The 446,560-nt window shown below is 56.2% G+C and carries 449 protein-coding genes, 3 tRNA genes, 1 other RNA gene and 14 pseudogenes (2 of these 467 running past the window's edge); 225 read left to right on the plus strand and 242 right to left on the minus strand.

Annotated features, from left to right (window positions below):
• A protein-coding gene (gene ald / locus ACZ1G5_RS11215; RefSeq protein ID WP_472732914.1) for an alanine dehydrogenase crosses the window boundary here: on the minus strand, positions 1-656 show its 5' portion. It extends 463 nt beyond the left edge of the window; 656 of the gene's 1,119 nt are visible here — the first part of the coding sequence; its start codon is at positions 654-656; its stop codon lies off the left edge, out of view.
• Between the two features lie 138 nt (positions 657-794).
• Here ald and ACZ1G5_RS11220 point away from each other — a divergent pair, with 138 nt between their 5' ends.
• From ACZ1G5_RS11220 to ACZ1G5_RS11230, 3 genes are all read left to right on the plus strand, one after another.
• A complete protein-coding gene (locus tag ACZ1G5_RS11220; RefSeq protein ID WP_472732915.1) occupies positions 795-1,253 on the plus strand; it encodes an Lrp/AsnC family transcriptional regulator in 459 nt (152 codons plus the stop codon).
• A gap of 145 nt (positions 1,254-1,398) precedes the next feature.
• A complete protein-coding gene (locus tag ACZ1G5_RS11225; protein WP_472732916.1) occupies positions 1,399-2,649 on the plus strand; it encodes a matrixin family metalloprotease in 1,251 nt (416 codons plus the stop codon).
• A complete protein-coding gene (locus ACZ1G5_RS11230; protein WP_472732917.1) occupies positions 2,649-3,482 on the plus strand; it encodes a transferrin-binding protein-like solute binding protein in 834 nt (277 codons plus the stop codon). The genes ACZ1G5_RS11225 and ACZ1G5_RS11230 overlap by 1 nt, the downstream gene beginning before the upstream one ends.
• Here ACZ1G5_RS11230 and ACZ1G5_RS11235 read toward each other — a convergent pair.
• The 3 genes from ACZ1G5_RS11235 to ACZ1G5_RS11245 form a co-directional block, all read right to left on the minus strand.
• Complete coding sequence (locus ACZ1G5_RS11235; protein WP_472732918.1) at positions 3,470-4,696, minus strand: Coenzyme F420 hydrogenase/dehydrogenase, beta subunit C-terminal domain; 1,227 nt, start codon at positions 4,694-4,696, stop codon at positions 3,470-3,472. The two genes, ACZ1G5_RS11230 and ACZ1G5_RS11235, sit on opposite strands and share 13 nt — an antisense overlap.
• 143 nt (positions 4,697-4,839) lie before the next feature.
• Complete coding sequence (locus ACZ1G5_RS11240) at positions 4,840-6,399, minus strand: methyl-accepting chemotaxis protein (protein ID WP_472732919.1); 1,560 nt, start codon at positions 6,397-6,399, stop codon at positions 4,840-4,842.
• Entirely contained in the window at positions 6,393-6,686 is a 294-nt protein-coding gene (locus ACZ1G5_RS11245) for a hypothetical protein (protein WP_472732920.1), read from the minus strand. The genes ACZ1G5_RS11240 and ACZ1G5_RS11245 overlap by 7 nt, the downstream gene beginning before the upstream one ends.
• A 165-nt stretch (positions 6,687-6,851) precedes the next feature.
• On the opposite strand from ACZ1G5_RS11245, the gene ACZ1G5_RS11250 reads away from it, so the two are divergent.
• Positions 6,852-7,874: an aspartate-semialdehyde dehydrogenase gene (locus ACZ1G5_RS11250; protein WP_472732921.1), complete on the plus strand. Its 1,023-nt coding sequence runs from the start codon at positions 6,852-6,854 to the stop codon at positions 7,872-7,874.
• Between the two features lie 115 nt (positions 7,875-7,989).
• Here the strand turns inward: ACZ1G5_RS11250 and ACZ1G5_RS11255 are convergent, their stop codons facing one another.
• Positions 7,990-8,790, minus strand: coding sequence for a hypothetical protein (locus tag ACZ1G5_RS11255; RefSeq protein ID WP_472732922.1), 801 nt, complete (start codon positions 8,788-8,790; stop codon positions 7,990-7,992).
• 94 nt (positions 8,791-8,884) lie between these two features.
• Here ACZ1G5_RS11255 and ACZ1G5_RS11260 point away from each other — a divergent pair.
• Positions 8,885-10,229: pseudogene (locus ACZ1G5_RS11260) on the plus strand (IS1182 family transposase).
• A 9-nt stretch (positions 10,230-10,238) separates the two neighbouring features.
• Here the strand turns inward: ACZ1G5_RS11260 and ACZ1G5_RS11265 are convergent.
• Positions 10,239-11,249, minus strand: a complete 1,011-nt coding sequence (locus ACZ1G5_RS11265) for an IS30 family transposase (protein WP_472732923.1) — start codon at positions 11,247-11,249, stop codon at positions 10,239-10,241.
• A 309-nt stretch (positions 11,250-11,558) separates the two neighbouring features.
• On the opposite strand from ACZ1G5_RS11265, the gene ACZ1G5_RS11270 reads away from it, so the two are divergent.
• Both ACZ1G5_RS11270 and ACZ1G5_RS11275 read left to right on the plus strand, forming a co-directional pair.
• Positions 11,559-13,214 (plus strand): DUF4139 domain-containing protein, encoded by a 1,656-nt coding sequence (locus tag ACZ1G5_RS11270; protein ID WP_472732924.1) that lies wholly within the window; start codon positions 11,559-11,561, stop codon positions 13,212-13,214.
• Positions 13,215-13,340: 126 nt separating this feature from the next.
• Positions 13,341-14,441, plus strand: a complete 1,101-nt coding sequence (locus ACZ1G5_RS11275) for a DUF418 domain-containing protein (protein WP_472732925.1) — start codon at positions 13,341-13,343, stop codon at positions 14,439-14,441.
• Between the two features lie 40 nt (positions 14,442-14,481).
• Here ACZ1G5_RS11275 and ACZ1G5_RS11280 read toward each other — a convergent pair whose 3' ends face one another.
• On the minus strand, positions 14,482-16,128 hold the full coding sequence (locus ACZ1G5_RS11280) for an electron transfer flavoprotein-ubiquinone oxidoreductase (RefSeq protein WP_472732926.1): 1,647 nt from the start codon (positions 16,126-16,128) through the stop codon (positions 14,482-14,484).
• Positions 16,129-16,331: 203 nt separating this feature from the next.
• Between ACZ1G5_RS11280 and greA the strand changes: the two genes are divergently transcribed.
• The 11 genes and pseudogenes from greA (at position 16,332) to zapE (ending at position 24,649) form a co-directional block, all read left to right on the plus strand.
• On the plus strand, positions 16,332-16,802 hold the full coding sequence (gene greA / locus ACZ1G5_RS11285) for a transcription elongation factor GreA (protein WP_472732927.1): 471 nt from the start codon (positions 16,332-16,334) through the stop codon (positions 16,800-16,802).
• A gap of 14 nt (positions 16,803-16,816) precedes the next feature.
• Entirely contained in the window at positions 16,817-17,830 is a 1,014-nt protein-coding gene (locus tag ACZ1G5_RS11290) for a hypothetical protein (RefSeq protein ID WP_472732928.1), read from the plus strand.
• A gap of 5 nt (positions 17,831-17,835) precedes the next feature.
• Positions 17,836-18,765: an AEC family transporter gene (locus ACZ1G5_RS11295; RefSeq protein WP_472732929.1), complete on the plus strand. Its 930-nt coding sequence runs from the start codon at positions 17,836-17,838 to the stop codon at positions 18,763-18,765.
• Between the two features lie 38 nt (positions 18,766-18,803).
• On the plus strand, positions 18,804-19,631 hold the full coding sequence (gene fghA, locus ACZ1G5_RS11300) for an S-formylglutathione hydrolase (protein WP_472732930.1): 828 nt from the start codon (positions 18,804-18,806) through the stop codon (positions 19,629-19,631).
• Complete coding sequence (locus tag ACZ1G5_RS11305) at positions 19,628-20,074, plus strand: YaiI/YqxD family protein (RefSeq protein ID WP_472732931.1); 447 nt, start codon at positions 19,628-19,630, stop codon at positions 20,072-20,074. The genes fghA and ACZ1G5_RS11305 overlap by 4 nt, the downstream gene beginning before the upstream one ends.
• The gene (locus ACZ1G5_RS11310) at positions 20,071-21,024 is read left to right on the plus strand and encodes a DMT family transporter (protein ID WP_472732932.1); all 954 of its coding nucleotides are present in this window, start codon (positions 20,071-20,073) and stop codon (positions 21,022-21,024) included. Before ACZ1G5_RS11305 ends, ACZ1G5_RS11310 begins: the two co-directional genes overlap by 4 nt.
• Before the next feature lie 29 nt (positions 21,025-21,053).
• A complete protein-coding gene (locus ACZ1G5_RS11315) occupies positions 21,054-21,677 on the plus strand; it encodes an HAD family hydrolase (protein ID WP_472732933.1) in 624 nt (207 codons plus the stop codon).
• The gene (locus ACZ1G5_RS11320; RefSeq protein ID WP_472732934.1) at positions 21,674-22,588 is read left to right on the plus strand and encodes an ornithine cyclodeaminase family protein; all 915 of its coding nucleotides are present in this window, start codon (positions 21,674-21,676) and stop codon (positions 22,586-22,588) included. Before ACZ1G5_RS11315 ends, ACZ1G5_RS11320 begins: the two co-directional genes overlap by 4 nt.
• A 34-nt stretch (positions 22,589-22,622) precedes the next feature.
• Entirely contained in the window at positions 22,623-23,222 is a 600-nt protein-coding gene (locus tag ACZ1G5_RS11325; RefSeq protein WP_472732935.1) for an alpha/beta fold hydrolase, read from the plus strand.
• Positions 23,179-23,553 carry an alpha/beta fold hydrolase gene (locus ACZ1G5_RS11330; RefSeq protein WP_472732936.1) on the plus strand — a complete coding sequence of 125 codons (375 nt, stop codon included), beginning with the start codon at positions 23,179-23,181 and terminating at the stop codon, positions 23,551-23,553. The genes ACZ1G5_RS11325 and ACZ1G5_RS11330 overlap by 44 nt, the downstream gene beginning before the upstream one ends.
• A 45-nt stretch (positions 23,554-23,598) precedes the next feature.
• Positions 23,599-24,649, plus strand: a pseudogene (zapE, locus tag ACZ1G5_RS11335) (cell division protein ZapE).
• Here zapE and ACZ1G5_RS11340 read toward each other — a convergent pair.
• Positions 24,646-25,293, minus strand: a complete 648-nt coding sequence (locus tag ACZ1G5_RS11340; protein ID WP_472734320.1) for a carbonic anhydrase — start codon at positions 25,291-25,293, stop codon at positions 24,646-24,648. The pseudogene zapE and the gene ACZ1G5_RS11340 sit on opposite strands and share 4 nt — an antisense overlap.
• A 112-nt stretch (positions 25,294-25,405) precedes the next feature.
• On the opposite strand from ACZ1G5_RS11340, the gene ACZ1G5_RS11345 reads away from it, so the two are divergent.
• The 3 genes and pseudogenes from ACZ1G5_RS11345 (at position 25,406) to ACZ1G5_RS11355 (ending at position 28,088) form a co-directional block, all read left to right on the plus strand.
• On the plus strand, positions 25,406-25,822 hold the full coding sequence (locus ACZ1G5_RS11345; protein ID WP_472732937.1) for a hypothetical protein: 417 nt from the start codon (positions 25,406-25,408) through the stop codon (positions 25,820-25,822).
• A 75-nt stretch (positions 25,823-25,897) separates the two neighbouring features.
• A pseudogene (locus tag ACZ1G5_RS11350) lies at positions 25,898-27,276 on the plus strand (leucyl aminopeptidase family protein).
• Positions 27,273-28,088: a C40 family peptidase gene (locus ACZ1G5_RS11355; RefSeq protein ID WP_472732938.1), complete on the plus strand. Its 816-nt coding sequence runs from the start codon at positions 27,273-27,275 to the stop codon at positions 28,086-28,088. The pseudogene ACZ1G5_RS11350 and the gene ACZ1G5_RS11355 overlap by 4 nt, the downstream one beginning before the upstream one ends.
• Here ACZ1G5_RS11355 and ACZ1G5_RS11360 read toward each other — a convergent pair.
• Both ACZ1G5_RS11360 and ACZ1G5_RS11365 read right to left on the minus strand, forming a co-directional pair.
• Positions 28,085-28,420: a DUF2794 domain-containing protein gene (locus ACZ1G5_RS11360; protein ID WP_472732939.1), complete on the minus strand. Its 336-nt coding sequence runs from the start codon at positions 28,418-28,420 to the stop codon at positions 28,085-28,087. The genes ACZ1G5_RS11355 and ACZ1G5_RS11360 overlap by 4 nt on opposite strands.
• A gap of 352 nt (positions 28,421-28,772) precedes the next feature.
• A complete protein-coding gene (locus ACZ1G5_RS11365) occupies positions 28,773-29,045 on the minus strand; it encodes an I78 family peptidase inhibitor (protein ID WP_472732940.1) in 273 nt (90 codons plus the stop codon).
• Between the two features lie 102 nt (positions 29,046-29,147).
• Between ACZ1G5_RS11365 and ACZ1G5_RS11370 the strand changes: the two genes are divergently transcribed.
• A complete protein-coding gene (locus ACZ1G5_RS11370; RefSeq protein WP_472732941.1) occupies positions 29,148-30,260 on the plus strand; it encodes an S-(hydroxymethyl)glutathione dehydrogenase/class III alcohol dehydrogenase in 1,113 nt (370 codons plus the stop codon).
• Positions 30,261-30,758: 498 nt separating this feature from the next.
• Here the strand turns inward: ACZ1G5_RS11370 and ACZ1G5_RS11375 are convergent, their stop codons facing one another.
• Both ACZ1G5_RS11375 and ACZ1G5_RS11380 read right to left on the minus strand, forming a co-directional pair.
• Positions 30,759-31,376 carry a TetR/AcrR family transcriptional regulator gene (locus tag ACZ1G5_RS11375; RefSeq protein WP_472732942.1) on the minus strand — a complete coding sequence of 206 codons (618 nt, stop codon included), beginning with the start codon at positions 31,374-31,376 and terminating at the stop codon, positions 30,759-30,761.
• A 111-nt stretch (positions 31,377-31,487) separates the two neighbouring features.
• Positions 31,488-31,676 (minus strand): hypothetical protein, encoded by a 189-nt coding sequence (locus ACZ1G5_RS11380; protein WP_472732943.1) that lies wholly within the window; start codon positions 31,674-31,676, stop codon positions 31,488-31,490.
• A gap of 155 nt (positions 31,677-31,831) precedes the next feature.
• Between ACZ1G5_RS11380 and mbfA the strand changes: the two genes are divergently transcribed.
• Positions 31,832-32,809 (plus strand): iron exporter MbfA, encoded by a 978-nt coding sequence (mbfA, locus tag ACZ1G5_RS11385; protein ID WP_472732944.1) that lies wholly within the window; start codon positions 31,832-31,834, stop codon positions 32,807-32,809.
• On the opposite strand, the gene ACZ1G5_RS11390 is transcribed toward mbfA, so the two are convergent.
• From ACZ1G5_RS11390 to ACZ1G5_RS11410, 5 genes and pseudogenes are all read right to left on the minus strand, one after another.
• Positions 32,806-33,384: a GNAT family N-acetyltransferase gene (locus tag ACZ1G5_RS11390; RefSeq protein ID WP_472732945.1), complete on the minus strand. Its 579-nt coding sequence runs from the start codon at positions 33,382-33,384 to the stop codon at positions 32,806-32,808. The two genes, mbfA and ACZ1G5_RS11390, sit on opposite strands and share 4 nt — an antisense overlap.
• Positions 33,384-35,464, minus strand: a pseudogene (locus tag ACZ1G5_RS11395) (molybdenum cofactor synthesis domain-containing protein). Before ACZ1G5_RS11395 ends, ACZ1G5_RS11390 begins: the two are co-directional and overlap by 1 nt.
• A 17-nt stretch (positions 35,465-35,481) precedes the next feature.
• Positions 35,482-35,973 carry a molybdopterin-guanine dinucleotide biosynthesis protein B gene (gene mobB / locus ACZ1G5_RS11400; RefSeq protein ID WP_472732946.1) on the minus strand — a complete coding sequence of 164 codons (492 nt, stop codon included), beginning with the start codon at positions 35,971-35,973 and terminating at the stop codon, positions 35,482-35,484.
• Positions 35,970-36,557 carry a molybdenum cofactor guanylyltransferase MobA gene (gene mobA / locus ACZ1G5_RS11405; RefSeq protein WP_472732947.1) on the minus strand — a complete coding sequence of 196 codons (588 nt, stop codon included), beginning with the start codon at positions 36,555-36,557 and terminating at the stop codon, positions 35,970-35,972. The genes mobB and mobA overlap by 4 nt, the downstream gene beginning before the upstream one ends.
• A 58-nt stretch (positions 36,558-36,615) precedes the next feature.
• On the minus strand, positions 36,616-37,497 hold the full coding sequence (locus tag ACZ1G5_RS11410; RefSeq protein WP_472732948.1) for a formate dehydrogenase accessory sulfurtransferase FdhD: 882 nt from the start codon (positions 37,495-37,497) through the stop codon (positions 36,616-36,618).
• 61 nt (positions 37,498-37,558) lie between these two features.
• Here ACZ1G5_RS11410 and ACZ1G5_RS11415 point away from each other — a divergent pair, with 61 nt between their 5' ends.
• Together ACZ1G5_RS11415 and ACZ1G5_RS11420 are read left to right on the plus strand one after the other, a co-directional pair.
• The gene (locus ACZ1G5_RS11415; RefSeq protein WP_472732949.1) at positions 37,559-38,293 is read left to right on the plus strand and encodes an AzlC family ABC transporter permease; all 735 of its coding nucleotides are present in this window, start codon (positions 37,559-37,561) and stop codon (positions 38,291-38,293) included.
• The gene (locus ACZ1G5_RS11420) at positions 38,290-38,625 is read left to right on the plus strand and encodes an AzlD domain-containing protein (protein ID WP_472732950.1); all 336 of its coding nucleotides are present in this window, start codon (positions 38,290-38,292) and stop codon (positions 38,623-38,625) included. Before ACZ1G5_RS11415 ends, ACZ1G5_RS11420 begins: the two co-directional genes overlap by 4 nt.
• Here the strand turns inward: ACZ1G5_RS11420 and ACZ1G5_RS11425 are convergent.
• The 4 genes from ACZ1G5_RS11425 to ACZ1G5_RS11440 form a co-directional block, all read right to left on the minus strand.
• Positions 38,609-39,223 (minus strand): hypothetical protein, encoded by a 615-nt coding sequence (locus ACZ1G5_RS11425; protein ID WP_472732951.1) that lies wholly within the window; start codon positions 39,221-39,223, stop codon positions 38,609-38,611. The genes ACZ1G5_RS11420 and ACZ1G5_RS11425 overlap by 17 nt on opposite strands.
• 6 nt (positions 39,224-39,229) lie before the next feature.
• Positions 39,230-39,364, minus strand: a complete 135-nt coding sequence (locus ACZ1G5_RS11430; protein WP_472732952.1) for an aa3-type cytochrome c oxidase subunit IV — start codon at positions 39,362-39,364, stop codon at positions 39,230-39,232.
• Positions 39,365-39,429: 65 nt separating this feature from the next.
• Entirely contained in the window at positions 39,430-39,909 is a 480-nt protein-coding gene (locus ACZ1G5_RS11435; protein ID WP_472732953.1) for a DUF6173 family protein, read from the minus strand.
• Positions 39,906-40,367, minus strand: coding sequence for an Lrp/AsnC family transcriptional regulator (locus ACZ1G5_RS11440; RefSeq protein WP_472732954.1), 462 nt, complete (start codon positions 40,365-40,367; stop codon positions 39,906-39,908). Before ACZ1G5_RS11440 ends, ACZ1G5_RS11435 begins: the two co-directional genes overlap by 4 nt.
• A gap of 106 nt (positions 40,368-40,473) precedes the next feature.
• Between ACZ1G5_RS11440 and ACZ1G5_RS11445 the strand changes: the two genes are divergently transcribed.
• Both ACZ1G5_RS11445 and ACZ1G5_RS11450 read left to right on the plus strand, forming a co-directional pair.
• Positions 40,474-40,713 carry a DUF6356 family protein gene (locus ACZ1G5_RS11445; protein ID WP_472732955.1) on the plus strand — a complete coding sequence of 80 codons (240 nt, stop codon included), beginning with the start codon at positions 40,474-40,476 and terminating at the stop codon, positions 40,711-40,713.
• A gap of 1 nt (position 40,714) precedes the next feature.
• Positions 40,715-41,488, plus strand: a complete 774-nt coding sequence (locus tag ACZ1G5_RS11450) for a class II glutamine amidotransferase (RefSeq protein ID WP_472732956.1) — start codon at positions 40,715-40,717, stop codon at positions 41,486-41,488.
• On the opposite strand, the gene ACZ1G5_RS11455 is transcribed toward ACZ1G5_RS11450, so the two are convergent.
• Both ACZ1G5_RS11455 and ACZ1G5_RS11460 read right to left on the minus strand, forming a co-directional pair.
• Positions 41,485-42,522, minus strand: a complete 1,038-nt coding sequence (locus ACZ1G5_RS11455; protein WP_472732957.1) for an MBL fold metallo-hydrolase — start codon at positions 42,520-42,522, stop codon at positions 41,485-41,487. The genes ACZ1G5_RS11450 and ACZ1G5_RS11455 overlap by 4 nt on opposite strands.
• Positions 42,522-44,225, minus strand: coding sequence for an acyl-CoA dehydrogenase (locus tag ACZ1G5_RS11460; RefSeq protein WP_472732958.1), 1,704 nt, complete (start codon positions 44,223-44,225; stop codon positions 42,522-42,524). Before ACZ1G5_RS11460 ends, ACZ1G5_RS11455 begins: the two co-directional genes overlap by 1 nt.
• 115 nt (positions 44,226-44,340) lie before the next feature.
• On the opposite strand from ACZ1G5_RS11460, the gene ACZ1G5_RS11465 reads away from it, so the two are divergent.
• Together ACZ1G5_RS11465 and ACZ1G5_RS11470 are read left to right on the plus strand one after the other, a co-directional pair.
• Positions 44,341-45,288, plus strand: a complete 948-nt coding sequence (locus ACZ1G5_RS11465) for an L-threonylcarbamoyladenylate synthase (RefSeq protein ID WP_472732959.1) — start codon at positions 44,341-44,343, stop codon at positions 45,286-45,288.
• Between the two features lie 27 nt (positions 45,289-45,315).
• Complete coding sequence (locus ACZ1G5_RS11470) at positions 45,316-45,771, plus strand: DUF4304 domain-containing protein (protein WP_472732960.1); 456 nt, start codon at positions 45,316-45,318, stop codon at positions 45,769-45,771.
• A gap of 25 nt (positions 45,772-45,796) precedes the next feature.
• On the opposite strand, the gene ACZ1G5_RS11475 is transcribed toward ACZ1G5_RS11470, so the two are convergent.
• From ACZ1G5_RS11475 to ubiA, 3 genes are read right to left on the minus strand one after another with little or no spacing between them, the layout of a single operon-like run.
• Positions 45,797-46,123 carry a hypothetical protein gene (locus tag ACZ1G5_RS11475; protein ID WP_472732961.1) on the minus strand — a complete coding sequence of 109 codons (327 nt, stop codon included), beginning with the start codon at positions 46,121-46,123 and terminating at the stop codon, positions 45,797-45,799.
• Between the two features lie 9 nt (positions 46,124-46,132).
• Positions 46,133-48,037: an OmpA family protein gene (locus tag ACZ1G5_RS11480; RefSeq protein ID WP_472732962.1), complete on the minus strand. Its 1,905-nt coding sequence runs from the start codon at positions 48,035-48,037 to the stop codon at positions 46,133-46,135.
• Positions 48,038-48,092: 55 nt separating this feature from the next.
• Positions 48,093-49,058 carry a 4-hydroxybenzoate octaprenyltransferase gene (gene ubiA, locus ACZ1G5_RS11485; RefSeq protein ID WP_472732963.1) on the minus strand — a complete coding sequence of 322 codons (966 nt, stop codon included), beginning with the start codon at positions 49,056-49,058 and terminating at the stop codon, positions 48,093-48,095.
• Here ubiA and ACZ1G5_RS11490 point away from each other — a divergent pair.
• The 4 genes and pseudogenes from ACZ1G5_RS11490 (at position 49,059) to ACZ1G5_RS11505 (ending at position 52,565) form a co-directional block, all read left to right on the plus strand.
• A pseudogene (locus ACZ1G5_RS11490) lies at positions 49,059-49,791 on the plus strand (16S rRNA (uracil(1498)-N(3))-methyltransferase).
• The gene (locus ACZ1G5_RS11495) at positions 49,788-50,627 is read left to right on the plus strand and encodes a GNAT family N-acetyltransferase (RefSeq protein WP_472732964.1); all 840 of its coding nucleotides are present in this window, start codon (positions 49,788-49,790) and stop codon (positions 50,625-50,627) included. Before ACZ1G5_RS11490 ends, ACZ1G5_RS11495 begins: the two are co-directional and overlap by 4 nt.
• Positions 50,620-51,138, plus strand: a complete 519-nt coding sequence (locus ACZ1G5_RS11500) for a hypothetical protein (RefSeq protein WP_472732965.1) — start codon at positions 50,620-50,622, stop codon at positions 51,136-51,138. Before ACZ1G5_RS11495 ends, ACZ1G5_RS11500 begins: the two co-directional genes overlap by 8 nt.
• Positions 51,139-51,194: 56 nt before the next feature.
• The gene (locus tag ACZ1G5_RS11505) at positions 51,195-52,565 is read left to right on the plus strand and encodes a glutamate--cysteine ligase (RefSeq protein ID WP_472732966.1); all 1,371 of its coding nucleotides are present in this window, start codon (positions 51,195-51,197) and stop codon (positions 52,563-52,565) included.
• A 40-nt stretch (positions 52,566-52,605) separates the two neighbouring features.
• On the opposite strand, the gene ACZ1G5_RS11510 is transcribed toward ACZ1G5_RS11505, so the two are convergent.
• Genes ACZ1G5_RS11510 through ACZ1G5_RS11520 form a run of 3 tightly spaced genes read right to left on the minus strand, consistent with a single transcriptional unit; the run spans position 52,606 to position 53,945 of the window.
• The gene (locus ACZ1G5_RS11510; protein WP_472732967.1) at positions 52,606-52,947 is read right to left on the minus strand and encodes a hypothetical protein; all 342 of its coding nucleotides are present in this window, start codon (positions 52,945-52,947) and stop codon (positions 52,606-52,608) included.
• Between the two features lie 11 nt (positions 52,948-52,958).
• Positions 52,959-53,393, minus strand: coding sequence for a hypothetical protein (locus tag ACZ1G5_RS11515; protein WP_472732968.1), 435 nt, complete (start codon positions 53,391-53,393; stop codon positions 52,959-52,961).
• 24 nt (positions 53,394-53,417) lie between these two features.
• Entirely contained in the window at positions 53,418-53,945 is a 528-nt protein-coding gene (locus ACZ1G5_RS11520; RefSeq protein ID WP_472732969.1) for a GbsR/MarR family transcriptional regulator, read from the minus strand.
• A 225-nt stretch (positions 53,946-54,170) separates the two neighbouring features.
• Between ACZ1G5_RS11520 and ACZ1G5_RS11525 the strand changes: the two genes are divergently transcribed.
• The 7 genes from ACZ1G5_RS11525 to ACZ1G5_RS11555 all read left to right on the plus strand — a co-directional run bounded on the left by ACZ1G5_RS11525 (position 54,171) and on the right by ACZ1G5_RS11555 (position 61,751).
• Complete coding sequence (locus ACZ1G5_RS11525; RefSeq protein ID WP_472732970.1) at positions 54,171-55,196, plus strand: LacI family DNA-binding transcriptional regulator; 1,026 nt, start codon at positions 54,171-54,173, stop codon at positions 55,194-55,196.
• A 95-nt stretch (positions 55,197-55,291) separates the two neighbouring features.
• Positions 55,292-56,605, plus strand: a complete 1,314-nt coding sequence (locus ACZ1G5_RS11530) for an ABC transporter substrate-binding protein (protein ID WP_472732971.1) — start codon at positions 55,292-55,294, stop codon at positions 56,603-56,605.
• A 129-nt stretch (positions 56,606-56,734) separates the two neighbouring features.
• Positions 56,735-57,598, plus strand: a complete 864-nt coding sequence (locus ACZ1G5_RS11535) for a carbohydrate ABC transporter permease (protein ID WP_472732972.1) — start codon at positions 56,735-56,737, stop codon at positions 57,596-57,598.
• 4 nt (positions 57,599-57,602) lie between these two features.
• The gene (locus tag ACZ1G5_RS11540; RefSeq protein ID WP_472732973.1) at positions 57,603-58,433 is read left to right on the plus strand and encodes a carbohydrate ABC transporter permease; all 831 of its coding nucleotides are present in this window, start codon (positions 57,603-57,605) and stop codon (positions 58,431-58,433) included.
• Positions 58,434-58,480: 47 nt separating this feature from the next.
• Complete coding sequence (locus tag ACZ1G5_RS11545) at positions 58,481-59,485, plus strand: ABC transporter ATP-binding protein (protein WP_472732974.1); 1,005 nt, start codon at positions 58,481-58,483, stop codon at positions 59,483-59,485.
• Positions 59,482-60,255 carry an L-iditol 2-dehydrogenase gene (locus ACZ1G5_RS11550; RefSeq protein ID WP_472734321.1) on the plus strand — a complete coding sequence of 258 codons (774 nt, stop codon included), beginning with the start codon at positions 59,482-59,484 and terminating at the stop codon, positions 60,253-60,255. Before ACZ1G5_RS11545 ends, ACZ1G5_RS11550 begins: the two co-directional genes overlap by 4 nt.
• Complete coding sequence (locus ACZ1G5_RS11555; RefSeq protein ID WP_472732975.1) at positions 60,255-61,751, plus strand: mannitol dehydrogenase family protein; 1,497 nt, start codon at positions 60,255-60,257, stop codon at positions 61,749-61,751. The genes ACZ1G5_RS11550 and ACZ1G5_RS11555 overlap by 1 nt, the downstream gene beginning before the upstream one ends.
• Here ACZ1G5_RS11555 and plsY read toward each other — a convergent pair.
• From plsY to ACZ1G5_RS11580, 5 genes are all read right to left on the minus strand, one after another.
• Positions 61,748-62,362: a glycerol-3-phosphate 1-O-acyltransferase PlsY gene (gene plsY / locus ACZ1G5_RS11560; RefSeq protein WP_472732976.1), complete on the minus strand. Its 615-nt coding sequence runs from the start codon at positions 62,360-62,362 to the stop codon at positions 61,748-61,750. The two genes, ACZ1G5_RS11555 and plsY, sit on opposite strands and share 4 nt — an antisense overlap.
• Positions 62,362-63,645 (minus strand): dihydroorotase, encoded by a 1,284-nt coding sequence (pyrC, locus tag ACZ1G5_RS11565; RefSeq protein WP_472732977.1) that lies wholly within the window; start codon positions 63,643-63,645, stop codon positions 62,362-62,364. The genes plsY and pyrC overlap by 1 nt, the downstream gene beginning before the upstream one ends.
• Positions 63,646-63,726: 81 nt before the next feature.
• A complete protein-coding gene (locus ACZ1G5_RS11570; protein WP_472732978.1) occupies positions 63,727-64,251 on the minus strand; it encodes a hypothetical protein in 525 nt (174 codons plus the stop codon).
• Positions 64,252-64,275: 24 nt separating this feature from the next.
• The gene (locus tag ACZ1G5_RS11575; RefSeq protein ID WP_472732979.1) at positions 64,276-65,226 is read right to left on the minus strand and encodes an aspartate carbamoyltransferase catalytic subunit; all 951 of its coding nucleotides are present in this window, start codon (positions 65,224-65,226) and stop codon (positions 64,276-64,278) included.
• A gap of 52 nt (positions 65,227-65,278) precedes the next feature.
• The gene (locus ACZ1G5_RS11580) at positions 65,279-66,109 is read right to left on the minus strand and encodes a hypothetical protein (RefSeq protein WP_472732980.1); all 831 of its coding nucleotides are present in this window, start codon (positions 66,107-66,109) and stop codon (positions 65,279-65,281) included.
• 45 nt (positions 66,110-66,154) lie between these two features.
• Here ACZ1G5_RS11580 and ACZ1G5_RS11585 point away from each other — a divergent pair, with 45 nt between their 5' ends.
• The 5 genes from ACZ1G5_RS11585 (at position 66,155) to ACZ1G5_RS11605 (ending at position 72,996) form a co-directional block, all read left to right on the plus strand.
• Positions 66,155-66,955 carry a uracil-DNA glycosylase gene (locus ACZ1G5_RS11585; protein WP_472732981.1) on the plus strand — a complete coding sequence of 267 codons (801 nt, stop codon included), beginning with the start codon at positions 66,155-66,157 and terminating at the stop codon, positions 66,953-66,955.
• 11 nt (positions 66,956-66,966) lie between these two features.
• Positions 66,967-67,521, plus strand: coding sequence for a hypothetical protein (locus ACZ1G5_RS11590; protein ID WP_472732982.1), 555 nt, complete (start codon positions 66,967-66,969; stop codon positions 67,519-67,521).
• A gap of 7 nt (positions 67,522-67,528) precedes the next feature.
• Positions 67,529-68,071 carry a molybdenum cofactor biosynthesis protein B gene (gene moaB / locus ACZ1G5_RS11595; protein WP_472732983.1) on the plus strand — a complete coding sequence of 181 codons (543 nt, stop codon included), beginning with the start codon at positions 67,529-67,531 and terminating at the stop codon, positions 68,069-68,071.
• Positions 68,072-68,143: 72 nt separating this feature from the next.
• Positions 68,144-69,601, plus strand: a complete 1,458-nt coding sequence (locus tag ACZ1G5_RS11600) for an efflux RND transporter periplasmic adaptor subunit (RefSeq protein WP_472732984.1) — start codon at positions 68,144-68,146, stop codon at positions 69,599-69,601.
• Positions 69,601-72,996: an efflux RND transporter permease subunit gene (locus tag ACZ1G5_RS11605; RefSeq protein ID WP_472732985.1), complete on the plus strand. Its 3,396-nt coding sequence runs from the start codon at positions 69,601-69,603 to the stop codon at positions 72,994-72,996. Before ACZ1G5_RS11600 ends, ACZ1G5_RS11605 begins: the two co-directional genes overlap by 1 nt.
• On the opposite strand, the gene ACZ1G5_RS11610 is transcribed toward ACZ1G5_RS11605, so the two are convergent.
• Positions 72,993-73,796 carry a protein-disulfide reductase DsbD domain-containing protein gene (locus ACZ1G5_RS11610; protein ID WP_472732986.1) on the minus strand — a complete coding sequence of 268 codons (804 nt, stop codon included), beginning with the start codon at positions 73,794-73,796 and terminating at the stop codon, positions 72,993-72,995. The genes ACZ1G5_RS11605 and ACZ1G5_RS11610 overlap by 4 nt on opposite strands.
• A 104-nt stretch (positions 73,797-73,900) precedes the next feature.
• On the opposite strand from ACZ1G5_RS11610, the gene ACZ1G5_RS11615 reads away from it, so the two are divergent.
• Entirely contained in the window at positions 73,901-74,470 is a 570-nt protein-coding gene (locus tag ACZ1G5_RS11615) for a YqgE/AlgH family protein (protein WP_472732987.1), read from the plus strand.
• A gap of 143 nt (positions 74,471-74,613) precedes the next feature.
• On the opposite strand, the gene ACZ1G5_RS11620 is transcribed toward ACZ1G5_RS11615, so the two are convergent.
• Positions 74,614-75,489 carry a S1 family peptidase gene (locus ACZ1G5_RS11620; RefSeq protein ID WP_472732988.1) on the minus strand — a complete coding sequence of 292 codons (876 nt, stop codon included), beginning with the start codon at positions 75,487-75,489 and terminating at the stop codon, positions 74,614-74,616.
• Between the two features lie 225 nt (positions 75,490-75,714).
• Positions 75,715-76,275, minus strand: coding sequence for a TlpA disulfide reductase family protein (locus ACZ1G5_RS11625; protein WP_472732989.1), 561 nt, complete (start codon positions 76,273-76,275; stop codon positions 75,715-75,717).
• 14 nt (positions 76,276-76,289) lie between these two features.
• Between ACZ1G5_RS11625 and argH the strand changes: the two genes are divergently transcribed.
• From argH to ACZ1G5_RS11650, 5 genes are all read left to right on the plus strand, one after another.
• On the plus strand, positions 76,290-77,678 hold the full coding sequence (gene argH, locus ACZ1G5_RS11630; protein WP_472732990.1) for an argininosuccinate lyase: 1,389 nt from the start codon (positions 76,290-76,292) through the stop codon (positions 77,676-77,678).
• A complete protein-coding gene (locus ACZ1G5_RS11635) occupies positions 77,675-77,848 on the plus strand; it encodes a hypothetical protein (protein WP_472732991.1) in 174 nt (57 codons plus the stop codon). The genes argH and ACZ1G5_RS11635 overlap by 4 nt, the downstream gene beginning before the upstream one ends.
• Positions 77,848-78,183, plus strand: a complete 336-nt coding sequence (locus ACZ1G5_RS11640) for a DUF2834 domain-containing protein (RefSeq protein WP_472732992.1) — start codon at positions 77,848-77,850, stop codon at positions 78,181-78,183. Before ACZ1G5_RS11635 ends, ACZ1G5_RS11640 begins: the two co-directional genes overlap by 1 nt.
• A gap of 74 nt (positions 78,184-78,257) precedes the next feature.
• Entirely contained in the window at positions 78,258-79,526 is a 1,269-nt protein-coding gene (gene lysA / locus ACZ1G5_RS11645; RefSeq protein WP_472732993.1) for a diaminopimelate decarboxylase, read from the plus strand.
• A gap of 61 nt (positions 79,527-79,587) precedes the next feature.
• A complete protein-coding gene (locus tag ACZ1G5_RS11650; RefSeq protein ID WP_472732994.1) occupies positions 79,588-82,230 on the plus strand; it encodes a DUF4175 domain-containing protein in 2,643 nt (880 codons plus the stop codon).
• A gap of 30 nt (positions 82,231-82,260) precedes the next feature.
• Here the strand turns inward: ACZ1G5_RS11650 and ACZ1G5_RS11655 are convergent, their stop codons facing one another.
• Positions 82,261-82,893, minus strand: coding sequence for a hypothetical protein (locus tag ACZ1G5_RS11655; protein ID WP_472732995.1), 633 nt, complete (start codon positions 82,891-82,893; stop codon positions 82,261-82,263).
• Positions 82,866-83,018 carry a zinc-ribbon domain-containing protein gene (locus tag ACZ1G5_RS11660; RefSeq protein WP_472732996.1) on the minus strand — a complete coding sequence of 51 codons (153 nt, stop codon included), beginning with the start codon at positions 83,016-83,018 and terminating at the stop codon, positions 82,866-82,868. The genes ACZ1G5_RS11655 and ACZ1G5_RS11660 overlap by 28 nt, the downstream gene beginning before the upstream one ends.
• A 169-nt stretch (positions 83,019-83,187) precedes the next feature.
• Here ACZ1G5_RS11660 and ACZ1G5_RS11665 point away from each other — a divergent pair, with 169 nt between their 5' ends.
• Genes ACZ1G5_RS11665 through ACZ1G5_RS11680 form a run of 4 tightly spaced genes read left to right on the plus strand, consistent with a single transcriptional unit; the run spans position 83,188 to position 86,078 of the window.
• Positions 83,188-83,862, plus strand: a complete 675-nt coding sequence (locus ACZ1G5_RS11665; RefSeq protein ID WP_472732997.1) for a cell division ATP-binding protein FtsE — start codon at positions 83,188-83,190, stop codon at positions 83,860-83,862.
• Positions 83,859-84,752, plus strand: a complete 894-nt coding sequence (locus ACZ1G5_RS11670; RefSeq protein WP_472732998.1) for a cell division protein FtsX — start codon at positions 83,859-83,861, stop codon at positions 84,750-84,752. The genes ACZ1G5_RS11665 and ACZ1G5_RS11670 overlap by 4 nt, the downstream gene beginning before the upstream one ends.
• Positions 84,749-85,477 (plus strand): lysophospholipid acyltransferase family protein, encoded by a 729-nt coding sequence (locus ACZ1G5_RS11675; RefSeq protein WP_472732999.1) that lies wholly within the window; start codon positions 84,749-84,751, stop codon positions 85,475-85,477. The genes ACZ1G5_RS11670 and ACZ1G5_RS11675 overlap by 4 nt, the downstream gene beginning before the upstream one ends.
• A complete protein-coding gene (locus tag ACZ1G5_RS11680; protein ID WP_472733000.1) occupies positions 85,470-86,078 on the plus strand; it encodes a pyridoxamine 5'-phosphate oxidase family protein in 609 nt (202 codons plus the stop codon). Before ACZ1G5_RS11675 ends, ACZ1G5_RS11680 begins: the two co-directional genes overlap by 8 nt.
• Here the strand turns inward: ACZ1G5_RS11680 and ACZ1G5_RS11685 are convergent, their stop codons facing one another.
• Together ACZ1G5_RS11685 and ACZ1G5_RS11690 are read right to left on the minus strand one after the other, a co-directional pair.
• Positions 86,079-86,717, minus strand: coding sequence for a M50 family metallopeptidase (locus ACZ1G5_RS11685; protein WP_472733001.1), 639 nt, complete (start codon positions 86,715-86,717; stop codon positions 86,079-86,081).
• A gap of 35 nt (positions 86,718-86,752) precedes the next feature.
• Positions 86,753-87,715 (minus strand): acetyl-CoA carboxylase carboxyltransferase subunit alpha, encoded by a 963-nt coding sequence (locus ACZ1G5_RS11690; protein WP_472733002.1) that lies wholly within the window; start codon positions 87,713-87,715, stop codon positions 86,753-86,755.
• Between the two features lie 149 nt (positions 87,716-87,864).
• Here ACZ1G5_RS11690 and ACZ1G5_RS11695 point away from each other — a divergent pair, with 149 nt between their 5' ends.
• Positions 87,865-88,290 carry a hypothetical protein gene (locus tag ACZ1G5_RS11695; protein WP_472733003.1) on the plus strand — a complete coding sequence of 142 codons (426 nt, stop codon included), beginning with the start codon at positions 87,865-87,867 and terminating at the stop codon, positions 88,288-88,290.
• An 11-nt stretch (positions 88,291-88,301) separates the two neighbouring features.
• Here the strand turns inward: ACZ1G5_RS11695 and ACZ1G5_RS11700 are convergent, their stop codons facing one another.
• A complete protein-coding gene (locus tag ACZ1G5_RS11700; protein ID WP_472733004.1) occupies positions 88,302-89,258 on the minus strand; it encodes an L-malyl-CoA/beta-methylmalyl-CoA lyase in 957 nt (318 codons plus the stop codon).
• A gap of 184 nt (positions 89,259-89,442) precedes the next feature.
• Between ACZ1G5_RS11700 and ACZ1G5_RS11705 the strand changes: the two genes are divergently transcribed.
• Positions 89,443-89,997 (plus strand): P-loop NTPase family protein, encoded by a 555-nt coding sequence (locus ACZ1G5_RS11705; protein ID WP_472733005.1) that lies wholly within the window; start codon positions 89,443-89,445, stop codon positions 89,995-89,997.
• A gap of 9 nt (positions 89,998-90,006) precedes the next feature.
• Here ACZ1G5_RS11705 and ACZ1G5_RS11710 read toward each other — a convergent pair whose 3' ends face one another.
• Entirely contained in the window at positions 90,007-91,191 is a 1,185-nt protein-coding gene (locus ACZ1G5_RS11710; protein ID WP_472734322.1) for an amino acid aminotransferase, read from the minus strand.
• A 1-nt stretch (position 91,192) separates the two neighbouring features.
• Entirely contained in the window at positions 91,193-92,056 is an 864-nt protein-coding gene (sseA, locus tag ACZ1G5_RS11715; RefSeq protein WP_472733006.1) for a 3-mercaptopyruvate sulfurtransferase, read from the minus strand.
• A 359-nt stretch (positions 92,057-92,415) separates the two neighbouring features.
• On the opposite strand from sseA, the gene ACZ1G5_RS11720 reads away from it, so the two are divergent.
• Positions 92,416-93,024 (plus strand): hypothetical protein, encoded by a 609-nt coding sequence (locus tag ACZ1G5_RS11720; protein ID WP_472733007.1) that lies wholly within the window; start codon positions 92,416-92,418, stop codon positions 93,022-93,024.
• 6 nt (positions 93,025-93,030) lie between these two features.
• On the opposite strand, the gene smpB is transcribed toward ACZ1G5_RS11720, so the two are convergent.
• The gene (smpB, locus tag ACZ1G5_RS11725) at positions 93,031-93,504 is read right to left on the minus strand and encodes an SsrA-binding protein SmpB (RefSeq protein ID WP_472733008.1); all 474 of its coding nucleotides are present in this window, start codon (positions 93,502-93,504) and stop codon (positions 93,031-93,033) included.
• Positions 93,505-93,611: 107 nt separating this feature from the next.
• Here smpB and ACZ1G5_RS11730 point away from each other — a divergent pair, with 107 nt between their 5' ends.
• The gene (locus ACZ1G5_RS11730) at positions 93,612-94,805 is read left to right on the plus strand and encodes a winged helix-turn-helix domain-containing protein (RefSeq protein WP_472733009.1); all 1,194 of its coding nucleotides are present in this window, start codon (positions 93,612-93,614) and stop codon (positions 94,803-94,805) included.
• Here ACZ1G5_RS11730 and dapA read toward each other — a convergent pair.
• Positions 94,802-95,674, minus strand: coding sequence for a 4-hydroxy-tetrahydrodipicolinate synthase (gene dapA / locus ACZ1G5_RS11735; RefSeq protein ID WP_472733010.1), 873 nt, complete (start codon positions 95,672-95,674; stop codon positions 94,802-94,804). The two genes, ACZ1G5_RS11730 and dapA, sit on opposite strands and share 4 nt — an antisense overlap.
• Positions 95,675-95,871: 197 nt before the next feature.
• On the opposite strand from dapA, the gene ACZ1G5_RS11740 reads away from it, so the two are divergent.
• The gene (locus ACZ1G5_RS11740; RefSeq protein ID WP_472733011.1) at positions 95,872-97,920 is read left to right on the plus strand and encodes a lytic transglycosylase domain-containing protein; all 2,049 of its coding nucleotides are present in this window, start codon (positions 95,872-95,874) and stop codon (positions 97,918-97,920) included.
• On the opposite strand, the gene ACZ1G5_RS11745 is transcribed toward ACZ1G5_RS11740, so the two are convergent.
• Complete coding sequence (locus ACZ1G5_RS11745; protein ID WP_472733012.1) at positions 97,917-98,783, minus strand: DMT family transporter; 867 nt, start codon at positions 98,781-98,783, stop codon at positions 97,917-97,919. The two genes, ACZ1G5_RS11740 and ACZ1G5_RS11745, sit on opposite strands and share 4 nt — an antisense overlap.
• Positions 98,773-99,453, minus strand: a complete 681-nt coding sequence (mnmC2, locus tag ACZ1G5_RS11750) for a tRNA (5-methylaminomethyl-2-thiouridine)(34)-methyltransferase MnmC2 (RefSeq protein WP_472733013.1) — start codon at positions 99,451-99,453, stop codon at positions 98,773-98,775. The genes ACZ1G5_RS11745 and mnmC2 overlap by 11 nt, the downstream gene beginning before the upstream one ends.
• Before the next feature lie 47 nt (positions 99,454-99,500).
• Here mnmC2 and ACZ1G5_RS11755 point away from each other — a divergent pair, with 47 nt between their 5' ends.
• Positions 99,501-100,514 (plus strand): NAD(P)/FAD-dependent oxidoreductase, encoded by a 1,014-nt coding sequence (locus tag ACZ1G5_RS11755; RefSeq protein WP_472733014.1) that lies wholly within the window; start codon positions 99,501-99,503, stop codon positions 100,512-100,514.
• On the opposite strand, the gene ACZ1G5_RS11760 is transcribed toward ACZ1G5_RS11755, so the two are convergent.
• Genes ACZ1G5_RS11760 through ACZ1G5_RS11780 form a run of 5 tightly spaced genes read right to left on the minus strand, consistent with a single transcriptional unit; the run spans position 100,515 to position 103,437 of the window.
• Positions 100,515-101,273 carry a LamB/YcsF family protein gene (locus ACZ1G5_RS11760; protein WP_472733015.1) on the minus strand — a complete coding sequence of 253 codons (759 nt, stop codon included), beginning with the start codon at positions 101,271-101,273 and terminating at the stop codon, positions 100,515-100,517. It lies immediately after the preceding gene.
• A gap of 1 nt (position 101,274) precedes the next feature.
• Positions 101,275-101,766, minus strand: coding sequence for a 5-oxoprolinase subunit C family protein (locus tag ACZ1G5_RS11765; protein ID WP_472733016.1), 492 nt, complete (start codon positions 101,764-101,766; stop codon positions 101,275-101,277).
• The gene (locus ACZ1G5_RS11770) at positions 101,660-102,295 is read right to left on the minus strand and encodes a 5-oxoprolinase subunit C family protein (protein ID WP_472733017.1); all 636 of its coding nucleotides are present in this window, start codon (positions 102,293-102,295) and stop codon (positions 101,660-101,662) included. Before ACZ1G5_RS11770 ends, ACZ1G5_RS11765 begins: the two co-directional genes overlap by 107 nt.
• Complete coding sequence (locus ACZ1G5_RS11775) at positions 102,292-103,026, minus strand: 5-oxoprolinase subunit B family protein (protein ID WP_472733018.1); 735 nt, start codon at positions 103,024-103,026, stop codon at positions 102,292-102,294. Before ACZ1G5_RS11775 ends, ACZ1G5_RS11770 begins: the two co-directional genes overlap by 4 nt.
• 9 nt (positions 103,027-103,035) lie before the next feature.
• Positions 103,036-103,437, minus strand: coding sequence for a rhodanese-like domain-containing protein (locus ACZ1G5_RS11780; protein WP_472733019.1), 402 nt, complete (start codon positions 103,435-103,437; stop codon positions 103,036-103,038).
• A 177-nt stretch (positions 103,438-103,614) separates the two neighbouring features.
• Between ACZ1G5_RS11780 and ACZ1G5_RS11785 the strand changes: the two genes are divergently transcribed.
• A complete protein-coding gene (locus ACZ1G5_RS11785) occupies positions 103,615-104,301 on the plus strand; it encodes an OmpA family protein (protein WP_472733020.1) in 687 nt (228 codons plus the stop codon).
• Here the strand turns inward: ACZ1G5_RS11785 and otnC are convergent, their stop codons facing one another.
• The 4 genes from otnC to ACZ1G5_RS11805 are packed head-to-tail and all read right to left on the minus strand — an operon-like array spanning position 104,302 to position 107,232.
• A complete protein-coding gene (gene otnC, locus ACZ1G5_RS11790; protein ID WP_472733021.1) occupies positions 104,302-104,949 on the minus strand; it encodes a 3-oxo-tetronate 4-phosphate decarboxylase in 648 nt (215 codons plus the stop codon).
• A complete protein-coding gene (gene otnK, locus ACZ1G5_RS11795; RefSeq protein WP_472733022.1) occupies positions 104,946-106,163 on the minus strand; it encodes a 3-oxo-tetronate kinase in 1,218 nt (405 codons plus the stop codon). The genes otnC and otnK overlap by 4 nt, the downstream gene beginning before the upstream one ends.
• Positions 106,160-106,945 carry an N-acyl homoserine lactonase family protein gene (locus ACZ1G5_RS11800; protein ID WP_472733023.1) on the minus strand — a complete coding sequence of 262 codons (786 nt, stop codon included), beginning with the start codon at positions 106,943-106,945 and terminating at the stop codon, positions 106,160-106,162. The genes otnK and ACZ1G5_RS11800 overlap by 4 nt, the downstream gene beginning before the upstream one ends.
• The gene (locus ACZ1G5_RS11805; protein ID WP_472733024.1) at positions 106,942-107,232 is read right to left on the minus strand and encodes a putative quinol monooxygenase; all 291 of its coding nucleotides are present in this window, start codon (positions 107,230-107,232) and stop codon (positions 106,942-106,944) included. The genes ACZ1G5_RS11800 and ACZ1G5_RS11805 overlap by 4 nt, the downstream gene beginning before the upstream one ends.
• Before the next feature lie 140 nt (positions 107,233-107,372).
• Between ACZ1G5_RS11805 and ACZ1G5_RS11810 the strand changes: the two genes are divergently transcribed.
• The 6 genes and pseudogenes from ACZ1G5_RS11810 (at position 107,373) to ACZ1G5_RS11835 (ending at position 115,195) form a co-directional block, all read left to right on the plus strand.
• Positions 107,373-108,458, plus strand: coding sequence for an isocitrate/isopropylmalate dehydrogenase family protein (locus ACZ1G5_RS11810; RefSeq protein ID WP_472733025.1), 1,086 nt, complete (start codon positions 107,373-107,375; stop codon positions 108,456-108,458).
• Entirely contained in the window at positions 108,455-109,468 is a 1,014-nt protein-coding gene (locus ACZ1G5_RS11815) for a Gfo/Idh/MocA family protein (protein WP_472733026.1), read from the plus strand. Before ACZ1G5_RS11810 ends, ACZ1G5_RS11815 begins: the two co-directional genes overlap by 4 nt.
• Positions 109,469-110,149, plus strand: a complete 681-nt coding sequence (locus ACZ1G5_RS11820) for a GntR family transcriptional regulator (RefSeq protein ID WP_472733027.1) — start codon at positions 109,469-109,471, stop codon at positions 110,147-110,149.
• A gap of 154 nt (positions 110,150-110,303) precedes the next feature.
• Positions 110,304-111,449, plus strand: coding sequence for an efflux RND transporter periplasmic adaptor subunit (locus ACZ1G5_RS11825; RefSeq protein WP_472733028.1), 1,146 nt, complete (start codon positions 110,304-110,306; stop codon positions 111,447-111,449).
• Positions 111,446-114,570, plus strand: a pseudogene (locus ACZ1G5_RS11830) (efflux RND transporter permease subunit). The gene ACZ1G5_RS11825 and the pseudogene ACZ1G5_RS11830 overlap by 4 nt, the downstream one beginning before the upstream one ends.
• Positions 114,571-114,727: 157 nt before the next feature.
• Entirely contained in the window at positions 114,728-115,195 is a 468-nt protein-coding gene (locus ACZ1G5_RS11835; protein WP_472733029.1) for a hypothetical protein, read from the plus strand.
• 158 nt (positions 115,196-115,353) lie between these two features.
• Here the strand turns inward: ACZ1G5_RS11835 and katG are convergent, their stop codons facing one another.
• The gene (katG, locus tag ACZ1G5_RS11840; protein WP_472733030.1) at positions 115,354-117,564 is read right to left on the minus strand and encodes a catalase/peroxidase HPI; all 2,211 of its coding nucleotides are present in this window, start codon (positions 117,562-117,564) and stop codon (positions 115,354-115,356) included.
• Positions 117,565-117,691: 127 nt separating this feature from the next.
• On the opposite strand from katG, the gene ACZ1G5_RS11845 reads away from it, so the two are divergent.
• Complete coding sequence (locus ACZ1G5_RS11845) at positions 117,692-118,588, plus strand: LysR substrate-binding domain-containing protein (RefSeq protein WP_472733031.1); 897 nt, start codon at positions 117,692-117,694, stop codon at positions 118,586-118,588.
• Between the two features lie 5 nt (positions 118,589-118,593).
• Here the strand turns inward: ACZ1G5_RS11845 and ACZ1G5_RS11850 are convergent, their stop codons facing one another.
• On the minus strand, positions 118,594-119,469 hold the full coding sequence (locus tag ACZ1G5_RS11850; protein WP_472733032.1) for a LysR family transcriptional regulator: 876 nt from the start codon (positions 119,467-119,469) through the stop codon (positions 118,594-118,596).
• 101 nt (positions 119,470-119,570) lie between these two features.
• On the opposite strand from ACZ1G5_RS11850, the gene ACZ1G5_RS11855 reads away from it, so the two are divergent.
• On the plus strand, positions 119,571-121,157 hold the full coding sequence (locus ACZ1G5_RS11855; protein ID WP_472733033.1) for a proton-conducting transporter transmembrane domain-containing protein: 1,587 nt from the start codon (positions 119,571-119,573) through the stop codon (positions 121,155-121,157).
• Positions 121,154-123,562, plus strand: a complete 2,409-nt coding sequence (locus ACZ1G5_RS11860) for a YbcC family protein (protein WP_472733034.1) — start codon at positions 121,154-121,156, stop codon at positions 123,560-123,562. The genes ACZ1G5_RS11855 and ACZ1G5_RS11860 overlap by 4 nt, the downstream gene beginning before the upstream one ends.
• Here ACZ1G5_RS11860 and cysG read toward each other — a convergent pair whose 3' ends face one another.
• The 11 genes and pseudogenes from cysG to ACZ1G5_RS11915 all read right to left on the minus strand — a co-directional run bounded on the left by cysG (position 123,563) and on the right by ACZ1G5_RS11915 (position 137,908).
• Entirely contained in the window at positions 123,563-124,969 is a 1,407-nt protein-coding gene (cysG, locus tag ACZ1G5_RS11865) for a siroheme synthase CysG (protein WP_472733035.1), read from the minus strand.
• Positions 124,966-125,901 (minus strand): glycosyl transferase family 3, encoded by a 936-nt coding sequence (locus ACZ1G5_RS11870; RefSeq protein ID WP_472733036.1) that lies wholly within the window; start codon positions 125,899-125,901, stop codon positions 124,966-124,968. Before ACZ1G5_RS11870 ends, cysG begins: the two co-directional genes overlap by 4 nt.
• Positions 125,898-128,474 carry a nitrate reductase gene (locus ACZ1G5_RS11875; protein ID WP_472733037.1) on the minus strand — a complete coding sequence of 859 codons (2,577 nt, stop codon included), beginning with the start codon at positions 128,472-128,474 and terminating at the stop codon, positions 125,898-125,900. The genes ACZ1G5_RS11870 and ACZ1G5_RS11875 overlap by 4 nt, the downstream gene beginning before the upstream one ends.
• Positions 128,471-128,806, minus strand: a complete 336-nt coding sequence (nirD, locus tag ACZ1G5_RS11880) for a nitrite reductase small subunit NirD (protein WP_472733038.1) — start codon at positions 128,804-128,806, stop codon at positions 128,471-128,473. The genes ACZ1G5_RS11875 and nirD overlap by 4 nt, the downstream gene beginning before the upstream one ends.
• Positions 128,803-131,236: pseudogene (nirB, locus tag ACZ1G5_RS11885) on the minus strand (nitrite reductase large subunit NirB). The gene nirD and the pseudogene nirB overlap by 4 nt, the downstream one beginning before the upstream one ends.
• Positions 131,237-131,269: 33 nt before the next feature.
• Positions 131,270-131,689, minus strand: coding sequence for a globin domain-containing protein (locus ACZ1G5_RS11890; protein WP_472733039.1), 420 nt, complete (start codon positions 131,687-131,689; stop codon positions 131,270-131,272).
• Between the two features lie 65 nt (positions 131,690-131,754).
• On the minus strand, positions 131,755-133,413 hold the full coding sequence (locus ACZ1G5_RS11895; protein ID WP_472733040.1) for an ABC transporter ATP-binding protein: 1,659 nt from the start codon (positions 133,411-133,413) through the stop codon (positions 131,755-131,757).
• 5 nt (positions 133,414-133,418) lie between these two features.
• Complete coding sequence (locus ACZ1G5_RS11900; RefSeq protein ID WP_472733041.1) at positions 133,419-134,492, minus strand: ABC transporter permease; 1,074 nt, start codon at positions 134,490-134,492, stop codon at positions 133,419-133,421.
• A 73-nt stretch (positions 134,493-134,565) separates the two neighbouring features.
• Positions 134,566-135,936, minus strand: a complete 1,371-nt coding sequence (locus tag ACZ1G5_RS11905) for a CmpA/NrtA family ABC transporter substrate-binding protein (RefSeq protein WP_472733042.1) — start codon at positions 135,934-135,936, stop codon at positions 134,566-134,568.
• Between the two features lie 245 nt (positions 135,937-136,181).
• The gene (locus tag ACZ1G5_RS11910; protein ID WP_472733043.1) at positions 136,182-137,327 is read right to left on the minus strand and encodes a CmpA/NrtA family ABC transporter substrate-binding protein; all 1,146 of its coding nucleotides are present in this window, start codon (positions 137,325-137,327) and stop codon (positions 136,182-136,184) included.
• Positions 137,324-137,908 (minus strand): ANTAR domain-containing response regulator, encoded by a 585-nt coding sequence (locus tag ACZ1G5_RS11915; protein WP_472734323.1) that lies wholly within the window; start codon positions 137,906-137,908, stop codon positions 137,324-137,326. Before ACZ1G5_RS11915 ends, ACZ1G5_RS11910 begins: the two co-directional genes overlap by 4 nt.
• A gap of 199 nt (positions 137,909-138,107) precedes the next feature.
• On the opposite strand from ACZ1G5_RS11915, the gene ACZ1G5_RS11920 reads away from it, so the two are divergent.
• The 8 genes from ACZ1G5_RS11920 to ACZ1G5_RS11955 all read left to right on the plus strand — a co-directional run bounded on the left by ACZ1G5_RS11920 (position 138,108) and on the right by ACZ1G5_RS11955 (position 145,118).
• Positions 138,108-138,941, plus strand: coding sequence for an arsenate reductase/protein-tyrosine-phosphatase family protein (locus ACZ1G5_RS11920; protein WP_472733044.1), 834 nt, complete (start codon positions 138,108-138,110; stop codon positions 138,939-138,941).
• Positions 138,942-138,955: 14 nt separating this feature from the next.
• Positions 138,956-139,954, plus strand: coding sequence for an ArsJ-associated glyceraldehyde-3-phosphate dehydrogenase (locus tag ACZ1G5_RS11925; protein WP_472733045.1), 999 nt, complete (start codon positions 138,956-138,958; stop codon positions 139,952-139,954).
• Entirely contained in the window at positions 139,951-141,216 is a 1,266-nt protein-coding gene (arsJ, locus tag ACZ1G5_RS11930; RefSeq protein ID WP_472733046.1) for an organoarsenical effux MFS transporter ArsJ, read from the plus strand. Before ACZ1G5_RS11925 ends, arsJ begins: the two co-directional genes overlap by 4 nt.
• Before the next feature lie 77 nt (positions 141,217-141,293).
• Entirely contained in the window at positions 141,294-141,608 is a 315-nt protein-coding gene (locus ACZ1G5_RS11935) for a YciI family protein (protein ID WP_472733047.1), read from the plus strand.
• Positions 141,609-142,003: 395 nt separating this feature from the next.
• A complete protein-coding gene (gene pufB / locus ACZ1G5_RS11940) occupies positions 142,004-142,159 on the plus strand; it encodes a light-harvesting antenna LH1, beta subunit (protein WP_472733048.1) in 156 nt (51 codons plus the stop codon).
• A 12-nt stretch (positions 142,160-142,171) separates the two neighbouring features.
• On the plus strand, positions 142,172-142,522 hold the full coding sequence (locus ACZ1G5_RS11945) for a light-harvesting protein (RefSeq protein WP_472733049.1): 351 nt from the start codon (positions 142,172-142,174) through the stop codon (positions 142,520-142,522).
• Positions 142,523-142,629: 107 nt separating this feature from the next.
• Entirely contained in the window at positions 142,630-144,069 is a 1,440-nt protein-coding gene (locus ACZ1G5_RS11950; RefSeq protein WP_472733050.1) for a PucC family protein, read from the plus strand.
• The gene (locus ACZ1G5_RS11955; protein WP_472733051.1) at positions 144,066-145,118 is read left to right on the plus strand and encodes a PucR family transcriptional regulator; all 1,053 of its coding nucleotides are present in this window, start codon (positions 144,066-144,068) and stop codon (positions 145,116-145,118) included. Before ACZ1G5_RS11950 ends, ACZ1G5_RS11955 begins: the two co-directional genes overlap by 4 nt.
• 49 nt (positions 145,119-145,167) lie before the next feature.
• Here ACZ1G5_RS11955 and ACZ1G5_RS11960 read toward each other — a convergent pair whose 3' ends face one another.
• Together ACZ1G5_RS11960 and ACZ1G5_RS11965 are read right to left on the minus strand one after the other, a co-directional pair.
• Positions 145,168-145,998: a capsular polysaccharide synthesis protein gene (locus ACZ1G5_RS11960; RefSeq protein WP_472733052.1), complete on the minus strand. Its 831-nt coding sequence runs from the start codon at positions 145,996-145,998 to the stop codon at positions 145,168-145,170.
• Positions 145,999-146,045: 47 nt separating this feature from the next.
• Positions 146,046-146,765, minus strand: a complete 720-nt coding sequence (locus tag ACZ1G5_RS11965; protein WP_472733053.1) for a helix-turn-helix transcriptional regulator — start codon at positions 146,763-146,765, stop codon at positions 146,046-146,048.
• Positions 146,766-146,851: 86 nt separating this feature from the next.
• Between ACZ1G5_RS11965 and ACZ1G5_RS11970 the strand changes: the two genes are divergently transcribed.
• Positions 146,852-147,247 carry a RidA family protein gene (locus ACZ1G5_RS11970; protein ID WP_472733054.1) on the plus strand — a complete coding sequence of 132 codons (396 nt, stop codon included), beginning with the start codon at positions 146,852-146,854 and terminating at the stop codon, positions 147,245-147,247.
• Between the two features lie 72 nt (positions 147,248-147,319).
• Here the strand turns inward: ACZ1G5_RS11970 and ACZ1G5_RS11975 are convergent, their stop codons facing one another.
• The 10 genes from ACZ1G5_RS11975 to ACZ1G5_RS12020 form a co-directional block, all read right to left on the minus strand.
• Positions 147,320-148,099: a succinate dehydrogenase iron-sulfur subunit gene (locus ACZ1G5_RS11975; RefSeq protein WP_472733055.1), complete on the minus strand. Its 780-nt coding sequence runs from the start codon at positions 148,097-148,099 to the stop codon at positions 147,320-147,322.
• 3 nt (positions 148,100-148,102) lie between these two features.
• Positions 148,103-149,746, minus strand: coding sequence for a glycosyltransferase family protein (locus ACZ1G5_RS11980; RefSeq protein ID WP_472733056.1), 1,644 nt, complete (start codon positions 149,744-149,746; stop codon positions 148,103-148,105).
• A 134-nt stretch (positions 149,747-149,880) separates the two neighbouring features.
• Positions 149,881-150,783: a glycosyltransferase family protein gene (locus ACZ1G5_RS11985; RefSeq protein ID WP_472733057.1), complete on the minus strand. Its 903-nt coding sequence runs from the start codon at positions 150,781-150,783 to the stop codon at positions 149,881-149,883.
• A 52-nt stretch (positions 150,784-150,835) separates the two neighbouring features.
• Positions 150,836-151,450, minus strand: coding sequence for a sulfotransferase family 2 domain-containing protein (locus tag ACZ1G5_RS11990; RefSeq protein WP_472733058.1), 615 nt, complete (start codon positions 151,448-151,450; stop codon positions 150,836-150,838).
• 20 nt (positions 151,451-151,470) lie between these two features.
• Positions 151,471-151,758 (minus strand): hypothetical protein, encoded by a 288-nt coding sequence (locus ACZ1G5_RS11995; protein ID WP_472733059.1) that lies wholly within the window; start codon positions 151,756-151,758, stop codon positions 151,471-151,473.
• Positions 151,755-152,087: a succinate dehydrogenase gene (locus tag ACZ1G5_RS12000; RefSeq protein WP_472733060.1), complete on the minus strand. Its 333-nt coding sequence runs from the start codon at positions 152,085-152,087 to the stop codon at positions 151,755-151,757. Before ACZ1G5_RS12000 ends, ACZ1G5_RS11995 begins: the two co-directional genes overlap by 4 nt.
• Positions 152,087-153,892 (minus strand): succinate dehydrogenase flavoprotein subunit, encoded by a 1,806-nt coding sequence (sdhA, locus tag ACZ1G5_RS12005; RefSeq protein WP_472733061.1) that lies wholly within the window; start codon positions 153,890-153,892, stop codon positions 152,087-152,089. Before sdhA ends, ACZ1G5_RS12000 begins: the two co-directional genes overlap by 1 nt.
• Positions 153,893-153,913: 21 nt before the next feature.
• Complete coding sequence (sdhD, locus tag ACZ1G5_RS12010) at positions 153,914-154,285, minus strand: succinate dehydrogenase, hydrophobic membrane anchor protein (protein ID WP_472733062.1); 372 nt, start codon at positions 154,283-154,285, stop codon at positions 153,914-153,916.
• A 12-nt stretch (positions 154,286-154,297) separates the two neighbouring features.
• A complete protein-coding gene (gene sdhC / locus ACZ1G5_RS12015; protein ID WP_472734324.1) occupies positions 154,298-154,681 on the minus strand; it encodes a succinate dehydrogenase, cytochrome b556 subunit in 384 nt (127 codons plus the stop codon).
• A gap of 178 nt (positions 154,682-154,859) precedes the next feature.
• Positions 154,860-155,525, minus strand: a complete 666-nt coding sequence (locus tag ACZ1G5_RS12020; RefSeq protein WP_472733063.1) for a DUF1194 domain-containing protein — start codon at positions 155,523-155,525, stop codon at positions 154,860-154,862.
• A 539-nt stretch (positions 155,526-156,064) separates the two neighbouring features.
• On the opposite strand from ACZ1G5_RS12020, the gene ACZ1G5_RS12025 reads away from it, so the two are divergent.
• The 6 genes from ACZ1G5_RS12025 (at position 156,065) to ACZ1G5_RS12050 (ending at position 161,826) form a co-directional block, all read left to right on the plus strand.
• Positions 156,065-156,715 carry a GntR family transcriptional regulator gene (locus tag ACZ1G5_RS12025; protein ID WP_472733064.1) on the plus strand — a complete coding sequence of 217 codons (651 nt, stop codon included), beginning with the start codon at positions 156,065-156,067 and terminating at the stop codon, positions 156,713-156,715.
• A 171-nt stretch (positions 156,716-156,886) separates the two neighbouring features.
• Entirely contained in the window at positions 156,887-157,474 is a 588-nt protein-coding gene (locus ACZ1G5_RS12030; RefSeq protein WP_472733065.1) for a glycine-rich domain-containing protein, read from the plus strand.
• Between the two features lie 124 nt (positions 157,475-157,598).
• Positions 157,599-158,111, plus strand: coding sequence for a glycine-rich domain-containing protein (locus ACZ1G5_RS12035; RefSeq protein ID WP_472733066.1), 513 nt, complete (start codon positions 157,599-157,601; stop codon positions 158,109-158,111).
• A gap of 116 nt (positions 158,112-158,227) precedes the next feature.
• Positions 158,228-158,737: a glycine-rich domain-containing protein gene (locus tag ACZ1G5_RS12040; protein WP_472733067.1), complete on the plus strand. Its 510-nt coding sequence runs from the start codon at positions 158,228-158,230 to the stop codon at positions 158,735-158,737.
• Between the two features lie 267 nt (positions 158,738-159,004).
• A complete protein-coding gene (locus ACZ1G5_RS12045) occupies positions 159,005-160,090 on the plus strand; it encodes a glycosyltransferase (RefSeq protein ID WP_472733068.1) in 1,086 nt (361 codons plus the stop codon).
• A complete protein-coding gene (locus ACZ1G5_RS12050) occupies positions 160,087-161,826 on the plus strand; it encodes an ABC transporter ATP-binding protein (protein WP_472733069.1) in 1,740 nt (579 codons plus the stop codon). Before ACZ1G5_RS12045 ends, ACZ1G5_RS12050 begins: the two co-directional genes overlap by 4 nt.
• A 376-nt stretch (positions 161,827-162,202) precedes the next feature.
• Here the strand turns inward: ACZ1G5_RS12050 and ACZ1G5_RS12055 are convergent, their stop codons facing one another.
• The gene (locus ACZ1G5_RS12055; RefSeq protein ID WP_472733070.1) at positions 162,203-162,466 is read right to left on the minus strand and encodes a hypothetical protein; all 264 of its coding nucleotides are present in this window, start codon (positions 162,464-162,466) and stop codon (positions 162,203-162,205) included.
• A gap of 506 nt (positions 162,467-162,972) precedes the next feature.
• Here ACZ1G5_RS12055 and ACZ1G5_RS12060 point away from each other — a divergent pair.
• From ACZ1G5_RS12060 to ACZ1G5_RS12070, 3 genes are all read left to right on the plus strand, one after another.
• Entirely contained in the window at positions 162,973-164,610 is a 1,638-nt protein-coding gene (locus ACZ1G5_RS12060; RefSeq protein ID WP_472733071.1) for a tetratricopeptide repeat protein, read from the plus strand.
• Positions 164,611-164,870: 260 nt separating this feature from the next.
• Positions 164,871-165,269, plus strand: a complete 399-nt coding sequence (locus ACZ1G5_RS12065) for a MerR family transcriptional regulator (RefSeq protein WP_472734325.1) — start codon at positions 164,871-164,873, stop codon at positions 165,267-165,269.
• 143 nt (positions 165,270-165,412) lie between these two features.
• Entirely contained in the window at positions 165,413-166,018 is a 606-nt protein-coding gene (locus ACZ1G5_RS12070; RefSeq protein WP_472733072.1) for a cold shock domain-containing protein, read from the plus strand.
• A gap of 453 nt (positions 166,019-166,471) precedes the next feature.
• Here the strand turns inward: ACZ1G5_RS12070 and ACZ1G5_RS12075 are convergent, their stop codons facing one another.
• The 4 genes from ACZ1G5_RS12075 to ACZ1G5_RS12090 are packed head-to-tail and all read right to left on the minus strand — an operon-like array spanning position 166,472 to position 169,095.
• The gene (locus tag ACZ1G5_RS12075; RefSeq protein WP_472733073.1) at positions 166,472-167,497 is read right to left on the minus strand and encodes a MaoC family dehydratase; all 1,026 of its coding nucleotides are present in this window, start codon (positions 167,495-167,497) and stop codon (positions 166,472-166,474) included.
• Positions 167,494-167,697 carry a DUF1737 domain-containing protein gene (locus tag ACZ1G5_RS12080; protein WP_472733074.1) on the minus strand — a complete coding sequence of 68 codons (204 nt, stop codon included), beginning with the start codon at positions 167,695-167,697 and terminating at the stop codon, positions 167,494-167,496. Before ACZ1G5_RS12080 ends, ACZ1G5_RS12075 begins: the two co-directional genes overlap by 4 nt.
• Before the next feature lie 4 nt (positions 167,698-167,701).
• The gene (locus tag ACZ1G5_RS12085; protein WP_472733075.1) at positions 167,702-168,256 is read right to left on the minus strand and encodes an NnrU family protein; all 555 of its coding nucleotides are present in this window, start codon (positions 168,254-168,256) and stop codon (positions 167,702-167,704) included.
• The gene (locus ACZ1G5_RS12090; RefSeq protein ID WP_472733076.1) at positions 168,253-169,095 is read right to left on the minus strand and encodes an HpcH/HpaI aldolase/citrate lyase family protein; all 843 of its coding nucleotides are present in this window, start codon (positions 169,093-169,095) and stop codon (positions 168,253-168,255) included. Before ACZ1G5_RS12090 ends, ACZ1G5_RS12085 begins: the two co-directional genes overlap by 4 nt.
• Before the next feature lie 195 nt (positions 169,096-169,290).
• Between ACZ1G5_RS12090 and ACZ1G5_RS12095 the strand changes: the two genes are divergently transcribed.
• On the plus strand, positions 169,291-169,605 hold the full coding sequence (locus ACZ1G5_RS12095; protein ID WP_472733077.1) for a hypothetical protein: 315 nt from the start codon (positions 169,291-169,293) through the stop codon (positions 169,603-169,605).
• Between the two features lie 14 nt (positions 169,606-169,619).
• On the opposite strand, the gene ACZ1G5_RS12100 is transcribed toward ACZ1G5_RS12095, so the two are convergent.
• On the minus strand, positions 169,620-170,375 hold the full coding sequence (locus tag ACZ1G5_RS12100; RefSeq protein ID WP_472733078.1) for a sulfite exporter TauE/SafE family protein: 756 nt from the start codon (positions 170,373-170,375) through the stop codon (positions 169,620-169,622).
• Positions 170,376-170,534: 159 nt separating this feature from the next.
• Here ACZ1G5_RS12100 and mdh point away from each other — a divergent pair, with 159 nt between their 5' ends.
• Positions 170,535-171,497 (plus strand): malate dehydrogenase, encoded by a 963-nt coding sequence (mdh, locus tag ACZ1G5_RS12105; RefSeq protein WP_472733079.1) that lies wholly within the window; start codon positions 170,535-170,537, stop codon positions 171,495-171,497.
• 50 nt (positions 171,498-171,547) lie between these two features.
• Here mdh and ACZ1G5_RS12110 read toward each other — a convergent pair whose 3' ends face one another.
• A complete protein-coding gene (locus tag ACZ1G5_RS12110) occupies positions 171,548-172,558 on the minus strand; it encodes a glycosyltransferase family 2 protein (RefSeq protein ID WP_472733080.1) in 1,011 nt (336 codons plus the stop codon).
• Positions 172,559-172,763: 205 nt separating this feature from the next.
• Here ACZ1G5_RS12110 and sucC point away from each other — a divergent pair, with 205 nt between their 5' ends.
• From sucC to ACZ1G5_RS12160, 10 genes are all read left to right on the plus strand, one after another.
• Positions 172,764-173,957 (plus strand): ADP-forming succinate--CoA ligase subunit beta, encoded by a 1,194-nt coding sequence (gene sucC, locus ACZ1G5_RS12115; RefSeq protein ID WP_472733081.1) that lies wholly within the window; start codon positions 172,764-172,766, stop codon positions 173,955-173,957.
• 95 nt (positions 173,958-174,052) lie between these two features.
• The gene (locus tag ACZ1G5_RS12120; protein WP_472733082.1) at positions 174,053-174,640 is read left to right on the plus strand and encodes a hypothetical protein; all 588 of its coding nucleotides are present in this window, start codon (positions 174,053-174,055) and stop codon (positions 174,638-174,640) included.
• A 16-nt stretch (positions 174,641-174,656) separates the two neighbouring features.
• Complete coding sequence (gene sucD, locus ACZ1G5_RS12125) at positions 174,657-175,538, plus strand: succinate--CoA ligase subunit alpha (protein ID WP_472733083.1); 882 nt, start codon at positions 174,657-174,659, stop codon at positions 175,536-175,538.
• A gap of 111 nt (positions 175,539-175,649) precedes the next feature.
• The gene (locus ACZ1G5_RS12130; protein ID WP_472733084.1) at positions 175,650-176,213 is read left to right on the plus strand and encodes a hypothetical protein; all 564 of its coding nucleotides are present in this window, start codon (positions 175,650-175,652) and stop codon (positions 176,211-176,213) included.
• A gap of 17 nt (positions 176,214-176,230) precedes the next feature.
• Complete coding sequence (locus ACZ1G5_RS12135) at positions 176,231-179,188, plus strand: 2-oxoglutarate dehydrogenase E1 component (protein WP_472733085.1); 2,958 nt, start codon at positions 176,231-176,233, stop codon at positions 179,186-179,188.
• Entirely contained in the window at positions 179,188-180,372 is a 1,185-nt protein-coding gene (odhB, locus tag ACZ1G5_RS12140; protein ID WP_472733086.1) for a 2-oxoglutarate dehydrogenase complex dihydrolipoyllysine-residue succinyltransferase, read from the plus strand. The genes ACZ1G5_RS12135 and odhB overlap by 1 nt, the downstream gene beginning before the upstream one ends.
• Positions 180,373-181,044: 672 nt before the next feature.
• On the plus strand, positions 181,045-181,302 hold the full coding sequence (locus ACZ1G5_RS12145) for a hypothetical protein (protein ID WP_472733087.1): 258 nt from the start codon (positions 181,045-181,047) through the stop codon (positions 181,300-181,302).
• Positions 181,299-181,709: an MAPEG family protein gene (locus tag ACZ1G5_RS12150; RefSeq protein ID WP_472733088.1), complete on the plus strand. Its 411-nt coding sequence runs from the start codon at positions 181,299-181,301 to the stop codon at positions 181,707-181,709. Before ACZ1G5_RS12145 ends, ACZ1G5_RS12150 begins: the two co-directional genes overlap by 4 nt.
• 63 nt (positions 181,710-181,772) lie before the next feature.
• A complete protein-coding gene (gene lpdA / locus ACZ1G5_RS12155; RefSeq protein ID WP_472733089.1) occupies positions 181,773-183,161 on the plus strand; it encodes a dihydrolipoyl dehydrogenase in 1,389 nt (462 codons plus the stop codon).
• Between the two features lie 225 nt (positions 183,162-183,386).
• Positions 183,387-184,226, plus strand: a complete 840-nt coding sequence (locus ACZ1G5_RS12160; RefSeq protein ID WP_472733090.1) for a tellurite resistance TerB family protein — start codon at positions 183,387-183,389, stop codon at positions 184,224-184,226.
• 14 nt (positions 184,227-184,240) lie between these two features.
• On the opposite strand, the gene ACZ1G5_RS12165 is transcribed toward ACZ1G5_RS12160, so the two are convergent.
• A complete protein-coding gene (locus tag ACZ1G5_RS12165; RefSeq protein WP_472733091.1) occupies positions 184,241-184,891 on the minus strand; it encodes a GntR family transcriptional regulator in 651 nt (216 codons plus the stop codon).
• Between the two features lie 31 nt (positions 184,892-184,922).
• Positions 184,923-185,612 (minus strand): M48 family metallopeptidase, encoded by a 690-nt coding sequence (locus tag ACZ1G5_RS12170; RefSeq protein WP_472733092.1) that lies wholly within the window; start codon positions 185,610-185,612, stop codon positions 184,923-184,925.
• A gap of 110 nt (positions 185,613-185,722) precedes the next feature.
• Between ACZ1G5_RS12170 and ACZ1G5_RS12175 the strand changes: the two genes are divergently transcribed.
• The 8 genes from ACZ1G5_RS12175 to ACZ1G5_RS12210 all read left to right on the plus strand — a co-directional run bounded on the left by ACZ1G5_RS12175 (position 185,723) and on the right by ACZ1G5_RS12210 (position 190,858).
• Positions 185,723-186,052 (plus strand): TIGR02300 family protein, encoded by a 330-nt coding sequence (locus ACZ1G5_RS12175; RefSeq protein ID WP_472733093.1) that lies wholly within the window; start codon positions 185,723-185,725, stop codon positions 186,050-186,052.
• A gap of 84 nt (positions 186,053-186,136) precedes the next feature.
• A tRNA-Ala gene (locus ACZ1G5_RS12180) sits at positions 186,137-186,212 on the plus strand.
• Between the two features lie 220 nt (positions 186,213-186,432).
• On the plus strand, positions 186,433-187,011 hold the full coding sequence (locus ACZ1G5_RS12185; RefSeq protein WP_472733094.1) for a hypothetical protein: 579 nt from the start codon (positions 186,433-186,435) through the stop codon (positions 187,009-187,011).
• Entirely contained in the window at positions 187,011-187,679 is a 669-nt protein-coding gene (locus ACZ1G5_RS12190) for an ABC transporter ATP-binding protein (RefSeq protein WP_472733095.1), read from the plus strand. Before ACZ1G5_RS12185 ends, ACZ1G5_RS12190 begins: the two co-directional genes overlap by 1 nt.
• The gene (locus tag ACZ1G5_RS12195) at positions 187,676-188,845 is read left to right on the plus strand and encodes an ABC transporter permease (protein WP_472733096.1); all 1,170 of its coding nucleotides are present in this window, start codon (positions 187,676-187,678) and stop codon (positions 188,843-188,845) included. Before ACZ1G5_RS12190 ends, ACZ1G5_RS12195 begins: the two co-directional genes overlap by 4 nt.
• 14 nt (positions 188,846-188,859) lie before the next feature.
• Positions 188,860-189,630 (plus strand): DUF4198 domain-containing protein, encoded by a 771-nt coding sequence (locus tag ACZ1G5_RS12200; protein ID WP_472733097.1) that lies wholly within the window; start codon positions 188,860-188,862, stop codon positions 189,628-189,630.
• Positions 189,627-189,962 (plus strand): hypothetical protein, encoded by a 336-nt coding sequence (locus ACZ1G5_RS12205; protein ID WP_472733098.1) that lies wholly within the window; start codon positions 189,627-189,629, stop codon positions 189,960-189,962. The genes ACZ1G5_RS12200 and ACZ1G5_RS12205 overlap by 4 nt, the downstream gene beginning before the upstream one ends.
• A 5-nt stretch (positions 189,963-189,967) precedes the next feature.
• A complete protein-coding gene (locus ACZ1G5_RS12210; RefSeq protein WP_472733099.1) occupies positions 189,968-190,858 on the plus strand; it encodes a metal ABC transporter substrate-binding protein in 891 nt (296 codons plus the stop codon).
• Between the two features lie 645 nt (positions 190,859-191,503).
• On the opposite strand, the gene ACZ1G5_RS12215 is transcribed toward ACZ1G5_RS12210, so the two are convergent.
• The 7 genes from ACZ1G5_RS12215 to ACZ1G5_RS12245 form a co-directional block, all read right to left on the minus strand.
• A complete protein-coding gene (locus tag ACZ1G5_RS12215) occupies positions 191,504-192,838 on the minus strand; it encodes an ATP-binding protein (protein ID WP_472733100.1) in 1,335 nt (444 codons plus the stop codon).
• Complete coding sequence (locus tag ACZ1G5_RS12220; protein ID WP_472733101.1) at positions 192,835-193,497, minus strand: response regulator transcription factor; 663 nt, start codon at positions 193,495-193,497, stop codon at positions 192,835-192,837. Before ACZ1G5_RS12220 ends, ACZ1G5_RS12215 begins: the two co-directional genes overlap by 4 nt.
• Before the next feature lie 54 nt (positions 193,498-193,551).
• Entirely contained in the window at positions 193,552-194,001 is a 450-nt protein-coding gene (locus ACZ1G5_RS12225) for a PepSY domain-containing protein (RefSeq protein WP_472733102.1), read from the minus strand.
• Between the two features lie 135 nt (positions 194,002-194,136).
• Positions 194,137-194,319, minus strand: a complete 183-nt coding sequence (locus ACZ1G5_RS12230; protein ID WP_472733103.1) for a hypothetical protein — start codon at positions 194,317-194,319, stop codon at positions 194,137-194,139.
• A gap of 207 nt (positions 194,320-194,526) precedes the next feature.
• Positions 194,527-195,240: a purine-nucleoside phosphorylase gene (gene deoD, locus ACZ1G5_RS12235; RefSeq protein ID WP_472733104.1), complete on the minus strand. Its 714-nt coding sequence runs from the start codon at positions 195,238-195,240 to the stop codon at positions 194,527-194,529.
• Positions 195,241-195,297: 57 nt separating this feature from the next.
• A complete protein-coding gene (locus tag ACZ1G5_RS12240) occupies positions 195,298-195,636 on the minus strand; it encodes an H-NS histone family protein (RefSeq protein WP_472733105.1) in 339 nt (112 codons plus the stop codon).
• Between the two features lie 102 nt (positions 195,637-195,738).
• A complete protein-coding gene (locus ACZ1G5_RS12245; protein ID WP_472733106.1) occupies positions 195,739-197,706 on the minus strand; it encodes a methylmalonyl-CoA mutase family protein in 1,968 nt (655 codons plus the stop codon).
• A gap of 138 nt (positions 197,707-197,844) precedes the next feature.
• Here ACZ1G5_RS12245 and ACZ1G5_RS12250 point away from each other — a divergent pair, with 138 nt between their 5' ends.
• From ACZ1G5_RS12250 to ACZ1G5_RS12270, 5 genes are all read left to right on the plus strand, one after another.
• Positions 197,845-199,242 (plus strand): 1-acyl-sn-glycerol-3-phosphate acyltransferase, encoded by a 1,398-nt coding sequence (locus ACZ1G5_RS12250; protein ID WP_472733107.1) that lies wholly within the window; start codon positions 197,845-197,847, stop codon positions 199,240-199,242.
• Positions 199,243-199,350: 108 nt separating this feature from the next.
• Positions 199,351-200,643, plus strand: a complete 1,293-nt coding sequence (gene ccrA, locus ACZ1G5_RS12255) for a crotonyl-CoA carboxylase/reductase (protein ID WP_472734326.1) — start codon at positions 199,351-199,353, stop codon at positions 200,641-200,643.
• Positions 200,644-200,799: 156 nt separating this feature from the next.
• Entirely contained in the window at positions 200,800-201,003 is a 204-nt protein-coding gene (locus ACZ1G5_RS12260) for a hypothetical protein (RefSeq protein ID WP_472733108.1), read from the plus strand.
• A gap of 63 nt (positions 201,004-201,066) precedes the next feature.
• On the plus strand, positions 201,067-202,593 hold the full coding sequence (locus ACZ1G5_RS12265) for an ATP-dependent DNA helicase (RefSeq protein ID WP_472733109.1): 1,527 nt from the start codon (positions 201,067-201,069) through the stop codon (positions 202,591-202,593).
• Positions 202,590-203,300, plus strand: a complete 711-nt coding sequence (locus ACZ1G5_RS12270) for an SDR family oxidoreductase (protein WP_472733110.1) — start codon at positions 202,590-202,592, stop codon at positions 203,298-203,300. The genes ACZ1G5_RS12265 and ACZ1G5_RS12270 overlap by 4 nt, the downstream gene beginning before the upstream one ends.
• Here the strand turns inward: ACZ1G5_RS12270 and ACZ1G5_RS12275 are convergent.
• From ACZ1G5_RS12275 to ACZ1G5_RS12335, 13 genes are all read right to left on the minus strand, one after another.
• Entirely contained in the window at positions 203,297-204,046 is a 750-nt protein-coding gene (locus ACZ1G5_RS12275; protein ID WP_472733111.1) for a TIGR02186 family protein, read from the minus strand. The two genes, ACZ1G5_RS12270 and ACZ1G5_RS12275, sit on opposite strands and share 4 nt — an antisense overlap.
• Positions 204,043-204,963 (minus strand): sulfite exporter TauE/SafE family protein, encoded by a 921-nt coding sequence (locus ACZ1G5_RS12280; protein WP_472733112.1) that lies wholly within the window; start codon positions 204,961-204,963, stop codon positions 204,043-204,045. Before ACZ1G5_RS12280 ends, ACZ1G5_RS12275 begins: the two co-directional genes overlap by 4 nt.
• Positions 204,964-205,098: 135 nt before the next feature.
• Entirely contained in the window at positions 205,099-205,905 is an 807-nt protein-coding gene (locus ACZ1G5_RS12285) for a purine-nucleoside phosphorylase (RefSeq protein ID WP_472733113.1), read from the minus strand.
• Complete coding sequence (locus ACZ1G5_RS12290) at positions 205,889-206,857, minus strand: ABC transporter permease (protein WP_472733114.1); 969 nt, start codon at positions 206,855-206,857, stop codon at positions 205,889-205,891. The genes ACZ1G5_RS12285 and ACZ1G5_RS12290 overlap by 17 nt, the downstream gene beginning before the upstream one ends.
• A complete protein-coding gene (locus ACZ1G5_RS12295) occupies positions 206,858-207,280 on the minus strand; it encodes a hypothetical protein (protein ID WP_472733115.1) in 423 nt (140 codons plus the stop codon).
• Positions 207,277-208,371 carry an ABC transporter permease gene (locus ACZ1G5_RS12300; protein ID WP_472733116.1) on the minus strand — a complete coding sequence of 365 codons (1,095 nt, stop codon included), beginning with the start codon at positions 208,369-208,371 and terminating at the stop codon, positions 207,277-207,279. Before ACZ1G5_RS12300 ends, ACZ1G5_RS12295 begins: the two co-directional genes overlap by 4 nt.
• Positions 208,371-209,909, minus strand: a complete 1,539-nt coding sequence (locus tag ACZ1G5_RS12305; protein WP_472733117.1) for an ABC transporter ATP-binding protein — start codon at positions 209,907-209,909, stop codon at positions 208,371-208,373. Before ACZ1G5_RS12305 ends, ACZ1G5_RS12300 begins: the two co-directional genes overlap by 1 nt.
• 80 nt (positions 209,910-209,989) lie before the next feature.
• Positions 209,990-210,985: a BMP family lipoprotein gene (locus ACZ1G5_RS12310; protein ID WP_472733118.1), complete on the minus strand. Its 996-nt coding sequence runs from the start codon at positions 210,983-210,985 to the stop codon at positions 209,990-209,992.
• Positions 210,986-211,178: 193 nt separating this feature from the next.
• The gene (locus ACZ1G5_RS12315) at positions 211,179-211,598 is read right to left on the minus strand and encodes a GNAT family N-acetyltransferase (protein WP_472733119.1); all 420 of its coding nucleotides are present in this window, start codon (positions 211,596-211,598) and stop codon (positions 211,179-211,181) included.
• Positions 211,595-212,173 carry a tRNA (adenosine(37)-N6)-threonylcarbamoyltransferase complex dimerization subunit type 1 TsaB gene (tsaB, locus tag ACZ1G5_RS12320; RefSeq protein ID WP_472733120.1) on the minus strand — a complete coding sequence of 193 codons (579 nt, stop codon included), beginning with the start codon at positions 212,171-212,173 and terminating at the stop codon, positions 211,595-211,597. Before tsaB ends, ACZ1G5_RS12315 begins: the two co-directional genes overlap by 4 nt.
• Positions 212,163-212,726 carry a NifU family protein gene (locus ACZ1G5_RS12325; RefSeq protein WP_472733121.1) on the minus strand — a complete coding sequence of 188 codons (564 nt, stop codon included), beginning with the start codon at positions 212,724-212,726 and terminating at the stop codon, positions 212,163-212,165. The genes tsaB and ACZ1G5_RS12325 overlap by 11 nt, the downstream gene beginning before the upstream one ends.
• A gap of 99 nt (positions 212,727-212,825) precedes the next feature.
• Complete coding sequence (locus tag ACZ1G5_RS12330; protein ID WP_472733122.1) at positions 212,826-213,281, minus strand: universal stress protein; 456 nt, start codon at positions 213,279-213,281, stop codon at positions 212,826-212,828.
• A gap of 83 nt (positions 213,282-213,364) precedes the next feature.
• On the minus strand, positions 213,365-214,228 hold the full coding sequence (locus ACZ1G5_RS12335) for a branched-chain amino acid aminotransferase (protein ID WP_472733123.1): 864 nt from the start codon (positions 214,226-214,228) through the stop codon (positions 213,365-213,367).
• A 295-nt stretch (positions 214,229-214,523) separates the two neighbouring features.
• On the opposite strand from ACZ1G5_RS12335, the gene ACZ1G5_RS12340 reads away from it, so the two are divergent.
• The 3 genes from ACZ1G5_RS12340 to ACZ1G5_RS12350 all read left to right on the plus strand — a co-directional run bounded on the left by ACZ1G5_RS12340 (position 214,524) and on the right by ACZ1G5_RS12350 (position 215,893).
• Positions 214,524-215,186, plus strand: a complete 663-nt coding sequence (locus tag ACZ1G5_RS12340; RefSeq protein WP_472733124.1) for a Crp/Fnr family transcriptional regulator — start codon at positions 214,524-214,526, stop codon at positions 215,184-215,186.
• 65 nt (positions 215,187-215,251) lie between these two features.
• Positions 215,252-215,446, plus strand: a complete 195-nt coding sequence (locus tag ACZ1G5_RS12345) for a YgaP family membrane protein (protein WP_472733125.1) — start codon at positions 215,252-215,254, stop codon at positions 215,444-215,446.
• A 63-nt stretch (positions 215,447-215,509) separates the two neighbouring features.
• Complete coding sequence (locus ACZ1G5_RS12350; RefSeq protein WP_472733126.1) at positions 215,510-215,893, plus strand: protein tyrosine phosphatase family protein; 384 nt, start codon at positions 215,510-215,512, stop codon at positions 215,891-215,893.
• A gap of 86 nt (positions 215,894-215,979) precedes the next feature.
• Here ACZ1G5_RS12350 and trpS read toward each other — a convergent pair whose 3' ends face one another.
• Positions 215,980-216,996 carry a tryptophan--tRNA ligase gene (gene trpS / locus ACZ1G5_RS12355; RefSeq protein WP_472733127.1) on the minus strand — a complete coding sequence of 339 codons (1,017 nt, stop codon included), beginning with the start codon at positions 216,994-216,996 and terminating at the stop codon, positions 215,980-215,982.
• A gap of 92 nt (positions 216,997-217,088) precedes the next feature.
• On the opposite strand from trpS, the gene ACZ1G5_RS12360 reads away from it, so the two are divergent.
• Positions 217,089-217,787, plus strand: a complete 699-nt coding sequence (locus ACZ1G5_RS12360) for a rhomboid family intramembrane serine protease (RefSeq protein WP_472733128.1) — start codon at positions 217,089-217,091, stop codon at positions 217,785-217,787.
• Here the strand turns inward: ACZ1G5_RS12360 and murJ are convergent.
• The 3 genes and pseudogenes from murJ to ACZ1G5_RS12375 form a co-directional block, all read right to left on the minus strand.
• Positions 217,765-219,325 (minus strand): annotated as a pseudogene (gene murJ / locus ACZ1G5_RS12365) (murein biosynthesis integral membrane protein MurJ). The gene ACZ1G5_RS12360 and the pseudogene murJ overlap by 23 nt on opposite strands.
• Before the next feature lie 69 nt (positions 219,326-219,394).
• Positions 219,395-222,160: a [protein-PII] uridylyltransferase gene (locus ACZ1G5_RS12370; protein ID WP_472734327.1), complete on the minus strand. Its 2,766-nt coding sequence runs from the start codon at positions 222,158-222,160 to the stop codon at positions 219,395-219,397.
• A gap of 10 nt (positions 222,161-222,170) precedes the next feature.
• Positions 222,171-223,355: a penicillin-binding protein activator gene (locus tag ACZ1G5_RS12375; protein ID WP_472733129.1), complete on the minus strand. Its 1,185-nt coding sequence runs from the start codon at positions 223,353-223,355 to the stop codon at positions 222,171-222,173.
• A 105-nt stretch (positions 223,356-223,460) separates the two neighbouring features.
• On the opposite strand from ACZ1G5_RS12375, the gene rsmI reads away from it, so the two are divergent.
• From rsmI to gshB, 3 genes are all read left to right on the plus strand, one after another.
• The gene (gene rsmI / locus ACZ1G5_RS12380) at positions 223,461-224,321 is read left to right on the plus strand and encodes a 16S rRNA (cytidine(1402)-2'-O)-methyltransferase (RefSeq protein WP_472733130.1); all 861 of its coding nucleotides are present in this window, start codon (positions 223,461-223,463) and stop codon (positions 224,319-224,321) included.
• Positions 224,318-224,674: a YraN family protein gene (locus ACZ1G5_RS12385; protein ID WP_472733131.1), complete on the plus strand. Its 357-nt coding sequence runs from the start codon at positions 224,318-224,320 to the stop codon at positions 224,672-224,674. Before rsmI ends, ACZ1G5_RS12385 begins: the two co-directional genes overlap by 4 nt.
• A gap of 67 nt (positions 224,675-224,741) precedes the next feature.
• On the plus strand, positions 224,742-225,680 hold the full coding sequence (gshB, locus tag ACZ1G5_RS12390) for a glutathione synthase (protein ID WP_472733132.1): 939 nt from the start codon (positions 224,742-224,744) through the stop codon (positions 225,678-225,680).
• Here gshB and ACZ1G5_RS12395 read toward each other — a convergent pair.
• Genes ACZ1G5_RS12395 through cobU form a run of 4 tightly spaced genes read right to left on the minus strand, consistent with a single transcriptional unit; the run spans position 225,677 to position 229,090 of the window.
• Positions 225,677-227,191, minus strand: coding sequence for a YifB family Mg chelatase-like AAA ATPase (locus ACZ1G5_RS12395; RefSeq protein ID WP_472733133.1), 1,515 nt, complete (start codon positions 227,189-227,191; stop codon positions 225,677-225,679). The two genes, gshB and ACZ1G5_RS12395, sit on opposite strands and share 4 nt — an antisense overlap.
• 51 nt (positions 227,192-227,242) lie before the next feature.
• Positions 227,243-227,932 carry a glutathione S-transferase gene (locus ACZ1G5_RS12400; RefSeq protein WP_472733134.1) on the minus strand — a complete coding sequence of 230 codons (690 nt, stop codon included), beginning with the start codon at positions 227,930-227,932 and terminating at the stop codon, positions 227,243-227,245.
• A gap of 58 nt (positions 227,933-227,990) precedes the next feature.
• Complete coding sequence (locus ACZ1G5_RS12405) at positions 227,991-228,569, minus strand: histidine phosphatase family protein (protein WP_472733135.1); 579 nt, start codon at positions 228,567-228,569, stop codon at positions 227,991-227,993.
• On the minus strand, positions 228,566-229,090 hold the full coding sequence (cobU, locus tag ACZ1G5_RS12410) for a bifunctional adenosylcobinamide kinase/adenosylcobinamide-phosphate guanylyltransferase (RefSeq protein WP_472733136.1): 525 nt from the start codon (positions 229,088-229,090) through the stop codon (positions 228,566-228,568). Before cobU ends, ACZ1G5_RS12405 begins: the two co-directional genes overlap by 4 nt.
• Before the next feature lie 94 nt (positions 229,091-229,184).
• Between cobU and ACZ1G5_RS12415 the strand changes: the two genes are divergently transcribed.
• From ACZ1G5_RS12415 to ACZ1G5_RS12445, 7 genes and pseudogenes are all read left to right on the plus strand, one after another.
• Positions 229,185-230,063, plus strand: a complete 879-nt coding sequence (locus tag ACZ1G5_RS12415; RefSeq protein ID WP_472733137.1) for an RNA polymerase factor sigma-32 — start codon at positions 229,185-229,187, stop codon at positions 230,061-230,063.
• Between the two features lie 65 nt (positions 230,064-230,128).
• On the plus strand, positions 230,129-231,322 hold the full coding sequence (coaBC, locus tag ACZ1G5_RS12420) for a bifunctional phosphopantothenoylcysteine decarboxylase/phosphopantothenate--cysteine ligase CoaBC (RefSeq protein WP_472733138.1): 1,194 nt from the start codon (positions 230,129-230,131) through the stop codon (positions 231,320-231,322).
• Positions 231,319-231,774 carry a dUTP diphosphatase gene (dut, locus tag ACZ1G5_RS12425; RefSeq protein ID WP_472733139.1) on the plus strand — a complete coding sequence of 152 codons (456 nt, stop codon included), beginning with the start codon at positions 231,319-231,321 and terminating at the stop codon, positions 231,772-231,774. Before coaBC ends, dut begins: the two co-directional genes overlap by 4 nt.
• A complete protein-coding gene (locus tag ACZ1G5_RS12430; RefSeq protein WP_472733140.1) occupies positions 231,771-232,826 on the plus strand; it encodes a HesA/MoeB/ThiF family protein in 1,056 nt (351 codons plus the stop codon). The genes dut and ACZ1G5_RS12430 overlap by 4 nt, the downstream gene beginning before the upstream one ends.
• A gap of 41 nt (positions 232,827-232,867) precedes the next feature.
• Positions 232,868-233,650 (plus strand): transporter substrate-binding domain-containing protein, encoded by a 783-nt coding sequence (locus ACZ1G5_RS12435; RefSeq protein WP_472733141.1) that lies wholly within the window; start codon positions 232,868-232,870, stop codon positions 233,648-233,650.
• A 46-nt stretch (positions 233,651-233,696) separates the two neighbouring features.
• Positions 233,697-234,486, plus strand: a pseudogene (locus ACZ1G5_RS12440) (amino acid ABC transporter permease).
• An 85-nt stretch (positions 234,487-234,571) separates the two neighbouring features.
• Entirely contained in the window at positions 234,572-236,599 is a 2,028-nt protein-coding gene (locus ACZ1G5_RS12445; protein ID WP_472733142.1) for a M3 family metallopeptidase, read from the plus strand.
• Here ACZ1G5_RS12445 and ACZ1G5_RS12450 read toward each other — a convergent pair whose 3' ends face one another.
• A complete protein-coding gene (locus ACZ1G5_RS12450) occupies positions 236,600-237,130 on the minus strand; it encodes an SH3 domain-containing protein (RefSeq protein ID WP_472733143.1) in 531 nt (176 codons plus the stop codon). It abuts the gene before it with no gap.
• A gap of 109 nt (positions 237,131-237,239) precedes the next feature.
• Between ACZ1G5_RS12450 and ACZ1G5_RS12455 the strand changes: the two genes are divergently transcribed.
• Positions 237,240-238,226, plus strand: coding sequence for a 2-hydroxyacid dehydrogenase (locus ACZ1G5_RS12455; protein ID WP_472733144.1), 987 nt, complete (start codon positions 237,240-237,242; stop codon positions 238,224-238,226).
• Here ACZ1G5_RS12455 and ACZ1G5_RS12460 read toward each other — a convergent pair.
• A complete protein-coding gene (locus ACZ1G5_RS12460; protein WP_472733145.1) occupies positions 238,223-238,876 on the minus strand; it encodes an alpha/beta hydrolase family protein in 654 nt (217 codons plus the stop codon). The two genes, ACZ1G5_RS12455 and ACZ1G5_RS12460, sit on opposite strands and share 4 nt — an antisense overlap.
• A 164-nt stretch (positions 238,877-239,040) precedes the next feature.
• Between ACZ1G5_RS12460 and ACZ1G5_RS12465 the strand changes: the two genes are divergently transcribed.
• Together ACZ1G5_RS12465 and ACZ1G5_RS12470 are read left to right on the plus strand one after the other, a co-directional pair.
• The gene (locus ACZ1G5_RS12465; protein ID WP_472733146.1) at positions 239,041-241,536 is read left to right on the plus strand and encodes a GcvT family protein; all 2,496 of its coding nucleotides are present in this window, start codon (positions 239,041-239,043) and stop codon (positions 241,534-241,536) included.
• 58 nt (positions 241,537-241,594) lie between these two features.
• Complete coding sequence (locus tag ACZ1G5_RS12470; protein ID WP_472733147.1) at positions 241,595-241,885, plus strand: DUF6958 family protein; 291 nt, start codon at positions 241,595-241,597, stop codon at positions 241,883-241,885.
• Positions 241,886-241,893: 8 nt separating this feature from the next.
• On the opposite strand, the gene ACZ1G5_RS12475 is transcribed toward ACZ1G5_RS12470, so the two are convergent.
• From ACZ1G5_RS12475 to ACZ1G5_RS12485, 3 genes are read right to left on the minus strand one after another with little or no spacing between them, the layout of a single operon-like run.
• Positions 241,894-242,601: a GNAT family N-acetyltransferase gene (locus ACZ1G5_RS12475; RefSeq protein WP_472733148.1), complete on the minus strand. Its 708-nt coding sequence runs from the start codon at positions 242,599-242,601 to the stop codon at positions 241,894-241,896.
• Complete coding sequence (locus ACZ1G5_RS12480; RefSeq protein WP_472733149.1) at positions 242,598-243,668, minus strand: NAD(P)/FAD-dependent oxidoreductase; 1,071 nt, start codon at positions 243,666-243,668, stop codon at positions 242,598-242,600. The genes ACZ1G5_RS12475 and ACZ1G5_RS12480 overlap by 4 nt, the downstream gene beginning before the upstream one ends.
• Positions 243,665-244,597 carry an aldo/keto reductase gene (locus tag ACZ1G5_RS12485; RefSeq protein WP_472733150.1) on the minus strand — a complete coding sequence of 311 codons (933 nt, stop codon included), beginning with the start codon at positions 244,595-244,597 and terminating at the stop codon, positions 243,665-243,667. Before ACZ1G5_RS12485 ends, ACZ1G5_RS12480 begins: the two co-directional genes overlap by 4 nt.
• Positions 244,598-244,782: 185 nt before the next feature.
• On the opposite strand from ACZ1G5_RS12485, the gene ACZ1G5_RS12490 reads away from it, so the two are divergent.
• The 3 genes from ACZ1G5_RS12490 (at position 244,783) to dacB (ending at position 247,139) form a co-directional block, all read left to right on the plus strand.
• Complete coding sequence (locus ACZ1G5_RS12490; RefSeq protein WP_472733151.1) at positions 244,783-244,971, plus strand: hypothetical protein; 189 nt, start codon at positions 244,783-244,785, stop codon at positions 244,969-244,971.
• Between the two features lie 108 nt (positions 244,972-245,079).
• The gene (locus ACZ1G5_RS12495) at positions 245,080-245,673 is read left to right on the plus strand and encodes a nicotinate-nucleotide adenylyltransferase (protein ID WP_472733152.1); all 594 of its coding nucleotides are present in this window, start codon (positions 245,080-245,082) and stop codon (positions 245,671-245,673) included.
• Positions 245,673-247,139 (plus strand): D-alanyl-D-alanine carboxypeptidase/D-alanyl-D-alanine endopeptidase, encoded by a 1,467-nt coding sequence (gene dacB, locus ACZ1G5_RS12500; RefSeq protein WP_472733153.1) that lies wholly within the window; start codon positions 245,673-245,675, stop codon positions 247,137-247,139. Before ACZ1G5_RS12495 ends, dacB begins: the two co-directional genes overlap by 1 nt.
• On the opposite strand, the gene ACZ1G5_RS12505 is transcribed toward dacB, so the two are convergent.
• The gene (locus ACZ1G5_RS12505) at positions 247,140-247,586 is read right to left on the minus strand and encodes a tellurite resistance TerB family protein (protein ID WP_472733154.1); all 447 of its coding nucleotides are present in this window, start codon (positions 247,584-247,586) and stop codon (positions 247,140-247,142) included. It lies immediately after the preceding gene.
• Between the two features lie 82 nt (positions 247,587-247,668).
• On the opposite strand from ACZ1G5_RS12505, the gene ACZ1G5_RS12510 reads away from it, so the two are divergent.
• The 6 genes from ACZ1G5_RS12510 to acs all read left to right on the plus strand — a co-directional run bounded on the left by ACZ1G5_RS12510 (position 247,669) and on the right by acs (position 255,607).
• Positions 247,669-249,243: a lysine--tRNA ligase gene (locus ACZ1G5_RS12510; RefSeq protein WP_472733155.1), complete on the plus strand. Its 1,575-nt coding sequence runs from the start codon at positions 247,669-247,671 to the stop codon at positions 249,241-249,243.
• A gap of 74 nt (positions 249,244-249,317) precedes the next feature.
• Positions 249,318-249,719, plus strand: coding sequence for a DUF4864 domain-containing protein (locus tag ACZ1G5_RS12515; protein ID WP_472733156.1), 402 nt, complete (start codon positions 249,318-249,320; stop codon positions 249,717-249,719).
• A gap of 111 nt (positions 249,720-249,830) precedes the next feature.
• The gene (locus ACZ1G5_RS12520) at positions 249,831-252,119 is read left to right on the plus strand and encodes a glycosyl hydrolase family 28-related protein (protein ID WP_472733157.1); all 2,289 of its coding nucleotides are present in this window, start codon (positions 249,831-249,833) and stop codon (positions 252,117-252,119) included.
• 76 nt (positions 252,120-252,195) lie between these two features.
• Complete coding sequence (locus tag ACZ1G5_RS12525) at positions 252,196-253,023, plus strand: hypothetical protein (protein WP_472733158.1); 828 nt, start codon at positions 252,196-252,198, stop codon at positions 253,021-253,023.
• A gap of 153 nt (positions 253,024-253,176) precedes the next feature.
• Positions 253,177-253,401 carry a DUF1127 domain-containing protein gene (locus tag ACZ1G5_RS12530; RefSeq protein WP_472733159.1) on the plus strand — a complete coding sequence of 75 codons (225 nt, stop codon included), beginning with the start codon at positions 253,177-253,179 and terminating at the stop codon, positions 253,399-253,401.
• Between the two features lie 247 nt (positions 253,402-253,648).
• Complete coding sequence (gene acs, locus ACZ1G5_RS12535; protein WP_472733160.1) at positions 253,649-255,607, plus strand: acetate--CoA ligase; 1,959 nt, start codon at positions 253,649-253,651, stop codon at positions 255,605-255,607.
• Between the two features lie 455 nt (positions 255,608-256,062).
• Here the strand turns inward: acs and ACZ1G5_RS12540 are convergent, their stop codons facing one another.
• A complete protein-coding gene (locus tag ACZ1G5_RS12540; RefSeq protein ID WP_472733161.1) occupies positions 256,063-257,415 on the minus strand; it encodes a mechanosensitive ion channel family protein in 1,353 nt (450 codons plus the stop codon).
• A 200-nt stretch (positions 257,416-257,615) separates the two neighbouring features.
• Between ACZ1G5_RS12540 and ACZ1G5_RS12545 the strand changes: the two genes are divergently transcribed.
• The 5 genes from ACZ1G5_RS12545 (at position 257,616) to ACZ1G5_RS12565 (ending at position 262,946) form a co-directional block, all read left to right on the plus strand.
• A complete protein-coding gene (locus tag ACZ1G5_RS12545; protein ID WP_472733162.1) occupies positions 257,616-258,575 on the plus strand; it encodes a calcium-binding protein in 960 nt (319 codons plus the stop codon).
• A 203-nt stretch (positions 258,576-258,778) separates the two neighbouring features.
• Positions 258,779-260,185: a 3-isopropylmalate dehydratase large subunit gene (gene leuC, locus ACZ1G5_RS12550; protein WP_472733163.1), complete on the plus strand. Its 1,407-nt coding sequence runs from the start codon at positions 258,779-258,781 to the stop codon at positions 260,183-260,185.
• Positions 260,185-260,790, plus strand: coding sequence for a 3-isopropylmalate dehydratase small subunit (leuD, locus tag ACZ1G5_RS12555; protein WP_472733164.1), 606 nt, complete (start codon positions 260,185-260,187; stop codon positions 260,788-260,790). The genes leuC and leuD overlap by 1 nt, the downstream gene beginning before the upstream one ends.
• A 336-nt stretch (positions 260,791-261,126) precedes the next feature.
• Positions 261,127-261,912, plus strand: a complete 786-nt coding sequence (locus ACZ1G5_RS12560) for a hypothetical protein (protein WP_472733165.1) — start codon at positions 261,127-261,129, stop codon at positions 261,910-261,912.
• A gap of 119 nt (positions 261,913-262,031) precedes the next feature.
• Complete coding sequence (locus ACZ1G5_RS12565; protein WP_472733166.1) at positions 262,032-262,946, plus strand: endonuclease/exonuclease/phosphatase family protein; 915 nt, start codon at positions 262,032-262,034, stop codon at positions 262,944-262,946.
• Here the strand turns inward: ACZ1G5_RS12565 and ACZ1G5_RS12570 are convergent.
• Positions 262,881-263,792: an NAD-dependent epimerase/dehydratase family protein gene (locus tag ACZ1G5_RS12570; RefSeq protein ID WP_472733167.1), complete on the minus strand. Its 912-nt coding sequence runs from the start codon at positions 263,790-263,792 to the stop codon at positions 262,881-262,883. The two genes, ACZ1G5_RS12565 and ACZ1G5_RS12570, sit on opposite strands and share 66 nt — an antisense overlap.
• Positions 263,793-263,886: 94 nt before the next feature.
• Here ACZ1G5_RS12570 and ACZ1G5_RS12575 point away from each other — a divergent pair, with 94 nt between their 5' ends.
• Genes ACZ1G5_RS12575 through ACZ1G5_RS12585 form a run of 3 tightly spaced genes read left to right on the plus strand, consistent with a single transcriptional unit; the run spans position 263,887 to position 266,911 of the window.
• Positions 263,887-264,783 carry a LysR family transcriptional regulator gene (locus tag ACZ1G5_RS12575; protein WP_472733168.1) on the plus strand — a complete coding sequence of 299 codons (897 nt, stop codon included), beginning with the start codon at positions 263,887-263,889 and terminating at the stop codon, positions 264,781-264,783.
• Positions 264,784-264,840: 57 nt separating this feature from the next.
• Positions 264,841-265,944 (plus strand): 3-isopropylmalate dehydrogenase, encoded by a 1,104-nt coding sequence (gene leuB, locus ACZ1G5_RS12580; RefSeq protein WP_472733169.1) that lies wholly within the window; start codon positions 264,841-264,843, stop codon positions 265,942-265,944.
• Between the two features lies 1 nt (position 265,945).
• The gene (locus ACZ1G5_RS12585) at positions 265,946-266,911 is read left to right on the plus strand and encodes a DMT family transporter (RefSeq protein WP_472733170.1); all 966 of its coding nucleotides are present in this window, start codon (positions 265,946-265,948) and stop codon (positions 266,909-266,911) included.
• Here the strand turns inward: ACZ1G5_RS12585 and ACZ1G5_RS12590 are convergent, their stop codons facing one another.
• Together ACZ1G5_RS12590 and ACZ1G5_RS12595 are read right to left on the minus strand one after the other, a co-directional pair.
• Positions 266,912-268,477: an FMN-binding glutamate synthase family protein gene (locus ACZ1G5_RS12590; protein WP_472734328.1), complete on the minus strand. Its 1,566-nt coding sequence runs from the start codon at positions 268,475-268,477 to the stop codon at positions 266,912-266,914.
• 151 nt (positions 268,478-268,628) lie between these two features.
• Positions 268,629-269,438: a division plane positioning ATPase MipZ gene (locus tag ACZ1G5_RS12595; protein WP_472733171.1), complete on the minus strand. Its 810-nt coding sequence runs from the start codon at positions 269,436-269,438 to the stop codon at positions 268,629-268,631.
• A 371-nt stretch (positions 269,439-269,809) separates the two neighbouring features.
• Here ACZ1G5_RS12595 and ACZ1G5_RS12600 point away from each other — a divergent pair, with 371 nt between their 5' ends.
• From ACZ1G5_RS12600 to ACZ1G5_RS12610, 3 genes are all read left to right on the plus strand, one after another.
• Entirely contained in the window at positions 269,810-271,093 is a 1,284-nt protein-coding gene (locus ACZ1G5_RS12600) for a DEAD/DEAH box helicase (protein WP_472733172.1), read from the plus strand.
• 135 nt (positions 271,094-271,228) lie between these two features.
• Positions 271,229-271,699: a hypothetical protein gene (locus ACZ1G5_RS12605; protein ID WP_472733173.1), complete on the plus strand. Its 471-nt coding sequence runs from the start codon at positions 271,229-271,231 to the stop codon at positions 271,697-271,699.
• Between the two features lie 187 nt (positions 271,700-271,886).
• Positions 271,887-272,498 (plus strand): hypothetical protein, encoded by a 612-nt coding sequence (locus ACZ1G5_RS12610; protein ID WP_472733174.1) that lies wholly within the window; start codon positions 271,887-271,889, stop codon positions 272,496-272,498.
• A gap of 124 nt (positions 272,499-272,622) precedes the next feature.
• On the opposite strand, the gene rpmE is transcribed toward ACZ1G5_RS12610, so the two are convergent.
• From rpmE to ACZ1G5_RS12680, 14 genes and pseudogenes are all read right to left on the minus strand, one after another.
• Positions 272,623-272,844: a 50S ribosomal protein L31 gene (gene rpmE / locus ACZ1G5_RS12615; RefSeq protein ID WP_472733175.1), complete on the minus strand. Its 222-nt coding sequence runs from the start codon at positions 272,842-272,844 to the stop codon at positions 272,623-272,625.
• A gap of 12 nt (positions 272,845-272,856) precedes the next feature.
• A complete protein-coding gene (gene rplS, locus ACZ1G5_RS12620; RefSeq protein ID WP_472733176.1) occupies positions 272,857-273,240 on the minus strand; it encodes a 50S ribosomal protein L19 in 384 nt (127 codons plus the stop codon).
• Positions 273,241-273,495: 255 nt separating this feature from the next.
• The gene (locus ACZ1G5_RS12625) at positions 273,496-273,843 is read right to left on the minus strand and encodes an antibiotic biosynthesis monooxygenase family protein (protein ID WP_472733177.1); all 348 of its coding nucleotides are present in this window, start codon (positions 273,841-273,843) and stop codon (positions 273,496-273,498) included.
• A 70-nt stretch (positions 273,844-273,913) separates the two neighbouring features.
• Positions 273,914-274,702, minus strand: a complete 789-nt coding sequence (gene trmD, locus ACZ1G5_RS12630) for a tRNA (guanosine(37)-N1)-methyltransferase TrmD (protein WP_472733178.1) — start codon at positions 274,700-274,702, stop codon at positions 273,914-273,916.
• Positions 274,699-275,499 (minus strand): hypothetical protein, encoded by an 801-nt coding sequence (locus ACZ1G5_RS12635; RefSeq protein ID WP_472733179.1) that lies wholly within the window; start codon positions 275,497-275,499, stop codon positions 274,699-274,701. Before ACZ1G5_RS12635 ends, trmD begins: the two co-directional genes overlap by 4 nt.
• Entirely contained in the window at positions 275,486-276,004 is a 519-nt protein-coding gene (rimM, locus tag ACZ1G5_RS12640) for a ribosome maturation factor RimM (RefSeq protein WP_472733180.1), read from the minus strand. Before rimM ends, ACZ1G5_RS12635 begins: the two co-directional genes overlap by 14 nt.
• A complete protein-coding gene (locus ACZ1G5_RS12645; RefSeq protein ID WP_472733181.1) occupies positions 276,001-276,150 on the minus strand; it encodes a hypothetical protein in 150 nt (49 codons plus the stop codon). The genes rimM and ACZ1G5_RS12645 overlap by 4 nt, the downstream gene beginning before the upstream one ends.
• Positions 276,151-276,213: 63 nt before the next feature.
• Entirely contained in the window at positions 276,214-276,648 is a 435-nt protein-coding gene (gene rpsP / locus ACZ1G5_RS12650; protein ID WP_472733182.1) for a 30S ribosomal protein S16, read from the minus strand.
• 49 nt (positions 276,649-276,697) lie between these two features.
• Positions 276,698-276,994 (minus strand): chorismate mutase, encoded by a 297-nt coding sequence (locus ACZ1G5_RS12655; RefSeq protein ID WP_472733183.1) that lies wholly within the window; start codon positions 276,992-276,994, stop codon positions 276,698-276,700.
• Entirely contained in the window at positions 276,991-277,506 is a 516-nt protein-coding gene (locus ACZ1G5_RS12660) for a GNAT family N-acetyltransferase (RefSeq protein ID WP_472733184.1), read from the minus strand. Before ACZ1G5_RS12660 ends, ACZ1G5_RS12655 begins: the two co-directional genes overlap by 4 nt.
• Positions 277,503-278,051: a GNAT family N-acetyltransferase gene (locus tag ACZ1G5_RS12665; RefSeq protein WP_472733185.1), complete on the minus strand. Its 549-nt coding sequence runs from the start codon at positions 278,049-278,051 to the stop codon at positions 277,503-277,505. The genes ACZ1G5_RS12660 and ACZ1G5_RS12665 overlap by 4 nt, the downstream gene beginning before the upstream one ends.
• A 96-nt stretch (positions 278,052-278,147) precedes the next feature.
• A pseudogene (gene ffh / locus ACZ1G5_RS12670) lies at positions 278,148-279,646 on the minus strand (signal recognition particle protein).
• A 155-nt stretch (positions 279,647-279,801) separates the two neighbouring features.
• A complete protein-coding gene (locus ACZ1G5_RS12675) occupies positions 279,802-280,302 on the minus strand; it encodes a hypothetical protein (protein ID WP_472733186.1) in 501 nt (166 codons plus the stop codon).
• Positions 280,303-280,326: 24 nt separating this feature from the next.
• A complete protein-coding gene (locus ACZ1G5_RS12680) occupies positions 280,327-280,686 on the minus strand; it encodes a hypothetical protein (RefSeq protein WP_472733187.1) in 360 nt (119 codons plus the stop codon).
• A 91-nt stretch (positions 280,687-280,777) separates the two neighbouring features.
• Here ACZ1G5_RS12680 and ACZ1G5_RS12685 point away from each other — a divergent pair, with 91 nt between their 5' ends.
• Positions 280,778-280,945, plus strand: coding sequence for a hypothetical protein (locus tag ACZ1G5_RS12685; RefSeq protein WP_472733188.1), 168 nt, complete (start codon positions 280,778-280,780; stop codon positions 280,943-280,945).
• 64 nt (positions 280,946-281,009) lie between these two features.
• Positions 281,010-281,660: a calcium-binding protein gene (locus ACZ1G5_RS12690; protein ID WP_472733189.1), complete on the plus strand. Its 651-nt coding sequence runs from the start codon at positions 281,010-281,012 to the stop codon at positions 281,658-281,660.
• A 51-nt stretch (positions 281,661-281,711) separates the two neighbouring features.
• Here ACZ1G5_RS12690 and ACZ1G5_RS12695 read toward each other — a convergent pair whose 3' ends face one another.
• Positions 281,712-282,248 (minus strand): FMN-dependent NADH-azoreductase, encoded by a 537-nt coding sequence (locus tag ACZ1G5_RS12695; RefSeq protein ID WP_472733190.1) that lies wholly within the window; start codon positions 282,246-282,248, stop codon positions 281,712-281,714.
• 103 nt (positions 282,249-282,351) lie between these two features.
• Here ACZ1G5_RS12695 and ACZ1G5_RS12700 point away from each other — a divergent pair, with 103 nt between their 5' ends.
• Positions 282,352-283,230: a LysR family transcriptional regulator gene (locus tag ACZ1G5_RS12700; protein ID WP_472733191.1), complete on the plus strand. Its 879-nt coding sequence runs from the start codon at positions 282,352-282,354 to the stop codon at positions 283,228-283,230.
• A pseudogene (locus ACZ1G5_RS12705) lies at positions 283,230-284,107 on the plus strand (DMT family transporter). Before ACZ1G5_RS12700 ends, ACZ1G5_RS12705 begins: the two are co-directional and overlap by 1 nt.
• A 23-nt stretch (positions 284,108-284,130) precedes the next feature.
• Here ACZ1G5_RS12705 and ACZ1G5_RS12710 read toward each other — a convergent pair.
• Positions 284,131-284,454: an ArsR/SmtB family transcription factor gene (locus ACZ1G5_RS12710; RefSeq protein WP_472733192.1), complete on the minus strand. Its 324-nt coding sequence runs from the start codon at positions 284,452-284,454 to the stop codon at positions 284,131-284,133.
• Positions 284,455-284,792: 338 nt separating this feature from the next.
• Here ACZ1G5_RS12710 and ACZ1G5_RS12715 point away from each other — a divergent pair, with 338 nt between their 5' ends.
• From ACZ1G5_RS12715 to ACZ1G5_RS12745, 7 genes are all read left to right on the plus strand, one after another.
• Complete coding sequence (locus tag ACZ1G5_RS12715) at positions 284,793-285,674, plus strand: LysR family transcriptional regulator (RefSeq protein ID WP_472733193.1); 882 nt, start codon at positions 284,793-284,795, stop codon at positions 285,672-285,674.
• 179 nt (positions 285,675-285,853) lie between these two features.
• Entirely contained in the window at positions 285,854-286,186 is a 333-nt protein-coding gene (locus tag ACZ1G5_RS12720) for an AtpZ/AtpI family protein (RefSeq protein WP_472733194.1), read from the plus strand.
• Entirely contained in the window at positions 286,179-286,925 is a 747-nt protein-coding gene (locus ACZ1G5_RS12725) for a F0F1 ATP synthase subunit A (RefSeq protein ID WP_472733195.1), read from the plus strand. Before ACZ1G5_RS12720 ends, ACZ1G5_RS12725 begins: the two co-directional genes overlap by 8 nt.
• A gap of 65 nt (positions 286,926-286,990) precedes the next feature.
• A complete protein-coding gene (locus tag ACZ1G5_RS12730) occupies positions 286,991-287,215 on the plus strand; it encodes a F0F1 ATP synthase subunit C (protein ID WP_472734329.1) in 225 nt (74 codons plus the stop codon).
• An 80-nt stretch (positions 287,216-287,295) separates the two neighbouring features.
• Positions 287,296-287,841 (plus strand): F0F1 ATP synthase subunit B', encoded by a 546-nt coding sequence (locus ACZ1G5_RS12735; RefSeq protein WP_472733196.1) that lies wholly within the window; start codon positions 287,296-287,298, stop codon positions 287,839-287,841.
• Between the two features lie 4 nt (positions 287,842-287,845).
• Positions 287,846-288,406 (plus strand): F0F1 ATP synthase subunit B, encoded by a 561-nt coding sequence (locus ACZ1G5_RS12740; RefSeq protein ID WP_472733197.1) that lies wholly within the window; start codon positions 287,846-287,848, stop codon positions 288,404-288,406.
• A gap of 119 nt (positions 288,407-288,525) precedes the next feature.
• The gene (locus tag ACZ1G5_RS12745) at positions 288,526-289,266 is read left to right on the plus strand and encodes a lysostaphin resistance A-like protein (RefSeq protein ID WP_472733198.1); all 741 of its coding nucleotides are present in this window, start codon (positions 288,526-288,528) and stop codon (positions 289,264-289,266) included.
• Here ACZ1G5_RS12745 and ACZ1G5_RS12750 read toward each other — a convergent pair.
• From ACZ1G5_RS12750 to ACZ1G5_RS12760, 3 genes are all read right to left on the minus strand, one after another.
• A complete protein-coding gene (locus ACZ1G5_RS12750; RefSeq protein WP_472733199.1) occupies positions 289,263-290,030 on the minus strand; it encodes a FadR/GntR family transcriptional regulator in 768 nt (255 codons plus the stop codon). The genes ACZ1G5_RS12745 and ACZ1G5_RS12750 overlap by 4 nt on opposite strands.
• 110 nt (positions 290,031-290,140) lie before the next feature.
• Positions 290,141-290,797 (minus strand): YiaD family glycine zipper/OmpA-like lipoprotein, encoded by a 657-nt coding sequence (locus ACZ1G5_RS12755; protein WP_472733200.1) that lies wholly within the window; start codon positions 290,795-290,797, stop codon positions 290,141-290,143.
• A 117-nt stretch (positions 290,798-290,914) separates the two neighbouring features.
• Complete coding sequence (locus ACZ1G5_RS12760) at positions 290,915-291,763, minus strand: bifunctional helix-turn-helix domain-containing protein/methylated-DNA--[protein]-cysteine S-methyltransferase (protein ID WP_472733201.1); 849 nt, start codon at positions 291,761-291,763, stop codon at positions 290,915-290,917.
• Positions 291,764-291,858: 95 nt separating this feature from the next.
• Here ACZ1G5_RS12760 and nth point away from each other — a divergent pair, with 95 nt between their 5' ends.
• Together nth and ACZ1G5_RS12770 are read left to right on the plus strand one after the other, a co-directional pair.
• Entirely contained in the window at positions 291,859-292,503 is a 645-nt protein-coding gene (gene nth, locus ACZ1G5_RS12765; protein WP_472733202.1) for an endonuclease III, read from the plus strand.
• Positions 292,500-293,489, plus strand: a complete 990-nt coding sequence (locus ACZ1G5_RS12770; protein WP_472733203.1) for an adenosine kinase — start codon at positions 292,500-292,502, stop codon at positions 293,487-293,489. Before nth ends, ACZ1G5_RS12770 begins: the two co-directional genes overlap by 4 nt.
• On the opposite strand, the gene ACZ1G5_RS12775 is transcribed toward ACZ1G5_RS12770, so the two are convergent.
• Positions 293,455-294,174, minus strand: a complete 720-nt coding sequence (locus tag ACZ1G5_RS12775) for a hypothetical protein (protein ID WP_472733204.1) — start codon at positions 294,172-294,174, stop codon at positions 293,455-293,457. The two genes, ACZ1G5_RS12770 and ACZ1G5_RS12775, sit on opposite strands and share 35 nt — an antisense overlap.
• A 74-nt stretch (positions 294,175-294,248) precedes the next feature.
• A complete protein-coding gene (locus ACZ1G5_RS12780) occupies positions 294,249-295,043 on the minus strand; it encodes a sulfotransferase family protein (protein WP_472734330.1) in 795 nt (264 codons plus the stop codon).
• Between the two features lie 142 nt (positions 295,044-295,185).
• Here ACZ1G5_RS12780 and ACZ1G5_RS12785 point away from each other — a divergent pair, with 142 nt between their 5' ends.
• Both ACZ1G5_RS12785 and ACZ1G5_RS12790 read left to right on the plus strand, forming a co-directional pair.
• Complete coding sequence (locus ACZ1G5_RS12785) at positions 295,186-296,835, plus strand: DUF5928 domain-containing protein (protein ID WP_472733205.1); 1,650 nt, start codon at positions 295,186-295,188, stop codon at positions 296,833-296,835.
• Positions 296,771-297,133, plus strand: a complete 363-nt coding sequence (locus tag ACZ1G5_RS12790) for an HIT domain-containing protein (RefSeq protein ID WP_472733206.1) — start codon at positions 296,771-296,773, stop codon at positions 297,131-297,133. The genes ACZ1G5_RS12785 and ACZ1G5_RS12790 overlap by 65 nt, the downstream gene beginning before the upstream one ends.
• 61 nt (positions 297,134-297,194) lie before the next feature.
• Here ACZ1G5_RS12790 and ACZ1G5_RS12795 read toward each other — a convergent pair whose 3' ends face one another.
• Positions 297,195-298,124 carry an ABC transporter ATP-binding protein gene (locus ACZ1G5_RS12795; protein WP_472733207.1) on the minus strand — a complete coding sequence of 310 codons (930 nt, stop codon included), beginning with the start codon at positions 298,122-298,124 and terminating at the stop codon, positions 297,195-297,197.
• Between the two features lie 87 nt (positions 298,125-298,211).
• On the opposite strand from ACZ1G5_RS12795, the gene ACZ1G5_RS12800 reads away from it, so the two are divergent.
• The 4 genes from ACZ1G5_RS12800 (at position 298,212) to ACZ1G5_RS12815 (ending at position 302,620) form a co-directional block, all read left to right on the plus strand.
• Positions 298,212-298,391, plus strand: coding sequence for a zinc-finger domain-containing protein (locus ACZ1G5_RS12800; protein ID WP_472733208.1), 180 nt, complete (start codon positions 298,212-298,214; stop codon positions 298,389-298,391).
• Positions 298,392-298,484: 93 nt separating this feature from the next.
• Positions 298,485-299,396, plus strand: a complete 912-nt coding sequence (locus ACZ1G5_RS12805) for a pirin family protein (RefSeq protein ID WP_472733209.1) — start codon at positions 298,485-298,487, stop codon at positions 299,394-299,396.
• A gap of 53 nt (positions 299,397-299,449) precedes the next feature.
• Positions 299,450-302,245 (plus strand): DNA polymerase I, encoded by a 2,796-nt coding sequence (gene polA / locus ACZ1G5_RS12810; protein WP_472733210.1) that lies wholly within the window; start codon positions 299,450-299,452, stop codon positions 302,243-302,245.
• Positions 302,246-302,383: 138 nt separating this feature from the next.
• Complete coding sequence (locus tag ACZ1G5_RS12815) at positions 302,384-302,620, plus strand: hypothetical protein (RefSeq protein WP_472733211.1); 237 nt, start codon at positions 302,384-302,386, stop codon at positions 302,618-302,620.
• A 57-nt stretch (positions 302,621-302,677) separates the two neighbouring features.
• Here ACZ1G5_RS12815 and ACZ1G5_RS12820 read toward each other — a convergent pair.
• From ACZ1G5_RS12820 to ACZ1G5_RS12840, 5 genes and pseudogenes are all read right to left on the minus strand, one after another.
• Positions 302,678-303,144: pseudogene (locus tag ACZ1G5_RS12820) on the minus strand (Hsp20 family protein).
• 131 nt (positions 303,145-303,275) lie between these two features.
• The gene (locus ACZ1G5_RS12825) at positions 303,276-304,082 is read right to left on the minus strand and encodes a trypsin-like serine peptidase (RefSeq protein ID WP_472733212.1); all 807 of its coding nucleotides are present in this window, start codon (positions 304,080-304,082) and stop codon (positions 303,276-303,278) included.
• A 57-nt stretch (positions 304,083-304,139) separates the two neighbouring features.
• On the minus strand, positions 304,140-305,459 hold the full coding sequence (gene glcF / locus ACZ1G5_RS12830) for a glycolate oxidase subunit GlcF (RefSeq protein ID WP_472733213.1): 1,320 nt from the start codon (positions 305,457-305,459) through the stop codon (positions 304,140-304,142).
• Entirely contained in the window at positions 305,459-306,451 is a 993-nt protein-coding gene (locus tag ACZ1G5_RS12835; protein ID WP_472733214.1) for an FAD-binding protein, read from the minus strand. The genes glcF and ACZ1G5_RS12835 overlap by 1 nt, the downstream gene beginning before the upstream one ends.
• Before the next feature lie 171 nt (positions 306,452-306,622).
• Complete coding sequence (locus tag ACZ1G5_RS12840; RefSeq protein WP_472733215.1) at positions 306,623-308,056, minus strand: FAD-linked oxidase C-terminal domain-containing protein; 1,434 nt, start codon at positions 308,054-308,056, stop codon at positions 306,623-306,625.
• A gap of 91 nt (positions 308,057-308,147) precedes the next feature.
• Here ACZ1G5_RS12840 and ACZ1G5_RS12845 point away from each other — a divergent pair, with 91 nt between their 5' ends.
• The 3 genes from ACZ1G5_RS12845 to ACZ1G5_RS12855 all read left to right on the plus strand — a co-directional run bounded on the left by ACZ1G5_RS12845 (position 308,148) and on the right by ACZ1G5_RS12855 (position 309,647).
• Positions 308,148-308,846 carry a DUF599 domain-containing protein gene (locus ACZ1G5_RS12845; RefSeq protein ID WP_472733216.1) on the plus strand — a complete coding sequence of 233 codons (699 nt, stop codon included), beginning with the start codon at positions 308,148-308,150 and terminating at the stop codon, positions 308,844-308,846.
• Entirely contained in the window at positions 308,843-309,181 is a 339-nt protein-coding gene (locus ACZ1G5_RS12850; RefSeq protein WP_472733217.1) for a hypothetical protein, read from the plus strand. The genes ACZ1G5_RS12845 and ACZ1G5_RS12850 overlap by 4 nt, the downstream gene beginning before the upstream one ends.
• Before the next feature lie 103 nt (positions 309,182-309,284).
• Positions 309,285-309,647 (plus strand): hypothetical protein, encoded by a 363-nt coding sequence (locus ACZ1G5_RS12855; RefSeq protein ID WP_472733218.1) that lies wholly within the window; start codon positions 309,285-309,287, stop codon positions 309,645-309,647.
• A gap of 9 nt (positions 309,648-309,656) precedes the next feature.
• On the opposite strand, the gene ACZ1G5_RS12860 is transcribed toward ACZ1G5_RS12855, so the two are convergent.
• The 5 genes from ACZ1G5_RS12860 to ACZ1G5_RS12880 are packed head-to-tail and all read right to left on the minus strand — an operon-like array spanning position 309,657 to position 317,273.
• Positions 309,657-310,571 (minus strand): endonuclease/exonuclease/phosphatase family protein, encoded by a 915-nt coding sequence (locus ACZ1G5_RS12860; protein WP_472733219.1) that lies wholly within the window; start codon positions 310,569-310,571, stop codon positions 309,657-309,659.
• Between the two features lie 4 nt (positions 310,572-310,575).
• Positions 310,576-312,642 carry a hypothetical protein gene (locus tag ACZ1G5_RS12865; RefSeq protein WP_472733220.1) on the minus strand — a complete coding sequence of 689 codons (2,067 nt, stop codon included), beginning with the start codon at positions 312,640-312,642 and terminating at the stop codon, positions 310,576-310,578.
• Between the two features lies 1 nt (position 312,643).
• Positions 312,644-315,397 carry a DUF4159 domain-containing protein gene (locus ACZ1G5_RS12870; RefSeq protein ID WP_472733221.1) on the minus strand — a complete coding sequence of 918 codons (2,754 nt, stop codon included), beginning with the start codon at positions 315,395-315,397 and terminating at the stop codon, positions 312,644-312,646.
• Entirely contained in the window at positions 315,397-316,269 is an 873-nt protein-coding gene (locus ACZ1G5_RS12875) for a DUF58 domain-containing protein (RefSeq protein ID WP_472733222.1), read from the minus strand. The genes ACZ1G5_RS12870 and ACZ1G5_RS12875 overlap by 1 nt, the downstream gene beginning before the upstream one ends.
• Positions 316,266-317,273, minus strand: coding sequence for an AAA family ATPase (locus tag ACZ1G5_RS12880; RefSeq protein WP_472733223.1), 1,008 nt, complete (start codon positions 317,271-317,273; stop codon positions 316,266-316,268). Before ACZ1G5_RS12880 ends, ACZ1G5_RS12875 begins: the two co-directional genes overlap by 4 nt.
• A gap of 69 nt (positions 317,274-317,342) precedes the next feature.
• Here ACZ1G5_RS12880 and ACZ1G5_RS12885 point away from each other — a divergent pair, with 69 nt between their 5' ends.
• From ACZ1G5_RS12885 to ACZ1G5_RS12910, 6 genes are all read left to right on the plus strand, one after another.
• Complete coding sequence (locus ACZ1G5_RS12885) at positions 317,343-317,918, plus strand: DUF1285 domain-containing protein (RefSeq protein WP_472733224.1); 576 nt, start codon at positions 317,343-317,345, stop codon at positions 317,916-317,918.
• A gap of 43 nt (positions 317,919-317,961) precedes the next feature.
• The gene (locus ACZ1G5_RS12890) at positions 317,962-318,615 is read left to right on the plus strand and encodes a pyridoxamine 5'-phosphate oxidase family protein (protein ID WP_472733225.1); all 654 of its coding nucleotides are present in this window, start codon (positions 317,962-317,964) and stop codon (positions 318,613-318,615) included.
• A 31-nt stretch (positions 318,616-318,646) separates the two neighbouring features.
• Positions 318,647-319,402: a hydroxypyruvate isomerase family protein gene (locus tag ACZ1G5_RS12895; protein WP_472733226.1), complete on the plus strand. Its 756-nt coding sequence runs from the start codon at positions 318,647-318,649 to the stop codon at positions 319,400-319,402.
• A gap of 87 nt (positions 319,403-319,489) precedes the next feature.
• Complete coding sequence (locus ACZ1G5_RS12900; RefSeq protein ID WP_472733227.1) at positions 319,490-319,855, plus strand: VOC family protein; 366 nt, start codon at positions 319,490-319,492, stop codon at positions 319,853-319,855.
• Entirely contained in the window at positions 319,856-320,539 is a 684-nt protein-coding gene (locus ACZ1G5_RS12905; protein ID WP_472733228.1) for a helix-turn-helix transcriptional regulator, read from the plus strand.
• A gap of 143 nt (positions 320,540-320,682) precedes the next feature.
• Complete coding sequence (locus tag ACZ1G5_RS12910; protein WP_472733229.1) at positions 320,683-321,633, plus strand: serine hydrolase domain-containing protein; 951 nt, start codon at positions 320,683-320,685, stop codon at positions 321,631-321,633.
• A gap of 27 nt (positions 321,634-321,660) precedes the next feature.
• On the opposite strand, the gene ACZ1G5_RS12915 is transcribed toward ACZ1G5_RS12910, so the two are convergent.
• The 5 genes from ACZ1G5_RS12915 to ACZ1G5_RS12935 form a co-directional block, all read right to left on the minus strand.
• Positions 321,661-321,969 carry an ankyrin repeat domain-containing protein gene (locus ACZ1G5_RS12915; RefSeq protein ID WP_472733230.1) on the minus strand — a complete coding sequence of 103 codons (309 nt, stop codon included), beginning with the start codon at positions 321,967-321,969 and terminating at the stop codon, positions 321,661-321,663.
• Positions 321,970-322,107: 138 nt separating this feature from the next.
• Positions 322,108-324,216, minus strand: coding sequence for a vWA domain-containing protein (locus tag ACZ1G5_RS12920; RefSeq protein ID WP_472733231.1), 2,109 nt, complete (start codon positions 324,214-324,216; stop codon positions 322,108-322,110).
• Positions 324,213-324,749: an RNA polymerase sigma factor gene (locus ACZ1G5_RS12925; protein ID WP_472734331.1), complete on the minus strand. Its 537-nt coding sequence runs from the start codon at positions 324,747-324,749 to the stop codon at positions 324,213-324,215. The genes ACZ1G5_RS12920 and ACZ1G5_RS12925 overlap by 4 nt, the downstream gene beginning before the upstream one ends.
• A 385-nt stretch (positions 324,750-325,134) precedes the next feature.
• Complete coding sequence (locus ACZ1G5_RS12930; protein ID WP_472733232.1) at positions 325,135-325,632, minus strand: hypothetical protein; 498 nt, start codon at positions 325,630-325,632, stop codon at positions 325,135-325,137.
• Positions 325,633-325,713: 81 nt separating this feature from the next.
• On the minus strand, positions 325,714-327,192 hold the full coding sequence (locus ACZ1G5_RS12935; protein ID WP_472733233.1) for an NAD-dependent succinate-semialdehyde dehydrogenase: 1,479 nt from the start codon (positions 327,190-327,192) through the stop codon (positions 325,714-325,716).
• 66 nt (positions 327,193-327,258) lie between these two features.
• Here ACZ1G5_RS12935 and ACZ1G5_RS12940 point away from each other — a divergent pair, with 66 nt between their 5' ends.
• Together ACZ1G5_RS12940 and ACZ1G5_RS12945 are read left to right on the plus strand one after the other, a co-directional pair.
• Positions 327,259-328,032, plus strand: coding sequence for an alpha/beta hydrolase (locus ACZ1G5_RS12940; RefSeq protein WP_472733234.1), 774 nt, complete (start codon positions 327,259-327,261; stop codon positions 328,030-328,032).
• 146 nt (positions 328,033-328,178) lie between these two features.
• Positions 328,179-328,463, plus strand: coding sequence for a hypothetical protein (locus tag ACZ1G5_RS12945; protein WP_472733235.1), 285 nt, complete (start codon positions 328,179-328,181; stop codon positions 328,461-328,463).
• 69 nt (positions 328,464-328,532) lie between these two features.
• On the opposite strand, the gene ACZ1G5_RS12950 is transcribed toward ACZ1G5_RS12945, so the two are convergent.
• Entirely contained in the window at positions 328,533-329,183 is a 651-nt protein-coding gene (locus ACZ1G5_RS12950) for a ribonuclease T2 family protein (RefSeq protein WP_472733236.1), read from the minus strand.
• A 117-nt stretch (positions 329,184-329,300) separates the two neighbouring features.
• Between ACZ1G5_RS12950 and ACZ1G5_RS12955 the strand changes: the two genes are divergently transcribed.
• A complete protein-coding gene (locus ACZ1G5_RS12955; RefSeq protein ID WP_472733237.1) occupies positions 329,301-330,062 on the plus strand; it encodes a DUF1013 domain-containing protein in 762 nt (253 codons plus the stop codon).
• A gap of 53 nt (positions 330,063-330,115) precedes the next feature.
• Here ACZ1G5_RS12955 and ACZ1G5_RS12960 read toward each other — a convergent pair whose 3' ends face one another.
• Entirely contained in the window at positions 330,116-330,739 is a 624-nt protein-coding gene (locus ACZ1G5_RS12960) for a class I SAM-dependent methyltransferase (RefSeq protein ID WP_472733238.1), read from the minus strand.
• 91 nt (positions 330,740-330,830) lie between these two features.
• On the opposite strand from ACZ1G5_RS12960, the gene ACZ1G5_RS12965 reads away from it, so the two are divergent.
• The gene (locus ACZ1G5_RS12965; protein ID WP_472733239.1) at positions 330,831-331,751 is read left to right on the plus strand and encodes a LysR family transcriptional regulator; all 921 of its coding nucleotides are present in this window, start codon (positions 330,831-330,833) and stop codon (positions 331,749-331,751) included.
• Here the strand turns inward: ACZ1G5_RS12965 and recR are convergent.
• The 5 genes from recR to ACZ1G5_RS12990 all read right to left on the minus strand — a co-directional run bounded on the left by recR (position 331,748) and on the right by ACZ1G5_RS12990 (position 335,322).
• Positions 331,748-332,341: a recombination mediator RecR gene (recR, locus tag ACZ1G5_RS12970; RefSeq protein WP_472733240.1), complete on the minus strand. Its 594-nt coding sequence runs from the start codon at positions 332,339-332,341 to the stop codon at positions 331,748-331,750. The two genes, ACZ1G5_RS12965 and recR, sit on opposite strands and share 4 nt — an antisense overlap.
• A gap of 77 nt (positions 332,342-332,418) precedes the next feature.
• Positions 332,419-332,763, minus strand: a complete 345-nt coding sequence (locus ACZ1G5_RS12975) for a YbaB/EbfC family nucleoid-associated protein (protein ID WP_472733241.1) — start codon at positions 332,761-332,763, stop codon at positions 332,419-332,421.
• A gap of 15 nt (positions 332,764-332,778) precedes the next feature.
• Positions 332,779-333,180, minus strand: coding sequence for a hypothetical protein (locus tag ACZ1G5_RS12980; protein WP_472733242.1), 402 nt, complete (start codon positions 333,178-333,180; stop codon positions 332,779-332,781).
• On the minus strand, positions 333,156-334,904 hold the full coding sequence (locus ACZ1G5_RS12985; protein WP_472733243.1) for a DNA polymerase III subunit gamma/tau: 1,749 nt from the start codon (positions 334,902-334,904) through the stop codon (positions 333,156-333,158). Before ACZ1G5_RS12985 ends, ACZ1G5_RS12980 begins: the two co-directional genes overlap by 25 nt.
• A gap of 160 nt (positions 334,905-335,064) precedes the next feature.
• Positions 335,065-335,322 carry a DUF202 domain-containing protein gene (locus ACZ1G5_RS12990; protein WP_472733244.1) on the minus strand — a complete coding sequence of 86 codons (258 nt, stop codon included), beginning with the start codon at positions 335,320-335,322 and terminating at the stop codon, positions 335,065-335,067.
• 66 nt (positions 335,323-335,388) lie between these two features.
• Here ACZ1G5_RS12990 and ACZ1G5_RS12995 point away from each other — a divergent pair, with 66 nt between their 5' ends.
• Positions 335,389-335,862: a protein-tyrosine phosphatase family protein gene (locus ACZ1G5_RS12995; RefSeq protein ID WP_472733245.1), complete on the plus strand. Its 474-nt coding sequence runs from the start codon at positions 335,389-335,391 to the stop codon at positions 335,860-335,862.
• A gap of 36 nt (positions 335,863-335,898) precedes the next feature.
• On the opposite strand, the gene rsgA is transcribed toward ACZ1G5_RS12995, so the two are convergent.
• The 3 genes from rsgA to ACZ1G5_RS13010 all read right to left on the minus strand — a co-directional run bounded on the left by rsgA (position 335,899) and on the right by ACZ1G5_RS13010 (position 339,108).
• The gene (rsgA, locus tag ACZ1G5_RS13000; RefSeq protein ID WP_472733246.1) at positions 335,899-336,930 is read right to left on the minus strand and encodes a ribosome small subunit-dependent GTPase A; all 1,032 of its coding nucleotides are present in this window, start codon (positions 336,928-336,930) and stop codon (positions 335,899-335,901) included.
• Positions 336,931-337,108: 178 nt separating this feature from the next.
• Positions 337,109-337,207: signal recognition particle sRNA small type (gene ffs, locus ACZ1G5_RS13005), an RNA gene on the minus strand.
• 38 nt (positions 337,208-337,245) lie between these two features.
• Positions 337,246-339,108: a bifunctional 2',3'-cyclic-nucleotide 2'-phosphodiesterase/3'-nucleotidase gene (locus ACZ1G5_RS13010; RefSeq protein WP_472733247.1), complete on the minus strand. Its 1,863-nt coding sequence runs from the start codon at positions 339,106-339,108 to the stop codon at positions 337,246-337,248.
• A 90-nt stretch (positions 339,109-339,198) separates the two neighbouring features.
• Between ACZ1G5_RS13010 and nudC the strand changes: the two genes are divergently transcribed.
• Positions 339,199-340,146 carry an NAD(+) diphosphatase gene (gene nudC / locus ACZ1G5_RS13015; RefSeq protein WP_472733248.1) on the plus strand — a complete coding sequence of 316 codons (948 nt, stop codon included), beginning with the start codon at positions 339,199-339,201 and terminating at the stop codon, positions 340,144-340,146.
• A 24-nt stretch (positions 340,147-340,170) separates the two neighbouring features.
• The gene (locus ACZ1G5_RS13020; protein WP_472733249.1) at positions 340,171-340,635 is read left to right on the plus strand and encodes an SRPBCC family protein; all 465 of its coding nucleotides are present in this window, start codon (positions 340,171-340,173) and stop codon (positions 340,633-340,635) included.
• 78 nt (positions 340,636-340,713) lie between these two features.
• Here the strand turns inward: ACZ1G5_RS13020 and ACZ1G5_RS13025 are convergent, their stop codons facing one another.
• Positions 340,714-341,562, minus strand: a complete 849-nt coding sequence (locus tag ACZ1G5_RS13025; RefSeq protein ID WP_472733250.1) for a prephenate dehydratase — start codon at positions 341,560-341,562, stop codon at positions 340,714-340,716.
• A 109-nt stretch (positions 341,563-341,671) separates the two neighbouring features.
• On the opposite strand from ACZ1G5_RS13025, the gene ACZ1G5_RS13030 reads away from it, so the two are divergent.
• From ACZ1G5_RS13030 to ACZ1G5_RS13055, 6 genes are all read left to right on the plus strand, one after another.
• On the plus strand, positions 341,672-342,202 hold the full coding sequence (locus tag ACZ1G5_RS13030; RefSeq protein WP_472733251.1) for a c-type cytochrome: 531 nt from the start codon (positions 341,672-341,674) through the stop codon (positions 342,200-342,202).
• A gap of 171 nt (positions 342,203-342,373) precedes the next feature.
• On the plus strand, positions 342,374-344,290 hold the full coding sequence (locus tag ACZ1G5_RS13035; RefSeq protein ID WP_472733252.1) for an extracellular solute-binding protein: 1,917 nt from the start codon (positions 342,374-342,376) through the stop codon (positions 344,288-344,290).
• Positions 344,291-344,300: 10 nt separating this feature from the next.
• On the plus strand, positions 344,301-345,380 hold the full coding sequence (locus ACZ1G5_RS13040) for a microcin C ABC transporter permease YejB (RefSeq protein WP_472733253.1): 1,080 nt from the start codon (positions 344,301-344,303) through the stop codon (positions 345,378-345,380).
• On the plus strand, positions 345,380-346,597 hold the full coding sequence (locus tag ACZ1G5_RS13045; protein WP_472733254.1) for an ABC transporter permease: 1,218 nt from the start codon (positions 345,380-345,382) through the stop codon (positions 346,595-346,597). The genes ACZ1G5_RS13040 and ACZ1G5_RS13045 overlap by 1 nt, the downstream gene beginning before the upstream one ends.
• Complete coding sequence (locus ACZ1G5_RS13050; RefSeq protein WP_472733255.1) at positions 346,578-348,176, plus strand: ABC transporter ATP-binding protein; 1,599 nt, start codon at positions 346,578-346,580, stop codon at positions 348,174-348,176. Before ACZ1G5_RS13045 ends, ACZ1G5_RS13050 begins: the two co-directional genes overlap by 20 nt.
• 53 nt (positions 348,177-348,229) lie before the next feature.
• Positions 348,230-348,850, plus strand: coding sequence for a LysE family translocator (locus tag ACZ1G5_RS13055; RefSeq protein WP_472733256.1), 621 nt, complete (start codon positions 348,230-348,232; stop codon positions 348,848-348,850).
• On the opposite strand, the gene ACZ1G5_RS13060 is transcribed toward ACZ1G5_RS13055, so the two are convergent.
• The 4 genes from ACZ1G5_RS13060 to ACZ1G5_RS13075 all read right to left on the minus strand — a co-directional run bounded on the left by ACZ1G5_RS13060 (position 348,847) and on the right by ACZ1G5_RS13075 (position 352,177).
• On the minus strand, positions 348,847-349,614 hold the full coding sequence (locus tag ACZ1G5_RS13060) for an anti-sigma factor family protein (RefSeq protein WP_472733257.1): 768 nt from the start codon (positions 349,612-349,614) through the stop codon (positions 348,847-348,849). The genes ACZ1G5_RS13055 and ACZ1G5_RS13060 overlap by 4 nt on opposite strands.
• A complete protein-coding gene (locus ACZ1G5_RS13065) occupies positions 349,611-350,213 on the minus strand; it encodes an RNA polymerase sigma factor (RefSeq protein ID WP_472733258.1) in 603 nt (200 codons plus the stop codon). Before ACZ1G5_RS13065 ends, ACZ1G5_RS13060 begins: the two co-directional genes overlap by 4 nt.
• Before the next feature lie 82 nt (positions 350,214-350,295).
• Positions 350,296-350,697 carry a COG4315 family predicted lipoprotein gene (locus ACZ1G5_RS13070; protein WP_472733259.1) on the minus strand — a complete coding sequence of 134 codons (402 nt, stop codon included), beginning with the start codon at positions 350,695-350,697 and terminating at the stop codon, positions 350,296-350,298.
• A 112-nt stretch (positions 350,698-350,809) separates the two neighbouring features.
• Positions 350,810-352,177 (minus strand): serine hydrolase, encoded by a 1,368-nt coding sequence (locus tag ACZ1G5_RS13075; protein ID WP_472734332.1) that lies wholly within the window; start codon positions 352,175-352,177, stop codon positions 350,810-350,812.
• 391 nt (positions 352,178-352,568) lie between these two features.
• On the opposite strand from ACZ1G5_RS13075, the gene clpS reads away from it, so the two are divergent.
• The 3 genes from clpS to ACZ1G5_RS13090 are packed head-to-tail and all read left to right on the plus strand — an operon-like array spanning position 352,569 to position 354,728.
• Positions 352,569-352,910, plus strand: coding sequence for an ATP-dependent Clp protease adapter ClpS (clpS, locus tag ACZ1G5_RS13080; protein ID WP_472733260.1), 342 nt, complete (start codon positions 352,569-352,571; stop codon positions 352,908-352,910).
• Positions 352,911-352,934: 24 nt separating this feature from the next.
• The gene (locus ACZ1G5_RS13085; protein WP_472733261.1) at positions 352,935-353,903 is read left to right on the plus strand and encodes a class I SAM-dependent methyltransferase; all 969 of its coding nucleotides are present in this window, start codon (positions 352,935-352,937) and stop codon (positions 353,901-353,903) included.
• A gap of 21 nt (positions 353,904-353,924) precedes the next feature.
• Positions 353,925-354,728, plus strand: a complete 804-nt coding sequence (locus ACZ1G5_RS13090; protein ID WP_472733262.1) for an SDR family NAD(P)-dependent oxidoreductase — start codon at positions 353,925-353,927, stop codon at positions 354,726-354,728.
• Here the strand turns inward: ACZ1G5_RS13090 and ACZ1G5_RS13095 are convergent, their stop codons facing one another.
• Positions 354,729-355,115, minus strand: a complete 387-nt coding sequence (locus ACZ1G5_RS13095) for a hypothetical protein (protein ID WP_472733263.1) — start codon at positions 355,113-355,115, stop codon at positions 354,729-354,731.
• A 100-nt stretch (positions 355,116-355,215) separates the two neighbouring features.
• On the opposite strand from ACZ1G5_RS13095, the gene hemF reads away from it, so the two are divergent.
• Positions 355,216-356,094, plus strand: coding sequence for an oxygen-dependent coproporphyrinogen oxidase (gene hemF / locus ACZ1G5_RS13100; protein ID WP_472733264.1), 879 nt, complete (start codon positions 355,216-355,218; stop codon positions 356,092-356,094).
• A 1-nt stretch (position 356,095) separates the two neighbouring features.
• Here the strand turns inward: hemF and ACZ1G5_RS13105 are convergent, their stop codons facing one another.
• Positions 356,096-356,482 (minus strand): hypothetical protein, encoded by a 387-nt coding sequence (locus tag ACZ1G5_RS13105; RefSeq protein WP_472733265.1) that lies wholly within the window; start codon positions 356,480-356,482, stop codon positions 356,096-356,098.
• 48 nt (positions 356,483-356,530) lie between these two features.
• The gene (hemE, locus tag ACZ1G5_RS13110; RefSeq protein ID WP_472733266.1) at positions 356,531-357,565 is read right to left on the minus strand and encodes a uroporphyrinogen decarboxylase; all 1,035 of its coding nucleotides are present in this window, start codon (positions 357,563-357,565) and stop codon (positions 356,531-356,533) included.
• A gap of 94 nt (positions 357,566-357,659) precedes the next feature.
• Between hemE and hemC the strand changes: the two genes are divergently transcribed.
• A complete protein-coding gene (hemC, locus tag ACZ1G5_RS13115; protein ID WP_472733267.1) occupies positions 357,660-358,595 on the plus strand; it encodes a hydroxymethylbilane synthase in 936 nt (311 codons plus the stop codon).
• A gap of 62 nt (positions 358,596-358,657) precedes the next feature.
• On the opposite strand, the gene ACZ1G5_RS13120 is transcribed toward hemC, so the two are convergent.
• The 15 genes from ACZ1G5_RS13120 to ACZ1G5_RS13190 all read right to left on the minus strand — a co-directional run bounded on the left by ACZ1G5_RS13120 (position 358,658) and on the right by ACZ1G5_RS13190 (position 375,043).
• Positions 358,658-360,070, minus strand: coding sequence for an FAD-binding oxidoreductase (locus ACZ1G5_RS13120; RefSeq protein WP_472733268.1), 1,413 nt, complete (start codon positions 360,068-360,070; stop codon positions 358,658-358,660).
• A gap of 64 nt (positions 360,071-360,134) precedes the next feature.
• A complete protein-coding gene (locus tag ACZ1G5_RS13125; protein ID WP_472733269.1) occupies positions 360,135-360,674 on the minus strand; it encodes a GNAT family N-acetyltransferase in 540 nt (179 codons plus the stop codon).
• Between the two features lie 325 nt (positions 360,675-360,999).
• A tRNA-Met gene (locus ACZ1G5_RS13130) sits at positions 361,000-361,076 on the minus strand.
• A gap of 83 nt (positions 361,077-361,159) precedes the next feature.
• The gene (locus ACZ1G5_RS13135) at positions 361,160-362,170 is read right to left on the minus strand and encodes a cytochrome d ubiquinol oxidase subunit II (RefSeq protein WP_472733270.1); all 1,011 of its coding nucleotides are present in this window, start codon (positions 362,168-362,170) and stop codon (positions 361,160-361,162) included.
• Positions 362,171-362,174: 4 nt separating this feature from the next.
• Positions 362,175-363,569, minus strand: coding sequence for a cytochrome ubiquinol oxidase subunit I (locus tag ACZ1G5_RS13140; protein ID WP_472734333.1), 1,395 nt, complete (start codon positions 363,567-363,569; stop codon positions 362,175-362,177).
• Positions 363,570-363,798: 229 nt separating this feature from the next.
• Complete coding sequence (locus tag ACZ1G5_RS13145) at positions 363,799-364,764, minus strand: aldose epimerase family protein (RefSeq protein ID WP_472733271.1); 966 nt, start codon at positions 364,762-364,764, stop codon at positions 363,799-363,801.
• Positions 364,761-366,665: a beta-galactosidase gene (locus ACZ1G5_RS13150; RefSeq protein WP_472733272.1), complete on the minus strand. Its 1,905-nt coding sequence runs from the start codon at positions 366,663-366,665 to the stop codon at positions 364,761-364,763. Before ACZ1G5_RS13150 ends, ACZ1G5_RS13145 begins: the two co-directional genes overlap by 4 nt.
• A 35-nt stretch (positions 366,666-366,700) precedes the next feature.
• Complete coding sequence (locus ACZ1G5_RS13155; RefSeq protein ID WP_472733273.1) at positions 366,701-367,522, minus strand: SMP-30/gluconolactonase/LRE family protein; 822 nt, start codon at positions 367,520-367,522, stop codon at positions 366,701-366,703.
• Entirely contained in the window at positions 367,519-368,124 is a 606-nt protein-coding gene (locus ACZ1G5_RS13160; protein ID WP_472733274.1) for a 2-dehydro-3-deoxy-6-phosphogalactonate aldolase, read from the minus strand. Before ACZ1G5_RS13160 ends, ACZ1G5_RS13155 begins: the two co-directional genes overlap by 4 nt.
• Positions 368,125-368,128: 4 nt before the next feature.
• Positions 368,129-369,034 (minus strand): 2-dehydro-3-deoxygalactonokinase, encoded by a 906-nt coding sequence (locus ACZ1G5_RS13165; RefSeq protein WP_472733275.1) that lies wholly within the window; start codon positions 369,032-369,034, stop codon positions 368,129-368,131.
• On the minus strand, positions 369,031-369,789 hold the full coding sequence (locus ACZ1G5_RS13170) for an SDR family NAD(P)-dependent oxidoreductase (RefSeq protein ID WP_472733276.1): 759 nt from the start codon (positions 369,787-369,789) through the stop codon (positions 369,031-369,033). The genes ACZ1G5_RS13165 and ACZ1G5_RS13170 overlap by 4 nt, the downstream gene beginning before the upstream one ends.
• Positions 369,786-371,867, minus strand: coding sequence for an alpha-galactosidase (locus tag ACZ1G5_RS13175; RefSeq protein WP_472733277.1), 2,082 nt, complete (start codon positions 371,865-371,867; stop codon positions 369,786-369,788). Before ACZ1G5_RS13175 ends, ACZ1G5_RS13170 begins: the two co-directional genes overlap by 4 nt.
• 5 nt (positions 371,868-371,872) lie before the next feature.
• On the minus strand, positions 371,873-372,721 hold the full coding sequence (locus tag ACZ1G5_RS13180; protein WP_472733278.1) for a carbohydrate ABC transporter permease: 849 nt from the start codon (positions 372,719-372,721) through the stop codon (positions 371,873-371,875).
• Entirely contained in the window at positions 372,721-373,647 is a 927-nt protein-coding gene (locus tag ACZ1G5_RS13185) for a carbohydrate ABC transporter permease (RefSeq protein ID WP_472733279.1), read from the minus strand. Before ACZ1G5_RS13185 ends, ACZ1G5_RS13180 begins: the two co-directional genes overlap by 1 nt.
• Before the next feature lie 133 nt (positions 373,648-373,780).
• Entirely contained in the window at positions 373,781-375,043 is a 1,263-nt protein-coding gene (locus tag ACZ1G5_RS13190) for an ABC transporter substrate-binding protein (RefSeq protein ID WP_472733280.1), read from the minus strand.
• Between the two features lie 172 nt (positions 375,044-375,215).
• Between ACZ1G5_RS13190 and ACZ1G5_RS13195 the strand changes: the two genes are divergently transcribed.
• Positions 375,216-376,010, plus strand: a complete 795-nt coding sequence (locus tag ACZ1G5_RS13195) for an IclR family transcriptional regulator (RefSeq protein WP_472734334.1) — start codon at positions 375,216-375,218, stop codon at positions 376,008-376,010.
• 3 nt (positions 376,011-376,013) lie between these two features.
• Positions 376,014-377,075: an ABC transporter ATP-binding protein gene (locus tag ACZ1G5_RS13200; protein WP_472733281.1), complete on the plus strand. Its 1,062-nt coding sequence runs from the start codon at positions 376,014-376,016 to the stop codon at positions 377,073-377,075.
• A 68-nt stretch (positions 377,076-377,143) separates the two neighbouring features.
• Here ACZ1G5_RS13200 and ACZ1G5_RS13205 read toward each other — a convergent pair whose 3' ends face one another.
• The 13 genes and pseudogenes from ACZ1G5_RS13205 to ACZ1G5_RS13265 form a co-directional block, all read right to left on the minus strand.
• Complete coding sequence (locus ACZ1G5_RS13205) at positions 377,144-378,016, minus strand: dimethyl sulfoxide reductase anchor subunit family protein (protein ID WP_472733282.1); 873 nt, start codon at positions 378,014-378,016, stop codon at positions 377,144-377,146.
• Positions 378,016-378,777, minus strand: a complete 762-nt coding sequence (locus ACZ1G5_RS13210; protein WP_472733283.1) for a 4Fe-4S dicluster domain-containing protein — start codon at positions 378,775-378,777, stop codon at positions 378,016-378,018. Before ACZ1G5_RS13210 ends, ACZ1G5_RS13205 begins: the two co-directional genes overlap by 1 nt.
• On the minus strand, positions 378,774-378,965 hold the full coding sequence (locus ACZ1G5_RS13215) for a hypothetical protein (RefSeq protein WP_472733284.1): 192 nt from the start codon (positions 378,963-378,965) through the stop codon (positions 378,774-378,776). Before ACZ1G5_RS13215 ends, ACZ1G5_RS13210 begins: the two co-directional genes overlap by 4 nt.
• A pseudogene (locus ACZ1G5_RS13220) lies at positions 378,962-381,792 on the minus strand (molybdopterin oxidoreductase family protein). Before ACZ1G5_RS13220 ends, ACZ1G5_RS13215 begins: the two are co-directional and overlap by 4 nt.
• A 23-nt stretch (positions 381,793-381,815) precedes the next feature.
• A complete protein-coding gene (locus tag ACZ1G5_RS13225; RefSeq protein WP_472733285.1) occupies positions 381,816-382,829 on the minus strand; it encodes a YeiH family protein in 1,014 nt (337 codons plus the stop codon).
• The gene (locus ACZ1G5_RS13230) at positions 382,826-383,347 is read right to left on the minus strand and encodes a TSUP family transporter (RefSeq protein ID WP_472734335.1); all 522 of its coding nucleotides are present in this window, start codon (positions 383,345-383,347) and stop codon (positions 382,826-382,828) included. The genes ACZ1G5_RS13225 and ACZ1G5_RS13230 overlap by 4 nt, the downstream gene beginning before the upstream one ends.
• Positions 383,296-383,592 (minus strand): hypothetical protein, encoded by a 297-nt coding sequence (locus ACZ1G5_RS13235; protein WP_472734382.1) that lies wholly within the window; start codon positions 383,590-383,592, stop codon positions 383,296-383,298. Before ACZ1G5_RS13235 ends, ACZ1G5_RS13230 begins: the two co-directional genes overlap by 52 nt.
• Positions 383,593-384,657, minus strand: coding sequence for an acetate/propionate family kinase (locus tag ACZ1G5_RS13240; RefSeq protein WP_472733286.1), 1,065 nt, complete (start codon positions 384,655-384,657; stop codon positions 383,593-383,595).
• On the minus strand, positions 384,654-385,589 hold the full coding sequence (locus ACZ1G5_RS13245) for a phosphate acyltransferase (protein ID WP_472733287.1): 936 nt from the start codon (positions 385,587-385,589) through the stop codon (positions 384,654-384,656). Before ACZ1G5_RS13245 ends, ACZ1G5_RS13240 begins: the two co-directional genes overlap by 4 nt.
• Position 385,590: 1 nt before the next feature.
• Entirely contained in the window at positions 385,591-386,343 is a 753-nt protein-coding gene (locus ACZ1G5_RS13250) for a TSUP family transporter (RefSeq protein WP_472734336.1), read from the minus strand.
• Positions 386,340-388,112, minus strand: coding sequence for a sulfoacetaldehyde acetyltransferase (gene xsc, locus ACZ1G5_RS13255; protein ID WP_472733288.1), 1,773 nt, complete (start codon positions 388,110-388,112; stop codon positions 386,340-386,342). The genes ACZ1G5_RS13250 and xsc overlap by 4 nt, the downstream gene beginning before the upstream one ends.
• Positions 388,113-388,273: 161 nt before the next feature.
• Positions 388,274-389,734 (minus strand): MocR-like pyridoxine biosynthesis transcription factor PdxR, encoded by a 1,461-nt coding sequence (pdxR, locus tag ACZ1G5_RS13260; protein ID WP_472733289.1) that lies wholly within the window; start codon positions 389,732-389,734, stop codon positions 388,274-388,276.
• A gap of 283 nt (positions 389,735-390,017) precedes the next feature.
• Positions 390,018-391,400, minus strand: a complete 1,383-nt coding sequence (locus tag ACZ1G5_RS13265) for an aminotransferase family protein (protein ID WP_472733290.1) — start codon at positions 391,398-391,400, stop codon at positions 390,018-390,020.
• Positions 391,401-391,779: 379 nt separating this feature from the next.
• Here ACZ1G5_RS13265 and ACZ1G5_RS13270 point away from each other — a divergent pair, with 379 nt between their 5' ends.
• The gene (locus ACZ1G5_RS13270; RefSeq protein ID WP_472733291.1) at positions 391,780-392,274 is read left to right on the plus strand and encodes an NYN domain-containing protein; all 495 of its coding nucleotides are present in this window, start codon (positions 391,780-391,782) and stop codon (positions 392,272-392,274) included.
• On the opposite strand, the gene ACZ1G5_RS13275 is transcribed toward ACZ1G5_RS13270, so the two are convergent.
• From ACZ1G5_RS13275 to ACZ1G5_RS13295, 5 genes are all read right to left on the minus strand, one after another.
• Positions 392,269-392,739, minus strand: coding sequence for a pyridoxamine 5-phosphate oxidase (locus tag ACZ1G5_RS13275; protein WP_472733292.1), 471 nt, complete (start codon positions 392,737-392,739; stop codon positions 392,269-392,271). The two genes, ACZ1G5_RS13270 and ACZ1G5_RS13275, sit on opposite strands and share 6 nt — an antisense overlap.
• A gap of 9 nt (positions 392,740-392,748) precedes the next feature.
• A complete protein-coding gene (locus ACZ1G5_RS13280) occupies positions 392,749-393,177 on the minus strand; it encodes an excinuclease ABC subunit B (protein WP_472733293.1) in 429 nt (142 codons plus the stop codon).
• Between the two features lie 395 nt (positions 393,178-393,572).
• On the minus strand, positions 393,573-394,397 hold the full coding sequence (locus ACZ1G5_RS13285; protein WP_472733294.1) for a formylglycine-generating enzyme family protein: 825 nt from the start codon (positions 394,395-394,397) through the stop codon (positions 393,573-393,575).
• A 292-nt stretch (positions 394,398-394,689) separates the two neighbouring features.
• Positions 394,690-396,891: an excinuclease ABC subunit UvrB gene (uvrB, locus tag ACZ1G5_RS13290; protein ID WP_472733295.1), complete on the minus strand. Its 2,202-nt coding sequence runs from the start codon at positions 396,889-396,891 to the stop codon at positions 394,690-394,692.
• A gap of 103 nt (positions 396,892-396,994) precedes the next feature.
• Positions 396,995-397,852 (minus strand): aminoglycoside phosphotransferase family protein, encoded by an 858-nt coding sequence (locus ACZ1G5_RS13295; protein WP_472733296.1) that lies wholly within the window; start codon positions 397,850-397,852, stop codon positions 396,995-396,997.
• A gap of 131 nt (positions 397,853-397,983) precedes the next feature.
• Between ACZ1G5_RS13295 and ACZ1G5_RS13300 the strand changes: the two genes are divergently transcribed.
• The 4 genes from ACZ1G5_RS13300 (at position 397,984) to ACZ1G5_RS13315 (ending at position 401,243) form a co-directional block, all read left to right on the plus strand.
• Positions 397,984-399,219, plus strand: a complete 1,236-nt coding sequence (locus ACZ1G5_RS13300; RefSeq protein WP_472733297.1) for an aminopeptidase — start codon at positions 397,984-397,986, stop codon at positions 399,217-399,219.
• 55 nt (positions 399,220-399,274) lie between these two features.
• The gene (locus ACZ1G5_RS13305; protein ID WP_472733298.1) at positions 399,275-399,586 is read left to right on the plus strand and encodes an ETC complex I subunit; all 312 of its coding nucleotides are present in this window, start codon (positions 399,275-399,277) and stop codon (positions 399,584-399,586) included.
• A 55-nt stretch (positions 399,587-399,641) separates the two neighbouring features.
• Positions 399,642-399,718, plus strand: a tRNA-Arg gene (locus ACZ1G5_RS13310).
• A 157-nt stretch (positions 399,719-399,875) separates the two neighbouring features.
• A complete protein-coding gene (locus ACZ1G5_RS13315; protein ID WP_472733299.1) occupies positions 399,876-401,243 on the plus strand; it encodes a S41 family peptidase in 1,368 nt (455 codons plus the stop codon).
• Here the strand turns inward: ACZ1G5_RS13315 and ACZ1G5_RS13320 are convergent.
• From ACZ1G5_RS13320 to ACZ1G5_RS13355, 8 genes are all read right to left on the minus strand, one after another.
• Positions 401,205-402,260 carry an ABC transporter ATP-binding protein gene (locus ACZ1G5_RS13320; RefSeq protein WP_472733300.1) on the minus strand — a complete coding sequence of 352 codons (1,056 nt, stop codon included), beginning with the start codon at positions 402,258-402,260 and terminating at the stop codon, positions 401,205-401,207. The two genes, ACZ1G5_RS13315 and ACZ1G5_RS13320, sit on opposite strands and share 39 nt — an antisense overlap.
• A gap of 3 nt (positions 402,261-402,263) precedes the next feature.
• Positions 402,264-403,100 carry a sn-glycerol-3-phosphate ABC transporter permease UgpE gene (gene ugpE / locus ACZ1G5_RS13325; RefSeq protein WP_472734337.1) on the minus strand — a complete coding sequence of 279 codons (837 nt, stop codon included), beginning with the start codon at positions 403,098-403,100 and terminating at the stop codon, positions 402,264-402,266.
• A 20-nt stretch (positions 403,101-403,120) separates the two neighbouring features.
• A complete protein-coding gene (gene ugpA, locus ACZ1G5_RS13330) occupies positions 403,121-404,002 on the minus strand; it encodes a sn-glycerol-3-phosphate ABC transporter permease UgpA (RefSeq protein WP_247226794.1) in 882 nt (293 codons plus the stop codon).
• Between the two features lie 51 nt (positions 404,003-404,053).
• Positions 404,054-405,364 carry a sn-glycerol-3-phosphate ABC transporter substrate-binding protein UgpB gene (ugpB, locus tag ACZ1G5_RS13335; protein ID WP_472733301.1) on the minus strand — a complete coding sequence of 437 codons (1,311 nt, stop codon included), beginning with the start codon at positions 405,362-405,364 and terminating at the stop codon, positions 404,054-404,056.
• 168 nt (positions 405,365-405,532) lie between these two features.
• Positions 405,533-406,810 carry a TRAP transporter large permease gene (locus ACZ1G5_RS13340; protein ID WP_472733302.1) on the minus strand — a complete coding sequence of 426 codons (1,278 nt, stop codon included), beginning with the start codon at positions 406,808-406,810 and terminating at the stop codon, positions 405,533-405,535.
• Position 406,811: 1 nt separating this feature from the next.
• Positions 406,812-407,342 carry a TRAP transporter small permease gene (locus ACZ1G5_RS13345; protein ID WP_472733303.1) on the minus strand — a complete coding sequence of 177 codons (531 nt, stop codon included), beginning with the start codon at positions 407,340-407,342 and terminating at the stop codon, positions 406,812-406,814.
• Between the two features lie 80 nt (positions 407,343-407,422).
• The gene (locus ACZ1G5_RS13350) at positions 407,423-408,406 is read right to left on the minus strand and encodes a TRAP transporter substrate-binding protein (RefSeq protein WP_472733304.1); all 984 of its coding nucleotides are present in this window, start codon (positions 408,404-408,406) and stop codon (positions 407,423-407,425) included.
• Between the two features lie 203 nt (positions 408,407-408,609).
• Complete coding sequence (locus tag ACZ1G5_RS13355) at positions 408,610-409,128, minus strand: redoxin domain-containing protein (protein ID WP_472733305.1); 519 nt, start codon at positions 409,126-409,128, stop codon at positions 408,610-408,612.
• A gap of 101 nt (positions 409,129-409,229) precedes the next feature.
• Between ACZ1G5_RS13355 and uxaC the strand changes: the two genes are divergently transcribed.
• Genes uxaC through ACZ1G5_RS13370 form a run of 3 tightly spaced genes read left to right on the plus strand, consistent with a single transcriptional unit; the run spans position 409,230 to position 412,070 of the window.
• Positions 409,230-410,636 carry a glucuronate isomerase gene (gene uxaC / locus ACZ1G5_RS13360; RefSeq protein ID WP_472733306.1) on the plus strand — a complete coding sequence of 469 codons (1,407 nt, stop codon included), beginning with the start codon at positions 409,230-409,232 and terminating at the stop codon, positions 410,634-410,636.
• A 5-nt stretch (positions 410,637-410,641) separates the two neighbouring features.
• Positions 410,642-411,655, plus strand: coding sequence for a mannitol dehydrogenase family protein (locus ACZ1G5_RS13365; RefSeq protein ID WP_472733307.1), 1,014 nt, complete (start codon positions 410,642-410,644; stop codon positions 411,653-411,655).
• Positions 411,621-412,070, plus strand: coding sequence for a mannitol dehydrogenase family protein (locus ACZ1G5_RS13370; protein WP_472733308.1), 450 nt, complete (start codon positions 411,621-411,623; stop codon positions 412,068-412,070). The genes ACZ1G5_RS13365 and ACZ1G5_RS13370 overlap by 35 nt, the downstream gene beginning before the upstream one ends.
• Here ACZ1G5_RS13370 and uxuA read toward each other — a convergent pair.
• A complete protein-coding gene (uxuA, locus tag ACZ1G5_RS13375) occupies positions 412,062-413,210 on the minus strand; it encodes a mannonate dehydratase (protein ID WP_472733309.1) in 1,149 nt (382 codons plus the stop codon). The genes ACZ1G5_RS13370 and uxuA overlap by 9 nt on opposite strands.
• 47 nt (positions 413,211-413,257) lie before the next feature.
• Complete coding sequence (locus ACZ1G5_RS13380; protein ID WP_472733310.1) at positions 413,258-414,208, minus strand: sugar kinase; 951 nt, start codon at positions 414,206-414,208, stop codon at positions 413,258-413,260.
• Between the two features lie 156 nt (positions 414,209-414,364).
• On the opposite strand from ACZ1G5_RS13380, the gene ACZ1G5_RS13385 reads away from it, so the two are divergent.
• The 3 genes and pseudogenes from ACZ1G5_RS13385 to kduD all read left to right on the plus strand — a co-directional run bounded on the left by ACZ1G5_RS13385 (position 414,365) and on the right by kduD (position 416,265).
• Positions 414,365-414,676, plus strand: coding sequence for a cupin domain-containing protein (locus ACZ1G5_RS13385; protein WP_472733311.1), 312 nt, complete (start codon positions 414,365-414,367; stop codon positions 414,674-414,676).
• 40 nt (positions 414,677-414,716) lie between these two features.
• Positions 414,717-415,544, plus strand: coding sequence for a 5-dehydro-4-deoxy-D-glucuronate isomerase (gene kduI, locus ACZ1G5_RS13390; protein ID WP_472733312.1), 828 nt, complete (start codon positions 414,717-414,719; stop codon positions 415,542-415,544).
• Positions 415,541-416,265: pseudogene (kduD, locus tag ACZ1G5_RS13395) on the plus strand (2-dehydro-3-deoxy-D-gluconate 5-dehydrogenase KduD). The gene kduI and the pseudogene kduD overlap by 4 nt, the downstream one beginning before the upstream one ends.
• A 68-nt stretch (positions 416,266-416,333) precedes the next feature.
• Here the strand turns inward: kduD and ACZ1G5_RS13400 are convergent.
• The 7 genes from ACZ1G5_RS13400 to ACZ1G5_RS13430 all read right to left on the minus strand — a co-directional run bounded on the left by ACZ1G5_RS13400 (position 416,334) and on the right by ACZ1G5_RS13430 (position 424,058).
• Positions 416,334-417,077 (minus strand): SDR family NAD(P)-dependent oxidoreductase, encoded by a 744-nt coding sequence (locus tag ACZ1G5_RS13400; protein WP_472733313.1) that lies wholly within the window; start codon positions 417,075-417,077, stop codon positions 416,334-416,336.
• 34 nt (positions 417,078-417,111) lie between these two features.
• Positions 417,112-419,430 carry a DUF4962 domain-containing protein gene (locus ACZ1G5_RS13405; RefSeq protein WP_472733314.1) on the minus strand — a complete coding sequence of 773 codons (2,319 nt, stop codon included), beginning with the start codon at positions 419,428-419,430 and terminating at the stop codon, positions 417,112-417,114.
• Between the two features lie 78 nt (positions 419,431-419,508).
• Entirely contained in the window at positions 419,509-421,077 is a 1,569-nt protein-coding gene (locus ACZ1G5_RS13410) for a type 2 periplasmic-binding domain-containing protein (RefSeq protein WP_472733315.1), read from the minus strand.
• Between the two features lie 26 nt (positions 421,078-421,103).
• Entirely contained in the window at positions 421,104-421,985 is an 882-nt protein-coding gene (locus ACZ1G5_RS13415) for a carbohydrate ABC transporter permease (protein ID WP_472733316.1), read from the minus strand.
• Between the two features lie 12 nt (positions 421,986-421,997).
• Positions 421,998-422,696: an ABC transporter permease gene (locus tag ACZ1G5_RS13420; protein ID WP_472733317.1), complete on the minus strand. Its 699-nt coding sequence runs from the start codon at positions 422,694-422,696 to the stop codon at positions 421,998-422,000.
• 34 nt (positions 422,697-422,730) lie between these two features.
• Complete coding sequence (locus ACZ1G5_RS13425; RefSeq protein WP_472733318.1) at positions 422,731-422,958, minus strand: hypothetical protein; 228 nt, start codon at positions 422,956-422,958, stop codon at positions 422,731-422,733.
• Positions 422,955-424,058, minus strand: a complete 1,104-nt coding sequence (locus tag ACZ1G5_RS13430; protein ID WP_472733319.1) for an ABC transporter ATP-binding protein — start codon at positions 424,056-424,058, stop codon at positions 422,955-422,957. Before ACZ1G5_RS13430 ends, ACZ1G5_RS13425 begins: the two co-directional genes overlap by 4 nt.
• 330 nt (positions 424,059-424,388) lie before the next feature.
• Between ACZ1G5_RS13430 and ACZ1G5_RS13435 the strand changes: the two genes are divergently transcribed.
• From ACZ1G5_RS13435 to ACZ1G5_RS13465, 7 genes are all read left to right on the plus strand, one after another.
• Positions 424,389-425,072 (plus strand): GntR family transcriptional regulator, encoded by a 684-nt coding sequence (locus tag ACZ1G5_RS13435; RefSeq protein ID WP_472733320.1) that lies wholly within the window; start codon positions 424,389-424,391, stop codon positions 425,070-425,072.
• Between the two features lie 63 nt (positions 425,073-425,135).
• Complete coding sequence (gene manD / locus ACZ1G5_RS13440; RefSeq protein WP_472733321.1) at positions 425,136-426,362, plus strand: D-mannonate dehydratase ManD; 1,227 nt, start codon at positions 425,136-425,138, stop codon at positions 426,360-426,362.
• Positions 426,363-426,427: 65 nt separating this feature from the next.
• Complete coding sequence (locus ACZ1G5_RS13445; RefSeq protein ID WP_472733322.1) at positions 426,428-427,783, plus strand: MATE family efflux transporter; 1,356 nt, start codon at positions 426,428-426,430, stop codon at positions 427,781-427,783.
• 173 nt (positions 427,784-427,956) lie between these two features.
• On the plus strand, positions 427,957-429,288 hold the full coding sequence (locus ACZ1G5_RS13450) for a sensor histidine kinase (protein WP_472733323.1): 1,332 nt from the start codon (positions 427,957-427,959) through the stop codon (positions 429,286-429,288).
• 286 nt (positions 429,289-429,574) lie between these two features.
• Complete coding sequence (locus ACZ1G5_RS13455; protein WP_472733324.1) at positions 429,575-430,219, plus strand: sugar transferase; 645 nt, start codon at positions 429,575-429,577, stop codon at positions 430,217-430,219.
• A 108-nt stretch (positions 430,220-430,327) separates the two neighbouring features.
• Positions 430,328-430,585, plus strand: a complete 258-nt coding sequence (locus ACZ1G5_RS13460; protein ID WP_472733325.1) for a spike base protein, RCAP_Rcc01079 family — start codon at positions 430,328-430,330, stop codon at positions 430,583-430,585.
• 3 nt (positions 430,586-430,588) lie between these two features.
• Positions 430,589-432,196, plus strand: a complete 1,608-nt coding sequence (locus ACZ1G5_RS13465) for a hypothetical protein (RefSeq protein ID WP_472733326.1) — start codon at positions 430,589-430,591, stop codon at positions 432,194-432,196.
• 35 nt (positions 432,197-432,231) lie between these two features.
• On the opposite strand, the gene ACZ1G5_RS13470 is transcribed toward ACZ1G5_RS13465, so the two are convergent.
• A complete protein-coding gene (locus tag ACZ1G5_RS13470; RefSeq protein WP_472733327.1) occupies positions 432,232-434,178 on the minus strand; it encodes a GumC family protein in 1,947 nt (648 codons plus the stop codon).
• A gap of 184 nt (positions 434,179-434,362) precedes the next feature.
• Between ACZ1G5_RS13470 and ACZ1G5_RS13475 the strand changes: the two genes are divergently transcribed.
• From ACZ1G5_RS13475 to ACZ1G5_RS13505, 7 genes are read left to right on the plus strand one after another with little or no spacing between them, the layout of a single operon-like run.
• Positions 434,363-435,610: a lipopolysaccharide biosynthesis protein gene (locus ACZ1G5_RS13475; RefSeq protein ID WP_472733328.1), complete on the plus strand. Its 1,248-nt coding sequence runs from the start codon at positions 434,363-434,365 to the stop codon at positions 435,608-435,610.
• Positions 435,595-436,938, plus strand: a complete 1,344-nt coding sequence (locus tag ACZ1G5_RS13480; protein WP_472733329.1) for an oligosaccharide repeat unit polymerase — start codon at positions 435,595-435,597, stop codon at positions 436,936-436,938. Before ACZ1G5_RS13475 ends, ACZ1G5_RS13480 begins: the two co-directional genes overlap by 16 nt.
• A complete protein-coding gene (locus ACZ1G5_RS13485; RefSeq protein WP_472733330.1) occupies positions 436,931-437,500 on the plus strand; it encodes an acyltransferase in 570 nt (189 codons plus the stop codon). The genes ACZ1G5_RS13480 and ACZ1G5_RS13485 overlap by 8 nt, the downstream gene beginning before the upstream one ends.
• Positions 437,497-438,633, plus strand: a complete 1,137-nt coding sequence (locus ACZ1G5_RS13490) for a glycosyltransferase (RefSeq protein ID WP_472733331.1) — start codon at positions 437,497-437,499, stop codon at positions 438,631-438,633. Before ACZ1G5_RS13485 ends, ACZ1G5_RS13490 begins: the two co-directional genes overlap by 4 nt.
• Positions 438,630-439,175: an LbetaH domain-containing protein gene (locus ACZ1G5_RS13495; RefSeq protein ID WP_472733332.1), complete on the plus strand. Its 546-nt coding sequence runs from the start codon at positions 438,630-438,632 to the stop codon at positions 439,173-439,175. The genes ACZ1G5_RS13490 and ACZ1G5_RS13495 overlap by 4 nt, the downstream gene beginning before the upstream one ends.
• Positions 439,168-440,085, plus strand: a complete 918-nt coding sequence (locus ACZ1G5_RS13500) for a glycosyltransferase family 2 protein (RefSeq protein WP_472733333.1) — start codon at positions 439,168-439,170, stop codon at positions 440,083-440,085. The genes ACZ1G5_RS13495 and ACZ1G5_RS13500 overlap by 8 nt, the downstream gene beginning before the upstream one ends.
• Positions 440,082-440,837 carry a glycosyltransferase family 2 protein gene (locus tag ACZ1G5_RS13505; RefSeq protein ID WP_472733334.1) on the plus strand — a complete coding sequence of 252 codons (756 nt, stop codon included), beginning with the start codon at positions 440,082-440,084 and terminating at the stop codon, positions 440,835-440,837. Before ACZ1G5_RS13500 ends, ACZ1G5_RS13505 begins: the two co-directional genes overlap by 4 nt.
• On the opposite strand, the gene ACZ1G5_RS13510 is transcribed toward ACZ1G5_RS13505, so the two are convergent.
• The 7 genes from ACZ1G5_RS13510 to ACZ1G5_RS13540 all read right to left on the minus strand — a co-directional run bounded on the left by ACZ1G5_RS13510 (position 440,828) and on the right by ACZ1G5_RS13540 (position 445,908).
• Positions 440,828-441,769, minus strand: a complete 942-nt coding sequence (locus tag ACZ1G5_RS13510; protein ID WP_472733335.1) for a phosphatidate cytidylyltransferase — start codon at positions 441,767-441,769, stop codon at positions 440,828-440,830. The two genes, ACZ1G5_RS13505 and ACZ1G5_RS13510, sit on opposite strands and share 10 nt — an antisense overlap.
• Positions 441,766-442,407 (minus strand): lysophospholipid acyltransferase family protein, encoded by a 642-nt coding sequence (locus ACZ1G5_RS13515; protein ID WP_472733336.1) that lies wholly within the window; start codon positions 442,405-442,407, stop codon positions 441,766-441,768. The genes ACZ1G5_RS13510 and ACZ1G5_RS13515 overlap by 4 nt, the downstream gene beginning before the upstream one ends.
• An 88-nt stretch (positions 442,408-442,495) precedes the next feature.
• A complete protein-coding gene (locus tag ACZ1G5_RS13520) occupies positions 442,496-442,780 on the minus strand; it encodes a YiaA/YiaB family inner membrane protein (protein ID WP_472733337.1) in 285 nt (94 codons plus the stop codon).
• Positions 442,781-442,816: 36 nt separating this feature from the next.
• Positions 442,817-443,497: a PspA/IM30 family protein gene (locus ACZ1G5_RS13525; RefSeq protein WP_472733338.1), complete on the minus strand. Its 681-nt coding sequence runs from the start codon at positions 443,495-443,497 to the stop codon at positions 442,817-442,819.
• Positions 443,498-443,599: 102 nt separating this feature from the next.
• Positions 443,600-444,196 (minus strand): TetR/AcrR family transcriptional regulator, encoded by a 597-nt coding sequence (locus ACZ1G5_RS13530; RefSeq protein WP_472733339.1) that lies wholly within the window; start codon positions 444,194-444,196, stop codon positions 443,600-443,602.
• 117 nt (positions 444,197-444,313) lie between these two features.
• A complete protein-coding gene (locus ACZ1G5_RS13535; protein WP_472733340.1) occupies positions 444,314-444,760 on the minus strand; it encodes a MarR family winged helix-turn-helix transcriptional regulator in 447 nt (148 codons plus the stop codon).
• Positions 444,761-444,768: 8 nt separating this feature from the next.
• Complete coding sequence (locus ACZ1G5_RS13540; protein WP_472733341.1) at positions 444,769-445,908, minus strand: Acg family FMN-binding oxidoreductase; 1,140 nt, start codon at positions 445,906-445,908, stop codon at positions 444,769-444,771.
• A gap of 253 nt (positions 445,909-446,161) precedes the next feature.
• On the opposite strand from ACZ1G5_RS13540, the gene ACZ1G5_RS13545 reads away from it, so the two are divergent.
• Positions 446,162-446,560 carry the 5' end (the start) of an NAD(P)/FAD-dependent oxidoreductase gene (locus ACZ1G5_RS13545; RefSeq protein ID WP_472734338.1) on the plus strand. 804 nt of this gene lie beyond the right edge of the window, so the window shows 399 of its 1,203 coding nt (coding positions 1-399); its start codon is at positions 446,162-446,164; its stop codon lies beyond the right edge, outside the window.

Here is a 446,560-nt window from a genome sequence, read left to right on the forward strand (position 1 = left end):
TAGCTGTTTTTGAACTGCGTACCAAAAACGTCGTCAAGGTAACGCAGCCGTGGCAGCGACCGATCAAGCACTGTGACATCGGCCCCCATACCTGCCGCGATGCGCGCGGCATGTGTACCCACAACGCCGCCGCCAATGACCACAACGCGCGCAGGACCAACGCCGGGAACGCCGCCCATAAGAACACCGCGTCCGCCATTGGCCTTTTGCAAGGTCCATGCGCCGACCTGAGGGGCGAGACGCCCCGCGACCTCTGACATAGGTGCCAACAGCGGCAGACCGCCCCGGTCATCCGTGACAGTTTCATATGCGATGCAGGTTGCCCCTGATGCGATCAGGTCCTTGGTTTGCGCGGGGTCCGGGGCGAGGTGCAGGTAGGTAAACAAAATCTGACCTTCGCGGAGCATTTTTCGTTCCGAGGGTTGCGGTTCTTTCACTTTTACAACCATTTCCGCTGTTTCAAAGATCTCGGCTGCGGTTTGGACAATTGAGGCGCCCGCCGCGGCGTAGTCGGCATCTGTAAATCCGGCACCAAGGCCTGCGCCGGCCTGAATCGTCACCTTGTGACCGTGGTTGACGGCCTCGCGCGCAGCGTTCGGTGTGATGCCGACGCGAAATTCCTGTGGTTTGATTTCTGTTGGGCACCCAATATGCATGACCGTTTCCTCCCTTTTTCCTTCAAAGAGTATCAAACCCATTTTTGATAAAAGCATCGGGCTTTCGCTTGGATGTTTGCGGTAACTTTGGTAGAAAAATGCAAGATATGACAAATTTGCAGAAGGATCGTGCGCATCGTGGAAATTGACAGCATAGATCGCCGAATCCTGGAGGTTTTGCAAAAGAATGGGCGGATGTCGAATGCAGAGCTCTCAGAGCGTGCAAATCTCTCTGCGTCTGCCTGTCATCGGCGCGTCCAGCGGTTGGAAAAGGACGGCTATATCCGCGACTATGTGGCCTTGCTTGATCCGCGCAAAGTGGGGCGGCATACGACCGTTTTCGTCGAAATCACGTTGAGCGGTCAGGCGGATGAAGTTCTCGATGCATTTGAGAAAGCAGTCGCACGTGTTCCCGATGTCCTCGAATGTCATTTGATGGCAGGCACGGCGGATTACTTGCTGAAGGTCGTGGCTGGTGACACAGAGGATTTTGCGCGTATTCACCGGCGATATCTGGCGACTTTGCCCGGGGTCGCACAAATGCAGTCATCATTTGCGCTGAGGACGGTGAGACAGACAACAGCGTTGCCTGTTTGAAGTGGCGATGGTTCGCGTACCATGCGTTAATCTTCGCTTCATTTCCATATTCTAGCCACGATTGAACTTATAAGTGTTGTGAAACGCGACAGGCTTTTGGTCGAGTGGACAGTTTGTTCGCGATCTATACATCGGAGAAACATATATGTGCATATTGTGCGGCTGCGCGTCTTGTACCGGCCAAGATGGTCTGGAAAACAAGACCGATGAATTTAACCAAATTCAAATCAGCACACCCCAAGGTGGTTCAGCAAACATCAAATGGGGCAATGATATTCGCGGGGCACAGAGTGATGAAATCACTTGGTCAGTTAATCTGGCCGGTCTCAGCATAGTGGCTGGCTCAAATATCGGCCAGTTTGAGACCGCTGTTGAAGAGGCTTTTGAAACTTGGGCCGCTATTGCGGGGCTGAATTTCCGTTTTCAAACAACAGGCAACGCGGATATTGACATCAATGTTGCCCCCTTAAACGGTAGTACGATTGGTGTTGCGAACACATTCTTTTTTCCCAATGACAGCGATGGGAATGGTGTTGTTGAGATTGCGGAGTCCAATATTTCAATGGACCAGGACGAAACGTGGCGACCTGATGGAAACTCTGGCGCGTTTACATTTCTTCAAGTGATGCTGCACGAGATTGGCCATGCTTTGGGTATGGACCACTTCAACACATCTGACGCGATCATGAACGCATCCGCGAATGCGGGCGCGCGGGTCTTGGGTGCAGATGACATAGCGGGCATACAGAATCTTTATGGGGAACGGCGTTGGTCAGATGATGGCGAAGACGTCAATTTTCAACATATTGGTGTTGGTCAGACAGCCTTTGCCAAGGGCGGTAATGACGACCTGAGCGGAACAGCACTGCGCGATGTATTTTACGGCGGTGCTGGCAACGATAGTCTGAGCGGACAGAACGGCAACGACTTCCTGATGGATACCCGTGGCACGAATGAAATTTACGGCGGCAACGGCAATGATACGATTGTTGGTGGTGGCGGTACGCTTGATGCCGAAGGAAACAGCGGCAATGACATCCTGATCGGCGGCATTGGCAATGATACGTTGAACGGTGGCACCGGAAATGATGTCCTGCGCGGCGATCCAACAGGGAGCTTTATCTCCGGTGATGATACTTTGATCGCAGGGTCCGGCAATGACGTGCTAGAAGGCGGCGGCGGTGCGGATACCTTCGTATTCGACCGGACCGATGGCGACAACCGTATCCTTGACTTCGAGGCCGGTGTCGATGTGGTTGATTTGCTAGGCTTTGCCGTGGGGAACGGTACACTGAACACATCTGGTGGCAACACAACATTCACCTACAATCAAAACGGCGTTGACTTCTCGATTTTCTTCGCAGACGCAATCCTGACCGCATCGGACTTTATGTAATGGACACGTCACTTTTTCGCGCCGGACTGATCGGTTTCGTATTTTTGGGCGTCGCTGCATGTGGCGCCGGCGGGGGCGGGGGCGGTGGTGATGGTGGCATCCCAACCGAAGCGATAGATCCACCGGATGAGGTTATTGACGGTGATTACGCGGATCTGACAGATCGCACAGCGCCCGGAACCGCCGGGATGGCCTATGTTCTTCTTGAAGGACAAACACGTCGCAATAGCGATGGTGTCGACATCACATATAGCAGTGGTACGATCAGTGGTGGTTTGTTGAATGGAACCGATGTCGATGACATTGCACAAGGCACGGCCGACACCGGTTTTAGCAACCCTGCCAATGGGGAATTTTCCCGCATTGTGCGGTTGACCGACGACAATGTATTCGGCGTTGTGGGGCTTGATGTTATGTCAGGTGATCTGCCCACGGCAGGCACAGTCACTAGCTATAACGAAGGTTGGGTCGGCATGACCGCAGTATTTGAAAGGGATGTGCTTTTGCTTGAAGGGGCCGCGGAATTCACCGCGACCTGGGCTGCCAACGATATTGATGGTCGCTTTTTCAACCTATCTGGCACCAACCGCGTTGGTAGTGACGTCACGAATGTCGGCACAATCGTTTTGACAAATGGGACTATCAGCCAAGACAATTTTACTGGTGGCTCTGTGAGCGGCACAGGTGTGTTTGCCCGACTTGGTGGCGCTGGCTCGACGTCATCGACAGGCGGTACATTCTTTGGCCCGCAGGCCGATGAATTGGGCGGCGTTGTTGTAATCAGCGACCCGAACGATGATATCCTTGTCCTTGGCGCGTTTCAGGCCGACTGATCGTTTTTGATCGTTTCCTCAGGGTCTTGCGACAAACCGTAGGGTGCTGCCAGATTCCAGACATGCCTAGGCACCATGTTTTTGATTTTCGCGGGTTCTTCCCGGCGGAGATGAAGGATTGTTTCGGCTGCTTTCATCTCGACCCGCGCGCGGGCAAATTCTAAACCGCGTGGTCCGATCCGTGGCATCAGCCATCCCATAATTCCGCGTAACCAGTCAGGCATGCGTCGAAGTGGCAGACCACCCGCGGCAAGCCGCGTGTTTTCGACGAAACCTTTGACCGCGCTTGCCCTTTTGCCCCGCGATCCTGGCGCGGCGAGTGTGACCTCATCGCCCAAGTTTTTTAGCATCTCCGCCCCGCGATCGTTGCGCACAATCAGCCATTGGTCACCTTCGCCAGCCATGTATCCTACGGTGATATCAGCAAGCCGGTTGGTGTAGTCCACGCAGGTTCGGCAGGTCGTGGGAAAGAAATCAGGCGGTAGGTCTGACAGAGGTAACTTGAGGAAGGGGATCAGCCGCTGGCTGCCGTCTTTGAATCGCAGTTCCACATGATAGTCGGAGCGGAATTCGAGGTAGGTGACGGTTTCTGGCGCGTCTGTCAGGCGTGCGAGGAAGCTGTGAAAATTTTCGGTCGTTGTGTTGTCTGAGCAGGGCGTGCCGATCACATAGATGCGGTCGAACCCAAGGTCAGCCTCCATGGCGCGCAAAGCATATATCTGGCAGGGGATGCCGATGACCGCGATTGTGCGGTGCCCTGCCGCGCGGGCCGGTTCCAGCAGGGCCAACAGGGGCGCGTAGCCCATGCGCATCCCGCGTGCGTGTTTCATGTCTGCGGCGTCGGTGATGATCGCGGGGCGCGGACGCCATGTGTCGGTGTCGTCGGGGACCATGGTAAGGACTGCATCAACTGCGCCGGTTTCCAGCAGCCGCTCGGCGAAACGCGTGGTCAGACCCGTCCATTGCGCGCCATCACTGGCGGGGGTGAGGGCGGCGCGATACATCGCTTGGGTGACGCCAAAGAAGCGTTCGTCACCGGTGGTCTGCGCAGTCCTACCGTGGATGCTGTTTTCGGCAGTGGGGTAGTCCGGTTTGATGAACTGGCATGCTTTGCCGCAAGCGGATGGGTCCTTCATCCGCGAAACACCGCAATCGGTACAAAGGCCGCGTGGGGCCGGGTCGCGGAACTGGGGTGCCTGAAGTGCTGTCCTCATCCTGTCACACTACCTACCGGGCGGGGTGTGTCTAGCTGGATTACACGGTGCCATTTCGTTTGCGCGAGGACGCCCCGGATGTTTCCTCTCCGTGCCTGCCCCTCAAAGTCATCGTTCGGCACGCGTTACAGGAGTTCGTGTATTTACGCCGCTGTTTTGTTCAAATCGCTATGTGCCACACCGAGCTGAAATTGTTGCACCAGGGCCAACAGCTCTTTGGCATAGTCATCCAGTTCGCGCCCGCTCGACATCAATGTTCCGGCCATTGCGGCATTCCGCTGGGTCACCGTGTCCAGTTCGCTGACACCAAGGTTTATTTCCGTCAGCCCACGAGATTGTTCTTCTGACGCACCGGCGATTTCGGATATGGCGGTCGAGATTTCTCCCACCCTTGCGACGATACCGCTGATCGCTTGGCCGGCTTTGCCAACAAATTCTACCCCGCTGCGGACTTGGGAAGAACTCTGCTCAATCAGGCCCTTGATTTCGGTCGCAGAGTCGGCGGACCGATGGGCGAGACCACGCACCTCTGTCGCGACAACAGCAAAGCCGCGACCGGCCTCGCCTGCGCGGGCAGCCTCTACGCCCGCGTTTAACGCGAGCAGGTTTGTCTGGAACGCGATGTCATCAATGACGCCAATAATACTGGATATCTGATCTGACGAAGCCTCGATCGCCTCCATGGCAGCGATCGCTTCATCTACAATCTTGCCGGTTTCTTCTGCATCTTGCCTTGTTTCGGTCGCGATGATGTTGGCGCCTTTCGCACTTTGTGCTGCGTGGTTCACCGACACGGTAAGCTCTTCAAGTGCGGCGGCTGATTCTTCCAATGTTGCGGCCTGTGTTTCGGATCGTCTTGAGAGGTCTTCTGATGATTGGCTCATGCCTGAAACATTGGTTTTGATCTTGGCCGCGGCGCCAGCGACCTGCCCGATGGTTTCACCCAAACGGTTCATTGCAACATTAAAGCTCTGGCGCAGTCGACCGTAGTCTTCGGGGAAGTCTGTTTCGATCTGGCAGTTCAAGTTCCCGCGCGACACCTCTTCAAGATGAGATTGCAGCGCTGTGACGACAAATGCAGCCTGATCATGGTTCTTTTTGGCGCGTTCGCGCGATGTCCTGGCAACCTCTGTCTGTTCTTGCAGGGCCCGACGCTCGGTTTGCAGGGCGGTTTCAGCGGCGGCGCGTTTGAGCAAACTGAGCAAAAGAACACCGGTTTCGAGCAGGACAATGCCTGCATGTACTGCAGCCCGTTGCAGGTTTCCCACGATGTCGCCGCCAGGAAAAACCAACTTGGGTAGCAGAATACTGAGCGAAACATGGTGCAATGCCACAAGGACGGTCGCGAAAATCAGTGCTCTGGGATTGGCCAGCGTTGATATGATGGCAAGTGCCGCGAAGAACAACATATGTGAATCGATCTGCCACGGGTGTCCCGTCAGCGCAGAGGTCAACATGATGCAATGCCCGATAAAGCAAAAGCTAATCACATAGTCCCGCAAACTTGCTGAAAACAATGTAGACAGGTTGACTGCAATCCCAAGGCCAAAACCAACGGCGGCAAAGATCCACCATGTTGCAAGATCATTCAAGAAAAAGGCGGCCGCGGCGGGGATGGGTGCCAGGATCCAGTTTACCACCTGTTGCAGAAGCCGTTCGTCAGACGACAGACTGTGTGCCGCGCCTTTGGTTGATGTTAACATAGGTCCAATATCTCCTCTCCGCCCAGCACCAGCCATGCCCCATTGCTGATAAGGGTGTCATAGCTTTGCGTATTTTGTAGCTGAACAAAGGCCCCAATGGGCGCGCGGTCGGGGTAGACGTCTGTCATGCCCGAGGCCAAAAGGATCCTGTCAATTGACACTCCGAAAGGGGAGGCGATCACAAGCGCGATCTCACCGCTTTGCGGCTTTTTCTGCGTGACGAGGGCCAACACCGGTGATGCGATCACTAAGGCCATTGTGCAAGTTATGAACAGAGCAGACTTCATTGGACGATCCTTATTGGCAACGGACTTATCCGACGTGAATTAAGAAAAAGAGAACCCGATTTTTTGACCTTGGCTGGGTGTGTGACGCGATGACGGACGTCGCACCCCTTTCCCTTCCCCTACCCACGCGGTAAAGGGGCGCATCTGAAACAAGGAGCCAGCCAAATGGGCTATCGAATCGTCGTTGTCGGCGCCACCGGAAACGTGGGCCGCGAAATGCTGAATATCCTCGAAGAACGGGCCTTCCCGATCGACGAGCTTGCCGTACTTGCCAGCCGGAAATCGCTGGGTACGGAAGTTAGCTTTGGCGATAAGACACTGACGACGAAAGACCTTGATACTTTTGATTTCGCTGGCTGGGACATGGCGCTGTTTGCCGTTGGATCAGACGCGACCAAGATCTATGCGCCCAAGGCCGCCAAAGCGGGCTGTGTCGTCATCGATAACTCGTCCCTTTATCGCTATGACGCCGATGTGCCCTTGATCGTGCCAGAGGTGAACGCAGAGGCGATCCACGGCTATACTAAAAAGAACATTATCGCGAACCCCAACTGTTCGACCGCACAGATGGTTGTGGCGCTAAAGCCGTTGCATGATCGCGCGACGATCAAGCGTGTTGTTGTCAGCACGTATCAGTCCGTGTCTGGCGCGGGCAAAGGCGGCATTGATGAGCTGTGGGATCAGACCAAGTCAATCTATAACCCAACAGACGACAAGCCGCCCAAGCAGTTCACCAAGCAGATTGCCTTCAACGTGATCCCGCATATCGACAAGTTCATGGATAGCGGCGAGACCAAGGAAGAGTGGAAAATGGTCGCTGAGACCAAGAAGATCGTTGATCCGGCGATCAAGGTCACGGCGACTTGCGTTCGCGTGCCGGTTTTTGTGGGTCACTCCGAGGCCGTGAACATCGAGTTTGAAGACTTCCTTGATGAAGACGAGGCCCGCGACATTCTGCGCGAGGCCCCCGGTGTCATGGTCATCGATAAGCGCGAGGATGGCGGGTATGTCACCCCCGTCGAATGCGTCGGTGATTTCGCCACCTTTATCAGCCGCATCCGGCAGGACAGCACGATTGATAACGGTCTGAACCTTTGGTGCGTGTCCGATAACCTGCGCAAAGGTGCTGCCTTGAATGCGGTGCAAATCGCGGAGTTGCTGGGACGTGAGTGTCTGAAAAAAGGCTGAGCCTCGTTGGAGTGAGTTTGAAAAGGGCGTCCGTATGTGGCGCCCTTTTGATTGCTGGTGGATGGGTGGTTTGCGGACTTTGCAGCCGTTCAACAAAAACTGGGCAATGGCTGCTTCATTTAAGGAGGCCTGTTATGAAACGCTCAACCCTCTGCTTCATCGTTGGCTTAGCCGGACCAGAAGACCAACCACCACCATTCTCAAAGATTTGCTCTTGCCAAGTGGACCGCCCTTGTCGCCACAAACCGCGATGAGCGGAGAATTGCATGCCGTCCCAATCCATGAACCACACGTCGTTGGACAAGTGAAAGGTGCAGTAACTTTCGCTCCAAATGTAGCGGCTCCTTACGGTATCACCAGCCTGAGCTACCAGTAGATCCTCTTTCAAGCTGTCAGGGGTTATCCGCCGATACCGGTCCCCTACGCTCATTACGGTCTCACGGAGCACGCAGGTAATCAGGCATTCTTGCAGAGGTACTCCAACGTCAGCAAATTCTTTGAGTTCTTCCTCAAAAACGGCATCGCCTTTGGCGTAAGTGTTCGGATCAGAGGGGTCATTGCTGGCTGCAACCACAAATACCCCCTGATTTTCAACACTGAAGGTGGTGTAGCCGTCTTGTGATTTCAGTTCATCCAAAGGAACAACCTGATCCTGACATGAGAGCGGTGAATTATTTGTGTCTGGATGTGCGAACTGTGATTTGCTCAATGTGAGCGCCCCAAATCGACGGTAAAAGTCTTCAAGGATTGGGTTGAGGCCTTGAGGCACAGCGCTTTCTGGAGCAGACAGCTCGGTTGGAGGTACCTCATACCACTTTGAAAGCAGGTCTTGAAGTTCTACAAAATTCATCACGATAAAGAAGGCCCAAAAGTTTATTGCGGTCAGCATTGCAGACGTTCGCGCTTCCTCCAGCATATGTCAAAGAGGGCTGATTGTGTTGAAAAACTCTGCTTGTTTGGCGAGCTGATCGCTGATTCAATTTCGGTATTCATACTGGAGGTTGATTGCGATGATGGGACCGAAGCAGGAAGCGCAGGCGGCCTTGTTCTATGAGTTCTCGCTTGAAGATCACGTCCCGCAAGATCACCTGCTGCGTGCGATTGATCGGTTCGTTGATCTCAGCAGCATTCGCGCCCATCTGACGGATTTCTACAGCCACACAGGCCGCCCATCGATTGATCCGGAATTGATGATCCGCATGCTGCTGGTTGGATACTGCTTTGGCATCCGGTCCGAGCGTCGGCTCTGCGAAGAGGTGCATCTGAACCTCGCATATCGCTGGTTCTGCAAACTCGATCTGTCAGATCTCGATCCCCGATCATTCAACCTTCTCCAAGAACCGGCATGGACGGTTCCGTGACTGCGATCTGTTCCGCCATCTATTTGAGACGGTCGTGGAGCGCTGCATGGCTGAGGGTTTGGTTGGCGGCGAGACCTTTGCGATAGATGCCAGCATCATCCAGGCCGATGCCAACAAGCAATACTCAGCGTCAAAGGCGGAATGGGAGGCCGCGCAGATCGACCCGGCGGTCGTTCCGCGAGCCGTGCGGGAATATCTTGAGACATTGGATGACGCCGCATTTGGTGCCGCAAGCGATACGACACCAAAGTTCACATCCTTCTCTGATCCCGCCAGCCAGTGGACAGGTGCGTTGAAAGGACCAGCATTCTTTGCCTATTCGACCAATTATCTGATCGATACTGACCATGCGATCATTCTGGATGTCGAGGCGACCCGCGCCATCCGTCCGGCTGAGGTTGGGGCAACCCAAACAATGCTGACCCGCACGCGAGACAGGTTCGATCTTTTTCCAGACCGGCTGGCAGCGGACACCGCCTATGGTTCAGGCAACATGCTGGGTTGGCTGGTCGATCAAGACATTGAACCGCACGTTCCAGTGATCGACAAATCAGATCGCAAAGACGGGACATTCACTAATCTCGAGTTCCGCTACGATCCAGCCACAGACGAATACACCTGCCCTGGTGGCAAACCCCTCAAGAAGTACTGGCGTAAGATGCGCACCCCGCGCATCGGCGTTAGTAAGGATGGCATCAAACGGTACTACGCCAGCAAGACACACTGCTCCACCTGCGCCCTCAAAGAACGCTGCACGCCCAACAAAGATGCCCGCATTGTCTCACGGCATGTCCATGAGGCGGCGCGTGACAAGGCACGCGAGATCGCCAAGACAGACGCATATGCCGAAGCCAGCAGACGACGAAAGAAGGTCGAAATGCTCTTCGCCCATCTCAAGAAGATCATGCGGCTCGACCGCCTGCGTCTGCGCGGACCAAACGGTGCGAAAGACGAATTCCTCCTCTGTGAACTCGAGGCGAAGTGCGAAGACTGATATGTTGTTCTATTCCAGTCGGTTCTGAATTTCCATCAGCTTGGTCGCGAAGACTTCCGCCGGTGTCCGGTAATTCAAACACTTGCGCGGCGTTGAATTGAGGCGATGGCAAATCGACCTCAAATATCGATTTGTCAGCGCCGTCGGTTCGGTTGATCTGGGGAGATACTTCCGCAACCTGTTGTTCGTGTTCTCGACAGTGCCTTTTTGGTAGGGCGCTTGCGGGTCACAGAACCAAGCATCTGCACCGATCCCAGCTTTGAGGTGCTTCCAGGCCGAAAACTCGGTGCCTCTGTCGAACGTGATTGATTGACGCGCATCGGCGGGCAGGGGAGCCAAGCCTTGGATCAGGGCTTCCATGATCGGTTTGGACTGACGATCTTCATTGCGCATCACGACCGCGTATCGGCTGACGCGCTCGACCAGAGAGGTCACGTTCACCTTTCCATGCTCTTTGCGGAACATCATTAAATCGCACTCCCAGTGGCCGAACTCAGCGCGCGCTGCGATGCTCTTGGGCCTGTGTGAAAGGCTTTGCACATCGAAGATATGCGTTCGGTTGTGCCTGCGGTAACCTCGTGGCCTGCGGCGACGGCGATGTTCAGGCAGGTGGCGATAGAACTGCTCATCGCGACCGTCTTTGGAATAGGCGAACCGATAGATCGTCTCGTGGCTAACGCGGATCGGGTGGCGTTCAAGACGCATCCGCCCCGCGATCTGTTCTGGCGACCAGCCGGCCTTGAGCCGATCCTCAATGGCTGCCTTCAGTTCTGGATGGACGATCATTTTACGATGAACTGCACGACGGCGCTCATACATGTCCTGAGCGTTCAAAGCGTAGTAACCGTTGAGCTGTGGCAGTTCCCGGTCATCATAGTGGTTGCGTCGAACGTCTCGGTAGATCGTTGAGACATCGCGGCTCAGACGATCCGCAATCTCAGACATGGACATTTTGGCTTCACGCCACTTTGCGATCTTACGTCGTTCTTCTAAGCTCAGGTGAGAGTAGTGGGTTCCCATTCAATATCCTCCATGCAACATTCTGTTTTGATACAGAATTTGCACTTCGTTTGTGAATCCACCCTCGCCGCAACCGCCCAAAACCTCCGCAAACTCGCCAAACTGCGCCCAATGCGCCCCGCGATGACATAAGATCGACGCCAGCCACAATAAACACTCACATCATCGCGCTTCTCAAACCGAGTTTTTCAACACAATCGGCTCAAAGCAGACACCCACTACAAAAAATTCTCACCCCCACCCAAGGATCGCCCCCCGCCGTCCGTCAAACACTGTATAATGACACGTGACATATGCAGGAGACCATTCATGTATCGCCCTTTTTTGACCACCAGCCTGATTGCGCTTGCCGCCCCCGGTTTTGCTGACACATTCACTGCGCAAGCACGAGTGGATATGGTGACGATCTACCCCGGTCTGGCAACTGTGACCCGCCAGATCACGCTGGACGTGCCTGCGGGCCAGCATCAGATCATTGTGCCCGAGCTTCCGCAGTCTCTGTCCAGCGAAGGGCTGCGTGTCGCCGCACCCAGCGGGACACAGATCGGGGCGGTGAATTTAGCCTTTGATCGCCTGCCGGTGACCCCTGACCAAAGCGCGCCAGAGGTCGTCGCCGCGCAAGATGAAGTGGAGCGTCTGGAAGGCGTGTTACGCGAACGCACAGCACAAATCGCCGAGATCCGTTTGCGCGTGGCGGCGGCAGAAGAGCAGATCGCGTTTTTGCAAAGCCTGTCGCAAGCCAGTGCTGGCGAAAGCCTGAACGCGGCCAATATCGCCGATATTCAGGCTTTGGCGCAGATGGTTGGGTCAGAAGTGCTTGCCGTGCGACAGGCCGCGTTTGATGCGGAGCAAGAGGCGCAAGCCGCCGAACGGGATCGCGCCGCGGACATTGAAGCCCTAAACGACGCCAAACGCGCATTGGCTGCTTTGCTCGCTCCGGAACAGGACGGGTCTGTGTTGACCTTCTCGCTCGCGGCTGCGGAGGCGGGTGAAATCACGATCGACATCAGCACGTTGGAGGGTTTTGCCAATTGGTCCCCTGTTTATGACATGCGCTTGACGACAGGCGAGACCCCCGCGCTGGATATCGACCGCGGTGTTGTGATCAGCCAGCAAACCGGGCAGGACTGGGATGATGTGACGCTGGTGCTGTCTACCGCGCGCCCCGGTGAGCGCATTGCCCCCGGACAGGTCTTCACCCCCCTTCGCCGGATCATTTCCGAAGATGATCTGGAGCGCGAAGAGAGCCTGATGATGATGCAATCTGATGCCATTGCTGGTTTGTCACGCAGCATGGTTGTTGCAGAGGCCACAGCGGCCCCAATGGTCACGGCGAAGGCCGATTTCAGTGGAGCGACGGTGACCTATACCTATCCGGGTCGTGTCGATATCCGCAACGGGGTAGAGGATTTGCGTCTGGCGTTGGACACTGTGTCGCTGGACGCAGAGGTATGGGCGGAGGCTGTTCCGAGCCAGGACAGCATTGCCTACCGCATGGCGGAATTCACCAACACAACGGATGAGGTTTTCTTGCCGGGGCAAGCGCTGCTTTTTGCTGATGGTACGATGATCGGGTTCAGCCAATTGCCATTGCTGGCGGCGGGCGCTGATACCGACATGGGCTTTGGCCCGCTTGATGGTCTGCGGCTTACCCGCGTGACGCCGAATAAATCCGAGGGAGACGTCGGCGTATTCACCAGTTCCAATCAACTGACCGAACAGGCGGTTATGACGATCGAAAACCTGACTGGACAGGCGTGGGATGTGCTATTGCGCGATGGCGTGCCCTACAGCGAACAGGATGATCTGGAAGTCGAGTTTGCAGCGACCCCCTCTGTCACCCGCGAGGACGTAGAGGGACGCCGGGGCGTTTTGGAGTGGGACTTGCAGGTTCCAGCGGGGGAACGCCAAGACGTCACATTGGACTATACGCTGACATGGCCAAGTGGGTATGTCTTGCGGTAACTGTTCCATCACAAGCTTGGGTTTGGAAAGACTTTTGACATCAGCTAACGCGAACAGACGACCGGAGCCGCATAGCAGATGCGCTGTGGGTAATCAGGCATGACTGCGCAGGCCAACCGCGCCCTCATGCCCGACTACCTTCGGCTGATCGCGCTTTTTGGCATCGTCATCGTCAATGTTCAGTACATTGCTTTTTCGGCCCTTGTGGGGCTGACCGATCAGGTAGCCAAATCCAATGCCGATGACGTCACATTGTTTCTCGTCCACGGGATCGCACTGCTGAAAACATACGGTTTGTTTTCGTTTATGTTTGGTGTCGGGCTTGGCTTTCTGATGCGCGCGGCAGAGCGGCGGCGGCTGCCATTTGGCAAACTGTACCGCAATCGTATGATTGGCTTGCTGTTGCTCGGTATGGCCCACGGCTTGCTTTTCTTCCCGGGCGATATTTTGGTGATCTATGCCGTGACGGGTTCGATCCTGTATCTGTTTCGGAACTGGACCGCACAGCGACTGGTCCGCGTGGGCGCAGTTTTGCTCATTTTGCAGCTGATCATTGTCCAGCTGCTGGTGCTTCTTCCTGATGACACACCTGCGGAGTTCTTTGAGTTTGAACGTGTGGCCTTGGTCGATGGCGGGTTTGCCGATGCGGTGATCTTCCGCAGTATCGGGTTTGCGTTCACACTACCGGTATTCTTGGTCTTTCAGGGGATCTCGACCTTGGGATGGTTTTGCCTGGGTTTGGCGGCTGTAAAGTCCGGGATTATCGACACTGCCAACCACCCGATATGGCGCCGCGCGCGGCGGTTGTGTCTGCTGCCTGGCCTTGCCCTTAGCCTTGTTGGCGCGGCGATGTGGCAGTGGGGTGCCGCGTTGCCCGGTGCGGCGCTGACGCTGAGTAGCGCGCCTTTGGCCACGCTTGGTTATCTTGGTGTGATTGCTGCTATCGCCCGCCCCCCGGGGCCGCTGATGGCGCGGGTCCTGCGCGCCGGCGGCTCCAGTCTGAGCATATATCTAGGTCAATCGATCATTCTCTCGACCATATTCGCAGGATACGGTTTTGGTCTGTGGGAGACGGTGGACAGGATGACGGCAACGCTGATCGCAGTTGGCGTGACAGTTCTGTTGATCGTCTTGGTCTCAATCTGGCGGTTGAGGTTCCCGCAGGGGCCGTTCGAGATGGTTCTACGGCGGATTACCTATGCCGGGATGACACCAAAAAAAATATGAACCTGAATGCAATAAGGGCCCCGCATGGGGGCCCTTGGTTTTACATATTCGGATAGTTCGGTCCGTCCCCGCCTTGCGGCACCGTCCATGTGATGTTCTGGCTGGGGTCTTTGATATCGCAGGTTTTGCAATGCACGCAGTTCTGGAAATTGATCTGGAACTTTGTTTCCGCTCCTTCACCCACAAATTCGTAAACCCCCGCCGGGCAATAGCGCGCGGATGGTCCTGCGTATTTGGCCAAGTTCACGCTGACTGGCACGTCCGGGTCGGTCAGGTGCAGGTGCGCCGGCTGGCTTTCTTCGTGATTGGTAAAGCTGAACGAGACGTTGGTCAGCCGGTCAAAGGACAATGTGCCATCTGGCTTGGGATAGTCGATTTCCTTGTGCTTGCTGGCGTCTTCGGTCGCGTCTGCGTCCGATTTGCCATGCGCAAGCGTGCCAAGAAAGCCGATCCCAAAGGTGTTCATCCACATGTCCATGCCACCGATACCAAGTGAGGCCAGCAGGCCGTACTTGGACCACAGCGGTTTGACGTTGCGCACTTTCTTAAGGTCATCGCCAATCTCGCCTTTGCGTACGGCTGCGTCATAGCCACCCAGAAGATCGCCGCTGCGGTCCGCTTTGATCGCAGAGGCAGCAGCCTCTGCCGCAGCAATGCCTGACAGCATTGCGTTATGGTTGCCCTTGATCCGCGGTACGTTGACCATGCCCGCTGCACAACCCAAAAGCGCGCCGCCCGGGAACTCAAGCTGTGACATAGACTGGTAACCACCCTCGGAAATGGCGCGTGCACCGTAGGCGACCCGCTTGCCGCCTTTGAGAAGCTCTGCGACCTGCGGGTGATGCTTGAAGCGCTGGAATTCCATGTAAGGGAAAAGATGCGGGTTCTTATAGTTCAGGTGGACCACGAAGCCGACATAAACCTGATTGTTCTCAAGATGGTAGATAAAAGAACCGCCACCCGCATTGCTTTCCAAAGGCCAGCCCATCGTATGGGTCACGGTGCCTTCTTTGTGCTTTTCGGGGTCAATTTCCCAGATTTCCTTCATTCCGAGGCCGTATTTCTGCACGTCGGATTTGGCTGCCAGATCGTATTTCGCGATCACCTGTTTGGACAGTGATCCACGCACACCTTCGCCAAGGAAAACATACTTACCATGCAGTTCCATGCCGGGTTCATAGGATGGACCGGGGGTGCCGTCAGGGTTCTTTCCAAACTCACCTGCAACCACGCCTTTGACTTCGCCGGTTTCACCATAGACGACCTCGGAACAGGCCATTCCGGGGAAAATCTCAACGCCCAATTCTTCGGCTTGTTCAGCCATCCAGCGGCAGACGTTTCCCATTGAGACAATGTAGTTGCCGTGGTTGTTCATCAACGGCGGCATCACGAAGTTGGGGATGCGCAGCTGACCGGCCTCACCCAGCATGTAAAAGTTGTCTTCCTTTACGGGCACGTTCAGCGGCGCGCCCTTTTCTTTCCAATCGGGGATCAGCTTGTTCAGGCCAACCGGATCAAGCACCGCGCCAGACAGGATATGCGCGCCGACTTCGGACCCTTTTTCAAGGACAACAACGTTCAGGTCAGCGTCCAGTTGCTTAAGACGGATCGCAGCAGACAGACCTGCGGGACCCGCACCCACGATAACCACGTCATATTCCATTGCTTCGCGTTCAATCTCGGCCATCGGCATATCCTTCAAACTCTGCGGGCGGAGCCCCTTTAATTCTGTCGCAGCAAGCGTTACCTGATGCATGGTTAAGGGGCAATCAAGACACGACGTCAAAATTGGCGCACGCGACATCAAATCGCGGCGAAGCCTTGACTTGGCCGGGCCGTAATAGACTATGAACGCTTGATTTATACTTTTCCCCCGGGAGGGGAGTGACGATGGACAAGATACCACTGACCCGCGCCGGCTTTGACAAGCTGGATGCAGAATTGAAGCATCTGAAAACGGTCGAACGCCCGGCAATTATCCGTGCGATCGCCGAAGCACGCGAGCATGGCGATCTGTCCGAGAATGCTGAATATCATTCTGCTAAGGAAAAGCAGTCGTTCATCGAAGGTCGCGTCAAAGAACTCGAAGGGGTGATTTCACTTGCCGATGTGATTGATCCGGCCAAGTTGTCTGGCACCATCAAGTTCGGTGCGACGGTCGAATTGGTTGATGAGGACACGGATGAGGAAAAAACCTATCAGATCGTCGGCGAATATGAGGCGGACATCGAAAACGGTAAGTTGAATATGAAGTCCCCCCTGTCACGGGCCTTGATTGGCAAAGACGAAGGTGACAGCGTGGATGTACGTACACCAGGCGGTGTGCGCAGTTACGAGATTTTGTCGATTAGCTATAAGTAGAGAGTGCGCAACAGATGGCGCAGCATCCAATAAAAAGTAGGGCCCGCGAGGCCGATGGTCTGTCGCAGGGCGAGGCGCTGGCGGTTGCCGTTGCAGTTGGATGGATGGTCGTCATCGGCATTCTGTTTTGGATGCTGCCGGGTGATGCGCCAAGCGAGAGTTTCGCCCGTGTAAGGTGGATTATCTTTCTGATCGCGATCTTTACGCCGGTTGGTTTGGTCTGGGTTGCCGCACTTTCATCGCGCGCGACGCGCAATTTGCGCGAAGACCTCGCGATGACACAGGAGGCCTTGGGTGAACTGTATCGCATGCAGGCGGAACAAAGCGCCGCACTCAGGAAGACGGCGCTGGCAGCCGGACCGCAACCTGATCCTGCCGCTGCTGTGCAAGCAGAACCAGCCATAGGGCCAGTATCGACTGCCCTTCCAGAGTCTGCGGTGTCACGGTTTTCCTCCAGACGCGAGGTGTCGCGCCTGATTGTGCCCCGCGCCGCGCCGCAAGCAACTGCGGATCAGCCGGCGCTTGCGCTGGATACCCCACCCGAAGATATTGACCCGCCGATTGAGCGGCCAGACTTGATCAAGGCGCTGAACTTTCCCGATGATGAGAACGACAACGATGGCTTTGCAGCACTGCGCCGTGCCTTGCGTGACCGCAGTGCGCGCAAGCTGGTGCAGGCCAGCCAAGATGTGCTGACCCTTTTGTCGCAGGACGGCATCTACATGGATGATCTGCGCCCCGAACCCGTGAGCGCAGATTTATGGCGGCGGTTTGCCGGTGGTGAGCGTGGCAAATCTGTTGACAGTCTGGGCGCGATCAAGGAACAGACCTACCTGTCTGTGATCAGTAGCCGCATGCGCGAAGATATGATTTTCCGCGACTCGGTGCACCATTTCTTGCGTCGTTTCGATCAGATGCTGGTCAAGTTTGAAGACACCGCGACTGACACGGATTTACTACAACTCGCGGAGACCCGCACTGCACGCGCCTTTATGCTGCTGGGCCGCTCAACCGGTACGTTCGATTAACCCCGATGTGGGATATTTTCCTCCAAACGCTGCCGTTCTTCATGATCATCGCGCTGGGATATGGGTCTGGCCGGTCGCATTTCTTTTCTGAAGAGGCGACCGCCTATCTGACCAAGTTCGTTTTCTACTTTGCCTTATCGGCGATGTTGTTTCGTTTTTCTGCGAATCTATCTCTTGAAGCGATCCTCGATTGGCAATTCGTGATGGCATATCTGAGTGCCTCGAGCGTTGTTTATGTTCTCGCCATGACACTCGCGCGCCGCCGTTTGGTCCCGATGGCCGAAGCTGCGGTTGAAGGGCAATGTGCAGTGATCGGGAATGTCGGCTTTTTGGGTATTCCCATGCTTGCGCTGCTGTTGGGTGAGGCGGCGGTAGGGCCGATCATGATGGTTCTCGCGGTTGACTTGATCGTCTTTGGCAGCCTGATCGTGATTCTGATCACGGGGTCACGCGACGGGAGCATGTCGCCCAAAGTCCTGTGGACGGTTGCCGTTGGGTTGATCAAGAACCCGATGATCGTGTCCATCTCATTGGGGTTGGCGGTGTCGGCGAACAACATCGCGATCCCCGGTCCTGTGAACGAATTCCTTAGCTTGCTTGGGGCGGCGGCCACACCCGGTGCGCTGTTTGCAATTGGTGCGTCATTGGCCAGTAAGTCGGCAGAGCGCGTGGCGATTGCGGGCTGGCTGTCCTTTTGCAAACTGGTGCTGCATCCGGCGGCTGTGGCTGTGGCCGCACTCTTTCTCTTTGACGTTGATCCTTATGCGGCTGGCGTGATGATTGCCGCAGCAGCGCTGCCCGTTGCAGGCAACGTCTATATCCTGGCACAACACTACGGTGTGGCGCCCACGCGGGTCTCAGCATCCATTCTGATGTCGACCGCGGCAAGTGTTGTGACCGTGTCACTGGTCATTGCATGGGTGACAAGCTTTTGAAGCTGCGCTAGCCCTTGGTGAAACGAAAGGGTGTGCTTATGGAAACGATCTCGGAGAACCAGTGCTTTGGCGGTATGCAGGGCGTGTATTCACATGCCTCTGATGCCTGTTCCTGCGATATGACTTTTGGGTTGTTTTTGCCAGCCGAGGTCGCAGATGGCCCTGTGCCGGTCTTGTGGTTTTTGTCGGGTCTGACCTGCACCCATGAAAACGCGATGACCAAGGCGGGCGCGCAGGCCTGGGCGGCAGAGCAGGGGATCGCGCTGGTCTTTCCCGATACATCGCCACGCGGCGAAGACGTGCCCGATGATGAGGCCTATGATCTGGGCAAAGGGGCAGGCTTTTACATTGATGCGACCCAAGCCCCTTGGGACACACATTTCAAAATGTGGACCTATGTGGATGAGGAACTACCTGCGCTGCTGGGCAATAACTTTCCGCTCGACATGACGCGCCAATCCATCACCGGCCATTCGATGGGTGGGCATGGTGCGCTGACCATGGCGATGGCGTTGCAGGGGCGGTTCAAATCGGTGTCTGCCTTTGCGCCCATCTGTCATCCGACAGCCAGCGACTGGGGCCGCAAACAATTCGCCGCCTATTGGGGGGATGAGGCGAATTGGGGCCCCCATGACGCGACTTTGTTGATGCAGGAATTGGGCTTTGACGGCCCGATCTTGATTGATACCGGCACGGATGACCAATTCGGTGATCTGCTGGGAACAGAGCATTTTGCGCAAGCGATGGCCGTCAAGCGCCAGCAGGGCCAGATTAGGCTGCAAAAGGGCTACGACCATTCGTATTTCTTTATCTCGACCTTCATGGAAGACCACGTCGCCTTTCATGCCGAGGCGCTTTACGGATGATCTACGTTGATGCCGATGCCTGCCCGGTCAAGGCCGAGGTGGAACGTGTCGGCACACGGCATAAGCTGCGCATGTTTGTGGTGTCTAACGGCGGTATTCGTCCGTCGCAAAATCCGTTTGTGGAAACCGTTGTGGTGCCCGATGGCCCTGATGTAGCGGATATGTGGATCGCGGATAGGGCCACCAAGGGCGATGTCGTGATTACGGGCGATATTCCACTGGCCGCGCGCTGTATCGAGAACGGCGCGCTGGTGCTGAAACATAATGGTGAGGCGCTGACACAGGCCAATATCGGCAATGTGCTGGCGACCCGCGATCTGATGACGGATATGCGTGCGGCTGATCCCTTTCGGCAAGGCGGCGGTAAGCCTTTTAGCAAAGCGGACCGCGCGCGGTTTTTGGATGGGTTGGAACGGGCGGTGCGGGCTGCGGCGAAACCATGACGCCACTGTCGCCTGCGAAACTTGGCGCGCTTTGTGCGTCGGTCGCGGTCGTCTTTTTCTCGATCAATGATGTGGCGATCAAGTTTCTCAGTGGTGGCTATGCCCTGCACCAAGTGGTGCTGATCCGGTCGGTCATTGGCCTGATCATCATCGTCGCGATCATCGCACCGATGACGACGGGCCGGGCGATTGCCCGTACCAAAAAGCTCAAGATGCATATGCTGCGCGGGCTTTGTGTCGTCTTTGCCAATATGACCTTCTTTCTGGGGCTGGCGGCGATGCCTTTGGCGGATGCTGTTGCGATCTTTTTCATCAGCCCTCTCTTGATCACCCTGTTCTCGGTGCTGTTTTTGAACGAGGTCGTTGGCCCCCGGCGCTGGGCTGCGATTGCGGTGGGTTTTGTGGGTGTGCTGGTGATGATGCGGCCCGGAACGCAGGCGTTTCAACTGGCGTCGATTCTGCCGCTGGCGGCGGCGTTTTGCTATGCAGGTATTCACATCATCACCCGCCGGATCGGGGGCACGGAAAGCGCGGCCACGATGGCGTTTTATATCCAGATCATGTTCATCATTGTGGGCATCGCCTTTGGTCTGATCGTCGGGGACGGACGGTTTGGGGATCAGTCCGACCCATCGCTCGCATTCTTGTTTCGCGAATGGAGTTGGCCTTTGGTCGCTGACTATCCTGTCTTCGTGATCATTGGCATCGGCATTGCTGTGGCCGGGTATTTGATCAGCCAAGCTTACCGAGTTGCGGACGCGTCTTATATCGCACCGTTTGAATACCTTGCCCTGCCGATTTCGGTGGTCTGGGGCATGCTGATCTTTGACGAATTCCCTGACGCCTGGGATTATTTCGGCATGGCTTTGATCCTTGGGGCAGGGCTGTTCACGATCTGGCGCGAGGCGCAGACGAAAGCCGTGGCTTTACAGCGCCCGTTGCGGCGTTAGGCTGAGCCCAAGCAAGCGCGGGAGACAGCATGCCAGAGGTCAAAGCAGTGGTTTTCGATATCGGGAATGTCCTGATCGAATGGCAGCCAGAGCGGTTCTTTGACAGTGTCATCGGGGAAGAGCGCAGGCGCGCGATGTTTGCCGCGATTGATCTGCACGGCATCAATGATGAGGTGGATCGTGGCGGCAATTTCCGCGAGACGATCCACGCCGCCGCCAAGGCGAACCCCGATTGGCATGACGAGGTGCTGATGTGGCACGACCGTTGGATTGAAATGGCCGCCCCTGCGATTGATCATTCAGTGCGTTTGCTGCGGGCCTTGCGCAGTGCAGGCGTGCCCGTTTTTGCGCTGACGAATTTTGGTATTCAGACGTTTGAGGTAGCCGAACCGGTTTATCCGTTCTTGGGCGAATTTGACCGCCGTTACATCTCTGGCCATATGGGCGTGATCAAACCCGAGGCGCAGATTTATCAGATGGTTGAGGCGGATTGCGGGGTGCCGCCCGGCTGCCTGTTGTTCACCGATGACCGGATCGACAACATCAATGTGGCAAAAGCCCGAGGCTGGCAGACCCATTTGTTTGAAGGTGCGCAGGGGTGGGCGGATCGTTTGGTCGCTGAAGGGCTGTTGGCTGCGAAGGCCGCGCAATGACCGTGATGATCCCCTTTGAAGAAGGGCAAGAGAACCTTGATTGGCTGGCGCTAACGGACGCTTTGGCAGCGGGCCACGCGGGGCCAAAGGCCGATGTGGCCGATGTTTTCCTCTATGAAGGAGAGAACACATTGCTGAACCGCTCCGCTTGGATCGCGGGGCTGGGGTTGGCGGTCAAATGCGCGACGATCTTTCCCGGCAACAAACACGCGGGCAAACCTGCAATCGGTGGCGCCGTGAACCTGTTTTCCGGCAAGGATGGGGCGCTTGAGGCGATCCTTGATTTTGCGCTTGTGACGAAGTGGAAGACTGCGGGTGATAGCCTGTTGGCGGCTCGACGCTTGGCCCGTCCGGATAGCAGGAAAATCCTGATCGTGGGTGCGGGCACTGTTGGCCATTCGTTGCGCGAGGCTTATGGCGCGGCTTTTCCAGATGCGCAGTTCACTGTTTGGAACCGTTCGGCGGCAGGAGCGGAGGCGATGCAGGCGGCATTCCCGGATGTGACGATTGCTACGGATTTGGAACAGGCGGTGAAAGGTGCCGATGTGATTACATCGGCTACAATGACAACGGAACCGATTATCAAAGGGGACTGGCTGCAACCGGGCCAGCATGTTGATCTGATCGGGGCCTACCGCTCGGACATGCGCGAGGTGGACAACGCGGCATTGGCCCGCGCCCGTGTTTTTGTCGATAGCCGAGAGACGACAGTCAACCATATCGGAGAGCTGAAAATCCCCATCGCAACCGGTCAGTTCAAACCCGAAGAAGTCATCGCAGACTATTATCAGCTGGATCAGTTTCGCCGCCATACTCCCGACGAGATTACGTTGTTTAAGAATGGCGGCGGGGCGCATCTCGACTTAATGACGAGCCGGTACATACTGGAAGCCCGGACCGCATCGGGTTAAAGGCCCAATTAGAATTAGTGAAAGGCGTTCTTCGTTGGTTTGGGTTTTGGTTGTATTGGGCGTGGTCATCTTTGGCTATATTGCCATCCGTCCTTTTTATGTTGAACGTCGTCGCACGGCGATTGGCCCGACAGAGAGACACGGCGCCAAGGGCGAATTCATTCAACTTTCGCAGGGTGTCACGCACTGCCGCTGGACCGGGTCAGCACGCGGTCCGGTCGCCGTTGTGATACACGGTGTTGCAACACCGATGATTTCGATGGATGCGGTGGCAGAGGGCCTGGGTGATCTTGGATATCGGGTCTTGATGTATGACCTTTATGGGCGCGGCCTTTCGGATGCGCCGCCGGGTGACCAAAACCGGCAGTTCTTTCTGCGCCAGCTCTCTGACTTGTGCGCCTACTATGGTTTGACCGAAGAAATCACCGTAGCGGGCTATTCGATGGGTGGCAGTATCGCGACTGCCTTTGCCGCCGAGTTCCCGCATAGCATCAAAAGCGTGATCCTTGTCGCAAGTGCCGGTATTGCGACGAACGAAAGCTATTTCTCGCGCTTTTGCCGGCGATCCTCGTTCGTGGGTGATTGGGCCCATGCGATGTTTGCCCACAATCGGATTCTGCAAGGCGATCCCTGAAAAGGGGGCCACGCAAGAGATCGAACAGGTCATGCGCGTGCAACGCCGCGAATTGAAACGCCGGGGCTATTTGCCCGCCCTCTTGTCCAGCCGCCGCGGTATGCTGTCCGAGACGCAAGAAGAAGACCATCGCAAGCTGGGTCGTCAGGGCATCGCGGTAACGGCGATCTGGGCAGGGAAGGATCCGATCATCCCGCTGCGCGCGGTTGGCCTTTTGGGCCTTTGGAACCGGGCGGCCCGGCAAGAAGTTGTCGAGGATGCAGATCATGCGATGCCCTACACCCACAAAGATCAGTTGATCGAAGCGCTGCGCGCAGTACTGCGCGACTAGGCAGGGCCGCTTTTCATTGTATCTGTCGCGCGCTATCCAATTGCTATGAAGGTTCAAGACGCATACGACGCGGCGGTCGCATCGGGCACCCTAAAGGCCGATGATGCGCAGATCGTTGTATTGCCAGAGCTTGAACGCATAAGGGCCGCACTGGCCGAGCCGGTCAAACGCAGCTTCTTTCGCAAGTCGCCCGATCAAATCCCGGGCCTGTATATGTGGGGGGCGTCGGACGCGGCAAATCCATGTTGATGGATATGCTCTATGATCTTGTCGATGCGCCGAAACAACGCCGCCACTTCCACGCCTTTATGCAGTGGGTGCATACGGAAATGACCGACGCCCGCAAGGCGGGTGTTGATGATGCGTTGGCACCAGTAGCGGCAAAACTTGCAGATCAGGTGCGTTTCCTTGCTTTTGATGAGATGCAGATCACGGATATTACCGATGCGATGCTTGTCGGGCGGCTGTTTGAGGCGCTGTTTGCGCGCGGTGTCGTCGTCGTGACGACATCGAACAGACCCCCGATGATTTGTATAAGGACGGATTGAACCGACAGCTTTTTACCCCGTTCATCGCATTGCTGAAAGAAAAGATGGTCGTGCATGAGTTGGCGAGCCCGACCGACTATCGGCAGGACCGTCTGGCGGGTACGCCAAGCTACTTCACACCAGTAAATTCTGACGCACGCAAAGCCATCGACGATATCTGGATGCGCCTAAGCAATGGTCAGTCGGAAAAATTGGTATTGCATGTGAAGGGACGTGAGGTCGAATTGCCCGATTTTCACAATGGTGTTGCGCGGGTGAAGTTCTTTGACCTGTGCGGGCGTCCTTTGGGTGCGGGGGACTACCTTGCTTTGGCAGAGGCCGTCCGTGTCCTGATCCTTGAAGACATACCGGCCTTATCGCGGCATAATTTTAACGAAGCGAAACGGTTCGTGACGCTGATTGACACGCTCTACGAAGGGAAGGTCCAGCTGATCTGTAGCGCTGCTGCGACGCCTGAGATGCTTTATGTCGAGGGAACCGGCACGTTTGAATTTGAGCGCACCGCCAGCCGCCTGCGCGAAATGCAATCGGCTGAGTGGGGCGCTTAGATCGCTTTGAAATCGCCTGACTTCGGATCATAGGCTTCCAAACTCCCCTCACCGATATCGTTCCAAAGGCCGTGAACTGAAAGCCTGTCCTCTTCAATTGCGGTTTTAACAAAAGGAAAGGTCATGAGGTTCTCGAGGGAGATAACGACAGATGATTTCTCGAGGGCGCGCTTGCGTGATGCATCATCGCCGTCAGGAAGTGCCGCGTAGCCCGGACGCAGGATATCCATCCAACGGCCAACAAAGCTGCTGGCTTCTTCCAGTTCGGGCGCATTGCCCGAACACATATTATAGCACCCCTCAACCCCGCCGCAGCCAGAGTGACCCAGCACGATCAGGTGCGCGACCTTCAAACCGGTGATCGCATATTCGACTGCCGCAGAGGTGCCGTGATGGTGGCCGTCTGGATTAAATGGCGGCACCAGATTGGCAATGTTGCGATGGATAAAGAACTCGCCCTGATCGGCGCCAAAGATCGACGTGACATGCACCCGGCTGTCGCAACAAGAAATCACCATTGAACGCGGATGCTGCCCATCTTCGGCCAATCGGCGGTACCAACCCTTGTTTTCAGTATAAACCGTGGCTTTCCAACCATGGTAGCGGTTGACCAGATAGGCCGGAAGGGGGCGAGCGTGGTGCATATTGCTGTCTTTCGTTGTTGCAGCAGGAATACGTCGCATTTTCGAGAATTTCGAGCGATTTTTCTGCCTTGTCTCAACCTTCTGAGAACCTTGTCGGCCTAAAACCGCCCGCATGAAGAATATCACAAGTTTTCCACGCCCCGTTTCCGTTGCCTCAACTGATGTTGTTGCTTTGACCTGTCAGCATCAATTGCACTTTGATCCGTCGCCGATTTCGCGCCTCTATGCTGAAAGAGAACCTTACGAAGCAGAAGAGATTATTTGCCGTATGCTTGAGGATATCGCTATGCGGCTTGATATGCTGCAACGGGGTCTGGCAGAGAACGAATTCGATAAGATGCACAGACCGGCGCAACGGGTCGGTATTGTGGCAGATCAGATTGGACTTACCGAAGTTTCGATCGCTGCCGGGCATGTCGGCACATGTTTGCGCCAAAACGATGGTGTCGGGATCGAGGCGACCGTCGCGCGGTTGGAGCGTGGTTTTGATATCGCGGTGTCTGAGGTTTGGAACTTCCGCGATCCCTAAACGATGTGCGCCGGCTCTTGCAGCTGGTGGGCAGCCGGTTAGGCTGTGACGTAGTCGAATTTTAAAGGATACGTCATGCCGCTTGCCTTCGCCGAACCATCAGACGATGCGATACCTGTTCATGTGATCGCGGCCAACGACATTGATGCGGCATTGCATGACCTGACCGCACAGGCGCAGGTTTGGACAAAGGCTCAGGGTTTTACAGCCGCACTTGGTCAGTTTGTGGTGGTGCCAGACGAAAACGGCACCATTGATCGGGTTCTGGTTGGCTATGGGACCGCGCAAAAGCGCAAACGCGGCCGGTTTCACATCGGTGCGGTTGCTAGCAAGCTGCCCGAAGGGACGTATGAAATTGTCAGCGGCCTGACGGATGACGCCCTTGAAGAAGCATCGCTTGCCTGGCTTTTGGCGGGCTATAGCTATGATCGCTATAAGAAGCCGTCCAAGCCAAAGGCGGGTTTGGTTGCATCTGAACAGATTGATGCAGGTCGGATTGCAACGATCGCCAATGGGGAAGCCCTCACACGCGAATTGATTAATACGCCAGCCTCGGACATGGGACCGGACGAGTTGGAGGAAGCAACGCGTACGCTTGCAGCAGGCCACGACGCGCAAGTCAACGTCGTGACAGGCGATGACCTGGTCACCAGTAATTTTCCGATGATCCACACGGTTGGCCGTGCGTCCCCGCGTGCGCCCCGATTGATTGATATGCGCTGGGGCAGTGCCGGGCCGCAGCTTACGCTGGTTGGGAAAGGTGTGTGTTTTGACACCGGTGGTTTGAATATCAAACCCGGCGGTTCAATGGGCCTGATGAAAAAGGATATGGGCGGAGCGGCAACTGTGCTGGGTCTTGCACATATGATTATGGCGCTTGAGCTGCCCTTGCGGCTGCGCGTGCTGATCCCGGCGGTCGAGAATTCCATAGATGGCAATGCGTTCCGGCCACAGGATATCCTGACATCGCGCAAAGGTCTGACGGTCGAAATCAACAATACCGATGCAGAAGGGCGGTTGGTCTTGGCAGATGCGCTGACGCTGTCAGATGAGGATGAACCCGATCTTGTCATCTCAATGGCGACGTTGACGGGTGCCGCGCGTGTGGCGGTAGGACCGGACCTTGCCCCTTTCTACGCCGACAATGACGATTATGCCGCAGCGATTGCTAATGCCGGTGCCAAGGTGGCTGATCCGGTTTGGCGTATGCCGTTTCACGAACCATATGAAGCCATGATTGAGCCGGGGATTGCGGACCTCGACAATGCACCCAAAGGGGTTTTGCGGGATCAATTACCGCTGCGTTGTTCTTGCGGCGTTTTGTGGAAAGCCCATACATGCATTTCGACATTTACGGCTGGCAACCCACCGCGGCCCCTGCACGCCCGAAGGGCGGTGTGGGCATGGGCGCGCGGGCTGTCCTAGAAGCGCTTCCCGAGATGTTGAACCTGTGATGGATCGGCGGCTGACACCCGCCAACGGGCGCGTTGCTGCGATGCATTTGGCCGGTCAAGTCGACGCCGCGCGATATCTGGACGGCTGGTCTGCCACAGTCTTGGACAGTGTCGTTGATTTGCGCCAAAGCCCTGACGGTCCGCGTGACCGGCAGTTGCTGATGGGTGCGATCGTGACTATTTTTGAAGAGCACGAAGGCTGGGCGTTTGTTCAGGCCAGTGACGGCTATGTGGGATATGTTCTGGCGTCAGCTATCGGTGAAGTCACGACGCCAACCCATTTTGTGGCGACGATGGCGACACATGCCTACATGGCGGACAATTTCAAATCGGCTGAGCGTGCTGCTTTGCCGTTTGGCGCGCGTGTCACCGTGCTGGATGAGCGCCATAAGTTCTTTGAAACCAACGTAGGCTATATTCCCAAAAAACATCTGCGCGGTCTGGATCGGCCCTTTACTGACCCTGCGACAGTGGCTCAACTACATTTTGGTGTTCCATATCTGTGGGGCGGAAATTCAACGCGCGGGATTGACTGTTCTGGCCTGATTGCCGCGGGCCTGTCCGCCTGCGGTATTGCGTGTCCGGCGGATAGTGACATGCAGCGCGATGGTCTGGGGCAATCTTTTGAGGGGGCCCATCAGCGTGGCGACCTGATATTTTGGAAGGGGCATGTGGGGATGATGGTTGATCCGGATACGCTGCTACACGCGAATGCGCATCACATGGCAACGGTCTATGAACCCGTTGAAGCGGCTATCATAAGGATCGCGGCGCAGGGGGATGGCCCCGTATTGGACCGCAAACGTCTTTAGTCGACCGCGCGGATCAGCTTGCGCTCAAGCACCCGCAGCACCTGACGCAGATCATTGCCGCGTTTCAGGATTTGTCCGTCCATCCCGATCACCGCATACTGCCCTTGCTTCATGCGCAGCTTGGGGCGTTTTTCGATCCTGTACATCGGGTTCTCGGCCGTGCGGCGAAAAACCGAGAATACAGCAACATCGCGGAGATGCGACATGCCGTAGTCGCGCCACTCTCCGGCGGCGACCATGCGGCCATAAAGACCAAGAATCACATTCAACTCTGTACGGTGAAAGGCGATCTGTTCGGGGGCGCGAAATGGCGTAGGGGGCTGAATGGTCATACGACAGAGTTGCGTCAAACCCCAACAAAATCAAGGGTTCTTCTACACCTGCCTTTGTTCTGCCTTAAAATAAACACGGCATGGTCGCAGCCGTTGCCAACTGGGAACACAACTGATTGTCAATCTCAGGTCATAGCGAAATGCTACCCCGATGTCGCGGTCAATAGCCCCCACCCAGTTCGTGACATCGGGGAACTTCGTTTTCCCTTATATTTTCATTAACCGCACGGCGTTCATCTTCCGTGTGACTTAAGTGCAGCGGCTGCGCTGACGTGACAATCGTTTCCGATGAGATCACAAATCTTGCGGTGTTATGTGCGGCGTCTTCAGCCGGCGTGGTCTTGATCGCAGCCTAGCCGCAATTGACAGTCTGAATCGTTTCATCAGCCCCAATCATAAAGTTGATCCGTGTGGGTCTGAAATCCTGCGTGACGGCATCGCCGGGCCGGATGACGCGAACCATACCAAGTCGGAGTGTCTTTTCCAGTGCGGTTGCATCCTGCCCGATCAGTGGGGCGAACTTTGCTGCACCACAGGTGTCTTCCAGTTGTGGCGGCACAGGTGGTGCGGATGGTGGCGTCGCTGTGCAGCCCGCCAACGCGAGGAGTGCGAGAATACGTTTCATATTCTCAGTGTTCCGGTCTTTGGCCGCGGATGCAAGTCGGTGCTTGAATTTTTGCGGCGGTTGTTTGATCGTTGCCGCGAAGAATAGGGGAGATTTCTACAGATGCGGACACGTGCGGCAGTAGCGCTGGAAGCGGGCAAACCGCTTGAGGTGATGGAAGTGAACCTGGAAGGCCCCAAGGCGGGGGAGGTTTTGGTCGAGATCAAAGCGACCGGGATTTGTCATACGGATGAGTTCACCCTGTCGGGTGCCGATCCCGAAGGCATGTTTCCGGCCATCCTTGGTCATGAGGGTGCCGGTGTGGTTGTTGAGGTCGGTGAAGGTGTCACGAGCCTGAAACCGGGCGATCATGTCATCCCGCTTTATACGCCCGAGTGTCGTGAGTGTGACTACTGCCTGAACCCCAAGACGAACCTTTGTCAAAAGATCCGGTCAACCCAAGGGGCCGGTGTGATGCCCGATGGCACATCGCGTTTTTCGATGCTCGATGGGACGCCGATTTTGCACTACATGGGCTGTTCGACCTTTGCCAATCATACGGTGCTGCCCGAAATCGCGCTCGCGAAGGTCCGCGAAGACGCGCCCTTTGACAAGATTTGCTACATCGGCTGCGGTGTTACGACAGGTATTGGGGCGGTCATCAACACCGCCAAGGTCGAGATCGGTTCGACCGCCATCGTTTTTGGCCTCGGCGGGATTGGTTTGAATGTCATCCAGGGCCTGCGGATGGCCGGCGCTGATCAGATCGTTGGTGTGGACCTGAACCCCGGCAAGGTTGAGATGGCGACAAAATTCGGCATGACCGATTTTGTGAACCCCAAGGATGTTGAGGGCGATATGGTCGCCCATCTGGTTGAACTAACGGGTGGGGGTGCCGATTATACTTTTGATGCAACCGGCAATGTGGGCGTGATGCGCACGGCCTTGGAAGCAGCCCACAAGGGGTGGGGCGAGAGTATCATCATCGGTGTGGCCCCCGCCGGTGCCGAGATTTCGACGCGACCCTTCCAACTGGTCACCGGCCGCAGTTGGCGCGGGACGGCCTTTGGCGGGGCCTCTGGCCGGACTGATGTGCCGAAAATCGTGGACTGGTACATGCAAGGCAAGATCGAGATTGATCCGATGATCACCCATAAACTGAGCCTGGATGACATCAACAAAGGCTTTGATCTGATGCATGAGGGTAAATCCATTCGGGCGGTTGTTGAGTTTTGAAGACGGTCCACTTGGACGCATTGGCCCGGTCACTGACCGGGCCTTTTGCGTTTTGTGGGATTGAGCGACTTTGCGTATCTATGACATGATACAACGGGCTCTTTCAATCCACGCACGGGGGCTACGTCATGTTGCGCTGAGGCAAACGTCAACCATTTCTAACCGCAACCGGACATTTAGCGCGGTGTGAGGCAAGGTCTGCTGTGCGGGACTAAGTTGACTTTCGTTTTAGTCGTGTCAGATACCACATAGAACAACCGCCCGGCCGCGTCCGGGCATCGCCCGACCTCCCCCGGAGGGCGATTTTGCAGCGTTTCAACATACTTGAAGGTCGAGGTCATTGAAATGCGTTGCCAAGCCGTGATGTTGGTGCCCTCCAGGTCGGGCGATACCCGAACGGGGCCTGCGTTACACTTTGGGCTCTTTGAAGAGGTTCGCCGCTCTCTGCACGAACGGCAGCTATGCTACGTCCTCAGACCGTTGACACAGTATCGCAGGTCACACCCCATACCTTGCCATGAACATTTCGACAGCGCCATCGACCACACGCATTTTCTCCGCGCGCGTGAATTCGTCGGTCATGTTAAAAACCATGCGCGGGAAGAGATCTGCTTTGCAAAGTTCGTGGAATTGTTCGGCGGCGAGTTCATAGTCAAGGATCTCAAGCTCACCGCGATCCACCGCTTTGTGAAAGAATTCCACAAGACGCTTGCGGATCAACAGTGGCCCGCTTTCATAAAACTCTCGGCCAAGCTCTGGGAAACGGTCGCTTTCGCCGACACAGATGCGAAAAATGCGTTTGCCGAATTCCGACGTAATGAAGTCGACCATTTCCATCGCAATATCGCACAGAACCCGCTGGACGGGAGCGTCCATATTGATCGTCTCGATCGCATGATCGGCCTGACGGGCGCATTCGGTCTTGGCGACCTGCATGAACAAAAACCGCTTGTCTGGGAAGTAGCTGTAGAGCGTCGCCTTCGAGACGCCCGCCGCCTTGGCGATGTCATCGACGGACGCGCCTTCAAACCCATCGGACAAGAATACGTGTCGGGCGCCTTCCAGCACCTGATCAAATTTCCGTCCTTTTTTGGGTTCTATTGTGCCGTCGGGCATATATTGGCGCTCCTTGCAGGCCCCTATCATAAACTGATCAGTTCACTTGCGGCAAGGACATAGCTGCGATGGGACCCGGCGGGGATGAGGGGCCCCATCGCAGAGTTGGCGCTACTTGGTGGTGACGGTGCAAGTATCGCCAGACAGCTTTGTCAGGTCAGAGCAACCCTGGCTGACATCTGGGACAGTCTGAGTTGGGTAGGTGAGTGTTGGGAAGTCGACCTGTAGCGACAAGGCTGAAGCGGGTGCAGCAACTGCGACAAACGCGGCTGCGGAGAGTGCAAAAAAGATACGTGACATGTGTATGCTTCCTTCATCAGAATTTCTATCGTGACCCTTAACTAAACTGTTCAGTTCAGATTTCAAGAAAAAAATGAACTGACCGGTTCACTTTTTTGACTTGAGGTTTTCAGTGCCTATCCTAACTTAGAACTATTCTAATATGGGGGATACACATGCTGGGTGGATTTGGTTATCGCCGCCGGTTTCAAGAGCTTTCAGAGCAAGAAGTTCTTGCACTCGCGATTTCATCCGAAGAAGACGACGCGCGGATCTATCGCGGTTATGCTGAACATCTGCGTGCTGATTACCCGGCATCAGCCGCGATCTTTGATGGGATGGCAGAAGAAGAAGATGGCCACCGTCGGCGTCTGATTGATCTGCACCGGACGCGCTTTGGCGAGGTTATTCCGTTGATCCGCCGAGAGCATGTATCCGGCTTTTATGCACGTCGGCCCGTCTGGCTGATCGAGAACCTTGGCCTTGAACGGATCCGCGATGAAGCCGCGCAGATGGAACGGGACGCTGAGCGCTTTTATCTGGCGGCGGCTGCGGCCACCACCGACGCTGCCACGCGAAAGCTTTTGGGTGATCTTGCCGCGGCAGAGGCAGGTCATACCGATACGGCCCAAACGCTGACCAAACAGCACCTTGATGGCGAGACCAAAACAGAAGAGGAAACCGCCGCCCACCGTCAGTTTGTGCTGACATGGGTGCAGCCGGGGCTGGCGGGCTTGATGGATGGTTCAGTTTCGACACTTGCGCCAATTTTTGCGGTCGCTTTTGCAACTCAGGATACTTGGACGACGTTCCTTGTTGGCTTGGCGGCGTCCGTTGGTGCCGGCATTTCGATGGGTTTTACCGAGGCGGCATCGGATGATGGGCAAATCTCGGGGCGCGGTTCTCCGTACAAGCGTGGCGTTGCTGCGGGCGTGATGACAACGATTGGCGGGCTCGGGCATGCGTTGCCCTACCTGATCCCCGACTTCTGGACCGCCACGATTATTGCGCTGATTGTCGTCTTTGTCGAACTCTGGGCGATTGCTTGGATCCAAAACCGCTACATGCAGACACCGTGGGTGAAGGCTGTGTTTCAGGTTGTTCTCGGCGGCGCGCTCGTGTTTGCGGCAGGTGCCTTGATTGGGTCAGGTTAGACGTCGCGCACCATTGTCGTCGACGCACTGAAGCCAAAGATATGCTTGAGCATGCCGATCTTGACTGTCTTCATCTCGGTAAACCCAACGTGGCGATAGAGTGCTTTTGCACGCGGATTGGTGTCGACCACATCCAGTCGCACTTGCGTGTAACCGCGCCGCTTTGCTTCGTCCGCGACCGCGTCCAGCAATGCCGTTCCCACCCCCAGACCACGTGCTTCGGGTGCAACAAAAAGGCCGTCCATCAAAAAGCGTTCGTTTTCAGTATCGCGTTCCAGTGTGGCCAGCAGCACCGCCCTGATGGATGCGCTGACCCAGCCATAGGCCCTGCGCAGGTCCCGGAAATCACCGCCGACCAACGCGCCATTGGCGGTTTTGAAGCCCGCAATTCCTAACAGTCGTCCATCTTCGCCATGCGCGCAAATACCGTGGTCCGGGCGCAGCACTGACCGCACAAAAGTCAGCGCCTGATATTTAGGGCCCATCACAAACCCCAGCTTCTCTCCAAAAGCATCCCAATAAAGCGCTGCCGCTTCGTCTCTGTCTTTCTGTGGAATGCCGACGGTAATCTTCATTAGTCAAAGCTGCTAAACGGAATATAGGCGACCAGGTCGCCGGGGGTCACCTTTTGCGCTGGATCGCCAAGTTCTACAAGACCCGTTGCCCAACTCAGCCCTGAAACACGGCCAGACCCTTCGGACGCAAAGATCACAACCTGCCCGTCCTCAACGCGTGCGCGCAGGTATTCGCGGCGTCCCTCTTTTTGGATTTGCTGAAGGCAGCTGGCAGCATGTAGCGGAGCGGTGTTTGCCATGCGCCGCCTGCCATGACAGCCAAAGAAGGTGACGCGAAAATCAAAGCGCAGACCATTGCAGCAACGGGGTTGCCCGGCAAGCCAAAGACGGGAGTGTCCTGCCACAACCCCAACGCCAGCGGTCGTCCCGGTTTCATCGCGATCCGCCACAGCGCGAATGATCCGGCCCCCTTTAGCAAGGCAGACATATGGTCTTCGTCGCCTGCTGATGCCCCGCCAGACGACAACACCGCGTCGCAGCGCGCAGATGCGTCATCAAGGATCGCCTGAAGTGCGGCGCGGTCATCTGGTGCGCACCCCAGATCAACCACGTCATATCCCCATTTTTCAACCAGCGCGCTGAGCATGGGGCGGTTGGCGTCAAAAATCTGACCGGTGGCGGCCGCCGTTCCCGGTTCGGCCAGTTCATCACCCGTGGACAGGATCCCAACGCGAAGCTTTTTGTGCACATGGACAGCGCCGACACCGGCAGCCGCCAACATCCCAAGATCGGCAGGCGCGATCTTGCGCCCGGCCGTCAGGATTGTCTGTCCCGCGGTCATATCTTCGCCAGCGTTTCGCGCATTTGCGCCGCGTTTGAGCGGGCCATGAAAGCTGACGTGTGTTTCATTGGTGCTGACATCTTCTTGCAGAACAACGGTATCAACGCCTAGCGGTAGGTTTGCGCCGGTCAGAATGCGGATTGCTTGACCAGCGGCGACAGTTCCCGCAAACGGCGCACCGGCGGCTGATCTGCCTTTGACAAGTTGCAGGCGCATGACACCCGCTGGTGCCGGTCCCGCAAATCCATACCCATCAACAGCAGCGTTCGGAGCGGGAGGATGGGCGCGGGCGGCCAACACGTCTTGGGCAAGATAGCGGCCTATGGCATCTTTGAGGGCAACATCCTCACGCGTCGTCACACAGGTCAGTTTCTCGCGCAAATGTTGTTGGGCCTCTGCAACAGGCGTCCAATGAGCCCCTTGCGGCATTGCAAAACAATCGTTTCGCAGCGGCGGCGGCGCAAGGTGACGCAGCGCAGCCTCCGCGAGCATTTCTTCATGTCCAAGACCAAGGATCCAGCCCTCATTTGTTGGCGGGACGTCTAAAAAGCGCCCGAGGTCGTCAGGCGGCAGGGCAGACAGTGTCTGGGCCAGCAGCATGACCTGATGCGCGTCTTTGATTTGTCCGATTGGCATTGTGGCTTTGACGGCCTTTGCAATCAGTGACGGCCAGATTTCCACAATGGCAATCAGGGGGGTGAGAGGTTCAAACGGCCAAACCGCAAGATCTGTTTTGAACGCGCTGCGCAGGCGCGAAAGCATCGGCAAACCCATGATCACTTGGCTGCCGACGGCACCAGCACCAGAAAGTTGCCAGACCGGAAAAGCGCCTTTGGCTTGGGTTTCGGCTTTGCGCCTTTCCGCAAGACCATGCTCTGTTGTGCGCGCCAGACCCTTGCGTGGCAGTCCCGCGATGTCGCGTTTAAGCCCGTTTCCCCAAAACGGGCCGATGCCGGCAAACAGCTCATTGATTTGCCCGGCAAGATCAAAGCGATTGTTCGTACCTGTGGCGTCTTCGACGTGTTTTTCGAACCAGCTCCAGATGGCAAAAGGATCCTCTGATCCGGTTAAAACGGTGCCAAACCCTGCGGGGTACCCGAAAGCAAAGTCGAAACCCGCCAGAACCCGGCGCCCTGCGGCGCGCTCTGTCTGTAGAAACTCTGTGATCCAGCTTTCTGCTCGCTGGCGGTTGCGATGATAGATCGGTGCCTCGGCGGTGCCGTTGCGGGCCACACAGACCCAAATCGCGTCTTTCTTGGGTGTTTTGCCCCGGTCATTTCCGCCGGACCAATCCACCATCAGGACTGTGTCGAACTTCACAACCCGACCTCGGACAGTATGAAGTCGGCGATTGCTGTCGTGTCATTCAGATCAAAAACCGGTTGCGCGATGTTCAATGCGTGGTCGCTTGCAACGGCACGCACGTTCTGATCTTCGCGGGCAATCAGCGGATGTCCGGTTTCTTTGCGATGTGCTTCTATTTTGGGGTGGGTGTCGCGCTTATAGCCTTCGACCAAGATCAGATCGACGGGGTCCAATTGGCGCAAAAGTTCCGCAAGTGTTGCTTCGTCCTGCTCGCGCAGTTCTGTCATAAGCGCCCAACGGGCCCGGGATGACAACAGGACCTGATGCGCGCCTGCGTGCCTGTGGCGATAGCTGTCTTTGCCGGGGTGGTCGATGTCAAAGCTATGGTGCGCGTGTTTGAGGGTCGAGACGGTAAATCCGCGTCCGGTAATTTCGGTCACCAACCGTTCCATCAGGCCCGTCTTGCCCGCATTTTTATATCCGACAATCCCGTAAATCCTCATATCATCGCGTTCGCCTGTGTCAGATCTTCGGGTGTGTTGACGTTAAAGAACGCCTGCGCGTCCGGGAAGTCCGCGAAAGCGGTGCCATGACGATCTGTCCAGAGGACAACCTTGCGCAAGCCATCTTCAACCGCGGTCCGCAGGTCGTCGCGCAATGCAGTCGGCCAAAGTCCAAACGTGGGTTGTCGTCCGTCAGGTGTGCGCGCCAATGCAATCTGTGTGTTTGCGTTTTCGGCCGCCTGCAACAGATGCGGGACCAGATCACAGGGTAAAAACGGCGTGTCGGCGGCCGCAGTGACGATATGTGATGCGCCCTTTTGATGTGCCCAGTCCAGTCCGGCCAGAACGCCGGAAAGCGGGCCTGCAAAACCGTCAATGCTATCTGCGATCACCGGCAAATTCAGATCTACAAAGCGGGATGGATCCCCGTTGGCGTTCAGGGCGAGGGTGTCCACCTGCGGTTCCAACCGGTCGATGACATGCGACAGGATTGTGCCATTGCCCAGCGGCAATCGTCCTTTGTCGCCGCCGCCCATACGGGTGGCTTGCCCGCCTGCCAGAATGACGCCAAGCGGTTGTTTCATGGCGACACCTGTCGTTGTGCGCGGCGACGGTTGGGCCAAGATGAGGTTGCGGGCAGGATCATTGGCTTGCCTTGCGCCCGGACTTTCGCGGCTCTTCCGCGATAGCCGCCGGATCAGCGTCGCGGATCAGCCGCTCCTCGCCCGCAAGACACACAAAACGTTGCCCTTTCATGCGTCCGATCAGGGTGAGCCCCACTTGGTTTGCGATCTCGACACCCCAGGCGGTGAACCCCGAACGTGAGGCAAGAACAGGTATGCCCATCATCGCGGTTTTGATCACCATTTCGGATGTCAAGCGTCCGGTGGTGTAGAGTGTTTTGTCTGCTGCCGTGACACCCTCAGACAGCATCCAACCGGCGATTTTGTCGACAGCATTGTGCCGGCCCACGTCTTCCATATAGACCAGAGGCCGGTCACCTTGGCACAGTACTGTGCCGTGGATTGCACCCGCTTCCAGATAGAGCGAGGGGGTACGGTTGATTGCGGCGGCAAGCGCGTAAAGGTCTGAGGTGCGCACTTGTGTTGCAGGGAGGGTGATGTCCTCCAACCCCTCCATCATGTCACCAAAGACCGTGCCAACAGCGCAGCCGCTGGTACGTGTCTTCTTCTTGAGCTTATCTTCATAGGTCGTTTGGGCGGCGGTGCGCACAACCACGGTATCGAGTTCTTCGTCATAGTCGACGCCCTTGATCACGTCGGTATCATGCAGCATCCCTTGGTTACGCAGAAAACCAAGTGCGAGGTATTTGGGATAATCCCCGATCGTCATCGCAGTGACGATTTCCTGCGCGTTCAGGAAGATTGTCAGCGGACGCTCTTCGACAACATTGAGATCCACCGGAGCACCGTTTTGGTCGGTGCCCCGAACGGCGCGCGTCAGGCGCGGGGCGCCCGGATCAGGGGCGATCAGATAGCGTGAGGTATCGTCGATCCGCGCCAATTGTCATTTCCTATTCGTATGCGTTAAGCCTGTCACAACGCAGCTAGGCTAGGGCAAAGCTATGACGACTTCTACCGCGAAAGCGTCCGCAAAAACACCACCGGCGTCGGCCTATTGGGCTGGCGTTCGGGATGGTGCACCGTTCATTTTGATGGCCGCGCCTTTCGCGACGCTTTTTGGTGTGATCGCCACCGATGCGGGGCTGACCTTGGCGCAGGCGATGGGTTTTACGGTGCTGGTGATCGCCGGTGCCGCACAGTTTACGGCGATCCAGTTGATGGTCGAGAATGCCAGCATTGCTTTCGTGCTGTTGGCTGCCTTGGCGGTGAATTTGCGGATGGCAATGTATTCAGCGTCGTTGGTGCCCTATCTGGGTGCCGCCCCTTTGTGGAAGCGGGCGTTCATCGGGTATCTGAATTTTGACCAAACCTACATCACGTCGATCGCACGCTATGAAGCACGCCCTGAGATGACCGTGGCCGAGCGCGTTGCATATTTTTTCGGTGTGGCGACACCGATCACACCTTTGTGGTTTGGGATGACCTTGGTTGGCATCTTGGCGGGACAGGCTATTCCAGAAGCATGGGCGCTTGACTTCATTATGCCCATCATGTTCCTCGCGATGGTAGCGCCGATGCTGAAATCCCTCGCCCATGTTGCGGCGGCGGCAATGTCGGTGGCGGTCGCTTTGGCTTTGGTCAATTTGCCGGCAGGCACAGGCCTGCTGATCGCTGCTGGCGCTGCGATGTTGACGGGCGCCTTGGTGGAAATCTGGATGGAAACACGTGCGCGATGACTTATTCTGACGCAGAAATCTGGGCCATCATCGTCATCATGGGCATTGGTACTTTTCTGATCCGGTTTTCATTTCTGGGCCTGATCGGGGACCGCCCCATGCCCGCATTTGTCCTGCGATTGCTGCGCTATACGCCCGTTGCCGTGTTGCCCGGCATGGTGGCCCCTTTGGTTTTGTGGCCGGGCGCCACAGACGGACAATTTGATCCGGTGCGGATGTTGGCGGCCTTCATGACCGTCTTGGTGGGGGTCTGGACACGCAATGTGTTGTGGGCAATTGCCGCTGGTGCTGTGACGCTGTATAGCGCGATGTGGATCACGGCTCTCCTCTGAGGATTGCGCTGATTTCCGCGAGAGCGAGCGTTTTATCGTCATCATCGTCTTCGCGATATTCCAGCGTTGTCACGCCCGGCAGCTTTGCAAAGTCTTCAGCAATGCGTCCCGGTCCCCAGGTTTGGCGGATGACATCGAAACCAGGCAATTGGCGCAGTATGCGCGAGGTGACGCGCGCGCAGTTTGCCATTGGTACCGGGCCGGACACCATTGCCAGATTGAGGGCTTGTTCAGCAACTTCGGGTGAGACGTCGACCGTCTGTCCAATGACGTAGTATGTCTCGCGGGCATGGAAGCTGACGTAGAATTTTTCTAGCCGGGGCGTCACGCCAAAAAGGACGTCATTGCGCTCTGGCATGACGTCTTGTTCGAAGGTTCCCGCAGGATCAAAAAGCACGCGCTGACTGGCATTGATCAAAAGTGCGGAATGTGCGCCGTTACCGGACCCCACATTCTTCATCGTGTACAATGTTAGGTAGTTGCGTCCGGGCTCGCGATGAATAGCGCGCGCAACAACGTCTTCTGGCGCCCAGACCTGTTCTGCCGTGCAAGCAGACAGGGCCAAGGGCAGGCCCATGAGAAAACCACGCCGGTCCATGAAAGCTTAGATCGCGATGAGTGCGAGAAAGATCAGGATCGCAATGATCGCAACACTTGCCTTTGTGGTCATGCTCATGAAACCGTCAAAGGTCTTTTCCTGAACGTCTATGTCCATTTCGCCGTGTTTGTGGTCAGCCATGATGTGGCCCTTTCGTCATCTGATTTGTCACTCGCATAGACGATTCATTTGCCGCTGTCACGCAGTCAGGTGGTCACATCCTCATCAGCGTCCAAAGCGTTGGCAAGGCGAAAACCAATCCTGTTCGGTTCCGGCTGGTCAATGTGTTTGGGGCTTGCCACCAAGGTCACATTCAACTGACTGACGTGTTGGATCAATTGTGTGCGCGCACCGGCTTCGTTCATACCGTAGTAGGTGACAATATCGGGGTCGTAGTATCCCAGACCCTCGATTTTGATCACGCCGGTCATGCCACCGGCTAACCCCAGTCCAACCTCATGGTCATTATCAAGCTGTTTCTCAAAATTCTGGATATACATGATAATCCGCTCATAGGCCCATTGTGCAGGGCTTTTCTGTGCAACCGGTTTTGACAGGGCCTTGGGCATGTCTTGGGCTGTGGCGGCTTGTGCTTCGGGGTTGGTGTGCACCTCGTGGCATTTGGGCAGGATATCGTTTTCCAGCAGCTCGGCTGAGGTATCAATCTGCATCGTGTCTTTGGTCATAGCGGCACCGCGGTTGTTTCCTTGATTTCCTCCATAACGAAACTTGCCGCGATATCCGATACAGAAATGCGTGATGTCAGCCGTTTGTAGAACGCATCATAGGCAGGCACATCGGCCACCCGCACCCGCAGCACATAATCCAGATCGCCTGTCATCCGGTAGGCGCCGACGATTTCAGGGAAGCTGTGCAAGGTGGCCTGGAACTGTTTTAGCCAGCTGGCGTCATGGGCACTGGTTTTGATCAGGACCATCGCAGTTAACGGCACACCCACACTGGCCGGGTCAACCAGCGCGACGCGGCCTTTGATGATGCCTGATTGCTCCATCATCTTGATCCGCCGCCAGCAAGCGTTGCGCGACAGGTTGACCGCCGCGCTGATGTCATCGACCGATTGGGTGGTGTCGGTTTGCAGGATACGCAGGATAGCGCGGTCTATTTGGTCTAACTCATGCTTCATGGATGAGATAATGTCCTAATATTTTGGATAAATACAATCTGATTTGGGATCGATACACCCGATTGTTTGGCTAGATTACCCAAAAGCCACGAAGGGAACCCCACCGATGTCAGACACAGCCCACCCAACACCACGCAAGACACCGCTTGCCGCCCTATTCCTGAACCATCCGGCGACCGTGAATGAGACCTATTTTCAACACATGCGTTTCGCTTTCACTTTCGCCTTTTGGTTGGGCGTCGCGGCTCTGGCCGCTTTGGTCCATGCGATCATTCCCGCATTCTGCGAAACAACGGCCAGCCGGATTCTGAAGCGTCTGTACGCCCGCATCGAGAGCCGCCACTAAGATGTGCCGCATTGCGGCCTATACTGGCCCGGAAATCCCGCTTGAAAATATCGTCGTCCGTCCGACCCATTCACTACTCGAGCAAAGCCAACACGCGACCGAGGCCAAGCTGGCCGTCAATGGCGATGGTTTTGGGATCAGTTGGTATGGGGCGGACGAGAACCCAGGTCTTTACCGCGATGTCTTGCCTGCTTGGGCTGATGACAATCTGATCAACCTTTGCCGCATGGTGCGGTCGCATCACTTCATCGCCCATATCCGCGCATCAACCGTAGGGGAAACCAACCGCACCAATTGTCATCCTTTCACCGTTGGCAAATGGTCGTTCTGTCACAACGGCCAGATCCCGCATTTCAAACGGATCAGGCGGGCGATGCTGGCGGCTTTGCCGGATGAGCTGTTCGAGGCACGGCGCGGCACCACCGATAGCGAGATGATCTTTCTGACCTTGCTTGCGAATGGGCTGGGCAATGATCCCGCAGGCGCGATGCGCGCAACACTGCATCAGATTGGCCCCGCAGGTGATGAAGGGCCGATCAAGCTGACACTCGTGTTTTCTGATGGGCAGACGCTCTATGCCTTCCGTCATGCATCCAACGGACAGGCACCGTCGCTTTATGCGTCGGGCGTGTTGGACAATGGTGGGCGGTCTTTGGCGTCCGAGCCTTTGTGTGGCGTCAGCGCGCGTTGGACGCCAGTGCCGACAGATACGATCTGTGCGTTGACATCGGATGGTTTGGCGATGACGCCAATAAAGGGGCGGGCTGCGGCTTAGGTCGCTTGAAACACCCATGCGCCATCGGCGCGCATGCTGCGCGTGACAAGGTCCGCTTGGTGGAGGTGGTTGAGGTGGGCAACCGCTTCGACCAGCGCGAGGCCGTACTCGCCGCCGCTGATGTTGCGCTTGAACAGTGGGAGAAAGCATTCGCCCGCTGCGTGCGGTTCAACGAGGTGAGCCAGAAGTCGTTTCAGCGCGCCATGGTGGTTATCAATCAGTTGCGTCAGGCGGGTCGGTAGCCCGGTGAAGGGCAGCTTGTGCCCGCCAAGAACCAGATGGTCTGACCGGGCGAAGTTTTGAAATTTCTCGCAGGATCGTATCCAGTCAGTCACCGGATCTGCATCGGGTTCGGTTGGATAGACCCCAAGGTTGGGGCTGATCGAGGGCAGCAGTTGATCGCCGCCAATAACAATGTTGTCGTCCCGGCTCCAGAATGTCGCGTGTTCAGGGGCGTGCCCGTCGCCCATGCGGATATCCCATGTGCGGTCGCCCATTTCGATGGTGCCGCCTTCGGCCAGTCGGGTGTAACCGAGGGGCAGCGGGGTCACGCAATCGGCGAAGTTGAACGGGCGTTCGTTGCGCCGTTTTTCCAGCACGGTCGGGTCCATCCCTGCGCGGGTGTAAAACGTGATCGCTTCAGCATTTGGAACCTCTTGCACGTCCAGCGTCAGCATGCGGGCCATCAGCCAACTGGTGCGCGGCATCGTGAGCGTGGCACCCTGTTCCATGAACCAAGCCGCCAGACCAATGTGATCGGGGTGGTGATGGGTCACAACGACACGGCTGATCGGCTTGCCGTGCAGCGGTCCTGCCAACAGCTTGCCCCAGATCGCGCGCCCACGTTTGGAGGCAAAGCCGGTGTCGATGATCGTCCAGCTATCGCCTTCGTCCAATGCGTAGACATTCACATGATCCAGCGCCATGGGCAGCGGCAGCCGCATCCACAAGATACCCGGTGCGACGGTGATCGCCGCGCCCTCGGCCGGCGCTTCGGGATAGGGGTAGCGGATGCCGCTTTGGTCGTCTGGCATCAGGCGGCGAGGTCGTCTGCGGATATGGCCATAAGATCACTTGCCCCTTCACGTGCATGGGCCACAAGGCCCACATGTTCAGGCAACATACGCTTGATATAGAAGGTTGCAAGGCGCGCGCGCGATGCGTCACCTTTGACGGCACTGGCCAGATGGACATGCGCGCCAAGGACGCGGGCGAAGGCGCGCAGATAAGGAACGGCACCGGCGAAGCGGTGGTTCAGATCTTCTTGGGCGACCAGCCATTCGGTTGTTTCGCGCAAGCTCTCGGCCGATTGCCAGACGGCTTCGGCCAGCTCAGGGTGTGTCGCCTTGGCAGTCTCTGCCCCCTGTTCGATCTCTTCCAGAATTCGGAAAGCAGCTTCGCCCCCATCCATCAGCTTGCGGGCGACAAGGTCCATCGCCTGAATACCGTTTGTGCCTTCATAGATGGTGGTGACACGCACGTCGCGCGCGTATTGCGCAGCCCCTGTTTCTTCAACAAAGCCCATGCCGCCATGCACCTGAATGCCGGTGGCCGAGACTTCGCAGCCCACATCCGTGCAGAACGCCTTGCCAATCGGGGTCAGAAACGCGGCGCGGGCATGCCAGCCGTCATCACCCGTGGCATGCGCCATGTCGATGGCAACCGCATTCATCAGGGTAATCGCACGGGCGGCGTAGGTATCGGCCTTCATCGTGGTCAGCATGCGGCGCACATCGGCATGTTCGATAATCGCCCCGGAACCGGGCGCTTTGCCTTGCTTTCGGTCGTTCGCATAGGTCAGCGCATGTTGCAATGCGCCTTCGGCGACGCCGACGCCTTGAACGGCCACACCAAGGCGGGCGTTGTTCATCATTGTGAACATCGCAGCCATGCCGCCATGTTCGTAGCCGACGAGCCAACCCGTCGCACCCGCATATTCCATCACGGCAGTGGGCGATCCATGCAGGCCCATCTTATGTTCCAGGCTGACGACGCGCAGGTCGTTCTTGGCACCGGGGTTACCGTCGGCATCTGGGATCAGTTTTGGCACCATGAACAGGCTGATGCCTTTGGTGCCAGGTACCCCATCAGGCAAACGCGCCAGCACAAGGTGACAGACGTTTTCGGTGAAATCATTATCGGCCCAGCTGATGTAGATTTTCTGCCCCGTGATCGCATAGGTGCCATCGCCATTGGGTTCTGCCTTGGTGCGCAGGGCACCAACGTCAGACCCCGCCTGCGGTTCGGTCAGGTTCATTGTGCCGTTCCATTCGCCAGAGATCAGCTTGGGGATATAAAGGTCCTTGATCGTGTCAGAGGCGTGATGCTCCAACGCTTCGATCTGGCCTTGGGTCATCAAGGGGCTGAGTTGCAGTGACAGGCATGCGCTGGCCATCATATCATTGACGGCGGTGGTCAGTGTCATAGGCAGGCCAAGGCCACCAACCTCTTGAGAGGCAGACATGCCGATCCAGCCACCCTCTGCAATTGCATTGTAGCCATCGGCAAACCCGGGCGAGGTGCGCACGATGCCGTTTTCCAGATGGGCAGGGTGCAGATCACCTGCACGGTTGAGCGGGGCGAGTATTTCTTCGCTCATCTTGGCCGCTTCAGTCAAAATCGCCTGTGTCATGTCCGGCGTTGCGTCAGCGAACTTTTCGGTTGCCGCGACATCGTCAAAGCCGACGATGTGGTCCATCAAAAAGCGAAAGTCGCTGACAGGTGCGCGATAAGGCATTGTGCTATCTCCGAATTGTGCAGCCGCTTGGCAAAAGCCAGTCCGAGGGCTATGCATCCCAATACATGGGCCAACCTACCGCAGCGTGGCCCCCCATCAACCAAAACGCCACGTCATGAATTATGAACAATTGCTTTCGCTCGGCCCGGATGTTGCCGGTTTGGAAAAGGCAGCCGCGATTCTCAGGGCGGGTGGTTTGGTGTCATTTCCAACCGAGACAGTCTACGGACTGGGTGCTGATGCGCGCGATGACGCGGCGGTCGCACGCGTCTTTGAGGCAAAGGGACGCCCAAATTTCAATCCTTTGATAGTGCATGTGCCATCCTTGGAAGCAGCAGAGGACTATTGCGAATTTGATACTGCTGCGGTGAAGTTGGCCACAGCTTTTTGGCCGGGCGCACTCACGCTCGTTTTGCCGCTTAAGTCTGATGCAGGTATTTCCGAGCGCGTCTCTGCGGGCTTGCCCAGCCTCGCCGTGCGCGTCCCGGATCATCCTGTTGCGCGTGATCTTTTGCAGGCTTTTGGTGGTCCAGTGGCGGCACCGTCGGCCAATCCATCCGGACGTATCAGTCCGACGACCGCTGAGCATGTGCGCGACGGGTTGGGCAATGCGATAGACGCGATCGTGGATGGTGGGCCCTGCGAGGTTGGACTTGAATCGACAATCGTAAGCTGTGTCGCCGATCCGACATTGCTACGGGCCGGTGGTATTCCTGTTGGTCCGCTCGAGGCATGTTTGGGACGGGAGCTGTTGCAAGTTTCAGATGCTGTGATGCCAACCGCACCCGGCCAATTGGCGTCGCATTATGCACCGCGCGGTCAGGTTCGTTTGAACGCGACCTATGCAAAAGACGGCGAAGTGCTATTGGGTTTTGGTCCAGTTGATGCCGACTTGAATTTGTCGACGACGGGCGACTTAACCGAGGCGGCGGCAAATTTGTTTGCATGCCTGCATATGCTGGACGCAATGGACGCACAGGCAATCGCCGTGTCACCCATTCCCGATCGTGGATTAGGCTGCGCGATCAATGACCGGTTGCGGCGCGCTGCGGCGCCGCGTTAATCCACCCGCCGACGGAGAAATCACAATATGGCTTCCAAGACCCGCAAGCTGAGAGCCGCGATGAAAGCGATACTAGACCCAGCGTTTGAACAGGCCGGGTTCACCGTAGATTACCCGAATTATCGCCGTGATCGTCGGGACACGCTTGACGTCGTGGGTGTGCAGCACTGGAAAGAAGGGGGCGCGTTTATTTTGAATGCAGCGCGCTATGCTGATTTGGATCAGCTCCCAGTGCCGCGTGAAAAAATCCAGATAGGTATGGTTCCCGCGTTGCGGCAAGAACGTATCGGCCCAGTCAAATCCCAAGTGATGGAGAAGCTTGTCGGCTGGTTCAAATTTGCAGATATCTCGGACGATACCGAGGCGTTGAACGAGATGATGACATCTGCCGCCAGTCTGATACCCCAGATCGAGGCATGGCTGGAAGATGGCACCTTGGGTCCAAACATTGACCCCGAAAATTCCCGCCTCGCTGACACCTGACACAGCCTGCTGTACCGGCGGGTGCCTATCCCGCGTTCTGCTGTTCGATGTAGCCGCGTAGCTCTTCGGCTTCCTGCCGCGCTTCGCGTAGCCCATCCATTGCGGCCCGCAGCTCTGCCTCTGTCTGGCTGAGCTGATTGGTGATCTCTGCTTCGCGCTGTTGCAAATAGGTGATCGCCTGATCCCGGGTTTCCTCTGCCTCATGCAAGGCCTGAGCCATCTTATCAAGTTCGCCCACTTCGGCCTTTGTTACCCGCGTGAAACGGTTGACGAGCCAACTGGCAAACCAGCCCAACATAAAGGCCACAAAGAGGATAACAGCCGTCGCAATAATGAATTCGGTTCTATTCATGGGCCTAGTCTATTCGCTTTCTTCCGCCGTGTCGTCTGCGGCGTCGTCTTCTGGTGGAGCGGGTGCAGCTATTTCATCCAAGGTCGATGTTTCTTCAACCGTGGGCTCTGGCACAATCAGGCTGAATTCAATACGCCGGTTGGCTTCGCGCCCGTCTTCGGTGTCATTGTCCGCGATTGGGTTTTCTTCTCCAAAGCCGATTGCCTCGAACGTAGATACTGGCACCCGCCGGGCGCGTAGCGCTGTCAAAACGGCGTCTGCGCGATCCTGCGATAGCTGCTGGTTCATGATTTCGCGCCCTTGGCTATCGGTGAAACCCGAAACACGGATGCGCAGGTCACCGCAGCGTTTGAGGATTTCTGCAATTTCGTCCACAACCGGCTGCGTCTCTGCGGTCAGGTCTGCAGAACTGGGATCAAAGGTAATCTTGCGGCTTTCCGTGACTGCCGTGATCTTTGCAATGCATTCTTCCGGGGTTGGCAGACCGGCAATCGGATCAAGTTCTTCGACATAGGTTACATTGATCTCGAAGTCGGCAGCTTGGCCCAGCTTCTCGATCAAAAGACGCGAGATCGCGCTGCTGGCATCTTCATTGCCTGTATTCCCGCGCACGATCAAGCGATCAGGCTCAACCACCACAGCACCATTGGACAGTTCGGACAGAGCCTCAATTGAAGCCAGAACGCGTACCGACCAACCCGATGGCAGCCCTTCGGTGATCCGGGTACCCATTGTGATGGACCGCTGTCCAAACCGGGCGTTGGCGAAATTTTCAACCACTGTGTTGGTGATCTCATCTGGAACACGGCCGCGCAGCTGCACGGCACCTTCCGGGCTGAGCGTCGCTGTGAACTGCGGCAATTCACTTGTTGTTGCGGTTGGCAGTTCGGGAAGTTCTGCGGTCAGGGCAAATGCGTCTGGCAGCGAGTTTTCTAACCGACCTACGATATTGTCAAAGGTCGCTTGACCGGTGCCAGCGGGTGCCACCAGCGTGATGTCCGTATCTGCGACAGTGATTGTACCGCCGCCCATGTTTTCGATGGCCGTGATGGATTGCGCAACCGCGTCACCCCATGTGCGCGATGGCGCGCCAAGCGCGAGAGTACAATTAGCCCGCTCTCGAAAGCCTGCCTGAGACGCAGCGGCGAGAATTTGACTGACGGCTTCTGACGTATCTGCAGTGCAAGCATCAAAACGCGGGCCGTTTTCGTCAAGAATAAAACGAGTGGTGAAGGGCGAAATCACCGGACGTGGCGCACTGATATCGACGGCAAGGCGCACCCCTTCAGGTGTGTTTCTTGCAAGCGCCACTTCCAACCTGCGCTTTTCTTCGGGGCTGTCAGAGATTGCGTTCACAATGACCCGCTCTGCATTCACCGATATCTTCGACTTGTTGAGCATTTCTAAAGCGCGCAACGCGTAGTTCAACGCGTCCCGCCACGTTTCGGGTGTCGGATAGTCGGCCACTTCGAGCAGGTCCGTGACAGGCAATCCATCGGCGATATCGGTAATGCGCTCTGCCAATCCGTCCCGGTCAGTGGATGCGGGGATCAACCCGATCAGCGAAACACCGGCGTTATTGCGCAAAATCTCAATTGCGAACTCTGGCGGCTGAAAGGTTTCCGAATCGGCAATAGATAAGTTGTCGATGACGCGGCTTGCATCAACCATGCCGCCCGCCGCCGAGATGGCGCGGAAACGCACCGCCTCTGTGGGGGCTTCCCCCTCAAGGATGACCTGGAGGCCGTCGCCAAGCACAGTGGCCCATTCATACCCCTGATCTACAAGCGTTTCCTGCACTGCAAGAACAGAGCGTTCCTCGACAACAGCCACAGTTGTCCGGGCCGCTGCAACGGACAGGAATGCCGCAGCGAGGAATACAATCAAGCGTGTGAGAAGGGCTGATAGACGCATGGGTTTCCGTTGTTCGATGACGCCTCTGCATAGGCCCACCTGCGGCGGTGTTCAATCACACCAGAAGCGCTAAGGCGAAAAATGGCAGGGGGATCAGGCCGGCGTTGCGGTTTGATTGGAAAATCTTGAGTAATTTGTCATTATCCTCGGGGTCAAATCGGCTCAGTTGCCATGTCAGATGCCAGCCAAAGGCCCACGGTCCGCCGATAGCGATCACAACTGATAGGATTGAACGCTCGTGGGTTGCCAGCACCACGGCCGCACCAAACAGGACGATGGCAACGGTCAGGAACAATCGCAGCCATTTGCGGCTGTCGTCGCCGAACAGACGGGCGGTTGATTTCACGCCGATCAGGGCGTCATCTTCAGCATCTTGATGGGCATAGATCGTGTCATAGAACAACGTCCATGCGATGCCCGCGAAATAGAGCACGACCGGCACCGGGCCAATGCTATTGGTATGCGCGGCCCAAGCCAGTAGCGCCCCCCAGTTGAACGCCAGCCCAAGGAAAGCCTGAGGCCACCAGGTGAAGCGCTTTGCGAAAGGGTAGATTGCGACGGGTGCCAACGCCAGAACCCCTAGAAAGATGGCGGTGGGGTAGAATGAAATGAGGATAAAGAAGGCCGCTATCGTCTGGATCAACATCCAAATGACCGCGTTGCGCACCGTGACCTGCCCTGATGGAATAGGCCGCGACCGGGTGCGTGCGACCGACCCATCAATATCGCGGTCCGTGATGTCGTTCCACGTACAACCCGCGCCACGCATCAAAAACGCGCCAATCGCGCAACCGGCAATGGTCCAAAGATCGTGCTGGCTATAGCTGTCGGTTGCCAAGATCGCCAAAGCCAGCGCCCAGAGGCAGGGGGTATAAAGTAACCATGTGCCAATGGGTCGGTCTGCACGGCTCAGCCGCAGGAAGGGTCTGCTGACGCCGGGTGCAAACCGGTCAACCCAGTTGTTCTTGACGGCGTCTGCGACGGTGCCGCTGGGCTCTGGCATCTGGGCATCTTCGGTCATATGGTTCGCCTCATGGCATCCAAGGTTAGACTTTATGTAGAGCACCCGCTGGGGGAAGGGCAATCGGTTCCACTGTCGCGGGAACAGGCGCATTATCTTTTTGGGGTCATGCGGCTAGCAGAAGGTGCGGTGCTTTCGCTGATCAATGGGGCGGACGGCGAATGGAATGCACAGGTCGCCAAAGCGGGCAAAAAAGGGGGTACTGCTATGTTTGGCGCAGACCCGGCCTTTGCAGATGCCGCCTGATCTGTGGTTGCTGTTTGCCCCCATCCGTAAAGAGCGCACGGCGTTTATCGTTGAAAAAGCGGTTGAAATGGGCGCTGCGCGTATTTGCCCGGTGCAAACCGATTTCACCCAAAGCGCCAACCGCGTCCGGCAGGACAAGCTGCAAGCACACGCGGTCGAGGCGGCCGAGCAATGTGGTGGGACGTTTGTGCCACCGGTGGATGACTTGGCAAAGCTGGACCGAATCTTGGCTGATTGGCCGGACAATCGGCAATTGATGTTCTGTGACGAAATTTTGATCGGCGATCCCGTCGCTTTGCCGCAGACCGACGGACCGTGGGCGATCCTGATCGGACCAGAGGGCGGATTTTCAGCTGCGGAACGCGACAAGTTGCGCAGTTTGCCTTTTGCCCAGCCGGTCAGTCTTGGGCCACGTATATTGCGCGCCGATACCGCCGCGGTTGCCGCGTTGACGATCTGGCAACAGGCGCTGGGCGACTGGGCATGATCCGTGCCACAGCGGACGACCGCCCCGCGATAGAGGCGTTCCTGACCAGACATATCGCCACGTCGATGTTTCCGCTTTCGAACCTGCGCAGATACGGCATGGATGGGGGGCATTCGCGTGCCATGCAGTTCTGGGTGCGTTGGGAGGCCGGAGAAATCACAGACCTGCTGCCGATGTCGCAAGAAGGGATGATCTTTCCCCAATGTCCGACACGACCGTGGGCACAGGTGAAAACCGTGCTGACAGGCAAGACTGTCAAAGGGATGCTGGGCGATGCAAGCCAGATCGCGGAATTGCGCGCGGTCCTGGGATTGCCCCGGCACGGTGGGCTGAATAGCGAAGAACCGCTTTACGAGCTCGCGTTAGATAAATTGGACGTGCCGGACTGTACCGGTTTTACCCTACGCCCGCTGGCAGATGCGCCACATGATCTTATCATTGGCTGGCGCCGTGCCTATCTTGATGAAGTCTTGCCGATGCCGGGCGAGGACAGTGAACAGAAGGCCCATGATGACATTGAAAGCTACATTGCAGCCGATACCCACCGCGTCATTTGTAAAGATGGTGCGCCTGTGGGGATGACGGGTTTCAACGCTGTGCTGCCCGAAGTCGTCCAGATCGGCGCAGTCTACACCCCGCCCGAGCGACGGTCGCAGGGACTGGCGCGGCGGGCCGTGGCAATGCATCTGCAAGAGGCGCAAGGCAATGGCGTGCGCTACGCGATCTTGTTTGCGGCGTCGCGTCAGGCTGCCAAGGCTTATGAGGCGATCGGGTTTGAGCGCATAGGTGATTATACAATACTTGTTTATGAAGAACCGCAGGTGATCTATGGGTGATTTCTTCCGGCCGGAAGTCCGCGCGTTTTTCTGGCGCTGGCGTGAAGTGCTTTTGGCGGGTGCGGTTCTGACTTTAGGGCTGTGGTGGGCAACCATGGGCGTCGGTATCAACCAATGGCTGGGATATATCTTTAGTGCTATCGGCATCGCCTGGGGCGTTGCCGGCGTCCAAAGGGCACGCTTTGCACAAGATGGCGATGGCCCGGGGGTCGTTCAGATCCGTGAGCGTCGGCTTGCCTATTTTGGCCCGCTTGATGGCGGCATTATGGATGTCGCCGACCTCAGCCGCTTGGAGATTGACCCAACCAGCCATCCGGAACCCAGCTGGGTTTTGACCAGCATTGAAGGCCAAGTTTTGGCCATTCCAATCAATGCCAAAGGGGCCGAGGACCTGTTCGATGTCTTTGCGTCACTACCCGACATCAAAACTAACACGGTGCTGGATGTGCTTTCACACACACCTGATGCGCGCGTCACAGTCTGGAGCCGGGTGAAGCCGCTCTTGCATTGACATGGGGGCTGGGGCAAGTCACCGATATGACCTGACAAACAGCGGAGCACAGCCTCATGTCTATCCCTCAATCTGGCGGCGGCCCTATCGAACATCACGATCAATTGGCTGAATTGCTGGCAAAGGGATGTAAGCCCAAAGAAGATTGGCGCATTGGCACCGAGCATGAGAAATTCGGCTATTGCCAAGATACGCTCAAGCCGCTGCCATTTGATGGGGAACGGTCCATCAAGGCCGTGCTTGAGGGGCTAGAGGGTCGCTTTGGCTGGGACCGCGTCGAAGAAGAAGGCAACATTATCGGACTGACCAAGGATGGCGCGAACGTCAGCCTGGAGCCGGGTGGCGCGTTGGAGCTATCGGGTGCGCCTTTAGAGACAATCCACCAGACCTGTGATGAGGTGAACACCCATCTGGCCGAGGTGAAATCCGTCTCAGACGAGATCGGCGTGAAGTTCATCGGATTGGGTGCAGCGCCTGAATGGACGCATGAGCAGATGCCGCTGATGCCCAAGGGCCGCTATAAGTTGATGAACAACTATATGGAAAAAGTCGGCACGATGGGCACCGCCATGATGCGCCGGACCTGTACTGTGCAAGTGAACCTTGATTTCGGGTCCGAGGCCGACATGGTGCAAAAGATGCGCGTGGCGATTGCGTTGCAGCCGGTTGCGGCAGCGTTATTCGCCAATTCGCCATTCTTCGAAGGTCAGGTCAACGGCCATAAATCATGGCGTTCCCGCATATGGCGCGATCTAGACGATGCGCGCACGGGAATGCTGCCCTTCATTTTCGAAGATGGTTTTGGGTTTGAGGCCTGGGTGCAATGGGTGCTCGATGTGCCAATGTATTTTGTCTACCGCCACGGCAAATATATCGACGCGCTGGGCATGTCGTTCCGCGATTTCCTGAAAGGTGAGTTGCCGGCGCTGCCGGGTGAAAAGCCACTGCTGTCTGACTGGGCGGATCACCTGACCACCGTTTTCCCGGAAGCGCGCGTCAAACAGTTTATTGAAATGCGCGGTGCCGATGGTGGTCCGTGGCGCAGGCTTTGCGCGCTGCCTGCGTTCTGGGTGGGCTTGATGTACGACCAGACCGCGTTGGATGCCGCTTGGGACCTTTGCAAAGGCTGGACCGCCGCGCAGCGTGAGGCACTGCGTGTGGCCGCTTCTGTCGATGGTTTGCAGGCACAGGTCGATGGGATCAACATGCATGATCTTGCGCGTGAAGTTGTGGCAATTTCAGAGGCTGGCCTGAAAGCCCGCGCGATGTCGGGTGCCGGTGGGCTGATCGCAGATGAGACACATTTCCTGAACGCACTGAAGGAAACGATTGAGAGTGGGAAGACGCCAGCGGATGAGTTGCTGGATCACTATCATGGTGACTGGGGTGGTGACCTGAAGCGGATTTATGGAGAATACAGCTATTGATGGGGTCACCCCGGACGCATGGCGCCCGAGGTGATTTGGCTTAAGCTGCGGCCTGTTTGGCGGCTTGCGCCACGACGTCCCGCAAGGTTGCGATGGCGTGGGTAAACCCAAGCCCGAGGCAGAGGATTGAGAGGCCAAGTGCGGCCAGCACGCCCTCAACCGGGATTTCCGATAGGGCGACAAAGACGCCAGCGCCGATGATCATGACAGCACCCCCGCCGATGGCGACAAAGCCGGTGACGATGGTCAGGCTGCCTGCTTTGGCTGCCCGTCCGGTTGTCGGGCAATCGGCCAAAGCTTCGCCAATTTTGAAGATCATGTAGGACAAGCCAGCAAGGGCGCAGGCCGCCACAAGAAAGAAGATGGGATAGACGAACAACATGTGATGTCCTTTCAGTACGGTTGAAGAATACGGATTTTCGGGTGGAAGCTGGCGTAGAGCGACCCGAACGCACCGGCATAGAGCGGGGCGAAGATCAGGCCGAAACCGGCAAAGAAGTAGAGCATATCTGCATCAATGCTATCGACGGCCTGTGCCTGTATGAGCAAAGCACCAAGACCGAGCATGACTATATTGCCGATGAGCCCTAGCACGGCATAGGGACCGAACGATGGCTTGATGCGCCCTACGGCCCACAACAGTATTGGTGTCCCGATCACTAGATATGGGATGATACCAAAGGGGAGCGCAAAAAGTCCGATTAAGGTCCAAAAGGTCAAGAAAGTGACGACAGCAGGTGCCGCTATCAGTGCGACGACAAAGGCGGCTGGATCGACCGAATAACGCGGCTTCAGCTTTCCTTCATTAATTTTTGTTGTTTCTGTCATTTGAGAAACTCCTAGATAAATTTTTTAGTTGGACTTAGGCAACAACCTTGCGATCCGGGCGCCCAGCTTCAGCGCGGCCAGTTGTACGCCGCGCGGCAACGTCGCCACATCCATGTACCATTTGTCGAACATCTGCATCGTCGCAAGCGTCTCGGCCATCCGCGCCTTGATCTGGGGTGGTGTCGTGTCATCACCTGCTTCGGCGGCAACCCGTTCGAGGGCAGCAATTGTTGGTGCGAATTCGCGGTTGCGCCGCCCTTCAATCACCACATGGGCGAGGTCGAACATATCGCGGATGGAATGGAATTTGTCGCGTCTGTCGCCAAGATCGCGGCTAACGCTGACCAGCTTCCACGCCTGCAATTCCTTGATCCCGGTTGACACGTTGGAGCGTGCGAGGTTCAGCGCTTCACATATTTCATCCGCGGCCATTGGCTTGGGCGAAAGGTGCAGCAGCGCGTGAATTTGCGCGACTGACCGATTCACACCCCATTTGGTGCCCATTTCGCCCCAGTGAAGGATAAAATCTTGCATCGCGGGGGTAAGTTGCATGACGTATTCCTTAGTTTCTGTAATTTCAGAAATAACAGGATAAATGGAAACGTCAAGCGATTTCGTTTGCCTGTTGCGCTTTGGGCTGAACTCTTCACAACCGCGATGGCTACAAACTTATCGGCTTTCACAAATTTTACAATAAAGCGAAGTTTGATTTTGACGCGCGATAACAAATTGCTATGGTCGTGGAAAGCAGGCGAATGTAAGGGGCGAACTGCGACGATGTCCGGCGACAAGATTAAGAACATGGAAGAGTTTTCGGTCGTAAGTGGCATTTCTCGACCCACGGTATCAAAGTACTTCAACGACCCTGAAAGTGTTCGTCCAAAGACCCGTGAAAAGATTGAAGCTGCGATCGAAGAATACGATTATCGCCCAAATATCTTTGCGATGAACCAAAACCGCAAACTGACAAAGAACGTCGGTATTGTGGTTCCGTTGCTAACCGATCCCTACTTTGCCGAGATAGCACGGAACATTGAGCAGCGTTGTATTGATGCTGGATATCGCCCGACGCTGTTCAGCTCACATGGTAACCCCGAAACAGAAGTGGAGGTGCTGGACAGCCTACGTTCGTTGAAGCCAGCAGGTGCGTTGCTCGCACCTTTGGGCCGCGCATCGGACCGCCGTGGGCTCGAGAAATTCTGCGACGACGTCCCGACCCTTATTTTTGACAGCAGTGTGGAACAGTTTGGGATGGCATTTGTCGGATCGGACAATCATCAGTTTACGTCCGACATTACAGACTATTTGTGCCGTACCGGGGAGCCGCCTTGCTTCTTTGAAATGAAAACGCCGGCGAACCCGAACGCGCACAGGCGTCGGCAAAGCTATCTAAAGGCAATGGAAGCTTTTGGTTTTGAACCGCAGGTGATTTCCATAGAAGGCGAAGGATGGGCCTTTGAAGAGATCGGGCGTCTGGGTGGCCATGAGGCCTTGTCGAACAAACAATTCTCAACCAATACGATCTTGTGCAGCAATGACCGATTGGCGATCGGTCTTTTGACCGCTTGCTACGAGCAGGGAATCAAAGTTGGACGTGGATCTGACTGTGCGATTCGGGTGGCTGGGCAGGACGGTCATCCACATTCACGGTATACCTGTCCGCCGCTGACGACGATTTCGCACAACTATGATGCGGTCTCTAAGCATGCCGCAGAGACGCTGTTCTCTGCGATTGATGGCCATGTAGAGCCTTGGAAAAGCACAAGAATTGAAGGCAAACTGATCATGCGGGATTCAGCGTGAGTTGAAATTTCTTTACGCGCGTAAATAAATTATTGACGTCGCGTCGCTTCCAGCCTAGCCTTTCATCATCACATCCAAATCTAGGGAGGAACCGGATGTCTATTAAGAGCGCACTTTGTGCGGCTACAGCGCTGACAGCGATTACTGCAGGCAGCGTATTCGCCGATGGCCATTCTGCAACGATCACGATTGCGACCGTCAACAACGGCGACATGATCCGTATGCAGGGTTACACCGATCAGTTTACCGCAGAGTCCGGTATCGCCGTCGAGTGGGTGACACTGGAAGAAAACGTACTGCGCCAGCGTGTGACAACTGACATCACCACAAACGGTGGTCAGTTCGACATCATGACAATCGGCATGTATGAGACGCCAATCTGGGGCGCCAACGACTGGCTGGTTCCATTGGACGATCTTTCCGCTGAATATGATGCTGCTGACATTCTGCCAGCGATGGCGGGTGGTCTGTCTTATGACGGCACACTTTATGCTGCACCATTCTATGGTGAAAGCTCGATGGTGATGTACCGCACAGACCTGATGGAAGCCGCTGGTCTTGAAATGCCAGACGCGCCAACATGGGATTTCATTGCGGAAGCTGCGGCAGCCATGACCGATCGTGACAACGACATCAACGGTATCTGCCTGCGCGGTAAGGCCGGTTGGGGTGAAGGCGGTGCTTTCATCACAGCGATGTCCAACTCTTTCGGTGCACGCTGGTTTGACGAAGACTGGAACGCCCAGTTCGACACAGAGCAGTGGGCAAACACTCTGAACTTCTACAAAGACATGATGGATGCGTCTGGCCCTGCCGGTTACGCCACCAACGGTTTCAACGAAAACCTGTCTTTGTTCAATCAGGGCAAGTGCGGCATGTGGATTGATGCGACTGTTGCGGCATCCTTCGTGACAGGCGACGATTCCACAGTTGCCGACAGCGTGAGCTTTGCTCTGGCACCAGACAATGGTTTGGGCAAGCGCTCTAACTGGCTCTGGGCATGGGCGTTGGCCATTCCTGCAGGTACACAGCAGGTAGACGAAGCCAAGCAGTTCATCGAATGGGCTACAGGCAAAGGCTACATTGAGATGGTTGCTGAAAACGAAGGCTGGGCAAACGTACCTCCTGGTGCACGTACGTCACTGTACGAAAACCCCAACTACCAGGCTGTTCCTTTCGCACAGATGACGCTCGACTCAATCCTGTCAGCTGATCCTAACGACAGCACGGTTGAGCCAAGCCCATACGTTGGTGTTCAGTTCGCTGCGATCCCAGAGTTTGCGGGTATCGCAACCGAAGTAAGCCAGGAATTCTCTGCCGCTTACGCTGGTCAGCAGACCGTCGAAGAAGCGCTCGCGAAAGCTCAGGCTATCACGAACGAAGCAATGGAAGCTGCTGGCTACCGCTAAGCAACTTTCGATCCAAGGGGCGGTCGCTCACTCTGCTGCCCCTTGGTTTACCCACCACCACTAAAAAATAATGTTATCCTAATTCAGCGCGCAAAAATGTAGCGCCTGTTTACAGAGGAGTTGCATCCAATGGCTACCAAAGCTTCCCGATCCGCTGCCAGAATAATGATGGCACCCGCCGTGATCCTGCTCTTGGGTTGGATGTTGGTCCCCCTCATTATGACCTTGTGGTTCTCTTTCCGTGTCTACCTGCCGCTGCGTGGCGGCGACCAAGGCTGGGCCGGATTTGACAACTACACCCGCTTTGTCAGTTCCAGTTCTTTTTGGCCGGCGGTCACGACGACCCTGATCATTGTTCTTGGCGTTCTGGCCATCACCGTGATCTTTGGCATCCTGATCGCCCTACTGCTGGACCAACCGATCTGGGGTCAGGGCGTGGTGCGTATCCTTGTCATTGCACCGTTCTTTGTCATGCCGACCGTGTCTGCGCTGGTCTGGAAGAACATGTTTATGGATCCCGTAAATGGTCTTTTTGCTCACCTCTGGCGGTTCTTCGGGGCCGAACCGGTCAGTTGGCTCTCGGACGCCTCTATGGGTTCCATCATTATGATCGTCAGCTGGCAGTGGCTGCCATTCGCGACGCTGATCTTGCTGACGGCCGTACAATCGCTCGACAGCGAACAGCTTGAAGCCGCCGAAATGGATGGCGCACCTTGGATCAAACGGTTCTGGTTCATCGTTCTGCCGCACCTGAGCCGCGCGATCACCATTGTGATCCTGATCCAGACCATCTTCCTGCTTGCGATCTTCGCCGAGATTTTCGTGACCACTGGGGGTGCATTCGGAACGCGCACGCTGTCTTACCTGATCTTCCAACGGGTTCTGGAAAGCCAGAACGTTGGTCTCGGCTCCGCCGGTGGTGTCTACGCCATCATCCTTGCAAACATTATCGCGATCTTCCTGATGCGGATCGTCGGTAAGAACCTGGATTAAAAATATGGCCCGTTCTGTATCCCCCCGCCGGAAGCTTTTGAATACCACTGTCGCATGGGCGATTGGTCTGCTGATCTTTTTCCCGATCTTGTGGACCATCCTGACCAGCTTCAAATCCGAAGCCGAGGCGATTGCAGCGCCCCCCATCTTTTTGGGCTTTGACTGGACGCTGGAAAACTATCGCATCGTGATGGAGCGGTCCGACTACGGGCGCTTTTTGTGGAACTCGATCATCATTGCCGGGCTTTCGACTGTTCTTGGCTGTGCAATCGCGATCCCGGCCGCATGGTCGATGGCATTTGTCCCATCCAAGCGGACCAAAGACATCCTGCTGTGGATGCTCTCAACCAAGATGTTGCCAGCTGTTGGTGTGCTTTACCCGATCTACCTGATCTTCATCGAATTGGGTTTGCTTGATAGCCGCGCCGGTCTGGTCGTTGTTCTGATGCTGATCAACCTGCCGATCATTGTCTGGATGCTCTATACGTATTTCAAGGAAATCCCCGGCGAGATCCTTGAGGCGGCCCGCATGGATGGTGCCACGTTGCGCCAGGAATTGCTTTATGTGCTGACACCGATGGCGATCCCCGGCATTGCATCCACGCTGCTGTTGAATTTCATCCTCGCCTGGAACGAAGCATTCTGGACGCTCAACCTGACAGCGGTTAACGCAGCACCTTTGACGGCCTTTATTGCCAGCTATTCCAGCCCGGAGGGTTTGTTCTTTGCCAAGCTCAGCGCGGCTTCGACTATGGCGATTGCGCCAATCCTCATCCTTGGCTGGTTCAGCCAGAAACAACTTGTCCGCGGCCTGACGTTCGGCGCGGTGAAATAAACACCCTCAAGCAGCGAAGCGTTAGGGTATAAAAAGGAACCTGACACATGGGACAGATCCAACTTAAACAGGTGACCAAGTCATTTGGCGACGTGCAGGTCATTCCACCTTTGGACCTCACAATCCAAGACGGCGAATTTACCGTCTTTGTCGGGCCATCAGGTTGCGGTAAATCTACACTTCTGCGCCTGATCGCGGGACTGGAGGATATCACAACGGGCCATATTGAGATCGACGGCACAGACGCCACAGATCTGGTGCCCGCGAAACGCGGCCTTGCGATGGTGTTCCAGTCCTATGCGCTTTACCCGCATATGTCGGTGCGCAAGAACATCGCCTTTCCGCTGCGGATGGCGAAGATGGATCAGGCCGAGATCGACAAGCGCGTAAATGGCGCAGCCGAGGTTCTGAACCTTGCCGATTATATCGACCGGCGCCCCGGTCAATTGTCCGGCGGTCAGCGTCAGCGCGTCGCGATTGGCCGTGCGATTGTGCGCGAACCGTCCGCCTTCCTCTTCGACGAACCGCTATCGAACCTCGATGCGGCGTTACGTGTCGGCATGCGGATGGAGATTTCCGAACTCCACAAGAAACTTGCCACAACGATGGTCTATGTGACGCACGACCAAGTTGAAGCCATGACAATGGCTGACAAAATCGTCGTCTTGCAGGCAGGCGTGATTGAACAAGTCGGCTCGCCGCTTGAGCTTTACCGGACACCACGCAACAAATTTGTGGCGGGCTTTATCGGATCACCCAAGATGAACTTCGTTGAAGGTGAGTTCGCGGCCAAGCACGGCGCGCATACTGTTGGTGTCCGGCCCGAACACATCGACGTCGTTCAAAGTGATGGTGTGTGGCAGGGTACCGTTGGCGTGGCCGAGCATCTTGGCTCTGATACCTTCTTCCATATCCACAACACGGGTATGGCTGAAACGCTGACCGTGCGTGCGATTGGTGATGTGAACCTGACGCATGGTGACACCATCCACCTGAACCCACGTATGGACGAGATGCACAAGTTTGATGCGCAGGGGCTGCGGATCGACTGATGCGATTGGCCGGCAAGACAGCGCTGATCACCGGTGCCGCACGCGGCATCGGGCTGGCCTTTGCCAAGGCCTACGTGGCCGAAGGCGCGCGTGTTGCTATTGCCGATATTGACGTTGCGAGCGCGCAAAAAGCGGCGGATTCTATCGGTTCTTCTGCGGTGGCTGTTGAAATGGATGTCGCGGACCAAAAGAGTATCGACGCAGGTGTCAGCAATGCTGTTGCCGCGTTGGGTTCAATTGACATCCTGATCAATAACGCGGCGATTTTCAGTGCGGCACCCATTCCCGAGGTTTCCCGTGACGACTATCACCGGGTCTTTGACATCAATGTCGCAGGCACCTTGTTCACGACGCAGGCTGTTGCAAAGCACATGATTGAACAGGGCACAAAAGGCCGGATTATCAACATGGCATCGCAGGCGGGCCGACGCGGCGAAAGCCTTGTCGCGGTTTATTGTGCGTCAAAGGCCGCCGTTATCAGCCTGACGCAATCTGCCGGACTGAACCTCATTGCGCATGGCATCAACGTGAATGCCATCGCGCCCGGTGTTGTCGATGGTGAACATTGGGACAGTGTCGACGCGTTCTTTGCCAAATACGAGGGCAAGGCGCCGGGGCAAAAGAAGAAAGAAGTCGGCGCAGCGGTTCCATTTGGACGTATGGGAACGGCAGAAGATTTGACAGGGATGGCGGTGTTTCTTGCAAGCGATGACGCCGCATACATCGTTGCGCAAACATACAACGTCGACGGTGGGAATTGGATGAGCTGATGAATGTTTCGGTGCAAAAAGATGCGTTAACGAAGTTGGGCAATGCAGCATTGAAGGCGTTGCCGGGTGGTGTTGTTCGTCCCATTTACGACCGGTCAAAACTGACGCCCGGGATTGTCCATATCGGATTGGGCAACTTTCATCGTGCGCATCAGGCGTGGTATCTGCACCGGCTGATGCAGCAAGGTTTGGCACATGACTGGGCGATTGTGGGTGCCGGCGTCCGTCCCGGGGACGCGGCGCAGAAAGATCGCCTTGCCGGGCAGGACTATCTGACGACATTGATCGAGCTGGACCCGACCAAGACAACAGCAGAAGTCATCGGATCGATGATTGATTTCGCGCCGGTTGCCGAAGACAACGCGCCTCTGATCGCTGCAATGGCAGATCCCGCCATCCGAATTGTCGCGCTGACGGTGACCGAAGGCGGATATTTCGTTGATCCTGCAACCAAAGGATTTGACGCGTCACATCCTGATATTGTGCATGATGCTGCGCATCCGCAGTCTCCGAAAACAGCGTTTGGTGCCATGATTGCAGCACTCAAGGCGCGTCGCGCCACGGACACCGGTCCTTTCACCTGTCTGAGTTGTGACAACCTTCAGGGCAACGGCGTCATCCTGCGGCAGACGGTTGTGTCCTTGGCGCACATGTCTGACCCTGCGCTTGCGACGTGGATTGATGAAAACTGTAGTTTCCCAAATTCAATGGTTGATTGCATCGTACCAGCCACAGGACCAAACGAGCTAAATCTCGTGCGGTCGCTAGGCATCGATGATGCATCGCCAGTGACGCATGAGAATTTCCGTCAATGGGTGATTGAAGACGCCTTTTGCGCCGGACGCCCCGATTGGGACAAGGTGGGCGCGACCTTTACCGATGACGTCCACGACTTTGAGGCGATGAAAATCCGGGTGCTGAATGGTGGGCACCAAATCCTTGCCAATGCCGGGGAAATTCTGTCGATTGAGACGATTTCCGGCTGTATGGCCAATGGCGAAATCAGTGCGTTCTTTGATCGGGTGGCACATCAAGAGATCCTGCCGCACCTTAAAGACGTTCCAAGTATTTCGTCGCCTGATTATGTGAACCTGATCAAAGATCGATTTGCGAACCCGCGTATTGTCGATACGACCCGCAGGGTGGCCTTTGATGGGGCGTCCCGTCACCCCGGTTTTATCATCCCATCCATTCGTGACGGGCTGGCGGCGGGTACACCCATTGCCGGTCTTGCGCTGGCAGAGGCGGCATGGGCGCGTATGTGCGCGGGAACCCGTGAAGATGGCAGTGAAATAGCGCCGAATGATCCATTTTGGGATGATCTGAAGGCGGTGGCATTGCAGGCCAAATCAGACCCGCAAGCATGGCTGCAACAACGCCAGTACTATGGTGATCTGTCCGACAATCCACGCTTTGCGGAGACTTTTGGCGCGGCGCTTACGATGATTTGGGCGCATGGGATAGCAGCCACAATCAGGGCCTATCTCGACGCCTAAGACGTCTTTTTCAGTGCAATTTTTGTTTCGGTTCCCTTGCGCAACCTTTGGATGTTGCCGATGTGGCGCAAATAGACCAACAAACACAATATTGCGAGGAGTACGAACATAAAGCCATTGTCCGTAAAGCCGACGACCACCGGCATCCAACCTGCCGTGACCAAAGCGGCCAACGACGAATATCGCGATAGTCCGGCCACAATAAGCCAGATCACGCAGGCCGCCAGCCCCATTGGCCAAGAGACCGCCAGCAAGATGCCGAAGTAAGTGGCAACCCCTTTGCCGCCGCGAAAGCGGAGCCAAATCGGAAAACAATGTCCCAAAAATGCCATTAGGGCGCCGAGTTGTGCTGCGTCCTCTGCCGCAAATTGTCTGGCGGCTAGCACTACGATAGCGCCTTTGGCGGCGTCAAATAGCAGCGTCAGTGCCGCCGCCTTCTTGTTGCCCGTGCGCAAGACGTTCGTGGCACCGATGTTTCCTGATCCGACGTCGCGCAGGTTGCCGAGGTTCATAACTTTGGCAAGGATCATCCCGCTGGGGATTGACCCCAAAAGATACCCAAAGGCGGCCCAAAGGATCAGAACTGATGTCGCACTTTCAAAAGGTAGCATTAAGGCATCTCCCACACGCGTTGGCCATTGACCCAAGTCCCAAGAACGCGGCCTTGCATGCGCGCGCCATCAAATGGTGTGTTCTTGGATTTTGACAGCAGCGTCGATCGGTCCAACTGAAACGGAGCATCAGGATCAAACAGGATCAAATCAGCGGGCGCATCGGCCTGCAATCGTCCGGCAGAAAGCCCCATCAGATGCGCGGGGTTCAGGGACAACGCGCGAAACAGCTTTGGCAGATCGATCATCTCTGCATGGTACAACCGCAGGGCCGCTGGGAGTAGCGTTTCCAGCGCAACGGCACCGCTTGCTGCTTCTTCATAAGGCAAGCGTTTGCTTTCCTCGTCCTGTGGCGTGTGCATGGAACTGATGATGTCGATCAATCCGTCTGCGACGGCCTGCACGACCGCGATACGATCTTCTTCGCTGCGCAGCGGTGGTTTGAGTTTGAAGAACGTCCGGTAATCGGCCACGTCAAGTTCGTTGAGCGTCAGATGATGGACGCCAATGCCCGCGGTTATTTTCAGGCCATTGCGTTTGGCGCGTTCCAGCGCCGGTAGCGCCCGCGCAGTTGTGATCTGATCAACATGATAGCGCGCGCCTGTCATTTCCAGCAGACTGATGTCCCGGTCCAGCCCCATGCGTTCAGCCATAGGACTGACGCCGGGCAGACCGCGCAAGGAGGCAAACTTGCCAGAGGTCACAGCGGCCCCCTCGGATAAGCCGGGGTCTTGGACATGTCCGATCACAAGCGCATCCAACGAGCGGGCATAGGTCAGCGCGCGGCTAAAGACCTTGGTATTGGTGACGACCCGGTCGCAGTCCGTAAAAGCAACGGCACCGGCATCCTGCAAGAACCCGATCTCGGTCATCTCGCGCCCATTGCGGCCTTTGGTCAGGGCTGCCATCGGCAAGACATGGACCGGCGCATCCTGTTGCGCGCGCCGTTCGACAAATTCCAGTGTCTCGGGGGTATCAATTGCGGGCAACGTGTCGGGCCGTGTCACGATGGTCGTTATGCCGCCTGCTGCTGCGGCGCGTCCTGCAGATCGGAAAGATTCCTTATGCCGCTCGCCGGGTTCAGACACTTTGACACCGATATCAATGATGCCCGGCGCAAGGCATTGCCCGCCGCAATCCATGACATTGGCGGACTTTGGTGGGGTGGCGCCGGCTTCGAATACCTCTTTGATTACGCCATCTTCGATCAGCACTGCACCTGATGCGTCGGTTAGTGCGACCGGATCGATCAAGCGGGCGTTGGCAAAAAATGTAGCCGTCATGTGCATGGTCCTATGCGCGGAGCGTCTGTGGGTTTTGGCGGGATTTGCATATCAGAGCAAGTCTTGAGTGATCTGATCCATCTAGCCACCGACCCAGATCATCAGGCCCACCAAAGCAAACATTGCAAGCAACGCATATGTTGCGACCATTCCGCTCATCCGTGCGTTTGATTTCGGTGGTTTGGCGGGCTTGGGTTCCAATGTGCCCTTTGCAGCCTCTGACGGGATCGGTTCGGGTGCTCTGATTACCGGCTTTTCACGCAAGATGGCCGCGATACGTACATTTGTTGGCAACTCAACCGCCACGGCCTGCCCGCCAAAGGCCGCAGACATGATCAGCACAGCGGTGCCAATCAGACCCCGCAACGCCTCAGCATCGCTGTCACTGACAGGCATATCATAGCCATGTGTGATCAGCTGAGGCAGGGTCATGTCGGTTAGCGTGCCTGGGGTGATGGTATCGACATAATCGGTGTTAACGACGACCGGTCCGAGCACGGCCAGCATCGCGGCATCCGTCTTGTCGGCAAGACCAGCCGGCGGCCTGCCCTGGAACTCTAGCACATAGATCGCACCGTGATCGTTTGCAGGAATTTCAAGCTTCATCCGGTGGCCCTTTGAAAGCTGCGGTCATGCCATGACCGCCGTCTTCGCCGCCCGCCGGTTCTGCGCCAGCAAATCCATCGCGGCCATACGCACGGCAACGCCCATCTCGACCTGTTCCTGAATGACCGAGCGGTTGATATCGTCGGCAATCGTGCCGTCAATTTCAACCCCGCGGTTCATGGGTCCGGGGTGCATGACAATGGCGTCCGTTTTAGCGTGGCTGAGTTTCGCGGCGTCCAGACCGTAGCGATGGAAGTATTCGCGCTCAGACGGGATGAACCCGCCATCCATCCGTTCCTTTTGCAAGCGGAGCATCATGACAACGTCGACGTCTTTCAGGCCCTCTTCCATGTTCTCAAACACCTCGACCCCAAAATCCGCGACGCCCGATGGCATCAGCGTCGGCGGTGCGATCAGCCTAATCCGGTTTTCCATTTTGCCCAGCAGCATGATGTTCGAGCGGGCCACGCGGCTGTGCGCGATATCCCCGCAAATCGCGATGGACAGACGGTGCAGACGGCCTTTGGCCCGGCGAATGGTTAGCGCGTCCAGCAGCGCTTGTGTCGGATGTTCGTGCTTGCCGTCGCCTGCGTTCAGCACCGCGCAGTTTACCTTTTGGGCCAGCAGATCAACAGCACCCGAATGCGGGTGTCGCACGACCAGCAGATCGGGCCGCATCGCGTTCAGGGTAAGCGCGGTATCAATCAGCGTTTCACCCTTTTTGATGGAAGATGCCTGCATGCCCATGTTCATCACATCAGCGCCCAGCCGCTTGCCTGCGAGTTCGAAACTCGCTTGCGTGCGGGTGGAATTTTCGAAGAACATATTGATCTGCGTCAGCCCCGCCAGCACGTCGCGGTGCGCCACACCGCGCCGGTTATGATCGGCATAGCTGTCGGCCAAATCCAAAAGCGCCGTGATTTCGGTGGGATGGAGCGGTTCGATACCCAAAAGATGCTTTTGCTGAAATGTCATGCCTTGGTCCTTTGGTTACCCTCCAGCGGTTATAGCAGCGCTTAAGTCAGCATCAATGGGGACATCTTAGGTGGGTTGGTGGCTCAAACAGATCCCAAGGTACCATGAAACTGTTACGACGAAAGGACCAATTGCCGTAGATGGGCCCATCCGGGTTTTCGATGACTAATATTGCTTGCCCGCCGCCCGTCTGACCTTTGGTAGATGTCAGAAGCGTTAAGTCTCTATGACTATTGGTAGGCAGGTGATGGCGACCGGGGAAGATGCAATAAGAAGCACCATTGGCTTCAGCGCGGGCCGAGGTGTGGAAGACCGCTGGGTAGGCGGCACTCATTATTGTGAGGGCAATAAGGCTCAAAGCGATGGAAAGCCGGTAGATGCCAATCACCCGCCTAAAATGCGTTAGCGGTAGAACAACCAGCGCGACGACGCATAAAATCAGATGGCTTAAAACGGCTTGGCCGGTTCCGCTGAAAAAACTCGCTGTATAGGCGAAGACGATTAGCGCGATGAACACGCCATTACAGCCATGAATAGTATTTTGAATGACGTTTGGGGGTGACACCGGCAGGATTGGGGCCGCGTAGTACCAACGTAAGCAAAGTCGGGTGACAAATATGACGCCAATCAAGCAATTGAATAGGCCAAGATACAATACGGCTACTGCCCAGCCGAGTTCTTGATCATGATGCGGGACCATATAAAGCGATGCCCAACCATAGGCTGACAGCAGTACGGTCATGTTCATCCAGTTCACAGCCAGTCGAAATGGCATTGCCGTGATGAGAATGGGCGTTCCCAAGGCTAAGAGCATTACAATGTGTATGATCTGCATGCGGTGAACCTGATCTGTTTCGCCTGCAGTTGATCGGGGCAGTTTCATCAGAATTTGTGTAGGCCCTGCACATCCCCGTCAATCCATCATAACGTGGGTTCATGGATTCTGAGCGAGACATATTGGACCGACCGCGCCCTGCTGGAGTGGCAGGTCGAATTGGGGGCGACTGATGCCATTCTGAACACGCCCGTGGATCGCTACGGGTTAGAGGCTGTTAAGCCAGCGCCTAAGACGGTAACGCCTGAGAAGCGCGCTGCTGCGGCACCTGCGCCTGTCGAGAAGTCAGAGGTTGATGTCGTCGCACTTGCGCGAACAGCGGCTGAAACGGCCCCTGATTTGAACGCCCTATCTGCCGCAATGCAGGCGTTTGAACATTGTGAATTGAAGAAGGGCGCGCGCAGTTTTGTCTTTTGCGATGGGAACCCGTCCGCCCGTGTCATGATCATAGGCGAAGCACCGGGGCGCGAAGAGGACCGCGCCGGGCGTCCCTTTGTCGGGCGTGCAGGGCAGTTGTTGGATCGCATGCTGGAAGCCATCCAGATGGGCCGCGCGGCAGATGACGTGGCACGCAGTGTCTATATCACCAATGTACTGCCGTGGCGGCCGCCATCTAACCGCACACCGGAAAAGGCTGAAATCGCGATGATGCTCCCGTTTCTGGAACGGCATGTTGCATTGGCCGCCCCTGACATCATTGTCCTAATGGGCAATACACCCTGTCAGGCGCTGCTTGGGCGCACAGGCATCACCCGCATGCGGGGTACTTGGACCGAGGTTCTGGGGAAACCTTGTTTGCCCATGTTCCACCCCGCCTATCTGTTGCGTAATCCGATTGCCAAACGCGAGGCGTGGGCGGATTTGCTGGAGTTGAATGCCCGCCTGCGCGGCTGAGAGAGGTTTAGATGAAACGACTGGCATTGATTGCGGCCTGCTGTGCAGGGCCGTTGGCGGCGGATCCGCTGGATCTGATTGATTATGAAGCTTTGTTTGCTGATCGGGCAGCAGACGTCATGGATGTGTCAGAAACCCGGTCGATCCTGCGCATTGGTGATGTCACGCTGATCCGGGATGAAAGCTTGCCGCGCGGCTATACCGGCCTTGATGAAGGCGGGCAGGGGGCCATGGGCTGCTTTGTCAGTATTCTGGCGACTATTGAAAGCGCGATGCAGGCCTGTGAGGCTGAATTGCCGGCCGATCAGATTGAAACGCAGACGGCCTATCGCACCCAAGCGCTGACATTTTATGGACAGAACACCGTGCCGCAAGCATCGTTTGAGCTGGTCGAGGAGCGATACAACGCCTTGGTCACCTCGCAGATCGAAGGTGCGCGCCCTTTCTGTTCCAATCTTGATCTTGTGACCACATTGGCCGACCGCGTGTTTTCCGATGAAGGGGCTGCAGAAATCAGCGGGATGATGTCGACCCCGCGACTGCCCGTCGCAAACCCATGTCTGTGAGGATCAGATGAGCCGTCTCGACGAAACGATAGAGTTTGTACCTGTGCGCATCGCCGTGCTGACGGTCAGCGACACGCGGCAAATGGCGGATGATAAATCGGGGCAGACCTTGGTGGACCGGATCGCTGCAGCTGGCCATGTGTTAGCAGATCGTCAGATTGTCGCGGATGAGCGCGATCAGATTGCAGAAAAGCTGCGCGAGTGGTGTGCGGATGATGCTGTTGATGTTGTTATCTCTACCGGTGGGACTGGCCTGACGGGCCGCGATGTGACGGTCGAAGCGCACCGCGATGTCTATGAAAAAGAGATCGATGCTTTTGGTACGATCTTCACGATCGTCAGTATGCAAAAGATCGGTACCAGCGCTGTACAAAGTCGTGCAACGGCTGGCGTAGCGCAGGGCACATATCTTTTTGCGTTGCCCGGATCACCGGGTGCCTGCAAGGATGCGTGGGATGAAATTCTGCTCAAGCAGCTCGACTATCGGCATCGCCCCTGCAATTTCGTGGAAATTATGCCGCGTCTTGACGAACATTTACGCCGGAAATAACGGCTCCGTGCGTATCACTGGAAAGCATGCCACGTTCGCCTAAGTCTCTAAGACGGGCTAAGGATATTACAGATGCGTTTTTTACGTCGCAGTCTCACGGGTGTTTTCTTGCTTGCGGTTACGCTGGCGCTGATCGCGTGGGCTGGTGAAATGGTGCGTGGTGCTATTGTGGCGCGCATGAGCGAAGAGCCACGGGCGTTTCCACAGCGTGAACGCGTCCTTGCCGTCAATGTCCTGACGCTGGACGCGCAAACACTCACCCCGGAACTTACCGTCTTTGGCGAACTACGCAGCCAGCGCACGCTTGATCTGCGGAGTGCCACAGGCGGTACGGTTCTGTTTGCAAGTGATGCACTGGTCGAGGGCGGCAGCATAGCCAAGGGCGAACTGTTGCTGCGCATTGATCCGGCAGAGGCGCAAGCGACTTTGGATCGTGCACGTGCCGATTTGCAGGATGCCCAAGCGGAGCTACGTGATGCCGAACGCGCGTTGGGCTTGGCCGAAGATGAACTGACAGCCGCGCGCGCGCAAGACACGTTGCGCGATCAGGCTTTGACGCGTGCCCGCGACCTGCAAGCCCGTGGTGTTGGGACGGCGGCCGCTGTGGAAACCGCAGAGCTTGCGGCTTCTGCGGCGCAGGCGTCGGTACTGACCAGACGACAGTCTTTGGCGTCAGCACAAGCGCGGATTGATCAAGCCACAACCCGGCTGGCGCGAAATGAGATCAGCGTTGCCGAGGCAGAGCGCGCAGTTGCAGACACCGAGGTTTTTGCAGCGTTTGATGGCACACTGGCTGATGTGACCATCAGCGCGGGCGGACGCGTCACCGCCAATGAACGCTTTGCCCAACTGGTTGATCCGACACGACTTGAGGTATCGTTTCGTGTTTCAACGTCCCAATACGCGCGGCTGTTGGATGCGGATGGCGCGCTGACCAAAGCACCGGTGGGTGTGACGCTGGATGTGTCCGGCGTGAACCTGCGGGCCGAGGGCCAGATTACGCGCGAAGGCGCCGTTGTTGGTGCCGGTCAAACCGGGCGTTTGCTATTTGCGCAATTGGAAACAACGCCGGGTTTCCGTCCCGGTGATTTTGTAACCGTGCGGATCAATGAGCCGGCGTTGAGCGACGTTGCATTGGTACCAGCCACGGCCGTTGCCGCAGATGGCGCGGTTCTGGTCCTAGGCGCCGAAGATCGATTGAGCGAGGCAGATGTCACTGTCCTGCGCCGTCAGGGTGATGATGTGATCATCGGTGTCAGGGCGGACGTCGCCGGCGCGACAATCGTTGCAGAACGGTCCCCTTTACTGGGCGCAGGGATCAAGGTCCGCCCCATTCGTCCCGGCGTTGTGGAGGCAGAACCTGAACCTGAAATGATCTCACTTGATCCCGAACGGCGGGCAAAGTTGATCGCATTCGTCACGGAGGGCCGTATGCCCGATGACGTCAAAGCCCGCATCATTGGCCAGTTGGAAGAAGACCAGGTCAGCGCTGAGACCGTTACCCGGCTTGAAGCACGGATGGGCAGCTAATGGTTACGGGCGGAGACAGGCTGAACGCGGGCGCGGGCGGTATCCTGTCATATTTCACGCGGCATCGGACGGCGGCGAACCTGTTGCTGGTGTTGATGCTGACAGCGGGCCTTTTCGCCTTTCCGAACATGCGCGCGCAGTTCTTCCCAGATGTGGTTGTTGATGACCTGACGGTTTCGGTATCGTGGGACGGTGCCGGGGCAGAGGACGTCGACGCGGCCATCGTTCAGGTTCTGGAGCCGGTTTTGTTGGCCGTTGAAGGTGTCACGTCATCCTCAGCGACGTCACGCGAAGGCAGCGCCTCGATCCGGATTGAGTTTGATCCGGGCTATGACATCGACCGTGCCGCAGAAGATGTGCAACTGGCCGTTGATGGTACTTCAAATCTGCCGGAAGACGCCGACGATCCATCGGTGCGGCGCGGGGGCTGGTCGGACCGTGTGACGGACGTCGTGATCACAGGACCCGTTGGTGTGGAACAATTAGGCCGATTTGCGGATGAATTCTCAACGCGTTTGTTTGCCGAAGGCGTGACACAAGTGATCGTGCAGGGCGTTGCCGCGCCATCAACGATTGTAGAGGTTCCGTCGATCTCGTTGATCCAATATGATATCGGGTTGTCCGATATCTCCGCCCGGATCGCGGAAGAGGCCCAAGCTGATCCCGCAGGGGATGTGTCAGCCAACGCGCGTGTTCGGACCGGTGTCGCCAAACGCAGTGCAGAAGATATCGGCGCGATTGTCCTGCGCTCCAATGCGGACGGCTCCAAACTGACGATTGCGGATGTTGCGACCATTCGGGTCGAAGGGACTGACCGCGAAAGGGCTTATTTCGTAGGCGAAAATCCTGCGATCAAAGTGCGCGTGCAGCGTTCGGCCCAGGGCGATGCCATCGGCATGCAGGAAACCGTGGAAGAGGTCGCGCAAGAGTTGACCGCGTCGCTGCCCGAAGGCGTCTCGATTGCGCTAACCAACGGCCGCGCAGAATTGATCCAGGGCCGTTTGAATATTCTTCTCGACAATGGATTGACCGGGCTGATGCTGGTTGTGGGTCTTTTGTTTCTGTTCCTGAATGCCCGCACGGCATTCTGGGTGGCATTCGGCATTCCGGTCGCGATGCTGGCGGCCATCGCGCTGATGTACGCCGTCGGGATTACGATCAACATGATCTCGCTCTTTGCGCTGATCATCACTTTGGGGATCGTCGTAGATGACGCAATTGTTGTTGGCGAGCACGCGGATTTCAGGGTCAGACAGCTTGGCGAGGATCCAACCGTCGCGGCGGAACGCGCCGCCAAACGCATGTTCAGCCCCGTGTTTTCGGCCACGGTCACGACGATTATTGCGTTCTTTGGTCTGGTTGTCATCGGGGGCCGCTTTGGTGATCTGATCTCGGACATTCCATTCACCGTGATCGTTGTCCTTACGGCGAGCCTGATCGAATGCTTCCTGATCCTGCCAAACCACTTGGCCCATTCCATCGCCCATTCCGCAAAAGAGCATTGGTATGATTGGCCGTCCCGAACAGTGAACCGTGGATTTGACTGGTTCAAGGAGACGCTCTTTCGGCCCTTTATCGGACTTGTCATCAAAGCACGCTATCCTGTTTTTGCAATGGCGCTTGTCCTGTTGGCCAGTCAGGTGACCCTGTTCATCAAAGGCGATGTGAACTGGCGCTTCTTCAACGCGCCAGAGCGCAGTCAGGTGACTGGCAATTTCGCGATGTTGCCCGGTGCGACCCGCGATGACACCTTTGAGATGATGCAAGAGATGCAGCGTGCCGCAGAAACGCTGGGCGCCGCGTATGAGGCAGAGCATGGGGCGAACCCTTTGAAATTTGTTGTCGCAGAGATTGGCGGCAATTCCGGCCGTGCGATTGCGGGCTCTGACACAAAAGACGCCGATCAGCTGGGTTCGATCACAATTGAATTGATTGATGCAGACAGTCGCCCTTACTCAAGTTTTGCTTTTGTGAGCGCGTTGCAGGACGCGATTGTGCAGCACCCAATGGCCGAAACTGTCAGTTTCCGTAGCTGGGGCTCCGGGCCGGGTGGTGACAGCCTTGATATCCAGATGTTTGGTGCTGACAGCGACACGCTCAAAGCGGCTGCCGAAGCGCTCAAGACATCCCTTGCTCAGTTTCCCGAAGTGTCTGGGCTTGAAGATACACTCGCTTACGACAAACAAGAGCTGATCCTAGAGCTGACCCCGCAAGGTGACGCGCTGGGTCTGAGCATTGATGGTCTGGGCCGCGTTCTGCGCAATCGTTTGGGCGGTATCGAGGCGGCGAGTTTTCCAGAGGGTGCACGGTCTGCGACCATTCGGGTTGAACTGCCAGATAGCGAACTCTCGGCTGATTTCCTTGATCGCACACAAATCCGGACGCCTGAAGGTATTTATGTGCCACTGGCTGATGTTGTCTCGGCCCAAAGCCGCACAGGGTTTTCAACGGTCCGGCGCGAGAATGGCATCCAACTTATCTCTGTGATTGGTGATCTGGATGATGACGATGCCGCGCGGGCTGCGGAAATCCAGCAGATCATCAGCGATGATATCCTGCCACGCATTGAAAGTGACTTCGCAATTGAAACACAACTTTCTGGCCAAAGTGAGCAGGAACAGCGTTTCCTCAACGATGCCCGCACCGGGCTGATCTTGGTCTTGCTTGGCATTTACCTGACGCTGTCATGGATTTTCGGCAGTTGGACCCGACCTGTGGTTGTGATGTCCATCATTCCGTTCTCTTTGGTTGGGACGATCTATGGACACCACGTCTGGGGTATTCCGATGAGTATGTTCACGGTCGTTGGCCTGATCGGTATGGTGGGGATCGTGATCAACGACAGTATCGTGTTGGTCACGACCGTGGATGAATACGCGCAGGATCGCGGATTGGTCCCCGCGATTATTGATGGCACGGTCGACCGTCTGCGCCCCGTGATGTTGACGACGCTGACAACTGTGCTGGGTTTGACCCCGTTGCTTTATGAAGGCTCCAATCAGGCCGAGTTCTTGAAGCCGACTGTGGTAACGCTCGTCTTTGGCTTGGCCTTTGGGATGGTCTTGGTGCTGTTGATTGTGCCGTCAGTGATGGCGATGCAGGCCGATGTGTACAAGCAGGTGCAGTCAGCCAAACGCGCCTTGCGTGGGCGGCGTGCTGCGATGTTCATCCCTGCCGGCTTTGGTGCACTTGGCGCGGTTGGGCTTTTTGCGGTGACGCTCGCCCCAACCCTTTTGACAGGCGCGCCCTTGCCCGCAGTCGCAAGCCTTTTGCCCATGCTCAATAGTGGCGCCGTTGCAGCCTTTGGTTTGTTTGTTGTTGGACTGATTGGTTTGCTGGTGGCGGTCTATGTGATCGCCTTGCTCGGTTACGGTGTGCGGCGCACGCGCAGTTAACCTGCGCTGCACCCCCTCAGATCAATCCCGTAACCATCGTCACCGATGACAGTGATGCGGACGCCAGAGCGGTCAAAGGCAAACGGTGCGCCGCTGGGGTGGACCATATCGACAATAGCGTTCAGCGTGCCGCCTGATCGCGTCACATTAGCCTGCGAAACCCAAACGCTTGGATCGCTTGCCTCGACAACCACATGTTCGGACGCACCAGAGGCGGCCACATCAATCGCTGTCGTCAATCGCAAGCCGTCGCTGATGGGGTCAATAGTGCAGGTGACCTCACCCACATCAGCCTCTGCACGGGTCAAAGGTTCATCGGCGAGCGCCGCAGCGATCGTCGCATCAGCCGCACCGACAGACGGGAGTACCGCGTCCAAGGCAAAGCTGACAGGAACGCAGATTTCTTCGCAAACGCCGATTGTCATTTCGGCAGAGAGTGGAATGTCACCGCCAACACCATTGGTATCAACAGTGATCGGGAACACGACGCGGTCATAGTAGCCGACAGATTGTAGATCGTCATAACCCACCACTTGCGGCACTGGCCAGTGAGGTGTCACGCTGGCTATCGCGCTATCACTTGAGAAGTTGAACTGGGGTGGGATCCCGGCATCGCCGGGCGCGCGCCAATAGGTGATCCAGCCGGGTGCCAACGTAATTTGCACCGCGGCAATGTGATCGCCGGATGATGTACGCCAGCCCGTAAGAACTTCGACCTGCGCCAGATCGTCGAAGTTCTGAGCGACCAAAAAGGTCGGCATGGCCATAATGGCGAAGGGTATCAGCAGGTTCTTGCGCATAATTCCTTATTTATTCATCGGCGCTGCAATGGGAAGTCACGTTTGCGATAGGCTTTGCAACGATGGTTCTTGCGTCACAGACAGGGGTCTTACATCCTAGGATAATGAAAGCTGTAGATTCGACCCTTGCCGGGAAACTGCTGATTGCAATGCCCGAGATGTCAGACCCGCGTTTTGCAAACACGGTGATCTACATGTGCGCCCACTCTGAAGAGGGTGGGATGGGGCTGATCGTGAACAAACCCCAACGTGAGATCAAGTTTACCAACTTGCTTCAGCAAATGGATATTGCGGCCACACCATGCGCACGCGATGTGCAGATTCACTTTGGCGGGCCAGTCGACAATCAACGCGGTTTCGTGCTGCATTCCAACGACTACGCGTCGGACAATGGCACCTTGGACGTCGATGATCGGTACCGCATGACCGCGACCTTGGATGTGCTAGAGGACTTGGCCAAAGGCGCGGGGCCATCGGTGTCGATGATGGCGCTGGGCTATGCTGGCTGGGGACCGGGGCAGTTGGAGTATGAGATTGGGCGGAACGGCTGGCTTACCTGTGCACCCACAGATGAGATCCTGTTTGGGGCGGATAATGCGGGCAAATGGACAGCAGCACTGAACTCGCTTGGTGTTGATCCGCTGTTGCTGTCCGCGACGGCGGGGCGGGCTTAAGTGTGTTGGGACGTGGTGTTTGGTGTGGCAGGCGATGTCTGGTTTAAGGCCATAGTGACGGGTTCAGCGCCGTAGATGATTGGCCACTGTCGATCTATCCTGAGCAAGAGTGCTCGCACTAATGCGACAAAGTGATACCTGTCTCAGTCGCCGTGGTGTGTTTCTATTTCAGCATCAATCCACGCAACAACTGCGCTGACGCGCGTGTAATATTCAAGCCAGCCGTAGCGGCCCTCGACGCTCTCATCAACAAGCGCTTCGGGGTAGAACCCACCGCTACTGATGCCGATGATGTATGCCGTATCGTTAAATGACGCAATTGCGGGTCCGCCACTATCGCCCGGGCCGCTGACACCCTCCAACGGGGTGACGGTCGGATCGCCCGGGCCATCAAAGTCAAAGTAAAGTGTGGTTTCATCCACACGATCAACGGTGTTGGTTGTCCGTTGAGCTGGGGTGCGCCCGATTAAATTCGATAAGCTACCTATCCCCTTATCCCCGGTTCCTTGCATGCCCCAGCCGACCATCTCAAAGACCATGCCTTCCTCAGAATCGCCACGGTACACTGGTAGCGGATCCACATGCGTAACCGGCTCGGACAGGCGGATGAGGCCAATGTCAAAGCGAGGGTCGACGTCAAACACACTGTCAGCATCCGCAAGATAGGCAAGGTCGTCTGGGAGGCGAAATTCACGCTCGTAGTTCGGATGCACAACCATGAGGTCAATTGTCGCCCTGTGCCCTGCGATTTCGATGTCGCCCCCCACCGCAATGACGGGGAAGCAATGCGCCGCTGTGACAACCCATTGAGGTGCAATAAGCGTGCCCGCGCAGTCGCCTTGACCGTCGATGGTCCAGCTGAGAGGAAACACTGCCGGGTGATCAGCTGCGTCGACGATGAAGGCGTTCGGATCAACATCGTGACGGACGACCATCGCAGTGGCCTGAGGCACCATGCCGATGGTAAAGGTGGTCAGCACCAGGGTCCGTATGCGCATCAAGTTTTTGTTGGACTGCATCGTGGATATCCTCATCTGGCATGCCGCTTGACTGAGCACCTACAGGCAGCTTCTAGAGGCTTCACGGTTGAGTTGCACCACTAATCTCTATTTGCGAATTCAATCGCGGCCAAAGCCGATTTTGGCTCGTATTGTCGGCATTGATGACGCAGCATTGACCGTCTGCCTCAGACGACGGCGACACACTTGTTGTCTGAAGCCTGATGAAGTGCGCGGCTTGCTGTATTAACCTTTAGACCCAATCAAGGTCTGCAAAATTGCCATCGCGTTCTCGCTCGACCAATCGGCGTCCCCTTGCATGCGGGCGATCTCATTGCCGTCGAGATCAAGGATCACGGTGACAGGCAGGCCCAACACGCCCATCCCCCGCGCGAGGCTTTGACGCGGATCGGTGTGCAGCGGCAGATTATCAACGCCTATTTCAGCCATAAAGCGTTGCATACCGGGCAGGGGGTTGCGTCCGGTGGCGATTGTGACAACTTCCATTTGGTCGCCACCCATCGCGTCCTGAAGTGCTGACAGATGTGGCATTTCGTGTCGGCAGGGTGCGCACCACGTGGCCCAGAAGTTCAGAACGATATGTTTGCCTTGGTAGTCGGCGAGGGTCATTTCCTCACCGTCTTCGCCGGTAAAGGCCACGTCAGAGCTGGCGATGGGTTCGCCGTGGAAGATCAGTTTGCGCATGTCGCCCTCGCGCATGGCCTCTGCGGCAGCCACATCGGCATGACCTATATTTGCAAGACCCAGAAGGGCCGTATAAAGCAGGGCAGACATTAACTTTCGCACGGGCGACTTCCTTTATGACCAAATCCGCAAACACGATGTGGGGCGGGCGTTTTGCCGCTGGACCAGACGCGATCATGGAGGCGATCAATGCCTCAATCGGGTATGACCGCCGTCTTGCACCACAGGACATCGCAGGTTCACGCGCCCATGCCGCCATGTTGGCCGCCACAGGCATCATCACAGATACCGATGCAGAGGCCATCCGGGAAGGCCTGCTCACAGTCTTGTCAGAGATTGAAACGGGGGACTTTCCATTCTCAACCGCGTTGGAAGACATTCATATGAATGTCGAGGCCCGTTTGCGCGATTTGATCGGTGAACCGGCGGGTCGTCTGCACACAGCGCGGTCGCGCAATGATCAGGTTGCCGTCGATTTTCGCCTTTGGGTCCGTGATCAATGTGATCAGGCGGATGAAGCATTGGCTGCTTTGCAAGCCGCGTTGCTGGGTCAGGCCGAGGCGGGGGCCGATTGGGTCATGCCAGGCTTTACCCACTTGCAGACAGCGCAGCCTGTCACTTGGGGCCATCATATGCTGGCCTATGTAGAAATGTTTGCACGCGACCGGTCGCGGTTTGCGGATGCACGTAAGCGGATGAATACATCGCCTTTGGGGGCCGCGGCTTTGGCGGGTACGTCCTTCCCGATTGATCGCCAGATGACGGCGGAGGCTTTGGGTTTTGACCGCCCAATGTCCAACTCGCTGGACGCGGTGGCGGATCGTGACTTCGCGTTGGAGTTTCTGGCCTCTGCCAGCATCTGCGCCATGCACCTCAGCCGTTTGGCCGAAGAACTGGTGATCTGGTCCTCAGCCCAGTTCCGCTTTGTGAAGATGTCGGACAAATGGTCCACCGGATCATCCATCATGCCGCAAAAGCGTAACCCGGATGCGGCTGAATTAATTCGTGCCAAGATTGGCCGGATTTTCGGGGCCAATGTCGCGCTGATGACGGTGATGAAGGGCCTGCCGCTGACCTATTCCAAGGACATGCAAGAAGATAAGGAACAAACCTTTGATGCCGCCGACAACTTGATGCTGGCCTTGGCTGCGATGTCGGGGATGGTCGCGGATATGACGGCAGAGCGTGACAACCTAAAAGCCGCAGCCGCGAGCGGATTTTCGACGGCAACGGACCTTGCCGATTGGCTGGTGCGCGAACTTGGGCTACCGTTCCGGGACGCGCATCATGTGACGGGATCGTTGGTGGCGCTGGCGGAAGGCAAGGGCTGCGATTTGCCTGATCTGACGCTGGAGGACATGCAATCGGTTCACGACGGCATCCGTGCGGATGTCTTTGATGTGCTGGGGGTTGAAAATTCGGTCGCGTCCCGCACCAGTTTTGGGGGGACCGCACCGTCACAGGTCCGCGCCCGGGTGGCGCATTGGAAAGAGGTTTTGAAATGAAACGTATTGCTTTGATTTTGACCGTTGCAACTTTGGCGGCCTGCGGCGCGGATAGCCCGCCGTTTACGCCCAACGCCAATGTCGGCCTGAGCGTGGGTACAAACGGGGTCAGCACTGGCGCCAGCATCGGCGCATCAAATGGGACGGTGTCGGTCGGGGTTGGTCTCTGATGCGCAGTGTCTTTTTGTTGTTGGCGATCTGGGGTGCCGTGCACCCGATGTACTATTTCATCACCTGGTTTCAGGCCGAAGGCTGGGACATCATGGCGATGGTTGATGCGTGGCACGTGAATGCCGCGACCAGCGGGCTGGTTTGGGATTTGACCATTGCTGCGGTTAGCCTGACAGTCTGGGTCTTGTATGAGGCATTTCGGAGCAAAAACTGGCTCAGCCTGATTGCGATACCTGCAACCTTCTGCATCGGTGTCAGCTGCGGGTTGCCGCTTTACCTCTATTTGCGCGACCGCATCGTCTATTCCAAAGACAAGCACCGGGTGCGTGTCTAAGCCCGCCAAATCAGGGTTGGTCTTTGCCCGCGATCTGATATGTCCCAATCTGGTTTTGGACAAGGATCGCAGGCTTGGATCATTTTCTCTATCGCAATGGCGCGCTTTATGCAGAAGACGTGGCCATATCTGACATTGCGGCGGCCGTTGGCACGCCGTTTTATGTGTATTCGACCGCGACCTTGAAACGCCATTTCACCCTGTTTGATGAGGCGCTGGATTGGGGCGACCATCTGGTTTGTTTCGCGATGAAATCCCTGTCCAATCAGGCTGTGATCAAGGTCTTGGGCGACGCCGGTGCGGGTATGGATGTTGTCTCTGGCGGGGAATATTTGCGGGCCAAGGCCGCAGGCGTGCCCGGCGACAAGATCGTCTTCTCTGGCGTTGGCAAAACGGCAGATGAGATGCGTTTGGCCATTGAAGGTGGGATTCGCCAATTCAATGTCGAAAGCGAGCCTGAGATGATCGTGCTGGATCAGGTCGCGCAATCATTGGGTGCTATTGTTCCGATCACGATCCGGGTGAACCCGGATGTTGATGCAAAAACCCACGCAAAGATTGCAACGGGTAAATCTGAGAACAAGTTTGGTATTCCGATCAGCCGTGCCCGTGATGTCTATGCGATGGCAGGATCCCTGCCGGGGCTTAAGATCGTTGGGATTGACGTGCACATCGGATCGCAACTGACCGATCTGGCCCCGTTTGAGGCGGCATATAACAAAGTCGCGGAACTGACCGAGGAACTGCGGGCGCAAGGCCATGAGATCAAGCGCCTTGATCTGGGCGGCGGTTTGGGTATCCCCTATGCGCGGTCGAACGCAGCACCGCCTTTGCCCACGGATTATGGTGCGCTGATCCAGCGCACCGTGGGGCATCTGGGTTGCGAGATTGAGATCGAGCCTGGCCGCCTGATTTCCGGTAACGCAGGCCTGATGGTGTCCAAGGTGATCTATGTGAAATCCGGCGAGGACCGCGAGTTCCTGATCCTAGATGGTGCCATGAACGATCTTATCCGCCCCGCAATGTACGAAGCATGGCATGATATCGTACCGGTTGTTGAACCAACGCCCGGTGCGGCCCCCGCACGCTATGACATTGTCGGACCTGTGTGCGAAAGCGGCGATACCTTCGCCAAGGCGCGCGATATGCCTGCCGTAAAGGCCAATGATCTGGTCGCCTTCCGCTCTGCGGGCGCTTATGGTGCTGTGATGTCGTCAGAGTATAATTCGCGCCCATTGATCCCCGAAGTGCTTGTCGATGGCGATCAATTTGCAGTTATCCGCCCACGCCCTACCTATGAAGAGATGATTGCACGCGATAAGCTGCCGGAGTGGTTACAGTAAAGCAAAGCCACCGCGCGCCACAGACAATGGGAGAGGCCCGCTGAAAAATCAGCATGACCCGATGCGCCATTTGCGTTTTCCCGTCGCTGCCACCCGCGCAGGGATGGTGGCCGAACAGGTCGTGCGCGCGTTCTGGCCGTTCTGGACCGTTATCTTTCTAAGCCTCGCGCCCTTGATGATGGGCTGGCAGGACATTGTCCCGCTAGAGGTTTTCTGGGGCGCGGGCGTCGTTGCTGTGCTGGCGTTTTTCGCAACACTGATCTGGGGTATCCGCCGCTTTAGAGTGCCAAGCGCCGCCGAGGCACTGGAACGCGTCGATGCCGCGATGCCGGGCCGTCCGATTGCTGCTGTCGCGGATACGCAGGCGATTGGCAGCACTGATGCCGCCTCTATCTCGGTCTGGAAGGCGCATATGGAGCGTATGGCAGAGCGTACCAAAGAAGCGCGCGCTGTTGAACCAGATTTGCGGATTTCAGACCGCGATCCCTATGGTTTGCGCTTTGTGGCTTTGTTGTTCTTTGTCGCGGCCTTGATGTTCGGCTCGCTGTTCCGCGTCAGTTCGGTTGGTGAAATCGTCTCAGGCAGCGATCAGACACTTGCAACCGGTCCAGTGTGGGAAGGCTGGGTCGAACCGCCCGCATATACGGGCAAGCCGTCAATTTACCTCAATGATGTGCCAGCGGGACCCTTGCGCGTTCCTGAGGGTAGTCAGGTCACCTTACGGCTTTATGGCGAGGTTGGTGCCCTGACAGTGGCCGAGACTGTGTCAGGCCGTGTTGATGAGTTGGGCGCCGCATCTGACGCGCAACAGCAGTTTGCTGTGACCCAATCAGGCACATTAACGATTGGTGGGGAAGAAGAGACGACATGGCAGGTTACGGCAGTCGAAGACGCCGGCCCCACCGTTGATCTTACCGGCCCGATCGAGGCTGACGCGATGGGCGAGTTGTCGCAGCCATTCGCCGCTTTTGATGATTATGGTGTTGAATTTGGGACAGCGACCATCACCCTTGATCTGCTTGCGGTTGATCGACGTCATGGACTGACAATTGATCCAGATCCCATCGAACCACTGGTGCTTGATCTGCCGATGCCATTTACCGGCGATAGATCTGATTTTGAGGATTTCCTCGTTGATAACCTCAGCGAGCATCCACTGGCGAATATGCCGGTCACGCTGCAGCTCGAGGTGATTGATGCCGCAGAACAGACGGGGACGACCCCGGCTGAGCCGATGGCTCTGCCAGGACGTCGCTTTTTTCAACCATTCGCAAAGGCCGTGATCGAACAGCGGCGCGACCTGATGTGGTCCAAGGCGAACGCGCGTCGTGTGAACCAGATTTTGCGTGCTGTGTCGCATCGCCCCGAGGGTCTTTTCTCAAACGAAACCACCTACCTGCGCCTGCGGACCATCATTCGCCGTCTTGATAACTTTTCAGATGTTGGGCTGACGGATGAAGTGCAGGCCGAGATTGTGCAGGCCTTATGGGATCTTGCGATCCAATTGGAAGATGGCCGCCTGGCAGATGCACGCGAACGCCTGCGCCGCGCGCAAGAGCGTTTGGCCGAGGCGATGCGCGATGGTGCCTCAGACGAAGAAATCGCGGAATTGATGCAAGAGTTGCGCGAAGCGACTGACGACTATCTTCGTATGTTGGCTGAGGAAATGGAGCCCAATGACGGCACCGATCAGGCGGACAGCGGTGAGCAGGGCGAGGCCATGGGTATGGATGAACTGCAAGCGATGATGGACCGCATCCAGGAGTTGATGGAAGAAGGTCGCATGGCCGAGGCGCAGGAGTTGATGGAACAGCTCAATCAGATGATGGAAAACCTGCGCGTCACGCAAGGTGAAGGTGGTGATGGTCCGCAAACACCCGGTGAGCAGTCCATGCAGGACCTCGCGGATACATTGCGCGAGCAAGAAGAACTATCCGACGACAGCTTTAGTGATCTGCAAGAACAATTCAGCCCCGGTCAACCGGGTGAACCCCAGCAGCAACAGCCTGGCCAACAGGGCCAGCAAGGACAACAGGGACAGCAGGGCCAACAAGGCCAGCAACCCGGTCAGCAGCAAGGCCAACAAGGTGAAAGTGGACAAGAGCCCGGCCAAGGTGGACGGCAAGGTGAGGGTCAGGGCGTCGGCGAGGATGGCCGCAGCGGTGAACAGCGCGGTGATGGTGCCGGTGGCGAGGGTGACCAGCGCAGTTTGGCTGAACGTCAACGCGCATTGCGCGAAGAACTGCAACGGCAGCGCGACGGGTTACCGAACCTTGAGGGCGAGTCCGGTGATGTCGCACGACGCTCGCTGGAGCGGGCCGAGGGTGCGATGGAAGACGCCGAAGAGGCCCTTCGCGGCGGTGATCTGGCCGAAGCGATAGATCGTCAGGCAGAGGCGATGGACGCATTGCGCAACGGCATGCGCGAGCTGGGACAAGCGATGGCAGACAACCAGAACGCAGAGCCCGGTCAAGGTTCTGAACAAGGCGAGGCATCGGGTCGTCCAGTGCCCGGTCAGCGTGATCCGTTGGGACGCGAAATGGGCAACACCGGCCAGTTGGGAACCGACCAAAATCTGCTGAGCAGCGAAGATATCAACCGTCGGGCAGAAGAACTACTCGACGAAATTCGCCGACGCTCTGCCGAGCAAGGCCGTCCCGAGCTGGAGCGGGACTACCTGCGCCGGTTGTTGGACCAGTTCTAGCGGAACCACAAATGCATCGACGTCGCCGTATCAGCCAGACGTCAACCCGCTAACAAATTCGCTGATACTCAACCGCAGCTGGTCGATCGTGTTCACGTAAGTTGCCATATAGTTGCGCGTCTGCGGCAGATTTTCCGTGATTTGATCAGCAAAGATATAGGGCAGGATCAGGATCGCGATCAGTACAAGAATGAAGAAGAAACCACGCCGGAAACCGCCCCGTTCGGCGGCTTCGCGTTTTTCTTGTTCGGTAAGCCCCGAGGTATCGCTGGCCTCAGCACGTGCGCGCAAGGCGGCGTTGATTTCGTTGATATCGGGAACAGAGCGAACATTTGCAGCCGTCGCTGCTGCTGCCGCACCCTGACCCGCGGGTGTCCCGCCTTCCTCATGCGTCATCTGCGCAATTCGTTGGCGCGTTTCGTCCATATCAACGGGGGCCGCGCGTGTTTCGGCCTGCGTTGCAGGCGGCGTCGAGGTTTGGTTGCCGGGTAACGCACCTTCGCGTTGTGCTTCCTCACGCAGAATGCTGGCCACAGCGCCGTCCAGTTCCTTGCGTGGTGGGGTCACGTCGGCTTTGTTGTCTTCAATCTGCGATGCGATCGTTTCCTTGATCGCATCAGGCAGTTTCGGCCGGATCAGTTTGGATGACTCGCGTCCAGGCACTGTCGGTTTTTCAGTCTGAAACCACGACTGCTGACAGTTCGAGCACTGTACATCGCGCCCCCCGGAGGGATCGCTTCATCGGAGACATCGTATTGAGCCTCGCAATTGGGGCAAATCAGCCGCATGATATTCTTCCTTCTGCCCGGCGTGTTTGGTGATTTATTGTTGTCGCCGTCTGCAATTTATCAACGGAACCGCCAAACGCAAAGGTTTTGCTTAGGTGGGCATGCGCAGACATTGAAACCTGTTGCAGATTTGGGCAGAAGGAGCGGTGTCAGGGCAGGGGAAACGCACGTGATTGAACTTGATAGAGTGTCATATGGATATGGTGGCAACCCACTTTTTTCCCATTTATCACTGACACTTGCGCCCGGATCATTCCATTTTTTGACCGGACCATCCGGCGCTGGCAAAACCACGCTGCTCAAGCTGTGTTATGCTGATTTGCAGGCAATGGGCGGTAAGGTTCGGTTGTTTGGGCAAGATGCGGCAGCCCTTGATCGTGATGCCGTGGCGATGTCTCGCCGACGCATTGGGGTTGTGCATCAGGATTGTCAATTTCTTGATCACCTCAGCATTGCCGAAAATATCGCCCTGCCGTTGACCGTGTCGGACCGGGTGAACGAGGCCGCGGGAAACCTCGAAGAACTGCTCAGCTGGGTTGGCTTAGGTGCGCAGGCAGGGCAGTTGCCGCCGCAGTTATCGGGTGGTGAGCGGCAGCGCGCGGCCTTGGCGCGGGCTGTGATTGTCTCGCCCGATGTGATCATTGCGGACGAGCCGACGGGCAATGTGGATTGGGAGATGTCGCAGCGACTGCTGGCACTGCTGGTTGAGTTGAACAAGATGGGCAAAACGATACTGATCGCGACCCATGATCTGGCGATGATCCGGTCGATGAAGTCCGACGTCAGCGCGCGGGTGCTGCGGCTCAAGGACGGTCAGTTGCAACAGGCGGGGGCAGAGCTATGAAAGCTTTGCTTGAACTTATCGTTGGTGATCCGCAGGCAGATCGTGCGGTTCCGCCAACCGGGCTAACTGCGCAATTGACGATATTTGTGGCTGCGGTGATGGCGTTTCTGGCGATTATTGCCTTGGCCGTGTCCCTGACGACCAGCCGCGTGGCCGGTACCTGGGCCGACGAATTGGCGCAGTCTGCAACGCTCAGGTTGCCCGCTGATCCTGCAACGGCCGATGCGCTTTTGTTGTCCGCGTTAGAGGTGCTGGAAACGACGCCGGGTATCAGCAGTGTGCGCGCCTTGTCACAGGATGAACAACAGGCACTGCTGGAACCGTGGTTTGGCCCTGATCTGCCACTTGATGCATTGCCCGTGCCGCAACTGATCGAGATCGTCGCAGATGGCGATGGCTATGATGCCGAGGGTTTGCGCGCCCGACTTACGGCACAGGCACCGGGTGCCATTCTGGACGATCACACATCCTGGCGGGCCCCGTTGCTGGAGGCTGCATCCCGTGTGCGCCTGATTGGTTGGTCGGTAATCGTGCTTATTGGTGCAACAGTTGCGGCGATGATCACGCTGGCCGCGCAAACCTCTTTGGCGGCCAATGTGCAGGTTATTCGCGTGTTGCGCCTTGTCGGGGCAAAAGACGTCTATATCGCCCGTGCCTTCGTGCGCCGCTACACATTGCGTGCCGGAGCAGGCGCGCTTGCTGGCGCAGTTCTTGGCACGATCGTCGTGATGCTGATGCCCCAAGGTGACCCCTCGGGCAGCCTTTTGATGGGTGTTGGTTTTGAGGGGGGCGAATGGCTTTGGCCCTTGCTGATCCCGGTCCTCGCGGCGATAGTTGCCTTCTTTGCGACCCGTGCTGCGGCGTTTCGCAGGCTGAAGGAACAAACATGAGCACTGCCATTCAATGGGTTCGGTCGTTGGCCTTTAACGCGCAGATGTATGTGGCGATGTTGGTGATTGGCATTCTTTATCTGCCTGCCGCGATTATCTCGGCCAATGGGGCCGTCGCGGGCTGTCATGCCTACTGCCGCTGGATCAAATGGACGGCGTCTTGGATGATCGGTCTGAAATGCGAAATCCGGGGCGAGCCGCCCACCGATGAAGTCATGGTCGCCCCAAAGCACCAATCGTTTCTTGATGTTCTGATGATCTACGGCGCGATGCCGCGTGGGAAATTTATCTTCAAAGCTATCCTGAAATACGCGCCGATCATTGGCCAGTTTGGTTTGCGGATCGGATGTATCCCTGTGGATCGGGGCAAGCGCGGGCAGGCAATCAAAAAGATGGTGGCTGATGTTCAGGCCGGGCGTGCGATGCCGGGGCAGTTGATCATCTATCCCCAAGGCACGCGGATCGCGCCAGGTGTGAAAGCCCCCTACAAAATTGGCACCGGCGCGCTTTATCGTGAGTTGAACCAACCCGTGGTTCCGGTCGCCACCAACGTGGGTGTTTTCTGGCCAAAGCGGGGCGTCATGCGGATGCCCGGCACAGCGGTCTTCGAGTTTCTTCCGCGCATCGAACCCGGTCTTGAGGTTGATGAATTCATGTCCCGGCTGGAACATGACATCGAAACCGCCTCGGACCGATTGAACAATGAAGCTGGGTTTCATGGCTGATCATACGATCACTGACGTTGCTGCACTTGAGGCGCTTTATGGCACCCCGGGCAAGGCGTCATTGATCAAGATCGCCCCGCATCTGACCCCGCTTTATCGCAAATGGATTATGGCGTCGCGCTTTTGTGTTGTTTCGACAGTCGGACCGGAAGGCACCGACGGAAGCCCGCGTGGCGACGATGGCCCTGTTGTGCAGGAGCTGGATGACAAGACCCTGCTGCTGCCCGATTGGCGGGGGAACAACCGGATGGATACGCTTCGCAATATTGTCGCAGACGGACGCATCAGCCTGATGTTTTTGGTGCCCGGCTCTGACAACGTGATCCGTATCAACGGAACGGCGGTTGTGTCTCTTGATCCTGTCTTGTTGGGGCGTTTTGCCGAAAAAGGCCGTCAGCCGCGCAGTGTCGTCGTCATTTCGATTGCTGAAATCTATAGCCAGTGCGCCCGTGCTTTGATGCGGGCGCGGGTGTGGACATCAGCCGACGAAAGCGCCGACCTGCCAACAGTTGGTGATTTGCTGACCGAACAAGAAGCGGCATTCGACGGTGCGGAGTATGATGCCAACTGGGCAGGACGCGCAGAAAAGACGATGTGGTAGTCAGCGCAGCCTAAGATTGCTGCTGCGGCCCAATCCGTAGCGCAGGCACCAGCCAATCAGGGCAAGGCTGATCACCAGCCAAAGCACGCCCCACATGATCGTGGTGCCGCCAAATTCCTCGGCCAGCATCCGCGCGTCTGACCGCAGGCCAGACCGCGCAATCGTGTCGCTGAAAATGTCGTAAGGCACATAAATCATACTCGTCAGGCCGATCACACGCAGTGCCAGATCATTAACGTGATGACCCAGATAGCGCGCCATCAGCAACATTGCGGCACCGGCGCCGACGGTGAAGGCCAATGCAAAAAGCCCTCGGACATATAGCCCGGCAATCACGAGCATGACGATGCCGCATCCTGCCATCACAGCGCGGTCGGCCTTGGTACGCGTCGCCGCCAGCAGCAGCCCCATACCAATCAACAGCGATCCCAGATAGCCGGCGGTGAGCGTGATAAACCGGCTGCCACCACGGCTCAGTACCAAACCACCCTGATCGGGCGAGACCGACAAGCTTACGACTTTTCCGCCGGTCAGGACGGTCGCAATCGCATGCGAGGCTTCGTGAAAGAAAACGACAAGGATTTTGAGCGGCACAACAATCGGCGTCCGCCACAGCGCAAACACGAGAATGATCAGCAACAAAAGTTGCCAATGCCCTTTGAGAATGCGCAACTCTAGGCCGCGAGCCCTTTGGAGCCCAATGCAAGATACTTGTTGCGCCGGTCTGTGCGTAATTTATCCCCTGACAGGTCACGCAATTCGTTCAGCATTGTGACGATGGCCTCACCGACGGCTGTGATCGCCGCGGTGCGGTTGCGATGCGCGCCCCCTTCGGGTTCGGGGATGATCCGGTCGCAAACGCCGAGCTCATGCAGGTCTTTCGACGTCAGGCGCAGGGCTTCCGCCGACTCGCGCATCTTTTCAGCGTCTTTCCACAGAATCGAGGCGCAGCCTTCGGGGCTGATCACCGAATAGACTGAATGCTCCAGCATCGCGACACGGTTGGCCGAGGCAAAAGCCACAGCACCGCCAGACCCACCTTCGCCGATCACGACGCTGATCAGGGGCACTTTCAACTCTAGACATTTCTCAGTCGAGCGCGCAATCGCCTCCGACTGACCGCGTTCCTCGGCACCTTTGCCGGGATAGGCACCCGGGGTATCCACAAGCGTGACAACCGGCAGCCCAAAGCGGTTCGCAAGCTCCATCAGGCGGATCGCCTTACGGTATCCTTCTGGGCGGGCCATGCCAAAGTTTCGCTCAATCCGGGATTTGGTATCATTGCCCTTTTCATGGCCGATCACCATCACCGGCATGCCTTCGATACGGGCAAGCCCACCCATGACGGACAGGTCATCGGCAAAATTCCGGTCGCCTGCAAGCGGCGTATATTCGGTGAACAACGCATCAACATAGTCCTGACAATGCGGACGTTCGGGGTGGCGAGCGACCTGGCATTTGCGCCAAGCGGTCAGGTCACCGTAAAGCGACTTGAGCAGGTCAGACGCTTTTTTGTCCAACGCCGCCGCTTCTTTCTCGACATCCATTTCCGGATTTTCGCGGGCCATGGCGCGCAGCTCTTCGGCTTTGCCTTCGATTTCGGCGAGCGGTTTTTCAAAGTCGAGGTATTGGGTCATAGCGGCGGGCCTTCATGCATCGGTTCAACGATATATGGCGTATGGTTGATGCAAGTGCAACGGGACCACGTTGCCACATTATTGCCATTTGCATTGGGCGTGCAAACACGCGACTGTGCCGCCAAAATGTCGCAGCAAAGGAATTTTAGATGCGTATTCTCACTTTGACAGCCGCGCTTGCACTTGGTTTGACCAATCCAGCTTTTGCGCAATCAATCAACTTTGGCGATGACAGCAGCGAATGGGCGAATGATGGCGAGTGTGATGACGGGCGGTTTACAGGCCCCGGTCTGACATCGACGCCGCTTTTGGAAGAGGACGTTCTGGCAGACGCAACCGACTGTCGGAACGCGTTTCAGGCCGGTCAGCTTCGCTTAGCAGGTGTTTCAGACGACGGCGCAATCGATTTTGGCAATGACGCGGGCGAGTGGTCCAATGACGGCGAATGCGATGATATGCGCTTCGCGGGTCCCGGCATGACAAGCACACCCCTGCTTCAAGACGACATCATGCGGGATGCGACCGACTGCAGAGATGCCTTTGAAGCCGGACGCCTGACACTTGCTGGGCAATAAACGCGTGCGCGTCAGCCCGCGATCATCTCGGACTGGCGCACAATCACTTCGGCTTGCTTGATCGACGCGATGTCGACCAAGCGGCCTTTGTAGACTGTTGCCCCTTCGCCGCGTGCTTTGGCGTCTTCCATCGCTGCCAGAATTTCGCGGGCTTCTGCCACGGCCTCCGCTGATGGTGTGAACACCTCATTGGCCAGCGCGATCTGCTTTGGGTGGATCGCCCATTTGCCAACCATGCCAAGCGTGGCCGACCGCCGCGATTGCGCACGATAGCCTTCGTCATCGCTGAAATCACCAAACGGCCCATCAACCGGCAGGACGCCATGCGTTCGGCAGGCGGCCACGATGGCCGTCTGCGCCCAGTGCCACGGATCGGAATAGTGCCGGTTTTCGCCGTGCAGCATGTAGTAGTTGTCTTGCGTGCCGCCGATGCCAGTTGTTTGCATGCCCATCGAGGCGGCAAAGTCCGCCGCGCCAAGGCTCATCGCGGCCATGCGCGGGGAACTCGCGGCGATTTCTTCGACATTGGCAAGGCCTGCGGCGGATTCGATGATCACCTCAAAGCTGATCGGCTTGGTACGGCCTTTGGCCGTTTCAATCGCGGTGACAAGCGCATCAACGGCATAGACATCTGCCGCACAGCCCACCTTCGGGATCATAATCTGATCAAGCCGGTCACCCGCCTGTTCCAGCACATCGACCACATCTTTGTACCAGTAAGGTGTATCCAGCCCGTTGATCCGCACGGAAAGGTATTTGGTGTTCCAGTCGACCTCATTAATCGCCTGAATAACATTGGCGCGGGCCGTGTCTTTGTCAGAGGGCGAAACACTGTCTTCGAGATCAAGGTTGATCACATCCGCTGCCGACGCAGCCATCTTTTCAAACAGCTTGGTGTTTGAGCCGGGACCAAAGAGTTGGCAACGGTTGGGACGGGCAGGGGGCGTGGGTTGCAGGCGGAATGACATGAGTGATCCTTGCGGTATGATTATTTCGTCGAGCGTTTGGCAAGAGGTAGAATATTGCGCAAGCGGCGGCAAGGTGATTTTGCAACCGCAGCATTTTCATCGTTCTTCCAACTGCGCTGCCTACCGGTTGCAAGTTGCTCGCGGGATGGATTAGACGTCAAACCCCGCAAGAGGGCCGGACGCAATGCCATCACATATCCATCACAAGCTGTATATTTTTGGCGCGTCTGGTGCGGGTACGACAACCCTTGGTCAAAGCATCGCGTCTGAGATCGGCGTGGTGCATGTCGACAGCGATGATCATTTCTGGGCGCCTGTGCAGCCACCTTTTTCCGTGAAACGGGACCCGACAGAACGTATTGCATCCATGACCGATGCACTGGGCGACGACGGCTGGATTTTGACGGGCGCCTGCAACGGTTGGGGTCAGGTGCTGGTCAGTCAGGCAACCCTGATTGTCTTTGTGCATCTGCCAACGCCGGTCAGGTTAGAACGGCTTGTCGCGCGCGAAAGTGCCCGGTTTGGCGATCGTATCAAGGCTGGCGGTGATATGCACCAAATCCACCAGGACTTTCTGACTTGGGCGCAAGGCTATGAGGATCCCGCCTTTGACGGGCGTAATCTGGCTGCGCACGAACGGTGGTTGGCTGGGCAAACGATACCGATTTGTCGGATCGTTGGTACACCATCGTTAGAAGCGGCCAAGAAAACCGTCTTGGACCGCCTGAACGCGTCCTAGCGTTTGAAACTAGACCCCAGCGTCAACAATCGCCTTGGCCAATGCAGGCACCGTTTGCGCATTCAGCCCGGCAATGTTCATCCGGCTGTCGCCCACCATGTAAATCCCATGATCAGCGCGCAGTTTCTCGACCAACTCAGGCGTGGTGCCCAGACGGCTGAACATCCCCCGGTGATGTGCAAGAAAATCAAAACGGTCGCTATTCGTCAGGCGTTTCAATTCATCTGCCAATTGCTGACGCAGGGTGAGCATGCCATTGCGGGTCTCTTCCAGCTCCGCTTCCCAGTCGGCGCGCAGGTCTGGGTCTTGCAGAATGGTGGTGACAACGCGGGCACCATGATCGGGCGGGAAGGAATAGTTCTGGCGGTTCAGGAAGGCGAGGTTCTGCTGGGTCAACGCCTGTTGATCCGCATCCTTGCAGACCGCCATCAGGATACCCGTGCGTTCACGATAAATCCCAAAGTTCTTGGAACAACTTGCGGCAATCAGGCAGTTCTCGAAACTGCTGGCGATTTGCCGCGTGGCCTTGGCGTCATCGGCCAAACCGTCGCCGAACCCTTGATAGGCGATATCGACAAAGGGCACGGCCCCTTTGTTCTGCATGATGCCGATCACCTGTGCCATCTGTTCATACGTCAAGTTGGCACCGGTCGGATTGTGGCAACAGCCATGCAGCAGAACGACATCGCCGGGTGCGACAGCTTCGAGGTCGGCCAGCATGCCCGCAAAATCCACACCGCGTGTTTCGCCATCGAAGTAGCGATACTCAGCCATTTTCATGCCGAGGTATTTGATAATGGACGGATGGTTTGGCCATGTTGGGTTGGATAGCCAGACGGTCGCCTTGGGTGCTGCCATTTTGATCAGTTCAAGCGCTTGGCGGATCGCACCAGTCCCGCCGGGTGTTGCCACGGCTGCGACGCGCTCGCTCAGGACGCTATCGCCAAGAACGAGGTCTTTCATCGCTGCACCAAATGCCGGATCGCCGGCCAAGCCGGTATAGGCCTTGGTGGATTGATCCGCGAGGATACGACGCTCGGCCTCTTTCACGGCCCGCATGACCGGCGTGTTGCCTGTCGCGTCTTTATAGACGCCGACACCCAAATCGACCTTATCAGTGCGCGGGTCCGCTTTGAATTTTGCCACGAGGGCAAGGATTTTATCGGCGGGTTGGGCGGTGAGGTTTTCCAGCATTTCAGGCTCCGGTGGCGATAGGAAGGTCGGCGTACATGCCCCATTCGGACCATGAACCGTCATAGAGCGAATGATCGGTTTTGCCGATGCGTTCAAGGGCAAGTGACAGGATCGCGGCGGTCACGCCAGACCCGCAGGTTGTGATGGCCGGCTTGTGCAGATCGACGCCCACGTCATTAAAAACGGTGCGCAATGCATTGGGGGCTTTCATCGTGCCGTCGGCGTTCAGTAGGTCTTGGAAGAAGACGTTTTTGGACCCCGGAATATGGCCCGAACGCATGCCCTCGCGTGGTTCTTCCGCTTCGCCTTTGAAGCGGGCTGCTGGGCGCGCGTCGATGATGCTGTGATCGCCCAGTTTGGCCGCACGCGCCACTTCGGTCACGTCGCGCACGCGGTGCGTTTCCATTTTTACGGTCATATGGCGGTCGCGGATCGTAGGGGCTGCTGTGGTCGTTTTATGACCTTCCGCCAACCACTTGGGCAGGCCACCGTCCAGCACGGCCACATTATGTTGGCCCATCAGTTTGAACAGCCACCAGACGCGCGCGGCAGAGAAGAGCCCGGCGCCATCGTAGACCACAACCTGATGCCCGTCGCCGACACCCAAAGCGCGCATGCGAGACATGAATTTTTCGACCGGCGGCGCCATATGCGGCAGTTCGGACCTGCCATCGCTGATTTCATCGATATCAAAGAAACGCGCGCCGGGAATGTGGCCTGCCGCATATTCGGCCTTTGCGTCGCGGCGCATGTCGGGCAGATACCATGAGGCATCAAAAATCCGCAGATCTGGGTCTTTGATATGGGCCACTAACCAGTCAGTGCTGACCAGTGTTTTGGGATCATCAGATTGCATTGCAGACATCACACAGCCCCTTTCGGCAGTCGCGCCAGAGGTAACTTGTGCAGGCATTTAAGACAAGGGAAAGCCTGTTCGGAACCGGTAAGATTGCGTCCATACAGCGTTCAGAAGTTGCGCGTGTAGCACCTGATGCCAATGACTCTGCCGCGCAACGTAACATTGCAATGGGAGTGTGCGAACCGGAGCTGTTGTTTGTATTGCATTATTAGAGCTGTGCTGGGTTGTGAAAGGGAAATACGGCAGGTTTTGTCCCATAACCAGTGGTCTTGTGCGCGCTTTGTTTACCTGTCACCGCTGGTCCCATAGGCTTGTTCCGAAAGGGTGGCTATGAAGTCGGGCATGAAGTTAACCGTGGTTTTCGAATGACCGACAATGTTCCTTTTCGTTCTGGCGAGGTTACGTTGTGGGAAGGTCGCCCCGGGCAAGGGATCCGCTATTCGGTGTTCCACCTCATCTATGCCTTTGTCGGTGTGTATATGCTCGTCTTCGCCGTTTCAGCTTTCTCAGCTGTCTTGAATGGCGATTGGTCAAAGGCGCCGGCGCTGTTTTTAGGCATGACGTTGGTCGCAACCGTTATGCTGATGCATGGGTTGTTCTTCCTCATTGGAGTGCCCTATCTTGACCGGCAACATCGGGCCCTCACCCAGTATAAACTGACTGATCAACGTGCAATCATTATTGATAGCTCTGCCATAAGCACTGTTTTTATCCGTGAACTTAATGCGGATTGGAGGGTGAGCCATTTTCCGAAGGCGGGGTCAGTTCTACTGCGCGCGCGACTTGGAAGTGAGGCAGCACTGAAGCGTCTTCCGATCGCAACCGACCAACGCTTTAACAAAATTATCCGCTATTTATTGTGGTACACGCAAATCCTGAACATCTCGGGATTTCGGTTTGTCGATGATTCAAAAGCTATTGAGCGTATCGTGCGGGGTGCCTTGCAGGATGCAGGTCAACCGACTTACAAATAGCGTGCCTTAGTCGCCGTGCCGCAGCAACCGCTGTTTTTGACGGCCCCAATCGCGCTTGGCTTCGTCGGCGCGCTTGTCGTGGTTCTTCTTACCTTTGGCCGTCGCGATCTTCAGTTTCACCAACCCACGGTCATTGAAATACATCACCAGCGGCACAAGGGTCATCCCTTCGCGTTTGGTCGCATTCCACAGCTTTGAGAGCTGTTTGCGGCTGACAAGAAGCTTGCGCTTGCGCCGTTCTTCATGACTGAACATGGCCCGATCATAAGGCGCGATATAGGCATTGGTCAGCCAGAGTTCACCGTCATCGACCGACGCATAGCTGTCGGCGATGTTGGATTGACCAATGCGCAGCGATTTAACCTCGGACCCTGTCAGGATGATGCCCACTTCGAGGTCATCCTCGATGGCAAAATCGTAACGGGCACGCCGGTTCTCGGCGATGACTTTGTAGTTTTTGTTTTCGGGTTTCTTGGCCATAGTTGGGATCAGATAGGCGAACCTGCGAACTGGCACAAGGGTGGCGCCGCAAGGAACAATGATATGCAAAGAAATGAAAAGGGCATTGCGATGATGCAGCTAGGTCGATGAGCGTCCCGGTTTTGCGTAACCGGTCGGCCCGCCATGTTTTTCTGGCCCGCCATGGTCTCGCGACCCGCCCCTCTGGTCCCGGTAAGGGCGCTGATCTGAAGGGCGTGATGGATGATCTCGGCTTTGTGCAGCTTGACAGTGTGAACACCTTTGCCCGTGCCCACGACCTGATTTTGTGGTCCCGCCGTCAGCAGTACCGCCCCAAAGCCTTGCAGCATTTGCTGCACCGCGACCGGCAGGTGTTTGAACATTGGACCCATGATGCCGCGATCATCCCGATCGAGAGCTTTGCCCACTGGCGTTTGCGGTTTGCCCGCGATGCCACCCGGATGGAGACCCGCTGGAAGGAATGGCGCAGGGGTGATTTCACCGCAAAGATAGATGCGGTGCTGCGCCGGATTTCGGACGAGGGCTGTTGTACCTCTGGCCAAGTCGGTGAGGACGAAAGCCGTGGGTCTGGCGGTTGGTGGGATTGGCATCCGTCCAAAACGGCGCTGGAGTATTTGTGGCGGTCGGGCCAAGTGTCTGTTGTGCGTCGTGAGGGGTTTACCAAGGTCTATGATCTGACAGAGCGGGTTATTCCGCCCGAGCATTTGAACCGCCGTCACCATGTCGAGGAAACGATTGAATGGTGCTGTGCAGGTGCCTTGGACCGTTTGGGTTTTGCCACCAGCGGCGAGTTGGCCGCGTTTTGGGATCACGTCACCCCGGCGGAGGCAAAGGCCTGGTGTGCAACTGCTTTGGCCGATGGTCGCGTGATTGAGATTGATGTGGAGGGTGTGGATGGCAAGCTGCGCCGGTCTTTTGGATGGCCGGATGTGATGGAGCTGGAGATTGCGCCACCGGTTCCGCGCTTGCAGATCCTGTCCCCCTTTGACCCTGCATTGCGCGACCGCAAGCGGGCAGAGCGCCTTTTCGGTTTTGCCTACCGGATCGAGATTTTTGTGCCCGCGCCGAAACGGAAATACGGCTATTACGTGTTCCCGGTGATGGAAGGCGACCGCATGATTGGCCGGATAGATATGAAGCGCGAGGATGGCGTGTTGGTCGTGCGCGCGTTTTGGCCAGAGCAGGGCGTGCGTATGGGGTCGGGCCGCTTGAATGCGCTGCAGGCGGAGCTGGAACGCGCCGCCAGCTTTGGGGGCTGCGGCGCGTTGCGTTTTGTCGATGATTGGTTGCGGGAGGCTTAGTTCAGCAGGCCTGCATGGACCATTGCTGCGCGCATTTTCTCTTTGGTGGCGTCCGTCAGCCCGGTGAGGGGTGAGCGGACCTCTTCGCTGCACAAACCCAGTAGCGACATCCCGTATTTTGCGCCGACCAAGCCGGGTTCGGTGAATACTGCCTCGTGTAGTGGCATCAAACGGTCCAGTTGCGTGAGCGCCTTGGCATAGTCACCGGCCAATGTGCTCGCCTGAAATTCCGCGATCAGCTTTGGTGCGATGTTGGCTGTGACCGAGATACAGCCTTGGCCGCCGTGCGCGTTATACCCAAGGGCTGTCGCGTCTTCGCCGGACAGTTGGATAAAGTCGGGACCGCAGCGCATCCGCTGGGCAGGCACGCGTGATAGGTCGGCTGTCGCATCTTTGACGCCGATGATCATGTCGTGCTTGGCAAGTTCCGCCATCGTGTCTGGCGTCATGTCGATGACCGAACGCGGCGGGATGTTATAGATGATAATCGGCAGGCCACAGTCTGCCGCCGCCGTGAAATGCGCGATCAGCCCGCGTTGGGTCGGCTTGTTATAGTAGGGTGTGACGACAAGGGCCGCATCGGCGCCAGCTTTCTTGGCGGCTTGCACCAGACGCACGGTTTCTGCGGTGTTGTTGGACCCTGCACCAGCAATGACCGGGATGTGGCCGGCGGCCTCGGCCACCACGGTTTCAACGACAAGATCGTGTTCGGCATGGCTCAGTGTTGGGCTTTCGCCGGTTGTGCCGACGGGTACCAACCCGTTGCTGCCTTGATCCACATGCCAGTTCACAAGTTTTTTTAGCGCAGCCACATCAACTTGGCCGTTCAAAAACGGCGTGACGAGGGCGGGGAGTGATCCGCGAAACATGGCACGCTTCCTTCTTGTTGATGGCTATGATCAGCCGGGGTAAAATCGCGCGGACACTAGGGCGAGAACGCAAATCCTACAAGCCCTTGGTTTTGGGTCGCAGTGAACCGCTTTTCTGCCGACTGCCGCGTTTGTGAGTTTGTCATTGCGCCGCTCTGCGTTACTTTTGGCATAACAGAAATCTGGGCGGTGACTTTATGCGACTTGTGATCTTGGTCATGATGATGATCAGCGCCGCGGCGACGGTATCGGCACAATCGGTGCATCCCAAAAGCATCGCCGCCCTTGATGCCGCACAAAGCGATTGGGATGTGGCCTATCAGATCGCAGAAGACGCCGACCCCGTGACGCGAGACGTGCTGACGTGGTTGCGTCTGCGCGATGGCACCGGAACATTCGCCGAGTTTCGCAGCTTTTTGACACGCCGCGCGGATTGGCCGGGGCTGGATACGCTGCGTTCGCATGCGGAGCGGTCGATTGTGCGCGGTGCAAACCCCGAGACCGTTCTGGGTTGGTTTGAGGGTATAGCACCCCGCACCGGAAAAGGGGCTGTTGCTTTGGCGCGTGCCCATCTGGCGATGGATCAAGAGGAAGAAGCACGCGATGTGCTGCGCGATGCGTGGATCGGTTTGCGGCTAAGCGATCAGGGGCAAAAGGCGATGTATGACGCTTTTGGTCCGCAATTGACCCCATTTCATGCCGCCCGCACCGATGCTTTGCTCTGGCGCGACCGGGCCGAGGATGCCGCGCGTATGTTGCCACTGATGGATGACGATCAGGCGGCACTGGCCACGGCGCGGATCGGCTATATCACCCGCGCGCGCGGGTTGCCGGGGATGTTGCGTGATGTTCCACGCGCCCTGCGTGAAGACGCGGGGTTGGCTTATGCGCGATATTCGTGGCTGGCCAGCCGTGGTGAGCGCACAGATGCCGTCAAAATGCTATTGGATCGCTCGACCAGCCGCGCGGCCTTGGGCGAGCCGTTTCGCTGGTCCGGCTGGCGGCGTATCTTGGCGCGCTGGGAAATGCGCGAAGGGCGCGCTGATCAGGCCTACACGCTGGCATCGCGGCACTATCTGACCGAAGGTGCATCTTATGCGGATCTGGAGTGGTTGTCGGGATATCTGTCGCTGACCTATCTGGGTGACCCTGCCCAAGCGCTGGGCCATTTTGAGAATGCTTTGCGGGCGTCCAGCAGTCCGATTTCGCTGGGGCGGATGAACTACTGGATCGGCAGGGCGCATGAGGTTCAGGGCAATGCTGAACTGGCGGCGGCTGCCTTTGGCGATGCGGCAGATCACCAAACCAGCTTTTATGGCCTTCTGGCGTCCGAGAAAATTGGCCGTCCGCTAAGCGCCGCCTTAGCTGGGGCAGAAGCTGTTTGGCAGGATGCGCCCGTGTTCGACGACGACATGGTGCAGGCCGCGATGATCCTGTTGGCAAGCGGCGAACGCGGTGCGGCGGTGACATTCTTTGCCCATCTGGGTCGGGTCTTGGATGCCGAAGAACTTGCCCAAGTCGGTGCCTATCTGAACAATCTGGATGAGCAGTATTACACGCTGTTGCTGGGCAAATCGGCGGTGCGTGTCGGGCGGCTGGTACCAGAGATCTACTATCCCTTGCATGATTTGGCCGAGATGGATTTACCCGCCGACCCCGCGTTGTCCCTGTCCATCGCGCGACGGGAAAGTGAATTCAACATCGGGATCGGCAGCCCTGTTGGCGCGCTGGGTCTGATGCAATTGATGCCTGCTACAGCGGAAGAGGTGGCGGGCAATCTGGGTCTGCCCTATGCGCGTGGACGGTTGACGAATGACTGGCGCTATAATGCGACGTTGGGGACGGCCTATCTGGACTATCTGAAAGGTGAATTTGGACGCAGCCCTGTGATGATTGCGGCAGGGTATAATGCCGGACCAAGCCGTCCAAAGCGGTGGATGGATGAACGTGGTGATCCGCGCTTGCTGGAAATGGATGTCGTGGACTGGATCGAGCATATCCCGTTCCGTGAAACCCGGAATTACGTGATGCGCGTGACCGAAAGCATCCCGGTTTATCAGGCGCGCCTAACGGGAGAGACCGGTCCGGTGCGGTTTACTGAGTTGCTGATCGGTGCCAAGCCGCTGTTGCGCCCAAGGGCGCGTCCATTGCCGCAAGAGGAGGTGGCTGCTGCGCCAGAAGAACCGCAACCCGCGCCGTTGGTATCGCAAGAAACGCCGGCTGTTCGGCCGGTTGCACGCCCCTAGTTTGCGCGCTGCTTTGACCGCCACAGCGTAAACAGACCGGCCGCGACAACGATCGCGGCGCCGATTGCGACATTGGGCCGGAGTGTTTCACCCAGCAATAGCAATCCGATTGCACTTGCAAAGACCAGTTGCAGATAGGCGAAGGGTTGAACTGCACTTGCCTCGGCCACCTCGTATGTGCGGATCAGCAGCCAGTGTCCCAGGGCACCTGCGACGCAAAGGGCGGCCATCCATTGCCAATCGGCGGCTGTCATTGGCTCCCAAAACCAGACACCGGCCAGTGTCATCACGACCGCGCCTGACGTGCCTGTCCAGAAAAATGAGGTCGCGGTGCTATCTTGGCGGGCGGCGTAACGGGTCAGCAGCCCGTAAAGTGCAAACATGAAAGCAGAAAGAAGGGGAATGGCCGCAGCGGGCGCAAAAACGGTGTAGCCGGGTTGCAGGATGACCAGCACGCCGATGAAACCAATCCCGATGGCCGCCCACCTTTGCCATCCGACCTGTTCGCCAAGCACCGGGCCGGACAGGGCAGCGATCAGCAGCGGGTAGCAGGCAAAGATAGCGTGGCTTTCCACAAGCCCAAGCAAGACAAAGGCGCTGACCATGACGCAAATTTCGAGCGCTAGCAGGACCCCCCGTGCGATTTGCAGGATGGGTTGTTTTGTTGCTGCAGCGGCCCGGATTGACCCAGACTGCCGGGTCGCGATGGTGATGACGAAGGCCGCAAAGAACCAATAGCGGATCATCACGATCATGATGACGTTGTAGTTGTCCGCGAGATGCCGCGATATCCCGTCTTGCACCGCAAAGATGAAAGTGGTCGCGATCATCAGCATGATCCCAAGACGCGGGTTATTCTGCATCGGGCATCTTTGCGCGTGTCATATGGCGTTTGCGGCCATAACCCGGAACGCGGGCGACGTCGAAACCCGCCGCTGCAAGACCTTGCCGGACGTGGCCTGCGGCAGAATATGTCGCCGCTGTCCCGCCGGGTTTGGTGTGGATGGCCACCGCGCGCAGCAGGTCGGGTTCCCACAGCTCGGGGTTCTTGGCGGGTGAAAATCCGTCCAGAAACCATGCGTCGACGGTGCTGTCCCAGGCAGGGAGCGTCTGGCGCGCGTCGCCGGGAATAACCGTCAGCGTCGGCCCATCGGTCAGCGTGACTGGTCCACTACCCGGCGTCCATTCTGCAAGCAGGATATCGGCAAAAGCTTTGATAGATGCAAAGTGGTACAGCGCGTTGCGCATATCATCCAAGCTCAGCGGGAAGGCCTCGAACGAGGTGAAGTGCAGCGTGCCGGGCCGTCCTGCCTTTGCCCATGCCGCCCAAGTGACCAATAGGTTCAGGCCGGTGCCAAAGCCGAGCTCCCCGATATGAAAATCGCCACCGAACCGCACTGGCAGATCGTTGCCTTCCACAAAGACGTGCTGGGTTTCGGCCAGACCATTCTCAAGCGAATAATAGGGATCATCAAAGGCCGCGGCGATCGGCACACCATCCCGCCAGTCGAGTTTTGCTGTCTGGTCTGTCATCGGTCCATGCCTTACGTATGCGCCAACCTTGAGCGGAAGGATGTGGAATGGCAACGGCTGATGTCACCGTCATGGGCGCGGGTGTTTTTGGCCTGTCGGTGGCCTATGCCTGCGCGCGCCGTGGTGTGGCAGTGCGGGTCATTGATCCGCATGGGGTGGCATCGGGGTCCAGTGGTGGCTTGGTCGGTGCGTTGGCACCACATGTGCCGGAGAACTGGAATGAAAAGAAGGCTTTTCAGTTTGAGAGCCTGATCATGGCAGAGGCGTTCTGGCGTGATGTTACGGATCTGTCAGGTGTTGATGTGGGCTATGCCCGGTCCGGGCGGTTGCAACCTTTGGCAGATGCGCGTGCGGTTGAACTGGCGCGCGCGCGCGCAGTCAGTGCTGCAGACCTATGGCAAGGCAAAGCGCTTTGGGAGGTGATCCCGGCAGGTGATGTGACATGGATGCCGCCGTCACCCACGGGTTTTGTCGTGCACGATACGTTGTCTGCCTTGATCCACCCCCGTCGCGCAACCCAAGCCTTGGCTGGTGCTGTGGTTGCCCTGGGTGGTGAGGTTTTGGCGGACGTTGATGCGCAGGGCAAGGTTGTTTGGGCGACCGGTTGGCCGGGGATGCAAGAGATTGGCGGCAATGGCGTCAAAGGGCAGGCGGCTCTTTTGAGGTTTGATGCCGCAGGTCAACCGCAGCTTTTTGCTGATGCTTTGCATATTATTCCGCATGGGGACGGGACCGTGGCGATCGGGTCGACGTCGGAACGGGACTTTGACGATCCTTTCGGTACGGATGCGGCACTGGATGATGTATTGCAGCGGGCGATGACCGCCTTTCCGATCCTGCACGGGTCCGAGGTGCTGGAGCGCTGGGCCGGTGTGCGTCCCCGCAGCAAAAGCCGCGCGCCTGTGTTGGGGCTGCACCCGACGCGGCCGGGCGATTTCATCGCCAATGGTGGCTTTAAGATCGGGTTTGGCATGGCCCCGAAGATAGGTGAGGTCATGGCAGATTTCATTTTGGATAGTCGTGACGATGTTCCCGATGGCTTTAAGCCGCCCGCGCAATAGTCAAAGAGGCGCGATTTTGACGCCAGCGTCGGTCAGGTGTTTGCGGAGTTCACGCGCCATTGTGACAGCACCGGTTGTGTCGCCATGCAGGCAGATCGTGTCGATTTGGCAGGGAATGTGTTTACCCGATTGCGCAATGATCGCGCCTGCATTCAGCATTTTCAAGATGCGTGGCGCAGCGGTTTCTGCATCATGCAAGACAGCGCCGGGTTTGCTGCGGTCAACCAGCGTTGCGTCATCGTTATAGGCGCGGTCGGCGAAAATTTCGCCTGCCCATTGGCAGCCCAGCTCGCGGACGACCTCTTCCATTGCGGTCGCGGCCAGCACCATGATCACGATGTCAGGGTCCACGTCGAGCGCTGCCTGATAGCAAGCGCGCGCCAAGGCGTGATCAACCGACGCCATATTCGAAAGTGCGCCATGCAGTTTCAGGTGCCGAACCCGCCCGCCGGCGCGTTTGGCCATCGCTTGCGCGGCACCTAATTGGTAGGCCACCGCATGCGCAATTTCGTCGTTTGGCAGGGGCAGCTTGCGCCGCCCGAACCCTTTGAGGTCCGCAAATCCCGGATGCGCGCCGATCCCGACGCCGTTCGCGACCGCTAGCCGCATGGTCTTGTCCATGACGTCAGGGTCGCCCGCATGAAAACCGCAGGCGATATTTGCAGACGAGATGATATCCAGCAGCGCAGTATCGTCTCCCATGGTCCACCGACCAAATCCTTCGCCCATATCTGCGTTCAAATCGACGGTGCGTGTCATATCAGGGTCTTTCCAAGTCATCGCCGGGTGTCGCCCCCGAGATTAATTGGTAGCCTAGCAGGTCCGCAATGTCATGCGGTGCGCGGATCATGGGCCCGCACATCTTTGTCAGCTGGCGGAGCGTTTCGCGATGTGATGTGGCTGTTGCGTCGGCTTCCTCGACGGACAGGAACCTGAACTTGATCTTTGCGCCGGGGGCCGCCTGCGCGATTTTTGGCAGATCGGCAGGGATTACGTTGCCAATACGGGGATAGCCGCCAATGGTCTGACATTCACACAGCAAGACATATGGGACCCCATTTCCGGTCATCTGGATGTCACCCGGCACGATCAGATCAGAGACACGGTTCAGTCCGCCGCTGGTACCAAACCTGTCGCCGGCATAATCAAGTCGGACGCCTTGGCGGTTGCCGCGCGGGCTTCTGGTGAAGGTTTCTTCCTGAAAGTCTGCGATGGTCGGTGGTGCAAAAAGGTCTGTTTGTGGTCCGGGCATAACGCGGATCACCCCCTGAAAGCCTATCCGCGCTCCGCAGTTTTGTGGGCGCACGCCGAAGGTTGTGGTCTGTTCCCAATGGCAGCTGATCACCGGGTTCAAGTGTTCGTCCAATTCCCGCTGTCAAATGCGCAGCCCGACTGTTCATGATGGCGGGTGTTGCTATGCCTTCCGCAATGCTCAGATAGCCAAAGACACCTTTCTTGGCTCCGCCGATGGTTAGCATGGCACCAGCGGGCAGAAACTGGCTTGTGTTTGGTGCCACAGGGTGCCCGGCTATGTTGGCCTGCATCTCTGCCCCGGTGAGGGTGAAACGGACAGCAACATTGGTGCTGAATGTGCCGCCAAATCCCATCATCTCGAGTGCCGCATTGTGAGGCGGGGTGCCAAGAATTGCGGCAGCCTCCAGCAAGGCCAGTGGATCGGCCGCGCCGCCGGTCGACAGACCATGCGCTTTCCAGCCCGGTCGCCCCATATCCTGCACAGTGAGGCCGGGTCCGGCGGCATGAATGGTCAACTGCGGTGTCATCGCAGGACCTCGCAGGTGGCACCGCCATTGGTGTCAGCGTTCTGTCTGATAGTATCAAATTCGCTGTCAGAGACAGCCACGAACTGCACAGCATCTCCGGGTGCCAACGCAAAGGGCTGCGCCAGTTCTGGCAGGTAGACCCGGAATGCGGTTTGGCCGATGTGCCGCCAGCCCGTGGGCGCATCGGCGGCCCAGATGATCAGCTGACGCACGGCTGTGATCAGCGCACCGCGCGGCAGCGTGTCCGTCAATTGCGGTTGGCGCGGAATGTTCCACTGTTCTGGTAGCATCCCAAGATACGGCTGACCGGGCGCAAATCCAATGGCAATCACATGCGTTGTCGCGGCTTCGATATCCGAGATTGCCTGCTCTGGGGTTCGCCCGGCAAGGGCTGCGGCCTCGGCCAATTGTGGTGCATGATCAGGGCCAAAGGCAGCCGGAATGCGCCACAGCCGTTTGGGTGTCGTGATGGGTGATTTGTGGTGGGTCAGAAGTGTGCGGATCGCTTGGCTGACTTCTTGGCGGTTGGTCTTCTCTGGGTCAAAGCCAATCCGGACCGAGACAAGCGAGGATGCAACCTCGGTCACGCCCGCGACCTCAGCTTCAAGGACGAGGTCGCGGAAACTTTGCGCGCTTGCGTTTGCCTCTTCGGACATTGTTTCGGCAAAGCGCACCAATACCCCATCCACGCCAAGTGGACGCAGAGCGGGTTCATGTGGCTGCGCGGACATATCTGCGGTTTAAGACGTCTGGTCGGGGCTGTCGATGGGCCCGTTGTGCTTTTGCCAATCTGAAAACCCGTCTTTCAGATGCGCCGCCGGAAAGCCCATATCGTTCAGCGTAGCAACTGTGAGGGCTGATCGCCAACCCGAAGCACAATGGAAGACAAAGGTGCGATTTTGTCCGAAGATTTCCTTGAAATAGGGGCTGTCGGGATCGACCCAGAATTCCGCCATACCCCGCGGACAGTGAAAGCTTCCCGGTATGGCCCCGCTGCGCTGACGTTCGCGGATATCCCTGAGATCGACGAAAGTGACATCAGGATCATCAAGCATCGCAATGGCATCGGGCGTTTCGACTTCTTCGATACGCGCACGTGCGTTTGCCACAAGTGCAGCGGCCGATGTCTTAAGTTTGGGCATGATGGTCTTCCTGCTGATCTATGCCTTCATCTTGCGCACAAGCCGCCCCGCGTTGTCCAGATCATACCGACTGAAACAACCCATGACGCCGATATGATCAGGGTTCATTTTACGCGCCTTGGGGTTGTGCCGTAGCAAGATGCGGAGTTTTGACAGCTACCTTCGGAGATAGATGATATGCATACCAACCACCTGCTGACACTTTGCCTGCTGGCTGCCACGTCCGGCCCAGCCTTTGCCCAGCAAGATATAACTGAAACAGACGCGATGACCGAAGAAGTCATGGAAAAAGCCGTTGAGGAAATGGCCGATGATGCCAAGGCAGACGATGTGATGGCAGACACGATGGCCGAGGATGTGATGGAAGATGCAGTCATGGCGGACAAAGCTATCGAGGCAGAAATGGCGGATGAGGTCATGGCCGATGAGACACCAAGTCTTGAAGATATCGCAGCCTCTGATCCGGCGCTGGATGTGCGGACCAATGAAGACGGCGAGGTTGATGCGATGGTTATGCTGTCGGACGTCCTGTTCAGCTTTGGCGATGCGTCACTTGAGCCCGCCGCGCTTGAGGTTTTGCGCGGTGTCGCCGAAAAGCTGGAGGGTGTTCCATCAATCGAGATCACCGGCCACACAGACGCAATTGGTGATCAGGACTTTAACCTTGCGCTTGGTCAACGACGGGCCGAGGCGGTCCGTGACTGGCTGATTGCCAATACTGCATTGGGTGCTGATGTTGTCGTTGCCCGCGGTGTCGGTGAAGCCGACCCAATCGCCCCAAATCTGACCGACGACGGGGCGGATAACCCCGAAGGTCGCGCGGCGAACCGTCGGGTTGAGTTCACACTGCCTGACGCGGGCTGATCAATCGTAGTCGACGTTGAACTGCCGCACGACTTGCATGACTTGGGCGTCCGTCATTCCGATGGCGTCCAGGCTGCGGGTCAGGATGGCTAGCTTCGCGTTTTCTTCCAGCTCTTCCATAGCATAGACCGTCGCATCGAGCGACTTGCCCGCAACAACCGGCCCGTGATTGGCCAACAGAACAGCGCTGCGCTTGCCCGCAAGTCCGCGCACCGCGTCACCCATGCCGGGGTCTCCGGGCAGGAAAAATGGTAGCAGCTTGACCTTGCCCAACCGCATGATGGTGTAGGGCGTGAGTGGTGGCAGGACATTGTCGGGGTCAATACCAGGCAGCATGGACAGTGCGACCGAGTGTGTGGGATGCAAATGAACGACTGCGCTTGTGCCGGCGCGCGTGTCATAAAAGGCCGTATGCAAAGAGACTTCCTTGGTCGGGGCATCACCTGCCAGATGTTGGCCGTCGGCAGACAGGTGACTGATCTGGGCAGGGTCCAGAAACCCCATCGAACTGCCTGTTGGCGTGACGAGCAATGTTCCGTCAGACAAGCGCACGGAAATGTTTCCGGAGGACCCGCAGGTCAGCCCGCGATCAAAGATTGACTTGGCAAAACGCGTGATATCTTCGCGCGTTCTTGTTTCTTCGCTCATGTGCTGACTTCCATATCATGCAGGGCGGTGGTGAAAAAATCCTTGGCGCCAAAGTTGCCTGATTTCAGGGCCAGCGCCATGTCATTGTGACGTAAGACTGGGACACCCGGCGCAAGCTTTGGACCGATCAGCAAGGTATCCGCATTCAGACCGGTGACAACAGCGCCAGAGGTTTCGCCACCTGCAACGACCATCCGCGTAATGCCGCGCTTGGCCAATGTTCCTGCAAGGGTGGCAAAGAGTGTTTCGATCTTGTTTGCGATCACATCGCGGCCAAAGTCTTTCTGCGCTTGGGCAACAACCGCCGGATCAGCAGATGAATAGACCAGCGGAGGCGCGTCCTGGATCATCACCCAGTCGGCAAGTTCCTCGGCTGAGATCAGGCCTTCCATGACGTCGCCAGCTGTGATTTCGCGCGATGGTGCCGTCTGCTTGTATGCGGCGACTTGCCCGCGTGTGGCGCGACTGCAAGAGCCTGACAGGATCACGCCAGATCCGCTGACACCGCGCCATGGCGGTGTTGCGGGAGTGGACCCGAAGTTGGCAGGCAGACCAAGTGCGATGCCTGATCCGCCGGTCAATAACGGTAAGCCTGCAACGGCCTTCCCGATTGCGAAAAGGTCATCTTCTGAGATTGCATCGGCGATCAGCATGGCCGGATCGTTCGGGAATGCCTGAACGATGGCTTGTGCGCCTGCAGCCACCGTTGGATTTGGCACATGACCAACGGTCCAGTCTGTCTGGCGTGCGAGGACCTGCCGCAGATTGGGGTCCGTCATCGGGGTAAGGGGATGGTCCTGCATGCCGGATGCATTGAGCAGCACATCACCAACAAAGAGATGCCCCATGTAAACGCTGCGCCCATTGGCCGGAAAGGCTGGGCACACGATCACATGTTTGGCCTTCAGATGTTCGGCCAAGGCCTGTGTGACCTGACCGATATTGCCAGCGTCCGTACTGTCAAAGGTCGAACAAACCTTGAAGATGATCTGCGCGGCGCCTTGCGCCTTGAGCCAATCGCAGGCTGCAAGGCTTTGTGAAACCGCGTCCTGCACGGGAATGGTTCGGGACTTGAGCGCGATCACCCCAGCGTCTACATCGACGGCATTGTCAGGGATGCCGACAAACTGTGCCGTTCGCATACCGCCCTCGGCCAGCGTCAGGGCGATGTCGGACGCACCTGTGAAATCGTCTGCGATGACGCCGATTTTCATGTCTTGGGCCCTTGATCAAGTCGCGTGATATGGGCGGCGTTCCCTGTCGGGAACTTTTCGCGGACCAGTGGGTCGTGCCCCGGTATGATCAGCGATGGTGATGAGGCAAGCCGGTAGAGGATGTCAAAGCCATCAAGCATATTTTGCAAATCCACGACGATCGGAAAAGGTTTGCGCGCCTCGAAATTCTCGTAATAGTGCGCGGCATCTGACGCCAGCACGAGCCAACCCGCGCTGGTCCGCACCCGGACGCATTGTAGGCCGCGTGAGTGGCCACCGACGCAGTGCACTGTGACACCGTCTGCGACCTGCGCCTCGCCGTCGTGAAACACCAGTTTACCAGCGTAAAGACGTTTTACCGCTTCACAGACATGACCTGCGGTGAAAGGCATCCGCAGGGTGTCGTGACACATGCAGGGGCCAGTCGCAAAGGCCATTTCTGCCGCTTGCATGTGTAGCGTTGCGTTGGGAAACAGATGCAGCCCACCAGCATGGTCATAGTGCAGGTGCGTGACGATGACTGTCGTGATGTCTTCTGCCCTCAGGCCCAACGGTGCAAGCGCTTCGTGCGGGTTCATCCGAACCGGACGGTCACGATCCACGCCTTCGGCATCATCATAGCCAGTGTCGACGAGGATAACGTCGGCGCCGCGTCGCAGAACCCAGATGAAATAATCCATTGCATGCGGTGCATCGTGGTTGTCATCAAAGATGAAACTATCTGCGCGCGTGCGCGCATTGCGGTCGGCGTATTTGACGGCGTGAACTTCCCAGTCGCTCATTGTGTTACGGTGTCCCAAGTCTTGACTTGTTTGTCGATGATCATTGATGCGGCGGCCTTGTCGAACTGTCGAAAATGATCGCTGCGAAGGTGCGCGTCAAAGGCGGCGCGATTGTCATAAAGTTCATACAGAAAGACGACCTGTGGGTCGTCCGCGTTGATCAAGACGTCAAACTGAAGACAGCCCGGTTCATCAAGCAGGGATACCCGGGAATTTTCCAGCATCAAGGGCATGAATGCCTCTGCGCTGCCGGAATGAAGTTGGAATGTTACACAGACGGCATACATGCCCGAACCCTTCTTTTCGTTCCGTCACGTTGGACGGGGCGATGCGATGACGCAACGCAAAATTTTCAATTCGTATACTGGCTTTATGCATGCATTAATGTATACGTTGTCAAGAATTGAAACGCAGATGGGGTCATAAAATGACGCAAAACTTCGATATTGCTGTGTTTGACGGTGATGGAATCGGGCCCGAGATTATGGCGCCCACTGTTGCGATCCTGCGTCAGCTGGCCGATGCGTCGTCAGACTATGACCTGTCGTTTGCGTCACATCCTGCCGGGGCATCACATTATGCCAATACCGGCGAAAGCCTTCCCGCCGCGTCACTGGAGGCTGCAGGCAATGCCGATGCCATCCTGCTATCAGCAATGGGTTTGCCGGACGTCCGCTATGAAGATGGCACAGAGATTTCGCCGCAGATCGACTTGCGCAAGGCGTTCAACCTTTTTGCTGGTGTACGGCCAGTCCGCATTGGTCCGGGTCATAAGACGCCACTGATTATACCAGATGGCCGCGAGGTGGACTTTGTCTTGATCCGCGAGAGCACCGAAGGTCTGTTCTATACGCAGGGCAAAGGCGAAGTGACCGGCCATGAAGCGCGCGAGACGATGCTGATCACCCGCGACGTCAGCGAGAAACTGTTTCGTTTTGCATTCTCCTTGGCGCAGGACCGCAAGGCGCGCGGACAGGGCAAGGGTCGTGTCACCTGTGTCGACAAAGCAAACGTATTCCGCGCCTTTGCCTTTTTCCGAGGTATTTTCGATGAAGAGGCCAAGGCCTTCCCCGATTTGATCGCTGATCACGCTTATGTCGATGCGACAGCACTTTGGATGGTGCAAAAGCCGTGGGACTTTGACGTGCTTGTGACGGAAAACATGTTTGGCGACATCCTGTCTGATCTGGGTGCTGGCTTGATGGGTGGGTTGGGTGTCGCACCTTCGGCGGATATTGGATTAGAGCAGGCGGTGTTTCAGCCTTGTCATGGATCAGCACCTGATATTGCCGGGCTGGGCAAGGCAAATCCGATGGCCATGATTTTATCAGCGGCGATGATGCTGGAGTGGTTGGGCGTGCGCCACGATGTGATGGCTCTGGCCACTGACGGGCAACGATTGCGCGAGGCCGTCGAAAAAACAATGCAAGACGGTCAGGCTGTGACAGCCGACCTTGGTGGCGCTGCAACAACGCAGCAAACAGGAGACGCGGTCATGGCCGCATTGGCATGATGAAATTACGTGTTGCTTGTATCGGTGCGGGCTATTTTGCCCAGTTTCATATTGGCAGTTGGCAACGCATGCCCCGCGCCGAGCTTGTTGGCGTTTGCGACTGGGATGTCGCCCGGGCCCAAGCGACCGGTGTGGCCGCGTTCCGCGACATGTCCGATATGCTTCGGATCGTTGAGGCGGATATTGTTGATATCATCCTGCCGTCGGCCGGCCATGCGACCGCAATCAGAGCTGCGATCGCGGCCAATGCGCGTGCCATTGTCTGCCAAAAGCCGTTCTGCACCTCTTATGACGAAGCCATGGAGATGACAGATTTGGCGGCAAGCGCGGGCATTCCCCTGATTATCCACGAGAATTTCCGTTTTCAACCTTGGTTTCGTGCGATCAGCGCTGCAATCGGTGCAGGCCGCATTGGCCAGCCGGTCCAAGCGATATTTCGGTTGCGCCCAGGTGACGGGCAGGGCCCGGACGCCTATCTGGACCGCCAGCCCTATTTTCGCGAGATGCCGCGCCTGTTAATCCATGAAACCGGTGTGCACTACATAGATGTGTTCCGTTTTCTGTTTGGTAACGCCACACATGTCTATGCGGATTTGCGCCGTATCAATCCGGTTATTCTGGGCGAAGACGCCGGTATCGTCGTGTTCGACCACCCCGACGGAATGCGCACCGTGCTGGATGGCAATCGCTGCCTGGATCACGCGGCTGACAACAGCCGCCGAACAATGGGCGAAGGTTTGTTTGAGGGCACGAAGGGCACCTTGGTACTGACCGGGAACGGTGCCGTGCACTTGCGGCCATTTGGAGAGATCACCGAGGATGTGATATTGCCCCCTGATACCCATAAAGGGTTTGGGGGTGATTGTACCCATGCTTTGCAGTTACATGTGGTCAACGGAATCCTGGACGGAACTCCGCTAGAAAATGAAGCTGCCGACTATTTACATGTCATTGCTGCGGAACTTGCAGTCTATAAGTCTGATGAAACTGGCACAAAATCGGAGATTTAGGTGATCGCACCACGTCCCTCCAAGCCTAAAAGCAACTCGGCGATCGCCGTTGAAAAACTGCGCGAGCTGATTTTCGCGGGGATACTACCGGCGGGATCGAACCATCTGGAAACCGAACTTGCGCTGCGGCTTGGTATGTCGCGCACCCCCGTCCGCGAAGCCGCATTGACGCTTGAGGCGCAAGGATTGGTTGAAGTGCAGGCAAGGCGGGGCGTGCGGATTTTGCCGATCTCAATTCAGGATATGGAAGAGATCTATGATGTGCTGACCGTGCTGGAAAGCATGGCGGCGGGTCAGGCGGCTGCGAAAAATTATGATGCAGACGCCCTTGCTGATCTCAAGCAAACCATTGCGGACATGGACGACGCGCTCGCGCAAGAAGATCGGGTGGCTTGGGCTGCGGCGGACGACCGTTTCCATCAGGAATTGGTGCGGTTAGGTGGGAATGGCCGGGTCGGTGCCATTGTCGCCTTGATGGCTGATCAGGTGCGCCGGGCGAAAGCTGTCACGCTATATCTGCGCCCCTTGCCACTGAAATCGAATGCAGATCACCGTGGGGTGCTGGATGCAATCGCTAAAGGTGACGCAGGAGGTGCAAGGCGTATCCACCGGGCACACCGGGCCTCATCCAAAGAAACGCTGATGCAGCTTTTGAAGCAAAGCAATCTTCCCATGCTTTAGGGTTCTGACCCGCGTCAAGTGATCTTGGCATAAACCTGCAAAAACCCCGTGGTCAGTGCCTAGTATCTGCGACAATTCGACCTTATCTACTCGGAAACGATCGGTGCGTCCGGGGTTTCCGGACGCGACGTATTTGACGCCGAAGGATTGCTTCATGTCACAAGATTCAAGCCCGGATTTGGCCGGTAAACTTACTTTTCAGGATGATAAAGGCGCTGGGCGCTCAAAGTGGATCGCAGTCCTGCTTGCCTTTGCCTTAATTGGCTGGATGGGCAGCGGGTACATCATCCCAGCAGAGGCCATGGAAGATGAAGCCGCCGATGCTGCACCATCCCGGGTCGTCACGGTTGCGGTGATGCCGTCGCAGGCCGCTGACGTGCAACTGGTGCTCAGCGCCGAGGGGCAATCCGAACCGGACCGCGCAACAATGATCAAGGCAGAAGCGCCGGGGCAAGTCGTATCGGTTGCTGCAAAGCGCGGTGATCTGGTGGCGGCGGGTCAAGAGCTGGGGCGGGTAGATGCCGACACCATCCAGGCGCAGCTTTTGCAGGCAGAGACCCAATTGGAGCAAGCGACACGGGATCTGCGAAACGCGCAGGAGTTGCAGGATCGCGGTGTGGCAACCGAAGACAGGGTCAGCATGGCAAGAGCGGCAAGTGCGGCAGCAGATGCGGCGGTGACGGCTGCCCAAGAACAGCTTGAAAATACGATTATTCGCGCGCCATTTGATGGTCGGTTGAACGATCTGACATTGGACGAGGGTGAATTTGTCGATGCGGGCGACATTGTCGCCGAGGTTTTGGACAATGATCCGATGACCGTTGTTATTCAGGTGCCGCAGCAGGCCTTGTCGCGGATCAAGACCGGCCAAGTTGCTGACGTGCAGTTTATCACCGGGGAGGCGCGTGAAGGCGTTGTCAGCTTTATCGGTGCCAACGCGGATCAGCAGACGCGCACGTTCCGCGTTGAGGTGACCGTTGATAACCCCGACAGTGCAATGCCTGCGGGCCTTAGCGCGCGGATTGCATTGCCAACGGGACAGGCGCGTGGTCATTTTATTTCGCCTGCAATCCTGTCGTTGGGTACAAACGGTGATCTTGGGATCAAGATCGTGGAAAGCGACAATACGGTTGCATTTTTGCCGGTCTCTATTGTGCGCGCGCAGACCGATGGTGTCTGGGTCACGGGCCTGCCGGATGATGCGAATATCATTACGGTCGGGCAGGGTTTCGTGAATGCCGGCGATCTCGTTGATCCGCGCCCTATGACCCCTGATCAGACAGCGGATGTCTCGCAATGAATGCCCTGATCGACGCGGCCTTCAACCGGAGCAAAGTGGTCCAGCTGGTACTGGTTTTTCTGCTGGCGGTCGGCACCCTGTCCTACAGTGCGATCCCCAAGGAAAGTAATCCGGAAATTCCAATACCGGTCATTTATGTGTCTGCCTCGGTCGATGGGATCTCGCCGGAAGATGCCGAAGATGTCTTGCTAGGGCCCATGGAGACAGAGTTTGCCTCATTGACGGGGTTGAAATCCATGACGGCCACCGCCAGCGAGGGGCGCGGCAGTGTCCAGCTTGATTTCGAGCCGGGGTTCGATGCAGATGAAGCGCTCGACAACGTGCGCGAAGGGGCCGATAGGGTCGAAAGTGATCTGCCGTCTGATGCCGCGGTGATCGTTACCGAGATTAACACGGCCCTGTTCCCGATCCTGACCGTGATCCTGTCTGGCCCAGTGCCTGAGCGGACGCTCAACAGCCTTGCCGAAGACCTGAAAGACGACATCGAGGCGCTGGGTGGGGTGCTTGAGGTTGATGTCGGCGGTCAACGAACCGAGTTGATGGAGGTCCTGATCGACCCCACGGTATTCGAAACCTACAACATCTCTTTTGATGAGTTGATCGCGTCGATTACCAGCAACAACCAGTTGATCGCGGCCGGTGCCATCGAAAGCGAAGCCGGGCGGCTGGTGCTGAAGGTGCCCGGGCTGATTGAGGATCTGCAGGATGTCATGGAGCTGCCTGTCCTTGTGCGTGGTCAGACGGTTGTGACCTTTGCAGATGTGGCCACAATCCGGCGCACGTTTGAGGACCCCACAGGCTTTGCGCGCATTGATGGACAGCCCGCATTGGCGTTAGAGATCACAAAACGCGTCGGTGCGAACATCATCGAAACGGTGGCTGAGGTCCGGGAGGTCGTTGAAGCGGCGCAAGGAGCGTGGCCGGACACCGTGCAGGTCCGCTACACTTTGGACGAAAGCGAGACCGTGAAATCGATGTTGTCCGATCTGGAGGCCAACGTGATCGCCGCGATCATTCTTGTGATGATCGTTGTGGTCTACGCCTTGGGTTTGCGTTCGTCTCTGTTGGTTGGGCTGGCCATACCGGGCGCCTTTTTGACCGGCGTTGCCGGCCTTTATTTCATGGGCTTCACGATGAATATCGTGGTTCTCTTTTCGCTGATCCTTGTTGTTGGGATGCTGGTCGACGGGGCGATTGTCACCGTCGAGCTGGCCGACAGATATCTGCATGAAGGCCAATCCCCGCGTGAGGCCTATGCCCGTGCCGCCAAGCGGATGGCGTGGCCGATTATCGCCTCAACGGCAACGACGCTTTGCGTGTTTTTCCCGCTGCTGTTCTGGTCAGGTGTCGTGGGCGAGTTCATGAAATTCCTGCCAATCACCGTGATTTTCACGCTGGCCGCTTCGCTCTTCATGGCGCTTGTGTTTATCCCTGTTGTTGGTGGGCTGATCGGCAAGCGCCAATCGCAAACAGCGAAGTCCAAAGCCCAGCTTTATGCCGCCGAACATGGCGATCCGCGTCAAATGACGGGGTTCATGGGGGGTATGTACGCGTTCTGGAATGGTCGATCCTGCGTCCGTGGACAACGCTGAGCTTTGCGATGATGGCTTTGGTTGCGTCCTTCGTCGCCTACGGCAGCTTTGGCAACGGCCTGACATTTTTCCCAGAGGTTGAACCCGAATATGCGCAGGTCGAGGTTCGAGCAAAGGACAATTTCTCAGTCTATGAACAAGACGGTCTAGTGCGTCAGGTTGAGGCGCGTCTGGCCAATTATGATGAGATCGCAAGCGTATATGCCCGGTCTGGTGGTGGCAGTGACAGCGGTGATAGTATCGGGGCCATTCAACTGGAACTGGCCGAATGGGATACACGGCGTCCAGTGGCGCTGATCGCTGAGGATATCCGCGCGGACATGGCCGAAATCCCCGGCATTGATGTGCAGGTGCAAACCGATTCAGGCGGCCCCGGTGGTGGCAAGCCGATCAACCTGGAAGTCGTGAGCAACAATCAGGCCGATCAGGAAGCTGCAGTAGAGACCATCATCGCCGCGATGGAGCGTATGGGCGGGTTCATCGACATCGTCGATACGCGCGCGAGCCCAGGTGTGGAGTGGCAAATCGCCGTTGACCGTTCAGAGGCGGCGCGCAGTGGTGCCAGTGTTGCGCTGTTGGGGCAGGCCGTACAGTTGCTGACGCGGGGGATTACAGTGGCTGATTATCGCCCCGAGGAAAGCGACTATGAGGTCGACATCGTGGTTCGTTTCCCAGCAGGTGATCGCACTTTGGCTGAACTGGAAGCGCTGCGCGTTCCGACAAATGCGGGCCTCGTGCCTATTTCGAATTTTGTGTCCTTCAATCCGGCACCCCGCAGTGGTGTGATCACGCGGATCGATCAGGAACGGGTGATCACCATCTCTGCCGATGTGGCACCCGGCGTGTTGGCGAATGACCAAACGGTGGCGCTTCAAACTGCGACGGAAACGATGGATTTGCCGGCCAGCGTCCGTGTGGAATTTGGCGGCGAAGCGGAAGATCAAGAGGAATCGATGACCTTCCTGATCGGGGCCTTCCTGTCCGCGATTGGTTTGATGTTCGTGATCCTGCTGACCCAGTTCAACAGCTTCTGGCAGGCCTTTGTCGTGATGTCGGCGATTGTCTTTTCGGTGGCAGGTGTCTTGATCGGTCTGATGGTCACCGGTCGCCCCTTTGGCGTCGTCATGGGCGGCATCGGCGTGATCGCCTTAGCGGGGATCGTGGTGAACAACAACATCGTTCTGATTGACACCTTCAATCAACTCAAGGCGCAGGGGTTTTCGTCGCTTGAGGCGGCTTTGCGGACCGGGGCCCAGCGTTTGCGTCCTGTGGTGCTGACGTCGGTGACGACCGCACTGGGCCTGATGCCGATGGTGATCGGGCTGAACATCAACTTTTTCACCCGCGAGATCGTCTATGGCGCGCCGTCCACGCAATGGTGGACTGAACTATCAAGCGCCATCGCGGGTGGCTTGGTCTTTGCCACCGTGCTGACCTTGTTGGTGACCCCCGCGATGCTGATGCTGGGCGAGCGGCGCGCGAAGCGGTTTTTGCCGTCACAGGCCGGGGCAGTGATGCCAGCGGAGTAGGACGGCTGGCTGGCAAAGTCGTGAATTATGGTGTGATGATCGCTATGCGGGACTTAGTTGCCGTTCAAGTTGAAGCAGTGCTTGGACGCTCCCGAACTTGTTTTCAAGCTACACCTGATATCGTATTGCAAGTTGAGCAGGTAGGGATCAGTCAAAGATGCATCATGATTATTCAGACATCACAAGTCTCATCGACGCCAGTCCTAAGTGGCATGATGAAAACGGTGTACCAAGATATTGCGACTTCCACCCAGATCAGATGGCAAATATTTACGCCTCCGAAGCGGTCTTGGCCTTCATTGAATGCCAAGCATGTAAGGCGGAATTCCGCGTCGCATTTTCCGAACTAAATCAGAAGCATAAGCTATGGGATGAGGAACGCAAAGAGAGGGTGGCGTTCCTTTCCGATCTAATTTTAAATCGGACTTTACATTATGGTGATCCGCCAAACACAAGGTGTTGTGATGCGGGTCCTTCCATGAACAGTATTCCCGTTTCTGTCATCGAATACTGGGTTAAGCCCTACATTCGAGAAGAGCGAGACAAGCCAATCCGGGACCCATCATTGCTGAATTGGACCCGCGAAAAGGACCTCGAATTATCGATCACGAAGAAAAAGAGTTAGGTTTGTTCTTTCGAGAGATCGGGTAGCTCAGGGCTCAAACCGGACAATGGCCTCGCTTCCGAGAAACACCAACCTGACGACGATGTAAGGCAAGAAATCGTGGCCTAGTTTTTATAGGTCGGTGTGGCGCAGCCCGGTGGGGGCTGCGCCATCATCATTCACTTCACATCAAAGCGATCAAGGTTCATCACCTTGGTCCATGCCGCCACAAAGTCGCGCGCGAACTTCGCTTTCGCGTCGTCTTGTGCATAGACCTCGGCCAATGCCCGCAGTTGCGAGTTTGAACCGAAGACCAGATCGACGCGTGTGCCGGTATATTTGAGTTCACCTGTTGCGCGGTCGCGGCCCTCATAGGTGTCGTCGCCTGCGTTCTTCCACTCGATCCCCATATCAACAAGGGTCGTGAAGAAGTCGTTGGTCAGCGCATCGGTCTTGTCGGTGAAGACACCATGCTTTGATCCGCCCACATTTGTGCCCAGCATCCGCAGACCACCAACCAGCACGGTCATCTCTGGTGCGGACAGCGTCAGCAATTGCGCACGATCAACCAACAGCTTTTCAGCCGGCACATTGTAGTCGGCTTTCATGAAGTTGCGGAAACCATCGGCTTGTGGCTCAAGCGGTTCAAAGCTTTCGGCGTCCGTTTGCTCGGCTGTTGCATCCATGCGGCCCGGTGTGAACGGCACGGTGATGTCGTGACCGGCGTTCTTGGCCGCCTGTTCAACCCCGGCACACCCCGCAAGCACGATGATATCGGCCAGCGATACCTTCTTGTTGCCGGACTGCGCGTCGTTGAAGGATGTCTGAACACCCGTCAGCGTGTCCAGCACAGAGGCCAGTTGCGCAGGCTGGTTGACGTCCCAGTCCTTTTGCGGGGCAAGACGGATACGTGCACCATTGGCACCACCGCGTTTGTCCGAACCCCGGAAGGTCGAGGCAGAAGCCCAAGCGGTCGAGACCATTTCGGAAATCGACAGGCCAGACGCCAGGATTTTCGCCTTGAGTGCTGCGATGTCTGCGTCGTCAATCAGGTCGTGATCCACGGCTGGGATTGGGTCCTGCCAGATCAGATCTTCTTCGGGCACTTCGTCACCCAGATACAGCACCTTTGGCCCCATGTCGCGGTGTGTCAGCTTGAACCACGCGCGGGCATAGGCGTCTGCGAATTCATCCGGGTTTTCCAGGAACCGCTGCGAGATTTTCGCATAGGCCGGGTCCAGCTTCAGCGCCATGTCTGCTGTTGTCATCATTGGCGCATGGGTGCGGGATGCGTCATGCGCGTCTGGCACGGCGTCACCCATCGCACCGCCTTTGGGGTGCCATTGGTTTGCACCGGCCGGGCTCTTGCCCAGTTCCCATTCATTGCCAAGCAGTGTTTCGAAATAGCTCATATCCCATTTTGTGGGTGTGGGCGTCCAAGCACCTTCGATGCCGCTGGTCGTGGTGTGCATGCCTTTGCCGCTCTCAAAACCGTTCTTCCAGCCAAGGCCCATTTGCTCCATTGGCGCACCTTCGGGTTCTGGGCCCATCAGGTTTGGATCGCCCGCACCATGGGCCTTACCGAATGTGTGACCACCGGCAACCAATGCGACCGTTTCTTCGTCGTTCATCGCCATCCGCGCGAATGTTTCGCGCACGTCATGGGCAGAGGCCAGCGGATCAGGGTTGCCGTTTGGCCCCTCTGGGTTCACGTAGATCAGGCCCATTTGCACGGCGGCGAGTGGGTTTTCCAACTCGCGCTCGCCGGAATAGCGGCTGTTGGGTTTGTCAGATGTGGCAAGCCATTCGTCTTCGCGGCCCCAGTACACATCTTCTTCGGGTTCCCACACATCGGCGCGACCGCCGCCAAAGCCAAACATTTCCAGCCCCATCGACTCCATTGCGCAGTTGCCACACAAGACGAAAAGGTCCGCCCATGAAATCTGGTTGCCGTATTTCTGCTTGATCGGCCACAGCAGGCGACGGCCTTTATCGAGGTTGCCGTTGTCGGGCCAGCTGTTGAGCGGGGCAAAGCGTTGCTGGCCGGAGCCTGCACCACCGCGACCGTCCGCCGTGCGGTATGTCCCAGCGGCGTGCCATGCAAGGCGGATAAAGAACGGGCCATAGTGGCCATAGTCCGCAGGCCACCAGTCTTGGCTGTCGGTCATCAACGCGTGCAGGTCTTTTTTCAGCGCTTTGAGGTCAAGCTTTTTGAACTCTTCGGCATAGTCAAAATCAAGGCCCATCGGATCGGATGCGGGCGCGTTTTGGTGCAGGATTTTCAGGTTTAGCTGATTTGGCCACCAATCCTTGTTCCCGCGCACGCTGTGGGTCGTGTTGATTGAGGTGCCATGCATGACAGGGCATTTTCCGGCGTCGTTACCGTCCATTTGTTTTCTCCGATGTTGGTTGCAGTGCGTGCGCTGCCATTTCGAAAGGCGGCGCTTAGAATCGTTCTAGCACGTCACGATGATTGGTTTAAGTTGCATTTTTTGATTGTCATCATAACTTCAAATTATGAATAATCTGACCCTGAAACAGCTTCGGTACTTTGAGGCTTTGTCCCGCCATGGGCATTTTGGCCGTGCCGCTGATGCCTGTGCCATATCGCAACCAGCCTTGTCTGTGCAGATCAAAGAGCTGGAACAAAGGCTTGGCACGCCTTTGTTTGAACGCGGTCCGCGCCACGTGCGTCTGACTGCCTTTGGCGAGGATTGGGCGCTGCGTGTGCGTGATATTCTGCGTGCCGTGGACGAGTTGGGAGAGATGGCGCGCGCTGCCCAAGCGGGTCTTGTGGGCCGTCTGCGGATCGGCGTGATCCCGACGATTGCGCCTTATTTGCTGCCCGGATTGATTGGACATCTGGCGCATGCCCACGCGGAACTGGATGTACATATCCGCGAGACGGTCACGCCAAAGCTGATTGAGGAATTAAGTGGTGGTCAGATTGACACGGCGATTGTTGCTCTCCCTTTGGATGAACCTGGCTTCGAAGAGGTGCCGCTGTTTGATGAAAGCCTGATGTTGGTGCGGCCTGTGGCGGATGCAGATGCGCCCGTGCCCAGCCCTGATGCTTTGCGGCAGATGCGCCTGTTGATGCTGGAAGAAGGACATTGCTTTCGCGATCAGGCCCTGTCGTTTTGCAACCTGCCGGGCACGGCCACCCGCGAGGGGTTGGATGGCAGCTCGCTTTCAACGCTGGTGCAGATGGTGGGTGCGGGCATCGGCGTGACGCTGATCCCCGAAATGGCGGTGCGGGTCGAGACGCAATCAGCACCAGTGAGCGTGGGGCGTTTCGCGGAGCCGCAGCCGAAACGCACTGTGGGCATGATCTGGCGGAAAACGAACCCCTTGGCGGGACAATTGCGACAGGTGGCGGATGTGGTGCTGGAGGTCGGTCGCGGATTGGGCTGAGTCTGTCAGTGATTGCTGTCCAGTAGTTCTCCCAGCAGTGGATTGGGAAATTTGCGGGCGACTGTCACCGCATGAAAGCTTTCGGTCAGTCCCATTTGATGGTGGGACTCGATCAGCATCCCCGACTGCAATTCATTCTGCACTGCAATCGGCGGCAGCACAGCCAGCCCGATGTCTTCCCGCGCCAAAAGGCGCATCATTGCCATATCGTCAACCTCTGCAGCGATTGTGGGGCTGATGTCTTGCCGCGCGCAGAGCCGGTCAAACCCCGCCCGCACGGGGCTGTCTTCGGTCGGTACAATCATTGGGTTTTCGCTGAGTAGTGTCACAAGCGCATGGTCACCCGCCAGACGCTCTGGCGTGCCAATCAGGCTGACGGGCTGATCTGAAATCGGCTGCGAGGTAAAGTTCGACATCGCGTCATGCGCGGGCGAGCGGTTGGTAAGGACAACATCAAGGCTGAGAGTTTCAAGGCTTTGCAGAAGCTCGACCAAGGTGCCGGACCGTAGCACCAGTTCGACGTCTGCAAGGCCAAGCAAGGGCCGCAAGAACTCGATCTGAAAGTTACGTGACAAGGTGGCGAGTGCGCCAACGCGCAGGACCTGTCGCGGCCGCCCTTGTTGGCTGAGCGTGCCGAGCAAATCCTTACCCGCGTCAAAGATCGTATCGGCATAGTCCAGCGTGATCCGCCCCGCCTCTGTCAGGTGCAACTGCCGCCCGCGGCGTTCAAACAGAGCATGTCCCAAGCGGTCCTCCAACTTGCGGATTTGCACGGATAAGGCCGATTGCGACAGGTTCAGCGTTGCTGCCGTCCGTGTGAGGTTGCCATCATGGGCGACCGCCCAAAAATACCGCAGGTGATTGTAATTCATATCCGACATTCGTTCGTTTTAGTAGAACGATATGTATCAAACAATGTATTTTTTATCTCAATTGGTTTGCCCTATCTCCTCGTGAAACAGACACATGACGGAGATGACCCATGCTGCTGAACGCTTTGCCCCTGCTGGCCCCTTTCATTTTGCTGGCCGCTGCTTTTGCACCGCGCTTTATGGAAGGTGTGACAGCGCAGACCGGTGCGATGTTCGCAGAACGCGCGGCATTGGGCGGCATCGCGGTGGCGGTCTTGTCGGCGCTTGTTTTGGCGGCGAACGGTAGCGGGGATAGCTTTCTGATCGGTTTGTTCGGTGTGGGTCTATCGGTCCGGCTGGATATCGTCAGCGTTATCATGCTGTTGCTGGTGACCTTCATTGGCTGGGTCGTGGTCCGCTATGCCCGCACCTATCTGGACGGCGAAGCGCGGCAGGATGTGTTTACGTTTTGGCTGTTGGCGACCTTGTCTGCGGTGTTGCTCTTGATCCAATCGGGCAACGTCACCCAATTTGTGGGCGCATGGATCGCGACCAGCATGTGTTTGCATAAGCTGCTGTTGTTTTACCCCGACCGGGTCGCGGCACAGCGGGCGGCGCATAAGAAATACGTGATGGCGCGGATCGGCGACGTGGCTGTGACTGGAGCTGCGATTTTGCTGGTCGCAAGCTTTGGCACGACGCAAATCTCGGCTATTTTGGCGCAGGCCGGGCAGGGCATTGGCGGCGGGATGGCAGTAGCTGCTGCTGCATTGATCGCATTGGCTGCGATCCTGAAATCGGCCCAGTTCCCGACACATGGTTGGTTGACCGAAGTGATGGAAGCCCCAACGCCGGTCTCTGCCTTGCTGCACGCGGGCGTGGTCAATGCGGGTGGCTTTGCGTTGATCCGTTTTGCGGACGTGATGCTGCTGTCGCCCTTGGTTTTGGCGATTTTGGTGATGGTTGGCGGGTTCACAGCGCTCTTTGGTGGCTTGGTGATGCTGACCCAGCCGACGGTCAAAGCATCATTGGCATGGTCCACGATTGCACAGATGGGCTTTATGATCTTGCAGTGTGGTTTGGCGCTGTTCCCGCTCGCGCTGCTGCACATTGTGGCGCACTCGCTTTACAAGGCGCATGCGTTCCTGTCGGCAGGCAACGCGGTGCAGAACGTGGCCGCGATCCGCAAACCGGGGCCGGTGGCGGTACCCGATCTAAAGGCCGTGACGCGGGCCTTTGTGGTGGCCCTTGCGATCTATGGCATCGTTTATGTGGTTCTTGGTCTGGGTTTCGATTTTGGCGGCAAATCCCCGCAAGCAGTGGCCTTGGGCGCGATCCTGATCTTCGGCGTGGCCTATCTTTTGGCCCAAGGTTTTGCCGATGAAGCACCGCAAGCGCTGACTCAACGCACTGCCGGATATGCGGCCACGGTGACGCTCAGCTATCTGGTTTTGCAGCGTGCGTCCGAATGGCTGACGGCTGGCACCTTGCCTGCGACCCCGGCTGCAGGCGCTCTGGAATGGGCGCTGATCATCCTTGCGCTGATCAGCTTTGGTCTTGTGGCGTTGGCGCAGGCAACCTTGCCTTTGTGGTCCTATCACCCTGCGGCACAGGGCCTGCGGGTGCACCTGTCCAACGGGCTTTATATCAATGCGGTTTCCGACCGGATTTTGGGCGGCTGGAAACATAAATCAGCCAATAAAGGAGCGGCACAATGATGGCGGATACTTTTTCAGGATACGCAGGCGTCCATCTGGAATTGATTGCCAAGGCAGAGAGTGCCGGGCGCGCGATCCCACCGCTGTGGCCATTGTCATCCTCTGTCGCCGTGAACCCGTTTCTGGGGCAGACCGAGCAAAGCTTGCCGGAGGTCGCGGCGCTGTTGGACCGGGTGGCCGGGACAGCGGTCACGATGCCGCGCGATTGGTACGCAGGTAAGATCGCCGATCGGACGATTTCGGACGCAGATTTGGTGGCGGCATTGGCCCAGTTTCCCGATGCGGCGACAGATGTAGATGCATTGAAAACCGCAGCTGCGATTGCCTCACCGGCCGCTGCGGCCTTGCCGACGATTGCCGATCTGGCAGCGGACGTCTCTGGCATTGATTGGCCGGGTATCATTGCCGAACGCTTCGGAGTTTGGGCGGCGGGTTACTTTGATGCGGGCCAAGCCCTTTGGCAAAACCAACCCGGTCGGCGTGCGTTTCACGCATGGCGCGACTTTGCCAGCCGGGACCTGACGGCAGAGATTGCAGGGCTGTCCGGGTTCGGCGCGTTGGTGGCCAATACACCCCAGCAGATGCGCAACGCGCTGGTCGCCGCAAGTGACGCATTGGGGCTGACGGTTGAAGTCTCGGAAACCTATTTTCATCAGCTTTTGCTGGGCCTTGGTGGTTGGTCACAAGTGGCCCGCTATCGGTTGTGGCAGGCGGAACTGGCCGGTGGGACGGATGTGATCACCACGGATGTGCTGACGATCCGGCTCATCTGGGAACAGGCTCTATACGCCCAATATGGTGATCAGATTGCGGCGAAATGGTCCGAGGTGCGCACAGCCCATGCAGCCCCGGTCGCGCCAAACACAGATCAGTTGATTGATGCTGTGCTACAAACTGCGGCAGAATTTGCAGGACAGCGGGCCTTGGCAAAGACGCTGGGGCAGTTAGCGGCGGCCAGCCCCGAAGGCCGCCCCGCGCTTCAGGCGGCATTTTGCATTGATGTGCGTTCCGAGGTGTTCCGGCGCGCATTGGAAAGTGTTGATCCGAACATTCAAACAATGGGTTTCGCGGGCTTCTTTGGTCTGACGGCATCACATCAAAGCTTTGCCTCCGATGTTGCCGAACAACGGCTACCGGTACTGCTGACCCACGGAGTGAAGAGCAAAGCAGGCGAAGCCGCTGACGCGACAGCCGATCAGACAGCCCGCTTCGCGGCCCGCGCGGGTCGCGCCTGGGGTCGGTTTAAGCTGGCGGCGGTGTCATCTTTTGCCTTTGTCGAGGCATCGGGGCCGATCTATGTCGGCAAGTTGCTGCGGGATGCATTGGGCGTTGATGCGGGCAAGGCCCCGGATCCACATAAGCCTGTGTTGGACGAAAGCTTTGAGCTTGAGGATAGGATCAGTGCAGCGACTGCAATTCTCGGCGCGATGTCACTGACGGACAATTTTGCGCCTCTTGTGCTGCTCTTTGGGCATGGCGCAAATGTGGTCAATAACCCACATGCCAGCGCGTTGCATTGCGGTGCCTGTGGCGGCTATTCGGGCGAAGTGAATGCGCGGCTCTTGGCGGGTATCTTGAATGATAAAGATGTGCGTGCGGGATTGGCCAAGAACGGGATCAGCATCCCCGATGATACGTTGTTTGTCGGTGGCTTACATGACACCACGACCGACGATGTGACAGTCTATGACAGCGATTTTGCGGGTCACGGCCACGCGACCCATCTGACGACGGCGCAAGACTGGCTGGCTGCTGCCGGTAAGCTGGCCCGGACCGAACGGGCGCTGCGTCTACCGCGTGCGGCCAATGGTGACGACGTCAGCAAGCGAAGCCGCGACTGGTCTGAAACCCGGCCCGAATGGGCCCTGGCGGGCTGCAAGGCATTTGTCGCAGCACCACGGTCCAGAACCAAGGGCAAGGGTTTGGATGGCCGCGCGTTCCTGCATGACTATGATTGGCAAAAGGACGAGGGCTTTGGCGTGCTGGAGCTTATCCTGACCGCCCCTGTCGTCGTCGCAAGCTGGATCAGCCTGCAGTATTATGGCTCGGTTGTTGCCCCGGATGTTTTTGGGGCGGGCAACAAGTTGCTGCACAATGTGACCGGCGGTTTGGGCGTCGTCGAGGGCAATGGCGGTGCGCTGCGTGGCGGTTTGCCGTGGCAGTCCGTGCATGATGGTCAGGGCTACGCCCATGATCCACTGCGCCTTTCGGTGTGTGTTGAGGCACCGGCAGAGGCGATCAGCGATATTCTGAAAAAGCATGCCAACGTGCGGGCACTTTTTGACAATCGCTGGTTACATCTTTTCACGCTGGACGATCAGGGTCAGATGTCAGCCCGCTATGATGGTGATCTGACGTGGTCACCTGTTGCGGATATTGTTCCGGCACCCGCCGAGGCCGCGTAACTAGGCGCTGGCCCGCTGCGCGATCGGATCATCTAACTGTCCGATTTGCGCATGCATCGACGCCGGCCAGCGAATAAAGAGCATCGCGGCACCGGCAATTTGATGGCGGGCCAACGTATCAACAAGGTCGGTCACACTGCATGATGCTGTGCATTCCGCCTTGCGCTGCGCCTTGGCCACGATCTGAACCTCAAGTGGCACATTCGGGTGCGTATGCTGAAGCTGCGCTGCAATGTCATGGGCCGCACCGACAGCCATATAGAGGGCGACGCAGGTCCCCGGTTTGAGGTCGCGGATCGGATCAGGGACCACATAGCCATCCTGCCGATGACCCGTTGTCAGCACGAGTGTATCAATTTCGCCCCGCTCTGTCAGGCTTTGGCCCAATGTTGCGGCAGCGGCGCAAGCTGCGGTGACGCCCGGCACAATATCGAAGGGAATGCCGCTTTCTTTCAAGGCAGCGGTTTCCTCTGTGCTGCGCCCAAAAACGCCCGGATCGCCGCATTTCAGACGCACAACCCGCTGGCCGCGTTTCGCCGCTGCAACAAGCGTTTGCGTGATCTTTTCTTGTGGCCAGCTATGGCAGCCGGGGGCTTTGCCAACATAGATGCGCTCCGCGTCACGCCGCGCAAGATCAAGGATTTCGGGATCAAGCAGGCGATCATAAAAGATCACGTCGGCCTCTTGCAACCGCTGGACGCCGCGCAATGTGATCAGATCCTTTGCGCCCGGACCGGCCCCGACAAGACTGACGCTGCCACCCTGTGAGGCACCGAATTCGCCTGTTTCAATGGCTGTTTTGATCAATGCTGCCGCATCGCGTTCCGCCCCTTTGGCAAAAAGCTGACGCGGGCTGTCATTGAACACCCACCGCCACAGATCACGACGTTGACGGGGGGCAAGACGCGTGGCTGCCGCGTTGCGTAACCGGCCCGCAAGACCTGCAAGATCACCCAAACGGGGTTCAAGCACCTCTTCCATTTTGGTTTTGATCTGGCGCGCAAGAACCGGTGCGGTGCCTTCGGTGCCGATGGCCACCACCACAGGGTCGCGGTCGACAATTGATGGTGTGATGGCATCACACAAATGCGGCTGATCCACAACGTTCACGGTCGCACCAGCGTCCTTTGCCAATACATGCAATGCCATATCTGCGCCGGGACAGCCTGTTGCGATGAACACCAAGGCGGTGTCTTCAAAGCTGTCAGGTGTGATGGCCCCGGTTTTGTGGGTCATGCGCCCCGCGTCCACCAATCCGGCCAGTTCAACATCGAGCTCTGGCGCCGCGATCACCACCTCGGCGTCTGTTTTCAGGATCAACCGGGCCTTTTGCGCCGCTTGTTCTTGCCCGCCGACAATCACTACCCGCCGACCGGCCATTTGGAGGAACATGGGAAAGGTTTTCATGCGGAAAGACTTTCTTGTTGGTGGCGTTTGGCCCACAGGCCATCTGCCATGGTCTGCGCTGCCGTGATTGTAGGGGCCGCTTTCAGGGTCCAAAGGGCCAGGGCGGCCGTTCCGGTGATTGTGGCGACAGCAAACGGGTCGGCCGTCCTGCCCTGCCACAGCGCCTTGAGATCAGTTTTGTGATCAATGTCGTGCAACCGACGGGTTTCGCTGACAATTGCCGGTGCTGTTTCGTGCAACTGCGCCCCGTCGCGTAAGCCAAACACGGCAATCTGTTTCGAAGGGTGCCGTTCAAATTCGCCCCCACCGCCCTTGATGACGGTCAGGTTTCTTTGCCCCAGCAGCAGCGCGGCCTCTTGTTGGAGACCCCGGTACGAGGGGTGAAACACGCCCTGCACTGACGTTGCCGCCATCGAAGGGTTCCACATGCGCGCGACGGTGTTGATGCAGGATCGCAAGCCAAAGACGTCGCGCAGTTTCAACAATGCAAAGGCCTCTGGGCAAAGCTCTTCTATCGGGTAGTAGCGAACACCGGGGCCCGCCAGGGTAAGCGCATCACGCACTGAGGCGTCGCCAGACTGATGCGAATTCCACCCATGCAAACAGATGCGATATCCGGCTTGTGCAACCAATCGTGCAGCCAACAGGAACAGAGGTGCGCCGCGACTGCGCCCGGCGGCGTAAGTGGGCCAGTCAAGATCGGCAGAGGGCAGCTTACCCTTCACATGCAAACGCAGGGCGGCGGTAAAGCCTGCAATTTCGGCAGCTGTTTCGCCGCGCAGACGCATCACCATCAAAAGCGCGCCAACGGCTTCAGGTGCGGCTTTGCCTTGCAAGATCAGCGTCATCGCAGCTTGCGCTTCGTCCAGTGTCATGGGACGTGCGCGTCCCTTGCCACGGGCGACGATCTGGACAAAGGGTGCAAGGCTCATTCCGCGGCCATCGGAAGCGAGGCTTCCGCCAAAAGGGCCGTAAGTTCGGGTTTGCATGAGCCGCAGTTCGTGCCAGCGCAGGTTGCTTCACCCAAAGCAGCGATACTGCGCGCGCCGTTGGCTGCGGCGGCGAGCAACGTGTTGCGCCCGACATTGAAACAGGCGCAGACGGTCGCACCGGGATCGGGAAGGTCCGCCGCACTACGCCCGGCAAGGGCGGTCAGTGGGGTGGCTGTTGAACCGATGAAGCCGATGATCGCGCTGCGCGATAAAACAACCGGTTGGGGCGATGCAAAGAACAATGCGGTCAGGATGCCATCCGATTGGATCGCGATGCGCACGATCCCGGTTGCGTCGTCATTCTGGACTGAAACATCGCCAGTGCTTTGGCCGCACAACAGGCGGACCTGGGTTTCCCAGTCTGCGGGGGTTTTGCTGCCTGCCAGTTCGGCCTGCCACCCGGTTTGAGTGCGCGCAATCGCGGCATAGGGCGTTTGGGGCATCAGCGGGCCTGTGCTGGCCAAGAAACCGTACCACTTGGGTTGGTAAACGCTGGCGGATACCGGACCGGATTTCAGCGCTGGTTGGCCGGAAACGGGGTCTGTCACTGGGGCGATCAGACTGTTGATGGTGCCTTGCGTCGTTCGCTGCCGGGTCCAGTGCATTGGTGCAAAAAACTGTCCCGGTGGGACCCGCGGGGTCACCAGAGCGCGCAGGGTCGCCCTGCCGAACGTGTTTTCCAGCGTGATCAACGCACCGGCGTGCACGCCCAGGGCCGCAGCATCCTGCGGGTGCATTTCCACATAGGGTTCAGCCAGATGCGAGCCCAATCGCGCCGATTTGCCAGAGCGGGTCATCGTGTGCCACTGGTCACGGTTGCGACCGGTATTCAGGTTGAATCTTTCCGCAGGCTTTGCAGGTGCCGCAACTGGGATCATTCGGGCCTTGCCATCAGGGTGATAGAACTGCCCATCCGCGAAAAAGCGATGATCATTGCGCGGCCATTGTGTCGGAACAAGGTTGGCATAGTCGGCGTCTGCAAAAATGCTCAGGTCCAGATCGCGGGGGAACTGCGATGTTGCGGCATCAAGGGCGATATACTCGGCAAAAACATCGGCAGGTTTTGTGTAGGGAAATGCGGCACCAAATCCCATGCGCGTGGCGACGTCGCTGATGATTTGCCAATCGGGACGCGCGCTACCGGGGGCCGGCAGAAATGCACGTTGCCGCGACAGGCGGCGCTCTGAGTTGGTGACAGTGCCGTCCTTTTCACCCCAACCTGTCGCGGGCAATATGACGTGCGCCAGATCGTTAGTGTCCGTCTTTTCGATAATGTCAGAGGTGACGACAAAGGGCACATTCGCGATTGCGGCTGTAACGCCATCTGCATCGGGCAATGACACGGCAGGGTTTGTCGACATGACCCATAGCGCCTTGATCTGACCGCTGGCGCAGGCGGCAAATAGGTCAACCGCCTTAAGACCGGGTGTGGTGCAGATCGTAGGGCTTTGCCAGAAATCCTTTAGGGCGGCGCGATGGTCGGGGTTGTCCAGTTCAAGGTGGTTGGCCAGCATATTGGCAAGCCCACCAACCTCGCGACCACCCATCGCGTTGGGTTGACCGGTGACAGAGAACGGGCCCATGCCGAGCTTGCCGATGCGCCCAGTCGCCAAATGACAATTGAGGATCGCGTTGACCTTGTCTGTGCCACAAGCGGACTGGTTCACGCCCTGCGAATAGATCGTCACCACCTTGTCGGTGTTGGACCAAAGGTCGTAGAACGTAGCAAGGTCCTGCGGGCTCAGATCCGTATCAGCGGTGTCTGTCATACGCGCTGCAGCGATGGTGTCGGCCATGCCGTTCACGTGATCATGGGCAAAAGCCATATCCAGCTTTTGACGGTCAGCCAGATGGGCCAGTAGTCCGTTAAACAGCGCGACATCCCCATCAGGTGCGATCTGTAGGTGCGTATCTGCCAAGTCCGTTGTTGCGGTCCGCCGGGGGTCGATGTTGACGACGCGCATCTGTGGCCGCGCCTCTTTTGCGGCGGCGATGCGTTGGTAGAGAACCGGATGACACCAAGCAAGGTTTGATCCAACCAGCACGATCAGGTCTGCCTCTTCAAGATCGTCGTAGGTCCCGGGCACCGTGTCGGTGCCAAAGGCCCGTTTATGTCCGGCAACAGAAGAGGCCATGCAAAGCCGCGAATTGGTGTCGATGTTCGCAGAACCGATAAAGCCCTTCATCAGCTTATTGGCGACATAGTAGTCTTCGGTCAGCAATTGGCCTGAGGCATAGAATGCAACACTATCCGGCCCATGCGTGGCGATGGCATTCGCGAATTTCTGGGCTACCAGATCAAGGGCCGTGTCCCAGGTGGCGGCCTGTCCGCCAATTTTGGGCACCAAGAGCCGCCCGTCCAAGTCTATTGTCTCGCCAAGAGCCGCCCCTTTTGAACATAGCCGCCCAAAGTTGGCTGGATGGTCAGGGTCACCCTTGATTGTGCCATCGGCACCGGCCAACACCCCGCAGCCCACGCCGCAATAGGGACATGTTGTGCGGGTCAGCGTCATGCGGCGGCCCTTGCCCGCAGGAATGACCGATCCAACAGGATGCGCCCGACCTCGACGCGGGCAGGGTAGGTCGCCACCTGGCCTTCGTCCTCGCCTAGCGCCTGACCCGTTTCCAGTGAGATCACCCAATTATGCAGTGGGCAGGTCACAGATTTGCCGTGCACGATGCCTTCGGCCAACGGGCCTGCCTTGTGCGGGCAGGCGTTGTTGAGCGCAAAAACCTCATCCTCACCTGTCCGAAAGATCGCGACGCACCCCAGCGCGGTTTTGACAACGCGGGCACCACGTTGGGGAATGTCATCAAGCGCCGCGATATCAATCCAGTTACTCATTCCGCAGCCTCCAGTGAAAGATTTGCAAGGGGGCGGTAGATGTCAGCTTTTTGGCTGGCGTGTTCCGCCCACGGATCTTTGCGATAGATCGACTGGCTCAACTCGAACCGGTCGACCAAGGCGGCCCGTTCGTCCAGATCATCAACGATACGTTCCTTGATCCAATCAAGGCCGACCTTGCCCATCCATTTGTAGATACGGTCGAGATATTTGGCGTTTTCGCGGTACAGCTGTGTGACCGCCTTGATCACATTGATCGCGTCCTCTTCGGTGGGGACCTGCACCAGCAATTCCGTCTCTTTCACGTCCATCCCGGCAGCACCACCGATGCTGACCTGATAGCCGCTGTCCACGCAGATCACGCCGATGTCTTTGCAGGTGGCCTCAGCACAATTGCGGGGGCAGCCAGAAACGGCGAGCTTGAGTTTATGCGGTGTCCATGACCCCCAGAGTTCTTTTTCCAGCTTGATCCCCAGGCCTGTACTGTCCTGCGTGCCAAAACGGCAATGATCGGTCCCAACACAGGTTTTGACGGTGCGCAGCCCTTTGGAATAGGCGTGGCCCGATACCATGCCAGCCGCGTTCAAGTCCGCCCAGATGCTTGGCAGGTCCTCACTTTTCACGCCCAAAAGGTCGATCCGCTGGCCTCCTGTCACCTTGACGGTGGGCACCATGTATTTGTCAGCAGCATCGGCAATCGCGCGCAATTCGTTCGGTGTGGTGATCCCGCCCCACATCCGTGGGACAACGCTGAAGGTGCCGTCTTTCTGGATATTGGCGTGCTTGCGTTCATTGATGAAGCGCGACTGCGGGTCGTCCTGATATTCCAGCGGCCAATCGGCCAGCAGATAGAAGTTCAGCGCGGGGCGGCACACATGGCAGCCACAGGATGTTTTCCAGCCGCATTCCTGCCAGACAGCCGCCATCGACGTCAGTTTCTGGCTTTTAATCATGCGCCGCACGTCTTCGTGGGTCATATCGGTACAGCCGCAGACTGATGCCGCAGCGGGCACGACAAAATCATCGCCCAGCGTGACGGCCAGCACCTGTTCGACCAACCCCGTGCATGTTCCGCAGGACCCTGACGCTTTGGTGGTTGCCCGCACGGCGCCTAGATCAGTGGCGCCCGCTGCGATTGCATCTTCGATTTGCCCTTTGCAGATACCGTTGCAGCCACAGATCTCCGCGTCACGCGGTAAGGCTGCAACAGCTGCTAAAGGGTCCAGGGGGTCCCCCTTGATAGGCCGGGCCAAAGATGAGCGTATCGCGCATGTCCGAGATATCGGTCTTGTCGCGGATCAGGCCGAAGAACCAGTTGCTGTCGGCGGTGTCGCCATACATCACGGCCCCGATCACCACGTTGTTTTCGATGACCAAGCGGCGATAGACACCGCGTGCCGGATCGCGGAAGACGATGTCTTCGCGGCCCTCGCCATCGGCGAAGTCACCGGCGCTAAACAGGTCGCAGCCTGTGACCTTCAGCTTGGTTGATAGTTCTTTCTGCACAAACTGGGCTTCTGCGCCCATCAGCGTCTGTGCCGCAACCTTGGCCTGATCATAAAGCGGGGCCACAAGGCCAAAGATCTCGCCATCATGTTCGACGCATTCACCAACAGCCAACACATCGGCGTCAGATGTGATCATCTGATCGTCAACATGAATGCCCTTGCCGACAGCCACGCCGCTGTCTTGCGCCAGTTTCACATTTGGCCGGATACCTACCGCCATCACCAGCAGATCGCAGGGCAATTCCGTGCCATCATCCAGCAAAAGCGCCTTCACATGGCCATTCTCGCCCAGGATTTCCTTCGAATTGGCAGAGCATTTGACCGTAATGCCTTTATCCACCAACGCCTTGCGCAGCAGATATCCAGCGGCCTCATCCAGTTGCCGTTCCATCAGGTGGCCCATGATATGCACCACGGTCACATCAACGCCGCGCGCGGCCATGCCTGCGGCGGCTTCCAGTCCTAGGAGGCCGCCGCCGATGACGACAACCTTGTTATCAGGGCCAAGGCCCATCATCCGTTCAGTATCTTCAAGATCGCGGTAGGCGATGACGCCTTCCAGATCATGGCCAGGCAGCGGGATCATAAAGGGGTTGGAACCTGTGCCAAAGATCAATTTGTCGTAAGGCAGCACGTCGCCGTTTTCGGCAGTCACGGTTTTGGCCACACGATCAATGCTGGCAATGCGTTCACCAAAGCGGCAGATCACGCCATTGTCAGCGTACCATGCATCATCATGCGTCACGATCTCGGCATAGGTCTTCTCACCCGACAAGACGGGCGATAGCATGATGCGGTTATAATTCCCGCGCGGTTCCGCGTTAAACAGGGTAACGTCATAGTCAGCACCTGCATCAAACAGATGCTCCAGAACACGGCCTGTGGCCATGCCTGCACCAATAACGATCAGTTTCTTAGTCATGGCACCCTCCGAACTGGAGCGGCACCAAGACGGTCAGGCGACGTCGTGCAGCAGCATCGCTTCGGTCATTAAATCGGATATCTGCATATATGCGGCGACCCAAGCGTCCGTCTCGACCTCTGTCAAACCACCGGGCATGTGTTCTTCCAAGGCAAAGATCAGCGCGTGACCGACCGGCGCAAAATGCTCGGGCTTGGCGCCATAGGCCACGTGCCGCCGTGCCAGCCCACTTACAGCGTCCGCAATCAACGGCATTTGATGCAGGTTGTTGACGACCGCGCCAAGTGTCTCGGACAGTTTGATGCGTTGTTCGGTCATATCCTCTGCAAAGAAGGGGCGCACGCTGGGTGCGACACGAAACAATTCGTCGTAGAAGGTTTGCGAGAGCGCGTCTTTCACCGGGTAGATCTGCTGAAAACTGTCTTTGACGGTTTCGATCTGATTGGGGGTCATGCAACTGCTCCTGCGCTGGTCGGCGCAAGATGGCATGATTGTGTTTAGAATATCTTTCCATCGGTCTACTCCGCCGCGATTGCTTTGGGTTTCGGTGCGTTGCCGTGCTCATACTCTTCCAGGAAATCGAGCACCTCCTGGCGGTAGGCGTAGTAGTCAGGATGTTCCAACAGCGCCTTACGTGTCCTTGGGCGCGGCAGGTTCACATCCGTGATCTTGCCAATTGTTGCCTGTGGTCCGTTGGTCATCATCACCACGCGGTCAGCCAGCAAGATCGCCTCATCCACGTCATGGGTCACACAAATCGCCGTCACCTTTGTGCGCGACCAGACCTCCATCAGAACCTCTTGCAATTCCCACCGGGTCAGGCTGTCGAGCATGCCGAAGGGCTCATCCAAAAGCAGTAATTTGGGGGACAGGGCAAAGGCGCGGGCGATGCCAACACGTTGCTTCATACCGTTCGACAGGCTGGCGGCGCCTTTGTCCATACTGTCGGCGAGCCCCACGCGTTCGAGGTAGTATTCGACCACGTCCTGACGTTCCGCTTGGGACGCTTTGGGATAAACCTTGTCCACCCCGATGGCCACGTTCTCTTTGGCTGTCAGCCAGGGGAACAGGTTCGGCGATTGAAAGACAACCGCACGTTCCGGGTCCGCGCCTTCGACGTTCCAGCCATCCAGTCGGATCGCGCCCTTTGAGATCGGGTTCAAGCCAGCGGCCATCGTCAGAACGGTGGACTTGCCACAGCCAGAGTGGCCGATGAGCGAAACAAACTCGCCCTTATTGATCTTAAGGTCAAAATTTTCGACGACGGTCAGCGGCCCTTTTGGTGTCGGATAGACCTTATCAAGCTGCGAGAAGTTCAAAAAACGCTCTTCAATCGCGCTTTCCTGGGCCTTGGCCACGGCTGTGGGTACGCCGTGGATTGGCGTGACGTCGGGCAAAATGCGTGTGCCCTCGACTTTGGCGGCGATGCCCACATCCATAAGGTAAGTCGTGACCTGTCCGCGCAGCCGCTTGAACGTAGCGTCGTTGTTCATTGCAATGCGGTCACGTGGGCGTGCGATATCAACTTTGAACTCTGCACCCAAAGTCCCGTCAGGGTTCAGCGCGATGATCCGGTCCGCCAGGATAATCGCCTCATCCACATCGTTGGTAATCAGGACGCAGGTTTTTTTGTCTTCTTCCCAAATCGCCTCGATCTCATCGGCAAGATTGGCGCGGGTCAGCGCATCCAGCGCTGAAAGCGGCTCGTCCAGCAACAGCATTTCAGGGTCCATCGCAAGAGCACGCGCGACATTCACCCGTTGACGCATACCACCTGACAGTTCGGCAGGCCGGCGTGTTGCCGCATGGCTCAGGCCGACCATACCGACGTAGTGATCGACTTTTGCGGCCCGCTCTGCTGTGGACAGATCGGGAAACATCGTGTCGACAGCAAGGGCGACATTTCCATTCACTGTCAGCCACGGCATCAGCGAATAGCTTTGGAAGATCACACCACGTTCGCGGCCCGGTTCTGTAACAGGGGCACCCTTGAAAGTCACGGCGCCCTTGCTGGGCTGTTCCAGCCCTGCCATCAGGTTGATCAACGTGGTCTTGCCAGTCCCGGAAAAGCCGAGGATGACCACAAACTCACCCTCTGCCACATCAAGGTTGATGTCTTTGAGGACCGGCGTTTCACCATAGCTTTTGGACACGTCTTTGAAGGAAAGTATGCTCATGTCATTCACCGGTTGTTCGAGAATGTGAACATGGATTGCAGGGCATACATCACCCGATCCAAAAGAAAGCCGATGATGCCGATGGTAAACACGGCAACCATGATCCGAGCCAGCGACTGGGACGATCCGTTCTGGAATTCATCCCAGACGAATTTGCCAAGGCCGGGGTTCTGAGCCAGCATTTCGGCGGCGATCAGAACCATCCATCCTACGCCCAGCGACAGGCGCAAACCGGTGAAGATCAGCGGCAGCGCCGAAGGCAGCACCAGCTTCGTGATCTTGGTATAAGTGTTCATTTTCAGCACGCGGCTGACACTGACAAGGTCTTTGTCGATGCTGCTGACGCCCAGTGCTGTATTGATGAGCGTGGGCCATAGCGAGCAGAGCGTCACTGTGATGGCCGAGATCAGGAAAGACTTGGAGAACATTCCGTCGTTGGTCGTGTAGACGGCCGAGACGATCATTGTGACGATGGGCAGCCATGCCAGTGGTGAGACGGGTTTGAAAATCTGGATCAGTGGGTTCAGAGCGGCGTTCGCTGTGACTGACAGGCCAGCCGCAATGCCCAATGGGATGGCCACGATGGAGGCAAGCAGGAACCCAAAGAAGACGGTTTTGATCGACGTCCAGATCTGGTCGTAGTAGGTGGGTTTGCCGGTATAGACGCGGTCACGTACCCTGTCCGCATTGCCTTCGGCGATCAGCGCAGCGTTGCGTGCTTCCTGACGTTCGTAGAATGCGACCGCCTTTTCCTCTTCGCGGATCGCATCTTGGCGCAGCGCGCCGACTTGTTCCCAGACTTGAACGGGGCCCGGTACCGCACCCAATGACGTCTGAACGCGCGGTGCCAGCGTGGCCCACATCATCAGGAAAACCGCTATCGCCAACAATGGCACACCTAGCAGCCGCCAGATTTCCCCCATTTGCGCGCGGGGGTTGTCACCTGCGACGGCCTTGAGGATCGGTGTCAGCCACGCAAGGCCAAGCACCTGAAACCAAGCGTCTGCCTTGTTGATGCGGGTAAAAAGCCGGGCGCGGCGGGCTTCGGTATCGAGCGTATCAGGATCAATGGCGGTCATATCAGATGTCCAACTGCGTTAGGATAAAGGTGGGCGAGTCCCACTTTGCCTGTCGGCAAAGTGGGTTTGCGCATTAGCCTTGGATTTCGCTGCCAACGACTGTCTGACCACTTTTCAGACCAATCGGCAGGCTATCGATATAGGCATTCGGCGTGCGTCCGTCGTAGCCGATGCCATCAATGATATCGGCGGCAGGTGTCGGTGCCTTGAACCCGTCGCTGTCCCAAGGAAAGTCCGCTTCATTGGCCATACCTTCGTCAACCAGCAGGCGCGCAGCCTCCAGATAGATGTCGGGACGGTACACTTCGGCGGCGGTCTCAAAGTACCACTCGTCAGACATGGTTTCAGGGATTTGACCCCAACGGCGCATCTGGGTCAGGTACCAAATCGCGTCCGAGTAGAACGGGTATGTCGCATTGTAGCGGAAGAACACGTTAAAGTCGGGCGCTGGACGCACGTCACCTTTTTCAAACTCGAAGAACCCGGTCATTGAGTTTGCGATCACTTCAGCATCGGCACCAACATACTCTGGGCGTGCCAACATCTCGACCGCCTCTTCGCGGTTGGCGTTATCGTTTTCATCCAGCCACATTGCGGCGCGGATCAAGGCCTTGGTCAGCGCAAGCGTTGTATTTGGGTTTTCTTCGGCAAACTCGGCGGTAATTCCGAATACCTTTTCGGGGTTGTTTTTCCACATGTCATAGTCAGTGATGACCGGAACACCGATGCCTTTGAACACAGCTTGCTGGTTCCATGGCTCGCCGACGGCGTAGCCAAAGATGGTGCCTGCCTCCATCGTTGCAGGCATTTGCGGGGGCGGGGTTACCGACAGCAGCACATCGGCGCTGATCTGACCCGAGATATCCTGCGGGCTGTAATAGCCCGGCTCAAGCCCACCAGCGGCCAGCCAATAGCGGATTTCGTAGTTGTGGGTCGAAACAGGGAAAACCATGCCCATATTGAAGGGGATGCCCTGATCCTTGTAGTCCTCGACCACTGGGGCCAATGCGCTGGCACTGATGGGGTGCTGCGGGCGCCCGTCTTCCATCAATGGAACGTTTGGCTTCATCTCTTCCCAAATTTCGTTAGAGACCGTGATGCCGTTTCCGTTCAGATCCATCGAAAATGGCGTAATGATGTGGGCCTCAGTACCATATCCGATCGTTGCCGCGAGTGGCTGTCCGGCAAGCATGTGCGCACCATCCAACTGGCCGCTGATCACGCCATCAAGCAGAACCTTCCAGTTTGCCTGCGCCTCAAGTGTGACGAACAAGCCTTCGTCTTCGAAATAACCCAGCTCATACGCGACGGCCAAAGGTGCCATGTCAGTCAGCTTGATAAAGCCAAAGGTCAGGTCTTCCTTTTCAAGTTCTAGAAAGTCAGCTGATGCAGCTGTGCCCATCAAACTGGTTGCCGCGAGGACAAACGAAAGTGTCTTTTTCATCTACAGGTTCCTTTCAGTGCCAAGATGGCGAAAACAAAAAAGCCGCGCGTAGGGCTCACGGGGGAGGAGGTCCGTGTTCCATACGAGCGGCTTTGCTCTTGATATTTGCTCTGCCAACATTGGCTAAGCGTGGTCGGGCAACGCTGCCCTTTCGATGCCATTAAGAATAAGACCCGGGTGCGACGCAATGTCCGTTCTGCACTGCCGCACCAAATTATGCGGCAGTGCAGAAACTGCCTAATTTTTCATCCATTTTTCAGGCCAAAGTCAAAAGTTCTGCCATCAAAGAAGGCATCAGGCGCGAGAATCATATGGCCGCGCGATGACGCGACCGCCGTTTCAAACCGAAGCGAGCCTTCGATCTTTTCAGAGGCACCAGGCATATCGCCACCAATCTCTGCAAGGTTCTGGCGATAGAGATCAGATCGAAAACACGCCTTCGCCTGCGCAATGCCTGCCGCATCGGCACCCAGATGGTGTGCGATCCATGCAGCTTGGCTGCGCCACGGAAAAGTTGCGGCATGTTTGTGGAACTGAACGAACCGTTCGATCTGTACCGGGTGATCGCCTGCCCTTGGAACCAAGTGGCCCGTCAGGGCAGGGTCAATCAAATCAGGCGACAGGCTCAGATGTTCACTGCGCCCCAGAATTTCCACGGCGAGGGGTTTGTTCTTTGTCGCATCAAGCCATTGCGATGCACGAAACACGGCGCGCATCAATCGGCGGGCTGTATCGTCGTTTTCGCCAATCCAGTCATGACGTACAGCAAGCACTTTTTCCGGTGCAAACTGCCACACGTCGCGGCCGGACATCGCCAGCTGCGCCACGCCACGTTGCACGGCGACGCTGCCCCAAGGTTCCCCCACCCAAAAGGCGTCAACATGGCCGTCGGCAACGGCGTCGGCCATCCGGGGCGGTGGTACAGTGACTTCTTCTACGGTCAAACCGGGTGCGGCAGAGGTCCAGTACGACAACAGCAGACGGTGCATGGAATAGTGGAACGGCACGCCGACGCGCAGTGTTTTGCTTTTCTGGCGTGGCAACGCATCCAGCAACTTTTTTGCGTCGCCAAAGGCAGTGTCCTTGATCTGTGCTGCGGCCGCATTTGAAAGGCCAAACACGGTGCCATTGACCGACAGTACCATCAGTGCATCAACTTTGGCGCGCAGGCCACCCAGACCAATCGACATCGCAACCGGCATGGGCGACAGCATCTGGGCGGCATCAAGATGGCCAAGGGCCAACATATCGCGCAGGGCAGACCATGATGGTTGCCTGACCAGATTCAACTCCAGCCCCTCTTCGGCGGCAAAGCCAAGTTCTTTGGCGATCACCAAAGGCGCGCAATCAACCAAGGGGACATAGCCACAATTCAGGACAGTTCCCGTCACGACAACAGGTCCGCGGCGGTGACCAAGGCAAGTGCGACGTCAATCACCTTGCGCCCCTGGCTCATCGCGGTTTTGCGCAAGAGGTTATAGGCGTCGTCCTCGCTCAGCCCACGCTGGCGCATGAGGATGCCCTTGGCCCGGTCAATCGTCTTGCGGTCTTCCAGTGCTTGTTTCGCGGCGTCCAGCTCTGATTGCATCTGGCGCATGTATTTGAACCGCGCGATTGCGGTTTCGAGCACGGGTTTGATCCGCCCCATCGTCAAGCCATCAACGACATAGGCGCTCACTCCGGCGTTCAAGGCGGCCTTGGTCAGATTGTCATCGGTGTGATCAACAAAAAGGGCTACAGCGCGCTTTTCCGTCTTGGTGACGTAAGAGATATGTTCCAACGTATCGCGGTCCGGGTTCGCCAGATCGATAAGAACGATATCGGGGGCGAAGTCCTTGACCGTCCGGTCCAGTCCGGAAATTTGTGCCAAGGCTTTGACGTCGTGCCAGCCTGCGTCATTCAACGCATCAACGATGTCGCGCACTTTGACGGGGTCTGCTTCGACCACAAGAATTCGCAGGTTCTCACTCATGACAACGTCATTGTTGGCTGGTGAAGGGAGGTCTATTGCCATGAGGCCGTTTTCCGGGCGAAGTTCAGGTTCTGTCAGAAAAAGAGGCAGTTTGCGGCGGACTGCCTATCCTTCGGGCAACTTCTATCGGCGGCTCAAAACCTCGGGGGCCTATCAGCAGTAGTTGACTGATGTATTTTATTTCCGTATTTCGCGAAATATGGAATCATTGCTGATCAATCGCCTGTCCACACTCAGCCATCCACAACGAATGGCGGTGTTCCGGCTGTTGATGCGCCGGTGTCCCGATGAAGTACCCGCCGGTGAAATTGCAACCGCGCTTGACCTTAAGGCAAGCACCGCCTCGTCCTATTTGCAGGCCCTGACGCAAACCGGACTGATCAAGCAGCGGCGCGATGGGACGCATCTGCTTTATACGGTCGGTCTTGATGCGGCCCGCGAGGTCGTTGGCGGTCTTTTCCTTGATTGTTGCGGCGGCCGGGCAGATCTGTGTCCGCCTGAGTTGACGGATATCCTTCAGAATTTCGCGTCCAGCAAAGCAAAGAAATACAACGTCCTGTTTGTTTGCACCGGGAACTCGGCCCGGTCGATTTTTGCCGAAGCCATATTGCGTGATGCCGCAGGGCATCGGTTTGTGTCCTATTCTGCGGGGACAGAACACCGTTCGGATTTGAACCCTGACGCAATCGACGTGCTACAGACCAAAGGGCACGATGTGACGCAGCTGCGGTCAAAGAACATTGGCGAGTTTAATGGGATGAATGCCCCCCAAATGGATTTTGTTTTCACGGTGTGTGACCGTGCCGCCAACGAAGACTGTCCGACATGGCCGGGTCAGCCAGTATCAGGTCACTGGGGTATGCCCGATCCAGTCAAGGCAGAAGGCACCGATGCAGAAGTCCGCCTTGCGTTCTTGCAGACCTATGGTGCCTTGCATGCACGGATTGCAGCATTCACTGCGCTGCCTTTCGATCTGCTGGACCGGCGGACGCTACAAAACCGTATCGATGAAATTGGCTCTCGGGCCCATTAGAGGACGATCACACGATGACCACATATGCACTGAACGGCCTTGGTCGCATTGGCAAGCTGGCCTTGCGACCTTTGTTGGAGCAAGGCGCAGAGATCGCATTTGTTAACGATGCTGTGGGCGACGCGGCAATGCACGCGCATTTGCTGGAATTCGATTCCGTGCATGGGCGCTGGCCTGCTGCTTTTGGGGCGGATGATGCATCTATCACGATAGATGGAACACGTATCCCCGTCACACGTGCCCGCCGGTTGGAGGACCTGCCACTTGAGGGCGTCGATGTTGTGATCGATTGCACCGGCGCTTTCAAAACCGAGGCGACGCTGGCCCCTTATTTTGCAGCCGGTATCAAGAAGGTGGTCGTGTCGGCACCTGTTAAGGACGGTCCGACGGCGAACATTGTCTATGGCGTCAATAACGAAAGCTATGATCCAACCCTGCACCAAATTGTCACCGCGGCAAGCTGTACGACAAATTGCCTGGCCCCGGTTGTCAAAGTTCTGCTCGACGGGATCGGGATCAAACATGGGTCGATCACGACCATTCATGACGTCACCAATACGCAAACCATCGTGGATCGGCCTGCCAAAGATCTACGCCGTGCGCGATCCGCGCTGACCAACCTGATCCCGACCACGACAGGCTCTGCGACGGCGATCACACTTATCTACCCAGAGTTAGCTGGCAAGCTGAATGGCCATGCGGTGCGTGTCCCGCTGCTGAATGCCTCGATCACGGATTGCGTGTTTGAAATGGCCCGCGAGACCACAGCAGACGAAGTCAACAGCCTGTTCGCTGCGGCAGCAAAAGGTCCACTGATAGGCATCTTGGGATATGAAACGCGACCATTGGTATCGTCTGACTACACAAATGACACGCGCAGCGGCATCGTCGACGCGCCTTCTACAATGGTCGTCAATGGCACGCAGCTGAAGGTCTACGCATGGTATGACAATGAATATGGCTATGCGCACAGGTTGGTTGATGTCGCCATGATGGTTGGCGCAGGCCTATGACACGCCCGGCAGGTTTTGCCGCATATGTTGTCGTAACCGCGGCTTACTGGGCATTCATGCTGACGGATGGTGCGCTGCGTATGCTCGTGCTTTTGCATTTTCATACGCTTGGATTTTCGCCGGTGCAGCTGGCCTATCTGTTCGTGCTTTACGAAGTTGCGGGTGTCATCACGAACCTGTCTGCCGGCTGGATCGCTGCTCGTTTCGGGCTGACCTCGACGCTGTATGCGGGGCTTGTCTTGCAAATTTTGGCGCTTTTGGCGCTCACCCAGCTTGATCCAGAGTGGAGCGTCGTCGCATCGGTTGTGTTTGTGATGCTGGTGCAGGGTCTGTCCGGCGTTGCAAAGGACCTGTCCAAGATGAGTGCCAAAAGCGCGGTCAAGCTTTTGGCACCCACCGAAGGTGGCGCGCTTTTTCGATGGGTTGCCGTGCTGACAGGGTCCAAGAACGCCGTGAAAGGCTTGGGCTTTTTGTCCGGGGCCGTACTTTTGGCCGTTGTCGGTTTTCTACCAGCGGTTTTGATTATGGCGGCCGTTCTGTCTGCAATCCTGATCGCTGTCTTGATGCGCATGCCGACAGGCCTGCCGGTGGGCCGCAGAGACGCCAAATTCAAAGAGTTCTTTTCCAAGAACCGCAATATCAACTGGCTGAGTGCAGCGCGCCTTGTCTTGTTCGGCGCGCGGGACGTGTGGTTCGTGGTCGGCATACCGATCTATTTCTATGCGGTCTTATCCGACGGGAGCGAAGCCGGAAACCGCGCTGCGTTCTTCATGATCGGGACATTCATGGCGGTCTGGACGATCCTGTATGGCGCTGTGCAAGTCGCCGCACCCCGCATCCTGAAAGCAAAGTCACGACAACCGGCTGAGATTTTAGGGCAAGCGCGAAGGTGGGCCGCTGTGCTGATCGTGGTGCCTGCGTCGCTTGCTGGACTTGTCTGGTTGAACGGGCAGCATTCCGTGGGCTTAACGATGCTGATCGTCGCGGGTCTGCTTGCGTTTGGTGGGATTTTTGCCGTGAATTCTGCCCTGCATTCCTATCTCATTCTACAGTTCACAGATGCGCGCCGGGTGACGCTTGATGTTGGGTTTTACTATATGTCCAATGCAGCCGGTCGGCTTGTCGGTACCGTCTTGTCTGGTGCCACATACCAGTTTGGCGGCTTGGCGCTGTGTCTTGGCACAGCGGCCTTCATGATCGCGTTAAGTTGGGTGGCGGTGTCCCAACTGAGGCCTGCGCAGGGTGTTGAAATCACCCCATAATCTCTGGAGAGACGCAGGAAACTTGCGACGGCCTACCCTTTGGGCGCACACTGTCTTTGAAAATGAAGGAGGAAACTATGCCTAAGTATCTGTTCATTTATCACGGCGGCGGTATTCCCGAGACCCCGGAAGAAGGGGAAAAAGCGATGGCCGCTTGGGGCGCCTGGTACGAGGAACTTGGGGCGGCCACGCTCGACCCCGGTGCGCCCGTTGGCCAATCCCACACCGTGGCCAAAGGCAGCCATACAGAAGATGGCGGTGCGAACCCGGCGTCTGGCTATACGATCGTCACGGCAAGCGGCTATGAAGAGGCCTGCGCCTATGCTGCTAAAAATCCAATGGTTGTTGACGGGTCCGGCTCGGTTGAAGTCGCCGAAATGATGGAGATGTAGCGTAACAGCTACGCCTTCTTTGGACGCGGAATGACCCGGGCAGTGCACGTGCCTGACCCATGGGCAACCGCGGCCGCGGAACGAACGCTGCATCAGCAATTTCGAATCCCTCAAAATGAGCGTGATCAATGTTCATGCCGCTAGAATTGTGTGCCGAATTGCAAAAGAGTGTCTTTAGAGCATCGGTAACATGCTGATCCTATGTGAAAATCATCGAACAATGCCATAGCTACACAAGTGTCAGATTTTATTGACAGTTGATTTTGTCAAGACTTAATGACACATTCGACCTACAGATGCGTCAAAACGACGCGCTGAGGTGGGTGCATGGGCATGGTTGCAATCTTTGTGATCAAGTTCGGTGCCTTCGCGACCAACTAAGGAGGAATTCGGAGATGTCCGACGATCATGATAAGGTTTGGCCCACAGGCTTGACCCTTAAAGAGGCTGAGGAAGTTCACAGCTACCTCATTGATGGCACGCGCGTATTTGGCGCAATCGCTCTGATTGCACATCTGCTCGTGGCGATTTCAACGCCGTGGCTCGGCTAAGGAGGTAAAGTTATGAACAACGCAAAAATGTGGCTCGTTGTCCCCCCCGCCGTCGGCGTTCCTGTATTCCTCGGCGCAGTTGCCGTCGGATCATTTGCTGTCCATGTCGCCGTGGTAAGCAATACATCCTGGGTCGCTGATTTCCTGTCCGGCCAAGAGCTGGGATCGGGTGACGCAATGGCAGCCGCTGCGATGGCAGTGCCAGAGATGGACACAGCGCAGGCCGCTTATGTGATCGATTCCGCGGAAAATGGGCGTGAAGTGACTGTCATCTTGCAAGATGGCACCGTGACGCAAGCGATACTTCAGACCGACGAGGTGCTTGCCTCTTCCGAGGCGCCGCCGCTTCTGATCAGCAACTAACCAAGCGCAGCTTGGGTGCCCTTCGGCGCCCCGGCATTCTTCTAGTGACTTCCGGTGGCTGCCAGTAGAACTGGCAACCACCGGAACACGTGACTTGGGGACAATTCATGCCAAGCCTTCGCGATATTGCCCTGCGCCGTCTGGCGAACATCACACCAAAATATCTGCCATTCGCGGATGTTGCGACGGATGATGTGCCGCTGTCACGACTACTGCGCCTGTCACTTTTTCAAGTCACTGTTGGCATGGCCCTCGTCCTGCTTGTCGGGACATTGAACCGCGTCATGATCGTAGAACTGTCCGTCCCGGCAACGCTTGTTGCAGGGATGCTGGCGCTGCCGCTCCTCTTTGCGCCCCTTAGAACATGGATTGGATTTAAGTCCGACACTCATCGTTCCGCTTTGGGGTGGCGACGCGCGCCCTATATCTGGAAGGGCACGCTTTATCAGTTTGGCGGTTTTGCCATCATGCCCTTTGCGCTGCTGGTTTTGTCCGGCTATGGCGAAGCGATTGATGCCCCCCGCTGGATCGGCCTTTCAGCGGCGGCACTGTCATTTCTTCTGGTTGGGGCAGGGGTCCATATGGTCCAGACCGTTGGATTGGCGCTGGCGACCGACCTCGTCGACGACAAAGACCACCCCAAAGTCGTGGGTCTGATGTACGTGATGCTATTGGTCGGCATGGTTCTGAGCGCTTTGATCTACGGGGCACTTTTGGCGAATTACACCCCGGGCCGGCTTATTCAGGTCATTCAGGGTTCCGCTGTTTTGACCGTCGCGTTGAACCTGACCGCACTGTGGAAACAGGAGGCGCGCGACCGCACGCGCGCCCTGGAAATGCAAACCGCGAAACAGGAAAGTTTTTCCGTCGCCTGGCAACAGTTGACCAGCCGCCCCGGCGCAAAGCGACTGTTACTGTTGATTGGTCTGGGAACGTTTGGGTTTGGCATGGCCGATGTTCTGCTAGAGCCTTATGGCGGGCAGACGCTCGGATTTTCGGTGGCGCAAACGACAAGGTTAACCGCCATTCTGGCTGCCGGTACGTTGATCGGTTTCGGATATGCATCGCGGGCGCTGTCCAATGGTCGCGCCCCGATCCGATTGGCCGCGGTTGGTGCGGCTATTGGCATTCCCGGCTTTCTGGCGATCATCGCGTCATCTGTTTTCATCGGGCCACCACTCTTTGTTGCGGGAACGCTGGCGACTGGTCTGGGCGCTGGTCTTTTTGGGCATGCCACGCTGACTGCGACGATCCAAAAGGCGCCGGTTGGCCGTGTTGGCCTGTCGCTTGGCGCTTGGGGTGCCGTGCAAGCAACCTGCGCAGGGCTGGGTGTCCTATTAGCCGGTATCGTGCGCGACGTTCTGGTGGGTGTTTCGGCGACGGCGGGACTTAGTATGCAAACGCCCTATAATGTAGTCTTCAGTATAGAAGTCATCTTCTTGTGTCTGGCAGTTCTTGTGGCCCTACCGATGGTTATCAAGTCCCGCAGGCGCTTTGCGGCCCAGACCGAACCCGTGCCGCATACCAACCCAGTGGAGGTTTCATGACACAAGTCATCACGCGATATTTCGACAGCGCAGACCAAGCACAAGAGGCGAAGTACGAATTGGTTCAGATCAATCGGCTGTCTCCGCGTATTGTTGATATCTATGATACGCCAGACGGTCTTGTTGATGCGATGGCGACGCAGAAAATGCCCGAAGCAACGGCGCGCGCCTATCAAAGCCGCATGATGTCGACCGGTGGTGTGGTGATGCTGGTGCGTGCCGGATACAAGCCGCTGGGTGTGGCCAAGATCACCAGAGAGGTGACAGCGCAAAACGGTGCTGCGAACCTTGGCACTTTGATCGAGGAGGTCTACGTCAAGGACAAGCCAAAGCTTGGCGTCAGCATCTTGGACGGCCATCCGCACATTCTGAAGGTGCGCAGAGAACCCGGCACGACCAATTTTCACATGGCCGATTGGCCGATCCCCCTGATCAGCCGTCGCAAGCCCGGTGCCAATTCCCTGTCGCCACGGGGGTTTCATTTGACTGCTTTTGCGCTGCCTCTCATCGACCGTCGCAAGCCGTTCACGGCGTCGATCTTTGCACCCCATGCCCGGATGGCAAATTTCCCCATTCCGCTGATCAGTCGGCGCAAGCCGTTTACGGGGTCGATTATTCCGCCACATGCGCGCATGGCACGCTTCCCTATTCCGCTGATCAGCCGCAGAAAGCCGAAGAACCGCTCTTGGATCCCTCGTCATGGGCGTATGGCGACGGTGCCGTTCCCGCTTTTGATCAATGGCAAGACCGGAACAAACGCGTTGATCCCGGGTGCGCCGCGCATGGCGAACTTCCCCATTCCGCTGCTCAGCCGACGCACGCCATATACCGGGTCAATCTTTTCGCGCCATGCCCGCATGGCCAGTTTTCCAATTTCGTTGATCAGTCGGCGCAAGCCCTTTACCGGGTCGCTGATCCCGCGTCATGCGCGGATGGCGAATTTCATCTTGCCGCTGATCGTTCGGAAAGATGATCTGGTCTCACAAGATGGCAAGGACGGGTTTTCATTTTCGAAATTCCTGGGCATGCCCACGTTGATACGTAGATAGGTTTTTCTGAAGATCGGCCGTATGTGATCGGGCACCCTAGGGTGTCTGGTCAAAGCGTAATATTGATCTCTTCGAGAAACCGCAAAACATTGCCGGCCTCAATGCCTTGCTTGTGCGTTAGCTTTTGAACCGGAGTTGCCTTGATCCGATCACGGAGCTGATCACTGTCCGCAACTGTTTCGCTCATGCGTCGCTTTAGTTGATGCACAGGCACAGCGCTTACTTTAGGCATGTGCGACCACTGCGCTTTTACGTCCTGATGGTTGTTCGCCAGATATTCGAACAGATAGTGGAACCAGAAATACGGTGGTTCCCCATTTTCGTAGGGGCCCCAATTCCAGTATTCCAGCGCTATGGCGTACATTTCGGCGGCGATCACACTGTCCTGTGTAGCGCCAAGAAACCAGCTGGAAATCATGCGATCCTGTGCCGGTCGGTGGAATGCAAAGAACTCACATTGATTGAACATATTCGGCAACCAGTGATCGAGTGGTTTGAGGCAAAGGCATGATGCATCGACCCAGATGCCGCCGCCCTCTGCAAGTAGAGCTGTCCTTAGGACGTCGGCATAATGCGCGACCTTCATTTCTTTCGGGAACAGATCACGGCTGATGATCTTATCCGCGTCGTCTTGGTCCAGCAGGATAATATCCCAGTCCGGATTGCAGGCGCGCCAACTCCTAACGCATAGCTGCACGATATCCGGCGCGGCCTCAAAGCCCTGGTCCCAAAACATGTGAATGCGCCGCGGGAGCTGGATCGAATAGTGCTGCCGCCTTGTTTTTTGAACTGACCTGCCGTGCAGGAGCGTCTTGCGTTCACTGCGAAGGAAGGCTGCGAGTGGATTGTCCGGCAAGGCTTTGCCCCTCTTTGATCGCATTCACCTGATCTTATACCTGACCCCCAACTTGACGCGAGCCTGACGTATTAATTGATGATATCCTTGTAGGGAGAGACGTCATCTTCAAACGGTACGTGGCGCCAACGAAACTGCATATCCGTGAGGCATTCGGGGTTTTGGATACGATCCATGCGGAAGTGGCGAAAATCATCGCGGGATGGATCCCACGCCACCAAGTACCACAAAGGTTGCAGGATCAGCATGGCCTGCGGTTCGACCATCCTGCTGGTTTTGGCACCTTTTGCGTCACGGTAGTCAAATTTGATAAAGTGCCGCCGCAGAAACGCCGTTTCAAACGCAGGGAGCAAGTCAGGATCCATTGGACCGATGTCCGAAATGTCCTGCAACGGCGAGAGTTGTCCGATGTGAAGGCAGTCCAGAAATCTACGTAAGTCGCGCACCTTATCAGAAGGCAGTGCCTTTTCGATCTTGCCAAGCCCCGCGTCAGCAAGGCCAGAGAAGGGCAGGCTGTTGGCTGCGCGCATGGCCGAGACGCTGATCAACAGTGCAAAGACCTCTGCCACAGACAGTCGCGCCGTCGTTTGCATGGATTGCGGATCAAGCTGCACCCCGCCGCCGCGCCCGCATTCCGAGTGGATAACGAACCCCTCGTCACGCAGTGCGCAGATGTCACGCAGAACCGTGCGCCGTGATGCGCCAACCTGATCGGCCAGTTCATCAATGGTGGATGTGCCGTTGCGGCGCAAGGTGCGCACAATGGTGTCATGTCGCATGCGAATGTTCATTTTTTCACTCTAACACTTTTGGTGACAAAATTTGGCACCATTAAGCTCTATCAAGTTTTCAGACACATCAACAAGGAGAAATCACAATGAACCGCACACCTGTAAATCCCTGGGACTGGTCACTGAAGCTGGGTTACAATCAGGCCGAAATCATCACCGATACATCTCGCCAACTGATCTGCGCAGGCCAGACCGCCGTCGATGGTGAGGGCACCCCTCAACATCCGGGCGATATGCGGGGCCAGATTGGTCTGGCCCTGGATAATCTGGAGGCGGTGCTGAAAGCCGCTGACATGGACCTGACCAACATTATTCGATTGGGGGTTTATGCGACGGACGTCGACGAAGCGTTGAAGAACTTTGACCTGATGGGAATGCGCTTTGGACCGTTGCGCTGCGCGCCACCGATGACCTTGTTGGGCGTGACCCGTTTGGCAATCCCCGGTCTGTTGTTTGAGATCGAAGCGACAGCCGCCGCGTAATTTGAGGCACGAAAGAGGGAAGGGGGCCGCGTGGCCCCCTTCTTGTGTCTGCACACATGCAATGGTGTTAGATCAGACGACCCGTTCGACCATCATGCCCTTGATATGGGCAATCGCCTTTGCCGGGTTCAGACCCTTCGGGCAGGTCTTGGCGCAGTTCATGATGGTGTGGCAGCGATAGAGTTTGAACGGATCCTCCAGTTGATCCAGACGCTCGCCGGTTGCTTCATCACGGCTATCAATGATCCAACGATACGCATGCAACAGCGCCGCTGGTCCAAGATACCGATCGCCATTCCACCAGTAGGACGGGCAGGAGGTTGAACAGGATGCGCACATCACGCATTCGTACAAGCCATCCAATTTCTTGCGATCCTCAATGGACTGCTTCCACTCTTTTGCAGGGCGGTTGGTCTTTGTCTCCAGCCACGGCATGATTGACGCGTGTTGTGCATAGAAATGCGTCAGGTCCGGGATCAAATCCTTGATGACCGGCATATGTGGAAGAGGATAGATTTTCACATCGCCCTTTACCTCATCCATGCCATAGATGCAGGCCAGCGTATTGATCCCATCAATGTTCATCGCACAGGAACCGCAAATACCTTCACGGCAGGACCGGCGGAAGGTCAGCGTGGGATCAATCTCATTCTTGATCTTGATCAGCGCGTCCAGAACCATCGGGCCGCAGGTATCCATGTCCACAAAGTAAGTGTCCAGCGACGGGTTTTTGCCATCGTCGGGGTTCCAACGATAAATCTGCACTTTGCGCAGGTTCGTCGCGCGTTCAGGCTTGGGCCATGTCTTGCCCGTCGTCATGCGGGAGTTTTTGGGAAGTGTCAGTTGTACCATTTGTCAGTCTCTCCTCGCGGTGGGCACCTTAGCCCAGCTTTTCTTCGGCGACGCGCAAAATCTCTTTCGCTCTGGCGTCAAAACTATGTTCTTTGCGCATTTTGATCGCAAAATCATAACGCGCTTTCTTTTTTTCTTCGTCTCGGACCTGATGCGCTTCAACGCGGCTGCGAATTCTTCTTCTGTCGAGACGCATTCCACAAACGGGTTCATGTCATCGGGCAACCACGACACATCGTCCGAAATAACCGGTGCGGCACAAGCCAACGCATCAAAGATGCGGTTCGATGTCAGGCCATGTTCGCGCATCAGGGGCGTGTGATCATTCAGCACAATCTCTGCCTGACAATAGTGTTGGCCCAATTGCGCATTGTCCAACTGTTCGCCGCGGACAAAATCCTTGGCCGCAGTTTCCCGCCAACCGGGACCCCAGATATCAAGATTGGCACCGCTTTTCAGTGCAAGATCAACCAGCGGTCGCTTCCCGTCCCGTGCGATGCCAACAAACAAGACGCCAGAGCGTTCCTGATCAGGATCAGGCATCGGCATCCGTTCGATATCAAAGGCCTGCGGCAGCAATGACATCGGCGTGGTTGGCTGTTCTTTTTCAAGGCGGCCCAACAAAGGCGCACTGGCAACAAACACATGATCGGCGTCATGCGTCGTTGTGTTCGAGATCAGCCACTGCATTGACAGGCGCCCCAACCGCTTTGGGTGCGGGGTATGCCCACTGATCACCAGATCAATCTCATGATCTTTTTCTTCAACGGCCCAGTGCTTTCTGGTCCGAACAGAGGCGGTATGCCCTTGCCGCTCAAGCGCTTGCTGCAATCCAACTGCAAAATGATAATCACCCCAGCGGGTCTGAAAACGTGGGCGCGGCACGTTGGTTTTCAGCGCAAAGTGCAAGGGACCATCGGGTCTTTTGGGTTTGATCACCCAGGGGCTGTTTTCGGTGCTTTCGACATTCAGCCCCGCGATATAGCCGCTGAGGTCGTCATGTTCATCAAACTCGGCGATGATCGCGTCATAGTTCTCTTCAAGATCACGGTTCTTGGGATCAAGCCCAGTGACAATCACCAACCCCGTCGGGGCAGCATCAAACGTGCGCACTGTCAGATCAGGCCGATATTTCTGCAAGATCGGCACAAGCTTCCACACATCACCGGTCCATGCGCGCTGTTTGACCTGGCTACGATCACGCAAAGCCATATTCGCCGACCACGGAAGACAGTCATGAAGGACGATACAACCGTCCTTGGACATATGCGGTTCGGTATTCAGAAAATCCCGCAGCAGATATTCATAAAGATGCATGCCATCAAGGAAAGCCAGATCAAACTTGCACCCGAGTTTGTCCAGATAACCACCAGCGAAGAACGCATCGCTTGTGTCCTGAAACAGATGCAGTTCCGGCTTGTTGGTCCAGACATCTTGGTTCAGCTGAAATTGGGGGTCGACGGAAACCGACTTGGCTTTGGATTTGACAAGGCTGGCACCCGTCTGTGTGCCGATCTCAAGATACCATTTGGGGCGGATCGCTGCATGAATCTCTTCAAAGAACGTCAGGTAATGTTTGCCTGACGCCTTCGCAAAGGTCGCATCTTCTTTTTGTATTTCGTCCGCTTCACTCAACGCTTGTCTCACATCTTTTGTCAGCCGCAGGCAGGTCAACGCATGCGACAACACTCATGATATAACATGAACGCGCATTCAACCCCGTGGCATAGTGTGCCATCGACGCGACCAACAACCAGGACCGTCTGGCGCCTCTACCGACACTACGCATTTATCACATCCAACAGGGTTTGTGCACGGTTGTCGAACGTATCATGCGCCAGCACGGCTTTTGACGCCTCCGCGCGCGCGGCCGCTGGCATTGACCGCGCGCGCGCGACCGCCTCTCCAAATGTCTGATCCGTATATTGGTGGGCATATGTCTCTGCGACGTCCGGGAGTTGGACCATCTTTTCGGTCACCAGTGGCGCGCCGCAGGCCAAGACATCAAACACGCGATTGGACGCAAAACCATAGGACAGCATTTTGTCAGTGTGGTCATTCAGAACGACCTCTGCGCTCGCATAGTACCGACCGAGGTGGTCATTGCGAATGGACGTACCTTTCCAAATCTCAGGCGCAAGAACACCGTCCCAACCGGCACCCCAAACATGCAGATCAAGCTGCGCTGCCAAGGCAAGATCAACAACCGGGCGCGGCGAAATCGACCGTCTGTTTCCGACGAACAGCACGTCGGACCGACAGGCGTCGTCCTGCAAATGTGGGCCAAAGACATGCCCATCCGTGCATTGCGGCAAGTAGGAACAGGAAATTCCGCGGGCCGATACTTCGTCGGCGAATTTTTGGGATGCCACAAAAACATGCGCGGCCCCCGATAGTTCAGCGTGCGACACGGCGTCTGGATGTGAAATGATCCAAAGAAAGTAAGGTACGTTCTTTGTGGGAACGACGGGGCGCACCCCACGGATGACCAAATCGACTTGCCCGCGCTGCCGAAAGCGGCGCAATGCGTTGTTCAGGCTGCCGCGAACGGCAAAATCGAAGCAGACGCTGACACCCAACCGCTCAAAAGCATCGGCCAATGATCGGGCAAAGTACCAATCGCCCCACATAGCCTCGGGTTTGGGTTTGGGACAGGGTAGTACAAAGCGAATTTTTTTGATCACCTTGTCATCCTAATACTGGTCGAATTTTGCCGGTAATTGGCAGGTCTGTAGCTTACGTCTCATAGCCGAACCTTTCATAATCCGCGGCGTACATGCTGCGGATTAGTTCCCTATTCTTGCGTGTCAGCTTTGTTGACTTCGACGACTTCTTTTCATGGCCGATGCCAATCGATTTGCCGTGCTCTCCAAACTCTGCGTCGAGCCGGGCCACCATCATATCCAAACCATCTTCCAGTCTGAAAACTTCGGCATCATCAGGCACGAATTTGACTTGCGGGAGGGCATGCGCATCATATCGGTACGGGTTCTTCGCCAGTTGGTTGGCGAGACGAGAAAGCCAAAAACCAAAAGGGACGAACCGCCCAATCGTTTTCTGGCTGGACTTTTGAAACCGGTAAACGCTTGCAAGCCGATCGGCAGGATGCCTGACGACAGCAAAGCTATAGTCAATAAAGTTTTCGGGAAGTATACGCTCGAGGGCGCTGACTGTTACATGCTGCGGGGACGTCTTGGTCCATGGAAACTCCGCTGGGTCCCGAATGAATGCTCTGTCTTCAAATCCAGCGTCCCCGAAGCGCGCGTGCAAATACTCGGTCACACTCGTCCCCGCACATTTAGGCACATGTGCGAAAAAGATCAGTCTATTCGAATGTCGATAAAGTGGCATAAGCGTCTACTGGCCCAAGCTCAAAAATCTCTGAGCCGCGCGGGCCTTACCGGCAACTCGCCCGTCAACCGAAACACGCAGCTTTCATAGACCTCAATCGGGTCGCGGCCGCGGATTGCATCCAGGCTAAGGCCAATACTGCCATCAACGAAGGTCCCGGTCTTGCTGTTTGCGCCAACTGTGACGCCAAACTCGGGACCTTGTGCGGCCCGTGCGCGTTCTTCGCAGCGATCTGCTGCACGCTCGGGTGAGATTTCGCCACATGCGGCAATAACCAATGCAGCACCAAGACAGAACAATCGCTTCATAGCGCCAGCCCTCCGATCCCAAGTGAGCTGTTCAGCGCACATCGCACCGTATCGGGTCGTCCGGCGATCTCGACAATCAGATTGGTCGTTCGCTGATTGGTACCCACAAGTGCCGCCTCGGCGATTTGAAGGATCTCGCCAGAGGACGCGTTGTCGATAATGCAATCGGTGTAGGGCCGCGCATTGACACCGGGAAAGCGGCTCTGCACTGTCGTATTCACAACGCCCTTTGCGGCATCACGGGCCAGCGTATCGCCGGTTGGGCCAAGGTCTTGCATACAGCCAGCAAGGCCTATGGCAGCCACGCAAAGAGGCACGGCGACCCGCATCAGAATGTCCGTTCTTTTGGCGCAATCTTCGCTTCGGAAATCCCGCCTTCAGCCTCGGTTGTCAGGCCTGCGGTGATCACCGGGCGATAGCTCAATTTGACCTTTGCCGCATCAATATGGCTCAACGTATGGACGCGCCAGTTTTCATCATCGCGTGTTGCATAGTCTTCATGCGCATGCGCGCCACGGCTTTCCTTGCGCGCCTCTGCGCCCACAATCGTGGCCAGTGCGTTTGGCATCAGGTTCGTTAGTTCCAGCGTTTCCATCAGATCGCTATTCCAGACTAAGCTGCGGTCGGTGACCGACAGATCATCCATCTTTTCCGCAATCGCTGTCATCTTCTGCACGCCCTCGCCCAGCGTCTTGTCAGTGCGGAACACCGCCGCATCGGCCTGCATCGCCTTCTGCATCTCAAGACGCAGTTCCGCAGTACCAACAGTGCCTTTTGCATGGCGCAGCCCATCGAAGCGGTCAAAGCACGCATCGACGGAAGCTTGGTTCAAGGTTGGGTTCGGCGCATCGCGGTCTACAACTTCACCCGCACGGATCGCAGCGGCGCGGCCAAAGACCACAAGGTCGATCAGGCTGTTCGATCCTAGACGGTTCGCCCCATGCACGGACGCACAACCAGCCTCGCCCACAGCCATCAGGCCGGGCACAACAGCGTTGGGGTCCTTCTTGGTGGGGTTCAGCACCTCACCATAATAATTCGTCGGAATACCGCCCATGTTGTAATGCACAGTCGGCAACACAGGGATCGCCTCCTTGGTCACATCAACGCCCGCAAAAATACGCGCGCTTTCCGAAATACCCGGCAGACGTTCGGCCAAAGCCTCTTTCGGCAGGTGGTTCAGGTTCAGGCTGATGTGGTCGCCATTCGCCCCCACACCGCGGCCTTCGCGGATTTCCATCGTCATGCAGCGGCTAACGTAGTCACGCGGAGCAAGGTCTTTATAATTGGGCGCGTAACGCTCCATGAACCGCTCACCCTCAGAGTTGGTCAGATAACCACCCTCGCCACGCGCGCCTTCAGTGATCAGGCAACCCGCACCATAGATGCCGGTCGGGTGGAATTGCACGAACTCCATATCCTGTAACGGCAGACCCTGACGGGCCACCATGCCACCGCCGTCACCCGTACAAGTGTGGGCAGATGTGGCGCTGAAATAGGCTCGGCCATAGCCGCCGGTCGCCAGTACAACAGTCTTGGCGTTGAAAACATGCATGGTGCCATCGTCCAGCTTCCATGCAATCACACCCTGACAGATGCCGTCATCGGACATAATCAGATCAAGGGCGAAATATTCGATATAAAACTCGGCCTGCTGTTTCAGCGACTGGCCATAAAGCGTGTGCAAAATGGCGTGGCCGGTGCGGTCAGCAGCGGCACAGGTGCGCTGTACGGGCGGGCCTTCGCCAAATTCAGTTGTGTGACCACCAAAGGGGCGCTGATAAATCTTGCCCTCTTCGGTGCGCGAAAACGGCACGCCGTAATGTTCCAGCTCGTAAACCGCCTTGGGGGCTTCACGCGCCAGATACTCCATCGCATCGGTATCACCCAACCAGTCAGAGCCCTTGACCGTGTCGTACATATGCCACTGCCAGCTATCCGGGCCCATGTTGCCCAAGGACGCCGCAATACCACCCTGTGCGGCAACGGTGTGCGACCGGGTCGGGAAGACCTTGGTGATACAGGCAGTCCGCAGACCTTGCTCGGCCAGACCCAAAGTGGCCCGTAGTCCAGCGCCGCCGGCCCCTACAACAATCGCGTCATAGGTATGTGTTTCGTATTCGTAGGCTGCCATCGTGAGGTTGCTCCGAAAGAATTAAAGGGCGATGCGGATGATTGCGAAAATCGCAAAGGCAGCCGCCGCGTAAGAGACACAGATCATGCCGATGATCGCCGCTTTACGGGCGAAACCATGAACATAATCTTCGATCAGGGTTTGGACACCCAACCGGTAATGAAAGAAACCCACCAGCATGGTCAGGATCGCAACGACAGCAGGGAACGGACGCTGGTAATAGGCGATCACCTCTTCATAAGGCGATCCAAGGATCCAGCCGAAGGTGAAAATGAACAGGGGCGTCAGGATCAGCAAAGCCACGGAAGTGACCATCATCTGCCAATGATGTTCGGTCCCGGTTTTTGCAGAACCCATGCCAGAGGCGCGCTTGCGGTCAGTCAAAAAAGCCATATCAGCGCCCCCTCACACGACAACAATTGTAAAGATGGTCAAAAGCACCGCCAGCACCATCATCATTTGCGCGGCCAGCTCTGACTTATCCACGTCAAGCATGCGGCCACTGTCCCAGACCAAATGGCGCAAACCACCCAGCAGGTGATACCAAAGCCCCAAAACCGATAGCGTCATGACCAGATCACCAAACCAGCTGGTGACAAATCCATTCGCTGTGGCGAATGCCTCTGGCCCAGCAGCGGCAGCCACAAACCACCAGACAATCATCAAAGCCGCAACGATCAGGGCATTGCCCGTGATCCGCACCAGAATGGATGAGATGGATGTCCACTGCGGACGATAGATCGACAAATGCGGCGAAAGCGGGCGGTTGCCCCGGTTCACGTCGGCCATAATTGTTCCCTTCGTTGGCTTCATGTCGTCCGGCAAGACGACGCCTTCGCACTCTTATTGCACCATTCTGTTAACAGAGTCACGCGCAGCAAACCGTTCAGAGCGCGAAAAAAGGTCGCGAAAAGCGGGGTTTTTCGAACTTGTGATCACACTTCTAAAAGGCGTGATCACAAACTGGCTATTGTGGCTCAAGCGACGCGACCGGCTTCGTCAATTCGCGCAACAGCTTGCGTCTAATTTCCTGTGGATAGTCGTCAAAGCTATTCGCCGTCGCCGCAAAGGCCCCCGGCCCCATGATGACATCACTTTCAAAATAGCGCGTTAGCCCCGGCATGCTTGCCTCGATCGCCAGCGCATTCACAGTCACGCCCGCCGCCTCCAATGCGGGCCAGACCAATGGGGGCGCGCGCCCTTCATTGCTGGGGCCATCGCCCGAGATGTCGATCACATGGCGTTCACACTCTGGCACCTGCGCGAAATGCGGCAAGGACAGCATCAATGCTTCCCCAATCGCGGTTGAAAAGTTGCGCCAAAGACGTGGTGTTGTCACAACCTCATTGGCGAAGGCCAGAACAACGGTCGCGTCCCGCATCGTCCGCCAGTGGACAACAACTTCTTGGCGGCTGGTCCCGGTCCATTGCACCAATGCCAGTTTTGATTGACCACCCACCAATGCGTCCGACACCGCGCTGTCCAGCAACCCAGCGGCCAAGCCATCCATCTGAATGCGGTACTCATGCGGATCCACCGAACCCGACACATCAACAGCCAGCATCAGGGCAACATCGCAGGCCTGTACCGGCGTGGTGAGGGAAAACAAGCTGGCACAAAGGATCGCACGCATAGGCCCACCCTATCGGTGCGGGCGGGACAGGCAAATCACAAGTGGGAGCTTGGGTAGTTCAGTGTTAGACGATGAAGGATCGGTTTGCGGGACTAAGCGGCCGCTCATTTTCACGGCTTAGCTGACGCAGCATTATCGTGCATGAGCAGCGGACCTCGCGCTGCGTTGCGACCCAGTCACGGAAGCGGTCATTCGTTATCGTTTCAGAACGGCCGACCTAAACCGCGCTTTAGCTGCGCGGCACTCGGACTCGAAAGAAGCGGACAAAGCGAACTTTTAAATCTCATAAAGGGCGAGCGCCACTTCAGGCACATTGTTGAGGAACTGATCGGTGTCGCTTCCTGACTGATAGTTGTTGCGGTTCATGCAGATCGATCCAATAAATAGCGTGGGTTGGACTAAAATTTGCAGCTATTGTTGCCTTTGCGAGCGATAACTTGCTCGTAGCGCGATGTTTCTCACCGCTTCCTTGATCACCTAGCAGAATCTTCGATCATGCATCGCAAGAAAAGTTTTCTTAAATCTAGACAGGATAAGTCGTGGCATTTGCAACCGATCACCCCGTCTATTGCGCAATTCGCCGAGAGTATGAAACCGGAAGGATGGCGCCGCGGGCCCCATTGAATGTCGAGGCTTTGTCTAAGCAGTTTAATGCAAGTACCATCCCAATTCGGGAGGCACTTATTCGGTTGGCCTCAGAGGACATTGCGGAACTTGTGCCCAATCGGGGTTTTCAGGTTCGCGCCATTGGATACCAGGAAGTCGAAAGTCATTACCGCATTTTTCGGTTGCTGTTTCTTGCTGCTGTCGAAGAATTGCGCAATCTGCCCCAAAGCTACATGAAGAACGGGCTGGAGCGGGACAAAGATAAGCTGCTTGCAGCAGATGTCACCGATCAGACCTGTCCGGATTATAGAGAACGTTGCATCGTCAACTTGGGCAAATTTGTTATGAACCCCACCGCATTCTCCATCTATAGCAGGTCCCTTCTGATTACGCGGCCTTTGCGTTGGTTTTGTTATGAAGACCCTGATCTCGAACCAGATGTTCTCAACTATATACCTGCGTTTATTCGATCCCTCGAGAACAACGATTTGAGTGAATCAAAAAACCTGATTAACAAATATTTTGATCAAAAAGAGAGATACTTGCCAGCAATTTATGACATTTACCGACGGCAGTTTACTTGATTGGCCGCCTCCCCAATTGTAATCATTTTTGCCCGTCAGAAAATCATATATTCTTCCTATATCATTGAAATATAGATATTATTTTAGCTCTTCGATAGGTGGAGTGTTATTGGTTCGTCAAGGTAGCAGTCGCTCCTTGATCTACGCCACTCACCTAAACAGGAGTTCGCGATGCTTGATGCCAGTTCAACTGAAAAATCTGCTGAAACCTATCCGATTCTGACTTCGGATTGTGCAGTCGCTATGTTGCTGGCGACGGAGACCGCCATGACTTTCGATATGGGACATGTTTTGGATCGCTATCGTAAAGAACAAGCACTGCCCGAAACAGTTATCTTGGACCACCACCGCGAGTTGATGCGATTTCTGGCACTGTCATCTGTGGGCACACAACATGACCGTTCATACGGTATGATGGGAGCCATTGATGAGCTGTGGCACACCTTTGTGATCTTCACCCGCGAATATGCCTGCTTTTGTGACGTGCTGGCAGGTCGCTTCTTGCATCATGTGCCCGTGGTACACCACGCTCCCGCGTTCGGTAATGTTGATGGCTATGGCCTGTTTCTTACCGACTACAGGGCCGTCTTTGGTGAAGCAGCCCCCAAGGTGTATTGGCCCGCGCTCAAAAATGGCCGTGTGTCCGATATGAACAGTTGTGGCATCGACGACTCACCAGGTTGCAGCACCTGCAACGCGGGTTGCGGGTGTGGCACCGGTCCGCTCGCGCAGGATTCAAAAATCGTCACAGCATCGTAATTTCTTAAGTCCAACGAAAGGAGAAAACCATGACTTCGATCCAGACAGTGGGACCACTGGAGGTTCCTTCAATGGGCCCGCCGGGACATACAGACGATCCCAAAGCGCCCCCCAGCGTCCGGCAATGGGTTTTGCCAAATCAAAAGCCTATATTGCGGACGCACGCAAACGAACCGCCAGGGCTGAAGCCTTTGATATGGGCGATATTCTGGTCCGTTACCAAAGCGAACAAGGCTTTTCTGATGCGGTTGTCGGCGATCACCATCGTGAACTGATCCGCTTTATGTCGCTTTGCGCGACGGGCATCAATGCGGGAAAATTCTATGGCATGATGGGCGCGATCGACGAGCTGTGGCATACGTTTGTCATCTTCACGCGCGAGTACGCACAGTTCTGCGACAAGGTTGCGGGGCAGTTCATGCACCATGTTCCAGAGGTCGAGGGTGGCGTGTCTGACGATACACTCGAACACTACTTCGCCTTCCTTGATGACTACGAAAAGGTCTATGGCGAACCGGCTCCTGCCGCGTACTGGCCACGTCCAGGCCTTTCGGCGCTTGGGCTGAGCGATACAGCATGTAAGGGCTGCTCGGCATGTTCGGGCTGCGGCGGCGGCGGATCCTGTACCGTCCATTGAACACCAACTTGTAAATTTGAGGAGTTCCAAATGACTGAGACAGCAATCAATATTCCACCACCCATTGAACCTATCCCAACGGAGAACCAACCCAAAGCGCCCCCCAGCGTCCGGCAATGGGTTTTGCCAAATCAAAAGCCTATATTGCGGACGCACGCAAACGAACCGCCAGGGCTGAAGCCTTTGATATGGGCGATATTCTGGTCCGTTACCAAAGCGAACAAGGCTTTTCTGATGCGGTTGTCGGCGATCACCATCGTGAACTGATCCGCTTTATGTCGCTTTGCGCGACGGGCATCAATGCGGGAAAATTCTATGGCATGATGGGCGCGATCGACGAGCTGTGGCATACGTTTGTCATCTTCACGCGCGAGTACGCACAGTTCTGCGACAAGGTTGCGGGGCAGTTCATGCACCATGTTCCAGAGGTCGAGGGTGGCGTGTCTGACGATACACTCGAACACTACTTCGCCTTCCTTGATGACTACGAAAAGGTCTATGGCGAACCGGCTCCTGCCGCGTACTGGCCACGTCCAGGCCTTTCGGCGCTTGGGCTGAGCGATACAGCATGTACCGGATGCAAGGGTTGCAACAGCTGTACCGGACATTCCTGCACGGTTCACTGACGGTTGACCTCCAGCGGAAACATCCGCTGGAGGTCTATCCCTCAATTACAGAAAGATGGGCGCATGAATATTCTGATGTTTGGTAAAGTACCGCCGATACAAGGCGGCGTGTCCAAAGCGACGTGGCAGGCAGCCTTGGATTTGGCGGATGCCGGGCATTCTGTCGATATCGTTTCGAATGCAGATGTCATGCCGCCGGGATTTCGGCAAATGATGGCACAAGAGGACCGGACACGTATGCGCGCGCATCCAAACCTACGCTGCCATATGACGAAAACACTGGAACCTTTCAGCTACATCCCGTGGAGTGAGCCCTATGTCAGTCAACTTTTGGGCGTCGGACTTCGGGTGAGCGCGGAACGCGTACCTGATGTCATCATCGGTTGGTACTTCGAACCTTACGGTTTGGTCGCCAACACAATGGGAGAGCGTCTAGACAAGCCGGTGATCCTTCGACATGCGGGCAGCGACATAGGACGGTTAGCATTGCATGACGATCTCAGGGAGGCATACCGTCATATGCTCTCAAGTGCCGATTGCGTTATGACCTCACTGAAACAGGATGCAGTGCAGCTTCTGAAAGATGCGGGTGCTCAAGAGGATCGTTTGCGACCCACAAGAGGCCGACAATTGGGTGCAGAGTTCTTTGAGCATGACCAACTGAACTTAAGCGAAGTTGCTAAATCGGCAGAGGCTGTGTTCGACAGCTACGATCTACCTGAAGAGTTGCGTCAAACACTGCGTGATTGGAATGAAGCGGCCCTTGAAAACGATGCTCCAACGCTTGGTACTTATGGCAAGATTGCTGAGGTGAAGGGGACATATCAGTTGATAGACGCCCTTAGTAATCTCGCAGCTGCAGAAGTTCCTTTCCGCTTTGCTGCCCTCTGGAGTGCGACGACGGGGCGATTCATCCATTGTTTGAAATACCTAACAGCGCGCCAAAATCTGAAAGGCCGCGCGCTTATCTTGCCACCCTTGCCATCCTGGCGCATTCCCGCCTTCATACGAAGTTGTGACGCAGTGGCTTTCCTAGAAAATAGGTTTCCCATTTCAATTCATGGCCCACAGGTCCCGCGTGAAGTACTGGCTTGCGGTCGCCCGCTCATTTTGAGCGGTGAGATTTTTGACAAATTGTTCTTCCGTGACCAAATTGTTGTCGGCGCAAATGTCGCAATCGTGACGGATCCAGAGGATCGTGAAGATCTTGCCGAGGTCTTGCGAAGCGTTTTGGAAGATGAAAGCTTGCGAAAAAGCCTTGGCCATCATGCCGCCACGCTCTCGCGGGTCATTGAAGTGAATGCTCACCCTCACGACGAGATTGTCGACGTATTGGAAGAGATAAAAATGTGAACACAAGCACGCACCAACAGTTGGCTGCTGGTTTGAATGCCACACCGGCGTCGCCTTTGGCACCATATCGCCAAGGGATTCATGCACTCTGGGGCTTATTTTTTAATCGCATATCGTTCCCGACACGGCTGAGATTTGTAATCACGATCGTATTGACCGTTTTCACTGCAATCTGCGCGACCTTGTCACCAATTGCGTTTTCACGGGCCATCGATGCTCTGAACGGCGCAACGGCTGAAGATGCCGTCTTGATGCTCATCGCGTCAGTTGTTGCCTGGGGGCTTGCGAAGTTGCTGATAGAGGCCCGTTGGCTTGTCTATCAGCCTGCCGAAAATCGTCTATTGGCTGCAGTGAGAGAACATTATCTGAGCCATGTATTGGCTTTGTCGGCGAAATTCCACGCCGACCGCGCAATGGGACGTCTTGAGACAATCGTAGGGCAGGGTATTGGTGGTTTAAGAAGCCTGTTGAGCGCCCTCTTCACGCAACTCGGCCCTGTGCTTGTCGAGATTGTGGTGGTTGTGATTGCCTTTGCAGCCGTCCTTTCCCCAACACTTGCCTTGATCGTCGGGGGCACGATTGGGCTATACGCAATCCTCTTGGTTTTTGGTGCAGAACGGGTAAGCGCGCGCTTTAGTGCGGCACTGGACAGTGGCATCTCGGCACAGGGTATCGCGGGTGATGCCATTCTTAATGCCGAAGGTATTAAGTCCATGGCGCTCGCGCCTACAATCTCAGCACGATACGGAAAGGCCATTGGCGCGATGCACCATCGCTATCTCGCTTTTTACCATGCGCGTGGACTTTTTGGTATCGCGTTAGGCGTGGTTCTCATTGCTGGACTTGGCGCGACACTTACAGTTGCTTTCAATGGCGTGTCATCTGGAACGCTGACGATTGGACAGATAGTCCTGGTCAATGCTTTGCTTTTGCAGCTGTTCCGCTCGATTGAAGGATTTAGTTTTTCATACAGGGACTCGCGTCAGGCGATCTCATCGGTGTCTCGTTTCGTCGAGCTTTTGTCGATCCCGCCCGACACTGATACTGAACGAACCAAGTTGCCGGATGTGATTGACGAGATCAAAATAAATAATGTCGCATTTCAGTACCCCAACGGGCGGCAGGGCTTGATGCCCATTACCCTGTCCCTGTCCAAAGGACGAATTGTAGCACTGCTTGGGCCATCGGGTAGCGGAAAGTCGACCCTCGTGCGACTACTCTTAAAACTCTATCTGGTTTCCGAAGGAGAGATTTATATAAACGGTGTCTCATTGAACGAGGTTGCTGCCACCGACATCCGCTGTCGCGTTGCATTGGTCCAACAAGAACCTGTCATTTTCAGGGACACACTGGCATTCAACATCGCCCTTTCTGAGAATATTGACGCAGCGCGGCTGGCTGAAGCGATTGGGCGGGCCCGTCTGGACGATCTTATTTCCCGTCTCGATGAGGGGGTCGAAACACAAGTTGGAGAGCGCGGTGCAAAAATTTCTGGTGGAGAGCGCCAGCGGATTGGTCTAGCCCGGGTTTTCTACAACCGCCCGCAGATCCTTTTGTTAGACGAAGTCACATCAGCGCTCGATAGCGCAGCACGTGACGAACTTCTTGGGGCGATCAAAGAAGCCTCCGTGGAATGTGTAACGCTTATGATTACACATGACCCGAGTGTTGCGAAGATAGCGGATGAAATCGTCGAACTGGATGAGATCGAAAACGGCGAAGAAATTCAGATGTAAGTATAAGACTTTCCATGGAGCGTGCCGCAAAGTGTGGGGCGATCATGCGGCCACTGGCGTTTCGGATGGTGACTTAATGCTGGTAGCCGACGTTCAGAAGATCACACGAACCGCAACAAATTATTGAACTTGAACGTTTCGTTCTTGCCGCGGTTTGCATTAACGACCGGTTTTGCCGCCGCGCAGCGGCGTAGTAAATTGCGCTGCTGGAGCAATACCGGCGTTACGCGCGCGCAGCGAGAATCCGATTCACTGGTTGAGCTGAAACCAGTCACCTGACGGAACTAGTCAGGCAAATGTTGCCTCTGAAGTGCCAGATGGCCGCTCGGTGGGACAAAACGGCCGTTCGCTAACAAGTAGCGAACGGCTCATAGTCTCAAAGACCAAGACTTCTTGCCATAGCATCAACAATTGCTGCATGGACTGTTTCACGGTTTGTACCTGCCGGATCCGTGCAAACTGCATCATCGCCTTCTTCCAAAAGCATTTCCTCTGCCGCTTGCTTGCACAAGGGCATTGCAGTGAAGTGAAATGCAGGGGCGTGTTGTTCGATCTGCGCGCTAGGAAGCAAAGCCGACAAGTCACTGGCATCAAAGTTCACAGCCTGCATCCGGTCGCCCTCACCGCCCAACGCGATCATCAGGACGTTTGAGACGAGGCGTACGGTGTCTTCGGCCTCAATGTCTCAAGGTGAGTGACCTCGTAAACGCAGATCAAGTAAGCAGCCATGCACCAATCGTCATCTGATGACAGCAAAGAGCCCTTAGTGTGGAATGCTGTACGTTGCCTGAATGTCCGCTACCGTGATCTAGTTTGGTTCACCTGAAGCCACTACTAAGCGGTCGCCAAGACACAGCAGCTCAGATAAATGTTTCTACCGCCGCGAGCGACAAACGGAACTGTAGGCGCAGTTTCATATACGAGCGGCCCCTGCGCAATGCTCACGATGGCACCTGATGCTACCGGATCAGGCGCATGAGCAAGGTGGTTGCTATGCGAACGCGACCTCAAACACTATCCCTAGGAAACAGCCGAGAGTTGAAAGCCACGGCTAAAGGGCTATACTTACGCTAGGTAAGTGTGGTGGCCTAAGTCGTCAGCGCAATAAGACACAAAAACGGGTAATTTGTTGCATTGGACCACTCATTGCCGGACCATGTTATTTCTGAGTACGCTGGCTGTGTTGATCGCTCAGGTGTTTTAGGCAGAAGCAAGCGACGCCTCAAACTCTTGGAATATCTCCTTAAGGCAGAACTTAATGGTGAAGGCGCGACTCTGAAAGCCTATTCCATCGGCGTAGATGTTCTCGATAAATCCAGTGATTTTGATCCGGCTATTGATAGCAGCGTTCGCGTGGAAATGGGCAGAATGCGAAATGCTCTCGCCACCTTTGAAAAGAGCGAAGAAGCAACTTGCCAGATTTCTGTTGAGATTCCTGTCGGTAGTTACCGTCCGATCATCACGCAGCGGCCTTTGGCGGAACACGACGAGAAACCGAAACTATCCGAGCCAATCAAACGCAAGCCCCGCAGGCGTATGGTGGCCTTGGTAACGGCACTTTTGTGCTTCGGTTTATTCACGGTCTTTCTGATCTTACGCGACGCAGACAGAATTGCATCTGATGAGGATGCCGTCGTCATTTCGATTGCACCATTTGTCGGCGACAAGCAGTTGTCTGCACAAGTAGAAGCCGCGCTGCGACGCAGTCTCGTACGTAGTAGCGTCGTCGCGACAACTGTTGAAACGGATCCCAACAATGATCAGTCGGATTTCTTGCTGCGTGGATTAGTCAGTCAGGCAAATTTGGGCAGCAGCAGGGTGGATGTTGAACTATTGAACCTTGCTGTTGATCGGGTGGTTTGGACAAGATCACTCGTCGTCGATGCGGAAGATGACATCGAAGACGAGGTGGTAAGGCAAGTTGGCAACGAACTGCGCGTGCGTCTCTTGGGCGCATCAAAAGAATTCTTAGAGGGCCGCGATCCAGAGCGGCTGACACCTCAGCAACTATTCGTTATGGCGACTTGGGTGCCTGGCCCTGCAGTTAACGCGGTAGAGTGGGAGCTCGAACGCATCGCGTTAATGGAATTGGCACTCGCAAGAGATCCAGATTTTGGCGCCGCACACTCGGTCATGGCAGACAAACTTAGCTACCTCGCAAATGTCTACGCCCCATCCGATGAACAAGCGATACGCGATAAAGCGGTCATGCATGGGAGACGGGCCATGGAATTGGCCCCACAAAACCCTGATGCTGTCTTTAACGTCGCGCAATCACAGTGGCATGCCGGTCAGATTAGACAAAGCCATGTGACTATGCGCCGCGTTGTCGATCTCGATCCCGGTCATGACCTAGCCCGATTTTTGTCCCTGGTCATTCCGTACACATGCACAGCACCTCCAGCAAATATCATCGCAGAGGCAATTGCGTTTGACGCATCATTGTCTCCGGACAATCCAATTAGATGGCTCACACTGACATGGATCGCTTGGCTCCATCTCAATGCGAGCGATTACCAAAGCGCACTTGAAGCAGAACAAAGCGCAGCAGTGATTTTTGAAATTCCATATTCGTTTATGCGGCATGCCATGCTGCTGAACAAGCTTGGCAGACCTGACGAGGCTGCCGAAACGATACAGCGCCACCAAGCAAACTGGCCGGACATTTCGCCAGATCATTTTGCAACAGTTACGCTGCCTCGCCTTTGCAGCGAAGCGCCCCAAGGGCAAAACTTCATCAGAAACTATGAAGAGCTTGCAGGGGCAATGATAGGCCGGCTTTAATTGACATGGGTTAGCTTCAATAAGATGCTGGCCAATTCCAATTTTAAAACCCTTTTAAAAACAATATCGTACGTGCTTTTTTAACATGTGACTCACGTAACGTAACCTTACGGCGCGTACTTCCGCTGCGTAAGTATCCATCACAGCAAGCCGGTCACCCCAGAATAACGCGGGACGTCAGCCGGCTCTCTCTTAACGCGTGTTGTCGTAGCGGCTTGTTTGCCCAAGCGATCGCATTTCGCAATGTAATGGATGACAAAATGAAAAAAGATCTCATGACGACCCGAGAGATGAGCGATCATTTCAAAGTCACACTTCGGCTTCTTCGTTTCTATGAAGAAAAAGAACTTTTGTTCCCCCTGCGTCAGGGAAACCAACGGTTGTTCACCAAAAGGGACCGGGCGCGTTTGAAGTTGATCTTAAAGGGTCAGAGCTACGGCTTTAAGCTCGAACAGATGCGGTATCTGCTGAGCCTCTACGACCAAGGTAAGCAACAACAGCAATTGGTCGAGGCCTATGAGGCCGGCGTTCCGCGCCTCGAGGAATTAAAGAAAACGCGTTGGCGGCTTGATGAAACAATTGCAGATCTCGAGCTGCGCTTGTTCGAATGCCTTGAGCAAATCGAACCCCAACAAAAGAGACGACACGCCATCGCATGAAGCCCCGTTCGAGCCTGTTGGCAAGACAGCGCCATGATTTCCAAAGTTCTTTCGTGAAACCCACAGGACCAAAAACTTAAACAAATACTTCTGTTAACCATATTACTCATTTTACATGGAAAGTGTAACCAATGCCCCAACTCATGAAATCTGACGACGCTGAATTTGTCATTGCAGGAACCGTAAAATGGTTCGATCCGACAAAAGGTTTTGGCTTCATAGAGCCCGCTGAAGGCGGCCCTGATGTGCTACTGCATGCAAACGTACTGCGCAACTTCGGCGTGAACTCAGTCTCCGATGGCAGCCAAGTTGAGGTCAGCGTACGGCACTCAGATCAGGGCGTACAAGCCTTTGATGTGCGTTCAATCACACCTCAAGCCAATTCACTTGATGGCGCTCCTTCGACTTCGCTTAAAGATCTAGACGTGAGTGACCTGGTCCCTGCTCGCATTAAGTGGTTCAGCACCACCAAGGGCTATGGTTTTGCAAATGCCTACGGCCACGCGGATGACATTTTTGTCGGTTCTTCCGTTCTGCGTGAATGCGGTCTGGCTGCGGTCCAAGGCGGCGAGGCTGTTTCTTTGAAGATCGTGCATCGTGAAAAAGGGAAAATCGCATCGCATGTCCTAAGCTGGAGTGCCGGTGAGCAGAACGTAAGCGCGTCTGCAGTCGCGATGCCCTGCATATCCAAAGCAAGTGGCAGTCATAGTGGTATCAATGTTCAGGATGGAACACGATATGCCCGATAGCAGTCTGCCTGCGACAGGGGCAGATTATTCAGCATCAACGGTTGTGGAAAGAGCGCCCCAAGGTCGTTGGTGAGTGAACGACGTTGGGACGATAGCAACAGACAAACAACGAAACAATGAATAGCGTCTGTGAGAAAAACATACCCACGCAATTGTCTTCTGAAATGGACCAAAGGGCGGTGGAGTTCACCTTGCGTAAACTTTGGACAGTGAGAGGGGGAACGGTGTTTTTTGACGCTATGTCTGGTTTGTTTGCAATCTACCAGTTCGCCGTATTGGTTTCGCTGCGTTTTGCATGAATGGCAGGTTTCTCTGCTGTAACGCAGCACTCAAAATCACGCACCTGCGGCATTCTCTGTGCCGCGACTGCACGCAGCGAGAAAATCCAATTCACAGATTGGGCTCAAATCGGTCGTTGCCCGTCGCTACGGACGTTTAGGGCCCCAACACCCATCAAACCGGCATCAGCCCCCAATAGTCGAGGTCCAGCAGGACGTCAGGGTGATATTTGCCGTCATCGCCGCGCAAGACACCTGCTTCGCCCTTGGTCGCCACCAGCCGCAGACGGATCGCACCAACACCCGGAGCGCTGGTTTGCGCGGTGTCCAGAACTTCGGACCATGCCCGCACTGTATCGCCCGCAAAACACGGGTTCGCGTGGGCACCGCCGTTCAGAGCAACGATCATCTGCGCATTGGCCAAGCCATTGAACGACAAGGCCCGCGCCAATGAAATCACGTGGCCCCCGTAAATCAACCGCTTCCCGTCGGGCCGGTTCGTCGCATCAAAATGCACTTTCGCTGTGTTCTGCCACAAGCGGGTGGCCAGCATGTGTTCGGCCTCCTCAATGGTCACACCATCGACGTGGTCAATGATCTCTCCGCGGCCGTAGTCAGACAGGCGATGCGGCTCGCCCGCCAAAGCGAAATCATAACCGGTGAAATCCAAACCCTGCGGGATCACCAGATCATCGACCGATACGGCTGAGGCCAGTTCAGGGATCACCGCCTCGGGTGCCGGCCCATCACCCCGTTTGCGCACCATCACCCAGCGCACGTAGGACATCAACTCTTCGCCATGCTGATTGCGCCCTGTCGTCCGCACCCAGACAGCACCGGATTTGCCTTTAGAGTTCTGCTTGACCCCGATCACCTCAGACGTCGAAGTGATCGTATCACCGGGCCAAAGCGGTGTGATCCACCGCCCCTCGGCGTATCCTAGATTAGCAACAGCATTCAGCGACACATCTGGCACGGTTTTGCCAAAGACAGTGTGGAACGTCACCAGATCATCCAGCGGGCTGAAGGGTAGGCCACAGCTTTGTGCAAACTGATCCGAGGAATGCAGCGCATGGCGGGCCGGATAAAGCGCATGGTATAACGCGCGCTCACCCATTTTGATCGTGCGCGGCACCGCATGGGTGATCACATCACCAACGGCGTAATCCTCGAAAAAACGGCCTGCGTTCGTCTTGGTCATTGCTGTCCCAACTTCATATCCGGGGAATAGGGTGTGTCGATATCTTTCGTCACCGCTTGGCCACAGCGCATCACGCCATTGGCGTGGTCATAGGCATAGGTGGGATCGCCATAAAGCTCCCAACCTTTCGACAATGCCTCGGACACCTTGTGGCAAAACTGCGATGTGTCGTCTTCGGTCAGCATACGGTAGATTTTCATGGCCTTACCCCCAAGGTGTGACGCCCAGCGCATAGTGGATCGCCATTACAACGCTCACGATCACGAGCGTGATCACGATTGCGACGACCTCTTTCTTAAACGGCGCGCGCGGCGGGCGCTCCCACGCACCTTCCTGCGTGTTGATCAGCAGCATTTCCAAGATCGCCCAGACCAGCAATCCGCCAAACAGGATGAAGGACGGCGTGTCGCCATTGACCAGCAGATGCGCTACGGACCAAATGGAAAAACCGGTCAGCTGCGGATGCCTGATCTTGGTACCCAGCCAGATTTTCGCACCTTTCGCGCCGCTTGCCGCATAGCAATAGAACGCCAGCACCATCAGCAGGTTGTTGATCCCAACCCACATCGGCTCACGCCCCCAATAGACCGCACCATCAGCCGCGCGATAGCCCAGCACCATCAGCACCACACTCAACAGGATCGCAACGGCCATCACCGGATAGCCTTTGTCACCCATCGAGTCGCGCGGTCCTGGGGCCAGCCGTTTGAAGAAATGCGCCGCCCACCAAAGGGCAACGCCTGCAATCAATAGTGTCATGTCGTCTCCAATGCGGCGATGGCGTCAGCTTTGGCCAAAGTCGCGCGGGCGGTGACGATATGCAAGTTCTCAACGATCCGGCCATCGACCACGGCAACGCCTTGACCTTCGGCCTCTGCCGCCTCGAACGCGGTGATCTGGCGGCGGGCCAGATCAATCTCGGCTTCGGTCGGACCAAAGGCTGCATTTGCAATCGCCACCTGTGCGGGATGGATCAGGGTCTTGCCGTCAAAACCCATATCCCGACCCTCTTCGCACTCAGCGCGCAGGCCGTCCTCGTCCTTGAAGGCATTATAGACACCATCCAACGCTACAATCCCCGCCGCCTTGGCCGCCAGCATGCAATGCTGCAAGGACATCATCAGGGCTGCACGTGTCCGCGAATTCAGGTCCTTGGCCAGATCATTTGTCCCCAGCACAAACCCTGCGATGCGGGGATGTTTCGCGATGCTTTCTGCGTTCAAAACCCCCTGCGGCGTTTCCATCATGGCCCAAATCGGCAAGTCTGGCACCAAAGCGGCCAGCGCATCGACGTCGGCGGGGCCATCCACCTTGGGCAGCAAAATCGCGTCGCAATTCATCGCGGCAACGGCGGCAGCATCAGCAGCGCCCCATTCGGTGTCGAGACCATTGATCCGTACAATCTTCAACCGCGCACCATATCCGCCATCCGCCAAAGCATCGAACAACGTATCGCGCGCTGCGACCTTTGCATCCGGTGCGACCGCATCTTCCAGATCAAACAAGATCACATCGACAGGCAGACCCCGCGCCTTGTCCAAGGCCCGGTCCTTGGACCCGGGAATATACAGGGCGGATCGGTAAGGGCGGTCATGCATAGAATCTTCCTCGCAACAAAGTTGCGCAAACAACGCCAGATTTAAGTGGATCATTCAAGGCAAAATTGCCGCAACGCAGCGACCGGACCCATCGTTACGGTGTGTTAACCATTTTCGCGCAAGTTCCCCGGACAATTTGATCCACTTGCATGGTCGCCGCCCGTCGCTGTGACCCAGCTGCAAAAGGGGAACCAAATGAGACGTACATTCTTTCTGATGTCCTTCGGGATTGGCGCGGTGATGATCGCAGCACAACAGACGCAGGCGCAATCACGCAATTGCGCCGACCACGCGGTCGTGGTCGAACGTCTGGCAACGGCATACGGCGAAAGCCGCCAATCCATCGGGTTGGGCAGCGACAATTCGGTGGTCGAGGTGTTTGCCTCCATGGACACCGGCTCATGGACCATCACGGTCACGCAACCCGGTGGACCGACCTGTCTGGTCGCTGCAGGGCAAGCCTATCAATATGTGAACGAACCCTTGGCGAACTTCGACAGCCAAAGCTGAGATAGGGGTCCGGCTTATGTCAAAGCGATCCAGATAAGCCGGACACCCGTCAGCACCAACAACACATAGGTCAGCCCAAAGAACAGCCGCTCGGGCACCAAATGATGGGCCTTCACACCGATCCACGCACCCAACAGGGCAAAGGGGGCCAGAAACAGGCTGCCCATAATCGTGTCCCAGCTAAAGATGCCCAAGAACGCATAGGGTACGGCCTTCATCCAGTTGATCGCCCAAAACACCACGACCGTGGTCGCCTGATAGGCTGTCTTGCTGAGGCCTTGCGATAGCAAAAACACGGCACAGGGCGGACCACCGGCGTGGCTGACAAAGCTGGTGAACCCGCTGACCATGCCCGCAAACCAAGCCAGTGGCGCCGAAAACGGCATTTGTTTCACTGTCAGCCAGCCCAGCGCGCGCGACCATTGAAAGGCCACAAAGGCCAAACAGATGACACCGATCAGCAGGCGAAACACATCCGCATCAACAATAGCATAAAGCCATGCGGCAATGATGCATCCGGGGATCGCACCAATCATCAACCCCTTGGCGGATGGCCAATGCCATTTGCCCCAATAGGGTTTCAAAGTGGCCGCATCGACCAGCATGAAAAGTGGCAGCACAATGCCCAAGGCCGCCCCCGGCGGCACGACAAGCGCCAGAATCGCACCCGCCACAAATGCGGCACCTGACCCAAATCCACCTTTTGATATCCCGCCGAAAATGATCGCCGGGATGCCAACCAAGAAAAATTGCCAACCAAATTCAATCACGTAAGCGGCCTGATTTGTCCTTCATTCACGTCTCGTTAGCGGTTTGGCGTGATCTTGACCACATCACATTGCCTTACGCCGCGATGCAGCACTCTTGCGCGCAAGGCCGCAAACCCTTACCCCAATCGCCGAAACCAAATCACCAAAGGACCTGTTTCAATGGCCAGACCCAAGATTGCCCTTATCGGCGCCGGACAAATCGGCGGCACGCTTGCGCACCTCGCAGCTGTCAAAGAACTCGGCGATGTTGTGCTTTTTGATATCGCAGAAGGCATCCCCCAAGGTAAGGCGCTTGATATCGCCGAAAGCGGCCCCGCGGCCAAATTTGATGGCAGCTTCAAAGGTGCCAACAGCTATGAAGATATCGCTGGCGCGGACGTCTGCATCGTCACAGCCGGTGTCGCCCGCAAGCCGGGCATGTCCCGTGATGACCTGCTGGGCATTAACCTGAAAGTCATGAAATCCGTTGGCGAGGGCATCGCCGCCCATGCGCCAAATGCATTCGTCATTTGCATCACCAACCCGTTGGACGCGATGGTCTGGGCGCTGCGCGAATTCTCTGGCCTGCCAAACCACATGGTCTGCGGCATGGCCGGTGTGCTCGATTCCGCCCGCTTCCGTCACTTCCTTGCCGAAGAATTCGACGTTTCCATGCGCGACGTGACAGCCTTTGTTCTGGGCGGTCACGGCGACACAATGGTGCCGCTGACACGGTATTCCACCGTTGCGGGCATCCCGCTCCCTGATCTGGTGGACATGGGCTGGACCACGCAGGAAAAATTGGACGCCATCGTGCAGCGCACCCGTGACGGTGGTGCCGAAATCGTTGGCCTGCTGAAAACCGGTTCGGCCTTCTACGCACCCGCGACATCCGGCATTGAAATGGCCGAGGCCTACCTCAAAGACCAAAAGCGTCTGTTACCATGTGCGGCCCATGTTGATGGGGCATATGGCCTTGATGGGTTCTACGTTGGTGTCCCAACCGTGATCGGTGCTGGCGGAATTGAACGCGTAGTTGAGATCAAGATGAACAAAGAAGAACAGGCGATGTTCGATAAATCTGTCGACGCCGTGAAGGGCCTTGTTGAAGCCTGCAAAGGCATCGACGACAGCCTGTCCTGATCGCACGATAGCGCAACACAAAGGCCTCCGTCATGGAGGCCTTTTTTGTTTCAATCCAGCAAAAATGATAAAATTCGCGACTTCTTCTCTTCAAGCCATTGATCCATCGCTGCCGGCGTCAGATCAACAGAAGTGCCGGGGAAGAATTCTGCAATTGCAGGGGCAGGGTCGAAAGCCGCCTCGCGCCAAAGATGATGCGTTTTCAGCAACGTCTCGAATGTCGGATCAATTACCTTTAGCCGCTGATAAAGAGCCAGTGCGCCGTCAGGATCCGCGATCAGCGCATCCGCTTGCTTGCGACGATGTGGCGAGGGGGGCATGCCATCGCGCTTTGCCAAGTTGTGCGCCATGCGTGCCAGTTTGTAGACCCAATATGTTGCCGTCAGCCCCTCAAAATGAAGCAGCTCCAATGCGCCTGTCTTTGCGCGCTGCAAAGCCACGTCGTGACCAGAGGCCAAGCCGCGCGGACGGTGAATGGACAGTTTCAGCGGACGTCCGGTCCGCACAAACGCCTTTCCCTGTGAATGCCCCGTCAAACCACGATAGCTGAGGTCAAAGTCAGGTCCGAATATGCGACGCCCGCGTCGGGCAGGTTCACGAAACGGGCGGCGAAAGGCGCCTTCAAAGATGGTCGTTTCAGGCGCACCTGTGCGGTGCACACGTTCAGCGACTGGCACCGCAATGCAATCGGTCTGTTGGGAAACATGCGCAAGCGTTTGCGTAACCGGCACATCCGCCCAAACAAACTCGTCCGCGTCGCAATGCAAAAGCCAGTCCGCCTGCGCACGCGCATAGGCATCGCGCGCATTGCGCACCTGCCGGACCTGATGACGGCGCGGACGGCTTTTGCCGACGCGGAGCCAGTGGGCCTTGTCGCACGGGATTACCGTGACTTGCGGCAAGTGGGCCAGCATAGCCTGCACCGGATCATCAGGATTGTCGCAATAAAGAAAGATCGCAGATGCACCCAACGACAGATGCCACGCAACGAAGGCCTGCACCAATGCAGGTGGCTCATCCACGGTTGCCACAACGGCCCAGGTCGGTTTGGCATCAGTCATTGCGATATGGCTATCACTCTCGCGAATCCTTGAAAACTGAATAAAAAAGTAAGGAACATTCACGAGCATCAAATTTGTGATCACACTTTTTTCTACTGTGATCACAAATGTACGAATCTTTCCCGATTTTACGTTTTTCACTTAGAAACCGGTAATTTGTTGTGGTTAGACTGAACTCAACCGTAGCCACATTGGAAATGTCCCCATGAACATTCACGAATATCAGGCCAAAGCTTTGTTGCGCAGCTATGGCGCACCCGTCTCGGACGGTCGCCCAGTGACCCGCGCCGAAGATGCCAAAACCGCCGCCGGCGAAATGGACGGGCCCCTTTGGGTGGTCAAGGCGCAGATCCACGCAGGCGGCCGCGGCAAGGGTAAGTTTAAAGAGGCCGACGCCGGCGAAGCAGGCGGTGTGCGTCTGGCCAAATCGGTTGAAGAGGCCGCGCAAGAGGCCAAAAAGATGCTCGGCCGCACCTTGGTGACGCACCAGACCGGCCCTGCAGGTAAGCAGGTTAACCGCATTTATATCGAGGATGGTTCGGGCATTGAAACAGAAATGTACCTCGCCTTGTTGGTTGACCGCCAGACCAGCCGCATTGGTTTCGTCTGCTCAACCGAAGGCGGCATGGACATCGAAGAAGTGGCCGAGAGCACGCCAGAGAAAATCCTCAACTTCACCGTTGATCCCGCCACAGGCTATCAGCCCTTCCACGGGCGCCGGGTGGCCTTTGCGCTGGGGCTGACTGGCAATCAGGTCAAGCAATGCGTGAAACTGATGGGCCAACTGTACCAAGCCTTCGTCGAAAAAGACATGGAGATGCTGGAGATTAACCCGCTCATCGTCACCGATACTGGTGACCTCAAAGTCCTCGACGCCAAAGTCGCATTCGACGGCAACGCGGTCTACCGCCACGCCGACGTGGCCGCCCTGCGGGATGAAACCGAAGAAGACCCCAAAGAACTCGCCGCGTCGAAATTCGATCTGAACTACATCGCGCTCGACGGTGAGATTGGCTGCATGGTCAACGGCGCGGGCCTCGCCATGGCGACGATGGATATCATCAAGCTTTACGGGGCTGAGCCTGCCAACTTCCTCGATGTGGGCGGCGGTGCGACCAAGGAAAAAGTGACCGAGGCGTTCAAGATCATCACCTCTGACCCCCAGGTCAAAGGCATTCTGGTGAACATCTTCGGCGGCATCATGCGCTGCGACGTCATCGCCGAGGGCGTTGTGTCAGCGGTGAAAGAAGTCGGCCTGCAGGTCCCGCTCGTCGTCCGCCTTGAAGGCACAAATGTCGAAGAAGGCAAGCGGATCATCAACGAAAGCGACGTCGATGTGATCGCAGCGGATGATTTGAAGGATGGTGCTGAGAAGATTGTTAAGGCGGTAAAAGGATAGTCGTAAGGCAGGGTTACCCCCTCTCCACGCATGAGTGTCAAGGAGGCCAACATGGCCGATCTTCCAATCAATAGCTTGCGCAGCGGCCTTTGGGCGTGCTCGGCGAAATTCGCGATACCGGTGATGGCATGATGTATTTTGCCACTTTGAAAGGCTGTTTCGTCGCGCTGGCGTCGAGTATCTTGTTGGTTGGTTGCGATGACGCCACGCGCACTGCGACGGCCGCAGAAGTTTTAGGCAACAGCGGCAATCAAAAGGTTGTTCAAGGCATTGAGGTTTGCCTTGAAAACTTCCCAAGCATGTTGGCCGTGCAAAGCGCGCTACGGACATCAAACTTCAAGTTTGAATGGGAACGGCAGGGGACTGTCAATTTCTCGGCCTTCAATCGCAGTGTCTTCGGCTTGACCAGCATTGGCACCACGGATCCAAACTGCGGTTTTGGTCGGGATGGACTTCGCGATGAAGACGCGGTGCTGCTGGCAAGAACCGTCCTTCGCAACAAGTACCCAAGTAGCTTTTACGAATTTGACTTTTCAGACGAGCCGGGTTGGCTCGCCGCATTCTACGCAAAAACAGACAACGGCACTGAGGTCGATGTTTTCGTCCGCAGTCAGATCACCATATCAGGCCTCTATACTGGCTCATTGATCTACGTCTACGAACACACCGAATCCGAAGAATAGAAAGAGACCAAGAAACATGGCCATTCTCGTAAACGAAAACACCAAAGTCATCTGCCAAGGCCTTACAGGCTCGCAGGGGACGTTCCACTCTGAACAGGCCATCGCCTATGGCACCAAGATGGTCGGCGGCGTGACCCCCGGCAAAGGTGGTCAGACGCATCTGGACCTGCCGATCTTCAACTCGGTGCATGAGGCGAAACATGTGACCGAAGCCAACGCCTCTGTGATCTACGTGCCGCCGCCCTTCGCAGCCGACTCGATTCTTGAGGCCATCGACGCCGAAATGGAACTGATCATCTGCATCACCGAAGGCATCCCCGTCCTTGACATGATGCGCGTCAAGAAGGCGCTGGAAGGCTCCGCCTCGCGTCTGATCGGGCCAAACTGCCCCGGCATCATCACACCGGATGCCTGCAAGATCGGCATCATGCCCGGCCACATCCACAAGCGCGGATCGGTCGGCGTTGTGTCCCGTTCCGGCACGCTGACTTATGAGGCGGTCAAGCAGACCTCTGACAGCGGCCTTGGCCAGTCCACCGCCGTGGGCATCGGCGGCGACCCCATCAAAGGGACAGAGCATATCGACGTGCTGGATATGTTCCTTGATGACGACGAAACCCATTCGATGATCATGATCGGCGAAATCGGCGGGTCCGCCGAGGAAGAAGCCGCCGAATTCCTTACCTCGCAAAAGAAAAAAGGCCGCTGGAAGCCAACAGCCGGTTTCATCGCCGGACGCACAGCCCCTCCCGGCCGCCGCATGGGCCACGCGGGCGCAATTGTGGCTGGCGGTAAAGGTGACGCGGAAAGCAAGATCGAAGCGATGAAGTCCGCAGGTATCGTGGTGGCCGACAGCCCCGCGACACTGGGCGAGGCTGTGCTGGAAGCGATAGGGTAGGTCTTGTTGCGTCTTTTGTCGATATTCGGCACTTTGGTGAGTGCAAATGCGGTTGGGGCAGTTGATCTGCCCCACCCTAGCATTCCCATTTTTGAGGTCTGTTCGAGCCAGATGACCGAAACGGGAGCCGATGTTCCTGATCGCATTTTGGCACTCGGTTGGACCGAAACCTTATTCACAGAAGACGTTCAAACACTGCTTGCGCATTGGTCCTATATGGATGCTTTTTGGCTTAACATTGAGGATGGGCAAACATCGGCGCAGGACTGGTCAGATAGCGTCGCCCAACGTCAGTCGGAAATCGACGATGCAAACCGCTTTGTTCAGGAAAACCCAACTTATGTTGATACACGAAGGGTGTTCCGCGATCCCAATGGGAACAGCTACGTCCTCTTCGATGCGGATGAGGACTTTTGGTCATGCGAGCTTATGCTGACAGAAGCATCATCCGCTGCTGAAGCTTTCATTTCCAACCCAACAGATGATGCACTGACAACATACGGGGACGGTTTGGCGTATCTGTCTGTCGACAAGCGCCCCGATTTCTTTCCGGCTTTGTCCAAGACGTACTACGCCGAATATGTCCTCGCTGATCCGGCGCGTTTGGATGCCCTCTATAGTTTTCAATCTCCCGTTACGCTGGCTGCCATTATCAGCGTCATACACCCCTACTAGTTATCGGAGACTTCGATATGAACGACCATTCCCCCAACGACGTCTTCCACGCCTCCTCCTTCCTGCAAGGCCATAACGCGGAGTATGTGGAGCAACTCTACGCCCGCTACGCCGATAACCCCGGTGCGGTGGATGAAAGCTGGCAGGCGTTCTTCCGGTCCTTGGGCGATGCCCCCACCGATGCCAAGGCAGAGGCCGCTGGCCCCTCTTGGGCGCGCGCCGATTGGCCCCCTGCCCCTGCGGATGATTTGACTGCCGCCCTCGATGGTCAATGGCCAGCCGAACCAGAAGCGGCTGGCAAGAAGATCAAGGAAAAGGCCGCCGAAAAGGGTGTCGCACTCAGCGAAGCACAGGTCCGCGCTGCCGTCCTCGACTCTATCCGCGCGCTGATGATCATCCGCGCCTACCGTATTCGTGGCCACCTGATTGCCGATCTTGACCCGCTGGGGATGCGTGAAAACACACCGCACCCGGAACTCGATCCAAAATCCTACGGTTTCGCACCCGAAGACATGGACCGCCCGATTTTCATCGACAACGTCCTTGGCCTTGAAATGGCGACGATGAACGAAATCATCGCCATAGTGCAGCGCACCTATTGCGGCACTTTCGCCCTGCAATACATGCACATCTCCAACCCTGAAGAGGCCGGTTGGCTGAAGGAACGGATCGAAGGCTACGGCAAGGAAATCGCCTTTACCAAGGAAGGACGCAAGGCGATCCTGAACTCCCTGGTCGAGGCCGAGGGGTTCGAAAAATTCCTGCATGTGAAATACATGGGCACCAAGCGTTTCGGCCTTGATGGCGGCGAAAGCCTGATCCCTGCGATGGAGCAGATCATCAAACGCGGCGGTCAGCTGGGTCTGGATGAGATCATCATCGGCATGCCCCACCGTGGCCGTTTGTCGGTGCTGGCCAATGTCATGGAAAAACCCTACCGCGCGATCTTTAACGAATTCCAAGGCGGGTCGTTCAAGCCGGAGGATGTGGATGGATCGGGCGACGTAAAATACCACCTCGGCGCATCCTCGGACCGCAGCTTTGACGACAACACGGTGCACCTGTCACTGACGGCAAACCCGTCCCACCTAGAGGCGGTGAACCCCGTTGTTCTGGGCAAGGTTCGCGCCAAGCAGGACCAAAAGAATGACGAGGACCGTACCCGCGTGATGGGTGTGCTGCTGCACGGCGATGCGGCCTTTGCGGGCCAAGGTGTTGTGGCCGAAGGTTTCGGCCTGTCCGGCCTCAAGGGCCACAAGACTGGCGGCACCATGCATATCGTCGTGAACAACCAGATCGGTTTCACCACGGCACCCCACTTCAGCCGCTCCAGCCCCTATCCCACCGATATCGCACTGATGGTTGAGGCCCCGATCTTCCACGTGAACGGTGACGATCCAGAGGCTGTGGTCCACGCCGCCCGCGTCGCGACCGAGTTCCGCCAGAAGTTCCACAAAGACGTGGTGCTGGATATCATCTGCTACCGCCGCTTTGGTCACAACGAAGGCGATGAGCCGATGTTCACCAACCCGGTGATGTACAAAAAGATCAAAAAGCAGAAGACGACGCTGACGCTTTATACCGAACGGCTGGTCCGCGACGGGCTGATCCCCGAAGGCGAAATCGAAGACATGAAGGCCGCCTTCCAGGCGCATCTGAATGAAGAATTCGAGGCCGGCAAAAACTTCAAACCCAACAAGGCTGATTGGCTGGATGGGAAATGGTCCCACCTCGACCGCAAGGACGAGGATTATCAGCGTGGCGTCACCGCGATTGAGGAAGCCACTTTCAATGCCGTGGGCGATGCACTGTCGAAAGCGCCTGAAAACTTCCCGCTGCACAAAACCATTGGTCGCCTGATCGAAAACAAGGCCAAGATGTTTGAGAGCGGTGAAGGGATCGACTGGGCCACCGGCGAAGCACTCGCCTTTGGCTCACTCTTGACCGAAGGCTACCCGGTCCGCCTGTCGGGCCAGGACTGTACGCGAGGCACGTTCAGCCACCGGCACTCTGGCCTGATCAATCAGGAAAACGAAGACCGGTACTATCCGCTCAACCATATCCGCGAGGGGCAAGCGCAATACGAAGTCATCGACTCGATGCTGTCCGAATACGCGGTGCTGGGCTTTGAGTATGGCTATTCACTGGCCGAACCCAACGCGCTGACGCTGTGGGAAGCGCAGTTCGGCGATTTCGCCAATGGCGCGCAGATCATGTTCGACCAGTTCATCAGCTCGGGCGAAAGCAAATGGTTGCGCATGTCCGGCCTCGTCTGCCTGCTGCCGCATGGGTACGAAGGGCAGGGGCCCGAACACTCGTCTGCGCGTCTGGAGCGGTTCCTGACCATGTGCGGCGGCGATAACTGGATCGTGGCCAATTGCACGACGCCAGCGAACTACTTCCACCTGTTGCGGCGGCAACTGCACCGGACCTTCCGCAAACCGCTGATCCTGATGACACCCAAATCGCTGTTGCGGCACAAACTGGCCGTGTCCAAGCGCGAAGAGTTCACAACCGGATCATCCTTCCACCGCGTCCTTTGGGACGATGCACAGCAAGGCAACTCAGACACCAAACTGGTGGCGGATGGCAAGATCAAACGGGTCGTGATGTGTTCCGGCAAAGTCTATTACGACCTTCTGGAAGAGCGCGACGCACGCGGGATCAAAGACGTCTACATCATGCGCTTTGAACAGTTCTACCCGTTCCCGGCGCAATCAGCGGTGAACGAATTGGAACGGTTCAAGAACGCTGAAATGGTGTGGTGCCAGGAAGAACCCAAGAACCAAGGCGCCTGGTCGTTCATGGAGCCCAACATCGAATGGGTCCTCACCCGGATCAAAGCCAAACACACGCGGCCCGTCTACGCCGGACGGGCGGCATCCGCCAGCCCCGCCACAGGTCTGGCCAGCAAGCACAAAACAGAACAAACAGCCCTCGTTGACGATGCGCTGACCATCAAAGGAACAAAGTAATGAGCACCGAAGTCCGCGTCCCGACCCTTGGCGAATCCGTGACAGAGGCCACTGTCGCCACATGGTTCAAACAACCCGGCGATGCCGTTGCCGTTGATGAAATGCTGTGCGAGCTGGAAACAGATAAGGTCACGGTCGAAGTGCCCAGCCCCGTGGCTGGGACCCTGTCCGAGATCGTCGCCGCCGAAGGCGAAACTGTGGGCGTTGATGCGCTGCTGGCACAAATCGCCGAAGGTGATGCAGCCCCCGCACCAGCGGCCAAGAAAGAAGAGCCTAAGGCTGAGGCCGCTCCTGCGCCTGCCGCCGCCAAGGACGTCGAAGACGCGCCCTCGGCCAAAAAACTGATGGCCGAAAACAACCTGTCCGATGTCGCAGGCACCGGCAAAGACGGGCGCGTGATGAAAGAGGACGTGCTGAACGCGCTCGCCTCGCCTGCTCCAGCGCCAGCCGCCGCCCCACGCGCGCCAGTCGCCGCGGATCAGGCCGAACGCGAAGAACGGGTCAAGATGACAAGACTAAGGCAGACCATCGCCAAGCGTCTGAAAGACAGCCAGAACACCGCCGCCATGCTGACCACCTATAACGAGGTCGACATGACCGAGGTGATGGCCCTGCGCAACGAATACAAAGACCTGTTCCTGAAAAAGCACGGCGTGAAACTGGGCTTCATGTCCTTCTTCACCAAGGCCTGTGTTCACGCCCTGAACGAAGTGCCAGAGGTGAACGCCGAAATCGACGGCACCGATGTGGTCTATAAAAACTACGTCAATATGGGCATCGCCGCAGGCACGCCCACAGGCCTTGTGGTACCAGTGATCAACGACGCCGATCAGATGTCTTTCGCGACAATCGAGAAAAGCATCGCCGCCATGGGCGCCAAAGCCCGCGACGGAAAGCTGAGCATGGCCGAAATGCAAGGCGGCACATTCACCATTTCCAATGGCGGGGTCTACGGCTCGCTGATGTCGTCCCCCATCCTGAACCCGCCACAGTCGGGCATCTTGGGCATGCATAAAATCCAAGACCGACCGATGGCGATAGGCGGCGAGGTCGTGATCCGGCCCATGATGTATCTGGCCCTGTCCTACGACCACCGGATCGTGGACGGCAAGGGGGCTGTGACCTTCCTTGTGCGGGTGAAAGAAGCGCTTGAGGATCCACGGCGGCTGTTGATGGATTTGTGATCATTGGAGGACGATCAAGATAAACGTCTGGTAACAAGACTTCGCTGGTCTATCGCAGTATCTGGCGTCGTACTACTTGTAACCGGAATAGCCCCAATAGTGGCGCTTGTGGCATGGCCTGTTTTCGTATTGGCCGGGGTTATTTTTGTCGGGAGTGGTCTTTTCTGCCTTTACTTTGAGTTGTTAACGCAGCCGATCCGGACCGTTTTTATACTGTCCGGATCGCTTGTTTTGGTTTCACTATGCCCAGAATTCAGGGGCGGCCTTGATGTTTTCATAGGTGGGGTCTTGCTGACTGTCCCAATTGTTTGGTTCGTATCAAGAACGATACCGACGCGACCTAAGGAAGCCTAAATTGCGTATGACTTGCTCTCAGTCAAAATATCTAGCTTGGACTATACCCCACGTAGGGTGGATGAAACCTACGCGCATAAGTAAAATTGCGGCAATGCAAAACCAATCCAACACAGGGCAGCGCCCGGACCTCGGGGCGGGCGCACCGACGCATCTACCGCGCGGTTCTTTCGCCACATTCGGGACGGTTGCGCGTGTTGCACCGCTGCAAAAGCGCCCTCCCCATGGGGGAGGTCCGGGCGCTGCCCGGCAAGCCGGGCGGATCACTCTTTATAGCGCAGGTCTTAACTTGGACTTGATCAGAAATGGACTGACCTCGTGACCAAAGACCAACAAAGCCCTTTGGACAGCTGGATCGCGAGAAACTTCGCGACACCACCGCAAAAAATCCGCTGGTGGCTGATCTTCTGGGCCTTTTGCCTGCTAATTGCGCCACTGATGGTAATGGACGGGCATGACAGGATCGGGACCCGAATATTCATCATCGGTGCGACCTGCGGCTGGATTCCGGCCCTCCTCATATTCGTCAAGTATCGCAAGTCTGCGCAGGATGCGGCCAAGGATGACAACTCATGACCCCCGAACTCACCGTCCTCGCCCTTGCAGCTCTCCTCCAAGGCGTCCAATTCACCCTCATGGCGATCCCTACCAATATCGAACTCGGTGTCGGCAAAACCATGTCACCGCGCGACAATAGCCGTCTTGGCAAGCCTATGCTCGAACAAGTCAGCGACAAAACCGGCCGTCTGATCCGCGCGATGAACAACCATTTCGAGGCGCTGATCCTTTTCACCATCGCTGTCGTCGTGATCAGCCTTGGTGACAAAAATACCGGGTTCAGCGCGATCTGCGCATGGACCTATCTGGGTGCCCGCATCCTTTACATCCCCGCCTATTATTTCGGATGGACGCCATGGCGTTCGCTGATCTGGTTTGTGGGGTTCCTCTCAACCATGCTGATGATACTGTCAGCCCTAATATGACCAACTGTACGTACAGGTTCTGTACAGGATATGTACGCAATATTGCTCGCTTAAGGAGACCCCATGTCCAGCTATGATGTCATCGTAATCGGTGCCGGCCCCGGCGGCTATGTCTGCGCGATCCGCTGCGCCCAACTGGGTATGAAAGTGGCCTGCGTTGAAGGGCGCGAAACGCTGGGCGGGACCTGCCTGAACGTGGGCTGCATCCCGTCGAAAGCGATGCTACATGCGACGCATATGCTGCACGAGGCCGAGCATAATTTCGCGACCATGGGCCTGAAGGGCAAAGCACCGTCTGTCGATTGGAAACAGATGCTGACATATAAGGATGAAACGATTGCCCAGAATACCGGCGGCATCGAATTTCTGTTCAAAAAGAATAAGATAGACTGGTTGAAAGGTTGGGGGTCGATCCCAGAAACGGGCAAGGTCAAAGTCGGTGATGAAGTCCATGAGGCCAAGCACATCGTGATCGCATCGGGGTCCGAGGCATCGTCACTGCCCGGTGTCGAAGTCGATGAAAAAACCGTTGTCACATCTACAGGTGCGCTGGAACTGGGCAAGGTGCCCAAGAAACTGGCCGTGATCGGCGCAGGTGTTATCGGATTAGAATTGGGATCCGTTTATGCGCGTCTTGGGGCCGAGGTTGAAGTGATCGAATTCCTCGACGCGATCACCCCCGGCATGGATGCCGAAATCGCGCGTCAGTTCCAGAAAATGCTTACGAAACAGGGGCTTACGTTCACGCTTGGTGCCGCCGTTCAAGGCGTTGCCGTCAAAGGGAACAAAGCCACCGTGACCTATAAACTGCGCAAAGACGACAGCGAACATACGCTTCAGGCCGACACGGTTCTGGTCGCAACCGGGCGCAAACCGTTCACTGACGGGTTGGGGCTGGATGCGTTGGGCGTTGAGATGTCAGAGCGCGGTCAGATTAAGACCAATGACAGGTATGCGACCAATATTGCCGGTATTTATGCCATCGGTGATGCGATTGCTGGACCGATGCTCGCCCACAAAGCCGAAGACGAAGGCATGGCTGTCGCCGAAGGCATCGCAGGCCAGCATCCGCATGTGAACTATGGCGTGATCCCCGGTGTGATCTACACGCACCCCGAGGTCGCCAACGTGGGTGAAACTGAAGAAAGCCTGAAAGAACAGGGGCGTAAGTACAAAGTTGGCAAGTTTCCTTTCTTGGGAAATGCGCGCGCCAAGGCGAACTTTGCAGGCGACGGCTTTGTCAAAATTTTGGTTGATGCTGCGACCGACCGTGTATTGGGCGCACATATCATTGGCCCCATGGCAGGTGATCTGATCCACGAAATCTGTGTGGCAATGGAATTTGGGGCGGCGGCCGAAGATCTGGCACGCACGTGCCATGCCCACCCAACCTATTCCGAAGCGGTCCGCGAAGCAGCACTGGCGTGTGGCGATGGCGCGATCCACGCCTGATAGATGACGCGCAGGTCAGCAAGGGCCGTTGACCTGCGCCAGAACAACCGGGCAACGGCTGGCCGAAACAATTAGCAACTGCGATCGGCATTCCTTTGTGTAAAATGCAGTTTATTTTTTAGAATACCGGTAATTGCCCAATCCAAGGACAGTTAAGAACATATGCGCGCCACATTCATGCGGTTTGACTATGGCGTTATTGATTAGTTTGGCCAGAGATTCTCCATGACGCGCATCATTTTCACCATGTTGCTGAGCTTGCTTTTCGCGAGCCCGGCACAGGCCTTTACGGCCGGTAGCGGTATGTTTGGGGATATCGAGTATCTGGCCGACACGCAGATACCTGGTCCAGATGGCGAAAACATGTCGCTCTGCTATGCAACCCGCGATTTTCGGATTTTTGGCTACACGCTGTCCAGTGATATTGTAGGCTATGCCCTGTCGCGTGATGGCTGCAATTTGATGTCTGACCGGCCTTTCACCACCGCGCAGATGGAAACTGCCCAATCGCTGAACCTTGTTGATGCTCGCATTCCGTCAGTTCCTGAAAATAGCCTTGAGCGAAATGTGCGCAATTACGGCATTTGGATTGCGCTGGGCCTTGGCCTGATCGCCGTTATTATTCGAAGGATCAAGTCGATCATGGGATTTGATTTGCGCGGCCCTATGCGGAAGAAGGCAGCTCAGCGCATCCTGACCGCGATGTGTTACGTTGGCAAATGCGATGGTATCGTCGCCGCGAATGAGATTTCGCTGATTGGCAAGACAGCACGCAGATTGACGCGCCGGAACGTTCAAGCGGCCGAAGTGATCAGGATCACTGACCATATTGAAATGAATCTGTCGCCACAGGATTTTATCGATTTTGGCAAAGGTCTACGCGATTCCGAAAAGGACGTGATGATGCGCGGCGCGTTCTATATCGCATTGTCCAGTGGTCGCATTTTGCCGTCAGAACACGCGTTTCTTTCGGATTTGGCCCATGGCATCGGTATGCCGGGCGAGGATTTTCGCCGCGTGATGAATATCGCACTAGAAGATCTCGACAAGTTCCCGGTCGCTTGACCGCACCATACGGATCATCCTTTTAACATCCGCAGACCCTGTGTCGCGTCTGCGCGCACAGCCAAGCGCAGCCCCGGCTCGTCCCCGGCCTTGAGGGCGGATAGGATCAGCTTGTGATGATAGGGCGGTTCTGTGCGGTTTAGTCGCCCGTAAAGGGCGCGCATTGTTGGACCAAGCTGTAGCCAAACGGTTTCAGTCATCGCCAACATTGCAGGTGCCTGCGCGCGTAGATACAGCGTGCGATGGAATTCCAGATTCATGCGAATATACCCGGTCGCGTCATGGCGTGCGATCACTTGATTGACGCTTTGATTGATCGTTTCCAAACGCTCGATCAATGCAAAATGCGCCCGCGGAAGCGCTCTGGACGCCAGTTCAGGCTCTAGCAGGGCCCGCAGCGTGGCCAGTTCTTCAATGCGTTCATTCGACAGCAAAGGCGTTGAGACCCGCCCCGAAGATGACAAGAACAGTGCACCTTCCGCAACCAGCCGGCGCACCGCTTCACGCGCAGGTGTCATCGAAACATCGTGAACTTTGCCGATACCACGAAGCGTCAGGGCTTCGCCGGGGCCAATTTCGCCATGCATGATCTGCGTGCGCAAGGCGCGGTAGACGCGTTCATGTGCGGCAGTGGTGCTATCTTGGGCGCGCGGTTGGATCATCATAGCGCTTTTGTGATCACAAAATACCTGTTGGTCAATCAACAAAGACGACACGATGCAATTGATCGCCGTTGTCCCTCAACCAACCTCGATGCTGTTCGTAGCCCGGACAGATCCGTGCAACGACGGCCCAGAATGCGGGCTTGTGGTTCATCTCGACCAGATGTGCGACCTCATGCGCCGCGACATAGTCCAGCACCTCTGGCGGGGCCATAATCAGCCGCCAAGAGTACATCAGACCTCCTTGGCTTGAACACGACCCCCAGCGCGATCGTGTGTCGCGTATTGTCAGACGCGTATAGGTTTGACCCAATTGGGCCGCATAGGCGTCAGAGGCATGGGCGAGCGCATCGCGGGCATGGTTTCTGAACAACGCCTTGATTTGCGGTCCAGCCGGCGATTGCGCAGACACTTCGATTGTATTCTGTACCACGCGGGCACGCCTCGTGGTCCCAAGGACGATTTGGTGCGCTTGACCGCGGTAGGGGACTGTTTTGCCAATTTCGACGGGCATGGCCGGTGTCAGGTCCTGCAAGTGTCTCCGAAGCCATGTTTCCTTAGTTCGCAGGAATGCGATACCCTCGCGTTCGGGCGCGCGGCGCGGAAGGGTGAGTGTCACACGCCCGTCAAGACGCGAGACGCGCAGTGACAATCGCTTTGCACGGTCAGAATGGCGCAACGTGACCTCAATCGGGGGGTTGCCTTCGAGTGTATGACGGCCCATATCCAACTACTCATATTTCATGTGCCAAAGGCTTTGACTCGGCTCTCCGCTTATGGCAGTTGGCACCGATCACCCGCAAGGGAAGACCTAAGTTTTTGAAGGGATAGCCTATGCCTAAGGAAGAGTGGGGCACAAAGCGCCTTTGCCCCGAAACCGGCAAACGCTTTTACGACCTGAACGCCACGCCTGTTATCAGCCCCTACACGGGTAATGAGGTGACAGTCGATACGTCCAAGACCCGCACAATGGTGGCGGATGCCGAGGACGCGCAGACAACGAAGATGAAAGCGGAATCGGAAGAGGATGAACTGGTTCTCGACGATGATGATGACGACGATGCCGATGACGTCGATCTGGGCGATGACGTTTTGGAAGATGACGACGACGATACTGTCTCACTCGATGAGTTGGCAGACGTTCCGGCAAGCGACGACGAATAAACAGACGATCCGGGCGTGATTTTCACTTGATCTCGCCCGGCGCGCTGCATAGACAGCGTTTGCACAGCGAAACGCTGTCAGGATGGGGCCTTAGCTCAGTTGGGAGAGCGCTTGCATGGCATGCAAGAGGTCAGGGGTTCGACTCCCCTAGGCTCCACCAAATTTCCACTACCGTCCCGCACCCACCGCTTTTTTCTGTGTACGGCGGACCTGCAAATTTGCGCGATTTGGCTGGTTTAGCTGAGCTTTTGGGCGGGCGGCGACCCGACAATAATACCCGCCTGTTAGTGTTAACGTAACAGTGTTGTGCACTTGAAGTCCGTGCACGCCTGTAACAAGTTGCACCAGGCAAAAATCGCAAAGCTGGAACCCCTTCGTCAATGAATAAAACACCAATCTTTTCTGGTCTTGCGTTCGTTTGTGCCATTGGTGTTGCCGCACTGGTGCTATGGCCGGAAGGGGATGAGGTTTCGGAAACTGCGGAATTTGCGGTCCCCGGTCTTGATCCGATGACGATCGAGCAAGCCCGTGCGGAGTTCTGGCGGCTGACACCGGCTTTGTTGCTGGTTGTCTACGAAGCCTTTGGGCAGACAGAGGAAGATGCCATTTATGATACGCTTGCGAGCGTCACACACGGTGACGCATTGGAGTATCTCTATCTTGAGCGGGTCGGCGCGATGGCTGGCGGTGGCCTCGAAGAAGCGGACCAAACCATTCACGAGATCAAGCTTTTGAATACCCGCGTTGCGCGCGACGGTGGCGCTTTGGCAATTGATGCGTCATGGCAGGTTATCGGTACGGTTGGACATGCCGAACATCTGCATGTCCGGGGCAATACATATAGTGCCGATCTCGCTGTCTCTCCGATTGAGGGTGCATGGCGGATCACTGATTTTGAATTGTTGGAGGTCAACCGCGATACTGCTGGTGAAACCTTCCTTGCCCCGCAAACGAACTGATGATCACGATTGAGAACCTTACCTTTCGCTATGGCGACACCGGCTTTCGGCTCCGTGTGCCCAGGTTTGTGTTGGAAGCGAGCGAGCGCGTAGCGATCGTTGGACCAAGCGGCAGTGGCAAGACAACATTGCTGAACCTGATTGCTGGTATTCTGTCGCCAGAGGATGGTCGTATCGATGTGGCTGGGACAGATGTTGCCACACTGTCAGACGTTGAGCGCCGCCGCTTTCGGGCAAGCACGATTGGCTTCGTCTTTCAGGATTTTGCGCTCCTTGATTATCTCTCGGCGCGCCAGAATATCCTTTATCCCTATCGGATCACCCCGGCGTTGACACTGAACGCAGAAGCGCGGGATCGGGCAGAAGCACTGGCGGCATCCTGCGGCATTGCGGACAAGCTGGACCGACATCCGTCAGCGCTTAGTCAGGGTGAGCAGCAGCGCGTTGCGATCTGCCGTGCGCTGGTCACACAGCCCAAGCTGATCCTGTCGGACGAGGCGACAGGGAACCTCGATCCTGACAGCAAGGCGCGCATTCTTGATCTGCTGTTCGAACAGGCAACACAGGCCGGTGCGCCTGTTCTGGCTGTTACCCATGATCATGAATTGCTGCCACGGTTCGGGCGGGTTCTGGATTTTGCGCAGTTCCGTGAAGGGGCGGCGGCATGAACGCGCTTTACCTCGCATTTGCCTATCTGCGCTATCACTGGGGGCGCAGCCTTGTGTTGACGTTGGTTGCAGCACTGATCTTGTTCGTCCCGGTCGCTACCCAAATCCTGCTGTCGACAAGCGAACGCGCACTTGTCGCACGCGGTGACGCAACGCCGCTTTTGCTGGGCAGTCGCGGGTCGCAGTTGGACTTGACGATGGCGGCGCTCTATTTCTCTGATGAACGACCAGAGCCGATCCCGATGCGTGAGGTTGAGGCTGTTTGGGATAGCGGGCTCGCCATTCCTATTCCTGTCCATACAGCCTTTTCGTCCGGCGGCTTTCGGATCGTGGGCACGTCGTTAGACTATTTTGATTTCCGCAAACTTGTGGTGTCTGATGGCCGCGGGCTGTCCGTACTTGGTGATGCTGTGATCGGGTCAGACGTGGCAGCGACGCTTGGCAAAGGTGTCGGGGATGCGCTTGTTTCATCGCCCGAAAACCTCTTTGATCTGGATGGTGTTTACCCGCTTGAGATGCCGATTGTAGGCGTTCTTGAACCAACCAATTCGCCCGATGATCAGGCTGTCTTTGTTGACATTAAGACGGCGTGGGTCATCCAGGGCATTGGTCATGGACACGAAGATGTTGTGACCGCAGCGGAGGTCGCCGCAGGCAGTGAGGCGGTGGCGAATGCCGCGGTGGTTCAGTACCAGCGCATCACGGAAGACAATATCGAAAGTTTTCACTTTCATGGCAGTCAGGATGATTTTCCGACATCCGCAGTGATCGTCGTGCCCAATGACACGCGCTCGGCCACGATTTTGAAAGGCCGATATTTGGACGGGAACAACCCGACCCAGTTGATTGAGCCCGCGGGGGTGATCCAAGGGCTGGTCGATCGCATCTTCCGCATCAAATCGCTTTTGGACGTTGTCACGACGATTATTGCTGTTGCGGCATTCGCTGCGATCGGGCTTGCGGTGTTCCTGAGCTACCGGCTGCGGGCACGCGAAATCGCGACGGCGGTCAAGCTGGGTGCGCGGCGTGGGATGGTCCTGCGTCTATTGTCTGCCGAAACATTCACATTACTATCAATTTCAACAATTATTGCTGCGATTGGTGCTGCTATCGTAGGGCAAAATGCCGAAAGCTGGGTGGGTTGGCTGCTCGCTCTTGGCGCATAGAAACAGGAGGTCTCATGAAACGATATTTTATCACCGCGTCGCTCGCGGGTCTCATTGCCGCGACGCCGGCACTGGCCCACTATGGCATGATTATCCCGAATGATCCGATGATCAGCCAGGAAGATGGGCGCAGCGTCGCACTGACCATGTCATTTTCGCATCCCTTTGAAATGGACGGGATGCTGCTGGACACGCCCGTTGCGTTTTCTGTGACGCATGAAGGGACAACGACCGACCTTCTTGGCGATTTGCAGGGTGCGACGGTGATGGACGATCAGGGGTATACGCTGGATTACCCGCTGGATCGCCCCGGCACCTATATTTTCGCCATGGAACCGCAGCCCTATTGGGAACCGGCCGAGGATGCGTTCATCATCCACTATACCAAAACCTATGTTACCGCTTATGGCGACGACGAAGGTTGGGACACGGAACTGGGTCTGAAAACCGAGATCGTGCCGCTGTCCAAGCCGTTCGGGCTGTGGGAACACAACGTCTTTCAGGGTATCGTCAAGATGAACGGCGAACCGGTGCCCTATGCAGAGGTCGAGGTTGAGTTCTTCAACGATGGTGCGGGCGCTACCGTGCCGGACGAATTGATGATCACGCAGACGGTCAAGGCAGATGCGGCTGGGGTCTTTACCTATGCGCCGCCCTCTGATGGCTGGTGGGGCTTTGCTGCACTGAACACTGCCGATTACACCTTGCCGCAAGATGGCGAGGACAAGGCGGTTGAGCTCGGCGCTGTAATCTGGGTGCATTTTGAAGAATGGACAGGCAAGTGATCCGTGGTATCGCACTTGCCGGCCTCTGTGCTGTCACTCCGATCGCTGCGACGGCGCATCAGCTGACTGTCTTTGCATCGGTCGATTGTGAGGTAGTACTGGTCGAGGCAAAGTTCTCTAACGGTAATGCGGTTCAGCAGGCGGAGGTCCGCATTCTTGACGGCCAGAACACCTTGCTGACAACACTGCCTATTGGGGAAGACGGAACCCTAGCCGTCCCGCTTGACAGCGTGGATCATTCCGAAGGTTTGGTGATCGAGGTCGATACCGGCAGCCATGACAACTATTGGATCGTGACGCCTGACGACATTGCACGGAATTGCCAGAGTTGACGCGCATGTATGTTTTTCGGTTTTTTCTGGCCGGTTGGCTGATCTTTGGCGCGGCGCACATAGCAGTGGCGCAAGATCGGCCTCGTGTTGTCACTGTGAACTATGCTTTGCAGTACTTCGCCGAACGTCTTTTAGGTGATGATGCAGAGGTTGTGTTCCCGGTGCCAAAGGATGTGGACCCATCGTTCTGGCGTCCGTCCATTGCCGACATCTCGATGGTCCAATCGTCGGATCTGATCCTGTTGAACGGGGCCGGTTTCGCAACATGGGTTGATCGCGTGTCGTTGCCCCGCGCGAAACTGGTCAACACGACGTCCGCTATCGAAGATCGGTTTATCGTCACTGAAAGCATCACCCACAGTCATGGCGATGGTGGGGAGCATTCCCATGAAGGGCTTGCGTCCTACACATGGCTTGATCCGTCACTCGCCATTGCACAGGCTGAGGCGGTTGCAGCCGCAATAACGGCACGTGGGCTTGCACCAGAAGGTCAGGTTGATGATCGGTTGGAAACGCTCCGGGCCGATCTTGAGGCGTTGGACGCTCAGGCGGCGACCATGTTGGGCGCTCTGGCAGACATCACCATTGTCGCAACCCATCCACGGTATCAGTATCTGGCCAGACGTTATGGTCTTTCACTTGCGTCAGTCGAGTGGGAGGCGGGTGCTACGCCCTCAGATAGTGAGACGGCTGACCTTCAGGCGCTGGTGAATGAAACGGGTGCCCGTGTACTGATTTGGGAGGCTGAGCCACCTGCCGTGGCCTTTGAAATGACGTCCGCACTTGGTTTGGAAAACGTGGTTTTTGCGCCGCTTGCGCATGAGGTGGAAGGACGCACATTCTTTGAGGCGATTGCGGATGCATTGTCCGCTTTGGCCAAGGCCGGCGCCCCGTAGCCAGTCTAGGCGCCCATTTGGCTTTTAATGGTGCGTTTTGGGGTCAGCCAAGCGTGTTCTCGCAACAGATATGCCAACTTACGCATTAAGCGGCCTTCGCTGCGTTGTCCCATATCCAAACTGATTTCTCTCAACCCTCATAACTCCCGAGGCTGAGGCGCAACCTTCCTTTGATGTGTAAAAGTATAACCGGATCAGACGACTGCCTACGGCTTAAGGGACAGCTACGGGGTGCCCGCAATCCAAGTGTGGCGAACGCTGAAGGTGCCTGTGCCAGCGCATTAACCACGTGAACTCAACATGAATGTGTCGTTCTTTTGCAGTTCACGCAGGCTGTGCGAGACAAACAACTGTCAAATGTAAGAATCTCCCACCGTTTAAGAGTACTCGTCATGATTGAGCAGACCCCACAGGCAGTCGCGAACGCCTCCTCTATCTCCGTTTTGCAACGTAATGGGCTTTCATTAATAACCGGCCTTTGTTGCGGATTTTTGGGCGGGATCGCAGGGGCGAGTGTAGCGATTATTCTTGGGTATGGACTGCTTGCCGCATTTGTAAGCTATAGCTTTGGTGGGGTTATTGTGCTGGCGTCTTATGCGGTGATCATCTCGCTACAACAGAAAAGATTACCCCTTTGGCAACGCATTAGACCGACCGGCGTAGCACGATAGTAATTCTTGCGCCTCCCATCGTCTCGGAACGGCCGATGTCCATCTTGCCCTGATAGGCTGCAACAAGATCTGATGCAATTGCGAGGCCAAGCCCAGTCCCGGGTTTGGATTGATCCAGCCGTTGGCCACTGATCAGTGCGCGGTCAGCACCACCCTCTGCGATACCATCGCCGTCATCTTCTACAAAAACCTGAACCCAATCATCCGCTGAGGTTGCACTCAGCCGGATTGACGTCTTCGACCACTTCAGCGCGTTATCCAGCAGGTTGCCAATAATTTCCTCAAAGTCGATTTGATTGATTTTTGCGTGAAGATCGGCAGGAAGGTCGACAGTGACTTCACGGCCCTTGTTCTTAGCCAAAGCCGTAAAGGCACGCCCTAATCTGCGAAGACTGACATCAAGATTTGTTGCCTCGCGCTCAGAGGCGCTGTTTTGTGACGCCTTCATACGTGCAAAAGAACGTTTGAGTTGCGCATCCAACCGATCCAGAGCGTTGATCCCGCTTTGGACGTCACTGCCGTTATGCTGCAGTTCGAACAATTCGTTTCGCAACACCGCAGATGGGGTCTTGAGCGCATGAGCCAAGTCTGCAGTTTGCCGGCGAGACCGGTCAACGATATCCCGATTTCGGTCGAGCAGGTCGTTGATGTCGGTGACAAGTGGTTGCACTTCAAGAGGGTAGTCATCCACCGGAAGTTCGCCGTCATGTTCTTTGCGGGTGGTAACATCGCGGCGCAGCTGTGACAAAGGGCGCAAGGTGAATAGCACAAGGACAAGCGCCCCAACAGTGGCAAGTAGGCCAACAAATGCGAACGCGATGCCCAACCGTTGCCGCAGCTCTTGCAAATCTGCTTCGATCGACGCTGTTGATGATGCGACTGTGACTTTCCAATTTGATCCATCGTCGATCATGACGTTTTGCGAAAAAGCTCTCAGCGTTTGGTTCGCTGGTCCAATAATGTTTTGGACATCGGTGCCGTCTTGGGCTGATGACGGTATGCTTAGCAGCGCATCAGCCAGCGACCGGGAAACAAGTATGCGGCCATCAGTGCTGATCGCTTGCCAATAGTCGCCAGAGAATGGGTTTTGATAGACTGGATCAGACAGTTGTGCCGGCATCGCGTCACTGTCGCCACGACTATTTGCAAGGGCAACAACAACCTGTGAATGGCGGGCTGACAAAAAAGTATCGAACCGCGACAAGGTTATTCTTTCAAGGTAGCTTCCGATCGCGTTGGCACCGGCCAAGGCGACGACAGTCGCCCATACGGCGCCCCCCGCGACCGCCCTGCTGCGAAGAGACTTCACCCCTCAAGCTGGATCGAATATCCTCGACCGCGTTCCGTTTCGATCAGGTTGTTACCCAGCTTTTTGCGCAGACGTGTGACAAAGACCGCCACAGTGTTTGAATCCCGATCATCACCATATTCATAGATGTGTTCGGACAGTTCCGTACGTGTGATTGGGCGGTTTGCATTGTGAAACAGATAGGACAGAACAGCTGTTTCTTGTGCAGTCAGGGTAATAGGGAATTGGTTTAAGCTGACCTTGCCATTTCTACTATCGAAAGTGACGCCATCTTTTTCAAACACTGGACTTTTTTGCGTCGCATTTCTTCGCAACAGTGCACGGGCCCGTGCTGTCAGTTCGGGCACGTGGAACGGTTTTGCAAGGTAGTCATCCGCGCCCGCATCAAGACCGTCAACGCGGTCTGCCCATCCGTCACGTGCCGTCAGGATTAGAATGGGGATGTTTATTCCGGCTTTTCGCCAGGATTTCAGAACCGTAATCCCATCTATTTTCGGAAGCCCAAGATCCAAAATGATCAGATCATAAGGTTCAGTTTCGCCCAGGAACTGTGCTTCTTCGCCATCAGGGGCCACATCAACAGCGTGGCCTTCCCTTGAGAGGGTTAGTTTGACTTGATCAGCCAGCTCAAAATCATCTTCGGCAACCAGAATACGCATCTGATTGTAGCTAGGACGTATGGATGACCTTAATTGGGCAAAAGATAGGCAATACTAGTTTCCTCGGCCATTGCCTCGCCCCCCAGAGTTGCCGCGGTCACCTGAGTTGCCACGGTCACCTGAGTTGCCACGGTCGCCAGAGTTGCCGCGATCACCTGAGTTGCCGTTGTTGCCTGCGTTACCGTTGTTACTAGAATTGCCGTTATTGCCGTTATTGCCGTTATTGCCGTTATTGCCCCGATTTGTCGAAGCGTCGCCGCTGCGTGCGACTTCAGAGACGACCTGACCTGTTTCGCTATTGTGCGAAACACGTCTTCCATTCACGCCATTATAAAGTAATTCGATCACGGACCCATCATCGCGCTGCATCAGCAGGCGATACGTCATCTGGCCATTCGAAAGAAATCCGCGAATATCCATGACGTCGCCGCCAAAGTTTTCAGCGGCAGTTGTGACAATTGCCTCTGCGCTCAGAACCTGCTGCTCGGACACAAGTTGTCTCATTTGCCCCTGAGACAGCTCAAGCAAATCTGCCGAGGCGCTAAGTGGCAAGACGCCAATCAGCAAAGCTATTATGGCTGAATTCAGTCGCAGATACATTGGATGGGTAAAGCTTTCTTGGTGGTTCGGGTCAGGGGCCTAAGCCACCAACGCATTTGTTTCCCACTTCGCGTCAATATCTGAAATGACGCTGTCGACACTTGGGAATCTGCATTGCACATTCTGTGCGATATCATCTGCAGCAGGCCGAACCATCAGGTCAGTTTGCTGTGTTGTCGTTTCGTCATGGTGTGTCATCTGGCTGACGTTCGTCCCGGACATGTCTTCGTTTCTCCTCGTCTTCAATCATTCTTGCGATTCGGCAAGACTAGTTGGCCCCGCTGGTAAGGTGGCACAGGTTACGTGAACTCGAGGGGAATGGGTCGTTAACGTTCTGTTAACTTTTGAAGACTTGCTCAGAGGCGGATCAAGATTGCGACTCCGTCGATAAACGAAGAGGCAGAATTTGTAACGCTGAAGCAAACGGCTTTAGGGCATATCGGCGAAAGCGGCAGCGAGCGCGATTTCAACCATATCACCAAAAGACCGCTCCCGATCTTTAGCAGGCAAAGCCTCATGCGTGATCAGATGATCGCTCACGGTCAGGACAGCAAGGGCGCGTCGGCCGTGTCGTGCGGCAAGGTTGTAAAGTTCAGCGGCCTCCATCTCGACCCCCAGAATGCCATGCCGGATCATTTGTTCGTTCAGGTCAGGACGCTCATCATAAAATACATCTGACGAGTAGATTCCACCAACGTGGGTTGGAACACCCTTTGCCAATGCGGCACGATGTGCTGCGGCAAGCAGGCCATAGTCAGCGCAGGGCGCAAAGTTCAATTCCTTGAAAATCCCCCGTGACGGCGTCGACAATGTCGAAGCGGTCATGGCCAAGATTACGTCGCGGATTGCCACGTGGTCCTGCATTCCTCCGCAAGATCCGATGCGGATGAGCGTCTGGGCATCATAGTCTTTGATCAGCTCGTTTGCGTAAATCGAGAGTGAAGGCATACCCATCCCAGAGCCTTGAATGGTCACAGGATGTCCGTTCCATGTCCCCGTGAACCCCAGCATCCCGCGCACCTGATTGATGCAGCGGCTGTCTTGCAAGAAAGTTTCGGCTGCCCATTTGGCGCGGAATGGATCGCCCGGCATCAAAACGGTCGGGGCAATATCCTCTTTTTCGGCGCCTATGTGGATTGTCATGCTGAGCCTCCTCTGAAAACGAGGCTCAGCCTAAGCGCAGTCGTCGACAGAGGAAAGCTAGATTTCCATGTCATCGGGCGACTTGCCCGCACCTATTGCTGTTTTGAACCACTCTGGCTGACGGCCTTTTCCAGTCCATGTCTGGTCAGGATTGGAAGGGTTTTTATATTTCGGCTGTGAGGCCTTTTTTGGTCCAGCCTTTGCCTTTTTGGCGCGTTTCGCTGTTGGTGCCCCAGTAATCTCGGCAAGAGAGAAACCATGTGCGGCAGCGGCCTTTTCGGCAGCAATGAGTGCGGCTTTCTTGTCTTTCTCTGCGAGTTTAACCAACGCTTTTTCAACGTTCGCCTTAAGCTTCTCAAGTTCCTTGCGCGTCATCGACTTTAAGTCAGGTTTCATATGCATTTCTCCATTTCATAAAATGGAAGTAGCATTCAGCTTTTTGAATTTCACCTCAAAAAGCATTTGTGCTGTACAAAAGCGTATCTATTTATTGCCGCGCTATTCCGCAGCAACTGATCGTGGATCAACTAAAGTGACAATGTCGCTCATAATTTTGTTCAATTCAAAATCCTTTGGCGTGTAAACGCGCGCAACGCCCAATGCACGCAATTCGTTTGCGTCATCCTCGGGAATGATACCTCCGGCAATGACCGGGATGTGGTCGATGCCCGCCGCGTTCAACCGCTGCATAACATCCCGCACCAAAGGGATATGAGAGCCGGATAGAATAGACAGCCCTATGACGTGCACCTCGCCATTCTGTGCGGCGGTGACAATTTCTTCGGGTGTCAGGCGAATACCTTCATATTCAATATCCATACCGCAGTCACGTGCACGAGCCGCAATCTGTTCAGCCCCGTTTGAATGTCCGTCCAGTCCCGGTTTGCCAACAAGAAACTTCAAACGGCGCCCCAAGGCGGTGCTGACCAGATCAACCTGTTGGCGCAGTTCTTCCAGTCCCTCGGTCCGGTTTGATGGATTACTGCTGACCCCGGTTGGGGCGCGGTATTGTCCAAAGACGCTGCGTATCACATCGGACCATTCCCCTGTTGTCACGCCAGCGCGCGCGCAAGCAATAGACGGGGGCATGATGTTGCTGCCGTCGTTTGCGGCGGTCCGCAATGCGGCGATGGCGTCTTTCACGGCAGCGCTATTGCGGTGAGCTTTCCAGTGATTCAGGCGCTTGAGCTGGTCCGCTTCCGCTTCCGGGTCAGAGACCATGATCGCATCATCACCAGCAGTCAGCGGCGATGGTTCGCCCGCTTGCCATTTGTTGACGCCAACAACCGTCGTTTCTCCCTGTTCGATGCCTCCGATGCGCGCGGCGTTACTTTCGACCAATCGTGACTTCATATAGGCAATTGCATTCACAGCGCCGCCCATACCATCAATTTGTGCCAATTCGGCGCGCGCGCCTTCTTTGAGTTCATTCACCTTGCGATCAATTGCCGGGTTGCCATCGAATAGGTCGTCGAATTCCAAAAGATCGGTTTCATAAGCCAAAATCTGTTGCATCCGCAGTGACCATTGCTGATCCCATGGGCGCGGCAAGCCAAGCGCTTCGTTCCATGCGGGCAATTGCACCGCACGGGCGCGTGCGTTTTTGGAAAGCGTGACAGCAAGTGTTTCTAGCAGGATACGGTAGACGTTATTCTCAGGTTGCTGTTCGGTCAAACCGAGTGAGTTGACCTGAACGCCATACCGAAAACGGCGGTATTTGGCGTCTTCCACGCCATAACGCGTCGCGCAAATTTCATCCCATAATTCTACGAACGCGCGCATTTTGCAAAGCTCGGTCACGAAACGAATACCGGCGTTGACGAAAAATGAAATGCGCCCAACCATTGCAGGGAAATGCTCTGGCGGGACTTTGCCTTTAAGGTCGTCCAAAACTGCCGTGGCGGTCGCGAGCGCAAAGGCGAGCTCTTCCTCGGGCGTCGCGCCGGCCTCTTGCAAATGATAGGAACAGACGTTCATCGGGTTCCATTTGGGCAGATGTTCACGGGTGTAGGCCGCCACATCGGTGATCATCCGCAAAGATGGCTCTGGCGGGCAGATGTAGGTGCCGCGTGAGAGGTATTCTTTGACAATGTCGTTCTGCACCGTGCCTTGCAGCACGCTAACGTCCGCGCCCTGTTCTTCGGCAACGGCAATATACAATGACAGCAGCCATGGCGCCGTTGCGTTGATCGTCATGGATGTGTTCATCTGGTCAAGCGGGATGTCGTTGAACAGCGCGCGCATATCGCCCAAGTGACTGACCGGGACGCCAACTTTGCCCACCTCACCTTTGGCCAGCACGTGATCGCTGTCATAGCCCGTCTGGGTGGGCAGATCGAAAGCGACGGACAGACCCGTCTGACCTTTTGCCAAGTTGCCGCGATAAAGCGCGTTGGAGGTCGCAGCGGTTGAATGGCCCGCATAAGTCCGAAATAGCCAAGGGCGATCTTTCTGCGGTTGCGACATCTGTGGGTCTCCTGAATCAGTTGGCGTAATTTAATTTCGCGCAGACCCGGTGTATCGGACATTTTATGGCGCTGTCAATTCGCTGCGTTGCGGCATGACGGGATTTACCCCGCTCGCGTTCCCTGTCACGGTCTGGGTATGACGCAGACGATATCATTGCCTCTTTGGGCGTTCATTCTGATCCTGCTCTTTGCAGCGGTGACTTTTGCGTCGCATTTTCTGTTCCCGTCCGTCAGGTGGTTCTTTCGCAAGCGTGCAGAACGGGTCATCGGCAAACTCAATCAGCGTTTGCAGCGTCCAATTGAGCCGTTCAAGCTGGCGCGTCGCTACGATATGATTCAGCGGCTGATCTATGATCCAGAGGTAACGCAGGCAATTGTCGAACATGCGCGCAAGGAAAAGATTCCAGAGAATGTCGCGTTTGAGAAGGCGCGTCGCTATGCGCGCGAAATTGTCCCCGGCTTTTCTGCGACAGCCTATTTCAGTATTGGCATCCGGCTGGCGCGTTGGCTGTCAAAATCACTCTATCGGATCAAATTGGGCACCTTTGACCGCAAGCGGTTGGAGGAAATTGACCCTGATGCCGCTGTCGTCTTTGTCATCAACCACCGCAGCAACATGGACTATGTGCTGGTGACCTATCTGGCGGCCAATGCCGGTGCGCTGTCTTATGCCGTGGGTGAATGGGCACGGGTCTGGCCATTGTCATCGATTATCCGTGCGATGGGCGCTTACTTTATACGCCGCAAGTCGCGTGGCGCTTTGTACCGTAAGGTCTTGGCGCGTTACGTGCAGATGGCGACACGCGGCGGCGTCAGTCAGGCCGTATTCCCTGAAGGCGGATTGAGCCTGAACGGGTTGCTTGCGCCGCCACGGATGGGATTGCTCAACTATGTTGTTGAAGATTTTGACCCTGAAGCGCGCGAAGTGATTTTTGTGCCGGTCGCATTGAACTATGATCGGATCCTTGAGGATACGATCCTGATCGCGGCGGATAAGTCAGGGACACGCAAGTTTAAGCCACCGATGATCACGGTCTTTGGCCGTGTTCTGCGGCATATCGGGCTACGCCTGACGCGGCGGTTCCGTGGTTTTGGGACGGCATCGGTTAGCTTTGGCGAACCGCTTGAGCTCTCAAAATATCACGCGCAAGAAAGCCAGGACCTGACAGAAGCCGTTGCACATGAGCTGATGAAACGGATTGCGGACGTCACGCCGGTCTTGGGGGTGCCTTTGGTGTCGCGCCTTATCTTGGAAAGCGAGAAAATCACCGTCCAAGACCTCGAGGCGGGCGTCGCGCGCTGCATCGCTTTCCTTAAGGACCGTCGATTGCCCTGTCCACGGCGCAGTCCCAGCGAGGTGGTGCAAGATGCATTGAGCAGAATGGGGGGTCGTAATCTGATCCACGAATCTGCGGACGGCGTAACAATCACCGCAAAGGGACGGGATATTCTGACGTTCTATGCCAACTCTATCGCGCATCATTTCGATGCACTTGCAGCAAATGCAGATAGTATTTCTGCAGTTGCGGAGTAATTAAATTACAAAAATGTACCTTAATTGGGTTGCAAAGTTACTTTGGAATCGCCTATTCAGTCCCTAACGCGACCGATTCTGCGGTGCGGCAACTATGGAACCAGAGTGATGGAGACTGAGATGGCCCTCGACCAAACTGCTTACACGGCACCCGAGAAAGACCTGTATGAAGTGGGCGAGATGCCACCGATGGGCCATGTACCGGCACAAATGCACGCATGGACGATCCGCCGCGAACGGCATGGAGAGCCTGACAAGGCGTTCCAGCTCGAGGTTGTCGATGTCCCACAGCCCGACAGCAATGAAGTGTTGGTTTTGGTTATGGCTGCCGGTGTGAATTACAACGGCGTCTGGGCGGGCCTTGGTATCCCGATCAGTCCTTTTGATGTTCACAAGGCCGAGTTCCACATCGCAGGCTCTGACGCTGCAGGTATCGTTTGGGCCGTTGGTGACAAAGTCAAGCGCTGGAAGGTTGGCGATGAGGTTGTCATCCACTGCAACCAGGATGACGGAGATGATGAGCACTGCAACGGCGGTGATCCGATGTATTCCGAAAGCCAACGGATCTGGGGCTATGAGACGCCAGACGGATCTTTTGCGCAGTTCACTTGCGTACAGTCTCAGCAGCTGATGCACCGCCCCCAGCACCTGACCTGGGAAGAGAGTGCGTGTTACACGCTGACGCTCGCCACTGCCTATCGCATGCTGTTTGGGCATGAGCCGCATGACCTGAAACCTGGTCAGAACGTTTTGGTCTGGGGCGCGTCGGGTGGGTTGGGGTCCTATGCGATCCAGTTGATTAATACGGCCGGCGCGAACGCAATTGGTGTCATCAGTGACGAAAGCAAGCGCGAGTTCGTGATGTCACTGGGTGCAAAGGGTGTGATCAACCGCAATGACTTTAATTGCTGGGGCCAACTGCCCACGGTCAATACGGCCGAGTATAACACCTGGCTGAAAGAGGCGCGTAAGTTCGGCAAAGCGATCTGGGAAATCACAGGCAAAGGCGTGAACGTCGATATGGTGTTTGAACACCCCGGCGAGGCGACGTTCCCCGTTTCGTCACTGGTTTGCAAAAAGGGTGGCATGGTTGTGATCTGTGCAGGCACCACCGGGTTCAACTGTACCTTTGATGTCCGTTACATGTGGATGCACCAAAAGCGTTTGCAGGGTAGTCATTTTGCTCATCTTGCCCAAGCGAGTGCAGCGAACAAGCTGATGCTGGAACAACGTCTTGATCCATGCATGTCTGAGTGTTTTGAATGGGGTGCCATCCCGGCCGCACACACCAAGATGCGTCACAATGAGCACAAGCCAGGCAATATGGCTGTGCTGGTGCAAGTACCGCAAATGGGATTGCGTACTTTCGAAGATACGCTTGAAGCATCAAAGCAGCGCTGAGCCTGCATAGGTGTTCCCACGTAGGGCGCGGTTAGAGATAGCTGCGCCCTTCCTGTCTGTGATCAAAGGTTCGCAAAGATCACACTCTTGCCCGATTTTGCAAATACACCCTAGGGTTGTTAAACCTTCGTTAACGAATAGTAGGGACGGTGACGCATGGGACGAGACTGGATCATCGATGTGCTTGCTGATTTGCGCAGGTTTACGCGCGAGAACAATTTGCCGATGTTGACCGCTCAGCTTGAAGAAGCCGGGCTGGTGGCGGAAGTCGAAATTGCGTCCTCTAACGACGCCAGCTGTTCCGCGACACGCACCGACGCTGAAGCCCCAGCAAAGCAGGGTATTCCGCGGCGTAGCTGATCAAACGGGCAAAACGGTTGATTGCGCTAGCGGCTGCTTGGCCGTCCAGATACAGTCATCGGTATGCAATCCCCATCAATCACCTTCTCAGATGATCAGGCCGAAGCTTGGGACAACGTCGCCGTCGCATTGCGGCAGTCGGGCGTTGATCTCGACGACAGTCTTCTACAACCGCCGCAGTCTGACACGGCATCGGTGATGGCCGTGATCGGGAAGGCGGGTTCAGGTAAGACAATGCTGCTTGCCAAACTCTACCACGCGCTGGAAGAGGCGGGTGTTGATGTAATTTCGGGTGACTGGGAAGGCCGAAAACGCAAGGATCGGCGTACCCTTGCGATCCTGGCCCCAACCAACAAAGCGGCAAGTGTTCTGCGCAATCACGGTGTACCCGCCACAACGATCCACCGCATCCTTTATACGCCGGTCTATGATCCGGAATATGAAAAGGTCGCTGAATGGTTGGCCGGACAAGGCGACAAGCCCGAGATCGAAGGGCTGACCGAGGTAGCGCTTGATCGCGCGTTTGCATCTTATGAAGCGAACAAATCTGTGCCCGCAGCGCTGGCCGCCGCCGGTTTGCGGGGCAGTGATTTCATCACTGGATGGAAACGGCGCGAGGATCCGTTGGACATCGGGTTTGTCGATGAAAGCTCTATGCTGGATGAAAAGCAGTTTGAGGATCTCAAAGAGATATTCCCAACGCTGCTGCTCTTTGGTGATCCGGCGCAACTGCCACCAGTTCAGTCATCCGGTGGTATGGTTTTTGAAACATTGCCAGAGCAACGCGTGCTGAGCCTAAACCGCATTCACCGCCAGGATGCGGGCAACCCGATCCTTGATCTGGCACATGCGCTCGCTGACCCTCAGCTTGATTTCTACAGGTTTGAGCGGATGGTCGAGGAAGCCGCAAAGGCTGATGAGCGCGTCGTGATGGCGCAACGGGTTGAGGCCGATCTGATGGCCCGTTCTCCTTGCTTGGTCTGGCGCAATGCGACCCGTATCCGCCTGATCCACGCCTTTCGTGCAGCATTTGGTGCGCCGGGGGATGAGCTGTTGGCGGGTGAACCGTTGATCTGTGATGGGATCGAATTGCCGCTGAAGCATCGCAAGAAACGTTTGGACCTAGAGGCGCGGGGCCTGATCAAAGGTGCGCAGGTTGTCTATCTGGGGCCGGGTCGCAAGCCAGGTTTTTCGCGCCTGCATGTCATGGGTGCCGAAGACCCGCAGGTAAGCGCTGCGAGCATTGTCAAAATAGAGCAGGAGGGGGATGAAGAGCCCTTTATTCCCTTCGCAGCAAAGATGGGCGCGACGTTTTTGCATGGCGCTGCGGTAACCATCCATAAGGCGCAGGGCTCGCAATGGGACACGGTGCAGGTCTTTGCCCCAGACATCTACGCAGCCTCTCGCATGGGTCGGGTTGAGGCAGGGCAACCGCTTTGGAAACGACTGGCCTATGTGGCGATAACGCGCGCGGAAACGCAGCTACGTTGGGTGGTCAGAAACCGTTTGGCGCGTCCGCAAGGCGTGCTGCGCGTCGATGATCTTGAAGTCCCAGCAGCCCCATTGGAACTGAGGAGCGAAGAGATATGAAATCCATCATCATCACAGGCGCCAGTAGCGGCATCGGGCGTGTTACAGCAGAGCATTTTCTGGCCAATGGTTGGCGGGTCGGGTTGATCGCGCGGCGTGCTGAGACGCTCGCGGAAGTGACCCACGAGAACGCAGTTCTGTTGCCTTGCGATGTAACCGATGCGGGTGCGGTTGATGCAGCCTTCGCCGCGTTCGGCCATCTTGATGTGCTGTTTAACAACGCGGGCATGTTCGGGCCACAAACCACGATTGATCAGGTCGCTTTGGACGATTGGAAACAGGTCGTTGATGTGAACCTGACGGGCATGTTCCTCTGCGCCCGCGCCGCCTTTCGTCAGATGCGCGGGCAGACACCGCAGGGCGGGCGGATCATCAACAATGGTTCCATCTCGGCCTATACGCCGCGCGAAGGCTCGATTTGCTATACTGCGACGAAGCACGGGGTCAGCGGGCTGACCAAGACGCTGTCACTGGATGGGCGTGCTTTTGATATCGCCTGTGGCCAGATTGATATCGGGAATGCGCGAACGGATCTGGTGTTGAACCTTGAAAAGACCCGTGCCGCGCAAGGCCTGGACCCGCTGCCCAGTATGGCCGTCGAGGATGTCGCGCGATCGGTCTTTCACATGGCAACGCTGCCCTCAGAGGCGAATGTGCAGTCGCTGATGGTGATGGCGACAAAGATGCCGCATATCGGTCGTGGTTAGCGGCGGAACGCACTAAAAGCGGCCGACGCGCCCCAACCTGCTGCAATTGCGATAGACAGCGACATCAACCCGTAAAGAAACGGGTTTTCATGGGCCAGATTGAACAGCCAGCGCTCCAGGCCGACTTTTTTCACTGGGATGATCGTTGAATAGAGATCCACGATCTGACGATTGCGCGTCAGATAAATCTCTACCTTATAGTCACCTTCGGTCAGGTTTGCCGGCAGAGGTATCAGTGTGCGAAATAGCGCGTCTTCTTCCACCCACACACCTTCGGGCAATGTTTGATAGAGGCCTTGTCCGGCACGGATGCGGATCAAAGCTTGGGTAAACCGCTCGGCGCCAGAGATCGTAGCGCCAACCGACCGAATGGCGCGTTGGGTGCTGATACGTGTGTTCAGATCTTCTGTGTCCGTCAGAATTTCGCGAAGCGGACGGTTTGTTGCGACGGCGTAGAAGGATGGCGCGACATCAACCTCAACAGCCTCTGTATTGACCCAAATACCAAAACGGCGATCTTTTTTGCGGACAGTAACCGGCTGATCGGGCCCCGCAACCGTGACAATGACACCGAGGTCACCTGCGGCCTCGACCGGTCTATCACGTTTGATCGCACCAAAAATCAGGATTTCGGACCCCTCAAACGTTGCCGTGATCGCAACTTCATCCCGGCTAAGCCCAAGCACGATTTCTTCTGCCTTTGCGGGCATGGCCAGCAGCAGCATCAATGCGACAAGGCGGATCATGAGTGACCTCCTGTGCCCAGAGAGAAGAGTTCGGATGGCATCACCAGCAGATCGAACGCTAGTTTGCCGCAGACCGCCAGCACCATGATGGCCAGCCAAATACGCAGTTGCTCGGCTTTCATCTTGACCCCGATCCGAGTGCCGATCTGGGCACCGATCACGCCGCCAACAAGCAACAGAACAGCCAGCACCACGTCGACGGTAAAGTTCGTCGTTGCATGCAGCATGGTCGTGAAGGCGGTTACAAAGATGATCTGAAAAAGCGATGTGCCGACCACCACCTTGGTGGGCATGCCCAACAGGTAAATCATGGCAGGCACCATGATAAATCCACCACCTACACCCATGATTGCGGCCAGAATACCGACCAGAACACCAACCATCAGCGGTGGAATGACTGAGATATAGAGGCCTGAGACCCGGAACTTCATCTTGAAGGGCAGATTATGCACCCAGTTGTGCTTGCGCCGTTTCGGCACGGCACCACCGGGTTTTGACGCGTTGCGGATCGCTTTCAGGCTTTCGATGAACATCAAAGAGCCGATCATGCCGAGGAAAACAACGTAGCAGAGCTGCACGAGCAGTTCGACCTGACCAAGCGATTTGAGGTAGTTGAAGAGAATAATGCCAAGCCCAGAACCGACCAAGCCGCCAATAAGCAGCACAGTGCCCATCCTCAGGTCGACGGTCTTTCGCTTGAGATGTGCCAACACGCCAGAGAAGGACGACGCAACGATTTGGTTCGCTTCAGTTGCGACGGCCACAGCGGGTGGAATGCCGATAAAGAACAAAAGCGGTGTCATTAAGAAACCACCGCCGACGCCAAACATGCCCGACAAAATGCCCACGATTCCACCCAACCCTAATAAAAGGAAAATGTTCACCGAAACTTCGGCGATAGGGAGGTAAATCTGCATGAGCTAAATCCGGGCGCTTGTGCCGCTGGTTGCACCAAAAACCTAATCGCGCTTTGTGTCAAATGATGCGAGGGGAATTATTGTGCAAACGCAGCATTTCCGTCGCTTGGACTTATGGGTGCCGATGCTTTGGACTTAAGAAATTGACTTTAGGTAGCCACGCAGAACTTCCTCTAACTTGGCAGCTCCGATTGGCGCCATCGCTTTGGTATGTTCATGGCTGATTGATTCATCACTCATGCCAGCGGCCATGTTGGTGATGGTTGAGATGGCTGCGGCCTTGAGGCCAAAGAAGCGGGCGAGGATGACTTCGGGCACTGTAGACATACCCACAGCGTCTGCGCCGAGCAGTTTGATGGCACGGATTTCTGCGGGGGTTTCGAAGGATGGTCCAGAGTACCACGCATAGACACCCTCAGCCATTTCGACCTTGGCGGCACGGGCCGCTTCGTGCAGGGCTTCGCGGATCGTAGGGTCGTAAGCGTCCTTCATCGGCACAAAACGCGCGTCTGTCGGCTCTCCAATCAACGGGTTTAACCCCGAGAAGTTGATATGGTCGGTCAGGCACATGATGGAACCTGTCGGCATATCAGCCCGCAGTGACCCTGCGGCGTTTGTGGCAATCATCGTATTGGCGCCCAGTTCTTTGAGCACTTCGAGCGGCAGTCGCATCGCATCGCCGCGCCCGCTTTCATAGTAGTGTGCCCGCCCACCAAAAACTGCGACACGCATGCCTTCAAGGTCACCGATGACAAGGTTGGGGTTGTGGCCGGACACACCCGCATGCGGGAAACCGGGAAGGTCGCCGTAGGGGATTGCCACGCCATCGACTTCGTCCGCAATATGTCCAAGGCCAGAGCCAAGGATCAAACCGATCTGGACAGGTGCATCGCCCGCGATGCCTCTGATTTGATCAGCGAGCGCCTTAGCGTTCTTTGACATAAGGCTCGCCCCCGGCGCGCGGTGGGATCGCTTTGCCAACAAAGCCTGCGAGGATTACGACCGTCAGAATGTAAGGTAGGACGTCAAGGAACTGTCCATTAACCTGGAAGCTGAGAACACGCTCAATCACATCAGGGCGGAGCGACATTGCTTGCAGGAAGCCGAACAGTAGGCAGGCATAGAGTGCGTACCAGGGCCGCCATTTTGCAAAAATCAGGGCGGCAAGTGCGATAAAACCGCGTCCCGCACTCATGTCTTTGACAAAACCAGCCTGCAACGCAGTGGCGAGATACGCACCGGCGATGCCACATAGCACACCGCAAATGCCCACAGCCGCGAAACGCAGCCAGATCACCGAAACACCTGCCGTATCGACCGCTGCTGGGTTTTCACCCACAGCACGCAGGCGCAAGCCAAAGCGCGTACGAAAGAGGACCCACCATGTCAGCGGCACCATCAGCAGTGCGACATAAACGAGGATCGTGTGGCCTGAAATAAGTTCGTAATAGATTGGCCCAAGGGCAGGCACGTCGCGCAATGCTTCCGCAAAGGGAAGCTCAATCGGATTGAACCGCGCGTCACCGGTCAGTTGCGGCGTCCGCCCACCTTGGCGAAACCAGCTTTGGGCGATGACCACCGTTAGACCCGCGGCCAGAAAGTTAATCGCAACCCCGGAAATCAGTTGATTGCCACGGAACGTGATCGACGCGAGCCCGTGTACAACGGACAGGAGCATCGACGCACCAATACCTGCAAAAAGGCCGAGCCATACGCTGCCTGACACGGCAGCGATGGCGGCTGATAGGAATGCTGCTGCCAGCATTTTCCCCTCTAACCCAATATCAAAGATACCGGCCCGCTCTGAATACAAACCAGCCAAACAGGCCAGAAGAAGCGGGGTTGCCAGACGCAACGTGGCGTCCAGCATTTGTAGAAGGGTCGCAAAGTCCATTTAGGCTGCTTTCTCCATCAGGAATGGGAAGAGGCTGAAGAAACGATCAGCGACCTCTGGGTTTTTGCGAAGCGCCGCCTCGGCCTGCGCTTGCGTGATATCGACAGCCTGCGTGCGATCTTTGCGCAGGAAGAACTGCAAGCCCAGCATCGCATCGAACCGCTCGTCCGTGATGAATGGGTCATGGGGGACACGGGCCATCACGTTTTCGGCGGGCATCAGCACGCTCATCGGTTTTTGTAGCGAGAGTAACGCCACCAGATGGGGTGGTACTTCGGTCGCGGGGGTTTGGTCGATCACATGGTGAACCCACTGGTGGAGTTCTTCCATCGAGATCATGCCAAGTGCCAGACAGCTGAGCACAAAGCCCAGATCTGCGCCGGTGTCGTCTTCGACACCTATTTTAAAAGGTTCTGCCTTCATTGTTTTGCTCTCCTCATTGATAGGAATAGCCGCTCGAGCGGCATGCGCACCATATTGTCCAGTGCGCCCGTAAAGAGGATCACCAATGCCTGTATTACGATGATCAACTCACGGGGGATCGACGTCCATAGGGCGAGTTCTGCGCCGCCTTGATATAGAAAGCCGAAAAGAAGGGCTGCTAGCAATACCCCGAAAGGATGGCTGCGCCCCATCAGTGCGACGGCGATGCCAATAAAGCCCGCCCCCTCCACTGCGTTCAGGACCAGCCGTTCGGCCTCGCCCTGTACGTTGTTGATGGCCATCATGCCGGCAAGAGCGCCTGAGATAAGCATGGCAACCATGATAATTTTGGTCGGGCTGATGCCCGCATATTTGGCGGCCGTTTCCGAATGCCCGAAGGACCGGATTTCATAGCCAAGCCGCGTCTTCCAGATGAGCGCCCAAAGCGCAACGCAAGCGGCGAGCGCGACAAAGAAGGTGATGTTGGCAGGGGCCCCGCGGAAAAAGGTGGTTTCGCCGAAGTTGAACATATCCTGGAAGGACGGCAGATGCGTTGCCTCGGGAAATTTTGCGGTCGCGGGTTCCATTGAGCCGGGCACCTTGAGTGCGCCAATCAGGAAATAGTTCAACAAGGCAGCGGCGATAAAGTTGAACATAATGGTTGTGATCACGATGTGGCTGCCGCGTTTGGCTTGCAGGAATGCCGGGATCGCAGCCCATGCCGCACCAAAGATCGCCGCACCAATTGCGGCACCAAGCAAGGCCAGCGACCAATGCGGCCACGGGATGTAAAGGCAGATAATTGCAACACCGAGACCGCCGACCAGCGCCTGTCCCTCACCACCGATGTTGAACATCCGCGCGTGAAAGGCGATGGCGACCGCGAGACCTGTAAATATAAAATTGGTCGCGTAATAGAGCGTATAGCCCCAGCCATAGGTGGAGCCCAAAGCGCCCTCTACCATCAGCTTGAGCGCTTCCCACGGGTTTTCACCGATGGCAAGGATCACGAGTGCTGACAGGATCGCGGCCAGAAGGATCGAGATCAAAGGGATCAGGATCACATCAGCCCACTTTGGCATGACGTCCATTACGCTGCTTCTCCGCTCATTCCTGCCATCAGCAGTCCGAGTTCTTTTTCGTCCGTTTCTTGAGGCATCCGCTCGCCCATCATTTTTCCGTCAAACATAACGGCGATGCGATCAGAGAGCGACAAAATCTCTTCCAACTCGACGGAAACAAGCAAAATTGCTTTGCCCTGATCCCTAAGTGCAACAATCTGCTGGTGGATGAATTCGATCGCCCCGATGTCCACACCGCGTGTAGGTTGGCCGATCAGCAGCAAATCAGGGTTCTGTTCAATCTCGCGTGCCAGCACGATTTTTTGCTGGTTGCCGCCGGAAAAACTTTTGGCGGCAAGGGTTGGATCCGGGGGCCGCACGTCAAAACGCGCCATTTTTTCTTCTGTGTCTTTGCGGATGGCCGAATTGTCCATGAATAGTTTGGACCGTTGGTATTCCGCATCATGGTGGTAGCCGAACGCGGTGTTTTCCCACGCGTGGAAGTCCATGATCAGGCCCTCGCGCTGTCTATCCTCTGGCACATGGCTGATCCCGCGCGCACGGCGGCTTTGTCCATCGGATTTGGCACCGGTCAAATCAATCTCTTCGCCGTTCAATTTGATTGTACCGGTTGCTTTCTCATAGCCACCGAGGACTTCCAGCAGTTCTGATTGGCCGTTGCCTGCAACGCCAGCAATCCCGAGAATTTCACCGGCATGTACGTCAAAGCTCACGCCTTTGAGCCGGTGAACGCCTTTGTCATCGGTGACGTTCAGGTCTTTGACTTCAAGTATTTTACGTCCAATCTGGGCAGGTGCCTTGTCCACTCGCAACAGCACTTTGCGACCAACCATCAGTTCGGCCAGTTCAGGTGGGCTTGTTTCAGACGTCTTGACCGTCGCTGTCATCTCGCCTCTGCGCATGACACTTACGGTGTCGGTGATATCCATGATCTCTCGCAGTTTATGCGTGATCAGGATGATCGTTTTGCCTTCGCGCTTGAGGTTCTCAAGGATGCGGAACAGGTGATCAGCCTCGGCCGGGGTCAGCACGCCCGTGGGCTCATCAAGGATCAGGATGTCAGCCTTGCGATAGAGCGCTTTGAGGATTTCAACGCGCTGTTGCATGCCAACGCCGACTTCTTCGATCAGGGCATCAGGATCGACGTTCAGTTCGTATTCTTCCGCAAGGCTTTTCAATTCACGCCGCGCGCGGGCCAGCGAAGGGCGCAGTAGCCCGCTGTCTTCTGCCCCCAGAACCACATTCTCAAGCACCGTGAAATTTTCGACCAATTTAAAGTGCTGGAACACCATACCGATGCCCGCAGCGATGGCCGCTTGGCTATCAGGAATTGCAGTTTTCTGACCTGAGATGAAGATTTCGCCCGCATCAGCCTTATAAAACCCATACAAAATCGACATTAGCGTCGATTTGCCTGCGCCGTTCTCGCCTATGATCCCGTGGATTGTGCCGGGCATCACACGGATCGAAATATCTTTGTTGGCTTGCACAGGTCCAAAGGACTTTGAGATCCCTTTGAGTTCAATGGCGGGGGCTATGTCAGTCATTGGGACACCTGTTCTTGGAATGCAAAAGGCCGCGCGGATAAATCTGCGCGGCCTCGTATGTGTTGGCCTAGCGGGCAGACTTAGAAGTCGAGCGCTGGGCAGCTTTCGTCAGATGTATAGTCGTGCACGGCAAGTTCGCCAGATGCGATGGATGCAGCTGCTGCATCAACAGCTTCCTGCATTTCAGCCGAGACCAGCTCAGCGTTGAATTCGTCCAGCGCGTAGCCGACACCTTCGTTGGATACGCCCATGACGTTGAAGCCAACCTCAAGGTTTTCGCCTTGTGTGAACGCTTCATAAACGGCGTTATCAACGCGCTTGAGCATGGATGTCAGAACCTCACCGGGGTGCAGGTAGTTCTGGTTTGCGTCGACACCGATGGACAGGATGTCTTCGTCTGCGGCCGTTTGCAGAACACCAACGCCAGTGCCGCCAGCGGCAGCAAAGACAACATCAGACCCTTGGCTGATCTGTGCAAGTGTCAGTTCTGATCCTTTTACCGGGTCGTTCCATGCCGCAGGTGTTGTCCCTGTCATGTTTGCGATCACTGTTGCGTCTGCATTCACAGCCTTGGCACCCTGCGCATAACCGCAAGCGAATTTACGGATCAGTGGGATGTCCATGCCGCCGATGAAGGAAACTGTGCCGGATTCGGATGCCATCGCAGCCATCATGCCCACAAGGTAAGACCCTTCATGCTCGTTGAACACAACAGAGCGGACGTTTGGCGCGTCAACGACCATGTCGATGATGGCGAATTTTGTGTCTGGATAGTCGGCTGCGACTTCACCCAATGGTGTGGCCCATGAAAAGCCCGCCATGACGATTGGGTTCGCACCTGACTCGGCGAAACGACGGATGGCCTGTTCGCGCTGGGCGTCAGACTGGATCTCAACTTCGGCGTAGGACCCGCCGGTTTCATCTGCCCAACGCTGTGCCCCGTTGTAGGCGCTTTCGTTGAAAGACTTGTCGAACTTGCCGCCAAGATCGAACAGGATGGCAGGATCCGCGAAGGCAGTGCCGGCTGTCAAAGCCAGTGCCGCAGATGCGCCAAGCATTTTGTGCATAAGTGTCATTGATAGTTCTCCCAGGTCGTTACGCGAGGTATTTCTTGGGCGATACACGCCCCCCTCTATTAAAAGCCAAGACAAAAGTGAGTCCGGTCATTGCAAGATAAGGCCTTGCCTTGCGGGGAAGATCAACTGCTTTTTGGGGGAAATCAGGCGTGAAGCAGTTGAAAAATTGAGTTATCAACAGGGTTACGCAAAGTCAGAGAGCGTTCAAAGCCTTGCGCAGCACCAAAGCAGCGACGGGTGCCCCATCTTTGGGCAGATAGTATCCCGGCCGGCGGCCGACTTCAGTGTACCCGGCAGCGGTGTAGAGTTGTTTTGCACCTATATTGTCCTCCGCCACTTCAAGGAAAATAGTTGCCGCGCCACGTGCCTTTGCCGCAATTTCGCCAGCCTGTAGGGCGCTGCGTGCCAGACCTTCGCGGCGTCTATGTGGGACAGTTGCCAACGTGAGAACTTCGGCTTCGTCGACAACCGTTCGGATCAGGATGAAACTGTCTTTATTGCCTTCGACGAATGTACCTGTGTGTTTAAGAAGCTCAGCAAATTCGCTTGCGGACCATGCCCGCGTTGCGCTGAAGGCTTGGGCATGACTAAGCGCCATGTCGTCGGGTGTCATGGGAGTAGTATCGGCGCGGGATCGCGCGGCGGTGCAGCGTCAGCGCTCCGAATATACAAAGGGGTGGGGCGGGGTAGTTGCGTGCCGAGCCTGCCCGCCGCAATTTTTGCTGTGGCGGCAATAAGAAGTTTTGTAGGCTTCTGAGGGTTAGCCGCTTGTCGTGTCTGGCTTGCCTCGGTCTTGGTTCCGTCAGAATTAAAGGTTTGCTGGAAAGATTGGTCCCTTGGCGCAGGGATTGTTGCGGTAAAGGGCAGGTCTTCCTCAAAGGCACGTGCATCGAAGCCATTCACCCCGATAGAAGGCTTGGCCAATCCCAGTCCCAGACCACGGGCTGCAGAAACCGAAATCCGAATTCCGGTAAAGTTGCCCGGCCCAACACCAACACCAATGCCGTCAAGATCCCGCCATGTGAGGTTCTCCGCCGCCAACATCTCTTCCAGCATTGGCATCAAATGCTCGGCCTGACCTTTGGCCATGTCATCGACGCGTGTGATAACCCGGTCGCCAAATAGTAAAGCGGCGGCGCAATGCGCCGCCGATGTATCAAATGCGATCAGCTTGGTTTCAGGCTGCAACGGGCCGTACCTCGACCACCTCGGGAATATAGTGTCGCAGCAGGTTTTCGATGCCCATTTTTAGCGTCAAGGTGGACGACGGGCAACCGGCGCATGCACCTTGCATGTGCAAATAGACGATCCCACGCTCAAACCCGTGGAACGTGATGTCACCACCATCTTGCGCCACGGCAGGGCGGACGCGTGTGTCGAGCAGCTCTTTGATCTGGCCCACAATCTCACCATCTTCGCCGGTATGTTCAGCGTGACCGCTAGCGGGCTTGTGGTCTTCCGCCATCACAGATTGGCCAGACTGATAGTGTTCCATGATCGCGCCGAGGATGCCCGGTTTGATATGGTCCCATTCGACGTCATCGGCCTTTGTGACTGTCACAAAGTCGATCCCAAAGAAGACCCCCGTGATGTTCCCCGTCGCAAAGATACGCTTGGCGAGCGGCGAGTTCTCTGCGGCCTCTAAGCTTGGAAAATCAGCGGTGCCGACTTCAAGCACGTTCTGGCCGGGAAGAAACTTAAGCGTCGCGGGATTTGGTGTTGATTCAGTCTGGATGAACATGGGGCCAACCTTTTTTGTCAGGCTTTAGATATGCGCCTGCGCGCCCCCGGTGTCAAGGGTTTGGAATGATTCTAAACTGCTCGATAGCGACTGAATCGGTCAGGTGATCGCTTCAAGCCGTTCTTTGGACAAGTCGCCCGGAACAATGGTAATTGGAATTGGAAGGCTGCCAGATTGGCGGCTAAGATGCGTGACCAGTGGACCCGGGCCTTTGCTATCGTCGCCCGCACCAAGCACCAGAACACCAATCTCAGGGTCTTCGTTCACTTGCGCCATAATCTCGGTGAGCGGCTCGCCTTCTCGGATGACCAGCTCTGGATGTACATCTTGTTTGTCGCGCATCCATTTGGCGAAGACTTCGTAGTGCACTTCGATCCGTTCGCGCGCCTCTGCGCGCATGATTTCACCGACACCAATCCAGTGGTTGAATTCATCGGGTGGAATGATGGATAGTATCGTCACACCACCGCCAGTGTGCGCCGCCCGCATCGCAGCGAACCGCATGGCGTTTAGACATTCGCGGCTGTCGTCCAGAACGACCATGAACTTACGCATGACTGTCTCCCTTTTCGGGACGATTGTGGAGCATGATCAAAGTGGTGGCAACGACAGATTGGCGCGTCGGACAGGTCCACAACCTACGCAGAGCTGGCAGCCCAGTCCCAATATATATCGCGTACCTGTCGCGTGACTGGGCCAACTTGATACTGGCGGTCTTCAAAGGCGGTGACAGGGGTAACCTTGGACATATTGCCCGACAGGAACACTTCGTCAGCCCCCCGGAAATCGTCAAACGTCAGGACGGTTTCGTGGACGTTGACGCCATCGGCCTTGAGATTGTCGATATGCCGGGCGCGCGTGATTCCCGACAAAAACGTGCCATTTGGGATTGGTGTAAAAACCTCGCCATCCTTGACCATAAAGACGTTTGCGGTGGCTGTTTCCGCAACATTCCCCATCGCGTCCGCCACAAGTGCATTGCCAAAACCGCGTGCGCGTACCTCGGCCAGCATGCGCGCGTTGTTGGGATAGAGGCAGCCCGCCTTGGCATTGACGACTGCATCATCGATGACCGGTCGCCGAAACTTCGTCAGCCCCAAGGTGGTAGAAGCGGTTGCAGGGGCAAATGGGATTTCTTCGAGGCAAATGGCAAAGCCCGTCTCTTCTGGGCTGGGAACAATGGCGGTTGGGTCACCATGTATGGCCCAATACATCGGACGTATGTAGACGGCGGCGCCGACTGGATATTTGGCCAACCCCTCTTTGGTAATTGCAATCATCGCCTCGATGCTCACGGTTGGCGTTATCATCAATGCCTCGGCAGAGCGGTTCACACGCGCGCAGTGCAGGTCCAGATCCGGCATCAGGCCATTCACGAACCGCGCACCATCAAAGACGGTTGTGCCTAACCAAGACCCGTGATCAGCAGCGCGCATAATTGGCATATCGCCTTCATGCCAAGCACCTTCAAAATATGTGTGAATATGCGTTCCGGTGGCCATGGACCGTCCTCCTCTTGTGGCGACCCTAGGCATCAGGGCATAGGAGGTAAAGTAGGGTTGGCGTCCGATGCCGGGGAACATCGAACGCCAGAGTGAGCCATGGTTGCGCGTGGGACTAGAACACACCTTGGCGGGCTGGCAGAGCGAGATCTATGCCGCGTACCTAAATGGTCGCATCGGTGGGATTCAGTTTTGTGACAGCTTTGGTATGGTGCCAATCTCACCTTCGTGACCTGTCAGGCATGGACTTGGTGGGTCCTGACCTTAGGCTATATGTCGAGAAGAAAATGGGAAAATGGAACCGAGAGTGGACCACGCACAGTCACAGAATTGGGACAATGCCCTGATTGATCGCCTTAAGGGGGTCGCGGCGACAGTATCCGTCAACGACGGCACGACCATTTTCAGCCCGGGCGACGATGGCGACACATTTCTGATTGCAATGTCAGGGCACATTCGTGTCGAACAGACCGGCCAATCGGGGCGTTCCATTGTGCTTTATCGTGTTGGGCCCGGTGATAGCTGTGTCATGACGACTTCCTGCATGTTGTCGAATATTCCTTACGCCGCATTTGGATATGCCGAAGGGCCTGTTACGGCACTTGCGATTGGACGGGCTGTGTTCGAACGACTGCTGGCCGAGGATGCTGCGTTTCGGAGCGCAGTCTTTGCTGTGTTTACACATCGTCTGGTGGAACTGACTTGCGTGATTGACGACTTATTGCTGAACAGGATGGATCAACGGCTGGCGCTCTGGTTGACTGAAAAAGTTGACGCACCGGCTGCTATCTCAGCGACCCACCAACAAATCGCAACCGAATTGGGTAGCGCGCGCGAGGTCATGTCGCGTATCTTGAAAGACTTTGAAAGGCGCGGCTGGGTGAAGACGGGGCGGGGCGCCGTGGATATTCTGGATCCCGCGGCATTGGCCCGATACGCAAAATCAGATGTTATGTGACTGCGTTACAGACCGAGGTCCGGCATTGCGGTGATACGTCCTTTTGCAAACAAAGGAGAAGCCACATGCAATTTACTTCAAACGTTGGTTCTGCTGACCGTATCCTGCGCATTGTCGCCGGGGCGGTACTGATCGCGCTATCACTCACAGGCACCATTGGCGCCTGGGGTTGGCTTGGCCTGATCTTCATTGGAACGGCTTTCATGAAGTTCTGCCCGATCTACGGCATCTTTGGTCTGAAGACCAATAAAGACGCCTGAACCGACGTCGCTCGGCAACGGCCCCCGACACGTGATCATGCGTGTTGGGGCAAAGGGAAACTCATGAAAACAAAGAAGCTTTCCGAATTATTTTCGACATCCGCCCAATTGCAGTTGGGGGAAATCGAAGTGGCGAAAGCGGCTGGTTTCCGGTCCATCATTGTGAACCGACCTGACGGTGAAGCCGCTGGCCAGCCTTCATTTGCCGAGATCGAGACTGCCGCCCGTGATCTGGATATGGAAGCCATCCACATCCCTGTATCGCCGGGTCAATTTGATGCAGTGAGCATCGACAAGTTCCGTGGTGCGTTGGACAATTTACCGGGCCCAGTGCTTGGGTTTTGTGCATCAGGCATGCGGTCCGAGGCTTTGTGGAAACGCAGTCGATCAGCCGAAACCCCCAGCGCCGGTTTCTTCGGGCGACTTGCTCGGTTGTTTTCAAGCTAAGGGTCTGTGAACCAAAGGTAGCTTTCCAACATCAGGTTTTGGCAAAACCCATTCGTCGGGTTAGGGCACGGCCGACTGCCGTTCTGCTATGAACGCAGCATTCCCACGACATCGTAGGTGGCACGCAAGATCGGCTCTGCAATCGCGCGCGCTTTTCCAGCGCCTTCGCCAAGGATGCGGTCGATCTCGGCGGGGTCGGCCATATAGCGCCCCATTTCATCTGAGATCGGCGCCAATTTCGAAACCGCCAAGTCAGCCAATGCGGGTTTGAACCTGCCCCATTGCGCGCCTGCATATTCTGCGATGACCGCTTCGGGCGTTACATCGTTCAGGGCGGCATAGATCTCGACCAGATTGCGTGCTTCTGGTCGCCCGACCAGACCTTCGACGGTTTCGGGCAGGGGTTCTGGGTCAGTTTTGGCCTTCTTGAATTTTTTCGCGATCTTGTCGGCATCATCGGTCATGTTGATGCGTTCCATGTCGCTTTCGCCCGACTTTGACATCTTCTTGGTCCCGTCACGCAGGTTCATGATGCGCATCGCGGGCCCTTCGATGACAGGTTCGGTTAGCGGGAAGAAATCCGTTTTGAAATCATGGTTGAACTTGGCCGCGATATCGCGTGTCAGTTCGACGTGCTGTTTCTGATCCTCACCAACAGGTACATGCGTTGCATGATATAGCAAGATGTCAGCCGCCATCAGCGCGGGATAAGCATAGAGACCCAGCGATACCTTTTCCGCATTGCTGCCTGCTTTGTCCTTAAACTGCGTCATGCGGTTCATCCAACCGACACGCGCGACGCAGTTAAAGATCCAGCTCAATTCGGCATGCGCTGCAACCTGGCTTTGGTTGAACAGGATCGACTGTGACGGATCGAGCCCGGCTGCAAGATAACCTGCCGCCACTTCCCGGGTCATATTGGCAAGCTCTTTAGGGTCCTGCCATACGGTGATCGCGTGCATATCAACCACACAATAGACCGTTTCCATCTGACCTTGCATGCCGACAAACCGCTTGATTGCGCCCAGATAATTGCCAAGCGTCAGACCGCCTGAGGGCTTGATCCCAGAGAAAACGCGCGGTGTGAAAGAAGTCTTTGTCATAGTACAAATGTCCGGGGTGGATTTCAGAGCAGGGGTCGCATACCCATGCCAGACAGACCCGTCAACTTCAACTCCTCCCGCATGAGACTGATATGAAGCCAGAAAGCCCGTTCAACGCCTTGCCGCCCTTGGTGGTTGCGCTGACGCTGATCATTGTTGCAATTGAAGTTGCGTTTCAACTTGCGAATGCCGGGATTATCGGTGGTCCCCGTGGTGTTGGCTGGCGCATCGCCGCCATTGAGGAATATGGGTTCTCATCGGTTGTGTTGGACCGGGTCTTGGTCAACAATGATTATTCGTTTGATATGCTCAAGCGGTTTATGACGTATCCCTTCGTGAACGTGCAACTGACCCAGGTCGCATTTTGCGCAGCACTTACGCTCGCTTTGGGTAAGTTCACCGTCGAGTACTATGGCTCGGCAAAGGTGCTGTTTCTGTATGTTGCGACCACAATCCTGGGTGCGATCGCTTTTGGCCTGATTGTGGACAGTCAGTTCCCCTTGCTTGGTGGGTTCACACCTGTTTATGGCTTGATCGGGGCCTATACCTATGCGCTTTGGTTGCGTCTGGGCAGTGCGGGCGAGAACCAGATTATGGCATTTCGACTTATCGGGTTTTTGCTGCTGCTACAGTTGATTTTCGGATTGTTGTTTGGCGGCAATAGCCAGTGGGTCGCAGAACTTACTGGGTTCATGGCCGGTTTTTTCATGTCGGCCGTTCTTGCCCCGGGGGGTGGAGCAGTCTACTGCGTCGTCTGCGCGAGCGTTCCTAACGGCGCAGATTACGTTTGAATTCGGAGAGTTTGAAGGCCCCCACGAGGTGACCCAATCCAAAGTAACTGACGCCGCCGATCATAACTAAGACCAAAAGCGCGATGTAACGGATCGTCGAGATGCCGAAGAACGGTTTCATGATCGTCGCCGCTAGGATTAAAATGAGCCCCATGCCCGCCGATGCCAGAACAATCCGAGTAAGTCGTTTCTTGAACCTTGCGTCGAACTTGGCTGCGTCGCCCATCGTCCGGGCCCCGCGCATCAAGAGAACCACCATCGCCCAGCCTGTGAGCGACGTGCCAACCGCAGCCGCCGCAAAACCAATCAGCGGGGAAAGACCGATGGCCAAAGCCGCATTCAGCACCATCGCGATCACGGCATAGTAGAACGGCCGCTTTGTATCTTCACGGGCAAAGAACAGAGGTTGAAGCGTCTTTTGCATAACAAAAGCAGGCAGCCCGAGGCCGTAAATCGCGACAGCCAACGCGGTGGCAGCGGTGTCATCGCTTGTAAATGCGCCGCGCTCGAACAGGACGCTGACAAGGGGCAGCGGAATGACCATCAGTGCCACCGCTGCGGGGATGGTCAATGCAAGGCTGATCTCGGATGCGCGATTAAAGGCATCTTGGCCACCGGTCTCATCCCCGGCCCGTAAACGGCGCGAAAGATCGGGTAGCAAGACAACCCCAATCGCGATGCCGACGACGCCCAAAGGCAATTGATACAGTCTGTCGGCATAGTTAAGCCACGCAACAGCGCCGTCGAAGAAACTTGCGACCTGCCGACCGACCAGCAAGTTGATTTGAACGACCCCCTGCAAGCGCAGCAGGGGCCGCGATAATGGCAAGACGCCGGAGCTCGGGTGTCATCTTTGGTCGGCCAATGCGCAGGGTGTAGCCTGCGCGCCGTGCCGCAATCCAGACGACCATAAGTTGCGCGCCCCCTGCCAGTGGCACTGCAAAGGCCAGTGATCGACCGATGATTGTTTGCCCGTCGGACCCCACGCATTCACATGTTAGCCCTGTTACGATCAATGCCCCGACAAAGATGATGTTGAGCAGCACCGGCGCCGCCGCAGCGGCGGTAAACCGACCGGTGGCATTCAAAACCCCGGACAAAAGCGCCGTCAGCGATATGAACAGGATATATGGGAATGCGATCCGGCCGTAGTAAACAGCAAGATCAAACCTTTCCGTTCCCAAGAAACCGCTTGCCATCAGTGTCACAAGCGCTGGCATGAAAATGACGCCAATCACGGTAAATACAGTGAGTATGCCACCTAATCCGACAAAGGCATCCTGAGCAAAGCGCTGCGCGTCATCGTCGCCTTCTACCTTCTTTGAAAACATCGGCACAAAGGCCATGTTGAACGCGCCTTCGGCGAAGAAGCGTCGGAAAAGGTTGGGAAGGGAGAAGGCAACAAGGAAAGCTTCGGCAACAGGCCCGGTGCCAAGATAGGCAGCAATCATAATGTCACGCACAAACCCCATAACGCGGCTGAGCAATGTCCAGATGCCGACAGTAAAGAAGCCTGCCATGAGACGGATTGGTTTCATTTTATCGTACCAAACACGTGAAAAGCGCTGGCCTGATCGTTTCAAAGTACCTGACCTGTGTCATGGCGGTCACCCTTCCACCGCCCGTTCGGCACCCTGCACAATTGCTTCACGCAATTTGCGCTCTAGTCCCGCGCGCTTGGCTTCAGAATGGTATTTTAGCCCAACAATATCTTTGACATAAAATGTATCCACAACCTGTTCTCCATACGTCGCGATGACTGCGGAGGCGATGTAGACATGGCTGTTTGCAAGTGTTCGTGTCAAATCATAGAGAAGTCCGGGACGGTCGCGGGTATCGACCTCGATGATTGTGTAAATCTCGGATCCTTCATTATCGAAACTAATCGTCGTGGGGACTTTGAAAGCGCGTTCGCGTTTCTTGATCTTGTCTTTGTCTTTCAGTGCTTCTTTCGCGACAACTTCGCCTTTTAACGTGCGTTCGATCATCTTGCTTAATCGGGGAAGACGCGCGGTTTCATATGGGTTGCCGTCGTTATCCTGAACCCAGAACACAGCCGTCGCGTAACCGTCCTTCGACGTGTATGTTCTGGCATCAACGACATTTGCACCAACCAGCGCAAGCGCCCCAGTCATCCGGCTAAAGAGGCCCGGGTGATCGACCATCGCGAAACAGGCGCGCGTTGCGTCGCGGTCCTCGTCCGGCATCAGATCAATCTTGATTTCATCATCTGCGATATCGCGCAGCAGTCTGGCGAAGACGGTTTGGGCGGAAAGAGGCAGACCTTGCCAATACGGGCCATAGTGCCGGCTGACCTCGGTCTTGAGCGCTTTGTTGTCCCAGTCCGACAGGGCCGTACGGAGTGTGCGTTTGGCCTCTGCCTCGCGGGTTTCGCGGTTGAGGTCTTCCAAGCCAGTTTCAAGCGCTGATCGCGTGGCTTTGTAGAGGTTGCGGATCAACACCGCCTTCCAATTGTTCCATGTGCCGGGACCAACGCCGCGAATGTCACAGACAGTCAGAGCAGTGAGAAGGTCCAGCCGTTCTACAGACTTTACCGCCTTGGCAAAGCCACGAACGGTTCGAGGTTCAGCGATGTCACGTTTTTGGGCCACGTCGGACAACAACAAGTGATAGCGGATCAGCCATTCGACCGTTTCGCACTCCTTCTTATTCAGTCCGAGCCTCGGGGCAACTTTGCGTGCAATCTGTGCACCTAAGATGGAGTGATCCTCATCCCGCCCCTTGCCGATGTCATGCAGCAAGAGGGCGACATAGAGCACTTTCCTGTTCACGCCCCTGTCCAAGATGCCAGAAACGACCGGCAGTTCTTCGATCAGCTCTTTTCGTTCTATTTGCGCAAGGTTGCTGATGCATTGGATCGTGTGCTCATCAACGGTGTAGTGGTGATACATATTGAACTGCATCATCGCCACGATCGGCGCAAATTCTGGAATGAATGCTGAGAGGACACCCAACTCATTCATGCGGCGCAGACCACGTTCAGGGTTACCGTGTTTCAGCATAAGGTCGAGAAAGATGCGCCGTGCTTCCTTGTCGTCGCGCATGTCAGTGTCAATCATATCAAGGTTGGCCGAAATCAGGCGCATCGCATCAGGATGTAGCAAAGTGCCGGTGCGCAGCGCTTCTTCAAAGATCCTCAGCATGTTCAGCTTGTCGGCAAAAAAGGCCTTTTCACTTGCTACGGTCAGTCGGTTTTGTTTGATCGCATAGGGGGCCTTTGCCCGCTTACGTCGCCCAAAAAGTCGCAGCAGCATCGGCTCTTGCTTGGTGTGATTAGCCTCTAAGGCGGTCAGGAAAATGCGGGTGAGTTCGCCAACATGTGTCGCCTGCCGAAAGTAGGCCTGCATGAAATGTTCAACACCGCGCCGACCGCCGTGATCGGTATAGCCCATTGCAGATGCGACCTCGACCTGCATGTCGAAGGTCAGCTGGTCTGCGGCCCGCCCTGCGATCAGGTGGAGGTGACACCTGACGGCCCACAAGAAATCCTCAGCCGTCACAAATGTTTCAAATTCTTCTGCGGTAAAGACCTTTAGGCTGACAAGCTCGGCTGCGTCTTTGACGCCGTTGACATATTTGCTGATCCAGAAGAGGGATTGCAGGTCGCGTAGTCCGCCTTTGCCTTCCTTGACGTTCGGCTCAACAACATAGCGTTGCCCGCCCTGTTTGCGGTGGCGTGTCGCTCGTTCTTCTAGCTTGGCTTCAATAAAGTCGCTGGCCGTTGATTTGAACAATTCGCTCCAAAGGCGGTCGCCAAGTTCTTCTGCAAGTGCCGGGTCACCGGCCAGATAACGATATTCAACCAGTGATGTGCGGATGGTGTAGTCTTCTCTTGCAAGCCGCAAACAGTCTTTGACGGTACGGCTGGCATGTCCAACTTTCAGTTTCAGATCCCAAAGCATGTACAGCATGGATTCGATCACGCTTTCTGCCCAAGGCGTGATTTTGTATGGGGTAAGAAACAGCAGATCGACGTCGGAATGCGGTGCCATCTCTCCGCGCCCATAACCGCCGACGGCGATAAGCGACAGTCGCTCACCCTCAGTTGGAGTGGGTAACTTGTGCAAATGTTGCGTGGAGACGTTCAAGACCACATCAATGATCTGGTCCGTCAGCCAACTATATGCACGGGTCGTTGGTCGTGACGCAAATGGCTGTGATTTGAAAGCCGTGGCAATCTGTTGATTGCCGGTTCTTCGGGCCTCGGCCAACACACTCACGGTGGCAGCACGAATGTCTTTCTCTGATTTTGCTGATCCGACTGCAGCCGCAATTTTGCACTCAACTGCGGACCTGTCAAAAATGACAGACGCCGGACAGATCAAACCGTCCGGCGCACTTTCGTCCAGCATCGGGTTGGGTTCAGAGGCCGGGGCCACCAAAGCTTCTTGGTGCTTGTTCAAGGATGACAACCTGATTGTTTTGAATGGTGGCAACGGCGAGACCGCGCTGGTTGAGTCCGTTTGGCAACAAGCGGAAGACGCCCGATGTTCCACGGAAACCCTGCCGTTGGGTCAAAGCCGATTTTGTGACGGCTTGCGGATTGCCCGCCGCTGCAAGGGCGCCGATAGCGGCGATCCCGTCATAGGCCAGACCGGCAAGAGGGTGCGGCGCAGAACCATATGTTGCAGAATAACGATTGGAGAATAGCGCTGATGGTCCCGGATCAGGGAGCGCAAATAACCCACCTGACAGACCTGGCAGGGCTGCAATTTGAGGTAACGTGTCCCATCGCGTTAGGCCAATAAGACGGCTGCGGTCTGTGTTAAGACCTGCGTCTGGTAAGGCGGTGGCGAGTATGGGTAGGTCCGCATTTGCCCCTGCGGTTGTGAAAACTGCCTGTGCCCCCGAACTCTGCACGCTCGACACGATCCTGCTCGTGGCTGCAAATATGCCTTGTTGCGAAAGTGCATAGCTTTCGACACCGGCAACCTCTGCACCATTGTTTTGGACCGCGGTGGTGATTGCGTCGCGGCCGACGCGTCCAGGCAGATCATCACCATGAACCACCATATAGCGGTTTATGCCCTGACGGCTTCCATATTGAACTAGCCGTTCCGCCGTATTGTCAAAGGTCGAACCAAGGATGAATACGTTGCCTCCGGCGAAAGCGCGGTTGTTAGAAAAGGCGAGTACATTGACGTCGCGCCCGGCGATAGCCACACCTGCCGCATTTGCAGCCTCACCGTAAAGCGGCCCGAGAATGATCTTGGCCCCATTGTCGACGGCACGGGTCGCGGCGATTGCCGCCTGCTGGGGATTCCCGCCAGCCGTATTGTAGACAGTCAGGTTAATGCTTGCGCCTTGCAAATCTGCGATTGCAAGACGGGCCGCATTTTCAAAGTTTCGGGCAAGTAAATTGTCGGTCGCCTGTGCGGAGCCACCAGGCACCAACAGGGCAACTTCAATTGGCTCACTTGGGTCAATTTCCTGACCCACATTTGCATCGGGTGCGAGCGCTACATCACAGGCGGCAAGCCAGACCAAACTTGTGAAAGCAAAAAAACGCGCAAGCGACTTGCCGGCGTTGCTGAAACGGGCAAACATACGTGGTATCCCTCCTGGTTCGCGCGATTGGATGTAGGGGCAGTGCCCTTTGTCCGGCCGCGATATTGAGGTTTATCATAAAGCAGGGGGCAGCCGGGTCCAGAGATGAATTTTATTTGCAAGCCACTCTCTGCCGGTCTGTATTTCGTAGCGACCCCAATTGGGTCTGCGCGCGACATGACGCTAAGAGGGTTGGATATCCTCGCCTCGGCTGATTTGATTGCCGCCGAAGACACGCGCACGGCCCGTAAATTAATGGAAATTCACGGTGTGCCGTTGAATGGGCGCAAGATTATCGCGTTTCACGATCATAGTGGTGATAGCGCCGTTGCGAGGCTGGTCGCCGATATGGCCGCCGGTCAATCTGTTGCCTATATCTCGGAAGCCGGGACACCCCTTATCGCGGATCCGGGGTACGAATTGGGGCGCGCCGCAATTGCGGAAGGGTTGCCTGTGACATCTGCACCCGGTGCGTCGGCTGTGCTTGCCGCGCTGACCGTGTCGGGTCTTGCAACAGATCGCTTTGCCTTTGTCGGTTTTCTGCCTCCATCAAAAATGCAGCGTGAAACCGAAATAGCGGCATTGCGTGATGTGCCCTTCACATTGGTCTTTTACGAAAGTCCGAAACGCGTTGGGGAAATGTTAGGAAATTTGCGCGATGTCTTGGGCGAACAGAGGGAAGCGGTGGTTTGCCGCGAGTTGACGAAGAAATTTGAAGAGGTGAAGCGCGGGACATTGGGCGAACTCGCAGATGAATTCGCCACCCGTTCCGTCAAAGGCGAGGTGGTGGTTCTGGTTGGGCGTGCTGGTGCGGTGGATATTGCCGATGGCGACATTACCGGCGCGTTGCGCGAAGCGATGAAAACAATGCGCGTCAAAGATGCCGCAACTGTCGTTTCAGGGGCGTTGGGTTTGCCGCGAAGGCAGGTATATCAGATCGCCTTGGGCCTGGGAGAAGATGATTGACCGGAACAGTTGGATATCATGCCGGGCTTGCTGCGGAAGATATCGTTGCGAACGATTATTTGTTGCGGTCGCATAGTATCGCAGCGCGGCGCTGGCGCGGCACCGCTGGCGAAATTGATCTAATTGCGCGGGACGGGGACACCGTTATCTTTGTCGAGGTGAAGAAAAGCCGTAGTTTTGCAAATGCTGCGGACCGTCTGGGGCGCCGCCAGATGGACCGCATTGTTACCAGCGCGACCGAATTTCTGGCCGGCGAACCGCGTGGGCAATTGACCGATGTCCGATTTGATTTGGCGGTTGTGAATGGAATAGGTGATTTAAAAGTGATCAAAAACGCCTTCATGGAAATGTGACATCCCATTGCACATAGATGATTGCTGGGCCATCAACGCGTCAAATCACTTAAGCTAGAGGCCCGCCATGCCACTCAAGATCGCTTTTCAGATGGACCCTATTGGGCCGATCGACATAGATGCCGACAGCACCTTTCGTCTTGCGGAGGAAGCGCAAGCCCGCGGTCATACTCTTTTCTACTATACACCTGACAAGCTGGCCTATGATCAGGGTCGTGTAACGGCAAAGGGCTGGCCGCTGACAGTGCAGCGTATCAAAGGTGACCACTTTTCCCGTGGCGAAGAACAGGTCGTCGACTTGGCAGATTATGATGTGGTTTGGCTGCGTCAGGACCCGCCGTTTGACATGGGATATATCACAACAACCCACATCCTCGACATGGTCCACCCGGACACATTGGTGGTCAATGACCCGTTTTGGGTGCGCAACTATCCAGAGAAATTATTGGTGCTAGCCTTCCCGGACTTAACCCCGCCAACCATGATTGCCCGCGATCTCGAAACACTTAAAGCGTTCCGGGCAGAGCATGGCGACGTCATCTTGAAGCCGCTGTATGGCAACGGTGGGGCCGGCGTTTTCAAGCTGAAGCAGGGGGACAGCAACCTTGCGTCCCTGCATGAGCTTTTTTCCGGTATCAACCGCGAGCCCTTGATTATGCAAAAGTTCCTGCCAGCGGTCTCGAAAGGTGACAAGAGGGTCATCCTGGTCGACGGAGAACCGGTCGGCGCAATCAACCGTGTGCCTGCAGCGGGTGAAACGCGTTCAAATATGCATGTTGGTGGTCGGCCAGAGAAAATTGACCTGACCGAACGTGACCGCGAAATCTGCGCGCGCATTGGACCGCTGCTACGCGAAAAGGGTCAGGTTTTCGTCGGCATCGACGTGATCGGTGATTGGCTGACCGAGATTAACGTGACTTCACCAACCGGTATTCAAGAGCTGGAACGGTTTGACGGGATCAACATTGCTGCAAAGATCTGGGACGCGATCGAAGCCCGCCGTTAAACTTCCTTGGCCATCGCGAGCCGGTAGCTGACTGCTTCTGCCACATGTGGTTTGCGCACCGCATCGTCGCCTTCAAGATCGGCAATTGTCCGGGCGACCCGCAATACCCGGTGATATCCGCGCGCTGATAATCCAAAACGCTCAGCGACCTTGATCAACAACGCCCGACCTTCGGGATCAGGGGTGGCAATTTCATCTAGCAAATGCCCTTCGGCGTCGGCGTTCACCCGGACGGTGCCGTGATCGGCGAAACGCATTGTTTGGGCCTCGCGGGCTTTGCGGACGCGTGCGGCAACGTCGGTTGAACCTTCGTCTGCGGCCGGCATATCAAGGTCGGTGAAGGCAACTGGCGGTACTTCGACGCGCAGATCAAAACGATCCATCAGTGGGCCAGAAATACGGCCCATATAATCCTCGCCGCAAATCGGAACGCGGGCGCATGCGCGCGCTGGGTCCGAGAGATACCCGCATTTGCAGGGGTTTGCTGCCGCAACTAACATAAAACGACAAGGATAGCGGACATGGGCGTTGGCCCGGGCGACGACGACCTCTCCGGTTTCGATGGGTTGTCGCAGTGTTTCAAGGACCGTTCGTGGAAACTCCGGGAACTCGTCCATGAAAAGAACACCGTTATGCGCCAAACTGATCTCACCGGGTTTCGCACTGCGGCCGCCACCAACAATGGCCGCCATTGATGCGGTGTGATGCGGTTCTCTGAAGGGGCGTTCCCGATTGATACCGCCTTCGTCCAGCAGCCCTGACAGCGAATGGATCATCGACGTCTCAAGCGCCTCTGTGGCGGTCAGTTGAGGTAATATTCCCGGGATGCGCGCCGCGAGCATTGATTTGCCTGATCCGGGTGACCCAACCAATAGCAAATGGTGACGTCCTGCCGCCGCGATTTCCAAGGCGCGTTTTGCGCGTTCTTGGCCTTTGACCTCTGACAGATCGCGCGCGCCGGGCTCACCCAAGACCTCGCCGGGTTCGGAAGGTTGGAGCACTGCCTGTCCGGTGAAGTGCCGGACCATTTCGGCAAGACTGCGCGGCGCGATAACAGTGACGGCACCGACCCATGCGGCCTCTGCGCCGCAGGCATGGGGGCATAGTAACGTGCGATCCTCTTGCCCGGCTGCCATTGCCGCCGGAAGAGCGCCAACGACCGGAACGAGTGTACCATCCAAGGACAGTTCGCCCAACGCAACGGTCCGTTCTGCGTCGTCGCGCGGGATAATGTCGAGCGCCGCCAAAAGCGCCAACGCGATGGGAAGGTCAAAATGTGACCCCTCTTTGGGAAGGTCGGCAGGCGAAAGATTTATTGTAATCCGTTTGGACGGCAGGGCGATGGCCATCGCGGTCAAGGCCGCCCGCACACGTTCGCGGGCCTCTGAAACGGCTTTGTCGGGTAATCCGACAATAGAAAACGCCGGAATGCCCGGTGTGACAGCGCATTGCACTTCGACCAACCGCGCTTCGATCCCTTCAAATGCCACTGTGTAGGTCAGAGCCACCATTGCGTTTCCCCATTCTTGGTTAACGCGTAGGGGGTGGTTCTTTAAGAAAGGTTAATCTGCGGGACCGGGCCAAGAAATTTGGGCATGTTCGCTTTGATAGGGCCAGGGGTCGTGCACTTCCGCTGCCGCGTCTTTTCGCCAGGCTAGAAATGCCGGGTCGTTCAGATGCGCCGCAACATAGTCTTTGGCTTGCGCCCCGACGGGCAGACCATAGCCGGCGATGCGCATTGCAACCGGCGCATAAAAGGCGTCAACCAATGTGTATTGGCCGAACAACCACGGTCCGTCACTGCTGCGACGATCGCGCGCAAGCTCCCAAAGGTACGCGATCCTTTCCAGGTCATTGACGACCGCCTGTGAAGGTTCAAAACCCTCCCACGCAAAGCGGATCATCATCGGGCACGCATCCCTGAGCGCCACAAAGCTGCTGTGCATTTCGGCTGTCATTGAGCGGGCGAGCGCACGTGCCGCTGGGTCCTTTGGGTAAAGATCAACCTCTGGGTGACGCTCGACCAACGTCTCGGCCATCGCGAGACTGTCGGTCAAGACGTGCCCTTCTGCGGTTCGTAGAACCGGCACTGTTCGGGCCGGCGCAAGATGCGCCAGTTCTGCCCTCATTGTACCAGCGTACAGCCCGACAAGATGCGTTTCAAAAGGCAGTCCAAATTTTTCCAGCATAAGCCAGCCGCGTAACGACCAGCTGCTGAAGGTGCGATCACCGATGTAAAGTTGATAAGTCATGCGGAACCCTAGCTGGCCCGCGGTACCGGTCGCAAACGATGTTTCGTGAAATTGCTCATCACGCGATGTGATTGACCTGGCCAATTTTCCAGCGATCGCCGATCCAGCGCATATCGGTCACCGATAGGTTGTCAATGTGATGTGCCATCGCCTCATAAGCCGTGCTGGACAACGCGCGCTGTATCTGGGTCATGATCACACCAAAATGTGCAACGATGATAACATGTTGTCCGGCATGCGCGTCGCGAAGATGATCGACGCGTTCAGTGACCCGCGCTGCGACACCATTCCAACTTTCCCCATTTGGGGGAGCCAAATCACCCGGTTGTTCCCAAAAACGACGACTGAGGTCGGGATAGGTCGCGGCGACTTCGTCAAACTTCAAACCGTCCCAGTCGCCGAAGTTGAACTCTCGCAGATACTGGTCATTGGGTAGTCGTTGTCGGTTGCGCCCAATCGCATCGGCGGTTGTTGAGGCGCGCGCAAGGTCAGATGCAACGACGACCGCATCTTGCGGCAGATAGTTGTGCACCCGGTCGATTAGCCTTTGGTCAGAGAGGTCGGCGGGCACATCACGCCAACCGACAAAGGTTTTTTCGTGTGTCGGACCATGCCGCACCATCCAAACATGGGTCATTTTTCTGGCGCCTTCAGCACGATGGGCAGGCCTGCCATGACGGCAAAAACCGCATCAGCCTGAGCGGCAAGCTGTCGGTTCAGCTTGCCTTGCGCATTGCGGAATTTCCGCGACAGCGCGTTGTCCGGCACGATGCCATAGCCAACTTCATTCGACACGATCACCACTGGCGCGGCACAGTGCGCCAATGCGTGCAGCAACCCGTCGCTGTGTTTTGATACGTCATGTTCGCCCAAGATCACATTGGTGAGCCACAAGGTGGCACAGTCGATCAATATCGGCTGTCCAGCGGAGGCATTGTTCAGAGCCGAATTGATGTCCAAGGGCTCTTCAATGGTTGTCCAGTCCGCCCCTCGCATCGTGCGATGACGCGAAACTTTTTCCGCCATTTCATCGTCAAAGATCTGTGCGGTCGCAATGTAAATCGGACGCGCGGTGTCCTGCAAAATAAGACTTTCCGCAAACGTGGATTTGCCAGAGGCAGCGCCGCCGAGAACGAGGGTGAGGTTCGGCAATGGCATGGTCGTAACTTTTTGTGATCCATCTTCTTCAGCCCTGCGTAACCAATTCAGACAACAAAGTTAATGCATGACGATGCAACCTGGGAGAAATACAATGGGCGTTACCGGTTTTTCTGATCAAACTTTGTCTCGGACGGCGATGAAAGCTGAGCTGCTTGATGCTGAAACCGAGCTGGCTCTGGCCTATGCGTGGCGCGACGAGCGTGATGAAAAGGCGCTGCATCGCTTGATCACCGCTTACATGCGATTGGCCATATCGATGGCATCGAAGTTCAAGCGTTATGGCGCGCCGATGAATGATCTTATTCAGGAAGCATCGGTCGGCCTGATGAAAGCGGCGGACAAATTCGATCCGGATCGCGGTGTGCGCTTCTCAACTTACGCAGTTTGGTGGATCAAGGCCTCAATCCAAGATTATGTGATGCGCAACTGGTCAATGGTGCGTACGGGGTCGACATCTTCGCAAAAATCACTGTTCTTCAATATGCGTCGTGTACAGGCCAGGTTGGAGCGTGAAGCTGCTGCAGAAGGTAGGATCCTCGACAAGCATGACATGCGTGAGCTGATCGCGATCGAGGTTGGCGTGCCGCTGCATGATGTTGAGATGATGGAAGGTCGTCTTTCCGGGTCGGATTTTTCGTTGAACGCCACCCAATCGGTTGATGATGAAGGGCGCGAGTGGATTGACGCGCTTGAGGATGATGGTCCGCAGGCCGCTGAAACGGTCGAGCATACGCATGACAATGACACCCTGCGCCAGTGGTTGCTGACAGCGCTGTCAGACCTAAACGACCGTGAGCAGTTTATCGTGCGCGAGCGCAAGCTGCGTGACGATCCGCGCACATTGGAGAGCCTTGGCACAGAATTGGGCCTGTCCAAAGAACGGGTTCGTCAACTTGAGGCCGCCGCCTTCGGAAAGATGCGCAAAAGCCTTGAGTCCCAGAGCGCCGAGGTGCATGCGTTTTTTGGATAACGCCGGACATTGTGTTTCCGGTCTGATCTGACCTAGTGTCAGACGAGCCGGACCGGAGACATTTGATGCTGACAGGTAAGCATATTCTCTTGATTGTAGGAGGCGGCATTGCCGCCTTCAAATCGTTGGACCTTGTGCGACGTTTGCGCGAACAGGGTTGCCAAGTGACGCCTGTTTTGACGCAGGCGGGCGCGGAATTCGTCACACCGCTAAGCCTGTCGGCGCTATCTGCCGCCAAAGTTTATCAAGATCTGTTCAATCTTACGGATGAGGCGGAGATGGGACATATTGAACTGTCTCGTGCGGCAGATCTGATCGTTGTGGCACCTGCGACCGCCGACCTGATGGCAAAAATGGCCGGCGGTCTGGCTAATGATCTGGCCTCGACCTTGCTTTTGGCAACGGACAAGCGCGTGTTGATTGCCCCGTCGATGAATGTGCGCATGTGGGATCATCCAGCGACACAGCGCAATCTCAAGACATTGCAGGATGACGGTATTCTGGTCGCCGGCCCGAACGAAGGCGATATGGCCTGCGGTGAATATGGACCCGGCCGGATGGCTGAAGTTCCCGAAATCATTGCTGCCGCTAATGCAGCGCTGACCGACGGGCCGCTGAAGGGGCGTCATGTTCTGGTCACCTCGGGCCCTACACATGAACCAATTGATCCTGTGCGTTATATTGCAAACCGGTCCTCCGGCGCGCAGGGCACAGCTATTGCACAGGCTTTGGTTGCACTCGGTGCGGACGTCACGTTTGTAACGGGCCCGGCTGATGTGCCACCCCCGATAGGTGTTACCACGGTAAAGGTGCAGACCGCCAAAGAAATGCTGTCTGCCGTCACTGCAGCGGGGGCCGCTGATGCGGCTGTTTTTGCGGCTGCTGTGGCCGACTGGCATGTGGCGAATGCTGGTAACAAGAAGATCAAGAAAGATGGAACAGGCCTGCCGCAATTGGACTTTGCAGAAAATCCCGACATTCTTGCTACCGTGTCGCAGATGACGAAGGGGCGCCCCAAGTTAGTCGTTGGTTTTGCCGCTGAGACTGACGATGTGATCGCCAACGCGACGGCCAAGCGCAAGCGGAAAGGCTGTGATTGGATCGTCGCGAATGATGTATCGCCGGAAACAGGCATTATGGGCGGCAGTGACAATGCAGTAACATTGATTACGTCTGAGGGCGCAGATAGCTGGCCGCGCATGTCGAAACATGAGGTCGCGGCGGCCTTGGCCCACCGCATCGCAGAGGCACTTGCGTGAGTGTGACGATCCAATTTTTGTGGGACGACGATGCTGATCAAACCCTTGGCTTGCCATCCTACGAAACACTAGGGGCAGCAGGTGCTGATCTGCGCGCCAATCTAGCGGATGCAAATCCCATTTTGCTGAGGCCCGGCGCGCGGGTCCTTGTGCCCACTGGTTTGCGCATGGCAATCCCGAAAGGGTTCGAGGTCCAAATCAGGCCGCGGTCGGGTTTGGCCTTGAAACATGGGATCACCTTGCTGAATACGCCCGGCACTATCGACAGCGATTATCGCGGGCCGCTGGGTGTGATTTTGGTCAATTTGGGTGATGAGGATTTTGAGGTGTCCCACGGGATGCGCATTGCCCAGATGGTCGTTGCCCCTGTGGTGCAGGCACGTTTCGACGCGGTCGCCGCTCTGGACGAAACCGAGCGCGGTGCTGGCGGATTTGGGTCGACGGGCCAATGATAATGGTCGGAACAATGGCCATCACCTTGTGGGTGATTGGTTGGTTCATGAAAGTGCCATACGCGGTGCGTTGGAACATGATGGCAATCCTTCTGGTCGGCGTGATGATGGTCCATGTCATTTTGCCAGATGGACACCCCTTGCGGATGGCGACCGGCGGAGATGCCCGACTTTGGGGCATTCTGATCGGTTTTGGGTTCTTGATTTGGGGGTACCGCAAATTTCTGTCTGGACTTCGTGCGCGTGTAAAGACGCAAGACGAGCCTGCGCCGAAAGCAGAGAGTTTCTCTCCCACTGAACTGGATCGCTATGCGCGCCACATCATTCTGCGAGAAGTTGGTGGCCCGGGTCAAAAGGCACTTCGTGACGCCAAGGTGCTGGTGGTCGGTGCCGGTGGGCTGGGATCACCCGCGTTGCAATATCTGGCAGCGGCGGGTGTCGGGACAATTGGCGTCATTGATGACGATGTGGTTGAGAACGCCAATTTGCAAAGGCAGGTGATCCATTTTGATCGCAATATCGGGATGCCAAAGGTGCATTCCGCAGCTGAAGCGATGAGCGCGCAAAATCCATTTATTATCGTCAGGCCTTATCATCGCAGGCTCGAGGCCGACATCGCAGCAGATCTTTTTGAGGACTATGACCTTGTGCTGGATGGCACCGACAACTTCGAAACGCGCTATCTGATAAACGAAACCGCAGTTGCAACGCGGCGCCCCTTGATCGCAGCCGCGTTGACGCAATGGGAAGGACAGATCAGTGTCTATGACCCATCGGGTGGCACGCCATGTTACGCTTGTGTCTTCCCGCAAGCACCCGATGCGACATTGGTGCCATCCTGCGCCGAAGCGGGCGTTGTTGGGCCGCTACCTGGCGTAATCGGGGCGATGATGGCGGTCGAAGCTGTCAAACTAATCACAGGGGCGGGCGATCCGTTGGCAGGCCGGTTGCTCATCTATGATGCACTTTATGGGCAGACCCGCACCATTGGCGCGAAACCGCACGTAGATTGTCCAGTGTGCCAGGGCAGGGGCTTGCACGAGGCGAGCTGACGCCCATACTGGCTATCGAAACAAAAAATGGGGAGTTTGATATGAGAATTTTCACAATGTTGGCCGCAAGCCTTTTGGCGACAGCATCATTGGCGGATGGTCATTTGCCTGATCTTGAAGGTCGCGAAATCGTGGTGGTGACTGAGAATGCCTATCCGCCGTTGCAGTTCATCGACAGCAACGGGGACGCCGTTGGTTGGGAATATGACGCGATGGCGGAGATTGGCGCACGTTTGAATGCGACGATTGTCTATGAAAACATCAGCTGGGACGCGATGATCGCAGCCGTATCCGAAGGCCAGTTTGACATGGGTATGACCGGCATCACCATTCGTGAGGACCGCGCTGAGGTCGTTGATTTCTCGGACAAATACATGACGTCCGAGATGGTCATGATGGTACGCGGTGATGAGGACAGGTTTAGCGATGCCACCAGCTTTGCCGCTGATGATGATCTGTTGATGGCCGCTCAACCTGGCACAACCCCGTTTTACGTCGGGGTCTACGATGTCTTGGATGGTGATGAAGCCAATCCACGCATCAAACTGATGGAAACCTTCGGTGCGACCGTTCAGGCGCTGCGCACCGGTGACGTCGATTTGGTTTTGACGGACGGTACAGCCGGTAACGGCTATGTCGATGCATCTGATGGTGGGTTGAAAATCATTGGGGAAAAACTGGGGACCGAGGACTTTGGCTTCATTTTTCCAAAGGACTCCGATCTGGTTGAGCCGATCAATGCGGCGATTGCTGATATGACGGCAGATGGCACGATTGACGCGCTGAACACGACTTGGTTCCTTGAATATAAGTTGGGCGAATAATTCCTGATGTGGAGGTCCCGGGTTAAGCCCGGGACTGCGCCGCGCGATGATACCCACCTCCCCAAATGACAAGGATTTTCCCTGGTGGTTAGTCGCTGTTGTCGCGATTGGTCTGTACCTGTTTTGGCAGGTCCTGACCGTCGAGGAATATAGCCGCGTCTTATCAACGCTAAGGCGGGGCATTTGGGTGACCGTCTATGTCACGGTTGTGTCCTATACGATGGCCTGCTTTCTTGGGTTGCTACTGGCGCTGGCGGCGCTGTCACGATCTTTGATCATACGTCAGTTGGCGCGGTTCTATGTTGAAATCATGCGCGGTATCCCGATTATCGTGCTACTTCTCTACGTGGCGTTTGTACTTGCTCCCGCAATGGTGGCAGGCTGGAATTTGATCGCTGAAGGCATAGGGCTGGACCCCGTACGTACGCGCGACTTTTCGCTTCTATGGCGGGCCGTCATTGCGCTGACCCTTGCCTACTCGTCGTTTCTGGCAGAGGTGTTTCGGGCAGGTCTGCAATCAGTGGACGAAGGACAGATTGAGGCCGCCGAAGCGCTGGGGTTAAGCCGTTGGCAACGCTTCCGTTTTATCGTTTTTCCGCAAGCGTTGCGGACAATTTTGCCGCCGCTGGGCAACGACTTTGTGGCGATGGTCAAAGATCTCGTCACTGGTCAGTGTGCTGGGTGTGACGGACGTGACGCAATTGGGCAAAGTCACGGCAGCCGGGAATTTCCGCTACTTTGAGACTTACAACGTGGTTGCACTTGTGTATCTGACGATCACGATCACACTGTCGATCGCGCTGCGGCGTTTTGAGAAACGCATGCGCGCGCGGTAAATTTTGCGTCTTTTCGCAAAGTTGAAGCTGCGAAGGTGGTGACTTGCCATCACGCGTACTACCTAAGGAGCAAAGGAGACACGCTATGACAAACCCGCTGCTTGTTGATTGGGATACGCCATTTGGGTTACCGCCGTTTGATCTGATCTCGGACGAGGATTATGCGCCCGCTGTTGATGCGGCTCTGGCAGAGGCACGCGCAAACATCGCAGAAATTGCGGATAACCCCGAACCTCCGACATTTGTAAACACGATTGAGGCTTTGGAGCGCGCGGAAGAAACCCTGGAACGTGTCTTGAGTGCATTTTACAACGTGGCGGGTGCGGACAGTAACGCCAAGCGCGAAGAGTTGCAGCGCACGTTTTCACCATTGCTGAGCGCCTATGGTTCCGAGGTGATTGAGAATAAGGCGCTGTTCGCCCGCGTAGAGGCTGTTTGGGACCAACGGGCGAAACTTGATCTGACCGACGAACAGCAGCGGGTTTTGATGCTGAGCCGCCGCGGTTTTGTCCGTGCTGGTGGACAGTTGGACGGAAACGCCGCAGAGGATTTGCGCGCCGTGAAATCACGGTTGTCGATACTTGGCACAGAATTCACGCAAAACTTGCTGTCTGATGAGCGAAGCTGGTTCATGAAGCTTGAAAAGGACGACCTGATCGGCTTGCCAGATTTTGTAGTGGCGACCGCAAAAGCTGCAGGCGAAGAAAAAGACGCAGGCGGTCCCGTCGTGACGTTGTCGCGCTCTTTGATTGTTCCGTTCCTGCAGTTTTCAGAACGTCGTGACCTGCGTGAGAAAGCCTATGAGGCCTGGTCTGCGCGCGGGGCCAACGGTGGAAAGACTGACAATCGTGACATCGCGGCTGAGACACTGAAGCTGCGCGAGCAGCGGGCCAAGCTGCTTGGCTATGATAGCTTTGCAAAATATAAGCTCGAGACCGAAATGGCCGGCACACCAGAGGCAGTGCGTGATCTGCTTATGCAGGTGTGGAAGCCAGCAAAGGCAGCGGCCGAGGCTGATGCCGCAGTTCTGGAACGGATGCTGCACGCCGATGGGTTTGACGGCCCGCTGGAACCTTGGGATTGGCGGTTTTACGCAGAGAAACGGCGCAAAGAATTGCATGATCTCGATGAGGCCGAACTGAAACCCTATCTGCAAATGGATCGGATGATCGAAGCCTCTTTTGCCTGCGCAAACCGCCTTTTCGGTTTGGAGTTCACGCAGATTGAGGCGCCCACCTATCACCCTGATGTGCGGCTTTGGGAAGTGACGCGGGATGGCACCCACATGGCGGTGTTCATGGGCGACTACTTTGCGCGCGGGTCAAAGCGGTCCGGTGCGTGGTGTTCTGCGATGCGCTCGCAACACCGGTTAGGTGGCGACGTGCGGCCGATCGTTGTGAACGTCTGCAATTTTGCGAAGCCTGAGGCGGGCAAGCCCGCGCTCTTGTCCTACGATGATGCGCGCACCCTGTTTCATGAATTTGGTCATGCGCTGCACCAGATGCTGTCTGATGTGACTTATCAAAGTATCTCAGGAACTTCTGTTGCGCGTGACTTCGTGGAACTCCCAAGTCAGTTATATGAGCATTGGTTGGAGGTGCCCGAGGTGCTGGCCGAGTTCGCGACGCATGCGGATACGGGGGCATCTATGCCTGACGACCTCTTGCAACGCATGTTGGGTGCTGCGACATACGATATGGGTTTCCAGACGGTTGAATATGTCGCGTCGGCGTTAGTTGATCTGGCTTTCCATGACGGACCTGCCCCGGCAGACCCGATGCAGCGGCAGGCAGAAATCCTTGAGGACATTGGAATGCCGCATGCTATCCGGATGCGTCACGCAACCCCGCATTTTGCCCATGTGTTCGCCGGCGATGGATATTCCAGCGGCTACTATAGCTACATGTGGTCAGAGGTCATGGATGCGGATGCATTTGCGGCCTTTGAGGAGATTGGCGATCCTTTTGATGCAGAAACGGCAAAGCGTCTGGAGCAGACAGTGCTGTCATCTGGCGGCTCAGTCGATGCTGCTGATCTCTATACGGCTTTTCGTGGTCGTTTGCCCGGCGTTGAAGCGTTGTTGAAAGGGCGCGGGTTGGACCAAGCGGCCTAGCTAGTCGCGGATTTCAGCGTCGGTAACGCCCCACAGTGAGCCTTTGGGTACCCATCCGCGATAGCCGCCTGCTGTCAGTTGGCACCATTCGGGGTTGCAGTCACCCAGCCGTGCCACGACGCCTGGTTCTAGCATCGCATTTTCCAACGCGGTCGGGTCAGGTCGCGCCCGCAATGCGGTGTTCTCTTGTTCGACAACGACCGTGCGTGCCCCGGACAGCATCCGATAATGCACCCAGCCACCTTGACCGTCGCGGTCTATGACCCGGCGCCAGTGACCGTATTCGGCAATGACTTGCAAAGGCATATCGCGGCGTTGGAAAACCCAGTCGATGCGGTGTGAAAGTGACGGGCCGCGGCGCACGTTTGCCTCGCTTGCACGCAGGGACACGAAACGCGGAAGTGGCAGGTTTGTTTCGGGACCAATCGCTGGACCTGTTTCATTCTGCTGCGCGAAGCTAACGCTCGCGCTAATGATGATCGCCAGACCTGCGATGTAAATCACGCGAAACCAATGCGCCACTGCACCCATTGTTTGCCCTTAACTGCTCTTTTTTACGGTGCGCAGTTCTTGTGCTGCGCGTCCCTTTGGCGCAACCTGCCATGCAAAGGCTGATTTGAAAACCCGGGGAGGGAAATGCATGCCAGGTAAGCAGCTAAGTGTTGTCGTGACGCGACGGTTACCTGAAGTGGTGGAAACCCGGCTGAAAGAGCTTTTTGATGTGCAGTTGCGCGATGATGACACGCCAATGACGACGGAACAGTTGGCCGACGCGATGCAAAGCGCTGACGTGTTGGTTTGTACAATTACAGATCAAATTGATGCCAAACTTCTAGGCCGTGCCGGTGAGCAACTCAAGCTGATCGCGAACTATGGTGCTGGTGTGGACCATATTGATGTCGCTACAGCGCGCCAGCGGGGCATACATGTTTCAAACACACCGGGTGTCGTGACCGAGGACACGGCTGACATGGTCATGGCACTGATCCTTGGCGTCACTCGGCGTATGGCCGAAGGATTTCGCGTCGCGCAGTCTGACAGTTGGGGCGGTTGGGCACCGACTGCGATGCTGGGCGGTCGGATCAAGGGCCGCAGGTTAGGTATTTTGGGTATGGGGCGGATTGGGCAAGCCGTCGCGCGCCGCGCCGCTGCTTTTGGGATGCAGGTCCACTATCACAATCGCAAACGTTTGCGTCCTGAGGTCGAAGAAGACCTGGACGCTACTTATTGGGAAAGCCTTGATCAGATGGTGGCCCGCGTCGATATCCTGTCGATCAATTGCCCTCACACACCATCGACGTTTCACCTCATGAATGCACGGCGGCTGAAACTGATGAAGCCGGATGCGGTGGTTGTGAACACCTCACGTGGCGAGGTGATTGATGAAAATGCCCTGACGCGAATGTTGCGATCGGGTGAGATTGCGGGCGCGGGACTTGATGTGTTTGAGCGCGGGCATGAGATTAATCCAAGGCTCCGCGAACTCCCAAATGCAATTCTATTGCCACATATGGGATCAGCGACCCTCGAAGGCCGTATCGAGATGGGCGAAAAGGTGATCGTGAATATCAAGACCTTTGCAGATGGTCACAGGCCGCCCGATCTGGTTGTGCCGTCGATGCTCTAGCCTGACCACTTTTCGGGCAGCACTTTGAACTCATTGTCCTCGTCGATGATGTTGAGGTAGTGCCGCATCGAATGGGCAAAGACGCTTTTGTGCTTTACAGATCTGAACAGCTTGGCTTTGCCCATGTGGTGATAGGCTGATGGAACTTTTGGAACCGGGTCATCGGTCCGGTTCACCAATAGGCAGCGCCCATCTTGGACAACACCGTGTTTGCTCCACTTGGGGCGTGGGGCGGCAAAGCCTATAGCGGGCTTGTTGTATGTCTTCGACAGGATCTGCGCCGCAGCCGCACCCAGTGAATGACCAATGATGTAGTTGGGTGTGACCCCTTCTGTCTTCAGCCATTCAAAGATTTCGATGGAATAGCGCAGAAAACCCTGATGCCATTTGGTTCCAGACGCACCTTTTTCGCTACTTGTTGCCTGTTTGAGCACAAAGCGTTGATTGCCCAACCGCAATGGTCGCAGGTTGAATTTGACATAGTCTCTGACCGAATTTGACCCCGGCAAGAGCAAGATATTGCCATCCAACAGGTGCGCCTGCACGTCATCATGGTCTAACGATTTCAGGACCTTGGGTTTGATGATCCGTCCGGCCTTATAGCTGGCTTCGGCCAAGGTTGCTGCGTCTTTCAAGCGATATGTCGTCATGCCATTCCCCCAAGGTTGACCCAAGTGAACATGGCACGAGACATTTGCATAGTGGGGAAACCCTGACTGCTTGTCGGTTTTGCGCATCAAGCAGTCGGCTGGTTCTTTCGCGACAAGATGGTTTAGCGCAAGCTGGCGCTAGAGATGCCAAGGGAGTCGTCATCATGAAAACGCAGGTCAAAGCATTGGTTGTCGGTGGCGGCGCTGTTGGCACGTCGATTGCGTATCATCTGGCCAAGGCTGGTTGGAACGATGTGATGCTACTGGAGCGGGATGAGCTGACATCGGGGTCCACGTGGCATGCGGCGGGGCTGCTACCCTTGTTCAATATGTCGTTCGCGACGACGCATATCCACAAATACTCGGTCGATTTCTACAAATCGCTGGAAGAAGAAACCGGCCTGAACGCCGGTTTTGCTGTCGTTGGCAACCTGCGCATGGCCCAGACCCAAGAGCGTATGGATGAGTATATGCTCTATGCCTCCACCGCTGAAACCTGTGACGTGCCTTACGTCTGGATGACCCCGGATGAGATTAAGGCGAAATGGCCGCTGATCCGGACCGAGGACCTGAAAGGCGCGCTTTATCACCACACTGATGGCTATATTAACCCCGCTGATGTGACCCAGGCGATGGCTAAGGGCGCGCGCCAGCGCGGTGTGATGATTGAACGCAAATGGCAGGCGGATGCCTTCGCATGGAACGGGCAGGCGTGGGAAGTTACCTGCACTAAGATGGTCGAGAAGGGCGGCAACCTTGTGCCCTCGGACGAGCAGATTGTGATCACCGCCGAGCATGTTGTCACTGCATCCGGCAATCACGCGCAGACCACGGCCAAGAAACTGGGAATTAAGATCCCCGCCATCCCGGTGGAGCATCAGTTCATCGTCATGGATCAGGACCCTGCGCTGGTGCAGTATCGTGCCGAGGGCAATGTTGAGCACCCGGTCGTTCGTGACGCCGATGCACAGTCTTACGTCCGTGAAGAACGCGGCGGTTGGATTTTGGGGGTCTACGAAAAGGGCGCGCCTGCCGTCTTTGAACATGGCGTGCCGGATGGCTTCCGAGCCGATCTCTTCCCGCTCGATCTGGAGCGGATCGAGGAACAGTATATGGCGATGATCCACCGCGTGCCGTCTTGCGAGGAAAGTGGGTTGAAGGACGATTTCAACGGCCCGATTTGCTATACTCCCGATGGTAACCCGCTGGTTGGGCCCGCACCGGAGCTGAATAACATGTGGTTGGCTGAAGGCTTTTCTTTCGGGATCACGGCGGCGGGTGGTACGGGGTACTATCTTGCCCAGATGATGGTCGAGGGCGAGGCCGAGATCGACATGGCCTCCCTTGATCCCAAACGCTACGGCGATTGGATGACGACGGAATTCGCAGCGCGTAAGAATGAGGAATGCTACGACCACGTTTATGTTTTGCACCACCCTGATGAAGAACGCCCGGCCTGTCGCCCCTTGCGCACATCACCTGCTTATGACCGGCAAAAAGAACGCGGAGCGCAGTTTGGGTTTGTCAACGGTTGGGAGCGTCCAAACTACTATGCTCCGGCCGGATTTGACGACAAGGCAAGCCGGTCTTTCCGCCGAGGTAGCTGGTGGCAATATGCGGTGGAAGAGGCCAAAGCCATTCGCGAGGGCGTTGGCCTGATCGATGCGACAGCCTTTGCCAAGCACCGGATCAGCGGGCCGGGGGCGACGGCGTTTCTGGATTGGTTTACCACGAACAAACTTCCGCGCGTTGGCCGGATCAACCTGACCTATGCGCTGACTGATCATGGGACGACCCGGACGGAGTTTACGATCGTGCGCTTGGCTGAGGATGACTACTACCTCGTATCGGCAGGTGGTTGGCACGCCTACGATCAGGACTTTCTTTACAAGGCGATCATGGAGAAAGAGGAAGAATTTGGCCGGATCAACGAACAAGATGTCACGACCCAATGGGGTGTTTTTGCAATTGCGGGGCCAAAGTCACGCGATGTGCTGAATGCAGTGATCAAGGGCGCCGACCCCGCAACGGCATTGTCGAACAAGCGTTTCCCGTGGTTGTCGGCCAAACAGATCGAACTGGGCATGTGCCCGGTCAATGCGATCCGTGTGGCTTATACGGGTGAGTTGGGATGGGAGTTGCATCACCCGATTGAGATGCAGAACTACCTTTTTGATCTGCTGGAAAAAGCGGGCGAGTCTTATGATATGAAACTGGTCGGCGCGCGGGCGCAGAATTGGTTGCGACAGGAAAAATCCTACCGTGCGTTTGGGACTGAGTTGGGCCGGGATGCGACCCCGCTGGAGGCTGATTTGCCGCGCTTTGTGGATCTGTCTAAGGACTTCAACGGTAAGGTGGCGATGGAGGCCAAGGGTATCCGGTCCAAATGCGTGACCTTGCTGATCGATGGTCCGGACGATGCTGACCCATGGGGGCGCGAGGCGCTTTATACGATGGATGGCACCCGCGTGGGGCGTTTGACATCCGGCGGATATTCAGTGGCGTTCGAGAAGTCGATTGGCATGGGGTATGTGACGCCCGATCTAGCTGAAGTGGGCACGAAGCTGCAGGTCAAAATGCTTGATCAGTTGTGGAATGCCGAGATTGTCGAAGACAGCCCGTACGATCCGAAAAATACCACGATCCGCATGGATGGTTGACAGATGCGACCTTGTAAGGTGGGTTTAGACCCACCCTACGCTTTGAATAGGTTTGCATATGTCTGACAAGATCACTGTAGAAAACATCAATACGCCGGGTCGCACCACAAATGTGGATAAGGCCAAATACAACGCCATGAAAGATGCGATGCTTGCGACGTTGCCCAGGGCGGCGCCGGGCATGACAGCACAAGAGTCAAAAGAAGCCGCGAAAGCGCATTTGCCTCAGGACTTGTTCCCTGATGGCGCGACCTCTGGTTGGTGGCAGAAATGCGTCCAGCTGGATCTGGAGGCAAAGGGGATTGTAGTGCGCGAAGATACCAAACCGCTACGATTTCACCTCGCCTGACCTTCGCCTTAATCGCCGCGCAGACTTTGCAATGATGCTCGCTGCCGCCCTTTGTCATCGAAGTTATCTGGCCGCAGCCACGCCTCCAACCCCGCCTGCACCATTGGCCAGTCTTGATCCAGGACGGAGTACCAGGCGGTGTCGCGATTGCGTCCCTTGTAGACTAAGGCTTGACGGAACAATCCATCATATTGGAAACCCAGTCGTTCAGCGGCACGGCGTGAGGGCGCGTTCAGCGCGTCGCATTTCCACTCATATCGGCGATACCCAAATTCGACGAAAGCCCGTTTCATCATCAAATACATGGCTTCGGTCGCCATCGGCGTCCGTTGGAGTGCGGGTGAAAACGTGATGTAGCCGACTTCGACGACGCCATTTTCCGGCTGTATGCGCAGATAGCTTGCTACGCCAATCGGTGACCCGCTGCTTTTGTCGATGATAGCAAAGAATAGCGGGTCAAGACTTTTGCATGCCGCTTCCACCCACTGTGCGTAGTCCGCCAACCTGTCGAATGGCCCGCTGGGCATGTAGGTCCACAGTATGCCTGTTTCGTCCTGCGAGAAAGCGGCGTGCAGTCCGGCGCTATGCTGCGGTTCCAACGGTACAACGTCGCAAGTGCGGCCAAACATCGGTGTGCGTGGCAATGGCTGGCATCCTGTCCAGTGTGGGACGGGTGCCCCGACTGGCTGACCATGTTCATTTTTATGCTGTGTCATGTGAACCTGTGTGGCGAGAGTGCAGCGATCGTATCTGATGAGAGCTCTGACTCCGTACCGCCGACGAGATCGGCCAAAAGCTGGCTGGCTGCCGGGGATGACTGTATCCCATAGCCGCCTTGACCCGCGCACCAGATGAACTTCGGATCAGCCTTGTCAGGACCAAGAACCAATGTGCGGTCAGGTGAAAATGTGCGCAGGCCGGCCCAAGAGCTGAGCAATCGGGTGACTGGTTCGGTGACATGCGCTTCATAGCGGGCCAGCCCTTCGGCCAGCACCAAGTCGTCGGGATATGCATCATGCGCGGTTGTCGGGTCCTCATCCGCTGGCGACACGATGAGTGCGCCGGCATCAGGCTTTGCATACCAGTTTTCATTTGGGCCAAAGAGCATCGGCCACATGCTCACGTCATGTCCGCCCGGTGCTGGAATGCGCGCCATTGATCGGCGCAGTGGCGTGAAGCCAAGTGGTGAAATGCCCGCCATTGCAGCGATCTGATCAACCCAAGCACCGGCGGCGTTGACGAGGTTGCGCGCTTCGTAGACTTCCCCATCTGTCGCAATTGACCATCCGAAATCCAATCGCTCAATCCCTTTGACCGCGGATTTTGGCGTGATGGTACCTCCGTTTTCGCGCGTCATTCGGGCGAATGTCTGGATCAGTTTATCTGTGTCGATGTCCCAGGCCGATGCATGATATGCCGCACGGTCTACGACCGCATCATCAAGGATCGGAACCATGCCTTTGGCCTCTTGCAGACTGACGTGCTCCAGTCGCATCTGTTTTTTGTCGTGATCAAACGCAGCGGCGTCATTGGCTGTCCCGATCAACATCAAGCCCCGCGTACTCAGGACACCAGCATCTTGGTGGAAAGCGCGGCTGAATTTGTTTAGCGCGACGGTCGATCGCTTGCCGTAGTTTTCTTCAAACATCGCGGCAGAGCGGCCTGAGCTATGGTATGCTAACGCATCTTCGGCTTCTAGTAGCATAACACGTCCAAGCTGTGACAGCCGTGCAGCTGCCGAGACCCCCGCAATCCCACCGCCGACAATCAGAAAATCGATCATGCCTCTTCGAGCCTGTCAGTCGCTGGTGCAGGCGTTGGGCTCAGGGCAGCGATTTGCGCGTAGAGTTCGGGAGACATCTCAAAATTTGCCGCGGCAAGGGACGGTTCCAGCTGTTGGACCGATCGCGCCGAGATGATCGGCAACGGTTCGACGGGATGGTGAGCTGCCCATGCCACCGCAAGTGTAGCAGCATCAGCGCCCAGATTTTTTGCCAACTCAGAGAGCTTGCCCGCCGTTTCATGCATCCATCCCGGCCCATAGCGTGCCTTGTAACGCGGGTCGTCGGTCAGGCGTCCCGTCCCGCCAATGCCGTATTTCCCAGTGAGCAAACCGCCGCCCAAAGGCGAATACGGCGCGACGGTTATCCCCTGATCTGCGGCCATCGGAAAAATCTCGACCTCGGATTGCCGTTTCACGAGACTATACATTGGTTGGATGACGTCGATCTTGGTGCCAAAGGATTGTGCGACCGTTTGCGCCTTCATGACTTGCCATGCGGCATAGTTCGAAACACCGATATGACGGATCAGCCCCTGCGATTGGAGTTCTGCAAGTGCGCCGAATGTTTCCTCCAGCGGCGTTTCGTCGTCGAAACGGTGCATATAAAGCAGATCGACTGCGTCTTCATTCAATTGCCTGCGACACGTATCAAAGTGGATTGCGATGTTTTTCTTCGACGCACCGCCGACATAACCCACCTTTGTGGCGAGATAGATATCGTCGCGCTTTGATTTGATGAGCTTGCCGAGGATCGTTTCGGACGCGCCATCAGTATAGCCGACAGCAGTATCAAAGTGGTTGATGCCAGCTTCGTACGCGGCCTGGTACATCGCCTGACTGGTTGTTTGGTCTGCTTTTCCGCCGAATTGCATCGTGCCGAAAGTCAGGGATGAAAGGCGGGCGCCATTGCGCGTTCTCAAGACTGTCATTTCCAAACTTTGGCATGCATGTGGTGGGTTGAAAAGATGTTGTGACCAAGACGTGCCCCATCAGGCGTGAAGTCATTCCAGTTTATCACGAGCAGGCCGAAATTTCGCAATTCAAGCTGCATTCAGATGAACAGTTATTGCGGTTGCACGGTGATATTGCACGAAAGAAATTTTAAGAGGCCTCATTGATTGATGAAGCTGCTAAACTGGTAACGACTGACCACCGAAGAGGAAAGCTGGCGGTTGTGGGCGATATTGTGATCCGAAGCCATATGCGTGCTTTGGGTTTCATCGATAGCAAAACAAGTGCAGAGTCCAACCAACTTACAACGACACGCTACCGGTTGCGCGCCAATAAGACGCCAACGCATTGACAGTTCTATAATTGAAATGGCTACTACGCGCCAAAGTCCATTTGTCCCTGATCAAAGAACGCTGATGACATCTCTTGTTTCAAATCTTCACCTGTCAGGGTTCACCGCATGAATGGTTTTCCGGCAGCCAAGCCCGGCCAGGTCATTGGGCTATTGGGGGGGTCTTTTGATCCACCGCATAGTGGTCATGTCCATATTTCCAAGGTTGCATTGAAGCGATTTGGGCTGGACCGGTTGTGGTGGCTGGTATCGCCGGGCAATCCATTGAAGAAAAACGGTCCGGCACCGTTGAGTGAGCGCCTGCAAGCGTCACGCGCGATTATGCAACATCCGCGCGTCACGATCACGGATATCGAGGCGCGAATGGGCACCCGCTACACGGCGCAAACGCTCGTCGCACTGCGGCAGCGCTATCCCGCCGTACGTTTTGTGTGGTTAATGGGTGCTGATAACTTGGCACAGTTTCATCGCTGGCAAGATTGGCAGTGGATTATGGAGACGGTACCCATCGGTGTATTTGCGCGTCCCGGAGATCGAATTTCGGCGCGGCTTTCGAAGGCCGCGAAAGTCTATGCTCAGGCGCGAGTTCCAGGCGCGGCGGCGCATATTCTGGGCCGACAGGATGCGCCGGCTTGGGCGTTTGTGAATATGCCGCTGTCCGATCAGTCGTCCTCTGCGATCCGACAGCGAGGAGAGTGGTGATGCAGATTTCGCGGAGAGCCATGCTTGCGGGCGCCGCTTCAACATTGGCGACGAACGCTATGGCGGAGGCACCGCTTACCTCGATGCGGCCAATCGCGCGGACGCCCGACAAAGAAGTGATTGCCAAGATGGTTGCAGGGAAAGGGTTCTCTGGCGACGTGGGGATCAGGGTCGTTGACTTGCAAAGCGGAGAGGTGCTGGAAGACATTCTTGCAGAAAAGGTACAACCGCCGGCCAGTGTTACAAAGGCTGTTACTGCCCTGTATGCATTAGAAACCCTTGGAGCGGAGTATCGATATAATACGCGCATTCTTGCTGACGGAACGATAGAAGACGGCATATTGGATGGTAATTTGATTGTTGTCGGGGGTGGAGACCCCAATCTTGTGACCGATCAGTTGGCCGATCTTGCACAGCGATTGAAGGATACTGGGCTGCGCGAGGTCAAGGGAGAGTTCCTTGTTTGGGACAACGCGCTCATTAACCTTGATGAAATTGATGCCGGCCAGTTGGATCACCTTGGATATAATCCAACGGTTACTGGGCTCAATTTGAATTTCAACCGCGTTCACTTTGAATGGCGGCGGGAAAACCAAGAATATGTCACCGCGATGGATGCGCGCAGCGAAAACTATCGTCCTGTGGTGACCACCGCCCGGATCAATATCGTAGACCGTGCAACGCCAGTTTTTACCTACCAAGATGCAGGCGATGTGGATCAGTGGACGGTTGCGCGTCGCGCGCTCAACAATGCCGGTTCGCGTTGGTTACCGGTCCGGCATCCTGCCCTTTATGCTGGTGAGGTATTTGCGACCTTCGCGCGCAGTCACGGTATTGTGCTCAAGCGGCCAAGAGAAACTAACGTTTTACCTGATGGGACGCTGCTGGCGAGCATGGAAAGTGCGCCTTTGCGGGAAATGATGCGAGGCATGTTACGGTTTTCGACCAATATCACGGCCGAGGCTGCGGGCCTTTCAGCCACCGCTCATCGTGTTGGACAGCAGCGCGGCTTGCGCACGTCCGCCTTTGGCATGGGGCGTTGGGCCGACATGCGGGCAGGGGGGATTTCACCCTTCTTTGTTGATCACTCCGGCTTGGGAGACCAGTCACACATATCGCCGCTCGATATGGTGCGGTTGCTTAGCGCACCAGATGTGATGCCAACCTTGCGTCCTATCATGCGTGATATCCAACTCGTCGGTGACGATGACAAAGTCATTGATGACCCGCTGGTTTCGGTAAATGCTAAGACGGGCACGTTGAACTTTGTATCCACGCTTGCGGGCTATTTGACAACAAAGAGCGGTCGCAATCTGGCATTTTCGATTTTTGCGTCAGATCTTGCCGCCCGCGCAGAGGGAAAACGGCAGGGCGATGAGTCACCGCCGGGCGCGCGGGGTTGGAACCGCCGCGCGCGGCGTTTGCAACAGGATGTGCTAAAACATCTGGTTTTTAGGCGGGTTTAATTAAAGTGTCATATGACGCGCACGCGCGCCGCGTTCGATTGCGGCGGCATGCAGGCGATCGAGTTCCAGCTCTTCGCGAATCTCTTCCAGCATGCGCACCTCTTGGCCCCCAACGCGCCCATCGGCGGCCGCAACATCGCAAGACAGCGCATAGGCGGTCTCATAAAGGTGGTCTGGCAGGGCATCGCGGATCAGGCCAAAAAGGGCCGCAAGACCGTCTTCCTGCTCTAGCAGTTCAAAAACGACCTTTGACATCCGGGGTAGCCGTTCGGCGTCGTAACCCGCAAAAACAGGCAAGTTGTTGATTGAATTGCTCATTTTCACCAGTTCCGCCGTGCGGATATGCTCGTCCGATGCCGATACGGCAATCATCAGAGCGGCGAGCGCATCTTGCGCTGTCATGGGGGCGTCTTCGAGCATGATCAATTCCTTTGTTACGCTCCACATTTATTGACGCCTTGCCTGTCTCGCAATAGGGAGTGCGCGTTGCGGCCATCATAATGACGGCCCTTTTGATGCGAGATGAAACATGAGCAGTATGCGTGAAGCGGCGATGACGTCGAAGGCCTGGCCCTTTGTAGAGGCGCGCGCTTTGCTCAAACGATATGAAAAAAAGGCACCTGAAAAGGGCTTTGTCCTGTTCGAGACCGGCTATGGTCCGTCTGGCCTGCCGCATATCGGGACATTTGGTGAAGTTTTGCGCACGACGATGATTATGCGCGCGTTTCGTGTTATTTCCGACATTCCGACCAAGCTGATCTGTTTTTCCGATGATCTGGACGGTATGCGCAAAGTTCCCGGCAATGTGCCGCAGCAGGACATGCTGGCCGAACATATGCACAAGCCGCTGACATCTGTGCCCGATCCTTTTGGGACGCATGAAAGCTTTGGCCACCACAACAATGCGATGCTGCGCCGGTTCTTGGATACCTTTGGGTTTGAGTACGAATTCTATTCTGCCCGCGAGTTTTATCGGACGGGGCAGTTTGATGAGGTCTTGTTACGTGCTGCCGCGCGTTACGATGACATCATGGCCGTCATGCTGAAATCGCTGCGAGAGGAACGGCAGGGAACTTATTCGATCTTTCTGCCCATTCATCCAGAAACAGGCCGTGTCCTGTACGTGCCTATGAAGCATGTTGATGGTGTGAAGGGCGAAGTGACCTTTGACGACCCTGACGGTCGTGAATGGACGCTGCCTGTGACCGGCGGCAATGTGAAATTGCAGTGGAAGCCGGATTTTGGTGCGCGATGGGCCGCTCTCGACGTCGATTTTGAGATGTATGGTAAGGAGCACGCCACGAATACTGCGATCTATGACCGAATTTGCGAGATTTTGGGCGGGAAAAAACCGAACCACTTTTCGTATGAACTGTTCCTCGATGAGAACGGTCAGAAGATTTCAAAGTCGTCTGGCAACGGGATTTCGATTGATGAATGGCTGACTTATGCGTCGACTGAAAGCCTGAGTTATTTCATGTACCTCAAGCCCAAGACAGCTAAGCGGATGCATTTTGATGTGATCCCCAAGGCGGTTGATGAATATCACCAGCAGTTGCGCGCCTATGCCACGCAGGATGAAGCTGGACGCGCCAACAACCCGGTGTTCCACATTCACGGGCACAATGTCCCTGCGTCTGACATGGTTGTGCCTTTCGCGATGTTGCTCAACCTCGCGTCTGTTTCAGGGGCCGAAGATAAGGACACGCTTTGGGCCTTTATCCAGCGCTATGCGCCAGAGGCGTCAGCGGACAAGAACCCGCAGATGGATCAGGCTGCGGGCTTTGCCGTGCAGTATTACAATGACTTTGTGAAACCAGCAAAAGTCTATCGCGCGCCCACAGATCAGGAACGCGCGGCGCTGGCCGACTTGGCCGCACGGCTCAAGGTTTGGGAAGGCGGTTTGGACGCCGAAGAGCTGCAAACAATGGTTTTCGCCGTCGGCAAAGAGCATGAATTCGATCCGCTGCGGAACTGGTTCACGGCGCTTTATGAGGTGCTTTTAGGCGCATCACAGGGTCCGCGTTTTGGCGGATTTATCGCACTTTACGGCGTGGATGAAACGATTGCGCTGATCGAACAGCGACTGGCAGACAAGACGTAACGCGCAGAATAATAGAACTGGTCGGCGTTTTCATCCGTATCTATTGATATGGATATTCTGAGGAGACACTGACAATGCGCATTGCAGCTTTCGTTTTGGCAGTTTGGTTTGCCGCAACTTCTGTCGTTGCACAGGACGCAGACGCCATAGAAGGCGTGATTGGGAACCAGCTTCAGGCCTTCAATGACCGCGATGTATCGGAGGCGTGGCAATACGCCAGCCCCAATATCAAACGTCTGTTTGGAAATCCTGGCAACTTTGGGATGATGGTTCAGCAAGGCTATCCGATGGTGTGGGACAATGCCGATGTAAGGTTTCTGGAACTGCGCGATGTCGCCGGAAACCTTTGGCAAAAGGTTATGGTGCGCGACGCGCAGGGTGGTCTGCATATTTTAGACTATCAGATGATTGAAACGGCGGATGGTTGGCAGATCAATGGCGTGCAATTATTGCCAGCCCCTGATGTCGGGGCATAGCACCGTCACGGTCCTGTCAGACCCTCTTTAGATGATTTGAGTAGCACTTGAGCATGTGGCCCAGTTTCGCGCTGGGCCTTTTTTGTTTTCACAACATGCAGAGGCCTATTCATGAACAAAGCCATTACCGACGGAATCGTCTTTGACCCGCTCCCATTCTCAGCAGGGCTGGCGCTCTGGTCTGCGACGGACGGAACGCCCGGTTCAGATTCCTACGCATTCAGTGGATCAGGTGTTTTTGTTGCGGCAGATCAGGACTTTGCTGGTTGTCTGGAGCTTGTCAAAACTGATCAGACAACACGCGTGCGCTATATGGGTGAAACACCGATCCTGCCTGGCTGCTATCTGCAAATAAAGGCAAAGGTCAAAGCCATCGCTGGCGCATTGCCTGCGGTCAGTATCTCGGGCTGGGCTGGTCAGGGCGGCGGTGCGCAACTGACCGGTGTGGTCGAAGCCGGTCCATCCGTCCAACTGACAACATATGGCGAGGTGGTTGAGGTATCGGCGATTGTCGCAACCGCTGATCGCAGCGGCGTTGATCTGATTTGGACCGGTGCTCAATATGGCCACTTTGGGATTGATCTAACCGGTCCGACCGGGGGCGTCGTCCGTGTGGATGACATCACTATCAGTGACGTCTCATCGGTTTTCACGCGTGATTTGGTGGGCTTGGTTGATGTCAGGGACTATGGTGCGAAAGGTGACGGTGTCACGGATGACAGCGCTGCATTCAATGCCGCAGACGCGGCGGCTGGTGGTCGCACGGTGATGGTTCCTGCGGGGGACTATTTGTTGCAAAGCAACGTGACGATGGAAAATCCGGTGCGATTTCAGGGCCGGATCATCCAAGCGCCAGAGCATCGTTTTATCCTGCAGCAAGAATATGATTATGACAGCTATCTGGCGGCTTTTCAGGATGAAGAGTTGGCATTCAAGAAAGCATACCAAGCGCTGATCAATTTTGCCGACCACGATTCTCTTGATCTTTGCGGTCGTCGGGTGTTGCTGACCGAACCGGTGGATATGCAGGCAGCCGATCCCACACGGACCCGTTTTGAAACCCGCCGCGTCATTCGGAACGGTCAGTTTCAACCCGCTGAAGGGGCTGCATGGGACACTGTTGAAGTGATCTCGCAAGCGTCATATGCGGTCACTGACGATAATCGACTGACCAACGTGGTGAATATTGCAAGCATCCCGGTCGGATCACTGGTGCAAGGCAATGGTGTTGGTCGCGAGATTTATGTGACCTCGGTGAACGAAAGTGCACAAACGCTGGAATTGAGCCGGCCGCTTTTCGATGCAGAGGGTAGCCAGGTTTTCACCTTCACCCGTTTTCAATACATGATCGATTTTTCCGGTTACGAAAAGCTTAGCCAGTTCAACCTGTCAGATATCGAGTTCCAGGGCCGCGGGATTGCCAGTGGCATTCTGATGGCACCTGATGGCTTTACGTTTCATGTGCGGGATTGCTTCATCAACCGACCAAAGGATCGTGGGATCACCTCGCCCGGACGCGGTTGTCAGGGGATGATGCTTGACCGATGCAATCTGATTTCTGCCGAACAAGATGTGCCGGTGTCGGCGCGTGTCAGTATTGGCTTCAACGCCAATGCCAATGACGTCAAGATCCGCGACAATCGCACCAGCAAGTTCAAGCACTTTTGCGTTCTCGCAGGGTCAGGAAACCTGATCGCGGGCAATCACTGGTTTCATGGTGACGATGAAGTGAACGGTGTCCGTATGGGCGGGATCATCCTGACATTGCCGAACCCCAAGAGTATCTTCACCGGCAACTATTGCGACAACAACTTTATTGAGTGGACGAACGAGCATGACAGTTCACCGGCCTTTGGTGCGCAATTCTCTTTTGGGGGACTGACCATCACAGGGAATATGTTTACGACAAACGATGTGGCTGATTTCTTTAATTTCATTGTGATCAAGCCTTACGGTCCCGGTCATTTCATCAATGGCTTTGCCGTGGTTGGCAATGTGTTTCGGTCCCTCAACGGGCGGATCGACCGGGTTGAAAGCGTGAGCACGACCTTTGCTGACCTGGATTATGCCCGCACCCGCAGTTTCGTCTTTTCCGGGAATACCTTTCACAACGTGAACGAGCCTGTGTCGAACCCGGCCTCTTTGTCGCATGACCAACAGACAGAGGCGACAACATGGGTCATGCAGACCGATACGGCACTGCCCTTTGATGGGCGGGCGTTGAGTGTGGAAAGTGTGATGCCCAATGGGGCGATCACAGACAGCGGCGGCAATCGGGTGCATGATCTGCCGTGGTCTGAGGGCGAACAAGGCAGTGACTTTCGTGATGTGCACCTGAACTGGAGCGGTCCGGTCAAAGGCCAGGTGCGCTATTCGGTGCGGATGGATCAAACCGACTAAAGCGTCGGTCTACATTGACAAGAGGGGCGCCGGTCGGGCGCCCCTTTTTGCCTGGTAATTCTTTACCTATGCTGCATTGCAGAAAAATGCTGCACTGCCGAAAGAAATAAGCTACAACCTTGGGGAATCCAAAAACAGCCAAAAGGGAACTACCATGACACCTGCGTTCACCATCTCGTTTGCTGCGCAAGGAATGCATGCCGCCAGTGCCGTTATTGTACAGCAGATGCGCCTCGCCGATGTTGTGATTGACCAAGCTTCAGTGGCGCAACGCGCAATGTTGCAACAGTACTACGGGTTTGCTGCCTCAGATCCTGTGCCCGCTCCTGCGAAAAAGAAGACGGTCAAAAAACTGGCTGCATCTAAGCCCAAAGCTGAAAAAGTTGCGGCGAAATCTGCCCCGAAGGCGAAAGCCACGCCAGCGACAAAGGTTGCTGCAACACCAAAGCCCACGGAAAAAGCGGTGTCGGCAAAGCCGAAAAAAGCGCCTGTCGTCGCAAAAACTGCTGAAGCGCCAAAGCTTGTGAAAAAGACGGCTATTCCTAAACCTGCGGCTCAGCCGGTTGAGAAGAAGGTTGAGCCGACGTTCAAATCGAGCCATCCGAAGGCAAAGGCTCAGCTCGCAAAGGCGGCCCCAGCAAAGCCAACTCCGGCGAAATCACCAAAGGCTGCAGAGCCTGCTGTTGTGAAATCTGCACCAAAAGCAGTAGCGCCGAAGGCAAGTGCTAAAAAAGCTGCACCGAAGAAGGCAGCACCGAAGGTTGCTGCGGTCAACACACCGAAACCAAAGGCCTCTGCAAAGACGGCAACACCAACGCCAAAGGCGAAGACGCCAAGCCGCGCCAAAAACATTACTGTTCCGGATACGCCATGGGAAGAGGGCGCTGCGCCGAAGAAATCCTAAAGCCACACCGTTCACGTACAGTCATTCCCACGAAAAAGAACCCACCATGCAATAACTGCATGGTGGGTTTGCATTTCTGGATGTTGCCGCAGTGCAGCGTGAGGCATAGCTAAGAGGCAGGGAGGGGACATAAGCATAGTTACGAGGCTCAAAATGGCACTACGTCCCGACAATACTTTGATATCCAACCGCGAAATGATCGTTGAGCTTTTGCTTGCGCCTTTTCGCGCTTTCGCCGCAAGGATCGAAAATGCTGTGGTCAGCAATTCTCGGACAAAGGCGCTTCAAGCAATTGCACAAATCTCCGATGATGAGCTGCGGGCCAAGGGTTTAACCCGCGCTGATGTCGTCAGCATGACATTCCGTCACGATGGATAGTCTGTTCAAATAACGGGTTACTCTTCGTGATCCAACAAAGTCAAAAAATGGCCGGTCGCATGATCGGCCTTCTTGCGTTGTAAATCTCTTTACTGGAATAAGCGGTTTTCGCGCCGATGGCTTTACAAATTGTAAAGGCTCGCATCGTGATGGCTTGGATTCATTTTGGTTTTCGCCATGATGTGGCCTGAGGATACCTTGCGCCAAAAGTGTAAGGTTGAAAGACAAGATTTTGGGGGGACATGCCATGACCGATCAACCAGCTGGAACTTATGCGCCATCATCCGAGATGGCTGCGGGCGCGCATGCCGACAAAGCGACTTATGACGCAATGTATGCCGCATCAATCAACGACCCAGAGTCCTTTTGGGGCGAGCACGGCAAGCGCGTCGACTGGATCAAGCCTTATACGCGAATAAAGAACACCAGCTTTGCACCCGGCAACGTTGATATCAAATGGTTTGATGATGGCACGTTGAACGTCAGCGCCAACTGCATTGACCGGCATTTGGAAACCCGTGGCAATCAGACCGCCATTATCTGGGAGCCGGACAGCCCGGATGAAGATGCCATTCACATTACCTACCGCATGTTGCACGAAAAAACGTGCCTGATGGCCAATGTCCTCAAAGAAATGGGCGTGGGCAAAGGCGACCGGGTTGTTTTGTATCTTCCGATGGTGCCAGAGGCCGCCTACGCGATGCTGGCTTGCGCACGCATTGGCGCAATCCACTCGATCGTATTTGCTGGGTTCTCAGCTGAGGCCTTGGGCGCGCGAGTGAATGCGTGTGACGCCAAGGTCGTGATTACTGCTGACGGGGCACCGCGCGGCGGGCGTGTCACGAACCTCAAAGACAGCGTCAATCAGGCGCTGTTGCACGACTTCGATAACGTGAAATGCCTTGTTGTCAAACGCACTGGTCAGCAAATCGCATGGCGGGGCGAGAGCGACTATTGGCTGCATGAAATGGAAGAGCGCGTCAGTTCTGACTGTCCGCCAGAGGAAATGAACGCTGAAGATCCGCTGTTTATCCTCTATACGTCCGGTTCGACGGGCCAACCAAAAGGCGTTGTGCATTCCAGTGGCGGGTACTTAGTTTACGCGGCGATGACCCATCAGTACACATTCGACTATCACGATGGTGATATTTTCTGGTGTACGGCAGATGTCGGCTGGGTGACCGGGCATAGTTATATTGTTTATGGCCCGCTCGCGAATGGTGCGACGACCGTGATGTTCGAAGGTGTGCCGACATATCCGGATGCTGGCCGCTTTTGGGCCGTCTGCCAAAAGCATAAAGTCAATCAGTTCTACACCGCACCAACGGCAATTCGTGCGCTGATGGCGCAGGGCAATGCTTTCGTTGAAAAGTACGACCTCTCCGACATCAAAGTGCTCGGAACAGTGGGAGAGCCGATCAACCCTGAGGCGTGGAATTGGTACAATGACGTTGTCGGCAAGGGCAAAGCACCGATCGTCGATACATGGTGGCAGACCGAAACAGGGGGTCACCTGCTGACGCCACTGCCGGGGGCAACAGCCACAAAGCCGGGTTCCGCGACGCTACCTTTCTTTGGTATTCAGCCGGTTATTCTTGAACCGACATCCGGCGAAGAAATCCACGATACGGCAGCCGAAGGTGTGTTGTGTATCAAGGACAGCTGGCCTGCCCAGATGCGCACCGTTTGGGGCGATCATGAGCGGTTTGAGAAGACCTATTTCAGCGACTACAAGAACTACTACTTCACCGGTGATGGCTGTCGTCGCGATGAGGATGGCTACTATTGGATCACGGGGCGCGTGGATGACGTGATCAACGTCTCTGGCCACCGGATGGGTACGGCAGAGGTCGAAAGCGCCTTGGTCGCGCATGCCAAGGTCGCCGAGGCCGCGGTGGTAGGTTATCCGCATGACATCAAGGGGCAGGGGATCTACGCCTATGTCACGCTGATGAATGGTGAAGAGCCGTCGGATGAGTTGCGCAAAGAGCTGGAAGTTTGGGTGCGCTCCGAAATCGGTCCAATCGCCAAGCCGGACCTGTTGCAATGGGCGCCGAGTCTACCAAAAACACGCTCTGGTAAGATCATGCGCCGCATTCTGCGCAAAATCGCCGAGGATGATTTCGGGGCCCTGGGCGATACCTCAACGCTGGCTGATCCGTCCGTTGTCGATGATCTGATCGAAAACAGGATGAATAAGGGATAACCCCTAGTTATTTCAAGTCTTGGCGCGCTGCAAAACGCGCCGGGCTTACTTGTCACCCTTTGTGATTGCTTGTCGTTGGCGGATCATCTTTGCCACTTCGGAGATTGCCGCAGCAACAAAATAATCGGAAACACGAAAGATATACATAGAGCGAACGAAAACAGGGTTTCGCCATGTAACCGCGCCAACCGGGCGGTCCAAGTCCACTCAGGACAATTATAGCCTTTCAACATACTGCCCTCGCATTCGACTGCTGCAAGATATTCCACCGCCCATAGTGATGATGAATGTGCCACCGCCATAAAGGCGATGGTCAGGACCATCATCAATTTTGCCCAACGATTGCGAAATAGCAGAAGGCCAATAAACGGCGCGACGTGGGCAACAACGGTCAAACCAATTGGTGACATGGCCGATATCTAAGCGACGCGGCGCTGCTAGATACTATACTCACGTCAGGCATCGTTCGGGGCTGCATCGATCCGGTCGCTTTCCAGCATTTTCACTTCGCGTTGTGGGAACGGGATACTGATCCCATGCTGTTCAAAAGCATCCCAGAGGGCCAGAAAAACATTGCCGCGAATATTCGTCAGCCCGCCGGTCGGGTCCTTGATCCAGAACCGCAGTAGGTAATCCACTGAGCTATCGCCAAAGCCTACGATATGGCAGACGGTGGGGCGATTGCTGAGGACACGGTCCACACTTTGCGCGGCTTCGATGGCGATCCGGCGGACGTCATGGGGATTGTCGTGGTAGGCGGTTCCGAAATTAATATCGAGACGCACAAAGTCATTCGAATGCGACCAGTTCACTACTTGGCCTGTGATCAGGTCCTCGTTGGGGATCAGATACTCGCGGCCGTCCCGGGTAACGACGGAAACATAGCGCGCGCCAAGTGAATTGATCCAGCCAAAGGTGTCGCCTAGGCTGATCACATCACCGGGTTTGATGGATTTATCCAAAAGGATAATCACACCTGACACCAGGTTCGACACAACCTTTTGCAGACCAAAGCCAAGGCCCACACCGATTGCGCCTGACAAGACAGCAAGCCCCGTCAGGTCGATGCCAAGAGCCCGAACCCCCAAAAAGAAGGCCGCCCCGTAGAAGGCAATCTGGACACCCTTGACGATCAGCACTTGCATGGACGGGCTGATATCTTCGTTGGCTCTGACTCTATTCGCCGTTGTAGTGGTAAAGAAGCGGGCCAGCGTGATCAGCACTCCGAGGATCACAAGCCCCTGAATCAACAACAAGAGTGAGAACCGTATTTCACCGATGCTGAAGCCGACGCTATCAAGAAGGCGCTCTGCGACGTCAAGCAGGCCAAGTATCTGCAATGTGGCCCACGTCCACGCGCCGTAGCGAACAAATTTGCGCAGTGAGGGGCTTTTGATCAGGCGCGTGGCAAAGACGATCAAGAGCCATGCCATCGCCAAGGTGCCAATCACGCTGAGCAAGTAACTTCGGCTGGGCCATGTGACCTCGCGCATCACAAGAATGACGCCCCAAATTAAGGTCACAAAGAAGATGGCGCGCAGGCGTTGATGCACAACAACCAATATGCGCATGCGCCATTTGGGCCAGTTTTCGCGTGATCCCATCCAGGCGCGGATGCGGGGCCCGAGTATGGCGCGCAACAGATGCGCCGCAACAAAAACACCCAGTGCGATCAGAAGTTGATACAGGTTCCAGGTTCGGAACATGCTTTCGACGAATGTTTGGGCCTGCGTAAATAGGTCCGTGCTGATGCTCAGCACTTCGTCCAGAGGGGCAATTGAACTACCGTCGCCAACGCTTGTTGGCATTGATCCGTTGTCATGTGCGGCCATTTTTACCCAAGGCTCAGTCCGTGATACTGCAGCGTGACACGCAGGACCGATGCGATCAAGCCGCAGTTGTGGCCGGACGCGGTCCTCATCGGGCTCATTTCAACTTTGTTTTCTTGTCTGCCGGTTTGGGAACGTCTAACAATTAGCTAACAGATGCTTGGAAAGCGTGGATCATCATGGATATTAGCCTCATTCTACTTCTTCTCGGCGGCGGTGCACTTCTTATCCCTTTGCTTGCAGGGGATGACGATGACGACAGCTCCGGCGACGCAAATGAGCTTGATGGCACATTCGGCGACGATACGCTGGAAGGAACAGAGGGCGATGATCTGATCCGCGGTTTCAGTGGTGATGACACGATCAATGGCAACGGTGGTCTCGATACGCTTATTGGCGGGTCCGGCAACGATGTCATTACAGGTGGCGAAGATCGCGATGTGATCTTTGGCCGTGCTGACGATGACGAACTGTTCGGCATGGGTGGTAACGATACCATCGAAGGTGGCGGCGGCATCGACACGATTGATGCGGGCGCAGGCAATGACATTGTCCGCGCAGGTGCTGGCAACGACGTGGTTTTTGGAAACACCGGGACTGATACATTGCGCGGTGAAGATGGAGATGATGACGTGTTCCTTTGGGGTGCCGAAGGCAGGGCGCTGGGTGGCGACGGTGACGATGAACTCGTCATGGTGACAGGACGCGGTGAACTCGACGGTGTTGCCGGTACGAACACATATTATGCCCTCGCTAACGATGATGATGACCAGCAGACTGTCGCGATCATTCGTGAGCTTGGCCCCGGCGATGAAATTGTTATGACCATCGACACTGGTGACGCTGCTGCGGAAAGCGCTGACCTTCTGGTGACTGTGACCGAAGGCACGATCAACGGCATCGATGGCTACAATGTTGAAGTGGCGTTCCAGAATGAAGGCGACGAGCCAACAGAGTTCGAAACATCACGGGCATTTGTGCTTGGTCGAAGTGTACCAATTGATACCGTCGCGGCGTCAATCCAGGTTGATGTGACAATTGATGCGGGCCTTTCAACAGAGGATGCGCTGGATACATTTGAGGCGGTCAAAGCCGGTGCCACTGCACCTGCCGCCACAAGCACAGGACCGGCCGCATAGACGAATACAGGCTCTGCCGGGGAACCCTTGCAGCACAAGCTCGCCTTCTATATCTGAGCGGTATGAAACAGGTTTTTGACATGGATGATCGCGCGCGACTGCCCTGGCGGTTCTTTGGCGCATTCGGTTCTGTTCTTGCGCGCGGTTGACGCTGTCGTTTCCGCACGCCTTACGACTACTGACATTTTATATGGGAGAGGACGATGTCCCCCAAAACGCTATACGATAAAATCTGGGATGCGCATCTTGCGCATGAAGCTGAAGACGGCACCTGCCTGCTTTATATTGACCGCCACCTGGTGCACGAAGTGACCAGCCCGCAGGCCTTTGAGGGTTTGCGCATGGCCGGCCGTCAGGTGCGCGCGCCCGAAAAGACAATCGCCGTGCCTGATCATAACGTGCCCACGACTGCTGGCCGCGAGGATCCCAAAAACATGACCGAGGACAGCGCTATCCAGGTTGCTGCACTCGACTCGAATGCCAAGGAATTTGGCATTCACTACTATCCTGTCAGCGACGTTCGCCAAGGCATCGTTCATATTGTGGGTCCTGAACAGGGCTGGACACTGCCAGGCATGACAGTTGTTTGCGGGGACAGTCACACCGCGACCCACGGTGCTTTTGGTGCCTTGGCACATGGTATTGGGACGTCCGAGGTTGAACATGTTTTGGCGACACAGACGCTGATCCAGAAGAAGTCCAAGAATATGAAAGTCGAGATTACCGGCAAATTGCGTCCCGGTGTCACCGCCAAGGACATCACACTGTCGGTGATTGGTGCAACTGGTACGGCTGGCGGTACTGGTTATGTCATCGAGTATTGCGGCGAAGCGATCCGTGATCTGTCTATGGAAGGTCGGATGACGGTCTGCAATATGGCGATCGAAGGTGGCGCTCGCGCGGGGCTGATCGCGCCGGATGAGAAAACCTATGAATACTGCAAAGGCCGTCCACACGCGCCGAAAGGTGCCGAATGGGAGGCTGCGGAAGCTTACTGGCGCACGCTGTACACCGATGAGGGCGCACATTTCGACAAAGTGATCACGCTGAAAGGCGAAGACATCGCACCGGTTGTGACTTGGGGCACATCACCCGAAGACGTATTGCCGATTACCGCTGTTGTCCCGGCCGCAGACGATTTTGACGGTGGGAAAGTCGGTGCTGCGCAAAGGTCGCTTGACTATATGGATCTGACGCCTGGCACGCCTTTGTCTGAAATTAACATTGACACGGTCTTTATCGGATCTTGCACCAATGGTCGTATTGAAGATCTGCGCGCCGCGGCTGCAATCTTGAAGGGCAAGAAGAAGAAGGACGGGCTTCGGGCAATGGTGGTACCCGGTTCCGGCCTTGTGCGCGCACAGGCTGAAGAAGAGGGACTGGCGCAGATATTCATCGACGCAGGTTTTGAATGGCGCCTTGCGGGGTGTTCGATGTGTCTGGCGATGAACCCTGACCAGCTGGCACCGGGCGAGCGTTGCGCAGCCACATCTAACCGCAACTTCGAAGGACGGCAGGGACGTGGCGGGCGTACGCACCTGATGTCACCGGCGATGGCCGCCGCTGCCGCCATTACCGGCAAGCTGACCGATGTACGGGAGATGATGTAATGCAAAAGTTCACGAAGCTCAGCGGTATTGCCGCACCGATGCCTTTGGTCAATATCGACACTGACATGATTATCCCAAAGCAGTTTTTGAAAACAATCAAGCGCTCTGGCCTTGGCGTAAATTTGTTTGACGAGATGCGTTACGATGATGATCGCAATGAAATCGCGGACTTTGTGTTGAACAAGACGCAGTATCGCGATGCGCAAATTCTAGTCGCTGGAGACAATTTTGGCTGCGGTTCTTCACGCGAACATGCGCCGTGGGCGATCGCTGATTTTGGGATCACATGTGTCATTGCGCCGTCCTATGCAGACATCTTTTACAACAATTGCTTCAAGAACGGCATCTTGCCAATTGCGCTGCCGCAAGAGCAGGTTGATGTGTTGATGAAGGACGCCGAAAAAGGATCGAATGCACGAATTGAAGTAGACCTCGAAGCGCAAACAGTCACGTCTTCGGACGGAGAGACGTTCAGTTTTGAAGTCGGTTCATTCAAAAAGCATTGTCTGATGAATGGCCTTGATGACATCGGTCTGACGATGGAAAAAGCGTCGTCAATCGACGCTTATGAAGCGAAGGCGAGTGCTGAACGTCCTTGGGTTTAGGCGAACTTAGGTACACCAAAATGGGCCGCTGTGTTGAGCGGCCCATTTTGTTTGTCCACTGTTATCGTTTCCAGATTTGCACCACTCCCCCGCCTTGTGGTGTAAAAATACAGCAGTTGGGTGACATTCTCGCATCAGTTGATCGACAAAAGCACGGTGAAAGACCGTTTGAGACGGCCGCCGGTTGATGCGAAGCGCTTGATTTGATCAGGATCATAGCAACAATAAAGTTGCCCGCTATGTTGTGTGAAAGGGTCCGATGAGTTGACCGCCCGCAGCATGTAACGGCCTACAAGGGGAAAGAGTGCAGTGCTATCTCGACTGCCAGGAGCATTGGTGAGAGCCATATTGGTCGTGATGTTGATCGTCATGCCATACTCCCTGCTGCCCAGCAGTGAGACCGACAACACCCAGATCATTGTGCTAGTGGCGATCTTTGGCGCGCTTTTTACAATTGTCGAGTATAGTTCAAGCAGTCCAAGCCTCGTGGAGTTCCGGGATGCGCCGCCGTTCAATCGGGTGCGTTTTTCTGCTCTTTTCGCAACTGTGCTTTGCCTGTCCGTTATCTTTCGCGGCAATGATGCGCCGTCGTGGGTGTCAGAGTACTTTCAAAATAGCGGCAGCGTAATTGGTCAAACAATCGATTTTCCATATTCGCCTGTCAGATTGATGGTGTTGATGATGCCTGACGGCACTGACCTGTCCGTGGTGAAACGGCTACGTGATGCTGCGGGTCTGAGTTACCTTGTATCGGTCTTTTCGGTCATTTGGTTCGTGATCTTGCTGCGCCTTTATCACTGGCCACGTCGTACAGGTGCCTTTAACGTCTGGATCAATCTACCGACCTTTGACCCTACGGCCGGTGGAGATGTCGTCAAACGCCTGCAACGCGACGGTCGCATTAACATTATTTTAGGATTTCTGTTGCCCTTCTTGGTGCCAGCGATTGTTAAGCTTGTGGCCGCTCTTGGCACCCCGATTAACCTTGATAATCCACAAACCCTGATCTGGACGGTCTCTGCATGGGCATTTTTGCCAGCAAGTATCTTAATGCGTGGTGTCGCGCTCAGCAGGGTCGCGCAAATGATCGAGATGCAGCGCAGCAAGGCATCCGATCGATAGTACGGCGAATCGCGTGCATCATTTCGGCGTTCAGTATATTTGCTACGCCCGTTCAGCCCGACACGCTTCGTATCGCGACCTTCGCCGCGCCACTCAGCAGAGATGGTCCGGGCTTGCTATTGCGTGACATTGATCGCGGGAACGATCCGCAGATCTTGGCCGTTCGGGATATCGTTCGCCATATTGGTCCCGACATTTTGGTTCTTACTGATTTTGATTATGACCTCGATAACTTTGCTCTGACAGCATTCGCCGCCCTGTTTGGCGCGGCCTACCCGTTTCAATTTTCATTGCAGCCGAACGCGGGTGTTGCTTCAGGTCTTGATCTGGATGGGAATGGGCGCCTTGGCGATGCCCGGGATGCTTATGGATACGGACGTTTCGCGGGTGACGGCGGTATGGCTATTCTATCGCGCTATCCCGTTGATATATTTGGAACTGTTGGCCTCTCCACGTTTCTTTGGCGGGATTTGCCGGGCGCCACTTTGCCAAAAACGGTGTATGGCCCGTTTCCATCTGCCGCAGCGCAGGAAGTGATGCGACTGTCTTCGACCGGGCATTGGATTGTCCCAATCAAACTCGCCGATGGGCATGTTCTGTCGCTATTGGCTTTCTCGGCTACACCGCCCGTGTTTGATGGGGAAGAGGATATAAACGGTCTGCGCAATCGGGATGAGTTGCGGATGTGGCAGATTGTTTTGGACGGCGGTTTTGGACCGGCTCCGGACAGCTTTGTTTTCGCGGGCAATACCAATCTTGATCCAGATGATGGGCAAGGTTTTTCCGACGTCATGGCGCGGTTTCTTGATCATCCGCAGCTGATTGATCCACTGCCGGGCAAGGATACCGCAGATTGGCCAGAAGCCGGCCCCGGCGATCTGCGGGTCAGTTATGTTCTGCCGTCAAAGGATTGGAGGGTTGCCGATGCCGGGGTCTTCTGGCCTACGCCAGAAGACCCTTTGCGCACCTTAGTTGGCGACGACGGCTTGGCGGCTGGCCCGCACCACCTTGTCTGGGTCGACATCAGCCGGTAGTCCGGCCAGCATCACAACTTCCAGATTGGTTGGTTCAAAGTCTGGCAGGAGTGCGTCAAACTTGGCCGACCCGATCCGATGTGGCATCTCGTAGAGGTAGCGCATTTCACGCATTTCGCGGGCAAGTTCCCAAAAGGGACTCAGCACGATCATTGCCCACCAAGGCAGGCGATTGATGCTGACAGACCGCCCGGTATGTTGCGTGACAACGCGCTGAAGGTCGGCCCCCGTGAACGCATGACCGGGAAAGGGTACATCCTCGAAACGGCTAAGTTCAGCGCGCCGTTCCGCAAGCTTCACTGCGGCACGTCCCCAATCGGGCACGTAGGCATAGGCTTGCATCGCATCAGGGTCACCGGCGGTTGTGATCTTGTCCTTACGGATGTCTCGCATCATCAGCATGCTCATGATGTCGCCATTGCCGTCGGGGTCAATGAAATTGCCTGCGCGCAACACAATGGTCTGAACACCGGATGCGCGATAGCTTTCTTCCATTTGCACACGCACACGCCCTTTTTTTGTGTGGGGTGTTTGCGGTGTATTTTCGTCCAAAGTCCCCGGTTGATCGCCGAAATTATAGATGTTGCCGGGAATGATAACCGTTGCGCCGCTTGCTCTGGCTGCTGCAATCACTTGATCGGTAATCGCAGGAATAGTGTTCTCCCAATCATGGTACGCGGGCGGGTTTAGGCCATTGACGATGACATCAACACCGACGGCTGCTTTTTCCATGTCCCCGCTTTTGCGATCGTATTGGCGAACCTCCCACCCTGCGTCCCAGAAGGCATCGGTGGCACGGCTACCGATCTTGCCTGACCCACCGAGAATAAGAACGGTCTGTTGCATCTGATTGCTCCTTTGGTTTCGGTTGGTGGGAATATGCGATAGGTTCTATGCTAAATAAATTGCTAGATTGCGCAGATCATGTATTCATAAATGAATGGGTAAGTCATTTGAAACACTGGATTGGTCGCTGGTACAAACCTTTCTTGCGGTCGCGGAAACCGGCAGTTTGTCGGGTGCCGCGCGGCAGCTGGGAACCAGTCAACCCACCCTCGGCCGTCAGATAAAAGCCATCGAGGCGCAGCTTGGTGCAGAGTTGTTTCGCCGCCAGCCGCGTGGCTTTGCCTTGACACAGACTGGCGCCGAATTGGTTGCGCCCGCCAAAGCCATGCATGATGCAGTGCGCCAGATCGCGCTCAGCGCCGCCGGCCAGCAGGCGCGTCTGGATGGCACTGTGCGGATTACGGCAAGTGTAGCGACGTCCGCCATGCATCTGCCGCCGATCATCGCCAGGATCCGCAAGCTTGAACCGGAAATCGCGATTGAACTGGTCCCCAGCGACGACACCAGCAACCTGCTTTTTCGCGAGGCCGACATCGCCGTCCGCATGTATCGACCAACGCAGCTTGACCTTGTGACACAGCATATCGGGGATATTGAACTTGGTGTGTTTGCGGCAAAGACATATCTCGCAGAGCGCGGAACGCCTCTATCGCTTGATGGTATCGCGGAGCATGACTTCGTTGGTTATGACGTTCACACCCACATCATTGACGGTATGGCCCGTGTGGGTGTGCAAGTTGATCGGGATTGGTTCAAGGTACGCTGCGACGACCATATCGCTTATTGGGAACTCGTCCGCGCAGGTTGCGGCATTGGGTTCGCGCAAACCAATGTCGGGCGCCTTGATCCATTGGTCGATGAATTGATGAAGGATATTCATATTCCTCCTCTGTCCATCTGGCTGACGGCCCACGAAGCGATGCGACAAACCCCGCGCATTCGCCGTATTTGGGATCTGTTGGTGGATGGGTTAAGGCCCTTGGTATCTTGAACCCCGCGCGCCATCGCGCTAGGGGCTTTGCAACATATTCCAGCAAGGACCTGACCCATGGCAAACCCTTCCCTTTTGATCCTCGCCGGTGACGGCATCGGCCCCGAAGTCATGGACGAGGTGAAGCGGATCATTCGCTGGTTTGGCGACAAGCGGGACCTGACTTTTGATGTCTCCGAGGATCTTGTTGGCGGCGCTGCCTATGATGCGCACGGCGTGCCCCTGCATGATGACACGATGGCCAAGGCGCAAGAGGTTGATGCGGTTTTGCTGGGCGCCGTTGGTGGGCCAAAATACGATGTTTTGGATTTCAGCGTAAAGCCAGAGCGCGGGTTGCTGCGTTTGCGCAAGGAAATGGATCTATTCGCTAACCTGCGCCCGGCGCAATGCTTTGACGCTTTGGCCGATTTTTCTTCTTTGAAGAAAGACCTGATTTCAGGCCTCGACATTATGATCGTGCGCGAACTGACGTCCGGGGTCTATTTTGGCGAACCGCGCGGGATCCATATCGAAGATAACATGCGCGTTGGCGTGAATACCCAGCGTTACACAGAGGCCGAGATTGAGCGCGCTGCGCGTGCTGCCTTTGATCTTGCGATGAAGCGGGGCAAGAAGGTTTGTTCCATGGAAAAGGCCAATGTCATGGAGAGTGGTATCCTTTGGCGCGATGTCGTGACCGAAGTGCATGCGGACTATCCTGAGGTTGAACTAAGCCATATGTACGCTGACAACGGCGCGATGCAGCTGGTGCGTGCGCCCAAGCAGTTTGACGTTATACTGACTGACAACCTGTTTGGTGACATCTTGTCTGATTGCGCCGCGATGCTGACTGGATCGTTGGGCATGTTGCCATCTGCGTCGCTTGGCCTGCCAATGGCCAATGGTCGTCCAAAGGCGATGTATGAGCCGGTACATGGCTCTGCCCCTGACATCACTGGTCAAGGCAAGGCGAACCCCATTGCCTGTATCCTTAGCTTTGCAATGGCGCTGCGTTATTCCTTTGACGAGGGTGCAGAGGCGGATCGTCTGGAATCTGCGATCGAAAAAGTGCTCGCGGATGGTGCACGCACCGGTGATCTGATGGGACCAGAGGGTGGCACACCACTCAGCACCACCGAAATGGGCGATGTCATCCTCGCAGCACTCGACGCGAGCCTCTAACATGTCTCCGAATGCCAAAGGTGCGTTGCTTGCGTTGCTGGCCTTTGGCATCTTCTCCTCTCATGATGTTGTGGTAAAATTTCTGGGCGGGGTCTATTCCCCGTTTCAGATCGTGTTCTTTAGTGTTTTACTGAGCTTTCCGCTGGCGATGGTCATGATGATGCGGGACGTCAAGCCAGGCACATTGGTTCCTGTTCATCCGTGGTGGCTGGCCTTGCGCACCATTGCCGCGGTCATCACCGGGGTTTCGGCATTCTACGCCCTTTCCGTCCTGCCTTTGGCGCAGACCTATGCGATCCTCTTTGCGTCGCCTCTTTTGATCACGATCCTGGCGATCCCGGTGTTGGGTGAAACGGTGCGCTTGCGCCGCTGGTTGGCGGTTCTTGTGGGCCTCGCCGGCGTCATGGTCGTCTTGCGGCCCGGCCAAACAGATTTGACGCTGGGCCACCTTGCCGCACTTGCGGCAGCTATCGGTGGGTCGCTTGCTTCTATCGTAGTGCGCAAAATCGGATCCGAAGAACGCCCTGTCGTCATGTTGCTTTATCCGATGATGGTGAACTTTGTGGTGATGGCGTGCGCGTTGCCGTTCGTTTATCAACCAATGCCAATTGAACATCTGGGGTTGCTGGGTGTCATCGCGACATTCGCCTGGATCGCCAGTCGTCTGGTGATCGCCGCCTACCAAGCGGGTGAAGCTGCGATTATCGCGCCTATGCAATACAGCCAGATTATCTGGGCGAGTATCTTTGGCTACCTGTTTTTTGATGAGGTCATTGATCAGGCGACGGCCATCGGGGCTGGGATTATCATTGCCAGCGGTCTGTATATCGTCCTGCGCGAAAGCAGTAGCGGTATGTCTGAGAATACGCCGGTGCTGCGCACACGTTCGCGCTCAGAGACAGCAACGACCCCACGCGTTTCGCTGTTCATGCGGATCGCAGGCAAAACGCCACCGCGTCAGGATTGACTACATCGCCGCTTCAGGCGGCGCAAAGCTATGGGCATTCGCCCGCTTCCAGCGTTCGCGGTAGATTGGGTTATCGTCGCCATCGTCCAGCAAAAAACCTTCGCGCATGTAGGTATAGACATCAGCGGCCTCCGTCATTTGCCCATCAGCTTTGCGCGTCATGAAATGATAGGGCAGGAACCCGCAAGGATCATCCAGACCTGCCGCACCCGCCATCTCGCCCAAGGCTTTCAACGTGTTGGCATGGAAACGCGCGACGCGTTTGCTCTTGTCGTTGACGTTCAGGGCCGCCTGGCGCACCGGGTCTTGCGTGGTCACGCCGACTGGGCAGTGGTTCGTGTGGCAGGCCTGGGCCTGAATGCAACCAATAGCGAACATATAACCGCGCGCCGAATTGCACCAATCGGCACCTATGGAAAGCGCCTTGGCAATATCAAAAGCGCTGACAACCTTGCCCGCGGCACCGATCTTGACCTGATCGCGAATGCCCGCACCGCGCAAGGTGTTGTGCACAAAGGTCAGACCCTCGACCATGGGCATCCCCACATGATTGGCAAATTCGAGTGGGGCCGCCCCGGTGCCGCCTTCTGTACCATCGACCACGATAAAGTCAGGAATGATTCCGGTTTCGAGCATGGCCTTGACCATGCACATGAACTCACGCCGGTGACCGATACAAAGCTTGAACCCGATAGGTTTACCGCCGGAAAGTTCACGCAGCTGGCCGACAAATCGCATCAGTTCCATTGGACCAGAAAATGCGCTGTGGCCTGCCGGCGAAACGCAATCGACACCCATTGGAATATCCCTTGCTTCGGCGATTTCCGGTGTAATCTTGGCGGCCGGCAACATACCTCCATGTCCGGGCTTGGCACCTTGACTGAGTTTAATCTCGATCATTTTGACCTGATCGTCGGCTGCCTGCTTTGCGAACTTGTCAGGGTTGAATGTGCCATCGTCGTTGCGGCAGCCAAAATAGCCTGATCCGACTTCATAGATCAGATCGCCGCCGCCGTCACGATGGTAGCGGCTGATACCACCTTCGCCGGTGTCATGGGCAAAACCGCCCATCTTTGCGCCCTTGTTCAAGGCCGAAATGGCGTTTGCGGATAATGATCCAAAGCTCATCGCAGAGATGTTGTACAGTGATGCGCTGTAGGGTTTTTTGCAGTTCTCACCGCCGACTTTCACCCGGAAATCTGTGTCTTCAAAGTGGGTTGGCTGAACTGAATGGGTCAACCAAGAATAGCCGGCCTCGTAGACACGCTCGTGGCTGCCAAAGGGACGCTTGTCTTCGGCACCCTTAGCCCGTTGGTAGACCAGCGATCGTTGTTCCCGGCTAAAGGGCTGTTCTTCCTGATCGCCTTCGATCAGATACTGGCGAATTTCCGGGCGAATTTTTTCGAACAAGAACCGGATATGACCAAGCACCGGATAGTTCCGTACGATAGCGTGGCTGGTCTGGTTGACGTCCCTTATCCCAACAACTGTGAGCGCTGCAAAGACGATAAATAGTGCAAAAACCCAAGGTGCCCAGAAGCCCACGACAAAGCAAATCACGGCCATAGTGGCGACAAATGCAAACGTCGCATAGCGCTGCAATGAAATCAATTCACGCAAAACCAACCCTCCCTAGTTAGGGGTACAGTAGGCCGCTGATTTGATTAACGAAAGACTCATTTCGCGCGATTTCATTCACAACACGGTGGCGGGCCGATCAGAATTCTACGGAAACACCGGGCAAGTCGAGCGCTTTGATAAGGTCCCGTAACTCCTGACGGGCAGCCACATTCGAGATATTCATCCCCTTCACGCCAATATCCCGCAGGTCCAGCAGGGTCAGGCCACGGGGGAAGAGTTCGCGGAAAATGACGCGTTCATTGAAACCGGGGGCGGTGCGAAACCCGATCCGTTTGGACAATTTCGCAATCGCGCGTTCCATCTTTTGCTTGTTGACCATGGCCTGCGCGCCCATGCGGTTGCGGACAACGACCCAGTCGATGGGCTTGAGCCCCGCCTGACTGCGTAGCTGCCGGGCATTCCACACCATTTCGGAATAAACCGATGGGCCCGTGATCTCTTCTCCGTCGCTATCGACATGGGCCAGCAGGTCAAAATCAATGAAACTGTCGTTCAGAGGGGTAATCAGCGTATCGGCCAAGGAATGGGCGACCTGGCTCAGACGGGTATGCGAGCCGGGGCAATCAATGAGGATGAAATCAGAGGTTGGTTCCATCTGTCCCACGGCCATCGACAGGCGATGATCAAATGCGTTTTCACCGGGTTTCAGGGTGTTTTGGTCAATCTCCGGCAGGTCGTGATAGTATGGGGTGGGCAAATCCAACCCCTTCTTCATCAAGAAAACCTCGCGGTTTCGCACATAGCGTCCCAGTGTTTTTTGACGCAAATCCAGATCTAGCGTGCCGACTTTATGGCCCATCCGCGCCAATGCAGTTCCGACGTGCATCGACACAGTCGACTTACCTGCACCGCCCTTTTCATTGCCGACAACAATAATATGCGCCACTGGACGATTCCTTACCATTCAAGCTTTAGAAAACTATATGATGTGGCCCGGGTGAGGGAAAGCACAAGGAACACGTCGCAGCGTCTTTTTCCACAAGACTTGACAGAAGCGACTGCAACCCTCATGTCACGCTCAACCGACGCATGCTGCCGCGTGAGCAGAGCGGGGCCGGATAGGTCTATTCGCAAGGCGTCGTTGAAACTTCAGGTTCCCACATCACGCAGGGGGTCCCGCGCCACATCGGCGCCCGGACAATGCGGTCTTGGCTGTCAGCATATTGGCGCAACCTTGCACCGGTTTCACGGCATCCTGCTGTGGGCCAAATGATATGCGCGGGCCAAAGGCTCGCTTACAGATTAGGATACTCCTTTATGGATTTCGACATGCTGGGCCTTGCGCCCCGACTGATTAACGTACTCAAAGAACAAGGGATCACCAATCCCACCCCGATCCAGACCCAAGCCATCCCGCACGCCATGAATGGCCGCGATGTGATGGGTCTTGCGCAGACAGGCAGCGGTAAGACCGCGGCCTTTGGTTTGCCGATGATCCATGCACTGATGAAGGCAGGGGTGAAGCCAAACGGCAAGACGGCACGTGGTCTGATCCTCGCGCCGACACGCGAACTGGCCAAACAGATCGCCGACAACCTGACCGCCTACACCAAAGGCAGCCATTTGAAAGTGGCGCTGGTCGTTGGTGGGGCAGGGATCGTTGCCCAAACCAAACGGCTTGCAGGTGGTGTCGACCTGCTGGTCGCCACGCCGGGTCGTTTGATTGACCTGCTGGATCGCCGTGCCGTGCGCTTGGACGAAACCATCTATCTGGTGCTGGACGAGGCCGACCAGATGCTCGACATGGGATTTATCCACGCACTACGCCGTATCGCACCGCTGTTGGCGAAAGACCGTCAGACGATGATGTTCTCGGCCACAATGCCGAAACTGATGGGTGAGTTGGCAGGCACCTACCTGACAGACGCTGTGCGTGTGCAGGTGAACCCTCCCGGTCAGGCCGTCAAAAAGATCAACCAATCTGTGCATTTCGTGGCGCAAGCCGCCAAGACCGACCTTTTGATCGAGTTGCTGGATAAACACCGGGACGAGTTGGCGATCGTTTTTGGACGGACCAAACACGGCTGTGAAAAACTCTATAAAGTGCTTGAGAAAAAGGGCTTTGCCGCCGCTTCCATCCACGGCAACAAATCCCAAGGGCAACGCCAACGCGCGCTTGAGGCTTTCAAGGCAGGGAAAACCCGCGTTCTGGTGGCAACAGATGTGGCGGCGCGCGGCCTCGACATCCCCGATGTGCGGTTCGTCTACAACTACGACCTGCCAAACGTGGCTGAAAACTATGTGCACCGCATCGGCCGGACAGCACGCGCCGGTGCCGATGGCAGCGCCGTCGCATTGGTTGCACCCGATGAGATGATCGAATTGAAAGACATCGAAAAAGCGATGAAAGATACCATTCCTGTCGCATCAGGGCGCGAATGGGAAATCCAGCCCGGTCAGAAAAAGCGGCCTAACGGCGGTGGCCGTCGCGGTGGTGGTGGCCAGCGTGCTGGCGGCAAGCCGGGCGGCGGTCAAGGGAAACCCGGCGGGCGTCGTCGCGGCGGCGGCGGAAACCGGTCGCGCGGGCAGTCTGCGGCGTAGAAATAGTTGAGAACGTGAAAAACGAAAGGCCACCCGAGTTTCAGGTGGTCTTTTGCTTTGAGCGTGTGGCGGCCAAGAGCCAAAATAGACATGAGCCATTCAGCAATCTAATGTGGACCTGACTATGGAAACCGCATGATCGCACCTACATTGTTGCAACTACAAAAATGGCGACCAGGGTCAGTTCTTGGTACTGTTCTGGCCGTCAGCTCGCTCTCGCATTCAACTGCTTTTGCTGAGATCAAAGAAACTGATGGGGTAATAGGCATCAAGTTCGACTGCTCAGTTCAATCATCACAAGGCGAAGTTCTCAAAATAATGGCCGGTCTTGATGGAGAAGATCAAGTCTCATTCAAGATCAATGGGATAGGTGTTACTGGGGTTCTGTTATCTCAAGCCAACATTCATGCGCCGACGATAGGGTTTGCTGCGTCTACTTTTGAGGGAAGCGTCTACACGTTGGTGATCCATAGGGCGTTAGTTCGACCGTATCCAGATGGCTTTGAGCCAACCATTCCACCCGCTACGTTGACCGTTCAATGGACTGACCAAGACATAACACCGGTTGTGGATGTATTCTTGGGATATTGTCTGGTTCATGAGTAGTCTTTAATGTCCGAAACGTCCGGCATCGGCCAATTTTGCGAGAGGCGTGAATGGCTGCTTTCTCATGATCACGAAAGACTTGTAAGTTGATCAAGATTGACGGAAGTTTTAGATCTGTGACGAAAGAGGCGTAACAAACGATTGCTAATATGGCTGTTCAGCTAAATTTGGGAAGGGCAGGTGGCTAGTGAGTGTTCGTGTAGTTAATTTGGCGGCTTGTACTGTTGGTTTGATTTTGTTTTCTATATTGATTGGTTTTTATTTGGGTCCCAGCCCTAGGCTTCTCCCCACACCAGTTTTGGTGGAGATGGTGCGACTGCCGAGCGCATTAGCCGGCGGTGTTTTAGGCGCGGCGTTCGTAGGCCTACTCGCAAAGCGGATTCAAATGGGACTTGTCGCTAATTATAAAAAGCCAAGCCTGTTCAAAGTTATTTTGCTGACGACTCTTGCTATAGTAATGAGCAGCTATGCGACGTCACGCACTTTCGTTTCTTTTGGCGCGCAGATTCTCGTCCATGATGCCCGCGAACCTCAAACAATAACCAGCGTAATCGCATCAAGTTATTCGTCGCGTCGTACTGTCGACGGATGGCGTCTTGCATACGGTCACCGCCTACCCATGCCATTGAGTAATGTGCTCAATTGCGTCGCAATGGGTTCTCAGATCGAAATTTCGGGACAAGGAAACAGGTTCGGCCTGATAATTGACCAGATTATTGTGACGGACCGGATATATGGTGATCAGCTGCTATTCGATTTTGTAAAAGACAACGGCCAAATGCCTCAGCGCTGCGCTTAAGAAGACATTTCCGCAATTTCTACAAATGGCAACTTCGTTCCGCCAACCAGACATCTCAAAAGAAAAACGCCGCCCCAAATAGGAGCGGCGTTTCCAAATGTCATAGGTGAAACCCACGCGGCTCTTAAAAACCAAGACCAGCGTATTTGTTCTTGAACTTGGACACACGGCCACCGGCGTCCATCAAGCGAGTGGAGCCACCGTTCCATGCAGGGTGCACGGATGGATCAATATCCAACGACATCACGTCGCCTTCCTTGCCCCATGTGGATTTCATCTGCACCACTGTGCCATCGGTCATTTTGACGTCGATGATGTGGTAGTCGGGATGCGTATCTTTTTTCATGAGCAACGATCCTTATGCTTGTGCGCCCTTGGGCGCTTTGTAGTTGGTGACCTCTGCGATACGTGCGGATTTACCGCGACGCGAACGCAGATAGTACAGCTTGGCGCGACGCACGCGACCACGGCGTACAACCGTGATGCTGTCGATGTTGGTGGAATGCAGCGGGAAGACACGCTCCACACCTTCGCCAAAGGAAATCTTGCGCACTGTGAAAGACCCGGCAATACCTTTGCCGTTCTTGCGGGCGATGCACACGCCTTCGTAGTTTTGCACACGGCTGCGTGTGCCTTCGGTCACTTTGTAACCGACGCGGATGGTGTCACCCGCTTTGAAGTCAGGAATATTCGCGCCAAGGGCTGCGACTTGTTCCGCTTCGAGTTCTGCGATCAGGTCCATCTGAAACGCTCCTTATGATGCTTGCGGTTATCCGCAATGTTTGTTCGCGTGGCCCAGAGCTCTGTGTCGTTTCCGGGTCTAGTCGCCTGCCCGCCAGAGATGCGTCATCGTTTCTTTTTTGTGATCGTCCGGCCTGTCTGGTGAGGGGTGCACCAACGAAGGTGCTCTCATGATCCAAATGGTTCCATAAACCAACACCCGGAATCAGCACAGCCGACCGAGAATGCTGCCGTATAAGCGGCTGGGCCCAATGGATCAAGGGGTCTTAGGGCGCTTTACGTGGCGGTTATTCGGTGTGACATGGGCGAGTGTCCCATCGCCATAGGATTTCACGACTTCCGAGATCACAACATGAAATCCGCCGTACCATTTCTGATACTGCGCCTTGGCCTCAAGGTGTAGCGGATGGCTCGAAAACGCCCGCAACGCTGCCTGATCCTGCCAATAGTAGATTGAGTTCTTCTTGGCTCCATCAGGCGTGACCCAATTCTCTTTGCCCAAAAACCCCGGGGTTGCCTCTGCCGCTTCAGCGATCAACCCATCCAGACGAAAGAACTCTGCATCCAAACCGGTTTCTGTAAATATGAAACTCGCACTTAGCATCACGATACCTCCATCATCTTTCTATGTCCCATGAAACTTCGGGGTGAGGCGCAGCCGAGGGGCAGCGCCCCTATTTCTTCTGGTACCTGTCCCACAAATCAGGCCTGCGGTCCTGCGTGATCTTCTCTGACATCTTACGGCGCCATTCCGCTATCTTGGCGTGGTTGCCGCACAAAAGCACCTCAGGGATTGGAAGTCCTTGCCAGTCAGCGGGTTTGGTGAACTGCGGATGCTCCAAGAGCCCGCTCGAGAAACTCTCTTCAACGGCGCTTTCTGCATTCCCCAGCACGCCCGGTAACAAGCGGACAGTGGCATCAATCATCGCCTGTGCGGCAATCTCGCCACCCGTCATGACAAAATCCCCCAGGCTGACTTCCTGAATGCCAAAGTGGTGCAGCACGCGTTCGTCCACACCTTCAAAGCGGCCACAAAGCATCGTCACCCCATCCATCCGTGCCCAATCGCGGGCCATCGCCTGATCAAACGGGCGGCCACGCGGCGAAAGATAGACGAGAGGTGCGACGCCCTTCGTGCCTTGGCGCGCATCCGTGATGGCCTTCTCCAGCACATCAGCACGCAGCACCATGCCAGCACCACCGCCAGCAGGCGTGTCATCGACATTGCGGTGTCTGCCAATTCCATATTGCCGTAAGTCGTAGGTCTGTAATTGCCACAGTCCATCCTGCAAGGCTTTGCCCGTCAGGCTTTCGCCCAGCACCCCGGGGAAAGCCTGCGGGAAAAGCGTGATGATCTGCGCTGTCCAGCAGCCGGCGATGTCGGGCGCATCCGTCATCAACGCGCGGGGTTTCACTGTTGGGCGGACGGCGATGCGGCCGTGGGATTTAGAGGCTGATTTCATCGCCGTGTCTTTCTGTGGTCGGACAGCAACTTTTGTTTGGCGGCGTCCCGCGGGCCTTTGTCGCTATGCGCTCTGTTCAGGGCTAAAAGATCAGCCTGAATGTGAGGTGGCAAGGCCACATTTTTTGGTGGAGGAATGTGCAGGGCCGCGCGCGCGGCCATTGGAATAAGTGCCATATCCAAAAGCGGGGTTGCCGGCCCTTGTGGCTGACCAGCACTCTCTGCCAGCCTCATGCTGCTGACGGTGACGTTGGGACAGGCCGCTGCGATCGCGCTCACAATGCCGGTCAGGTCTGCGCCGATGGATTGCGTGGCCACATATTCGTCAAGATCGAGCGCAAGGCTGCTATGGCGCAAGTGATGGCCGTAACAACTGCGCATCCAGCCGTCTCGATCCCGGATGGACAGATAGATGTAAACCGGGCCCAGCGGCAGCAAGGCTCCAGCGAGCAGCTGCATGAGCTCCGTGGCATGTGGATAGCCAACGCGCCCTGCGCGACCGGGGATGGCACCGCAAAGATCTTCGGCACTAATGATGATGGACCGGGGATCTGACGGGTCCCATGATGCCACCGCTGACACCAGCGTTTTGCGCAACTCCGCCAGATGCGCACCAGACGGAGTGCGCGCATATCGCTGGGCATTGTCACAAAGAGCGGGCAAATCCTCTTTCAACAGGATCTGGGTCCAGGGCATGAGGGTCTGGCGACCTGCGGCCAGCGTCGCCTGAACAGTCGATGTACCGGTTTTGTGAAACCCGGGGTGCAGAATAATGCGGCGGCCCTCAGCCTGTTGCATCGGGGAAAAGCCCCTCTGGCGGATCGGCAATGATACGGCCGCTGGCCAGATCAACAGTCGGAACAGCGGTGTGAGTAAATGGTAATAACACAGTGTCGCGCGCGCCGGGCACCACAACCTCTAACAGATCACCCGCACCGTGATCCATAACATGCTTGACCGTTCCAAGGGTTGCGCCCCCGGTATCAAGTACGCAAAGCCCGATCAGATCGGCGTGATAGTATTCGTCGTCCGGCAAAGACGGCATGAGATCACGATCAGCATAGAGATCGACATTGCGCAGGGCATCTGCGTCTTCCTTTGTAATGACACCGTCAACGCGGGCCGTGAAGCCATTCTTCAGCTGACCGGTCAGCACAATCTGCGTGAACGCGCGCCCGTTGTCAGTGTACAAAGGTACATAGTCAGCAATCGCTTGCGGATCTGCGCAATAGGACTTCAGGCGCACTTCGCCATGAACACCAAATGCGCCGCTGATGGCCCCAACAATCACCCGATCTGTCATTTGCTTAAATCCATTCCGACACAGATGCTTTCTACCCACAATCCACCGCCGTTTTCGCAGGTCTCCTGACGGCCTTCCCGTTCAAACAGCATGCCTGCCACAAAGGCGAACATCACAAGGATGATGGTGCGCAGCAAGCGAAACATGGATGGCGCCCTCGCGTGATGGAAATGTTGCCCCGGTGATCACCGGGGCAACATACTGAAGGCCTACTCTTCTGCTTTTGCTTCTTCAGCTGGTGCTTCTTCGGCCGCAGTTTCTTCGGCAGGGGCTTCTTCGATCGGTACTTTTGCGGCTTCTTCCGCGGCGGCGACCTTCGCTGCCTTCTCTTCTGCGCGCGCCTGCGCCGCCTTGCCAGGTGTACCCTTCTTGGGATTGCTACGGTCTTTCTTGGGCAGCTCGCCTGCGGCTTCCAGCATGCGGGATACGCGGTCAGTTGGCTGTGCGCCTTCGCCCAACCAGTATTTCACGCGCTCCATGTTCATTTTCACGCGCTCTTCGCTGTCTTTGGGTAGCATGGGGTTATATGTGCCCAGCTTTTCAATGAAGCGGCCATCGCGCGGCATGCGGCTGTCAGCAGCCACAATTGCGTAAAATGGACGTTTCTTTGAGCCGCCACGGGCCAAACGGATTTTCATAGCCATCAGATAGTCTCCTTAAAGATGATGCTTGTAAGGTGGATCATAATCCACCTTACGATTGGTGTTGTTTGTGGTGTTGGATGACTTCCTCAATAATGAAATTGAGGAATTTCTTAGCAAATTCCGGGTCCAGATCGGCCCGGTTTGCAAGGTCGGTGAGCCGCGCGATCTGGCTTTCTTCACGCGCGGGGTCGGATGGGGGCAGGTCATGTTCCGCCTTCAGGCGGCCCACGGCTTGCGTGTGTTTGAACCGCTCGCCCAGTGTATAGACGAGGATAGCATCTAGCCGGTCAATGCTCTCGCGGTGGCCCTTCAGAACCTCGGCGGCACGGGTTGTGGTGTCTGTCATTGGACAAATCCTTGTTCAGAATTTCTGGCGTGGCGATAGACAAGCGTGCCTTCGTCTTCGGGCGCTTTTGCGTCCCGGTCCAAAACCGCCCCAAGCTTTTGCGCCACAGCGATCGAGGCCGCATTACGCTCCCCAATATAGCTGACGATGCTGGGTAGGTTGGTTGTAGCGAATGTATGATCAAGTATCGCGCGCCCGGCCTCGGATGCGATGCCGCGGCCCTCAAACCCGTCATAGATAAACCAGCCACACTCGGGTTCGGGAAAATGCGGAGGATGCACCAGACCGACGCCACCGGCGCGTTGCCCATCCATCTCAATCGCAAGCGTGCCAAAGCCATAAAGCGCCCATGTGGCGATGTCGTTGGTAAACCACGTCCATGCCTTATCGCGGTCAAGCGGTCCGTCCATATGGATCGCACGGTCACTGGCCATGAATGCAGCATAGGCATCGAAATCATCGCGTCGATAGGGGCGCAATGTGAGGCGGTCTGTGTGCAATGTTGGGATCATACGATAGCCTCTGCCGCTTGTGCCATCGCGCGCTTGTCATCAAAGGGCAGGTGCCGGAAGACGATGCAGTTTTCTCCGTCCACCACATCGCGGCGCTCTTCCACGGCGCCCAGACGGGTGGCCAGTGCCAAAGACCGGGTGTTGCTTGGCGAAATCAGCGAGATCAGCGGCTCAAGTCCAAGCGTCCGGCCCGCCCATTCGCGTACCGCGCAAGCCGCCTCAAACGCATAGGACCGCCCTTCGAACCCATCAAACATATGCCACGCCATTTCTGGCTGTGGCCATTCGATATGGTTGATGATCCCGACCCGACCGGTCGCAATGCCCGTCTTTCGTTCGGTCACTGTGAAAAACCCGTAGCCGTGCCACTGCCAGTGTCCGATCCCGGCAATAAATCCGCGCCATGCATCACGCTCTGTACCGGGCCCACCCACGGCCGCCATCCGCGCAGAGCCGGTGACCCACGCGGTGAACGCCGCGAGGTCCCGCTTTTGCGGGCCGCGCAGAACAAGCCGCGCTGTTATGAGGGTGGGGGCCGGGGTCATTTTAGATGCAGCATCCGCATTGGGTCGCAGAGGGCAGGATGCCTCCGGCGGAAGTTTGATTGGACATAGAAAGACGGGGGACTGGCATGGTTTGGGTCATTTCTTTTTCCCAAAGCCAGAGAGCCCGGGGGCAGTTGCATGCCGCCGCCGCCAAGACCGGGCATGCCGGTTGGCATCTTGCCTTGCAATGCTTTGGCCGCTTCCGCCATCGCCTTGGGGTCATTCACGTCGGGCATGCCGCCGTCAGGACCGCCTTTGCCGAACATGCCCTTCATGGCCTGTTTCAGCATCCCGCCTTTGCCCATCTTCTTCATCATGTCGGCCATCTGGCGGTGCTGTTTGACCAGCTTGTTCAGTTCTGACACTTCGAGGCCGGCACCTTTCGCGATCCGCTTCTTGCGGGAGGCCGCCAGCAGATCAGGGTTGGCACGTTCTTTTTTTGTCATTGAGTTGATCAGTGCAATCTGGCGTTTCAGAATGCTGTCATCCATGCCAGCCGCAGCCATCTGTTTTCCCATCTTCGCCGCACCGGGCATCATGCCCATCATGCCTTCCATGCCGCCCATTTTCATCATCTGCTCAAGCTGCATCTTGAGGTCGTTCATGTTGAAGCGACCCTTCTGGAAGCGCTTCATCATCTTTTCGGCTTGTTCGGCCTCAATCGTTTCCTGCGCCTTTTCGACCAGCGCGACGATATCGCCCATGCCGAGGATGCGCCCTGCGATGCGTTCTGGCTCGAACGTTTCAATCGCGTCCATCTTTTCGCCAAGACCGACAAAGCGGATTGGCTTGCCCGTGATCGCGCGCATCGACAGCGCCGCACCACCGCGCCCGTCACCGTCCATCCGGGTGAGGACCACGCCGGTCACGCCGATCTTGTCGTCGAATTCTTGTGCGACATTCACCGCGTCTTGGCCGGTGAGCCCGTCAACGACCAGCAGCGTTTCGCGCGGGTTGGCCACGTCACGGACGGCGGCCGCTTGCGCGATCAGTTCCTGATCAATGTGCAACCGGCCCGCAGTGTCGAGCATATAGACGTCATAGCCGCCAAGGCTGGCTTGCGTCTTGGCACGTTTGGCGATGGAAACGGGGTCTTCGCCTTTGACAATCGGCAGCGTGTCTACACCAATCTGTCCACCCAAAATCGCCAATTGCTCCATCGCAGCGGGACGGTTGGTATCAAGCGAGGCCATCAGCACGCGCTTGCCCTCTTTTTCTTTCAGACGTTTGGCCAGTTTGGCCGTCGTTGTCGTCTTACCAGATCCCTGCAAACCCACCATCAGGATCGGTGCTGGCGGGTTGTCGATCTTCAGCGCGCCGGGGTCTGCGTCGCCGGTCAATACATGTTGGAGCTCATCATGGACGATCTTGACGACCTGTTGGCCGGGCGTGATCGATTTGGTGACCGCCTGACCGGTTGCCTTTTCTTGTACCGCTTTGATGAAATCACGTGCGACGGGCAGCGAGACATCCGCCTCAAGCAATGCCACCCGCACTTCACGCAATGCGGTTTTGACGTCATCATCCGTCAGCGCACCTTGCTTGGTCAGCTTGTCAAAAACACCGGATAGGCGTTCGGATAGATTTTCAAACATTGGCCAAGGCCCTCGTCATTTTTTCGGTTGCCCCACGTATATAAGGACGCGAAGCGAAAAGCAGTAGCGCCCCCGTGGGCGCGACGCGCTGACGGAGGGCGATCCCCTATGATTGGGGACCGGAAAGCTGATGCTATCCGGGTGTTGAGGAGCGTCTACGCTCGGATTGCGCGCGAGTCAATATTGCATGCGAGCCAGTCGTTGATGACCTTTACCCCTTGCTCAGCACCTGGCCCGCCTGAATAAACCTCTGTCACGGGATGTGTGCCAGCGTCCATCCCGCCATCAAACTCCAGCGCGATGCGATAGATCATATCGCCCTTTCCGTTAGGGGTACTTTGTAGTTCCGCACACTTTAGGTGCTCAAGTTTGTGTTGCACTCGGGTCCGTTTGAGAAAGGTCGCATGCCGTGCTTCCACCAAGTTGCGTTCGCGATCTAGCAGGAGATCGTCACGACGGACAAGGTAGACGGTAAAGTAGACCGCCACCGGGACCATGAGACCTAGCACGATGACTGCACGATACCAGTCGCCAGCCAACAGAGCATTCAAACCGAAGCCTATATTACCAAGTACAAATAGGCAGAGCACTATCCCGAGCAACCATGGCACGGAACTGAGGATCAATTGTTGGTCAGTGTTACGAACAATCTTCATCGAGGGCAGCCTAGGCGCTACACCTTAGCGGATCAACCCGATGGTCTGGTTGCGATACGCGTAGGCCACCGTGCCGGTCCCGACCATCAACAGCAACATATGCCAGTAAGGTGGGCCGACCCAGATCAGGAGGGCGTTCAGCCCCACAATCATCGTCGCCAGCAGCAACAGCCCTGCGATACCTTCCAGCCCGCGCCGCCATAGGAGGGCTGCGCCAATGACCTCGATTGATCCGGTGATGTAGCGGGGGAATTGGCCAAAGCCGATGGCCTCGTAGATGGCCACGTCGGTGCTGAAACTGCCCAGCTTGCGCAGGCCGAAATAGAGAAAGGCCAGCGTGAGGGCGGCGCGCAGGGCAATCATGAGGTTGAGATTACTTTTCATGACATCTGACCTAGTGCTGTGGTTGCAATGTCCAATCGTCACTTGATTGCGGGCGCTGGATCAGACGGGCGCATTACAAGATCACGACCGTGTGACAACCATCGACCAGCGCGTTCTCGCCCTGCTTTTTGGCGACAATCAACTGCCCTTCGGCAGTGCATTGCTCAATGACCCTACAACGAATTTTTTGCCTGTCAGCCGTCCCTTTGGTCTTGCTCTAACCCACGCACATGGCGGGCAATCCTGCCCGATCATGTAAGACACCCTGTTCGCACCTGAATTGCGGTTTGGACAGTTAACGTCCCCAAAAAGGAGTGCATTCAATGACACCAATAATCAACAGAATTATCGGCACCGAAGATGCTGATACCCTTGAAGGAACAGAAGATAACGATGTGATCCGCGGGCTTGCCGGTGACGACAATATTCGCGGCGGTGCTGGCGATGACTTGATCACGGGTGGTGCCGGGCGCGATCGGATCTTGGGCGACGACGGCGACGACATTATTTGGGATCCAACCGGTAAAGATGTTATCACGGGTGGTGACGGCAACGATGTGCTGATTGGCGGCCTTGTCATGAATGGTGACGGTGGCGATGACGTGTTGATATCGACCGGTGTCGCGGAAGCCGTGACGCTTCTGGGCAGCGCTGGTAGCGACACGATGATCGGGTCTGACCGCACCGCGGAAACCTATGTCTACACGCAGTTTTTGGAACAAAGCGTGCCTGATGCGCCCGATACCATCTTTAACTTTCAAAGTGGTCAGGATGTTTTCGATTTCGGTGGCGAACAGGCCAGTGTCTTGTTCATTGGCGAAGAAGACTTTTCAACGACAGATGACTCTGTGACTGAGGCGCGGTTCGTTGACGGGCGGCTGGAGTTTGACATGGACAATGATCAGATTGCAGATATGGCCATCCTGTTACCCGGTGTTGAGACACTGACAGCGGACGATTTCTTTTCGATCTGATGCGGTTCGCCAACAAAAAGGTGCGCGGTTTCGCGCACCTCTCATCCACCCTCATGCTGTTCTTGCGACAACATCCTTGGCAACATGGACGGTAATATCCTCGACGCCAATGAATTGTAGAACTTGGCGCAGATGTGGTGTCGCAAAATCCGCCGCGCTATCGACGGGAACGCCACCCGATGCCACCGCAACCACGGCCTTTTTCCCTTTGAATAGTCCCACTGGACCGTTTTCGGTGTAGGCGAATGTCACTTTAGGGCGCGCGATCAGATCGATCCAAGCTTTCAGGGCCGCCGGCATTCCAAAATTGTACATCGGCATTCCGATCAAGATCACATCGGCTGCCTTTAGCTCTTCGATTAGCGTATCAGATAATGCAAGCACCGCGCGGTCGGCGTCGGAAAGGTCGGACTGCGGGATCAGACGGGTGGTGATCCACGCCGCGTCGATTTGCGGCAAAGGTGTCTTCGCGACATCGCGGGTGATTGTCTTTGTAGGTGAGAGGTCCCCTAACAGCTTTTCTGTCGCTGCACGACTGACCGACCCATCCAAAGTACCAGAGGCGTCGATGTGTAGAACCGTGGTCATGTGCTTGCTCCTTATCAGGTCGGAAACAGAACTATTCCCTTGCGCTGACGAACGAAATACCCGAATTTCAACAGGATATGTTTACCAGCGCACAGGGTGGTCAATGGATAACTGGGATGAGATCAGGACGGCCTTTCAGGTTGCCCGTAAGGGAACCGTAAGTGGGGCGGCAGAAGAGTTGGGGGTGCACCATGCGACGGTCATTCGTCACATTGATGCCCTTGAGCAGCGGTTAGGTGTCAAACTTTTCCAGCGCCACGCGCGCGGTTACACAGCGACGGAAGCGGGGCAGGATCTGTTGCAGGTGGCCCAGGCCACCGATGATCAGTTCACGCAGCTTGCTGGGCGTATCAAGGGACAGGGAGAGGGTGTCTCTGGCGATCTTGTTGTGACGTCCTTGGGGATGGCTTCGCGTATGTTGACGCCTATATTGGTCGATTTTCAGGCAGAGCACCCGGAGGTGCGCGTTCGATACCGGACCGGTGACCGGGTGTTTCGACTGGAGTACGGCGAGGCGCATGTCGCGATCCGGGCAGGCTCAATGCCCGAAGAGCCCGACAATGTGGTACAGCCCTTCATGCAACAACAAATGGCTTTGGCTGCTTCGGACAAATATATTGCTCGGCATGGGCTGCCCCAAGACGAAACCGATCTTAAGAACCATTACTTTGTGGCACATGACAGTGAAAAGAGCAGGGCACCGTTTGCTGCTTGGCTGCGTGAAATGGTGACCGATGACCGGTTCATCTACCGCGCCACCGAGAACCGGAATATGCAGGATGCAATCGTTGCTGGGGCGGGTATCGGATTTGTGTTGGCGCAGGAACTGGCCATCCATCCAGAGTTGACAGAAGTCATTCCACGTCGCGAAGAATGGGCTGCACCGCTTTGGATTGTGACCCATGTTGACCTGCATCGCACGACCAAGGTGCAGTCTTTCCTACGGTTCCTCAAAGACCGCATCAAAACGCTGGAGGTCTGATGCCTGCGGCACGTGCCGGGCATCTGGCGATGCTCTTATTTTCGCTTTTGGTGGCGGGATCGTTTGCTTTGGGATCGCTGGCGGCCAATGAGATTGCCCCCAGCGCACTAAATGCTGTGCGCTTTTGGATCGCGACCGTCATTATTGGAACGGTGGTGCTGGTCCAGGGGGGCGTACCGCGTGCCGCAGCCAACGCACCATGGCGCTATGTTGTGCTGGCTGCGTTTTTTGCGACCTATTTCGTCTTGATGTTCGAGGGGCTGAAGACTGCGCCGCCGGTCAGTGCCGCTGCGGTGTTCACACTGACCCCCATTCTGACGGCAGGCTTTGGTTGGCTGTTGCTGCGTCAAATCCTGACCCCGCGCATGGCGGTCGCATTGCTGATCGGCGCGCTGGGCGCGATCTGGGTGATCTTTCGCGCGGATGTCGCGGCCATTGCCCGGTTCGAGGTTGGACCGGGTGAGATGATCTATTTCTGGGGCTGTATGGCCCATGCGGTCTATACGCCGTTGGTGCGCAAGTTGAACCGCGGCGAAACGGCTGTGATCTTCTCGTTTGGTGTACTGCTGGCAGGGTCGCTGATGCTGACGCTTTGGGGGTGGTCTGCGATTGTTGCGACCGATTGGGCGGCCCTGCCGGCGATCGTTTGGATTACAATTGTCTATACGGCCGTCTTTGCCAGTGCGGCGACGTTTGTTTTGCTGCAGTTTGCGACCTTGCACCTGCCCAGTTCCAAGGTCATGGCCTATACCTATCTGACACCATCATGGGTGATCGTTTGGGAACTGGCTTTGGGGGTGGGCCGCCGCCGGCGCCGGTGTTGGCGGGGCTTTTGTTCACAATCATCGCGTTGGTTTTGTTGCTGCGCGAGGAGTGAGGTAAGGTGGATCATGATCCACCTTACCTGTCCAACTCCTGTGACAAGAAGCTTTCAAAGGCGTCCAGATCAATCGCTTCCATCTGGCCAAATGCCTGCATCCAGACCGAGGCTTCGCGCAAAGCATCTGGTTCCAGTTTGCACCATTTTACCCGCCCACGTTTTTCCTGAGAGACCAAACCTGCGGTGGTGAGTACGGTCAGATGTTTTGAAATTGCCGCCAGTGATGTCTCAAAGGGTTCGGCCACATCCGTGACTGCCATATCATCCTCTAACAGCATTGCGAGAATTGCGCGGCGCGTCGGATCGGCAAGGGCCGCAAATATCGTGTCGAGCGGTTGGGTCATGGCGCCAAGTCCTAGCAACCAATGCACGCGCAGGCCAGCTTTTCATAGCAACGGGCGATCATTCGATTCAGATGGCCAGACAAAGCGATGCCGCTCAAGTTCGGCTTTGGTCAGGCCAATATCACGTGCCGCATGGTTACTTAAAGACTTGGGCATTTTGGTGCGGTCTTGGCGAAGTAACTTGGCCAAACGGATCCACATGCCTGCCAGAGCAGTCACTATTTCCATAGGTTTTCCTAACCTGAGTAGGGGTGTGTGAGATCAGGATGCGGGACCGTCGGTGCAATATCAAAGCCAATTTCTTGACATGACATGTGCGAAAAAGGCACGCTTACGTGATGGCGCGTTCACTTCCTCCCCTCAATGCTCTGCGTGCGTTCGAAGCTGCTGGGCGGCATGGAAGCTTTAGTCGCGCAGCCGATGAACTGGGCGTGAGCCATTCTGCTGTCAGCCGACATGTACGCGGGTTGGAGGACCGACTGGGCGCGCAATTGTTCCGTGATTTGCCGCGGGGCGTGGCGCTGACAAAGGCAGGCACACGCTATCTTGCTGAACTGACACCCGCGTTTGACCGGATCACCCAAGCGTCCGAGGTGTTTGACCAACGCCCCGCAGGGCAGGTGACAATTGATGCAGAGCCGCTTTTCGCAACGAATTGGTTGTTGCCGCGGCTGCCGGAATTCAAGCGCTTGTTTCCCGACATTGACATACGGCTTGATGCTAATCCTGAGTTGGCTGACGTCGCACGCTATCAGGTGGACCTCGCCATCCGCTTTTTTCATGCAGGACCAAAGGACCAAGACGCCGCCTTGCTGAGCAATGCGCCCTTGTATCCCTTTGCGAGCCCCACTTTGGTGTCGCAATCCCCGTCATCAAAGGAATTGCTGGCGCTGCCGCTGTTGCGGGACCGGCGTGAGGATACGTGGGTCCTTTGGGCCGAAGCGGCTGGTTGCGCACCACCTGCTGGAACCGGTGGTTGGCGTTTGCGCGCGCGGTTATCTTATCAGGCCGCACTTTTGGGGCAGGGAGTTTTGCTGACAGGCGCAGATATCGCAGACGTGGATGCGCGGTCCGGTCGGTTGGTTCAGTGTTCGGATATCAGTATTCGCATGGGCAGCTATCACCTTGTTGTCGGCGAAGGTGTGACCCGACGTATAGCCGTGCGCCGATTTCACGACTGGCTGTTGGATGAGAGTGCCGTGCTACGCTCTGCCATATGATAGTCAACCGTTTGGTTGAATGTCGGGATTGGTGTTTCGGGTGGTAAACGGTATGAATTTCTGTCGTGTTATCAACGTCAACCCATTGAAAAGATTGAAATAACTGAGGCAATACGTTCTATTGACTCTGATATGCCCAGATCATAGACCATCGCTAACCTTTCGAGGGGATTGAACCAATGTCTGAACCGCATGACGCTGACCGCCTGAAGGCACTTGAGGCGAAAATTGCGGCGCTCAAAGAACCGGCAGAGGTGAAGCACCACTCGGAGGAACATTATTCTCAGGCGCAGCTTGCCTGGCGAATGGTGATAGAGCTTGTTGCCGGTCTTGGGATCGGCTTTGGCATCGGATACGGGATCGATACCCTTTTGGGCACAACCCCGATTTTCTTGGTGCTGTTTATATTCTTTGGCCTCGCGGCGGGTGTTCTGACCATGATGCGATCCGCCAAAGAGGTCCAACGCAAGCAGCTTGAGGCTGCAAAAGAAGAGGGTGACGCGCGTGGCTGAAGAAAAAGAAGGTGGTCTTGTTTTCCATCCGCTGGATCAGTTTATCGTCAAGCCGCTTTTTGGCGATGGTCCTGTTCACTGGTACACGCCAACAAACCTGACGTTGTGGATGGCTTTTGCCTTGCTCGCGATTGTTGCGGTTTTCGTATTGGGCAGCCGTGGTCGCGCTGTGATCCCCACACGTTTGCAGTCGATAGGTGAGCTGATTTACGGCTTTATTTATAAGATGGTTGAGGATGTCTGCGGCAAGGATGGGGTGAAATACTTTCCCTACATAATGACGCTGTTCCTGTTCATCCTGTTCTCGAACTACCTCGCCTTGATCCCGATGTCCTATTCGCCAACCTCCATGATCGCGGTCACTGCGATCCTTGGTTTCGGTGTGTTTTTTGCGGTTACCATTTTGGGCTTCGTTAAGAATGGTCCTGCATTCCTTGGCTTGTTCTGGATGTCCGACGCCCCGGCGATCCTGCGCCCAATCATCGCGGTAATCGAAGTCATCTCTTATTTCGTTCGTCCCGTCAGCCACTCCATTCGCTTGGCTGGTAACATCATGGCCGGTCACGCAGTGCTGAAAGTGTTTGCTGGCTTTGCGGCCCTCACACTGGTCAGCCCGGTTGCCATTTTTGGCATCGTCGCGATCTACGGTCTTGAGATTTTGGTCTGCGGCATTCAGGCCTATGTTTTCACAATTCTGACGTGCGTTTATCTGAAAGACGCGCTTCACCCCGCACACTAACGGCGGTGCGCGTCACTGCGCACTCTATAATTATCGTCCATTCGTAAGGAGAAAATACAATGGCAATCGAAGGTCAACTCGCACACATCGGCGCAGGTCTCGCAGCTATCGGTTGTGGCGCTGCCGCAATCGGTGTTGGTACAGTTGCAGGTAACTATCTGGCAGGCGCATTGCGCAACCCATCTGCTGCTGCTGGTCAAACAGCAACATTGTTCATCGGTCTGGCATTTGCCGAAGCTTTGGGGATCTTTGCGTTCCTCGTGTCGCTTCTGCTGATGTTCGCTGTTTAAGAACACACCCATATCCTTACGGCTTGGTGGTCGCGTGACCGCGACCACCGGGTAAACACTCAAGGTATTCGGGGGCCATCATGGCAACAGAAACAACAGACGCCGCAGGAGTATGCGTTGATGCAGGAGGTTCCGCCCTTGGCATGCCGCAGCTTTGCGCCGATTGGATGCCCAACCAGATTTTCTGGCTGCTGGTCACGCTGATCGCTATTTATTTTGTGATGTCCCGCATCGCGCTGCCCCGCATTGGTGCGGTTCTTGCAGAGCGCTCTGGCACGATCACGAACGATATTGCTGCAGCCGAAGAGCTCAAGAACAAGGCGGCCGAAGCAGAAGCTGCCTACGACCAAGCTCTTGTGGATGCCCGCGCCGAGGCTCAAAAGATCGTGGCCGAAGCGAAAGCAGAAATTCAGGCGGAGTTGGATGTCGAGCTTCAGAAAGCTGACGCACAAATCGCTGCCAAGACCGCCGAAAGCGAAGCAGCCATTGGCGAAATTCGCGCTGGTGCAGTCAAAAGCGTAACAGCAGTCGCCAAGGATACAGCCAAGGAATTGGTTGCGGCCATGGGCGGCACCGCTGATGCAAAGACAATCACCGCTGCGGTGACCGCACGGATGAAGGGATAAGACCATGCGTTTGATGATCACATCCTTGTTCGTAATTGCGGCCAGCCCTGCGCTTGCTGCTGGTGATAAACCGTTCTTTTCTCTGGCGAACACCGACTTTGTCGTGACGATCGCATTTGTACTGTTTGTCGGTATCCTGCTCTACTTCAAGGTCCCTGGCCTTGTGGGCGGTATGCTGGACAAGCGGGCTGACAGCATCAAAGCAGACTTGGACGAGGCGAAAGCCCTGCGCGAAGAAGCGCAGTCCTTGCTGGCCAGCTATGAGCGCAAGCAAAAAGAAGTTCAGGAACAGTCTGAGCGCATCGTTGCTGCCGCCAAGGAAGAAGCAACAAATGCCGCTGCGGCCGCCAAGGAAGACATCGCAAAGTCGATTACACGTCGTCTGGCCGCTGCCGAAGAGCAGATTGCCAGCGCCGAAGCCTCTGCCGTCAAAGAGGTGCGCGATCAGGCAATTTTTGTTGCCGTGGGTGCTGCGAAAGACGTGATTGCTAAGCAGATGGATGCAAAGTCTGCCGGTGCTATGATTGACGACGCAATTGCGACGGTTGCTGACAAGTTGCACTAGATCAGCGTCGTTTTATGAAACGCGAGCCCGATTGCATAAGATGCAGTCGGGCTTTTTCGTTGACAGGGCCGCACGTCCTTTGACACTACGACATGGGGCAAAGTGCAGGAGCAGGAAGAATGCCTAGCCTCAAACTAGGGATATGGGCGACGGTCATCTACACGGCGATGATTGCTGTTGCCACGCTCCTTACCTTTCAGCAATCTCGTTTCCCCACAGATGTTGGCGAGTTGCTGTTGGCCTTGTTCCCAATCCAGTTTGTCGCTGTCGTTTTCTGTTGTGTGATTGTTTCCCGCTGGGGTGGTTGGTCTCGTATGGGATTTGGCCCCATCAGATGGTCTGGTGTCATTTGGTTGCTGCCGTCATGGCTTGTCCTTGGTGCGATTGGTTGGGTCTTGATGGATGCTCTGACGCTAAGTGACTTTCGTGATATAGACCGGCAAATTTGGATTTTGCTGTTGGTCACGCCCTTGTTGATCGCTTTCGGTGAAGAAGTCCTGTTTCGCGGTATTCTCTTACGCGGTGCGATGACGCGACTGACATTACCGGGGGCCATGATGACCAGCGCTGTGCTCTTTGGCCTGTTTCATCTTGTAAATGGGTTCAGTGGGCGGGGTTTGTCCGAGACATCCCAGCAAGTGCTGTTTGCGGTCCTGGTCGGTTTCTACCTTGCCCCAATCGCACTAAGAATTGGCAATCTGTGGCCCTTGATCATATGGCATTGGCTTTGGAACGTGGCTGTCTTCCTAAGCCAGCACGCCGGCGTTACACATCCATTCATACCTGTGGGCATTGCAATACAGCTGGTGATCTCGTTCTGGCTTTGGCGCGATCTGATGCGCCGCTCTCACGCACCTTAGCGTCCGACCTCGTGTTCAAGCCGCTTTTGGGCAAAGGCTTCATTACGATCCGTTTTTTGCTGATCCGTGAGCGCACCCTCAACAAAGCTCAAGTGCGCCTCAATTGCAGCCCGCGCGCCAATAGGATCACGATTTTGCAGGGCTGTGTTGATGGTCCGATGTTGGTCCAGCAAGGTATCGCGGGTCATGCGTTGCTTGAACATGATAGTGCGATTGTAGAATACACCTTCGCGCAAAAGTTCATACATCGACCGCATCATATGTAGCATGATGATGTTGTGACTGGCCTCAATGATCGACAGGTGAAAGTCCGCGTCAAGATGGGCTTCATCCGCTGGATTACGCTTTTGATGGGCCGTTTCCATCTTTTCAAAAATCGTATTGATCACGCTCAGGTCCGTGTCGCTTGCCATTCGCGCGGCACGCTCTGCGGCAAGCCCCTCCATGTCGCGACGAAAACTGATGTAGTCAAAAACTGCCTCATCGTGGGTGGCGAACAGTTTCACAAGTGCAGGTGCAAAAGCTGATCCCAGCACGTCGGCCAGATAGACACCCGCCCCTGCTTTTGAGGCCAGTAATCCGCGGTCCTGCAGATCGGCAAGTGCTTCGCGCAGTGAGGGTCGTGAAACGCCCATGCGTTCGCTGAGTTCACGTTCCGATGGCAGCCGCTCGCCCGGACGAAGTATGCCGCGCAGAATCAACCCTTCGATTTGGCGAATGACGCCATGCGACAGTTTTTCTTGCTGGATGGGTTCAAAGGGCATGAGACTAACCACGTTGGATTGGTCAAGTGATATGACCAAATGCTACATCCTTCAACAAGAAAGGGGCCGCACCCCTGCGACCCCTCATGACTTTGAACTGCGCGCAGTCCTTAGTTTGGCGTGATCACGATCTCAACCCGGCGGTTGGCCTGACGGCCAGACTCATTCAGGTTTGATGCAATCGGGTTGTTTTCACCGGCACCGATCGAGCGGATGCGGTTCGGCGAAACGCCACCGTTGATCAAGATCGAAGAAACAGCCGCTGCGCGACGCTCTGACAGTCCTTGGTTGAAGGACGCATCACCGACGTTGTCAGTGTGGCCGATCACGTTAACTGTGCTGTCTGGATAGTTGTTGAGCGAATTGGCTACGATGCGCAGTTCGTTCTGGGACACGCCGGAAACCGTCGTGCTGTTGGTGGCAAACAGCAGATCCTGGCTCAGCACAACAACGAGGTTGCTGCCGTTGTTGGACACGCCAACGTCGCTGCGCAATGAACGGCGCAGTTCTTCGGCCTGCTTATCAAGGCTATTGCCTACGCCTGCACCGATACCTGCGCCCAATGCAGCACCAATGATGGCGGCTTGGTTACGCTCACGGTTGGACTCGTCGCTTTTTGCGAGTGTCCCCAAGAGTGCGCCAGCACCCGCGCCGATCAATGCGCCGTTTTGTGTGTTCTGAAGGCCGTTTGGCCCGGTTTCGTCACAGGCGGCGACGAAAGTCAAAGCGGCCGCCGCGAGGACGAGGGGGAATTTCTTAAGGGTCATGGTTATAGTTCCACTAATATTGGGTGCGCTGGATGCGCCTGTTCGATGGCCTAGCTTATGCCCATTTCGCCGATGATATCCAATAGCGAGGTCGTTACGAGCAGGGTTTTGCCTATTTTATTGATGCGAGGCCTGCGCATCGGCCCGCGCCGATTCCCATGCAAGCATGGCTCGTTTGACTGGTAGACCCCAATGATACCCTCCCAATGCCCCCGATTTCCGCAACGCCCGATGGCATGGGATTAACCAACTGACAGGGTTGCGCCCAACGGCTGTCCCCACAGCCCGCACGGCTTTGGGATTGCCGATGGATTGCGCTATTTCAGAATAGGTTGTGACGTGACCGGACGGGATAGACAGGAGTGCCTCCCACACCTTCAACTGAAACGGCGCACCGATCATATGCAGCTTTGTCTCACCATTCATGCCAAGTGCCGCTTCCGCCCACGGCCTGAGGGAGCTTGGATCCTCAACAAAAACTGCTTGTGGCCAGCGTGATTTTAGATCTGCCATCGCCGGCTCTGGACCTGCTTCTGACGCAAATGCCAATCCACAAATGCCGCGCTCGGTGCCCATAACCAGCGCCGGTCCAAAGTGGCTCTCAAACCAGCCCCAGGATATTGTGAGGTTGGTTCCGTTGCGGGCATAATCCCCGGGACTCATTGCTTCCCACCGCACGAAAAGGTCATGTAGACGTCCGCTGCCGGACAGCCCCACGGCATGGGCCGTGTCCAGCGTGGTGAAGCGGTCGCGCAGCAGAGTCTTGGCGTGAGCCAGCGTCAGGTATTGCTGGTACCGTTTGGGCGACACACCGACCCATGTGGAAAAGAGCCGCTGAAAATGCGCGGGGCTCATATCCATGTCTGCGGCCAGATCGGCCAGCGTTTGTGGTTCATCGCCTGCGGCATCTATTGCCTTGATGGCGCGGCGCATGACTTGATAGTGATATGTCTCTGTCTGTTCCATGCCGTTCAAATTAGGGATGACCGTCCCCGATAGCGACCCGGAAATTGCGCATCTGATGCTTGCTCCCTTTGGGTGTGCAGGGCATACGGGTGCGCATGGCAAAGCAGCTTGACTATCATACTATTCGCGAGATCTTTGCGCGGTTCCATGCGTCCGAGCCAGAGCCGAAGGGCGAGCTTGAGCATGTGAATGTCTATACACTTGTGGTTGCGGTGGCGCTGTCGGCGCAGGCAACAGATAAAGGCGTGAATAAAGCGACCCGCGAATTGTTCAAAATCGCCGATACCCCGCAAAAGATGCTTGATCTTGGGCTTGAGGGCGTGACCGAGCATATCAAGACGATCGGTCTCTACCGCAACAAGGCCAAGAACGTCATTAAGATGAGCCAGATGCTAGTGGATGACTATGGTGGCGAGGTCCCTAACTCACGCGCCGCCCTGCAATCGCTGCCGGGCGTGGGCCGCAAGACGGCCAATGTGGTGCTGAACATGTGGTGGGGACAGCCTGCCCAAGCGGTGGACACCCATATCTTTCGTTTCGGCAATCGCAGTGGTGTGGCCCCCGGCAAGGATGTCGATGCGGTCGAACGTGCGATCGAGGATCATATCCCCGCCGATTATCAACTTCATGCTCATCATTGGATGATATTGCATGGCCGCTACGTCTGCGTGGCGCGAAAACCTAAATGCGCGGCCTGCCTGGTGCGTGATCTCTGTATGTTTGAGGACAAAAATCTATGAGCAACTATGACGTCATTGGTATCGGCAACGCGATTGTCGATGTGATCGGGCATGCAGAAGACACGTTTCTGGATCACATGGGGATCGAGAAAGGCATCATGCAATTGGTCGAGCGTGACCGCGCAGAGGTGCTCTATGCCGCGATGGCAGACCGCACCGAAACGCCGGGTGGGTCTGTCGCGAATACGATTGCGGGTTTGGGCAGCTTGGGCCTGTCGACAGCATTCATAGGCAAAGTGAAAGACGACGCATTAGGCCGGTTCTACGCCAAGGGCATGGAAGAGGCGGGCACAGCTTTTCCCAACCCACCCTCTGGTACCGCAGAGGCGCCCACGTCACGGTCGATGATCTTCGTGTCGCCCGATGGTGAGCGGTCGATGAACACATACCTCGGTGCCGGTGCTGATTTGGGGCAGGGTGATGTGTCTGAGGCATTGTTTGCAGGTGGCAAGATCCTGTTTCTGGAAGGCTACTTGTTCGACAAGGACGATGGGAAGACGGCCTTTAGTGCCGCTGCACAATCCATGCGCGCCGCGGGCGGCCGGGCTGGTATTACCTTGTCTGACCCGTTTTGTGCGGACCGCCACCGCGCGGATTTCCAGCGCCTTGTGGCCGATGACATGGATTTCGTCCTTGGCAATGCAGCCGAGTGGACGACGCTTTATGAAACGGATGATTTGTCTACGGCGTTGGCAAAGGCCAGTGCCGTTTGCGAAACCGTCGTTTGCACCTGCTCAGGTGACCCGGTAATTTTGATGCAGGGCGGCCAGCGGGTCGAAGTGCCGGTGCAAAAGGTTGTGCCAGTCGACGCCACGGGCGCGGGCGACCAGTTCGCGGCGGGCTTTCTTTACGGCTTTACCACGGGACAATCGCTTGAAACCTGCGGCCGGATGGGTGTTGTCGCAGCGGCAGAGGTGATCGGCCATATCGGGCCGCGCCCCAAAGCCGATCTTAAGACTCTGTTTGCGGCTGAGGAACTGATCTAAGCCAAAGCGCATCCAGCGCGTCAATGGCCGCAGTGTCAAAGCGGTCTTCTTCTTTCCAGTATTTGCCGGATGGCACATAGTAGCTAAGCCGTTGTTCTTCGGTAAAGGCCGCTTTGACGATGTTTTGGTCCGGCACGACGGGCTGTGCGTCGACCGCCGTTTCAGGTGTCGCGCGGGGAAAAACCAGACGGCTTTCATCGCGCGATAGATTGACCATCGCGCAGTTTTGGCGGGCAGCAACAGCCATGAGCCGCGCTGATTTCGCCTCGAGCGAGCGCAGGGTAACATCGGGGCGCAGTGGATCGGCTGTGCCAGTGCCGTAGAAATGCGTCTTGCTGGCGCCCGCATAAACCATATCGCAGCCCAAAACAGCGATGACGCGGGGCTTGAGTGCCGCCAACGCCCAATAGGACGCGGTAAACGCCATAGTGCCGCCTGCATAGACAAAGCCGCCAAGCGTGTTTTGCAACGGCACATAGTCGGCGGCACGAATGATCCGCTGATTGTCCGTCAGTTCCAAAGGCATCCGTTCCGGGGGAAAGTCATCGGGATGGATCAGGTCGTCCCAATCAAATCGCACCGCCCAAGCGTTGTTGATTGCGACGATCCGATCAAACGGATCGCGCGGCCAGTCGCGGCATGCCACTACGTTTGGACCGCTGCCCAAGATCAAAACCACAGACACGTGACGATTTCCTTTTGCTTTCTGAACAAGCAGTTAGGGTGATCAAATGCGCTGTCGAGCTTCAGCCGTCGAACCTAGCCGAGTTTAGCGTGCACTTCGTCCAGATCAATTTCACCAATAGGCATTTTGTTGGCGGGATTTTCAAAATCATATTTGAAAATCCGAAAGTCTTTTTTGTAGATTTCATAGATCAGATGCATCGACAGATCGTCGAAGTAATCCTCAACCGGATGCGCGCGCTTTGGTCCGTGCCCTTCACTTTCGTTAAACCGTGGGATTTCCGCCAGATTGATAGGATGACCGGTCTCAATCCCGTTCAGGACATCCTGCATCCCGTCATTGAATTGCTCAGTCCAGAAGATTTTGTCGTAACGCCCGCCGTTCACGATGTAGGTCGAGATATGACCGGACTGTGCGGACCAATGGATGTCAGGCTCCATCGGACGCCGCCAGCGGATGGTATCGCGGGCGAACAGCAAGAAGCGGCGAAAGCTCTTGATCTGGTCAAACTCAAACCCGCTTTCGGGATCGCCAACCTCGATCCCGTATTTCTGGATCAGCAACGGCACCAGATTGCCGCGATAGTATTTGCCGTTGCGCTGGATGCCGCAGATCTTGTCAAAGAACGAGGACAAAATGCGGGTGTAGGGATTGCGGACACAGGTAAACGCATAACTTTTGTGCGCTTTGACGTTCGCTTCAATTAACGGTTTGCTGTCATCCATGGCCCATTTGTGGATGCCGGCCTTGGCATCATGGATGTCGCCGTCAAAAAATTGCCCGTGATCGGAGTAATACATGATTTGCCCAATTGTCGAACATGCGCATTTGGGCACAACACGGTAAACCACACTTTCGCTTTGGGTCATCCATGTTCCGGGAAAATTTGCCACCGTTCGCTCCTATCACGTCTTAGACCTCTTCAAAGCAAAGAAACCCTGTCACTTCAATGTCTGTTCGCGTTATGACAGCCTAAGGCGCAAATAGCGAAACTGGGATCGATCACTTCAAATGGCGCGCATTGCCTTTATTCTTCTGTGTCACAAGAACCCGGCGGCCGTTGTGCAGCAAGCAGAACAGCTGACCGCTGCAGGCGACTATATTGCTATCCATTTTGATGCGTCAGCGCGGGCAGAGGATTTCCGTATCATACAAAACGCTTTGGCCCAGAACCCAAACGTGGTGTTTGCCAAGCGTCGGGTCAAATGTGGGTGGGGGGAATGGAGCCTTGTGGATGCTACATTGCAAGCGGTTGATGCCGCTGTGCATGCGTTCCCCCGTGCTACGCATTTTTACATGGTATCCGGCGACTGCATGCCGATCAAATCCGCTAAATTTGCCCGTCGGATGCTGGATGACAATGATGTCGACTACATCGAAAGCCATGACTTTTTTAATAGCAACTGGATCAAGACCGGCTTTCGCGAAGAGCGGCTTATCTACCGCCACTATTTCAACGAGCGGACCCAGAAATGGCGGTTCTATACCGCGTTGGAACTACAAAAGCGCCTCAAGATCACACGCCGCGTTCCTGATGACCTTCAGATTATGATTGGTAGCCAATGGTGGTGCCTGCGACGACAGACGATCGAAGCGGTGCTCGAATTTGCCAAGGTACGACGCGATGTCATGCGGTTCTTTAAAACAACATGGATTCCGGATGAGACTTTCTTCCAAACGCTTGTACGTCATCTCGTGCCCAGCCGGGAAATCGAAAATCGCACGCTGACGTTTCTGATGTTTTCGGACTATGGAATGCCGGTCACATTCTACAACGATCACTATGATTTGCTGCTTGGTCAGGGGGCACTCTTTGCGCGAAAGATCAGTGCGGAAGCCGCTAACTTGCGCAGTCGCCTTGGCGCGCTCTATGCAAGTGAACAGATGGAGTTTGTGATTTCGGACGAGGGTCGCAACCTGTTTCAATTCCTGACAGGGCGGGGCCGGATTGGTCGTCGGTTTGGTCCGCGGTTTTGGGAGAGTGAGACCACATTGGGTCGCAGCCGCGAGCTGATGATCATAGCCTGCAAGAAATGGCATGTGGCCAAACGGCTAATTGCTGCGATCAAGCATCATGCCAACGTGCCCGCGATTGAGTACCTCTTTAACGAAGATGGTGCCTCTCTGCCTGATTTGGGCGGGATCGAGCTGTCGCTTGAAAAGCGCGGTCGTCACCGCCGAGCGTTGATGCGAATGCTGTTTGATCACTATGAAAGCGATCGGCTGGTGATCTGCCTTGATACGTCCAGTCTGGACTTGATGGCCGATTTCTTTACGGACCGTGCAACCGTGCGTTTGCTTGAGGTCGAGTGTAGTTTTGATGACGACTACCTTGTCGGACATGCAAAGCGCGTTGGCTTGGTCGGCGCGCATACCAGTCAATCCACGCTGAAGGGCCTGCTGCCCACAATTCGACATGATATGATTTATGAGCGCGATGCGATCCGGGACGCAAACTTTGCGAATACAACCCGGATTAAGGAGGCGGCGAGCTTGGAAGAGAACGCAGGCGCTATCGCCGCATTCCTGAGTGTCTCGCCCGATGTGGCCCGCAGCCTTGCCGATACCCCCATCTCTTTGTTGATTGAGGTTTACTATGGAATACACGTACGACGAGCAGAACATTTTTGCCAAAATACTGCGTGGCGAAATTCCAAATAATACCGTCTATGAGAATGATCATGCGCTGGCGTTTGAGGATATCGTCCCGCAGGCCCCGGTTCATGTGCTTGTCATCCCAAAGGGTGCATATGTCAGCCTTGACCACTTCGCACGCGATGGGTCAGCGGAGGAACATCACGGCTTTATGCAGGCGGTTTCGCAGGTATGTCAGATCATGGATGTGGCTGAAGGGTTTCGCGGTATTTCGAACACTCGGACGCATGGGGTGCAAGACGTCCCACACTATCACATGCATATCATTGGCGGTAAGCAGCTTGGTCGTATGATTCACAACTGATCAAAACTCTAGAATTTTGATTTCCTCTTGTGACCGTTCAAAGGGACACGCGCACACTGCGTCAATGTGCCGATGTCAGTGATAGGAAGACATCTTCAAGATGTGCCTCTTCTGTTTTGACATCTTTGATCGTAATGCCTGCCTCGCGCACCAATGACAGGATTTGGTCCGCTGGGATCAGCCCGCTTTGATAGGTGAACGTCAGCGTACCATTTGCTAATTTTTGACCGGTGATCGTGTCAGGAAGGGCCGGAAGTTCGGCATCGGCGGTCGGGGTGATGACCAGTGTTTTGCTGTCCAAACGTCCGAGAAGGTTTGCGGTGCTGTCGCGGACGATGACCTCACCGTTATTGATGATCGCAATATCGTCGCACATTTCTTCTGCTTCTTCGAGGTAGTGCGTGGTCAGGATGATCGTCATGCCTTGCTCATTCAACTTGCGCACGTTCTGCCACAGCATGTTGCGTAACTCGATATCAACGCCGGCGGTCGGCTCATCCAAGACAAGAACTTGGGGTGAATGCACGAGGGCCTTGCCCAAAAGCAGCCTGCGTCTCATCCCGCCAGAGAGTGAACGGGCATAGGCATCTGCCTTATCTGTCAAGCCGATGAGATCGAGTATTTCTGCTGTTCTGCGTTGGCTTTTGGGCACACCGTACAGCCCGGCCTGCACGTCCAGCGATCCGGCGGGCGTAAAGAAAGGATCCAAATGCGGCTCTTGTGGCATCACGCCAATCGCCGCGCGCGATTGCCGGGGGTTTTGATCTTGATCGAATCCCCAAATTTTCACGCTGCCTGCGGATTTAACCACCAGTCCAGCCAGGATATTGATCAGCGTTGACTTACCGGCACCGTTCGGCCCCAAAAGACCAAAGATGGACCCCCGCGGGATAGTCAGGTCGATCCCTTTCAACGCGTGCTTTGCGGGGCTCCGGCCCGTGGCGGCATAGGTCTTTTGCAGTCCCTGAATTTCTATTGCGTTGTCGCTCATGCTGTCTTTCCCCTGCCGTGTGTCTGCGGTATGACTTGTGCAGACTTAAGGCGGGGCGCACCCCGCAGCAACCAGATGAGAATAATCATGTCCACACCTGCACCCGAGACCCGCATCGTTCACGACTGGCGCGTGGCCTGTGATGGCGGTGAAGGCGCGCTTGGTCATCCGCGTGTCTGGTTGCAGATCAATCAACAGCATGGCTGGATTGAATGCCCCTATTGTGATGCCAAATTGGTCCACAAGGAATTTGAAGGTAAGGTCTAAGCGCCATTCCTGCACACAAACTGTTCGGTGCTGCATGTATGAGGGCGGTTGGCGTGCACCTATATCGCTTCTGAACAGAAAAAGGAGCGATCAATGACCTTTCGTCCCGTAACCCAGACCACCCATGCACAGCCGACAATGGAAGGTGCAGGCGTTCACCTGCACCGCGTGTTTGGATTTGGTGATCCTGCCGAGAGCGATCCGTTCTTATTGCTAGACGACTTCCGCAATGATGACCCCGCACATTATGAGCGTGGCTTTCCGTGGCATCCTCACCGCGGCATTGAAACCATTACTTATGTTTTGGAAGGCGAAGTCGCGCATGGCGACTCGCTTGGTAACAACGGTGTTTTGGGTGCAGGATCCGTGCAATGGATGACAGCTGGATCCGGGATTTTGCACCAAGAAATGCCAAAAGGGAACGCCGCAGGGCAGATGCATGGCTTTCAGCTTTGGGCGAACCTCCCGTCATCATTGAAGATGACCGCGCCCCGCTATCAAGATATCGCTGGCAGCGACGTGCCCGAAATTATCGACGATGATGGCACGCGGGTGAAGATCATCACTGGCGCGTTTTGGGGCAAGGCGGGACCTGTCGATGGGATTGCCGCTGATCCGCTTTATTTGGATGTTTCCGTGCCACCCAACATGCGCAAGACGCTACCGGTTGATACCCGTGCGAACGCCTTTGCCTACGTCTTTGCTGGTGCGGGCCGCTTCGTTGATGCGGCTGACCCCATCGGGGTGCGTGTGGAAAAAGAGGTGGCAGGGCGCGAAGTCAACATCCGCGACCTGACAGGCAACCGCACTTTGGTCCGGTTTGGCAATGGCGACGATGTTACCGTTCAGGCGGGACCTGATGGCGTGCGTTTTTTGCTGGTCGCCGGACGACCCATTCAAGAACCTGTCGCGTGGCATGGTCCCATCGTGATGAATACGCAAGCAGAGCTTCGTCAGGCGATGAAAGACCTGCAGAACGGTACCTTCATTCAGGCCGACCACTAGACCCGTGCGGCACCCCGCGTTAGGTGTTGGGGCGCACCAAAAGGGGGTCCGACATGGCGTTTGGAAAAGGCTGTCATCTGCATTTGATCGATGGATCGGCGTTCATCTTTCGCGCCTATCACGCACTGCCGCCGCTGACACGTAAGTCGGATGGGTTGCCGGTTGGCGCGGTCAGCGGCTTTGTTAACATGCTGCAACGCTATGTTGAGGGGAACAATGGCGCTGACGCCGCAACTCATGTTGCCGTGATCTTTGACAAGGGCAGTCATACGTTTCGCAACGATATGTACGATCAGTACAAGGCGAACCGCGAAGCGATGCCAGAGGATTTGCGTCCGCAGATCCCGCTGACCCGCGTGGCCACCAAGGCCTTCAACATCGCCTGCGAAGAGGTCGAAGGATTTGAGGCCGACGATATCATTGCGACCCTTGCCCATCAGGCGCGTGACGCCGGTGGGCGGGTGACAATTGTGTCCTCAGATAAGGATCTGATGCAGTTGGTCGGCGACGGTGTTGAGATGCTCGATCCGATGAAGAACAAGCGGATCGACAGTGATGGCGTCGTTGAAAAGTTCGGCGTGGGGCCGGAACGGGTCGTCGATGTGCAGGCCTTGGCTGGGGACAGCGTGGATAACGTGCCGGGCGCGCCGGGGATCGGGATCAAAACTGCCGCTTTGCTGATCAATGAATACGGTGATCTGGAAAGCCTTCTGGACCGTGCCGGAGAAATCAAGCAGCCCAAGCGGCGTGAAACACTGATTGAACACCGTGCGCAGATTGAGCTGTCCAAGAAGCTTGTCCAGCTTGATTGCGGCATGACGCTGGAATTTGGACTGGATGATCTTGAGGTGCAGGATCCTGATCCGGAGGTTTTGATGGGGTTCCTGGCCGAAATGGAATTCCGCACGGTTACCAAACGGATCGCCGACAAATTGGGAGTTGAGCCACCGGTGATTGAGACCGCAGCACCGGCATCGACCGAAGTTGCAACGCCTGAGGCCGTTGGTTTTGCCCCCGAGACCTATGAATGCGTGAGCGGTGCCACTGCCTTGCAGGTTTGGATCGACCGTATTCGCGAGCGCGGTTACGTGGCCATCGACACTGAAACGACCGGCCTGAATGAGATGATTGCTGATCTTGTGGGGATCTCATTGTGCGTTGAGGCGGGGCAGGCTTGTTACATCCCACTGACCCATAAATCGGCATCGTCAGATGATCTTTTTGGCTCTGATGATCTGGCTGAAGGGCAGATGAATTTCGATGAATGTCTGGCAATGCTAAAACCCGTCTTGGAGGACCCGGCGGTCATCAAGATCGGTCAGAACATGAAATACGACGCCAAGATTTTCGCCCGGCTGGATATTGATGTCGCTCCGATTGATGACACCATGCTGATGTCTTACGCGATGAATGCGGGCAAGCATAATCACGGCATGGATGTTCTGTCGGACCGCTATCTGGGGCATACGCCCATTCCAATCAAACCGCTGCTAGGAAGCGGAAAATCAGCGATTACTTTTGATCGGGTTCCAGTGGAAGAGGCTGTGAAGTACGCCGCTGAGGATGCCGATATCACCTTGCGCCTGTGGCAGCAGTTCAAACCGCAACTGCACGTGAACAAGGTGACGGCGGTCTATGAAACAATGGAACGCCCCCTTGTCCCTGTACTGGCGCAGATGGAGCGGAACGGGATTAAGGTTGATCGCGATACGCTGAGCCGCATGTCGAATGGTTTCGCGCAGAAACTGGCGGGTTTGGAAGCTGAAATTCAGGAAATGGCGGGGCGGCCTTTCAACGTTGGTTCGCCCAAGCAACTGGGCGAAATCCTGTTTGATGAGATGGGTCTCCCCGGTGGGAAAAAAGGCAAGACCGGCGCCTATGCAACAGGTGCAGACGTTTTAGAAGATCTGGCGACCGAACATGAATTGCCAGGGCGGGTTTTGGACTGGCGGCAATTATCGAAGCTGAAATCGACTTATACCGACGCCCTACAGGAACATATCAACGCCGAGACCGGGCGCGTTCATACCTCTTACTCGATTGCCGGCGCGAACACTGGACGGTTGGCCTCAACCGACCCTAACTTGCAGAATATTCCTGTGCGCTCCGAAGAGGGGCGACGCATTCGCGAGGCCTTTGTTGCGGAACCGGGTAAGGTCATCGTCAGCCTCGATTATAGCCAGATTGAACTGCGTATTCTGGCCCATATCGCCCAAATTGATGCGCTGAAGCAGGCGTTTCTTGATGGTATCGACATTCACGCGATGACGGCGTCCGAGATGTTTGATGTTCCGCTGGATGAGATGACGCCTGACGTGCGGCGGCAGGCCAAGGCAATCAACTTTGGGGTCATCTATGGTATCTCCGGCTTTGGTCTGGCGCGGAACCTGCGGATCCCGCGTGCCGAGGCACAGGGCTTCATTGATCGCTACTTTGAACGCTTTCCGGGTATCCGAAAGTATATGGATGATACGATCACCTTTGCCAAAGAGCATAACTATGTGCAGACTTTGTTTGGGAGAAGGATCAATACGCCAGAGATCAACGCCAAGGGCCCGCACGCAGGGTTTGCCAAAAGGGCAGCCATCAATGCACCAATCCAGGGCACTGCGGCAGATGTAATCCGGCGCGCTATGATCCGGATGCCAGCGGCAATCGAAGATTTGCCTGCAAAAATGCTTTTGCAGGTGCATGATGAACTGCTGTTCGAAGTGGAAAAAGGTGCGACAGATGCGCTTATCGATGCAGCACGTGACGTGATGGAAAATGCAAGCGATCCGGCGGTCAAACTTGATGTGAAGCTGGCCGTCGACGCAGGAACGGGAATGAACTGGGCAGAGGCCCACTAGCACGGCAGATGGTGATGATGCAGTACGGTTTAGTGTTTTGTTGTGATTGCCGGGATAGCCTCGGCGCAAGAAACACAGTTTCTTTCGGCGGATGGAGGGCTGTTCTCTTACGAAGAGAACCGGCACGGCGCCGTCCTAATGTCTATTGATCCATCGGGCGGTGCGCTTGTTGCAGATGATGATGCTGGGCCGTCACAGATCGGCATGGGTGGTGTACTTTATCTAGGTCGCTCTTGTGACGCGTTCAGCAGGCAATTTGGAGAGGGGCATTGGATATCGACCGATGGTGGTTTTCTTGTCGAGTTTCCCGGACTGCGGGTTGCCTTTCCGGGGCAAGAGATAGATGTCGTCAGCCGCGATCATTGCCGAGGTTAAAATGCATTGCGCCATCCCGTGGGATGGCGCATTTCTTCACATTGACGGTGAACGGCCTTAGTTGACTGACTTCGCCTCAACCAAGTTGGCATCGTTCCTTTTGCCTGCCGAAATCTCAATCCGGCGCGGCTTAAGTGCCTCTGGCACTTCGCGGATCAGGTCAATATTCAGCATACCATTTTCGTGGTTCGCACCTGTCACACGAACGTGGTCGGCCAGATGGAAGCGGCGCTCGAATGCGCGTGTCGCGATCCCGCGGTGCAGATAATTGCGTTCTGTGTCTTCATTCGCTTTGCGACCGGTGACTTGCAGCGCGCGGTCCTTCACTTCGATCGTGAGGTCGTCATCGGAAAAACCGGCAACCGCGATTGAGATGCGCCACGCGTCATCGTCAGTTTTTTCGATATTGTAAGGGGGTAGCTATTTTGGCCGACATCGCTGGCAAGGGCGCGATCCATAAGATCGGCTATCTGGTCAAAGCCAACAGTGGCGCGGTAGAGGGGTGTCATGTCAAATGCACGCATTTGGGTCATCCTTTTCGTAAGCGATAACAGTGTTTTAGCTTTCCCATCTGGGACAAGCCGGTTCCCGGGAACCCGGCATTGGCGTTCCCGTGCCCAACATGTGGGAACAGTTTAGGATGGTTTCAAGAGTGTTACGGTCTGACGAATTTTGCACCGGTATCGTTGCGCTCTCGCGTGGTAATAATGCGCTGGGTGCCCCCGGGTCTGGCTGGTCCCAGTGCTGCAAAATGACTGAGCAAGGCGTTCAACGGTCCCTCAAGCGAGGTTCCAAGCGATACCTTTCGTCCGTTCACCTGCGCCATTGCAGATACCACTGATGCGATCCGGGTTTCGCCATCGCGCACGATAAAGACCGGCGATCCACTTGACCCATATTCAACATCGCAAGTCATCACGATCACACCTGTCTGTCTGCCAAGCACATTGCAGACCTCTTGCAGACTAGGTGCATCTTCGCGTCCGCGCCCGTACGAGACGACACCAACCTGATCGCCAGTGATTGGGCGCGACGCAATGAGGTAGGGCCTGATCCGTGAGTTGCGGATGGGTTGATCAAGTTCCAGCACAGCAATGTCCAACGCCACTTCTTCGGGGTCGGTTGCATCGCCGTCATGGTCATAGTCCGGATGCGCAATTGCGCGGCCAATGTCACGTGTTGCGGCAGCACGTCCATCGCGCAGCCCTGCGCGAAATTGAAAGCGGTTTGGCGACAAAAGCGATCCGTCTGTATCATAGAGGCAATGCGCCGCCGTAAGGATCAGCCGGTCACGGATCAAAGATGCTGTGCAGAACCCTTTGCCGCGGATATCGAGACGCCCTACCGCTTCCCAGCCTTGGCTTTCTTGCCGTGTTTGTAGCGTGATGAGGTCGGTTTCCTGCGCCTGCGCCCCGAAGGTCGTCAAAAGTATCAAAACCGCCGAAATAACAAGGTGCCGCATCGTATGTTCCTGTCTGATCCCTCACATTTGGCGGACAGTTGAGGCAGCATTATGACATCAGCGCAAAATCGGAATTTGCGGTTCTTGTTTGCCGGGTGCTGTCAACGCAGGCGGCTGTGGCCCGCCGGTTGCCCAATCCAGCAACTCAACAGTGTGGACGATTGGCACATCGGTGCCACCTCCGATCTGCATCATGCACCCGATGTTCCCGGCCGAGATGATATCAGGCGTCAGCGCCTCTAGCGTCTGAACTTTGCGGGTTTTGAGCTGTTTCGAGATTTCCGGCTGCATCAGGTTGTAGGTGCCCGCCGACCCGCAGCACAGGTGGCTGTCAGCAGGTTCCAGCACGGTAAATCCGGCTTTCTTCAGCAGGTCCTTGGGGTAGGTCTTGATCTGCTGGCCGTGTTGCAGCGAACAGGCCGCGTGATAGGCCACCTTGGTGCCTTTGTCTTCGCCTTCGGGCATGTCCAGCTTCATCAGGATTTCAGAGACATCCATCGCGATGGCTGACACCCGTGCGGCATCTTCGGCCAGCGCATCGTTGCGGAACATATGCCCGTAGTCTTTCACGGTCGTGCCGCAGCCGGATGTGTTGATGACAATTGCATCCAGCCCGTCGCCGTCCATTTCCTTGGCCCAGGCGCGGATATTCTTTGCTGCGGTCGCATGGCTTTCATCTTCCTTGCCCATGTGATGGGTCAGCGCACCACAACAGCCGGCCCCTTCGGCCACTACAACCTCGGCCCCCAGTCGTGTCAGCAGGCGGATCGTTGCGTCGTTGATATCGGTGTTCAGCGCCTTTTGGGCGCAGCCCGTCATCAAGGCGACGCGCATCTTTTTGTCCTTGGCCGGAAAGGTCTGCGGATCATCATTGCGGCTGACCGGCGGGATCGTCTTTGGCGCCATTTCCAGCATCGCCCGCAGGCGCGCATCTGGCATCAGCCGCGCAAAGGGGCGGCCAATCTTGGCGCCCAGCAGGGCGACGCGGAACCGCATGGGATAGGGCAAGATGCGTGCCAAAATCCAGCGCAGGGCCCGGTCAGAAAAGGGCCGGTCATAGTTTTTCTCGATATAGGCGCGCGCGTGATCGACAAGATGCATGTAGTGCACGCCAGAAGGGCAGGTCGTCATACAAGCCAAACAGGACAAGCAGCGGTCGATGTGTTTGACCGTCTTTTCATCCGGTTGACGCTCATTCTCAAGCATATCCTTGATCAGGTAGATACGGCCCCGTGGGCTATCCAGCTCGTCACCCAGGACCTGATAGGTGGGGCAGGTCGCCGTACAAAACCCGCAATGCACGCAAGATCGCAGGATTTCATTGGACCGCTGGATCGCCGGATCGGAAAGTTGCTCTGGTGTGAAAGTCGTTTGCATCAGCTCATGATCCCGGAATTAAGAATACCGCGTGGGTCGAATTTTGCGCGCAGGCCGTTGGTAATCGCGGCCAATGCGGGCACTTCGGGGTGGAAGGTGGGCACATCAGTAGTGCCACGGATCAGGGTTGCGTGCCCGTCGAAATTGCCCAATGCCGACCGCAGGTCGCGGCCCGCATCCGTCAGCGCCCAGATCAACCCGCCGCCCCAGTCGTATTGCACCGCCTTGGCGTCCATACGTGAAACGAGGTCCGCCGCTTCCGATGGTTTGGCCGAAATGCGCCACACATCGCCCTCTGCCTTCGCAAAACCCGTAACATCGCGCACTTCTTTCCAGTCCCCGCCATCGTCAACGGTGATTTCAGCACCGCAATAGGGTTTCAGCAGCTCTTGTAGTTTCCCAGCACGGTACTTCACAGAATCCTCAAACCCTTCGATCCGCAGCATTGTGACGGGGTCACCATTTGGACCTTTGGGGAAATGCGCGGCCGCGGTTGCTTCAAAAGGCGATCCCAAAGCGGCAGAGAGCGCTTGGACGGCCTGCGCATCGGTCAACCCATGCAGACGCAGCGTGCCGACGCAGGCGACATCAGGCAGGACCTTCAGCGATACTTCGGTCAGCACACCCAAAGTGCCGTATGACCCGGTCATTAGTTTGACCAAGTCATAGCCCGTGACGTTTTTCATCACGCGCCCACCGTTCTTGATGATATTGCCTTGCCCATCAACAAAGCGGACACCCAGCATGAAATCGCGGCAGGCACCCACGGAAATTCTGCGCGGGCCCGACACATTGGCGGCGGCCATGCCGCCCAAAGTGGGTTCGCCCTTGGTCCCCAGCAATGCGCGGTGGTCCATGGGTTCGAAAGCCAGCCGTTGATTTTCCGCCGCCAGCACCTTTTCAACCTCGGCCACAGGCGTACCCGCACCCGCCACAATCGTCAGCGCGCCGGGTTCATACAGGCTTATCCCGCTGAGTGCAGAGGTGCTCAATTCATCACCATCACACTGCCCGATGGGCCGCGTGCCACCCCTTTGATCCGCAAGGGACCATTGGCCCCGGTGATCATCTGGGCCAGTTCCTCTTCGCTTTTGGGCGTCATACTTATCTTCTTCTCATGTTGAATAATACCTCGGAGGGGCGCAGCGGGGGCAGAGCCCCTTTTACGCTGCGCGCCGCGCTTCGGAGGTGTTGAGGGGGAATACTTTGGCAGCATTCAGCAACCAAGCCGGATCAAAAATATCCTTGATCGCCATCTGCGCTTCCAGATCGGCGGGGTCGTATTGCACGTTCATCAGATCACGCTTTTCAATCCCCACGCCGTGTTCGCCGGTCAGACAGCCGCCAACCTCCACGCAGAGTTTCAGGATTTCAGCGCCGAATTCCTCGCAAAGTTCCAGATCGCCCGGTTTGTTGGCATCAAACAGGATCAGCGGGTGCATATTGCCGTCGCCTGCGTGGAACACATTGCCCACATCAAGGCCGAACTCTTTCGACATCTCGCCAATCCGCTTCAGAACGAAAGGTAGGGAGGAAACAGGGATCGTCCCGTCCAAACACATATAATCGTTGATCTGGCCCATCGCGCCAAAGGCCGATTTGCGGCCCAACCAAATGCGGCCTGCCTCATCGGCGTCTTTCGCCTCGCGCAGTTCGACCGGGTTATGTTTGGCGGCAATTTCCATGATCAATTTCAATTGCGCGTCGATTTCGGCGTCTGATCCTTCGACCTCGACGATCAGCAGCGCCTCGCACATAGGATAGCCTGCTTTGGCGAAGGCCTCGGTCGCCTCGATACAAGGCCGGTCCATGAATTCGATTGCCACAGGCAGGATACCCGCCTTGATGATATCGGTCACAACCTGTCCCGCGACTTCAGAACTGTCGTAGCCCATCAAGACAGGCCGCGCGCCCTCTGGCTTGTGCAGGATGCGCAAGGTGGCTTCGGTGACAACACCCAATTGCCCTTCGGACCCACAGATCACGCCTAGAATATCCAAGCCGCCCGCATCCAGATGCGCGCCGCCGATTTCCACCACGGTGCCGTCCATCAGCACCATGGTGACACCCATAAGATTGTTGGTGGTCACACCATATTTCAGGCAATGCGCACCACCAGAGTTCATCGCGATATTACCGGCAATAGCGCAGGCCAATTGGCTGGAAGGATCAGGGGCATAGAAGAACCCGTTGGTTTCGACCGCACCTGTAACAGAAAGGTTCGTCCGCCCCGTCTGCACCTTGATGTAGCGATCGTCGTAGTTGGTCTCGATCACGTCATTCATCTTGGCCACACCCAAGATCACGCAGTCTGCGGTCGGCAATGCGCCACCGGCAAGCGACGTGCCGGACCCGCGCGGCACAACGGGCACGCCCATTTCATGGCAGACCCGCAGCACGTCCGAGACTTCTTTGGTATTCGCAGGCAGCACCGCGCAAAGCGGCGGGCATTTATATGCTGTCAGGGCGTCACATTCATAAGCACGCGTTTCGCGCTCGTCCGAGATTACGGCGTCGCGGGGCAAGACCGCTGACAGGCGCTCCACAATCTGTGTTTTGCGTGACATGACGCTGGCGTCTGGTGCTGGCATTTCCATCTGGCGACTCCCCTGATCGGTTGATTGGTAAAAATATATTACCAATTTTGAGATATAGCAAGTCTCAACTGTAGAGGTTACACAAGCGTTCATGCAAATACTTGATCACATAGCGCTTTTGGGTCCCTTGGACTGGGCTGCGGCCGGTGCAATTCTTGTTGCGTGGTTCGTGATCAGCTGGATGATCGAGCATCCGTTCGCCAAACGCCCCTCAGTCACGGTCCTGATGTCCGAACGGCGGCGCGACTGGATGAAGGTCTTTGTCACGCGCGATCCGCGCATCTTTGACAGCCAGATACTTTCGAGCTTGCGTCAGGGGACGTCGTTCTTTGCCTCGACCAGCCTTTTGGCGGCGGGTGCCGTGCTTGCCTTGTTGGGAAACACCGAGCCTCTGCGCGGGGTCGCGGCAGAGGTTTCGGATATGGCCGTACCAGTTGTGATCTTTCAGCTGAAGCTGGCCTTTGTCGCAATCTTTCTGACCAATGCTTTCCTCAAATTCGTTTGGGCGAACCGGGTCTTTGGCTATTGCGCGGTGATGATGGCGTCGGTCCCCAATGACCCGACAGATCCCATTGCCTATCCCCGCGCGGCCCAAGCGGCAGAGCTGAACATCCGCGCGGCAATCAATTTTAACCGCGGCCTGCGGGCGATGTACTTTGCCTTGGCCGCACTTGCCTGGCTGTTAGGACCGATCGCTTTGATGATGGCCACCCTCGTCGTGGTCTGGGTCGTCTGGTCACGGGAATTTGCATCGCTGCCGCGCACCATTCTGCTAAAGGAAGAGGTATGAGATACGCACTTGCTTTGGTCATTCTGGCCGCACCCGCTTTCGCCGACAGCCCCGTTGTCGAAAATGTCACTGTGGATGGTGATCGTTTCAGCGTCACGCTGTCCCACCCTGACACCGGTTGGGATGACTATGCCGACGGGTGGGAGGTGTTGGATGCCGATGGCAACAGCCTTGGCATTCGTGTGCTGGCCCATCCGCATGTGAACGAACAGCCCTTCACGCGGTCCCTGTCAGGCGTCATCGTGCCGGAAGGCGCAAAAGTCGTCTATGTCCGTGCGCGTGACAATGTTGGTGGCTGGTCGGACGAGCTCTATGAGGTTGTTTTGCCCGAGTAGTCACGCCGGACATAGCTCTGGCAGGAAAAACCGCTACCCATATTGTTGCCGCATTCATTTGCCATTCACGAGACGGCGATTTGACGAACTGGGCATATATTGAATGGTAGATAGTCAGAAAGACGACGATTGCGTCTCTAAGAAACCTTGGAGTGAGGTGCTCAGCCGCTCGCTTAAGCTCTTTACCTTTAATGCAGCGCGCGAAGGCGGCAAATCATTTGGCCGTATCATCTTTTTCATTCTGTTGGGTCTGATTGTCTTGATGGTGGCCACATACATCATCGATAGCATGACAGGGTGGTTCAGCGGTCTGTTTGATTTCTGGCCGTTCAACCCTGCAGAAGAGGCGGCAGTTACCCCGGACGCTGACCAAGGATGGTGGCCGTGGGCGCGCGATACTGAGGTTGAAACTGTACTCGAGGAAGACGGCACGAAGTGGTACTGCAAGTGGAACCCGCTCTGCTAAAGCGCGCCTCTACTGACCAAGTCTATAGTCCGCAATGACGGGATAGTGGTCCGTCGGCCATTCCCCTTCAAATTTTTGCCTCAGCACAATCGGTTCACCGATCAGTGTCGCCTTGCCAGTATGAGCGATGTGGTCGATTGCTCCAAAAAGATTGATCCCGCGATTGAAATGAAAGGTTGCCCCTTTGACTGGCGCGAAATCCAACCCTGTTTCGGCCAGAATGTTGACGACTTGATCACCCAAGCGGGCGTTCAGATCACCGATCACAAACAGAGTTTCGTTGTCTGCGATCCAGGGTGCAATCCGCTCCGCGACCAATGTGGCTGATTGAATGCGATTTGATCTGCTCGCAAAGTCAGTATGGATGTTGATGACCCGAAAAACCTCGTCAGAGGTCACGTGACGGAACTGGGCCCAAGACGCAAATGCCGGGTAGGATCCATTGAATGTACGTGAGTAAATGACGTCTGGCGTATCCGAGAAAAAGAACCAACCTTGATCGCGTAAGACCAGCCGGTTTGGTCGATAAAGGATTGGTTGGGTTGATGGAAATGCGGCGGGATCACCGACCGCTGCCGCCGCATAGTCGGGATTGTTGGCCAGAAGCCAATCCAGTGTCAGGTTTACCCGGCCGCCACTGCCACGACCGAAACTTTCCATTTCCTGAAATCCGATGACGTCAGCGCCGACGGTCTTGAATGCCTGATCCAGCGGTGTCTTGCGTCGCTCCCAGTCGCCCACCGACCAAGCGCCGGTTTCTTGCCTCAGAATAATGTAATGTACGTTGTAGGTCGCAACCCTTAGCGCCTGTGGTGTTGCCTCTGGTAGCGGCGTATTTCCGGAATTGCGCAGTGTCTGACAGCCAACAAGAGCCACAAGTGTCAAAAGAATGGCACCAAGAACTTTCAATGCAGTCAGCAGCATTGGCTTACCGTCGCCCTTCACGCAGCCACGCGCCAATCATCAGAAGCGATGCGAGCACAAGGAAAGCCCAAGCAGGCAGAAGTGGCGTGATGCTGATGTCGGCAGTTCTAAACGCATCGCGCGGCGTAATCCCAATCCACCCGCGCCCAGCAGCGGGGCGTCCTTCGCGAACGGTGCGGATATCGACCTCACCAGCTGAAATCGGTATGATCCCGCCCCGTGTGCTTTCCACCAAAGGCGCCAGAAGATCACTGCCGGCGATCGTTTGCTCAAACTCGCGCGGGGCTGCAGGGCCAAGTGCGATGACGGCAGTTTCCTCGCCATCTTCGAGCCGGTAGAGGCCTATTTCAGGTGCTTGCCAAAGCGCCTCAAACCGGCCGGGAGAAATTTCTTCAAGGGTCAAGATCGTCTGCGTGCCATCGGGATGTGTGACGGTCACATCACCCGTTTCCTCATCCAGTGTGCGCCGAACGATGCGCATTGTCTGTCCTGTTGGTTCGACCCACAAAGCTTCCTCTTCAAGCTCTGGCTCTTTCATCATCCAATGCGCCAGCCGCCGCAAAAGTTCCAATTGCGGCCCGCCGCCCTCATAGCCCCGATCCCACAGCCACGAATGGTCAGAGGCAAGCAAGGCAACACGGCCTTCTTCGATCCGGTTCAACGTCAGCAGGGGGCGATCATCAAGACCTGACATCACGGTCATGGCCTCTTGCGGTACAAGAACATCAATCAGCCTGAACCAGCGCCCCCATCCGGGGCCTTCGCCGTCGGGGTTTGGCGAGAGCGCATCAAGGCCTTCAGTCACAGGATGGCGTGCGCCGAGATCAGTAATCTGCGGCACGAAGCCTTCTTCAAAAACACGTGCTGTGGGTGCCCCCGGAAGGATGTCCCCCAAGGGAGAGCGATAGATGCTTTCGGCGGATCCATATTCCGGCCCAGAGGAAATCAGAACAGCGCCACCCTGTTCGACATAGGACCTTATGTTGTCGAGGTAGGCACCTGGCAGGATTCCACGACGACGGTAGCGATCAAAGATAATGAGATCGAAGTCATGAATCTTCTCCAGAAACAACTCTCGGGTTGGAAAGGCAATCAGGGAAAGTTCGTTCACTGGAACGCCATCTTGCTTTTCGGGTGGGCGCAGGATGGTGAAATGGACCAGATCAACAGACGAATCTGACTTCAACAAGTTGCGCCAGGTACGTTCGCCGGGATGCGGCTCTCCTGATACCAGCAGGACGCGCAACCGATCACGGACGCCGTTGATCTGCACGACCGCTGCGTTGTTGCGATTGGTCAATTCACCCTCAGCATCGGGAATGGTGAACTGCAGGACATTCATGCCTCCATGGGGAAGCGTCACTGGCAACTGGATGTTTTCTCCAACAGGTATCTGAACGGTGATGGGGGGTTCGCCATCAATCGAGATCGACAGAGGTACAGAGGCTGCGGGTGGCGCGGCCCCTTGATCTTCGACACGAAGCGTCAGGTTGACCTCTTCGCCCAGGATCGCAAAGGCCGGTGCATTTTCGACAACAAGCCGCCGATCCCAATCACCGGGTTGGCCCGTTAACAGGGTATGCAAAGGAGCGGGCAGGCGTGGCGCGCGCTCAATGTCATGCAGGCGGCCGTCCGTGACAAGGATAATCCCGGCAATGCGTGCCTGTGGTTCTTCGGCCAATGCTTGTGACAATGCGGTCATCAACGTGGTGCCGAGATCACCTTCGCCATCGCCAAGCGCAATTTTTCGCAATTCTGTATTGGGCTGTCGGGCCAGCTCTGCCTCGATATTAGCAACAGCCGCAGCGTTCTGAGACGGTCGGTCACTGATGCGCTGGCTGGCACTTTCGTCAACCACCAGCATGACAATATCGGTCAGCGGTTCACGATCTTCCTGCTGGATGCTCGGGTTGGCGATGGCCGCCAACAGCGCGAGCCCGGCGAATCCACGCAGCCACCAACCGGGTAGCCGTCGCCACACGGCAAGTATCAGCGCCAACAGTGCCAGGCCCGCGACACCATAGAGCAACGCGGTTGGAATCAGCGGATCAAGGATAAGGGTTCCGGTCATGTTACTGCCCCAACCTGTCCAGCAGATCAGGGACATGGACCTGATCAGACTTATAGTTGCCGGTCAGGACGTGCATGATCACATTGACACCAAAGCGCAGGGCGATCTCGCGCTGGCGTTCACCAGACATGCCGCGTCCAACCGGGAACATCCGCCGCCCGTTCCCATCAACCGCCCATGCGCGCGCCCAGTCGTTGCCGCCGATGATCACCGGCGTGACACCGTCGTTCAGGTTGCGGAACGGCATGCCTTCGATCCGCTCCGCCGTAATCGGGGCTGCTTCAACCCAGACGTCGCGACTTGCATAGCGCCCGGGAAAATCCTGCAAAAGATAGAATGTCCGGGTCAAAACATGGTCGGGCGGGATACGTTCGATACCCGGAATATCCAACGATCGCGCAATCGCCTGAAGGCGCTGACCTTCGGGGGAGCCAGAACCGAACCGCGCACTGTCCGCGTCGCGCGTGTCAAACATGATCATGCCACCGCTGCGTAGATAGCGGTTCAGCTTTGCGTAGGCTTCGCGGCTTGGCAGCTGCTGGTCAGCTGTGATCGGCCAATAGAGGAACGGAAAGAAAGCCAGCTCATCGGTCTCGATATTCACGCCAATGGGTGCGGCAGGTTCGATCGATGTGCGCCGGAAGAGGGTCTGCGACAAGCCCAAAAGCCCGACTTCTGCTATTTCATCCGTTTCTGCGTCACCTGTCAGGACGTGACCCAAGACAACCTCTGATGTGGCGCGCAGGGCGAAGTCCTCCACCGATTGCGCTTGTGCTTCTGGTGTCCAAAGGAACAGGAGTGCTACGACAGCTGCGACATCAGCACGCGGGCCACGCAATCGACCGCCGATCGCCAATGAGGCAATGACATCTATCAACAATAGCAAGACCGTGGCACTCAGGAGCCAGCCTTTCAATGCTGTTTCCCGCACGACGGCCATGCCTTCGATCGCGATGCGCGCTGGCCATTGCGCAACATTCAGGACCGTCTCATCATCAATGACGTTGATCGCAATTTGCCGATCTTCAGCGGCATATAGACCTGGCAGGAGTTCGGGGCTGGGGGTCCCGTCAGCCAATGTCTCACCTGCCACACCCGGCAGGGCCGTGCCATCTTGCAGTCGGCCGTAGGCATCGAGCACTTTGTTCGGCAACCATGTAGTGCCCGCAAGCTCTGTCTCATCAGGATCGGACGGTCGGGTCGACACAGCCAGTCTTTCAAGCATCTGCACAAAAAGACCTGATAGCGGCAGACTGGACCACTCTGCATTCGCGGTAACGTGCACTAACACAACTTGGCCTTCTTCAATAAAATTGCGGGTCACCAGTGGTGTGCCATCCGTCAATTGGGCAATCACCCGGTCGGCCAACGTGGGATCAGGTTGCGCCATCACTTGGCTGGTCACGGTCACATCATCGGGTACTGGCAACCCAAAGAAGGGACTGTCTTCGGCGAAAGGCGCTAGGGTTTTTGGTTCGCCCCAGCTCATCGCTCCACCCACAGAACGTCCGCCAGAGCGCAGGCGCACGGGCAAAAGTGGGTCGACTTCGTTGCGGCCCTGATCAGAAGCCGCCAGTCGAGGGCCCGCGAAACGCAGCAACATGCCACCGTTTTCGACCCACTGCAGCACCGCTTCGGCCTCCGTTCCGGCCAAATTTGCGACATCTGCCAGAATGATCACGTCGGGGTTTGCAAGTAAGATATCATCGAGCGTCCCGTCGATGATGTCGGCTGTCGGCTCAAGGGCTTCGCGCAGGTAATAGAGCGGTGAAAGCAGTTCTAGTCCTTCGCGGTCATCCCGCCCGGCGATGAGCGCAACTTCGCGGCGCTTCAGTGCGTCATCGGTAAGGCTCACAGCACCGGCGGACCGGGTGCCGGTAACCTCAAACCGGGTGATCCGATTGCGTAACTCTGGCGGCAACACCATCGCCGTTTCGGACACAGGTTCACCCGGTGCAAAATTTAATGGAACTGTCGCTAGTTGCCGCTCTACGCCCGCAGGGTCCAGCCCAATGGCTGTGATTGTGGTTTCCAAAGGGTTGCCAATAGGGGAGCGAGTCGCAGATACGATCACTTCGCCATTCTCAAACCGCGCTGGACGCAGACCAACAGTTTGGCGCGGCGTCTGAAAAACAGTGACCGAACCGCGGTTTTCCAAGGTCGCGAGCAGGTCTTCCCGACCGTCCCAATCCAGACCATCGGATACCCAGTAGGTTTCAAAATCCCCGCTGGTCTGAACGAACCAATCGACGACATCGGTTGGTTGCCAAGGCTGCGGTTGAATACTGGGTAAGCGGTTTTGCCAGTCATTGGGGGACGCGAACGGCAATGCGTCCACCGGTAAGTCGTTCAGGTTAATTACGGCCGCCCGCCGGTCTGCTAGCGCTGCTTCGGTTAAGAGCGTATCCACCCGGTCGATCCGCGCCTGCCAACTTGCCGCACCGGCCCAAGAGCCATCCATCAAAATGACCAGATCGCCGGTTCCCTCTCGTGCATTTTGCGGATTTAGTACCGGACCAGCAAAGCCGATGATCGCCGCAGCGACCGCAAGGATGCGAAGTAGCAAGAGCCACCATGGTGTACGGTCAGTTTGGCTTTCGTCGTCGGTGAGCCCCAGCAAAAGGGCGACGCCGGGAAAGCGGCGTCTGATCGGGGCAGGTGGCACAGCGCGCAACAAGATCCACAGGATCGGCAATGCGATGAGACCGAGCAGCAACCAAGGGGCTGCGAAACCTATGGGACCAATGGACCACATCAGCGATGGTGCTCCATCGCGCCATAAAGCCACAACAGGGCGTTCGTCGCACTTTCGCCCGTGTGATGGGTCTGGAATTGCCAACCTGTAATCTGGGCCAGATGCTGCAGCCGATCTTTGCGTTCTGCCAATCGGTCCAGATAGCGGTTTTTCAGATCCCCGGCTTTGAGTGTTTCGTGCCGCAAGGCGCCAGACATGCTTTCGAAGATCGTGCGTCCGTTGAAGGGGAATACTTCTTCTTGTGGGTCAAGAACCTGTAACAATGCGCCACCGACACCACGATCAGCAGCACGCAACAACGCCTGTTCCACTGGTTTGATGTCTCCCAGAAAATCACTGATGAATAGCGCGCGGGAATGGGGCAACATGCCTTGAGCCTCTGGCGCGCCGTAGTCTGTGTCATCCTCTTGGGACAAAAGTTGCGCCATTTGCATCAATTGCGCTTCGCCGCGGCGCGGCGACAGCCGCAAACCAGTCAAGCCGACACGTTCACCACCGCGAATAAGCAGGATGGCAGCGGCCAACCCGAGGGTGCGTGCGCTTTGAGCTTTCGATGGCAAGTTTTCGTCAGAGCAAAAAGACATTGAAGCCGCTTGATCCACCCAAAGGATGATCGACTGTGCTATCTGCCACTCTTTGTCTTGCACGAAATTCGCATCTGATCGGGCAGAACGTCGCCAATCTATGCTACGCGCTTCGTCATGCGGTTGCGCCGGGCGGTATTGCCAAAACGTGTCACCCGTGCCGGCCCTTCTACGCCCGTGGTCACCCAGCAAAACAGCAGACGCCAAATGCTCTGCCTCCGCAAGAAGCGGTGGCAGCGGGGCGGCGAGCGCCTCGGCCTGTGATCTAAGGGTGAGGGGGGCGGTCATGCGGCGGCGGCCACCGTTGTGATTTGGTCAGCAACGGTGTTGATGACGTGGTGGATGCTTTCGCCGCGTGCGCGTGCAGCAAACGACAGGGCCATCCGGTGCTCAAGCACCGGAACGGACATCGCGCGCACGTCTTCGGCAGAAGGTGCCAATCGCCCCTCTAGCAGTGCTTGCGCACGGACCGTGAGCATCAATGCTTGCGCCGCGCGGGGTCCCGGACCCCAGCTGACATTCTGGCGAATGATATCTGGTGCGTTTTCATCGTCAGGACGGCAAGCGCGCACCAGATCAAGGATCATTTCAACGATGTTGTCGCCAACTGGCATGCGTCGCAGCAGGGTTTGCGCGTCCAGCAGTTCTTGTGCGGTAAAGACCGCTTGCGATTGCGCCTCTTCCACGCCGGTTGTCGCGATCAGGATGTCTTTCTCTGTCTCGCGGGTCGGGTAGGGGACGTCGATCTGAACAAGGAAACGATCCAGCTGCGCTTCGGGTAGTGGATAGGTGCCTTCCTGCTCAATCGGGTTTTGCGTGGCAAGTACATGGAACGGCACACCAAGCGGGCGGTGTTCGCCGGCGATCGTCACCTCTCTTTCCTGCATCGCTTGAAGAAGCGCGGATTGGGTTCTTGGTGACGCGCGGTTAATTTCGTCGGCCATCAGCAGCTGGCAAAATATCGGCCCTTCGATAAAGCGGAAACTGCGGGATCCATCGTTGGTTGTCTCTAACACTTCTGAGCCCAAAATGTCCGCAGGCATCAGGTCAGGCGTAAACTGGATACGGTTGCCATCAAGGCCCATCACCGTCGACAGCGTATCAACAAGCCGGGTCTTTCCAAGACCGGGCAGGCCAATCAATACGGCATGACCGCCACAGATCAACGCGGTCAGGGTCAGGTCCACAACGCGTGGCTGGCCGATAAACCGGGCCGAGATGCTGGTGCGGGCTTCGCCCAGCTTTGCACCCAGATTTTCAATTTGGGCGACAAGATCGGCATCGTTGGCCATGACATTCCTCCGGTTGAACTATATCTTTCATAACAACAGATAATCTCATCTCACCCAATGGCAAAAACAATGACCACACAAAAGATTGTGACCCCCTCCGCAGAAAGCCTCGCCGATAGCGCCCGTGCCGCCCAAAAAGGCGGTTTGCCACCTGTGCATCTGTGGAATCCACCCCATTGCGGGGACATTGACATGCGGATCGCGCGGGACGGGACTTGGTTTTATATGGGCACGCCGATTGGACGCGCAGAACTGGTGAAACTTTTTTCTACGATTCTCCGTCGGGATGGCGAGGACTATGTCTTGGTCACCCCAGTTGAGAAGGTTGGGATTAAGGTAGATGATGCGCCGTTCGTGGCGGTCGATTTTAATCCCTTAGGCGATGGGTTGGAGTTTGAAACAAATGTTGGTGATCGGATGATTGCTGGTCCTGATCATCCGATACGCGTTGTACGCGATGCTGAAACGGGTGAGCCATCGCCTTATGTGCTGGTACGGGCAAACCTTGACGCCTTGATTGATCGCAAGTCGTTTTACCGGTTGGTAGAGATCGGGGAGCATGCAGACCATGACGGTGAAAGCTGGTTCGGCGTGCGATCACAAGGTGTTTTCTTTCCTATTATTCCGTCGTCCGAACTGGACTAAAGGCGCAATCGCGGCAATGAATATGCCCGAGGGGGACATTGACATGCCGAAAGACTATCAGCTGAAGCCTGAGCACCTGATACAAAATGAGGACGCGCTTCGAGCGCTGTTTCCCGCGACCCATGCGCTTGCCGCGGTCAAATGCCTGAAGCATCTGGATAGACACTGCCGTGACTTTATTGCGCGGGCACCTTTTCTATGCATCGGCACGCAAACGTCAGAAGGTGCGGCGGATGTCAGTCCGCGTGGGGATCCGCCGGGTTTTGTGACGATCCTTGATGACCGGACCCTGTTGATCCCAGACCGCCCGGGCAACAATCGGCTTGATACGCAAGCCAATGTCTTGGCGCATCCGTCGGTTGGCTTGCTCTTCATGATCCCCGGTTTTGACGAAACTTTGCGGATCAATGGCACAGCCTACATCACCCGTGACCCGGAACTTTTAGCGATGACCAAGGTACAGGGTCGGACCTCAACGACTGCAATCGTTGTTCGGATAGATGAGGCGTTCTTGCACTGTGCCAAAGCATTTCGCCGTTCAAAACTCTGGGATCCGACCCAGCATCAGGACCGCAAGGAAATGCCGTCACTCATGAATATGATGTTGGACCAGACGACCGGCGCGCCTGAAGATCCCGAAGACATGAAGGCACTCGATGATAAGCTGGAAGATGGATATCGCACCTCGATGTACTAGGGCGCTGGCCCGCTGAGTAAGGAGGCCATCAGTGCCAAAATTCTGCGCTAATCTCACATGGCTTTTTACTGAACTTCCGTTCATTGAGAGGTTTGCCGCTGCGAAGGAGGCAGGCTTTGACGCCGTCGAGGTGTTGTTTCCATATGACGTGAATGCGCAGGACATCGTGAATGAGTTGGGTCGATACGACCTTCAAATGGTCCTTATCAACTGTCCACCACCCAACTACACGGGCGGCGACCAAGGTTTCGCCGCAGTGCCCGGTTTGGAAGAGCGTTTCAAAAAGGACTTTATGCGCGCGTTGCGGTACGCGCGGACCTTGGGTGCGCAGCATTTGCACATTATGTCTGGTGTTGCTGAAGGACCCGAAGCCAAAGCGACATTCATCAATAATCTGCGCTGGGCTGCCGCTGAGGTCCCCCAGCAAAGCCTGACAATCGAGCCGATCAACAACGAGACAATGCCGGGCTATTTCCTGAACGACTTTGATCTGGGTCGCGAGATTGTCACCGCAATTGATGCGCCGAACCTAAAGCTCCAGTTCGATACATTTCACGCGGCCAAGATCACCGGCAATGTGACAGGCACCTGGGCCAGAATGTGCGATATCACGGCGCATGTCCAAGTCGCCCAGATGCCTGATCGGGGAGAGCCGGATCAGGGTGAAATCGACTACCCCGCCTTCTTTGCCGATCTGGAGACGCAAGGATATCGCGGGTGGGTTGCCGGTGAATACAAGCCGCGCAAGACCACAGAAGACGGCTTAGCCTGGATCTCGGGCACTTAGTGACACCTCCTGAAAACATGCTGACATAACGCTGTCAGGAGGGGTATGATTAAAGATGTTCATCAACCTCAATCAAGGAGATGAAACATGGCCGATCGTACAATTATGGCTTGGGGCGAAATTCCGGTGACTGATTTGGAAAAATCAGTTGCCTTCTACAACGAAGTTTTTGGCTATCAGATGAAGATTGACAATTCTGGTCCAAATCCGATGGCTGTCTTGGGCACACTTGAGAACGTTGCGGGTGCGCATCTCTATCCCGGTAAGCCAGCACCAGATGGCGGCAATACCATCCATTTGGCTATTGAGGACACTCTCGAGGCCGGTATGGAACGTGTGAAAAAGGCAGGCGGCGAAGTCGTGAGCCCCCCAATCGGTATCCCAGCCGGGCGCTTTGTATATGTAAAGGACCTTGATGGTAACTCGATTGGGCTGTTTGAGGCGGCGGCCTGAATGCGTCGCGCTGATCGCCTCTTTCAGATCCTGCAGTATCTGCGGGGCGGTCGGCTGACGACGGCAGCACAACTTGCCCAAAAGCTGGAGGTCACGCCGCGGACCATCTACCGCGACGTGGCCCATCTCATCGGTTCTGGCGTGCCTATCGAGGGCGAGGCCGGGGTTGGGTATCTGATGCGCGACGGCTATGACTTGCCGCCGCTGATGTTCACCCATGATGAGATTGTCGCGCTCGTTTCTGGCGCACGAATTTTGCAGACATGGGGCGGCACCAATATGGCGGCTGCGGCGCAAGAGGCGTTGGTGAAAATCGACGCGGTTTTACCGGAGGGTGCAAGGCAGAAGGTTGGTCAGGTCAATGTGCATGCGATGGGCGGCAGTGACCTACAGGGCCATTGGCGTGACTATCTTGACCGGTTTGAGGCTGCATCAGAGGCGCACGTGCGCTTACAGATGAACTACGCCGACGAAATGGGACGACAAACGACGCGTGTTGTGCGCCCGCTGGGCGTTTGGTTCTGGGGTAAGGTCTGGACAGCGATATGTTGGTGCGAGCTACGCGAAGGGTTTCGCATGTTTCGTTTGGACCGGGTTTCAGACTTAAACGAGCTGGACCGCTATCGGCCCATCAAAGGTCAGACTTTGCGCGAATTCTATGAAACAGAGGCCTACCGTCGCTAGGGTCCAAATTCTCGCCCACGGAAATGTTTGTGGTACGTTTAAGACGATGATCTATTCTCTCCGTACGCGAAACAGGGATTGATGCATTGCTGATCAAACGACGTACATTTGTATCAGGCACGCTTGCAACCCTAGCAACACCGATGTTGGCCCAGATGAACCTTTGGGATGGCGTTGCCAGTACGGCACGCAGTCTGGATCAATGCCACGCCTTGATGATCCGCCAGTCGGGGCGCACGGTGCTGTCTGAGGTCTTTCGCGGGCCGGCGCTCAGCCGTGCGGTTCCGATCAAGTCAGTGTCGAAGACAATTGTTGCCGCGCTGACCGGCGCGGCCCTTGATCGGGGAGAGTTGCCGTCGATCAACGCAACACTGGATCAGGTCGCGCCGGGTCTAATCCCAGCGGGGGCGGATCCGAGAACTGGTCAGATCACGATCGAGAACCTCGTGACGATGCAGGCTGGTCTGGAACGCACGTCTGGTGGGAATTATGGCGAATGGGTCAGCAGTAACAACTGGGTTGCCAACGCGCTTGGCCGTCCTTTTGTGGCCGAACCGGGATCGCGCATGCTTTATTCGACCGGCTCGTTTCACATCCTAGGTGCCGTTTTGGCGGAAGTGTCCGGGCAATCGTTGCTGACACTCGCGCGGCGGCGATTGGGGGACCCGCTGGGGTTTGACGTGCCTGCATGGACACGCGACCCTCAAGGCCGGTATCTGGGCGGGAATGAAATGGCGCTGACACTGGACGCGATGGTGCGCTTTGGTGAAATGTATCGCAAGGATGGCATGTCGGGCGACCAACGCGTGCTGAATGCCGATTGGATTTCGCGATCATTTCAGCCACGCACGCGGTCTGTTTTCTCAGGTCTGGGCTATGGGTATGGCTGGTTTCTGGGGGAGGGCGCAGGCATTCGGTATGCTTTGGCGCGCGGATATGGCGGACAGATTATTTGCGTTGCCCCAGACGCCAAAATGACGCTAGCGATCACCTCTGATCCGACAAGACCGGCGCGCAGCGGCGGTTATTTTGGTGATCTGCAGCGATTGATCGAAAGACAGGTTTTGCCCGTGGCAAAACAGCAAATTGGATAGGCTGGCGCGATCAATAGACTGCCGATCTTACCGACCAACGAAAAGCTGACGCAGGTCACCACCACGCGCGTCAGCCATTGATCTTGGCGTTTCATTAAATTCGGACAACGCATTCGGGTCAGCACCGGCGTTCAAAAGGAGGACTATGATCTCTACATTCTCTTTACGCACCGCGATATGCAGTGGCGTTTCAGACATGTCACCGACAGCATTCACATTCGCGCCTGCCGCGATCAGACATTTGATGCCAAAGTTATTACCACGCCACATCAGCACATGGAGTGCGGTATCCCCGTCCGCATCAGCGCTATCGATCTCGACAACTGCCTGACCCATTTGCGCGGGAAAAAGCGTGTCCGAGCAAGAGGCAAGGATTTCAGATAGGGATTGTCGGGTTTTGTTTTTTTGGACATTCAGATCTCGTTGGTTTCACCCACCCTATGACGAACATAGGGCAGGTGAAAGTCGCACCCGTCAGCGTGACAGGCTTTGTGCCAGCCGCATCAATTGCACGGCTTCGGTGCGGTAGCCGAAATTGTCCGCGCCGCGGTTGGCATTGGCGAGCGAGATTGCGTCGTCATATCCCCAGTCGCCAAGATATTGCGGATTGCGAAGCAACTGTCCGAACCCAGCAATCGCGGCTGCAAAGTTCGCCTCGGTGCCGGGAATGCTGCTGCCGACAACAGGTGTTTCAATCAGCTGGCTGACGGTGTCGCCGGGCGCTTTGTAGCGCAATTTGAGGAAGCCGAGCTCGCCTGACGTGGCAGCCACGGCGTTTGGCGCATACCGCAGCGGATCGCTCAGCTGTGCGGGACTACCCACCGGGGTCACTTCATAGATCGCCGTGACAGAGTGGCCGGCACCTAATTCGCCAGCATCCACCGCATCATTGTTGAAATCTTCACGGGCCAAGGCGCGGGTTTCATAGCCGATCAGGCGGTATTCAGCGATCTGTGCTGGGTTAAATTCAACCTGCACCTTAACGTCGCCCGCGATCGGGAAGAGTGCCCCGGAGAGTTGATCCACCAGCACCTTTTGCGCCTCAGAGAGTGTGTCAATGTAAGCGGCTGTGCCGTTTCCGTTTTGCGCAAGGGCCTGCATCGTCGCATCGTCAAGATTACCGCGCCCGAAGCCAAGGACGCTGAGATAAGTTCCTGTATCGCGCTTGTTCGCGATAAAGTCCTTCAACGCATCGGGGTCATTGATGCCTACGTTGAAATCGCCGTCCGTGGCAAGGATCACGCGGTTGACTTCACCGTCTGTGCGCATGGCGTCCGCTACGTTGTACGCCTGTTCAAGCCCACCTTGACCATTGGTGGACCCGCCTGCACCCAAAGACTGGATCGCTTGCAGGATGGTTGTCCGCTCCGCGGCTGCGGTCGGGGCAAGGACTTGGCCCGCGCTGCCCGCATACTCAACGATGGCCACTTCATCCTCGGGGCGCAGCTGGTCCAGCATCAGACGGAAGGATTGCTTGAGCAGTGGCAGTTTTGTGGGGTCATCCATTGATCCGGAAGTGTCGATCAGGAAAACAAGGTTCAGCGGTGGCCTGTCGTCCAATGCGGGCATCTGACCTTGCAGGGCGATGTGGACGAGTTGCGTGTCGGTATTCCAGGGGGTCTGAAAGGTCGTCACCGTCGGGCGGAAAGGGGCCTCGCCCGCGTCAGGTGCGGGATAGTCGTAGGGGAAGTAGTTGATCAGCTCTTCAACCCGCACCGATTGGGCAGGCGGTAGCTGGCCGCGCGACAGTGATGAGCGCACGACGCTGTAGCTGGCGGTGTCCTCGTCGATAGAGAAGGTCGAGACCGGGGTCTCGGACGTGATTTGTAGCGGGTTTGTGTTCGCGTTGGCGAAAGTTTCGGTGTTTTGTTGTGGGATTATTACCGGTGATGGTTCCGCGACACGTGAGCGGACAGGTGCCGACAAAGATGGTGCGGGAGCAACGGATTCAACAGTCGAGGGCATCGCTTGCATCACATCATCACTTTCGGACGCGACGGATGAATCCGCACTCAACTCGGCTACGACACCGCCTTGGTCGAGCGTTTCGAACTGCTGTTGTGGACGGGTGTTATTCGCCGGAGCGCGTGGTGAAGGTGACATGTCCGCAATAGCCGATTCCTGATCAGGAACAATCAGCGGTTCCTGTATCTTCTGACCAAAAGAAGGCCGAAGCGGTTCCTGCGTGATGATGTCAGAACTCAAATCGCCTTCCATTACGGGCCCGCGCTCAATCCGCGGTGCTTCAACCACCCCATCAAACTCCGTCATCGTGATCTGCGGGGGCGATGGTGGGCGCAGCAAATCCTGCCCTTGCGGGGTCATCACCAGAAATCCGCAAGCGACAAGTGCGGTGGTCGCGGTCAGCCCGCCTTTGGTGGTTATTGTATTCAGCATGGTCTTCACTCCTGTCCAGAGGCCCTTTGGCCCGGTTACAGCAGTGGGACGCGCGGCATCGCGCGATCCTTGGAGCGCGTCAAAATTTTTCTGTGCGAGCCGCAAATTCTCGGCCCGCCGCGCCGCATCGGGACGCGGGGTTGCATCGTCCATCATGGCTTTTAGGTCGTCGAGGTCGTCATTCATAGTGCGTCCTCCTTTTCTTTGATCGCACGCAGCGTTTTCTTGGCTTCCGAGATACGCCAACTGATCGTGCCCTCCGACACACCCAACACTTCGGCGGCCTGCGCGTGGGTCATGTCATCGAGGACGAGCGCCAACGTGTCGCGCAAATCGTCATTGAGTTGTCGCATCGCGGCGGTCAGCCAATCCAATTGGTCATATGTATCTTTGATTGCGGCGGTGCGGTTAGTTTCCCAGTCTCCCCAACCTTCGGATGCCTTTGCGTAGGTTGCGCGTTTACGCCTTCGGTCGTGTGCAGCGTTAACCGCCACGCGGTAGAGCCAGGTCGTGACCTTTGCACGGCCTTGATAGCTGCCCAGTTTGGCTGGCAAGGCCGCACAGATGTCCTGCGTCAGATCCTCGGCTTCGGCCCGCGCCCCCGTCAGGCGAAAGCAAAACGCAAAGAGCCTGTCATAGTGCCGGTCAAGCAGGCTGGCAAAGGCCGCCCCGTCACCGGAAGCAGCCGCTGTTGCAAGATCTTCGTCGCTTGTCATCATGCGCATCACGGTGGTTGGACGTAAGTCAGACGTCAATCCTTGGCATCGCTAGCGGATTTTTTAGCAAGACGCCCGTTTTTCAACTCTTTTGCGGTATGAAAGCCTTTTGTTGAAGGGTTTTTCTTATGCACATCAAATCACGGCGCCCCAAATTTGGATGTCTGCCCTCTAAACACTGGTTCGTGCCCGAAGCGGGGCTGGCATGCGAAAGATGGCGGTTTTGCCGCAACCCCGCCGAACCAAGGGTTTCCCGGTCAAATTCCGGTTGCAAACCCCTACAGGACAAGAAGAACGCAGCGTTGTCATCGCGATTGACTATCCTCAGGGGCAGGAAGGTCTATCTATTAAACCGGGCACGTCCTTTTATCCGCAAACATTTTAGTCATCAATTAGTGGCCTCTAAATGTGCCTCAAAAGCGCGCGTTAACGTCCCGCGGTCATTGGGTCCGACCAAACGGCGTGTCAGGCTTCCCTGGCCGTCAAAGAACAGCAAAGTACTGTGTCCCGCGCCATAGCGGGATGCAAAGTCCAGACCATTGTCGGACTTGATGTCGGCGACGCGGTAGACCAAATCGGGTGCATCAACCTCTTTCAGTGCCGCGCGGACCTCGCGCTGAAGCGCAATGCAGGTCTGGCATTGCGTATCGTGCACTTGCACGATGGTTGGCTGACCTTGCCCGACCGCTGCCAAGTCACGCTCAGCCATCGACGCTTGCACAGTGCGTGCACCCCAAAAACCGATCCCACCAAACAAAATTGCGGTGCCGCCGATCGTGCCAACCAATGACATGAACGACCTGCGGCTCTTTGGCGCTGGCGTAGTGGCGGATGCCGCCTTTCGCTTTGGTTTCGCTGGACGGCCCTTCTTGCCTGATTTTTTCAATTGCCGCCCCTTATGTCGTGTATCCTTTGCCAATACATCAAGTCGGAATGATCAGCCTTCACATTGTCTTGAAGTGCGACCTCAAACACTCGTGCAGATGTATTTCATTTCCAGATAGTCCTCGATCCCGTGGCTTGATCCTTCGCGGCCCAGCCCGGATTGCTTGATCCCACCAAAAGGTGCCACTTCGGTTGAGATAATGCCGGTGTTTACCCCAACGATCCCATATTCCAACGCCTCCGCGACCTTTGTAACGCGCGACAGGTCTTTTGCGTAGAAATAGGACGCCAATCCAAAGATCGTGTCATTGGCTTGTGCAATCACATCGTCCTCGTCCTCAAACTTAAAGAGCGGCGCAAAGGGGCCAAAGGTCTCATCTGTGCTGACCAGCATATCCTTGGTTGCATTGGTGACGATGGTGGGCTCAAAGAATTGACCGCCCAGATCATGTGGCTTGCCACCCGTGAGGATTTCGGCCCCCTTCGTCAACGCATCAGCAAGGTGGCTTTGCACTTTGTCGACGGCCTTGGGTTCGATCAATGGTCCGAGCGTCGTGCCTTCGGCCATCCCGTCGCCCACAGACAATGCTTCAACGGCATCCTTAAACTTCGCCGCAAAGGCATCATAAACGCCCGACTGCACATAGATCCGGTTGGCACAGACGCAGGTTTGCCCGTTGTTGCGAAATTTGCAGGCGATCGCCCCCACGACGGCATCATCCAGATCAGCGTCATCAAAGACGATAAAGGGCGCGTTGCCGCCCAACTCCATCGAGCATTTCATGACCTGGTCGGCGGCTTGCGCTAACAAGATACGCCCGACTTGTGTGGAGCCAGTGAAGGTCAGTTTCCGCACGGTTTCATTTTCGCAGAACTCTTTACCGATCGCTGATGCATCCGAAGAGGTCACGACCGAGAACAGTCCCGCAGGTACGCCCGCTTCCTCAGCAAGCTTGGCCATGGCCAAGGCCGACAGTGGTGTCAGCTCTGACGGTTTGATAATAAAAGCGCAACCTGCCGCAAATGCGGGTGCGACTTTGCGCGCGATCATCGCGTTAGGGAAGTTCCAAGGTGTGATGCCGGCGGCCACCCCGATGGGTTGTTTGATCACTGTGATCCGTTTGTTGGCCATGTGCCCCGGAATGGTTTCACCATATATCCGCTTTGCTTCTTCGGCGAACCACTCAACAAAAGATGCCCCATAGGCTATCTCGCCACGGGCTTCGGCCAGCGGTTTGCCTTGTTCGGCGGTCATAATGATCGCAAGGTCTTCCTGATTGGCCATCATCAGGTCAAACCATTTGCGCAGTACGGCTGTGCGTTCCTTCGCCGCCAAGGCGGCCCAAGGTTTTTGCGCCTCTTTAGCAGCCGCAATGGCATCTGCAACTTCTGCCCGTGTCAGGTCAGGAACATTTGCGATCACGTCACCGCGTGCGGGATTGGTCACCGTGAAAGTCTTGCCGCTTGTGGCTTGCACCCATTTCCCGGCCAGGAACGCATCTTCACAGACCAGATCGGGACGCGAGAGCATTGATTTGAGGTTGGTGGTGTCGTCAAGCATGGTAGCCTCCCTTAGATTTGCGCGCCATCTGACCTAAGCTAGGGATTGACGTAAAGGGGGAATGACATGGATTTGGATGATGCGTACGCAAATGCGGCCTATATTCCAAATGCCGACGCCTATCCTGATAAATGGGCGCGTGCGGCGGCGGCCTTTCGCGGCGCCACCCTCTGCGAGCTTGATCTGACTTACGGGGAAGGTTCGCGCACGCGGCTTGATCTGTTTCACCCACCGCGCTTGGCGAGGGGCTTGGTTGTTTTTGTGCACGGCGGCTACTGGTTGCGATTTGACAAATCTTTCTGGTCGCATTTGGCTGCCGGACCTTTGGCGCATGGTTGGGCCGTCGCGATGCCATCCTATGACTTGTGTCCGGACGTACGTATCAGCGGGATCGGGCGGCAGGTCGCAGCCGCGATTGCGCTGGCTGCCGATCGGGTGCCCGGCCCATTGCGACTTGTGGGCCATTCGGCTGGTGGGCAATTGGTGGCGCGGATGACGGCGCGGCGCGTTGGGCTACGCTGGCAGGATCGATTGGAAAACGTCGTGCCGATCTCTCCAGTGGCGGATCTTGCGCCTTTGATGCAGACATCAATGAATGCAGATCTGAAGATCGACACGACAGAAGTGCAGACCGAGAGCCCCATTCACCTGCCGCGCCCGCACGTGCCGGTGACCGTTTGGGTTGGGGCGAATGAGCGCCCGGCGTTCTTGGAGCAAGCCAAGGTTCTGGTGAATGCATGGGGATGCGATGGGGTGGTCGAGGACGGGCATGACCACTTCAGTGTCGTGGAGGGCCTGGCAAACCCGGACAGTGCACTAACGCGGGCAGTGCTGGCCTAGGGCTGCCGGTACTTGGTTTGACGTCCGGGGCTGTATTGCCCCTGTAGACCTACACCAATTCTCAACATATGGTAGTTTCAATGCAAAGAAGCGCAGAATCGCGCACTAAGGGATGGTATCGAAAAATGGGTGTTTCACGCTTTTTGATGATGGTGGTTGCAACTGGTGCGCTGGTGGCATGCGAACGGGTCGGTGACGACTCAGGTGTGACCGACGGTGGCATTGATGGCGGCTTTCTACGAGATGGCGTTGCGAATGTGTGGGTTGATCCTGATGGGTGCCAGCATTGGTATATTGATGACGGCTTGGAAGGGTTCATGACACCACGCCTGAACCGTGATGGCACGCCAAAATGTCAGGATACGCGCGGCAGCATTACGCTGAAAGACGGCACGACGATGGCGTCTGAACAGGAACCCACAAATTCCTGAGTATATCTGGGCCCGTGACTTTCAAGATTTTGAAAAAGCGTCGTTTTTCGACGCTTTTCGTTTTGCGACCTACCGAATAGGATCGAATTGCGCGTCTTGCATGCTGCAATCCCTGACAACATCACGGCCACAGTCACGCAGTTCCAGATCACGCGTCATACAAATCCGCGCCTCCTGAATGTAGCCAGATTTGCAGGTAATGGTGATCTGATCAGCTTCGAGGCCCGGGTTGTCGCGCAAAAACGCGTCTTCGATCAGGGAGGCTGGTAAAGTAACTGCACGCGTCAGGTCGCGCAACACTTGGGGTCTTGTGATCCGGGCGTATGCTTCGCGGGACAGGGCGTAGTAGTCATCCGCGGACAGGCCTGAACAAACCCCATGTTTGCGCCACTGATGCCAGGCCAAACCTGACGTTCCCATAATGTCGGCCATCGCGGCGGTCTCTCTCCTGCTAGGTGAGCGTTCGCTTGTGGTGCAATCTGCGGGGTAGCCGCGTTCATACTGCGGCCATAAACCGTGAAGTATCCAGCCAAAATCCGCCGACGGATCGCATTGCGGCGAAGCGCGGGCGTCCCCTTCGAGCGCGCACCAGTTCGCCGACCATGACAGCGACATCACGTAGTAGTCGAACTCGCCAGCGCGGTCCTGCGCGGCCGCTTGGGTCGCAATGATGCTAAACAGTGCAAGTATGACCCGCTTTTTGATCTTTCCAATTTTCATATGCGCCACTATATACACGCCAAGTTCCTCGACAATGCGAACCCGGCTGTTAACACAGTCTGCCCAACTTAAGGGCGCGGGAGAGGCTTGTCTGTTGATATGATGGAGATGAGAAGTATGTCCGATAAACCGATTATGGCCAAAGCCACCGCTGTTTGGCTTTGCGACAATACCACGCTGACCTTTAAGCAGATCGCAGACTTCTGCGGTTTTCATGAATTGGAAGTACAAGGTATCGCCGATGGTGATGTGGCCACCGGCGTAAAGGGCTTTGACCCGATTGCAAACAACCAGCTGACCCAAGAAGAGATTGACAAAGCCGAAGCGAGCCCGACCCACAAACTGAAGCTGAAATTCTATGCGGCTGCTGCGGGCGAGGAAAAACGCCGTGGCCCCCGGTATACGCCCCTGTCCAAGCGTCAGGACCGCCCTGCATCAATCTATTGGTTGGTCAAGTTCCACCCCGAATTGACCGATGGTCAGATTTCCAAGCTTGTTGGCACGACCAAGCCTACCATTCAGGCGATCCGTGAGCGAACACACTGGAACATCAACAACATCGAACCGATTGATCCGGTGGCCTTGGGCCTGTGCAAACAGTCTGAATTGGATTCAGCTGTGCAAAAGGCGAACGCCAAGAAAGAAAAAGAAGGCGCGGTCATGTCTGACGATGAGCGTCGCAAACTGGTAAGCACTGAGCAGTCTCTCGGGATGCCTGTTGAGCCGAAGATGCCGGCGGCGATGGTGGGACTGGAAACATTCAGCCTGTCTGATCCACGCGATGAAGACGGCGAAGAAGAAGCGGCGGATGATCGCGATGTTGCAGATGCTGATAGTTTCTTCAATTTGCCGGATGATGACGACGACAGCAAAGACTAGTGTTTGATGCGTTAAGGATACTGGGCGCTCCGGCTTCGGGGCGCTCTTTTCGTTCAGGCCGGCTTTCGAGCTACGACGAAACGCGTGGAACGATTCTTGCCAAAGTAACCAGTCTCAACAACTTCATACCCTGACTGTCGAAAAGCGCGCTCCAGCTCGTCAGCGCTGAAAAGCAGAACATGCGGTGCCTTGCCGAAGAACGTCATGATCTTGACCATGATGGGAATGAAGACATTCATGTCTCGCAAGCACGCCGTCTTTGATATGACATAGCCGCCCGGCGTTAGCTGTTTGTACAAATGCATCAAGGTCTCTGGCAGATCATCGACCAAGTGTAGAATGCTGAAAGCACAGATGGCATCAAAGGGTGCATCAGCAAGCAGCTGTGTGACCTCAGACTTCAGAAACCTTACATTGGCGATAGATTTGTCGTCGCGTTTGCGTTCAGCGATCTCCAGCATCTTACCGGAGATATCAGTTGCCGTGATCTGTCGGACGGTGTCTGACAGGGTCAGCGCGGTCGTCCCGGTCCCGCAACCGATTTCGAGCATGTGGTTATCGTGGTGCAGATAGAGGCGCGCGCGATCCAGCGTATCCTCATAGGCCTGCATGTCCTTGATGGGCGATGCCGCGTATTTTTTCGCGGCTTTGTCCCAAAACGAAGAATTGGCCATCATCCAGCGCACCTTGATTGTGTTTTTATCAGTGTATCCATACGTTCACTGCGTATAAATTGCCAAAATATACAGGTCAGATATACATAAACGCATGAACTGGCAGGCCGTTTCTTTTGACTGGAACCAAGTCCGGGCGTTTCTTGCGACCGCCGAGGAAGGCTCTCTCAGCGCAGCGGCGCGTGCATTGGGATCAACACAACCGACTTTGGGGCGGCAGGTTTCGGCCCTTGAAGATGATCTTGGGGTCACACTTTTTGAACGGGCCGGCCGGTCCCTTGTTATCACAACCGCGGGTCAGGATTTGCTTGAACATGTGCAGGCCATGGGGGACGCGGCAAGCAGGATTTCTATGGCGGCATCAGGTCAGTCGCAGGATGTGGCTGGACATGTATCGGTGACGGCGAGCGATTTGCTGGCTGCTGGGTTTTTGCCTCAGATCCTCAAGAAAATTCGCCAAGAGGCACCGGGTATTGTCGTTGATATTGTAGCATCGAACCGGATCGAAGATTTGACGCGGCGCGACGCTGACATTGCGATCCGGCATATTCGTCCTGACCAGCCCGACTTGATCGCGCGCCAGCTAACTGACGCGCAGGCGGGTTACTATGCGGCCACAGAATATCTTGATTTGCACGGGCGCCCCCGCACCGCTGCGGAGCTACGACAGCATACGTTTGTAGGGCCTCGCGACACGACCCAAATGCTTCAATTCTTGGCGGAGCGGGGGATCGATTTGTCACCCGATCAGTTCAAGGCCAAGTCCGACAGCGGCATTGTGATGTGGGAGATGATGCGTGCTGGTCTAGGAGTGATGGTTGGCCCCAACGGGCTTTGGCCCGACACGCGCGGGGTCGAGCGCATTATGACCGATGCAGAGCCGATTGTGTTTCCCGTCTGGCTTGCCACGCACCGCGAACTGCGCACCAGCCGGCGCATTCGGACTGTCTTTGATGCGCTTGCGGCGGCGTTCACAGGCCCCGGCGGTATGTCCGCTACGCTGAACGAAGCCTAAAGCGCCTTGCGCGCATTCAATGCAGCCGTGATTGTGCCATCGTCAAGATAGTCAAGCTCACCGCCGACGGGCACGCCTTGTGCCAGTGACGTGACCGTGACGCCGGGGAGCTGATCTGCGATGTAATGTGCTGTGGTTTGCCCATCTATTGTGGCGCCCAGCGCAAGAATGACCTCGGTCACGTTCTCGGCCTTGATCCGGTCGATCAGTTTGGGAATGCGCAATTCATCGGGACCAATGGCATCCAGCGCGGACAGCGTGCCCCCAAGCACATGATAGCGCCCTTTGAACACCTGTGCGCGTTCCATCGCCCAAAGATCTGCAACGTCTTCGACGACTGCAATCTGGCCCGTCGCGCGTTTTTCGGTGCTGCAGATGTCGCAGATATCGGTCGTGCAGACGTTGCCGCAGTTCAGGCATTCGCGCACCGTCGCACCAACCCGCTGCATTGCATCAGCTAGTGGCAATAAGACAAGCGAACGTTTTTTGATAAGATGCAACACGGCACGGCGGGCGGACCGTGGGCCAAGACCCGGCAGTTTGGCCATCAGTGCAATCAGGTTATCTAGGTCTTCAGTGCCGTTTGTCATGTTGCTCACAGTGTGGCGAACAAATTTCTAGAAATTTGTTCTGTCTGAAGAATTTTCATTCGAAAATTCTTCGCTGCTCAAAAAGGCAAGTTCATGCCCGGAGGTAGCCCCAGCGCTTCTGTCATCTTGCTCATCTCTTCCTGAGCACGCTCAGTTGCCTTGCCTTGCGCGTCTTTGATCGCGGCCAGGATCAGGTCTTCGACAACCTCCTTGTCATCGCCGTTGAAGATGGACGGATCGATATCAAGGCCTTTGAGTTCTCCCTTCGCTGTCGCTGTCGCTTTGACGAGGCCTGCGCCACTGACACCTTCGACCATGACGTTCTCAAGATCTTGTTGCATCTGGGCCATTTTGCCCTGCATTTCCTGCGCCTGTTTCATCATCTTGGCCATATCGCCCAGCCCGCCTAATCCTTTGAGCATTTCACTGATCTCCTGTCATTTCGTGTCCCGTTTGAGGGGTGCTGTGTAAAGCACTACACTGATACATACCGCGACAGCAACGACTATGAAAATTGCAGGGTTGCCGATGCAGCCTTCGTTGATCGCGGTTGTGCGAACCGGATCGGTGCCTGCCCAGTCGATGACCAAATAGGTCGAAAGGCTCCAGCCGACAACCACGAGCAATCCGCCCCATTCGTGGCGAAACCGGATGACGAGGGCGGTGATGATGACCAGCAACAAAACGATTGGTGTTTGCATGACGATAAGGAATTCGTCCAAAGCGGTGACAGGCAAGCCGTCCCAATTCGGGCGTTCTTGGCTGCAGACTTCTGCGAAGGCCCCGGTCGGGCAGAACAGCGCTGTCCCCCGGATCAGTCTTCGTCGAATGGGTCCCATTCATCATCCACTTCAGGCAGCGCATCTTCCAAGGCGTCTTGTTCTTTTTCAGCCTCGGTCCTGATTTCCGTGATCTTGGCTTTCGGGAAGGCGGCGATGACGGCCTGAACCAGCGGGTGGTCTTGCGCCTCTTGCAGCAGGGCGTTCTCCGCGGCATCGCGCGTTTCGGCGATCGTGGGGCCCCCGCCGTCAGCGACGCTGATTGCCCAGCGGTTACCGGTCCATGCTTGCAGGCGCGCCCCTAACCGGCCCACCAAATCGCGCGCCGCATCGTCTGTCGGATTTACTTCGATCCGGCCAGGTTGGTAACTGACCAGCCGTAAACCTGTCTCGACCTCGACCAACAGCTTGACGTCACGGTGGGTGCGGATCAGTTCAACGACGTCTTCGAACCGCGCATAGTGTTGAAGCGGATCGGTGTCTAAGGCGACAGCCGTCTGAGCGCCGGATGCAGAAGGCCCGCCGGGGCCGGAATGTGTTGGCACTGGTGTCCCTGCAATCGCATGTGTGTTGCCGCCTTGTGGTGCGGGCCTTCCACCAGACGGGCCGCCACTTGGCGGTGGTGTTGCGTCTTGCAGTTTGCGTACAAGTTCTTCGGGGCTTGGTAGGTCAGCCACATGGGTAAGCCGGATCACCGCCATTTCCGCGGCCATCATGGCGTTGGGTGCCATCGCGACCTCTTCCAGAGACTTGAGCAACATTTGCCACATCCGTGACATCACCCGCATGGGAAGGTCAGCGGCCATTGCTTGCCCGCGGGTGCGTTCGTCGGGGCTGATGGTGGGGTCTTCTGCTGCCTCTGGCGTGATCTTGATCACGCTGATCCAATGACACACTTCCGCCAGATCGCGCAGGATTGCCATAGGATCGGCGCCATCAGCATATTGACCAGACAGTTCAGTCAATGCTGCGGCGGCTTCGCCTTTCAGGATCATATTGAAGAGGTCAAGCACCCGACCCCGGTCTGCAAGCCCCAGCATTGCGCGCACTTGGTCAGCGGTGGTCTCGCCTGCACCATGGCTGATGGCTTGATCCAAAAGCGATTGCGCGTCGCGCGCAGAGCCTTCCGCTGCGCGCGTGATCAACGCAAGTGCTTCATCGGTAATGTCCGCGCCTTCAGCAGTTGCAATCTTGCGCAGCAGGGCAATCTGGGCTTCTGGCTCAATCCGGCGAAGATCAAAGCGTTGGCAACGTGACAGCACCGTAACCGGCACCTGTCTGATCTCGGTTGTAGCAAAGATGAATTTGACGTGCTCTGGGGGTTCTTCCAGCGTCTTCAAAAGCGCATTAAATGCATTCTTCGACAGCATATGAACTTCGTCGATAATGTAGATCTTGAACCGGGCTGAGGCGGCGCGGTAATGCACGGAATCGATAATTTCGCGGATATCACCGACACCGGTGCGCGAGGCTGCATCCATTTCCATGACATCGACATGCCGACCTTCCATGATCGCAACGCAATGTTCGCATTTCCCGCAAGGCTCAGTGGTCGGGCCGCCTGTGCCATCGGGCCCGATACAGTTCATGCCCTTGGCGATGATCCGCGCTGTCGTCGTTTTGCCCGTGCCACGAATGCCGGTCATGATGAAAGCCTGCGCGATCCGGTCAGCCTCGAACGCATTTTTCAGTGTGCGCACCATTGCATCCTGCCCGACCATGTCGGCGAAGGTTTCAGGCCGGTACTTTCGGGCAAGCACTTGGTATTGAGGCTGGTCGGTCATGATGGCCTTGGATTAGGAATCGGAGCTTGCGACAGCGTAAGGGCAGGCCCGGTACATCACAATGACCAAAGGATGATCCCGGTCCCAATCGCCGCAACCGTCATAACGCCAGCGAGCATCGTGAAGTTGCGCGACGGTGTGGCCTCAATGTCCCGTTCGCTCAGGCGGGCCAGCGTCTTGCATGCTTGATGCCGCGCAGACCAAAAACCGCTATCGCCGCACCAAGGAACAGCGTCGCGACAAGTTTCGCGGCCCACGTTGGTTCGAATGCACCGAAAACGGCCTTGAGCCCAATCGCGACGCCAATCGCCCCGAGACCTGTCCCCATCCAGCTGGAGAAGGTTCTTTCATTGGCCATGATCGTTCGATCCTCAGCCCATTCCGTACGCTTTTGCGCTTGTTGGTCTTTTTGTTCCATAACGATAGTGTAGCGGCTACGTGCGCAAAGGCGAGGCCATCAGCCAGATGGAAAGACCAAAACGTCATGATCGAGTTTGTCATCCATAGTTTACCTGTCGCAAACGGAGAATTGGCGATCTCGCCAATGCCCGGTCGCACGCGGCATTACTATCCAGACTGGCTACGCCTGATTGCGTGGCGCCCAGATTTGGTTTTGACCATGACGACGATGGCGGAGCTAGAGCGCAAGGGTGCAGGAACGCTTGGCACGGATCTTGCCAATGAAGGTATCGCTTGGATGCATCTGCCTGTTGCCGATTTTGGTGTGCCGGATGACCTGAACTGGCCTCATGTACGAGATCGTACGATCAAAGTCCTGGCGCAGAAAGGGCGGGTTCTGGTGCACTGTTTTGGAGGGTGTGGCAGGTCAGGCATGATCGCGTTGCGACTAATGACAGCTGCCGGGGAAAATGGTGACACAGCACTTGCGCGGTTGCGGAAGGTGCGGCCTTGCGCGGTCGAAACGGATGCACAGATGGATTGGGCCCTGTTGGGTTAGGTTGGGGCGGATTAGGGTCTGCCCCAACCGACCAGTCTAACGCCCTTTTTTCTTGACGGCGGAGCGGTACATTTTGCCCAGCTTGCGATACCTGTCTCGTGCTTGTGCGATGGTTTCGGTCGCATGCTGATTTTCGCGCTTTAGCTTTTTGAACCGCTTGAGCCGGTCCGGGTCCACATCGCCACTTTCAATAGCGGCCTGCACGGCGCAACCAGGTTCGCTTTCATGTTCACAATCCCGGAACTTGCAGGTTGCAGCAAGTTCTGAGATTTCCGGAAAGGTCGCATCAATCCCAAAAGCGACCTCTGCAACGCCCAATCCCCGCATGCCCGGAGTGTCAATGAGCCAGCCGCCGGTACCCATTTGATGCAGCGACCGCCCGGTCGTTGTGTGCCGACCACGCGCGTCATCTTCGCGGATGGCTTGCGTCGCGGCATTGCCACCGGTCAATGCGTTCGCCAGCGTCGTCTTACCAACGCCGGAAGATCCCGCAAGAGCGACGGTTTGCCCTTTGCCGCACCATGGTGCCAGAATACCCGGAACGTCATCGTTCTTGGCGTCGAGCGCGATCACTTCCAGATTGCGCCCTAAAATCCGGGCCTGATCAATGTATGCCTCTGGATCGTCGGATTGATCGGCTTTTGTGAGCAGGATGACAGGCGTAATCATCGCGTCATGCGCCAACGCAAGATAGCGTTCGAGCCGGGCTGGGTTGAAGTCGTTGTTGCAAGATGAGGTGATAAAGAGCGTATCAAGATTGGCGGCAATCAGTTGCTTTTCGCCAGTGTGGTATTCAGTGCCGCGCGTCAGCTCGGTCTGCCTGTCCAGCACCCGGATCAATCGATGTTGTTCTGGCGCGCAAAGGGCCCAATCGCCAACCCCAACGGCGGCGGTGGTGATGCCAGGATCAAGGGTGAGTTCGAGCGTGCCAACTTCAGAAAACCCCACAACCCGGTCGCGGTGGACCGTGGCAATGCGGGCAGGGATAAGTGTTTCCAGCTCTTCAAGTTCGAGCTGGGACATATAGTAGGGCGACCAACCAAGGGCGTCGCGTGTCAAGTCTGTCAATGATCTGTCCTCGTCAAAGGCGTATGTTTCGCTGGCTGCCAATGGCAATCAGCGGGAACCGGACGAGGGGGCGGAAATAGCTTCAGCGCACCCGGACCGGGAGGGCGTTTCTCGCGACAATCATAAACATCCTCCTTTGCTGGATGTGGCTATAGTCCCAACTTTGCGTGCAAACGATGGGTGAGAGGCTGGACATCGACCCAAGCGGGGCTCGTTGTGGCTGCTTCCTTCCGGACCTGACCAGGTTGGCGAGGCGCTCGCCCGCGCCAACCTCTCAAAGGTGATATAGGCTTGTTTGGCGCGCTCCGCAAGATGTCAGAAACGGATGCGATACATCTCAAACCCGTCTTTGGCGGGGCCAATATGGCTGATTGGCCCGGTCAAGTGATCCATTGCTTGTGGGGCGCTTTCAAAGGCGGCACTGGCTTTCGCTATTGGCGTGAACGACCATGTTGCCTCGACCTTGTGGGTGAATGTTCCGATATCGCTCAGATAGTTGATCAGTAACGACCGCAAGCTGCTGGCAGACGTATGCAAGATATCTTCGGGCGCAACCGGGGGAAAGCCGCCGCCGCCGGTCGCACGAAAGCTGTTTGTGCCGACAATAAACAGGTCGGTGTCCAGCACAGGCCTGCCACCATAACAAATGTTCCTGATGCGTGTTGCGTTGTGATCGATAAGTTGCCCTACGGTGTCAAAGCGCGACGGCTGCGTCACGTCGATCTCGTATGTTAATCCAAATATAGTGTCACAGTTGTAGGCCGCGCTGTGTGGATTGATAAGCGGTTGGTCACATTGGCCTTCATTGATCTGATTGTAGTGTGCGGCGGCGCGTTCCAACCACATTTTGATTTGGTGCCCGGTGCGCCGTACGGCGCATAACCTGTCCGCAAAAGGGAAAATCGCGGCGGCGTCGCGCAGCGTAATCGGCCCTTGTTGAATGTCGATGTAATGTCCAAGCCCTCCGCGTCCGCCAAATCGGAACGATGATTTCGCAGCCAAGACTGGTAGCGGGTCAAATCCCTCGGCGGTCACCATCGACTGCGTTGCTTGCTGGATTGCCCGTGCAAGAACTTGTTGGCTCAGATCCGGTTGTACGGTGGCAAAGTAGCTGGCGATGGGCACATCGGTATAAGCGATGGGTTGTCGCATCTTGTCGATGGTTGCAGCATGCGGATCTGCGACGAGGGCTCTCAACTTCTGCTGCATTAGGCTGTCAGCCCCTTGCGCGCCTTCCGAAGTCTCAAGATAGGATCGGTGGTTTACGACATGCCAAGCCTCGTCATCCCATGCCAGCGCGAGGTCGATGACACCCAGAGACGTGCCATAAAACGTTGCCATGACGGCAGGTTTGTCGTGCAAGGTCCCGTTTTTGTAGTCGATTGCAGCAGTACTGCTTTGCGTTGGGTCAGGAAAGGCCTCGTGCGTATGTCCCATCAACAGCACGTCGATGCCGTCAATTGCGGCAAGCGGCACAGCTGCGTTTTCCATGCGCCGGCGATGCGTTGTTGCGCCAATCCCGGAATGACAAAGAGCGATGATAAGCTCCGCTCCAGCAGCACGCATCTTCGGGACAATTGCCCGAGCGGCATCAACAATGTCATCAACATGGATGGCATCGTGTTCATTGCTGCTTACCTGCTCTGAGACTTGCGGTGGGGAAAATCCAGTGACCCCCAGCCGAATAGTCCGCCGCTGTCCATCATCACAAAGGATCTTCTTGTCGACCACAACAAACAGCTTTGCGAGCATAGTATCATTGGCGCAGGTGATGTTCGCATTAACGACCGGAAATGCCGCACCGGCCAAAGCATCTTTCAAGAATGTTAGACCATAGTCAAAGTCATGATTTCCCAAGGTCATGGCATCATATTGCAACAAGTTCAGGGCACCGATCATTGGGTGAACAGCATTTGCCCGCTGATCTTGCGCTAATTGATCCGCCAGAGGATTGCCTTGCAATAGATCACCATTGTCAAAAAGCAGCGTCGTGGTGCTCTGATCATTGCGTAACGCTTCGATCTTGTCGGCCAGACCAAGCAATCCCATTCGGGTATCCGGTTTGTCGGAAAAATGATCATAATCCAACAGCTGCATATGCAGGTCTGTCGTTTCCAACAGCCGCAATCGCCCCACAGGTGCGCTGGATCTGAACTTGGCTGAAGAACGAATTTTCATAACACAACCTTAACGGGAGTTTGAGGTATCTACCACAGTGACTTGGCAGAAAAAATTGCACTTTCTGAGGGTCCATGTCATCCCGATGAAATGAGAATTGCAGAGACAGTGACATTCGGTAGCTCCGGCCTTGATCGCGCCGCAGAATTGCGTACCCAAACAGATCAAATGTTGGCACAATCCGATAGCCGAACGATCTTGTTGTGGTGTGGCAAGCCTATGATATTGAATGATTATTTGCTGCGCATCCCATTGGATCATCCCATTATGATCGACGCGGCAGAGACAAAAATATTTCTTGGTCGCGAAGATGGGATTCCGGTTTTTGCCGCTGATCTATCTGGCTGGACGCCCGAAGACCTCGACACGGAAACGCTTGATCGTTTTCTGGACCCGTCCGAGCAAAGCCACCCAGCGCTGCCTAATGCTGTTTTCGCAGAGTTGCGCGCCATCATGACCCGCCTTTCTGCACGGGATGCCGAACTTGCGGCAACGGCAAAGGCTGTGATGGGATGGCACGCGTCGCATCAATATTGCGCGGTGTGCGGCGCCAAAAGCGTGATGGCAATGGGTGGCTGGCAACGCGATTGTCCGTCATGTGGCGGGCATCATTTCCCGCGGACTGACCCGGTGGTGATTATGTTGATCACATATGGAAACTCTGTACTTGTTGGGCGATCTCCGGGGTGGCCGGAGGGGATGTATTCACTTTTGGCTGGCTTCGTTGAACCAGGCGAGACGATTGAGGCCGCCGTGCGCCGCGAAGTCTTTGAAGAGGCTGGGGTGCGGGTTGGTGCAGTGACCTATCTTGCAAGCCAGCCGTGGCCGTTTCCTGCGTCTTTGATGTTTGGATGTGCAGGCGAAGCTTTGGGCAAAGAACTTGCCATTGATCCTGTCGAGATCGAGGATGCGATGTGGGTGACCCGCGAAGAGATGGCCGACGCCTTTGCTGGCAGTCACCCCAAGCTACTGCCCGCGCGCAAAGGTGCGATTGCGCATTTCTTGCTTGAGGCTTGGCTATCAGATCGGCTTGACTAGCCGCAGCTGTGAGGATTGATCCAGATGAAGCTGAGTACACGTGAAGACATCGAAGCGCCAATTGCCTATGTTTACCGCAGGGTGAGCGATTTCGCGGCTTTCGAAAGACGGGCGTTGCGGCAAGGCGCATCTGTAAGTTGCCGCAACGACGGCGCCGCGAAACTGGGCACAATTTGGGACGTTGCATTTGAATTCCGCAGTCGGCCGCGCAAGGTGCAAGCCGAGTTGACCAAACTTGAACCGGAACAGGCGATTGAGATCGAAAGCCACTCTGATGGATTGCAGGCCATGACACAGGTTGAACTGGTGGCATTGTCGGCAACGCGCACGCGGGTGTTGGTAGCGTTTGATATGCGCGCAAAAACCCTAACCGCACGACTGTTGTTGCAATCCCTCAAGCTTGCCAAAACAAAAATGACCAAGCGGTTCAAGGCCCGGGTCTTGGACTATGCAGAAAATGTCGAAGACGACTATCGGCGCGGACAGTAGACCAAGGCGATCACCGGGGTTAAATCGAATATTGGACGAGGATGTCCGTTGCACCCTGCTTCAAGGGTGTCCTTCGACCTAGTCTTCGCTCTTTTCGTGCCGCCGCGCCGCTGCCGGGTAGACGCCCATCACATGCAAATGATCAGTAAAGTATCCCAACTCTTCGAGAGCCAGCGTCACGTTTGCGTCGTCTGGATGCCCTTCGATTTCTGCATAAAACTGCGTGGCGGTGAATTCACCGCCAACCATGTAGCTTTCGAGCTTGGTCATATTGACGCTGTTCGTCGCGAAGCCGCCCATGGCTTTGTACAAGGCCGCCGGGATGTTGCGCACACGGAATACGAAGCTGGTCATCATCCCTGAAGCGCCACGTCGCATGTAGTCAGGTTCGCGCGCCATGATCAGGAACCTTGTGGTATTGCGCGCATGGTCCTCGATATGGCGGGCCAGCACCTTGAGCCCGTAGATGTCGGCTGCCAGTTCGGAGGCGAGTGCAGCGACGCTGCGGTCATCACCGGATGCCACCTCGCGTGCCGCGCGTGCGTTGTCAGAGCTTGTCCGTGCGGTAATCGCATTGTCGCGCAAAAATGCCCCACACTGCGGCAGGATCACCGGATGACCGTGGGCCTCTTTGATGTCAGGCAATGTCGCATCTGGTTTGCCAAGAAGGTTGATATGGACCCGCACAAAGGTTTCATCAACGATATGTAAACCGCTTTCGGGTAACAAGGAGTGGACATCGGCGACGCGGCCGTAGGTCGAATTCTCCACGGCGATCATGCCAAGATCGGCCGCACCGCTGCGCACAGCATCAATCGCAGCTTCAAACGTGCTGCACGGCAGGGGGTCGTAGGAAGGCCGCGCAGTGACACAAGCCTCGTGCCCGTAGGCGCCCAACTCACCTTGAAAAGCGATTTTCTGCGACATCTTTGTGACCTCCGTGTCGTCACCCTACAAAAATAGGCATTTGGTCGCGGCAGTACACCTTGCAACCAACTGTTGGAAGCGGATAGATACCCGTGAAACTTTGAACTGAATGGAACGCGACATGTTCGACACAATGACAACGACCAAAATCATCGGTGGTCTTTGCGGTACTTTTCTTGTCTTTTTGCTGGGTGCATGGCTTGCAGAAGAAATCTATCATTCCGGCGGACACGGTAAGGATCATGCGCAGGCTTACGTCATTGAGGTCGCTGGCGCGGAAGGCGACGCCGCAGAAGTTGTCGAGGAAGTGCCATTCGAAGTGGTGTACGCATCAGCGAGCGCCGAAGACGGTGAAGGCCTGTGGCGCGGGTGCCGATCTTGCCACGCGCTTGAGGCCGGCCAGCACGGCACCGGCCCTGCACTTGCGGGCGTCGTGAACCGCCCAGTGCAGTTTTATGACGATTTTAACTATTCCGGCGCGCTGATCGAAGCGGCCGACATTTGGACGCCCGAAAACCTGAACGCGTTCCTGGAAAAGCCAAGCAGCTACGCACCCGGCACAGCAATGAGCTATAACGGGATGCGCGATGCGCAAGATCGTGCAAACCTGATTGCCTATCTGGCAACGATTGGCGGCTAAGCGTCGCTGCCATCACAAAAGCAAACGAGGCCGTCCGTCGGGGCGGCCTTTTTTCATGGAATGTTACAAAAAACGCACGAGGTGTTCACGCAAACTCAACTTGAATGTTTGCCAAACACTCCATTTACTTCATGTAGTCATGAATAGCAGTTTTTCAACCCGGAGAGCAGAATGCCCAATCGCCCCAGTGCCCGCGCCATAACAGCAAAGCGTGACGAGAGAGCGAACCCTTTAAAGCAATGGATCGCAGGTTCCTTGATCGGGTTCGGTGCGTTATGGGCTGGATCCGAGGTTTGGGCGGACAGTCATGTGGCGATTATCGAAAGCCACGGTTTCAATGAATACAGTGAACTGAAGTACAGCGCTGACTTTCCGCACCTTGATTATGTAAATCCTGATGCGCCCTTGGGTGGTGAGGTCAGCGTGGCCACAACGGGCACCTTTGACAGTTTAAACCCCTATGCCACGCTATCCGGCACACCTGCGGCTTTATCGTCGTCTGTCTGGGAAACCATCATGACCACGACCAGTGACGAAGTGGGATCTTCATACTGTCTGCTGTGCGAAACAGTCACCTACCCCGAGGACCGGTCTTGGGCGATTTACAAGATGCGCGATAACGTGCGCTTTTCCGATGGTAGTCCCATGACAGCCGAGGACGTCAAATTCACTATCGAAATATTGCTGGAACAAGGAACACCCTCTGCGGCGGGTTCGATCCGTGCCCTTGTCAAAGATATCGAGGTTATCGAGGGGAACGCCATCAAGGTTACCTTTAACGATGATGCACCGTTCCGCGGCCGGATCAGCCAAATGGGCATCTTTCCAGTTATGTCAAAAGCATGGTTTGAGGAAACGGGTGCGCGTTTGGACGAAGCATCTTTGGATGTGTCACCGGGCACCGCAGAGTATGTTCTGGGATCAATGGATGTAGGGCGTTCGATAACTTATGAACGCAACCCTGACTATTGGGGTGCCGATCTGCCGATTATGGTGGGCCGGGGCAACTATGACAGCATTCGGATTGAGTATTTTGCGGACTCGTCTGCCGCCTTTGAGGCATTCAAGGCCGGCGAGTACACTTTTCGCCGCGAAAGTAGTTCGATCAATTGGGCGACGTCGTATGATTTTACTGCAATCGACAAGGGTTGGGTGGTACGCGAAGTGCTCGAAGACGGCACATTGCCAGGCGCATCCGGTTTTGTTTTTAATATGGGGCGCGAGAAATTTGCTGACCGGCGTGTGAGACTGGCCATTGGACTTGTGTATAACTTCAACTGGACCAATGAGAACCTGCAATATGGTCTGTTTCAACAGCGCGAAAGCTTTTGGGAAAACGACCGGCTCAAGGCCACTGGCTTACCCGAAGGTCGCGAATTGGAAATCTTAGAATCGCTGCGCGATAAATTGCCAGTCGAGATCTTTTTGTCAGAGCCGGTTTTGCCGCATACGTCAGGCGATCGCCCCCTCGACCGGGGCAATCTGCGCCGTGCGCTGGAGCTGATGGAGGGCGCGGGCTACACAACCAGCGCCGACGGGTTGTTGCGCGATGCCGATGGCAACACGCTGGATGTTGAGTTTCTCGAGACCCGCCAATCCTTTGACCGGATCATTAACCCTTACGTCGAAAACCTGAAGCGGTTGGGCGTGAATGTGACTTACACTCGTGTTGATCCATCCCAGTACCAGGCGCGCCGTCAGGCCAAGGATTACGATATGATCTTTGGCAATTACACCAACGGTTTGCAAGAGGGGCGGGGGTTTTCTCAGCGGTATGGTTGTGAAGGTGTCGACGACGTTTTCAACCCCGCTGGCTATTGCTCAGAGGCGATCGAAGTCATCGGTGATATGATACCTCAGGCGGACAGCTATGAAGAGATGGCGGCGTTGATCAAGGCCGCTGATCGGATCATGCGCTATGATTATTTCGTGGTTCCTGTCTGGTATCTGGGCAAGCACTGGGTGGCCACCTATGACTTCTATGAGTACCCCGAGAACCTGCCAGAGTTTGGTTTGGGCTATCTCGACTACTGGTGGGTGAACGAGGCCAAGTATAATGACCTCGTCGCCGCAGGCGCGTTTCAGTAAGTAACCGCAAATGGGCGCATATATCCTTAGACGTTTGCTGCTTGTGATCCCCACGCTGTTGGGGATCATGATCATTAACTTTTCGTTGGTGCAATTTGTACCGGGCGGGCCAATCGAACAGATTCTGGCAAATCTGGAAGGCAATGGCGACGTCTTTGAAAGCATCGCAGGCGGGGGCGGTGATGCAGATGTCGGTCAGGATTCAGATAGTGACTACATCGGCGGACGCGGCTTGCCGCCAGAGTTTATTGCCCAGTTAGAGCGAGAGTTTGGGTTCGATAAGCCGCCTTTGGAACGTTTTCTCAATATGATGTGGAACTACATCCGCTTTGATTTCGGCGAGAGTTATTTCCGCTCGATCAGCGTCTTCGATCTGGTGGTTGAAAAAATGCCGGTGTCGATCACCTTGGGTCTTTGGTCGACCTTGATCGCCTATCTGATCTCAATCCCGTTGGGGATCAAAAAGGCGGTGAAAGATGGCACGCCGTTTGATACCTGGACATCGGGTGCGATCATCGTGGGCTATGCGATCCCCGGTTTTTTGTTTGCGATCCTGCTGATCGTTCTGTTCGCGGGTGGGTCGTACTTCCGCATCTTCCCGCTGCGTGGCCTGACCTCCAGCAACTTTGAGGACCTGACGCTGATCGGCAAAGTGTTGGATTACTTCTGGCATATCACCTTGCCCGTACTGGCCTCGACCATTGCGGCCTTTGCGACACTGACATTGCTGACCAAGAACAGCTTTCTTGACGAAATCAAGAAGCAGTATGTCATTACCGCGCGGGCCAAGGGCCTGTCAGAGCGGAAGGTGCTGTATGGGCATGTTTTCCGCAACGCGATGCTGATTGTGATTTCAGGTTTTCCGGCGTTGTTCATTGGCGTTTTCTTTGGCGGTTCTTTGATTATTGAGACGCTGTTCTCACTTGATGGGCTTGGCCGCTTGGGGTTTGAGGCTGTGGTCGCGCGTGACTATCCTGTTGTATTCGGCACGTTGTTCGCCTTCTCTCTTATTGGCCTTATCGTAGGGATATTGACCGACATCACTTATGTCTTCATTGACCCGCGCATCGACTTTGAGGCGCGAAACTGATGATCAGTCGTCCTTTCTTCTCTCCGCTTAATCAGCGCCGCCTGCGCAACTTTCGCCGGAACCGACGGGCGTTTTGGTCACTGGTGATCTTTGGGGTGCTCTTTGGCCTGTCGCTCTTTGCCGAGTTTATTGCAAACGACAAACCGATCGCGGTCAGTTATCGCGGCGAACTACGCATGCCGATCTTCAGCTTCTATTCCGAGCGTGACTTTGGTGGCGATTTCCCCACGGAAGCAATCTATGGCGATCCCGAGGTCAACTGTCTGATCGTCACCGGCGGGCTTGAGGATTGCTTTGATGCGCCAGAAGAGTTGATCGCCGCTGTGGATGCGGGCGAAACACTTGATGGTGACTTTCAGGCGGGATGGATGATCTGGCCGATTATTCCCTATTCCTACAACACAATTGTTGATGTGGGCGGTGTTGCGCCGTCCCCCCCAAGTGCAGAGAACTGGCTGGGTACCGACGACACGAAACGTGACGTGACGGCCCGCGTCATCTATGGCTTTCGACTGTCGATCATTTTTGCGCTGACCGTAACTGTTGCGGCCTCAATCGTCGGGATCGTGGCAGGTGCGGTTCAAGGGTATTTTGGCGGTTGGACCGATCTGATCTTTCAGCGCGTGATCGAGATCTGGACAAGCACCCCGTCGATTTATGTCATCATCATCCTATTCGCGATATTGGGGCGAAGTTACTGGCTCCTTGTATTCCTTACAGTGCTGTTCGGTTGGCCCGCCTTGGTTGGGGTGGTCAGGGCCGAATTCCTGCGCGCCCGAAACCTTGAGTATGTGCGCGCGGCCAAGGCGCTGGGCGTGCGTGACCGCACGATCATGTTCCGTCATATGCTGCCCAACGCGATGGTTGCCACACTGACGATGCTGCCATTCCTTGTCACCGGCGCGATTGGTGGGCTGGCCTCGTTGGACTTTCTTGGGTTTGGTCTGCCGTCCTCTGCGCCAAGTTTGGGCGAGATGACGTTGCAGGCCAAACAGAACCTGCAAGCGCCGTGGCTTGGCTTTACGGCCTTTTTCACCTTTGCGATCATGCTGTCGCTTCTTGTCTTCATCTTTGAAGGCGTCCGCGACGCGTTCGATCCGCGCAAGACATTTGTGGCGGATGGGGATGTTGTCACCGACGATATGATCTTCGCTACAGAGCCCGACACGGCCGCCACAGGGACGAAGGGGAGGGGCGATGACCGACACAGTACTTAACGTGCAGAACCTGCGTGTGGCGTTTCGTCAAGATGGCGATACAACCCATGCGGTGAAGGGCGTGTCCTTTCAAGTCAACAAAGGTGAAACCGTCGCCATTGTAGGCGAGAGTGGATCTGGCAAGTCCGTTACGGCGCTGTCGACGGTGCAGCTGCTGGGCGACAGCGCTGCAATGGCCGGGTCGATTACGTACAATGGCGAAGAGATGGTCGGCGCGGGTGAGCCCGCGTTGCGCCGCGTTCGCGGTAATGACATCAGCTTTATCTTCCAAGAGCCGATGACATCTCTTAATCCGCTGCACACGCTGGAAAAACAACTGGCCGAAAGTATCGAATTGCATCAGGGTTTGCGCGGTGCTGCGGTGCGTGTGCGCATTATCGAATTGCTGGAACGTGTCGGTATTCGCGATGCTGAAAGCCGCCTTGGCGCTTACCCACACCAGTTGTCCGGCGGCCAGCGCCAGCGCGTGATGATTGCGATGGCGTTGGCAAACGGGCCGGACTTGTTGATTGCTGATGAGCCGACTACCGCACTGGATGTGACCATTCAGGCGCAGATTTTGGATTTGTTGGCCGACCTGAAACGTGATGAGGGCATGTCCATGCTGTTCATCACCCATGATCTGACAATTGTCCGCAAGATCGCAGACCGTGTCTGCGTGATGAAGGACGGCTTGATCGTTGAAACGGGACCGACTGCCGAAATCTTTGAAAACCCGCAGCATCCTTACACGCAAATGCTATTGGCCGCTGAATCGAGTGGTGTTCCCTCCCCCGTGCAATCGGATGCGCCCGTCGTTTTGGAAACCGATGGTGGCCGGATTTGGTTCCCTATCCAGCGTGGCTTGCTCAAGCGCACTGTTGGCCACATCAAAGCGGTCAACGAAGCCACGTTGACGGTACGCGCAGGCGAGACATTGGGCGTGGTCGGCGAAAGCGGATCTGGCAAGACTACACTGGCCTTGGCCGTCATGCGTCTGATCCAATCCGAAGGCCGCATTGCGTTTCAGGGTGCTGATATTCATCATCTCAACCAACGCCAAATGCGCCCGTTGCGCAGCGACATGCAGATTGTTTTCCAGGATCCCTACGGCTCGCTTAGTCCCCGTATGACCGTCGCGGAGATCATCGCCGAAGGTCTGGGTGTGCATGGCGTAGAACCCGGGCGCGACAAGCGCGAGATGGTGGGTGAGATCATGGGCGAGGTTGGGTTGGACCCCGTGCTGATGGATCGCTACCCGCATGAGTTCTCGGGTGGGCAACGTCAACGGATCGCCATTGCGCGTGCGATGATTTTGCGACCAAAGCTGTTGATCCTTGATGAACCGACGTCGGCCTTGGATATGACGGTTCAGGTGCAGATCGTGCATCTTCTGCGTGAATTGCAGCAAAAGTATGGGCTGGCATATCTATTTATCAGTCATGATCTGAAAGTTGTGCGGGCGCTCTCTCACAAAGTTATGGTCATGAAACAGGGCGACGTGGTCGAGGCTGGTGACGCCGACACGATCTTTGATGCACCACAGACCGAATATACCTGCGCGCTGATGGCTGCGGCCTTCGAAGGTAAGGTTGCCTAGACTGGGCGGGGCTGTCGTGGCAGGCTGCACCAACATCTGTTTGGAATAAAGCCTTGCATCTTCTCTCTGATCTGACGCCCATCGCACTTGCGTTCTTTGTTGTCGCTGTTTCGCCAGGACCCGCAAACATTGCGGTGGCGACCATCGCAATGCGGTCAGGGCGCGGCCCTGCCATGCGGTTCGGCATGGGGCTGGGGTGCGGCTTGGCATTTTGGGGGTTGGTTGCCGCGACCGGAATGGGTGCGGTTTTGCAAAGTTCCGCAATTCTGTTGACCGGTCTCAAGGTCTTTGGTGGGCTCTATCTTGTGTGGCTGGCATGGCAATCCTGTCGCTCTGCGGCCAGCCCAAGCACTACGCCAACGGGTGGCTTTGCCAAAGGTCGCTGGTTTGCCAGCGGTTTGGTCTTGAATCTGTCAAACCCCAAGGCAGTTGTGGCGTGGATGGCGGCTCTATCAATGGGGATGGGTGTCGGACAGACCCTTGCACCGCTGTTGATCGCGACCGGCTTATGCATTGTGCTGGGTTTTGCAAACTATGCAGGACACGCCTTTGCGTTTTCACTACCGGGATTTACGCGCGCCTATCAACAGGCCCGACGGTGGATTGATGGGGTCGTGGCGACTGTGTTTGCAGTCGCCGGCCTTGGATTGCTCCGATCCGCGATGTCGCGCTAGATTTCCAGCGCAGCGGTCGCGGCAATATCGCGCAGATTGGATCGGTCACCTTCGCCGATAACGACATATTGTGCATTGCCCCCGCGCCAAGACACGAACTCGAAACCATTAATCGTGCGTTCGTTGAAGGTAGGAGCCCCAACCGTTTCCGTATTGCTTTGCTGCAAGCAAAGCGCAACAACATCGCCGTCTGCGTCACGGTACATCAACTGAGCCACTGGTTTGCCATTCGCAACCAGAAGGCGCCCACCTTCGAATGTCAGCCCGAATTCCGACAGGTTCGGGATCGAGAAATCCGCCCCAATCGTATTGCCGAGCCAGGTTTCGATGTGATCGGATTCGTCCGCACCCACTTCGACCAAGTGACGCCCTTGGCTGGCGTACACAGCGTGATAGTCCGCAATGTCGTCCAACCAACCAGCCGTGACGACGGGTGGCGTGGTCTGTCCTTTCACGACATAACCGCCCACGCCGCCCAAGGCGAAGACCACAAGGCTTGCCGCCATAGCCCCCCAGATCGGACGTGACGGTGCAGTCGGTTCTTGCAGTGGCGTGTTCTTTATCTTTTGAGCCAGCGCAAATGGCACCGGATCATCCAATTGATCCGCGAACTGTTCTTTGGCCATCGCGTCGATACCCATCAACAGATCCAGTTCGGCCTGCGCGTCGGGATCTGTCGCAAGGCGTGCCTCTACCTCTTCCGCAGTGGCCGGGTCCAGTTCACCATCAAGGTAAGCGCTGAGTTTTGTCGAAAAGTCTGTCATAGCGCGACATGCTCCCTTTCTGACAATCCTGAAGCGAGTAGTTTGCGGGCGCGATGGATACGGCTCATCACCGTTCCTATCGGTATGTTGAGCAAGTCAGAGACTTCTCTGTAGCTATATCCCTCGGCACAAACCAACATGAGTGGCTGAGATAGCTCTTTGTCCAGTTCGTCAACTTTCCCGCGCACTTGTTTTGCGGTCAAAACGTCTGCTGCCGTGTCCTCCGTGCGGAGTTCATCCGTTTCATCAGCAGGGACTTGGCCGGCGCCTTGGCGGGTTTGACGTTTACGCACTTCACTAATCCACAAATTCCGCAATACGCGAAACATCCAACGGTCAAATGGTTGTGCCGGATCGTATTGCTGCCACTTCTGTAAGGCCGTTGAACAGGCGTCTTGCAAAAGGTCATCAGCATCAGGACCAGACCGCGTCAAGCTCAGCGCAAAACGTCGCAATCGCGGCAAAAGGCCAATCAATTCAGTTTTGAATTGGTCCGGTGTCATGAACACTGCTTCGCTAACTTCTGGCGCAGCACGCGTGTACTGGCCGGTGTAAATATTCGTTAACGGCAATGATGATGATTGTGCGCGGATTTGCAATGCCTCTGCTGTGACTATCTGGCAATCATTTGCTGACGCCGGCAAGAGACACCCGTTGGTCGGGTGCCTCTGCAATCGCGAGTTATTTTGCGACGTGCCAAACGCCGCCCACACCATCGCCGGTTGTGTCGCCTGGGGCAACGTCACCGACCCAGAAATACAATGGTGCGCCGTCTTTGGCCCATTGGCTCGTGCCATCCGTGCGCGCCACTTGGGTAAATCCTTCGCCGGGTGCCTCTGCACCGGCTTCCGCCAGGTAGGGCGGCCAGCTTTCAGCACAGCTGTCATAGCAATTTGTGACGCCATCGCCGTCGTTATCGAAAGTGTAGAGCGTCATGCCATTCGCTGCGGCAAGCGGTCCGTGGCCCGCAGCCAAAGTAACTTCGGCTGGCTTTGTTTCGTAAGAGTAGTCGTATGATTGTGCGTAAGCTTCGTCACATGCTGCGACAAACAGTCCAACGGTCATTGCGGCGATCAGTTTCATAGTAGTCTCCAAATTCCAATGTCATGAGCCGCCGTTTTGGCCGCTCTTACATGGGTTACGCATGGAGCCTGTGTTCTATTCTCGCGAAAACAGAATTTATTCTTGAAGGGATTTACCCGTCCGAACCGATCATGAAACAGGTCGTTCCGCGGGCTTGGAGCCGGCGGCACGCCAAGTCAGCGCCTTCACGGGTGAGACCCATAAAGTTCGCGTCAAACCCGCCAGAGCGTTGCACGACACGGCGCAATGATCCGTCAAGCGTGCTCATCTCATTGAGCGCGACGCGTAATAGGACCCGTTCAGCGTCATACCGAGACCCATAGCGGCCTACATTCACACCCCAATGGCGTCCGCCAGAGGTGGAAATACGCGTGACGACTTCGGGGCCGGCATCGACCACGGCAGCTGGTGCCTCAAGCGCAGCAACGACCGTCTCTTGTGATGGGCGTGGAACGGGCGTGACGGCGGGTGGTTCAACTGCCGCAACTAGTGTTGGTGCTGGTTGAGGCGCGGGTTCCACGGTGCCAAGCGCCTCGGCCAGTGCGGCATTTACTGAGTCTTCGATAACGGAGTTGATGATATCGGCATCAACCGCAGCGACAAGAACCTCGGCTGCCACAGGTTCTGCTGTTGGCCTTGGCGTTGGGCGGATGCTGGTGTTTACAAGGCCGCTGACGCGCACGACTTTGCCAGGGTTCGCTTGTGTGGCGCTGTTGCTGGATAGCATTGCGGCAGGCGGGTTCGGACGGCGCACGGTGGCGCGCGACGGCGCGCGATTAAAGCCCATGTCCATCAGTTCCGTGATCCGTGCGTTACGCGCAGCGGTGGATGAGCCACCAAAGACAGTCGCAATCACACGCTCTTGCCCACGCTGAGCAGAGGCGACGAGGTTAAATCCAGCCGCACGGGTATAGCCCGTCTTGATGCCATCGCCACCCTCATAGGCATCAAGCCACCGGCGGTTCGTGTGGCGCACGGTCGCAATGCCTGCATCGGCTGACCGGCGCGAGAACAGATTATAATACTGTGGGAAGTCATAGATCACGTGGCGCCCAAGCACAGACATATCGCGTGCTGTCGACAGGTGACCAGATTGGGTCAAACCATGGGCATTGCGAAAGTTGGTGTTGCGCATGCCCATGGCGCGCGCTGTTCGGTTCATGCGCGTGGCAAATGCTTCCTCAGAACCAGAGATCGCTTCGCCAATCGCAGTCGCCGCGTCGTTGGCGGATTTGACGGCTGCAGCACGTAGCAAGAACCTTAGTCGGATGGTTTGGCCGGCGCGCAGACCAAGCTTTGACGGTGGCTCTGATGCAGCAAGGCGGCTGATCTGCACTGGTGTGTCTAACGTAATCTCGCCGCGTTCAATCGCTTGAAACGCGACGTAGAGCGTCATCATTTTTGTGAGCGATGCTGGGTGCAATTGGGTATCGGCGTTGCGGGAATGCAAAACCTCACCTGTGCGGGCATCCATGACCATTGCGGCATAGGGTGCTGCTGTCGCACGGATCGGCGCGACCAAGATTGATACCAAAAATACACATAGAAATAGCCCCTGAAGGGCCAACTGTCCCGGACGACTTGCCACGTCGTATGCCTCTTTTTCTGCCTCAATGACCCCGGATTTTTCCGGTGGTCTTATTGTTATGAAGGCACGCTAACATAAGTCCGATGTTCCTAAAATACCCTAAATTCAAAGACTTTCAGTGTGTTCCTATGGTCAATTTCCCATATCTTGTGTTGGGTGCTCACAGCGACGCAACATAGGTCGAAAACTTAGCCAATTACCCCAAAAAATGATTGTGAGTGCATGGGGTTTTCATGACCACCCTGTGCTTTATATATAACGCTAATCCAATAAGGCGGACCGCATGCGCGCAGAGTTTTACATGATGGCTGACAAAGAGGGCGATGACGACGGTGACGTTGGTGTCGTGCTTGAGACCAAGCCAAAGACAAAACGCCCGCCTATGTATAAAGTCATGATATTAAACGATGATTTTACTCCGATGGAGTTTGTCGTGCATGTATTGGAGCGCTTCTTTGGCCTGTCGCACGCTCAGGCATTTGAATTGATGTTGACCGTGCACAAGAAGGGTGTGGCGGTCGTTGGCGTTTTCAGTCACGAGATTGCAGAAACGAAAGTGGCGCAGGTTATGGACTTTGCGCAGCGCCACCAGCACCCTTTGCAATGTACGATGGAGAAAGAATAGCGCGCTGGCGCTGTTCGCAGTTTAATGGCCCAATCCCGCCTGAGCACCGCCCTTCAAGACGGTCTGATAGCGTTGCCGTCCGGCAACATCGCGCTGATGCGCCCACCTGCGACCTATGACGTGTCGGCCTTGCCGCGCGATGACGTACGGATTGTGCATGGGTTCTATCCAAACGTCGCGGCGTGGCAGGGCGCAGGCTATCTGGTGGATCCGCAGATCGCAGAGGTTTCGATCGCGGTTGTGGTGGTGCCGCGGTCGAAAGCCTTGGCGCGTGCGATGGTTGCCGAGGCAAGCGCCCACGCCGACCTGGTGATCGTTGATGGCCAGAAGACTGATGGCGTGGATAGTCTGTTCAAAGCCTGCCGCAAAGCGTTGGGCGAACTACCATCATTGACAAAGGCACATGGGCGTATCTTTTGGTTCGCGCGCACCGACGCCTTTGCCGATTGGGTGGCACCGCCCCCAGCCAAGGGCCAGCACGGGTATTTCACGACGGCTGGTGTTTTTTCGGATGGTTCCGTTGATGCGGGTTCAGTTTTGCTAGCTGATGCCTTGCCTGCAAAATTGCCGGCACGCATGGCCGACCTAGGGGCTGGGTGGGGCTATCTTGCGGGGCCCGTTCTGGCCCGTGACGGGGTTAAATCGCTAGACTTGATCGAAGCCGAAGCACTGTCTCTTGATTGTGCAAAACTCAACGTCAGCGATGTGCGTGCTGCGTTCCATTGGGCTGATGTGACCCGCTTTGATGGCGATGGTTTTGACGGCGCTGTGATGAACCCGCCTTTTCACACCAGCCGTGCGACTGACCCCAGTTTGGGCCGTAGTTTCATACAGGCAGCCGCTCGCTTATTGGCACCACACGGCAAGCTGTGGATGGTTGCGAACCGGCATTTACCTTATGAAGCGACGTTGAACGAATGTTTCCGTAATGTGGACATGATTGCCGGGAATGGTGCTTTCAAAGTATTCCACGCGAACCGACCCCACCGCTAATCGGGGCAAGGGAGAGTTCTGATGTCATTTTCCATTTCTGGAAAGACTGCCATTGTCACTGGTGCGGCCAACGGTGTTGGCCTTGCGATTGGACGGCATTTTGTAAAGATGGGTGCGAATGTTGTTTTCGCCGATATGGATGAAAAGACCCTGTGCCACGAGATTGGCGAAGAGGCCGACAAAGAAGAAAACGTCCGTATTTTTGCGGGTGATCTGCGCAAGAAGCTAACGATTGCCAATTTGCTGTCCGCAACGATTGATGCTTTTGAGCGGGTCGACATTTTGGTCAATGCCTCACGACAGGTCATGGAAACTGATCCATTGGACCCTGACGATACGTCTGTAGAAGAGTTACTCCAGCAAAATGCGATGACTGCGCTGCGGGTCAGCCAAGCCGTTGCGCGCCGTATGATCAAGCAAGCTGATGGTGAGACAAGTGCGTCCATCGGGGCTATCGTGAACCTCAGCTCTATTGCGGCGCGCCGGACCCACCCGGATTTGCTGGCATATTCGGTGAGTTCCGCTGCCTCGGACCAGATGACCCGCTCACTGGCCGTGGCGCTTGCCCCAAGTGGTATCCGCGTGAATGCGGTTGCCTTTGGCAGCGTGATGAGCGCCAGTCTCAAGGGATCTTTGAAAGATCAGGATGAAGTCCGTGAAGCCATTGTCGAAAGCACGCCACTCCACCGCATTGCCAGCCCGGGCGAGGTATCAGATGCGGTGCAGTACCTTGCGTCAGATGCAGCGGCCTTTGTGACCGGGCAAATCATCACGGTTGACGGCGGCCGGACGTTGATCGACCCCGCGGCCGTTTCTGCCCACTGATTATTCGGGGTGTACCGCGATACATTGCGCGACGGCTTGATTGGAACTGGCTTGTGACTGGGCAAAACGCTCTTCCAATGACGCCAGTTTGGCCCGCTCTGCGTTCAGATCAATTGCGACCGGAACAGTGGACGTGAACGTCTTGGTTTCCTCACACCGGATGCGGATTTCATTCCCCTCGCTGTCGCGACCCCGACAGGTTGCCGGGACACTGCGCACGTCTTGCCGCTCTTCCAACGCATAGCCTCGGGCAAGGTTGCCCCGTGTTTCATTGATCAGATGGCTCAGCACCTTTGTGTCGCGTGTCACATCGCTGATGCATTGCTCGCGCGGGGTGGCGCAGGCTGCCACAAGGGCGAGTGGAAGCAGAATAAGGGCGGGGCGCATGGCTCTCTCCGGTTTTGATCTGGATCATCGTTGTACGATCTCTATGGTGCATAAAAGCAAATAAGACGTGTTATTCAATATCAGGGGGCTGGATCTGGGAATGTCAGACGGTTTTGAGGCGGAAAAAAGCAAAGCATCTTCATGGTTCCGCACCTTGCGCGATGAAATCGTTGCCTCTTTCGAGGGACTGGAAGACAGCTTTGCTGGCGAGGGTACAGTAGGCCGTTTTGAAGTGACCGAGACCAAGCGGAGTTCCGATGATGGATCAGACGCAGGCGGAGGCCTCATGTCTGTCATGCGTGGCGGCCGTGTGTTTGAAAAGGTCGGTGTGAATGTGTCGGCGGTCTATGGTCAACTTGGTGCGTCCGCTCAAAAGGCGATGGCCGCACGTGGTGTCCCAGGAATGGAGGATGATCCGCGCTTCTGGGCGTCGGGCATTTCGTTGGTTGCGCATATGCAAAACCCGCATGCGCCTGCTGTGCACATGAACACCCGTATGTTCTGGACCCCGCACGCCTGGTGGTTTGGGGGCGGGTCAGACCTGAACCCTTGCATTGAATATGACGAAGATACCGCACATTTCCACGCCACCCAGAAGGCCCACCTCGACCCGCATGGTGAGGCGCATTACCCCAAACTGAAAGAGTGGGCGGACGAATATTTCTACATTCCCCACAGAAATCGGGCGCGTGGTGTCGGCGGTATCTTTATGGATGACTATTGCACCGGCGATTGGGAGGCGGATTTCACGCTGACCCAGGACATTGGCAAAGCTTTCCTGCCGGCCTATGTGCCGCTGGTTGAAAAGCGGCGGGATACGCCGTGGACCGATGCGGACAAGGACACGCAGCTTGTCCACCGTGGCCTCTATGCAGAGTATAATCTTGTCTATGATCGCGGGACCAAGTTTGGCCTTGCAACCGGACATGACGCCAATGCCGTTTTGATGAGCTTGCCGCCTTTGGCAAAATGGGTCTGACTTAGTCCACCTGAATGAAACGCGGCCCAGAAATGTCACGATCACTTTCGACGCGGCCAATTTCAGGCGTTCGCGTAGAGGCAGGAAGCACATTGCCGGCCGCCATTTGCAGGACAGCGACTTGCACCATGATTGGCGAAACTTCTGGCCCGACGAAGATCGCGATGGCCTGATAGACTTGTGGTGGGGCGACTTTGACGACAATGCGTGCAACGCGCATCATGCGTAGTCCTGTCGGATAGCTGGTTCCTGCGCGTGCGCCCAGTGCGGTGACCTCATTTGCGTTTGCGGGAATGAAAACCAACCATGCGCCAAGCAGCAATAGCCCCGCGCGCACTGTTGCGCGAAAGCTGTGGTAGGCCAATCGCAATGTGAAAGGTAGCTGCAAGGCCGGCTCCTGTTCGTGTTGCCGACGTAACGCGTCTTTGCGGCGAATTTAGGACCCGCGCACCGTATCAATCATCAATTGTACGTTTGCTGGGTCGGCATCAGGTGTGATCCCGTGACCAAGGTTAAAGATATGCGGACCGTTTGATAGCGCGTCACAAATGCGCCGCGTTTCAGAGACCAGCGCATCGCCACCTGTAACCATATGGGACGACTTTAGGTTGCCTTGTACACAGCCGTCCTTTTGAACATTCTCCGCGACCCAAGCAGCGTCAACGCCGTCATCAACGGCGACGCAGTCCGCGCCGGTCGCAGCATGCACACCGGCATAGCTGGTCCCTGCGCCGCGCGGGAACGCGATAACCGGGACGCCGGGGTGCTTTTGCTTGAGCGCTGCTGTGATTTGCTGCATCGGCTTGATCGAGTAATTTTGGAAATCTTCGCCCTGAAGTGAACCAGCCCAACTGTCAAACAGCTTGACGCATTCAGCACCTGCTTCGATCTGCTTGGACAGATAGGCGATGGTGCCTTCGGTGATCCGTGCGATTATTCCATCAAAGGCAGCGCGGTTCTCGGATTTCAGGGCATGTGCGGGCCCCTGATCTGGCGTGCCCTGTCCTGCAATCATATAGGTGGCCACTGTCCAAGGCGAACCGGCAAAACCGATCAATGTGGTCTCCTCTGGGAGTTCACGAGACAGGATCTTTACCGTCTCATAAACAGGGTTCAGCTTATCGTGGATCGCTTCTGTCGGCTTCAACTTGGCAAGCTCTTCGGCAGAGGTGATCGTCGACAGGCGCGGACCCTCTCCGGTGACGAACCATAGGTCGGCGCCAAGGGCCTGGGGCAGCAATAGAATATCGGCAAAAAGGATAGCGGCATCAAAGCCATAGCGGCGAATGGGTTGCAGCGTGACCTCAGCTGCCAATTCAGGATTATAGCACAATGACAGGAAATCACCGGCCTGCGCGCGGGTCGCCTTATACTCTGGCAGATAGCGCCCGGCCTGTCGCATCATCCAGATCGGCGGGGTGGGAAGAGTTTCGCCCGCGAGGGCCCGGAGGATGGTCTTTTGCTGCGCCATGAGGTGTCCTTTTGTATCGTTCCTGTGGTCCCAATTGCAGAAGATGTTGTCAAGGGAGTTGTCAGGCTAGGTTGACACGTCTAACAATCCAAACATGACACTTTCAATGCCTACCCCCGCTTCGCCTTTCAACATCGGAACCCGTGGATCACCGCTTGCCCTTGCGCAAGCGCATGAGACCCGATCGCGCTTGATGGCCACCTTTGATCTGCCGGAAGAGGCCTTTGCGATTTGCGTGATCAAGGTGACCGGCGATGCTATTCAGGACCGCCCGCTGAAGGAGATCGGTGGCAAGGGCCTGTTCACCCGCGAGATTGAAGAGGCGTTGCTGGACGGGTCCATCGACATCGCGGTCCATTCGATGAAGGACATGCCTGTTGAACAGCCCGGTGGGTTGCTGCTGAACACCTATTTGCCACGCGAAGATGTGCGCGATGCGTTTGTGTCGCTGAATGCCAAAGGGTTGGACGATTTGGCCGAAGGCGCCACTGTTGGCACATCTTCTCTACGCCGTCGGTCGCAATTGCTGGCCAAGCGCCCTGACCTAAATATTGTTGAGTTTCGCGGTAATGTGCAGACTCGCCTGAAAAAGCTGGCTGATGGTGTCGCTGAAGCGACGTTCCTTGCGATGGCGGGCTTAAACCGCCTCCATATGAACGATGTGCCGCGCACGGCTGTAGCGCCGGAGGATATGTTGCCTGCCGTGGCGCAGGGTGCCATCGGGATTGAGCGGCGGGGAGATGACAGCCGTGCCGCTGAAATGCTCGAAGCGATCCACGACGGGCCCACGGGCCTGCGACTGGCTGCTGAACGTGCATTCCTGGCGCATCTGGATGGATCATGTGAGACGCCCATCGGCGGTCTAGCGGAGTTGGATGGTGGATCAATACGCCTGCGTGGCGAAATCCTAAGGACCGATGGGACCGAGGTTTATGCCGATGATATGGACGGAACGGTCGAAGATGGTGCCGAGATGGGGCGGGCAATGGCGGCGAAGCTTTTGGTGCAGGCAGGCCCCGACTTCTTCTAACCAGCGAACGAATTTCTAGAAATTCATTCTTGAACCCCAAGAAAATTCGCGAATTTTCTTGGTCAGGTGTCGGGGATCACCTTGCCGGGATTTAGGATGTTGTTGGGATCGAGGGCCCCTTTGATTGCGCGCATAGCGTCCAGAGCAACCGGGTCTTTGCGGCGCTTCATTGTCTCAAGTTTGGACACTCCGATTCCATGTTCGGCGCTGAATGATCCGCCGAGTTCCTGCACCACATCCTCGACCGCCTCAACCAAAGCGTCCATGATGTCGGGGTCATTGCGGCTGATATAGCTCGTGTGATGGATATTGCCGTCGCCAAGGTGGGCGACGATGACCTCGCTTGCGTCCGGATCAATCGCCTTAATGCGCGGTGTCAGCGCCTTTTCAAAGACTGCGACCTTGTCCAGTGGCACAGCCACGTCGGTATTCACGAAAACACCACCAAAGAACGCAACTTCGCCTGCATCCTCGCGCCGTTTCCAGATGTCGCGGCGCTGCGTGTCGTTCTGGGCGATGACCGCATCAAGGACGGTGCCCTCTTCCAGCATGGTGCCCAGGGCCTGTTCCAGCGCCGTGACGACCGGCAGGCTGCCATCGGCGCGCGGGACCGCGTCTTTGGCTTGCGTCGCGGCTACTTCGATCATGATGTTGACGTCATAGTTTTCGTCAAAGGGGGCGGCCACGTCGGGAAACAGCTGCATGTGTTTGTCGATATAGCTGCGCGGCATGTATTCAAAGGCTTCGACGCCACCGCCGGTTTCGTCCTGCAACCGGTGCAGCAGTTGTAATGCATCGGGCAGGGATGCGACAGCAACCATCGCCGTGGCATAGGCCTGAGGTTCCGGGCGTAGCTTCAGCACAGCTGCGGTGATGATCCCAAGCGTGCCTTCGGCCCCGATCACCAGATTGCGCAGATCAAGGCCGGAATTGTCCTTATGCAGCGCGCTCATCAGGTTCATGATACGGCCATCGGCCATCACGACCTCCAGGCCGAGACACAGGCCGCGCGTGCTGCCATAGCGCACCACGTTTGACCCACCAGCATTGGTCGATAAAAGCCCGCCGATCATGGCGGACCCGCGCGCGCCGAGGGTCAGCGGGAAGATCAGATCGTGTTCTTCTGCCGCGTCATGCAGGTTGGACAAGATCACGCCTGCGCCCACTGTGGCGGTGCGTCCGGCGACATTGATCTCCGTTATCTCATTCAGCCGTTCAACCGAGAGCATCAACGCGTCTTCGGCCAGCGTGGCCCCCGTCAGCCCAGTGCGCCCAGAGGCAGGAACAACGGGCGTCTTGGTGGCATTCGCAATCTTAAGAATGGCCGCGACCTCTGCCGTGTTTGCTGGGCGCAAAACGGCCATGGGCGTTGATGTATAGGCCCCGGTCCAATCCTTGCCATAGGGCGCTGCATCCGCCCCCGTCAGAATACGGTCAGCGCCAATGGCGTCAGCGATTTGGTCAAGGACGGTCATATCACACCTATTGCTCTGGACTGCACTCTAGCGGGCGTTAACAAGAGGTAAAGACTTCCCGCGCCTAGGTGTCAAAGTCAGCACGCTGCAGGACGTAGGTCGTGCAGTCTTCATCGTAGTGGGTTTCAATCCCGCGGAAGGTCATCCCGATGCGCTGCATGACCTTGTGGGATGCGATGTTGTCGGGATGGGCCACAGCGATTACCTGGTCGACACCCATGACCTCGAACATATAGCGGGCGGCAGCGCGGCCTGCTTCGGTGGCAAAGCCTTTGCCAGTGGTCGCCGTGGCCAAACGCCAACCGATTTCTATCTCGGCCTCTGGCTTGCGGGCGACATGCTGGGCGCAGGCGGCACCGACGACGTGTTTGGTTGATCTGTCGATGATGGCCCACCAGCTGTAGCCCAGTTCGGCCCATGCAGTCCTTGACCGTGTGATGACCTCTTGCGTCTTTTCCAGCGTCTCTGGCACCCCGTCGCTTAGAAACTCCATAACCGCAGGTTCATTGTTGATCATATTCAGGGCTGTGGCATGCGCAGGTGCATATGGTTCAAGACGCAAGCGTTCCGTGGTGACGGTGGTGTGGGGCGGGAGATTGATCATAGACGCAGTGTGCCATGCAACAATACTGGTTGGAAAGGACGCTACATGAAGTTCTGTCACGTTGTATCTATTTGAGTGGTGGTGGCGTGGGGGAGATTTGAACTCCCGCACTCAGGGTGGCTTGGCGTAGCCAAACGCCCGTAAGTCGGGTCCTCAGGTGCCCGGTCAGGTCTGAGCGTGAGCACTTGATTTGGGAAAGTGGTGGTGGCGTGGGGGAGATTTGAACTCCCGCACTCAGGGTGGCTTGGCGTAGCCAAACGCCCGTAAGTCGGGTCCTCAGGTGCCCGGTCAGGTCTGAGCGTGAGCACTTGATTTGGGAAAGTGGTGGTGGCGTGGGGGAGATTTGAACTCCCGACCTAACGATTATGAGTCGTTCGCTCTAACCAACTGAGCTACCGCGCCGTACCACGAGCGTCCGATTACGCAATGGGGGCAGGGGTGTCAAACCGTTTCTGACGGTTCGGTGGGGGAAAACCCACCGTAAGTTAGTCATAACGCAGTTCGGTCGCCTTCCCACGGAAAATAAAGTACGACATCACCGTGTAGGCCATGATCGTTGGTAGCACGACACATGTGCCCATCAGGATGATAAACAGGCTTTCTGGTGCGCTTGCTGCTTCGTAAATCGTGATCTGCTCGGGGACGACGTAAGGGTAAAAACTATAGGCCATGCCGCCAAATGCCATGATCCAAAGCGCGGTGGCTGCCGCGAATGGTTGCCATGACCGGCGGTCCGCTGGGTACGGCATTTTCCGCAGCATGGACCATAACCAAAAGACCAGAATCGCCGATAGGATGGGCAAGGGCGATAGGTACAGCGCGTCGGGCAAACTGAACCATTTGTCAAAGATACGTGCGCTGACGAAGGGCGTTGCAAGAGAAATAGCGCCGATTCCTAGAACAAGCCCCCAGATCCCGCCTTTTGCCCACTCGACCGCTTTGCGTTGCAGGGCGTCTGAGGTCTTGTGAATGACCCATGTGGCACCGATGAAGCTGTAGCCGACCGTCAAGAAAACCGCTGTCAGCAGTGCAAAGCCAATGTTCAGCAACGTCCACTCCAAACCCATAACATACATACCCAGCATGAAACCTTGGCTGAGCGAGGTCATCAATGATCCTGCAAAAAATGCGTTGTTCCACAAGCGCTTGTGAGGAGCAGGTGCTTTGGCGCGAAACTCAAATGCGACGCCGCGCAAAATAAGCCCGATCAACATAATCGCGACGGGTAGATAGAGCGCTGTCAGGATCGCGCCATGGGCGGATGGAAACGCGACCAGCAAAAGGCCGACCGCAAGGACCAGCCACGTTTCATTCGCGTCCCAGAAAGGACCAATGGACGCGATCATGCGGTCTTTCTCGTCATTCTCGGCGAAGGGGAACAGCACGCCGACACCCAGATCGAAACCGTCCAGAATGACGTAGATCAGAATGGACACGCCCATGAGCGCCGCAAAGACAAAGGGCAGCCAGATTGTTGGGTCACCAAAGGTGTTCATATCATCACTCCGCCGGCATTGCTTTGGGAACAAGCGAAGGCGCGGGTGCGATGCTGGTCCCGATCGCTTCACCTCGCGCGGTTTTGCGCGCCAGATAGAAGATCACAAAGATATAGGCAGCCAGCAGTGCGGCATAAACAACCAGGTAGGCAATCAATGTCGACAACACCAACGGTGCGGGCACATCGGCCACAGCCTCTTTTGTGGTCATGACCCCGTGGACCAACCACGGCTGTCGGCCGATTTCGGTGGTGTACCATCCGGCCAGTGTCGCCAGCCAGCCGCTAAAACTCATGCCCACCAGCATGCAGAGCATCGGCTTGGGCAACCCTTCAACCCCGCGCTTGCGACGCATGATCATATAGGTGGCAGACCAGCTGACCAACAACATCAACAGCCCTGTACCCACCATAACCCGGAACGACCAGAACACGGGCGATACACGCGGGTGCAGCACCTCGCCATCTTCGGTCACAAAATCATTCAGCCCTTTCACTTCGCCATTCCAATCATGGGTCAGGATGAATGAGGCGAGTTTGGGAATGCCAATCTCGAACCGGTTTTCGCGCGCTTCTTCATCGGGGATCGCAAACAGGATCAGCGGCACACCAGTACCTGTTTCCCAGTTGCCTTCCATCGCGGCCACTTTGGCCGGCTGATATTCCTTGGTGTTCAGCCCGTGCATGTCACCCACAAAGATCTGCACGGGGATCAGCAGTGCGGCCGCGACTACTGCGGATTTTAACGCCACGCGCACCCCCTCAGTTCGTCCGCCAATCAACCAACGGAACGCGCTGACACCAGCAATTAGGAAGCTAACAGTCAGGAAGCTGGCCAGCACCATATGGGTAAAGCGGTACGGCATGGAGGGGTTAAAGATGATGGCAGACCAATCCGTCGCATGCGCCACGCCGTCGATCACCTCAAACCCTTGGGGTGTATGCATCCAAGAGTTCAGCACGATAATCCAAAAGGCTGACATCATGGTACCAAAGGCCACAAGGAAGGTAGCCAGCGTATGCACCCAGTTGGGCACGCGGCTGAAACCAAACAACATGATGCCAAGGAACACCGCTTCGAGGAAGAAGGCTGTCATAATCTCATAGGCCAGCAGTGGCCCTGCGATATTGCCGACTTTTTCCATGAAACCGGGCCAGTTCGTGCCGAATTGGAATGACATGGTGATGCCAGAAACAACGCCCATCGCAAAGGACAGGGCAAAGATCTTCACCCAAAAGCGGTACGCCTCCATCCAGCGCTCTTCACCGGTACGGTTGTAGCGCAGTTTGAAGAAAAGCAGCACCCAGCCCAAAGCAATGGTGATCGTTGGGAACAGGATGTGAAAAGAGATGTTCGCCGCAAACTGGATGCGTGACAAGAGAAGTGTTTCGAGTTCCATGACTGCCTCAATCTCGGGGCTCTTTTGCCCTTGAAACAAATATAGCTGTGTCGCGGCATAGATCATGAGGGTGCGACAGCAGAGCGCGGTGTGCGCGCGCCAATTTCCAACCGTGCGACAGGATCGGAAAAATTCGCAGTTCTGAGCGCAATTTCTGGAATGCCGGCGATGGCAGTATGGGGGGAGAAAGCAAAAATTTGCCTCTAATTCGTGACAAAACGGTGCGATCTCAGTCCTCAAATCGCCACTGAGTTTCCTGATGGTACGGAGTGTCTGGCGCTATTGTGATAGATGGAAAACCAGGCTGATTAGGGGCGTCTGGCCAACGTTGCGGCTCAATCACCAAACCTTCGTAGAGTGCCTTGCCCGGGCGCGCTGAGCCGCAGGCGTCATGGATCTGCATGCCCGGTTCCGTTGTTGCAACCGTCATCTTCAGACCGGACGTTCCCTTGAGCCACAACACATCACGCATAACCGTTGGTGCATTTGACAGGCAGAAATTATGGTCAAGCACCGGTGCAGCCGGTGTTGGTGTGCGGGAATGGCGAAAGTCCATTTCGGTACCGGTAACATCCCTGACTTCTCCCGTCGGGCAGGTCATCTGATCAACCGGCAGGCAATGGTCAGCCGCAATTCGCAGGCTGTGTCCCTCCCACGTAGGGCTGCCATCAAGGTTCCAATAGATGTGGCTGGCAAAATTCATGCAGGTCTTCGTGTCCGTTGCGCCGTCCAAAGTCATCGTTAAAGTCGCGGGTGCGGTCACTGCATAAGTCACTGTGATCACACGGTTGCCCGGCAGTCCCGCCATGCCGTCCGCCATACGCAATTGCAGCGTCACGCTGTCATCCGTTTGCGAAACAATATCCCAAATTTGCCGATGCACGCCCTGTTGCCCGGAATGCAAATGGGTCCGTCCGGCCTCATTGCGTTCAAGTTCGTACATCATGCCGTCAAGCCGGACGCGCGCGTTGCTGATACGGTTGGCAATAGGACCGACGATGGCACCAAAATATCCCATCGTGTTTTCATAGTCCGACAGTGTATTCGCCCCCAGTGCGAGCCCGCGATCTATTCCAGCAAGCCGCACATCCTGCACAATCGCGCCGTAGGTCAGGACCGTGACCGAAAGTCCGCCCTTGCTGATTGTGATCGCTGCGACATCTTCGCCTGATCGGGTGGTGCCGAAATGGATCATGGTAGCGGCTCCCAATGTACGCCTGCGGCTGGGATCTGATGCCCTTTCCAAGCGAGCGGGATCGCGGCGTAGTTAAAGACAAAACGGTGTATTTCAGTGTCGCGAATTCGCAGCCCGTCGGGCAGGTCGTGTGTCGGAAGCGCAAGTTCGGCGCAAGCCGAGCCGATAATCCGGTCAAATGTCGTATCGTCCGGCCAACCCGCCAGATAGCGAAGATGATCGCTTCCCATGATTGCGGGCTGCCCGCTTTTGGTGTGCTCGTGCACCGGGGCAGTGCCCTCAAGATGTTCAAACCAGTGCACAAATTGCCCACCGTCCGCCAATTGAATGGCATCATCGGGCGGCATGCTTTCGGTCAGGCTAACGCTGATGTCCAAACTGGACAGGTCTGGGCCAAGCGGTGTTGGAATGCTCAGTTCGTCGGTTTTGGTGTCGCTGCGCGGGCCAATCAGCGCGATACCTTTGAACTCACCCAAGGCGGCACGTAAGGGGTCAGACAGACACATGATCCCGGGGGCCATAACCAGTTTGTAGGCTGAAAGGTCGGCCGTATCAGGCGGCAGTATATCAATATTCAGGCCTGCACGCCGCATCGCGCGATAGGCTGCAAAGGCGAGGCGGAACATCTCAAAATCAGCGCCCTGCGGTTGGGCGTCCCAGCCCCACGCACTGTCATAGTCAAAAACCAACGCTGCCTGCGATCGCGCAGTGCCTACATGGCCCAGCTCGGCGAATTCGTCTGCTACCTGCCGTGCCTCGGCCAACGCAGGCGCGGGTGCGCTATCAGGTCGCAATAGTCCGGCATGCATCTGTTCTTGCGCAAATGGGGCCTGCCGCCAACGGAAGTAGCACACGGTTTCGGCACCATGCGCGAATGCTTCCCATGCCCAAAGACGCGCCATGCCGGGCAGTGGTGCAGGATTATAGGGGGCCCAATTGACCGGGCCGGGTTGCTGTTCCATCACCCAAAGACGACCTTTGCCAACAGCGCGATACAAGTCGTGGTGAAACGCCTGCATGTCGGGGTGGCCCTGACGCAAGAAAGCGCGCTTGAATTCTGGCGTGCCTTCCAGCCGATCCGACAGAAAGCCAATCGGGTAACTATCCCAGGATGCGATATCGAGGTCGGCGCCGACCTTCCAATGATCAAAGCTGGTGATCCGCCCCATGTAGTTGTGGATCAGCGGTGCATCCGTGTGGCGACGTAAGGCATCAACCTGCACTTTATTGAAAGCCACCACCTGATCAGAGCTATAGCGCCGAAACGCCAGCTGATGCGGATGGTTGGGCTCTGTAACTGTAAGGTTGGGCAGGTCGATCTGGTCAAACGTGTCGTATTCCATTGACCAAAACACATTGCCCCATGCGCGGTTCAATGCGTCGGTGCTTTGGTACTTCTGAGACAGCCAGTCCTGAAAACCACTTCGGGCCGCGTCAGAATAGCTCAGCGTCGTGTCGTGGCAGTCATATTCATTGTCGATTTGCCACGCCAACACATTGGGGTTCTTGCCATAGCGAACGCCCATCAAGTCAGCGATGCGGCGGCATTCCTCGCGGTACCCTAGATGGCTAAAATCATAGTGCCTGCGCGATCCAAACTTGCGGGGGCGCCCGTTTACGTCGACAGCCAGCATATCGGAGTGTTTGTCGATCATCCAACGCGGCGGGGTCGCAGTAGGTGTACCAAGAACCACTTTCAGGCCAGCAGCGCCAAGCACGTCTATTGCGCGATCAAGCCAGTCCCACGTGAATGTGCCGGGCGCGGGTTCCATCCGGCTCCAGCCGAACTCTCCAATGCGCACCCACGTTAGACCAGTCGCAACCATTTGGGCGGCGTCGCGCGCCCATTGGTCCTCTGGCCAATGTTCGGGGTAATAGCAAACGCCAAGCGTGCGTTTCATCGGCAGGAACCTCTTTTTGCTAGTGACCTACGAGACTAGAGAAGGACTTTGTGTTCGGCTTGGCCTGTATAGCTCGTCGGCGTACTGAAAGTCTTGCCCTCGTCAGGGCCATCCAGACCCACGGCTGCGCTCGTGCAGTAAAGCGTGCTCAGGTCTTCGCCACCAAAGGCCGGGCAGGACGTTTGTTTCGCGGCAAAGCTATAGCTTTCCATGAATGTCCCATCAGGGGCGTAACCCGCGACGCGGCTCACACCCCATTGTGCATTCCAGAGATTACCGGCAGCATCGATAACGGCACCGTCTGGACGGAAGTCCGTGCCACGCAGATCGATATGCAGCGCAGGTTCTGATATCGGCCAGCCATCAGCATCCAGCGCGACGCGCATGATCATTTGCGTGGGCGTGTCCGTAAAATAGGCGGTCTTACCATCCGGCGCAAAGCAGATAGCATTTGAGATCGTGATCGGCGCGAATATCTGGCGTAATTCACCCTGATAGTAGCGATAGATTGCACCGGCACCCTCTTCAGCGTTGATGCCCATCGTACCAATCCAGAAACCGCCTTGTGGGTCAGCGCGACCGTCATTCGAGCGGGTGACACTGTTGTCCGCCTCAAGCGGTACGACAAGGCGATGTTCGCCGGTGGTCAGATCAAGATGGCGCAATGCGGTCTGGGTGGCAAGCAACAGGCTATTGTCGTCAACCCAGCCGGCCGCACTGACGTATTCATTGAAATCCCAGCTTTGCGTTTTGCTGTGAAGGCGCTTGCCAAGGATATCGAACCAAAACAGTTCGTTTCTGGTGGGGTGCCACAGCGGGCCTTCGCCCAGCTGGCATTGGGTCGCGTCGAAAATCATTGGGCGGCCGCATCATAGGCCGCGACCATATCTCGGGCACGTGCGGTGACTTCGGCCACAGATAGGCCCGGCTTATAAAGAGCAGATCCAATGCCGAATCCATCCGCACTTGCGGCCATCCATTCCGCAAAGTTATCAGCGCCTGCACCGCCAACCGCGTAGACCTGTGTGCCCTTGGGCAACACGGCGCGGATCGCTTTGATGCCGTCTGGACCAAGCAGACTGGCCGGAAAAATCTTGAGACCGTCTGCGCCAGCCTTCAGCGCGGCGAAACATTCGGTTGGGGTCATCACGCCCGGCCAGCTTTGCATGCCGGCTGTCTTGGTGGCGACGATCACGCGTTGGTCATAGTTGGGTGAAACGATCAGTTTGCCACCCGCTTGCGCCACGCGACCCACATCTTCGACTGACAGCACTGTGCCTGCGCCGATCAGGGCATCTTGGCTATGCGCGTCGGCCATCGCCTTGATGCTATCAAAGGGATCAGGGGAATTCAGCGGCACCTCAATCTTTGTGATACCTGTATCAATCAGGGCTGCTGCGATTGGGGCGGCCTCGGCCGGTGTCACCCCCCGCAAAATAGCAATCAGTGGACGATCCATTGGGTTATCCTTTCAGGCGTTGATAGGCAGCCGTGAGGCCGGCAAGTGTCACAGAGATGGCATTGACTTGCGTCGCTGGTGCAGCCTGCGTGGCGAGTGCATCCACATAGAGCTTGGCCAAGCCACTGTCCCCTATTACGGCAATCTGCTGCCCGAGCCAGTAGGGTTTTGCGCCTGCAAGCTCTGCCCCGATGAGCAAACCGGACAGTCGCGCGCGTGCTGTGGCACCGTCGAGGCCATGCAGCAAACCTTCTGCACGCAAAGAAAACAACCGACTGGCAAGGCGTTCAGGTCGCGCCATTGACGCATCAAGACCTGCAAGAAAGGCGTCATTGTCCCAACCCTGTGCCGCAATAGAGTGGCGCAGAACGGTTTTCTCAGAAATCGTCGCAAAAAGCTCGCCTGTCATGAAGGTCTGAAAGCTCACGACCTCATCAGCACTGATATGGACCCATTTCGTATGTGTCCCCGGCAAGCAGACGACACCGTCCCACCCCGGGTTACGGGCCAAAAACCCGCTGATTTGCGTTTCTTCGCCGCGCATCACATCAGCGGGTTCAATCTGTTTGATACCTGGGATCACGTGGACGGACAGGTCTGGGTGTGTCGTTGCCGGCTGCGCAAAACCTTGCGGCAATGTGGGGCAGGGGACGGCGTCATAGGCAGCCTCGACCCAGCCTTGCCGCGAACCGACCATACCGCAAGCCACGACTGTCGTTGGCCCCGTCATCCAATCGCCGACAATATCAAGCAAGGCGGCCTCAAACTGATCAGGAGCAAGTTGCCCCATCCCCTTATCCGAACCGGCGTCGGCCAGGACCGAGCCAGAGGCTGACATGGCCCATGCGCGCATATTACTTGTGCCCCAGTCAACTGCGATCCAGTCAGCTTTGATCATGCTATCTGTCATCCTGTGCCCACCACGCCTGCATCAATCACCAGTGTTTGGCCAGTCATCATTGCGGAGGTGTCCGAGGCCAAGAAAAGCGTCCCACCCACCATATCAGGTGGCTTGATAAAGGTTTTCAGGCATTGTTTCTCCAAAAAGGCGGTTTTCGCCTCTGGTGTGGCCCATGTGGTTTCCTGTTTCTCGGTGAACACCCAGCCCGGTGCAATGGCGTTAACCCGGATACCAAGTGGGCCCCACTCGCGCGCCAGAGCGCGTGTCATGCCCATGATGCCAGCATTTGCGCTGACGTAGGGCGTTAGGCCCGGTGCCCCCATCAAGTAGGTGATCGATGAGTAGTTAATGATTGAGCCCTGTGCCCCCATCAAAGCGGCCGCCTTTTGACAGGCAAAGAAATATGCCTTGAAATTCACGGCCTGCATATCGTCCCAGATCTGGGGCGTGATCTGCATTGCATCATGTCGCATATCGTTGGCCGCGTTATTCACCAGCACATTCAAGGCTCCATTTGCAGACGCAGCCTGATCCATCGCGGCCTTCAGGGCATCGGTGTCCGTAATATCGCACTGGACAAAAAGCGGACGCTGCCCGTGTTTGTCGGCCATTGCATCGACAAAGTCATTGGCATCTGAGCGCCCAACAAACGTGACCTTGGCACCCTGCGCCAAGAACCCGTCAGTTAAGGCCGCCCCGATACCGTTGCCACCCCCGGTGATAAAGACAGACGCGCCATCAAGATCATGGAAGGTTGCAGTCATAGGCGGGTCCCTTCCAGAACCCACATCCGATCTGGGAAGGACCATGGGAGCGTGACGCCATGGTGCATCAGGTAGGTGCCCGACAACTCCAGCGCATCTGTCTTCAGCGCTGTTGTCCCCCGCGACAAACGATGCAGTGTGTTGCGGTTAGCCAAGTTGATCCGGTAGGTCGCATCAGGGTCCAGCCCGGTCAAGCGCAGAGGGCGCGGCGCGATCTGCGCACTGGTGGCCGCCTTGCCTGCAAAAACAACAAAGCGGTCCTTCTCCCGAGAAAGCTGTTGTTCAGCCAACACAGCCGGATCGGCGCTATCCAATAGCAGAATATCTGCTTTCTGCATCCAGTCTCGATTATGTTTCCACCAGCTTGTGACTTCGGTCAGTACAGCGGTTTCGACCTCGTCCAGTTCACGTGGGTCCATCTCGAACCCCATGTGGCGCTGGGCGGCGACCCAAGCGCGGAACGAGATATCGAGATTGCGACCCGATGTATGGCAATGACGCGGGCCCACGTGGCTGCCGGTGACTGACAAGGGCAGAAAGAGCGCCGCGTCATGCTGAATACGCAACCTTTCCAGCGCATCGTTGCTGTCTGATAACCAGACCCGCTGCGTGCGCTGCAGAATGCCAAAATCAATGCGTCCGCCACCCGAGGCACAGCTTTCGATTTCGACATGGGGAAAGTCTGTACGCAGACGGTCGATCAACGCGTATGATCCACGGGTTTGCGCTGCGTCTGGCATCGGCAGAACGCGGTTGTGATCCCATTTGATATAGTCGATCTCATGATCGCGCAGGATGGCGGACATCCGGTCAAACAGAAAATCCCGCACTTCCGGGAGCGCCATGTTCAACGCCTTTTGTTGGCGCCCCAATGTCTGGTCTTCGCTGCCCAAGGCCCAATGGGGATTGGCGCGATGGATGTCGCTATCCTCATTGATCATCTCGGGCTCGAACCAAATGCCAAATGTCATGCCCAGACCATGCACATGGGTGATAAGCGGGTGCAGACCATCGGGATATTTGCGCGGATCAACTGTCCAATCCGACAAGCTGCGGGTGTCATCGTCGCGGTTCCCGAACCAACCGTCATCCAGCACAAAGCGTTCGGCGCCCAGCTTGGCGGCGCGGTCAGCGATGTCTTGCAGAACGGGCAGTTTGTGGTCGAAATAGACGGCTTCCCAGCAGTTATAGTGTACAGGGCGTGGCGCATCAGGTTTCGGCCAAGTCACGATCCGATCGCGCAAATGGCGTTGGAAAGATACAGCACAGCCGTTTAGCCCGGTATTCGAGTAAACAATATAAAGCGGTGCGGTTTTGAACTGCGTTGCGGGCTCGGTTTCCATCCGGGCGGCATGGCCCCATTGGATTTGACGGCGGCCATCCTGCAACTCTTCCGCAATCATCTTATGGCCGCCGGACCAACCATAGTGAAAAGCATATGCTTCACCGGTCGTGTTGGTTGCGCCGCGACAGGGGATGATCAGGCCGGGGAAATGCTCGTGGCCGGTCCGTCCGGTGCGATTTTCGCGGTAACGCATCCCGGGTGCCCAAGCGGTGCGTGACAATTGGAATTCGCCGCACCAACGGCCCGAAACATCAATCATTTCATCCGATTGCTGCGGTCCCGGCAAGACCGGGGCGGCCAACCAGTGCAAATGCACGGGGCGGGTCGCATCAAGCGTGGTCTGGCAAGTGATCGTATGGGTGTCATGGTCGCTGATAAAGCTGACGGTCAATGTCAGGCCATTGGCCTTATCCACGTACCGCAGCTCTAGCGTGCCGTTTTGTTCTACATTCTCAAAGCAAAATTTCGGTAAAAGTGGCGTGCCATCTGTGTCGCGCACGATAAGACCCGGCTGGCCCGGGAAGCTGCGCGTGGCCTCGGGACAAATCGACAAGTCGGGATTTTCATCCAACATGCCACCGGTGACATCAATCACATTGGCCGCATGCAGCGTGTCGAGATCTTCGTCATCGGGAAGAGTGGCGCCCCAATAAACGGCTTCTGGCAGACGGTCGTTGCGGGCCGCCAGAACAAGTGTCTGACGACCATCGTCGATACGATAGGTTCTGTTCATTTAGTTTACTTTACAGCTCCGAGGGTGAGACCCGCGATAAAGTGTTTCTGCATCAAGAAGAACATGGCTACTGGCGGCAGGGCTGCCACGATGGAGCCGGCACTCATCAAGTGATAGGCGGCGCGGAACTGCGAGTTAAACTCGGTGATCCCGGCGGTGACGGGTTGGGCGGTCGGCCCTTGGGTCAAAACAACGGCCCAAAAATAGTCGTTCCAGATGAAGGTAAAGATCAGCACCGCGAGGGCAGCCAATGCGGGCTTCATCAGCGGCAGGACCACATAGAGGAAAATCTTCCATTCCGCGATGCCTTCGACACGCGCAGCTTCAATCAGCGGAAATGGCAATGCGCGGATGAAGTTGCGCATGAAAAGCGTGCAGAACCCGGTTTGGAAGGCAATGTGGAACAAAACCAGCCCGGTCTTGGTATCATAAAGGTTCATACTAACGGTCAGATCACGCACCGGTACCATCAGGATCTGGAAGGGTACAAAGTTACCCGCGATAAAGATGAAAAAGATAAGCAGGTTGCTGCGGAACTTGTAAATCCCGAGCGCAAAGCCCGCCATGCAAGACAGTGCTACTGCGCCAATCACCGTGGGGATTGTGATGAACAATGAGTTCCAAAGGTAGCGTGGCATGTTCGATTCAAAGAATACCTTGCCGTAGTTTTCGAGCGCCGAGAAGCTGCTGGGGATACCCCAGTAGTTGCCGTTGACGAAATCTGCCTCAGGCTTGATCGAGAAATTGGCAACGGCGATCAGTGGCAAGAGCCAGATGATCAACATGATCGGCAGCAGGACCTGATACGAGATTTGCCACTGGCGTGAAGTCTTTTCGAGCGGGGTCGGAAACATTAGCGACCTCCCTTTTCGTCTTGGTACATCGACCACAAGAAGTAGGTGATGAAGCCCAGCATGATGAAGAACAGAACCACCGCAATCGCGGCGCCATAGCCCATGCGGAAACCGAATTCGGACAGCGATTCCTCGAACATATAGAACGACAGGACGCGGGTTGATCCGAAAGGCCCACCATTTGTCATAACGCTGATCAAATCGAACGAGCGCAGGGCGCCAATGATTGTCACAACGAACGCGATAAAGGTCGCGGGCTTCAATTGCGGCAGGATGACATACCATAGCATTTTATGACCCTTGGCACCGTCAAGCCGCGCGGCCTCAACCTGTTCCGGGTCCACGGCGTTCAGGCCGGTCAGGTACAAGATCATGCAATAGGCTGTCTGCGGCCAAAGGCCCGCAGCGATGATGCCGTAAGTTGCCATGGTCGGATCGCCCAGAATGTTCACGGGGCCAGCGCCAAAGATACCAAGCACGGCGTTCAGCAAACCTTCACGTGGCAGGTAGAACCAGCTGAACACAAGGCCCACAACAACCTGGCTGATCACGAAGGGAAAGAAAAACATCGACTTGTAAAAGCGGATGCCTGTCACAGTCTGATTGAGGAAGAGCGAAATCATCAGACCGGCAGGGATCGCCAGCAGATAGAGCACCAGCCATTTGAGGTTGTTCCAGAACGAGACCGAGAACTTGCGGTCGATGCTCGCATCGCCCCAACCAAGCAACCGTTCATAGTTGGCGGTGCCAACCCATGTCTTTTCGCCCAGACCGTCCCATTGATGAAGTGAAATCCAGAACGACTGTGCAATAGGAACGATCACGTAGACTGCGAAAAAGATCATCGCCGGTAGCAGGAAAAGCCACGGCGTAATCGCAATCTCGTTGCGTTTATACCAGCTCCGGGTTGGTGCAGCGGTTGCCATGGATTGGTCTCCCTTGCGGTCAGCACATGCGAAAAGCCGACAAGTGGCTTTGCGGATGAGTTGGGGGCGAGAATGACCCCGCCCTAGAAAGGGCGAGGTCGCGTAGGGCGGGATTATTCCCCCACCTTACGTTTTAGTTGTAGATACGCTGACGTGTCTCTTCGAGGCGTGCCAGGATGTCGTCCAGGTTATCTGGGAACACCATGAACTCCTGCAGGCCTTCCATGCCGACAGATGCCATTTCGGCGTCGAAGTCACGGTCGAAGAACTGCATAATACCGCCACCTGCGTTGGTGGACAGCATATCAAAGCCTTCCTTGAGGAACTTGTCGTCATCAATCGAAGAGTTTGCGTTCACAGGCAGCTGACCAAGGCCAGAACCGCTGTTGATTTCTGTCTGAACGTCAGCGGATGTGACGAAGCGCAAGAACTCTTTCGCGGCATCCATGTTCTGTGCACCAGATGCGATGTGGAACGTATCTGTTGGCGCATCTTCTGCATAGTCAACGTCTGCGTTGATCACTGGGAACTGGTAGAAGTCCAGCTGATCATCCGTCAGGCCACCGTCGCGGAATGCCGCGACAGAGAAGTTGCCCATCAGATAAGCGGCGGCTTCGCCGTTGACCATGAAGGGCAGCGCTTCCTGCCAGCTGTATGTCTGGTGGTCGTCAATGAAGGCGCCCATGTCGATCAGCTCACGCCAGTTGGCGAATGTCTGACGCACGCGGTCGTCTGTCCATTCAATTTCGCCACGGGCCAATGCGACGTGGAAGTCGTAGCCGTTTGTGCGCGAGTTGATGTAGTCAAACCAGCCGCCAGCTGTCCAAAGGAACTTGGTGCCGATTGTGTAGCACTTGACGCCATTGTCGAGCAGTGTCTGGCAATTTGCCTTCTCTTCTTCCCAAGTCGCAGGTTCGCTCAGACCATACTCTTCAAAGATGTCTTTACGGTAGTAAACACCCCACTGGTAGTATGTGTAAGGCACGCCCCACTGAGCGCCATCAAGTGTCATCGCACCTTTGGTGGATGCCAGAGCTTCAAACTCAGGCTCGGCCCAGAGGTCAGAGATGTCGGCAAATAGTCCCGCGTCAACGAACGGACGCATACGGTTGGCCGCATACCAGTTCACAACATCAGGTGGGTTTGCGCCAAGTGAGTTGCGGATCTGTGTTTTCCAGGCTTCACGATCAACGATTGTCAGGTTGATCTCAAGACCGGGGTGCAGTTCACCAAAGTCTTCGACCAGGCCTTCCATCACCGCGCGCGGCGCGGGGTTGGACATGTCGGATGTGATGTTCAATTCGCCAGACAGGCCGTGGCCGTCTGCAGCAGCTGTTGACGCAGTTACGCCAGCAGCAACCAACGCCGCAAGCGACGTCTTCAAAATGGAATGCATGGTGTCCTCCCAGTATGCTTCCGTGTGTAAAACCGGTCTCATTATTTGAAACTTGGTTTTGGATGTTGATACTAAACCGCGACTCGGCTAGCCTTGTCAACATCTCAAAGCTGCACCGGGGAGGAGACCAGTGCAAATGCTCTGTTGAGATATGGGAGGACAAATGGGACGGGTGACCGGTGACGGCACAGTCGGTAAAGCGCTTGAGGTGCTTGATCAGGTTGCGGCCTTCGGTCGGCCTGTGCGTTTCAGCGAATTGCTGTCCCAGTCAGATTTCCCCAAGCCAACACTGTACCGATTTGTGCAAACGCTGACGAACCAGGGAATGCTCGCCTATGACCCGGAGCGCCAGACATATAGCCCCGGCGTCCGTCTGGTGCGCTTGGCCCATGCCGCGTGGGATCAGTCGACACTTGCTCCTGTGGCGCGGCCGCACATCGACGGACTTAGCAAAGCGGTCGGTGAAACAGTACATCTGGCGCAGCTGGATGCAGCGCAGGTGCTGTACATAGACAAGCGCAATGCCGGGCAGCCGGTGGAAATGTACAGCCAAGCCGGCAAGGTAGGTCCTGCCTACTGTACCGGCGTGGGTAAGGTGATGCTGGCATTCCTTGATGACCCCACCGCTGACACAGTCATAGAACAGCAGTCTTTCCATGTCTTTACGGATCATACACTTGATAGCGCGGATGCGCTGCGCGCCGAACTCAAAGACATTCGTGAACATGGCTACGGTTTTGACCGGGAGGAACACGAACCGGGCATCATTTGCGTGGCAATGCCAATTCTAACCGAAACGGGCCGGGTGTTGGGCGCTCTCTCGGTCACCAGCACAACAAGTCGTACCAATCTTGCGGGACTAGAGGCTTATGTGCCCGTCCTAAAAGAGACGGCAGAAAAGATCACGCGGGAGGCCCAGAACTGGAGCTTCCCAGATTATCATACAAAAGAAGCAACAAGGATTTAAGCCATGTCAGGTGTTACGCTGAATAAGGTGATCAAACGCTACGGCGATGTGCAGGTCATTCACGGGATTGATCTAGAAATCGAAGATGGCGAATTTTGTGTCTTTGTTGGCCCGTCGGGGTGCGGGAAATCGACCCTGTTGCGCATGGTCGCGGGCTTGGAAGAAACCACCGAAGGCCAAATGCACATCGGCACGCGCGACGTCACCCGCATGGATCCGTCAGAGCGTGGCGTGGCCATGGTGTTTCAGACCTACGCGCTCTACCCGCATATGACGGTCAAAGATAACATGGGGTTCGGCCTGAAAATGAACGGGCACCCCAAGCCCGAGATTGAAGAGAAGGTCGCGGAAGCCACCCGCATCCTCAAGCTCGAACCCTATCTTGATCGCAAACCTGCCGCGCTATCGGGTGGTCAGCGCCAGCGTGTCTCCATTGGTCGTGCAATTGTGCGTGGTCCTGAAGTGTTTTTGTTTGACGAACCGCTGTCAAACCTCGACGCCGAATTGCGCGTCGAAATGCGGGTCGAGATCGCGCGCCTGCACAAAGAAATCGGCGCGACCATGATCTACGTGACCCACGATCAGGTCGAGGCGATGACCTTGGCGGATAAGATCGTTGTGTTGCGTCTGGGCGTGATCGAACAGGTTGGCGCGCCGATGGACCTTTATCGCGACCCTGACAACAAATTCGTGGCGGGCTTTATCGGCTCACCTGCGATGAACTTTGTGAACGGGTCGGCCAAAGGAGGGGCAGTCTCGGCTCCCGGTCTGGCAGCGTCCTACGACGGCATGATCAACGCAGCCTACGACGGTAAAGCGCTCAGTGTCGGTGCCCGCCCGGAGCATATTATCATTGATCCAGCCGGTGATACGCACACCGTTGAGATGATGGAAAGCCTTGGCGGCGTGTCCTTCGCCTATCTGACCAGCGACAGCGGTGAGCGTATCGTTGTGGAAGAGCGCGGCGATGTGCGCAGCAATGAAGGTGACAAGGTCGGCATCCAGATCGATGCCAGCCGGATCTATCTGTTTGACGCAGAGACCGAGCAGCGTATTCGGACCTGACGCTGTAACCTTAGACGTTTTTGGCGTTCCAATGAAAAAGGCCCGCGTCGCTGCGGGCCTTTCGTTATCTAGCGTTTGCCGTAATAGAGGCCGACCACATGTTCGGCTTGGGCAAAGAACAACCAGCGCAGGGTCAGCACGCCCGCGATATGGCTGAGTACCGCCAAGGCTGCAAAGATGTGATTGAACGGCAAGAGAAGCAGGATCACGGGCAGCAAGAACGCCAGTCCGATGGTGATGATCCGCAGCTTCTCTGCATGTTTGCGGCCGACCTGATGGATGAACTCGCGCATCAGATAGTTGGTACCGGTATGGGGTGGTTCAAATGCGCGGACTTTGCCGATGTGGCCCAGCCCTGTCGCACTTTCCATTGTCGTGCCGGACGCCTTGAACCGGCTGTCACCGCTGGCCCACGCAAAAATTTGCAAGATGCCGCCTGCGATCAACAGAACTGCCGCGATCTTGATCTGTCCTGCCAGCAAAGCACCACCACCGACCGACAACAGCAGATACATGGCCGGCGTCGTCCAGTGCCGCCAACGTGGCACTGTTTTCATCTGGGTGTAGATCATGGAAGTGGTGAACACGACGCCAAGCGACGCAATGCCACCGATGATCCCTGTGAACTGTAGTGGGGTGCTGGCAAACACCAAACCGGCACCATAAATCGCCATGATCACCAAGGCGAAAACGGCACAGATACCCTCACGGCTCAACCAGCTGGTTTGCCATTGGCTGAACGCTTTAATCGCGCGTTCAGGGTGACCAAGGTGGAAGGTTGAGGCGATTAAGCCGCCGACCGCACAGATATAGGCCAGTGCAAACCAGATGAACGCGCTGGTGCCAGTTGGCGTGATCACACCCATGCCAAGCCAGAACAGGAGGCCAAACCCAAGGCCCGAGAACGTATTGAAGATAATAACTGAACTTGCGGGATGCATTACTTCGCTCCTCCAGGCATCGCGGACAGGGCTTTATCAAGCCAACCAACAAAACCTTTGCCGTCTTGGGCAATCGGTTCAAGATAGGGGGCCAAAACGTCGAATTCCGGCATCTCGTCCTTGGGACGTGGTGGCAGGTATTTGTTGACGGGCTTGGTGCCTTGTTCGGGCATCAAGTCAAAGCCGCCGCGTTCAGCGACCAGCTGCGACACCTCACTGTTTTCATCACCCAAATCACCAAAGTGACGGGCACCAGCAGGGCAAGTCCGTACGCAGGCGGGCTGGCGGTCTTCTTCGGGCAGATTTTCGTTATAGATACGATCAACGCAAAGGGTGCATTTTTTCATGACACCTTCTTTGGCGTCCAACTCGCGTGCCCCGTAAGGGCAGGCCCAAGCGCATAAGCCACAGCCGATACAGTCGCTTTCATTGACCAGCACGATGCCATCCTCGGCCCGTTTGTAGCTGGCCCCGGTTGGGCAGACGGTGACGCAGGGCGCATCTTCGCAATGCAGGCAGGATTTAGGGAAGTGGATCAGCTGGGCCTCGCCTTGGTCTGGTTGGACCTCAAACGAATGGACCCGATTCAGGAATGTGCCTGATGGATTGGCCCCATATGCGTCTTGGTCGGACAATGGCGCGCCGTAGTTTTCGGTGTTCCAGCCTTTGCAGGACACAACGCACGCATGACAGCCAACGCAAGTATCAAGGTCAATGACCAGTCCCAGTTTCTTGGCGGATGGCAGGGGGAGTTGGGTCATAGGACGGCCCTTTCTTGAAGTGCCGGAGCCTCCGGCTGGAGTTTTTCAGGCAAGATGATAAGCTTCATGTCTATGGGCATAACGTCTGTCCGTTCTTTTGCGTCCCAAGTGGCGATATACCAAATGAAGCTGCCAACGGTCAGGCCGACGAAGGCCAGTATCATCAATAGCACTTGTTTGTTGGTCATTTCCCCACCTTCCAGCCCAGTTCATCGGGGCCTTTGCCAACGGGTGATTTGATCGCAGGCATCGCGGGCTGTGCCTCATTGGGGACGGCGGACTTTTCGATCTTCACGCGCAGGTCAAACCATGCCGCTTGACCTGTCACCGGATCAGAGTTGGCCCAGCGCAGACCGTCGCCTTTGGGCGGCAGCAATTCGTGGATCAGGTGGTTGAGCAGGAAGCCTTTGGTGGCCTCTGGCGCACCTTCATCCAGCGCCCATGTGCCTTTGCGCTTGCCGATCGCGTTCCATGTCCAGACCGTGTTGGCGTTGAGCGACGCTTGGTGTGCGACCGGCACGACGATAGAACCATGGGTGGATGACACTTTGGCCCAATCGCCCTCTTTGAAGCCATTGGCCTCCCAGATTTTGGTGGGCACATAAAGCGGGTTATGGCCGTGGATTTGCCGCAACCACGCGTTCTGCGTCCCCCAAGAATGGTACATCGCCATCGGCCGCTGGGTCAGCGCGTGCACGGGATATTCATCCAGATCAACGCCATCGTCTTCCAGCGCGCCGTACCAAATCGGTAGCGGATCCATTGTCAGCTTCAAACGCTCGCGCAGGTGCTCGGGCGGTTGCCGCTCGCCGATCCCTTCGGCGGCAGCTTGAAACTTGCGCAAAGGTTCGACGTAAAGCTGGAAGATATAGGGCTGGACCGCGTCATAGAAGCCCATTTTCACGGCCCAGTCCTGGTAGTCCATGCTGAAGGGTTTGTAGTAGGCCGCGTTTTCGGGAACATGTTCGATCCAGAAACCGCCATTGTTGATATAGCTCTGCAACTGGCCGCCGTTGGGTTCGCCGCGCCCACCTTGCAACTTGCCATTTTCGCCTAGGCGCCAGCCTGCCAGCGGTCCGACACCGGGCCGCCGTATGTGGTTGGTGATGTAGTCGGCGTAGTCTTCATACTTTTGGCTACCGTCTTCATTGACGAAGCCGGGCATGCCAAGGCGCGCGCCAAGATCGCACAGCACGGATTGGAAACCGCGTACGTCACGGTCCGGTTCCACCACAGGCCAACGGATAGCATCGGCCACACCATCGGCTTCGCAAATCGGGCGGTCCAGCAGCGAGATGCAGTCGTGCCGTTCAAGGTACGTCGTATCGGGCAGGACGAGGTCAGCATAGGCCACCATTTCCGATGAGTAGGCGTCAGAGTAGATGATGTTCGGGATCACATAGTTCCCATCATCATCTTTATCGGTCAGCATCTTATGCACGCCACCGACGTTCATGGAGGAGTTCCACGACATGTTCGCCATATACATAAACAGCGTGTCGATCTTGTAAGGCACGCCTGCGTGGGCGTTTGAGATCACCATATGCATCAACCCATGGGCCGACATCGGGTTTTCCCATGAATAGGCTTTGTCGATCCGCTTGGGATTGCCCTCGTCATCCAGCAGCAGGTCTTCGGGGCCGTGGGTATAGCCAAGGTGTGGGCCGTCAAGTGCGGCACCGGGGGTGACTTTGCCGTGGGGTTTGGGGTGCGCTGTCGCGGGCTTGGGGTAGGGCGGTTTGAACCGCATCCCGCCGGGCACCTCGACCGACCCAAGGAGGATTTGAAGCACATGCAGCGCGCGGCAGGTCTGGAACCCGTTGGAATGGGCCGAGATGCCGCGCATCGCGTGGAAACTGACCGGGCGACCGACCATTTTGTCATGCTTTTTGCCGCGGAAGTCGGTCCATGGTCGGTCCAGTTCAAACGCCTCATCAAAGGCCACGCGGGCAAGATCAGCGGCAATGGCGCGGATACGCTCGGCTGAGATGCCGCAGCGTTCGGCAATGGCTTCGGGGGCGTATTCGTCAGAGAGATAGCGGTCCGCCATTTGATGGAAGACTGGGCGGTGGGTGACGCCCTTCGCGCGGTAAGTTGCAGACAGATCAGGCTCAACGCCTTGGCCATTCCACGGCGCAAGCTGACCGGTGTTGCGGTCAATCACTTGGGGTTGGCCTTCGTCATCGCGCAGGAACAGGCCAAATTGCTCTGACTTGGGGTCTTCGTTCACAAGGACAGAGGCGTTGGTGAAACGCGCCAGATAGTCCAGATCAACCTTGCCCGCCTTCATCAGACAGTGGACCATCGCAAGAATAAACAGGCCATCGGTGCCTGGTGTAATGCCGACCCAATCGTCAGCGACTGCGTTATACCCGGTACGGATCGGGTTCACACCGATCATGCGCGCGCCACGCGCTTTCAACTTGCCGATACCCATCTTAATGGGGTTGCTGTCGTGGTCCTCGGCAACGCCGAACAGCATGAACAGCTTGGTGTGGTCCCAATCAGGCTGGCCAAATTCCCAGAACGCGCCGCCCATGGTGTAGATGCCAGCAGCGGCCATGTTGACCGAACAGAACCCGCCGTGGGCTGCAAAGTTTGGCGTCCCGAACCCTTGCGCCCAAAAGCCTGTGAAGGATTGCGACTGATCGCGGCCCGTGAAGAATGCCAGCTTTTCGGGGTGTTTTTCGCGGATCGGCTTGAGCAGATCCGTCGCCATGGTCAGCGCTTTTTCCCATGAAATCTCTTCAAACTCCCCGATCCGCGCGGTCCCACGCGCTTCAACGGCGCCCGCAACCGCGATGGGGCGTTATGCTGCATGATGCCGGCGCTGCCCTTGGCGCAAAGCACCCCCTGGTTGACCGGATGGTCTTTGTTGCCTTCGATATAGGCGACCTTACCATCCTTCATATGCACATTGATCCCACAACGACATGCACACATGTAGCAAGTCGTTTTCCTGACTTCGTCTGAGACCTGTGGCGATGTATCAAGTTGTGGTTGATCAAGGGACATTTTGCTTACCTTTCGGGCGGCTATCAGGTGAGGAAGTAAACCCCGGATAGGATGACAGTTGCAATAAAAATGGTCTGCGTGATGATCAGGGCGATGGCAGCACCGCCCACGGCGAGGACCTTTTTGAGATTGGTTTTCATGCCAACGGCAGCAATGGCCGTTAGCAACAGCCAGCGCGAGGCTTCCGATAGAAAATCAGCAATGGCGATCGGGATGAAGCCCAGCGAATTCAACGTCGCCAGAACCAGAAAACCGATCACAAAGGTTGGGATGATAGGCGGGCGTTCGCCGCCCTCATCTGGTGTGGCAAAGCTGCGAATAACGATCGCTGCGACAATGACCACCGGCGCCAGCAACGATACCCTGATTAATTTCACCAGCGTTGCTGTGTCGCCGACACTTTCGGACACTGAAAACCCAGCGCCGACCACCTGCGCCACGTCATGAATCGTCCCACCCAGAAAGACACCGGCGGCAAGATCGGATAATCCCAGAAGGTTCACTATGATGGGATAGATGATCATCGCGATGGTCGACAGGACCGTGACACCCATGACAGTGAACAGCAATCGCTGTTCGGATCTCTCATCCTTGGGTAGTATTGCGGCGATTGCCAGCGCCGCCGACGCACCGCAGATGGCCACAGACCCGGCTGTCAGAAACGAAAAGCGCCACTTTGATCCAAACAACGGCCCGATCAAAAGCCCAAAGCCAATCGTCGCGGCAACAGCACCCACAATCAAGAGAACAAGAGGCAAGCCAAGTTGCGCCGTAAGTTCCATGCTGATCCGTGCGCCAAGCAGCGCGATGCCAAGCCGCAGCAGCGTCCGGGCCGAGAACCCAATACCTTCAACTGTTTTGCCTTCTTCCCCCAGAAAAGCGAGTGCTATGCCCAGTAAGAGCGCCAAAAGCATCGCCGGTGTTGCATAGTGTTCGGCCAACCACTGCGCCGTAATTGCGGTCATTCCGGCGACAACAACGCCGGGGAATAGCACCTTGCCCCGGTCTATCGCCAATGTTGGGGAAAGTGCACTCATGCCGAAGCCACCGTACGGATGATACTGGCTGCCGCAAGAACGCAGAGCAAGGACAAGCAAAACGGACGATAGTATTGCGTCAGTGAGGGCACAAACAGCTTTTGCCCCAAATAGACGCCGATCAATGTTGGAACCGCGAAGACAAGCCCGCGTGCGATGCCTGAGAAATCCATGATACCGAAGGCCAACAGCATGACCATCGAAGTGATCGAACTCAAGAAAAGGAACAACACCAGCGATCCGCGCATCTGCCGTGCGGGTGCATCACTGGCCAGTACATAGAGTGCTACAACCATCCCACCCACATGCGCGAGCCCACTGACAATGCCGGCGACAATGCCAGCCCCATAGAGACCAGGCTTGGTTGCGAGGAACGCAAGCCTGAGTTTGCTCAGTTGTGAAATCGCAAGGACGATGATGACCGAAAGCGCCACGAGTTTTGACGTCTCAACGGGCAGGTTGAGTGTCAACCACAGGCCAATGGGCCAGCCCGCTGTCGAGCCAACGACCAGACCGATGGCGGTGCCACGGTCGGCATCAGTCCAGCCCCCTTCAGCATCAAAAGTGACGCGCTGACTTCCAACCACCATAACATCGGGATCAGTGCGATTGGCGGGAGGAAGATGACAGCCGTTGCCATGATCATCGCTGACAATGCAAAACCCGAAAAGCCACGCACAACGCCAGCGACCACCACGATAAGGGTCAGCCACGCGAACTCTTGTCCAGTCAGGTCAACAGCGGTGAGCAGACTTTCGAGCATTCAGCGGCCTGCTGCGATCAGCGCAAGCGCATCACGCGCGATTTGCTTTTCTTCGTCCGCTGCAATCACGTGAACGGGCGCATCGCCGAAACAGGCCAGAAAAGCCATGATCCGATCGCGGATAGGTGCAGCATTTTCACCAATACCACCCGTAAACGCGACTGCATCGAGCCCACCCATGGCAATGATCGCTGAGCCAGCATTGCGTGCGGCCCAATAGCAGAAATGTTCGACGGCGAATTTGGCCGCCACGTCGTCCCGCTCCAGCAGCGTTTTCATATTGTTGTCACCGGCCAAGGCTTTCAGGCCGGAATTTTTATTCAGCATCCGGTCGGTTTCATCCTCACCCAGCGACTTTGACATCCGCAGCACCGCTGCCCCGTCGATATCGCCAGATCGCGTGCCCATCGTCAGGCCGGACAGGGGGGAGTAGCCCATCGACGTTGCGATAGATTTGCCGTTATGGATCGCACAAAGGCTGGCACCGTTGCCCAAGTGAAAGGCAAGCAGGTGTTCCGGCAAGTCATCGCCAAAATCGGCAACCATATTGGCGTATGACAACCCGTGGAACCCATAGCGCCGGATACCCGCATCATGGTGGGTCTGGGGAATGGCGTAGCGGGTCGCGACCTCTGGGTTGGTTGCGTGGAACGCCGTCCCAAAGCTGCAATATTGCGGCAGATCGGGGGCCATATCCTGCAAGGCGTAGATGCCCGCTAAATTGTTCGGGTTATGCAGTGGCGCCAGTGGTATCACGCTTTCGATCGTGGCAATCACCGGCGGGCGCAGCCGCGCAGGTTGGGTCAGAACAGCACCACCATGCACAATCCGGTGTGCGGCAGCATTGAACGCGGTTAGCGGGAAACCCGCCTCTGCCAATGCGGCCAGCATCAGTTCCAGCGCATGCGCATGATCGCGGGTTTCGATAGTCGATGTCGCCTCACCCAGTGTCAACGCGCCAGTGGTGCCAAGGTTCGTCACGCGGCCCGAAATGACAGAGCCTAGACCCTCGTCAAATACCTCGATCTTAAGCGAGGAAGAGCCTGCGTTCAGAACCAGTATCACTTTGGCAATCCACAGCTGATGGCGGCAAGCGCAGCAGAGGCGATGCGTGCGGCGGGTGGATCGGCGCGCGAGGTCAGCAGGATTGGAACTTTTGCGCCAGTGACGACGCCAGCGGCGCAGCCGCCGGTTAGGTAAACGAAGGCTTTGAACAGCGCGTTGCCTGAAACGATATCGGGTACAATGATCGCATCCGCTTGACCCGCGACGGGATCATCGGTCAGTTTTTTGGTCGCCACCGCCTCGGGCGAGATGATGAGGTCAAGCGCCAGCGGGCCCGAAACATCAATGCCTTCGACATTGGCTTTCGCCCAATCGGCCAGTTCTTTGCCGTCCATTGATGAGGGCACCGAAGGAATAGCGCTTTCGGTTGCAGACAAGATCGCGATTTTGGGCCGGTCATTGCCCAGCTTATTCAATAGGTTCTTCACCTCGACAATCGATGACTGCCGCGTCGTCAGATCGGGCGCCACGTTGACGGCCGCATCTGAGATCAGGATCGGCTTGCCACCATCCGGGTGTGAGATGTGGAAGATATGCACGAAACGCGCGCCCGTCCGCAGGCCCGCATCGCGGCTGACGGCGGATTTCATAAAGACGTCTGTGTGCAATTGACCCTTCATCAAAACATCAGCCTCGCCAGCGCCACAGAGGGCAGCGGCGGTTTTGCCGGCCTCTTCTTCACCCGTGGTGTCGTGCAGCGCATAGCCGGAAATGTCCCAATCCAGTTTTGCGGCCTCGGCCCGGATCATATCGGCCTCACCCACAAAAACGGGCACCATGATGCCAGCCTTGGTTGCGTCCTCGGCGGCTTCCATCGGCAAGGGTGATCCGGCGCGCGCGATAGCCACGCGCGGTGCACCAAAGCCTTGCGCGCGGGCGATCAGGTCAGCGGGGGCTACGGCCTCGCGGGTAGAAAGGAACGGAGAGGTCATATTACATCCTTAGAATGACACGCAGCAGGCCCAGAACGGAAAGTGCCAGCAGCAACATCACCGCAAAGCGCCTGAATGTGGAAGGGGAGGCTGATAGAAACTGGCGACTGCCCAGCCAAACGCCTAAGCCCAGCATGGGAAAGGCCATGGTGACACCGATCACGGTATCCCATGTCACTAAACCACCCGCCCAAAGCAGGGGCATTGTGATCATGTCCAGCCCGGTCAGGTAGACAATCATGGTGGCGCGAAATATGGCGGCTTCCATCGGTTGCGCTGACATGAACGCGGCGACAGGCAAGCCGCCGATCCCCGCGCTGTTGCATGCGCCCGAGACGATGCCCACGCCACAATGACCCATTGGACCAATCTGGGTTTTGAGCGTCCAGCCGGTCAGCAGAACAAGTGAGAGTAGGAGAATAATCGCTGAAATCGCGATGCGTGCGGTGTCTTCGCCAACTGACAAGATCACTGAGACTGAGAAGGGCAACGCTATGGCGGCCCCCACCAGCAACGACAAAACCCTGCGCCAGTCGACATGTCCGCGAATGCCGCGGGCCTGAAAGACTGTCATCACCATTTCGCATGCAAAGACCACCGGAATAAGGGGGAGTGGATTTGTGACAAGGGCTGCAAAAGCGATGAAGATCGCCGAAAACCCAAAACCCGAATAGCCCCGGACGAAAGCGGCCCCCAGCAAAGCAAATGCAAGGGCCGCCGCTGTGCCGGGGCCAAGGTCGAATGGCAAGCTTATTCAGCAGCCATATCGGATTTCGAGATACCGGCCACTTCGACAGGTTTCTTCATGGCGTCACGGCGGAATGGCTCGCCCAATTCCTGGTTCAGAATGACCTCAATCAGCGTGGTTGTGTTGTTTTCCATCTGATCTTTGATCGCTTCGTTTAGTGCGGCGGTCAGATCGTCCATCGTGTTGACTTGAACGCCCTTCAGGCCACATGCATTGGCGATCCCTGCGTAAGACACTTTCATGTCCAGCTCGGTGCCGACGAAATTGTCGTTGAACCACAGGGTCGAGTTCCGCTTTTCAGCACCCCACTGGTAGTTGCGGAACACGATCTGTGTGATGGCAGGCCATTCGTCGCGCCCAATCGCTGTCAGTTCGTTGACAGAGATACCGAAGGCGCCGTCACCCGCGAAACCGATGACCGGCACATCTTTTTGGCCGATCTTCGCACCGATGATCGCAGGCAGACCGTAGCCACAAGGACCAAAGAGGCCCGGCGCCAGATACTTGCGACCTGTTGGGAAGCTTGGGTAGGCGTTACCAATCGCGCAGTTGTTGCCGATGTCAGACGAAATGATTGCATCTTCCGGCATCGCGGCCTGAATAGCACGCCATGCCTGACGCGGGGACATCCAGTCTGGACGGGCGGCGCGTGCGCGCTCGTTCCATGTGGTGCCCGGATCATCCTGTTCATGATCAAGCGAGGTCAGTTCCTGCGCCCATGCAGATTTGGTCTGCGCGATCATGTTCTTACGCTCTGCGCGACCTGTGTCACCAGCGTCGTCCGCCAGCTGCGCGGTGATACCCTTGGCGACTTTGGCCGCATCGCCCACGATACCAACGGTGACCTTCTTGGTCAGACCGATGCGGTCTGGGTTGATGTCAACCTGAATGATCTTGGCGTTTGTGGGCCAGTAATCAATGCCGTAACCGGGCAGGGTCGAGAATGGGTTCAAACGTGTGCCCAATGCCAGAACGACGTCGGCTTTGCTGATCAGCTCCATCCCGGCCTTGGACCCGTTATAGCCCAAAGGACCCGCGAATAGAGGGTGGTTGCCTGGGAACGCATCGTTGTGCTGGTAGCCAACGCATACTGGCGCGTCGAGCTTTTCAGCCAAGACGCGGGATGCTTCGATGCCGCCTTCGGCCAGAACAACGCCAGCGCCGTTCAGGATGACCGGGAACTTTGCAGTCGAGAGCATTTCAGCGGCCGCTGAGATGGACTCGGTACCACCTGGGGATACCTCAAAGTTAATCGGCTCGGGGATTTCGATGTCGACAACTTGTGTCCAGAAATCACGTGGGATGTTGATCTGGGCCGGACCGGAAAGGCGGTGCGCCTTAGAAATCACGCGGGCCAGCACTTCGCAGATGCGGGTCGGATCGCGGACTTCTTCTTGATAGGCTACACAATCAGCGAACAGGTTCATCTGTTCCATTTCCTGAAAGCCACCCTGGCCGATTGTTTTGTTGGCCGCCTGTGGTGTGACCAGCAAGCAAGGTGTGTGGTTCCAATAAGCAGTTTTCACGGATGTGACGAAGTTCGTGATGCCGGGACCGTTTTGCGCGATCATCATCGACATTTCGCCGGTGGCGCGGGTGTAGCCGTCAGCCATCATGCCCGCGGTCATTTCATGGGCGCAGTCCCAGAACGTGATGCCCGCTTTGGGAAAAATATCAGAGATGGGCATCATGGCAGAGCCGATAATCCCGAAGGCGTTACGAATGCCGTGTGCTTGGAGCGTTTTGACGAAAGCTTCTTCAGTGGTCATCTTCATGGCGATGGGTCCTTCCCTAAAATTCCATAGAAAATGGGGGCGCAGAATCCCCCCGTTTTCGTTGCAGCGACATTAATTTCTGCATGCACTCAGCGTTAGGTCCAATTGTGGACCGTTCCTAAGTCCAAATGAATTGTAAATGAGACCGCAAGTCTCAATAATCATGTAGTTTGGATCGCATTGGCGATCAAGCGAATTCCATCGGGAATACGTGCTGCGGGGATTGAGGAATAGGCAAGCCGCAGGAACTCTGTCGGCGGCGCATCTCCGGCAAAGAACGGGGCCCCCGGCTCGACTAGAACGTTAACGGCCCGTAAACGTTCTGATAATTCCGTCGTATCGGTCCCCGTGGGTGCGCGGAGCCACACCGATGATCCGCCATAGGTGCCTTGCCCTGCAATCGTCAGTCCATGCTCCGCAAGAGCGTCGTCCATGACCTGTCGACGCTCGTGGTACGCTTTGCTCATCCGCCGGACGAGTGCGTCATAATGACCAAGCGAAAGATAGTAACTAACCGTCCGTTGAATATGCCCGGGTGGGTGACGCAAGACCGTCGCACGCAGGGCACGCGCCTCGCGAATGAATGGGGCCGGTCCCACAAGATATCCCAGACGCAGCCCCGGAAACAAAGATTTGGAGAACGAGCCGACATAGATCACCCGTCCGTTTTGATCGAGCGACTTGAGGGAAGGCGATGGCGACTTGAGGAATGACATCTCAAATTCATAGTCGTCCTCGACAATCAAGAAATCCTCATCTTCGGCCTTTTCCAGAAGTGCCTTGCGTCGCGCCAAAGGCATTGTCGCCGCTGTCGGGCACTGGTGGCTGGGTGTCGTGAACACCACGTCAGTGTTTTCTGGCAAATCTTGCGGAGGCAGGCCATCAGTATCAACCGGCACAACGCTAAGCTGGCAGCGCGACTGTGTCAGGATTGTCCGTAGCGCTGGATAACAGGGATCTTCGATGGCGGCACGTCTGCGCGCATTCAGCAAAACCTGTGCCGAAAGCCACAGCGCGTTTTGCGCACCCATCGTAACAAGTATCTCATCTTGGTTCGCAAGAATGCCACGCCGCGGGAGCGTCTGGCGCGCAATAAAATCCACAAGCTGCGGATCGTCACCGTCAAAATAATCAGATGTCAGCGCATTGAAGTCCCGCATGCCCAAGGCACGCAGTGCACATAGACGCCAGTTTGCACTGTCAAAGAGCGTCTTATCCGCTTGGCCGTAAATGAACTGATAACGGTAGTCCGCCCAATCCGTCGGCTTGTCCAGACTAAGCCCCGGCGTGAAACGCTGCCCGATAGCCCGGGTCCAGTCGACTGTCCCGGTATTGAAACGTTGCGCTGGAAAGGCTGGGGGCTCAGGCGCGTTTTCGGAAACAAAGTAGCCCGAGCGCCCGCGTGAGGTCAGATAATCATCAGCCACCAACTCAGTATAGGCCAGTGTCACCGTGATCCGACTGACGCCTAAATGCGCAGCCATTTTTCGCGACGACGGCAGCCGTTCGCCCGGTCGGATGCGTCCGGCAAGAATACCTTGGGCGACCATTTGCTGAATGCGCGCTTGCAATGTGCCTTCGGCAGACGGGTCTAGAAAGAAGGTTTCAACAGATATCGACATGGTCTGGCCTTAATGTGGCGGCCAGATTGGACTTAAACGATGAAAAGCGCAAGCTGCGGATGTGATGCGCCTTTAGGGCTTGCAGGCAATTGCGACGGAAACGGCGCACTGTACCGTTTCATAGCTATGCGCTTTCAGGAGATCGACCCATGAAATTCTTGCAACTGGGATTTATTGTGCTGTTGGGCGGCGTTTGTTTTGCGACCTACGCTACATCCAGCACACTACACTCGCCGTGTCAGACGGCGGAGCAGGCAATTGTTCGTCCTGCTCCGACTGGTTCTTAGCCTAAAACCCGCGTGATCGCTTCATCAACCGCAGCGGTCACTTGATCAAGGTCGTCTGCCGTTGCGACCAATGCTGGCGCAAACAACAGGGTATTATTGTAGCCCGGCAATGACCGGTTGGTTGCACCGATGATGATCCCCTGCGCCATACAGTCGGCCACGATGGCGCCAACGTGCTTTTCATCGACAGGTTCTTTGGTGTCACGATCCTTGACCAGCTCCGCACCTGCAAAAAGACCCATGCCGCGCACATCGCCGATCCACTTATGCTTTTCCATCAGCCCATAAAGGTTGCCCTTCAGATGCTCACCCATCGCGACAGAATTGCCGCGCAGGTCCTCTTCCTCGATGATATTCATGTTTTCAATGGCTGCGGCAGGACCGCCTGTGCAGCCTCCAAAAGTCGAGATATCGCGGAAATAACCCAGGTGATCGGTGTCATCCTTAAACATATCGAAGACGCGGTTCGTTGTGACACAACAAGAGATCGCTGCATAGCCGGACGCCACACCTTTGGCCATTGTCACGATGTCGGGCTGCACGCCGAACTGCTGATAGCCGAACCAGGTGCCCGTCCGGCCAATGCCGCAAACCACTTCATCAATGTGCAACAAAATATCGTACTTTTTGCAGATTTCCTGAACACGCTCCCAATAACCTTTGGGCGGAACAATGATACCGCCACCCGCGGTAATCGGTTCAAGGCACAGGGCGCCAATGGTGTCCGCGCCTTCTGCAAGGATCACATCCTCAATCGCCTGCGCGGCCTTCACGCCATATTCTTCGCCAAGGCTGCCGTCCTGTGAACGGTATTCCATACAATGCGGCACGCGGATAAAGCCGGGGGTAAAGGGTCCGTATTGTGCGTTGCGTTCGTCCTGACCACCGGCCGACATCGTGGCAATGGTTGAGCCGTGATAATCCCGCTCGCGATAGAGGATCTTTTGCTTTTTGCCGCCATAATGCTTGTGGCTGATCTGGCGGACCATCTTGAAGGCTTTCTCATTCGCCTCTGAGCCAGAGTTGGCATAGTAAACGCGATCCAACCCGGGCATTTTGTCGATCAGCATCTCTGCAAACTGCGCGCCCGGAATGGTACCAGCGGTGCCGCCGAAAAAGCACATCTTAGTCACAGCATCAGAGATCGCCTTGCCGATCCGTTCACGGCCATAACCCACATTCACCGTCCAGACACCACCTGAGACGGCATCGATATGTTCTTTGCCTTTGATATCCCAGACGCGCAGGCCCTTGCCCTCAACAATGATGCGTGGGTCCACCTTCTCGTAGGGTTTATGCTGGCTCAGGTGATGCCAAACATGTGCGCGGTCCGCTTCGACAACATGCTCGGGATCATTTGCGAAATTTAGCGTGTCCATGTTCGTACTCCATTCAAATTGAAGAGGTGGGCTGCACGAATCCAGTTCAGTGATGGCCCAAAACTGCTGTATTTTGCCTGTACGACGTCCTGTCTCAGTAGGGCCAGATCGACTTGTTAATTATATCCAAAACAGAAGTTTGTCGGGAGAACTCTTTGACCGTTGCGTTGGTAAGTAGCTGATAAAGTGAGGCAATCAGCGTCAGGCAGTGAACGATGCTCCATTTCGGTCGACCTGCGGCAGAATATCCTGAATTGACCAAAGCGCATGTTTTTCCGGCGTCGCGCCCGGATTTGTCAATTTCTTGGGCATCAGACAAGCGTCGAATAAATGCAGTGACAGGATGGTCATTTCGCTCCCGTCTTGGTTTGTTGCGCCCATGCTGACCGATCTTCTATTTCTTGCGCTGCTCCTGCTTGGTTCTCTTTTTCTGTTGCTGTTACGCCGTCGTGGAAAGGTGTCAGGCAAACTGCCGCCGAACGCGATTGTCGTGGATGGATCGAATGTCATGCATTGGGGCGACGGGCCGTCTGCAATGGTTCTTTCGCGTGTCATCCGTGCCCTCACGGACAGGGGTCTGATGCCGATCGTCTTCTTTGACGCCAACGTCGGATACCTGCTGGATGACCACTACTATGATGAGGCGAAGCTGGCATCGCTGATCAGTATCCCGGCGAAGCAAATATGCGTCGTTGATAAAGGCGTGGTTGCGGACGAAGCAATCTTGCGCTTTGCGTCACGGTATAGCCTGCGAGTGATCACAAATGACAGGTTTCGCGATTGGCGGGTCAGGTTCCCGCTGGCCGCAAAAAAGGGACAACTGATTGGCGGTACGTGGCGCGAGGGCGCCGTCGTCTGGCGCGGTCGGCTATGAGGTCAGATCGTCGGGGGCAAGCCGATATGCCTTGCCAAAACCGCCGTTCAGATCAATCGCTTTAGGGATCAGCGCGAAAAGCCGGAAGTCACTGAAATCATAGTAAAGTTGGGCCTTTGGGATCGCTGCAAGCCAGGCCTGTTTCATGTCTGCTTTGTCGGCGCGTTCTGCTATCGCTGAGACCGTCATACGCGGGTGGGTGAGCGGATCGCCCTTGGGACCCGGTTCGCCAATCAGTGCCGCGCAGGCGGGATTGGCGTGTAATGCTTGCGTATGTGTCGACAGGGCAGAGATCAGGGTAAAAAGATGACCCTCTGACCAGAGCAGTGCAACGCGCGAAACGTAGGGTGTCTGTGTGACCGGATGGGTTACAGCCAAAGCGCCGAAGCGCGCGGTGCACAGCAGGTCACGCGCCTGTTCAACAGCGGCTTTGTCCGTGGGGTTGATCGGGTCGCGCGCGGTCATTGCGCTGGCTCACGCAAGGTTATCAGCGGGGCAATTCCGAAAGGCAGTGATTGCGGGGTCAATCCCGTCCAATGCAAAGCCGACGGTGACGTCACCCAGCATAGCATAGGCCCGCGTGTTGAATTCCAACCCATTCAGAACATTACCAAAACCACGATCCTTGACCGTCAGGCTGCGGCCATCGGCACTGATGGAGAAGCGGTCTGTCTGGATGTTGATGGGGCGGTCGTTCGCGAAGGCCATGCCAAAGGTTTGGGCGTCGGGCCATGTCGCGTCGGGTAGGGTGACGGTGATGGTGTATTCGGTTATGGCGGGGTCGTATGTGACGGTGATGTCGCCGGTGTCCGACGTGTCAGTCAGCGTGCAGATCGGGCTTGCCGAAAACTCCCACGCGGTGGCGGGGGAGGCGAGGAGGAGGAAGGCGAGAACGGTGCGCATGAGGAGGATGTAGGCGGATCGCGGCGGCGGGCAAGCAACGCGCGGTGGGGTGATGGTGCGGTGTGGACGGGGCGGCCACGGCAGCGCCTGTTAATGTAGGGTTTTATGGGGTGAGCGGCAGTATGGGATGCGTACAGATGCTGTACAGAAGCTGTACGTACAGTTGGCATGGATTTGGTGGGTTAAGGGCGCGTGCGGTGGATGTGTGAATTTGGGGTTAAGGTTTGGGGGTGTCGGGGTGAACCCCGACCTATCGGCGTTATCGAAGAACTATTGGGCCCCGGTGTAGATAACCGGTCCGCGAGTGGCCGGTGCGGGGTGTCATCAGGTGGGGTGGGGTGTGATATGGGTGCGAGCACCCATCCTACGCTTTCTCTGAGTTCTCAATATTTTCTTCATGAGTTCCCATAGTCAAATTCCTTCAAAACTCTAAATCCAAAAAAGTTCCCGCGAAGAAGCGGACGTCTGTCTGGGTATCGCGAAGCGGGGCGATTAAAATCCATTGGTAGCGCATACAGCCCCCCTCTGAGGGCCGGATTGCACTTATCCAGATCAATGGGGATTGCGGCCCATGCGCTGGCTGTCCCCAGATCTGGAACGCTGCTGGTGTAACAAGACGAAGTATATTCGTTTATGTTCCCTGACATGTGTCTTAGACCCCAAGGGTTCGTTGCATTTAGGCTGTCAACTGAAAGCGGCACGCCGTGTGTGGCCAAATCTGGCCGCGAAGTACCCAAATAATTCTCTGTACCAACGCCAGAAAAATTCGCTTGCTCAGAGGTCAAATCATCGCCCTGTGCAAATCGCGTTTCCGTCCCTGCACGTGCGGCATACTCCCACTCGGCTTCTGTCGGAAGTCGATAGTGACCATCGCTAGTTTTTGTATTCAGCCACTCGATGTATGAAAGCGCGTCAAGGTAGTTGATATTGGTAACCGGATGGCGTGTCGTATATTCTGTCGCGCCAACACTCATTTCTGGCTCAAAGCCACCGCATCCGCCGTCCGCGACACATGCATACCATTCACCGAAGGTGATTTCGTTTCGGCCCATGGCGATCTGCAGGTCAATATCAACTTTCACCATCGGAAGTTCACTTGGGCGTGCTGGAAACTCATGTGGTTGAAGCTCCACCAGTCCTTCGGTGGTCAGATGTTTGGTGTACCTGAATTCACCTGATCGCTGTCCCATGACGAACTGCCCCTTTGGCAACTCGATCATTTCAGGACAAACGTCGCAATCGCGGAACGTATCGAAAGGAGCTGCGCTTACGGGCGAAGCGGCCAAAATTGATGCAAAAAGAAGTCGGATCTGAATTCGCCTCGCTAGTTTCGATCGCCACACGATATGGTCGGCTCAGTTCATATAAATTCAATTAGATTCGCTGTCATCTTTTGGTTCGGTGCGATCACGTCCAGCGGCCAGTTGATGTCGCCCGACCGCCACTCATGCGCATGACCGTATAGGGATAATGCAGCAGTTAGGCGAGTGACCGGTTCTGGATGTCCAAACGCTATTTCCGCTTCCCACCATACCTACTCTTCCCCCCACGCATCCCGCCGCGCCCACCGGTGCTGCGCCCGGATGCCTTCTGCGCGTCGTCGACTGCTTTATCCACGGCCTGCTGCCGCGCCAGCGGGTCGTCTGCCACGGTCAGTTCCACCGTTTCCAGCCGCTTCACCTCATCCCGCAGTCTTGCGGCCTCTTCGAACTCCAGGTTCTCTGCTGCCTTGCGCATGTCGGTGCGTAGCCCGTCCAGCACGGCTTGCAGGTTGGCCCCGGCCATCGGTTTGTCGACCTTGGCTGTGACCCGGTTCATGTCGACGTCACCTTTGTAGAGGCCTGCCAGAATATCCTCGACGTTCTTTTTGACCGTCTGTGGCGTGATCCCGTGTTCTTCGTTATAGGCCAGCTGCTTGACCCGTCGCCGTTCGGTTTCCTTCATCGCCCGTTCCATCGAACCCGTGATCCGGTCGGCGTACATGATCACGCGCCCTTCGGCGTTGCGCGCGGCGCGGCCGATGGTTTGCACGAGGGATGTTTCAGACCGCAGGAAGCCTTCTTTGTCGGCATCCAAGATCGCGACCAGCCCGCATTCGGGGATATCGAGGCCTTCGCGCAGCAGGTTGATCCCGATCAGCACATCGAATGCGCCCAAGCGCAGGTCACGCAGGATTTCGATCCGCTCGATCGTGTCGATGTCGCTGTGCATATAGCGGACCTTGATGCCCTGTTCGTGCATGTATTCGGTCAGGTCTTCGGCCATGCGTTTGGTCAGCGTCGTGACCAGCGTGCGATAGCCATCGGCGGCGACCTTGCGGACCTCGTCCAGCAGGTCATCGACTTGCATCTCAACGGGCCGGATTTCAATCTCGGGGTCGATCAGGCCGGTGGGGCGGATGATCTGTTCAGTGAAGACGCCGCCGGCCTGTTCCAGCTCCCACGCCGCGGGCGTGGCCGAGACGAAGACGGATTGCGGGCGCATGGCGTCCCATTCCTCGAACTTCAGGGGCCGGTTGTCCATGCAAGAGGGCAGGCGGAACCCGTGTTCGGCCAGTGTGAATTTGCGCCGGTAGTCGCCTTTGTACATGCCGCCGATTTGGGGGACGGAGACGTGGGATTCGTCGGCGAAGACGATGGCATTGTCGGGGATGAATTCGAACAGGGTGGGCGGTGGCTCGCCCGGTGCGCGGCCTGTGAGGTAGCGCGAGTAGTTTTCGATGCCGTTGCAGACGCCCGTCGCCTCGAGCATTTCCAGATCGAAGTTGCAGCGCTGTTCCAGTCGCTGTGCTTCGAGCAGTTTGCCTTCGCCGACCAATTGGTCCAGCCGCATCCGCAGTTCTTTTTTGATGCCGATGATGGCTTGGTTCATTGTCGGGCGGGGGGTGACGTAGTGACTGTTGGCGTAGATGCGTACCTTTTCAAACGTGTCGGTTTTGTCGCCTGTCAGCGGGTCGAACTCGGTGATGTTCTCCAGCTCTTCCCCAAAGAACGACAGTTTCCATGCGCGGTCATCAAGGTGGGCAGGCCAAACTTCGAGTGAGTCCCCGCGTACCCGGAAGGTGCCCCGCTGAAACGCCTGATCGTTGCGCCGGTATTGCTGCGCGATGAGGTCTGCCATGATCTTGCGCTGGTCGTATTCGCGGCCGACGTGGATGTCTTGCGTCATCGCCCCGTAAGTTTCGACCGACCCGATACCGTAAATGCAGGACACCGAGGCCACGATGATCACATCGTCGCGTTCCAGAAGTGCCCGGGTGGCGGAGTGGCGCATCCGGTCGATCTGTTCGTTGATCTGGGATTCTTTCTCGATGTAGGTGTCCGACCGGGCGACGTAGGCTTCGGGTTGGTAGTAGTCGTAATAAGACACAAAATATTCGACGGCGTTGTCCGGGAAGAACCCTTTGAATTCGCCGTAAAGCTGGGCTGCCAATGTTTTGTTGGGCGCAAGGATGATGGCGGGGCGTTGGGTCTCCTCGATCATCTTGGCCATGGTGAAGGTTTTGCCGGTGCCTGTGGCGCCCAGCAGAACCTGATCGCGTTCGCCGTTCCGGATGCCTTCGGACAATTCCTTGATCGCTGTGGGCTGGTCGCCTGCCGGTTCAAATTCGGTTTGCAGCACGAAGCGCTTGCCGCCTTCCAGCTTTTCGCGGGTTTTGATGTCGGGGGCGGGGTTGGACAGATATTGGTGCTCGTCAGTCGCAGCGTCGGCCATGATGCGGGATCCTTTGGGGTTATCCCTATAGTTGACCCGTTTGGATGGGGGTTCAAGGGTGGCTGCTGACAGGATATGTCAGGAGTGGTGCCGCCTTTGGGCTCTAAGCCTCGGCCAATTCAAGAAATGCCGCTAGATAGGGCTTCCTTCGGACCGCATCCGGGCGCTGGGGGTCACGCCGGTAAATCCGGCGGGCCAGCGAAACTGCGCCCCATTGGATCATGCGTTTGGGGTCTTCGCCCAAAGCGGGAGCGGTGATGGATGCCCTGTGCACGATACCGGCTTTGTAGTCCGCAACAGATGTTTTCGTATAGTCCGGCGCAATCGTCGTACAGCATTCATACGTCGCGTCCGCCCGAAACCCTTTTGGGTCGATGATGCGGGGGCCGTCTGCTGTGAGGATCACGTTTTGCAGCCCAAGATCCCCGTGGATCACATGTTCGCGCCGCATCGTGTCCAGCAGATGTGTCAGTATCTTTCGGGCGCGGGCCAAGTCTGGCTCTGCTTCTGGAGCGCCGAGCTTTCCCGCGGCTTTGTCGAAGGTCTTGGTGAACTTCGGAGTGATGCTGCGATAAAGGAACGGGTATTTGAAGTTGGTTTTGTTTACAATACCCGCGCTTTGCGCCAGGAGCGTGAGGGCCTTCTCCTCTTCCCCTTCCGCGAAAAGCTGATCAAGTGTGGGCCCTTCGAGCCAATCCATCAAGAATGCGGTGCGCAACATATTGACCCGGTGCATCCGGACGGCGGTGCCTGTGGGCAGTGCATCCAAAAAGAGCTTGGCTCCGCCCTCACCGCTGTCGCCAAAGGTTTTCAGCACCTTGAGTGCATAGAGCCCTTTTGCATCTTCTGTCTTGTAGATCGCGGTACGATTGTTTTCGGCAATCTTGTCGAGCAGCCGGATGTTCCATCGTGTCGCCATCTTTGATGCGTGGTCTTTTGACAGCGGTATCGAAATTTTCATTGAAACGCCCTTTGCCGGTTTCATCCGGGTTTGCCTGACGGGGGGTGCAAATACAACATTCAGAGGGTGCAGCGTTTGACCTTGCCGGATAACGCGGTAGTTATCGGCAAGCCCAAGAAGGAGCCAGCCTAATGTCCGACCATATCGATCCCGTCAAACTTGACCGTCTTGCCGAAGTCGCTGTCCGCACTGGCGTGAACCTGCAACCGGGACAGGATTTGGTGATTACCGCCCCGATGGCGGCGCTTGATCTGGTCCGCCGAATTGCCGTGCATGCCTATAAGGCGGGCGGCGGGATTGTGACCCCGTTTTTCAACGATGACGCAATTACTTTGGCGCGGTACGAACATGCCCCCGACGACAGCTTTGATCGCGCGCCTGAGTGGTTGTTTGAGGGGATGGCTGCGGCCTTCAAGGGTGGTGCAGCCCGGATGGCGATCACGGGCGATGATCCTATGTTGCTGGCTGGGCAGGACCCGGAGAAGGTCGCCCGGCTTAGCAAGGCCACATCCATTGCAGCCAAACCTGCGATGAACCCGATTGTCGGGTTTGAGGTGAACTGGAATATCGTCGCTTATCCAGGGGCGGCCTGGGCTGCAAAAGTCTATCCCGATTTGCCGGTGGATGAGGCGCAAGGCAAACTGATGGACGCGATTTATGCTGCGTCTCGTTTGGATGGTGATGATCCTGTGGCCAATTGGGCGGAACATACCGCGACGCTGAAGGAACGGGTGAACTGGTTGAACAGCCAGAATTTTGCCGCACTGCATTACACAGGGCCGGGGACTGATCTGCATCTGGGCCTTGCTGATGGGCATATCTGGAAGGGCGGTGCGTCGCCTGCGCTTAATGGTGTGGTTTGTCAGCCCAACATTCCGACCGAAGAGGTTTTCACTTGCCCGCATGCCTATAAGGTTGAAGGTACGGTTGCCGCGACAAAGCCTCTGGCGCATCAAGGCAGCGTGATTGAAGATATCGCCGTTCGTTTTGAGGCGGGCCGGATCGTTGAAGCCACCGCGTCGAAGGGTGCAGATGTGCTCAACGCTTTGCTCAAGACCGATGATGGTGCCAGCCGGATTGGTGAAGTTGCCCTTGTGCCGCATTCCAGCCCGATCAGCCAGTCAGGGACATTGTTCTATAACACGCTTTTTGATGAAAATGCGTCCTGCCATATCGCGCTGGGCCAGTGTTATGCCGATACAATCGAGGGCGGATCGGAATTTTCACCCGAGGAGTTGAAGCAAAAGGGTGGCAATCAAAGTATCATTCATGTGGACTGGATGATGGGGTCAGATGCGGTTGATATCGACGGGATCACCAAGACGGGCGACCGGGTGCCTGTGATGCGTGGTGGGGAGTGGGCTTGACGCTTGCCTAAAGCCATCGTTTTGCACATATAGAGGACAGCCAAGGGAGACCGCGATGCGCGCACGAATCTACAAGCCAGCCAAAACTGCCATGTCATCCGGCACGGCCAAAACCAAGCATTGGGTTTTGGAGCATGTGGCCGAGACAGCGCGTGAGGTTGACCCGCTGATGGGCTGGACGTCCTCTTCGGACACGCAAGCCCAAGTCAAGTTGGAATTTGACAGCAAAGCGGCCGCGCTGGACTACGCCAAGGAGCATGGGATCGACGCCATTGTGCAAGAGCCCAAATCACGCAAGGCCAATATCCGGCCAGGCGGCTATGGCGAGAATTTCGCGACGAACCGCCGGGGTGCCTGGACGCACTAATTCCGGCTTTTGCGCTTGCCAAACCAGCGCCTTGCGCGCGATACCACAGATGTGCGGTCCGATAGCTCAACTGGATAGAGCAGCTGACTTCTAATCAGCAGGTTGAGGGTTCGAGTCCTTCTCGGATCGCCATTTTATGGAATAAATATCGGTCTTTGGGCGATATGTTGAAGTTCGGCAAAGCGACGTCACGTCGCGCCGTGATTTCAAGACGCCATCCCTCACCACCTAAGTGCATTGACATGTGACCGACGACGGCCAAGGCTGCCGTCTTATTGGGGGTGTATCTGTGCGAAGACTGCTTCGATATCTGGGCGGCGTCGTTTTGGCTTTGGTCCTGCTGTTCGGGCTATCATGGCTGATCTACATGCCAAATGGTGCAGAGAGAGGAGCATGGCGGGCTGATACTGGTGGATCGATCCTGCATCTGACGCCGCTGAAGGCAACGCTTTATAGCGAAAGCAGCCATAGCTGCCTCTCGGCCATCTCTTTTCCGGCGCATATGAAACTGATTGAGCTGGTGGAAGGCGCGCGCGTTTCAGTCGTCGAGGATCAGCTTCATCTTGCGTTAGACGGCAGTCTTGGGGTCCATCGGTTTGACAAGCTTGACAGGCTGCCGCCCGCTTGCACCGACCCTGATCCCAGCACAGCAACCGCGCGTGATATTTTTGACGCCGCATGGGCGGCGCTTGATGAACATTACGCTTTCTTCGATTTGCATGGGGTGGATTGGCGTGCGAGGCGTGCTCTTGCCCCTGAACCGGGTGGTGCCAGTCCGGTCAGCGCTGAGGATGTCAATGCCATGCTTCTGAGCATGACTGCGGGGCTGGACGATGGTCACCTTCACTTTGGATCTGATCAGATCGGGTATCAGTCCCCATCGGTAGCGCCGGCATGGATCCCTGAGGGTGGCAGCCTGACGCGCGACATCCTCCACAACATCGCCCTGTCAAACGCTGGGACCACCCTGACCCAAAAGGGGACCGAGCCAATCTTTTATGGGCTTCGCAGTGATGGGATCGGCTACATATCGGTCCGGGAAATGGACGTCACGGTACCCTTTGGTGGGAACAGCACAGACGCGATGGCAGCCATATTCGGAGAGGTGCTCGCGGCCCTGTCAGACGCCAAAGCCTTGGTCATTGATATCCGATACAATCCTGGTGGTTCTGACACGGTGTCTTTTGGCTTGGCCGGCCATTTCATCCAGACACCTTTGGAGGCATTCACAAAGACCACGCGCATTGGGGACGCACAGACAGCCCCTTTCGTTGGTGTTGTCGCGCCTGTCGACGGCACACCAGACCCGCGACCGGTTGTCCTGCTGACTTCGCAATTGACAGGAAGTGCAGCGGAAATTCTGACACTGGCGATGCGAGAGCTTGATCAGGTCACGACACTGGGTGAACCAACTGGCGGTGGGCTGTCAGATGTGATGGGTTTCACATTGCCAAACGGGTGGGGTCTGGGGCTATCAAATCAAACCTATCTGACAATGGACGGTGAGCTTTTCGAAGGGATTGGCATTCCTCCCGATATCGCCGTGCCGTTCGAGACCACGCAGTATCTTGCTGCACGTGATCCTGTGCTGGCAGCGGGGTTCAGCAAGGCGCTTGAGCTAGCCCAAAAGGCGCTCGCCGGTGTCGCTGTCAAATAGATGGGCCTGGCCCGGTTGGATTGAGAAGCGCGTTTCAGCGTTTTGGCCGTCCAGGATATGGACACCCGGCATGCTGGCCGTGAAATCAGCGTGGCTGTTGGCAAGTTCGCAATGCAGGAGGGTGTTCGCCCCCAGTGGTTCTGCCATCCTAGCGGTGACGCGGATTGGGCCGTGCGCATCAGCAACCAAATGTTCTGGACGGATCCCGAATTTTACTGGTCCGTCTGGGCTGGTCGTTTCCGCGATGGGCTGGTCGCCCAGAAACACCTGCCCGTTTTTGATTTCCGCATCCAGAATATTCATCGCGGGGCTGCCGATGAATTGGGCTGCGAAAAGGGTGCGTGGTGTCTCATAGACCTCAAGCGGGGTGCCGATCTGTTCAGCGATGCCGCCGTTCATCACGATCATGCGGTCGGCCATTGTCATCGCCTCAACCTGATCATGGGTGACGTAAAGCGCGGTGATCCCCAGCTTTGATTGAAGTTCCTTAATCTCCAGCCGCATTTGGACGCGGAGCTTTGCGTCGAGGTTGGAAAGCGGTTCGTCAAACAGGAATACCGCCGGTTCACGCACAATCGCGCGCCCCATCGCGACGCGTTGGCGTTGTCCGCCAGACAATTCGCGTGGTTTACGATCCAGCAGCGGTTCGAGTTGTAACAGTTGGGCCGCTTCGAGCACCTTGGCGTCAATCTGATCTTTGGGTAACTTGGCGATCTTGAGTCCGTAGCCCATGTTCTGCCGCACCGACATATGCGGATAAAGCGCGTAATTCTGGAACACCATCGCGATGTCGCGATCCATCGGTTCCTTATCGTTGGCGCGTGTGCCGCCGATCAGGACATCACCTGCGGTCACCGTCTCCAGTCCCGCAACCATCCGCAGCAGCGTGGACTTACCGCATCCTGACGGCCCGACAATGACGATAAACTCACCATCGGCAATGTCGGTCGTGATGCCATGGATCACGTCCGTCGCGCCAAAGCTTTTCTTAATGTCTTGCAGGGAAACTGTCGCCATCTCTTACTTCTCGCTATCGACAAGGCCGCGTATAAACAGCCGTTGCATGCCGACCACAACGATCACCGGCGGGATCATCGCAAGGATGGATGTCGCCATGATTGTGGGCCAATGGGCAAAGTCATCGCCCGACGGGAACATCTGTTTGATGCCCATCACGATGGTGTTCATTTCGGGATCGGTGGTGATCAGCAGCGGCCAGAGGTATTGGTTCCAGCCGTAGATGAACAAGATCACAAAAAGTGCCGCGATATTCGTGCGGCTCATCGGGACAACGATATCCCAGAAAAACCGCATAGGGCGGGCCCCGTCGACGCGGGCGGCCTCGGCCAGTTCATCCGGGATTGTGAGGAAGAACTGGCGAAACAGGAAAGTTGCCGTGGCCGACGCAATCAGCGGGAAGATTAGGCCGGAGTACGAATTGAGCATCCCAAAGCCTGCCACAACTTCGTAGGTTGGCACGATCCGCACCTCGACCGGCAACATCAGTGTCAGAAAAATCAGCCAGAAGAACAGGTTCCGGCCCGGGAATTTGAAATAGACGATGGCAAAGGCAGACAGCAGTGAGATGATGATTTTGCCGACCGCAATGCCAATCGCCATGACCAGACTGTTCACAAGCATCGTACCCACGGGGACATTGATCCCTGAAAACAGCGCATTCTTATAGTTGGTCCAAAGCTGGTCACCGGGCCACACCGGCATGGGTGGGCGGATGATGTCGGCCTGCGTCACGGTCGAGGCGACAAAGGCCAGCCAGATCGGAAAGAAGATTACCAGCACGCCAAGGATCATGAAGACATGGGTAAGCCACAGGCCAGAGCCGCGCTTTTCCACCATGCCATGCGTTTCCCGCGCCATCAGTAATGCACCCGCTTTTCGATGAATTTGAACTGAAGGACAGTCAGCAGCCCGACCACGATCAGCAGGATCACGGACTGCGCCGAGGATGAGCCAAGGTCTTGGCTGACGAACCCGTCTGAATAGACCTTGTAAACAAGGATCGTTGTCGTCTGCTGTGGTCCGCCTGCGGTGATCGTGTGGATCACGCCGAAGGTTTCAAAGAAGGAATAGACGATATTGACGACCAGCAAGAAGAAGGTCGTCGGCGACAAAAGCGGCAGCACGATGGTCCAGAACCGCCGCCAGAAATGCGCGCCGTCAATGGCCGCCGCTTCGATCACGGATTTTGGGACAGCCTGAAGCGCTGCAAAGAAGAACAGGAAGTTATAGCTGATCCGGCCCCATGCGGATGCGACGACGACCAAACCCATCGCCTCGCCCCCGTTCAGCACATGGTTCCAGTCGTATCCCAACTGGCCCAGATACCATGACACAACGCCGACGCGGGTGTTGAACATGAACAGCCACAACACGCCTGCGACAGCCGGGGCCACCGCATAGGGCCAGATCAGCAAGGTGCGGTAGACGCCTGAGCCTTTGATCAAGCGATCTGCGATGACCGCGAGAAAGAGCGCGGGGATCATGGAGCAGAGCGTCACAAGGATCGAAAAGACCGCCGTTGTCACGAATGACGCGCGATAGAACGGGTCTGACAGAAGAAACTCAAAATTGCCCAACCCGACCCATTGCATCGATAGACCAAAAGGATCGGGGATGAACAGCGATTGCCAGATTGCCTGCCCCGCAGGATAGAAAAAGAACACAGCCGAGATCACGACTTGCGGTGCGATCAGCAGCGCTGGCAACAACCAGCCTTTGAATTTGACCCGTTTTTCCATCGACTCACGCGGCAGAAAAGGCGGACCATTTGGCCCGCCTTTCTGTTTGCCTTAGCCGTTGGCCGCTTCGAACCGGCGCAAGAGCGCGTCACCGCGTGCTTTCGCGCTGTCCATGGCTTCCTGTGCTGTCTTATCGCCAGCCCAGATCGCCTCTAGCTCTTCGTCAATGATCCCGCGGATCTGATCAAAGGACCCCAAACGCAAACCTTTGGAATTCGCCGTTGGCTCATTCGCCGTCATCTGCGTGACGGCCACGTCGGTGCCGGGGTTCTCTTCGTAGAAACCCGCAAGACGCGTTGCTTCGCCAGCCGCTGCGGTGATTGGCAGATAGCCTGTGTTCTGGTGCCACTGCGCTTGCACGTCGCTGGATGACAGGAAGGCGAGGAATTCACCGACACCGGCATATTCCGCGTCTTCATGGCCTTCCATTACCCAAAGGGATGCACCGCCGATGATCGTATTCTGCGGCGCGTTTCCGACGCCTTCCCAATAGGGCAGCGGACGCACATCGAAATCAAACTCGGCCTCGGCCTTGATGCCCGCATAGCCCGCAGAGCTTTCGGTAAAGAGCGCGCATTCGCCTGAGCGGAAGTTTGCACCACCTTCGTTGCGACGACCGGTGTAGATGAACTTGCCATCCTGCGCCCACTCACCCATCGCGGTCAGGTGCGCGACTTGGGCTTCACCGTTCAGCATCAGTTCCGTGTCGAGCCCGGCAAAACCATTGTCTTGGCTGGCAAATGGGACGTCATGATAGGCCGAGAAGTTTTCAAGATGAATCCAGCTTTGCCACGCGGTGACCAATGGGCATTCTGATCCACCCGCTTTCAGCGCTTCGAGCGTTTCACCCACGTTTTGCCATGTTGACAGATCGGTGTCCGGATCGACACCAGCCGCTTCAAAAGCGTCGCGGTTCACCCACAAAACAGGGGTGGATGAGTTGAAAGGCAGCGACAGCATCTCGCCATCGGTCGTGGTGTAGTAGCCTTTGACCGAACCAATGTAGGCGTTTGGATCAAATTCTGCCCCACTCTGGGCCATGACTTCAAACACGGGCCGCGTAGCGCCTTGCGCTGACATCATCGTGGCTGTGCCGACCTCAAACACCATCAAAATATGCGGATGCTCGCCCGCGCGGAATGCCGCGATGCCAGAGTTGAGCGTTTCAGAATAGTTGCCCTTATGGCTTTGCACGACGACATAGTCGCTTTGGCTGGCGTTGAATTCTTCAACCTGTGCTGCGACCAATTCGCCTAAGCGACCCGTGAAAGCATGCCAGAATTGCACTTCGGTTTGTGCCATTGCCGCGACTGGCGACAGAAGTGTGGATGCGGCAAGAATGCCGAATATAGATCTTGTCATTGTTTCCCCCCTTGCACCACAGCGGTGCGTTGCCACGTTGCACCGTTGTCAGAGCACGGCACAGTTTATTGACAACAAAACGATACACGGCTGCGCAAATTAAGCAAGAAATGCGCGAACTCAGCGACGCAGCGCGCAACTTCTGATAGGTCTTTCCGGGGGAAAGCATTAGAATTTCGATGGCAGCCAGAGTGAAACGGCAGGCACATAGGTGACCAGAATCAAAGCACCAAGGATGGCGAGATAGAATGGCCAGATCGACTTGAGCGCCTCTTCTATTTTGATCTTGCCCACGGCGCAGCCGACAAAGAGACACGTTCCGACCGGCGGCGTGCAAAGGCCCAGCCCGAGGTTCATCAGCATCATGATACCAAACTGCGTCGGGTCCATACCCAGCCCTTTGGCAATGGGCAGGAAGATGGGTGTGCAGATCAGGATCAAGGCTGCCATGTCCATAATCATCCCGAGGATCAACAAGATGACGTTGATCATCAGCAAGATGATGATCGGATTATCCGAGATGGTGACCAGTGCTTCGCTCAGGCGCGTTGGGACCTGATACAAGGCCAAGAGATAGGCAAACGAGCTTGCGAAAGCGATAAGGATCATAACCATCGCAGTCGTCCGGACGGTGCCTGTGATCGCCAGAATGAAGGATTTCCAGCTGAGGCTGCGATAGTAGAAGGTGGTCAGCAGGATCGCGTAGATCGCCCCAAATGCGCCGGATTCTGTCACTGTAAACACGCCCGATAGGGTCCCACCAACGATGATTACCGCCGTCATGAAGCCGGGGATCGCGTCTGCAGCACTGCGCCTGACTTCACGCCAGCCGGGAAAGGGTTCGGCGGGGTAGTTGTGTTTGATCGAAAGGAAATATGCCGCAATCGCGAGGCTGCCGCACATGAGGATGCCGGGGATCACACCGGCCAGAAAAAGCGAGGAGACAGACAAGCCGCCACCGGCCGCGACGGCAAAGATAATCATATTGTGGCTAGGCGGGATGACGATACCGGCGATTGAGGATGTCACGGTGACGTTGACCGCGAAATCCGGGCGATAACCGCGTTCTTTCATCACGGGTACAAGGATTGAACCAAGTGCCGAGATGTCCGCAACCGCAGATCCGGAGATGCCGCCAAACAGCATGCTTGAGAAGATGTTGACCATCGCCAGACCACCTTTGAGGTGACCAACCAATGCAGAGGCCAGTTTCACCAACCGCACGGCGATCCCGCCATGCAGCATGATCTCTCCGGCGAGGACAAAGAAAGGGATTGCGAGCAAGGAAAAGACGGACACGCCCGCGGTCGCACGCTGGAACGTGATCAACATCGGGAAACCTTCGTACCAGAAGGCAGATGCCGCCGCGAGGCCCATTGCAAAGGCAACCGGCATGCCGATAACGACGCCAATACCAAATACGACCAAAAGGATCGTCAGGCCCATATCAGGTCTCCTGCGTTTGTGGAGTGGGGTGCCAATCGGCGTATTTGATGATGCGGATCACGCCGCGTGCGCCGGCGTGCAGGACGATCAACGCGCCACAGAGTGTTATGGCCAGCGTGCGGAAGCTTTCGGGAATTTCGAGCATGGGCAGGTTTGAGTCCCAGCCAAAGCGCATCAGTTCGATCCCGGCAATCACCATAACGAAACCGAAGGCGGCAAGGATGAAGTCAATCACAATGATAATCAGCTTCTGGATTGGAACGGGCATAAGATCGCGGAACAACGTCACGCCAAGGTGGGTGTCGTCGCGGACCCCGGCTGCCGCGCCCAAAAAGGCAATGTAGCAGATCAGCAGAAGTGCGAGTTGTTCGACCCATGTGGGTGTCACGTTCAAGACATAGCGGCCAAACACCAGCCAGCCGAAGGTGACAATCAAGACAACGAGAGCAAATGAAGCGGTAAAAATACTGATCCATTGCACAGCGGCCAGAACCGTCTCGCATCGATCTATCAGGGACTTACGACTACGCATCACTGCCTCAAGGTTTTCGTATCAGGTTGCAAAATGGCCCGCGCCGCAAGGGCACGGGCCACCTTAGCATAGGCGAAGACTTAGCCTGCGTCGCGGATCAAGTTGACCAGATCAGCGAGGTCAGGATTGGCTTCGAGGAAGCTTTCGTAGACGGGAGCCATTGCATCCTGAAATGGTGCTTTGTCTGCAATGGTGTTTACGATTGTGCCGCCGCCTTCAACGATTTCCATGCTGGCGGCTTCACGTGCCTGCCACAGTTCGCGCTGTTCGTTTGCGCTATTGCGACCTGCTTCCATCACAAGCGTTTGCTGTTCTGGAGTGAGTTTATCCCATGTCGCCTTGCTCATGCAAAGGCACTCCGGGATGATGAGGTGTTCTGTGAGTGAGTAGTATTTTGCCACTTCAAAGTGGCTGGTGGACTCGTAGGATGGTGGGTTGTTTTCAGCGCCGTCAACGACGCCAGTTTGGATTGATTGATAGACTTCAGCGAAGGCCATGGGTGTTGCATTGCCGTCCATTGATCTGACCATTTGCACAAACAAATCGTTGCTCATGACGCGGATCTTCAGACCCTCGACATCAGCAGGCGTGTTGATCGGACGGACAGAGTTATAGAATGAACGCGCACCGGCATCGTACCAGCCCAAAGGAACAATTCCGCGTTCCATCATGCCTTCGCCGATTGCTTCGCCGACAGCGCCGTCCATCAACTCATACATCTGTGGGATGCTGCTGAAGATAAAGGGCAGCGACACCACGTTGGTTTCAGGAACAGATGTGCCCATCGGCCCAAGGCTGAAGACACCGAAGTCGATGACGCCAAGGCGTACCTGCTCGATCGCGTCAGGCTGGCTGCCCAGAACGCCGTTGTGGAACGTCTTTGCGGTGATCTCGCCACCGGTCAATTCCGCCACCTGTGCTGTGAACGAATCCATTGCGACAGAAACGGGATAGTCTTCGACGTGGATGTTCCAGCCGCGGAGCTCTTGTGCGGCGACCGAAGTTGCCGCAAGCGCCATGCAGCCACCAAGAAGGGCGCCGCGAAGTGTGAAAATTTTGGTCATTTGATCCTCCCAGATACATTTTGGTTGGCACGGCACCCGAGCCCGAAGGCAAATTGGGAAATCGCTACAACAGGTATACTAGTATTACTAGATTCTCTCCGTGTCAATCAAACCTATCAAATTCCGGTCAGATACGGATGATCGCGACGAATAAAATGACCCGCGAACGATTGGTGTCGCATGTAAGTATAATGGGCATGTCTCTAAACTGTGCCGCGTGGTGGTCGATCGTTCTCTTTTGTGAAGATCATGCCATCCAGCAGTTCTGTCAGTTCGGGCCGCGCTGATGGTCCGTTTGAAATCGCAATCAGTAGGACGCTGCCGTCCGGACGGATCACAAATGTGCCCGGTTCCGCAAATCGACGGTCTGTTTCGGAAGCAGAAAGCGGATCGGTAATATAGAGACCCAATTGGGCCATCTGCTCTTCGGACATGTCATAGCCGAGAGGAAAACGCCATCCAAACTCCTTTTGGTCGGCATCTGCCTTTTCGTGGGGATCGGCGGAAACCACGGCGATATCAAAACCGGCAGCGGTCCAGTCTGCCTGCATGCCATCGAGGATGTTGAGATATTTCTTGCATCGTGGACAATGCCTGCCCCGATAAACGACGAGAAGTGTCCAGTTTTCTGCAGCGCCCCCGATGGTGAGTGTTCCGCCACCCACCTGCGCAAATGACATTTGTTCAATAAGGCTTCCTGGGATGAGTTTCGGTGCTGGCATGGGGTTGGCTCCAATATCTGCTGCATGTTCCGCTGATGTTATGACGTGACAGTTAGCAGTCCGGCAACTAGGATACCAGTTGGAGCGACACGGGGGATTTTATGACGCTGTTGAATAGTGACCGGTTATTCCCGGTTGAGCCGGCGGTGCGTGACCTTGCCCGCGATCTGTATGAGGATGTTCAGACGCTACCGATCATCAGCCCGCATGGCCATACGGATCCGCGGTGGTTTGCCGAAGATGAGGCGTTCGCCAATCCCTCTGAGTTGTTCGTCACGCCTGACCACTATGTTTTTCGCATGCTGCATTCGCAGGGGATATCATTGGAGAGCCTTGGCGTTCAGCGCGTTGATGGCGGTGTAGTTGAGCAGGACCCGCGCAAGATTTGGCGGATATTTGCTGAGAATTATCACCTTTTTCGCGGGACGCCGTCACGCATTTGGGTGGATCATGCGCTGCAAGAGGTTTTTGGGGTCACCAAGCGCCTTGGTGCGCAAACTGCGGACGACATCTATGATCAGATCAATGATTGTCTTGCACAAGACGCGTTCCGCCCACGCGCTCTTTTTGAGAGGTTCAACATAGAGGCCATTTCGACGACCGAGAGTGCGATCGACGATTTGCGATGGCATAAGATGATACGTGACAGTGGCTGGGCCGGGAATGTCGTGACTGCCTACCGGCCAGATGCTGTGGTTGATCCTGAATTTGAAGATTTTGCGCAGAATGTCGAAAAACTGGGTGAGTTGACGGGCGAAGATGCGACATCATGGCAGGGTTATTTGGCGGCACACCGAAACCGGCGCACCTTTTTCAAGAGTTTCGGCGCAACCTCTTCGGATCATGGGCACCCGACAGCCCGCACCGAGGATTTGGCGCCGGATGTTGCTGCGGCGATTTTCGACAAGGCCTTGCGAGGGGATTGCAGCGCGGACGAAGCGGATGCCTTTCGCGGTCATATGCTAACGGAAATGGCACGAATGAGTTTGGATGATGGGCTTGTTCTGCAAATCCATCCGGGGTCCTACCGCAATCATTCTGATGCGATGTTTGGCAAGTTTGGACGCGATAAAGGGTACGATATTCCAACGCGGACCGATTATGTTCATGCCCTCAAGCCACTGCTGGACGCTGTTGGCCAAGAACCGGGGCTGACGGTTATCCTGTTCACGCTGGATGAAACCGCGGTTCCTCGCGAGTTGGCGCCACTTGCGGGGGTCTATCCTGCACTGAAGCTTGGACCGCCTTGGTGGTTCCATGACAGCGCAGAAGGCATGCGGCGGTTCCGGGAAACCGCCACAGAGACAGCCGGCTTTTACAACACAGTTGGCTTTAATGATGACACCCGCGCGTTTTGTTCGATCCCGGCACGCCATGATGTCGCCCGCCGGATCGACTGCGGCTATCTTGCGACGTTGGTGAAGACCGGTCGACTTGATGCAGATGAGGCGCCCGAGGTTGCCCATGATCTGGCCTACGGCCTTGCAAAGCGGGCCTATCGGTTTTGACGCGAGTGATACCCAAATTGCAAAGGTCTGGAACGCCAAGGCCAAGAACGGGGATCGTACATCTGGGGCTGGGGGCCTTTTTTCGTGCGTTTGCCTGCCCTGTTCTTGCTGATGCAATGGCGAAATCGGGCGGTGACTGGGGCGTTGTTGGCGTATCGCTACGCAGTCCGCAGACGCGGGACGCTTTACGTGACCAAGGATGGGCCTATACGTCGGTTTCGCTGACGGCAGAGGCCAGACAGCACCGCGTTATCGAGGTTTTGAATGAGGTTTTGTTGGCGCCTGATAGCCCACATGCCGTCCTTAAGGCGATGACTGATCCTTTGGTCAAGATCGTGACGCTAACGGTTACGGAAAAGGGGTACTGCCATTCACCAGCAACGGGCGTGTTGGAAAAGGCGCATCCCAGCATCGTGGCGGATCTGCGGGATGAGCTCCCGGTTTCTGCAATCGGGTATATTGTGCGGGCGCTTGAGCTTCGCAAGTTGGCAGGTCTGCGCCCGTTCACCGTTCTGACGTGCGACAACCTTCCACAAAATGGCCGGCTGGTGCGCAATTTGGTGCTTGAGTTTGCTGGGATGGTCGATCTGGATCTTGCGCAATGGATCGTATCAGAGGGTCGTTTCCCCTGCACAATGGTGGACCGGATTACGCCTGCGACAACGCAGGATGACATTGATCAGGTCGCGGATTTGACCGGATTTCATGACAGTGCGCCCGTGATGCACGAAAGCTTTGCCCAGTGGGTGATTGAAGACGATTTCGTGGATGATCTCCGTCCTGACTTTGCGTCGGCTGGGGCAGAGATGGTGACTGATGTTGTTCCGTTCGAGGATATGAAGCTGAGAATGCTGAATGGCACCCATTCGGCATTGGCCTACACCGGATATTTGGCTGGACATAAGACCATATCAGACACCGTGGCTGATCCTGTATTTGTCAGCTTTGCACGTGCGCTGTGGTGGGAAATTATTCCCACTGTTCATGCCCCCCGGCGTTGTCTTGCCCAACTATGCTGACGCGCTTTTTGCGCGCTACGCAAACCCCGCCATTCGCCACAAGACCGCGCAGATTGCGATGGACGGCAGCCAAAAGCTGCCCCAGCGTATTTTGGGAACGATCCGCGACAGGTTCGACGCCGGGCAACAGGCACCATTGTTATGTTTGTCGGTTGCAGCATGGCTGCGCTACATGGCCGGCATCGGTGATGCCGGTGATCCAATTGACGTGAAGGATCCGTTGGCCTGCCAGCTTAACTTGGCGACGGACGGGGCCCAGACACTTGAAGGTCAGATTTTTGCGCTGCTGTCATGCGAAGACGTGTTCCCGAAAGATTTGGCCGAACGGTTGGCATATCCGGTCACCCAAGCCGCGCGTGATATCCGCGATCTTGGAACGCGTGCGGCCGTCGCAAAAGCGCTTGGTCTATCGTAGGGCGCGGATCACGCCGCGCAGTTCAGCCAACCCGCGCAGGCGACCGATCAGCGGATAGCCGGGCTGCGTATCCAGCGCAGGGTCGGTTAGCAGATCGTGGCCGTGATCAGGACGGAAGTAGATTGACCTGCCGTTTTCGGTCTGGGCCGTCAGCAACGCATCAATCAGCGCGACCATGTCCGTGTCGCCATCCAAATGAGCGGCTTCCTCGAACGATCCGTCGGGGTCTTTGTGCACGTTACGCAGATGCGCGAAATGAATCCGGTCGCTGAATGTCCGGACGATCCCGACCACGTCATTGATCGGGTTCGCCCCGAGCGACCCGGAACATAAGGTGAGCCCATTTTCGGGCGCATCATAGGCACGCATGATCCACGCGATATCGTCCGCGTCAGAGACAATGCGCGGCAGGCCAAGAATGTCCCGCGGAGGGTCATCAGGATGAACGCAGAACTTCATATCAAGCTCTTGCGCCGTTGGCATCACTTCATCAAGGAACCGTTTGTAGTTGGCGCGCAGCCCATCCCGGTCAATCCCCCTGTATGATGCCAGCGCTTTTTTCAGTTGTGGAATATCGTAGCGGTCAAATGCGCCCGGCAGTCCTGACATGATTGCGCGCAGCAGGTTGGTGCGCGCCAGGTCGTCGCTTTGTTGAAACCAGACGTCGGCGGCTGCGATGGTTTCGACGTCATAGTCGTCGCGGGCGGCGTCGCGGCCCAGCATGTGCAGTTCAAAGGCTGCCATCTTTGGCGCGGAGAAGCGCAGGCATGTCCCGCCATTTGCCACAGGATGGGTCAAATCAGTACGCGTCCAGTCGAGCAGAGGCATGAAGTTGTAGCAGACGGTTTTGATCCCCTCTGCCGCGAGGTTCGCCATAGACTGCCGGTAGTTTGCAAAAAGGGCAGAGAGGTCGCCCTCGCCTTTCTTGATGCGTTCATGGACCGGCAGGCTTTCGACCACGTCCCAGGTGAAACCAGCCTCTACAATCTCTGCGCGACGTTTGGCGATTTTGCTGCGTTGCCAGACTTCGCCGTAGGGGATTTCATGCAGGGCCGTGACGATCCCTGACGCGCCGGTTTGCGCAATCTGTTCAAGTGAAATTGCGTCAAAGGGCCCGAACCAACGCCATGTTTCTTGCATCTTTGATCCTTGAGATTGAATGCGTGTCTAGTGTTATCGCATATTTTCTAGGTCGGAAGTAGATGGTCTGGCAACGGCACCAAAGCGCCCTTTTGGCCGATCACATGGCCGGCCACGTCAGAGCCAAGCCGAATGGCGCTTTGCACAGATCCGGTTTGATGCAGTCCCACCAGAAAACCTGCGTTGAAGCTGTCACCCGCAGATGTCGTATCCACGATGCGTTGCATAGCAGGCGGCGTGACTTCTCCGCAGTTTCCTTGATGACTGTAGCAAACCTTGCCTGCCCCATTTTTGACTATGACGGTTGATGCACCGGCATTCAGGTATCTGTCGCAGGTCGCCGCAATATCTGCATCGCCGAAATGTATGGCTTCGTCATCATAAGACGGCAGAACGATATCGCTGACCCCAGCCGCCTGCATGACTGCATCGGTCATGGCGTTCGTCGTTTCCCAAAGCCGGGGCCGCAGGTTAGAGTCAAAGACAATGGTTTTTCCCGCAGCCTGCGCGTTCATCAAGACATCGCGCAGGGTTTCGCGGCCGCTTTCGTCGAGTATCGCCATTGTAATGCCTGTGAAATAGATCACGTCCGCATCCACCGTTGCAGTTTCCAGCTGGGTCCGGTTGTTTGCCAATTGTCGGGCGGCCGACATGTCGCGCCAGTAAGAAAAGCTGCGCTCTCCGTTGCTTAGACTGATCATATAGAGCCCGACAGAGCGATCTGTGCTGCGCGCTATATGGTCGATATCGATGGCGGACTGCTGCATCATCAACAGCATTTCGTTTGAAATCGCATCTTGTCCGACACGGCTAACAAAGCGCGCGGTCCAATCGGGGGCGAGCCTTTTGACATACCAAGCGGTATTAAATGTGTCGCCCGCGTACCCGATCTTGAATGTGTCAGACTGTTCGGTGGGTGCCATTTCAACCATGCACTCTCCGATTGATACAAAACGCGGCGCTGTGCCGGAGCCAGCAGAATTTTTGGCATTGAACATGGCGAAGAACGCTTCCTTTTTTCAAACTGGTATACTATCATACCAGTTAATGAAAGTCCGCTATGACCGGCCTGTGATTCCGTGTGCTGCGTTATGGATGATCAGCCGAAAAATCACGTACGCAGGCCACCTTGCGTACCCATGGAGTATACGAGAATGAGCAATTTTTCTGTTGTCGAGGTCGGTGAAAATGTCACGCGACAAGTGCTTGCTGATCATGCTGATCTGATGGTCGTCGCTTTTGGGTTTCACGCCGCTGGTGCCGAGGGCGCGCTGCATCATCACGTGCATGTGCAATCAACATTTGTTGAGAGTGGTCGCTTTCGTTTCTCGGTCGATGGGGTCGAGACGGAAGTCGGACCCGGCGACAGCTTTGTAATTCCGTCAAACGCCGTGCATGGCTGCGTTTGCCTTGAACCCGGACGGCTTGTTGATTGTTTCACGCCGCGCCGGGATGATTTTTTATGATGCACCTGCCGTGCATGCAACTTCCCCGAAAGGATGCTTTATGACGCTTAAGACTGAATCCCGTTATGCGATTGACCCGACAATGGCCAAGTCGCTTGATACCGAGGGGCTGCGTCAGCATTTCCACAAAGACGGCCTTTTTGAAGCCGGTGAGATTAATCTTGTCTACACGCACTATGACCGTCTGATCCTTGGATCTGTGGTGCCTGCGGGTGGCACACTGACGTTGGATCATGTGGCCGAAACCGGCACGCCGGGTTTTCTGGATCGCCGCGAAATGGGTGTGTTGAATATCGGCGAGACCGGTGATGTCACTGTTGGCGGCGAAACCTACAGCCTTGAGAACGGCGAGTTGCTGTATGTTGGTATGGGTGCCGGGCCTGTTGATTTTTCGGGTGCCGGACGGTTCTACGTGACGTCCTCGCCAGCGCATCGCACTTGTCCAACAAAGCTGATCAAACTTTCTGATGCGCGGCGTGTTGAATTGGGATCGCGTGAGGCAGCCAATGAACGGGTGATCATTCAGTTCCTGCACCCGGACGTTTGCGAAACCTGTCAGCTCTTGATGGGCTACACCCAGTTTCAGCCCGGAAGCCTTTGGAACACAATGCCCGCCCACCTGCATGATCGCCGGATGGAGGCCTATTTGTACTTTGAAGTTCCCGACGACGCCCGCGTGTTTCACTTCATGGGGCAAAAAGATGAAACCCGCCATATCGTGATGGGCAACGAAGAAGCAGTGATTTCCCCGCCGTGGTCGATCCATGCGGGTGCCGGCACGGCATCCTACACGTTCTGCTGGACGATGGCGGGTGACAACGTGGATTTCACCGACATGGATATGGTTGGCATGGATGAACTGCGATGAACCCGTTTTCACTGGACGGTCAAACGGCGCTGGTGACGGGTGCAAATACCGGCATTGGACAGGCTATTGCCGTTGCGATGGGTCGCGCTGGTGCACATGTGATTTGCGCGGGTCGGTCAGCCTGTGACGAAACGGTCGGGCTGATCGACAGCGCCGAGGCGCTGATGATCGACTTTGCTGATCCGATGGCTGCGGCTGATGTGTTTGCCGCGCGGAAGGTTGATATTCTTGTCAACAATGCGGGCATAATTCGCCGCAACGATAGCGTTGACTTTACCGAGGCCGATTGGGATGCCGTTATGGATGTGAACCTGAAGGCGGTGTTCTTTACCTGTCAGGCGTTTGCAAAGGCGGCCTTGCCCCGTGGCGGCGGAAGCATCGTCAATATCGCGTCGCTGCTGTCGTTTCAGGGGGGATCCGCGTTCCAAGCTATACGGCGTCCAAGCATGGTGTCGCTGGCCTGACGAAAATCCTTGCCAATGAATGGGCAGCAAAGGGTGTCAACGTGAATGCGATTGCCCCCGGTTATATTGAAACCAACAATACCGAAGCACTGCGCGCCGACCCCGATCGTAACAAGGCCATCCTTGACCGTATTCCGGCAGGCCGGTGGGGCAAGGCGGATGACATTGCTGAGACAGCTGTGTTTTTGGCATCACCGGCGGCGAATTACATTCATGGCGCCGTGCTGAATGTTGATGGCGGTTGGTTGGCGCGCTAGACCGCCGGCAGGCCAGGATATCAGATTAAAAAAACCTGCGCGGGTTACCCCCGTGCAGGTTTTTTTGTTCAGCTGAACAACATACCACCGTTGATATCGACGTTTGCGCCGGTGATGAACGCTGAGTCGTCACATGCAAGGAACAGCACAAGGTTGGCCACGTCTTCGGGCAAACCTTGGCGCTTGACCGGGGCGTTCGCCTCATACCCGCGGCGGGCAGCATCCGGTGTGTGGATGTTGTGGAAATCGGTGTCGATCATGCCGGGGCAGAGCGCGTTGACGCGGACCTTTGGCCCAAGTTCTTTGGCCAGGCCCCGTGTCATTGTCATGACAGCACCTTTGGACGCAGCATAAGCCACAGATCCCGGGCCGCCGCCGTCGCGACCGGCCTGGCTGGCGAGGTTGACGATAGTGCCTTCGTTCATGTGCGGACCCACGGCCTTGATCATCAGGAATGTGCTGGTCAGGTTCAGTGACATCACGTTGTTCCAGTGTTCCAGTGACATTTCTGCGAACGTCTTGCGGGCGATCAGGCCCCCAGAGTTGTTGACGAGCACATCGACACTGCCGAACTCCGCCACGGTTTTTGCGACCAGCGCATCGACGCCTTCGGGTCCGCTCAGGTCGCCCTGCAAGGCAAACGCGTTGCCGCCAGCCGCTTTGATTTCGGCGACTGCGCTGTCGGCCCCATCAGAGCTGGCGAAATAGTTGATCGCAATATTTGCGCCCTCGGCGGCCAGTTTTAGTGCAACGGCCCGACCAATGTCGCGGCCGCCGCCGGTGATGATGGCTGTTTTGCCTGCTAGTTTCATGGGATGTCCTTCTTTCTATGAGGATTGGTCGGCGTTAGGCGCCAACATCGAATGTTTTGGGGACGACGACCTTAAAGCTGCGGTCATTGGCGTCGGTGAAATAAAGATCGCAGTCATAGCCCTGATCATCGAGGAAACTGAAAATACGACGCGGCGCAGAGAGCGGATACGGCACGAAAAGCGTGGCAATCCGGTGGCGGATCGCCTTTGGGAATTTGGCATGCATGCAGGTGCTGACCGGTAACCCATCATATTCGCCGGGGTCGACGTCAGGGAAGCCAGTGTCTTGTGACAGTTTTGGCGCGCCTGCCTCGGACCACAGGAATTGCCCATAAAATCCCGCGCGTTCACCGGTATAGCGGAACGTCGTTTCGCCCAGGGCCATCGGGGCGTTTGTGTGCAGGAGGAAATCAATGTCCACTGGTTCGTCGGCGTCGATACTGTCAACAAAGATGAAGTAGGTGTTGTTCACGAAGTAGACGTCGCGGGTGACGGATGTGACTGCTGGTGACATGCACTTGTAAGCGGCAGTGGCATCGCCTTGGATGAAAATATGATCGCCCCGGTCTTCGGCGATGTTGATTTTGCCCGACGACGCCATCGCCTGCACTTTGTCGCCGCCGGCGTATTGACCCTGACCGTTGATCAGGATGCCGTTCTTTGAGACTGTCTGCCGCCGCCAGTTTTGGTGCATCGTGCTGTTGAAGGCAATGTAATGACCGGACTGAATTGCAAGATCTTCGCCAAAGCCTGCAATGCAGATCGCGTTTTGGTCGCCGTGGCTGTGGCTGATCGCGCCGAAGGGGGATGATTTCATCACGAATTGGATGTGGTTGTCGGGGTCTTGCATCTGGTGCTGGATCGCGACCCAACCGATGCCTTTGAACCAGCGCAACTGGTCGTCATCTGCCGGTGGTGTTGCCTCGATCATGGGGAAATCGGTTTGGTAGGCGAGTTCGTCGAAATTGAAGTCCCACCAGCCCCAGTTGTAGAAAGCCATTTCAGTGCCGGGGTTCGTGCGTTTGATTTCGTCGTAGTACCATTGATAGGCGCCATTGCCTGTCACACCGGCAAATTGCCGCAAATTGAATCCGATTTTCACAGCCGGCAGGTCGCCCATCGTGCTATCATCGCCGAAGGTTGCGCGACGGGTATCCGGCGATTTGGTGTAAAGTGGGAAATCACCAGTGCGTTGAAAGAACGGCCGCTTGTAAAGGTCGATGCCCGTATAGCTTTTCAGCAAGTTGGCGGCGTCAATCAGATAGGCCATGCCGGTCATCCAATAGTGCGGGCCCTCGGCCCAGCCACCGTCGCTATCCCCCCACGGGGAATAGACTGTGGACAGAAATTCGATGGAATAGTTCAGCCAGTCTTCGGCCTCTGGTGCTTCGTCCAGCATCGCGATGGATGCCGGGATCAGCACTGCCGAAACGGCGCGTACAGCATGGCTGTCGAAGGGGAACAGATGGATGTTGGCGTGTTTGATGATGTGATCGGCGGTTTCTTTGGTCCGTGCGAGCAGGGCCTTGAGCACGAATGCGCGTTCCTCTTCGTCCAACTGATCATGCAACCAGTCGTATCCCCAAGCCAAAGCGACATTGACGCGAAATGCCCATTCGTCGGTGTAGCTTCGTGATGTTGTGCCCGCCGGGTTCCATGCGGCAGCAGCCATCAGCCATTCTTTGGCGCGAGCCAGCATTTCAGCGTCTTGGGTCACCTGCCCACCAACAGCCAAATGGCGGATTGCATAGAGCAGTTCTTGCAATTCGATGTAGGTCTTGCGCCAAACGCTCGCGACACGTTCATGATTGGGGTAGCCTGCGGGTTCGGCCATGATGTCCCGGTCCATCCACGGCAGGACGGACTTTTCAAAGAAGGTGGACCATCTGCAATGATCAGGGTCTTTTGCGATGGCCTTTTTGAATGTGGCAAGGCGGTCCGGCGTCATCCAAAGACGCGGATGCGCGCGTGTCGCTGAGGTCAGACGTGTGGCGCGCAGGGGCAGGGGCGTTTCAGGCAGGTTGGCCGTGATCGTGAATGCACGGTCACTGCTCCATGCCGTGATTGGTTTGCCGGCGGTGTCGCAGACCGCATAGGACCAGACATAGTCGCCGGCGGGCAGTGTCATGTCAGGCGTGAAGAAGTTGAGTGGGATGCCGGGGTAGGTGTGAGTGGCCTTGGCTGGGTATTTGGCATTATTGGAAATGCGCAGGATGTATTGCGCTTCATCTTCGATCACAGGCAGCCAGCTAAACCGTGGCGGGTTTTCCGCCAAAACGGTGTCCGCTGTCGGGCCATATTGGATCGTTAGTCGACCAGCATTTGGTTCATCGAGCATCGCGAGAGCGGACATTGTGGTGGACTTTCTTGAGATGTGAGTCTGGCGCGAGGAGCGGGCATGCCGCTCCTCGCCTTGGTTTGTTGTGAGTGGTTAGCCGCCGTACTGACGGGCGTAGGCCGAGTTCATGACCTCAAGAAGCTCTTGGTAGCCCATGCTGTCGAGCGTCGCGAGATATTCGTCCCAGTCGTCGTTGACGTTGCTATTGCCAAGGATCCATCCTTGCTGGCGCTCAAGCATGTAGTCGCGGATTGATGCGAAAGTGCGGTCATAGACGTGTTGTTCTTCGGCGTTGAATGCTACACCAAGGAACTGGTCCACGAGGTAGTCGCCTTCGTCGTAGAGTGCGATGCCTTCGAGTGCGAATTCGTTGGACCATTGTTTTTCATATTCGAAGTCCTGAAAATAACCCCGCGCCTGAAGTTGTGCACCAATCTGATAAAGTTGGGCGTTCACGGGCGTTTCATTTGTCAGAACTTCCTCGGTGAATTGAGGTGCGCCATCAACCATCGTGTAGTGTTCGCCCTCAACACCAAAGTTCGCCAGGCGGCGACCCTCTTCGGTGAACCAGAAGTCAAAGTACTTGATGGTTTCGACAGGATGTTCATTGCTGGCCCCAATCGCCCAGCCGTCCGGCTTGATCGGGATACGGCGGTGCTCGGCCATACGCACGCCAGAAATTGATGCAGGTGGTGCAAAGGCTTCGATACGGAAGCCTTCTACGCTACCCTGGAGTGTTGCGTTGTAGCTGGATGTGGACGCAAACCAATCGTGTGTCATCCCGCCGAGGTTTTCGCTTAACAGATAGTCACGGCTTGCACTGCCACGCGTAAAGATCTCTGGGTCCACGAGACCCATTTCGTACCAGCGGGCAAGATTGGCAATCCCTTCACGGTAACCTTCGCCGGCGTAGGGATGCGCGAGAGTATTTTCCGCTGTGATATAGAAATCATGGTAGGTGTCAGAGCCCGACGAACGCCCGTCCCAGAGTGTGACAAGGCGGATAAGCTCGGGCCATGCACGCGCAAAGTACGGGATTTCGTCGGCAAGCCCGTTACCGTTGGGGTCATTGTCGCGGAATGCGATCAGGACTTCTTCCATCTCGGCGACGTTTTGGGGTGCCTCAAGGCCAAGTGCATCAAGCCAGTCCGTGCGAACGAAATACGCACGACCATATTTGCCGTCTGGAAGATATGGGATGTAGTACATGTTGCCGTCAGCGGCAGAGATGGCAGATGCGATTTCAGGGCGCTCTGCAAAGTAGGCGGCCAGGTTTGGCGCATGTTCTTCGATCAGATCATTGAGCGGATAAAACGCACCTTCGGGGCCATACTGGTTCACGAAGTCTTTGATCCGGCTTGAACCAACGATATCTGGGATGACACCGCCCGCTAGCATCAGGTTCAGGGCTTCCGTCTTACCGGTATTTTCGTCGGTGCGCATGTTCGCACCCACCGTGTCATCAATCAGATGTATATTGGTCATTGCACGCGCCGCGACCTCGACGGGCCAGTCCTCTTTGTAGGTTGGATAGCGGGCGTGGTTCATCTGGATTGTCAGCTCCAGTGGTTCGTCAACGATCAGCAGATGGCCGTCGGCCAGTGCCGGTGCGGCCAATGCTGTTCCCGCGAGTAACGCAGCTGTCATAGTCAGATTTCGCATAGTTTCCTCCCTTATGCGTTTGATTGTTATTCCTTCACGCCACCCAACAGGATGCCCTTTTCGAAGTACTTTTGAATGAAAGGGTAGACGATGATGACGGGTATGATTGAGCAGGCGATGATGGCGGCCGACACCGTTTCGACCGAATAGGGCGCATTGAAGAGGGTCGCCGTAAATTCATCATCATTCGACAGCGTCGCAATCGTATGGCGCAGGTAGACCTGTAGCGGAATTTTCTCTTCATCTCGCAGCAGGACCATGGCCCAGAAGAACCCGTTCCATCGTGATACAAGGCAAAAGAGTGCGACAGTCGCAATGGCGGGTTTGGCAAGCGGCACATAGACTTTCCAGAGAACCTGGAAATCGTTGGCACCGTCCATGCGGGCGGCCTCCTCGAACGAACTTGGGACCCCTTCAAAGAAGTTGCGCAGCAGGATCAGGTTAAACCCGTTCACAGCGAACCCGATAATGATCCCAAAGTAGCTATCAAGCAGGCCCAGATCGCGCATGTTCAAGAAGAACGGGATCAGGCCCGCATTGAACCACATCGTGAATGCCACCATGAGGTTGAAGAAACGTCGCCCAAAGAGTTGCGGGCGCGACAGCGCATAAGCACCGGGTATCAGGAACGCGAGGCTCGTGAGTGTGCCAAAGATCGTGTAAAAGAAAGTATTGCCGTACGATACCCAGAACAGGCGCTGAGAGAGAATGTATTTGTAGGCCTCAATCGTGGAATCGACCGGTGTTAGCACCACTTGACCGGCACGTGCCGCGAAGCCCGAACTCAAAGACAGTGAGCCAATATAGATAAACGGATAAAGCGTGGAGAGCGTAAAGATCGCGATCAGCACCATGTTGATGATCACGAAGGTGCGGTCACCGCGTGAGTACAGGTTCAGGTTGGCCATGTTATCCTTCCCCTACCAAAGCGATGTGCGCGAATAGCGCTTTGCGATTGAATTGGCCCCAATGACCAGCACGAATGCTACCACCGCGTTGAACAGTCCTGCCGCGGCTGCGAAATCGTACTGCCCGTTTTGTAACCCCTGCCGGTAGATGAAGGTGTTGACGACGTCGGCGGTTTCATAGGTCGACGGCTGATACAGCAGGATGATCATCTCGAAGCTGACTTCGAGCATGTTGCCGATGCGGATAATCAACATGATGATAATCGTCGGCAGGATTGAGGGGATCGTGATTTTCCACATCATCTGCCAGCGGGACGCGCCATCGACGACTGCGCTTTCATAAAGTGTTGGCGACACCCCGGCGATTGCAGCGAGGTAAACGATGGATTGGAACCCCGCCTCTTGCCAGATGGTCGTACCGATAAAGATCGGTCGGAACCATTCGGGCTTTGTCAGAAAATAGATGGGGTCCAGTCCAAACCAACCAATCACAGTGTTGACGATACCAGCCGACGGCGAAAAGGCCGTGATCACGATACCGGCGATAATGACAGATGAGATGAAGTGCGGAAGGTAGACGATCGTTTGGGCTGTGGATTTGAACTTTTTGGCCAAAATCTCGTTGAACATCAGGGCGAGGATGATCGGGACAGGAAAGCCGATCAGCAGGCTCCAAAAGCTGATTGCAATCGTATTTCGTAAGGCGCGCACAAAGCCATCACTGCTAAAAAGCGTCTCGAAATGTTCAGAATCCGATCCACGGGCTGTCTGCCACGCCGCGAAAGATGCTGTAGTCTTTGAACGCGATTTGCAGGCCGTACATCGGCTTATAAAGAAAGACGACCAGCCAGACGACAGTCGGCAACAGCAGCAAATAGAGTTGCCAGTCGCGGCGTAGATGATCGGCGATACGCTGGGCGCGTGACCGCTGATCATAGAGCGGTGCTTTGTGTTTGTGCACCGCTTTGCTCATGCCACACGCGTCTGGCCGGAAAGGGCCATGCCTGTGTCTGCGTCAAAAATCTTGATCAGGTCGGGTTGCGCGGTAAAGCCGACGACGGCTTCCAATTTTGCCATGTTGCCAAGTGTTTCCGTGCGGATCACGAAGGGTTCATCGCCCACGGTTGTGTGCAACAGCGCCTCTGACCCCAGAGTTTCGACAAGGTCGAGGTCACAGGCAACCGATCCATCGGTGGCTTCGGTGACGATTTGCGCATATTCGGGGCGGATCCCAACAATGACTTCGCGCCCCACCGCATTTTGCAGTTCGTCGAGCTTTGGGAGGTTCAACTGCCCACCAGCAAAGCTTGCCATCGGTGCTGTATCACCTTTGGCAATGGTCGCCTTGATCTGGTTCATGGGTGGGGCGCCCAGGAAGCCCGCAACAAAAGCATTTGCAGGGTTCAAGAACAAATCCATTGGTGTGCCAACCTGTTCGATGCGGCCATCGTTCATCACCACGATCCGGTCGGCGAGTGTCATCGCTTCGACCTGATCGTGCGTGACATAGATGGAGGTGGCACCCAGCCGCTTGTGCAGCCGTTTGATCTCTGCTCGCATCTGAGTGCGCAACTTGGCATCAAGGTTGGAGAGCGGTTCATCAAAAAGGAAGACTTTCGGCCGACGTACGATGGCCCGGCCCATAGCAACACGCTGCCGTTGGCCGCCGGACAGATCTGAAGGTTTGCGTTCAAGGTAGTCGGTCAAACCAAGAATCCCGCCGACTTCTGCGACGGCTGCCTCGATATCAGTTTTACTTTCCTTTCGGATCTTCAGGCCAAACGCGATGTTGTTGGCCACATCAAGGTGCGGGTAGAGCGCATAATTCTGGAAAACCATTGCGACATCACGATCCTTGGGTGCGACCCGGTTCATGGTGCGGCCATCAATCGTCAGCATGCCGCCCGAAATCTCTTCGAGCCCGGCTATCATCCGCAAGGTTGTGGATTTTCCACAGCCTGAGGGGCCGACAAGAACGACGAACTCTTTCTCTTGGACTTCCAGATCGATGCCGTGCACGACCTGCAAAGCGCCGTATGCTTTGACGATGCTTTCCAACTGAACGCCGGACATTGCTTGTTCCCCTCCAAATGCGCGTTTGCGCAGGTCCCCGATTTTGAACGTGCCAGAATCGCTGACCACCTCAGAACTATGCCTAAGGAAAAACTGGAATACTAGTATTGATTTTGTCAGCGTTTCAGGTTCAACTGCGACCACGACTCGAAAAAATAGAAAACCCGTGGAGGCCGAAATCCGTTGGCCGCATCCCTTGAATCCCGCGAACGTCAGGTTGCGACCCTCGCCTCTTGCGATCGGTTATTTTAAGGGTGCAATCAATTCTCTACGACAACTGGTCATTTTTGCCACGAATGACTAGATATCTGTAAGACTGGAGTTTCGAGAATGGTAAATACGAGCGTCACCAAGGACCGCCGCACAAGCGTTGATGTTGTCTTTGATCATTTGCAGGACGAAATCGCATCGTTGCGGTTGTTGCCGGGTGACAAGATTTCAGAGGCCGAGATCGCCGCGCAATTTGGTATCTCGCGCCAACCGGTCCGCGACGCGTTTAGTCGACTAGAAAATCTTGATCTTTTGTTGATCCGTCCGCAGCGCGCGACCGAAGTGAAACGCTTTTCGTTCCGCGAGATTACCAAGTCGCGGTTTGTCCGCGCCTCAATCGAAGCAGAAGTGTTGCGCCGCGCGTCTGCGGAATGTGATGCGATTGGCGCAGCCAAGCTGAAAGCCAACCTTGTTATGCAAGCGGCGGTGGTCGAATTGGGTGATCATGAGAAGTTCAGCCAACTAGACTATGAGTTCCACCAGACCCTGTGCGATATCGCGAAGGTCGACTTTGCTTTCGAAGTCATCAAGGAAGAGAAAGCAAAGGTTGACCGTCTTTGCATGTTGAGCCTTTCGAAAGAAAACCGAATGGCCGAGCTTCTTGTTGATCATGAAGAGATTACGCGCTGTGTGCAGGGTCATGACAAAGAAGGTGCAGTGGCGATTGGCATGACGCATCTGTCCCGACTTGATGCAACAATTGACGCGATCTCTGATGCACATGGCGACTATTTTGATCCGTAGGTGATAGTGTCCGCTGATGCTATGGCGCTGATTGGCTCATCCTAAACCCGGAAGACTTTGGCTATGAAGATAACGGGCGCAGAGGTTTTTGTTGGTGGCCCGGGGAAGAATTATGTGACGCTGAAGGTCATGACAGACCAAGGCGTGTACGGGCTTGGTGATGCGACCCTTAACAACCGTGAAACACTGCCTGCCGCCTATCTGACCGACTATTTGATTCCCTGCCTGATCGGCATGGACCCCCGCAACAGCGAGGACATTTGGCAGTATTTCTATCGCGGGGCCTATTTTCGGCGTGGCCCGATCGCAATGGCCGCGTTTGGCGCGATCGACATGGCGTTGTGGGATATCAAAGGCAAACTTGCTGGTATGCCTCTCTATCAGTTGTTTGGCGGCAAGAGCCGTGACGGTGCGATGGTCTACGCACATGCGACGGGCGCTGATCTTGCGGATCTGATGCATTCAGTCGCCCATTTTGTGGCGCAGGGTTACAAGGCCGTACGTGTCCAATGTGGTGTTCCGGGGATGCCAAGTGCAAGCTATGCGGTTCCCGAAAAGTCTGGCAGTTCGCCCACATACCTGACCGACTTTCGCGGTATCCGGCCTGATGTCGAAATTTGGGATACCGGGCGTTATATGCGCTATATGCCGGATGCGCTGGCAGAGGTCAGAGATCGCTTTGGGCCTGAATTGCATATTCTGCATGATGTTCACCATCGCTTGTTACCGCGTGAAGCCGCGGCCTTTGCCAAAGCGGTAGAGCCGGTCGATCTTTTCTGGCTGGAAGACCCGACACCGGCTGAGGATCAAGATGCACTCAAGCTGCTTCGTCACCACTCCACCGTGCCTGTTGCCATCGGCGAAGTCTTCAACTCGATCTGGGACTGCAACAAGCTTATCGAAAATGAGTTGATCGATTTCATCAGGATTGCAGCGACGTATGGGGGTGGCATTACGCATCTCAAACGGATTGTTGATTTGGCGGCACTGCACCACGTCCGCACCGGGTTTCACGGCGCACCAAGTCATTCACCCGTCTGTATGGCAGCCCACGCGCATTTGAACGCTTGGGCGCCAAATTTTGGCATTCAGGAGTATTTGGTACTTGGAACACCGGCGTGCGATGCGCTGTTCCCGTCTGACCATAAAATGGAAAATGGCATGGTCTACGTGAGTGATGCGCCGGGGTTGGGTGTGGATTTTGATGAAGAAGAGGCCAAACGCTACAGTTACGAGCCCGGAAGTCATCCGGTCGTCCGGTTGGAGGACGGGACAATCTGGAACTACTGAAACGATAAACCGAGGGCTGCGCGGATTGGTGGAACTCTTGCTTGGATGATCGGCAAATTCAAAAGATGACCAGCAGCACGCAGTATCAAACCCCTACGACAGCTGAGATCTTTGCGATGTCATGGCCGCTGGCATTGCGCGCGGTCATGATGTTCTCGCTTGTCATTATAGACCTGTACTTGGTCTCTTCACTTGGTGAAGAAGCGGTCGCCTCTATCGGCATTGCCAGCGTCATTACAGGGCTGGTGATGGGGACCATTTTCGCGTTTTCGAATGCCATGCAGATCAAGGTGGCCCAGGCCTTTGGTCAAGGTGGCGCGCTGGAACTCAAAACGTCTTTCTTCAGCGGGCTGATGATCAACTTGACGCTTGTTACCGTCGGATTGCTTTTTGTCGTCACGTTGGGTGGATTGATCGTGAACGGCTTGGCCCATTCACAACAGATCGCGGTGGGGGCTACGGATTACCTGTCTGTGTTCATGCTGGTTTTGGTGAGTGAGGCCGTGAGCAGTGCGCTAACGAGTTTCTTCAATGGATGTGGGCGGACGCGCCTTTCTTTTTACAGCTTCTTGATTTCGGCTCCCGCAAACATCTGTTCCAGTATTGTCCTGATCTTTGGCCTCTATGGGTTTCCCGAGCTTGGTCTGTCCGGTGCGGCGTGCGGCACCCTGATCGGCGCACTGCTTCGGCTGATTTACTTGGCCGCGATGATGCACCGCACGAACCGCTTTTTTGCCGGAGTGATCGGTTGGCAGCATCAGAACCTGCCCGCCGCATCCATCAAGCAGTTCAATTTTTCATGGCCTATCGCCGCGACGTTCATCAGCATGACGTTCGCCTATCAAGCCTGCAATGCGATTTATGCCAACCTGAGCATTTATCAGTTCGCGGCCATTACTTTGATCATGCCTTGGGTGCGGATTGCCGGGCAACTAAGTTATACTTGGACCCAGGCAACCGGAATTCTGGTGGCTCAATCACTGGGAAAATCTGTAACCGGTGCCGCACTTGATGAGTTTCTCAGTCGGGCTTGGCGCGGCGCATTTGTGGCGGCGATCGTCGTCGCGTTGACCTACGCGGCGATCATCTTTGCGACCCCTTGGATATACGCAGATCTTGCGATCGAAACCCGCGCGGCGCTGTTGAGTTTCCTACCTGTACTGCTGTTGATCCCCTTTCCGCGCGTGTCGAATGCCATTTGTGGCAACGTACTGCGCGCGTCGGGCGACACAAAATCGTCGATGAACATCAGTCTGGGTGCAAACTGGATTTTTATGGTGCCGACGACGGCGCTGTTCGTTTTGGTGTTGGATATGTCTGTGGCTTGGGTTTTCGCACTCTTCCTGGCCGAAGAACTGGTCAAGTTTCCGTTCTTCCATCGGCGTATCTGGCGCAAGGAATGGCATAACATGCAAAACTAGAGACAAGTCGACTTAAATGGCGACAATTGCGTGCCTTGCCTGCGATTGTGGCTTGAATTGATGCGTTTGTCGTGCGCGCGCCAATTCATACTGTTGGCGTTCTTGATTACCTATGGTTGTATTGCGTTGCTGTAGGGACAGGCGTGAAACAAAAATAGCTTAGTTTAAGTGAAATGAAATTCGACTATTTGACGCTTTTGGGCGCGAGACTGAACCACCGTGCAGAGATTGATCGTCTGCTGTCGCTTGAACGTGGGAATGGTTGGGACACCAGAGTACGACTGGTGGGTGTTCCGGCTGGAAGCGTCCTGATTTACCTATACACGAATGAGTACGCGGCCTTTTTCTGGAGCGGTGGATATGTCGCATGTTACGCGGTCTATCGTTTTTATCTGCTGTCCCTTCCGCAAGAGGTCGCTCTTAGACAGCAGGTGACTACTCATTTATTGATTGTCCTTCTGACCCTTAGTTTCCTGTGGCTGCCATCCCTGATGTTGGTCGATCAGGACAGAAATCAGGCACTTGTCGGTGCTGCACTTGTTGGCTCACAGTTGATGCATTTGGTGCATCGTGGCGACACGCCTCTTTTCCTGATTTTGGGTGTCACGACAGCCGTTTGCGCAATGATGCTTTACCTGTTGATACGGGTACTACCGCAAATTGATGATCCCATCGCAATCATCGGCATCTTGATCAGTTGGACCGTGTTGATTTTCTATCTGGCGCAATCAATGTTGGCGGCGCGCGCGCGGATTTTGGCAGAGAATGCCGCGCGCCTACAAGCCTTTCAGGCCCAGAAGTTATCGGCGCTTGGGCAATTGGCAGGCGGTATCGCGCACGACTTTAACAATATTCTGACGGCGATTTCAGGGAATCTGGAACTCTACAAGGTGTTGGAAACCGACGCCGAAAAGGATGAGGTGATAAACGCCGCGCAACAGTCAAGCCAGCGCGCTGCCAAGATCGTCAGCCAGATTCTGGTCTATGCGCGCAAGTCACCGGTTGAAATTCAAACGATTGACGCAAACGTACCCTTGTCCAGTATCGCAGTTCTGATGGAGCATCTCGTCCCACCCACTTTGCAGTTCTCGATGACACCACTTTCGACGACGCAATCCATCAGGATAGACCCTGATCAATTGGTGACAGCGCTGATGAATCTGATCCTGAACGCGGTTGATGCGACACAACCGGGCGGCAAGGTTGTGCTGGCGGTTCAACATACGGATATCAAAGGTGAGAGAAAAGTTGCTGGCGACCGCATGCTCAGCAAAGGTGCCTATATTGTCTATGAGGTCAGTGACACTGGCAGCGGTATCCCAGAGCATATTCTGAAGGCAGTGGTCGATCCTTTCTTTACCACCAAGCCAGCAGGCAAGGGGACAGGGCTGGGTCTGTCTATGGCTGTGTCCATCGCCGACCGTGTCGGTGGCGGGCTTGGGATTGAAACGTCGTCGGCGGGGACGGTGATGAAAGTGTTTCTTCCGTTGGTAGACCGCGGGTGACATGCCGTGGTCAGACGTCAAACCTTTGCGTCATCTGTTAGACGCGGTCAAAAGTGTGTTTTTGGTAAATCGAAACTCCGCCTTAACAGGGCGTATTTGGCGCTAAATACGCTCAAAAGGGCGCAAAAGTTAACAAAAGCTGGCTAAATTCGATGTTCATGGCCCGTTTTAGTCGGGAATCGAACGACTTGGTTAAGGTCTCTTTAACCGGAACATTTCATTTTCATTAACCATAGAGAACCGGTCGCGACCCCGGCAGGTTCATGGAAAATGAGAGTGTTTTGCTGTGTTCGACTTTCGCGATGACGTATTAGATTTTGACAACCAGATTGACGATGTTGGTCACAAGAGGCGGCACTTTCCCAAGATGATGTTTGATCTGGCAGTGTCTCTGGCGCTTCTCCCGGTGCTTGTCGTTGTGGCGGTCGTCTTGTTCCTGATCAATCCCATCTTTAACCCCGGGCAGGTCATATTTCTTCAGAAAAGAATGGGTCAGGATTGTCGGCCTTTCACGGCTGTAAAGTTCCGCACAATGTTGCCTGATACTCAAGGCACGCGCGGTGCATTTGATGCGCTGGAGACCGACAGAATTTCGCGATTGGGACACTTTCTTCGGAAAACACGGTTGGATGAGCTGCCGCAGATCCTGAACGTGTTGCATGGTGAGATGAGCCTCATTGGCCCGCGACCTGACGCCTATGAGCACGCGATCGTCTATCTGCGGCAGGTGCCGGGCTATGTGCAAAGACATCAGATGTTGCCGGGCATTAGTGGTTATGCCCAAACCGAAGTGGGTTATGTCGAAGGCCTTGACGGGATCGAAGATAAAGTGGCCGCTGACATGTACTATCTCAAACACGCGAATTTTCGGCTTGATCTGTGGATCACATGGCGGACGTTTTGCGTTGTGTTGGGGTGCCGGGGCAGCTAGTGACCGGACGTTAATGCTGGGTGTTGCGTAGATGCCCGTGCGATGGTCAAAGCGATTGGTAAACAGGTAAAAATAGAAAGGGCGGATCACATTTAAGCGGAGAGTGAAATGCCCGATCCATTCGATACAGACTATGTAAACCTGACGTCGCCTGCTGTTTCCCATTATGTCATTGTCCCGTCTGACGGTTCTGACTTGCCGGTGCGCCCACGTGCGCTCTACGTCAATGTTGGCGGCAGCGCAGTGCTTCAGGATAGCAGCGGCGAAGCGATTAGCTATGAATTAACGACCGGGTCGATTTTGTCGATGCGCCCGAACCGTGTTTTGGCCTCTGGCACGACGGCGCAGCTGATCGCGTGGTACTAAAACATGATTGGTTTTGAGCTTTCCCCCGGAGCGTTGCAGGGAGGGCCAAAAAACGCGCCGCCCCTGGCTGCTTATTTTCGCAATGGCGGTGGACAATCGGTGGCCATTGCCGACGGCATCAATGGTGGGCTGACGGTTTGGACTGAATTGGGTCAAGGTCGCGCGGCGCGGATGCGACTGGACAATGATGACCCCGGAACGCGCCTGTCATGGCGCGAAACCCAGATCGCGGAATTGCGCAACATCTATCCTATTGGCGCATTCGCGTTGTCAGGGTCGTGGTCGAAGTTGCAGTCATCCGGATCCGGAAGATCCGGCAGCTATACGGGCAACCGGGCGATCAGTACTGGTTCTGTATCGGCAATCGCGAGTGTGACGGTTGGTCGCGCGGCGACCTATGACCTTTGGGTGCATTACACTGGCCGCACCAGCGGCGGCTACGTGAAAGTGGACATCGACGGTGCACAGACGCTCGTCAATGAGATCGACGATCCCGCCGATTTGGGCTTCAAGGCGTTTTCGTCTTACACCGCAGATGATTTACAGCGGCGTCAGGCGATCAAAGTGGCCAGCGGTTTGAGTGGGAGCCATGACGTGGAGATCAGTTTTGGTGGCGCGGCCTCGCCCGGTGGTGCGGCCATTTTGATCGAGGCGGTCGGCATTTCCGGCGCACTTCTTGATCCGCATATTTTGCCACCGATGTGGTCGCCCAGCACCACCTATGAGATGGGCGACGAAGTCCAATTCGGGGGCATGTACTATGCCGCCAGAGCCAATGGTGTCAGTGGTACCAGTGGTCCGACCCATACCGGCGGCATCGCATCAGATGGGGCAATTGACTGGCGCGCGGATGACCGGCCGACCTATCCGGAATTTGTCACCATCGATTACCCGTCCGAGCGCGAGTACGCCGTCCGGTTTGCCGTGTCTGGTGCAACCACCGAGGCGGGTGGCCAGACCCACGGAAATGAGGCGCTGGTGGCCCGGACGATCACGCTGGACAATGTGCTGTGGGTTCCGCAATCGACTGGGCTGGGTCTGAGTGTTGGCAGCAATCTGACGTTTGTCGAAGACACGACCTGGCAAACGCAGGCTGGCGCACCGGTCGCGGATTGTCGGTTGACCCGTGCTGTGACGCCGGGTTCTGTGACCCATAATGTTGTGGCAAATGCAACGGGACCGCAGATGGATGTCGAGTGGCTTTATGTTGGTATGGTGCCAATGGTCCATTGGGACGGCGAAAGCCGAACGACCGTTGTGGATACGGTGCGCGCGCCAGACGCAGCAGCAGTTGATCTGTCAACATTCGCCGGTGTCACGCCGCCCAACACTGATTTTGGAGCCGCAGCCAGATTGGGTTTGGCGGGTGCCGTAGAGGGGGCGGCATTTGTCTATGGGCACGAAGTTGGTGCAACGCCGGTGTCTGGCAACATCATCAACGGTTTTGATGCGTTCCTGCGCCCCAACCTTGAGGGACGGACGGAATCCGGGTCACTAGACTGGCCAGCAAAGGCCTATTTGCAAGCGCAGGATGGTGGCACCATGACGCTCGACCCTGGCGAGGCTATTGGTTTCTTTAGTCGCCACAGTATCGCGATGAGCCCATTCTAGGATGGAGAAAGGCCGCCTAAACGCGGCCTTTTTTGCTATGTGGTGCCGGCCAAGGGCATCCCACCTTGAAATGATCCCATCCCTGATCGCGATGTCTTTCGCGTCTTTATCTGCGACAGGATCAGTCCAGTTGCCGGCGCTCCTGCATCGGCGAGCATTTGCAGCCCGGACCCTACAACATCAGCCCGCGTTTTTGACCATCTGACTGCGTAAATGACGTTATCTGCGACTTGTGCCAGAAGCAGTGCGTCAGGCGACGAAAGGACAGGTGGCCCATCAATCACCACGTGATCATACCGGTTTGCCAGTTTCGCGAACAATGCGCCAAAACCGTCAGCCAATGGTGCGCTTTGGGTATTCGCCGTCCCAGATAATTGCAGCACATCTGCGTGGAGTGATGGGTCGCGTACCAAGGCTTGTTCCAACGGTATCTGGTTTGAAAGCACATCATTCAGCCCCAGCCCTGTCTGTTTGCCAAAGGACCTGACGAGTTTTGATCCGTTGCCGTTTGCAGCGAGAAGCAGGACTGATTTCCCGGATTGCGCAAATGACTGGGTGAGCGCCAGGGCATAGGCCGCGCTGTCTTCGTTTGGTAGACTTGATGTTGTCAGTATCACCTTGGGTACAGGGCCCTTGGCGCTGATCTGCAATGCGGTGCGCAGGTATTGCATGGCATCACCGAAGACAGGTTTGTTTGCGCGCAGCAGTCTGTGCAAACGACTTGGGTGATGCGCTTTCGCCTGGGCGATCTGTGCCATGACAGGGACACCAGTTTCGCGGTGCAATGCAGCGGCGTCAGCGAACCCCTTGCGCAGTGTGTGCCGTAGTGTGATCGTGACCAACCCCAACACAAGACCCACGACAACGCTCAACATCAGGATCAGTAGCTTGCGGGGTCCGGCATAAGCGGCGGTTTGTGCTGCCGTGACGAGGTGACTGTCGGGTGCTTCCAGTCCGCGCTGGATGCGTGTCTCTTGTAGGCGCGCAAGGTAAGTTTCGTACAAAACCCGCGTGGCATCTGCTTGTCGTTGCATCTGATGCAGACGGGTCAAACCAGCGGACTGCGCCGACAGCTGTGCCAGCAACCTGTCGCGTTGCGATGTGATTGCCGCGATTTCAGTGCGCTGCTGCAGAACCGCGGATTGTTGACGGGTGCTGCTGACAGGCGCTGCCTCGGTTTCCAACGTGACAAGCAATGCTCTGGCTGATTGAAGGTCCTGTTCAATTTCGAGGATCTGATTGCTGAGCATATCGAGTTCTGCGTCATCTTGAATTTGTGCGGTTGCAATCAGTGCGGTGATCTCTGTCTCTTGGGATTGCAGTCGGATTTGTAACTCTTCAACCCGACCGGCAAGCCAATCCTCTGCCTCTTGCGATGACACATTTTGTGCGGCGATTTTGTCGGCCAAATAAACGTCCGCAAGGGTGTTGGCAATTAGCGTAGCTCTTTGCGGTGCACGGCTTTGTGCGCGGATTTCAAAGATATAGGTGTTGTGGGGGCGATGGACCGAGACTGCGCGACGCAGGTTCTGAATTGTCTTCTCGCGGATTGCGCGGGTGTCCGGCTCCACGTCGACTGTCCCGGCGATCAGGTTGCGCGCTTTGCTTCGCAGGACGTTTATGGAAAATGGCGAAGGCGTTGTGAGGTAGCGATTGAATTCCCTGTCTTCGAGCAAGTTCAATTCATCCACGACCTGCCCCAGCAGATGCCCAGATGTCATGATCGCGATCTGCGTGTTCAGGCTGTTGGCGTCGGATCCGGGTGCCGCCAATACGCCAGAGACATCGCGCAATGTTGTTGGTTGAACGTCCACTTGCAGGACCGCTGTCGCAGCAAACCGCGGTTGCACCATGTGGAATGCGTAGTACCCTGCGGCGGTTACGCAAAAAACCAACGACAAAAGTATCACCCACTTGCCTTGCCAAATGACGCGCAGCATGCCCGAGACGTCAAGCACAGGTATCGGGTCAACCTCAACCAAGTGGGACGCATGACGCGGCCTTGTTGGGCTTGCAGGGTGGGAGGAGGTCAAGACAGTATCCTTGATTGCGGCGACTTCCCTTCAAAAAGATCATAAAGTGGTTAACCTAAAATTAATCTCAATGAATGAGGACTGAATCCGTCATTGGGCGTCACTAACGGCGCCCACAATTCTTGATGGTGTGATGTTTTCCAAGACGCTGACCCTATTCATCGAAAAGAGTGCTGGATGCACAATGGCCTTACGCGGGGCAATTGTCGGCATCAATTTCCTTGTCATGATGGGGCTGGCGGCGGGTCTTGGCCTCGATACTTTTGGTCGCCTTGTTTTCTTGTGGGGCATGGCTTTGGTTGCCGGCACCGTTCTGTCCTTGGGCGGACCCCTGATCCTTTTGCGCGGGCTGACGGATGGCCGTGGCATGCGGGTGCGCGATGTCCTTATTGTGACCTTTATTCTGCCCGCCGCAGTTGCTGTCGTGGGATATGGCGCGATGGTCTTGCTTTGGCCGGGGGTCCCATGGTTTGCCGTGCTGCTGGCCGGTTTGGCCGTGAACGCCTTGTCCTGTCTGGCGAGCGTTATGCGGGCCGTTGGCAGCGTGCAATTGTCGATGGCTGCCCGTGACATGGGACCGCCGGTGGCATTGGGTGTCGGTGCACTGAGTGCCCAAGCGGATCATGCGGGCGCGGTCCTGATCATGGCGTCCGGGGCGATGGTGATAATCGGTGCGGCCGCGCTGCTGTGGTGTCGCGGTCTTGGGGCGAAATTGCCCTGTTTTTCATGTCAGGCGCGGCGGCGCTTGGAGGTATCGCTTTGGGGCACGTCTGTCCTGGGCGTTGCCGTCACGCAGATGGACCTCGTTATCGGTGGCATGTTTCTGTCGCCCGAGGCTTTGGGAACTTATGCTGTCCTGCGCCGTGTGGCCAACCTTGTCGCGCTGCCGGTCACGGTGGCCACGTGGGTCAGTGCACCAAAGGTATCGGCGGCTTTCGGGACCGGCCACACCCAAGCACTCCAGTACGCGAGTGTCGTTGGCAGCCGTATTGCCTTGTGGCCCGGGATTATTCTTTTCGCGTTCGGGCTGACGGCCATGCCATTCGTGCATGTCATGCTGCCGGACACGGCAACCGCATTTGTGATCCTGCTGTTTGGTGCCTTGATCCAAGTGTTCTTCGCTTCCGGATATACGGTGGCGACACTTTGCGATCATGCGCACCTTGCGGCGCTTTCCCGTTTGGTCGCGCTGATTAGTTACCTGATCTGTGTGCAGGTGTTTGGTGCGCAACTTGGCGCGACCGTCAATGCCATCACATATACCGCCGCGATGAGCGCAAGCAGCGTGCTGCTGTGGGCGATGCTGAGACAAAAGATCGGGGTTGAGACATCCGCTGTTGCCCTGTGGCAAACAAAGGGGCGGGCATGGAGAACGTCCTGATCATTGTCATGGCGCTATTGTGCACCGCGACACCATTTTGGTTGGGCATCCGCTATGGTGTTGTTGGTCTCGTGTCCCCGATGCATCTGCTCGGGTACTTCTGCCTCTTTGGCTTTTTGGTCAAAGTGGTTGTGTTCACGGTTGTTCCGGAATTTGCCTTCTTTAGCCGGTATGTTGAGACGCCCGGTGCCTTGATGACGGGCACGCTTTATCTGTCCGCTTTTATCTTGGCCGTTTGTCTGGGGTATCGCGTGGCCCTGCGCCCCGTGCGCGCAGATCTTGCGATAGAGGCGGCACGCTGTGTCGCAGCAAACCTATGCAGACATGGCACCTTGTTTGCATTGGCGTTTGGCACAGCGGCACTGACCCTGCTGATCATGCTGCAAGCGCGGGGGGTATCAACCCTGTCGTTGGATGTCTTGTCGCAGTTGAACAACGCAAAGCAGATCAATGTGAACACCGATGGGATCGGGGCAACACTTGCGGGGCTGAAGACACTTTTCGTTGTGCCAAAGTTCGCTTTTGTTTTGCTGCTTGCGCAGGGCCTTGTCCGGCGCAATCCGATTTTGCTGCTGCAGGCGGCGATCCTTGCAGGCCTTGTGGTCTTTATTGCACTGGTGTCCGGTGATCGCTTTGAACTGGTTGAACTTTTGGTCTTTGGCGCGGCCACCCATATGATTTTGGGCGGACAGATGCGGTGGCGTAGCTGGTGCGTTACAATTTTCGCCGCCGCGACCGTTCTGGGGTTGTCCGCTTACATGACGGCCCTGCGCGGCAATGACGCTGGTCTGGTGCATCAGATCGTTGGATCGACATATTTTTTGGATATCAATACGGCAGTCATGGTGACCGACCGCGTCGATACGCGCCTGCTGCTTTGGGGCGAGAGTTACGGTTGGTGGAGTTTTGGCTGGGTCCCGCGTGCAATTTGGATCGACAAGCCAGCGATTGACCTTGGTGTATTCTTCAAACGTGACGTGATGGGCATGATGACAGGCGGCGCGTTCAATGTGACCGGTCCGGGCGAAGCCTACATCAATTTTGGCTGGGCGGGGGCCGCCGTTGGGTGCGTTTTGGGGTGGGCGTATCGACGCGCAGAAGAGGCGCTGCTTGCGTCACAAAACACCTATCGTTTTGGCGCTTTTCTGCTTTATCCGATGCTGCTTTATCCCTTTGTGCAAGCCACATTGCAGTCGTCTTTCAGTGGGTTTGTTGTGGGGGCAGCGGCACAATCGGTTCTGATTGTTGGGATGATCTTCATCTTTGTGCCCCGTTACCGGATCACGTTACCGCCCCGAACAAGCCGGAAAGATATTGTTCATGCTTAGGATCATTTTTTGGGCAGGACGCGCCGTGCGTGGCGCGTATCGCCGGATCACGAATGCCATGGCGACACGGATTTACGGTGCTGCGCTTGCCAATATGGGCACAGGGTCTGTTGTACAGGCCGGTGTCCGTTTTGATGCGCCCGGCACCGTTTCACTTGGCGCGCATTGCCTGATCTGGGACGGTGTGGGCGTAGCGGCCGAAGGCCCGCAGGCCGTTCTTGTTGTTGGTGACCGCGTGCATATCAATCGGGACGTTTTGCTTGATACAACAGGCGGCCTGACGCTTGGCGACAGTGTTTTGATTTCAGAGGGCGCAATGCTCTATACGCATGACCACGGGCTTGATGCGCAGAGCGATCCTCAGTTGAGGCCCAAGCACGTTGGTCGGGGCGCGTGGATCGGTGCGCGCGCAATTATTTTGCCAGGTTGCAGCGTGATTGGCGAAGCTGCTGTTATCGGGGCAGGGGCCGTTGTCACTAAAGATGTGCCAGCAGGTGCAATCGTTGCCGGAAACCCGGCGCGGGTTATTGGCCACCGTGCTCTGGGGCGGGCGGCGGCATGAAAATATTGCATGTTTGCCCATCGTTTTATCCCGCGACCTATTGGGGCGGTCCCATCTGGTCGACCAAGGCCATCTGTGATGGCATCGCAACCCAACCTGATATGACCGTGCGTGTGCTAACGACGGATGCAGCAGGTCCAAGCCCGCACGTCCGCGTCAAACCTGCGGTCCTGCCATATCCTGTCCATTACGCCCGACGCATTGCGGGGCACAGCATCGCACCGGGCCTGTTCGCGCGGTTGCCTGCGGCAGTCGGCTGGGCGGATGTTGTCCACCTTAGCGGCACATATAGCGCGCCAACACTCCCGACACTGGCGGTGGCAAAACTGCTGGGTAAGCCGTTGGTCTGGTCCCCGCGCGGTGCATTGCAGGCGACAGCTGACTGGGCTGACGCGCCGCATTTGCGCGCCAAACATGCGTTTGAACGCGCGGCAAATCTGCTGCGGCCAGCACAGTCTGTCCTGCATGTGACAGCGGTCACCGAAGCGGCGCAGAGTATTGCCCGATTGGCGAATATCACTACCGTCACGATTCCGAACTGCGTTGATATACCGGGCAAAATTATCCGACAGAGACCAACCGGCAGCACATGCAGGTTGGTCTATCTGGGGCGGCTACACCCTAAGAAGGGATTGGACGCGCTGTTTGATGCAACCATGCAGCTTCCCAAGGGTTTTTCGCTTGATGTCTACGGCACGGGCGACGCTGCGTTTACCCACAAGCTTTGCCAGAAGGCAGTGCAGTCGCACGGCCGCATCCGGATGCACGGGCATGTGGAGGGGGCAGCTAAGGCAACGGCTTTTGCCGATGCTGACCTTTTTGTTCTGCCGTCGCATTCAGAAAACTTTGGTATCGCAGTCGCCGAGGCAATGGCCCACGGCTTGCCTGTTCTGACGACAACCGCGACCCCCTGGACGGATGTGGAGCGTTTGGGCTGTGGCCGCTGCATTGATCCTGCGCAGACTGATCTGGCAGAAGAAATCGCAGAGCTGAGCCGGGGTGATCTGACGGTCATGGGTGAGAGGGCCCGCGACTGGATGCGGCGCGATTTTTCCGCTCAAGGCATGGTGACCGCTTTTGCAGCACTTTACCGCGATCTGGTGCGTCGCAAAATGGTGCAGGTGCCCGTATGACTGTCCAAGTCGATGTCACGGCCAATCGCACCCGCCGCAGTTGGAGCAGACGAGAAAACCTCAGCCGGGTTCTCTGGGCGGTGGTTCAGCCCGCCTTTCGGTTTAGCCCCCGTCCTTTCTGGGGGTGGCGGCGGTTTATGCTGCGCAGCTTTGGTGCCAGTATCGGAGCTCAGGTTCAGGTCCATCCGACGGTGAAGGTGACCATGCCGTGGCATCTGTCGATTGATGATCAGGCAGCCATCGGAGATCACGCGATCCTGTATGCGCTGGGTCCCATTCATGTTGGGCCGCGTGCAACAGTATCGCAGTATGCGCATCTGTGCGCCGGCACGCATGACTGGCGTGATCCGGCGCGCCCCTTGCAAAAGCTGCCGATCACTGTCGCGGGTGATGCGTGGATCTGCGCTGAGGCCTTTGTTGGTGCCGGTGTTCAGATCGGGGCAGGGGCAATCCTTGGGGCACGCGGGGTCGCGATGAAAGATCTGCCGCCCGGTTCTATCGGCATCGGCAATCCCATGCAGATCAGGTCACGCGATGACTAAGCTTACGGTGATCATTCTGACAAAGAACGAAACGCGCCACATCACCCGCGCCATTGCATCCGTTCAGGCGATCGCCGACCGGGTAATCGTGGTGGACAGCGGGTCTACTGATGACACCGTCGCACTTGCAAAAGCTGCTGGCGCGCAGGTTTTGCACAATGACTGGGTGAACCATGCTGCGCAGTTCAATTGGGCGCTGGATCAGATCGGTGATGCGCCGGGCTGGGTTCTGCGCCTTGATGCGGATGAGGTTGTGACGGCCGAATTGGCGCGAGAAATCGCGTCAGGGTTGCCGGACGTGGATGGCTGCTACATCGGGCGGCGGATCAGTTTCATGGGGCAGATGATCAGGTATGGTGGCCTGTTTCCCGTTCCGATCATGCGCCTGTTTCGCAATGGGCAGGGGCGTTGCGAAGATCGCTGGATGGATGAGCATATCGTCGTGAATGGCCCGACTGCGCGACTGCGTGGTGAGATCATTGACGATAATCGCAATCCGCTGGGTTGGTGGGTGGCCAAACATAACGATTATGCCAGCCGCGAAGTTGTCGATACTCTCAACCAAGAGTACCGTTTTGCACCTCATCAGGGCGGTCTGCCGGGGCACAGTGGCACGGCTGTGAAGCGCTGGGCAAAACTGCATCTTTATGCGCGCTTGCCTGCGGGGCTTCGGGCCGGGGCTTATTTCTTCTACCGCTATTTTCTGCGCTTTGGGTTTCTGGATGGGGCGCAGGCGCGCTCTTTTCACGTATTGCAGGGGTTTTGGTATCGCTACTTGGTGGACGCGAAACTTGGCGAAGTGCGGCGCTATATTGCGGCAACGGGAGCAGATCCGGTGGTCGCAATAGAAGCTGTACTGGGTATTGCGGTGGGTCAACCTGTCTCTGGCAAAAAGGATCGTGCAGCGTGAAGATATCTGTTGTGACCGCAGTCATGAACGGGCGGGCGACACTGCCTGCAATGTTGGACAGTCTCAAGGCGCAAACGCATGCGGATGTCGAACATGTGGTGCAGGATGGTGTGTCGCGCGATGGTACGTTGGCTTATCTCTTGTCGGAGGGGCATCGGAACATGGTGCTGCGGTCCATGCCTGACAGCGGGATATATGACGCGATCAATCAAGGGATTGCGGGGGCGTCGGGTGACGTTGTGGGGCTTTTGCATGCGGATGATCAATTGGCAGGGCCAGAGGTGCTTTCCTGGGTGGCTGATGCTTTGACTGACCCGCTGATTGACGGGGTTTACGGCGATTTGGAGTATGTCGCCCGTGACGATCCAACCCGCGTGATCCGGCGCTGGCGCGCGGACCGATATAGCGCGGCACATCTTAGACGTGGATGGATGCCCCCGCATCCGACGCTTTATTTGCGGCGCGAGGTTTTTGAACGTGCGGGTGTTTACGACACAAGCTTTCGCATTTCGGGTGACTATGATGCCATGTTGCGCTTTTTGACGGCCGGGCAAGTCCAGCTGGGATATATCCCGCAGGTCATGGTGCAGATGAAAATGGGCGGCGTGAGCAACCGGTCATTGGCGCATATGATCCGCAAAAGCCGCGAAGACTACCGTGCGATCCGGCGTCACGGGGTCGGCGGTTTAGGAACATTGGCAGCGAAAAATTTGTCAAAGCTGCCGCAGTTTGTGGGGCGTGGTCAGGTATAGAAATATTTGGTCAGGTGATAGAAAATTGGCGCGGCGAAGATCACGCTATCGAGTTGATCAACAAAGCCGCCTTGGCCGGGGATCAGATGTGACCAGTCTTTGACACCGCGATCACGCTTGATAGAGGCCACGACCAAGCTGCCGAACATGCCAACCAATGATGCGACGCCTGCCATCGCCATTGCGCCGATCACGCCGAAGGGTGTGATCCAGCTGAGAAGCGCGCCGATCAGCATCGCTGAGCCACAGCCGCAGAGCACGCCTTCCCATGTTTTGGGTGACAGGCCCGGCGCGATCTTTCTGCGCCCAATCCTACGACCAAAGAAGTATTCCAACAGGTCGCTGAGTTGCACGACCATGACCATGAAGGCCACCAGCAGCAGTGACCGGTCGCCATAGCCGTCAATGTCGAGGTTCATCAACGCAGGCACGTGGCTGACGCAGAATACCGCAATCATCAGCGCCCATTGCGTTTCAGCCACGCGCATGAGGAAGCGATCGGGATTGCCGCGCAGCGCTGAGACAATGGGCAAGAGCAGGAAGGCGTAGACGGGGATGAAAATAGCATAAAGCCCGTCCCAGCCGAGCCCGACAAAGACATATTGCAGTGGGAGCACGGCAAAGAACCCAAGCGCGAGGGACAGGTGATCTGCCTGCGCTTTGGTTGTCAGGGTCAAGAACTCGCGCAGGGCCGCAAAAGAAGCGAAGGCGAAGAGCACCATGACCCCGATCCGCCCCATAATCAGCGCAAAGCCCACGAAGGCAACCATGCCCCACCAGCTTTGCACACGGGTCATATAGGTATCGAGGACGGGGTTCACGAACCCCGGTTCTTCGCGCGCGCGCAACACTTCACCCACGAAGGTCAGCGCAATCAGGATGCCAAAACTGCCGATGGTCAGCAGCAGGATGTCGTTCATCGTGTCGGTCATGTCCGCACCTCTGGGCGCTGGGCCAGCAACGCGTCTGAGGCGCGTTTGAGGAAGTCATCTTTGCTTTCGCCTTCGCGCACATGGATCGGTTCACCAAAGGTGACGGTGCAGATCAGGGGCAGAGGGATAATCTCGCCCTTGGGCATAATCTCGGTCAGGTTGGCGACCCATGTGGGGACCAGATCAACATCTGGCCGTGCGACGCCCATGTTGTACAGCCCTGCTTTGAAAGGCAGCAGCGGATCGTCTGTCATGTTGCGGTTGCCTTCGGGAAAGATGATCAGGGATGATCCTTCGTCCAGGGCCGCGATGATCTTGTCCATTGGTTTGTCTTTCACCTCTGGGCGGCGGTCCACCAGCACACAGTTGAACACCTCTGGTCCCACAAAGGCGCGTAGCTTGTTCTTCAACCAATAATCTGCCGCTGCTACCGGGCGCACTGTGCGCCGCATCGCGGGGGGCAGGACCGACCAGATCATCGGCATATCGCCGTTACTGGTGTGATTGGCGAAATAGACGCGTTGGCGCGGGACCGGTTCGATCCCTTTCCAATCGGCGCGCACGGCAGTGATCGCGCGGGCAAAGATACGAATGGATTGCCCAACGATCCGGGCTGCAAACTGACGCAAGAATTTCATGGAACCGACTTTGGCGAAGGGAAGGGCGTTTGAAAAGGGGTGAACCCCGTCCATGTTCAACGGACGGGGTTCGGGTCGTGCGGGTTGGTTAGATTTCGGTGGCGCTGCCAACGTAGTCAGACAGCAGCTTTTCGTTTTTGGCGTCTTCGATCCGCTGAATGCGATCCTCGGACATTTTGTCGTCAAAACGGTATTTGACAAAATTCACCAGAGAGAGCGTCAGCATCAGAACGGCCATACCCCAGAAACCTTTCGTGGCAAGCGGCACCTCGGTCGAGAGCCAGAGCGAGATGCCCAACATACCATAGGCGACACCGACGCCCAGCAGGTTGACGAACATGATCAGGCCGTTGTCAGAGTTCTTGTTAAACATTGGATTTTCCTTTCAAGAGAGGGGAATTGGGTTTGGTTACTTCTTTGTTGACTTCAGGCGGGCAAGCACATCATCCGCTGTAGAGCGTGTCGCATCACCAAAGCCTGCGTCTGACATCCGATCGGCGAGGCTGTCGCCATCCAGATCGCGGTTGATATCGGCAAGGATTTCGGACCGTTCAAACGGGTCGTCCTTACCCAAGACGCGGCTGATCAGCTCCTCGGCTTCTTCGACACTGCCGTTATGCACACCGGTTTTTGTCATCTGCATTTGGATGTTTTGCTCGCGGCGGACAGCACGGGCCTGAATAGCACCTTGTTTGAGATCAATGATCCGGCGATGCCCACTTTCGATGGATGTGCGCAGTCGGATGACTTTTTGCTCTAACCGTTCCAGTGTCTCGGTCCGTACCGTCAGTTCATTTTCCATGTTGGCGATGGCACGGGCGGCTTCTGCAGCCATGTCTTCACGATCATTGTCGAGCGCTTCCTTTGCGCGTTTGGTCAGATCAGCTATGCGGGTTTTCAGTGCCGCATGCTGTTTTTCCTCTGACCGCTGGCGTTGGATCAGACTGGCCAGTGTTGCTTTTGCGGCGCGTAGGCTGCCTTCGCTTTCGCGAATTTTCTGGTCGATCAGTTCGATTGCAAAAGCATCACGAACGCGATCTTCGGCGCGGGCGTTCTGACCGTTGATCAGGGTGGCGAGTGTTCTAAACATCGTTTTCTCCAGTTCAATTCAATGCGTGAACATTGTTCATGAGTTGGATTTAGCGAATCTCTATTTCGTTTGCAAGAAGAAAATGAACATTGTTCAAAAAAATTATGCTGAGACTGCGAATTGCCTGAGAACCAGGGCAATCATCCGATCAATATGTTCCGCTGAGACGCCAGCGCTGGCTTCATCCAGTCCTAAAAGAACGATCCCATGCACGGATGAAAAAAGCGCACGCGTCAAAAGTGCCAACTCTTCTGCATCACGTTCAGGGAAGATTACGGCCAGCGGATCCGAAATATATGCAAAGAGCTGCCCCATTTCGCGCAGATACCAGTCGGGTGCCGCTTCGCCGGGTGCCCGTTCGATATCAAATAGGGCGCGCCAGCTGAGGTGATTTTTTGCGGCAAACCGGTGATAGGCTTGTGCCATCACGACAAGATGTTCGGCCGGATCTTCGGGTGCATCCGCCAAAGCCTCGGTCACATCGGCACCCAGACGGTGAAAGGTGCGGGCATTCACCGCGAGCGCAAGGTCAGTCAGGTCACCAAAGACATTATAGATTGCACCAACAGCGCACCCGGCTTCACTCGCCAGATCGCGTGCGCGTAGGGCGCTAAGGCCTTTGTCCGCGATCGTCCGCTCCGCGATGATGATCAATTTGTCGCGTAATTCCTGCCGCCGTATTTCCGTCTTGGTTGCCATTTGATCCTCTAGCTCAATGAACGCAGTTCAATGATAGGTCAGGTCGTTGTTGATGAAAAGGGATCAGATGCCAGAGGGCCGGCAGTCTGCCTGTCGCAAACCGATTCTTTCGGCTGCCTAGAGGTCGCGGTTTTCATCCAGATAGGTTCTGACACGTTGCAATGCTGGCAACATGTTCAGCACCGCCGCCGCCCCGATGTCATTGACGATCCGCTGCAGAGGTTCTTCCATGGACGCAATTGCGGCACTTTGCTGCGCGCGCCCGGCGTCGGTGAGAAACACAACTTTGCTACGTCCGTCGGTCTCATGTGGTGCGACCCGGATCAGGTCCCGTTTTGCCAGCACCGCAAGCGTGTGTGTCATTGTCGTCTTGGGTACCTGAAACGCGCTTGCAATGGACAGTGGGGTCTTGCCGTCGCCAAGTCTGACAAGGTGATTGAGAACCGAGAAGTGCGAGATATGCAGACCATCGGGGAGGCGGGCTTGGAAAACAGTGCTGCTTAACTGATGAATGATCCCAATCTCGTTGAAGAACTGGAACAGCAGCTTGTTTTCGTCGCCCATATCATCCCTCATACAAGTTTTGCCTCCAGCGGCCAGCGGGGGCTGCGTCCGACTTCGATACCATAACCCAGACGGCACAGCATTTGCACGGTCTCGCCTTCTATCGCAAGCATCTGGTGTACTTGCGCATAGTGGTCAGCCATTTCGGGATATTCCTGCAAGGCCTGGCTGAGTGGTTGCATCCCAAGACCAAGCGCTGTCGCCGCAAGATTGAGCCGGACCCAGTCCCGACCGGCATTGATCTGATCTATACGCGTGTTCCCGGCTGTCGTTTGCCATAGATGACCCATAGCCGTTTGTGCGTTTTCCACGACGGCGATCTTGCCCTGCTCGAACATGACAGATGACGTGTCCAACGTGCCGTCGCGCGTCATCAGGCCGAATGCACCCAGCGTTTCAAACATGGGACCGGAGAAATCGATGCCGTCAGGGTTTGCCTCAATTTCGGATTTTCCGATGCGGAACAGGTCGACGCTTTCCTTAAATGTCCGCGGCGTGTCGATCTCGACGATCAATGCTTCGGTTGTGAGTTCGCGCAACGCCGCAATGCTCTGGGATGAAGTATCGCCCGCCACACGGCTCCCGTGAGCGGCGGCATTTGCGATCGTCGAGATGGCGTCGGCGGGAACGGTGCGTGTGAGATCAAAGGGCTCTTTGTTCGACCGGCGTTGCATGACGTGGGCGAACAACGGGTCCTTGGCTATGCTGGGATCTTGCCGGAAAGTTGCGACAGCGACGGGGCGATCATCAAGGGCAGTCAGGTCGGCGCCTTGGGGAAATAGGTCCAGATCAACCGCAAACCCATCCTCTGCCGCGGCCATGACCATCATCTCAAGAAAGCAGCCCAAGCCGATGGTGATTTGCCGGTTCAACGGATCGGTGTGTGGCAAAAGCCGGTCTGTGTCGACGGTGAGGACGACCTGATCAGGTGATGAAAGATCAGCCAGCCAAGGCTGACGATTGTGCGGGTTGGGTGCCAGGATTGCATAAGACAAAGCGCGTTTGCGCGGTTCATCATATAGAACGCCTGCCTGATCCCAAGGCACCAATGCTGCAGTAGGTGTTCGGCTGGCGATTGTTCCAACGGTTGCTGTGGCCGCGACGATGATGCCGCCACCCGTGAGGGCGATAAACTTGCGTCTGTTCATCGGTTTGCTCCATATAATTCGATATCGCACTATATAGTACGATATCGAATTATAATCAAGTCCTGAAAATCACTTGCGGAAAGTTGGCGGCGGAAATGCTTGGAAAGCGGACATCGCAAAGAGACGTCAAAATGACCTAACGCGATCTTGCACGTCGCCATGTTTCGGCCAAAGCTGCACGCGTGGATCATCGGTTCGGCTCCGCGCCGAGTGTCACTGTTCGAAACGCCACCGCCAAGGGAGGTACCCAATGATGCAAGCGCCAGAAAAATCCAGCTATGACGTCGTTATTATTGGCGGCGCGATGTTTGGGTCTTCGGTGGCATGGTTCCTGACCGATAACCCCGCATTTAATGGCTCTATTCTGGTGGTAGAACGCGACCCGACCTATGCGTTCGCCTCAACCTCACATACCAATTCCTGCATGCGTCAGCAGTTCAGCGCGGCGATTAATGTGAAAGTGTCACAGTTCGCGGCCGATTTTGTAAAGAACTTCCGCGCTTACATGGGCGACGACGAACGGGTGCCGCATCCACGCTTGCAAAGCTATGGCTATATGTACCTTGCGGACAACGAAGATTTTGCAAACACCTTGCGTGAAAGTCAGAAGGTCCAGGCTGCTTGCGGCGCGGGTACAAAACACATGACGCCA

The organism is Yoonia sp. JB2-21 (assembly GCF_055693545.1).

Excerpts from the sequence above, each read along its gene's own strand:
- ACZ1G5_RS11225 (WP_472732916.1), top strand. The coding sequence starts at position 1,399 with ATGTGCATATTGTGCGGCTGCGCGTCTTGTACCGGCCAAGATGGTCTG.
- ACZ1G5_RS11230 (WP_472732917.1), top strand. The coding sequence starts at position 2,649 with ATGGACACGTCACTTTTTCGCGCCGGACTGATCGGTTTCGTATTTTTG.
- ACZ1G5_RS11235 (WP_472732918.1), bottom strand. The coding sequence starts at position 4,696 with ATGAGGACAGCACTTCAGGCACCCCAGTTCCGCGACCCGGCCCCACGC.
- ACZ1G5_RS11240 (WP_472732919.1), bottom strand. The coding sequence starts at position 6,399 with ATGTTAACATCAACCAAAGGCGCGGCACACAGTCTGTCGTCTGACGAA.
- ACZ1G5_RS11245 (WP_472732920.1), bottom strand. The coding sequence starts at position 6,686 with ATGAAGTCTGCTCTGTTCATAACTTGCACAATGGCCTTAGTGATCGCA.
- ACZ1G5_RS11250 (WP_472732921.1), top strand. The coding sequence starts at position 6,852 with ATGGGCTATCGAATCGTCGTTGTCGGCGCCACCGGAAACGTGGGCCGC.
- ACZ1G5_RS11255 (WP_472732922.1), bottom strand. The coding sequence starts at position 8,790 with ATGCTGGAGGAAGCGCGAACGTCTGCAATGCTGACCGCAATAAACTTT.
- ACZ1G5_RS11265 (WP_472732923.1), bottom strand. The coding sequence starts at position 11,249 with ATGGGAACCCACTACTCTCACCTGAGCTTAGAAGAACGACGTAAGATC.
- ACZ1G5_RS11270 (WP_472732924.1), top strand. The coding sequence starts at position 11,559 with ATGTATCGCCCTTTTTTGACCACCAGCCTGATTGCGCTTGCCGCCCCC.
- ACZ1G5_RS11275 (WP_472732925.1), top strand. The coding sequence starts at position 13,341 with ATGCCCGACTACCTTCGGCTGATCGCGCTTTTTGGCATCGTCATCGTC.
- ACZ1G5_RS11280 (WP_472732926.1), bottom strand. The coding sequence starts at position 16,128 with ATGGCCGAGATTGAACGCGAAGCAATGGAATATGACGTGGTTATCGTG.
- greA (WP_472732927.1), top strand. The coding sequence starts at position 16,332 with ATGGACAAGATACCACTGACCCGCGCCGGCTTTGACAAGCTGGATGCA.
- ACZ1G5_RS11290 (WP_472732928.1), top strand. The coding sequence starts at position 16,817 with ATGGCGCAGCATCCAATAAAAAGTAGGGCCCGCGAGGCCGATGGTCTG.
- ACZ1G5_RS11295 (WP_472732929.1), top strand. The coding sequence starts at position 17,836 with ATGTGGGATATTTTCCTCCAAACGCTGCCGTTCTTCATGATCATCGCG.
- fghA (WP_472732930.1), top strand. The coding sequence starts at position 18,804 with ATGGAAACGATCTCGGAGAACCAGTGCTTTGGCGGTATGCAGGGCGTG.
- ACZ1G5_RS11305 (WP_472732931.1), top strand. The coding sequence starts at position 19,628 with ATGATCTACGTTGATGCCGATGCCTGCCCGGTCAAGGCCGAGGTGGAA.
- ACZ1G5_RS11310 (WP_472732932.1), top strand. The coding sequence starts at position 20,071 with ATGACGCCACTGTCGCCTGCGAAACTTGGCGCGCTTTGTGCGTCGGTC.
- ACZ1G5_RS11315 (WP_472732933.1), top strand. The coding sequence starts at position 21,054 with ATGCCAGAGGTCAAAGCAGTGGTTTTCGATATCGGGAATGTCCTGATC.
- ACZ1G5_RS11320 (WP_472732934.1), top strand. The coding sequence starts at position 21,674 with ATGACCGTGATGATCCCCTTTGAAGAAGGGCAAGAGAACCTTGATTGG.
- ACZ1G5_RS11330 (WP_472732936.1), top strand. The coding sequence starts at position 23,179 with ATGCGATGTTTGCCCACAATCGGATTCTGCAAGGCGATCCCTGAAAAG.
- ACZ1G5_RS11340 (WP_472734320.1), bottom strand. The coding sequence starts at position 25,293 with ATGCACCACGCTCGCCCCCTTCCGGCCTATCTGGTCAACCGCTACCAT.
- ACZ1G5_RS11345 (WP_472732937.1), top strand. The coding sequence starts at position 25,406 with ATGAAGAATATCACAAGTTTTCCACGCCCCGTTTCCGTTGCCTCAACT.
- ACZ1G5_RS11360 (WP_472732939.1), bottom strand. The coding sequence starts at position 28,420 with ATGACCATTCAGCCCCCTACGCCATTTCGCGCCCCCGAACAGATCGCC.
- ACZ1G5_RS11365 (WP_472732940.1), bottom strand. The coding sequence starts at position 29,045 with ATGAAACGTATTCTCGCACTCCTCGCGTTGGCGGGCTGCACAGCGACG.
- ACZ1G5_RS11370 (WP_472732941.1), top strand. The coding sequence starts at position 29,148 with ATGCGGACACGTGCGGCAGTAGCGCTGGAAGCGGGCAAACCGCTTGAG.
- ACZ1G5_RS11375 (WP_472732942.1), bottom strand. The coding sequence starts at position 31,376 with ATGCCCGACGGCACAATAGAACCCAAAAAAGGACGGAAATTTGATCAG.
- ACZ1G5_RS11380 (WP_472732943.1), bottom strand. The coding sequence starts at position 31,676 with ATGTCACGTATCTTTTTTGCACTCTCCGCAGCCGCGTTTGTCGCAGTT.
- mbfA (WP_472732944.1), top strand. The coding sequence starts at position 31,832 with ATGCTGGGTGGATTTGGTTATCGCCGCCGGTTTCAAGAGCTTTCAGAG.
- ACZ1G5_RS11390 (WP_472732945.1), bottom strand. The coding sequence starts at position 33,384 with ATGAAGATTACCGTCGGCATTCCACAGAAAGACAGAGACGAAGCGGCA.
- mobB (WP_472732946.1), bottom strand. The coding sequence starts at position 35,973 with ATGAGGATTTACGGGATTGTCGGATATAAAAATGCGGGCAAGACGGGC.
- mobA (WP_472732947.1), bottom strand. The coding sequence starts at position 36,557 with ATGAAACAACCGCTTGGCGTCATTCTGGCAGGCGGGCAAGCCACCCGT.
- ACZ1G5_RS11415 (WP_472732949.1), top strand. The coding sequence starts at position 37,559 with ATGACGACTTCTACCGCGAAAGCGTCCGCAAAAACACCACCGGCGTCG.
- ACZ1G5_RS11420 (WP_472732950.1), top strand. The coding sequence starts at position 38,290 with ATGACTTATTCTGACGCAGAAATCTGGGCCATCATCGTCATCATGGGC.
- ACZ1G5_RS11425 (WP_472732951.1), bottom strand. The coding sequence starts at position 39,223 with ATGGACCGGCGTGGTTTTCTCATGGGCCTGCCCTTGGCCCTGTCTGCT.
- ACZ1G5_RS11430 (WP_472732952.1), bottom strand. The coding sequence starts at position 39,364 with ATGGCTGACCACAAACACGGCGAAATGGACATAGACGTTCAGGAAAAG.
- ACZ1G5_RS11435 (WP_472732953.1), bottom strand. The coding sequence starts at position 39,909 with ATGACCAAAGACACGATGCAGATTGATACCTCAGCCGAGCTGCTGGAA.
- ACZ1G5_RS11440 (WP_472732954.1), bottom strand. The coding sequence starts at position 40,367 with ATGAAGCATGAGTTAGACCAAATAGACCGCGCTATCCTGCGTATCCTG.
- ACZ1G5_RS11445 (WP_472732955.1), top strand. The coding sequence starts at position 40,474 with ATGTCAGACACAGCCCACCCAACACCACGCAAGACACCGCTTGCCGCC.
- ACZ1G5_RS11450 (WP_472732956.1), top strand. The coding sequence starts at position 40,715 with ATGTGCCGCATTGCGGCCTATACTGGCCCGGAAATCCCGCTTGAAAAT.
- ACZ1G5_RS11455 (WP_472732957.1), bottom strand. The coding sequence starts at position 42,522 with ATGCCAGACGACCAAAGCGGCATCCGCTACCCCTATCCCGAAGCGCCG.
- ACZ1G5_RS11460 (WP_472732958.1), bottom strand. The coding sequence starts at position 44,225 with ATGCCTTATCGCGCACCTGTCAGCGACTTTCGCTTTTTGATGGACCAC.
- ACZ1G5_RS11465 (WP_472732959.1), top strand. The coding sequence starts at position 44,341 with ATGAATTATGAACAATTGCTTTCGCTCGGCCCGGATGTTGCCGGTTTG.
- ACZ1G5_RS11470 (WP_472732960.1), top strand. The coding sequence starts at position 45,316 with ATGGCTTCCAAGACCCGCAAGCTGAGAGCCGCGATGAAAGCGATACTA.
- ACZ1G5_RS11475 (WP_472732961.1), bottom strand. The coding sequence starts at position 46,123 with ATGAATAGAACCGAATTCATTATTGCGACGGCTGTTATCCTCTTTGTG.
- ACZ1G5_RS11480 (WP_472732962.1), bottom strand. The coding sequence starts at position 48,037 with ATGCGTCTATCAGCCCTTCTCACACGCTTGATTGTATTCCTCGCTGCG.
- ubiA (WP_472732963.1), bottom strand. The coding sequence starts at position 49,058 with ATGACCGAAGATGCCCAGATGCCAGAGCCCAGCGGCACCGTCGCAGAC.
- ACZ1G5_RS11495 (WP_472732964.1), top strand. The coding sequence starts at position 49,788 with ATGATCCGTGCCACAGCGGACGACCGCCCCGCGATAGAGGCGTTCCTG.
- ACZ1G5_RS11500 (WP_472732965.1), top strand. The coding sequence starts at position 50,620 with ATGGGTGATTTCTTCCGGCCGGAAGTCCGCGCGTTTTTCTGGCGCTGG.
- ACZ1G5_RS11505 (WP_472732966.1), top strand. The coding sequence starts at position 51,195 with ATGTCTATCCCTCAATCTGGCGGCGGCCCTATCGAACATCACGATCAA.
- ACZ1G5_RS11510 (WP_472732967.1), bottom strand. The coding sequence starts at position 52,947 with ATGTTGTTCGTCTATCCCATCTTCTTTCTTGTGGCGGCCTGCGCCCTT.
- ACZ1G5_RS11515 (WP_472732968.1), bottom strand. The coding sequence starts at position 53,393 with ATGACAGAAACAACAAAAATTAATGAAGGAAAGCTGAAGCCGCGTTAT.
- ACZ1G5_RS11520 (WP_472732969.1), bottom strand. The coding sequence starts at position 53,945 with ATGCAACTTACCCCCGCGATGCAAGATTTTATCCTTCACTGGGGCGAA.
- ACZ1G5_RS11525 (WP_472732970.1), top strand. The coding sequence starts at position 54,171 with ATGTCCGGCGACAAGATTAAGAACATGGAAGAGTTTTCGGTCGTAAGT.
- ACZ1G5_RS11530 (WP_472732971.1), top strand. The coding sequence starts at position 55,292 with ATGTCTATTAAGAGCGCACTTTGTGCGGCTACAGCGCTGACAGCGATT.
- ACZ1G5_RS11535 (WP_472732972.1), top strand. The coding sequence starts at position 56,735 with ATGGCTACCAAAGCTTCCCGATCCGCTGCCAGAATAATGATGGCACCC.
- ACZ1G5_RS11540 (WP_472732973.1), top strand. The coding sequence starts at position 57,603 with ATGGCCCGTTCTGTATCCCCCCGCCGGAAGCTTTTGAATACCACTGTC.
- ACZ1G5_RS11545 (WP_472732974.1), top strand. The coding sequence starts at position 58,481 with ATGGGACAGATCCAACTTAAACAGGTGACCAAGTCATTTGGCGACGTG.
- ACZ1G5_RS11555 (WP_472732975.1), top strand. The coding sequence starts at position 60,255 with ATGAATGTTTCGGTGCAAAAAGATGCGTTAACGAAGTTGGGCAATGCA.
- plsY (WP_472732976.1), bottom strand. The coding sequence starts at position 62,362 with ATGCTACCTTTTGAAAGTGCGACATCAGTTCTGATCCTTTGGGCCGCC.
- pyrC (WP_472732977.1), bottom strand. The coding sequence starts at position 63,645 with ATGACGGCTACATTTTTTGCCAACGCCCGCTTGATCGATCCGGTCGCA.
- ACZ1G5_RS11570 (WP_472732978.1), bottom strand. The coding sequence starts at position 64,251 with ATGAAGCTTGAAATTCCTGCAAACGATCACGGTGCGATCTATGTGCTA.
- ACZ1G5_RS11575 (WP_472732979.1), bottom strand. The coding sequence starts at position 65,226 with ATGACATTTCAGCAAAAGCATCTTTTGGGTATCGAACCGCTCCATCCC.
- ACZ1G5_RS11580 (WP_472732980.1), bottom strand. The coding sequence starts at position 66,109 with ATGAAACTGCCCCGATCAACTGCAGGCGAAACAGATCAGGTTCACCGC.
- ACZ1G5_RS11590 (WP_472732982.1), top strand. The coding sequence starts at position 66,967 with ATGAAACGACTGGCATTGATTGCGGCCTGCTGTGCAGGGCCGTTGGCG.
- moaB (WP_472732983.1), top strand. The coding sequence starts at position 67,529 with ATGAGCCGTCTCGACGAAACGATAGAGTTTGTACCTGTGCGCATCGCC.
- ACZ1G5_RS11600 (WP_472732984.1), top strand. The coding sequence starts at position 68,144 with ATGCGTTTTTTACGTCGCAGTCTCACGGGTGTTTTCTTGCTTGCGGTT.
- ACZ1G5_RS11605 (WP_472732985.1), top strand. The coding sequence starts at position 69,601 with ATGGTTACGGGCGGAGACAGGCTGAACGCGGGCGCGGGCGGTATCCTG.
- ACZ1G5_RS11610 (WP_472732986.1), bottom strand. The coding sequence starts at position 73,796 with ATGCGCAAGAACCTGCTGATACCCTTCGCCATTATGGCCATGCCGACC.
- ACZ1G5_RS11615 (WP_472732987.1), top strand. The coding sequence starts at position 73,901 with ATGAAAGCTGTAGATTCGACCCTTGCCGGGAAACTGCTGATTGCAATG.
- ACZ1G5_RS11620 (WP_472732988.1), bottom strand. The coding sequence starts at position 75,489 with ATGCAGTCCAACAAAAACTTGATGCGCATACGGACCCTGGTGCTGACC.
- argH (WP_472732990.1), top strand. The coding sequence starts at position 76,290 with ATGACCAAATCCGCAAACACGATGTGGGGCGGGCGTTTTGCCGCTGGA.
- ACZ1G5_RS11635 (WP_472732991.1), top strand. The coding sequence starts at position 77,675 with ATGAAACGTATTGCTTTGATTTTGACCGTTGCAACTTTGGCGGCCTGC.
- ACZ1G5_RS11640 (WP_472732992.1), top strand. The coding sequence starts at position 77,848 with ATGCGCAGTGTCTTTTTGTTGTTGGCGATCTGGGGTGCCGTGCACCCG.
- ACZ1G5_RS11650 (WP_472732994.1), top strand. The coding sequence starts at position 79,588 with ATGCGCCATTTGCGTTTTCCCGTCGCTGCCACCCGCGCAGGGATGGTG.
- ACZ1G5_RS11660 (WP_472732996.1), bottom strand. The coding sequence starts at position 83,018 with ATGCGGCTGATTTGCCCCAATTGCGAGGCTCAATACGATGTCTCCGAT.
- ACZ1G5_RS11670 (WP_472732998.1), top strand. The coding sequence starts at position 83,859 with ATGAAAGCTTTGCTTGAACTTATCGTTGGTGATCCGCAGGCAGATCGT.
- ACZ1G5_RS11675 (WP_472732999.1), top strand. The coding sequence starts at position 84,749 with ATGAGCACTGCCATTCAATGGGTTCGGTCGTTGGCCTTTAACGCGCAG.
- ACZ1G5_RS11680 (WP_472733000.1), top strand. The coding sequence starts at position 85,470 with ATGGCTGATCATACGATCACTGACGTTGCTGCACTTGAGGCGCTTTAT.
- ACZ1G5_RS11690 (WP_472733002.1), bottom strand. The coding sequence starts at position 87,715 with ATGACCCAATACCTCGACTTTGAAAAACCGCTCGCCGAAATCGAAGGC.
- ACZ1G5_RS11695 (WP_472733003.1), top strand. The coding sequence starts at position 87,865 with ATGCGTATTCTCACTTTGACAGCCGCGCTTGCACTTGGTTTGACCAAT.
- ACZ1G5_RS11700 (WP_472733004.1), bottom strand. The coding sequence starts at position 89,258 with ATGTCATTCCGCCTGCAACCCACGCCCCCTGCCCGTCCCAACCGTTGC.
- ACZ1G5_RS11705 (WP_472733005.1), top strand. The coding sequence starts at position 89,443 with ATGCCATCACATATCCATCACAAGCTGTATATTTTTGGCGCGTCTGGT.
- ACZ1G5_RS11710 (WP_472734322.1), bottom strand. The coding sequence starts at position 91,191 with ATGCTGGAAAACCTCACCGCCCAACCCGCCGATAAAATCCTTGCCCTC.
- sseA (WP_472733006.1), bottom strand. The coding sequence starts at position 92,056 with ATGTCTGCAATGCAATCTGATGATCCCAAAACACTGGTCAGCACTGAC.
- ACZ1G5_RS11720 (WP_472733007.1), top strand. The coding sequence starts at position 92,416 with ATGACCGACAATGTTCCTTTTCGTTCTGGCGAGGTTACGTTGTGGGAA.
- smpB (WP_472733008.1), bottom strand. The coding sequence starts at position 93,504 with ATGGCCAAGAAACCCGAAAACAAAAACTACAAAGTCATCGCCGAGAAC.
- ACZ1G5_RS11730 (WP_472733009.1), top strand. The coding sequence starts at position 93,612 with ATGAGCGTCCCGGTTTTGCGTAACCGGTCGGCCCGCCATGTTTTTCTG.
- dapA (WP_472733010.1), bottom strand. The coding sequence starts at position 95,674 with ATGTTTCGCGGATCACTCCCCGCCCTCGTCACGCCGTTTTTGAACGGC.
- ACZ1G5_RS11740 (WP_472733011.1), top strand. The coding sequence starts at position 95,872 with ATGCGACTTGTGATCTTGGTCATGATGATGATCAGCGCCGCGGCGACG.
- ACZ1G5_RS11745 (WP_472733012.1), bottom strand. The coding sequence starts at position 98,783 with ATGCAGAATAACCCGCGTCTTGGGATCATGCTGATGATCGCGACCACT.
- mnmC2 (WP_472733013.1), bottom strand. The coding sequence starts at position 99,453 with ATGACAGACCAGACAGCAAAACTCGACTGGCGGGATGGTGTGCCGATC.
- ACZ1G5_RS11755 (WP_472733014.1), top strand. The coding sequence starts at position 99,501 with ATGGCAACGGCTGATGTCACCGTCATGGGCGCGGGTGTTTTTGGCCTG.
- ACZ1G5_RS11760 (WP_472733015.1), bottom strand. The coding sequence starts at position 101,273 with ATGACACGCACCGTCGATTTGAACGCAGATATGGGCGAAGGATTTGGT.
- ACZ1G5_RS11765 (WP_472733016.1), bottom strand. The coding sequence starts at position 101,766 with ATGCCCGGACCACAAACAGACCTTTTTGCACCACCGACCATCGCAGAC.
- ACZ1G5_RS11770 (WP_472733017.1), bottom strand. The coding sequence starts at position 102,295 with ATGACACCGCAGTTGACCATTCATGCCGCCGGACCCGGCCTCACTGTG.
- ACZ1G5_RS11775 (WP_472733018.1), bottom strand. The coding sequence starts at position 103,026 with ATGTCCGCGCAGCCACATGAACCCGCTCTGCGTCCACTTGGCGTGGAT.
- ACZ1G5_RS11780 (WP_472733019.1), bottom strand. The coding sequence starts at position 103,437 with ATGCCCAAACTTAAGACATCGGCCGCTGCACTTGTGGCAAACGCACGT.
- ACZ1G5_RS11785 (WP_472733020.1), top strand. The coding sequence starts at position 103,615 with ATGCATACCAACCACCTGCTGACACTTTGCCTGCTGGCTGCCACGTCC.
- otnC (WP_472733021.1), bottom strand. The coding sequence starts at position 104,949 with ATGAGCGAAGAAACAAGAACGCGCGAAGATATCACGCGTTTTGCCAAG.
- otnK (WP_472733022.1), bottom strand. The coding sequence starts at position 106,163 with ATGAAAATCGGCGTCATCGCAGACGATTTCACAGGTGCGTCCGACATC.
- ACZ1G5_RS11800 (WP_472733023.1), bottom strand. The coding sequence starts at position 106,945 with ATGAGCGACTGGGAAGTTCACGCCGTCAAATACGCCGACCGCAATGCG.
- ACZ1G5_RS11805 (WP_472733024.1), bottom strand. The coding sequence starts at position 107,232 with ATGTATGCCGTCTGTGTAACATTCCAACTTCATTCCGGCAGCGCAGAG.
- ACZ1G5_RS11810 (WP_472733025.1), top strand. The coding sequence starts at position 107,373 with ATGACGCAAAACTTCGATATTGCTGTGTTTGACGGTGATGGAATCGGG.
- ACZ1G5_RS11815 (WP_472733026.1), top strand. The coding sequence starts at position 108,455 with ATGATGAAATTACGTGTTGCTTGTATCGGTGCGGGCTATTTTGCCCAG.
- ACZ1G5_RS11825 (WP_472733028.1), top strand. The coding sequence starts at position 110,304 with ATGTCACAAGATTCAAGCCCGGATTTGGCCGGTAAACTTACTTTTCAG.
- ACZ1G5_RS11835 (WP_472733029.1), top strand. The coding sequence starts at position 114,728 with ATGCATCATGATTATTCAGACATCACAAGTCTCATCGACGCCAGTCCT.
- katG (WP_472733030.1), bottom strand. The coding sequence starts at position 117,564 with ATGGACGGTAACGACGCCGGAAAATGCCCTGTCATGCATGGCACCTCA.
- ACZ1G5_RS11845 (WP_472733031.1), top strand. The coding sequence starts at position 117,692 with ATGAATAATCTGACCCTGAAACAGCTTCGGTACTTTGAGGCTTTGTCC.
- ACZ1G5_RS11850 (WP_472733032.1), bottom strand. The coding sequence starts at position 119,469 with ATGTCGGATATGAATTACAATCACCTGCGGTATTTTTGGGCGGTCGCC.
- ACZ1G5_RS11855 (WP_472733033.1), top strand. The coding sequence starts at position 119,571 with ATGCTGCTGAACGCTTTGCCCCTGCTGGCCCCTTTCATTTTGCTGGCC.
- ACZ1G5_RS11860 (WP_472733034.1), top strand. The coding sequence starts at position 121,154 with ATGATGGCGGATACTTTTTCAGGATACGCAGGCGTCCATCTGGAATTG.
- cysG (WP_472733035.1), bottom strand. The coding sequence starts at position 124,969 with ATGAAAACCTTTCCCATGTTCCTCCAAATGGCCGGTCGGCGGGTAGTG.
- ACZ1G5_RS11870 (WP_472733036.1), bottom strand. The coding sequence starts at position 125,901 with ATGAGCCTTGCACCCTTTGTCCAGATCGTCGCCCGTGGCAAGGGACGC.
- ACZ1G5_RS11875 (WP_472733037.1), bottom strand. The coding sequence starts at position 128,474 with ATGACGCTGACCCGCACAACATGTCCCTATTGCGGCGTGGGCTGCGGG.
- nirD (WP_472733038.1), bottom strand. The coding sequence starts at position 128,806 with ATGAGTAACTGGATTGATATCGCGGCGCTTGATGACATTCCCCAACGT.
- ACZ1G5_RS11890 (WP_472733039.1), bottom strand. The coding sequence starts at position 131,689 with ATGACCCCCAATCAGATCGAAACCGTCAAAGACAGTTTTCAGCAGATC.
- ACZ1G5_RS11895 (WP_472733040.1), bottom strand. The coding sequence starts at position 133,413 with ATGAGCATACTTTCCTTCAAAGACGTGTCCAAAAGCTATGGTGAAACG.
- ACZ1G5_RS11900 (WP_472733041.1), bottom strand. The coding sequence starts at position 134,492 with ATGACCGCCATTGATCCTGATACGCTCGATACCGAAGCCCGCCGCGCC.
- ACZ1G5_RS11905 (WP_472733042.1), bottom strand. The coding sequence starts at position 135,936 with ATGAAAAAGACACTTTCGTTTGTCCTCGCGGCAACCAGTTTGATGGGC.
- ACZ1G5_RS11915 (WP_472734323.1), bottom strand. The coding sequence starts at position 137,908 with ATGAGTGAGAACCTGCGAATTCTTGTGGTCGAAGCAGACCCCGTCAAA.
- ACZ1G5_RS11920 (WP_472733044.1), top strand. The coding sequence starts at position 138,108 with ATGGAATCATTGCTGATCAATCGCCTGTCCACACTCAGCCATCCACAA.
- ACZ1G5_RS11925 (WP_472733045.1), top strand. The coding sequence starts at position 138,956 with ATGACCACATATGCACTGAACGGCCTTGGTCGCATTGGCAAGCTGGCC.
- arsJ (WP_472733046.1), top strand. The coding sequence starts at position 139,951 with ATGACACGCCCGGCAGGTTTTGCCGCATATGTTGTCGTAACCGCGGCT.
- ACZ1G5_RS11935 (WP_472733047.1), top strand. The coding sequence starts at position 141,294 with ATGCCTAAGTATCTGTTCATTTATCACGGCGGCGGTATTCCCGAGACC.
- pufB (WP_472733048.1), top strand. The coding sequence starts at position 142,004 with ATGTCCGACGATCATGATAAGGTTTGGCCCACAGGCTTGACCCTTAAA.
- ACZ1G5_RS11945 (WP_472733049.1), top strand. The coding sequence starts at position 142,172 with ATGAACAACGCAAAAATGTGGCTCGTTGTCCCCCCCGCCGTCGGCGTT.
- ACZ1G5_RS11950 (WP_472733050.1), top strand. The coding sequence starts at position 142,630 with ATGCCAAGCCTTCGCGATATTGCCCTGCGCCGTCTGGCGAACATCACA.
- ACZ1G5_RS11955 (WP_472733051.1), top strand. The coding sequence starts at position 144,066 with ATGACACAAGTCATCACGCGATATTTCGACAGCGCAGACCAAGCACAA.
- ACZ1G5_RS11960 (WP_472733052.1), bottom strand. The coding sequence starts at position 145,998 with ATGCGATCAAAGAGGGGCAAAGCCTTGCCGGACAATCCACTCGCAGCC.
- ACZ1G5_RS11965 (WP_472733053.1), bottom strand. The coding sequence starts at position 146,765 with ATGAACATTCGCATGCGACATGACACCATTGTGCGCACCTTGCGCCGC.
- ACZ1G5_RS11970 (WP_472733054.1), top strand. The coding sequence starts at position 146,852 with ATGAACCGCACACCTGTAAATCCCTGGGACTGGTCACTGAAGCTGGGT.
- ACZ1G5_RS11975 (WP_472733055.1), bottom strand. The coding sequence starts at position 148,099 with ATGGTACAACTGACACTTCCCAAAAACTCCCGCATGACGACGGGCAAG.
- ACZ1G5_RS11990 (WP_472733058.1), bottom strand. The coding sequence starts at position 151,450 with ATGCCACTTTATCGACATTCGAATAGACTGATCTTTTTCGCACATGTG.
- ACZ1G5_RS11995 (WP_472733059.1), bottom strand. The coding sequence starts at position 151,758 with ATGAAGCGATTGTTCTGTCTTGGTGCTGCATTGGTTATTGCCGCATGT.
- ACZ1G5_RS12000 (WP_472733060.1), bottom strand. The coding sequence starts at position 152,087 with ATGCGGGTCGCCGTGCCTCTTTGCGTGGCTGCCATAGGCCTTGCTGGC.
- sdhA (WP_472733061.1), bottom strand. The coding sequence starts at position 153,892 with ATGGCAGCCTACGAATACGAAACACATACCTATGACGCGATTGTTGTA.
- sdhD (WP_472733062.1), bottom strand. The coding sequence starts at position 154,285 with ATGGCTTTTTTGACTGACCGCAAGCGCGCCTCTGGCATGGGTTCTGCA.
- sdhC (WP_472734324.1), bottom strand. The coding sequence starts at position 154,681 with ATGGCCGACGTGAACCGGGGCAACCGCCCGCTTTCGCCGCATTTGTCG.
- ACZ1G5_RS12020 (WP_472733063.1), bottom strand. The coding sequence starts at position 155,525 with ATGCGTGCGATCCTTTGTGCCAGCTTGTTTTCCCTCACCACGCCGGTA.
- ACZ1G5_RS12030 (WP_472733065.1), top strand. The coding sequence starts at position 156,887 with ATGCTTGATGCCAGTTCAACTGAAAAATCTGCTGAAACCTATCCGATT.
- ACZ1G5_RS12035 (WP_472733066.1), top strand. The coding sequence starts at position 157,599 with ATGGGTTTTGCCAAATCAAAAGCCTATATTGCGGACGCACGCAAACGA.
- ACZ1G5_RS12040 (WP_472733067.1), top strand. The coding sequence starts at position 158,228 with ATGGGTTTTGCCAAATCAAAAGCCTATATTGCGGACGCACGCAAACGA.
- ACZ1G5_RS12045 (WP_472733068.1), top strand. The coding sequence starts at position 159,005 with ATGACGAAAACACTGGAACCTTTCAGCTACATCCCGTGGAGTGAGCCC.
- ACZ1G5_RS12055 (WP_472733070.1), bottom strand. The coding sequence starts at position 162,466 with ATGATCGCGTTGGGCGGTGAGGGCGACCGGATGCAGGCTGTGAACTTT.
- ACZ1G5_RS12065 (WP_472734325.1), top strand. The coding sequence starts at position 164,871 with ATGAAAAAAGATCTCATGACGACCCGAGAGATGAGCGATCATTTCAAA.
- ACZ1G5_RS12070 (WP_472733072.1), top strand. The coding sequence starts at position 165,413 with ATGAAATCTGACGACGCTGAATTTGTCATTGCAGGAACCGTAAAATGG.
- ACZ1G5_RS12075 (WP_472733073.1), bottom strand. The coding sequence starts at position 167,497 with ATGACCAAGACGAACGCAGGCCGTTTTTTCGAGGATTACGCCGTTGGT.
- ACZ1G5_RS12080 (WP_472733074.1), bottom strand. The coding sequence starts at position 167,697 with ATGAAAATCTACCGTATGCTGACCGAAGACGACACATCGCAGTTTTGC.
- ACZ1G5_RS12085 (WP_472733075.1), bottom strand. The coding sequence starts at position 168,256 with ATGACACTATTGATTGCAGGCGTTGCCCTTTGGTGGGCGGCGCATTTC.
- ACZ1G5_RS12090 (WP_472733076.1), bottom strand. The coding sequence starts at position 169,095 with ATGCATGACCGCCCTTACCGATCCGCCCTGTATATTCCCGGGTCCAAG.
- ACZ1G5_RS12095 (WP_472733077.1), top strand. The coding sequence starts at position 169,291 with ATGAGACGTACATTCTTTCTGATGTCCTTCGGGATTGGCGCGGTGATG.
- mdh (WP_472733079.1), top strand. The coding sequence starts at position 170,535 with ATGGCCAGACCCAAGATTGCCCTTATCGGCGCCGGACAAATCGGCGGC.
- ACZ1G5_RS12110 (WP_472733080.1), bottom strand. The coding sequence starts at position 172,558 with ATGACTGATGCCAAACCGACCTGGGCCGTTGTGGCAACCGTGGATGAG.
- sucC (WP_472733081.1), top strand. The coding sequence starts at position 172,764 with ATGAACATTCACGAATATCAGGCCAAAGCTTTGTTGCGCAGCTATGGC.
- sucD (WP_472733083.1), top strand. The coding sequence starts at position 174,657 with ATGGCCATTCTCGTAAACGAAAACACCAAAGTCATCTGCCAAGGCCTT.
- ACZ1G5_RS12130 (WP_472733084.1), top strand. The coding sequence starts at position 175,650 with ATGACCGAAACGGGAGCCGATGTTCCTGATCGCATTTTGGCACTCGGT.
- ACZ1G5_RS12135 (WP_472733085.1), top strand. The coding sequence starts at position 176,231 with ATGAACGACCATTCCCCCAACGACGTCTTCCACGCCTCCTCCTTCCTG.
- odhB (WP_472733086.1), top strand. The coding sequence starts at position 179,188 with ATGAGCACCGAAGTCCGCGTCCCGACCCTTGGCGAATCCGTGACAGAG.
- ACZ1G5_RS12150 (WP_472733088.1), top strand. The coding sequence starts at position 181,299 with ATGACCCCCGAACTCACCGTCCTCGCCCTTGCAGCTCTCCTCCAAGGC.
- lpdA (WP_472733089.1), top strand. The coding sequence starts at position 181,773 with ATGTCCAGCTATGATGTCATCGTAATCGGTGCCGGCCCCGGCGGCTAT.
- ACZ1G5_RS12160 (WP_472733090.1), top strand. The coding sequence starts at position 183,387 with ATGACGCGCATCATTTTCACCATGTTGCTGAGCTTGCTTTTCGCGAGC.
- ACZ1G5_RS12165 (WP_472733091.1), bottom strand. The coding sequence starts at position 184,891 with ATGATGATCCAACCGCGCGCCCAAGATAGCACCACTGCCGCACATGAA.
- ACZ1G5_RS12170 (WP_472733092.1), bottom strand. The coding sequence starts at position 185,612 with ATGGGCCGTCATACACTCGAAGGCAACCCCCCGATTGAGGTCACGTTG.
- ACZ1G5_RS12175 (WP_472733093.1), top strand. The coding sequence starts at position 185,723 with ATGCCTAAGGAAGAGTGGGGCACAAAGCGCCTTTGCCCCGAAACCGGC.
- ACZ1G5_RS12185 (WP_472733094.1), top strand. The coding sequence starts at position 186,433 with ATGAATAAAACACCAATCTTTTCTGGTCTTGCGTTCGTTTGTGCCATT.
- ACZ1G5_RS12190 (WP_472733095.1), top strand. The coding sequence starts at position 187,011 with ATGATCACGATTGAGAACCTTACCTTTCGCTATGGCGACACCGGCTTT.
- ACZ1G5_RS12195 (WP_472733096.1), top strand. The coding sequence starts at position 187,676 with ATGAACGCGCTTTACCTCGCATTTGCCTATCTGCGCTATCACTGGGGG.
- ACZ1G5_RS12200 (WP_472733097.1), top strand. The coding sequence starts at position 188,860 with ATGAAACGATATTTTATCACCGCGTCGCTCGCGGGTCTCATTGCCGCG.
- ACZ1G5_RS12210 (WP_472733099.1), top strand. The coding sequence starts at position 189,968 with ATGTATGTTTTTCGGTTTTTTCTGGCCGGTTGGCTGATCTTTGGCGCG.
- ACZ1G5_RS12220 (WP_472733101.1), bottom strand. The coding sequence starts at position 193,497 with ATGCGTATTCTGGTTGCCGAAGATGATTTTGAGCTGGCTGATCAAGTC.
- ACZ1G5_RS12225 (WP_472733102.1), bottom strand. The coding sequence starts at position 194,001 with ATGAGACAACTTGTGTCCGAGCAGCAGGTTCTGAGCGCAGAGGCAATT.
- ACZ1G5_RS12230 (WP_472733103.1), bottom strand. The coding sequence starts at position 194,319 with ATGTCCGGGACGAACGTCAGCCAGATGACACACCATGACGAAACGACA.
- deoD (WP_472733104.1), bottom strand. The coding sequence starts at position 195,240 with ATGACAATCCACATAGGCGCCGAAAAAGAGGATATTGCCCCGACCGTT.
- ACZ1G5_RS12240 (WP_472733105.1), bottom strand. The coding sequence starts at position 195,636 with ATGAAACCTGACTTAAAGTCGATGACGCGCAAGGAACTTGAGAAGCTT.
- ACZ1G5_RS12245 (WP_472733106.1), bottom strand. The coding sequence starts at position 197,706 with ATGTCGCAACCGCAGAAAGATCGCCCTTGGCTATTTCGGACTTATGCG.
- ACZ1G5_RS12250 (WP_472733107.1), top strand. The coding sequence starts at position 197,845 with ATGACGCAGACGATATCATTGCCTCTTTGGGCGTTCATTCTGATCCTG.
- ccrA (WP_472734326.1), top strand. The coding sequence starts at position 199,351 with ATGGAGACTGAGATGGCCCTCGACCAAACTGCTTACACGGCACCCGAG.
- ACZ1G5_RS12260 (WP_472733108.1), top strand. The coding sequence starts at position 200,800 with ATGGGACGAGACTGGATCATCGATGTGCTTGCTGATTTGCGCAGGTTT.
- ACZ1G5_RS12265 (WP_472733109.1), top strand. The coding sequence starts at position 201,067 with ATGCAATCCCCATCAATCACCTTCTCAGATGATCAGGCCGAAGCTTGG.
- ACZ1G5_RS12270 (WP_472733110.1), top strand. The coding sequence starts at position 202,590 with ATGAAATCCATCATCATCACAGGCGCCAGTAGCGGCATCGGGCGTGTT.
- ACZ1G5_RS12275 (WP_472733111.1), bottom strand. The coding sequence starts at position 204,046 with ATGATCCGCCTTGTCGCATTGATGCTGCTGCTGGCCATGCCCGCAAAG.
- ACZ1G5_RS12280 (WP_472733112.1), bottom strand. The coding sequence starts at position 204,963 with ATGCAGATTTACCTCCCTATCGCCGAAGTTTCGGTGAACATTTTCCTT.
- ACZ1G5_RS12285 (WP_472733113.1), bottom strand. The coding sequence starts at position 205,905 with ATGTCAAAGAACGCTAAGGCGCTCGCTGATCAAATCAGAGGCATCGCG.
- ACZ1G5_RS12290 (WP_472733114.1), bottom strand. The coding sequence starts at position 206,857 with ATGGACTTTGCGACCCTTCTACAAATGCTGGACGCCACGTTGCGTCTG.
- ACZ1G5_RS12295 (WP_472733115.1), bottom strand. The coding sequence starts at position 207,280 with ATGAAGGCAGAACCTTTTAAAATAGGTGTCGAAGACGACACCGGCGCA.
- ACZ1G5_RS12300 (WP_472733116.1), bottom strand. The coding sequence starts at position 208,371 with ATGGACGTCATGCCAAAGTGGGCTGATGTGATCCTGATCCCTTTGATC.
- ACZ1G5_RS12305 (WP_472733117.1), bottom strand. The coding sequence starts at position 209,909 with ATGACTGACATAGCCCCCGCCATTGAACTCAAAGGGATCTCAAAGTCC.
- ACZ1G5_RS12310 (WP_472733118.1), bottom strand. The coding sequence starts at position 210,985 with ATGACACTTATGCACAAAATGCTTGGCGCATCTGCGGCACTGGCTTTG.
- ACZ1G5_RS12315 (WP_472733119.1), bottom strand. The coding sequence starts at position 211,598 with ATGACACCCGACGACATGGCGCTTAGTCATGCCCAAGCCTTCAGCGCA.
- ACZ1G5_RS12325 (WP_472733121.1), bottom strand. The coding sequence starts at position 212,726 with ATGTTCATCCAGACTGAATCAACACCAAATCCCGCGACGCTTAAGTTT.
- ACZ1G5_RS12330 (WP_472733122.1), bottom strand. The coding sequence starts at position 213,281 with ATGCGTAAGTTCATGGTCGTTCTGGACGACAGCCGCGAATGTCTAAAC.
- ACZ1G5_RS12335 (WP_472733123.1), bottom strand. The coding sequence starts at position 214,228 with ATGGCCACCGGAACGCATATTCACACATATTTTGAAGGTGCTTGGCAT.
- ACZ1G5_RS12340 (WP_472733124.1), top strand. The coding sequence starts at position 214,524 with ATGGAACCGAGAGTGGACCACGCACAGTCACAGAATTGGGACAATGCC.
- ACZ1G5_RS12345 (WP_472733125.1), top strand. The coding sequence starts at position 215,252 with ATGCAATTTACTTCAAACGTTGGTTCTGCTGACCGTATCCTGCGCATT.
- ACZ1G5_RS12350 (WP_472733126.1), top strand. The coding sequence starts at position 215,510 with ATGAAAACAAAGAAGCTTTCCGAATTATTTTCGACATCCGCCCAATTG.
- trpS (WP_472733127.1), bottom strand. The coding sequence starts at position 216,996 with ATGACAAAGACTTCTTTCACACCGCGCGTTTTCTCTGGGATCAAGCCC.
- ACZ1G5_RS12360 (WP_472733128.1), top strand. The coding sequence starts at position 217,089 with ATGAAGCCAGAAAGCCCGTTCAACGCCTTGCCGCCCTTGGTGGTTGCG.
- ACZ1G5_RS12370 (WP_472734327.1), bottom strand. The coding sequence starts at position 222,160 with ATGCTGGACGAAAGTGCGCCGGACGGTTTGATCTGTCCGGCGTCTGTC.
- ACZ1G5_RS12375 (WP_472733129.1), bottom strand. The coding sequence starts at position 223,355 with ATGTTTGCCCGTTTCAGCAACGCCGGCAAGTCGCTTGCGCGTTTTTTT.
- rsmI (WP_472733130.1), top strand. The coding sequence starts at position 223,461 with ATGAATTTTATTTGCAAGCCACTCTCTGCCGGTCTGTATTTCGTAGCG.
- gshB (WP_472733132.1), top strand. The coding sequence starts at position 224,742 with ATGCCACTCAAGATCGCTTTTCAGATGGACCCTATTGGGCCGATCGAC.
- ACZ1G5_RS12395 (WP_472733133.1), bottom strand. The coding sequence starts at position 227,191 with ATGGTGGCTCTGACCTACACAGTGGCATTTGAAGGGATCGAAGCGCGG.
- ACZ1G5_RS12400 (WP_472733134.1), bottom strand. The coding sequence starts at position 227,932 with ATGACTTATCAACTTTACATCGGTGATCGCACCTTCAGCAGCTGGTCG.
- ACZ1G5_RS12405 (WP_472733135.1), bottom strand. The coding sequence starts at position 228,569 with ATGACCCATGTTTGGATGGTGCGGCATGGTCCGACACACGAAAAAACC.
- cobU (WP_472733136.1), bottom strand. The coding sequence starts at position 229,090 with ATGCCATTGCCGAACCTCACCCTCGTTCTCGGCGGCGCTGCCTCTGGC.
- ACZ1G5_RS12415 (WP_472733137.1), top strand. The coding sequence starts at position 229,185 with ATGGGCGTTACCGGTTTTTCTGATCAAACTTTGTCTCGGACGGCGATG.
- coaBC (WP_472733138.1), top strand. The coding sequence starts at position 230,129 with ATGCTGACAGGTAAGCATATTCTCTTGATTGTAGGAGGCGGCATTGCC.
- ACZ1G5_RS12430 (WP_472733140.1), top strand. The coding sequence starts at position 231,771 with ATGATAATGGTCGGAACAATGGCCATCACCTTGTGGGTGATTGGTTGG.
- ACZ1G5_RS12435 (WP_472733141.1), top strand. The coding sequence starts at position 232,868 with ATGAGAATTTTCACAATGTTGGCCGCAAGCCTTTTGGCGACAGCATCA.
- ACZ1G5_RS12445 (WP_472733142.1), top strand. The coding sequence starts at position 234,572 with ATGACAAACCCGCTGCTTGTTGATTGGGATACGCCATTTGGGTTACCG.
- ACZ1G5_RS12450 (WP_472733143.1), bottom strand. The coding sequence starts at position 237,130 with ATGGGTGCAGTGGCGCATTGGTTTCGCGTGATTTACATCGCAGGTCTG.
- ACZ1G5_RS12455 (WP_472733144.1), top strand. The coding sequence starts at position 237,240 with ATGCCAGGTAAGCAGCTAAGTGTTGTCGTGACGCGACGGTTACCTGAA.
- ACZ1G5_RS12460 (WP_472733145.1), bottom strand. The coding sequence starts at position 238,876 with ATGACGACATATCGCTTGAAAGACGCAGCAACCTTGGCCGAAGCCAGC.
- ACZ1G5_RS12465 (WP_472733146.1), top strand. The coding sequence starts at position 239,041 with ATGAAAACGCAGGTCAAAGCATTGGTTGTCGGTGGCGGCGCTGTTGGC.
- ACZ1G5_RS12470 (WP_472733147.1), top strand. The coding sequence starts at position 241,595 with ATGTCTGACAAGATCACTGTAGAAAACATCAATACGCCGGGTCGCACC.
- ACZ1G5_RS12475 (WP_472733148.1), bottom strand. The coding sequence starts at position 242,601 with ATGACACAGCATAAAAATGAACATGGTCAGCCAGTCGGGGCACCCGTC.
- ACZ1G5_RS12480 (WP_472733149.1), bottom strand. The coding sequence starts at position 243,668 with ATGATCGATTTTCTGATTGTCGGCGGTGGGATTGCGGGGGTCTCGGCA.
- ACZ1G5_RS12485 (WP_472733150.1), bottom strand. The coding sequence starts at position 244,597 with ATGACAGTCTTGAGAACGCGCAATGGCGCCCGCCTTTCATCCCTGACT.
- ACZ1G5_RS12495 (WP_472733152.1), top strand. The coding sequence starts at position 245,080 with ATGAATGGTTTTCCGGCAGCCAAGCCCGGCCAGGTCATTGGGCTATTG.
- dacB (WP_472733153.1), top strand. The coding sequence starts at position 245,673 with ATGCAGATTTCGCGGAGAGCCATGCTTGCGGGCGCCGCTTCAACATTG.
- ACZ1G5_RS12505 (WP_472733154.1), bottom strand. The coding sequence starts at position 247,586 with ATGTGGAGCGTAACAAAGGAATTGATCATGCTCGAAGACGCCCCCATG.
- ACZ1G5_RS12510 (WP_472733155.1), top strand. The coding sequence starts at position 247,669 with ATGAGCAGTATGCGTGAAGCGGCGATGACGTCGAAGGCCTGGCCCTTT.
- ACZ1G5_RS12515 (WP_472733156.1), top strand. The coding sequence starts at position 249,318 with ATGCGCATTGCAGCTTTCGTTTTGGCAGTTTGGTTTGCCGCAACTTCT.
- ACZ1G5_RS12520 (WP_472733157.1), top strand. The coding sequence starts at position 249,831 with ATGAACAAAGCCATTACCGACGGAATCGTCTTTGACCCGCTCCCATTC.
- ACZ1G5_RS12530 (WP_472733159.1), top strand. The coding sequence starts at position 253,177 with ATGGCACTACGTCCCGACAATACTTTGATATCCAACCGCGAAATGATC.
- acs (WP_472733160.1), top strand. The coding sequence starts at position 253,649 with ATGACCGATCAACCAGCTGGAACTTATGCGCCATCATCCGAGATGGCT.
- ACZ1G5_RS12540 (WP_472733161.1), bottom strand. The coding sequence starts at position 257,415 with ATGCCAACAAGCGTTGGCGACGGTAGTTCAATTGCCCCTCTGGACGAA.
- ACZ1G5_RS12545 (WP_472733162.1), top strand. The coding sequence starts at position 257,616 with ATGGATATTAGCCTCATTCTACTTCTTCTCGGCGGCGGTGCACTTCTT.
- leuC (WP_472733163.1), top strand. The coding sequence starts at position 258,779 with ATGTCCCCCAAAACGCTATACGATAAAATCTGGGATGCGCATCTTGCG.
- leuD (WP_472733164.1), top strand. The coding sequence starts at position 260,185 with ATGCAAAAGTTCACGAAGCTCAGCGGTATTGCCGCACCGATGCCTTTG.
- ACZ1G5_RS12570 (WP_472733167.1), bottom strand. The coding sequence starts at position 263,792 with ATGCAACAGACCGTTCTTATTCTCGGTGGGTCAGGCAAGATCGGTAGC.
- ACZ1G5_RS12575 (WP_472733168.1), top strand. The coding sequence starts at position 263,887 with ATGGGTAAGTCATTTGAAACACTGGATTGGTCGCTGGTACAAACCTTT.
- leuB (WP_472733169.1), top strand. The coding sequence starts at position 264,841 with ATGGCAAACCCTTCCCTTTTGATCCTCGCCGGTGACGGCATCGGCCCC.
- ACZ1G5_RS12585 (WP_472733170.1), top strand. The coding sequence starts at position 265,946 with ATGTCTCCGAATGCCAAAGGTGCGTTGCTTGCGTTGCTGGCCTTTGGC.
- ACZ1G5_RS12590 (WP_472734328.1), bottom strand. The coding sequence starts at position 268,477 with ATGGCCGTGATTTGCTTTGTCGTGGGCTTCTGGGCACCTTGGGTTTTT.
- ACZ1G5_RS12600 (WP_472733172.1), top strand. The coding sequence starts at position 269,810 with ATGGATTTCGACATGCTGGGCCTTGCGCCCCGACTGATTAACGTACTC.
- ACZ1G5_RS12605 (WP_472733173.1), top strand. The coding sequence starts at position 271,229 with ATGATCGCACCTACATTGTTGCAACTACAAAAATGGCGACCAGGGTCA.
- rpmE (WP_472733175.1), bottom strand. The coding sequence starts at position 272,844 with ATGAAAAAAGATACGCATCCCGACTACCACATCATCGACGTCAAAATG.
- rplS (WP_472733176.1), bottom strand. The coding sequence starts at position 273,240 with ATGGACCTGATCGCAGAACTCGAAGCGGAACAAGTCGCAGCCCTTGGC.
- ACZ1G5_RS12625 (WP_472733177.1), bottom strand. The coding sequence starts at position 273,843 with ATGCTAAGTGCGAGTTTCATATTTACAGAAACCGGTTTGGATGCAGAG.
- trmD (WP_472733178.1), bottom strand. The coding sequence starts at position 274,702 with ATGAAATCAGCCTCTAAATCCCACGGCCGCATCGCCGTCCGCCCAACA.
- ACZ1G5_RS12635 (WP_472733179.1), bottom strand. The coding sequence starts at position 275,499 with ATGCAACAGGCTGAGGGCCGCCGCATTATTCTGCACCCCGGGTTTCAC.
- rimM (WP_472733180.1), bottom strand. The coding sequence starts at position 276,004 with ATGACAGATCGGGTGATTGTTGGGGCCATCAGCGGCGCATTTGGTGTT.
- ACZ1G5_RS12645 (WP_472733181.1), bottom strand. The coding sequence starts at position 276,150 with ATGTTTCGCTTGCTGCGCACCATCATCCTTGTGATGTTCGCCTTTGTG.
- rpsP (WP_472733182.1), bottom strand. The coding sequence starts at position 276,648 with ATGGCTATGAAAATCCGTTTGGCCCGTGGCGGCTCAAAGAAACGTCCA.
- ACZ1G5_RS12655 (WP_472733183.1), bottom strand. The coding sequence starts at position 276,994 with ATGACAGACACCACAACCCGTGCCGCCGAGGTTCTGAAGGGCCACCGC.
- ACZ1G5_RS12660 (WP_472733184.1), bottom strand. The coding sequence starts at position 277,506 with ATGATCCCAACATTGCACACAGACCGCCTCACATTGCGCCCCTATCGA.
- ACZ1G5_RS12665 (WP_472733185.1), bottom strand. The coding sequence starts at position 278,051 with ATGACCCCGGCCCCCACCCTCATAACAGCGCGGCTTGTTCTGCGCGGC.
- ACZ1G5_RS12675 (WP_472733186.1), bottom strand. The coding sequence starts at position 280,302 with ATGAAGATTGTTCGTAACACTGACCAACAATTGATCCTCAGTTCCGTG.
- ACZ1G5_RS12680 (WP_472733187.1), bottom strand. The coding sequence starts at position 280,686 with ATGAAAAGTAATCTCAACCTCATGATTGCCCTGCGCGCCGCCCTCACG.
- ACZ1G5_RS12690 (WP_472733189.1), top strand. The coding sequence starts at position 281,010 with ATGACACCAATAATCAACAGAATTATCGGCACCGAAGATGCTGATACC.
- ACZ1G5_RS12695 (WP_472733190.1), bottom strand. The coding sequence starts at position 282,248 with ATGACCACGGTTCTACACATCGACGCCTCTGGTACTTTGGATGGGTCG.
- ACZ1G5_RS12700 (WP_472733191.1), top strand. The coding sequence starts at position 282,352 with ATGGATAACTGGGATGAGATCAGGACGGCCTTTCAGGTTGCCCGTAAG.
- ACZ1G5_RS12710 (WP_472733192.1), bottom strand. The coding sequence starts at position 284,454 with ATGACCCAACCGCTCGACACGATATTTGCGGCCCTTGCCGATCCGACG.
- ACZ1G5_RS12715 (WP_472733193.1), top strand. The coding sequence starts at position 284,793 with ATGGCGCGTTCACTTCCTCCCCTCAATGCTCTGCGTGCGTTCGAAGCT.
- ACZ1G5_RS12720 (WP_472733194.1), top strand. The coding sequence starts at position 285,854 with ATGTCTGAACCGCATGACGCTGACCGCCTGAAGGCACTTGAGGCGAAA.
- ACZ1G5_RS12735 (WP_472733196.1), top strand. The coding sequence starts at position 287,296 with ATGGCAACAGAAACAACAGACGCCGCAGGAGTATGCGTTGATGCAGGA.
- ACZ1G5_RS12740 (WP_472733197.1), top strand. The coding sequence starts at position 287,846 with ATGCGTTTGATGATCACATCCTTGTTCGTAATTGCGGCCAGCCCTGCG.
- ACZ1G5_RS12745 (WP_472733198.1), top strand. The coding sequence starts at position 288,526 with ATGCCTAGCCTCAAACTAGGGATATGGGCGACGGTCATCTACACGGCG.
- ACZ1G5_RS12750 (WP_472733199.1), bottom strand. The coding sequence starts at position 290,030 with ATGCCCTTTGAACCCATCCAGCAAGAAAAACTGTCGCATGGCGTCATT.
- ACZ1G5_RS12755 (WP_472733200.1), bottom strand. The coding sequence starts at position 290,797 with ATGACCCTTAAGAAATTCCCCCTCGTCCTCGCGGCGGCCGCTTTGACT.
- ACZ1G5_RS12760 (WP_472733201.1), bottom strand. The coding sequence starts at position 291,763 with ATGGAACAGACAGAGACATATCACTATCAAGTCATGCGCCGCGCCATC.
- nth (WP_472733202.1), top strand. The coding sequence starts at position 291,859 with ATGGCAAAGCAGCTTGACTATCATACTATTCGCGAGATCTTTGCGCGG.
- ACZ1G5_RS12770 (WP_472733203.1), top strand. The coding sequence starts at position 292,500 with ATGAGCAACTATGACGTCATTGGTATCGGCAACGCGATTGTCGATGTG.
- ACZ1G5_RS12780 (WP_472734330.1), bottom strand. The coding sequence starts at position 295,043 with ATGACCCAAAGCGAAAGTGTGGTTTACCGTGTTGTGCCCAAATGCGCA.
- ACZ1G5_RS12785 (WP_472733205.1), top strand. The coding sequence starts at position 295,186 with ATGGCGCGCATTGCCTTTATTCTTCTGTGTCACAAGAACCCGGCGGCC.
- ACZ1G5_RS12790 (WP_472733206.1), top strand. The coding sequence starts at position 296,771 with ATGGAATACACGTACGACGAGCAGAACATTTTTGCCAAAATACTGCGT.
- ACZ1G5_RS12795 (WP_472733207.1), bottom strand. The coding sequence starts at position 298,124 with ATGAGCGACAACGCAATAGAAATTCAGGGACTGCAAAAGACCTATGCC.
- ACZ1G5_RS12800 (WP_472733208.1), top strand. The coding sequence starts at position 298,212 with ATGTCCACACCTGCACCCGAGACCCGCATCGTTCACGACTGGCGCGTG.
- ACZ1G5_RS12805 (WP_472733209.1), top strand. The coding sequence starts at position 298,485 with ATGACCTTTCGTCCCGTAACCCAGACCACCCATGCACAGCCGACAATG.
- polA (WP_472733210.1), top strand. The coding sequence starts at position 299,450 with ATGGCGTTTGGAAAAGGCTGTCATCTGCATTTGATCGATGGATCGGCG.
- ACZ1G5_RS12815 (WP_472733211.1), top strand. The coding sequence starts at position 302,384 with ATGTCTATTGATCCATCGGGCGGTGCGCTTGTTGCAGATGATGATGCT.
- ACZ1G5_RS12825 (WP_472733212.1), bottom strand. The coding sequence starts at position 304,082 with ATGCGGCACCTTGTTATTTCGGCGGTTTTGATACTTTTGACGACCTTC.
- glcF (WP_472733213.1), bottom strand. The coding sequence starts at position 305,459 with ATGCAAACGACTTTCACACCAGAGCAACTTTCCGATCCGGCGATCCAG.
- ACZ1G5_RS12840 (WP_472733215.1), bottom strand. The coding sequence starts at position 308,056 with ATGGAAATGCCAGCACCAGACGCCAGCGTCATGTCACGCAAAACACAG.
- ACZ1G5_RS12845 (WP_472733216.1), top strand. The coding sequence starts at position 308,148 with ATGCAAATACTTGATCACATAGCGCTTTTGGGTCCCTTGGACTGGGCT.
- ACZ1G5_RS12850 (WP_472733217.1), top strand. The coding sequence starts at position 308,843 with ATGAGATACGCACTTGCTTTGGTCATTCTGGCCGCACCCGCTTTCGCC.
- ACZ1G5_RS12855 (WP_472733218.1), top strand. The coding sequence starts at position 309,285 with ATGGTAGATAGTCAGAAAGACGACGATTGCGTCTCTAAGAAACCTTGG.
- ACZ1G5_RS12860 (WP_472733219.1), bottom strand. The coding sequence starts at position 310,571 with ATGCTGCTGACTGCATTGAAAGTTCTTGGTGCCATTCTTTTGACACTT.
- ACZ1G5_RS12865 (WP_472733220.1), bottom strand. The coding sequence starts at position 312,642 with ATGACCGGAACCCTTATCCTTGATCCGCTGATTCCAACCGCGTTGCTC.
- ACZ1G5_RS12870 (WP_472733221.1), bottom strand. The coding sequence starts at position 315,397 with ATGTGGTCCATTGGTCCCATAGGTTTCGCAGCCCCTTGGTTGCTGCTC.
- ACZ1G5_RS12875 (WP_472733222.1), bottom strand. The coding sequence starts at position 316,269 with ATGACCGCCCCCCTCACCCTTAGATCACAGGCCGAGGCGCTCGCCGCC.
- ACZ1G5_RS12880 (WP_472733223.1), bottom strand. The coding sequence starts at position 317,273 with ATGGCCAACGATGCCGATCTTGTCGCCCAAATTGAAAATCTGGGTGCA.
- ACZ1G5_RS12885 (WP_472733224.1), top strand. The coding sequence starts at position 317,343 with ATGACCACACAAAAGATTGTGACCCCCTCCGCAGAAAGCCTCGCCGAT.
- ACZ1G5_RS12890 (WP_472733225.1), top strand. The coding sequence starts at position 317,962 with ATGCCGAAAGACTATCAGCTGAAGCCTGAGCACCTGATACAAAATGAG.
- ACZ1G5_RS12900 (WP_472733227.1), top strand. The coding sequence starts at position 319,490 with ATGGCCGATCGTACAATTATGGCTTGGGGCGAAATTCCGGTGACTGAT.
- ACZ1G5_RS12905 (WP_472733228.1), top strand. The coding sequence starts at position 319,856 with ATGCGTCGCGCTGATCGCCTCTTTCAGATCCTGCAGTATCTGCGGGGC.
- ACZ1G5_RS12910 (WP_472733229.1), top strand. The coding sequence starts at position 320,683 with ATGTTGGCCCAGATGAACCTTTGGGATGGCGTTGCCAGTACGGCACGC.
- ACZ1G5_RS12915 (WP_472733230.1), bottom strand. The coding sequence starts at position 321,969 with ATGGGTCAGGCAGTTGTCGAGATCGATAGCGCTGATGCGGACGGGGAT.
- ACZ1G5_RS12920 (WP_472733231.1), bottom strand. The coding sequence starts at position 324,216 with ATGAATGACGACCTCGACGACCTAAAAGCCATGATGGACGATGCAACC.
- ACZ1G5_RS12925 (WP_472734331.1), bottom strand. The coding sequence starts at position 324,749 with ATGATGACAAGCGACGAAGATCTTGCAACAGCGGCTGCTTCCGGTGAC.
- ACZ1G5_RS12935 (WP_472733233.1), bottom strand. The coding sequence starts at position 327,192 with ATGCTTGACGACACCACCAACCTCAAATCAATGCTCTCGCGTCCCGAT.
- ACZ1G5_RS12940 (WP_472733234.1), top strand. The coding sequence starts at position 327,259 with ATGGATTTGGATGATGCGTACGCAAATGCGGCCTATATTCCAAATGCC.
- ACZ1G5_RS12945 (WP_472733235.1), top strand. The coding sequence starts at position 328,179 with ATGATGGTGGTTGCAACTGGTGCGCTGGTGGCATGCGAACGGGTCGGT.
- ACZ1G5_RS12950 (WP_472733236.1), bottom strand. The coding sequence starts at position 329,183 with ATGAAAATTGGAAAGATCAAAAAGCGGGTCATACTTGCACTGTTTAGC.
- ACZ1G5_RS12955 (WP_472733237.1), top strand. The coding sequence starts at position 329,301 with ATGTCCGATAAACCGATTATGGCCAAAGCCACCGCTGTTTGGCTTTGC.
- ACZ1G5_RS12960 (WP_472733238.1), bottom strand. The coding sequence starts at position 330,739 with ATGATGGCCAATTCTTCGTTTTGGGACAAAGCCGCGAAAAAATACGCG.
- ACZ1G5_RS12965 (WP_472733239.1), top strand. The coding sequence starts at position 330,831 with ATGAACTGGCAGGCCGTTTCTTTTGACTGGAACCAAGTCCGGGCGTTT.
- recR (WP_472733240.1), bottom strand. The coding sequence starts at position 332,341 with ATGACAAACGGCACTGAAGACCTAGATAACCTGATTGCACTGATGGCC.
- ACZ1G5_RS12975 (WP_472733241.1), bottom strand. The coding sequence starts at position 332,763 with ATGCTCAAAGGATTAGGCGGGCTGGGCGATATGGCCAAGATGATGAAA.
- ACZ1G5_RS12980 (WP_472733242.1), bottom strand. The coding sequence starts at position 333,180 with ATGGGACCCATTCGACGAAGACTGATCCGGGGGACAGCGCTGTTCTGC.
- ACZ1G5_RS12985 (WP_472733243.1), bottom strand. The coding sequence starts at position 334,904 with ATGACCGACCAGCCTCAATACCAAGTGCTTGCCCGAAAGTACCGGCCT.
- ACZ1G5_RS12990 (WP_472733244.1), bottom strand. The coding sequence starts at position 335,322 with ATGGAACAAAAAGACCAACAAGCGCAAAAGCGTACGGAATGGGCTGAG.
- ACZ1G5_RS12995 (WP_472733245.1), top strand. The coding sequence starts at position 335,389 with ATGATCGAGTTTGTCATCCATAGTTTACCTGTCGCAAACGGAGAATTG.
- ACZ1G5_RS13010 (WP_472733247.1), bottom strand. The coding sequence starts at position 339,108 with ATGAAAATTCGTTCTTCAGCCAAGTTCAGATCCAGCGCACCTGTGGGG.
- nudC (WP_472733248.1), top strand. The coding sequence starts at position 339,199 with ATGAGAATTGCAGAGACAGTGACATTCGGTAGCTCCGGCCTTGATCGC.
- ACZ1G5_RS13020 (WP_472733249.1), top strand. The coding sequence starts at position 340,171 with ATGAAGCTGAGTACACGTGAAGACATCGAAGCGCCAATTGCCTATGTT.
- ACZ1G5_RS13025 (WP_472733250.1), bottom strand. The coding sequence starts at position 341,562 with ATGTCGCAGAAAATCGCTTTTCAAGGTGAGTTGGGCGCCTACGGGCAC.
- ACZ1G5_RS13030 (WP_472733251.1), top strand. The coding sequence starts at position 341,672 with ATGGAACGCGACATGTTCGACACAATGACAACGACCAAAATCATCGGT.
- ACZ1G5_RS13035 (WP_472733252.1), top strand. The coding sequence starts at position 342,374 with ATGCCCAATCGCCCCAGTGCCCGCGCCATAACAGCAAAGCGTGACGAG.
- ACZ1G5_RS13040 (WP_472733253.1), top strand. The coding sequence starts at position 344,301 with ATGGGCGCATATATCCTTAGACGTTTGCTGCTTGTGATCCCCACGCTG.
- ACZ1G5_RS13045 (WP_472733254.1), top strand. The coding sequence starts at position 345,380 with ATGATCAGTCGTCCTTTCTTCTCTCCGCTTAATCAGCGCCGCCTGCGC.
- ACZ1G5_RS13050 (WP_472733255.1), top strand. The coding sequence starts at position 346,578 with ATGACCGACACAGTACTTAACGTGCAGAACCTGCGTGTGGCGTTTCGT.
- ACZ1G5_RS13060 (WP_472733257.1), bottom strand. The coding sequence starts at position 349,614 with ATGACAGACTTTTCGACAAAACTCAGCGCTTACCTTGATGGTGAACTG.
- ACZ1G5_RS13070 (WP_472733259.1), bottom strand. The coding sequence starts at position 350,697 with ATGAAACTGATCGCCGCAATGACCGTTGGACTGTTTGTCGCAGCATGT.
- ACZ1G5_RS13075 (WP_472734332.1), bottom strand. The coding sequence starts at position 352,177 with ATGGTCATGGATGCCCGCACAGGTGAGGTTTTGCATTCCCGCAACGCC.
- clpS (WP_472733260.1), top strand. The coding sequence starts at position 352,569 with ATGCGCGCAGAGTTTTACATGATGGCTGACAAAGAGGGCGATGACGAC.
- ACZ1G5_RS13085 (WP_472733261.1), top strand. The coding sequence starts at position 352,935 with ATGGCCCAATCCCGCCTGAGCACCGCCCTTCAAGACGGTCTGATAGCG.
- ACZ1G5_RS13090 (WP_472733262.1), top strand. The coding sequence starts at position 353,925 with ATGTCATTTTCCATTTCTGGAAAGACTGCCATTGTCACTGGTGCGGCC.
- ACZ1G5_RS13095 (WP_472733263.1), bottom strand. The coding sequence starts at position 355,115 with ATGCGCCCCGCCCTTATTCTGCTTCCACTCGCCCTTGTGGCAGCCTGC.
- hemF (WP_472733264.1), top strand. The coding sequence starts at position 355,216 with ATGTCAGACGGTTTTGAGGCGGAAAAAAGCAAAGCATCTTCATGGTTC.
- hemE (WP_472733266.1), bottom strand. The coding sequence starts at position 357,565 with ATGGCGCAGCAAAAGACCATCCTCCGGGCCCTCGCGGGCGAAACTCTT.
- hemC (WP_472733267.1), top strand. The coding sequence starts at position 357,660 with ATGACACTTTCAATGCCTACCCCCGCTTCGCCTTTCAACATCGGAACC.
- ACZ1G5_RS13120 (WP_472733268.1), bottom strand. The coding sequence starts at position 360,070 with ATGACCGTCCTTGACCAAATCGCTGACGCCATTGGCGCTGACCGTATT.
- ACZ1G5_RS13125 (WP_472733269.1), bottom strand. The coding sequence starts at position 360,674 with ATGATCAATCTCCCGCCCCACACCACCGTCACCACGGAACGCTTGCGT.
- ACZ1G5_RS13135 (WP_472733270.1), bottom strand. The coding sequence starts at position 362,170 with ATGAACACCTTTGGTGACCCAACAATCTGGCTGCCCTTTGTCTTTGCG.
- ACZ1G5_RS13140 (WP_472734333.1), bottom strand. The coding sequence starts at position 363,569 with ATGGAACTCGAAACACTTCTCTTGTCACGCATCCAGTTTGCGGCGAAC.
- ACZ1G5_RS13145 (WP_472733271.1), bottom strand. The coding sequence starts at position 364,764 with ATGATCCATTTCGGCACCACCCGATCAGGCGAAGATGTCGCAGCGATC.
- ACZ1G5_RS13150 (WP_472733272.1), bottom strand. The coding sequence starts at position 366,665 with ATGAAACGCACGCTTGGCGTTTGCTATTACCCCGAACATTGGCCAGAG.
- ACZ1G5_RS13155 (WP_472733273.1), bottom strand. The coding sequence starts at position 367,522 with ATGATTTTCGACGCGACCCAATGCCAGCTGGGCGAAGGCCCGCTGTGG.
- ACZ1G5_RS13160 (WP_472733274.1), bottom strand. The coding sequence starts at position 368,124 with ATGGATCGTCCACTGATTGCTATTTTGCGGGGGGTGACACCGGCCGAG.
- ACZ1G5_RS13165 (WP_472733275.1), bottom strand. The coding sequence starts at position 369,034 with ATGACAGATAGCATGATCAAAGCTGACTGGATCGCAGTTGACTGGGGC.
- ACZ1G5_RS13170 (WP_472733276.1), bottom strand. The coding sequence starts at position 369,789 with ATGACTGCAACCTTCCATGATCTTGATGGCGCGTCTGTCTTTATCACC.
- ACZ1G5_RS13175 (WP_472733277.1), bottom strand. The coding sequence starts at position 371,867 with ATGAACAGAACCTATCGTATCGACGATGGTCGTCAGACACTTGTTCTG.
- ACZ1G5_RS13180 (WP_472733278.1), bottom strand. The coding sequence starts at position 372,721 with ATGTTTCCGACCCCGCTCGAAAAGACTTCACGCCAGTGGCAAATCTCG.
- ACZ1G5_RS13185 (WP_472733279.1), bottom strand. The coding sequence starts at position 373,647 with ATGGCAACCGCTGCACCAACCCGGAGCTGGTATAAACGCAACGAGATT.
- ACZ1G5_RS13190 (WP_472733280.1), bottom strand. The coding sequence starts at position 375,043 with ATGCATTCCATTTTGAAGACGTCGCTTGCGGCGTTGGTTGCTGCTGGC.
- ACZ1G5_RS13200 (WP_472733281.1), top strand. The coding sequence starts at position 376,014 with ATGTCAGGTGTTACGCTGAATAAGGTGATCAAACGCTACGGCGATGTG.
- ACZ1G5_RS13205 (WP_472733282.1), bottom strand. The coding sequence starts at position 378,016 with ATGCATCCCGCAAGTTCAGTTATTATCTTCAATACGTTCTCGGGCCTT.
- ACZ1G5_RS13210 (WP_472733283.1), bottom strand. The coding sequence starts at position 378,777 with ATGACCCAACTCCCCCTGCCATCCGCCAAGAAACTGGGACTGGTCATT.
- ACZ1G5_RS13215 (WP_472733284.1), bottom strand. The coding sequence starts at position 378,965 with ATGACCAACAAACAAGTGCTATTGATGATACTGGCCTTCGTCGGCCTG.
- ACZ1G5_RS13225 (WP_472733285.1), bottom strand. The coding sequence starts at position 382,829 with ATGAGTGCACTTTCCCCAACATTGGCGATAGACCGGGGCAAGGTGCTA.
- ACZ1G5_RS13235 (WP_472734382.1), bottom strand. The coding sequence starts at position 383,592 with ATGCTCGAAAGTCTGCTCACCGCTGTTGACCTGACTGGACAAGAGTTC.
- ACZ1G5_RS13245 (WP_472733287.1), bottom strand. The coding sequence starts at position 385,589 with ATGACCTCTCCGTTCCTTTCTACCCGCGAGGCCGTAGCCCCCGCTGAC.
- xsc (WP_472733288.1), bottom strand. The coding sequence starts at position 388,112 with ATGAAGATGACCACTGAAGAAGCTTTCGTCAAAACGCTCCAAGCACAC.
- pdxR (WP_472733289.1), bottom strand. The coding sequence starts at position 389,734 with ATGTCGATATCTGTTGAAACCTTCTTTCTAGACCCGTCTGCCGAAGGC.
- ACZ1G5_RS13265 (WP_472733290.1), bottom strand. The coding sequence starts at position 391,400 with ATGGACACGCTAAATTTCGCAAATGATCCCGAGCATGTTGTCGAAGCG.
- ACZ1G5_RS13270 (WP_472733291.1), top strand. The coding sequence starts at position 391,780 with ATGCTGACCGATCTTCTATTTCTTGCGCTGCTCCTGCTTGGTTCTCTT.
- ACZ1G5_RS13275 (WP_472733292.1), bottom strand. The coding sequence starts at position 392,739 with ATGACCGCGCGCGACCCGATCAACCCCACGGACAAAGCCGCTGTTGAA.
- ACZ1G5_RS13280 (WP_472733293.1), bottom strand. The coding sequence starts at position 393,177 with ATGCGCACCGTTCTCGCCTTCCTCCTCCTCGCCTCCCCCGCCACCGCG.
- ACZ1G5_RS13285 (WP_472733294.1), bottom strand. The coding sequence starts at position 394,397 with ATGATCGAGTTGCCAAAGGGGCAGTTCGTCATGGGACAGCGATCAGGT.
- uvrB (WP_472733295.1), bottom strand. The coding sequence starts at position 396,891 with ATGGCCGACGCTGCGACTGACGAGCACCAATATCTGTCCAACCCCGCC.
- ACZ1G5_RS13295 (WP_472733296.1), bottom strand. The coding sequence starts at position 397,852 with ATGAAAATTTCGATACCGCTGTCAAAAGACCACGCATCAAAGATGGCG.
- ACZ1G5_RS13300 (WP_472733297.1), top strand. The coding sequence starts at position 397,984 with ATGTCCGACCATATCGATCCCGTCAAACTTGACCGTCTTGCCGAAGTC.
- ACZ1G5_RS13305 (WP_472733298.1), top strand. The coding sequence starts at position 399,275 with ATGCGCGCACGAATCTACAAGCCAGCCAAAACTGCCATGTCATCCGGC.
- ACZ1G5_RS13320 (WP_472733300.1), bottom strand. The coding sequence starts at position 402,260 with ATGGCGACAGTTTCCCTGCAAGACATTAAGAAAAGCTTTGGCGCGACG.
- ugpE (WP_472734337.1), bottom strand. The coding sequence starts at position 403,100 with ATGGTGGAAAAGCGCGGCTCTGGCCTGTGGCTTACCCATGTCTTCATG.
- ugpA (WP_247226794.1), bottom strand. The coding sequence starts at position 404,002 with ATGGAAAAACGGGTCAAATTCAAAGGCTGGTTGTTGCCAGCGCTGCTG.
- ugpB (WP_472733301.1), bottom strand. The coding sequence starts at position 405,364 with ATGACAAGATCTATATTCGGCATTCTTGCCGCATCCACACTTCTGTCG.
- ACZ1G5_RS13340 (WP_472733302.1), bottom strand. The coding sequence starts at position 406,810 with ATGGGCCTGACGATCCTTTTGGTCGTATTTGGTATTGGCGTCGTTATC.
- ACZ1G5_RS13345 (WP_472733303.1), bottom strand. The coding sequence starts at position 407,342 with ATGCGTAGTCGTAAGTCCCTGATAGATCGATGCGAGACGGTTCTGGCC.
- ACZ1G5_RS13350 (WP_472733304.1), bottom strand. The coding sequence starts at position 408,406 with ATGACCAAAATTTTCACACTTCGCGGCGCCCTTCTTGGTGGCTGCATG.
- ACZ1G5_RS13355 (WP_472733305.1), bottom strand. The coding sequence starts at position 409,128 with ATGCCAGCACCGAAACTCATCCCAGGAAGCCTTATTGAACAAATGTCA.
- uxaC (WP_472733306.1), top strand. The coding sequence starts at position 409,230 with ATGACGCTGTTGAATAGTGACCGGTTATTCCCGGTTGAGCCGGCGGTG.
- ACZ1G5_RS13370 (WP_472733308.1), top strand. The coding sequence starts at position 411,621 with ATGCCCCCCGGCGTTGTCTTGCCCAACTATGCTGACGCGCTTTTTGCG.
- uxuA (WP_472733309.1), bottom strand. The coding sequence starts at position 413,210 with ATGCAAGAAACATGGCGTTGGTTCGGGCCCTTTGACGCAATTTCACTT.
- ACZ1G5_RS13380 (WP_472733310.1), bottom strand. The coding sequence starts at position 414,208 with ATGTTCAATGCCAAAAATTCTGCTGGCTCCGGCACAGCGCCGCGTTTT.
- ACZ1G5_RS13385 (WP_472733311.1), top strand. The coding sequence starts at position 414,365 with ATGAGCAATTTTTCTGTTGTCGAGGTCGGTGAAAATGTCACGCGACAA.
- kduI (WP_472733312.1), top strand. The coding sequence starts at position 414,717 with ATGACGCTTAAGACTGAATCCCGTTATGCGATTGACCCGACAATGGCC.
- ACZ1G5_RS13400 (WP_472733313.1), bottom strand. The coding sequence starts at position 417,077 with ATGAAACTAGCAGGCAAAACAGCCATCATCACCGGCGGCGGCCGCGAC.
- ACZ1G5_RS13405 (WP_472733314.1), bottom strand. The coding sequence starts at position 419,430 with ATGTCCGCTCTCGCGATGCTCGATGAACCAAATGCTGGTCGACTAACG.
- ACZ1G5_RS13410 (WP_472733315.1), bottom strand. The coding sequence starts at position 421,077 with ATGCGAAATCTGACTATGACAGCTGCGTTACTCGCGGGAACAGCATTG.
- ACZ1G5_RS13415 (WP_472733316.1), bottom strand. The coding sequence starts at position 421,985 with ATGGCCAACCTGAACCTGTACTCACGCGGTGACCGCACCTTCGTGATC.
- ACZ1G5_RS13425 (WP_472733318.1), bottom strand. The coding sequence starts at position 422,958 with ATGAGCAAAGCGGTGCACAAACACAAAGCACCGCTCTATGATCAGCGG.
- ACZ1G5_RS13430 (WP_472733319.1), bottom strand. The coding sequence starts at position 424,058 with ATGTCCGGCGTTCAGTTGGAAAGCATCGTCAAAGCATACGGCGCTTTG.
- ACZ1G5_RS13435 (WP_472733320.1), top strand. The coding sequence starts at position 424,389 with ATGGTAAATACGAGCGTCACCAAGGACCGCCGCACAAGCGTTGATGTT.
- manD (WP_472733321.1), top strand. The coding sequence starts at position 425,136 with ATGAAGATAACGGGCGCAGAGGTTTTTGTTGGTGGCCCGGGGAAGAAT.
- ACZ1G5_RS13445 (WP_472733322.1), top strand. The coding sequence starts at position 426,428 with ATGACCAGCAGCACGCAGTATCAAACCCCTACGACAGCTGAGATCTTT.
- ACZ1G5_RS13450 (WP_472733323.1), top strand. The coding sequence starts at position 427,957 with ATGAAATTCGACTATTTGACGCTTTTGGGCGCGAGACTGAACCACCGT.
- ACZ1G5_RS13460 (WP_472733325.1), top strand. The coding sequence starts at position 430,328 with ATGCCCGATCCATTCGATACAGACTATGTAAACCTGACGTCGCCTGCT.
- ACZ1G5_RS13465 (WP_472733326.1), top strand. The coding sequence starts at position 430,589 with ATGATTGGTTTTGAGCTTTCCCCCGGAGCGTTGCAGGGAGGGCCAAAA.
- ACZ1G5_RS13475 (WP_472733328.1), top strand. The coding sequence starts at position 434,363 with ATGTTTTCCAAGACGCTGACCCTATTCATCGAAAAGAGTGCTGGATGC.
- ACZ1G5_RS13480 (WP_472733329.1), top strand. The coding sequence starts at position 435,595 with ATGGAGAACGTCCTGATCATTGTCATGGCGCTATTGTGCACCGCGACA.
- ACZ1G5_RS13485 (WP_472733330.1), top strand. The coding sequence starts at position 436,931 with ATGCTTAGGATCATTTTTTGGGCAGGACGCGCCGTGCGTGGCGCGTAT.
- ACZ1G5_RS13490 (WP_472733331.1), top strand. The coding sequence starts at position 437,497 with ATGAAAATATTGCATGTTTGCCCATCGTTTTATCCCGCGACCTATTGG.
- ACZ1G5_RS13495 (WP_472733332.1), top strand. The coding sequence starts at position 438,630 with ATGACTGTCCAAGTCGATGTCACGGCCAATCGCACCCGCCGCAGTTGG.
- ACZ1G5_RS13500 (WP_472733333.1), top strand. The coding sequence starts at position 439,168 with ATGACTAAGCTTACGGTGATCATTCTGACAAAGAACGAAACGCGCCAC.
- ACZ1G5_RS13510 (WP_472733335.1), bottom strand. The coding sequence starts at position 441,769 with ATGACCGACACGATGAACGACATCCTGCTGCTGACCATCGGCAGTTTT.
- ACZ1G5_RS13515 (WP_472733336.1), bottom strand. The coding sequence starts at position 442,407 with ATGAAATTCTTGCGTCAGTTTGCAGCCCGGATCGTTGGGCAATCCATT.
- ACZ1G5_RS13520 (WP_472733337.1), bottom strand. The coding sequence starts at position 442,780 with ATGTTTAACAAGAACTCTGACAACGGCCTGATCATGTTCGTCAACCTG.
- ACZ1G5_RS13525 (WP_472733338.1), bottom strand. The coding sequence starts at position 443,497 with ATGTTTAGAACACTCGCCACCCTGATCAACGGTCAGAACGCCCGCGCC.
- ACZ1G5_RS13530 (WP_472733339.1), bottom strand. The coding sequence starts at position 444,196 with ATGGCAACCAAGACGGAAATACGGCGGCAGGAATTACGCGACAAATTG.
- ACZ1G5_RS13535 (WP_472733340.1), bottom strand. The coding sequence starts at position 444,760 with ATGGGCGACGAAAACAAGCTGCTGTTCCAGTTCTTCAACGAGATTGGG.
- ACZ1G5_RS13540 (WP_472733341.1), bottom strand. The coding sequence starts at position 445,908 with ATGAACAGACGCAAGTTTATCGCCCTCACGGGTGGCGGCATCATCGTC.